Source organism: Microcella alkalica, assembly GCF_014595885.1.
In the GTDB taxonomy this organism is placed as follows: Bacteria; Actinomycetota; Actinomycetes; order Actinomycetales; family Microbacteriaceae; genus Microcella; species Microcella alkaliphila_B.
Window position 1 is genome coordinate 112,619 of record NZ_JABUKC010000003.1, and the last position, 433,588, is coordinate 546,206.

Consider the following 433,588-nt stretch of genomic DNA (forward strand, 5'->3'; position numbering starts at 1 on the left):
TCAGGAGACTTCATGGCGACGCCCGCTCAGCCCTCCGGCAAGATGCGCGACGCCCTCAGGGCGGCCCACCTGTACTACATGCAGGACCTCACGATGGAGGCCATCGCCCGCGAGCTCAACACCTCGCGATCCTCGGTTTCCCGGCTGATCAGCTACGCCCGAGACACCGGACTGGTCGACATCCGCATCCGGTCGCCCTTCGAGCTGTCGACCCGGTGGGAGCAGGACATCGCCCGGCTGTTCGGGGTCGCGGCACACGTCGTGCCGGTGCCGAGCGGCTCCTCCGACGTCGACCGACAGGACCGCGTGGCGCGCGGCGCTGCACGGATTCTCAACCATTACTTCGACTCGAACATGTCGATGGGGGTCGCGTGGGGCTCGACCATGAGCGCCATCAGCCGGCACCTCGTGCCGAAGGAGACCCACAACTCCGACATCGTGCAGCTCAACGGCGCGGGCAACACGCACACCACGGGCATCGACTACGCGAGCGAGATCCTGCGCCGCTTCGCCGAGTCGTACGCCGCGCGCCTGCAGCAGTTCCCGGTGCCCGCCTTCTTCGACTCGGCGGCGACGCGCGAGCACCTCTGGCAGGAGCGCAGCATGCGCCGCGTGCTCGACATGCAGGCGCGGCTCGACATCGCGCTGTTCGGCGTCGGATCGCCGTTCGCCGACATCCCGAGTCACGTCTACATCGGCGGCTACCTCGACCCGGAGGACTACCAGACGCTCAGCGAGCAGGGCGTCGTGGGCGACGTCGCGACGGTGTTCTTCCGCGCCGACGGCTCCACCGACGGGATCGAGCTGAATGCGCGCGCGACCGGACCGGACTTCGACGTGCTCCGCCGCATCCCCCGCCGCGTCTGCGTGGTGTCGGGCGCCTCGAAGATCGCCGGGCTGTCGGGCGCGCTCGCCGCGGGCCTCATCACCGACCTCATCATCGACGAGGCGGGTGCCCGCTCGCTCATCGACTCGGCCGGCGGCGCTCCGCGGACGGGGCCCGTGACGATCGTCGACATGACGCTGGATGACGCCGAACAGTTCTCAGGAGCCGTTCGGGAATAACCCAGGGGGCCCTGCGTTCAATACACTCGCACGCAAGAACGCACTTCGGGGTCGGTGAAAGTCCGAGCCGGCGGTTATAGTCCGCGACCCGGAGTCGGGCCCTCGGGCTCGGCGACGGTGGAGCTGGTGGAACTCCAGCACCGACGGTGAGAGTCCGGATGGGAGGAGTGCGGTGCTCGGCCCTGCCGCGCGCCCGCGACCCCGGACTGCCCCGATCACACCGAAGGGCCCGGGATGACCAGCACCGCCGCACCGCTCGACGCCGCGCGCGTCGAGGCCGCGATGCGCCGTGCGCTCTCGCTCGCCGAGCACGGCCCCGGCGTCGGCGAGAACCCGCAGGTCGGCTGCGTGCTGCTCGACGCCTCGGGCGAGATCGTCTCGGAGGGCTGGCACCGCGGGGCGGGCACCCCCCACGCCGAGGTGGATGCCCTCGGCAAGGTCGCGGACGCCCGGGGCCTCACCGCCGTCGTCACGCTCGAGCCCTGCAACCACACCGGCCGCACCGGCCCCTGCGCGGTCGCGCTCATTGAGGCCGGCATCGCCCGCGTGATCTACGCCGTCGCCGACCCGGGTGACGTCGCCGGCGGCGGTGCCGAGCGCCTGCGCGCCGCGGGCGTCGCGGTCGAGCACGGCGTGCTCGCCGGGGAGGCCGAGGAGCTGCTGCGCCCCTGGCTCACGAGCGCGCGTCTCGGTCGACCGTTCGTCACCGTCAAGTGGGCCTCGACGCTCGACGGCCGCGCTGCTGCCGCCGACGGCACGAGCCAGTGGATCACGGGCGCCGCCGCCCGCCAGCGCGTGCACGAGCAGCGCGCCCGTCATGACGCGATCGCCGTCGGCACCGGCACCGTGCTCGCCGACGACCCCAGCCTCACGGCACGCGGCGACGGCGGCGAGCTGCTGGCGCACCAGCCGATCCCCGTCGTCTTCGGGACCACACCCGTGCCCGCGGATGCGGCCCTCCGCCGTCACCCGGCCGGCCTCATCGAGGTGGGCCACCGCGATCTCGGCGCAGCGCTCGACGGGCTGGCGAGCCGCGGCATCCGCCGCCTCTACGTCGAGGGCGGACCGACGCTCGCGAGCGCGTTCCTGCGCGCCGGGCTCGCCGACGAGGTGCTGATCTACCTCGCGCCGATGCTGCTCGGCGGGCCGCGCACGGCCCTCGACGAGCTGGGCGTCACGACGATGTCCGAGGCGCTGCGGCTGAGCATCCACGGCATCGAACGCCTGGGCGACGACCTGCTCGTCACCTGCCGCCCGACGCCCCACCACCCCGCCCCTCACAGCTAGGACCACCATGTTCACCGGAATCATCGAAGAGCTCGGCGAGATCACCGCCTGGGAGACCCGCGGCGACGCCGGCCGGGTCACCGTGCGCGGGCCGCTCGCCGTGAGCGACGCGAAGCACGGCGACTCGATCAGCGTGAGCGGCGTGTGCCTCACCGTCGTCGAGCAGGGCCCCGACTGGTTCAGCGCCGACGTCATGGGGCAGACGCTGCGCATGTCGAATCCGCAGCAGTGGCAGGTCGGCCGCGCCGTCAACCTCGAGCGCGCGGCCGCCGTCGGCGACCGCCTCGGCGGGCACATCGTGCAGGGCCACATCGACGGCACCGCGCCCGTGCTCGAGGTGCGCGACGAGGGCACCTGGCGGGTCGTGCGCTTCGGGCTCGCCGCCGAGCACGCCCCGCTCGTGGTCGACAAGGGCTCCATCGCGGTCGACGGCATCTCGCTCACGGTGAGCGCCGCCGGCGACGACTGGTTCGAGGTCTCGCTCATCCCCGAGACGCTCGAGCGCACCACCCTGGGCCGCCGCGTTGTCGGCGACCTCGTCAACATCGAGACCGACATCCTCGCTCGACACGTGGCGCGACTGGCGCGCCTCGACGGAAGGATCCCCGCATGAGCATCGGAACCATCCCCCAGGCGCTCGCCGCGCTGCGGCAGGGCCGGCCCATCCTCGTCGCCGACGACGAGGGCCGCGAGAACGAGGGCGACATCATCCTCGCCGCCGAGCTCGCCACGCAGGAGTGGGTCGCCTGGACGGTCAAGCACTCCAGCGGCTACCTCTGCGCTCCGATGACGAACGAGCTCGCCGACGCGCTCGAGCTGCCGCTCATGGTCGCCGACAGCGAGGACCCTCGCCGCACTGCCTACACGGTGAGCGTCGACGCCGCCGACCGCATCTCGACCGGCATCAGCGCCCGCGACCGCGCGCACACGCTGCGCGTGCTCGCCGACCCCGCGACGACGGCGACCGACCTGATCCGCCCCGGCCACATCCTGCCGCTGCGCGCCGTCGACGGCGGCGTGCGCGAGCGCGCCGGCCACACCGAGGCGGCCGTCGAGCTCATGCGGCTCGCGGGCCTGCGCCCTGTCGCCGTGATCGGCGAGGTCGTTGCCGACGACGGCGAGATGATGCGCCTGCCCGAGCTCATCGAGTTCGGCAAGGCCGAGGGCGTCGTCGTCATCACGATCGTCGACCTCATCGCCTACCTCGAGTCGGGCGAGGAGTTCGCCGCCGGCTCGCCGAACCTCGCCCCCGAGCAGCTTTCGAGCGTCTCGTTCGAGGTCGCGACGACCGTGCCGACGACGCACGGCCCGTTCTCGATGCGGGCCTACCGCGACCGCAAGACCGGCGCCGACCACGTCGCGATCGTCAGCGGGATGCCCCACGACGACATGATCGTGCGCGTCCACTCCGAGTGCCTGACCGGCGAGGCCTTCGGCTCGCTGAAGTGCGAGTGCGGCCCGCAGCTCGACGCCGCGCTCGACGTGATCCAGCGCCAGGGCGGTGCCGTGCTCTACATGCGCGGCCACGAGGGGCGCGGCATCGGCCTCATCAACAAGCTCAAGGCCTACCGCCTGCAGGAGGACGGCTACGACACCCTCGACGCGAACCTCGCACTCGGCCTGCCGGCCGATGCGCGCGACTACCAGGCCGCGAGCGACATGCTGCGCGACCTCGGCGTCTCGCGCGTGCGCCTGCTGTCGAACAACCCCGAGAAGCAGCGCCAGCTGACGCAGTACGGCATCGAGGTGAGCTCGCTCGTGCCGCTGCTGGTCGGCGTCGGCGAGAACAACCAGGGCTACCTCAGTGCGAAGCGCGACCGCATGGGTCACCGCCTTCCGGATAGCATCACCTCCGCCCCCGTGTACGCCCAGATGGAAGGACGCACCGCATGAGCGGAGCCGGCAGCCCCCAGTTGAACGTCGATGGAACGGGCCTCACGGTCGCGATCGTGGCCGGCCAATGGCACGCCGAGATCAGCGCGGGGCTCCTCGCCGGCGCGCGGCGCGTGCTCGAGGCCTCGGGCGCGACGATCGTCGAGTACGCGGCCCCCGGCTCGTTCGAACTGCCGGTCGTCAGCAAGGCGGCGCTGGAGAACGGGGCGGACGCGGTGGTCGCCCTCGGAGTCATCATCCGTGGCGGCACGCCCCACTTCGAGTACGTCTCGGCGGCCGCGACCGACGGACTGACGCGCGTGGCGCTCGACACGGGCAAGCCCGTGGGCTTCGGCGTGCTGACGCTGGAGGACGAGCAGCAGGGCCTCGACCGCGCCGGGCTGCCCGGTTCGAAGGAGGACAAGGGTGCCGAGGCGGCGGAGGCCGCGATCGCGACGGCGCGCGCCCTGCAGGCCATCCGCGGCTGACCGGCACCGGGCATCCCCCCCGGATCTGGAAGCGATTGCAGTTCACCTCGAAGGGCCCCGTTCCACCTGGAACGGGGCCCTTCGAGGTGGAACGACCGGGTCTCGTTCTGCAACGGCGGCCATCCGATCTGGAATCTGTGGAACCGGTTGCAGGGCATCCGCGCCCGGGTGATACTCACCGTGCGGGGGGCAGGCTCGCGACGATGACGTCGCACTCCTCGCGGATGGAGAATCCATGCGACAGCGCTCACTTCGATCCGCGACCGGGGCCCTGGGCCTCGGGTTCGCGATCATCGCGACACTGCTCGTCGCGCCGACGGCCGGCACCTCGCCCGCCGTCGCCGCGACGGCGACCAACAACCCCGACTTCACCGCCAATGTGATGGCGCCGCTCGAGGTCAGCGACTGGAACCAGTTCAGCAACCAGCTGAGCACGGTCAAGTCGTACGGCGTCGACGCCGTCACCGTCGACGTCTGGTGGGGCAAGGTCGAGGCGGCCGGCGACAACCAGTTCACCTGGAGCTACTACGACCAGGTCTTCCAGACCATCACCAGCCGCGGGCTCGACATCGTGCCGATCTTCTCGTTCCACCAGTGCGGCGGCAACGTCGGCGACACCTGCAACATCCCGCTGCCGTCGTGGCTGTGGGGCAAGTACACCGGCGCCACGCTCAACGGCATCACGCTCGACGCCAATGGCCTCAAGCACCGCAGCGAGCAGGGCAACGTCTCGAACGAGACCGTGCAGGGCTGGGCGACGCCGCTCGTGCAGAACGAGTACCAGGCGTTCACGCAGGCCTTCGTCGCCCGCTACGGCACGACCTACGCGAACCGCATGCAGGAGATCAACGTCTCGCTCGGCCCGGCCGGCGAGCTGCGCTACCCCTCCTACAACAGCCACGACTCGGGCACCGGGTACCCGACGCGCGGCGCGCTGCAGGCCTACTCGCCGCTCGCGGTGAAGAGCTTCCAGCAGTGGGCGGTCGCCAAGTACGGCTCGATCGCGGCCATCAACACCGCGTGGGGCTCGACGCTCACCGCGCAAACGCAGATCCAGCCGCCGAGCAACGCCGGCTTCTTCTTCTCCTCCGGCGACTACCGCAACACGCAGTACGGCCGTGACTTCATCGACTGGTACAACAAGAGCCTCGTCGACCACGGCGAACGGATGCTCGACACCGTGCTCGCCGCCCTCGGCACCTCCTTCCCGGGCGCCGAGATCGGCTACAAGATCCCCGGCGTGCACTGGTCGATGACCGGCCCGACCCCGCGTGCGGCGGAGGTCGCCGCGGGGCTCGTGCAGACGAGCGTCGACATGAACGCCGCCGGCACCGGCCGCGGCTACGCCAACATCGTCGGCCTCGCCAACCGCGTGGCCGACTCGGGTCGCGGCGTGATCCTGCACTTCACGTGCCTGGAGTTCAACGACGAGAACTTCGCCCCGCAGTACTCGCAGGCCAAGACCCTCGTCGGCTGGATCGGCGCGGAGGCGGGTCGCCAGGGCGTGAAGGTCAAGGGCGAGAACGCCCTCGCCGGCGGCATCACGTCGAACAACGGCTGGGACAACGTCAACCAGGCGTTCGACAACTTCCCCTACCTCGGCATGACCGTGCTGCGGGTCGGCGAGGTCGCCTCGGGCACCGGCGCGACGCGCTACGCCCAGTTCATCCAGAAGTACCGGCCCGCCGGCACCGCCTGGACCTCGCTGTACGTGCGCGGCACGAACAACAACTGGGGCCTCACGCCGATGACGAAGTCGGGCGACGTCTGGACGGCGACCAACGTCTCGTTCGGCTCGGCGACGAACCAGCGGTTCAAGTTCGACGTCAAGGGCGACTGGAGCCTCAACTTCGGCGGCACCGGGCTGACCGGCACGGCCGTGCAGGGCGGCGGCGACATCGCCGTGAACTCGAACACGACCTACACGATCACCTTCAACGAGAGGACGAAGGCCTACGCCGCGACGCCGAGCACCCCGCCGCCCCCGCCGCCGCCCACCTCGGGCGTCACGGTGCACTTCGCCGAGTGGCAGTCGGCGACGAGCTACTCGATCCACACCTGGAACGGCCTCAGCGGCACCTTCCCCATGGCCTACGAGGGCTTCATCAACGGCCGCCACTGGTGGAAGGTCACGCTGTCGAACGCGCCGAGCTCGTTCGGCTTCACCTTCACCAACTCGAACGGCAACTGGGACACCGCCGATCGGGCCTACACGGGCCAGGCGAGCACGGTCTACGTGCTGCCGGGCAGCGCGACCGTCTACACCGCGAGACCGTAGCCGCGACCGCTGGAGGACGGCGCCCGCACCCCGCGAGGGGGGCGGGCGCCGTTCGCATCCGCTGCCCGATGCGCGACCGTGCGAGGCGGATGCGCGTCGCTGGGCGGTCGCTAGGCCAGGAAGAGCGCGCGCAGTCGCCGCGTGGTCAGCACCACGCCGACGACGATCATGACCAGGTAGTAGCCGATGTGCACGAGCACCATGCCCGAGATCGCGCCCGTCGTCATCGCCCGGATGAGCTCGACCCCGTGCCACAGCGGCAGCGCCTGGATGAGCCACTGGATCGGCTCGGGGTAGACCGTGATCGGGTAGAAGGTCGCCGAGAACAGGAACATCGGCAGCATGACGAAGCTGATCCAGTCCATCTGCTGGAACGTCTTCATGAAGCTCGTGATGCCGAGGCCGAGGCTCGCGAAGCCGAAGGCGATGAGCAGCACCGCCGGCAGGGCGAGCAGCGCCGTCCACGACAGGTTGAGGCCGAGCACCTGCATGACGACCATGAAGCCGACCGCGTACATCGCGCCGCGCAGCAGCGCGAGCAGGATCTCGCCGAGCGCGACGTCGAGTGGGCCGAGGCTCGTCGTGAGCATGCCCTGGTAGAGCTTGGAGTAGTTGAGCTTGAAGAAGGCGTTCCACGTCGAGTCGTAGATCGCGCCGTTCATCGCCGAGACGGCGAGCAGGGCCGGAGCGATGTAGGCCGCGTACGGCACCTCCTGCCCCGTGCTCGTCGCCACGGTGCCGACGAGCGCGCCGAAGCCGATGCCGAGCGAGAGCAGGTAGAACACCGGCTCGAAGAAGCCCGACACGACGACGAGCAGGTTCGAGCTGCGCGTGGCGAGCAGACCGCGCGCGACGACCGCGCGCGCGTTGCCGGCGTAGAGGGCGCGGGCGGGGCGGCGGATGCCCGTGCCGGGCGCCTGGGTCGCGGTCACTTGTTCAGCCTCCTCGTGAAGGCGGTCGCGACGAGGCGCAGGCCGACGACGATGAGCACGGCGAGGTACACCACGTGCACGGCGGTGAGCCACGCAGGCTCGTCGTAGCCGTACGAGACGACGCGCCCGAGCTCGCTGCCGTGCCACAGCGGCGAGATCCAGCCGATCCACTGCAGCCACGGCGGCAGGGTCTCGAGCGGGAAGAACGTGCCCGAGAACAGGAACATGGGGGTGACGCCGAAGCGCATGAGCATCGGCAGCTGCCCGCGGTCATCCTCGATGCGCGAGGCGTAGGCACCGATGAGGCCGCCGACCGCGAGCCCCGTCGCCACCGCGACCGGGATCGCGAGCACGCCCGTCGCGAGCGGCACCGCGCCGAACAGCAGCATGACGGCGAAGTAGATCGCGACCGTGGCCAGCAGCCGCACGGTGATCGCGATCATGATGCCCGCGCTGATCTGCGTGCCCGTCACGGGCGAGGCGTTCATGCCGAAGAAGACCGGGTTCCACTTGAAGCCCGCGAGCATCGGGTAGGTCGTCTCGTCGGCAGCGACCGTCACGGCCGCCGTCGCGAGCAGCGCCGGCGCGACGAAGACGAGGTAGCTGACCTCGCCGACGCCCTGCGGCACGAGGCTCGCGAGGCCGATGCCGAGGGCGAAGAGGTACACGAGCGGGTTGCCGATGCTCGTGACGATTGCCGACTGCAGGTAGCCGCGCATCGCCCGGATGCGGTGCTCGGCGACGTACCAGGCGCCGAACCGGCGCGGGGCCGCGCCGCCGGCGAGCGCGCGCCGGGCATCCTCGCTGAGCGCGCCGGCCGAGAGGTCGGAGGGCGCGCCGGACGAGGTCGGGTCGAGGGCGGTCATTCGATCAGGCTCCGGCCGGTGAGGCGCAGGAAGACGTCCTCCAGGCTCGAGCGGCGCACGAGCGAGGTGATCGGCTCCAGGCCCAGCTGCGTGATGCGCTCGAGCTCGGCCTCGCCGTTCTCGCTGTAGACGAGGATGCGGTCGGGCAGCACCTCCAGGCGATCGCCGATGCCCTGAAGCCGCTCGGCCGCCTCGGCATTCTTATCGCTGCCGAAGCGCACCTCGAGCACCTCGCGGCTGGAGTACTCGCGGATGAGCGCCGCCGGCGACCCCTCGGCCATGATGCGGCCCTTGTCGACCACGACGAGGCGGTCGCAGAGCTGCTCGGCCTCATCCATGTAGTGGGTCGTGAGCACGAGCGTCGTGCCCTGCTCCTTGAGGCGGAACAGGCGATCCCACAGGATGTGCCGCGCCTGCGGGTCGAGCCCCGTCGTCGGCTCGTCGAGCAGCAGGATGCGCGGCTCGTTGATGAGCGCACGGGCGATCGTCAGGCGGCGCTTCATGCCGCCGGAGAGGTCGTCGACCTTGGCCTTGGCGCGGTCGGCCAGCTGCGCGAACTCGAGGAGGGCATCCGCCCGCTCGGCGATCACGCCGCGGGGCAGGCCGAAGTAGCGACCGTAGACCAGGAGGTTGTCGCGCACGCGAAGCTCCTGGTCGAGGTTGTCCTGCTGCGGCACGACGCCGAGCTGCGAGCGGATGTCGGGGCCGTGCTTGTCGGGGTCGAGGCCGAGGATGCGCAGTTCGCCGCCGGTGCGCGTCGACACCGCGCCGACCATGCGCATCGTCGTCGACTTGCCCGCGCCGTTCGGGCCGAGCAGGCCGAACGACTCACCGGGTGCGACGTCGAAGTCAATGCCGTCGACGGCGGTGAAGTCGCCGTACTGCTTCGAGAGCTGACGGGCGGTGATGACGGGCTCTGGCACGAGAGTCGAGCATAGACCCGCGCTCCGACACCCCGACGGGGTCGCGCAAACGTGCACGGGCCGAGCACGGCGCGCACGAAGGCGGGCTCGGCCAGGATGGAGGCATGAGCACCAGCAGTGCATCCACCCGCCCGTCACGCCGGGGGCTCGGGCGCGGCCGCGGCGAGGAGGTCGGGCCGCGCGCGACCTTCCGACAGCTGCTGCCGTACCTGCTCGAGCACCGCACCGTGCTGTCGTGGGTCATCGTCATCAGCGTGCTCGGCGCGATCGCCTCGCTCGCGCAGCCGCTGCTCGTCAGCCAGGTCATCGCCCGCGTCGAGGCCGGCGAGACCCTCGGGCCGCTCGTCGTCGCGCTCGTCGCCCTCGTCATCGCCGCCGGCCTGCTCAGCGGCTTCGGGCACTACCTGCTGCAGCGCACGGGCGAGGGGGTCGTGCTGTCGAGCCGCCGCACCCTCGTGCGCCGCCTGCTCAACCTGCCCATCTCGCAGTTCGACGAGCGCCGCACCGGCGACCTCGTCAGCCGCGTCGGCAGCGACACGACGCTGCTGCGCGCCGTGCTCACGCAGGGCCTCGTCGAGGCCATCGGCGGCAGCCTCACCTTCGTCGGCGCGCTCATCGCGATGGCGGTCATCGACCCGGTGCTGCTCGGGCTCACGCTGCTCGTCGTGGTGATCGCGGTCGTCACGGTCGTGCTGCTCTCGCAGCGCATCCGCGTCGCCTCGCGCGCCGCGCAGGAGAAGGTCGGCGACCTCGCCGCCGCCGTCGAGCGGGCCATCTCGGCGGTGCGCACGGTGCGGGCCGCGAACGCGACCGAGCGCGAGATCGCGGCCGTCGAGGCGGATGCCCGTGGCGCCTGGGAGCAGGGCATCCGCGTCGCGCGCATCTCGGCGCTCGTCGTGCCCATCTCGTCGATCGCGCTGCAGGTGTCGTTTCTCGTCGTGCTCGGCGTCGGCGGCTTTCGCGTCGCGACGGGCGCGATCGAGATCGGCGACCTCGTCGCGTTCATCCTGTTCCTGTTCCTGCTCATCGGGCCGCTCGGGCAGGCGTTCGGCGCCATCACCTCGGTGAACTCGGCGCTCGGCGCGCTCGGGCGCATCCAGGAGATCGTCGCGCTGCCGAGCGAGACCGAGGCCGACGCCGACATCGTGCCGGCCGCCGACGAGCCCACCGACGCGGCGGTGTCGTTCCACGACGTCGAGTTCGCCTACCCCGAGCGGGCCCACCGCACCGAGGGGGAGAAGGCCGCGGCCGAGGCGGAGGCCGCGCTCGCCGCGACCCGACGGGCCGCGGGCGAGGAGGTCGCTCCCGTCGACGCGCGCGTGCTGCGCGGCGTGACGTTCGCGGTGCCGCGCGGCGCTCGTGTCGCCCTCGTCGGGCCGAGCGGTGCCGGCAAGTCGACCGTGCTCGCGCTCATCGAGCGGTTCTACGACCCCACCGCGGGCGTCATCCGCATGGGCGGCGTCGACATCCGCGCCCTCGACCGCGCCGAGCTGCGCGCGCGCCTGGGCTACGTCGAGCAGGACGCCCCCGTGCTCGCCGGCACGCTGCGCGACAACCTGCTGCTCGGCACGCCCGGCGCGAGCGACGAGCAGTGCGCGGCCGTGCTGCGCTCGGTCAACCTCGGCGAAGTGCTCGACCGCTCGCCGCAGGGGCTCGACGCGCCCGTCGGGGAGGACGGGGTCATGCTCTCCGGCGGCGAGCGGCAGCGGCTCGCGATCGCGCGGGCACTCCTCGCCGCTCCCCCGATCCTGCTGCTCGACGAGTCGACGTCGTCGCTCGACGGACGCAACGAGCAGCTCATGCGCGAGGCCATCGACGCCGTCGCCGAGGACCGCACCCTCATCGTCATCGCCCACCGGCTCTCGACCGTCGTCGACAGCGACCTCATCGTCGTGCTCGACCACGGGCGCGTCGTCGGCACCGGCACGCACAGCGAGCTCGTGCGCGACGTGCCGCTCTACCGCGACCTCGCGAAGCACCAGCTGCTGGTGTAGCCGGGCGGGGCTGGGTGCCGCGTCGGCGCCCAGCACGTGCGCTTGCGCCAGGAGCGTGCGCCCGTTCGCACGGTGCTGTCGTCAGGGCACGTCGTCGGGCGGGTGGGCATTCGGTTCGGGCGCGCGGCCCGACGGGATGCCCGGGACCGAGGCGCGCGCGGGTCAGGATGCCGCGGACTCGACGCGCGCGCCGGCGGCGGCGACCTCGGCGAGCGCCGCCCGGCTCGGCTCGGGCGCGACGCCCGCGACGAGGTCGGTCAGCACGCGCACGCGGCGCCCGCCGGCGAGGGCGTCGAGCGCGGAGGCCCGCACGCAGTGGTCGGTCGCGATGCCCACGACATCGAGCTCGTCGACGCCGGCCTCGTCGAGCACGGCGGCGAGCATCCGCCCATCGTCGACCGTGCCCTCGAAGGCCGAGTACGAGGGCCGACCCTGTCCTTTGCGCACGTGCACGTCGATGAGCGCGATGTCGAGCGCCGGGTGGTACTCGGCGCCCGGCGTGCCGGCCACGCAGTGCACCGGCCAGGTCGTCACGAAGTCGGGAGCAGCATCCGTCGCGAAATGCCCGCCGTTGTCGGAGTCGCCGTCATGCCAGTCGCGCGAGGCGATGACGAGGGCGTAGTCGTCGCGGTGCGCCCTGGCGTGCTCGGTGATGCGGGCGGCCACCGCGGCCCCGCCGTCGACTCCGAGCGCGCCTCCCTCGCAGAAATCGTTCTGCACGTCGACGATGAGCAGGGCGCGGGGCATGGTTCCTCCGTCGGGGTGGGCGGCGTCAGCCGTTGGCGAGGTTGTCGCCGCAGCGGTACACCGCGGCCGTGAGCTGGTCGAGGGCCGCGCGGGCCGAGCCGTCGACGTTGCCGATCGCCGAGAAGGCGAAGGTCAGGGTCGAGCCGTCGGCCGCGCGCACGATGCCCGAGAGCGAGTAGGCGGTGTCGATCCAGCCGGTCTTCGCCGCGACCGCGCCCCGCGCATCCGCCGCCGGCCCCGCGAAGCGGCTCGCGAGCGAACCGGAGCGGCCCGCCACCGGCAGGCCGGCCGAGAGCACCGGCAGGTTCTCGGCGCCCGCCGCGACCTTCGTCATGAGCTGGGCGTAGTACTGCGGCGAGACCGCGTTGAGGTGGCTGAGCCCCGAACCATCGCGGATGACCATGCCGGGGTCGAGGGGCACGCCGTACGGCTGCAGCGCCGCCGCGAAGGCCTGGGTGAGCGAGGCGGCCGAGCCGTCGAAGCCCGACTCTTTCGACACGACGCGCGCGAGCATCTCGGCGAGCGTGTTGTCGGAGTTCATGAGCATCTTCTCGATGAGCACACTCACCGGCTGCGAGCGCACGAGCGCGAGCTCGGCGCCGCCGCTCGCCGCACCCGGCGCGACCACCGGTCGCCCGCCCGGGTTGCCCGCGGCGTCGAGCGCGAGGGCGAAGGCCTCACCGGCGCGCGTGACCGGATCGGTCGAGCGCGGGCTCGTGTCGAGTGCCGGGTTCTGCCGATCGCCGTCGACCTGCAGGGCCGTCACCTCGGAGTGGTAGCCGATCGTCTGCTCGCTGCGCGCCCAGCTGGAATCCCACTTGTCGGCGGGGTTCCAGTAGCTCGCATCAACGAGCACCTGCGTGATCGCCGGGGCGTCGGGGTTCGCGGCGGCGTAGGCGGCCACCGTCTGCGCCGCCAGATCGGCGAGCTTCGGGGCGCCGCGGTAGACGCTCTCCTGGCCGGGGGCCAGCGCGCTCAGCGTGGCGTCGCCGCCGCCGACGAGCACCACCTGACCCGGCTCGGGGCCCGCGACCACGCGCGTCGACAGCTGATAGCCCGGGCCGAGCACCCGCAGCGCGGCCGCCGCCGTGAGCACCTTCAGCACGCTGCCGTGCCGCGCCGGCGTCGTCGCCGCTCGGTCGAACAGCAGCTCGCCCGTCGAGGCGTTGACGACCGCGCCGACGAAGTCGCCCAGGCGGCCGTCGGCGGCGAACGACGCGACCGAGCACGTGCGCAGGCGGCTCGGCTCGACCGCGAGCGTGGGCTGCGCACGCGACGGCTCGGGGCTCGGCGACGGCGAAGCGCTCGAGGCCGTCGGCGACGACTCGGCGGCCTGCGGCGCACGCGCGGCGCCGACCGCGGCGCCGGACGCGAGCGCGGCGCCTCCGAGGAGGACGGAGACCGTCGAGACCGCCGCGATCAGGAGCGCGCGCGGGTGACGGGCGGCCCGAGCGGGGCGACCCGCGCCGCTCGGCGGCGCCGCGTCGGGGAGCGCGTCGCGAGCATCCGGGCCTGTCACCCGGCCATGATACGCGCGGGGCGCTCAGGCCTCGTCGTCGGCCGGGTACCGCACGCCAACCTGGCGCCGCACCTCGTCGAGCACGCCCATGATCGCCACCGACTCCTCGATCGGCAGCGTCGTCGGCGCGGCACCCGCGACGCGCGCCTCGAGCTCGGCGGCCTGGAACTGCATGCCGCGCTGGCGCACCTCGGGCGCGATCCGCTCGCGCACCGAGCCGTCGGGGGCGCGCAGGGTCGCCGTGGTCGCGCCGTAGAAGGCGCCGTCGACGTCGATGAACCCCTCGGTGCCGATGACGGATGCCCGGGTCGGGCCCGCGGTGTCGAGCGCGCAGTGCAGCACCGCCTGGCGCCCGCCCTCGTGCTCGAGGATCATCGCCGTCTGCCGGTCGACGCCCGTCGGCGTGAGCGCCGCGTGGGCCTGGACGCCGATCGGCAGCCCGAGCACGTCGACCGCGAACGACACCGGGTAGATGCCGAGATCGAGGAGCGCGCCGCCGCCGAGCTCGGGGTTCTGCAGCCGGTGCTGCGGGTCGAGCGGCAGCGACTGCGTGTGGTCGGCGATGACCGTGCGCACCTCGCCGAGCGCGCCGCCGCGCACGAGCTCGCGGATGCGCGTCATGTGCGGCAGGAACCGCGACCACATCGCCTCCATGACGACGACCCCGCGCGCCGCCGCCGCGTCGGCGACCCGCTGCGCCTGCGCCTGGGTGAGAGTGAAGGCCTTCTCGACGAGCACGTGCTTGCCGGCCTCGATCGCGAGCAGGGCGTGCTCGGCGTGGTGGGAGTGCGGGCTCGCGACGTAGACGATGTCGACGCTCGGGTCGGCGACGAGCTGCTCGTACGAGCCGTGGGCGGCGGGGATGCCGTGCTCGGCCGCGAAGGCCCGCGCCGACTCCAGGCGCCGCGACCCGACCGCGGCCACCGTGAAGCCCTCGGCGATGATGTCGCGCGCGAAGGCGTGCGCGATGCCTCCGGGGGCGAGGATGCCCCAGCCGGGTCGTGCCATCGTCGAGCCCCTCTCCGCCGTGGGGATCCGGAACCCCAACGAGCGGGCTCAGCCTAGTGGCGAGCCCGCTCGTCAGCGCTGCGGTTCAGCGGTTGCGGCCCGAGGGCCGCACGGGGGGTCTGGTGCGCCTAGCAGTTCACCCAGCGCGCGGCGGCGCGGGTGAAGCTGTAGGGCTCGTTCGGCACGCCGCCGTGCGTCATCGCGAAGAGGATGCAGACGCCCGCGGTGCTGCCGGTGTAGGTCGGCTTGTAGAGCGAGGCGCGGTGGCCGGAGGAATCCCACCACTTCTGGGCGACCGTAGCGCCGGAGTTGTTCGAGCCGCCGGCGAGGTTGCCGTCGCAGCCGACGCTCGGCACGCCGTCGCTGCGCACGCTGCCCATGTGGCCCCAGGCGCTCATCGGGTCGGTGGAGGGGTCCTCCGCCATCCAGAACAGGCGGTCCTCCATGCAGGAGTCGTAGCGGATGTTCGAGAACGGCACCGGCGGCAGGCAGTTCGCCACGCGGATCTCGTTGAAGCGCTGCGCGAAGGAGGCGAGGTCGGCCGAGGTCGTGCCCGCAACGCCGCCAGCAGAGGTGCGGCTCGGGGCGCCCGGGGTGGAGCCGCCGGGCATGCCGGCGCAGGCAGGCTTGGTCGGCGTGGGCGTCGGCGTCGGGCTCGGAGCCGACGTCGTGGGCGCCGGCGCCGGAGCGGGGCCAGAGGGCTTCGGCTGGCTCGGAGCGGTCGTGCCGCCGGAGGCGGACGACGTGCCACCGGTGGAGCCGCCCGAGGTGCCGCCGGTCGAGCCGCCGGCGCTGCCGGAACCCGTGCCGTTCGAGCCGCCCGTGCTCGCGCCGCCCGAGCTCGAGCCGCCCGTGCTCGCGCCGCCCGTGCTCGCGCCGCCCGCCTCGGTCGAGCCGGAGCCGGCGTCGCCGCTCTCGCTCGGGGCCGGGCTGTCGCTCGCGCTCGAGTCGGTGTCGTCGTCGCTCGACGAGCCCGTCGAGCTCGACGACGTGGCGCGCTGGCGCATCTCGACGAACGCTGTCGAGTCGCTCGGCGACTCGTCGACGATCGTGATGGCCGAGACGCCGTCGGAGACGGTGCGCGCACTGAGCACGTCGTCGACGGCGACGCTGCCCCCGATCACGGGAGCGAGCAGGATGGCGCTCGTGGCGAGCGCAGAACCTACGAGAACAGACCGCAGCATGACAGGTTCCCCCCGAAACCATCGTCGAATCGGACGGCCCCCCGGCCGTCCGGCGCAGCCCCCCGGCTGCGTGTTCTCACCGTACGACTCGAGTGCCGAAACGCCAAGGGGCGATGGTCGGAAACCGAACGGATCACCCCAGGACTGGGGGCGGAGAAGAGCCCCGTACAGGATTCGAACCTGCGACCTGCTGTTTACAAGACAGCTGCTCTACCAGCTGAGCTAACGGGGCAGCGGCGGCACCTCAGACTACTGTGGCGCCCGACGGGGCCCTAGGGCGTCGCGGAAGGGGAGGGCGAGGGCGAGGGCGACTCGGCGAACTCGTCGCCCGCGGCGCCCAGCACGAACTGCGAGAACTCGGTCGAGTCGAAGGGGTAGGAGGGCGTGTAGAGCTCGCCGTTGACGAGCACGGTCGGCGTGCCGCGCACGCTCTCGACCTCGGTGCCCTCGACCGGCAGCGGGCCGTTGCCGGCGCGCGTGGTGGCCGCCTTGACCCAGTCGTAGAAGCGGCCGTCGTCGATGCAGCGCTCGAGCGAGGTCGAGGTGGCGCCGGCGTCGCGCGCCCGCTGCAGCAGCTCGTCGTCGGTCAGGCCCTCCGTCCCCTCCTCCGGCTGGTCGACGAAGAGCGCCTCGTTGAAGTCGAAGTAGGCGTCGGGGTTGTAGTTGGCGACGCAGGCGGCGGCGTTCGCGGCCCGCAGCGAGTACTGGGTGCCCGCCGACAGGCTCGTGAGGATCGCGATGGGGTGGTACTCGACCGTCGCGGCGCCCGACTCGACGAGCGTGCGGATGAGCTCGCCGTTCTCGGCCTCGAACTCGCCGCACACGGGGCAGAGGTAGTCGATCCAGATCGTGATGGCGACCACGCCGGGCTCGTTTGGCTCGCTCGGCACCGGCTCGGCGTCGGGAGCGAGGCCCGGCGTCTGCACCGCCGTGAGGCCCTCGGTGATCTTGATGCCGTCGCTGGCCATGTTGCGCGGGCCGCCGACGGGGTTCGGGGCGCCCGTCGTGATGACGAGGATGACCGTCGTGATGAGGGCGATGAGGCCCAGGCCGATGCCGCCCTGGAGCAGCCACCGGTTGCGGCGCTCCTTCTTCTTGTGCTCGGCGCGGAGCTGGCGAGCCTTCTCGCGGGCGTCGGCGCGACGCGCGTCCTTCGACTGCTTCGCGCGGGCGGTTCCGCTGTCGCTCATGGTTCCTCTTCGTCACGGGGCGCGCACGGCTCGCGCGCACTCGGGTCGGCGGGCGCAGGGCGCCCCGAAGGATAGTACGGCGGGCGACGGGGTGCGGCCAGTCGAAGAGGATGCCTCAGCACCGTCAACGGCGTCGCCGACGGCCGACGGGCATCCCCCGATGCGGCGATCGGCCGAAGCAGTGGCATACTGACGAGCGGTGACCAGCGTCGCTCACCGTGACTCACGGTCACTCATCCATTCACAACGGATCGTCCGGCACGTACCTGCCGGTGAAGGAGAAGCATCAGCATGGCATCCGTCACATTCGACAAGGCCACTCGTCTGTACCCGGGCTCGACCGTTCCCGCGGTCGACGCGATCGATCTGCAGATCGCGGACGGCGAGTTCCTCGTGCTCGTCGGCCCCTCCGGCTGCGGCAAGTCCACCACCCTGCGCATGCTCGCGGGCCTCGAGGAGGTCAACGACGGTCGCATCCTCATCGGCGACCGCGACGTCACCGACGTGCCGCCGAAGGATCGCGACATCGCGATGGTGTTCCAGAACTACGCGCTCTACCCGCACATGACCGTCGCCGAGAACATGGGCTTCGCGCTCAAGATCGCCGGCGTCGGCAAGGAGGAGCGCGCCACCCGCGTGCTCGAGGCCGCGAAGCTGCTCGACCTCGAGCCCTACCTCGACCGCAAGCCCAAGGCCCTCTCGGGCGGCCAGCGTCAGCGCGTCGCCATGGGTCGCGCGATCGTGCGCCAGCCGCAGGTGTTCCTCATGGACGAGCCGCTGTCGAACCTCGACGCGAAGCTCCGCGTGCAGACCCGCACCCAGATCGCCTCGCTGCAGCGGCGCCTCGGCGTCACGACGGTCTACGTCACGCACGACCAGACCGAGGCCCTCACCATGGGCGACCGCATCGCGGTGCTGAAGGACGGCATCCTGCAGCAGGTCGGCACGCCGCGCGAGCTGTACGAGACGCCGAACAACGTCTTCGTCGCCGGCTTCATCGGCTCGCCCGCGATGAACCTCTTCCCCGCCAACGTCGTCGACGGCGGCGTCTCGTTCGGCTCCGGCGTCGCCGCGGTCGACCGCGAGACCCTCGCCGGCGCGAGCGAGCAGGTCGTCACCGTCGGCGTGCGCCCGGAGGACCTCATCGTCGGCGCCGCCGGCACGCAGGGCCTCACCGTCGAGGTCGACGTCGTCGAGGAGCTCGGCGCCGACGGCTACCTCTACGGCCACACCGAGGTCAACGGCCAGCGCGTCGACGTCGTCGCCCGCGTCGACGGCCGCGTGCACCCCAACGCCGGCGAGACCGTCGTGGTCACGCCCGAGCCGAAGCACGTGCACGTCTTCGACACGGCGAGCGGCCAGCGCCTCAACCGCGCGCCGATCACGCACTGACCGCAGCAGCACTGCACGCCCGAGGGCGGGTCGCGTCGCCGGACGCACCCGCCCTCGCGGCGTTCTCGGGAAGGATCAGCCCATGAGCGCCTCGCTCAGCATCACCTCGGCCGTCGTCGACCCCGGCCTGCTCGACCTGCCGTGGCACCTGCCGCTCGACAGCTGGCCGGACGACACGATCGCCTCGCTGCCGAAGGGCATCTCGCGCCACCTGGTGCGCTTCGTGCACCTCAGCGGCGCCGTCGTCGCCATCAAGGAGACGACGGAGGAGATGGCGCGCCGCGAGTACGAGATGCTGCGTACGCTGCAGCGCCTGGAGATCCCCTGCGTCGAGCCGGTCGCCGTCATCACCGGCCGCGTCGACGACGACGGCACGCCGCTGCTGCCGGTGCTCGTCACCCGGCACCTTCGCTTCTCGCTGCCCTACCGGGCCCTCTACTCGCAGACGCTGCGGCCCGAGACCGCCACGCGCCTCGTCGACGCGCTCGCCGTGCTGCTCGTGCGCCTGCACATCGCGGGCTTCTTCTGGGGCGACGTCTCACTGTCGAACACGCTCTTCCGCCGCGACGCCGGCGCCTTCGCGGCGTACCTCGTCGATGCCGAGACGGGCCAGCTCTACGAGGGCGGCCTCTCGAACGGCCAGCGCGAGAACGACCTCGAGATCGGCCGCGTCAACATCGCCGGCGAGCTGCTCGACCTGGAGGCCGGCGGGCGCCTCGACGAGAACATCGACGCGATCGAGGTCAGCAACGGCATCATCGAGTCGTACCGCACCCTCTGGACCGAGCTCACCGGCTGGGAGTCGTTCGACCGCTCCGAGCGTTGGCGCATCACGCAGCGCGTCGAGCGGCTCAACGACCTCGGCTTCGACATCGAGGAGCTCGCGATCAGGACGGACGGCGACTCGACCGAGGTGCGCATCCAGCCCAAGGTCGTCGACGCCGGCCACCACACCCGCCGCCTGCTGCGCCTCACCGGCATCGACGCGGGCGAGAACCAGGCCAGGCGCCTGCTCAACGACCTCGACTCGTACGCCGCGGCGACCTACCCCGACCGCTCGGTCGACGAGGAGCAGGTCGCCCACGAGTGGCTCGTGCGCGTCTTCGAGCCGGTCGTGCGGGCGATCCCGCGCGAGCTCAAGGGCAAGCTCGAGGGGCCCGAGGTGTTCCACCAGCTGCTGGAGCACCGGTGGTTCCTGTCGCAGAACGAGGCTCGGGCGATCCCGCTCGCCGAGGCGCTGAGCTCGTACATCGACACCGTGCTGCGTCACCGTCGCGACGAGGCGACGATGATCGCCCCGCCGACCGAGTCGATCGCGCTGCCGCTCGACACCGACGCGATCGACGTCGTCGATGACGAGGATGCCCCGCGCGGGTCGTGGCGCGACAAGGTGTGAGCGGGGCCTCCCGCTAGGCGAGGATGCTCAGCGGGTGCTCGATGCGGGCGACGAACGCGGCGAGCCAGCGCGCGGCGAGCGCGCCATCCCACGCCCGGTGGTCGGCCGAGAGCGTCACGGTCATGACCTGCCCGACCTCGAGCGCGCCGTCGACGACGACGGGCCTGGCCGACGCGGCGCCGACGGCGAGGATGCCCGCGTGCGGCGGGTTGATGATCGCCGAGAAGCTCTGCGTGCCGAACATGCCGAGGTTCGAGACGGTGAAGCTGCCGCCCTCGAGCTCGTCGAGCTTGAGGCGACCCTCGCGCCCGCGGCCGGCGAGCTCAGCGATGCGGCCGCCGAGTGCCGAGACGCTGAGCCCCTCCACCCCGCGCACGACCGGCACGACGAGACCGTCGTCGAGCGAGACGGCGATGCCGATGTCGACGGAGTCGTGGATGACCATGCCCTCATCGCTCCACGTGCGGTTCGCCTCGGGCACGTCGACGAACGCGCCGGCGACTGCCTTCACGACGAGGTCGTTGACGCTGACCTTGACCTGACCGCCGGCGTTGAGCTGCGCGCGCATCTCGAGCAGCGCGTCGACGCGGCAGTCGGCGGTGAGGTAGAAGTGCGGCACCGAGCTCTTGCTCTCGGTGAGCCGGCGGGCGATCGTGGCGCGCATGCGGCTGTGCGGCACGACGGTGGCGCCCTCCGGGGCGGGCTGCGCGGGGCGCGCCGGGGCGGCCGCGGCGGGCGCGTCGGCAGCGGGCGCGGGCGTCGCGGCGACCGCCGGGGTCGCGGCGGGGGCCGAGCCGTCGAGCAGCGCCTGGATGTCGCGCCGCACGATGCGCCCGTCGGGGCCGGAGCCGGTGACGGTCGAGAGGTCGATGCCGTGCTCGCGCGCGAGGCGCCGCACGAGGGGGCTCACGAAGCGACGGCCCGAGCCCTCGCCGGGCGCGGATGCTCCGCCGGCGCCGGTCGTGGCCTCGACGGGCCCGGCCGAGGTCTGCGCGGCCGCGGCCGCATCCGCCACCGGTGCCGCCGCCTCGAGCACGGGCGCGCCGGATTCCGGGTCCGACGGGGCCGCCGCAGCGACCCCGCCGGAGCCCTCAGCGGCCGGAGCCGCTGCGGGGTCTGCGGGAAGTGCCACCTCCCCCGCCTCACCCACGATGGCGATGGGGGCGCCGACGTCGATCGAGTCGCCCTCCCCCACGAGCAGTTCGAGCACGGTGCCCGCCGTCTCGGCGGCGAACTCCACGACGGCCTTCTCGGTCTCGATCTCGGCGAACGGCTGACCGACGGCGACCTCGTCGCCGGGCGCGACGAGCCACTTCTGCACGGCCGCCTCGGTGACGTTCGCGAGCACCTCGGGCATGCGGATGGTGGTGGACATCAGCGCGCCCCTCCCGCGTTGCGCCGCACGGTCTCGATGCCGGCGACGACTTCCTCGGTGCGGGCGATCGCCGCCCGCTCGAGGATGCGCGAGATCGACGGCGACGACTCGGCGCCCGTCACCCGCTGCACGGGCTGATCGAGCCAGTCGAACAGGCGCCGCTGGATCTCGTCGGCGAGCCAGCCGCCGTAGCTGGTGCCCTGGGCTCCCTGCTCGACGATCAGCACCGCGTTGGTCTTCTTCACGCTCGCCTCGATGGTCGCCCAGTCGAGCGAGGCCCGGTCGAGCCAGCGCAGGTCGATGAGCTCAGCATCCGCCCCCGTCTGCTCGATCGCCTCGAGGCAGTGCTTGACCATCGAGAGGTAGCTGATGACGGTCATCTCGCTGCCCTCGCGGCGCACCGCGGCGGTGCCCGGCGGGATGATGTAGTCGAGGTCGCCGGCGATGACCTCGTCCTTCTCGGCGTAGAGGTCGACGTGCTCGATGACGAGCACCGGATCCTGCAGGGCGAGCGCGGCGTTCATGAGGCCGACGTAGTCGGCGGCCGTCGACGGGGCGACGATGCGCCAGCCGGGGCTCGTGGCGAAGACGCCGGCCGGGTCCATGAGGTGCTGCGAGCCGTAGCCCGAGCCCATCGCGACCTTCGTGCGCAGCACGAGCGGCACCGGATTGTCGCCGCCGAACATGTGCCGCGCCTTGCCCACCTGGTTGAACACCTGGTCGGCGGCGACCCACATGAAGTCGGGGTACATGAATTCGACGACGGGCCGGTAGCGGCCGTCGAGGGCGAGCCCGCCGCCGAGGCCCATGAAGGCGTTCTCGCTGATCGGGGTGCCGAGCACGCGGTCGGGGTGCGCGTCGGCGAGGCCCTTGGTCGCGCCGTTCGTGCCGCCCTTGAGCCGGTGGATGTCCTCGCCGAGCACCACGATGCGCTCGTCCTCGGCCATCCGGCGCCCCATCACCTCGGCGACGGCGTCGACGAACTTCATCGGCCGGCGCGCGGCGTCGGAGGCGCTGGGCTCGAGCACGCGCATCCCCTCGAGCTCGCTGCCGTCGCCGCGCACGCCGACGTTGACGAACTCGGGGTCGGGCCAGAGCTCGGGGCGGATGCGGCGGCGACCCTGCTTGTCGGGGTCGGCCTCGAGCAGCTCAGCAGTGGCCGCATCCATCGCCGCGACGGACTGGGCGCGCACGCTCGCGACGCCGGCCTCGTCGATGAGGCCGCGCTTGATCATCTCGCGCGCGACGCGGTCGAGCGGGTCGCGGCCCTTCCACTCCTCTTCCTCCTCCTTCGTGCGGTAGCCGAAGGCGCTGCCCGGGTACGGGCCGTTCTGGTGGAAGAAGCGGTAGACCTCGGCCTCGATGATGGTCGGGCCGCCGCCGCTGCGCATGACCGCCGCGGCCTCCTCCATCGCGAGGTGCACGGCGAGCGGATCCATGCCGTCGACGCGCCAGGAGGGGATGCCGAAGCCCTGGCCGCGCACCGACAGGCGCGTGTCGGCGACGGCCTCCTCGATGCGGGTCGAGACGGCGTAGAGGTTGTTCTCGATGAAGAAGCAGACGGGCAGCTTCCACGCCGCGGCGAGGTTCATCGACTCGAGCACCGAGCCGATCTGCGCGGCGCCGTCGCCGAAGTAGTTGATCGTGAGGTCGGTCGTGCCGGCCTGCTTCTGGGCCCAGGCGTTGCCGGTGGCCATGGGGGCGCCGCCGCCGACGATGGCGTTGGTGCCGAGCGCGCCGGCCTCGAACCACTGCAGGTGCATCGAGCCGCCGCGGCCGCGGCAGTAGCCCTGCGCGAGGCCGAGGATCTCCGCGAGCGTCTTCTGCAGCACCGTCTGGATGTCAGCGGTCACGAGCGCGTCGAGCTGCAGGCCGTTCTGCGCGACGTGCGCGAGCGCCTTCGCGAGGAACTGGTGGTGGCCGCGGTGCGAGCCGTTAACGGCGTCGCTCGAGCGCAGGCTCACGATCGAGCCGACGGCGCCGCCCTCCTGCCCGATCGACGAGTGAGCGGGGCCGTGCACGAGGCCCTCGGCTGCGAGGTCGAGCACGCGCTCCTCGAAGGCGCGGATGAGGTGCAGCTGGCCGAGCATCGTGGCGAGGAGGGCCGGATCGGCCTTCCTCCAGTCGGCAGCGGTCGTCGTGAGCTCGACCCACTCGGCGGTGGTGTCCAAACGTCGGCGTTGGGGCATGGCGCCACGGTACGCCCGATTGCATCCAATCGCAAGCGATTTTTCCCGATTCTCTTCACGGATGCCCTGCTTGCGGGTACGGTTGCATCCAGTTCCAGCGACGAAAGGGGTGAAGCGATGGCGCTTCCCGGACTGCGCGGCACCGAGCACATCGGCTTCACCGTGCCCGACCTCGACGAGGCGGAAGCGTTCTTCGTCGACGTCATCGGGTGCGAGCGCGTGTACTCGCTCGGCCCGTTCGAGCGCGACGACGACTGGATGGCCGAGCACCTGGGCGTGCACCCGCGCTCCATCATGCGCGAGCTGCGGTTCTTCCGCTGCGGGCACGGCCCCAACTTCGAGATCTTCCAGTGGGAGCCCGCCGACGGCCAGGCGCCCCAGCCGCGCAACAGCGACATCGGCGGCCACCACCTCGCCTTCTACGTCGACGACCTCGACGCCGCCGTCGCCTTCCTGCACGAGCGGGGGGTGCGCGTGCTCGGCGAGCCGACCGCGAGCCGCAACGCGAGCGAGGGCCAGCGCTGGGTGTACTTCCTCAGCCCCTGGGGCATGCAGCTCGAGCTCGTGAGCTTCCCGAACGGCAAGGCCTACGAGGCGAGCTCGAGCGTGCGGCTGTGGGACCCGCGGGATCCCGCAGCGTGAGCGCAGCATCCGCCGCCTCGTCGCCCGCGTCGCCGCCCGCCCCGGCGACGCGCGACGGCAACGCCAGCATGCGCGTCGCGGATGCCCTGCGCGAGGCGATCGTGCGCGGCGAGTACCCGCCCGGCAGCCGCATCCGGCAGGAGGAGATCGCCGAGCGGTTCGGCGCCAGCCGCGTGCCGGTGCGGGAGGCGCTCAAGATGCTCGAGGCCGACGGCATCATCACCCTGCGCGCCAACGCCGGCGCGTGGGTGTCGCGCCTCAGCCTCGCCGAGTGCGACGAGGTGTACCAGACGCGCGAGCGCGTCGAGCCGCTGCTGCTGCGCTACTCGGCGCCGCAGCTGACGCCCGCCGACCTCGACCGGCTCGAGGGGCTCGCCGAGCGCATGGCCGCGACGAGCGACGTGGAGGAGTTCCTGCGGCTCGACCGCGAGTTCCACTGGGGCACCTACGCGGGGGCCGAGACGCTCGTGCTCGGCGACCTCGTGCGACGGCTGTGGAGCACGACGCAGCCCTACCGCCGCGCCTACACGCTCATGATCGACGCCCACAGCCAGCGCATCGTGCACGACGAGCACCACATGCTCGTCACCGCCCTGCGCGACGGCGACATCGACACCGCCGAGCGGGTGATCGAGGGGCACATCCGACGCACGCGTCGCCTGCTCGCGCAGCACCCCGAGGTGTTCGCGGGCGACGACGAGCGCTAGGAGCGGGCGGGCTTCATCGCCTTCATGGCCTGCAGCACCTCGACCGCAGAGGCTGGCGGGCGGGCGTCATCGAGCTCGTCGTGCCCGAGATCGGCGAGCGACTGGTAGGCCATGTCGCGTCGACCGATGACGAACCAGATGCCGCGAGCGGGCACATCGCCCTCGTTGACGTACAGGTGCGGTCGACCGGAGTCGAAGCAGAACGAGTCGCCCGGCTCGAGACTGTACGTCTCGAAATCGACCTTGAGGGTGAGCCTGCCCTCGAGCACGACGCCGTACTCGAGCGCCGCGTGGCGCATCATCTTGCCCTCGACCGATGAGCTCGCACCAGGCGCGTAGGTCACGATGATCGGGTCGGCCACCGCCGAGTCGCCCACTGCCAGGCGCTCCCAAGTCACGCCGTTCTCCATCTCGATGACCGGGGCGTCCTCGCGGCGCTGCACGATCGCGTCGCTGCGCCGGTCGCCCGACGCGGCAGCGCCCGGCGCTGGCGGCGCGAGCGAGAGCGCCGGCTTGGCGACGCCCATGAGGCTGTCGAGCGAAATGCCCAGGTGCGTGACGAGGGCGTAGAGGGTGCTCACCGACGGCTGGGTCTTGCCGGTCTCGACCTGCGAGAGCAGGCTCGCCGACACGCCGACCGCGGAGGCGACGGCACGCAGGCTGAGCTTCTTGGCCTCGCGCACGCGGCGGAGCTCCGACCCGACATCGAACTGCATGGCTTCCCTCCGGACGAGCGGCGCTCGTGGTCGACAGTCCGGCTGAACAGGCAACCGGTGCCTCAGGATAGCCGACGAGCGGCCCCGCGCGCCCGGAGGCGACGCGTTCTCCGGGCGCTCTCGCGGCTGGTGGCGACCGGCTGTAAAGTCTTACTGCACAAGCCTCGGCCGTGCGACGGCCCCGACGAAGGAGTCCACCGTGACCAGCACCCCCGTTCGCGAGCGCAGCACGCTCGGTTTCGTCGGCCTCGGCGCCATGGGCGCGGCCATGGCCGGGCGCCTGCTCGACGAGGGCTTCGAGCTCGTCGTGTGGAACCGCAGCCCGCGGCCGGCCGAGCTGCTCGCCGAGCGCGACGGCGCGACCCGGGCCGAGTCGGTCGCCGAGGTGCTCGAGCGCGCCGCGGTCGTCCACTCCATGCTGAGCGACGACGCCGTGGTGCTCGCCACCTTCACCGACGCGGTGCTCGCCTCGGCGCCGAGCGGTCGGCTGCACGTCAACCACGCCACCATCAGCCCGGCCACCGCCGCCGAGCTCGCCGAGCGTCACGATCGGCACGGGGTCGGGTACGTCACCGCCCCGGTGCTCGGGCGATCGACGATCGCCGGCACGGGCGCGCTGCTCGTCGTGGCCTCCGGCGACGACGCCGCCATCACGAGCGCGCTGCCGGGAATGGAGTGCCTCGGCGCCCGGGTCTGGAACCTCGGCTCCGACCCCCGACTCGGCGCCGTCGTGAAGATCGCGGTCAACTACTCGATCCTCAACGCGCTGCAGTCGATCGCCGAGTCGGTCACCCTCGTCGAGGCGGGCGGCATCGACCCGTCGACCTTCATCGAGATCCTCACGCACACGGCGTTCAGCGGCTCCGCGCACAAGGGCTACGGGCCCATCATCGCCGAGCAGCGCTACCAGCCGGTCGGCTTCGCGATGGCGCTCGGCCTCAAGGATCTGGGGATCGCGGAGGAGACCGCGGCCGGCCTCGGCGTCGAGCTGCCCGTCGCGCCCGTGCTGCGCGAGCTCTTCACCGAGGCGCTCGCCGACCCGGAGCTCGCCCAGCTCGACTGGTCCGCGGTCGCCGAGGTCACCCGGCGCCGTCGCCGCGCCTGAGCGGAGCATCCACGAACCACGACGGCGCCGCCCCCTCGGGGAGCGGCGCCGTCGTCGTCGACGCGAGCCGTCCGGTCAGCGGCCGCCGCGACCGTCGAAGGTGTTCAGGTGCGACTGCGAGTCGCGCAGCGTGCTCAGCTCGCCGCCGACGGAGTAGTAGCGCTTGCCCGCGACGAGCAGCTCCTCGGCGGGGAACTTCGTGATGACCTCGCAGCCGGTCGCCGTCACGACGACCTCCTCCTCGATGCGAGCGGCACCCCAGCCGTCGGCGGCGGGCCAGTAGGTCTCGAGCGCGAAGACCATGCCCTCCTCGAGCACCTCAGGGTGGTCGAACGAGGTCAGGCGCGAGAAGATCGGCTTCTCCCAGATCGAGAGGCCCACGCCGTGGCCGTACTGCAGGGCGAAGGCGGCCTCCTCGTTCGGGAAGCCGAACTCCTCGGCCTTGGGCCAGACCGCGACGACGTCGGCCGTGGTCGCGCCGGGCTTCACAAGGGCGATCGCGCGGTCCATGTACTCCCGGGCGCGCGTGTACGCGTCCTTCTGCGCCTGGCTCGCCGAGCCGACGGCGAAGGTGCGGTAGTAGCAGGTGCGGTAGCCGTTGAAGCTGTGCAGGATGTCGAAGAACGCCGGGTCGCCGGGGCGGATCAAGCGGTCGCTGAAGACGTGCGGGTGCGGCGAGCAGCGCTCGCCCGAGATGGCGTTGACGCCCTCGACGTACTCGGAGCCGAGGTCGTACAGGGTCTTCGCGACGAGACCCACGGTCTCGTTCTCGCGCACGCCGGGCCGCAGGAAGTCGTAGAGGTTCTCGTAGGCCGCATCCACCATCGACGCCGCCTGGGTGAGCAGACGGATCTCGTCGTGGGTCTTGATGCGGCGGGCCTCGAGGAAGATCTGCTGACCGTCGACGACCTGGATGCCCTCCCGCTGCAGCGCGAACAGGATGGGCAGCTCGATCACGTCGACGCCGAGCGGCTCGTTCGCGAGGCCGAACTTCTCCAGCTCGCGCTTGACCTTGCGGGCGACCTCCTCGGCGATGCCCGCGTCGGGCGGGAAGGCGCCGCGCAGGGTCGAGATGCCGGCGCGCGAGCCGGACTCCAGCCGCGGGCGCGTGGCGCCGTGGTGCGGCGCGTGCGGGTCGGCGTCGGCCTCGGAGTGCGTGTGGTCGAGCCACGGGTTGTAGAGCGAGTGGTGCTTGGCGGCCGAGCCGAAGTCCCACACGATGGGGTCAGTCTTCCTGGTGAGCAGGGCGAAGCGGATGAGCTTGTCCATCGCCCACGTGCCGATGTGGGTCGCCGACATGTAGCGGATGTTCGAGAAGTCGAACGCGAGCACCGCGCCGACGTCGGACTGCTCGAGCTGCGCCTTGAGCCGCATCAGGCGCTCGGTGCGGAGGCGGTCGAAGTCGACGCGCGCCTCCCAGTCGACGGCGTTGGTACCCGTGGTGCCGGTGCTCTTCATGGTCGTCGCTTTCTGTGCGATGGAGTGGAGATGCTCGTCGTCAGACGAGGATCATCCCGCCCTCGATGGGGATGATCTGGCCGGTGATGTAGTCGGAGTCGCTGCCCGCGAGGAAGATTCCCGTGGGCACGATGTCGGTCGGGTCGGCCGGGCGGCCGAGCAGGATGCCCGACGACATGGAGGCGAAGTTGTTGTGCGCCTCGCCGATGGCCTCGAGGTCGCGATCGAGCTTGTCCCACAGCGGGGTCGCGACGACGCCGGGCGCGAAGCCGTTGACCGTGATGCCCTGCTCGGCGAAGGCGCGGGCGCCCGACTGCGTGAGCGAGATGACGGCGGCCTTCGCGGCGCTGTACGGGGCGAAGGAGGAGAACCCCTGCCGACCGGCGATCGAGGCGGTGTTGACGATCTTGCCGCCGCCGCCCTGGGCGATGTACTGCCGCGCGGCCTCCTGCGTGCCGACGAGCACCCCGAGCACGTTGACCCTCATGAGCAGCTCGAAGTTGCTTTCGGTGATGTCGAGGTACTTCATCGGTGCGTTCATGCCCGCGTTGTTGAAGTAGGCGTCGAGCCGGCCGAAGCGGTCGACGGCGGCGCGGATGCTCTGCGCGACCTGCTCGCGATCGGTGACGTCGACCCGCACGGCGAGCGCGCTGCCGCCGGCCGCGCTGATGCGCTCGGCCACGGCCTCGCCGCGCTCGAGGTCGAGATCGGCGATCACGGCGTTGGCGCCCTCGGCGGCGAAGCCCTCGCACAGCGCGGCGCCAATGCCGGAGGCTCCGCCGGTCACGATGATCGTGCGGCCCTGCAGCCTGTTCGCCATGAGGATGCTCCTTCGCGTCCCGGTCGAGCTGACGCCCGTGTGTTCACTATAGGTGAACTTAGTGCCGCTCGCCATCCAAATCAAGTGAACAAGAGGCGGCACTTGCCGGGTTCCGCGGGTGTGGTGTTGAGTCAGTCAGTACAAGACGTTCAGTGGCCGGGTCGGGCCGCTGCGCGCACCGACCCGGGAGGGAACATGGCCTTCAGCGTCACCGGCGTGCACCACGTCGGCATCACCGTGCGCGACATGCAGCGCTCGTTCGAGTGGTACAGCCGCATGTTCGGCGTCGAGCCCGGCCCCGTGCATCACGGCGAGGGGCCCGATCTCGAGCGCGGCGTGCAGGCGCCAGGGGCGAAGCTGTCGTTCTCGATGATTCGCATCGGCAACGTCAACATCGAGTTCCTGCAGTACCACGAACCGGAGGGCCGTGACTGGGATCGCACCAACGGCGATGTCGGCTCCGCGCACGTCTGCCTCGTCGTCGACGACATGGATCGCGCCTATGCCGAGCTCATCGAGCGCGGCGCGGTCTTCAACGGCCCGCCGGTGACGCTCACCGACGGCGACCTGGCTGGCTCTCGCTGGGCGTACCTGCGCGACCCGGACGGCATCCAGCTGGAGATCTGGCAATACCCCACGACCTGACCGCACGCTCTGAACGCGGAACGGCGGGCGACCCCCGCAGGGGCCGCCCGCCGTCAGCGGTGCCAGGGCTCGCGCCCTACTTGTCGTCCTCGTCGAGGTACATGTAGGGGTTGGCGATGGGCTCGTCCTCGGGCAGAGCGGGGTTCATCCACTCCTTCCAGGCGTCCTCACCGAGCTCGCCGCGCACGTACTCGACCGAGGCCGCGACGCGGTCGGCGACCGGCTTGAGGGGCAGGCCGATGCGCTCGCCCGCGTACTTCACGACCTTGCCGTTGACGATGACGGTGTGCACGTCGGCGGTGCCGGCCTGGTACACGACGTGCGCGTACGGGTTGAGGATCGGCGTCATGGCCGGCGACTCGTCGTTCTTCAGCAGCACGAGGTCGGCCTTCTTGCCCACGGTGATCGAGCCGAGCTTGTCGGCAATGCCGAGGGTGTGCGCGCCGCCCATGGTGGCCTGCCACACGGCGTCCTCCGCCTTCATGCGGTTGACGTTGACGGTGTCGCCCTTCGCGTGCGCCTCGAGGTGGTCGCGCGACCGGAACGACGACAGCGTGGCGCGCATGGCCGAGAAGAAGTCGGCGCTCCACCACACGCTCGTATCCATCGACAGCGACGCGGTGATGCCGTACTTCTTGGCGACCCACGCCGAGGGGTAGCCCTGGCCGGCGCTCTGCTCGCTCTCGGTGGCGATCGAGATGGTGCCGCCGGTGGCCGCGATCTTGTGGTAGCTGTCGGGCCCGAGCGACGAGGCGTGCACGTACGTGACTTTGTCGGTCATGAAGCCGTGGTCGTACATGTACTCGATGTTCGGATCGCCGTTGACGCCCCAGACGCCGGCGTGCGTGGTGACGCGGAGGTCGAGCTCGCGCGCCGCCTCGAACGCCGCCTTCTCGTGGAAGTCGGGACCCGAGTTGACGTCGAACGCCACCTGCAGGCCCATCATGTCGTCGGCCGTGAAGTTCTTCACCCAGTTCTGGAAGCCGGGCTCGTTCATCCATTCCCACGGGGCGCCGAGGTAGTTGCCGTACGCGAGCACGAATCGACCGGGGATGCTCCGCAGGGCCTCCACGGCGGCGTCGGCGTAGTCGGGCGTGCGCAGGGCGTGCGACCAGTCGACGGTCGTCGTGACGCCCTGGTCGACCGACTCGAGCGCGCTGAGCTGGTTGCCGGCCGCGATGTCCTCGGCGCGGAACACGTGGCCCCAGGTGAGGTAGTAGAAGACGAAGTACTGGCTGAGCGCCCAGTCGCCTCCGTAGCCGCGCAGCGCGGTCTGCCACATGTGGCGGTGCGTGTCGATCATGCCGGGCATGAGGATGCCGCCCTTGGCGTCGATCTCGAGCGTGCCGGCCGGCACCTCCAGGTGGTGCCCGACTCCGGCGATGGTGTCGTCGATGATGAGAACGTCGGCGTTCTCGAGCACGCCCGCCGAATCGACCGTGATCACCGTGGCGTTCCGGAAGACGACGGGGCGGCCGGGAGCGAAGTCCTCCGCGCGGGGCGCGACGGCATCGGTCATGAGTTCCTCCTCGTTGAGCAATTCACTGAAGATGTACGTCGATGTACAGCCTCGGTGAAATACTAGATCCATTCACCTGAATAATTCCAGTGGCCCACGGGGCGAATTCGCGCGATCGGCACGGGAGGAACACATGTCGGACTCCGAGTAGCGCTGGGGGCGCAGGGTCGCCACGATGGCGGTCATCGCCGGCGCGGGCGTCGCCGTGATCTACGTGCCCCAGCCGATCCAGACGCTCGTCGCCGACGAGTTCGGCGTCGACGGCGCCGGTGCCGCCTGGGCCACCATCGCGGTGCAGGCGGGCTACGCCCTCGGCATCGGGCTGCTCGTCGCCCTCGGCGACCGGGTGAGCACGCGCCGGCAGGCGACCGTGCAGATCGTCGCGACGGCGGCCGCCCTCGGCGTCGCGGCCGCCGCTCCGGGGTATGCCGTCTACACGGCGATGATGCTCGTCGCCGGTGCCACGGCCTCCGTCGCGCAGCTGCTCGTCGGCGCCGCCCTGCGACTGGCTCCCCCGACGGCGCGCGCTCGCACCGCGGCGGTGCTGCTGGGCTCGATCATCGTCGGCCTCTTCGCGGTGCGCACGGGTCTCGGCGCGCTCGCCGAGGCGCTCGGCTGGCGCGGGGCTCTCGCGGTGTGCGCCGTGCTCGTGCTCGCGCTGGTGCCGCTGAGTCTTCGCGCCGCGCCAGCCGACCGCCCGAGCGACCCGCCGGCCTACGGCCGCATCCTGGCGTCGATCCCGCGCGTCGCGGCCTCCTCGCCGACGCTGCGCATCATGACGAGCATCCACACCACGACCTTCATGGCGTTCATCGCGCTCTGGTCGATGACGACGGTGCACGCCGTCGACGAGCTCGGGCTGCGCATCGGCGAGGCGGCGCTCATCGGCATCGCGGGGCTCGTCGGCGGCGCGATCACGATCGGGGCCGCTTCCGTGCACGGGCGCATCGGTGCGCGCCGCTCGCTCGCGGCCTGCATGGCCCTCGCGGTCGGCGGCGTCGCGATCGCGACGGCGGGCTCCGGCTCGCCGCTCGTGATGGCGGTCGGTCTGCTCATGGTGTCGGCGGGCATGAGCAGCGAGCAGGTGTCGACGCAGGCGATCGGCCTCGCCTCCGTCGCGCCGGAGCAGAACGGCCGCGCGAACACGGTCTTCATGGGCTCGACGTTCCTGGGCGGCTCGATCGCGACCGCCGTCGCGTCGGTGCTGCTGCCGCTCGGCGGCTTCGTCGCGGTCGGGGCCTTCGCCTTCGCGCTCGCCGTGACGGCAGCATCCCTCGCCGTCATCGCGAACAGGCGAGGGATGCTGGGCGCCGCCGGGCGCTGATCCCGGCGGCGGGCGGTCATGGGCTAGGTGAGGCGCCAGCCGCGGTCCACGTAGAGGCTCGTGCCGGAGACGCCGCGGTTGTCGAGCAGGAACATCGTGGCGTGCACGATGTCGGCCATCGTCGCGAGGGCGCCACCGGGCGTGCGCGACTCGTAGCCCTCGAGCACCGCGGCGGGCTTGTCGGCCCAGAACGGGCTGTCGCCGATGATGCCGGGGTGCAGTCCGTTGACGCGCATGGGCGCGAGCTCGAGCGCCATCGAGTGGGTGAGGCCCTCGACGCCGCCGTTGATCGTCGCGACCGTCGTCGAGCCGGGGTACGGTGCGTCCTTGGCACGGCCACCGAAGAGCACGATGCCGGTGTCGTTCGAGGCGGGCAGGCGGTCGAGCAGCGCGTGCACGGTCTCGGTGTAGCCGACGAGCTTGAGGGTCACGAGCCGGCGGGCGCGCTCGATGCTGTACTCGCGCACCGAGTTCGCGTCGCGCTCGATCGCGGCGAGCACGAGGCCGTGCACCTCGCCGACGGGCTTGAGGCTCTCGGCGATCTGCTCGGGCTCGGAGATGTCGACGGCGAGGCCCTGCGCGTCGGGGCCGATCGACGCGGCGATCGCCTCCGCGCGCTCCTGGTCACGACCGGTGATGATCACCTTGTCGCCGCGCGCGACGACCTCCTTGGCGATCTCCAGGCCGATGCCGGAGGTTCCTCCGACGACGAGAATGGTGCGCTGGGTCACTGCTGCTCCTTGAGCGGGATGGTGGGTGGGGCTGCTACTCGCCGAGCTTGTCGGCGAGGTAGTTCCAGTCGCGCGCGAAGCGGTAGGCGTGGCGCGGGGGCATCTGGGGCGACTGCGTCTCGAGCCAGCGCACCGGCTCGCCGACGGCTTTGAAGGAGTGCACGCAGCCGACGCCGGCCCAGGCGATGTCGCCGGGCTTCATCCGGAACTCCTGCCCGTCGAAGGTCGCGTCGACCTCGCCGTCGAGGATGAGATAGGCCTCCTCGAGCGGGTGGTCGTGCGGCCCGGCGACGCCGTCGGGCTCGTACTGCACCATGAACATGGTGTGCAGCACCGAGCCGAGGTCGCTGTCGACCATCATCTTGAGCGAAATGCCGCTGTAGACCAGCAGGGCGGTGCGCATGCTCGCCGACTGCGCGAGCAGCTCCTGCGACTGCTTGCCGGGATTCATCTGCTCGGTCGTGATCGCGCCGAAGGAGCGCGTGCGCGGGTCGCGCGGGTCGACCTTCAAGGGCGCGCCCGGCTCGATGTCGGGCACGCGGAAGGTGTCGCTGTGGTACTTGATGCGCGGCGGCGGCGAGAAGATGTCGCTCCAGACGGCGACGGCGTCGCCGACGCTGCGCCAGGAGTGCGGCACACCGAGCGGGATGACGCCGTAGTCGCCGGCGGCGAGGTGCACCGTGGCCTCGGGGGTGACGAGCAGCGCCTCGCCCTCGATCATGTGGAACGACTCCTCGAAGGAGTGCACGTGGGTCGGGATGCGCCCGCCCGGCTCGAGTCGCGAGAGACCGAAGTCGGTGTGCACGGCGCCGTCGTCGTACCCGACCGCGCACCAACGGGTGTATCCGCTGGAGTCCGGTGCGAGTGCGCCGGGGTCGCGGTAGTCGGCCTCCTCAGCCGTGCGAACGACGAATCGGGTGCTCATGTGCGCTCCTCCGTCCAGCCATCACGCTGAACACCTGCGTTCAGCCTTGGTGAACACAAGTGAAGCCGCCGGAGGGCGGAAAGTCAAGCAGGCCTACGCCAGCGCGCGCCTTCGCGCCACCTCGTAGAGCGTCACGCTCGCGGCGATGCCCGCGTTGAGCGACTCGGTCGCCGCCGAGATCGGGATCGACACGATCGCATCGCACGTCTCGGTGACGAGCCGCGAGAGCCCCTTGCCCTCGCTGCCGACGACGATGACGAGCGGCTGGTCGGCGAGCTCGAGCTCGGGCAGCTGCACGTCGCCGCCGCCGTCGAGGCCGAGGATGAACAGCCCCTCGCTCTTGAGCTGCTTGAGCGTCTGCGTCAGGTTCGGCGCCATCGCGACGGGCGTGCGCGCCGCGGCGCCGGCCGAGGTCTTCCACGCCGCGGCCGTCACGCCGACCGAGCGGCGCTGCGGCACGATGACGCCGTGCCCGCCGAACGCGGCCGTCGAGCGGATGATCGCGCCGAGGTTGCGCGGGTCGGTCACGCCGTCGAGCGCGACGAGCAGCGGCGCCTGGCCGCGCTTGCCCGCGGCCTCGACGAGGTCGAGCGGGTGCGCGTACTGGTACGCCGGCACGGTGATCGCGATGCCCTGGTGCACGGCGTCGGGGCCCGTGAGGCGGTCGAGCTCGGGCCGCATGACCTCGAGCACGGGGATGCCGCGCTTCGTCGCGAGGCCGAGGGCCTCCTTGACGCGGTCGTCCATCTCGACGCGCGCGGCGAGGTAGAGGGTCGTGGCGGGGATGCGCGCCCGCAGCGCCTCGAGCACCGAGTTGCGCCCGCTCAGCACCTCCGCGTCGCCCGTCTTCTTGGCCGAGCGCGGGCCCCCGCTCGTCGAGGTCGCGGTCGAGGGCTTGCGGGTGGCGCTCGCCGCACCGGCGCCGCCGCGCCCGGAGCGCGACCGCGCGGCCTCGAGCCGCTCCTGCGCCGCCTTGCGCTTGCCGGCGGGGTGCCAGCTGCGGTCCTCCGCCTTCGGCGTGGGGCCGCGGCCCTCGAGCGCCTGCCGCCCCTGACCGCCCGAGCCGACGGTCGGGCCCTTCTTCTTCTTGCTCGCGCCGGGGCGCCCAGGCTTAGCCATCGATACTCCAGTCGGTTCCCGTGGGGGTGTCCTCCACCACGATCCCGGCCGCGGCGAGGTCGTCGCGAATGCGGTCGGCAGTGCTCCAGTCTCGCGCATCGCGCGCGGCCCGGCGTTCGACGATGAGCCGATCGACGAGGGATGCCAGGGCCCGGTGCGTCGCGTCGGCCCCGTCCCGGGCATCCGCCGCCTCGAGATCGAGCCCGAGCACGCCGACCATGGCGAGCACCGCGGCCCGCGCTGCGCCTGCCGCCGCCACGTCGTCGGCGTCGAGCGCGGCGTTGCCCGCCCGGACGGTCTCGTGCAGCGCGGCGAGGGCTGCGGGGGTCGAAAGGTCGTCGTCCATGGCCGCGGCGAAGGCCTCGGGCACCTCGGCCGGCAGCTCGGCGAACCAGGTGCCCTCCACACGCCGCCCGGCGCGCGCGACGAAGCCCTCGATGCGGTCGAGCGCCGCCTCGGCCTCGGCGAGCGAGCCCTCGGTGTAGTCGATCGTCGAGCGGTAGTGCGCCGAGCCGAGCCAGTAGCGCACGACGGCGGGCCGCGCCGAGCCGAGCAGGTCGGCCGCGAAGACGGAGTTGCCGAGCGACTTCGACATCTTCTGCCCGCCGATGGTGACGAGCCCGTTGTGCACCCAGTGCCGGGCGAAGCCGTCGCCCGCGGCCCGCGACTGCGCGAGCTCGTTCTCGTGGTGCGGGAACCGCAGGTCGAGCCCCCCGCCGTGGATGTCGAAGGCGTGGCCGAGGTAGCGCTGCGCCATCGCCGAGCACTCGATGTGCCAACCGGGGCGGCCGGCGCCCCACGGCGAGTCCCAGTGCGCGCTCGCCGGCTCGTCGGGCTTGGCGCCCTTCCACAGGGTGAAGTCGCGCGGATCGCGCTTGGCGCGCGCGGGCGCGTCGCCGGCGTCGTCCATGTCGTCGGGCGACTGTCGCGTGAGCTCGCCGTAGGCCGGCCAGCTGCGCACGTCGAAGTAGACGTCGCCGGAGCCGTCGTCGGCGGCGTAGGCGTGGCCCCGCTCGAGGAGCGCCGCGATGATGGCGTGCATGCGGTCGATCGACGCGGTCGCGCGCGGCTCGTAGGTTGGGGGCAGGATGCCCAGCGCTCGATACGCGGCGGAGAACTCGAGCTCGACGCGGTACGCGAGCGCGTGCCACGGCTCGGCGTCGCTCGCGCCCGCGAGGATCTTGTCGTCGATGTCGGTGACGTTGCGGATGAAGGTCACCGCGTAGCCCCGGTGCGCGAACCAGCGCCGCCACAGGTCGTACACGAGCGCGCTGCGCACGTGCCCGATGTGCGGAGCCGACTGCACGGTGGGGCCGCACACGTACATGCCGACGCGGCCGGGCTCGAGGGGCTCGAAGTCGACGACGGCCTGCTGCAGGCTGTCGTAGAGGCGCACGGTCACGCCGGCCAGCCTATCGGCGGGGCTCGGCGGCGCGCGGGTCGGCGCTCGCGGCGAGCAGCGCCGTGGCGATCGCAGCGACGCCCTCGCCCCGGCCCGTGAAGCCGAGGCCGTCGGTCGTCGTCGCGGCGACGCTCACGGGCGCGCCGACGATGCGCGTCAGCAGCGCCTCGACTTCGGCGCGGCGGGGCGCGAACCGGGGCCGGCGGGCGACGACCTGCACGGCGACGTTGACGATGTCGAAGCCGGCCTCGCGCACGAGCTCGCGCGTGGCGACGAGGAAGACCTCGCCGCGCGCGTCGGCGAACCGCGGGTCGTCGACGCCGAACCGCGAGCCGATGTCGCCGAGCCCGGCCGCGGAGAGCAGCGCGTCGCAGAGGGCGTGGCTGATCGCGTCGCCGTCGCTGTGCCCGGCGAGGCCGGGCTCGTCGGGCCAGTGCAGGCCACCCAGCCACAGCGGCGCGCTCTCGTCGTAGGCGTGCACGTCGATGCCGATGCCCGTGCGCAGGGCGGGGCGCTCGCCGCCGACGAGCTGCTCGGCCCGCCGAAGATCCCACGGTGTCGTGATCTTGAAGCCGCGGGCGTCGCCCTCGACGACGACGACGGGATGCCCGGCGGCGCGATGCACGCTCGTGTCGTCGGTGTGGTCTGCCGCGGCCTCGGCGATCGCCGCGCGGTACAGCGCGAACGGGAAGCCCTGCGGCGTCTGAATCGCGGCGAGGTCGCTGCGGTCGACGGGCTCGAGCACGCGGTGCTCGGCGTCGCGCCGCGCGATCGTGTCGACGACGGCGAGGGCCGGCACGACGCCGACGCCGTCGGCGCGCACGCGCGCGATGACGCGCTCGAACACCTCGGGAGTCTGCAGCGCGCGCGCCGCGTCGTGGATGAGCACGAGCTCGGTCTGCTCGGGCAGGGCGGCGAGCCCGGCCTGCACCGACTGCTGGCGCGTCGAGCCCCCCGCGACGACGCGCACGTGGTCGCGGGCCGCTCCGGCGGCGTGCGCGGCGATCGCCGTCGCCTCCTGCAGGTGCGAGGCGGGCGCGACGATGACGACGCTCGCGGGCTCGGCGAGCGCGAAGACGGCGTCGAGGCTGCGGTCGAGCAGCGTGCGGCCGCCGACGGGCACGAAGGCCTTGGGCTGCGGCTGCCCGAGCCGGGTGCCGCTGCCCGCCGCGACGACGACGACCCCGACCGCGGGAGCCGGGGGCTCCGCGCGCGCGGGGTCGTCAGCAGTCGTCATGGCTGCGCCGTCGGCGTCGCGACGGCGAGGCTCAGGAGGCGAGCACCTCGTCGAGGACGCTCGAGGCCTTCTCCTCGTCGGTCTTCTCGGCGAGGGCGAGCTCGGAGATCAGGATCTGGCGCGCCTTGGCGAGCATGCGCTTCTCGCCCGCGCTGAGGCCGCGGTCCTGATCGCGGCGCCACAGGTCGCGCACGACCTCCGACACCTTGATGACGTCGCCCGAGGCGAGCTTCTCGAGGTTCGCCTTGTAGCGGCGCGACCAGTTGGTGGGCTCCTCGGTGAACGGCGCGCGCAGCACCTCGAACACCTTGTCGAGACCCTCCTGGCCGATGACGTCGCGAACGCCGACGAGGTCGACGTTGTCAGCCGGAACCTCGATCGTGAGATCACCCTGCGTGACGTTGAGCTTGAGGTAGAGCTTCTCTTCGCCCTTGATGATTCGGTTCTTGACTTCGATGATCGTCGCCGCCCCGTGGTGGGGGTACACGACCGTCTCGCCGACCTGGAAAAGCATGGATGGTGGTCCTTCCGCAGAACCTCGATTCTACCACAGCGGTTTCTCAGCATCCCCGGCCGGCCCGGCACGCGCCCCGCGTTCGCGCGCGCTGAACAGAGCCTGAGACCTGGCTAGACTGGGGGAGGTCGCACGACTGCTCGCGCGATGGCTCGCGCCCGCGACCGCAGACTCGATGGGCTCTGGAGGCTATCCGTGAACAACCGCTGGGCGACGACGATCGCTCTCGCCGCCGTCGTGGCGCTCGGGACGACCGGCTGCACGTTCGACGCCGAGATCGCCACGAACATCCCGTACGAGCCCAGCGACGGCGCCGGCACCACGGTCGGCGACATCGCCGTGCGCAACGCCCTGCTCATCACCGACGACGGCGACCGCCTCAACCTCGTGGTCTCGCTCGTCAACACCGGCGACGAGAACCGCGCCGTGACCATCCAGTGGGAGTCGGGCAGCGGCCGCGAGAGCGAGCGCGTCGTCGTCGACGGCCAGAGCACGACCTCGCTCGGCGGCCCCGAGCAGGAGCAGATCATCATCGAGGGCGTCGACGTGACCCCCGGCGCGCTCTACCCGGTCTTCTTCCAGTACGGCGACGAGCCCGGCAGCGAGCTGCAGGTGCCCGTGCTCGACGGCGCGCTGCCCGAGTACGAGCTCTACGTGCCCGAGGCCGACCCCGAGTCGACCGACTAGGGCCCGCGCTCGGTCGGGCCGATCGACCGGACGGCGCCGGTTCGCCGACGCCGCTCGACCGGTGGGCGCGCGCCGAGCATCCGCCCCCTACGCCTCGAAGCGGTAGCCGAGGCCGCGCACCGTCAGCAGCAGCTGCGGGTTCGACGGGTCGGCCTCGATCTTCGAGCGGATGCGCTTGACGTGCACGTCGAGCGTCTTGGTGTCGCCGAAGTAGTCGGCGCCCCACACGCGGTCGATGAGCTGCCCCCGGGTCAGCACGCGGCCGGCGTTGCGCAGCAGCAGCTCGAGCAGCTCAAACTCCTTCAGCGGCATCGCGATCTCGCGACCGTTGACGCTCACCTGGTGGCGATCGACGTCGACGCGCACCCCGCCGGCCTCCAGCACGCCGTCGTCGATGACCTCGTCGTCGACGCGGCGCCGCAGCACCGCCCGGATCCGCGCCAGCAGCTCGCGTGTCGAGTACGGCTTCGTCACGTAGTCGTCGGCGCCGAGCTCGAGGCCCACGACGATATCGACCTCGCTGTCCTTCGCCGTGAGCATGATGATCGGCACGCTCGAGCGCTGCCGGATCTCGCGGCACACCTCCGTGCCGGGCAGCCCCGGCAGCATGAGGTCGAGCAGGATCAGGTCGGCCCCGGCGCGGTCGAACTCGGCGAGCGCCGCCGGCCCGTCCTCCGCGACCGCGGTCTCGTAGCCCTCCCGACCGAGCAGGTAGGCGAGCGGCTCGGAGAGCGAGGGCTCGTCGTCGACGATGAGAATGCGGGTCATGCGCGGGCCTTCGGGGTCAGGGCGGAGGTCAGGGCGGTCGTCAGCGGCGGCAGCACGGCGGGCGTGGAGTCGGTCGCGCGCGGCAGACGCAGCGTGAACGTCGAGCCTCGGCCCGGCTGCGACCACACGCGCACATCGCCGCCGTGGTTCTGCACGACGTGCTTGACGATGCTGAGGCCGAGGCCCGTGCCGCCCGTGGCGCGAGCGCGCGCCTGGTCGACGCGGAAGAAGCGCTCGAACACCCGGTCGAGGTCCTCTTCGGCGATGCCGATGCCCTGATCGGTCACCGCGATCTCGACCACGTCGTCGAGCGCGGTGACGCCGATGCCCACGCGCGAGGGGCTCGGCGAGTACTGCACGGCGTTCGCGATGAGGTTGTGCACGGCCGTGACGAGCATCCCCTCGTCGCCCCAGACGCGCTCGCCGCTGCGGGCGCCGGAGACGAGGGCGATGCGGTGCGACTCGGCCGTCACCCGGTTCTGGTCGATCGCCGCCTGGATGACCCGGTCGACGTCGACGACGTCGGGGTCGGTGAGCGCGTCGGCGGCCTGCAGGCGGCTGAGCTCGATGATCTCCTGCGTCATCGTCGCCAGGCGCGTCGACTCCTTGCTCATGCGCTTCGCGAAGCGCCGCACCTGCTCGGGGTCGTCGGCGGCCTGCTCGAGCGCCTCCGCCAGCAACCCGATCGCGCCGATCGGCGTCTTCAGCTCGTGGCTGATGTTGGCGACGAAGTCGCGGCGCACCGCCTCCAGGCGCACCGACTCGGTGCGGTCGTCGGCGAGCAGCAGCACGAAGCGCGTGCCGAGCGGGGCGACGCGCACCGTCAGGTGGATGCTCGCATCGCCGAGCGGTCCGCGCGCGATGTCGACGTCCTCCGTCACGGCCTCGCCCGAGCGTCGCACGCGGTCGACGAGGTCGACGAGCGGCGCGTGCACGAGCGTGCGGTGCCACACGAGTCCGAGCGTGTGCGCCCCGGGGCTCGCCTTGACGACGTTGTTGCTCGGGTCGACGACGGCGCCGGCGGTGTCGAGCACGTCGAGCACGTGTGCGATGCCGTCGGGCACCGCCGTCGACGTCACCTCGGCCGCGACACGACCCCGCCGGGCTGCGGCGACGACCGTGGCGACAGCGCCTCCCCCGATCACCGCGCCGAGGAGCAGCGCGAGGGGCACCAGCAGTGCCGAGTCCATGAGCACTAGATTAGACACCACTTCCCGCCCCGGAACGCCCGGAACGGGACGGCGAGCGCCCGGTGCCGAGAGTTCGCTCTCGCGTCACCTGCCGTTCACCCGCGACGAGCAGTGTGGGCCCCGACTGTGCGCCCCGAGACCAGCAAGGACGTGACCTGATGCGCGAAGTGTTCCAGCAGGAGCTGCGAGAGGTGCAGGAGCGCCTCGTCGAGATCTCGACCCTCGTCGCGACCTCCATGGACAACGCCACGCGGGCCTTCAACGAGTCCAACGTCTCCCTCGCCGAGCAGGTCATCGCCGAGGACTCCAAGATCGACGTAGCCGCAGCCGAGCTCGACGAGCTCGCCATCAACATCCTCGCCCGTCAGCAGCCCGTCGCGCGCGACCTGCGCATCGTCGTCAGCGCGCTGCGCATCAGCGCATCGCTCGAGCGCATGGGCGACATGGCCGAGCACATCGCGCAGCTCGCCCGCTACCGGTTCCCGGAGAAGGTCGTGCCCAAGAGCCTGCGCCCCACCTTCGCCGAGATGGGCCAGGTCGACGTGCAGATCGCCCGCATGCTCGTCGAGCTGCTCACGACGGAGGACGTCAAGATCGCCGAGGCCATCCGCAACGAGGACGACAAGGTCGACGCCCTGCACCTCAGCGTCTTCGACAAGGTGCTCGGCGAGACCTGGAAGGGCCAGGCCATCGACACCGTCGACGCCACCCTCGCCTCGCGCTACCACGAGCGCTTCGCCGACCACGCCGTGTCGATCGCCAAGAAGGTGCAGTACCTCGCGACCGGGGACTGGGTGCCGCAGGCGCACTAGGTCGGCGCGGCCCAGGCGGGCCGGGCGAGGGCCCCGCCGGCGCTGACGGTCAGTGCGGTGCGACGCCCTCCGGCGCGGGCGGCATGTCGAACTCGAACCCCATGACGCGATGGAACCGGGCGAGCCCGTTCCAGACCGAGATCGACATCGTGAGCTCGACGAGCTCGCGCTCGTCGAAGAGCGACTGCAGTCGGCTGCGCAGGGCGTCATCGATGATCGTCGGATGCTCGGCCGGAGCCAGACGCGCGGGCTCGAGCGTGAGTTCTCGCGTGAGCTCGAGGGCCGCGCGCAGGCGGTCGTCGAAGCCCCGCCACTCGCCCGCCACGACCAGTTCGAGCTCGCGCTCGTCGACGCCGTTGCGGCGCGCGGAGGCGGTGCGGTGGCTCACGGTGTAGGCGCAGCGGTTGAGCGACCCGACCAGGAGCGCGCTGAGATCCTTGGTTCGAGCATCCAGTCGGCCGGGGCCGGCGACGGCGCGCAGGAACGGCAGGTACGCCGCGAACAGGTCGGGGCTGTGCATGATCGCGCGCCAGGTCTCGAGCGCCTGACCGTACTGGGCGATGCCGGAGTCGGCGACGGCGCGAGCCTCGCCCTCGAGCGTCGCGGGGTCGACGAGACTGACGAGCCGCACGGTCAGCGCCCCCGCTCGAACATCGCCGAGAACTCGGCGAGCGACGTCTGCAGCGCCTCGTCGTAGCCGAGCTCGGCGAAGCGGTAGAGCGAGGGCCGGCCCGCGAGCACAGCGTCTCCGGCGCGCGCGGCGCGCTCGAGCCACGCCGTCGCGTCGGCCTCAAGACGCTCGGGCTCGAGCACGGCGTTGACGAGCCCGACCTCGCGGGCGCGCTCGGCGCTGAACGGCTCACCGGAGCCGATGTTCTCCATGGCCCAGCGCACGCCGATGCGGTGGACGATGGGCACCTGGGCGATCATCGGCCAGACGCCGACGCTCACCTCGTAGGTGCCCAGACGCGCGGTCGGGGTCGCGACCGCGTAATCGCAGACCGCGACGATCGAGGCGCCCGAGGCCACGGCATCCCCGTTGACGGCCGCGGCGATCGGGGTGCGCAGGGTCGGGAAGACACGCAGCAGGCTGACGAGCGAGGTGGCGAAGGCCACCGGATCGGCGCCCGCGCGGATCGCCGGGACGTCGAGTCCGCCGCAGAAGCTCTCACCCGCGCCGGTCAGCAGGATGCCGGTCACCTCCGGATCGCGATCGGCAGCCAGGATGGCCGACGTGACCGTGCTCATCACCTCGGGGTTGAGCAGGTTGGCCCCTGGGCCACGGATCTCGATGCGGGCGATGCTGGTCATGCTGCGACTCCTTCGCGCGTGGACTCTGTCGACGATGATGCCTCGAGCCGGCGCCTCCGCACGAGTGCGCGCCGCACGAGCCGACTCAGGCCGGAGAGCACTCCCATCGCGCCGTCGGGGGCGAAGCGCACGATGAGGATCACGATGATCGCCTCGATGAGCGATGCCCACCCGGCGAAGTCGGCCGTGAACTGGCGCAGCACGAAGACGGCGACCGCCCCGATGAGCGGCCCGTAGAGCGTGCCGAGCCCGCCGATGACGCAGATGATCACCGCGTCGAGCGTGTACTGGATGCTGAAGGCCGACTGCGGCGTTACCTGCCCGTTCTGCAGCGCGACGACTGCGCCCATCACGCCGACGAGGAAGGCGGAGATGGCCCACGTCGGCAGCAGCGTGCGAAGGCGGCGCACACCGAGCGCGAGCGCGCCGTCCTCGTTGTCGCGCAGCGCCAGCAGCCGCAGACCGAGCGGCAGGTCGACGATGAGCTGCGAGACGATGACCGCCACAAGGGCGAGCACGACAGCGATGCGCATCACGGTGAGCAGGTCGACGCTCTGATCGAGCGGTATCGAGTAGCCCTGCGATGCCCGCGTGAAGTCCCAGTTGAGCATCCACCCCTGCACTGCGAGGGCGAGGCCGAGCGTGCCGATGGCGAAGTACGGGCCGCGCAGACGCAGCATGGGGTAGGCGAGCACGACGCCGATGAGGGCGGCGATGACCCCCGACAGCACGAGCACGACGACGAGCGGCAGACCGAGCAGGTCGAGGATGACCGCGGTGGCGTAGCCGCCCACCCCCACGAAGATCGAGTGGCCGAGCGAGAACTGCCCGCCGAACCCGCTGACGAGGTTCCAGCTCATGGCGAGCACCGCGAGCAGCAGCAGCGAGGTCAGCTGGTTGACCGTCGCCAGCCGAAGACCCTCGGACGACGCGAGCAGCGCGACGGCGACGAGCAGGGGCGCGCCGTAGCGAGCCAGTCGGGCGAGCGCCCGCGGTGCGCGCGAGGCTCGAGGAGCGGTGAGGTCGGTCATGCGCGCTGCACCTTCGCGAACAGGCCCTGGGGGCGGAGGAGGAGGACGACCACGAGCGCGCCGAAGACGGCCACGTCGCGGTACTGGGCGCCGAAGACGGCGGCGGCGATCGTCTCGACGAGGCCGACGGTGATGCCACCGGCGAGCGTGCCGCGAGCACTGCCGAGGCCGCCGATGACGACGACGGTGAACGCGCGCAGCAGCCAGCCCGTGCCGGCGACCGGATCGACCGAGAACGAGAGGGCGATGAGCGCGCCGCCGATGGCCGAGACCGCCGCCGCGACGGCGAGCACCATGGCGTAGGTGTGCTTGAGGTCGATGCCCACGAGGCCCGCCGCGTCGGGGTCGAAAGCTGCCGCGCGCACCTGGCGCCCGAAGCGCGAGCGCCGCAGCGTGAGATCGAGCACGATCACGAGCGCGACGCCGATGACGGTCGCGATGAGCAGCGTCGTGCGCATGCCGACGCCCAGCACCTCGACTTGCGAGGCCGCGTAGGGGGCGTTGAGCGTGCGCGGGTCGGCGGTGAAGACGAGCAGCAGCACGGTCTGCACGACGACGGAGACGCCGAAGGTCGCCGTGATCGGCGCCTCCGTCGAGTGCCGCATGAGCGGCGTCAGCAGGTAGCGCTGCAGCGGATAGGCGAGGGCGCCCACGATGAGCGCGGCGGGGATCGCGAGCAGCAGCGGGTCGCCGCCGAGGCTCACGACGAGCAACGACGTCACATAGCCGCCGAGCACGAGGAACTCGCCGTGCGCGAGGTTCACCATCTTGATGACCCCGAACACGAGCGACAGCCCCAGTGCGACGGTCGCGTAGAGTCCGCCGAGCAGGATCCCCTGGACCACGAGCTCCATGAGCGCCCTCCCCTCGTCCCCTACTGCAGGCCGGGCACGGGCACGGCGATGGAGGACGCCGCGTCACCGCCCGCGTTCAGCACGAGCACCTGGTCGCCGCCGACCCACTGGGTCTGCACGGCGGGCAGGGCGGCCGTGTGGTCGTCGGCAAACGCGATGCTGCCGGCCGGGTACTCGCCGTCGGTGGCCGCGATGGCCGCCACGATCGCGTCGGCCTCGAGCGAGCCCGCCGATTCGATGGCCTCAATGAGGATGCGCGCGATCGAGTAGCCGTAGGCGATCGTGCCGAGGTCGCTGTTGACGCCGCCGGTCTGCTCGGCGAAGTCGGCGATGAAATCGGCCTCACGATCGAGGCCCATGCCCTCGGCGTACCAGTTGGCGGCGAGCACGCCGTCGGCGAGGCCGTCGCTCAGCTGCGGGTAGCCGCCGGTGTTGCCGGCCTTCTCGAGGAAGAGCACCTCGGGCTGGTAGCCCTGAGCCTTCATCTCGCGCAGCAGCGCGATGCCGTCCGGCGGGATCACCTGGGCGATGACGACCTCGGCGCCCGAGGCCTTCGCCTCGGAGACCTGGGCCGAGAAGTTGGTGTTGCCGACCGGAAACTCCTCGTGAGCGACGATCTCGTAGCCGAACGACTCGGCCTTGTCGGCCCAGAGCCCGCCCATGACGATGCCGTCCTCCTCGAGGTCGGTGAAGAGCGCGACCTTCTTGTTCGTCTCTACCAGATCGGCCGCCTGGAACTGCGTGTCGGTCATCTGCACCTCGTCGAAGAAGGCGTCGAAGGCGTACTTCCAGCCCTCGGGGTTCGCGCCCTTCCACGCCTGGATGGGCGTGATCGTCATGATCGCCGGCACCTTCAGCTGCTCGGCGGCGAGCGAGACGGGAATGCTCAGCGGCGGCGTCGCCGGACCGAGGAGCGCGACGGCGCCCGACTCGAGCACGAGGTCGCGGGCCTGCTCGCTCGCCGTCTCGGGCGTCGAGGCGTTGTCCTGGATCTCGAGCGCGAGCTCGCGCGCGACGCCGTCGACGGTGATGCCGCCGGCCTCGTTGATCTCGTCGACGGCGAGCTGGTATCCCACTTCGAGCGACGTGCCGAAGGCCTGAAGAGGTCCGGTCAGGGGAAGGCTCGCGCCGAGGACGACCGGGTCGTCGGCGGATCCGCCTGCGGCGGAGCAGCCGGCCGTGAGGCCGAGCGCGAGGACGATCGTCGAGGCGACGACCGTGCGGCGGAATGCGGTCATGCGAAGTGCTCCTTTGCGGTTCTGCATGGTCGGGATGGTGCGAAGGGGGTCAGGAGGAGGCGTCGTCCGAGATGCCCAGGTAGGCGCGGGCGAACTCCTCCTCGCTGAAGTCCCGGGGGTGGCCCCGGAAGATGACGTCGCCGCGGCGCAGCAGCAGCACGCTGTCGGCGAGCTCGAGCGCCTGGTGCACGTTCTGCTCGATGAGGATCACGGCGGTGCCCCACGAGGCGATGCGCTCGACGGCGTCGAGCATGCGGTCGACGATGAGGGGGGCGAGCCCGAGCGAGAGCTCATCGAAGATGAGCACGCGCGGCTCGCTCGCGAGCGCTCGGCCGATCGCGACCATCTGCTGCTCGCCGCCGGAGAGCGTGCCGGCGGCGCGATTCTGGAGCTCGCGCAGGCGGGGGAAGAGCTCGTGCACGCGATCGAGCGGCTCGCGATGGCGCGCCGAGCGCAGCCCGAGCTCCAGGTTCTCGCGCACCGTCATGTCACCGAAGAGCCGCCGACCCTCCGGCACGAGCGCGATACCGGCCCGCACGCGCTGGTGAGCGCTGCGGTGGTGCACGGGCTCGCCGTCGAGCAGGATCGCGCCGGTACGGGCCGTCGACGCGCCCTGCAGCGTGCGGGCGAGGGTCGACTTGCCTGCGCCGTTGGCGCCGAGCACGGCGAGCACCTCGCCGGCGGCGATCGTGAACGACACGTCGTTCACGACGGTGATCGGCCCGTAGCCCGCCGAGACGCCGTCGACCTGCAGGAGGGCGGGCGCGTCGCCCGGCAGCGGCGGGCGCTGCCGACGCGGCTCATCCGACTCTCGCGCCGAGCCCAGGTAGATCTCGATCACGCGGGGGTCAGTCGAGACCTCCTGCGGCGTGCCCTCCATGAGCGACTTGCCCCACTCGAGCACGAGCACGCGGTTCGCCAGACGGTGCAGCACCTCCTGCACGTGCTCGACGATGACGAGCGTGCGACCGCTGGCGTGCACCGCTGCCACGAGCGTGATGAGCTCGTCGAGGTCGGCGCCCGTGAGCCCGGCGGCGACCTCGTCGAGCAGCACGACCTGCGGGTCGAGCGCGAGCGCCCGCGCGAGCTCGAGACGCTTGAGCTCGAGCAGCCCGAGCTGCCCCGCGGGCCGGTCTGCGGCGGCCAGCATGCCCGTGAGCTCGAGCGCCTCGTGCACCACCGCGGCGCGGTGTCGCCTCGGCACGACCTGCGCGGCGACCTCGACGTTCTGGCGCACGGTTAGCTGCCGGAACGGCTTCGGGATCTGGTGAGCGAGACCCACGCCGTTGCGAGCGGCGTCGCCGCGCGCCGAGCGATTCATGTCCTGCCCGCACACCGTCAGCTCGCCGGTGCTCGGCCGGCGCACGCCGGCGAGCAGCGACAGCAGCGTGCTCTTGCCCGCGCCGTTGGGGCCCATGATGCCGAGCACGTCGCCGCGGCGCAGCTCGAAGCTCACGTCGCTCAGCGCCGTGACGCCGCCGAAGGTGCGCGAGACACCGGCTGCGCGGATCAGCACGTCCTGTGCGGGGTTCTCGTCCGTCATGATCATCGTCGATCTCCGGAAGCGCTCGCTGCCGACCGGATCAGGCGGCGACCGAGTCGCCGACCCGGATGCTGCGCGTGATCTCGTCGAAGTGCTCGGCCAGCTCCTCCGCCGTCGAGGCCGTGGCCGCGACGTAGAAGTCGGGGCGCACGAGCATGTGCGCGCGGTCGTGCTCGCGCAGCCAGCTCGAGTACGTGCCGTCGAGGTCGACGACGTCGGCGCCCGAACCGGGGGCGCCGACGGTCAACTGCCGACCGCCGAGGGCCGCGAAGCGCTCGGCGCGCTCGCCCGTGAGCGGAGCATCCGCGCCCACGGCGCTGATGACGAACCAGCCGCGACCCACGACGTCGTCGAAGCGACCCGTGCGGCCGCCCGCGGCGACGATGCTCTGCACCGAGGGCTTGCCCGCGAGCGGGTCGGACTCGATCCACGTGCCGGAGCCCAGTAGCGCCTCGTGCGCGGGCACCGGGCCCGACTGGCTCTGGATCGCGTGCTCGGCCATCATGCGCTCGTTGCGCGCAGCGGCCTCGGCGGGGTCGGCGACGCAGATGACGCGACCGAGGTCGGCCGAGAAGTTGATGTACCACTTCGCCTGCTCGCGGCGCTCGCTCGACCAGTCGTCGAGCAGCTCGAGGCTCGCCTCGTCGCGCAGCACGAGGTCGAGACGCCAGATGAGGTTGACGACGTCGCGCAGTCCCGCGCACATGCCCTCGCCGGCGAACGGCGGCATGAGGTGAGCGGCGTCGCCGACGAGCACCGCGCGGCCCGCGCGCCAGTGCTCGAGGTACTTCGCCTGGAAGCGCCAGACGACCGCGCGCTCGAGCTCGGCGTTGGCGGGGCTGAGATCGAAGGGCTCGAGCAGGCTCCACACCTTCTCGGGCGTCGCGAGCTCGGCGGTGTCTTCGCCCGGCAGTGCCATGAACTCCCAGCGGCGGCGACCGGGGCCGCCAGGCACGACCGTGGTCGGCCGAGCCGGGTCGCACACCTGATAGTGCGCGGTGACGTACTGCGGCATGACCTCGGGCTTGACGTCGACGACGAGCCAGTCGCTGAAGAAGTTCAGGTCGGTGTAGTCGTATCCGATGGAGCGGCGGATGAAGCTGTTCGCGCCGTCGGAGCCGATGGCGAAGCGCGCCTCGATGCGGCCCGTGCGGCCACCCTGCTTGGCGCTCGCGACGACGCCGGCGACCTCGGTCTCGACGTAGTCGACCGTGACGCCCTCGTCGGTCTGCGAGAACGCGACGACCTCGTTGCCGGGGTGCAGGTGCACCGAGGGCAGCGTCTGGATGAGCGTGCGCAGGCGCTCCTCGAGGTCGGGCTGGTTGAACCAGTAGCGGTTGCGCCAGCCGTCCTGTGCCTTCGAGATCCAGTCGACCTCGAGCAGGATCTCCTGCTCGGGCGTCATCCAGAAGTAGTGGTCGTCGTGGTACTCGATCGCAGGGTCGTTGTCAGAGTCGATGCCGAGCGTCGACAGGATGCGCGCGATCTCGTGGTCGAACGTCACCGCGCGCGGCCGACCGAACGGCGTGGGCCAGCGCTCGATGCCGTGCACCGTGTAGCCACGCTGCCCGAGCATGATGCAGGCGAGGAGGCCCACGGGGCCGAGGCCGACGACGACGACGTCGCCGCGGTGCGTCTCAGAGACTGAGGAGGTCTGCGTCATTGGAAACTCCGTACAAATATGAATGGACACTCATCCACGAGTGATTCACCACATTAGAGACTTCCGTCATAATGTCAAGTGAGCTCCTCCAGTGGGGTGCGCGGAGAGAACACGTGGAACAATCACGAGGGCCACGACGGCAGCTCGGCACGGACGGGAAGGAGCGGCGACCATGGCGAAGAGCCCGGGCACCACGGCCGCCGATGAGCGGCCCGTCATGGGCCGCCGCGAGCGCAACGCTCTGCGCACGCGCAACGCCCTCCTGCGCGCCGCGCGCGAGCAGATGGCGCAAGGCGGGCCGGAGTCAGTGACGATCCTCGCGATCACCGAGCGCGCCGACATCGGTCAGGGCACGTTCTACAACTACTTCAAGTCGCGCGACGACCTCATCGATGAGGCGATCCTCGACACCGTCGAACGGCTCGGCCAGCGCCTCGACGCCATGTCGCACGGCCTGGAGGACGCCGCCGAGGTCTATTCGTTCTCGCTGCGGCACCTCATGCGCACCGCGCTCTCGGACCCGGTATGGGGCTGGTTCATGGTGCGCGTCGGCATCGCTCAGCAGGGCCTGCTGCAGGCGCTCGGCCCCCGTGCGGCACGCGACCTGCAGTACGGCGTCGACACGGGCCGCTTCACCGTCCCCGACGTTCGCCTCGCCGCCGCCATGACCCTCGCCTCCGTGCTCGGCGCCATGCGCGAGTACCTCGAGCACCGCACCGTCGGCGACCCCACCGACCACTACGCCGAATACCTGCTGCGCATGGTCGGCATTCCGCCGATCGAGGCGCACGAGATCGTGCAACGACCCCTGCCGCCGCTGCCCGACGCCGTCGACGACGAGGACTGAGCGCTTGCTGGTTCCCGCTCCTCCAGGAGCGGGCAGCGTCTGCTGGTTCCCGCTCCTCCAGGAGCGGACAGTGCTTGCTGGTTCCCGCTCCTACAGGAGCGGGAACTGCTCAACGACCCTGACGCGCGAGCGGTCGCCGTCGGGGGCGAGGTCGAGCACCGCGACGGCGCGGAGCTCGAGGCGCTCGCCGCGGTCGATGCGGCTCGCGCGGTCATCCGGGTCGTCGGCGACGGCCACGAACGGCCGGTAGCGGCGCCCCACCAGGGTCGGGTCGTCGACGCGCACCCCGAGGTCGCGGAGGGCCACGACGAGCTCGAGGTGGGCATCCGCCAATCGGCCGTCGTCGACGACGATCGTCGCCTCACGCTCGTCGGCGCCCACGAGATCGTCATCGCCGCCGACCGCCTCGATGACGCCGCCCGGCGCGTACGCCGCTTCGACCGCCGAGACCACCTGGTCGAGGTCGGCGTCGGTCGAGGCGGCGCCGAGCAGCGTCAGGTGCAGGGGCAGCGCGTCGACGTCGAACTCGGCCTCGAGCGCGACCTCGTCGAGGAACGCGACGACCGCGAACCGCAGCACGCGGCCCTCGGCCCTACTTCTTGCCCTGGCTCGCGACCGCGGCGGCGCCAGCGGCGGCGGCCTCCGGGTCGAGGTACTCGGCGGGCTTGATCGGCATGAAGTCGTCGCCCAGCTCGTACACGAGCGGGATGCCCGTCGGGATGTTGAGGCCCGCGATGTCGTCGTCGCTGATGCCGTCGAGGTGCTTCACGAGCGCGCGCAGCGAGTTGCCGTGGGCGGTGACGAGCACCGTCTTGCCGGCCGCGAGATCCTGCGTGATGTCGCTCTGCCAGTACGGCAGCATGCGGTCGATGACGAGCTTGAGGCTCTCGGTGCGGGGCACCTCGCCGTCGATGTCGGCGTAGCGCGGGTCGTGCACCTGGCTGAACTCGGCGTCGTCGGCGAGCGGCGGCGGCGGGGTGTCGAAGCTGCGGCGCCACGTCATGAACAGCTCTTCGCCGTGCTGCTCGAGGGTCTCGGCCTTGTTGAGGCCCTGCAGCGCGCCGTAGTGGCGCTCGTTGAGGCGCCAGCTGCGCTTCACCGGCAGCCAGTCGAGCTCGGCGACCTCGAGGGCGAGGTTCGCCGTGTGGATCGCGCGCTTCAGCAGGCTCGTGTACAGCACGCGGGGCTGCAGGCCCGAGGCCTTGATGAGCTCACCGGCGCGGCGCGCCTCGGCGCGGCCCTGCTCGGTCAGTTCGACATCCACCCACCCGGTGAAGATGTTCTTCTCGTTCCAGACGGAGTGGCCGTGGCGGAGCAGGATCAGCGTGTGCGACATGGGGTCAAGCCTAGCCAGCGCCGGGCATCCGCCCACCCCGTCGGCGCACGGGGCGGTCGGGCGCCCGCGAGAATGGGGCCATGACTCCGCCGCGCGCTGAGGGCCGCATCACGCGCGGCACAACCGGCGTCAACCGGCTGCGGCGCATGGACCGCTGGATCGCCGCCCACCCCGCACTGCGGCACGCCGCCGACCCGCTCGTCGTCGACCTCGGCTACGGCGCCTCGCACCGCACGCCCGCCGAGCTGCTCGCACGGCTGCGGGCGGTGCGGCACGACGTGCGCGTCGTCGGGATCGAGATCGACCCGGCGCGCGTCGCCGCCGCCGCGCCGTACGCGGGCGACGGGCTCTCGTTCGCGGTCGGCGGCTTCGAGGTGCCGCTGGCAGGGGATGCCCGGCCGGCCGTCATTCGCGCGGCCAACGTGCTGCGGCAGTACGACGAGGCCGAGGTCGACGGGGCGTGGCGGCGCATGCTCGCGCGCCTCGCGCCCGGCGGGCTGCTGCTCGAGGGCACGTGCAACGAGGTCGGCCGCGTCGGCAGCTGGGTGGGGCTGCGGGCGGCTGGGGCGCCGGGTGCTGGCGCGTCCGCGGTCGCCGAGACCGGGCCCGAGACCTTCACGATCGCGCTGCACCTCGACTCGCTCGCCGACGCCGGTGGGCCCTCGGTCGTGGCGGAGCGGCTGCCGAAGGCGCTCATCCACCGCAACGTGCCCGGCGAGCGCGTGCACGAGCTGCTGCGCGCGCTCGACACGCAGTGGGCCAGGAACGCGCCACTCGCCACCTTCTCGGCGCGGCAGCGCTGGGTCGCCGCGGTGCGCGGGCTGCGCGACGAGGGATGGCCCGTGCGCGACGGGGTCGCGCGGTGGCGGCTCGGCGAGCTGACGCTGCCGTGGGCCGCGGTCGCGCCGCGCGACGGGGCGCTCGCGGGCGGCGAGTAGCGCGGCGGGGCCCGGCTTCGCGCGCGGCGGCGCGCCGCGGCGGCGCGCGCTACAGCGGCGGCAGCGCCTGTCGCGCCTGCGCCGCGTCGAGCCCCACCGCGACGAGCACGTCGAACACGAGCGAGCGCAGCAGCACGACGACGACCTGGTCGGGCACCGTGACGGCGCCCGGCACGCGGTCGGGCGCGAGCGACCCGGCGAGCGCGAGGCCGAGCACGCGCGCGCGGTCGGCCTCGGCCGGGTCGTCGACGCTCGCGCCGAGGGCCCGCACGATGACGGCCGTCTCGTCGAGCAGCCCCGCGAGCCCGGGGCGCGGCACCCGATCGCGCACGAGGATGTCGACGCGCCGCGCGATCGACCGCACGTGGCGCGTCACCAGGTCGGCGGCCGCGAGCTGCTGCGCCTCGGCGGCGAGCCGGGCGCGACCGCGGCGCAGCCAGGGCGAGTACGCGGCGACGGCGCGGGCCGAGTCGAGCGTCTGCGTCCACTCGTCGACGAGGGGCTGCGTGCGGCGGCTGCGCGCGAGGGCGAGGTCGGCGGCCGGCTCGTCGCCGCGCCGCAGCGCGTCGGCGAGCCCGGTGAGCGATTGGTCGAGCACCGAGAAGAGCGCGCGCGACTCACCGCGCGAGCGCAGCACGTCGAGCCGCGGGATGAGCGCCGTCACGAGCAGCGCCACGACGCCGCCGACGAGGCCGTCGACGACGCGCACGAACACGCCGCCCTCCGGCGCGGGCAGCACGGCGACGAGCATCGACTGCACCGCGGCCGCGATCGCGAACCCCGCCGAGGGCGACACGGCGCGCGCGACGATGAGCGTGATGGCGAGGATCACCGCGATCTGCCCCACCCCCTGCCCGAGCAGCTGCACGAGCACCGCGGCGACGGCGATGCCGACGGTGATGCCGACGACGGTCTCGAGCACGCGCCGCGGCCGGGCGTCACGCGCGAGGCCGAGCGCCGCGATCGTCACCGTCACGGCGACGACGGGCAGCGTGTGCCCGAGCACGAAGGTCGCGATGGCGTAGGCGGTGACGGCCGCCACGACGATCTGCGCGATGGCCGGCAGCGAACGGAGCACGCGCTGGGCGGCGAGGCGGGCATCCATGCGGCGGCGGATGCTGCGCTCGAGCCGCGCGACCGCGTGACCTCGCTCAGCCACGGCCGCCTCCGCGCCCCGCGCGCGCCGCCGAACCCGTCACGGCTCGACGCTAGCGCCGGATCGCCCCGAGCCGCGGGATGCGCGGCACGTTCGCCGTCGCCCCGGCCTCGGGCGGCACGACGACTTCCTGCGCGGCGGCGATCGCCGTCTCGTCGCCGGGCGCGCCATCGGGGCCGGGCAGCTGCGCGGTCACAGCGAGCGCCGCGTCGACCGGCAGGGTGCGCTTGACGACGGCGAGCGCGATCGGCCCGAGCTCGTGGTGCCGCGCGGCGGCGGTGACCCGGCCGACCTCGGCGCCGTCGTGCAGCACGACAGCGCCCGGCTCGGGCAGCACCGACAGCGAGCCGTCGAGGTGCAGCATGACGAGCCGGCGCGGCGGGTGGCCGAGGTTGTGCACCTTCGCCACGGTCTCCTGCCCGCGGTAGCAGCCCTTGCTGAGGTGCACGGCCGAGCGCAGCCAGTCGAGCTCGTGCGGGATCGTGCGGTCGTCGACGTCGGACTGCCGTGGCCGCCACGCGGCGATGCGCAGCGCCTCGAGCGCGAGCGAGCCCGCGACGTGGGCGAGGCCCGAGCGCAGACCGGTGACGAGGCCCGGCAGCGAGGCGCGCGGCACGAGCAGCTCGATGAGCGGGAACTCCGCGCCCGGGTGCGCCTCGACGCCCGCGTACTGCCAGCCTCCCGGCTGCACCTCACCCCAGGGGTCGCGCCACACGAGCGGCACCGCGTTGGGCTCGGCAGGCGAGACGAGCGGCGCGGCGTCGGCGGGCAGCAGCTGCCCGAGTGTCGCCCACTCCCCCGTCGCGTCGGCGACCTCAACGCGCATCATGAACCGCATGCGGTCGAGCCACGCGGCGAGCGCCGCCGCCTGCCCGCCGTCGACGAGCAGCCACGCGGTCGTGCCGTCATCGATGACGCGGATGCTGTGCTCGAGCCGCCCGTTGGGGTCGAGCAGCAGCGTCTCGGCGCTCGACCCCGGCGCGAGCTGCGCGAGCGCCTGCGAGGTGAGCGAGTCGAGGAAGCGCAGACGGTCGTCGCCCGTGACGGTCACGACGCCGCGGTCGGAGAGGTCGACGAGGGCGCGGCCCGCGGCGAGCATCCGCTGCTCGACGACCGGGTCGCCGTAATGACCGGCGGTGGCTCCGAGCGCGACGGCGCCCGGCAGGCTCAGGAAGGCGGACTCAGTCGACACGGGTCAGGGTTCCCGAGGCGTGCGTGCGCAGGTCGTTGCCGAGCGCGGCGATATCCCACGCCCAGAGCAGCCTGCCGTCGACGAGGCCGTAGAGGCGCGTCGCGGCGGCGTACTCCTTCGCGCTCGACGAGCGCATGACGGCGTCGGTCTGCAGGTCGATGCGGGGGCCGTTCACGGTGCCGAGGTAGAGCTCGCTGACCCCGCCGGGGTGGATGAGCGCGACCTCGATCTCGAAGTCGCCGCGGCTCGTGCGCAGCGTCTCGACGCTCTCGGCCGTCGGGTAGGGGCGCTCGCCGACGCCGGGCAGCATGCCGGGGCCGGGGTCGCCGGGCAGGGAGGGGCGGTGCAGGCGCCAGTAGCCGGCCTCGGCGTTGAGGGCCGTCTGCTGCTCGTCGAGCAGCCAGGTGGAGGAGGAGTAGTTCAGGTACGGCAGCCCGTCGTGGCTGAAGCTCACGCGCTGGCCGAACTCGTGCTCGCGGGTCGTGCCGTCGTCGTCGTAGTGCACGACGCCCGTGCCCTCCCAGACCCCGATGAGCCAGGAGAGGGGCGCGAGCTCGGCGGGCAGGCTCGTGTCGAGGTTGAACACGACGCCGGCGAGGTCAGCGCTGGCCGCGGTACAGGTTGCGCAGCACCACGATCGAGACGCCGCCGATGGCGAGCGAGGCGAGGCCGAGAAGGCCGAGGAAGAAGATCTCCAGCGCGAGCAGCATGGGCTCAGTCTACGCGCCGGATGCTGTGAGCAGCATCGCGAGCGACGCCACCGCGAGGATCACCACGACGCCCGTCACGCTCACCTGCATGCGGCGCACCAGGCCGTCCTTCGACTGCAGACTCACCTGCACGAGGAACGTCAGCAGCAGGGCCCCCGCACCGATGACGGGCACCGACGGCAGCCACACCTCGCGGGCTCCGAGCACGACGAGCACGATGAGCCCGGCGACGACGGCGAACCACACGGGCAGCGCGGTCGCGAGGGTGCGGCTCATGAGGCCCATGCTAGGGCTCGGCACCGCAGGAGCGCGCTTGTAGACTGCCCGGGACACCCTGGAGGACGCGTGGCGCAGCTGTTGATCCTGACCTCGCAGGTGAACAGCGACGTTCTCCCCGCGCTCGAGCTGCTGAGCCACCGGGTCCGCGTCATCCCCGCGGAGCCGGCGGCCCTCGTCGGCGCGCCCCCCGCCGACGCGATCATCGTCGATGGCCGCACCGACCTGGCCGCCGCGAAGGGGCTGTGCAAGATCCTCGCCGCGACCGGCGCCGGCTCGCCCCTGCTGCTCGTGCTCACCGAGGGCGGCCTCACCGCGGTGACCGCCGAGTGGGGCGTCGACGACGTCATCCTCGAGGGCGCCGGCCCCGCCGAGGTGGATGCCCGGCTGCGCATCGCGATCGGGCGCCAGTCGCGAGAGGGAGCATCCACCACCATCCGGGCCTCCGGCGTCGTCATCGACGAGGCGAGCTACTCGGCGAAGGTGCACGGGCGCACCCTCGACCTGACCTTCAAGGAGTTCGAGCTGCTGCGCTTCCTCGCCGCGCACCCCAGCCGGGTGTTCACGCGCGAGCAGCTGCTGAGCGAGGTGTGGGGCTACGACTACTTCGGCGGCACCCGCACGGTCGATGTGCACGTGCGGCGCCTGCGCGCGAAGCTCGGCGACATGGAGTCGCTCATCGGCACGGTGCGCAACGTCGGCTACCGCTTCACCCTCCACGAGGAGGAGTCGCAGCGCGTCGACTCGTGATGCGGGAGACTGCGGCGGGGCCGGTCTCGCCGGACCGTCTCAGGCGACGGAGCCGGTGCGGAGCTGGGCGAGGAGACCCTCGACCCTCGCCGTGATCGCGTCGCGAGCCGCACGCATCCCCTCGATGCCGCCCGGCACCGGGTCGGCGATCGCCCAGTCCTCGTACCGGCGGCCGGGCAGCACGGGGCACGCATCGCCGCAGCCCATCGTGATGACGTGGTCGGCGCCGCGCACGAGATCGTCCGTCAGCGGCTTCGGGTACTCCGCGAGCACCGGGATGCCGACCTCGTCGAGCACCTCGGCCACGCCGGAGGCGATGCCCGCACCCGGCTCAGATCCCGCCGTCATGACGGTCACGCGGTCGCCCGCGAGCGCGCGCAGAATCGCGCCAGCCAGCTGCGACCGGCCGGAGTTCTCGACGCAGACGAACAGCACGGAGGGCGTGGCGGCGGAGGCGACGCCCTCGGCGCGCGCGATCGCGGCGAGCCGATCGGCGGCGAACCGGGCCGTCAGTGATGGCAGGAACTGCGTGATCGTCGCGGTCGCGGCGAGCCGCCGGTAGCTGTCGTCGACGACGGCCTGCACGGTCTCGGGCCCGACCATGCCGGCGTAGCGCGCGGCGAGGCGGGCCGAGATGCGCCGCGCGACGTCGGGAACCGGCAGCGACTCGCTCATGCGCCCGGCAGCAGCTCGGCGACGAGGCCCTCGATGCGGCGGCGGATCTCGTCGCGGATCGGCCGCACGGCCTCGAGCCCCAAGCCGGCGGGGTCGTCGAGCTCCCAGTCCTCGTAGCGCTTGCCGGGGAACACGGGGCACACGTCGCCGCAGCCCATCGTGATGACGACGTCGCTCTCCTGCACGGCCTCGGTGGTGAGCACCTTGGGCACGTTGTGAGCGATGTCGATGCCCTCCTCGGCCATCGCCTCGATCGCGACGGGGTTGATCTGGTCCTTCGGCGCCGAGCCCGCCGAGAGCACCTGGACGCGGTCGCCTGCGAGGTGCTGCAGGTAGCCGGCGGCCATCTGGGAGCGGCCGGCGTTGTGCACGCAGACGAAGAGCACGGTGGGGATGCGCGAATCGGTCATGCTCGCAAGCATAGACAGACATCTATGCATTGGCAATCCCGTCCATCGCGCGCGGGGCCGCGCGGCGGGAGGCGCTCAGCCGAGCGTCGCGAGACCGGGCGCTCAGCCGAGACTCGCGAGCAGCTCGCGCACGCGGGCGTCGACGTCGTCGCGGATGCGCCGCACCTCCTCCATCGGCCGCCCCACCGGATCGTCCACCGGCCAGTCGAGATAGCGTCGGCCCGGGTAGACGGGGCATGCGTCGCCGCAGCCCATCGTCACGACGACGTCGGCCGCGCGCACCGCCTCATCGGTGAGCGGCTTCGGGAACTCGCCGCCGAGTGGCACCCCGATCTCGTCGAGCGCCGCGACCACCGAGGCCCGCACGGCGTCGGCGGGCGCCGAACCCGCCGTGCGCACGACCACCCGGTCGCCGGCGAGCTGCCGCAGGATCGCCGCGGCGAGCTGCGAGCGGCCCGCGTTCTGCACGCACACGAAGAGCACCTCGAGCGGACGATCGACGTCGTCGTGCCGCTCGGCGGCCGCGAGGGCCGCCAGCCGCTCGGCGGCGAAGCGCGCCGTGAGCGACGGCAGCCGCTGCGAGATGCCCGCGCGCTCGGCGAGCAGGTCGTAGCTCTCGAGCACGTAGCGCTCGATCGTGCCGCGCGAGAAGACGCCGTCGAACCGCTGCGCGAGGTCGCCGATGATGCGCTGCAGCACCTGGCCGGAGACGCGTGCCGGGGCCGGCACTTCGAGCAGCTCGACGACGCGCTCGCGCTCGAGGCCCGCCACCGCGTACCAGGTGCGGCGCCCGTCACGGGTCGCCTCGACGAGGCCGGCCTCGCGCAGCAGCCGCATGTGGTGCGACACCGTCGGCTGGCGCAGGTTGAGAGCCCGCGCGAGCTCCGTGACCGTGGCGCGCCCGTCAGGGGCGGCGAGCAGGAGCCTGAGCATGGATGCGCGGCTCGGGTCCGCGAGCGCGCGCAGCGCGGCATCCGCCCCCGCCTCGCCGCCCCGCGCACCGGCACTCATAGACGCCAGTCTATCGAGCGTCGTACGCTGAGCCCATGTCCGTCGCCGCCGAGCACGCGCCCGCCCTCGCCTCCGCCTCGACGCCCGCCCTGCCCTTCCGGGCGCTCGTCGAGGCCGCCGGCAGCGCCGTGCTCGCCGCGACCGTCGTCGGCTCCGGCATCATGGCGACGCGCCTCAGCGACGACGTCGGCGTGCAGTTGCTGCTCAACGCCCTGCCGACGGTGCTCGTGCTGTTCGTGCTCATCAGCGCCCTCGGCGGCCTGAGCGGCGCCCACCTCAACCCCGCCGTCACGCTCGTCATGCTCGGCCTGCGGCGCAGCACGGCCGGCGAGGCCGCCGCCTACGTGCCCGCGCAGATCGTCGGATGCCTCGCCGGCACCGCCCTCGCGAACGTCATGTTCGCGCTGCCCGCGATCGAGCTCAGCACGACCGACCGGGCCGAGCCCTCGACGATGCTCGCCGAGGTCGTCGCGACCGCGGGCCTGCTCGCCGTCATCCTGCTGTTCGCGCACCAGGGCAAGGAGGCCCTCATCGCGCCCGCGGTCGCCGGGTGGATCGGCGCCGCCTACGTCTTCACGAGCTCGACCAGCTTCGCCAACCCGGCGATCACGATCGGCCGCATCGCCACCGACACCTTCTCGGGCATCGCCCCCGAGAGCGCCGCGGGCTACATCGTGGCGCAGCTGCTCGCGGCCGCCCTCGTGCTCGGAGCCGCCCTGGTGGTCCGAGGCGGGCGCCGACCATGAGCGCGCCGACGTCGCGCCGCGTCGAGGGCACCTACTACGCGCTCACCCTCGGCAGCACGCTCGCGGCGTCGTTCATCTGGGGCATCAACACGCTCTTCCTGCTCGATGCGGGGCTGACCAACCTCGAGGCCTTCGCCGCGAACGCGTTCTTCACCGCCGGCATGGTGCTCTTCGAGATCCCCACCGGCGTCGTCGCCGACACCTGGGGGCGCCGCGCCTCGTACCTGCTCGGCACGCTCACGCTCGCGGTCACGACGGCGCTCTACTGGCTCATGTGGGTGTGGCAGGCGCCGTTCTGGGCCTGGGCGCTCGTGTCGGTGCTGCTCGGGCTCGGCTTCACCTTCTTCTCGGGCGCGGTCGACGCCTGGCTCGTCGACGCCCTGCGGGCCACCGGGCACCGGGGCGCCCTCGAGGGGGTCTTCGGGCGCGCGCAGGTGGTCTCCGGCGTGGCGATGCTGACCGGCTCGGTCGCGGGCGGCGTCATCGCCCAGGCCACGAACCTCGGGGTGCCGTTCCTCGTGCGGGCCGGCGTGCTCGTGGCGATGCTCGTCATCGCCGCCGTGCTCATGCGCGACCTCGGGTTCACGCCCGTGCGCGGCGCCACCCCCGGCGCGGCCGTGCGCGAGGTCATGCACGCCTCCGTGCGGCACGGCCTGGGCCGGCCGCCGATTCGCTGGGTGATGATCGCGACGCCGTTCACCGCGGGCGTCGGCATCTACGCCTTCTACGCACTGCAGCCCTACCTGCTCGAGCTCGGCGGCGACGACGGCGCCTACGCGCTCGCGGGCCTCGCGGCCGCGATCATCTCGGGCGCCTCGATCGCGGGTGGCGCGCTCGCCCCGCTCGTGCGCCGCCTCGTGCGGCGCCGCACGACGCTGCTGCTCGCCTCGGCGGCGACCTCGGCCGCCGTGCTCGTGGCCTTCTCATTCGTGCAGCAGCTCTGGGTGGCGATCGCGCTGCTCGCCGCCTGGGGCATCGCCTCCTCGATCGGGCAGCCGGCGCAGCGCGCCTACCTCAACGACATGATCCCCTCGCAGCAGCGCGCCACCGTGCTGTCGTTCTACTCGCTGCTCGGCAGCGCGGGCGGCGTCGTCATCCAGCCCGCGCTCGGGCGAGCCGCCGACGTCGGCGGCTACGGGCTCTCGCTGCTCTGGGGTGGCGCGATCTCGGCGCTCGCGCTGCCGTTCCTCGCCCTGAGTCGAGCGCAGCACGACCCCGCCGACACCGCGGTCGCCCCCGGCGAGGCCGCGGCCGGCCCCGACGACGACGCGAGCGACGCGCGCGAGCGCTGACGGGCATCCCCCGTCATCGGCGCGTCCGCGCCTCCTCCGGTCGCTGTCGCGACACGTCGCCCTGGCATGATGTGCGCATGCAGGACGACGACGCGCGCGGCGAGCGGTACCAGGTCGACGGCGGCGTCGGAGGCGACTTCCTCGACGACTGGGACGAGACCACGAGCGTCGACGACGGCACGCTGCCGATTGACCGCTACCTCGACCGCGAGCTGAGCTGGCTGCGCTTCAACCAGCGCGTGCTCGAACTCGCGGAGGATCCGGACGTGCCGCTGCTGGAGCGCGTGAACTTCCTCGCGATCTTCGCCTCCAACCTTGACGAGTTCTTCATGGTGCGCGTCGCGGGTCTCAAGCGGCGCATCGTCACGGGCCTCGCCGTGCCGACCAACACCGGGCGGGCGCCGGCCGACGTGCTCGCCGACATCAACCGCACCGCCCTCGAGCTGCAGCACCGGCACGCCCTCTGCTACCACTCGCTCGTCAAGCCGGCGCTCGACGAGGCGGGCATCCACATCGAGTCGTGGGCCGACCTGGACGAGGCCGACCGGGCGCAGGTCGATCAGACGTTCTCGCGGCAGATCTTCCCCGTGCTCATGCCGCTCGCGGTCGACCCCGCGCACCCCTTCCCCTACATCTCGGGGCTGTCGCTCAACCTCTCGGTGCGCGTGCGCAACCCGAAGACCGAGAAGGTGGAGTTCGCGCGCCTCAAGGTGCCGCAGGTGCTGCCCCGCTTCGTGCCGCTTCCCGACGACGGCAGCGGGCGGATGCGCTTCCTCACGCTCGAGGACCTCATCTCGAACCACCTCGGCGAGCTGTTCCCCGGCATGGAGATCCTCGAGCACCACGAGTTCCGCGTCACCCGCAACGAAGACGTCGAGATCGAGGAGGACGAGACCGAGAACCTCATCCAGGCCCTCGAGCGCGAGCTGCTGCGGCGGCGCTTCGGGCCGCCCATCCGCCTCGAGATCACCGACGACATGGACGAGGTGACGCTCGGGCTGCTCGTGCGCGAGCTCGGCATCACCGAGCAGGAGGTGTACCGCCTGCCCGCGCCGCTCGACCTCGGCGGCCTGTTCGAGATCTCGAAGCTCGACCGACCGCACCTGAGCTACCCCAAGCACGTGCCCGTGACGCCGCTGCAGCTGCAGCCGGCCGAGCCCAACGGCACCCCCGACCTGTTCCGCGCCATCTCGAGGGCCGACGTGCTCGTGCACCACCCCTACGAGTCGTTCGCGACGAGCGTGCAGGCCTTCCTCGAGCAGGCCGCGCGCGACCCGAACGTGCTCGCCATCAAGCAGACGCTCTACCGCACGAGCGGCGACAGCCCCATCGTCGAGGCGCTCATCGACGCCGCCGAGGCGGGCAAGGCCGTGCTTGCGCTCGTCGAGATCAAGGCGCGCTTCGACGAGCAGAACAACATCGAGTGGGCGCGCAAGCTCGAGAAGGCGGGCGTGCACGTCGTCTACGGGCTCGTCGGGCTCAAGACCCACTGCAAGCTCGCGCTCGTCGTGCGGCAGGAGAAGAACGGCGAACTGAAGTACTACTCGCACGTCGGCACCGGCAACTACAACCCGAAGACCAGCCGCATCTACGAAGACCTCGGGCTGTTCACCGCCGACCCGCAGGTCGGCAAGGACCTCACGCGGCTCTTCAACGAGCTCAGCGGCTACGCGATCGAGAAGAAGTACAAGCGGATGCTCGTGGCCCCGCGCTACCTGCGGCGCGGGCTGCTCCGCGCGATCAGGAACGAGATCGCCGCCGCGAAGGAGGGGCGCGAGTCGGGCATCCGCATCAAGGTGAACTCGCTCGTCGACGAGGCGATCATCGACGCGCTCTACCGGGCGAGCGCCGCCGGCGTGCCGGTCGACATCGTCGTGCGCGGCATCTGCGCGCTCGTGCCGGGGCGCGAGGGGCTCAGCGAGAACATCCGCGTGCGCAGCGTGCTCGGGCGATACCTGGAGCACTCGCGCATCTTCGCCTTCCGCAACGGCGGCGACCCGCAGGTCTGGATCGGCAGCGCCGACATGATGCACCGCAACCTCGACCGCCGCGTCGAGGCCCTCGTGCGCCTCACCGACCCGCTGCACCTCGCGCAGATCGACGCACTGTTCGACCTCGCCATGAGCGACGCGACGACCGCGTGGGCGCTCGGCCCCGACGGCGAATGGCGACGCCGGCACCTCGACGAGAAGGGGCGACCCCTGGCCGACATGCAGAACGTCGTCATGAGCACCGTCGCCTCCCGCCGCCGAGCGAGCGCGGCCCGATGAGCGGCACGACCGCCGGCCCCACCGGCACCGTGCACGCCGCCGGCGCCGTCGTCTGGAAGCTCGTCGACGGCAAGGTGCGCGTGCTGCTCGTGCACCGCACGCAGCACAAGGACGTCACCATCCCCAAGGGCAAGGTCGACCCCGGCGAGACGCTGCCCGAGACCGCCGCGCGCGAGATCGCGGAGGAGACCGGCTTCGCCGTCGACCTCGGCGCCCCGCTCGGCACCGTCGAGTACACGCTGCCGAACGGCCGCCCCAAGGTCGTGCACTACTGGTCGGCCGAGGTCGACCCGGGCGCCGCCGAGCGCCACAGCTACGAGGCCAACGGCGAGATCCTCGCCCTCGAGTGGGTGCCGCTCGCGAAGGCGGCGAAGCACCTCACCTACGAGCACGACGCCGACATCCTCGAGCGCTTCGCCGCGCAGGTCGAGGCCGGCCACGCCCGCACCTTCGCCCTCGTCGTGCTGCGCCACGGCAAGGCGATGCCGCCCGAGCAGTGGGACGGCCCCGACCACACGCGGCCGCTGCTGCACCGCGGCATCGAGCAGTCGGCCTCCGTCGCGCGGGGCATCGCCGCGTACGGCCCCGAGAAGCTCGTCACCTCGACGGCCGCGCGCTGCCTGTCGACGATCGCGCCGACGGCCGCCGTCACGGGCCTCGACATCAGGGTCACGGCATCCCTCAGCCAGGATGCCTACCGCGCGGACGGCGAGGCGGTGCGCCGCGTCGTCGCCAAGCGCCTGGCAAAGCGGCGCACGTCGGTGCTGTGCTCGCACGGCCCCGTGATCCCCCAGATCATCGAGGCGGCCGCCGAGCTCGGCGGCGTCTCGAGCGTCACCCGCGACCTGCGCCGCAGCGCGAGCCTCGGCACGGGCGACTATTCGGTGCTGCACTTCGCGCTCGAGAGCGACCGGCCCTGGCTCGTCGCCGTCGAGACGCACGAAGCGCCCGTCTGACGCCCGCTCGGGGCGCGGCCGACCATGGGGTGGATGCCCAAACCGTCGCCGGTCGTTTACCTTCCGTTCACCCGCTCGGGCGACGGTGGTCACCAGCGCTTCCTAGCGTGAGGCACGCGCGGCCCCCCTTGCGCCGCGGAAACCCGTCACCATCCCCGAAGGGAACACAGTGAACATCACGCGTGCAAGCGGCTTCACCGCTTTCATCGCCGCCAGCGCTCTCGTGCTGACCGGCTGCGCCGCCAACGAGGGCGCGGCCCCCGAGGAGACCGAGGGCGCCGTCGCGCTCGAGGGCACCCTGGTCGGCGCCGGCTCGTCGGCCGTCGGCGCGGCCCAGGAGGTCTGGATCGCCGAGTTCCAGACGATCAACGAGGGCGTGACCGTCAACTACGACCCCACCGGCTCGGGCGCTGGCCGCGAGACCTTCCTCGGCGGCGGCAGCGACTTCGCCGGCACCGACCGCGCGTTCAACGACGAGGAGGTCGCCGCCGGCGGCTTCGCCTCGTGCGCCCCCGACTCGGGCATCGTGCAGCTGCCGCTCTACATCTCGCCGATCGCCGTGATCTTCAACCTCGAGGGCATCGACGAGCTCAACATGAGCGCCGAGGTCATCGCCGGCATCTTCGCCGAGCAGATCACCAACTGGAACGACCCGGCCATCGCCGAGCTGAACGAGGGCGTCGAGCTGCCCGACCTCGCCATCACGCCCGTGCACCGCTCGGACGACTCGGGCACCACCGAGAACTTCACCGACTACCTCGCGCAGGCCGCTCCTGAGGTGTGGACCTACGAGGCCGACGGCGTGTGGCCGCTCGACTCGGGCGAGGCCGCCCAGGGCACCTCGGGCGTCGTCGACGCCGTCACCAACGGCACCGGCACCATCGGCTACGCCGACGCCTCGCGCGCCGGCGAGCTGGGCACCGTCGCCGTGCAGATCGGCGAGGAGTTCGTGCCGTTCTCGCCCGAGGCCGCGGCCGCCGTCGTCGACGCCTCGCCGTTCGTCGAGGGCCGCCCCGACTTCGACCTGAGCATCGAGCTCGACCGCACGCCCGACACCGCGGCGTACCCGATCGTGCTCGTCGCCTACCTCGTCGGCTGCGAGACCTACAACGACGCCGAGCAGGCCGAGCTCGTGAAGGCCTACTTCACCTACATGGCCTCGCCGGAGGGTCAGGCGACCGCCGCTGAGGGCGCCGGCTCGGCCCCGATCTCGGACGCACTGTTCGAGCGCGTGACCGCGGCGATCGAGGTCATCAGCTAGCAGCACCCGTGACGGAAGGCGGGTGCCGGAGCCCATGTTGCTCCGGCACCCGCTGGCCGTCAGACTAGGGCCGCGACCACGTGATCGCGGCCATCGTCGTGAGAAGCCCGCATGACTCCCCTGCCCCAGAAGGAGCTCGACCTATGACCGCCACGGCCACCCCCGCGGCACAGGCCCCGGTCGCGATCGTCGCCAAGCAGCGACTCGGCGACCGACTGTTCTCCGGATCGGCCCTGTACTCGGGCGTCGCGATCCTGCTGATCCTCGCGGCCGTCGCCTTCTTCCTCGTCGGGCAGAGCCTGCCGGCGTTCTTCGCCGACCCGGCCGACCTCAGCGGGTCGCCCGCGAGCATCGTCGACTACATCTGGCCGCTCGTCTTCGGCACGCTCTGGTCGGCCGCACTGGCCCTCGTCATGGCGCTGCCGCTCGCGATCGGCATCGCGCTGTTCATCTCGCACTACGCGCCCCGCCGCCTCGCGCAGGGCCTCGGCTACCTCGTCGACCTGCTCGCCGCGGTGCCGTCGGTCGTCTACGGCCTGTGGGGCATCCTCGTGCTCGCCCCCGCCGTGCAGCCCGGCTACTCGTGGCTCGTCGACACGCTCGGGTTCATCCCGCTCTTCGCCGGCCCCGTCTCCGGCACCGGCCGCACCATCCTCACCGCGGCGATCGTGCTCGGCGTCATGATCCTGCCCGTCATGACCGCCATCTGCCGCGAGATCTTCCTCCAGACGCCCGTGCTGCACGAGGAGGCCGCGCTCGCCCTCGGCGCGACGCGCTGGGAGATGATCCGCATGGCGGTGCTGCCCTTCGGCCGGCCCGGCATCATCTCCGGCGCCATGCTCGGCCTCGGCCGCGCCCTCGGCGAGACGATGGCCGTCGCCATGGTGCTCTCGCCGACCGGCGTCGTCACCTTCGCGCTGCTGCAGTCGACCAACCCCTCGACGATCGCCGCCAACATCGCGCTCAGCTTCCCCGAGGCCTACGGCATCAACGTCAACCTGCTCATCGCGACGGGCCTCGTGCTCTTCCTCATCACGCTCGCGGTCAACTCGATCGCCCGCTACATCGTCAACCGCCGCAAAGACTTCTCAGGAGCGAACTGACCGTGGCCATCGACTCCGCGCGACGCTCGCGCACCGCGAGCGCGCCCACCAACGAGCTCAGTCACGGCCGGCTCGGCCGCGGCGTGCCGTGGATCATCCTCGGCGCGAGCCTCGCGGTCTCCGCCGCGGTCTTCTGGCTCTTCGCCGTCGCGGGCATGACCGACGGCTTCAACGCCATCGGCGCCGGCCTCGTCGGCGTGCTCATCTACCTCGTCATGATCGTCGTCATCAGCCGACAGGTCGAGGGCGGCCGCCAGGCCACCGACCGCTTCGTGACCGCGCTCGTCACCGGCGCGTTCGTCGTCGCGATCATCCCCCTCGTCTCGCTCGTGGCCACCGTCATCGCGAACGGCCTCGCCCGCTTCGACGTCGAGTTCTTCTCCTCCTCGATGCGCAACGTCACCGATGACGGCGGCGGCGCCATCCACGCCGTCGTCGGCACGCTGCTCATGACCGGCACGGCGGCGCTCATCTCGATCCCGGTGGGCCTGCTCACCGCGATCTACCTCGTGGAGTACGGCCGCGGCCCGCTGGCCCGCGCGATCACGTTCTTCGTCGACGTCATGACGGGCATCCCCTCGATCGTCGCCGGCCTGTTCGCCTTCGCCCTCTTCGCGATCTTCTTCGGGCCGGGCGTGCGCATGGGCTTCGCCGGGGCCGTCGCGCTCTCGGTGCTCATGATCCCCGTCGTCGTGCGCTCGTGCGAGGAGATGCTGCGCGTCGTGCCCAACGAGCTGCGCGAGGCCGCCTACGCGCTCGGCGTGCCCAAGTGGCTCACCGTGCTCAAGGTCGTGCTGCCCACCTCGATCGCCGGCATCACCACCGGCATCATGCTCGCCATCGCCCGCGTCATCGGCGAGACCGCCCCGCTGCTCATCGTCGCCGGGTTCACGACGAGCATGAACTACGACCTGTTCAACGACCGCATGCAGTCGCTGCCCGTCTTCGTGTACACCTCGTACGCCAACCAGGGCGTCGACACCCAGGCCTTCCTCGACCGCGCCTGGGCCGGCGCGCTCACGCTCATCCTCATCGTCATGCTGCTCAACCTCGTGGCGCGCCTCGTCGCCCGCATCTTCGCCCCCAAGCTCGGCCGCTGACCCACCGGAATAGGAATCGCACACACGTGTCCAAGCGCATCGAAGTCAACGACCTCAACGTCTACTACGGCAAGTTCAAGGCCGTCGAGGGCGTCAGCATGGTCATCGAGCCCCGCAGCGTCACCGCCTTCATCGGCCCCTCGGGCTGCGGCAAGTCGACGTTCATCCGCACCCTCAACCGCATGCACGAGGTGATCCCCGGCGCCTACGTCGAGGGCGAGGTGCTCGTCGACGGCAACAACCTCTACGGCCCCGGCGTCGACCCCGTGCTCGTGCGCCGCCAGGTCGGCATGGTGTTCCAGCGGCCCAACCCCTTCCCGACGATGTCGATCCGCGACAACGTGCTCGCCGGCGTCACCCTCAACAACCGCCGCATCGCCAAGAGCGACGCCGACGACCTCGTCGAGAAGTCGCTGCGCGGCGCGAACCTCTGGAACGAGGTCAAGGACCGCCTCGACCGCCCCGGCTCCGGCCTCTCCGGCGGTCAGCAGCAGCGCCTGTGCATTGCCCGCGCGATCGCCGTCGAGCCCGAGGTCATCCTCATGGACGAGCCCTGCTCGGCCCTCGACCCCATCTCGACGCTCGCGATCGAGGACCTCATCGAGGAGCTCAAGAGCGAATACACGATCGTCATCGTCACGCACAACATGCAGCAGGCCTCGCGCGTGAGCGACCGCACCGCCTTCTTCAACATCGCCGGCACCGGCCAGCCCGGCAAGCTCATCGAGTACGACGACACGAGCGTCATCTTCTCGAACCCGAGCGTCAAGGCCACCGAGGACTACGTCTCCGGCAAGTTCGGATAGATCGCGCTGCACACGCGAAGGGGCCCCGTGAGCGACTCGCCCGCGGGGCCCCTTCGTCGTTCCTGGCGCTAGGCCTGCGTCGGGATCGCCACGATCGGCTCGGTCGTCGGCGCCGGGCTGCCGCTCGCCGGCTCGACCGTCACGCCGACGATCGTGCCGGCCTCGAAGGCGCCGTCGAGCACCTGCACGACCTCGCCCTCGCCGTCACCGCTCACCGTGAACAGACCGGCCGGGGTCGGCGTGCCGTCGGTGATGTACCAGAGCGCGTAGGCCTCGTCGGCGTCGAGCTCGGGCAGACCCTCGAAGACCATGGCCGAGAGCCCCAGCGACTCGCTACTGACGAGCGTCGCGCTGCCGCCATCGGCGACCGGCGCCGCGACCGTCTGCACGTCGGGCGCCGCCACGATCGCGGCGAGCTGCTGCGCGGCGTCGTCGGGGCCGGGCTGCAGGAGGTTCGCCGTGACCACTCCCCCGAAGAACAGGGCCACCGCGGCCGCCGCCGCCGTGAGCGTCACCACCGGGCGCTGGAACCAGCGCAGGCGGGCGCGCTCGGCCGCCGGCGAGGCGAGCGGAGCATCCGTCGCCGGGGTCGGCAGCGGGGCGAGCGGCGTCACCGGTGCGAGACCGGCGGTCGGCGCGGCCTCCTCGGCCGCGGGTGCGTCGGTGCCGGTCGCGTCGGCGCCGGTCTCGTCGGCGTCGGTCTCGGCCGGGAGCTGCGGCGTCAGCGCGACCTGGGCCATCAGCCGAGCCTTCAGCTCGGCCGACGGCTGCACGGGCGGCAGCGCGAGCGCCAGCTCGGTCGTCACGTCGGCGAACTCGTCGTACGGGAAGTCGTCTCGGGTGTCGTCAGCGCCGGGGCGCGACTCAGAGCGGCTCATGATGCCACCCCCATCTCCTCGCGCAGGCGGATCATGCCGTCGCGCAATCTCGTCTTGACCGTGCCGATCGGCACGCTCAGCATCTCGGCCACCTCGCTGTGCGAGTAGCCGCCGTAGTAGGCCAGCTCGACGGCCTGCCGCTGCAGGTCGGTCAATCGAGACAATGCCTTCTCCACTCGTTCGTGCTCCACGCGGATCTCGACGTTCTCGGCCACGGAGTCGAACTCCCGGTCGAGATCGCGGATGCCCACCCGGGTGTCGCGGTCGCGGCTCGACTGCGCGCTGCGCACGCGGTCGATGGCTCGGCGGTGGGCCATGGTGAGCATCCACGTCACCGCACGACCCTTATTCGGATCGAAGCGCGCCGCGGTTTGCCACACCTCCAGCAGCACCTCCTGTACGACCTCCTCCGACTGCGCGTGGTCCTTCAGCACGTGGCGCACGAGACCCAGCATGCGCGGGGCGATGAGGTCGTACAGGTCGCTGAACGCCCGCTGGTCGCCCGCGGCCACGCGCTGCAGTAGGGCGTTCGCGGCGTCGGGGGCGGTCAGCTCGTCGACCGCGGCCTCGGGATCGGTAGTCACGACGACCAGCATTCCAGGTGGATGCTGATCGCGCGCGGAGCGGACCGGTCGCGTGGCGAGCACCGTCACCCCCGATCACCCCGGGAGCGAGCCCCGCGAAGGGCGAGGAGGGCGAGCGCGGCGGCCGCCGCCACGAGCTGGGCGACGAGGGCCGTCAGCTTCTCCTGGTACCACGCGGGCTCGAAGAGCAGCGGCAGGCCCAGCCCGGTCAGATCGATCGGGACGAGCGACGACACCACGAGCAGGGCGGCGCCGGCGATCGCGAGGGCGGCGGCCAGGGCATCCGCCCAGCGACGCCGCGCCAGCACGACGAGCGCGACCGTCGTGAGGTTCGCCGCGGCCTGCACCCGGAAGAGGTCGCCCTGGCTCAGCAGCGAGCCCACGATCGCGTCGAAGGGCGCCGCGAGCCGCAGATGCACGACCGCGTTGACGATGAGGGCGACGGCGAGCGTCGCGGTGAGCAGCCAGCGACCGATGCGCATGAGCGGGCCTCTCGGGTCGGAGCGGGAACGGGAACGGCCGGCGGAGGAGCCTGGGGGCGCCCTCCGCCGGCCGTGATCACTGCCGGAGCCTCGCGATTACTGCAGCTCGAGGTTCTGCGCGATGCCGCCGGCGAGCGCCGTCGCCGTCATCGGCATGTGGCTCGCGGCCTCCTTGAGCAGGTCGAAGTAGGCCGGGTCGTTCGCGATGTTCGCGTCGATCGCCGCGAGCAGCGTCTGCGCGTGCATCTCGAGCTCGGCCTGCACGGCCTCGGCCGGCAGCTCGGGCACGACCGAGTTGATGAGCTCGCCGAACGACACCGCGTAGGCGCCGAGGTCAGCCACGGCCTGGTCGACACCGGCCTGGTCACCCGTCGCCTTCGCGACCGTGTAGTTCACGAAGAACGGGATGTGCGAGCGCCACGAGTCGAGGAACGGCTGCTCGGCGTCGGGGTAGGCCGAGCCGACGAGCGCCGCGACCTCGACCGAGTTCTCGTCGAGCGCGGCGACCGCGGCCGCCACCTGCTCGGTGGTGAGGTCGCCGCCGTCCTGCAGGGCCTGGTCGATCGCGGCACCGGCGAGGTAGACGTGGTCGGCGAGCAGCGCGGTCAGCTGCGCGCGGAGGTTCGCGCCGTCGCTGTTGACGGTGTCGATGACGGGGGCCTCGGCCTCCTCGCTCATCGTGGGCTCCTCGGCGGTCTCCTCCGAGGCGGCCGAGCAGCCGGTGAGGACGAGCGCGGCGGCGAGGCCGAGGCCGGCGAAAGCAGTGGTGGTGCGCATGGTGTGCTCCTTCGAGGTGTGAGGTGCTGGTGAGTGGTGCTCGGTGTGCGATTGCGGATGGTGCGGTCGCGGAGTCGGGCGCGCCTGACGACGCGGCCCGGGCATCCGTCGCTCAGCCCTCGACGATGACCATGGCGTTCATGGTCAGATGCGGCTCGCAGAAGTACGGGTACTCCCCCGGCTCGTCGAAGGTGAACGAGAAGCTGTCGCCCTCCTCGCCCATGGGGGCGAGCGCGTGGTCGAACAGCCCGTCGGCCGACTGAGAGCCCCGGAGGCCCGTGCTCTCGTTGACGTCGCCCCAGGCACCCGACGTGATCGTGTGCCCGATGGTCTCGCCGTTGCGCCACGTCACCGTGGTGCCGACGGGGACCGTGATCGTCTCGGGCATGAACCGCAGCCCGATCGTGATCACCTCGTTCTCGCCCGGGGTGAGCTGCTCGTCGGACGGCTGCTGCGTGCTCTGCTGCTCTGGAGCGCCCTCGGTCGGCGCCGTGGCGCATCCCGAGAGCACGAGCAGAGCCGCAGGGATCAGCAGCAGGCCGGCGAGCGGTGTGCCCGGGCGGAGGATCCGAGTGGGTGACATGCAAGGGGTTCGGTGGCCGGGCGCGGGCGGATTGCGTCTGCGGGCGGTGTGCGGCGGACTCTCAGGTACGCGGGGCGGGAAGGGCGCGGTGGGGGCTTCCGTTCGGCGGAGCGGGCGGGGTGCGACGCGGCGGGGCGAGGCACGGGGCGCGGCGCGGCGCGGCGGCGGATGCTCGGGCCGGGGGCTGCGGTTGGCGCGAGCGCAGCATCCAGGCGCAGAAGTGCCGGCCCGCAGAACGCCTCTCGGCGCGTGGCCGCTCGAAGCGGCTGAAGTTGGAGCCCGGGGTTACTGCGGACCGGCACTGACGAGTCTAACGGCGGGGTCGGGCGCGGCATTCCGGGGATTGCCAGGGTCCGGGATGCGCTCGATCGGCGCGTGCTCGTTTGCCCATTCGGTACAGCGCCGATGCGATCTGCAGGAGTCTCGACCAGTCATCGGGGCATCTCGTGGGCGGCGCGCTGCAAAGGATGAGGGAACTCCTGCAGATCGCAGGGGCCGGAGCGGGGTGAGCGGGTCGGAGCGCAGCGCGCGGCGTGAGGGGAGCGCGCCCGCGCTCGACGATCTGCGCTGCTTGATGCGCAACTCAGGAGCCGCTGCGGTCACGCAGCGTGAACGCGGGTGTGTGCGGGGCCAGGCCCGCCCGGGTTCCTGCATTGCGCATCGGGCGGCGCCGACGGGAGAGCTCGGGCGCTAGTCGAGGTCGCCGGCCCGCTCGAGGCGCGCGCACGCGGCGAAGTCGCGCGCCGACGAGGTCAGCCGCGCGGCGCGCGTCGTGAGGTCGGCCGCGCGCGCGTCGTCGACGGCGGTGTCGGCGTCGTCGGCGAGGTCGGCGGCGCCGGCCGCCGCGGTGCGGCAGAAGGCAGCGGCGCGCTCGAGCGCGATGGCGAAGTCGCCCACGTAGGCGCCGCGCAGCACCTGGTCGGCGAGGTCGCGGATCTGGTCGGGGCCGGTGGGAGCCTCGGCTCCGGCGACGACGACGTCGGCCGTCTGCAGCACCTCGCTGCCGCGCTGGAAGAGCAGCGCCGTGCCCGCGGGGTCGGCCCGGATGAGCGCGCGCAGCAGCGACAGCCGCCACAGGGCGCCGGGCAGCGAGCGAGCGCCCGCGCGCGACCACAGCTCGGCGAGCGTGTCGAGCCCGTGCTCGTCGGTGTAGGCGACCATGCGCTCGATGAGGTCGGGGTCGTCGCTCGCGCGCACGCGGTGCACGAGCGCGCGGGCGCTGTCGTGCGCGATGCGCAGCGTGACGGCCGGGTCGAGCCCGCCCTCGTAGGCCTCGAAGTGGGCGCTCGGCACGCGCACGGGGCGGTGGTGTCGCTCGGCCATGCGCTCCACGGTACCCGCGGCCGCTGAGCGCCCCTCGACGGGAGCGGCACGACGCGGGGGCTCGAATGACCCGCGGCGAGCATCCGGTCGCCGACGGCGCGCGCGGTAGATTGGAGGCCGCGGGCCTCTAGCTCAGTCGGTAGAGCAGCGGACTTTTAATCCGCGGGTCGTGGGTTCGAGCCCCACGGGGCCCACCCAGCACGACGAGGCGTCAGTCCTCGTCGTCCATCCCGGCACGCGGCCCGGGCATGTCCTCCGTGACGGTGAACTGGCCGATGACGGTCGTGCCGTCGCTCGCGTACACGTCGACGACGCGCTCGCCCGACTCGACGGAACCCGCCACGTTGCGGGCGAGCTCGAGCTCGCTCACGCGCACGTAGCCGAGCGTGCCGTCGTCGGTCGGGGCGGCCAGCAGGTCGGGCACGCTGCTGCCGATCGCGCTGCCGTAGGTCTCGCCGTTCTCGTTGACGGGGAACTCCACCGCGCCGGGGCCCGACCCCGTCGCCGAGGTCTGCGCCGTCGACGCGCCGAACAGGCTGTCGCCGAGGGCGGGGCCGGCGAGCACGACGCCCACGATGGCGCCGACGCCGAGCACGGACGCGATCGCGATTACCGCGGTCTTAGGCATGATTCCCCCTGAGTCGACCTGCGCGCCCCTCCCCCGATGGACGGCGCGCGGCCTCGCGTTCATCCCACCAGACAGCGGCACCTGCGGGTAGACCGCTCGTGCCCCCAGTTCGGGGATCCGCTGTGCTCGCCGCGCCCCGCGACGACCGGCGGCGGATGCCCTACGCGGGCCGGCAGATGCCCCAGCTGCCCGACCACGACTGCCCGGGCTCGAGCCAGCGCAGCCCGAGCCCCGAGTTGAGGGCGTCGGCGGGAGCCGTCATGGGCTCGACCGCGATCGCCGTCTCGGGGCCGTCGGGGCCGGGGAAGATGCGGGTGACGAAGACCTGCAGCCACTCCCACTCGCGCCCCTGCCACAGCTCGGTCTCGGTGCCGTCAGGCGCGGAGAGCACGGTGCGGATGACGCCGTCGCCGTCGGGCTCGACGCGCCAGGCGTCGTCGAGCTGAGCATCCTTGACCGCAACGCCACTCGAGAGGTCGAAGCGGGTGCCGGCGACGGGCTCGAGCCCCTCCGGGTTCAGGCGGTCATCGACGATGACGTGCTCGACGGTGCGGGCAGTGACGGTGAGGCTCTCGACGGGGTGGTCGCCGACGCGGAGGAAGGGGTGCGCGCCGACCGCGAACGGGGCGGCGTGCGTGCCGATGTTGGTCGCCGAGTGCGTGACGCGGATGCCGTTGCCGGTGAGCGCGTACTGCACGGTCGTCCACAGGTGGAAGGGCCAGCCGTGCTGCGGCACGATCGCGGCGCCCAGGGTCACCGAGTCGTCCCACTTCTCGACCACGCGGTAGCTGGTGTTGCGCAGCAGGCCGTGGATGGCGTTGCCGCGCTCGACCTCGGTGATGTCGAGCTGCTGAGGCTTGCCCTCGTGCATCCAGCGCCCGTCGCGCACGCGGTTCGGCCACGGGGCGAGCACGATGCCGTGCCCGAAGGCGGCCGGCTGCTCGCGCGCGAAGCCGTGCACGAGGCGGTGCCCGTCGACGGTGAGGGTGCGCAGCGTCGCGGCGACCTCGGTCACGACGGCTTCGACGGTGCCGTGGGCGCCGTCGTGCCGCAAGAGGAACTGCTCACCGGTGGGGGCTGCGATGCGGGTCACGCTCGCCAGACTAGCCGCGGGCGCGGTCGAGCGGGCGGCCGGGCGGCTCCGGCGCGCGGGTCAGCGGCGACGGGGTGAGACCGCTCTCACTCGCAGCCCCGCCTCGCGCAGCGCCGTGGCATCCCCCTCATCGGCATTCGTGTCGGTGATGAGCTCGTCGATCTCGTCGAGGCCGGCGACGCGGCCCAGGTGCGCCTGGCCGAGCTTCGACGAGTCGGCGACGAGCACGCGCCGCGCGGCGCTCGCGACCATGCGACGCTTCACCTCCGCCTCGGGCAGGTTGACGTTCGTGACCCCGTGCACCGGATGCACGCCCGTCGCGCCCAGAATCGCCAGGTCGGCCCGCACGTCGTCGAGCAGCGTCGTCGCGAGCGGGTTCACGAGCGAGTGCTGCAGCGAGCGCACCGTGCCGCCGGTCACGACGACCGTGAAGCGGGGGATGGCCGGCTCGAGTGCGAGCGCCACCGCGAGCCCGTTCGTCACGACGACGACCTCGCTCAGGTCGGTGCGAGCGACGAGCGCGTGCGCCACCGCGAGGGTGGTGGATCCCACGTCGAGCAGCACGCTCTCACCCGAGCGCACCTCGGCGGCGGCCGCCGCGGCGATCGCCTCCTTCGCGCGCGCGAGCCGCGTGCGCGACTGCTCGAGGCTCGACTCGCGCTCGGCGACGAGCCCCCGCGGCATCGCACCGCCGTGGATGCGCGAGATGCGGCCCTCGGCCTCGAGCGCCGCGAGGTCGGTGCGCACCGTCACCTCGCTCACGCCGAGCTCGCGCGCCAGGTCGGTCACGCGGGCGAACCCGCGCCGCGCGATGGAGGCGGCGGCGCGCTCGCGGCGCAGCGGGGCGGAGTCGGCCACGGGCATCCTCTCTCTCGGTCTCGTCGCCGGATGCGACCGCCGAAGCTTTCGGAAGTCGTCGATATCGAAAGCGTACGCCTTGCGAGTTCGCAAGGCGCGCTTCGTAGCATGGAGCGTGCCCATCACGCAGCGCTCCACGACCCTCGCCGACGGCCGCGAGCTGATCTACTTCGACGACGCCGACACGACGCTCGACCCGCACGCCGAGCGCAGCGTCGACCGCCGCACCCTCGACCCGCGCCCCGAGACGGCCCGGATGCGACAGGACGTGCTCACCGGCGAGTGGGTGTCGATCGCCGCGAACCGGCAGAACCGCGTGTTCCTGCCGCCGGCCGACCAGGATCCGCTCGCGCCGCAGACCGCCGCGAACCCGAGCGAGATCCCGGCGCTGTACGACGTCGCCGTGTTCGAGAACCGCTCGCCGAGCTTCGGGCCCGCCCTCGAGCACCCCGAGGCACCCGCCGGCCTCGACGACCTGCGCACGGTCGGCCTCGAGCGGCAGCGCGCGAGCGTCGGCCGCTGCGAGGTGGTCTGCTTCTCGCCCGAGCACGACGGATCCTTCGGCTCGCAGTCCGTCAGCCGCGCCCGCACCATCATCGAGGCGTGGGCGCAGCGCACCGACGCCCTGTCGCGGATGCCCGGCATCGAGCAGGTCTTCGTCTTCGAGAACCGTGGGCAGGAGATCGGGGTCACCCTCCCCCACCCGCACGGCCAGATCTACGCGTACCCCTTCATCACTCCGCGCACCTCGGCGCTGCTGCGGTCGGTCGACGCGGTCGGCCCCACGCTCTTCGAGCAGATCCTCGAAGCCGAGCAGGCGGGCCCGCGCGTGCTCGCGCAGACCGAGCACTTCACCGCCTTCGTGCCGTTCGCCGCGCGCTGGCCGCTCGAGATCCACCTGCTGCCGCACCGGCACGTGCCCGACCTCGCCGGCCTCACCGACGCCGAGAAGGACGACCTCGCGCCCCTCTACCGCCGCCTGCTGCGCGGCCTCGACGCCGTCTACGACTCGCCGACGCCGTACATCGCCGCGTGGCACCAAGCTCCGGTGCACGAGGGGCGGGATGCCGTGCGCCTGATGCTGCAGGTGACGAGTCCGCGCCGCGCAGCTGACAAGCTGAAGTACCTCGCCGGCTCGGAGGCCGCCATGGGCGCCTTCATCGGCGACGTCACCCCCGAGGCGCAGGCCGAGGTTCTGCGCGCGGCGATCGCGCGCGCCGACGCGGCCGAGCAGGCACCCGCCGGCGGGGCCGACTTGACGCCAGCCGGCGAGGCCGACCAGACACAGAAGGCAGACCGCTCATGAGCTCCGACATCCGCGACGACACCCGCGCCGGCTTCGCCGAGCTGTTCGGCCGCGAGCCCGACGGGCTGTGGTCGGCGCCCGGACGCGTGAACCTCATCGGCGAGCACACCGACTACAACGAGGGCTTCGTGCTGCCGTTCGCGATCGACCGGCGCACCGTCGTCGCGGTCGGGGCGCGGGATGACCGGGTCGTCCGCGTCGCGTCGACGATCGCCGACGAGGTGGTCGAGATCTCGCTCGCCGACCTCACGCCCGACGTGCTGCAGGGCTGGCCGGCCTACCCGCTCGGGGTCGTGTGGGCGCTCAGCGAATATGGCGCCGACCTCTCGGCCGTGCCGGGGCTCGACCTGTTCATCGACTCGGACGTGCCGCTCGGCGCGGGCCTGTCGTCGTCGGCGGCGATCGAGTCGGCCGTCGCGCTCGCCGTCAACGACGTGTGGCGACTGGACCTCGACCGGCCCACGCTTGCCCGCGTGGGGCAGCGCGCCGAGAACGTGGCCGTCGGCGCGCCGACCGGCATCATGGACCAGTCGGCGTCGCTGCTGGGCCGCGCCGACCACGCCGTCTTCCTCGACTGCCGCTCGCTCGACAGCGAGCTCGTGCCGCTCGGGCTCGCCGAGGCCGAGCTGGCGATCCTCGTCATCGACACCGGGGTGAAGCACTCGCACGCCACGGGCGGCTACGGCGAGCGCCGTGCGGCGTGCGAGCGCGGTGCTGCGGCTCTCGGAGCATCCTCGCTGCGCGACGTCACCGTCGCCGATCTGGAGCGGGCCCGCGAGCTGCTCGACGACGTCACCTTCCGACGCGTGCGCCACGTGGTGACCGAGAACCAGCGCGTGCTCGACACGGTCGAGGTGCTGCGGTCGGCGGGCGCGGCGGCGATCGGCGAGCTGCTGGATGCCTCGCACCGCAGCATGCGCGACGACTTCGAGATCTCGGTGCCCGAGCTCGACCTCGCCGTCGAGACCGCCGTGCAGGCCGGAGCCCTCGGCGCCCGCATGACCGGCGGCGGCTTCGGCGGCGCGGCGATCGCGCTCGTGCGGCTCAGCGACCTCTCGCGCGTGCAGGTCGCCGTCGACAACGCGTTCAGCGAGCACGGGTACGGGCAGCCCGACACCTTCGTCGTCGTCGCCTCCGACGGGGCGACGCGCAACTAGGGCGCGCGGTTCGCGCCCTGCGGGGCGGCGCGGGGTCGGCGGCGCGCTGCGCTCGCGCCGGCACGGCCCCCGCTGCGCCGCACCGGCGACGGCGGCACTACTCCTCCGCTGGCCGCCGCAGTGACCCGCCGCACTCACTACCGTTGACGGCACGCACTGCTGCCCGAAGCGCGGTGCATGCCGTGATCAGTAGTGCGTACGACGACACTGATGAGGGCCTGCGGCGTGAGGGTGCCCGCGGCGCGGGCGGTGGGCCTTTCGACAGCCCAGGGCGGGCATCCCGGCTCGACCGGCTCAGCGGTTCGCGAGCACCACGGCGACCACGACGCCGAGGAGCACCGCACCGACGGCTCCGCAGACCGCGAGCGTCGCGCGGTGGTCGTGGCGCGGGCGCTCCACGGCGACGACGGTCGCGATGACGCCGCACACGAGTGTGCCGGTCACCGGCAGCAGCAGCACCGTCCAGCCCGGGGCGCGAGTGGCGACGTCGTCGCCGCTCCACTGCGCGCTGATCTCGCCGGCCAGCAGCGGCCACGTCGCGACCGTGACCACGACGAGCGCGAGGAACGGCACCCAGCACAGCGCAGCGGAGACGAGCAGCATGCCCCGCGACGGCCCAGCCCCGACTTCCGCACTCCCGGTCGAACGAGCATTCCTCTGTTCCCGCGTCACCCTGCCACGCTACGCGAGCAGCGCACCGACCCGCGCTGCTACCCCCAGGTCACCCCGCGGTCGGTCGAGCGCACGAGCGCGTCGCCCGCCCACACCCACCAGGTGTCGCCGCCGACGCTCACCGCGACCTCGCCCGCGAGCGACTCGAGCGCGCCCGAGACGGGCACGCAGCCCGACTCCGCGGCGGTGGCGCCGTCACTGCTCACGATCGCGAGCCCGACTCCCGCGCACGCGGAGCCGCCGAGACGCGCCACGAGCCAGCCGCCCTCGACGGCATCGAGGCTCTGGGCGCCGGCGACGGCCAGCGGCGTCGACCAGGTGGCCCCGGCATCCGCCGTCGTCGCGATCGTGCCGTCAGCGCATAGCACCGCCGCAGCCTCGTCGGAGGCGGTCGCGATCGTCACCGCCGACGCGCAGGGCCCGTCGACGACGTCGGTCGGCGTGCCGATCGACGCGCGGTCGGCGGGGTCGATCCGCCAGGCGGTCGCGATCTCGCCCGGGTACTCCTCGTAGTTGTCGCCGCGCACGTAGGTGCGGATGATGGTCGGCGCGCAGCCATCGGGCGCGGCGCCGACCATCGTGGCGACGTCTGCTCCGGAGGCGATGATGCGAGTGAGCGCGGTGACGCCGGTCGGCCCGGTCGCGTCGGTCGGCAGCCACGTCGCTCCGCCGTCGGTGGTCAGCTCGGGCGCCGCGATCGCAGCGGGGCAGTCACCGGTCGTGGCGCGCCAGGCGGTGCTGCCGTCGACGGCGGTGAGGATGCGCGCCGGCGGCTGCGAGGCGACCGCCTCGACCTCGACGGGGGCGCCCTCCGAGCCCGGCGAGGGTTCGGCCGAGGGCGAGCCGCTCGGCGACCCGCTGGGCGAGCCGGTGGAGACCGGTGACGGGCCCGCGGGCGGAGCATCCGCCTCGACGGCGGTGGGTCGCGCGAGCAGCCAGACGATAAGGATCGCGTCGAGCACGACGAGCGCGCCGACGCCGACGATCACCAGCCATCGGCGACGCGTCGCGGGCGCGCCGTCGAGTGGCGCGCGGAAGTCCATCGCCCCAGAGTATCGGTCAGCAACGCCGAACGGCGGGCCAACCTAGCGCGCGATCGCGAGCCGCTCGGCCGTCTCGCTCAGCAGGCGGTCGGCGACCTTCGGATCGTCGCTCACGCGACCGCCGTACGAGGGCACCATCTTCGTGAGCATCGGTGTCCAGGCCGCGATGCGGTCGGGGAAGCAGCGCTCGATGAGGTCGATCATGATCGGCGCGGCGGTCGAGGCGCCCGGCGAGGCGCCGAGCAGGCCCGCGATCGAGCCGTCGGCCGAGGCGACGACCTCGGTGCCGAACTGCAGCACGCCGCCCTTCTCGGGGTCACGCTTGATGACCTGCACGCGCTGGCCGGCGACCATCTTGTACCAGTCGTCGCCGTCGGCGTTCGGGTAGAACTCGCGCAGTGAGGCCAGGCGGTCGGCGCGGCTCGCGGTGAGCTCGCTGATGAGGTACTTCACGAGGTCGAAGTTGCGCAGGCCGACCTGGATCATCGGCACGATGTTGTGCCAGCGGATCGAGGCGAACAGGTCGAGCCACGACCCCGTCTTGAGGAACTTGGGGCTGAAGCCGGCGTACGGGCCGAACAGCAGCGAGGTCTCGCCGTCGACGACGCGTGTGTCGAGGTGCGGCACCGACATCGGCGGGGCGCCGACGGAGGCCTTGCCGTAGACCTTCGCGAGGTGCTTGGCGACGACCTCGGGGTTGTCGCTGCGCAGCCACTCGCCGCTGATCGGGAAGCCGCCGAAGCCGCGGATCTCGGGGATGCCGCTCTTCTGCAGCAGCGGCAGCGCGTGGCCGCCGGCACCGACGAACACGAAGCGGGCCTCGACCTCGAGGGGCGTGCCGCCGACCTCGTGCCGCATGCCCAGGCGCCACGCGCCGTCGGGCAGCTTCTTGAGCTTGGTCACGCGGTGCTCGGTGAGCAGCTCGGCGCCGCCGGCGACGAGGCCGTCGATGAGCAGGCGGGTGAGGGCGCCGAAGTCGACGTCGGTGCCGGCGGCCATGTAGGTCGCGGCGATCGGCTGGCTCTTCGCCCGGCCCGGGATCAGCAGCGGCGCCCACTGACGGATCTGCCGCACGTCTTCGCTGTACTCCATGCCCGCGAACAGCGGGTGGTCCTTGAGCGCCTCGTAGCGCTTGCGCAGGTAGTCGACGTTGGCCTCGCCCCAGACGACGCTCATGTGCGGCGTCGCGTTGAGGAACGCCTTCGGCTCGGGCAGCAGCCCCTCGCCGACGAGGTACGACCAGAACTGCCGCGACACCTGGAACTGCTCGTTGACCTTCACCGCGTTGGTGATGTCGATCGAGCCGTCGGCCTTCTCGGGCGTGTAGTTGAGCTCGCACAGCGCCGCGTGGCCGGTGCCGGCGTTGTTCCACGGGTTCGAGCTCTCGAGCGCGACATCGCTGAGGCGCTCGTAGATGCGGATCGACCAGGTTGGCTCGAGCTGCTGCAGCAGCGTGCCGAGGGTCGCGCTCATGATGCCGCCGCCGATGAGGGCCACGTCGATGCGTTCAGTCACGATTCACGAGTCTACCGAGCGGTTGCCGGATGCTCGCCGCGGGTCGCCTAGGCTGGCTCGGTGATTCCGCCCCTTCTTCTCGTCGGCGCAGTCGGCGGACTTCTTTCGGGCCTGTTCGGCGTCGGCGGGGGCATCATCATGGTGCCGCTGCTCATGCTGCTGGCGCGGATGGACCAGCGCCGGGCATCCGCCACCTCGCTCGTCGCGATCGCCCCGAGCGCCCTCGTCGGCACGATCGGCTACGGACTGCAGGGCCAGATCGCGTGGGTCGCCGGCGCGCTCATCGCCGTGGGCGCCGTCGTCGGCGCACCGATCGGCGCGAAGCTGCTGCGCGTGCTGCCGATCGTGTGGCTGCGGTGGCTGTTCATCGCGTTCCTGCTGCTGGTGGCGGTGCGCATGATCCTCGTCGAGACGCCGCGCGACGGCTCATTCGAGCTCGGGGTGGGCCCCGTCATCGGCCTCATCGCGCTCGGTCTGTTCATGGGCGTCGCCTCGGGGCTGTTCGGCATCGGCGGCGGCGTCATCGCGGTGCCGGTGCTCATCGCCCTGTTCGGCTTCGGCGACCTGCTGGCGAAGGGCACGTCGCTGCTGGCGATGATCCCGACGGCGCTGTCGGGCTCGATCGCGAACGTGCGGGCGAAGATGGTGTCGGTGCGCGACGGGCTCATCGTCGGCATCGCGGCCTCGGTCGCGTCGTTCGGCGGGGTCGCGCTGGCGTTCATCATCCCGCCGCAGCTCGCCGGCATCCTCTTCGGCGCGCTGCTCATCGTCATCGTCGTGCTGCTGAGCGTACGGGCGATCCGCGCGCAGCGGGCGGCGCGCGACGGCGACGCGGCTTAGAGCTCGGTCGGCAGCTCGACCGGCTGCAGCGTCGGCCGCTTCGGCTGGCGACCGTCGCCCGAGGAGCGCCCGGTGAGGCGCCGGCCGATCCACGGCAGCACGTACTGCCGCCAGTACTCGGCGGTGCGCGGGCGCGCCACGTCGTCGCCGGGGGCGTGCGGCGCGTGCACGGCGGGCGGCACCTCGACGCCGAGGCCGGCGAGCACGTTCGCGGCGACGCGCGCGTGCCCGCGGGCGTTCAGGTGCAGCCGGTCGACCGACCAGTTGTCGAGGGTGGTGAGGCGGGCATCCGACCAGTTGTCGACGAAGGCGATGTCGGTGCGGGCCAGCCGCTCGCGCACGGCGACCGCGAGGGCGTCGCCGCGCGCCTTGATGAGGGGGCCGAGCGGCAGGTGACGGGTCGGGTCGGCTCCGCTGACGAGCGCGACGCGGATGCCCGCCGCCGTCGCCCGCTCGGCCGCCGCCACGAGGCGGTCGGCCGTCGATGCCACCGACACCTTCGGGCGCATGATGTCGTTGCCCCCGCCGTTGATGGTGAGCAGCTCGGGTCGCAGCGCGATGGCCGGGTCGAGCTGCTCGGCGACGATCGGGCCGAGCAGCCGGCCCCGGATGGCGAAGTTGGCGTACCCGAAGCCCGAGCCGCCCGCGGCGGCGTGCGCGGCCGCGAGCCCGAGCGCGACGAGGTCGGCCCAGCCGCGCGGCGTGCCGTCGGGCAGCTCGTCGCCCATGCCCTCGGTGAAGCTGTCGCCGATCGCGGCGTAGCTGCCGACGATCACAGGCCGAGCCGTTCGAGCTCGGAATCCATGCGCTCGGCGATCGCGGCGTAGCCCTCGTCGTTCGGATGCAGGCCGTCGGAAGCCATCCAGTCGGGGCGGCCCTCGATCCAGCGCGAGGCGCCGGCGATGAACGGCGCCCCGATGCGCTCGGCCTGCTCGCGCTGCCAGCCGATGATGACCTCGACCGATTCGGGTCGCTCGTCGGTGTACCAGAATGGCTCGACGACGATGAAGCGCGCCTCGGGCAGCCCCGCGACGAGCCGGTCGAGGTCGGCGGTCATCGCCTCGCGGATCTCCTCACCCGCCCGCGCGTACGCGAAGTTGTCGTTGAGCCCCATCGTGATGATGACGATGTCGGGCTGCTGCTCGATGATCAGCGACGGAACGTCGCCGTCGCCGACGAAGGGGCGATTGCGCACGTAGCCGAGCCCGTTGACGCTCGGGTTGAACTCGCGCCAGCCGCGGTCGGCGGCGATGATGCTCGACCACCGCTTCGAGGGGTCACTGGCCCCGGTGCCGAGCGTGTACGAGTCGCCGTAGAAGGCGACGAGCGGCCCGTCGCCGCCGGCCGGTGCCGAGGATGCGGGCGCCGCCCCGCCCGCGGGCGCGGCGCACCCGACGAGCGGGGCGACCGCGATCGCGGCGAGGGTCGTGAGCAGGTGGCGACGGCGGGTGCTGGGCATCCCTCGACGGTAGCGCGCTACGCGGTGCGCTCGATGCCGTCGCGTGGCCGCCGTCAGGTCGGGTGCCGGGAAAGCGCGAGGCCCCGCCGGTGTTCCGGCGGGGCCTCGCGAGGAAGGACGCTACTGGGCGGCGCTGCGACGACGCGTCGCGGCGACGACACCGGCGGCAGCCGCACCGAGCACGACGGCGCCGGCGCCGAACCACAGCACGGGAGTGAGGTCGGCAGCACCGGTCTCGGCGAGGCCGTCGCCGGCACCACCGTCGACGGGAGCCGCGGCGACGGTCAGCGAGAGGGTCTGCAGGTAGGTGTCGACGCCGTCATCGGCCGAGACCGAGAGCGTGCAGCTGCCGGTGGTGCCCGCGGGCACGGTGGCGGTGAAGGTGATGATGCCGTCGGCGCCGACGGTCACGCCGTCGATCGCGGTGACGGTCGAACCGCACGTGAGGCTCGCCGTGACGTCGGTGCCCTCGTCGAGACCGGTCTCGACCGACGTGAAAGTCACGGTTCCGCCTGCGGCGACGGTGTTGGTGTTGACGCTGCCGCCGGTGTATTCGGCGGCGAAGGCGGCAGCGGAGCCCGTGAGCACGAGGGCACCAGCGAGAGCGCCGGTGGCGAGAAGGCGAGCGATCATATGTGGTTCCCCGAATCTGGTGTGGCCGGTCTTCAGGGACGACGCCGAGCGCCCCCCCTGATGGTCTGCTTCGAGACTAGCTAAAAGTTCGTCTGAGCGATACTTCGATTCTCACGATTCCGTAACTCCGGAACGCGAGAGCTGACGCTCGGCCAGGCTATCGCCGCCCCCGGGCCGGATTCTGCGCCCTCTTCGGGGGCGGCGGTCAGTCGTCAGCGGCCACATCGCGGCAGCTGAGCGGCGCGTTCGGAGTGAGGAGGATGGAACTGGCGGCCGGAGTGTGGTCGATGTCGAGACGCGCCGACGAGGGTTCGGCACCGACGAACAGCACCTCGAGCTCGGCCAGCTCGCCCGGCTCGAGATCGATCGTCGCACCGGTCGCGGTCAGCCCGTCGTGCTCGGCGGAGACGAAGCCGACGCTCTGGCTGTCGAGTCGAACGTCGTACGCGACGGAGCCCGGGGGGCCGTAGACGAAAACGTTCGTGCGGATCGTGCCGGCGGGCACGCCGAAGGCCCCTGCGCCGGTGACGTAGTCGGGCAGCGTGGTCGCGGCGTTCGCAGGGGCGGTGTTCTCGAGGCGCACGGCGACGCGGTAGCTGGGCCGCTCATCGTCGCGGCACGTCACCGATCCGAGCCCGATGGCCGTGCGGAGGTAGTAGTCCATCTTCGCGCCGGTCGAGTCATTGAGGTACACGCCGAAGAGGGTGACGCGCTCGTCGCTCACCGGCAGCGCGCCGGCGAGGTCGATCGCGGTGAGCACCTCCTGCTCGTCGGGGTCGGCGCTCCAGACCGTCAATCGGTCGTTGCCGGCGGCGTTGACGAGCGCGTCGACCAGCGCGCCCGGTTCGACTCCCCCGTTGGTGACGGCGGCGAAGACCCGCTGCGCGGCGTCGGCGAAGTAGGCGTCCTGCGCGCTGGGCTCAGGCAGGCGAGCGTAGGTGTCGCTCAGCAACACCTGCACGGCGTTGTCGCTCGTGAGCTCGGTGCCGTCGGCGAGCGCGACGGGGCCGGTCGCTTCGAGGATGCGCGCGAGCGCCGGCACGTCGAGGCCGATGACCCCGTCGACGGTCTGCCCCTGCCGTTCGGCCCACATCGCCTGCGCGAGCTCGGCGGAGCGCACGAAGTCGGGGGTCGCGGTGACGTTCTGCATGAAGAGCCCGGTCGCCTCGCCGAAGAGCGTGCGCTCGACCTCCGTCAGCGGCTCGGGCGCGGTCGCGAACTCGCCGAGCGCCGACGCGCTCGACTGCGCCGTGATGGCGAGCGCACCGTCGTCGGCGGTGAGCACCGCGAGCGCTCCCGGAATACCGCCTCCGGCCCGCAGCTCGGCGTTGTTGAGGAAGAGCAGCAGGTAGTCGCGCTGGGCATCGCCCCCGAGCATCCCGGGCAGCAGTCGCGCTGCGGTGTCGAGGCCGCTCACGATCGACGCGGTCTCGTCGACGAGCCCGACGAGCTCACCCACGGCTTCGCTGATCTGCGGCAGCGTGCCCTCGGTCTCGATGGCGGATGCTCGGGCGTCGGCCTGCTCGAGGGCTGTGGCGGCGTCGGCGAGCACGGGCGCGGCGTCGAGGATGGGCTGCAGGTCGATGCGCCCGTCGCGCGGAGTGAGGCTGCCGAGCGTGATCGACGAGGCCAGCCGGCCGAGCGGCGGCAGCGCGTCGTCGGCGACGTCGTCGACGGTCGCCGCCGCTTCGCGGAACGCGCGCAGGTTCTGTCCCGCCCACGGCACCAGTTCGACGGCTCGCCAGACGGGGTCGCTCGTGAGCTCGCGCGCCGACTGCGTGCGGCCCTGCAGCTCGTCGAGCTCGGCGGCGATGTCACCGTCGCCGTCGGCCACCTGCTGCCTGACCGCCGCGGCGAGCGGCAGCGCGCCGAGGAGCTGGTCGCGAGCGGCGAGGCCGCGGAGCACGACCCAGGCGGCGACGCCGAGCAGCACGGCGAGCAGCGCGACGAGCGCGATGACGACGGGGCGGCGGCGGCCTCGGGCGGCGGCGCGTCGCCCTTCGGCGCGAGTCGTCGTCATGTCAGAAGGCCCCTTCCGAGCGCAGCACGGCGCGCAGCGTACGCCAGAGGATGATGAGATCGCCCGTCATCGACCAGTTCTCGACGTAGTAGAGGTCGAGTCGCACGCTCTCCTCCCACGAGAGGTTGGAGCGCCCGCTCACCTGCCACAGGCCAGTCACGCCAGGCTTGACGAAGAAGCGGCGATGCACGTGGCGCTCATAGACGGCCACCTCTCGCTCGAGCGGAGGGCGCGGGCCGACGAGCGACATGTGACCGGCGAGCACGTTGAGCAGCTGCGGCAGCTCGTCGAGGCTGTATCGGCGCAGCACCCGCCCTGCCGGCGTCACGCGCGGATCGTCCTTCATCTTGAAGAGCACATCGTTGCCCGCGTCGCGCTGCGCCGCCTGCAGCTCGGCGAGGCGCTGCTCGGCGTCGACGACCATGGTGCGGAACTTCAGCATGCCGAAGGGTCGCCCCTCGAACCCGACGCGCTGCTGGCGGAACAGCACGGGCCCCGGGCTCGAGGCCTTGACGACGATCGCGATGACGAGCAGCACCGGGGCGAGCGCGACCGTGAGCACGAGCGCAGCGACCAGATCGAAGGTGCGCTTGGAGAACCGCTTGAAGCCCTCGTAGCGCGGCGTCTCGATGTGCAGCAGCGGCAGGCCGGCGACAGGCCGCATGTGGATGCGCGGGCCACCGATGTCGGTGAGGCTCGGCGCGACGACGAGGTGGTGCCTGCCCGGTTCGAGCGACCAGCTGAGCTCGCGCATCCGCTCGGTCGGCAGCTCGTCGGAGCTCGTCACGATGACCGTGTCGGCGGCTGTCTCGTCGAGCAGGCGGGGCAGGGATGCGAGGCCCGCGCCCGTGGGAAGGGCTGCGTCCCACGGGGCGGGGCGGGCATCCGCCACCCCCACGAAGCAGGCGCCCACCACGCGGTAGCCGGCTGCGCTCGCGACCGCGAGGTCGGCCGCGAGCGCCCCGGCGGTGCCGGGCGTGCCGACGATGATCGCGCGCGAGGAGTAGCGGCCGTGGGCGCGCTCGGCGATGAGCCATTGGCGCCAGATCCAGCGTGTGGCGAGCAGGGCGAGCAGGCCGAGCGGGAAGCCCGTGAGGATGTACCCGCGCGCGAGGTCGAGCTGGAACAGGAACGCCACGATCGCGACGATGCCGAAGAGGCGGAATGCGGCGTCGGCGATGCGCTTGTACTCGGTGCTGCCCGCCCCCACGATGCGCGGGTCGCGGGTGGCGAACATTGCGAGCACGGCCATCCAGGCGGCGATGAGCACGATCGAGATCTCGGTGTAGTCGATCGTGAGGTCGCGCGCGGCGGCGCCGGTGGCGAGCTCGGCGCGGTCGAAGCCGAACCACAGCAGCTGCGTGCCGATCACGGCCCAGGCGACGGCGAGCAGGTCGGTCACGACGAGCCGCCGGCCGTAGCGGTGCGCCCACGCGCGATCGACGGCGTGCTCACGCGGCGGATGCGCGCCGGCGGCGGGCTCGCTCGCGGCCCCGAGTGCCGGGGTGGCAGCAGCGACGTCGCGCTCAGGAGACATCGGCACGAGACCTTCGCGATCGGAGACGGTGAGGGGTGGATTGCTCACCTTGAGCATAGACAGGTCTGCAGACGACGAGGCGCCGCGCGCGCGTCGCCGCGCGATCAGGCCCGTGCGGCGATCGCCCGCAGGGCCGCCTCACTGCGCTCGATCGCGTCGGCGATCTGGGCGCCGGATCGGTCGTAGACCTCCTGCTGCTGCCGGTACGGGTCGACGACGTCGTCGTCGGCGGGGTCGGCCGGCGGCGTGGCGAGGCCCCGCTCGGCGAGCATCATCGGCACGAGCGCGCGCAGCGCGTCGGGCACGGGCTGGGCGCGCAGCCGTGCGAGGTCGGTCTCGATGCCGGGCGCGGCGGCCAGGCTCTCGAGCAGGCGCGCCGCCTCCCGCAGGGTGACGGTGCGGCGGTTGGCGCGCGGCAGCAGGCGCACGATCTCGGCGCGGTGCTCGCGCGTGAGGGCGAGCACGAGGTCGGCGCGGTCGATGAGGTCGGCATCGAGCATCCGCGGGGCGTGCACCGGGCCGGGCTCGGCGCCGAGGGTGCGCGCGAGCTGCTGAGCCTGCTCGGGCATCTGCGCGCCGACGAGGGCGAAGGTGCCGGCGCTGGAGAAGCGGGCGAAGCGCTCGCCGAAGCGAGCGCGCAGCACCTGCTCGGCGACGGGCGAGCGGCAGACGTTGCCGGTGCAGACGACGAGCACCTCGAAGCGGTCGGCGCCGGCGTCGACCGTCATCGGCCGCGGCTCGCCTTGGGCCGGCGCGGCGTCGTCACCGCGTTCGCCTCGGCGGTGTAGCCGTAGCCGCCGTAGCCGTAGCGGCCGTAGCCGTAGGCGTCCGGACCCTTCGTGGGCAGCATCGTGATGATGATGCCCGAGACGCGGGCCCCGACGTTCTCGAGCGCGGCGAGCGCGCCCTCGAGCTCGCGGCGGTCGGTCTTGCCCGCGGCGGCGACGACGAGGGCACCCTTCGTCATCTTGCTGACGAGGGCGGCGTCGGTGACGGGCAGCAGCGGCGGCATGTCGATGATGACGACGTCGAATTCCTGCTCGAGGGCGTGCACGAGGCTCTGCATGGCGCGCGAGCCGAGCAGCTCGCTCGGGTTGGGCGGCACCGACCCGGCGGGCAGCACACTCAGGCCGCGGCGACCCCAGGGCTGCAGCACGTCACCGAGGCTCGCGCGCTGGATGAGCACGTCGGTGAGCCCGACGGCGCCCTCGAGACCCATGTACTCGGCGAGCTTGGGTCGGCGCAGGTCGCCATCGATGATGACGACGCGCGCGCCGGAGTCGGCGAGCGCGATGGCGAGGTTGGCCGACGTCGTCGACTTGCCCTCGGCGGGCACCGAACTGGTGATGACGAAGCTGCGGGCGCCCGGCTCGATGTCGAGGAACTGCAGGTTGGTGCGCAGCGTGCGGAAAGCCTCGGCGCGCGGGCTGTGCGGGTCGTCCTGCACGATGAGGGGGCGCTTGACGGCGTTCGGGTCGTAGGCGATGCCGCCGATGATCGGCGCCTGGGTGAGCGCTTCCACGTCGCGCTGGCCCCGAATGCGCGTGTCGAGCACCTCCATGAGCACGGCGAGGCCGATGCCGACCGCGAGGCCGATGAGCAGACCGAGCGCAAGGTTGAGGTTGGTGTTGGGCGAGATCGGCTCGCGCGGCACGGAGGCCTCGCGCAGCACGCTCACCGAGACCTGACCGGAGGTGATGTCGTCGATGACGGCCTCGAAGCTCGAGGTGGTGGCGTTGGCGATGTCGGCGGCCTCGGTGGGCGACTCGCGCACCACCGCGATCTCGATGTTGACGGTGTTGAGCGGCGCCTCGGCGGTGACCGACTCACCCAGCTCATCGGCGGTCTCGTCGAGGCCGAGGCTCGCGACGACGTCGTCAAGCACGCGCGGCGTGCTGACGGCCTCGGCGTACGAGCGCACCTGGTTCTGCGCGAAGCTGCCGCCCTGGGCGAGCTCGCCGACGGTGCCGGAGCTCGGCACGTAGACGAAGACCTGCGTCGTCGCGCGGTACTGCGGGGTCATGAGCAGCGTCGCGGTCGCCGAGGCGGCGATGCCGACGAGGGTCAGCACCAGGATGACGAGCCAGCGCTTGCGCAGGATGCGCAGGTAGTCGGCGAGTTCCACGTCGTTGAGCCTCCAGGCACGGGGTCGAGTCTGGAAGCCACGCAGCAGTGCCGGCCCCCGACAGGCGAGTCTATGTCAGCCCTGCGGCCCGCCGGGGTCGGCGACGCGGCGTCAGACGGCGGTGAACTTCTTCGCGGCGACGAGCTCGGCGAGCTGCACCGCGTTGAGGGCGGCGCCCTTGCGCAGGTTGTCGTTGCTGATGAACAGCGCGAGGCCGCGTCCGCCGGGCACGCCCTCATCGGTGCGGATGCGCCCCACGAGGCTCGGGTCGGCGCCGGCCGCGTCGAGCGGCGTCGGCACGTCCATCAGCTGCACGCCGGGCGCGTCGGCGAGCAGCTCGCGCGCGCGCTCGGGGCTGATCGGGCGCTCGAACTCGGCGTTGATGGCGAGCGAGTGGCCGGTGAAGACGGGCACGCGCACACACAGGCCGCTCACGAGCAGCTCGGGCAGCTCGAGGATCTTGCGGCTCTCGTTGCGCAGCTTCTTCTCCTCGTCCGTCTCGCCGAGGCCGTCGTCGACGAACGAGCCGGCCTGCGGGATGACGTTAAAGGCGATGTTCTTGGGGAACTTCCCGGGCTCTGGGAAGTCGACGGCTGAGCCGTCGTGCACGAGCTCCATCGCGTCCTGTGCGACGACGGCCTTCGCCTGCTCGAGCAGCTCCTCGCCGCCGGCGAGGCCGGCACCCGAGACTGCCTGGTAGGTGCTCACGATGAGGCGCTGCAGCCCGGCCTCGCGGTCGAGCACCTTCAACACGGGCATCGCGGCCATGGTCGTGCAGTTGGGGTTGGCGATGATGCCCTTGACCGCTTGGTCGATGGCGTGCGGGTTGACCTCGCTGACGACGAGCGGCACCTCAGGGTCCATGCGCCAGCCGGAGGAGTTGTCGATGACGGTGACGCCGGCGGCCGCGAAGCGCGGCGCCTGGGCCTTGCTCGTCGTGGCGCCCGCGCTGAAGATCGCGATGTCGAGGCCCGTGGGGTCGGCCGTCGCGGCATCCTCGACCACGACATCCTGATCGCCGAAGCGCAGGGTCGTGCCGGCACTGCGCGCGGAGGCGAAGAAGCGGATCTCGGCTATCGGGAACGCCCGGTCGATGAGCAGCTGACGCACGACGGCGCCGACCTGGCCGGTGGCGCCGACGACGCCGATGCGGATGCCCGTGGAAGAAGTGGTGGCGGTCACCTCTCGATCGTACTGTCGGCGCGGGGGCGGCCCGAACGTGCGGCAGAGTGGTGGCACCCGACGAAAGGTTCACTCATGCGGCTCTCCGTCATCGGTTGCGGCTACCTCGGCGCGGTGCACGCCGCCGCGATGGCCTCGCTCGGCCACGACGTGGTCGGCGTGGACACCGACGCCGCGAAGGTCGAGGCGCTCTCCGCCGGCCGCGCACCCTTCTTCGAACCGGGTCTGCCCGAGCTGCTGGAGGCCGGCGTGGCCTCCGGTCGTCTGCGCTTCACGACCGACATCGCCGAGGCCCGCGGTGCCGCCGTGCACTTCATCGCGGTCGGCACGCCGCAGCGCCGCGACTCCGATGCGGCGGATCTCACGTTCGTCGACGCCGCCGTCAACGCCCTCGCGCCGCACCTCGCATCCGGCGACGTCGTCGCGGGCAAGTCGACGGTACCGGTGGGCACAGCCGCGCGACTCGCGTCACGCCTGGCCGACACGGGCGCGACGCTCGTGTGGAACCCGGAGTTCCTGCGGGAGGGCTGGGCGGTGGAGGACACGCTGCGCCCCGACCGTCTGGTGGTGGGCGCCCCCGACGGCGAGGCCGGTGCCGCAGCAGTCGCGCTGCTCCAGCAGGCGTATGCCGAGCCGATCGCGACCGGCTCGCCCTTCCTCGTCACGGATCTTGCGACGGCCGAACTGGTCAAGGTGGCGGCGAACGCCTTCCTGGCGACGAAGATCTCGTTCATCAACGCGATGGCCGAGATCGCGGAGACGGTCGGGGCCGACGTGAGCCATCTGGCGGATGCCCTGGGCTACGACGACCGCATCGGCCGTCGTTTTCTCGGCGCGGGCATCGGGTTCGGCGGGGGCTGCCTGCCGAAAGACATCCGTGCGTTCGCGGCTCGAGCGGAGGAGCTCGGCCGCGGCGAGTCGATCGCGTTCCTGCGCGAGGTCGACGAGATCAACCTCCGGCGCCGCACGCGCGCGGTGCAGCTGGTCGTCGAGGCCCTCGGCGGCTCGGTGCACCGCAAGCGCATCACCGTGCTCGGCGCCGCGTTCAAGCCGCACAGCGACGACGTGCGCGATTCACCCGCTCTCGAGGTGGCCGTGAGATTGCACGGCCTGGGCGCGGAGGTTCGGGTGACCGACCCGCAGGCGATCGAGAACGCCCGGCGCGTGCATCCGCACCTGACGTACGTCGCCGACCGCGACGCGGCGATCACCGACGCCGACGCGATCGTGCTCGTGACGGAATGGGACGAGTACCGGCGCGAGCTGACGCCCGAGCACGCGTCGAGCCTCACGGCCGGCCGCGTCATCGTCGACGGCCGCAACTGCCTCGACCCGGCGGCGTGGCGCGCGGCGGGCTGGCAGTACGAGGGGCTCGGGCGCCGCTGAGTGAACGCGGCCCGGTCTAGCGACCGGTGCCCGCGTAGACGCTCGCCTCGGTGTCGCCATCCAGCCCGAAGGCGGAGTGCACGACCTGCACGGCGTGGTTGAGGATGTCGGCGCGCGTCACGACCGAGATGCGGATCTCGGAGGTGGAGATCATCTCGATGTTGATGCCCGCGTCCTTGAGTGCGGTGAACAGCTGTGCGCTGACGCCGGCGTTGGTGCGCATGCCGCCGCCGACGACGGAGAGCTTGCCGATCTGGTCGTCGTGCTGCAGCGACTCGAAGCCGACCGCGGGCTGCTCGGCGCGGAGCGCGGTGAGCACCTTCTCGGCGTCGCTCTTGGGCAGGGTGAACGAGATATCGGTGCGGCCGGTGGAGGCGGCGCTGACGTTCTGCACGATCATGTCGATGTTGGCGCCGGTCTTGGCGACGATCGTGAAGATGTCGGCGGCCTTGCCCGGGGTGTCGGGCACGCCGACGACCGTGATCTTCGCCTCGCTGAGGTCGCCCGCGACGCCGGTGATGATCGGTTCTTCCACTTCTTCTCCCTCAGTCGGGCTGATGACCCAGGTGCCCTCGTCGTGCGTGAACGAGGAGCGGACGTGCATGGTGACGCCGTGACGGCGCGCGAACTCGACGGCGCGGATGTGCAGCACCTTCGCGCCGCTCGCGGCGAGCTCGAGCATCTCTTCCGCGGTGACGCGGTCGATCTTGCGCGCCTTCTTCACGACGCGGGGGTCGGCGGTGAAGACGCCGTCGACGTCGGTGTAGATCTCGCAGACGTCGGCCTCGAGGGCGGCGGCGAGCGCGACCGCGGTGGTGTCGCTGCCGCCGCGGCCGAGCGTGGTGATGTCGCGACTGTCGCGGTTGAAGCCCTGGAAGCCGGCGACGATCGCGATGGCGCCCTGGTCGAGCGCCTCGCGCACGCGGACGGGGGTGACGTCGACGATGCGGGCGGCGCCGTGCTGGGCATCCGTGATCATGCCCGCCTGGCTGCCCGTGAACGACAGGGCCTCGACGCCCATGCTCTTGATCGCCATGGCGAGGAGCGCCATCGAGATGCGCTCACCGGTGGTGAGGAGCATGTCGAGCTCACGCGGGTCGGGGAGGGGGCTGACCTCGTGGGCGAGGTCGAGAAGCTCGTCGGTCGTGTCGCCCATGGCGCTCACGGCGACGACGACGTCGTTGCCGGCCTTGCGCGTGGCGACGATGCGCTTGGCGACGCGCTTGATGCTCTCGGCGTCGGAGACGGAGGATCCGCCGAACTTCTGCACGATGAGGCTCACGGCGGAACTCCTGTGGCTGTGGGGGCTGGGTGCGCGTCCGCTCGCCGCCCCCGGTGGGGTGCGGATGACAGGTGCTGCAGTGACTTCGCGGGGGTGACCGCCCTCGTCGGCCGGACGCACGGCACGACGGCGGCGGCGGGCCTTGGATCGATTGTAGCGGGGCCGCGTGCCACGCCCGGCATGAACGAGGGGCGGGCATTCGTGATCCTCAAGTCGGCTGATACGGTCGAGAAAATCTCGGAGGAACCATGTCGTCTCTGTCTCGCAGCGCAGCGAGAGCGCTCGGGGTCGCCGTAGCGCTCGTGGTCTCCCTCAGCACTGCCTCGCACGCTCATGCGAGTCATCTCGATGGCGTCGACAACCCCGGCGTGCTGTCGGGCATCGTCACCCTGATCGGCGCCGACGGTGTACCGACCCCCCTCGTGGGTGCTGACGTGAGCGTGTACACCGACGGCGATCGAACCGCCGGTGCGGGCACGGACGGTGAGGGCCGCTTCTCGATCCAGGTCGCCCCGGGCACCCACACGATCGGGGTGACGGGCCGCAACCCGGCGACGGGGCTGCTCGCGCTGCCGGAGTTCTCGGGCGGCTCCCGCTCGCTCGAGGGCGCAGACGCACTGACCGTCGCGCCCGGCCAGACGATCGTCGACGCCGACCTCGAGCTCGATGCCGGCGGTCACATCCAGGGCTGGCCCTATCTCGTCGTGCAGCCGGAGGGCACTGTCCGGGGTCCGGACCCCTTCTTCACGGTGTTCACGCTCATCCACGAGGACGCCCCCGGGGGCCCGCAGACGCTGCCGGCCCAGTGGGCGTCGCCGATCGGCGAGCAGCCGGTCTCGCAGCCCCTGGAACCGGGGCGGTACTCGCTGACCGTGCTCTCGAACTGGTGGACGAGCGGCGCACCGTTCGACCCTGAGTCGACGAACATCGAGCTGTACGGCGAGCGGCGGGATCTTCTGGTGACGAACGGGGCACGGACGCCCTACGAGCTTGAGCTGCAACGAACCGTTCCGGTGGTCTCACGCGCCGACGGGCCCGATCGCTTCGCGGCCTCTGCGGCGATCTCGGAGCGCTTCTACGAGCCCGGCGTTCCCGTCGTCTATCTCGCCACTGGCGAGAAGTTCCCGGATGCTCTGGCCGGCTCGGCCGCCGCGGGGAAGTCGCCTGCGGAAGGACCGCTACTTCTGACGGCGGGGTCGTACCTGCCGTCTTCCGTCGCGCAGGAGCTGGACCGGCTGCAACCCGCACGAGTCGTGGTGCTCGGCGGGCCCGCGTCGGTGAGCGACGCCGTCGTCGATGAAGTTCGTCAGTACAAGCCCTCCATCTCGCGCATCAGCGGGCCCGATCGCTACGCCGTGTCGGCGGCCATCTCCGCAGCGACCTTCGAACCGGGCGTGCAGGCGGTCATGATCGCCACGGGCGAGAAGTTCGCCGACGCTCTCGGTGGGGGCGCTGCGGCCGGCGCGACCGACGGCCCGCTCCTCCTGGTCGGCTCCAACTTCCTGCCCGCCTCGGTCGCCGCCGAGATCGTGCGCCTGCAACCTCAGGAGATCGTGGTGCTCGGCGGGCCCGCTTCGATCAGCGAGAGCGTCGTGCAGCAGCTTCGCGCGCTGAACAGTTCCGTCTCCCGAGTGGGCGGAGCAGACCGCTACGAAGCCTCAGCAGCTCTCGCCGCCGCCCGCTTCCCCGGTCGCCCCCAGGTCGCATACCTATCGACGGGGCTGAACTTTCCGGACGCTCTCTCTGGCGGCGCGCCGGCCGGCGCCCTCGATCACTTCGGGCCGATTCTTCTGACCGACCCGTCGGGCGTCTCCGACGCAGTGGTCAGGGAACTGGTTCGCATGCGGCCCCTGCGGATCGTGATCCTGGGCGGGCCGGCCTCGGTCAGTGACGCCGTGCGTGCTCAGGTCGAGGGTCTGTTCTCGACAGACTGGTTCTGAGCGCGCCCGTCTGTGAGGAGCTTGACGACCCGGCGCAGGTCGGGCAGGGGGCTGGCCTCGTGGGCGAGGTTGAGCAGCTCGTCGGTGGTGACGCCCATGGCGCTGACCGCGACGACGACGTCGTTGCCGGCCTTGCGCGTGGCGACGATGCGCTTGGCGACGCGCTTGATACTCTCGGCGTCGGAGACGGAGGATCCGCCGAACTTCTGCACGATGAGGCTCACGGCGAAACTCCTGTGGCTGTGGGGGCTGGATGCGCGTCCGCTCGCCGCATCCGGTGGGGTGCGGGTGGAAGGTGCTGCAGTGACTTCGCGGTGGTGACCGCCCTCGTCGGCCGGACGCACGGCACGACGGCGGCGGCGGGCCTTGGGTCGATAGGATCCGGGTCCGTTGGCACAAGTAGGATGCGCGCGGCAAGCAGAACGGAGATGTCTGAGGTCCGGTTCTAACTTGAATCGTGGACGACTGAACGCACCTCAGAGTCGCACAACCGTTCGCCAGCACCACGCCGCCACAAATTCTGCTGAGCGCGTCATGACATAAAATCTGAACGAGCGACAGGCACCGCTAGAGGCCGCGCCCGCAAGTTGAGTGGGTCGACGTACGATGAAATCCGATACGCGCGGAGTCTAGACAACTATCTTAAACGAGAGAGATCGGCCGCGAACTATTGACAAACAAAACGCATTTGGTAGTCGCCGAGAGCATTCGCGGACACCGGTTGTCGTACGTCCGTTATCTCATAAAATATTCAGATCGTCAGACCTATATCTATCTCGCGCTACCTGAAGGCTCCCACAAGGAAGACGAGTTCAAGCAACATCTCTCTTCCCAAGATGCCAACCGATTTCGCGTTATTCAAATCAGCGATTTTAGCCGCAACAACATTCAAGTACTTGCCGCGTCGCTCAAACCGAGTTCGATTATATTTATCGACGGCGACTCTTTCCTTCGCGACGTTATTCACCACGGCGCCGTAGCAAAGTGCCCGACAACTCTTTTGATCATGAGGGTCCTGGGTCAATCAAGGCACAAAACTTTGCGTCAATTACAATCCCTTGCGAAATCCATCCTTCGGCTAGTTGCTCGATCTAGACACTCCGTGCGCGTAATTTGTCTACGGAGCCCCACAACAACGACGCCCGGCGCCCATGACATCCTTGACCCCATAGAAGTTTCAACTGAGCTACAGCATGTTCCTGCCGAATTCTTGAACGCGAAGGCTGACAGCCCGGGCAGGTTCTGGTTCGGGATAGTTGGAGCGATAAGCTCTCGCAAGAATGTCGATATCGTGTCCGAAGGTTTGGCAGCACTTGGCGACTCATGCGGTTTCGTCCTTGCGGGAAACTCCGAACAGGACGAAACCACCGTCGCGAACTGGCTATCTCCTCTTAGGACGCTCGGCATACCAGTTCTCCGCTTACCTCGGGTTCTCGAGGACCAAGAGCTGGACTCGCTCATTGCAGCACTGGACTGTGTGGTACTTGCGCACTCAAACGAAGGACCAAGCGGCATTCTTGGGAAAGCTCTCAGCGTAGGAACACCGGTTCTCGCCGCCGGAGCGAAGAGCCTCCGGCACGACATCTCTCAGCTCGGCGGAGCCGGGGTGTGGGTTCCGCTTACGTCGGATGGAATCGCCTCCGGCGGCAAACGAGTGGCGGGGTTGCCGACCAGGCCCATGCGGCTAGACGCCTCCCCAGCGAGTTTTGCTCGAGGACTCCTTGAATGCCAGTAGTTGATCGAGATCAGTTTCCGGGAGAATCTTGAACTGGACGCGTAAACCCACAGGACAAACAATACTGTTTGCCCTAGCTTCGGCGACATCGCAGGTCGTGGTGGCCATTATGTATCTCGTCGCGGCCAGGCTTAGTGGCCCATCGGATTTTGGAATCGCGGCGACTATAATCGCTATCAGCTATACCGTTGTCGGAGTTGTCGATTTCGGAGCCTCATCTTACTGGATTCGTGAACTTTCGTCTGGTCGATTGCTTATGCGTGAGATGGTTGAACGCTCTCTAAGTAAGAATCTTTGGCTTGCCGCTATTCTGACTGTTCTCATTGTTGTGACGTCAACCCTGCTGCGAGATTTCTCGCTCTGGTGGGTTGGTGCGCTTGCAATCGGAATTTCCCTGTCATTATCGACCCAGGTCGCCCTTCGCTCCTCAGCGCGGAGCGACCTACTTGCTCGCTCCATACTGATAAGTAAACTCATCATGGCCCTTTGCATGGCATACCTACTGGTCATTGGCGTCGCCGCCAGTACAGCGCTAATCCTGACGATTGCGATCGGATCAGTCGGTGAAGCTGCGCTCAACATGCTAGCAACCGCCCGAGTATTCCGCGGGGGCAGGCCCACAAGGCTAGTATTGAATCCGTGGTCGGGTGCGACCAACTACGGTCTGAGTAGCACTGCTAATGCAATCCAGTCGGTCGACCTTCCGTTGCTCGCTGCGCTTGCCGGCACGGCCCCCGCGGGGATCTATGGCTCAGTCAATCGCTGGACTCAGCCTTTGGGACTATTGGCTAGTGCTTTCGCCTCCACATCGGTGCCATTTATGGCAGCCGCGCGATCCCTCAGAGGATCATGGTCCGCGGTACGAAATGCGGCATGGATGCTATACATCAGCCTCTTTGCGTCGGGCGCGATGATCCTCTTGGCACCCCAGCTGGTCCCCGTGCTGCTGGGGGGCGCCTACACCGACGCGGTTCCGGTTCTGCAAGTACTCGCTCTAGGAACTATTCCGGCTATTCTGAACCAACCGATGGCTGTAGCACTTCAGACTCACGGCATGGATCGGGCTGTGGCCGTCATCACAACAAGCTCCGCCTTCGCTCGACTCGCAATCGTTGCGTCCTTTGCGGTGGCGATGGGGGCCCTCGCGGCGTCTTGGGCCTTCGCCATCACCCAAATGTTCGCCTCATCCGTCTACGCCTTCCTGCTCCTTCGAGGGCTGCGAAAGGAAGATTCTTGATACCCCGCGTCCGCATTGTGCAAGTGTTGCTGTCTCCTCAAATTGGGGGTGCGGAGACACTTGCCGCTTCGCTCGATCGTGAGTGGAGTTCCACCGGGCATTGGACAAGGATCGTCTATTTGGATCCCACTCAGTCGAAATGGTCGAGAGCCAAGAAGCTGCGCGAACTAAGACGAACGTTTGACGAATTGACGCCAGACCTCATCATTGCGCATTCGGCGCTTCCAAGCCTCTATTCACGAATTGCACGGCGACGTTCAGCGAAATTGTTCTCAGTGTTGCACAGCGCTTCCGACGACTTTGCTGATTGGAAACTTAACCTCGCCGAACGACTCCTCTCGGTTCGCACGGACCTGGTCGTTGGGGTGGGCCACGGGCAAATTAGCGCCTACAAGGCGCACTTTGGCAATCGTGTGGATGTTCGCTACATACCTAACGGCGTGTCCCCCGAGTTCCGACCATCTGTGCGAACGACAGGCTCCAGCATCGAGGTCGTGACTATCGGTCGAATAGTTCCGCAAAAGAACCCGGATCTCTGGCGCGCCGCGGCGGAATCCGTCACCAAAACCCATGCCGGAGTCAGCTTCACCTGGTACGGGCCAGAGAATTCATCGTACGAGAAGCCCGCTATACCTTCTCACCTGTCCCCCCAGCTCAGGTTTGCAGGTCCGACAACCGTACCGTCCGAAGTTCTAAGGAGGGCAAGCCTTCTTTTCCATCCCGCCTCTCGCGAGGCCAATAGTATTGTACTTCTTGAAGCTGCCACCATCGGCGTGCCTATTGTCTGCAGCGAGAATGTCGCAAAGACCCTTCCAGAGAATGTCGTTCACGTCACATTTGCTGATGACCACCATGACGGCGCTTCAGAGTCACTCCGTTTCGCAATTGAGAATCTAGACTCGATGACTGCGGCGTCTCGGAAGGTGGCTCCGGCGCTCTATCGCTCCTTCTCTATTAGCAATACGGCCAACAGCTATATCGAGCTATACCTCGATATTGTGAAGACGAAATAGTGGTCTTCTGGGCCCCCAGAGACCAGAGTTGCGACACCTAGGCCCGAAGGTCCCACACTCGTGAACGCAGGGCAGACTGTTCGCGCCAGCTGTCGCTGGCTGGCGACGAAACGTGGGCTCGCTGCGATCCCCCGTAAATGGCCCCGGCTAGACAGGACCGCTATCTGATCAGCCCAGATCTCATGTCGCACTGATCTGAGGGAGATGCTCGGTGGGCGCCGCACTCGCACGCCTTCGGTGTGAAACGTCAAGCTCGGATCCGACCGCCATTAGGGCAAGCACGAGGGCAAACGCGAATCCACGATCCTCGAGCGGGGTACCTAATGGCAAGTAGATTACTGCGATGCCGATAAAGGTCCAGAATATGGTCGACGCAGGGTTGAATCCATACTCCCGCGACGCACGATGCACTCCAGTTGCGAGAGTGAACAAGAGACCAATGACTATGAGCGTGCCCAGCAGCCCGAGCCGAACGACTGTAAGTAGCGGAGTGTCCAGCGTGAAGGGAATTGAATACCCCAGGCCATAACCAAGAAGAGGGCTCAATTCAATCAATGCAAGAGCTTGTTCATACTGCTGAGATCGGAGAGCGAAGGACAAATCGGCAACAGGCTCGCCGATCAAGAGGTTCTGCAGGGCGCCAAACCTAAGGACGAGAAAATCTCTATCCGCAATGACGTTCGCGGATATGAAAGCCGCCATTGCAGCCGCCGGTATTGCCACAACGGCTAAGAGCACAAGGACGCGCAGCGGCGGTATTCTGGACTTTCCGACTTTCCCAATGCTAAATACCACAGCGAGGAGCAGCAGAATGCTGGACCTTGTCCCTGTAACCGCAAGCATGATTGGAATCGAGATCGCGGCCCCCACTGCGAGTAGCTTGTCTCTGAAGGCTTTTGCCGACAAGGCAAGCAGGACTGCAAGCGAAAATGCGAGTGCAGGCAGAAAGAACGAAGAGACCACAATGCGATCGATATTGAGCGCCGTGACGCCCCTCCTATTTAGCCAGTCGATCATGAAGCCCGCCGCAGCCAAAACTCCGATGACCAATATCACTCGATATACTGTGGCTGGCCTTAATTCCCGGCCGGCGTCTAAGCCTACGATTGGCGCGATGACAAGCAAGACGTAGTAGATGGCCTGTCGACCGAACGTGACAAAATCTACCCCCTCAGGTGAGGCCAATAGTCCCAGCGCCAGTATCGCCAGCAACGCCAAGCCCCAGCCAAGGGCGGGTCTGAAATGTTGGACATAAGCTGGCGGGTCCTTCAAAAGGCGATATAGAGAGACCGCCCCGCACGCTGCAACTATTGCTGAGTATAGGACTTTTGTGACGCCAACATCGGTGGACGACCCAAGTACGAAAAGCCCCCCAACTACAATTGTCAATACCCTGAAGGTTGCCGATCGCACCAAGAGGACGATTAGGAACGGCAACGCTGCCATACTCAAGCCGGCGGCCTGGTCTGACACGAGAAGAGTTGCGCTAAAGACGACCCAAACGGCCGCTCCGAGACCAGTCGCGACGGTTCCTAAGCGAGATTTTTGTGATTGTATTGATCGCAACGAGGAGACAAAGTATTGCTTCGCTTGCTCCGAGGTCATCTGGCGCCTGTCACGGCCGTCGCCGACCGTCGCCGGAGCGAGGGTCTCTCAAACAACCAGTAGCTGGAGAGTGTGACAACGGCCACGAAGAGCACCGCCCCTGCCGCGAGCAAAGGTGTCGGCAGGTCGATATTGTCCTTATCCAATACCTGCATTGGCAGCAGATGCCAAAGATAGAGGCTATAACTCACCTGTCCTATCTTGACGAAAGCTGGAGACCGTAGCGGCCGCAGAGTCCAGAGTCTGTCGTCGATCGCCCCGACGGTGATGATCGCTCCCGTTGCGAATGCGGCGAGGGGGAACCCCACCCAGCGATACGCTTCCATCTTTTCACCTGACCCAAGTACTGTCCACAGTACGAGCGCGCCCACTGATGCGATAACAATGGCGTTTCCCAGTTTGTCGTTCATCTGCGGACTGGTCTTAAGCATCTTTTCCAGGTATAGAGCGATCGCGCACCCTAGTAGTATTTGCGATGCGCGCGAAGTCGGTCCGTAATAGAACCAATCCGCGCTGGATGGTAAGGAAATTAGGTAAAATATCACCGCAAGCATTATGGCGATGCCGGCCAGTACTAGAGCGCTGAGACGTCGTGCTCGAGCCCATATTAGGAGCGCGGGCCACACCACATAGAATATCCACTCGTTCGCTAGCGACCAGGTGTGTGCGAATGGAGAATCCCCAAGACCTAGTCCCTTGTATATGGACATGCCCTGAGCTAGCGCGAGGGAAGCTCCCCCAATCGCCGCGCTGCCACTAACGGGACTCCCTACGATGGCAATAATCAACGTGGCGACGGTCAAGAAGAATATCAGGGCCGGCAGCAATCTTTTTGCTCGACGGAGCATAAACTGACGGTAGGTTCTAGCACCATTTTGGTTTTGACCGGCCGTCCAGAGAAGCTTCGTAATTATGTATCCGCTAAGCACGAAAAACACATCAACACCTACATAGCCACCCCGTGCAACCGGCAGATATGGCTGAACCCAATGAACGCCGATCACCAACAAGATGGCGATGGCGCGAAGGCCGTCCAGATAGAGAATTCGATCTGCTGGCCTCGAGTCGCGCCGTGTCGGTGAGATAGCCACGGTCTCGAGGATAACCGAGTGACTGTCATGGCACGCGCGCTCCTGGTCGTGCGGCCGATGAGCGACCGGAGTCAGAGTTGCAGCCGTCGGCGTCGAAGCACCTGTCTCCGCATCGGAGTGATGGGCTATCGCTGTGTGTCCACTCGACGTCGCCCTTCAAAAGCGCGTCCAAGCGTCACCTCGTCGGCGTACTCGAGGTCGCCGCCTACTGGCAGGCCGCTTGCGAGGCGCGAGACGGTGAGGTTCGGCTGCACGAGCAGGCGAGTGAGGTAGGTGGCCGTGGCCTCGCCCTCGAGGTTAGGGTCGGTCGCGATGATGACCTCGGTGACGGTTCCGTCGCTAAGCCGCCCGAGTAGTTGCGCAATGCGGAGGTCGTCGGGGCCGATGCCATCGATAGGACTGATCGCGCCGCCGAGCACGTGGTAGAGCCCGCGGAACTCGCGGGTGCGCTCGATCGCGACGACGTCCTTCGCCTCCTCCACGACGCAGATCGTGGTCGGGATGCGGCGCGGGTCGCGGCAGATGCCGCACGTCTCCTGCTCGGCGACGTTGCCGCAGATCTGGCAGAAGCGGACCTTCTCGCGCAGGTCGGTGAGGAGCTGCGCAAGGTGGCTGACGTCGAAGCTCTCGGTCTGGAGGATGTGGAAGGCGATGCGCTGCGCCGACTTCGGCCCGATGCCGGGCAGGCGACCGAACTCGTCGATGAGGTCCTGGATGATGCCGTCGTACACGGGCTAGTCGTCCTCTCGCGGAGCCGGCGTGAGGCTCACGGCGGGCTCGATGATCTCTTCACCGATGAAGCGCGCGCCTAGCACCTCGCGCACGACGGACTCGCCGTAGCGCTGACGACCCGCGGCCTCCGCGGGGTGGATAGGCGGCGGGGGCGGTGAGGGCAGGTCGTCCGCGGGCTCGTCGTCGGCCGTCGGGGCGTCGGCGTCGTCGAGCGCGGGGGGCTCGTCGTCCGTCGACGCGCTCGCCGCGGCGGTGGGCGCCGCGGACCCGGGGATCGCGACGACGTCCCAGCCCGTGACGGGCGCGGTGGCCGCGGGAGTGGCCGGCTCGGCCGGCCGCTGCGCTGCGCTCGCGGCAGTCGGGGCGGGGTCCAATCGCGGAGCCGGGTCGGGGTCGGCCGGCGGCGCCGTCTCGCTCGGCGCTTGCGCCGAAGCCGCGGACGGCGCGGGCCGCGGGGCGCCGCCGAGGCGCACTTTGAACTTCACGCGCACGCCGTGGTGGTGCTGGATCGCGTTGCGCACGTGCTCGCTCACGCTGTCGGCCGGGCTCGTGCGCTCCTTGAATCGGTTCGCGTCGCTCTCGGAGGTGAAAGCGAGCGTGAGGACGTCTCCGTCCTCCAGCTCGACGGGCTCGGCGAGATACACGACCGTCCAGGCGCTCATCTTCTCGGACTGGATCCGCTCGAGGATCGCGGGCCACGTCTCGCGAAGAGCATCGAGGGTGAGCGGACCGGCGGAGGCGGCGGACGCAGCGGGGGCGGCGGCGGGCGGCTCGACCGGAGCGCGCTCAGCCGAGGGCTCGGAGGTCGGTGCAGGGGCGGGCTCGGAGGCGGGCGCAGGAGCCTGGTCCTGGGCGGGCGCGGCAGGAGCAGCGGCGGGCGCGGGCGCCCGGAGGACCGGCGCCGCTCCGCTCAGCGAAGCGGTGACGAGCACGCGCGCCATCATGAGCTCGAGATGGAGGCGCGGGGACGTTGCTCCCGTCATCTCCGTGAGGGCGCGATTGACGACATCCGCCGCCTTCGACAGATCGGCGGGCGCGAAGAGCGCGGCGTGCTCGTGCATGCGGGCGAGGTCGTCGGCGGGGATGCCCCGCAGCACGTCGCCCGCGTCGCCCGCGGTGGCCTGCACGACGATGAGGTCGCGGAGACGCTCGAGTAGGTCGTCGACGAAGCGGCGCGGGTCCTGGCCGGTCTGGATGACGCTATCGATGGCGTGGAAGGCGGCGTTCGCATCGCGTGCGGCGATCGCGGAGACGACCTCGTCGAGGAGCGAGCCGTGCGTGTAGCCGAGGAGGGCGACGGCCCGCTCGTAGGTGACGGTGTCGTCGTCGCTGCCGGCGATGAGCTGGTCGAGGAGGGAGAGCGTGTCGCGGACCGAGCCGCCGCCCGCCCGGACGACGAGAGGGAGGACGCCCGGCGCGATCGTCACGCCCTCGCTCGCCGAGAGCTCGGCGACGTAGTCGAGGAGCTGGGCGGGCGGCACGAGCCGGAAGGGGTAATGGTGCGTGCGCGAGCGGATGGTGCCGATGACCTTCTCGGGCTCGGTTGTCGCGAAGATGAACTTGATGTGCTCCGGCGGCTCCTCGACGATCTTGAGCAGCGCGTTGAAGCCGCCCGAGGTGACCATGTGGGCCTCGTCGATGATGAAGATCTTGTAGCGGTCACGAGCCGGGGCGAACACGGCGCGCTCGCGCAGGTCGCGGGCGTCGTCGACGCCGCCGTGGCTCGCGGCGTCGATCTCGACGACATCGAGCGAGCCTCCGCCGGCGCGCGACAGCTCGACGCAGCTTGGGCAGACGCCGCACGGGGTGTCGGTCGGACCCTCGGCGCAGTTGAGGCAGCGAGCGAGGATGCGGGCCGACGTCGTCTTACCGCAGCCGCGCGGGCCGCTGAAGAGATAGGCGTGGTTCACCCGGTCGCTGCGCAGAGCGGCGCGCAGCGGATCGGTCACGTGCGACTGGCCGATCAGCTCGGCGAAGGTCTCGGGCCGATAGCGGCGGTAGAGGGCGGTGGCCACCCGATCAGCGTAGTCGGGCGCCCAGACATGAGAGTCCGGACGCCAAGTGGCCGGAACACAGACAACATCAGACCAGAGTTACGCTCGGTGCATGACCTCGCCCATCCACGTTTTGCTGATGGGAGTCAACTTCCCCCCGGAGACGACCGGCATCGCGCCGTATACGGGCCGCTCGGCTGCGGGCCTGGCCTCACGGGGGCACAAAGTGCAGGTACTGACCGCCCACCCTCACTATCCGGAGTGGAAGGTAGGGAACGGCTACGGCCAGTGGACGCGCGACGAGACCATTGGCGGAGTGAGCGTGCGGCGACAGCGTCACTACATCCCGCGAGTTCCGTCGCTCAGCCGCCGAGCAATCTCCGAATTGTCGCTGGGCGTCCGGCAAGCTTTCACAAGGTGGGGGCGACCGGACGTGATCGTGGCCGTTTCCCCGGCGCTCCTTACCAGCGCGCTGGTACGACTTCGAACACTCATCCTCCGCGACCGAACTCCTTTTGTCCTTTGGGTCCAAGATCTGTACGGGATCGGGTTAGCTGAAACGGGTGCTCGGCGTGGCGTAGCCGCGAGATTCGTAGGGCTCGTCGAGTTTTGGCTCTTGCGGAGCGCCGACCACGTGATCGTGATACACGAGAGGTTCGCCTCGAAGATCGCCGAAGACTTCGGGCTCGCAGACGACCGGCTTACGGTCATACGCAACTGGACCCACGTCGAGACGGCCCCGGGATCGGATGCTGCCGCGGTTCGTGCGCGTCTCGGATGGGCCCCAGATGAAACCGTCGTCCTGCACGCTGGCAACATGGGAGTCAAGCAAGGGCTCTCACTAGCCGTCGCCGCCGCCAGACGTGCCGAGGAGAAAAACCTCCGCATGCGTTTCGTGTTCTTGGGTGATGGCGCCCAGCGGGACGAGCTTGAGCGAGAGGCAGCGGGACTCGCCGCTGTTGAGTTTCTGGGGTCCGTGCCTGAGAGCGAATTTTCCGGAACGCTCGAGGCCGCCGATGTTCTCCTCGTTCACGAGCTACCCGGCGTGAGCGAGATGGCCGTTCCCAGCAAGCTGACTTCCTATTTCAACTCAGGTCGGCCGGTCGTCGCCGCGACGGACGTCGCCGGCATCACTGCCAGCGAGGTCCGGGCTGCCCAGGGCGGTCTGGTGGTTGCATCCGGCGACATCGAAGGGCTGCTTGAAGCAGTTTCCCTGCTTGCGTCGGACAAGGAGCTTGCCGACCGGCTAGGACAGAATGGAATCTCCTACAGGCGACAGGTTCTCGACGAGACCGTCGCGCTTGAGGCTTTGGAGCGCGTCCTAGTCGCCTCCATATCTGGATCTCCGCGAGGGGCGTAGCGTTTGCTCAGTTCTCGAGCATCGCGATGACCCCGGTGGTGAAATTCGCCACCATCTGCTCGAGGTCAGGAACGGCCCTGCGCTCCAGTCTGGGCACGGACCTGGCTGCAATCTGCATGCCGTGAGCGAACGCTTGAGGCGAGTCCGACAGAATCACAACATCACGGCCTTCCGCCAAATATTCATGCTCAGGCCCGTGGTACTCGTACGACGTCGTGAGGATAGGGAGGCCCATCTCCATCGCCTCCACTGCGATGAGGCCAATGCGACCGGGATTGATTAGCGCATTTGCCGTTTTCGCGACAAGGGCCTTTTCGCGAGGGCCGGCATACCCGAGGCTGATGACCTGTCCCCGGGCGCGATGGCCATTCAGCAAAGACTCCTGCTCACCTCTTCCTCCGACCAGTAGTTTTGCGGACGGGTCGAGTTGCCAGAGGGCGTCCAGCACTTCAGAAAGAAATGCAGTTCCCTTACTCGCGTCTAGCCCGCCGATATAGCCATATACAGGGCCGTTCAAGTGATGCTCGCGCCGGAAGTCTTCGACCTCTTCGGCGCTGAGCTCGCGGATGGCAGAACGGAGCGGTCCCAGGTCAACTGTGTTCCCCAGTGCGGTCACTGATCGGCGAGCGACACCTATCGACCGAGCGAACGCAGCGCCACCATCGGTGTAGGCGAAGATGTGGTCTGCGCGGCGCATCTGGAAGCGTTCCGCGGCCGCATCGAGGGGGTGCGAGTCCGAGACGTAGTCCTTCACATGTCCCCACAGACCAACTCGAAGAGGTCGCACCTTCTTGAGTACCAAAGCTCGGTAGATGTCGAAGTTGCTTCCCATGAGGGGGAGTATCACGCCTGAGCTGTCCCGCCACATGCGAGATGTGTCAGTCAGCATCAAGTTGCGTGAACCGATCGAAATCGCCTTCGCATCGATTCGGTCCGCCCACGGAAGCCAAACGGCGTCCCCTCTCTTCGCCTGCGCCTCCGGCGGAGCGCCAGCGATGAGTCGAAGTTGAATGCCGTTCTCTCGCAGGTCAGATCGAAGTGATTCGAAAAACGCCTCTCGATACGCCGGCACGTACGGCTGCACGACATGAACCGTTTTGAGAGTGCTCATTCGGTGATCCTGGCCAGTTCGCGGTAGATCGCCTGGAGTGAGGCTGCGATCGCATCGATGGAAAAGTGAGCCTCGATGAGTTTCCTCGCGTTTGCACCCGCCTGGACTCGAAGCTGTTCAGAGTCCAGGAAGGTCTGGATCGCCTCGGTGAGTTCTCCCTGTCCAGTACCGACAACCATCCCTGCCGCGGCTTTTTCGATCGCAGGAGCTAGTCCGCAAGAACGCGTGACAATGACCGGCTTGCCGTGAGACATCGCCTCCAGAACCGACATGGGAAACGGTTCATCGATTGAGGGCAGGACATAGAGATCGACCTCCGACAACCGGCCTGACACGTCCTCCGGAGGCAGAGCGCCCGAGATCTGGAGTGACGTAGGCGAGCCAGCGATCACGTGGAGACGACGCACCTCGTCGCCTGATCCTTCATCGGGGCCAGCGATCGAAAACGTCACCTCCGGGTAGCGAGGAATCAGATCGAGAGCGGACTTCGCAAACATCACAGCCCGCTTTCGGGGGTGCAGACGCGCTATGAAGGCAACCTCGAGCGGCCTCTTGTGATCGCGAGGGCCAGAGTCATGGGGGACGGGCACACCATTCACTAATTCGTCGGTGACCAGGCCTGGCCCGGCCACTGCGTGCAGGTCTTCTCTCTCAGCCTCGGTCAGGAAGAGAATCCGCTTCGCACGCCGCATCGTCCTTCGAGTGGCGACCAGGTCGAGCAGACGTGCTGTTGCTTTCGTCGACGAATCCACCATTCCATGTGTCTGGAGGACGGTCGGGACCCCCAGCCATTGCAGCAACATGGCGGCGGGCAGCACAGTCAGATCGCGAGCCAGGTGGATGTGCGCAACGTCAAAGTCTCGGCCATGTCGTCTGATCCAGCTGAGCATGGATGGGGCTGCGTAGCCAGCGAATCCCACTCCTGGGATAGCAACTCGAGACCGAAAGAGTCGGTGATCCACGTCACCCAAGAATGCCGGTGAGTCCCCGGCCCCGTAACCGCGGGCTCCACCGATCAGCACAACATCATTGCCTGCGGAGTCGAGCGCTCTTGCCTGATTCGTGGCGACTCGGACAGGGCCTCCGTACGCCCCGTCAGGGCTGATCAGGGTGACGACGTGGAGAACTCGCAAGTTCAATCGTCCTCGATGAAGCGCTGGCCCTCGATGCCTGCCTGGCCAACGATCGAATTGGCGGGAATCGCGCCGCTCACCACCGTTCCGGGCTTGATGAGTGCAGATGTTCCGATGGCCGAGCCGCCGAGAACGATGCAACGGCTCGTGATCCAGGCGCCCGGTTCGATGGTGATCGGCTTCGTGATGAGCGCCATGTCCGTGCGGTGTGCATGACTGCCGGTGGTCAAGAACGATTCCTGTGAGATGACCACGTCATGGCCCACCTGGATCCGATCCTGATTGTGGAACCAGACACCCTCGCCGATCCAGCTGCGGTCGCCTACAGACAGCTTCCAAGGGAATCGGACGCGCGTTCGCGGGCGGAAGATGACGGACTGGCCTATCGAAGCGCCGAAGAGCCGAAGCACGGCGACCCGCAGTGCGGAGCTCACCTGCCACGGATTGGTGACGAAGAGCAGTTCAAACACGCCCCACAGATATACGACCATCTTCGGCCTGTCCCAGGCCTGACCCTCGCCGGGTGCTCGCGACAGATCGATGACCGGCACGTCATGCATTCACACACCTCTTCTGTCGTCAATCCTGAGTCAATTTCCAACATTATCTCGTGCCGTCCACCGCGACCGCCCGGGCCCGACACGAGGACTCCTTAGAATGGTTACTTGACTTCTCCGGGCATACCTGCCCGCCCCATCAACCCGACTCAGGAAGACATTCGTGACGAAGCGCGCACTCATCACCGGCATCACGGGCCAGGACGGTTCCTACCTCGCAGAGCTTCTGCTCGCCAAGGGGTACGAAGTCCACGGGCTGATCCGGCGAGCATCCACCTTCAACACCGCGCGCATCGATCACCTCTACGTTGACCCGCATGATCCCGAGGCCAAGCTCTTCCTGCACTACGGCGACCTGAGTGACGGGGCGCGCCTCGTCACTCTGCTCGCGGAGATCAACCCCGACGAGGTCTACAACCTCGCCGCGCAGTCGCACGTTCGCGTCTCGTTCGACGAGCCCGAGCACACCGCCGACACGACGGGCACCGGCACGATCCGGATGCTCGAAGCCGTTCGACTCTCGGGCATCAAGACCCGTTTCTACCAGGCCTCGTCGTCTGAGCTGTACGGCGCGACTCCTCCGCCGCAGAACGAGGAGACGCCGTTCTACCCGCGGTCGCCCTACGCGGCAGCGAAGCTCTACAGCTACTGGATCACCAAGAACTACCGTGAGGCGTACGGAATGTTCGCAGTCAACGGCATCCTGTTCAACCACGAATCGCCCCGGCGCGGGGAGACGTTCGTCACCCGCAAGATCACGCGCGCCGTCGCCGCGATCAAGGCCGGTCAGCAGGAACACCTCTACATGGGCAACCTCGACGCGGTGCGCGACTGGGGTTACGCCGCCGAGTACGTCGAGGGCATGTGGCGCATGCTGCAGGTCGACGAGCCCGACGACTTCGTGCTTGCCACCGGGCTCGGCATCACCGTGCGCGAGTTCCTCGAGATCTCGTTCGCTCACGCCGGTCTCGACTGGCAGGAGCACGTTCGCTTTGACGAGCGGTACCTGCGGCCCACCGAGGTCGATGCACTCATCGGCGACCCCAGCAAGGCGGAAGCCAAGCTCGGCTGGAAGGCGACCGTCGACGGGCGCCAGCTCGCGACCCTCATGGTCGACGCCGACATCGAAGCTCTTGAGCACGCCGGCCGCCCGTGGATCGACCGCGTCTCGCTCCCCACCTGGAGCACACAGTGACCGCGAGCGACGGGGTCGAGTACACGCCAGCCGAACTCGATCGCGATGCGGTCGTCTACGTCGCCGGCCATCGCGGGCTCGTCGGCTCGGCCATCTGGCGCAAGCTGCAGCAGGAGGGCTTCACCCGTATCGTCGGGAAGACCTCGGCGGAGCTCGATCTGAAGAACCGCGACGACGTCTTCGCCTACCTCGGCGAGACCAAGCCGCGCTACCTCGTGCTCGCCGCGGCCAAGGTCGGCGGCATCCTGGCCAACAGCACCTACCCGGTCGACTTCCTCAGCGACAACATCCGCATTCAGACGAACGTGCTCGATGCGGCGCTGGCGAACGACGTCGAGCGGGTGATGTTCCTCGGCTCGTCGTGCATCTACCCGAAGTTCGCGCCGCAGCCCATCCGGGAAGACTCGCTGCTGACCGGCCACCTCGAACCCACCAACGACGCGTACGCGATCGCGAAGATCGCTGGCATCATGCACACGCAGGCCGTGCGGCGGCAGTACGGGCTGCCCTGGATCTCGGCCATGCCGACCAACCTCTACGGGCCCAACGACAACTTCTCGCCCACCGGCTCGCACGTACTGCCCGCGCTCATCCGCCGCTACGACGAGGCCGCCCGCGCGGGCAGCACCTCAGTGACGAACTGGGGCACCGGCACTCCGCGGCGGGAGTTCCTTCACGCCGACGACATGGCCGACGCAGTGCTGCACCTCATGGAGCACTACGACGGCCCCGAGCAGGTCAACGTCGGCACGGGCAAGGACACGACCATTCGCGAGATCGCCGAGACCATCGCCGAGGTCGTGGGGTTCGAGGGCGCCACCGAGTGGGACACGACGAAGCCTGACGGCACGCCCCAGAAGCTGCTCGATGTCAGCAAGCTCGCCGAGGCGGGCTGGACGGCGAAGATCGGGCTCCGCGAGGGTCTCGAGCGCACCGTCGCCTGGTACCGCGAGCACCGCGAGGCGCTGCGCGGCTGACCCTGGCTCGTCGCCGCCCGTGGAGGCGGCGCCCAGGGCGGCGTGGTCGGCTGGAGCGCATGCGCATCGCCATCGCCGGAGGACACGGCCAGATCGCCCGACAGCTCTCGAGACTGCTCGCCGTCGGTGGCCACGAGCCCGTCGCGCTCATCCGCAATCCCGACTACGAGGATGACGTCGTCGCGGCAGGGGCGACGCCCGTGGTCATCGACCTCGAGGCCTGCGACGGTGCGGCTCTCGCCGAGGCGATCACCGGATGCGACGCCGTCGTGTTCGCGGCCGGAGCGGGCCCGGGCAGCAGCGCGGCGCGCAAGCTGAGCCTCGACCGCGACGGCGCGATACTGCTCGCCGACGCCGCGGTGCAGGCGGGCATCCGTCGCTACGTGCTGCTGTCGTCGCGCGGGGCCGACAGCTTCGACGCCGACTCCGACGACGTGTTCCAGATCTACCTGCGCGCCAAGAGCGAGGCCGACGCGGCCGTGCGCGGCAACGAACAGCTCGACTGGAGCATCGTGCGGCCCGGCTCGCTCACCGACGCCTCCCCCACCGGGCGGGTGCGCACCGGCGACGACGTCGAGGGGAGCATCCCCCGTGGTGACGTCGCCGCCCTCATCGCGACGCTGCTCGCGACGGGCGCGGGCGTCGGGAAGCAGTTCGAGGTCGTCAGCGGCGAGACGCCGATCGGCGAGGCGGTCGCGGCGCTGTAGGGGCGGGGCGGCGCAGGCGCCCGCTCAGCCGGCGAGCGCCGCCGCCGCGCGCGCGATCGCGAGCTCTTCGTTCGTCGGCACGACGAGCACCTTCACCGCCGCGCCCTCGGGCGAGATCTCGCGGGGCTCGCGCCACGACATCGCGTTGCGGTCGTCGTCGATCGACAGGCCCAGGTGCTGCAGGCCGGCGACCGCGCGGGCGCGCATGACGGGCGAGTTCTCGCCGATGCCGGCCGTGAACACGAGCGCGTCGAGGCCGCCCAGCTGCGCGAGGTACGCGCCCACGTAGTGGCGGATGCGGTGCGCCCACACGTCGAGCGCGAGCCGGGCATCCGCATCGCCGTCGTCGGCGGCCTGTACGACATCGCGCATGTCGCCGCGACCGGTGAGCCCGAGCAGGCCGCTGCGCTTGTTGAGCAGACGATCGAGCTCGTCGACCGACAGGCCCGTGCGCAGCAGGTGCAGCAGCGCCCCCGGGTCGACGTCGCCCGACCGCGACCCCATGACGAGGCCCTCGAGCGGGGTGAGCCCCATCGAGGTGTCGATCGAGCGTCCGCCGTCGATCGCGGTGGCCGACGAGCCGTTGCCGAGGTGCAGCACGATGAGCTTCAGCTGCTCGAGCGGGCGGCCCAGCAGCGCGGCGGCGCGCCCCGCCACGAACTCGTGGCTCGTGCCGTGGAACCCGTACCGCCGCACCCCGTGCGCCTGCGCCACGTCGCGGTCGATCGCATACGTGTACGCCTCGGCCGGCATCGACTGGTGGAAGGCGGTGTCGAACACGGCGACGTGCGGCACGTCGGTCATGACCGCACGAGCGGCGCGGATGCCCGCCAGATTCGCGGGGTTATGCAGCGGCGCGAGGGCGGAGACCCGCTCGATCTGCGCCACCACCTCGTCGGTGACGAGCGTCGGCGCCGTGAAGAGCGAGCCGCCGTGCACGACGCGGTGGCCGACGGCGACGAACGACGCGTCGTCGCCCGCGGCGCCCAGCCGGTCGAGCACGAGGCGCATCCCCTCGGAGTGGTCGGCGGCGTCACCGCCGGGCTCGCCGATGCGCTCGACGAGGCCGCCGATGACCGCCTCGCCGCTCTCGACGTCGACGAGCTGGTACTTGATCGAGCTCGAGCCGGAGTTGACGACGAAGACCCGGCTCACTGGACTCCTCCGATCGTCGAGATCGGCTGCGTCGGCGGCGGCGGCGTGCGCTGCGCCTGGATGGCCGTGATCGCGACCGTGTTGACGATGTCGCTCACGAGGGCGCCGCGACTGAGGTCGTTGACCGGCTTGCGCAGCCCCTGCAGCACGGGCCCGATCGCGACGGCGCCGGCCGAGCGCTGCACCGCCTTGTAGGTGTTGTTGCCCGTGTTGAGGTCGGGGAAGACGAACACCGTCGCGCGCCCCGCCACGGGCGAGCCGGGCATCTTCGTCGCCGCGACGCTCGGCTCGGCGGCCGCGTCGTACTGGATCGGCCCCTCGACGAGCAGGTCGGGGCGGCGCTCGCGCACGATGTGGGTGGCGGCGCGCACCTTCTCGACGTCGTCGCCGGAGCCCGACTCGCCGGTCGAGTACGACAGCATCGCCACGCGCGGCTCAATCGCGAACTGCGCCGCCGTCGCCGCCGAGCTGATGGCGATGTCAGCGAGCTGCTCGCTCGTCGGGTCGGGGATGACCGCGCAGTCGCCGTAGACGAGCACCCGATCGGCGAGGCACATGAGGAAGACGCTCGACACGACGCCGACGCCCGGGTCGGTCTTGATGATCTCGAAGCTCGGGCGGATCGTGTGCGCCGTCGTGTGCGCCGCGCCCGACACCATGCCGTCGGCGAGCCCGAGGTGCACCATCATCGTGCCGAAGTAGCTGACGTCGGTGACGACGTCGCGAGCGATCTCGACCGTGACGCCCTTGTGCGCCCGCAGCCGCGCGTACTCCTCGGCGAAGCGCTGCCGCAGCTGCTCGTCGAGCGGGCTGATGATCTGCGCGGCCGACAGGTCGAGGCCGAGCTCGGCCGCCCGGGCGCGGATGCTCGGCTCATCGCCCAGGATCACCAGGTCGCACACCCCGCGGCGCAGCAGGGTGCCCGCGGCGCGCAGGATGCGGTCGTCGTCGCCCTCGGGCAGCACGATGCGCTTGCGGTCGGCGCGAGCCCGCTCGAGCAGGTCGTGCTCGAACATGAGCGGCGTCACCACCTGGCTGCGGCTGATCTCGAGGCGCTCGAGCAGTCCCTGCCCGTCGACGTGCTTCTCGAAGAGGGCGAGCGCCGTGTCGTACTTGCGCTGGCTGTCGGCCGCGAGGCGCCCGCGCGTCTCGGTGACGCGCAGCACTGTGTCGTAGGTTCCCGAGTCGGTGCGGATGATCGGCAGAGCCGGGTCGAGGCCGTCGACGAGGCTCTGCACGGCATCCGGCGTCTCGAACCCGCCGTAGAGGATGATCGCCGCGATCGACGGGAACGTCTCGGAGGCGTGCGCCATGAGCACGGCCAGCAGCACCTCGCTGCGATCGCCCGGGATGAGCACGACGGCGCCCTCCTGCAGGCGGGGCAGCACGTTCTCCATGCTCATGCCGGCGACGACGACGCTCATCACCTCGCGGCGCAGCAGCTGCGCGTCGCCGCGCACGAAGCGACCGCCGCAGGCCTCCATGACGGCCTCGACGGTCGGCGCGACGAGGTAGCGATCCTCCGGCACGGCCGCGACGAGCGTGTCGGGCACGACCTCCTGCACGGCGGCGACGATCTGCGGCAGCGCTTCGGGGTCGGCGCGGTTGGCGACGATCGCCAGCAGCTGCGCGTGCGCGTGCTCGAGCTCGGCGACGCTCACCTCGGCCGCGCGGCGCATGTCGTCGGCGGTGCGGGCATCGGTGTCGCTGAGTCCGCGCGCGCCCGCCTGCCCGGTCGCGCGACCGCCGAGCACGAGCAGCACCGGCGCGCCCAGGTTCGCCGCGATGCGGGCGTTGAAGCTCAGCTCGGTCGGGCTCGAGACGTCGGTGTAGTCGCTGCCGACGATGACGACCGCGTCGCACTGCCGCTCGACGGCGTGGAACCGGTCGACGATGCGCGCGAGCGCCGCCTCCGGGTCGGCGTGAACGTCGTCGTAGGTGACGCCGATGCACGCCTCGTAGTCGAGCTCGACGCCCGCGTGGGCGAGCAGCAGCTCGAGCACGTAGTCGCGCTCGCTCTCGTGCCGCCCGCGCGCCACCGGCCGGAACACGCCGACCCGTTCGACGCGGTGCGCGAGCGTGTCGAGCACCCCGAGCGCGATCGACGACTTGCCCGAGTTGCCCTCGGCTGACGTGAGATAGATGCTCCTGGCCATCGCAGGCCAGCCTAGGTGCGCGGCCTCGGCGGCTCCCAGGGACTTTCGGCACGGGCATCCGGCACCGGGGGCTAGACCGGACGGATGCTCACCGCAACCCGCTACCCCTGAGAGGTGGCCCTGCCTACCGTGGCGCGCATGACTTCGCTCTGGATCGACCGCGCCCCGCACATCGAGACCGACCCCTTCGAGCAGAACGCGCGCTACGACGTCGTCGTCGTCGGCGCCGGCCTCACCGGACTCACCACCGCCCTGCTGCTCGCCCGCGCCGGCCAGCGCGTGGCCGTCATCGAATCGCGGCGCATCGGTGCCGTCACCACCGGCAACACGACCGCCAAGCTCTCGCTGCTGCAGGGCACGCACCTGCAGCAGATCGCCGCGCGCGCCACCCGTTCGGCGCTCGAGGCCTACGTCGAGGCCAACCGCGAAGGGCAGTCGTGGATGCTGCGCTACGCCGCCGACCACGGCATCGACGTGCAGCGGCGCGACGCCTACAGCTACGCCGAGAGCGAGTCGGGCCACCGGAAGGTGGAGCAGGAGCACGAGGTCGCCCGCGCCGTCGGCCTGCCGACGCAGCTCACCGACGCGCTCGAGCTGCCGTACGCCACGCACGGCGCCGTCATGCTGCCCGACCAGGCCCAGTTCGACCCCATGCAGGTGCTCGCGACCCTCGCCGGCGACGTGCGCGCCCACGGCGGCGTCGTCATCGACGGGGTGAGCGTCACCGGCACGCGCACGCCCGCCGCCGACGACACCGCTGACCTCGTCGAGGTCACCACGTCGCGGGCGAGCGTGTGGGGGCGCCGCGTCGTGCTCGCGACGGGCATCCCCGTCATGGATCGCGGGCTGTACTGGGCGCGCATGACGCCGCAGCGCTCGTACGCGGCGGCGTTCCGCGTGCCCGGCAGCGTGCCGCTCGGCCAGTACCTCAGCGTCGACTCCCCCTCGCGCTCGGTGCGTACCACGCCCGACCACGCCGGCGACGGCGAGCTGCTCGTCATCGGCGGCGCGGGCCACCCCGTCGGCCGCCACGGCACCGACGGCCCCGGCGGGAAGAACCCCTCGCCCGCCGCGCGCATCGCCGAGCTCACCGCGTGGACCGAGCAGCACTGGCCGGGATCGCAGCGCACCCACGTCTGGAGCGCGCAGGATTACGAGCCGACCGACGGCATCCCCTTCGTCGGGTGGGTGCCGTTCACGAAGCGCCGCATCGCGATGGCGACCGGCTACGACAAGTGGGGCATGACGAACGCCGTGCAGGCGGCGCTGCAGCTCAGCGCGCGCCTGCTCGACGGCGAGCTGCCCGGCTGGGCGGAGGAGATGGGCCGACGGCCGGCGATGCCGCGCTCGATCGTCGAGGGCATCGTCGCCAACGCGAAGGTCGCCTGGTGGTACGGGCGCGGGCTCGCGCACGTGCTCACGACGCCGCTGCCCGCCGCGGCGCCCGCCGAGGGCTCCGGGATGACCGGCCGGTCGGGCCGCCGGCTCGAAGCGGTCTCGCGCGTCGACGGGCGCGTGTGCGCGGTCTCGCCGCTGTGCTCGCACCTCGGCGCGCCCCTGAACTGGAACGACCTCGAGCGCTCGTGGGACTGCCCCGCGCACGGCTCGCGGTTCGCCCCCGACGGGCGGCGGCTCGAAGGGCCGGCCAAGACCGACCTGGCGCCGCGGTAGCCGTGGGTCAGCTGGTCGCCGCCCGCAGACACGAGGACTCCCCGCGCACCCGCCAGAGCCCGGTTACCCTTGCTGCGTCTCCGCCCTGGGGGAGTTGGCCTGGATGGCGCCACGCGGGGAGCCGCCACCAGTTTAGGGGTAGGCTCGCTCTCGGTCGTCACGCGTTCGCGCACAGCGACCGCTGGAGGATTCGCCTAGTGGCCTATGGCGCACGCTTGGAAAGCGTGTTGGGTGCAAGCCCTCGGGGGTTCGAATCCCCCATCCTCCGCTCTCCGGCTGCCGGGTACTGCGCGACCTCTCCGGCGGTCGCCACCACGGCGCGCACCCCCACGGTGCTCGTCACGACGGAGACAAGGGGAGCATCGTGAGCCCTGCCCACGACGCGCCCCTCGTCGTGCGCCCGCGCCGACGCCTGCTGCGCGACGGCCTGCTCGCGATCGGCCTCGTCGTCGTCGCCCTCGGCGCTCCCCTGCTGCTGTTCGCCGTGCCGAACGGCACCGTCGCGGTCGTCATCGCCGCCGTCGGGGTCATCGTCGCGCTCTGCCTCGTCGGCGCCCTCGACTTCGCGCGCGCCGCCATCACGATCCATGACGGGATGCTCGAGAAGCGGTCGTTCCTGCGCCCGGCGATGCGCGTGCCGCTGGAGTCGGTGTCGATCGTGCACGTGCTGCCCGTCGTGCCGGCCGGCACCACGCGGGCCGTGCCCCAGTTGCTCGCGCTCGACGCTGCGGGGCGGCGGGTCTTCCGCATGCGGGGCCAGTACTGGAGCACCGCCGCGATCGACGACGTCGCCGAGGCCTCGCGCGCGCCCGTCGTGCGCGCGGACGAACCGCTCACCGTGCGCGAGTTCCACGACGCCTGGCCGCAAGCCGCCTACTGGTACGAGAACCGCCCCGGCCTCGCCGCGCTCGGCTTCGGGCTGGTCGTGCTGGTCGCCGCGGTCGTCGTGTACGGGATGCTCGCGCTCGCGGGCATTCGCATCGCCGCGGGGGCGTAGGCGCGGCCGACCTAGCGCCGCTTGAGCGTGCCGAAGATGCCGCGCAGCACCTCGCGCACGATCGTCTGCCCCGTGCGCGAGCCGAGCGCGTCGCCGATGACGTCGCCGATGCCGCCGCCCGCGCCGCCGCTCGAGCCGCCGCGCCGCGTCGTCGTGCGGGTGGTCGTGCGGGTGCCGCCCGAGCGCCGCAGCCGCTCGCGCTCGGCACGCGCCGCCTCCGCCGCGATGCGGTCGTGCTCCTTGCGCTCCTGCTCAGCGCGCTCGGCCTCCGCCTCCGCCGCCTCCCGCTGCGCCTCCGCCTCGGCGGCGGCGTTCATCTTCGCGGTCAGCAGCTCGTACGCCGACTCGCGATCGACTGCGGTGCCGTAGCGCGGCAGCAGGGGTGAGGCCGCGATCGTCGCCGCCAGGTGGTCGGCGGGCGCAGCATCCATCGAGCCCTGCGGAGCCCGCAGGCGCGTCCACGCCACCGGCGACGGCGCCCCCTTCTCGTTCATCACCGTCACGATCGCCTCGCCGATGCCGAGGGTCGTCAGTACCTCGGCGAGGTCGTAGCCGCTCGTCGGGTACGTCGACACGGTCGACTTCAGCGCCTTCGCGTCGTCGGGGGTGTGCGCGCGCAGCTGGTGCTGGATGCGCGAGCCGAGCTGGGCGAGCACGTCGGTCGGAACATCCTTCGGGGTCTGCGTGACGAAGAACACCCCGACGCCCTTCGAGCGGATCAGCCGCACCGTCTGCGTGATCGACGCCAGGAACTCCTTGCTCGCGTCGCGGAACAGCAGGTGCGCCTCGTCGAAGAAGAACACGAGCTTCGGCTTGTCGAGGTCGCCCACCTCGGGCAGGTCGTTGAACAGGTCGGCGAGCATCCACATCAGGAACGTCGAGAACAGCGCCGGCTGGTCGTGCACGCCGGGGATCTCGAGCAGGCTCACGACACCCCGGCCATCGGGCGTGGTGCGCAGCAGGTCGGCCGTGTCGAACTCGGGCTCGCCGAAGAACTGGTCGGCGCCCTGCGCGGCGAACGCCACGAGCTCGCGCAGGATCACGCCCGCCGTCGCCTTGCTCAGCCCGCCCAGCTGCTCGAGCGCCGGCTTGCCCTCCTCGCTCGTGAGGAACTGCACGACCGCGCGCAGATCCTCCAGGTCGACCAGCGGCAGCCCCTCCTGGTCGGCGAAGTGGAAGACCAGCGCGAGGCTCGACTCCTGCGTGTCGTTGAGGCCCAGCACCTTGCTCAGCAGCAGCGGGCCGAAGCTCGAGATCGTCGCCCGCACCGGGATGCCGCGGCGGCCGGGCTCGCTCGCGTCGCCGCCGAGCGCCAGGAACTCGGTGGGGAACGCCTGCCCCACCCACTGCTGCCCGATGCCGGCCGTGCGCGCCAGCAGCTTCTCGCTGCCCTCGCCCGCGATCGCGATGCCGCTCAGGTCGCCCTTGATGTCGGCCGCGAACACCGGCACGCCCGCCGCGCTCAACTGCTCGGCGAGCACCTGCAGCGTCTTCGTCTTGCCGGTTCCCGTCGCCCCGGCGACGAGCCCGTGCCGGTTCGTCATCGCGATCGGGATGCGCACGGGCACGTCGGCGAGCGCGTCGCCGTTGACGAGGGCGCCGATCTCGAGCACGGCACCCTCCACCTCGTAGCCAGAGCGGATCGCGGCCACCTGCTCGTCGGTGAGGGGGCCTGCGGGGGAATCGGGGGCGGCGTTGCTCGTCATGCGGCCGAGCCTAGGCGAGTGTGCGTCGTCGCGTCAGGCAGTCGCGGCCGGCGTGCGCTCCTCGAGGCCCCAGGCCTGGCCGTAGCCGCCCTCCGCCCCGGGGCGCGCCATGAGCTCGAGGAACGGCTGCGCGTCGAACGCCTCGGGGCCGAGAACGCCGGTGCCGCTCCACACGCCGGTGGCGAGCAGTTCGAGCGCGATCACCGGGTTGAGGGCGGTCTGCCACACCACGCACTGGCTGCCGTACTCGCGCATCGTCCACTCGTTGTCGGCCACGTGGTACAGGTACACCTCGCGGGGCGCGCCGTCGACGCCGGTGCCCGTGACCCAGAGGCCCGCGCAGGTCTTGCCGGTCATCCGCTCACCGATCGTGGCCGGGTCGGGCAGGGCCGCCGCGACGACGTCTCGGGGGCTGACCATGACGGGGCCGTTCGCCGAGCGCACCCGCAGCGGCTCGGTCTTGTCGAGGCCGAGCAGGTTGAGGGTCTTCAGCACGCCGATGAACTCGTCGCCGAGCCCGTACTTGAACGTGACGCGCTTCGCGTCGAGCCAGCGCGGCATGAGCAGCACCTCCTCGTGCTCGACGTTGACGCACTCGACGGGGCCGATGCCCTCCGGGAAGACGAAGGTCTCTGGCTCGCTGAACGGCGGGGTCGTGAACCAGCCGCGGCCCTTCTCCCAGATCACGGGAGGGTTCAGGCACTCCTCGATGGTCGTCCAGATGCTGAAGCTCGGGGCGAAGATCTCGTTGCCGGCGTCGTCGCGCACCGCGAGGTTCGCGCCGTCACGGGTGCCGAGCTCGTCGACCTCGCGGAAGAGGTGGTCGACGGCGTAGCGCGCGAAGACGTCGCTGAGTCCGGGCTCGACGCCCATGCCGACGAGGGCGAGGCGGCCGGCCTTCTGCCAGTCGTCGGCGGCGGCGAACTGCTCGTCGCCGAGCTTCACGCCGGTCTGCTCGTGGGGGCGCTCGGGATGCGGATGCGACAGGCTCATCGCCATGTCGAGGTAGTCGGCGCCCGCCGCGAGGGCGCCGGCGAAGATCGTCGGCACGAACTTCGGCTCGACGGCGTTCATGACGTGCGTCACGCGGTGCTCGCGGGCGACCCGCTCGACATCGGATGCCGCGCTCGCGTCGATCTGCGCCGCCACGAAGCGCGGGGTCGCGCCGGAGGGTGCCGGGTGCCGCTCGGTCACCCAGGCCACGGTGCGCTCGGCGCGGGCCAGGTCGTAGTCGCTCACGACGACCTGCTCGAAGAAGTCACGGCGCGCGGCGATCTTGGCGATGGCGTCTCCGACGCCGCCGGCGCCGACCAGGAGGATCCTCATGTCAACCATTGTTGTCCAGGTGGACAACTTGCGCAAGGGCGGGTGCGGGCGGGGCCGGCGTGAGGCGCCACGGGCCGGCCCGCCCTCCAGGGACGGAGGGCTGCAGCGCTTCCGGCCGCACTCACTACGGCTTCGGGCACACACCACGGTTGACGGCGTGTGGTGTGCCGCGAACTGTAGTGAGTGATCCCAGTCGGCTGGGGTCGAGCGGCCAGCCTCCGCCCGGTCCCCTGATCGGGTGTCGCGTGGGCCCGGGGGCCTCGCGGCCCTCCGCCTCCGAGTTCACCCCCGCACGCACTGCTGTTCAGGGCATGCACAGCGCCGTGAACAGTGTGGTCTGCCGCGTTCAGTAGTCTGTGCGCCCCCGAGTCGAGGCCGACGGCCGAGGACGGGCAGCCCCGCGGCTCACGTGCGCGGGCGGGCGGGCGCGCGGCGCGCGTTGCGCGCCGCCGCTCAGGCGAGCGGGCGGGCGCCCTCCGCCGGCGTGAGCGGCGTGCGGGCGGCGCCGGTCGGCTCGCCCTCCCCGTCGCGCGGCCGCGGCTCGCCGGCCAGTCGACCTGCCAGCGGCGCCCAGACGATGACGGCGACGGCCGCGCCGATGAGGGCGCCGCCGAGCGTGTCGGTGACCCAGTGCGCGCCGAGGTAGGTGCGGCTCAGCGCCATCATGACGACCCACGCGATGCCGAGCATCCACACCCAGCCCCGCCCCTTCACGAGACCGAACAGCACGATGAGGGTCGTCGCGACGGTCGCCGCGTTGGCGACGTGCCCCGACGGGAACGAGCCGAAGTCGGCGGTGACGAGGATGTCCTCCGGGCGGGCGCGCGCGAACAGGCTCTTGAGCAGCTGCACGACGCCGGCCGAGGCGGCCGCGGCGACGATCGAGTAGAGCGCGCCCCACGGCCGGCGCGCGAGCAGCAGCAGCGCGACGAGCCCGAGCGGCACGACGAAGACGCCGACGACGCCGCCGCCGAGCCGATCCATGAGCAGCGCCGGAACCTGCCAGTACGGGCTGCGGTGCTCGATGACCTCGGCCATCCAGTCGGCGTCGAGGTCGAGGGGCGACTCGCGCAGCACGACGAGCAGCCCGACGGCGGCGGCGACGGCGAGCGCGACGGTGCCGCTCACGAGCGGCCAGCGGCGGGCGATGTGACGGTGCTGTGCGGCCTTCATGCGGGCACCCTATCGAGCGGCGATGACGGATGCTCGGCGCCGCTCAGCCCCCGCGCAGGCCGCGCGGCTCGTCGCCGGCGGGTCGCTCAGCGGGACAGCGCGGGCACCGTGCTCGGTCGCACGACGACCCACAGCGAGAGCACCGCGACCGTGGCCGCGACGGCCATCGCGGCGCCCATGGGCGTCGCGCTGGCGATGCCGAACGCTCCCACCACGGGCGAGAGCAGCCCGGCGAGGCCGAAGTTCATGGCGCCGAGCAGGGAGGCCGCGGTGCCGGCCTCCTTGCCGTGGTTGGCGAGCGCGAGCACCTGCACCATGGGGAACCCGAACCCGCACGCCATGATGAACAGGAACAGCGGCACGATCGTGCCCCACATGCCGGCGCCGAGCTGGTCGAGCACGACGATCGCGATGGCGCTCGAGAGCAGCACAGCGGTCGAGCAGGCGAGGATCCACTGCGGTGGCACCCGCTTCGCGAGCCGCGAGCTGATCTGCACGCCCGCGACGACGCCGATCGAGTTGGTGGCGAACACGACGCCGTACCCCTGCGGGTCGAGCCCGTAGACCTCCTGGAAGAGGAAGGGCGACGCCGACAGGTAGGCGAACAGGCCGGTGAAGGTGAAGCCGCCGACGATCGCGATGCCGACGAACACCCGGTCGCGGAACAGCGCGCGGTACCGCTCGCCGATCGTCGCGTGGCCGCGGTCGACGCGGCGCGCGGGCGGCAGCGTCTCGACGATGAACAGCCACGAGGCGACGACGACGAGCACGCCGTATCCGGCCAGCACGACGAAGAGACCGCGCCACTCGGTGACGAGCAGCAGCTGCGAGCCGATGAGCGGCGCGAGGATGGGGGCGAGGCCGTTGACGAGCGACAGGCGGCTGAGCATCCGCACCAGGGGGTACCCGCCGAAGAGGTCGCGCACCATCGCCATGGCGACGACGCCGCCCGCTGCCGCGCCGGCGCCCTGCAGCACGCGCGCCGCGAGCAACCAGCTGATGTCGGGCGCCGCGGCGACCATGAGGCTCGCGCCGACGTGCACGCTCGAGGCGAGGATGAGCGGCAGCCGCCGGCCGACGCGGTCGCTCCAGGGGCCGACGATGAGCTGGCCGAAGCCGAACCCGACCATCGTCGCGGTGAGGGTGAGCTGCACGATCGCGGTGCGCACGCCCAGGTCGGCTTCGACCTGCGGGAACGCCGGCAGGTACAGGTCGACGGTGAACGGCCCGAGGGCGGTGAGGGCGCCGAGCACGATCACGTAGACGATGCGCTGGCGGCGGGTGAGGCTGTCTCCGGGGTGCACGACGTGGGTCATCGCCGTTCACTGTACGGAAGCGAACGTCCGTTGTCGAATCGATTCGATACTCTCGAGGGGGATGCTCCGCGCGGGTCGTTCGCGCGCGGCGCGCCGTCCGGCCACCGTGCTGCTGCCCGGCCCGCGTGTCGCCACGCGGCGGCCAGGGGTTACGCGACCTACCCCTTCGCGGCCTTCGCCTTCGCCGCCTTCTTCGCCTCGCGCACCTTCGCGAGCGACTCGGCGTCGACGATGTCGGCGACCGACCGGTACGAGCCCTCGACGCCGTAGTCGCCGGCCGCTTCGCGCCAGCCGGGCGCGTCGACCCCGTACTGCTTGCCGAGCAGCGCGAGGAAGATCTTCGCCTTCTGCTCGCCGAAGCCCGGCAGTTCGCGCAGCCGGCGCAGCACCTCGGCGCCGTCGGGCGCGAGCCCGTCGAGACCGGGCCGCGTCCAGATCGCGTCAGCGTGGCCGCCCCAGTCGTCGCGCACGGCGGCGGCGAGCGCCTGCACGCGCGCGGCCATCGAGCCCGGGAACCGGTGCACCGCGGGCGACTCCTTGAAGAGCGCCGCGAACGCCTCGGGGTCGGCGTTCGCGATGGTCTCCGGGTCGAACGAGCCCATCCGATCGCGAATCTTCGCGGGCCCCGCGAAGGCCGTCTCCATGGGCACCTGCTGGTCGAGCAGCATGCCGACCAGGAGCGCGAACGGGTCGTCGGTGAGCAGGGCGTCGGCGGGAGCATCCCCCGTGATGTTCAGAGCCATGCGCGCATCGAACCACGCCCGCCTGCGACGCCGCTCAGCGCCGGCGCCCGCGGGCGAGACGCGGTGCCGACGGCCCTGGGTGCGGGCTCCCGCTGGCCCGGGCGCCGGGGGCGGGCAGGGGCGGGCGGGGGCGCCGGGGGGCGGGCGCGGGCGGGCGCGGCGCCAACGCGCGGCGTTCGGACGGGGTGACGCGCGCCCCGCGCTCGCGGGCCGGGAAGTCGGACGCCCGGGAGCCGAGCCGCGGTAGTCGGACGCCCGGGAGCCGAGCCGCGGGGGACGGACGCCCGGCGAAAACGACTGCCTCCCGGTGCACTCTGCGAACTGCGGAATATCGCGAACGGCACTCGCGATATTCCGCAGTTCGCAGAGTCTGGCCGGAGGTCCACCCGGGGCGAGGCGTCGCGAGCTCGGCCGAGCTCGGTGGCCAGGCGACGCGAGCCCGGCCGACCTCGGTGACCGGGCAGGCGGACCGGGCGCGACCCGGGAGCGCGAGCCGTTCTGGTCGCGGCGATCGAGACGAGTCGTGAGTGGGGCAGCCGAGCCCCTCTCCCCTACTCGGGGATGCGCCGCGTGCGGATCAGCTCGCTGTACCAGTGCGCCGAATCCTTGGGCGTGCGCTCGAGGGTGTCGTAGTCGACGTGCACGATGCCGAACCGCTTCGTGTAGCCGTAGGCCCACTCGAAGTTGTCCATGAGGCTCCACACCTGGTAGCCGCGCAGGTCGACGCCGCGCTGCATCGCGCGGTGCGCCGCCGTGAAGTGCCGGCGCAGGTAGTCGATGCGCAGCGGGTCGTGCACGCGGCCGTCGATGACGACGTCGTCGAACGCGGCGCCGTTCTCGGTGATCATGAGTGGCAGCGTCGGGAACTGCTCGTGCAGGTCGACCAGCAGCGACTCGAAGCCGTCGGGGGCGATGTTCCACCCCATCGCCGTGTACGGGCCCGGCTGCTGCACGAACTCGACGTGCTCGCTGCCCGGCCACGGCGAGCCGGCCGCCTGCCCGTGGCCGTCGGCGTTGGTGCGGGGCGAGACGCCATCCCACATCTTCACCGTCACCGTGGAGTAGTAGTTGACGCCGAGCACGTCGATCGGCTGGTGGATGAGCTCGAGGTCGCCCGGCCGCACGAACTGCCAGTCGGTGACGGCAGCGGTGTCCTCCAGCAGGTCGGCGGGGTAGGCGCCGCGCAGCATCGGGCCGGTGAAGGCGCGGTTCGCGAGCGCGTCGATGCGCCGGATCGCCTCGGCCTGCGACTCCTCAGGCGCATCCTCGGCGCCGCGGATCGAGTGCAGGTTGAGGGTCGCCGAGTACTGCGCGTCGGGCTTGCGCACCGCGTCGCGCAGCGCTGTGAGGCCGAGGCCGTGCGCGAGGTTGAGGTGGTGCACGGCGGTGAGGGCGGCGCGGCCGCTCGTCACGCCCGGCGCGTGCACGCCCGAGCCGTAGCCGAGGTACGCGCTGCACCACGGCTCGTTGAGGGTCGTCCACATGGCGATGCGGTCGCCGAGCGCCTCGCCCATGAGGTGCGCGTAGTCGGCGAAGCGGTACGCGGTGTCGCGGTTCGTCCAGCCGCCCGCGTCTTCGAGGGTCTGCGGCAGATCCCAGTGGTAGAGCGTCGCGATGGGCGTGATGCCGCGCGCGAGCAGCCCGTCGACGAGGCGGCTGTAGAACCCGAGGCCGCGATCGTTCGCGGGGCCGCTGCCGGTCGCCTGGATGCGCGGCCACGCGATCGAGAAGCGGTACGACTGCAGGCCCAGCCGCTGCATGAGGTCGAGGTCGGCGTCGAGCCGGTGGTAGTGGTCGCAGGCGACGTCACCGGTGTGGCCGTGCAGCACCTTGCCGGGGGTGCGGCTGAAGGTGTCCCAGATGGAGGCGCCGCGGCCGTCCTCCTGGGCGGCGCCCTCGATCTGGTAACTCGCGGTGGCGGATCCGAACACGAACCCCTCGGGGAACTCGAGGCCTGCGTCGCGGTAGTCGGGGGTGCCCTGCGTCATGCTGTCGAGCCTACGCGCGAAAGGGTGGAACCGCTCCCACATCCGCGCGGCCCGCGCCGGGCATCCACCCCCGAAGTCGGCGGCGGATGCCCGCCCGCGCCCGCGCGACGACGCCCCGGCCGCCAGAGACGGCGACCGGGGCGTCGAGGCTGCGAGTGGCTCAGCCGCGGGCGCGGCGCTTGTTCCACACGTCGAAGGCGACCGCGAGCAGCAGCACGAGGCCCTTGATGAACTGCTGGTAGTCGGTCGAGACGCCCAGCAGCGACATGCCGTTGTTGAGCACACCCATGATGAGACCACCGGTGATCGCGCCGACCACCGTGCCGACGCCGCCCTGCACCGCCGCGCCGCCGATGAACGCCGCCGCGATCGCGTCGAGCTCGAACAGGTTGCCCGCGCCGGGGCCCGCCGAGTTCAGGCGACCGGTGAAGATGATGCCGGCGAGCGCCGCCAGCACGCCCATGTTGACGAACAGGTAGAAGTCGATCTTGCGCGACTGGATGCCCGACAGGTCGGCCGCGTGACGGTTGCCGCCGACCGCGTAGATGTGGCGGCCGAAGACGCTGCGGTTCATGACCGCCGTGTAGACCACGACGAGCACGCCGAGCACGATGAGCACGATCGGGGTGCCGCGCGAGCCGGGCGCCACGCCGAGCAGGTAGGTGAGGAAGAGGATGAGGCCCGCGCCGAAGGCGACCTTCACAATGAACCACCACGTCGGCTCGGTCTCGAGGTTCAGCTTGGCGCGCTTCATGCGGCCCTTCAGCTGCGAGGCGATGAACATGATGAGCGCGAGGGCGCCGAGGCCGACCGTGATCCACTCGGCGGGCGAGGTCGCCGCCGGGAACAGCTGCGGGAAGAGGTAGCCACCGCCGAGCTGGCGGTACTCGGTCGGGAACGGCGTGATCTGCGTGTTGCCGAGCACGATCTGCGTGAGCCCTCGGAACAGCAGCATGCCCGCGAGCGTCACGATGAACGCCGGGATGCCCACGTACGCGACCCAGAAGCCCTGCCAGACGCCGACCAGGGCGCCGATGAGGAGGCCGGCGAGGATCGCCACCCACCACGGCAGGCCCATGTCGCGCACCATGACACCGGTCATCGCGCCGACGAACGCTGCGACCGAGCCGACCGAGAGGTCGATGTGCCCGGCGATGATGATCATCACCATGCCGATCGCGAGAATCAGGATGTAGCTGTTCTGCACGATGATGTTCGACACGTTGCCCGCGGTGAGCAGGCGACCGTCGGTCAGCACCTGGAACAGCAGCACGATGACGATGAGCGCCAGGAAGATGCCGATCTGGCGCAGGCGCGAGGTGAGGAAGCCGAGCACCTCCGAACGGCCGGACGCGGGGGCGGTTGCGCTAGCCGATGACATGGTCGGCCTCCTTCTCCTTGGTCATGAGCACCATGAGTGCTTCGGGGGTGGCCTGCTCGATCGGCAGCTCACCGGTGATGTGGCCCTCCGAGAGGGCGTAGATGCGGTCGCAGATGCCGAGCAGCTCGGGCAGCTCGCTCGAGATGACGATGACCGCCTTGCCCTGCGCGGCAAGGCTGTTGATGATCGTGTAGATCTCGTACTTCGCGCCGACGTCGATTCCGCGCGTCGGCTCGTCGAGGATCAGCAGCTCGGGGTCGGAGTACAGCCACTTCGACAGCACGACCTTCTGCTGATTGCCGCCGGAGAGCTTGCCCGTGATCGCGTCGACCGAGGGCGCCTTGATGTTCATGCTCTTGCGGTAGCCCTCGGCGACGAGGTGCTCCTCGCCGGCGTCGACCCAGCCGCGCTTCGCGAGCTTGCGGATGCCCGCGGCCGAGATGTTCCGCTTGATGTCCTCGATCAGATTGAGGCCGTAGACCTTGCGGTCCTCCGTGGCGTAGGCGAGACCGCTCGCGATCGCCTCGGGCACCGTTCGGGCCTGGATCTCTTTGCCGTGCATGTACAGCCGGCCGGTGATCTTCGAGCCGTACGAGCGACCGAAGATGCTCATCGCGAGCTCGGTGCGCCCCGCGCCCATGAGCCCGGCGATGCCGACGACCTCGCCGGCGCGCACCGACAGCGAGGCGCCGTGGATGATCGTGCGGTTCGTGTCGGTCGGGTGGTGCACCGTCCAGTCCTCGACGCGGAACACCTCCTCGCCGACCTCGACCGAGCGGTCGGGGTAGCGGTGCTCGAGGTCGCGGCCGACCATGCCCTTGATGATGCGGTCCTCCGAGACCGCGTCGCCCTCGAGGTCGAGCGTCTCGATCGTGCGACCGTCGCGGATGATCGTGACCTCGTCGGCGATCGCTTTGATCTCGTTGAGCTTGTGGCTGATGATGATCGACGTGATGCCCTGCTCGCGCAGGTGGCGGATCAGGTCGAGCAGGTGCGCGGAGTCCTCGTCGTTGAGGGCGGCGGTCGGCTCGTCGAGGATCAGCAGCTTGACGTCCTTCGAGAGCGCCTTCGCGATCTCGACGAGCTGCTGCTTGCCGACGCCGATGTCGCGCACCACGGTGGTCGGGCTGTCGCCGAGACCCACGCGCGCGAGCAGCTTCTGCGCCTCGAGGTTGGTCGCATCCCAGTCGATGAAGCCGTTCTTCGAGCGCTCGTTGCCGAGGAAGATGTTCTCGGCGATCGACAGGTAGGGGCTCAGCGCGAGCTCCTGGTGGATGATGACGATGCCCGACTTCTCGCTGTCGCGAATGTCTTTGAACTCGACGGTCTCGCCCTCGAAGACGATGTCGCCGGTGTAGGTGCCGTGCGGGTATACGCCCGAGAGCACCTTCATGAGGGTCGACTTGCCGGCGCCGTTCTCGCCGCAGATGGCGTGCACGTGGCCGCGCTCGACCGTGAGCGAGACGTTCTGCAGCGCCTTGACGCCCGGGAACTCCTTGGTGATGGAACGCATCTCGAGGATGGTGCTCACGACACTCCTCATTCCTCTTCTGGGTGGTCGCTGATCAGAGGGCTGGTGCGGGCCCGGCCGGCGAACCGACCGGACCCGCACCGGGGTTGGTGCGAACCTACTGGAGGTCCTCAGCGGTGTAGTAGCCGCTGCCGATGAGCACCTCTTCGTAGTTGTCGACCGTGACGATCGTCGACTCGAGCAGGTACGACGGCACGATCTTCTCGCCGTTGTCGTAGGTCTCGGTGTCGTTGACCTCGGGCTCCTCGCCCTGGAGCAGAGCATCCACCATCGCGACGGCCTGCTCGGCGAGCAGACGGGTGTCCTTGAAGATGGTCGAGTACTGCTCGCCCGCGATGATCGACTTCACCGAGCCGACCTCGGCGTCCTGACCCGTGATGACGGGCAGGGCGTCGGTCGAGTAGCCGCCCGAGGTGAGGGCCGAGATGATGCCGATCGAAAGGCCGTCGTAGGGCGAGAGCACGCCGTCGATCTGCGTGTCACCGATGATGGTGAGGATGTTCTCCATGCGCTCCTGCGCCGTCTCGGGCAGCCAGCGGAGGATCGCCACCTGCTCGAAGTCGGTCTGGCCCGAGGGCACCACGAGCGTGCCGTCGTCGATGAGGGGCTGGATGACGCTCATCGCGCCGTTGAAGAAGAACGTGGCGTTGTTGTCGTCGGGGCTGCCCGCGAAGAGCTCGACGTTGAACGGGCCGGCCGCATCCGTGCGCTCGCCGTTCTCGTCGAAGACGCCCATGCCGATGAGCAGCGAGGTCGCCTGCTGCACGCCCACCTGGAAGTTGTCGAACGTCGTGTAGTAGTCGACGTTCGGGCTGCCGTTGATGAGGCGGTCGTAGGCGATGACCGGGATGCCCGCGTCGGCCGCCTGCTGCAGCACGTCGGTGAGCGTCGTGCCGTCGATCGAGGCGATGATGAGCGCCTCGGCGCCGCTCGAGATCATGTTCTCGATCTGCGCGACCTGCGTGGGGATGTCGTCGTTCGCGTACTGGAGGTCGACCTCGTAGCCGAGCTCCTCGAGCTGCGACTTGACGTTGTCGCCGTCCGCGATCCAGCGCTCCGACTGCTGCGTCGGCATGGCGACGCCGACGATGCCGCCGGCCTCGTCCCCGCCGCCGCCGCCGGTCGAGCCGCCCGTGCGGTCACCGGCGCAGCCCGTGAGGGCGAGCGAGATGACACCCGCGGCGGCGATGCCGAGGAGGAACTTGGAGTTCTTCACTGTGGGTCCTTTCGAGTGGGGAGTGTGGTGGTGCAATCGGCGCTGCCGCTCGGCTTCGAGCGTCAGCTCCTCGTCCCGGCGCGCCGGGAGGTCTGTGGGGTGGGCGTGCGCGTGGGCGTGCCGGTGGGCGTGCGGGCCATCAGCGGGATGCTCCGCTCGGCTGGCCGTACACGTTCTGGTAGCGGTCGAACAGCGCGTCGATCGCCCCGGGCTCGATCGGCAGCGGGTCGCCCAGTTGCCGCGCGATGTGGATGGTGCGCGCGACGTCTTCGAGCATCACGGCGGCCTTGACCGCATCGCGGGCGTCGCGCCCGATCGTGAAGGGGCCGTGGTTGCGCATGAGCACCGCCCGCGAGCGGTGCCCGCTGAGGGTCTCGACGATGCCGCGGCCGATCGAATCGTCGCCGATGATCGCGAACGGCCCGACGGGGATCTCGCCGCCGAACTCGTCAGCCATCGCCGTGATGACGCACGGGATGCTCTCGCCGCGCGCCGCCCACGCCGTCGCGTAGGTCGAGTGCGTGTGCACGACGCCGCCGACCTCGGGCATGTGCCGGTAGACGTACGCGTGCGCCGCCGTGTCGCTCGAGGGGCTGCGGTCGCTGCCAGGGGTGTCAGGCACGACCTCTCCGTCGAGCGTGCAGAGGATCATGTTCGCCGGGTCGAGGTCGTCGTAGCTCACGCCGCTCGGCTTGATGACGAACAGGTCGGCGCCCGGCACGCGGCCGCTGACGTTGCCGCCCGTCCAGACGACGAGGCCGTAGCGCACGAGCTCGGCGTGCAGCGCGGCGACCTCGTCGCGCACCCGCGCGACGGCCACTTGCAGCTCGGGAGTGAGCTCGACGGCCGGGCGCGCGCCTGCGGCGACGCTCTCGCTGGCCGGGCCGGTCGGGGTGGTGGCGCTCACATGACTCCGTCGTCGTTGCGGCGACGGATGCCCGGCGCCGGGTGTGGTGCTGATGTGACCGTTCACATCGCGTGCTTGCACTCTAACGGCGAAACGGTCACATCTGTCAACGCCTGCCCCCAGGCGAAACGGTCACAACTCGATAACGGCTGCTCGCGCCGTGCGCGCCGCTGCTCGAGCACTCAGCCCGCCTCCGCCTCCGCCGCACGCACGCACGCACGCACTACTGATCACGGCACACCACACGCCGTAATGCGCAGTGCGTGCCGTGATCAGTAGTGCGAGCGAAGCCTGCGCCGCCGCGGAACCCCAGCCCCCTCGAGCCGATGCGCGAAGAGCCGCCGATCGCGCAGGTCAGCCGTCACGAGCCGGAGCATCCCATCGCCCGTCGACCGGATCGCGTCCTCCCGCTCCTTCTCCTCGATCACGACCTGCTCGACGGTGCGGCCCGCGCGAGCATCTGCCACCCGGTACTTCACGTGGCCATCGAACTCGCAGGCGAGGGAGATCGAGCCCCACCGGAAGTCGGCGCGGAACCGGCGCCCGTCCGGCATGCGGTACTCGAGCTGAAGCTCGGGCGCCTCGAAGCCGAGCTCGTGCATGAGCACGCGCGCCCATGACTCCCCCGCAGACTCGGAGCGGCCGTCGGCGAAAGCGAGGGCTCGCTCGAGTCGAGCCCGTCCGCGCACGAAGCCGAGAGCATCCGCCACCTCACGGATCTCGTCGAGCGACGTGACCGGGCCCTTATCACCGCGCCGACGCATCCGAATGCCCCAGTCGATGGCAGCGACAGCCTCCGCGAAGGTCGCAGACGCGCCCCACTCGGCGAGCGTGCGGGGCAAGTCGGTGAGGCGGGCGCCCTCGACCTCGACGGTGTGGAGCTGATCGTCTCGGGTGGCCCAGTACCGCACGTCAGTCGTGCGACGGGCGGCGTTCTGCGTCCACGCCAGCGCGTGCACGTACGGCTCGCTCTGCGCGCGGAGCACGGGCACGCCCAGCAGTCGCGCGGCCGATCGCCGGCAGAGCGGCTGGCGGACGCGGCCGAGGGCTGAGGCGGCCCAGGCGCGCAGCAGCTCGACCTCCCAGTGCTCCAATGGCGCGAGCGCAGCAGCGGGAACCGAGATCCCCCGCAACAGTGCGACGAGCTCGCCGTTCGCCCGCCGCCGGTGCAGATCGCGGGTCACGGCATTCTGATGCGGATGCTCAGCGGCGACGATCGACGTCTCGAACGCATGCCGCACCGCCGGAGTGATGGGGTTGCTCATCAGGGGAGGATGCCCTCCGAGCCGCAGCCGCGTTGAGCCAGCGCCGCCGTTCCGGGAGGGAATGAGCCGCGCCCGCCCATGGGGAGGACCTCTGCCGGAAGTCACTACCGATCACGGCACTCACTACGGAGCGAAGCGCGGTGAGTGTCGCAATCCGTAGTGACTGCGGTCGCTGAGGGTGTCGAACGCGCGGCGCTGCCGCGCCGCGCGCGGCGCGGCAGCGCAGCGCGCGGCAGCGCAGCGCGCGGCAGCGCAGCGCGCCACGGCCAACGGCGCACTGGCCGAACACCTTCACGCCCCGCCCACTCACTACCGAACGCGGCACACACTGCGCCCCGGAGGGCAGTGTGTGCCGTCTTCGGTAGTGGCTACCGAAGAGGGCGGGTGGGGCGCGGCCGGGCGCGGCCGGGCGCGGAGCGGCGGGGGCGGGCGGGGCGCGGAGCGGCGGGGGCGCGCGGGGGCGCGCGGGGGCGCGCGGGGGCGCGGCCGCGGCGCGCGTTACGCGAGCCGCGCCGTCGACTGGCGCACGATCAACTCCGGCTGCACCGGCTCGTGGCTGAGGCCGGTCTCGCCGCGCAGCTCGCCGAGCAGCACCTCGATGGTGCGGCGCCCGATCTCGGCGAAGTTCTGCCGCACGGTGGTGAGGGGCGGCGCGAAGTGCGCGGCCTCCGGCACGTCGTCGAAGCCGACGACGGAGATGTCCTCCGGCACGCGCAGCCCCGACTCGCGGCAGGCGTGCATGAAGCCGAGCGCCATCTGGTCGTTGCCGCAGAACACGGCGGTGAAGTCGCGGTATCGCAGCAGCTCGAGGCCGGCGTAGTAGCCGAAGTGGGCGGTCCAGTCGCCGAGGATCGGCGCGCGCGTGCGCAGGTCGGCGTCGCCGAGCTCGCGCAGGAACCCCTGCATGCGCGCCTCCGCCTCGATCCAGTCCTGCGGGCCCGACAGGTGCATGATCTCGGTGTGCCCGAGGTCGATGAGGTGCCGCGTCGCGAGCCGCGCGCCCTGGATCTGATCGACCCACAGCGAGTGCGCCGTGTTGAGCCCGGTCGCCTCGAGCGTGACGAACGGCACCGACAGCTGCAGGTCTTTGAGCGCCTCGAACACGCGCACCTGCGGCGCGATGACGATGAGCGCTTCGATCGACTGCGCCATGAGGTGGTCGAGCCCGGCCTTGATGGAGGCGTACTCGCTCGAGCTGATGTTGGTGATCGAGAGGCGGTAGCCGGCTTCGCGCGCCGCCGTCTCGATGGCCTGGATGCTCGTGGCCGGCCCGTAGTGCACCGTCTGCGCCGCGAGCACGCCGATGGTGCGCGACCGGCTCGTGACGAGCGCCCGCGCGGCCTGGTTCGGCCGGTACCCGAGCTCGTCGATCGCGGCCTGCACGCGCGCGAGCGTCTCGGGCCTGATCGAGGGGCTGTCGTTGAGGGCGCGCGAGACGGTCTGATACGAGACCCCGGCGACCCGCGCGACGTCGCGAATGTTGGGCGCGCGCACGCGCTCCGGCTCGCTCGCCTGCTCAGGGTTCGACACGGGGGCCTTCCGACGGGCCGGTGATGTGTACGTTCACATCGTTGGGCCCATTATGCACGCGGATGCCCGGCCGAGGCGCCTCGGCCCGCCCTCGCCGCGCGGCCGACGCCCGCCCGCGTCCGCACGCCCGCGAGCACGCCGCGCGGCCGACGCCGCCGCTCAGCCGAGCCGCGCGAGCGACTGCCGCACGTCGGCGAGGAGGTCCTCCGCGTCCTCGAGCCCGACCGAGAGCCGGATGATGGCCGGCGACACCTCGAGCGCCGTGCCGCGCACCGAGGCGTGGGTCATCTCGCTGGGGTAGTTGACGAGCGACTCCACGCCGCCGAGCGATTCGGCGAGGGTGAAGAGCTCGAGCCCTTCGGCGAAGGCGCGCGCGGCGGCCTCGCCGCCGGCGAGCTCGAGCGAGAGCATCCCGCCGAAGCGTCGCATCTGCCGCGCGGCCAGCTCGTGGCCGGGGTGCGAGGGCAGGCCCGGGTAGTAGACGCGGGCGACGGCAGGGTGCCCGTCGATCGCCGCGGCGAGCGCCTGAGCCGTGTCCGAGTGGCGCTCCATGCGGACGGCGAGCGTCTTGATGCCGCGCGTGGTGAGCCACGCGTCGAGCGGTCCGGAGACGGCACCGGCGGCGAACTGCTGGAAGCCCACCTTCTCGGCGAGCGAGGCGTCCGAGGTGACGACCGCGCCGCCGATGACGTCGGAGTGCCCACCGAGGTACTTCGTCGTCGAGTGCACGACGACGTCGGCGCCGAGTGCGAGCGGCTGCTGAAGATACGGCGTGGCGAAGGTGTTGTCGACGACGACGAGCGCCCCCGCCGCGTGCGCGACCTCGGCGAGCGCCGCGATGTCGGTGACCTTCATGAGCGGGTTCGAGGGCGTCTCGAGCCACAGCACGCGAGCGCCGGTCACGGCGAGCGCCGAGCGCACCGCCTCGAGGTCGTCGAGCTCGAGCGTCGTGAGGCCGATCTGCCACTCGCCGAAGATGCGGCGCACGAGGCGGTGCGTGCCGCCGTAGACGTCGTTGCCCATGAGCACGTGGTCGCCGGGGCGCAGCACGGCGCGCAGCAGGGCATCCTCGGCGGCGAGGCCCGAGGCGAAGCTGAAGGCGTGGGTGGCGCCCTCGAGCGAGGCGAGCTGCTGCTGCAGGGCATCCCGCGTGGGGTTGCCGCCGCGACCGTACTCGTAGCCGCCGCGCAGCCCGCCGATGCCGTCTTGCGCGTACGTCGTCGAGAAGTGCACGGGCGGAATGACGGCGCCCGTCGTCGGGTCGAACGCCTGCCCGACGTGAATCGCGCGGGTCGAGAAGCCGTGGTCGTCGTGATGCGTCATGTCTGGTCCTTGTCGACGATCGAGCAGAAGAGGGGGGATGCCCGGCGCGGCCGGGCGCTCGCCTGCGGCCGGTCACGCCCCGCCGGCGAGCGCGCGCACGAGGTCGTTCCGCGTGAGCAGCCCCACCGGGTTGCCCCCGTCGAGCACGAGCAGCGTGTCGGGCTGCTGCCCGCCGGCGCCGCGCTCCTCGAAGCGGGCGCGCGCGTCGCCGAGCGACTCGTGCGCGCCGACGAGCGGCAGGCGCGGGCCCATCGCCTCGGTGACGGGGCTCGCGGGCGTGACGTCGCCGGCGGCGAGCGCGCGCAGCAGGGTGCGCGAGTCGACGGTGCCGACGACCTCGCCGAGCACGGCGGGCGGCGCCGACGAGAGCACGGGCAGCGCGTGGTCGTGGTGCTCGAGGGCGGCGATCGCGTCCGCGATCGACGCCGTGCGGAGCAGGTGGGGCAGCCCCGCGGGGTCGGGGCGCGCGGCGTCGGCGACGGTCGGCGAGCCCTGCGCGGCGGTGAAGCCGTGGCTGCGCATCCACCGCTCGTTGAAGATCTTGCCGAGGTAGCCGCGCCCGCCGTCCGGCAGCAGCACGACGACGACGTCGTCGGGGCCGAGCTCGCGCGCGACCTCGAGGGCGCCGACGGCGGCCATGCCGCACGAGCCGCCGACGAGCAGGCCCTCCTCGCGCGCGAGGCGCACGGTCATGTCGAACGACTGCTGGTCGCTCACGGCCACGATGCGGTCGACGACGCTCGGGTCGTAGGCGGCGGGCCAGAAGTCCTCACCGACGCCCTCGACGAGGTAGGGCTGACCGCTGCCGCCCGAGTACACACTGCCGACGGGGTCGACACCGACGATCTGCACGCGGCCGCTCGCGCGGTCGGCGCTGATCTCGCGCAGGTAGCGGCCGGTGCCGGTGATGGTGCCGCCCGTGCCGACGCCGGCGACGAAGTGCGTGACGAGGCCGTCGGTGTCGCGCCAGATCTCGGGGCCGGTCGACTCGTAGTGGCTGAGCGGGCCGTTCGGGTTCGCGTACTGGTTGGGCTTGAACGCGCCGGGGATCTCGCGCGCGAGGCGGTCGGAGACCGAGTAGTACGACTCCGGGTCCTCCGGGGCGACGGCGGTCGGGGTGACGACGATCTCGGCGCCGTAGGCGGTGAGCACGTTGCGCTTGTCCTCCCCCACCTTGTCGGGCAGCACGAACACGCAGCGGTAGCCGCGCTGCTGGGCGACGAGCGCGAGGCCGACGCCGGTGTTGCCGCTCGTCGGCTCGACGATCGTGCCGCCCGGCTTGAGCAGGCCCTCGCGCTCGGCGGCGTCGATGATGCGCGTCGCGATGCGGTCTTTCGACGAGCCGCCCGGGTTCAGGTACTCGACCTTCGCCAGCACGGTGGCCGAGATGCCCTCCGTGACGCGGGTGAGCTGCACGAGGGGCGTGTCGCCGATGAGGTCGACGACGGAGCGGGCGAACTTCATCCTGCGAGCCTACTCGCGCCGGGCATCCGCCTCTCGGGGCGTGACCTCGTGCGACCGCCGCCCCGCTCAGGAACTTGAAAGGTGATCTGCGAGACTGGAGGTAGCCCTGGGCCGCGTTCGCGCGCGCCCGCAGACCCCATCCCCGCGAACCGGAGCGAGCCCCCGTGTCGAACGAGAACCTCACCGTCAAGCAGCAGCGCGAGGCGCGCCGCGCCGAGAAGGTCGCCGCCCTCAAGGCCAAGCAGCAGAAGGAGAAGCGGCGCAACCTCATCGCGATCATCAGCGCGGGCGTCGGCGCCCTCGCCGTCATCGCGATCGTCGTGTCGATCGTCGTCACGAGCGCGCGCCCGCAGGTCGACCCGGAGGACATCGACATCGCGGGCCTGGAGACCTTCGAGCAGCTCGCCGGCCAGCACGTCGAGGGCACCGTCGACTACGACCAGACCCCGCCCGCGGGCGGCCCGCACAACGCTGTGTGGCTGAACTGCGGCATCTACGAGCAGGAGGTGCCGGCCGAGAACGCCGTGCACTCGCTCGAGCACAGCGCCGTGTGGGTCACCTACGATCCCGCGCAGGTCACCGACGGCGCCCTGGATGCTCTGCGGAACGCCATGCCGGATACCTACATCATCCTCTCGCCGTTCGAAGGCCTCGACGCGCCGGTCGTCGCGAGCGCCTGGGGCACACAGGTGAAGCTCGACGGCGTCGATGACCCGCGACTTGCCGACTTCATCACCAAGTACCGCCTGTCCTCCGAGGCGCCGGAGCCCGGCGCGCTGTGCACGCAGGGTGTCGACGGGCCGGGTAAGATCGCGTAGCCGTCGTGCCGAGCGCTGACCCGGCCCTCGCATCGCCCGCAATGGATTCTCGACCCGCGCGCATCCCCGCCCGCTTCCGGCTGATCGTCGCCGGGGCGCTGCTCGTGCTCGTGGCGCTCGTCGCCGGCGTGCTGCTCGGGCGCGTGACGGCGCCCGTGGGCGCCGTATCCGCCCCCGGAGCCGAGAGCGCCGAGGCCGGGTTCTCGCGCGACATGCAGACGCACCACAACCAGGCCGTCGAGATGTCGCTGCTGCTGCGCGACCGCACCGACGACGAGGAGTTGCGTCTGCTCGCCCTCGACATCGCGACCGCCCAGTCGCAGCAGGCCGGCCAGATGTTCGCGTGGCTCACCGTGTGGGGCGTGCCGCAGACGTCGACCGAGCCCGAGATGGCGTGGATGGCGCTGCCCACACTCGACGGCGGACACGACGAGCACAGCTCGGCGCACACCCCGGGCGAGCCGATGCCGGGGCTCGCGACGCCCGAGCAGATGCAGGCCCTGCGCGACGCCGAGGGCCTCGAGGCCGAGCGCCTGTGGCTCGAGCTCATGATCGAGCACCACCGGGGCGGGGTCGAGATGGCCGAGGCGGTGCTCGCGCGCACCGAGAACGAGCTCGTGACGCCGCTCGCCCGCGGCGTCGTCATGCTGCAGCAGAAGGAGATCGACTACATGACCGAGCTGCTCGAGGCCCGGTCGTAGCGGCTCACCCGGCGGGCCGGGGTTCGACGGGCACGCGCACGACGTCGGTCGACTGCTCGGCGACGAGCCGCGCGTAGACCCCGCCGAGCGCGAGCAGCTCGTCGTGCCGACCGCTCTCGACGATGCGCCCGCGGTCGATGACGTGGATCACGTCGGCGCCGGCGACGGTCGACAGCCGGTGCGCGATCGCGACGGTCGTGCGGCCGCGGGCCGCCGAATCGAGCGCCTGCTGCACGACGCGCTCCGAGACGGAGTCGAGCGCGCTCGTCGCCTCGTCGAGAATGAGCACCGGCGGATCCTTCAGCAGCACCCGCGCGATCGCGATGCGCTGCTTCTCGCCGCCCGACAGCCGATACCCGCGCTCGCCGACGACGGTGTCGTAGCCGTCGGGGAACCCCGCGATCGTGTCGTGGATGCTCGCCGCACGGCACGCAGCCTCGAGTTCGGCATCCGTCGCGCCGGGCTTGGCGTACCGGAGGTTCTCGGCGATCGTCGCATGGAAGAGGTAGGTCTCCTGGCTGACGATGCCGACGTGCTCGATGAGGCTGCCCTGCCGCAGCTCGCGCACGTCGTCGCCCGCGAACAGCACACGCCCGCCGCTCGCCTCGTGCAGCCGCGGGATCAGGTACGAGATCGTCGTCTTGCCCGCGCCCGACGGCCCGACGAAGGCGACGAACTGGCCGGGCTCGACGTCGAAGCTGACGTCGTCGAGGGTCGGGCGCTGGTCGTCGCCGGCATCGGGGTACCGGAAGGTCACGTGCTCGAAGCGGATGCGCCCCACCTGGCTCGCCTCGACGTCGCGCGCGTCGTCGCGCTCGGTGATCGCGGGCGTGAGGTCGAGGTACTCGAAGATGCGCGCGAACAGGGCTCCGGAGGTCTGCAGGTCGAGGGCGACCCGCATGAGGCCGAGCAGCGGGAAGGTGAGCCGGGCCTGCACCGTCGTGAACGCGACGAGCGTGCCGGCGGTGACCGCGACATCCGCCTGCAGCAGGAAGGCCGCGACGAGGTAGATGACCGCCGGGATCACGCTGAGGAAGACGTTGACCATCGCGAAGAACCATTGGCCGCTCATCTGCAGCTGCACCTGCAGGCCGCGCTGCGTGTCGTTCTCGGCGCGGTACCGCTCGACCTCGGCCTGCTGCCGGAAGAAGCTCTTCGCGAGCATGATGCCCGAGACGCTCAGGGCTTCCTGCGTGATCGCGGTCATGTCGCTCAGCGACTCCTGCGTCTTCGTCGCGATGCGCGCGCGCACCTGACCGACGCGCTGCTGCGCCGCGATGAGGGCCGGCAGCAGGATGACCGCCACGAGCGTCAGCTGCCAGCTCAGCAGCAGCATCGCCACGAGCGCGGCGAGCACGGTGACCGTGTTGCCGATCACGCTCGAGACGGTGTTGCTCAGCACGCTCGCGACGCCGCCGACGTCGTTCTGCAGCCGCGACTGGATCACGCCGGTCTTCGTGCGGGTGAAGAAGGCGAGCTCCATGCGCTGCAGGTGCTCGAACAGTCGCACGCGCAGGCGCGCCATGACCGCGTTGCCGACCGTCGCGGTGAGCCAGGTCTGCGCGATGCCGAGGCCCGCGCTGATCACCCACAGCAGCAGCATCAGGCCGACGAGCTGCAGCAGCACGGGCACGTTCGGCTCGCCGCCGGGCGGGAAGAGCCCCTCGTCGAAGGCGCGCTGCGTCAGCAGCGGCGGCAGCACGCTGAGGCCGGCGCTCACGAGCACGAGGGTGATGGTGACGGCGAGCGCGCCGCGGTGCGGCTGGAACAGCTCCGCGATGCGGGGCAGCAGATGGGGGATGCGCGGCGCCTCCGCGTTGGCGGCGCGCTGAGCGGCCACGTCGCTGCTCGACACCCGGCCACCGCGACCGCCGCGACCGCCGCCACCCATGCCCATGCTCACGTCGCGAGCCTAGATCGGCGCCGCCGACAGCGGGCCGGGAGCGCGGCCGCGCCCGCCACGCCCTCGGCGAACGGCGACGCCCCCGGGGTCGAAACCCCGGGGGCGCGCGGTGATGTGTTCGGCCGTCAGCCCTTCGTCGAGCCGGCCAGGAGGCCGCGCACGAAGTAGCGCTGGAGGCTGAAGAACACGATGAGCGGGATGATGAGCGAGATGAACGCCGCCGCAGGGAGGCGTTCCTGGTTGCGCCCGAAGTTGCCCACGAGCTCGGCCAGTCGTTGCGTCAGTGGCGCAACGTCGGCCGTGCCGCCGGAGAACACGAGCGCCACGAGCAGGTCGTTCCACACCCACAGGAACTGGAAGATACCGATCGAGGCGAGCGCCGGCAGCGACAGCGGGATGATGATGCGGAAGAAGATCTGCGTGTGGTTCGCACCGTCGACGCGCGCCGCCTCGATGACCTCGCCCGGGATCTCCGAGATGAAGTTGTGCATGAGGAAGATCGTCAACGGCAGACCGAAGATCGTGTGCGCGATCCAGACGGCCGGGAAGGTGCCGCTGATGCCGAGCACGCCCGAGAAGATCTGCAGCAGCGGGATCAGCGCCATCTGCAGCGGCACGATCTGCAACGCGAAGATCAGCACGAAGATCGCGCCCGAACCCTTGAACTTGATCCACGCGAACGCGTACGCGGCCATCGTGGCGAGGATGATCGGGAACAGCGCCGAGGGAATGGCGATCACGAGCGAGTTCACGAAGTACGAGCCGAGGTTCGCCGAGCTCGCGCCCTGCGTGGTGAGCACCTCGGCGTAGTTCTCGAGCGTGAAGCTCGGGCTGACGAAGATGTTCCACCAGCCGTTGGTGCGGATCTCCTCCGGCGTGCGCACGGAGCTGACGAGCAGACCGAAGGTCGGGATCGTCCACACGACCGCGATGATGATCGCCGCGATCGTCGCGCCGGGCGAGGTGAGCTTCTGCTTCGCCTTCGAGGCCTTGGACAGCTTCGCCGCGCGCGGATCGTTGCGCTGGCCGAGCGGACGGTCGAGCTTCGCCTCGGCCTTGTCGGTGACGTCGGTCATCGGATCTCCTTCTGCTTCCGCATCACGCGCACGTTGTAGACGACGATCGGCAGCACCATGAGGAACAGCACGAGCGCGAGCGCCGAGCCGTAGCCGAACTCGTTGCGGTTGAACGCCTGCGTGTACATCTCGTTGGCCACGACCGAGGTGTCGAAGTTGCCCCCGGTCATGGAGCGCACGATGTCGAACACCTTCAGCGTCGCGATCGAGATCGTCGTGACGACGACCACGAGGGTGCCGCGGATGCCCGGCAGGGTCACGTTGCGGAACTGCTGCCAGGCGTTGGCGCCGTCGAGGCGCGCGGCCTCGATGATCTCGACGGGAACGCCCTTGATCGCCGCCGAGAGCAGCACCATCGCGAAGCCGGTCTGAATCCAGACCATGACGACGATGAGGAAGAAGGTGTTCCAGGGCGAGTCGACCAGGAACTGCTGCGGCTCACCGCCGAACCAGACGATGATCTGGTTGAGCAGACCGATCTGCTCGGCGAAGCCCAGCTCGCGGAACTCGTACATGAAGCGCCAGATGATGCCCGCGCCGACGAACGAGATCGCCATCGGCATGAACACGAGCGACTTGAGCACCTTCTCGCCCTTGGACTTGTCGATGAAGACCGCGTAGGCGAGACCGATGATCGTCGAGAGGGTCGGCACGAGGGCCACCCAGATGAGCGTGTTGATGAGGGTGCGGAGGATGTCGGGCTGGGTGAACATCCACGCGAAGTTGTCGAGGCCGACGAACTCGTCGCCGGTGCGATCGAAGAAGGCGAGGATCGCCGTGCGGACCGCCGGGTAGATGAGGCCGACGGCGAGCAGCAGCAGCGCCGGGGCGATGAACGCCAGCAGCTGCCAGACGTCGCGGCCCTTCTTCGGGGCCTTGTCGGCGACGAACAGGATGATCCCGACGATCGCCGCGAACGCGACGAGGCCGAGGAGCATGAGCCCGAACTTCTCGAAGAGATCGGACCAGAAGGGCGCGAGACCTCTCATGCGATGAACCTCCATTGGTTTGACGTCACGCTACCTGACGAAGCGGCCCGCCGGACGAGGAATCGTCCGGCGGGCCGGTTCACTGCAGGTGCAGTCGGGTTACTGCGGGAAGGTGGCGTCGATCGCCGACGTCACGTCCTCGGTGGAGGCTCCACCGACCCAGTCGACCATGCCGGTCCAGAACGAGCTGGTGCCGACGGCGGCGGGCATGAGGTCGGAGGCGTCGAAGCGGAACACCGTGTCTTCGCCCTGGAGGATCTCGATCGACTGGCGAGCGAGGTCGGACTGCGCGTTGGCGGGGTCCAGACCCTTGTTCGCCGAGATCACGCCGCCGAGCGAGATGCGGTTGTTCGCCCACGTGTCGCTCGAGAGGTAGGCCTGCACAGCGCCGGTCGCCTCGTTGTCGTTGAACGCGGCGACGAACTCGCCACCACCGGTGACGGCCGCGCCGTCGCCCTCGTTGATCGGCGGGGTCAGGAACGCCCAGACGTCACCGTCCGGAGCGACCTCGACACCCTCGCCCCACTGCGCCTCGTAGAACGAAGCCTGGTGGTGCAGCGAGCAGTTGCCGTCGAGGATCGCGAGACCCGCGTCCTGGAAGGTGGTGGTGACGATCGAGTCGACACCGCCGAAGCCGCCGTTGACGAAGTCGGGGTTGAGCAGGATCTCGCCGACCTGGTCGAACGCCTCCTGGATCTCGGGGCTCGTGAAGGGCAGCTCGCCCGCGACCCACTGGTCGTAGGCCTCGGGGCCCGCGCCGCGGAGGACGAGGTCCTCCACCCAGTCGGTGCCCACCCAGCCGGTCGCGTCACCCGAGCCGAAGCCGACGCACCAGGGGCGGTACGGGCCCTCGTTGCGCTCGGTCATCTGCTCCGTGAGGGCGATGAGCTCGTCGTAGGTCGCCGGGATCTCGTAGCCGTTCTCCTCGAAGTCGGCGGGCGAGTACCAGACGTAGCCCTTGACGCTCGCCATGAGGGGCGCAGCGTAGAACTCGCCGTCGACGGTGCCGTAGCCCTTCCACGACTCGCTCCAGAACTCGTCCACGTTCGCCTCGACGGCGTCGGGCGCCGGCACGACGTAGCCGTCGGCGATGAGGCGCTGCAGCAGACCCGGCTGCGGGATGATCATGAGGTCGGGCGCGTCGCCGGCCTGAGCACGCACGTTGATCTGCGTCTCGGCCTCCTGCGTGCCGTTGTACTCGATCTCGATGCCGGTGCAGGCCTCGAAGTCAGCCCACGAGGTGACGAGGTTGTCCGCCTCGACGTCGACGATCGTCGCGTAGATCTCGACCGTCTCGCCCTCGAACTGGCCGTACTGCTCGTACGCCGCGCAGTCGGCGTTGCCGCCGTTGCCGCCGGCCTCGGGCTCGTCAGCCGCACAGCCCGCGAGCACGAGGCTGAGGGCACCGACTGCCGCTGCCGGTGCGATGAACCGGCGTCGGAGGGTGGAACTCATGTGTTTCCTCCTCATTGAGGGTGGAGCGACGCACCGGGGAGAGGGGCGCCGCACTGGGTGGTAGGTGATGCAGGTGCTGGAACGCGCCCCGCTGAGCGAGTTGATCCGCCACATCGGGAACCGGTTCCAGGAAGCACCGTATGTCACGATCCTCTCGCCCGCAACCTGCCTCCGGGCGGCTGTTACCGGAACGTTGCGGAACACTCGGGAAACGTCCGGGCGCGCGCGGCGGCGCCCGTGGCTCGCGAACCGATTCCACATGGCATCGGTTCCACAACGCCGATCCTGCCGCTATGCTGACGCTTCGACGGTGCCGAACACCGCGAGATCCGCGCGACGATGCGCGGCCCGGGCTCGGCTGCACCGGTCCGATGGAGGACGACGAGCATGAGCATCCTGGCCGATGTCGCGCGCATCGCTGGCGTGTCGAAGTCGACTGCCTCGCGTGCGCTCTCCGGCCGCGGCTACGTCTCGGAGGACACGCGTCGCAAGGTCGAGCAGGCCGCCGCCGAGCTCGGCTACGTGGTCTCGACGGCCGCGGCGAGTCTCGTCACCGGGCGCACGCGCAACGTCGGCGTGGTCATCCCCTACATCAACCGCTGGTACTTCGGCGAGGTGCTCGAGGGCATCGAGGCCTCGCTCATCCAGGCCGGCTACGACCTCACCCTCTACCGGCTCTCGAGCGACGCCGAGCTGCGGCGGCGGGTCTTCGACTACTTCCTCGTGCGCAAGCGCGTCGACGCCGTCATCTCGGTCGCGATCGCGCTCAGCCCCCACGAGGTGCACATGCTGCAGGCGCTCGGCAAGCCGCTCGTCGGCATCGGCGGGCTCATCCCCGGCATCCCCTCGCTGTCGATCGACGACGTCGAGACGGCGCGCCTCGCGACCGAGCACCTCATCAGCCTCGGCCACCGCCGCATCATGCACGTCGGCGGCGACCAGCACGAGCAGATGGACTTCCGCGTGCACTCGCAGCGCTACATCGGCTTCGAGCGCGCCCTCCGCGAAGCGGGCATCACGGTCGACGACGACTTCCGCGACGCCGAGTTCTCGATCCAGGGCGGGTACGCCGCTGGCCTCGCCGTGCTCGGCGATCCGCGCACTCGACCGACCGCCATCTTCGCCGGATGCGACGAGATCGCCATCGGCATCATGGTCGCGGCGCGCCAGCTCGGCATCTCGATCCCGAACGAGCTGTCGGTCATCGGCATCGACGGCCACCCGCTCGCCGAGACCTTCGGGCTCACGACGCTCGTGCAGCACCCCGGCGACCAGGGTGCGCGTGCCGTCGAGCTGCTGCTCGGGCAGATCGACGCGACCGCCGACGGCCCGCCGAAGGAGCACCTGGTGCTGCCGACGACGCTCACGGTGCGCTCGAGCACCGCGGTGCGCCGCGAGGCGCCCGTCGCGCAGGCCTGAGCGGCGCAGCACCCGTCGCCGCGCTTCGAAGCCGCACCCTGCACCCAGCACCGCCAACCGCGCGCCACTCACCGCGAACCGCGAATCGCGCGCCGCGCACCGCGCACCGCTGTCTCGCACCGTCGCCGCGAGCGTCGCCGCACCACCGTGAACGCGAACGAGGCGCCGCCCCCCGAAGGGAGCGACGCCTCGTGGACCCGGCGTGCCGGGCCGTGACTACTTGAGGGTGACGGTGGCGCCAGCCTCCTCGAGCTGCGCCTTCGCCTTCTCGGCGGTCTCCTTGTTGGCGCCCTCGATGACCGTCGCCGGAGCGCCGTCCACGAGCGCCTTGGCCTCGCCGAGGCCGAGGCTCGTGAGCGCGCGGACCTCCTTGATGACCTGGATCTTCTTGTCGCCGGCGGCCTCGAGAACGACGTCGAACGAGTCCTTCTCCTCGACCTCCTCGGCGGCGGCGCCACCGGCGGCGGGGGCAGCGGCGACCGCGACGGGCGCGGCGGCGGTGACCTCGAAGACCTCCTCGAACTTCTTCACGAACTCGCTGAGCTCGATGAGCGAGAGCTCCTTGAACGCCTCGATGAGCTCGTCAGTGGTGAGCTTGGCCATGATTTTCTCCTTAGGGGTTGTTTCTCGTCGTGGACCGGCGGGCTGCGATCAGCTGCCGGACTCCTGCTTCTGACGCAGCGCGTCGACCGCACGGGCGGCCTGGGCAAGCGGCGCGTTGAACATGTACGCAGCACCGAACAGCGAGGCCTTGACGGCACCGGCGAGCTTCGCCAGCACCACCTCTCGGCTCTCGAGCTCGGCGAGCTTGGTGACCTCGGAGGCGTCGAGCGGCTTTCCGTCGAAGTAGCCGCCCTTCACCACGAGGGCCGGGTTGGCCTTGGCGAAGTCGCGCAGAGCCTTCGCGACGGTGACGGGGTCACCGGTCACGAACGCGATCGCGGAAGGGCCGGCGAGCATGTCATCGAGCGAGTCGATGCCAGCCTCCTTGGCCGCGATCTTGGTCAGCGTGTTCTTCACCACGGCGTACGACGCGTCTGCAGCGATGGTCTTGCGCAGCGTCTTCAGCTGCGCCACCGTGAGACCGCGGTACTCGGTCAGCAGGACGGCGGTCGAGCTGCGGAACTGCTCCGCGAGCTCGGCGACCGTTGCTTCCTTGTTCGCCATGGTGCTCCTCTGGTTGTCGTGGGTGTTCTCCGCAGACCCACCGGCGTACCGGGCTCACAACGACGAAAGCTCCGGCGCAAGCGCACGGAGCCTCTTCGCCCTGCCCGATCAGACGAGCGGGGCGGTTCGTTTCTGTGTCACCTGCGCGGGCCGTCGTCACCCCCTCGCGGGAGCGGCGAGCCTTCGATCGGAGCTCCTGCTCGCAGTGACTGCGGGCGGGCGCGCCGATGACCGGCGGTCTTTGGCAGAGGCCAGGCTACGGCACGCGCGCCCGTGCCGCCAAATCGGGCGGGGCATCCGCCCCGATCGCGAGCGGATGCCCGGTCAGACCTCGTCGAGCCACGAGTGCCGCGGCGCGTAGCCGAGCTCGGCGCGGGCCTTCTCGATCGACAGCAGCGTCTCGCGCCCCGTGACCGGTCGCGCGAGCTCGACGCCCGGGAACTGCTCGGCGAGCAGCTCGGCGCTGTCGCGGCGCATGACGGTGTCGGCCGCGGCGATGATGTAGGTCTCGTACGTCGAGCGCTCGGTCAGCAGCGCCCGCTCGACCGCGTGCGCGCCGTCGCGCCGGTCGATGTAGCCCCAGAGGTTCCAGCGCCGCACGCTCGCGTCGTGCTGCCAGCTGTCGAATTCGGCGTAGTCGTCGACGGCCATGACGTTGCTGAACCGCAGGCCGGTGATCGTAAGGGCGGGGTCGAGTCGCATGATCTTGCGCGCCAGCTCCTCCTCGAGATGCTTGCCGACGGCGTACATGAAGTTGGGCCGGGTCTCGGCGGCCTCGTCGATGGGCGCGTACGGCGGCGCCTCGGTGAGCGGCAGCCCGAGCAGGGTCTCGCTCGAGGCGTGCACGACGCGCGGCACGCGCGCGCGGCGGGCTGCCTGCACGACGTTGATCGTCATCGCGAGGTTGTCCTGGATGAGCGCCGTGTCGGGCCGGATGCCCGGTGCCGGCGTCGCGCCCAGGTGCACCACCGCGTCGAGGCCGTCGAAGCGCTCCTCGACCCCCGACAGCGCGTCGGCGACCTGCCCGTAGTCGGTGAGGTCGATCTCCACGAAGTCGGTGCCGCGGCGCCCGACCGCGTCGAGGCCGACGACGTCGTGCCCGGCCTCGCGGAGATGGTCGACGACGGCCGAGCCGAGCTTGCCGGAGGAACCCGTGACGGCGATGCGCATGCCGCCAGCCTAGGTCGCGTCGCGGGGCGGCTCCTGGGGGCGCTCCGGCGCCAGGGGAGCGGCCGCGACGAGGGGCAGGCTGATCGTGAACACTGTCTCGCCCGGCCGCGACGACACCGTCACGCGCCCGCGGTGCGCGGCGACGACGCCCGCGACGATCGCGAGGCCGAGGCCCGTCGAGCCGGTGGCGCGCGAGCGCGAGGTGTCGGCGCGGGCGAAGCGCTCGAACAGCACCGGCTTGATGTCGTCGGGGATGCCCGGGCCGGTGTCGGTGATGGTGACGATCGCGCGCCCCTCGAGGGATCCGAGAGCCGCCGTGACCCGGGTGCCGTCGGGCGTGTGGATGCGCGCGTTCGCGAGCAGGTTCGCGACGACCTGGTGCAGTCGATGCTCGTCGCCCTCGACGACGACGGGTGTCTCGGGCACGCGCACGACCCACTCGTGGGCGGACGACGTGGCTCGAGCATCCGCGACCGCGTCGACGAGCACGCGACCGAGGTCGACCGGATCCTTCCGCAGCTCGCGGCCCTCGTCGAGTCGGGCGAGCAGCAGCAGGTCGTCGACGAGGGCCGACATGCGCACCGACTCCGACTCGATGCGGCTGAGCGCGTGCCGGATGTCGTCGGGCAACTCGTGGCCGCTGCGGCGCGTGAGCTCGCTGTAGCCGCGGATCGCGGCGAGCGGCGTGCGCAGCTCGTGGCTCGCGTCGGCGACGAACCGCCGCACCTTCTCCTCGCTCGCCTGGCGCGCGTCGAACGCGGCCTGCACGTGCTCGAGCATGCGCGTGAACGCCGAGCCGAGCTGGCCGACCTCGGTGCCGGGGTCGGTGTCGAGCTTCGGCAGCCGGTCGGCGAGGGCGACGGTGCCGCGGTCGAGCGGCAGCTGCGTGACCGTCGTCGCGCTCTCGCGGATGCGGGTGAGCGGGCGCAGCGCGACGCGCGCGACCTCGCGGCCGAGCACGCCGGCGACGATGAGGATGCCGATGAGCACCGCGGTGATGACGGCGCCGAGACGGGCGATGGTCGTCTGCACCTCGCGCGTCGAGAGCCCGACGACGAGCGCCGTGTCGTCGTCGACGCGCTCGGCGAGGACGCGGAACTCGCCCACGCCTCCCGAGATGCGCACCGTGCGCGGCGAGTCGAGGGGCAGCTGCGCGAGCACGCGACGCTGCGCGCTCGACAGCTCGCGGACATCCGCCTCGCTGTCGAGGTAGGCCGCGGCGACCGAGCCGTCGGCCTGCACGATGCCGACGAGCGAGTCGACCGGGATGCCGGGGCCGTCGAAGCCGAGCCCGGGCCCGCGGCCGCCGCCGGGGCCGAGCGAGTTCTCGACCCGCTGGGCCGTCATGCGCAGCTCCTCATCGAGCTGGTCGACCAGGTTCGCACGCAGGAAGACGACGCTCAGCACGCCGATCGCGAGGGTCGCCAGGGCCAGCAGGGCGAGGATGCCCGCCACGAGCCGCTTCTGCAGCGACCACGACTGCACCATCAGGTGGCCGGTTTGATCATGTAGCCCACGCCGCGCACGGTGTGGATCATCGCCGGGCCGAGCGTGTCGATCTTCTTGCGCAGGTACGAGATGTAGATCTCGACGATGCTCGAGCGGCCGCCGAAGTCGTAGCTCCAGACCCGGTCGAGGATCTGCGCCTTGCTGAGCACGCGGCGCGGGTTGCGCATGAGGTAGCGCAGCAGCTCGAACTCGGTCGCGGTGAGCTCGATCTCGGTGTCGCCGCGGCGCACCTCGTAGCTCTCCTCATTGAGCACGAGGTCGCCGACGCGCAGCTCAGGATCGGGGCGCTCGCTGACGACCATCGCGCTGCGACGGATGAGTCCGCGCAGGCGAGCGACGAGCTCCTCCAGGCTGAAGGGCTTCGTGACGTAGTCGTCGCCGCCGGCGGTGAGGCCGACGACGCGGTCGTCGACCGAGTCCTTCGCGGTGAGGAAGAGCACGGGCACGTCGCGGCCGTCGGCGCGGAGGCGGCGCAGCACCTCGAGGCCGTCGATGTCGGGGAGCATGATGTCGAGCACGACGACGTCGGGCGCGAACTCGCGGCCGTGCTTGACGGCGTCGGAGCCGGTGAGGGCCGTGCGCACCTCCCAGCCCTCGTAGCGGAGGGCCATCGACACGAGGTCGGCGAGCGAGGGCTCGTCGTCGACGACGAGGGCGCGGATCGCCGTGCCGTCGGGGTGCGTGAAGCGGGGTGCGGTGAGGGTCTCGTCAGCGGTCGACATGCTTCCAGTCTGCGGAGCTTCCTATGAGCATCCTTGGAGGCGTCACTGCGCCGTGATGACGGATGCCGTGCGCGCGTCGCGCAGGAGGCGCACGGCGCGCACCACCCCCACCACGACGAGCCAGCCGATGCCGACCGTCGTGGCGACGAGCTCGAGGCGGCTGCCGAATTCGGCGTTCCAGCGCAGCAACGACAGCAGCCCGCCCACGCCCGCGATGACGCCGACGGCGAGCGCCATCGTCAGCGACAAGCGCGAGATCGCCCGGTGGCCCGGCGCGAACGCCACCTGCAGCATCGCCCAGCACGCCGCCGCGAACGCGACGACGGCGGCGAGGGTGTGCGTGAAGTCCTGCATCGTGAACGTCTCGCCGACCGGCAGCGGGCAGCCCTGCGTGCAGGGCACGTGCGCCGCGACGAAGAAGCACGCGCACGCCATCGCGAGGCTCAGCGCCGGGGTGCCGTAGCGCAGGATCGGCGTGCGCGCGCGCAGATCGCGCACCGCCCAGGCGACGAGCACGCCGCCCGCGACGAGCAGCAGCAGCGCGGCGCGGAAGACCTCGGCCGTCGGCTCGCCCGTCGCGCCGAGCTCGCTCACGTACAGCTCGCGCGGCACCGTGAGCCGGGCGCCCCAGATGATCGCGAGCGCGGTGAGCACGAGCAGCGACCCCGCGACGGAGAGCGCGGCGTCGCGCCGACGAGCGGGAGTCATGCAGGCAACGCTACGGCGCTGACGGCGGGCAGGGCTAGGCCCTGCCGGAGCGGCGCCCCGAGAACACGGAAGGCCCCGCCGGAGCGGGGCCTTCCGTGTCGCAGCGAAGCTGACTAGAGCGCGTTGACGTCGAGCGGGATGCCCGGGCCGAAGGTCGTCGAGAGCGAGCCCTTCTGCACGTAGCGGCCCTTCGAGCTCGACGGCTTCAGACGGATGACCTCGTCGAGCGCGGCGCGCAGGTTCTCGCCCAGCTGTTCCTCGGTGAACGCGGTCTTACCGATGATGAAGTGCACGTTGGCGTGCTTGTCGACGCGGAACTCGATCTTGCCGCCCTTGATGTCGGTGACGGCCTTCGCGACATCCGGGGTGACGGTGCCGGTCTTGGGGTTCGGCATGAGGCCGCGGGGGCCGAGCACCTTGCCGAGACGACCGACCTGGCCCATGAGCTCGGGGGTCGAGACCGCCGAGTCGAAGGCGGTGTAGCCGCCGGCGACCTTCTCGATGAGCTCGGCGCCGCCGACCTCGTCAGCGCCCGCCGCGATCGCGGCCTCGGCCGCGGGGCCGGTCGCGAACACGATGACGCGAGCGGTCTTGCCGGTGCCGTGCGGCAGGTTGACGGTGCCGCGCACCATCTGGTCGGCCTTGCGGGGGTCGACGCCGAGCTTCAGGGCCACCTCGACGGTCGCGTTGAAGTTCTTCGAACCCGTCTCGCGGGCGACCGCGACGGCCTCCGCGGGGGTGTAGTACTTGCCGGCCTCGATCTTCTCGGCCGCGGCCCGGTAGGCCTTGGACTTCTGTGCCATGTTGATGCTCCTGTGCTGAGTTCGCGGTGAATCGTGAGCCTGGCTGGCTCTCCCGCTGAAGTGGGAAGGGGAAGGCGGACGACTACTCGACCGTGATGCCCATGGAACGGGCGGTGCCGGCGATGATCTTCTCGGCGGCGGCGATGTCGTTCGCGTTCAGGTCGGCCTGCTTCTGCTCGGCGATCTGACGCACCTGCTCCTTGGTGAGCTTGGCAACCTTCACGGTGTGCGGCGTGGCCGAGCCCTTCGGCACGCCCGCGGCCTTCTTGATGAGCTCAGCGGCAGGCGGGGTCTTGAGGATGAACGTGAACGAGCGGTCCTCGTAGACGGTGATCTCCACCGGGATGACGTTGCCGCGCTGCGACTCGGTCGCGGCGTTGTACGCCTTGCAGAACTCCATGATGTTCACGCCGTGCTGACCGAGCGCGGGACCGATCGGCGGGGCGGGGTTGGCCGCACCGGCGTTGATCTGCAGCTTGATCAGGCCCGTGACCTTCTTCTTCGGTGCCATGTCTTCTTCCTTCTCATCGTGCGGCGACCGGGTGGCCGTCGCGCTCCCGCCTACTCGGCGAATCCGAGCCGCGGTGGTGGGTGGGGGCCCGAGGGCCCGGGGCAGTCTAGAGCTTCGTCACCTGGTCGAAGCTCAGCTCGACCGGGGTCTCGCGCTCGAACAGCGACACGAGCACGATGAGCTTGCCGCTCTCGGGCTTGATCTCGCTGATCGTGCCGGGCAGGCCCGCGAACGAGCCCTCCTTGATGGTGATCGTCTCGCCGACCTCGAAGTCGATCTCGGCGGGGATGACGCGCGCGGCGGTCGCCCCGCCCTTCGCGGCGCCGGCCTTCGCGGGCGCCTCGGCGATCTGCACGGTCGACTTCAGCATGTTGAAGGCCTCGTCGAAGCGCAGCGGCGTCGGGTTGTGGGCGTTGCCCACGAAGCCCGTGACGCCGGGCGTGTGCCGCACGACCGACCAGCTGTCCTCGTTGAGATCCATGCGCACGAGCACGTAGCTGGGGATGCGGACGCGATTGACGAGCTTGCGCTGGCCGTTCTTGATTTCGACCACGTCCTCCATGGGGACCTGCACCTCGTGGATGCTCTCCTCCATGTTCATCGAGACGCGGCGGTTCTCGATGTTCGACTTCACGCGCTTCTCGAAGCCGGCGTACGAGTGCACGACGTACCACTTGCCGGGCTTCATGCGCAGCTCGCGCTTGAACTCGTCGTAGGGGTCGACCTCGGCGGGCTCGTCGGCGGCGGCCTCGGAGGCCTCCTCCTCGGCCTCGTCCTCCGTGGCCTCGGCGGCGGCCTCGGCCTCGTCGGCCGAGTCGATGTCGAGGGCGTCGTCGACGATCGCGTCGGCCTCCGGGTCGGCGGCCGTCTCGAGCGCGTCGAACAGGTCGGTCAGGTCGGGCTCATCCTCGTCGACGATGTGCATGGCCGAGTGCTCGGCGGCGTCGGCCGAGTGCTCGTCGGCCTCGAGGGTGTTGCCCTCCTGCGCCTCGTCCTCCTCGGAGGACTGCTCGGCGGCGGTCGCGAGGTCGATGTCGCGGCGGTGGTCGTCGGTCACTGGGTCTCTTTCCGTTGGCAGTTCTGGCCGTGCGCGGGTCTGGGGGGAGCGGCTCGGGCGTCAGCCGCCCGTGATGGCCGACCCGTCGCCGAAGACGAACGACACGACCCAGCCGAAGACCAGGTCGAGGCCCGAGACGAGCGCCATCATGATGATCACGAACACGAGCACGACGAGCGTGTAGGTGATGAGCTCGCGACGGGTCGGGGTGACGACCTTGCTGAGCTCGTTGAGCACCTGCCGGATGAACAGCGCGATGCGACCGAACGGACCGCGCTTCTCGGCGCGCTCCTTCCGAGCGTTCTCGACGACATCCTCGTTGGGCTCGTCGACCACGTTTCTTGCCACGTTCACACTGCCTTCCAGCTGTCGCCGGGCACATTCGGCCCGTATCACCGAACTCGGGGCGATCTGAGTGTTCAGACGCCCCGAGCCCGATCGATGTGCAGGGCGGACAGGACTCGAACCTGCAACCTGCGGTTTTGGAGACCGCTGCTCTACCACTTGAGCCACCGCCCTCGGCGGATAGCCGAACTCGGGCATGCCTCGCCACGGTCGGGTTCCGGGGGATTCGCCAGAATGACGGCGCGGCAAAGCTTGGCAGAGTTCAACTACCTCGACCAGTGTAGGTGACGGTCTGGGGGGAGTCCAGCCGAGCCCCCAGCGCGGCCTCCGCCGGGCATCCGCGCGCCAATAGACTGCGGACTGTGACCGCCGACTCCTCCCGCATCTCCGCCCGCATCGCCGCGATCAGCGAATCCGCGACCCTCAAGGTCGACGCGAAGGCCAAGGCCCTCAAGGCCGCCGGTCGCCCCGTCATCTCGTACGCCGCCGGTGAGCCCGACTTCGCGACGCCCGAGCACATCGTCGAGGCCGCCGTCGCCGCCGCCCGCGACCCGAAGAACCACCGCTACACGCCCGCCGCTGGTCTGCCCGAGCTGCGCGAGGCCGTCGCCGAGAAGACGCTGCGCGACTCGGGCCTGGAGGTCAGCCCCGGCCAGGTCATCGTCACCAACGGCGGCAAGCAGGCCGTCTTCCAGGCCTTCGCGACGCTCGTCGGTGACGGCGACGAGGTGCTGCTGCCCGCGCCGTACTGGACGACCTACCCCGAGGTCGTGCGCCTCGCCGGCGGCGTGCCCGTCGAGGTCTTCGCCGGCAGCGACCAGCACTACCTCGTCACCGTCGACCAGCTCGAGGCCGCGCGCACCCCGCGCACCAAGGTGCTGCTGTTCGTCAGCCCCTCGAACCCGACCGGCTCGGTGTACAGCCCCGAGCAGACCCGCGCCATCGGCGAGTGGGCGCTCGAGCACGGCATCTGGGTCATCACCGACGAGATCTACCAGGCCCTCACCTACGACGGCGAGCGCGCGGTGTCGATTGTCGAGGCCGTGCCGGGCCTCGCCGACACGACCATCCTCGTCAACGGCGTCGCCAAGACCTACGCGATGACCGGCTGGCGCGTGGGCTGGATGGTCGGCCCGAACGATGCCATCGCCGCCGCCGCGAACCTGCAGTCGCACCTGTCGTCGAACGTCGCGAACATCTCGCAGCGCGCCGCGATCGCCGCGCTCACCGGCCCGCAGGACGCCGTCGCGACCATGCGCGAGGCCTTCGACCGTCGTCGCCGCCTCGCCGTCGCCGAGCTCAACCGGATCCCCGGCATGGTGACGCCCACGCCGACCGGCGCCTTCTACGTCTATCCCGACGTGACCGGGCTGCTCGGCCGCGAGTGGGGCGGCATCACCCCGACGACCTCGCTCGAGCTCGCCGACCTCATTCTCGAGCAGGCCGAGGTCGCGGCGGTGCCCGGTGAGGCGTTCGGCCCCAGCGGCTACCTGCGCTTCAGCTACGCGCTCGGCGACGACGACCTGCTCGAGGGCGTCCAGCGCCTGCAGCGACTGTTCGGCACGCGCGACTAGGCGCCACGGCCGCGACACGAGGAAGGGCCCCGCACGCCGTGCGGGGCCCTTCCGTGCGATGGGGATGCTATTTCGCGGCGGCGTAGGCCTCGCGGATCTCCGCGGCGATGCGGCCGCGGTCGCCCACGGGGTAGCCGTTCGCCTGAGCCCACTCGCGGATCGCCTGCGTCTCGGCGCTGCTGCCGGCCGAGGCGCGCTTGCGGCCCCCGCTCGACGCGCGCGCCGCAGGAGCCGCCGCACGAGCGGAGCTCGCCGAGCGCGCCTTGGCGATGAACGGCGCGAGCGCCTCGCGCAGCTGGGCGGCGTTCGCGCTCGTGAGGTCGATCTCGTAGTGCTTGCCGTCGAGGCCGAACGAGACGGTGCCGCCGTCGCCCTGGCCGATGATGGTGCCGTCGAGGTCGTCGACGAGCTCGGTGGTGATTCTCTTCACAATTGCCCCTCTTATTCCGGTGAGCGGTGGTGCGCCGAACTGCGGCGCGGACCGAAAAGCGTGGATGCCCGAGAGCGATATCGAAACACGCTCCGGCGGCGAGCGTATTCGCTCGACGCGCTCCCACAGTAATGCTTTTCACAGGGCTAATCCGCGACATTTGCGTGAGCGCTCGTCAATTCCGGGAGAATGCGCAGGAAAGCGCCTCGGCAATTGTCGGCGCTGCGGTCAGAGCAGTTTGCGCTCGAGCGCCCAGGCCGTGAGCTCGTGCCGGCTCGAGAGCTGCAGCTTGCGCAGCACCGCCGAGACGTGGGATTCGACCGTCTTCACCGAGATGAAGAGCTCGGCGGCGACCTCTTTATAGGCATAACCGCGCGCGATGAGCCGCATGACCTCGCGCTCACGGGCGCTCAGGCGATCGAGCTCGTCGTCATCGGCCGCCTGCTCGCCCGCGACGGCGCCGAAGGCGTCGAGCACGAATCCCGCTAATCGCGGTGAGAACACCGCGTCGCCCCCGGCCACCGCCGAAATGGCGCGCGCCACCTCGGCACCCGACGAGCCCTTCGTGATGTAGCCGCGCGCGCCGGCCCGGATGACGCCGACGACATCCTCGGCCGAGTCGCTCACGCTCAGCGCGAGGAAGCGCACGCGATCGAGCAGCGCGGCGCTGCGCCGCAGCACCTCGGCTCCCCCGCCGCCCGCGCCGCCCGGCAGGTGCACGTCGAGCAGCACCACTTCGGGCTCGAGCGCGGCGATGCGCTCGACGGCCTCGTCGACGGTCGCCGCCTCGCCGACCACCTCGACCTCGGCCCCGAGGTCGGCGCGCAGCCCCGACCGGAAGATGGAGTGGTCGTCGACGATGAGCACTCTCACGGGGCCTCCTCGGGGGCGGGCGACGGGGCGGGACGATCGGCGAGCGGCAGCCGCAGGGCGACCTCGGTGCCGGAGGCGAGCCGAGTGACCGTGGCGGAGCCGCCGTGGCGCGCCATGCGGCGGACGATCGACTCGCGCACCCCCAGCCGGTCGGCCGGGATCGCGGCCGGATCGAAGCCGGGGCCGCGGTCGCGCACCCAGAGCTCGAGGGCATCCGCCCGCAGCTCGACGTAGACGCTCACCTCGCCGCCAGCGTGGCGCGCCGCGTTGAGCATCGCCTCGCGCGCAGCGGCGAGCACCGGTTCGAACTCGCGGCCCGTGAAGTCTCCCGTCGTGACGACGTCGAAGCGCACCGGATGCTGCAGCTCGATCTCGAGCGCGGCCTGGCGCAGCTGCGCCGCGAAGTCGGCGTCGGAGGGCCGCGTGCCGGCGAACAGCCAGTCGCGCAGCTCGCGCTCCTGCGCTCGGGCCAGGCGCGCCACCTCGCTGCCGGGCTCGGCGCGGTTCTGGATGAGCGCGAGCGTCTGCAGCACGCTGTCGTGCAGGTGGGCGGCGACCTCGGCGCGGCTCTCCTCGCGCGCCCGCGCCGAGCGCTCGGCGAGGATCGTCGACCACAGGCTCAGCAGCAGCGGCGCCACGAGCACGGCCGCACCGCCGATGATCATCATGACCGCGACGATCGCGGTGGTGGCGCTCGGGTTCGCGCTCAGCACGAGCACCGCCGTGACGATGAGGCCGCCCGCCGCGATCGAGCGGATGGCGACCCCCGCCCGCTCGCCGCGGCCCGGGTCGTGCCGGTCGAGCAGCAGGCTCCAGGCGACGGATGCCCCGGCGAGCACGAGCGTCGTGAACGCGGCCTCGACGGGGTCGGCCCGGTCGCCGGTCACCGCGGCGACGATCGTGACGAGCCCGGCGACCCCGGAGGCGATGAGCAGCAGCAGCGCGCCCGGCACCCGGCGGCGCACGGCGAGGGGCGCATCCGATCGCGCCGACACCGGGTCGTCGCCCGGCCTCTCGCCGCGCAGCGGCGTGAGCGCCCACAGCCAGACGTACAGCAGCGCGCCCCCGCCGCCGAGCACGGCGCCGACGACGAACAGGGTGCGCACGAGGCCGACGCGCCAGCCGAGATGCTCGGCGAGCGCGACCGAGACGCCGCCGACGACGACCTCGCGGGGGCGGGCGAGCGGCGGGCGGGCGAGCGGCGGGCGCGCAGCCGGCGCGGTGGCGCGCGGCGCGGTCGAGTCGGCGGCGCGCGGCGCGGTCGAGTCGGTCGCGGCGGTCACGCGTTCAGTGAACCACCCGAGCGCCGACCGGGGGATGCCCGGAGCGAGGAATCGGGGACGGATCAGGGTGAACCCCGATGGTGCGGGTGTCCCCCGGCGCGGGAGCATCGCAGCATGACCACCTCCCCTCCGCCCCCCGGCACCCCCGCCGGCGCCCCGCCGAGCGGCGGCGCCCGCTTCTTCGGCTGGCTGCGCTCGCTGCAGCTCACGCGCGAGCCCGGCTGGCTCGGCGGCGTCGCCGCCGGCATCGCCCTGCGGCTGCGCATCGACCCGCTCATCGTGCGCGGCATCCTCGTCGTGCTCGCCATCTTCGCCTTTCCCGTCGCCCTGCTCTACGCCGTCGCGTGGGCCTTCCTGCCCGACGTGACGGGCAAGATCCACGCCGAGGAGGTCTCGCGCGGTCGCGTCGAATCCGGCTTCGTCGGCGCGGCGATCCTGTTCGTGCTCGCCCTGCTCGGCCTCGGTGACGGCGGCCCCTGGTTCTGGGGCTGGGGCGCACCCGGCTGGGGCGACGGAGGCGACTGGGTCGGCTACGGCTGGGGCGGCGGCTGGGTCGCAGCCCTGCTCGGCCTCATCTGGACGGCCGCCATCCTCGGCAGCATCGTCTGGCTCATCGTGTGGCTCGTGCGACGGTCGAAGAGCTCGCAGGGCGCGCACGGTGGCGCCGCGGGCGCCCCGCAGGGCGCGACGACGGCGACGTTCGTGGCGCCGGCGAGCGCCGCATCCGCGGGCACGCCCTCGACGTCCGCGACGACCCCGCCGACCGCGACAGCCGCGGCGGATGCCCCGACCGACGACGTGCTCAGCGCCGACGCCACCGCGACCACCCCGCTCGACGGCGACCTCGCCGCCTGGCAGGCGCAGCAGGCGGCCGACCGCGCGCAGCGCGACGCCTACGCGGCCGAGCAGGAGGCTCGCCGGCAGGCGGAGGCCGAGCGCCTCGCCGCCGAGCGCGCCGCACGCGCCGCTGAGTACGAGCGGCACCGCTCGCTGCGCCGCCGCCAGCGCCCCAGCCCGCTGTACACGCTCGCCGCGGCAGGCCTCGCCCTGCTCGCCGGCGCGACGACGACGCTCGTGCTGGGCGGCGACGACATCCAGCGGCCTGACGTCACGATCGGGCTCGCCGTCGCCCTCGCGGTGCTCGGCGCGGCGATCGTCATCAACGGCGTGCGCGGCAAGCGCGCCGGCGGCTCGACGGGCTGGGCGGTCGTGACCCTCATCGCCCTCGTCATCGCGGGGGCCACCCCGGGCGCGGGCAGCGAGCTGCGGTTCGTCGGCTCGGGCGCCTACACGCCGCTGTTCACCGACGACGACGAGCAGGTCTTCGTGGTGGGGGCGGGCTCGACGCTCGTCGACCTCTCCGACTACTGGGAGGGCACCGATCGCGGCGAGAACCTCGACGGCACTGTCACCGTCGTCTCCGGCGCGGGCGACATCACGGTCGCGCTGCCCGACGAGGGCTCGGTCGAGTGGGAGATCGTCGCCGGGGCGGGCAGCACCGCGCTCGTGACCGACGACAGCCCGACCGGCGACGTCGAGCGTCGCATCCCCCGCGACGGCGGCTACTCCGAGAGCGGCGAGACCGAGCGGATGCTCACTCTCGAGGTCATCTCGGGCGCCGGCGACATCCTCTTCACCACCGAGACCCCGGAAGGACTGGACCGATGAGCGCGGACACCACGGACCTGCAGGCCCCCCTCGAGGAGCCGCTGCGGCCCCTCGTCGCGACGATCGTCTGGGGCGTCATCGTGCTCGGCATCGCGGCGCTCGCGCTCACCGGCGAGCTCGGGCTGCTCGACGAGCTGCCCAACGGCGCCGTGCCGATCATCATCATTGCCGGGCTCGGAGCCCTGCTGGTGATCGGCGCGATCGTCGGGGCGATCACCTCGAGCGGCCGGCGCGACGAGCGCGGAGCATCCGGCGCCTGATCGTCGATGACGGCCGCGACGGGCCGGCCTCCCTCCACCGATCGGTGGAGGCGGGGTCGGCCCGTTCGGCTGTTGTGGCACGCCGGGACGGCGGCCAGAGTAGAGCCATGATCACGACCGAGAACGTCGTCGCGGTGCGCAACCTGCGCAAGGAATACGGCGAGAACGCCGCGCTCGACGGCGTCAGCTTCGACATCCACCGCGGTGAGACCTTCGCCCTGCTCGGCCCGAACGGCGCCGGCAAGTCGACGGCCATCGAGATCCTCGAGGGGTACCGTCGGCGCAGCTCCGGCGAGGTGAGCGTGCTCGGTCGCGACCCGGAGAAGGGCGGCCTCGACTGGAAGGCGCGGCTCGGCATCGTGCTGCAGAGCTCCGGCGAGACCGGCGCCGTGACGGTGCGCGAGCAGCTGAGCCACTTCGCCGCCCTCTACCCGAACCCGCGCGACGTCGACGAGGTGATCGCCGCGGTCGGGCTCGAGGCGAAGGCGGGGTCGCTCATCCGCAAGCTGTCGGGCGGGCAGCGGCGGCGCGTCGACGTCGCCGTGGGCATCATCGGCCGGCCCGAGCTGCTCTTCCTCGACGAGCCCACGACGGGCTTCGACCCGGAGGCGCGGCGCGACTTCTGGGCGCTCATCCGGCGCCTGCAGGGCGAGGGCACGACGATCCTGCTCACCACCCACTACCTCGACGAGGCCGCCCAGCTCGGCGACCGCGCCGGCGTCATCGCGAAGGGCCGCATGGTCGCGCTCGCTCCCATCGACGAACTGGGGGGCGCGGATGCCCGGGTGCCGGTCGTGCGCTGGCTCGAGGGCGCCGCCCTCCGCGAGGAGCGCACGCAGCGCCCCGGCGAGCTCGTCGCGGCCCTCGTCGCCCGGCTCGGCGCGGAGCCCGACGGCCTCGAAGTGATCAGGCCGAGCCTGGAGGACGTCTACCTGTCGCTCGTCGGCCGCGAGCACGCCGACGACCTGAGCCCCGTGGAGGTGGCCTCGTGAGCGGCGTCACCCGCGCGCTGCGCCTCGGCGCGCTGCGCATCGGCTACGAGGTACGGGCGTATTTCCGGCAGGGCGACACGGTGTTCTTCACCTTCCTCTTCCCCGTCGTCATGCTCACGATCTTCTCCGTCTCGTTCAGCGAGGCGAGCTTCGGGCAGACCGCCGACGGCGACGACATCACGGCGGCCTGGTTCTTCCTGCCGGCGATGCTCGCCGCGGGCGTGCTGCTGAGCGGCCTGCAGAACCTCGCCATCGACATCGCGCTGGAGAAGAGCAACGGCACGCTCAAGCGCCTCGCCGGCTCACCGCTGCCGATCGTGAGCTACTTCATCGGCAAGATCGGGCAGTCGCTCGTCACCGGCACCGCCCAGGCGCTCGTGCTGCTGCTGCTCGGCTTCACCGTCTTCCAGGTGCCGCTGCCCGAGGAGCCGGAGCGCTGGCTCGACTTCGCGTGGATCTTCCTGCTCGGCGTCATCACCTCGGCGATCCTCGGCATCGCGCTGTCGGCGGTGCCGCGCTCGGGGGCCTCGGCGACGGCCGTCGTGATCCCGATCACACTCGTGCTGCAGTTCATCTCGGGCGTCTACCTGCGCTTCAGCGACCTGCCGGAGTGGCTGCAGAACGTCGCGGCGGTGTTCCCGCTGAAGTGGATGGCGCAGGGCATGCGCAGCGTCTTCCTGCCCGACGAGCTCGTCGCGCTCGAGCAGAACGAGAGCTGGGATCTGCCCGGCATCGCGATCGCGCTGCTGATCTGGCTGGTCGCCGGGCTTATCCTGACGCGGCTCACCTTCCGCTGGATCCGGCGCGACTCGTGACCGCGACGCGCCCGCACCCTCCCCGCCCCCGTGTGACGTGGTGGGATGCGGCCGTGCTCGGCGTCTCCGGGCTGCTCGCCGTGCTCCTGCTCGCGCAGACGAGCTCGGCGCCGCGCATCGCACTCGGCCTCACGGGCCTCGGCCTGCTCGTCGCCACGTGGCTCGTGCTCGGACGCCGCGGCCCGGCTTCGCCCACGGCCCCCGTCTTCGTCGTCGTCGCGGCGATCGCCGCGGGCGTCGCCGTCGCCGGGTACCCGACGCTGGCCATCGTGCAGGTCGTCGTCTACCCGATCGCGTGGGTCTACGCCGCGAACCTGCGGCGGGCCGTCGCGTTCAACGTCGTCGTCGCGACCTCGGTCGCCGTCGGGTTCCTCATCTCGCTCGGCACCGGCCCCGGCGCCCTCGCGCAGACCGGCCTCTCGACGGCGCTGTCGCTCGGCTTCAGCCTCGCCATGGGGCTGTGGATCACGCGCACGACCGAGCTCGGCGAGCGCAACGGCGCCCTGCTCGCCGAGCTGCAGGGCGCGCAGCAGCAGATCGCCGCCCTGCATCGAGAGGCCGGCGCCGCGGCCGAGCGCGAGCGCCTCGCGCGGGAGCTGCACGACACCATCGCGCAGGATCTCACGGGCCTCGTCATGCTCGCTCAGCGCGCCCGCCGCAGCGGCGGCGACCCCGACGTGCTGGCCCTCATCGAGGACGTCGCGCGCGAGACCCTCGGCGAGACCCGCGCACTCGTCGCCGCCGGCACCGCCGTCGCGGGCGCGACCGCCGCCGAGAGCCCCGCCGAGGCCGCTGAGCGGCTCGACCTGGACGGCGCGCTCGACCGCCTCGCCGCGCGCTTCGAACGGGAGACCGGCGTCATCGTCGCCATCGCCCGGCCGGAGCCCGGGGAGGCGACCGGCCCCGGTCTGCCGCGTGACGTCGAGGTGGTCGTGCTGCGGTGCGCGCAGGAGGCGCTCGCCAACGCGCGCAAGCACGCCCGGGCATCCCGCATCGAGATCGCGGTCGGGCGCACGCCCGACGCGGTCACCCTGCGCGTCGCCGACGACGGCGTCGGCTTCGACCCCGCCACCGCGCGCGACGGCTTCGGGCTCGCCGGCATGCGCGACCGGCTCGCGCTCGTCGACGGCTCGCTGCGCGTCGACAGCGCGCCAGGGCGCGGCACCGTGCTCGGCGTGCGGGTGCCCGTCGCGGGGGTCGCCGCGTGATCCGCGTGCTCGTGGCCGACGACCACGCCGTCGTGCGCGCCGGCATCGTCGCCCTGCTCGACGAGCACGACGACATCGACGTCGTCGGGCAGGCCGCCGACGGGCTGGCCGCCGTCGAGGAGGCGCGGCGACTGCGCCCCGATCTCGTCGTCATGGACGTGCGGATGCCCGGCGCGACGGGCGACGAGGCGACGGCGCGGATCCGAGCCGAGCTGCCGGGCACGCGCGTGCTCATCCTCACCACGTACGAGACCGACGCGACCATCCTCGCCGCCATCGAGGCGGGCGCGAGCGGCTACCTCCTGAAAGCCGCGCCCGCCGATGAGATCGTCGAGGGCGTGCGCTCCGTCGCGCGAGGCGAGACCGCCCTCTCGCCCGCGATCGCCGCGCAGCTCGTCGCCCGACTGCGCGCCCCCGCCCCCGTCGAGCTGACAGCCCGCGAACTCGACGTGCTGCGCCTCGTCGCCGCCGGATGCTCGAATCGCGTCATCGGCGAGCGCCTGTTCATCGGCGAGGCGACCGTGAAGAGCCACCTGCTGAAGGCCTTCGAGAAGCTCGGCGTGCACGACCGCACGCGCGCGGTGACCCTCGCCATGGAGCGCGGGCTGCTCTAGACCGCGGGCCTACAACTCCAGGTTCACGAACACCGGTTCGGGGTGCAGCACGACCCCGAACTCGCTCATCACCCGCGTCTGGATGTACCGCGCGAGCTGCGACACCTCCGCCGCCGTCGCCCCGCCGGTGTTGATGAGCGCGAGCGTGTGCTTCTTCGACACCGCCGCGCGCGAGCCCGGCAGGGCGAAGCCCCGCCCGATGCCCGAGCGCTCGATGAGCCAGGCGGCGCTGAGCTTCACCTCGCGCGGGGACTGCTGCGGCGGCATCGCGGGCTCGGCGCCGAGCGGCACGGCGAGCGCCGGGGGCTCGGGGGCGAGCGGCCAGCGCGGAGCATCCGACGGCAGCGACCGGGCGAAGCTCTCGCTCACGATCGGATTCGTGAAGAACGAGCCGGCGCTCACCGAGTTGGGGTCGGCGTCGTCGAGCACCATGCCCTTGCCCGCCCGCAGCGCGAGCACCGCGGCGCGTACGCCGACGAGCGGCGCGCGCTCGCCGATCGCGACGCCGAGCGCCTCGGCGAGCTGGGCGTACTGCACGGGCCGGCTGCGGGCATCCGCGTTTTGCTCGAGGGCGAGGTCGACGCTGAGCACGACGGCGCGGGTGCCGCCGTGCTTGAGCACGCTCGTGCGGTAGCCGAGCTTGAGCTCAGGCGCCGGGATCACCCGCCGCTCGCCGTCGTCGTCGAGCACCTCGACGGCGATGAGGCTCTCGGCGACCTCCTGCCCGTAGGCGCCGATGTTCTGGATCGGGGCCGCGCCCGTCGAGCCGGGGATGCCCGACATCGCCTCGAGCCCCGCCCATCCGTTCTCGACGGTGAGGGCCACGAGCGCGTCCCAGTCCTCGCCCGCCTGCACCCTGATCCGCACCGGCCGACTCGAGCCGGGCGCGTCGGGCAGTCGCTCGACGCCGCGCGTGAGGATGCGGATGACCGAGCCGTCGACGCCGGCGTCGCCGACGACGACGTTCGAGCCCCCGCCGAGCACCATCCAGTCGTCGCCGGAGGCCTCCGCCTCGCGCACCGCCGCGACGAGCTCGTCGGTCGTCGTCGCCTCGACGAAGCGCGCAGCGGGGCCGCCGACGCGCAGCGTCGTGTGAGCGGAGAGCGGCTCGTGCTCGCGGATCGTCGGCATGGCGGCTACAGCGCGGTGACGCGCACCTGCGCCTTGCCGAGCACGGTCTGCCCGTCGACGCTCACGGTGAGGTCGATGCGCCCGCCGGTCTCGTCGACCGCGCCGACCGTCGCGACGACGGTCACCGTGGCGCCGTCAACGGGATCGACGACGATGGGGCGCGTGAACCGCACCTGGTAGTCGCTGACCCAGCCGCGGGCATCCAGCCAGTCGACGACCGGCTGCACGGCGAAACCCATCGTGAGCATGCCGTGGGCGAGCACGCCCGGCAGACCGACCGACGCGGCGACGTCATCGCGATAGTGGATGGGGTTGAAGTCGCCGCTCGCACCGGCGTAGCGCACGAGGGTGTCGCGGCTGATCGCGTAGGTGCGCTCGGCGACGACCTGGCCGACCTCGAGCTCGAGTGCACCGCTCATGCGTCCTCCCCCCGCACGACGAGGGTCGAGACGCTCGTGACGACGTGCGCGCCGTCGGCGTCGACCATGCTCGTCTCGCTGGTAATCATGCTGTTGCCGCCGAGCGTCTTGATGCTCGTCACGCGCAGCGTCGCCGTGAGCTCGTCGCCCGCGACGATCGGGCGCGAGTAGCTGAAGCGCTGGTCGCCGTGCACGACGCGGCTGAAGTCGATGCCCGCATCGGGCTCGGCGAGCAGCTGCTGCAGCGTGGCCTCGGCGACGACGATCGGGAAGGTCGGCGGCGCCACGACGTCGGCGAAGCCGGCGGCGCGCGCGGCCTCCGGGTCGTGGTGCAGAGCGGCCGTGGCGAGCACGGCGCGCGCGAACTCGCGCACCTTCTCGCGCCCCACCAGATAGGGCGCGACGGGCGCGAACGCGCGCTCGGTAAGAGCGGGGTTCACGGGCACCGAGCCAGTCTAGGCGGGGCTCAGTACAGCGTCTCGCCGAGCAGTCGGTCGAGCATCTCGCGCCCCTGCGCGGCGAAGGCCGCGTCGTCGTGCTCGAGCGCCCAGGCGATCGTGGCGACCGCCTGCACGGCGTGGAAGCAGTGCAGGACCGCCTCGTCGCGCGCGTCGGGGCGGCGGCCGTAGCCGTCGAGGAACACCTCGCGCAGCAGCGGGGCGTCGAGCCACTCGCGCTGCTCGAGGCGGAACAGGTCGACCGCCCACGGCTCGAACTCGACGGCGGCGAAGTCGATGAGGCGCACGTGCTCGTCGGGGCCGAGCATCCAGTTGCGCGGGGAGTTGTCGCGATGGGCCGGCACCAGCGGCAGCGGCCCGAGGTCGAGCGAGCCAGCCGCGATGCGCTCGGCGATGTCGAGCTCGGCCTCGGTCACGGCGTCACCGACCCGGTCTGCCCAGTACGCGAACTTCGCCATCAGGGTGTCGCCGAAGTGGTCGTTGACGACGGCCGGCGTCGAATCGTGCAGGCGCCGCAGCACCTCGCCCGCGCGACGATGCACGGCCGGGTCGTGGGCCGCCTCCGTGCCGTCGACGACCTCACCGGGCACGCGCGAGACGATCAGCAGCTGCAGCCGATCGTCGCTCGCGACCAAGCGCGGGGCGTCGCCGCCGAGCGCGGGCACGTACCGCTGGTACGCCTCGAGCTCGCGGTGGTAGTTGCGGCCGCCGCGGTGCCACTTCACGATCGCGTGCTCGTCGCCGCGCGTGCGCACCTCGACCACGCGGGCCTCGCCGTGCGGCCACGACCGGTCGATAACGACCTCGACGGGCCCGAGCACGCGGGTGACGCGGTCGAGCGCCTCCGCGTCGGAGGCGAGCTCGGCGACGGCGCTGTCGGGGATGCGGTACACGGGGTCCCTCCGGTGGGGCGGCGCTGCGCTGCGGCGGGTCAGGGGAGTCGAGTCAGGGGAGTCGAGAACGGACGAAGCCCCGGTCGCCGTGTGGCGCCCCGGGGCTTCGTGAAGTCACTGACCGATGACTACTGGCAGCTCTCGCACTGCAGCAGGTCCATCGGGTCGACGGGCACCGCGTAGCCGCCGACGGTCTCGTTGTCGTTGTCCATGTGCGGACCTCCTGTCGAATCTGTGGCCGGCTTCCCGCCGGTGGAGCATCACTATATAACGGGAATGACAGGGATGTCATTCCCCCAGATCTAGTGTTTCGGCGTGTCGCGCCCTTTTCTCGCGGATGCTCGGCGCGCGCCGCGCACGGGCCCCACCGAGCCCGCCCCGCGTAGCCTGGGCTCATGCGCCTCTGGCCCCGCCGCGCCCGCCCCGAGCGGCCGCCCCGGCCCGCGCCCGCGCGCCCCTACGAGTCGCTCGACAACCTCGAGCACCTCGTCGACGAGGGATACCTCGTGGCCGCCGCCGCGATGCGCCTGTCGACGAAGAACGGCATCATCCTGACCACCCTGCGCGACGGCGGCTCGTGGAACGAGGCCGCCGCCATCGAGCTCACCCGCCAGGCGGCCGACACGCTCATCGCCGAGCTCACCGAGACGGCCGCGCGCCTCACGCGCGAGAGCGAGCGCGCCGCACCCCTCGACCTCGCCCTGCTCGACGCATCGGACGAGCCAGGGGGGCGCCGGCCGAGCCGCACCGAGCGCGCCCGCCTGCGCCGCGAGCGCCGCCGGCTGGAGCGCCAGCGCGAGGAGGCCGAACGGCTCGTCGCCCGCACCCGCACCGTGCTCGGCGTCATCGACCGCGTGAAGGCGGCCCGCGACGATGACGAGCAGCTGCGCCAGATCGCCCTGCGCGCCCGCGACGACACCCTCGCCGAGCTCGTGCAGGCCCGGCTCATCCCGCGCGCGACGAAGGTGCGCCAGACGGAGGAGCAGCAGCGCGAGGCCATCGCGGGCGTCAAGGCCGACCTCGCGCGGCTGCTCGAGGAGCGCACGGGCTACTGAGCCGCGCGCCGGCTGCTGAGCCGCGCGCCGCACCGACCCGCACGCGGCCCCGGCTAGCATCGCGCTCGTGACCGTCACCGAGGCCCTCTGGCAGTTCGCGCTCGTCGCCGCGCTGCTCACGATCACCCCCGGCATGGATTCCGCGCTCGTGCTGCACGCCGCCATCCGCCACGGGCGCGGCCCGGCGTTCGCCGCCGGCGCCGGCATCTGCGTCGGCGCCCTCATCTGGGGTGTCGCCGCAGCACTCGGGCTCTCGGCGCTCTTCGCCGTCTCGGCCGTCGCCTTCACGGTGCTCAAGGTCGTCGGCGCGCTGTACCTCATCTTCTTGGGGGCACGGATGCTCTGGGCGGCCTTCCGCGCCGGCCCCGCCCACGACGCGACCGTCGCGATCGCGGCACCGGGCATCCGCGCCGCCGCCGTGAAAGGGCTGCTCACGACGCTGCTGAACCCCAAGGTCGCGGTGTTCTACGTGGCGGTGCTGCCGGCGTTCCTGCCCGAGGGCGTGCCGACCGCGCTGTTCGGAGCGCTATTGGCGAGCATCCACGCCCTCGAGAGCATCGTGTGGTTCACGGTGCTCATCCTCGGCGCGCAGGCGCTGCGGCGCTGGATGGCGAAGGCGTCGACGCAGCGCGGCATCGACGTGGTGACGGGGCTCGCGTTCGTCGGCTTCGGCGCGGCGCTCGCGTTCACCGAGCAGTAGCGGCGCCGGGCACTGGTCGCGCCCGCGTCCCGCACCCGCGCGGGCAGTCGCACCCTCCGTACACCACACGGTTCACGGCACACACTGCGCTCGGGGGCGTGTGGTGTGCCCGAAACAGTGGTGAGTGTCGCGGCGCGCGTGCGACTCGCGCGGCGCGGTCGGCACGTGGGCGCCGACCGCTAGGCAGGCACCGCGGGCCAGGCAACGCAGTACGGAGCGCGCCGCGCGCAACAACGGCGAGCGCCGCCGAGCGACACGAGAGAAGAAGCTGTAGCGAGGGCGGGACTCGAACCCGCGACACCACGATTATGAGCCGTGTGCTCTAACCACCTGAGCTACCCCGCCGGGCAGGACGCCCGCGCGCGGCGGGAGTTCCAGAGCCCCGAGTCAGGATTGAACTGACGACCCCTTCCTTACCATGGAAGTGCTCTACCACTGAGCTATCGGGGCGCTGCCCCGGCCGTACGGGCCCGGGGCACCAGAGAAGATTAGCACCCGCGACGGCGGGGGTCGAAACGGCCGGGGAGGCCCTCGACTGCGCGCGTCAGCGGGGCGGCGGAACCTCCTCCGAGCCGAACGCGGGCACGGCGACGCCGGGCAGCGACCACGCGCTGAAGGCCATCCCGGTCGACCGGATGCGCGCATCCGCCAGCTCGCCCGTGCCGGTCAGGCGCGTGGCCGGGCCCTCGATCGCGGAGGCCGGCAGCACGATGTCGACGTCGTCTCGCGCGGCGCATACGAGCACGCTCTCCTCGGCGGTCTCGCGCACGAAGACGAGCGCGTCGTCGCTCGCGTGCAGCCACCGCAGGCCGCCGTGGCTGAGCGCTGGGTGCACGCGGCGCAGCGCGATGAGCGAGGCGTACAGGTCGATCGTCTCGGCGTGCTCGTCGTAGCGGTTCCACGGCATGGTGGTGCGCGAGTGCTCGCCGTTGGTGCCGGTGTGGCCGAACTCGTCGCCGGCGAAGACGACGGGGATGCCCGGCAGCGTCATCGACAGACCGACCGCGACCGGCACGGCGCCGGGCCGCGCGTAGGTGGCGAAGCGCGCGGTGTCGTGCGTGTCGAGCGCGTTCATCGTGCACACGCGCGTGCGCCACGGGAACGCGGCGGTGAAGCGCCGGTGCGACTCGTAGACCTGCTCGCCCGTCAGCTGCGGGATCTGCTCGTACGGCAGACCGAAGAACCACTCGCGCGAGCCCGGCTCGGTCAGCCACGACCACACCGGTCGGGTGAAGCTCGGGTAGGTCATGGCGCCGTGCCAGGCGTCGCCCTGGAAGTCGCTCGCCGCGTCGTTCGTGACCTCGCCGAACAGCACCGTGTCGGGGTTCGTCTCGATCATGGTGCGACGCAGCGTCTGCCGCACCTCGGCGTTGAGATCCTCGTCGCGGTAGCGCCCCGTCATGTTGGCGACGTCGATGCGCCAGCCGTCGAGGCTGAACGGCGGCTTGAGCCAGTGCGCGACGACCGAGTCGGGCCCCTCGATGAAGCGGCGACGCAGCTCGCGCGAGTTCCAGTTGAACTTCGGCAGGCTGGGCACGCCGAGCCACGACTCGTAGTCAAGCTGCGCGTCGTCGAGCCAGTAGTAGAACTCGCTCTCGGGCGCGCCGGGGTTGCCGCGGGCGGCCTCGAACCACTCGTGCGCATCGCCCGAGTGATTGCTGGTGAGGTCGCCGATGACGCGGATGCCGCGCGCGTGCGCGGCCTCGACCAGGCGCACGAGCGCCGCATCGCCGCCCAGCACCGGGTCGACGTGGTGGAACGAGTGCGCGTCGTAGCGGTGGTTCGACCGCCCCGGGAAGATCGGCGTCAGGTACAGCAGGGTCACCCCGAGCCGCTCGAGGTGGTCGAGGTGCTCGGTGACGCCGTCGAGGTCGCCGCCGTAGAACTGCACGGGCGTCGAGGGCCCGTGACCAATGGGCTCGTCGTCCCAATCGGCGGGCTCGGCCCACTCGGGCACGGGTCGAGCGTCGGCGGCGGCCGATCGCGCGAAGCGGTCGGGGAACACCTGGTACATGACCTGCTCGCTCGCCCAGGCCGGCGGCGACGCGTAGGTCACGAGCCGGAAGTCGTCGTCGTCGCGCGGCTCGAGGTCGCTGAGCCCGGCGCTCGTGAGCCACTGCGACCGCCCGTCGGCCCGCGCGACGAGCCAGCGGTAGCCGTGCACGGGGTTCTCGACGAGCACCTCGGCCTCCCACCACTCGGCCTGCGGCGTCGCGGCGACGCGCACGGCCTGCGACCAGCGCGGCTCGTGGTTGGGGTTCGAACGCACGGTGACGGCGGCGACGGCGCCGTATTCATGGGGGATGCGCATCCGCACCCGCACGGCCTCGCCGAGCTCGGGAGCCGGCGTGGAGACGTAGAGCGAGCTGCCGTCGTGGTGGGGTTCGCTCGCGAGGTCGAGGCTCACTTCACCGAGCCGGCCGTGAGGCCGCCGACGATGTACTTCTGCAGGTAGAGGAACAGCGCCATGACGGGGATCGCCGCGAGCACCGCACCGGCGGAGAAGATCGCCCAGTTGCGCGAGGTCTCCTGCGAGACGAACTGGTAGAGGCCCACCGCGAGCGTCTGCGTCTGCGGGTCGGTGAGCATGATCGAGGCGATCACGAACTCGCTGAACGTGCCGATGAACGACAGCAGCCCCACGACGGCGAGGATCGGCGCGACCAGCCGCAGCACGATCGTGAAGAAGATCTGCGCGTGGCTCGCGCCGTCGAGCTTCGCCGCCTCGTCGATCGAGATCGGGATCGTGTTGAAGAAGCCGTACATGAGGTACGTGTTCACGCCGAGCGCGCCGCCGAGGTAGACGAGGATGAGGCCCGCCTGCGTGCCGATGCCGATCTGCGGGAAGATCTCGCCGATGCCCGACATGAGCAGGAAGATCGCGACGACGCCGAGCAGCTGCGGGAACATCTGCACGAGCAGCAGCGTCAGCAGGCCGACGCGGCGGCCCGTGAAGCGCAGCCGCGAGAACGCGTAGGCGGCGAGGGCCCCGAGGAAGACGGTGCCGGCGGCGGTCACGAGCCCGATGACGAGGGTGTTGAGGAACCACGCCGCGTACGGCTGCTGCGGGCGCTGGAACAGCTCCACGTAGTTGCTGAAGTCGATCGTGCGGAACAGCTCGTTCGAGCCGACGAGCGTGCCCGTCGGGTTGAGCGAGGCCGAGAGCACGTACAGCAGCGGGAACGCCGCGAACACGAGCATGACAATGCCGATGAGGTGGCGCCAGCCGGTGTCGAGGAACCACCGCACGAATCCGCGCCGACGGCGCACCGGGATGGCGCGCGAGGCGGGCGGTGCCGCGTCGGTCGCCTGCGAGCCGGCGACGAGCGGGTTGAGACGGTCGGCGACCTGGCCGCCCTGCTGGGGGTTGAACGGGTTCGACATGTCAGTTCAGCTCCTCGAGGGCCTTCGTCTTGCGGAAGGAGACGATCGAGATCGTGGCGACGATCAGGAAGATGAGGATCGCGAAGGCGCTCGCGAGGCCGTAGTCGCGACCGGTGCCCTCGCCGAAGGCGACCTTGTACACGAGCGTGATGAGGATGTCGGTCGCGCCCGCGTCGACGCCCGCCGTGACGTCGCGTGGGCCGCCGCCGGTGAGCATGTAAATGAGGTTGAAGTTGTTGAAGTTGAACGCGAAGCTCGAGATCAGCAGCGGCGCGACCGACACCAGCAGCAGCGGGAACTTGATGAGGCGGAACACCGCCCAGGGCCGCGCGCCGTCGACGGTCGCCGCCTCGGCGAGCTCCTCAGGGATCGACTGCAGCGCGCCCGTGCAGATCAGGAACATGTACGGGAAGCCAAGCCACAGGTTGACGAAGAGGATGCTGAACTTCGCCAGCCACGGATCGGTCAGCCACGGGATGCTCGCCCCGCCCAGCAGCACCTGGTTGAAGAACCCGAACTGCTGGTTGAAGAGCCCGAGGAAGACGAGCGCGGAGAGGAAGCCGGGGAAGGCGTACGGCAGCACCATGATGACGCGGTAGATCTTCTTGCCGCGCATGTGGGGGGCGTTGAACACGATCGCGAGGAACAGACCGAGGGCGAAGGTCGACGCGACCGACAGGATCGCGAAGGCGAAGGTCCAGACCGTCACGCTCAGCAGCGGGCCTCGAATGTCCTCGTTCGTGAAGGCGCGCACGAAGTTGTCGAAGCCGACGTCGATCTTCCAGCCGGGTTGGAGCTCCTGGCCGGCGTCGCTGACGAAGGCGCCCTCGCCGCCGTCGCGGTACACCGTGCCGCCGGTGGTGTCGGTGAAGGTGTCGGAGGCCTCGTCGTAGACCAGGTCGGAGGTGTAGACGTAGGCGTTCGAGCCGTCGGGCGTGCGCAGCGCGCCGTCGTTCGGGTCGTCGCTGAGGGGCACGCTGAGGTCGGCGATGAGCGACTGGTTGGCGAGCAGGTCGCCGAACGCGAGGCTGTTCCAGCCGGCGACGCCGACGGCCTTGCCCGTGCTGTCCTCCTCCGCGTCGACCTCGTCGAGCGGCTGGTCGGGCGTGCCGAGCAGCGTCTCGCCGTCGGGGTCGGTGACGAGGAAGCCGTAGGTGCCCAGCTGCTCGACGACCGTCAGACGGTACGTCGGCGAGTCGGGAACGCGCGTGAGGGAGTTCGCGATGATCGACTCGATCGCGTCCTCCTTCGTGGAGTTGTGGCCGTCGCCGTAGTTGGTGAAGGCGATGTAGCCGCTGTAGCCGACGACGAAGATCTGGAAGAGCGCCAGGAAGAACACGCCGGGCGCGAGGTACTTGGCCGGCAGCCAGCCCGGGCGCAGGTAGATGAGATTGATGACGACCGTCACGACGGCCGCGATGCCGAAGACGAGCCACGACTCCTGCATGACGAGCACGAACATCGCGAAGAGCGCGATCGCGTCGACGATGCCGAGCAGCACGATCTTGATGAGCAGGCCGCGCAGGCTCTGCCCGCGCGAGCGCCGTGCGCTGCCGCCCGACGTCCGTGGGCGGGGCGCCGGCGGGTCGACGGGCGGGGCGGTCTCGGGCGCCGCGGCGCCGGGGGTCGTCGTGCTCATGGTTCTCCGAGTGGTCGTCGTTGGCCCTCACGGTCGTGCCGGGAGCCTAGCCCTCGCAGGAGCGAGGGGCGAGGGCTCCCGGCACGCCGTGTTCAGTGCGGGGTGATCAGCCCGTGATCTTGCCCTGGATGCTCGCGACCATCGCGCGCCACAGCTCGACCGGGTCGCCCTGGCCGTTGATGATCGCGACCTCGGTCGAGCCCCAGTCGCTCCACACGACGTCCATCGCGGGCACGTTGGGCATGGGCACGCCCTCGGCGCCGACCGCACCGAAGGCGGCGACGTCGGCGTCGGACTGCGCGGCCTCGAAGGCGCTCAGCAGCGCGGGAGCGCGGCCGCCGACCTCGTAGAGCGCGGTCTGCACTTCCTCGGTGCCGATGTAGTTCACGAGGAACTCGTTGGCGGCGAGCTGGTTCTCGCTCTCGCTCGAGATGTAGAAGCCCTGCACGCCCACGAACGGCGTGGCGGTCTCGCCACCGGCCGAGGGGATCGGGTCGATCGCGTAGTTGATGCCGGCCTCCTTGATGGCGGGCAGGTTCCACGGACCGGTCAGGAAGTAGCCCGACTTGCCGGCGACGAACTCCTCGCGGGCGATGTCGCCCGAGATGTTCGTGTTGAGGATGCCGGCCTGGCCCCACTCGCGCAGCTTGACCGCGAAGGCCTCGCCGCCCTCGTTGCCGAGCGCGAGCGTGGTCGGGTCGTAGGTGCCGTCAGCGGTGATCTCGAAGACCGGGGCGCCGAACGAGGCCTGCAGCGGGTACAGGTGGTAGGGGTCGGCGGCGGCCGGGTCGAGTCCCACGAGGAAGGGGTACTCGGCGGCGCCCTCGGCGACGGCGGCCTGGCCGGCGGCGATGAGGTCGTCGAAGGTCGCGGGGGCCTCGGGAGCAATGTCGGTGTTGCGCAGCAGCGCGATGTTCTCCACCGAGTAGGGCAGGCCGTAGGTCTGACCCTCGTAGCTCATGGCGGTCACGGCGACCTCCTGGAACTCGCTGGCCTTGTCGCCGAGCTCGAGCGGCGCGACGACGCCGTTCTGCACCAGCTTGCCGAGCCAGTCGTGGGCGCCGACGATGATGTCGGGGCCGTTGCCCGTGGGGGCCTGCGTGATGAAGTCGTCGCGGATCGCGCCGAAGTCCTTCGTGACGAGCTCGACCGAGACGCCGCGCTCCTCCTCGAAGTCCGCGGCGACGTCCTCGAGCACTCCCGCGCGGTCGGCGTCGACCCAGACGGTCAGCGAGCCCTCGAACTGGGGCTCCTCCGAGCCGCCACCGTTCTCGCCGGCGGGTGCGGCGCACCCTGCGAGGACGACGGCCGTCAGAGCCAGCGCCCCCGTGATCGTGAAGCTGCGTGAGGTCACCTTCATCGGTGTTCACCCTTTCCTGTGCGGACGGCCTCGTCGCCGGACGCGCTGCCGGTGCTCGCTGCGGAAGCGGTCACCTCGCCCAAGAGGCCATTCTCTTGATGTGCCTGCATCTGCAAGCGCTTCCATTAGAGCAGGCGTTCGCGTTCCCCACAACTCCCCCGTTCCGCGCGATCCGTTCGGAAATCGCACAGCTGGCGCCAGGCTTAAGTGCAAACGCTTCCATATCAGACGAACTGGCGTAGGGTGCTGTTCATGTCTACCGACACCACCCCTACCACCACACTCGCGAGCGCTCGCGAAGCATCCACACCGGGTTCGGAATGGTGGCGCTCCGCCGTCATCTACCAGATCTATCCCCGCTCGTTCGCCGACGCCTCGGGTGACGGCATCGGCGACCTCGCCGGCATCACCGAGCGACTGGGCTCGCTCGCCGCGCTCGGTGTCGACGCGGTCTGGCTCTCGCCGTTCTTCCGTTCGCCGCAGAAGGATGCCGGCTACGACGTGGCCGACTACTGCGACGTCGACCCGATCTTCGGCACCCTCGCCGACTTCGACGCCCTCCGCGATCGCGCGCACGAGCTGGGGCTCCGGGTCATCGTCGACCTCGTGCCGAACCACTCCTCGAGCGAGCACCCCTGGTTCCAGGAGGCCCTCGCGGCGGGCCCCGGCTCGCCCGAGCGCGACCGCTACATGTTCCGCGACGGCAAGGGCGAGCACGGCGAGCTGCCGCCCAACAACTGGCCCTCCGTGTTCGGCGGCGCCGCCTGGACGCGCGTGACCGAGGCGAACGGCGAGCCCGGTCAGTGGTACCTGCACATCTTCGACAGCTCGCAGCCCGACTTCAACTGGAAGAACCCGGTCGTCTGGGAGGAGTTCCGTCGCATCCTGCGCTTCTGGCTCGACCGCGGGGTCGACGGCTTCCGTGTCGACGTCGCGCACGGCCTCATGAAGAAAGAGGGGCTGCCCGACATCGCCGACGCCGCCGGCTCCGACAACATCGCCGACGCGCTCATGTCGCCGGAGGACGTGCCCTACTGGGCGCAGCCGGCCGTGCACGAGGTCTACCGCGACTGGCACCAGGTGCTCGCGCAGTACGAGGGCGACCGCGTGCTGTGCGCCGAAGCCTGGGTCGAGCCGCTGTCGAAGGCCGCACTCTGGGTGCGCTCGGATGAGATGCACCAGGCCTTCAACTTCAGCTACCTCAGCACTCCGTGGAACGCCGCCAAGCTGCGCGCGGTGATCGACGAGTCGATCGACGCCTTCACGGGCGTGGGCGCGCCGAGCACCTGGGTGCTCTCCAACCACGACGTCGTGCGCCACGCGAGCCGCTACGGCCTGCCCGAGCACACGGCGGGCCCGAACGCGGGCATCGGCCCGAACTCGCCCGACAAGCCCGACGCCGCGCTCGGCCTGCGCCGCGCGCGCGCCGCGACCGCGCTCATGCTGAGCCTGCCCGGCAGCGCCTACCTCTACCAGGGCGAGGAGCTCGGCCTGCCCGAGGTCATCGAGCTCGACGACCACGTTCGCGAAGACCCGACCTTCCACCGCACGGGCGGCGAGGCCTACGGCCGCGACGGATGCCGCGTGCCGATCCCGTGGGAGGCCGACGCCCCGGCGTTCGGCTTCAACGACTCCGGCGCGAGCTGGCTGCCGCAGCCCGAGACGTTCCGCGCCTACGCGCGCGATCGCCAGGAGGGCGTGGAGGGCTCGACGCTCGAGCTGTACCGCTCCGCGCTCCAGCTGCGGTCGCAGCACGAGCTCGGGCTCGGCTCGGTCGAGTGGCTCTCGGGCTACGGCGACGAGGTCGTCGCGTACCGCAACGGGCAGGTGACCGTCATCGCCAACCTCGGCCAGACGCCCGTCGAGCTGCCCGCGGGCGACGTCGTGCTGGCGAGCGCCGACATCTCGGGCCGCGCCCTGCCGACCGACACCACCGTGTGGATCGCCTGAGGGTCGTCCGCTGAGACGCAGAAGGGCCCCGGAGCGATCCGGGGCCCTTCTCGTTCGTCTCGTGCCGCGCGGGGCGCGGCCGCCGCTAGCTCGCGTTCTGCGTGAGCCAGGCGAAGGGGTCGACGGGCACGCCGTCGAGTCGCACCTCGAGGTGCAGGTGCGGGCCGGTCGAGGCGCCCGTGTTGCCGACGAGTCCGACGAAGTCGCCCGCCTTGACCTCCTGGCCCGGCACGAGCGGCGAGCTGCCGGTCTCCATGTGCGCGTAGAGGGTCGTGACCTTCTGGCCGTTGATGACGTGGTCGATGAACACGTGCGTGCCGTACGACCAGCCCTCCTGCAGATCCGACACGACGCCGTCGGCGACCGCCTGGATGGGCGTGCCGTAGCCCGGGGTGAAGTCGGTGCCGCGGTGGTAGCTCGAGCAGCCGCGGCAGGGGGCGACGCGGTCGCCGTAGCCGGAGCTGATGGTCGTCGCGAAGGGGAACGGCCAGCGCACCGCACCGGTGCCAGTGGTCGTGTAGGTGAAGTCGCGGTTGCCGTACTTGGCGCGCAGGATCTCGGCGTACGAGGTGACCGTCCAGTCGTCGCGCGTCGCGGCGGGAGCGGCGGCCGTCGTGGCGGCGGCGCTCATCTCGAGCACCTGCGCCGGCTCGGTCGTCTTCGCGGCGGAGGCGACCGTCGCGAGCGAGGTGAGGCCCGTGGCCTCGGCCACCTCGCCGGGGCGGAAGAGCGCGTTGGCCGGCACGGTCGTGCCGATGAGCAGACCGGCGACCGCGAGCATCACGGTCGGCGGCAGGGCGCGACGGGCGACGCGGCGCAGCATGGGGACCCGCGAGGGGTGCGAGCCGTGGCGCATCGTGGGGCGCGCTGCCCTCGCGGCGCGAGCGGGCTTGGCCGATCGAGCCGGCTTGGCCGACGCGCGCTGCGAGCGTCGCGTCGGTGCGGCGGCGGCCCGCTCGGCCTCGCGAAGCGCCCGTCGGCTGGTCGCGGCGACCTGCGCCGCGGGCAGCACGATCGCCTCAGTCGAGGGAGCCTCACGGTCGCTGAAGCCGAGGGACTCGAGACTTCCGGTGATGCTCGAGGGGGCCTCGGAGGGCCGCCCGGCCATCGGATGGAGCTCGTCAGTCACGCGTGGAGAAACCTTCGCTGTCGTCGAGCGGCCGCACGGAACCCCGGTCGAGGTGCGACCTCGAGCACAACGGGGATCCGAGCATCCGCTCTGGAACGGGTTCATCCGTGACGATCGGGAGCCGATTATCACGGATTGGTAAAGCCTAACCGCCGGACGGTGAATCCTCCAGTCCACTCCCGGAATCGGATTCACCCCCGAACGGGGGCCGCGACGACGATACCGGACGCGCGGTCAGGCGCCCGCCTCGATCACCAGCCGCTCCAGCTCGGGGGCGAGGCCGGGGTGCGCGGCGAGCAGGAAGTCGCGGTCGGGCTGCCGCTCGCCGGCGCCCTTCACGATCGCGCCTGCCTCCCGAGCGATGAGGGCTCCGGCCGCGTGATCCCACGCGCTCAGGGTGCGCTCGAAGTACCCGTTGGTGCGCCCCGAGGCGACCGCGCACAGATCGAGCGACGCGGTGCCCATGCGTCTGATGTCGCGGATGCGCGGCAGCAGGTGGGCCATCGCGGCGCCCTGCTCTGCTCGCGTCGCCGCCGAGTAGGCGAAGCCCGTGCCGATGAGCGCCTCCGGCAGCGGCACCGGCTCGGCCACCCGGATCGGCCGCCCGTCGAGGAGCGCGCCCCCGCCCCGACGGGCCGTGAACAGCTCGCCTGTCGCCGGGTTCAGCACGACGCCCGCGACCGCGCTCCAGGTCTGCGGGTCGGGCTCGCCCTCGACGACCGCGATGCTGACCGCGTAATGAGGGATGCCGTAGAGGAAGTTGACCGTGCCGTCGATCGGGTCGACGACCCAGGTGAGGCCGCTCTCGCTCGCGCCGCGCCCACCCTCCTCGCCCAGGAAGCCATCGAGCGGACGCGCCGCGAGCAGCCGCGCGCGGATCAGCGCCTCGCTGTCGCGGTCGACTTGCGTTACGACGTCGACGGGCGACGACTTGCGGTCGGCGACCTCCACCCCCGAGCGCCGCGCGGTCACGACGAGCTCGCCCGCCTCACGGGCGACGTCGATCGCGAGCTGGAGGAGGTCATCGGCGAGCGCGTCGGTGGTGGCCATGCGGCGATTCTCGCAGGGCAGGGTGGGCGCGGCGAGGCGCGCGCGACGGGCGGGAGCCGGGAGACGAGAACGGCCCCGCGTGAGCGGGGCCGCATCCGTCAATCTTTCGATCGTGGTGGCGAGTGAGGGATTCGAACCCCCGAAGGCTACGCCGGCTGATTTACAGTCAGATCCCTTTGGCCGCTTGGGTAACTCGCCGTCGCACGCGCGGCAGGGCCGCTCGCGCGGATCAAGGATACAAGCTCCGACGAGCGCGCGTGACCACGCCATGGCAAGCGGTTGCAACGACGGCGCCGCGCGTCCGCTATCGTCGCGACTACCGACGAGACGAGGCGACCATGGTGGGCATCGACGACGTCGCCCGGCTCGCGGGCGTGTCGACCGCGACGGTCTCGCGCGCGCTCAGCGGCCGCGGGCACGTCGCGGCTGCCACCCGCGCGAAGGTCGAGGCCGCCGCGAGCGAGCTCGGCTACGTGGTTTCGGCGAGCGCCTCGAGCCTCGCGACGGGGCGCATGCGCAACATCGGCGTCGTCGTGCCGTTCCTCAAGAGCTGGTTCTACACCTCCGTGCTCGAGGGCGCGCAGCGCCGCCTCATGCAGCACGGCTACGACCTCACCCTCTACAACCTCTCCGGCGACGCGAACGAGCGCGAGACCGTGTTCGACACCTTCCTGCTGCGCCAGCGGGTGGATGCAGTGATCGCCGTGAGCCTGGAGCTGTCGGCCGTCGAGGTCGACTCGCTGCACGCGCTGGGCAAGCCGCTCGTCGGCGTCGGCGGCCCCATCCCGGGCGTCACGACCCTGTCGATCGACGACGTCGGCGTCACGCGGCTCGCGACCGAGCACCTGCTCTCGCTCGGGCACACCGTCATCGGCCACATCGGCGGCGACGTCGATGCCGAGATGTCGTTCCACATGCCCTCGAACCGCCGCCAGGGCTGGGAGGCCGCGCTGCGCCACGCGGGCGTCGAGGTGCGGCCCGAGCTGTACTTCCCGGCCGTCTTCACCCTCGAGAGCGGGTACGCCGCCGCCAAGCAGATGCTCGGCGACCCTCGGCTGCGGCCCACCGCGATCGTCGTCGCGAGCGACGAGATGGCGATCGGCGCGATGCTCGCCGCGCGCGACATGGGCCTCGACGTGCCGCGCGATCTGTCGATCGTCGGCATCGACGACCACGAGCTGGCACCGTTCTTCGGACTCACGACCGTGGCGCAGCATCCGGAGCAGCAGGGAGAGCGGGCCGTCGAGCTGCTCATGCGCGAGCTCGAGGGGCCGAGCGGCGACGACGAGCCGCAGAACCTGCAGCTGCCGTTCGACCTCGTGGTGCGCAGCTCGACGGCGCGGCCGCGCGGCGAGCGCGACGCGAACGGCTGAGGCCGGGCATCCGCCCCGCCGGTACGATGGCGGGCATGGCTGATTCCTCGTTCGACATCGTCAGCAAGGTCGACAAGATGGAGGCGGACAACGCCGTCAACCAGGCCCAGAAGGAAGTGGCGCAGCGCTACGACTTCAAGGGCGTCGGCGCCTCGATCGAGTGGAGCGGCGAGAAGCTGCTGCTCAAGGCCAGCGCCGAGGAGCGCGTGAAGGCCGTGCTCGAGGTGCTCGAGTCGAAGATGATCAAGCGCGGCATCAGCCTGCGCAGCCTCGACACGGGCGAGCCGTACGCGAGCGGCAAGGAGTTCCGCATCGAGGTGAAGCTCAAGAACGGCATCTCCAGCGACGACGCGAAGAAGATCTCGAAGATCATCCGCGACGAGGGGCCCAAGAGCGTCAAGGCGCAGATCCAGGGCGACGAGCTGCGCGTGCAGTCGAAGAGCCGCGACGACCTGCAGGCGACGATGGCGCTGCTCAAGGGCAAGGATCTCGACGTCGCGCTGCAGTTCGTGAACTTCCGCTAGATCGCGGGGCGCTGGGGCGGCGTCACTAGACTCCGCCCATGACGACGATTCAGCTCGACACCGCCAGCGCGTGGGTCGTGTTCATCGTCGGCGTCGCCGCCGTGATCGCCCAGGTGGCGTTCTCGATCACCGCCCTGTTCGTCGTGCCGCGCAATCGTCGCCCGCAGACGGCGCTCGCCTGGCTGCTGCTCATCTACGTCGTGCCGATTCTGGGGTTCTTGCTGTTCCTGCTGCTCGGCTCGCGCTGGCTACCGAAGCGGCGACGCGAGAAGCAGACCGAGATCAACCAGTACATCCTCGAGACGACGACGGGCATGGACCGTGTGCGGAAGGATCCGCCGTGGCCGCCGTGGCTCGAGCCGATCGTCGAGCTCAACCGCACGCTCGGCGCGATGCCGCTCGTCGGCGGCAACACCGCCGAGCTCTACACCGACTACGCCGAGTCGATCGCGGCGATGACGCAGGCGGTGCGGTCGGCGACCCGCATCGTGCACGTCGAGTTCTACATCCTCTCCCTCGACGAGGCGACGGCGGACTTCTTCGACGCGCTCGAGGATGCCGTGCAGCGCGGCCTGACGGTGCGCGTGCTCTACGACCACGTCGCCTCGGTGCGCGTGCCCGGCTATCGGCGCACGAAGCGGCGCCTGCAGCAGATGGGCGTCGACTTCCGGGCCATGCTGCCGATCAGGCCGTGGCGCGGCCAGTGGCAGCGCCCCGATCTGCGCAACCACCGCAAGTTCGTCATCATCGACGGCACGACCGCGTTCACCGGCTCGCAGAACATGGTCGACCGCGGGTACCACCGCAAGCCCCGCCGCAACGGCGACCGTCTGGCCTGGAAGGAGCTCGTCGTGCGCTTCGACGGGCCCATCGCGGCGGGCATCGAGGCGCTGTTCGCGACCGACTGGTACGCCGAGACCGACGAGCTGCTGCTGCGCGAGAGCATCGTGCAGCCCGACGTCGACCCCGAGCAGGGGCTCGACGCGCAGGTCGTGCCGAGCGGCCCCGCCTTCGAGGGCGAGAACAACCTGCGCCTGTTCAACTCGCTGCTGTACGCCGCGCAGGAGCAGATCCAGATCTGCTCGCCCTACTTCGTGCCCGACGAGTCGATGCTCTACGCCATCACCACGGCGGCGCAGAGCGGGCTCGACGTGCAGCTCTTCGTCTCCGAGATCGGCGACCAGACGCTCGTCTTCCACGCGCAGCGCTCGTACTACGAGGAGCTGCTGCGCGCCGGCGTGCGCATCTGGTTGTACCGCTCGCCCACGGTGCTGCACGCCAAGCACTTCACGATCGACGACCAGGTCGCCGTCATCGGGTCGAGCAACATGGACATGCGCTCGTTCAGCCTCAATCTGGAGGTGTCGGTGATGGTGCGCGGAGCATCCATCATTCGGCGACTGCGGGAGGTCGAGCAGTCGTACCGCGACAACTCGACCGAGCTGACCCTCGAGGCCTGGATGAACCGGCCCGCCCACATGCGCACCTTCGACGATCTCGCGCGCGTCACCGCGACGGTGCAGTAGGGCATGGACGTGCGCATCGAGGTCGACGACCTCACGAGACCCGCGGTGCTCGCCCTGCTCGACGAGCACCTCGCCGAGATGCGCGCGACGTCGCCGCCGTGCAGCGTGCACGCGCTCGACCTCGACGGCCTGCGCGCGCCGGGCGTGACCGTGTGGACTCTCTGGGAGGGCGAGGAGGTGCTCGCCTGCGCCGCCCTGACGCCGCTGTCGGAGGGGGAGGGCGAGCTGAAGTCGATGCGGACCACGGCTGCCGCGCGCGGCCGCGGCTTCGGGGCGCGGATGCTCGAGCACGTGCTCGCGGAGGCGCGAGCCCGCGGCCTGCGCCGCGTCAGCCTCGAGACGGGAGCGGAGCCGCACTTCGCCCCCGCGCGGCGCCTGTACGAGCGGCACGGGTTCGAGGTGTGCGCGCCCTTCGGGTCGTACCGGCTCGACCCGCTCAGCGTGTACTACACGCGCGAGCTCTGAGGCGTCGCGCCGCTCGCCGCTCGGGCGTAGCGTGACCGCATGAGCCAGAAGACGATGCCGACCGACGTCCCGGTGGAGGCGTTCCTCGCCGGCCTCGACGCGCGCCGCAGCGCGGAGGGCGCGCGACTGGTGGAGCTGTTCACCGAGGCGACCGGCGCCCCCGCCGTCATGTGGGGGCCGTCGATGATCGGATTCGGGCAGTACGCCTACACCTACGCGAGCGGGCACTCGGGAGTGTGGCCGCGCGCGGCGTTCTCACCCCGGAAGGCGCGGCTGTCGCTCTACGGGCTGCAGTCGCACCCCGACGCCGCTCCCCTGCTCGAACGGCTGGGGCCGCACAGCGCCGCCGTCGACTGCGTGTACGTGACGCGCCTCGACGCGATCGACCTCGACGTGCTGCGCGAGCTCGTGCGCCTGTCGTGGGCGGTGACGGAGGACCGCGCCGTCTGAGCGCGCCGCGCCAGGCCGCCCTCGCCAGCTGAGCTGCGGGGCGCCGCACCTAGTCGCGCGAGATGCGCACCATCTCGTCGCGCGGCACGACCTTGATGCGGGCGCGGCCGCGCGCGGCTCCGAGCTCCTGCTCGTGCTGGTCGAGGCGGTGCCAGCCGTCGAGGTTCGTGTACAGCACGCCGCGGCTGTCGAGCAGGTCGACGACGGCCTGCTCATCGGGCTCGGCAGGGCTCCACCAGCCGGACTGGCCGTTGAGCACGTGCTGGATCGTCTCCATCGCGTCGCTCTTCGTGTGGCCGATGAGGCCGACCGGGCCGCGCTTGATCCAGCCGGTCGCGTAGACGCCGGGCACGACCGCGTTGTCGTCGCCGAGCACGCGGCCCTCGTGGTTCGGGATCACGCCGTGGCGCTCGTCGAACGGGATGCCGTCGAGCGGCGAGCCGAAGTAGCCCACCGCGCGGTACACGGCCTGCACCGGCACCTCGCGGAACTCGCCCGTGCCCACGACGCCGCCGGCGCCGTCGGAGCGCGTGCGCTCGTACCGGAAGCCGACCACGCGGCCGTCCTCCCCGAGCACCTCGACGGGCTTGGCGTAGAAGTGCAGGTGCAGCCGGCGCGACGCCTGGCCGACCTCGCGCTCGCGCCACTGCGAGAAGACCTTGTCGATGACGAACAGCTGCTTGTTCGACGAGATCGCGGCGCGCGCGGCGTCGTCGTAGTCGAAATCTTCGTCGTGCACGATCATGTCGACGTCGCGCAGCTCGCCGAGCTCGCGCAGCTCCAGCGGCGTGAACTTCACCTGCATCGGGCCGCGGCGGCCGAACACGTGCACGTCGGTCACGGGCGAGGCCTTCAGGCCCTCGTAGACGTTGTCGGGGATCTCCGTCGGCAGCAGATCCTCCGGGTGCTTCGCGAGCACCCGCGCGACGTCGAGCGCCACGTTGCCGTTGCCGATGACCGCGACCGACTGCGCCGTTAGCGGCCACTCGCGCGGCACATCGGGGTGGCCGTCGTACCAGCTGACGAAGTCGGCCGCGCCGTACGAGCCCTCCAGATCGATACCGGGGATGTTCAGCGCGGCATCGCGCACCGCCCCGGTCGCGAAGATCACGGCGTTGTAGTGCCGCTTCAGATCGTCGAGCGTGATGTCGGTGCCGTAGCGCACGTTGCCGAAGATGCGGATGTCGCCGGAGTCGAGCACCTCGCGCAGTGCGTTGATGATGCCCTTGATGCGCGGGTGGTCGGGCGCGACGCCGTACCGCACGAGCCCGTACGGCGCCGGCAGCTGGTCGAAGAGGTCGATCGACACCTCGAACGAGCGCTCGTGCTTCAGCAGGATGTCGGCGGCGTAGATGCCGGCCGGGCCGGCTCCGACGATGGCGAGCCTCAGCTTGGTCATGCGGGTGCTTCCGTTCGTGTCAGCGGGATGCGTGCGGGGAGGGGCGGGAGGGTGCGATCTACCGGCTACGGTCGACGACGGCCTCGGCGAACTTCGTCAGGGCCTTCTTCACCGGCCCGTCGGGCAGCGGCGCGAGCGCCGCGACGGCGTCATCGGCCCAGCGGCGGGCCTCGTCGAGGGTCTGGGCCGTCACCGGGTGGGCGCGCAGCTCGGCGATCGCGGCGGCGAGCTCGGCCTCGTCGGCGGCGCGCTGCTCGAGCGAGGAGCCCTCGCCGTCGGGACCCTCCAGGTCGTCGACGTTGCGCTCGATGCGGGCGAGCAGCTCGGCCGAAGCAGCATCCGTCAGCGCCGCCCGGCGCAGGAACAGCAGCGGCAGTGTCGCGACACCGCTGCGCAGGTCGGTGCCCTGGGTCTTGCCGGTCTCGGCGTCGGCCTCAGCGAGGTCGATGACGTCGTCGATGAGCTGGAAGGCGACGCCGATCTTCTCGCCGAAGGCGACGACGGGCGCCTCGAACTCCTCCGGGGCGTTCGAGAAGATGACGCCCATCTGCGCGGCTGCCGCGATGAGCGAGCCGGTCTTGTCGGCGAGCACCTGCAGGTAGTGCTCGATCGGGTCGTCGCCGGAGCGCGGGCCGATCGTCTCGTGCAGCTGGCCCAGGCACAGGCGCTCGAAGGTGTCGGCCTGCAGCTTGATGGCGCCCTCGCCGAGGCTCGCGACAAGCTTCGAGGCGCGAGCGAACAGCAGGTCGCCGGTGAGGATGGCGACCGAGTTGCCCCACACGTGCTGCGCCGTCGGCACGCCGCGCCGCAGCTCCGCTTCGTCCATCACGTCGTCGTGGTACAGCGAGGCCAGGTGGGTGATCTCGACCGCCTGCGCCGCGGTGATCACGGCGGGCGTCGCGCCCTCGCCGAGCTGCGCGGTCAGCAGCGTGAGCACCGGTCGGATGCGCTTGCCGCCCGCCTCGAGCAGGTAGCGGGACGTGACATCCGCCATGTCGTCGGCGAACGCCACCTCTTTCAGCAGGCCCGCCTCGACCGTCTCGAGTCCCGACTCGATCGCGTCGGCGAAGCGGCGCTCCTCGCTCGAGGCGAAGAGCTTCTCACCGAGCCCGAGCGAGGCGCTGAGCGTCTTGCTGCGGCGAGCGAGCGGGGTGCTCCAGGTCACGGTCAGCCGATCTGTCAGAGGGTCACTCGGCCGCGGCCGACGAGGAGGGGCGTCGACGCGCGACGCGCTTCTTGGCCACGGATGCCCGGATCGCCGCATCGAGCGGCTTGCGACCGCGGTGCAGGGCGACGATGCCCGCCGAAAGGTTGCGGTAGGCGACGCGCGTGAAGCCCGCGGCGCGCAGCCACTGGCTCAGCACCGCCTGCTCGGGCCAGTCGGCGATCGACTCGAACAGGTAGCGGTAGGCGTCGGGGTTGGTGCTCGCGGCGCCGGCGATGACCGGCATCACCTTCTGCAGGTAGGTGAAGTACGCCGCGCGCAGCACGCCGATCGGAGGGCGCGAGAACTCGCACACCACAAGGCGGCCGCCCGGCTTCAGCACCCGGTACATCTCGCTCAGAGCCAGTCGTGGATCCTCCACGTTGCGCAGGCCGAAGCTGATCGTGACGGCGTCGAACTCGTCGTCGCCGAAGGGCAGCTTCTGAGCGTCGCCCTGCACGAACTCGAGCTCGGGGTGGCGCTTGCGCCCCTCCTCGATCATGCCGGCCGAGAAATCGAAGGCGATGACGCGAGCGCCGGAGCGGGCGATCGCCGCCGAGGAGGTGCCCGTGCCGGCGGCGATGTCGAGGATGCGCTCGCCCGCCTGCGGGTCGATCGCCTTCACCGTCTGGATGCGCCACAGCGCCGCGTTGCCGACCGAGAGCACGGCGTTCGTGCGGTCGTAGCCGCGCGCGACCCCGTCGAACATGGCCGCGACGTCACGCGACTTCTTGTTCAGATCGGCCCTCGTCACACGGGCCAGTCTAGTGAGTGCTCACTGCACGTTGTCCGCGAGCGGGCTGGGCGGATCACCGCTCCGGCTCGCGCACGGTCACCCGGCGGTACGCTGACCACGTGCCCAGCCCCGCCTCGCCGGGAGTCGCCCTGCGAGCGGTCTCCGAGCCCGTCGACGACGCGGGCGCGCTGCTCGAGTACGCCGCCTCCGCGCAGCCCCTCGTCGCGCTGCGCCGCGGCGACGGCATCGTCGGGCTCGGGCAGGTCGCGCGGCTCGAGTTCACCGGCCGCGACCGGCTCGGTCGCGCCGCGGCGGCCTGGCGCGAGCTCGCCGCCGCCGCGCGCGTCGACGACGCCGTGCACGAGCCGGGCTCCGGCCTCGTGGCGTTCGGCGCGTTCGCCTTCGACGACGCCTCGGCGGAGGCGAGCGTGCTCGTCGTGCCCGAGCTCGTGGTCGGTCGACGCGGGCCGGTGAGCTGGGTGACGCGCATCGGGCCCGACGACGGGGCGAGCGACCTCGAGCTGACGCTGCCCGAGCGCTCCGCGGTCGGGGCGCGCCCGCGGGCGACCCTCGCGGCGAACTCGCTCACCCGCGAGGAGTACGTCGCGCTCGTGCGCGAGGCGGTCGCGCGCATCACCGCCGGCGAGGTCGAGAAGGTCGTCATGGCGCGCGATGCTCGGGCGAGCATCCCCGCCGATGCGGACCGGAGGGCGCTGCTGCGCGAGCTCGCCGAGGCGTACCCGGACACGCTGACCTTCGCTGTCGACGGCCTGCTCGGCGCGAGCCCGGAGACGCTCGTGAGCGTGCACGCCCGCGAGGCGCACGCGCGGGTGCTCGCCGGCTCGCGGGCTCGCGGAGCCTCGGCGGCCGACGACGCCGCCGCCGCTGCCGCCCTCGCCACGAGCACCAAGGATCTCGACGAGCACGCCTTCGCCGTGCAGAGCGTGCTGCGGGCGCTGCGGCCCCACGCGCGCGCGGTGCAGGCGAGCGACGCGCCCTTCACCCTCAAGCTCGCCAACCTCTGGCACCTGGCGACCGATGTCGAGGTCGAGCTCTCGGAGGACGCCTCCGGCCTCGACCTCGTGGCCGCCCTGCACCCGACGGCCGCCGTCGCGGGCTCGCCGACGGATGCCGCGCTCGCGCTCATCGCCGAGCTCGAGCCCTTCGACCGTGGCCGCTACGCGGGCCCCGTCGGCTGGATCGACCAGGACGGCGACGGCGAGTGGGTCATCGCGCTGCGCTGCGCGCGCGTCGACGCCGACGGCACCCTCGTCGCCTACGCCGGCGCCGGCATCGTCGCCGACAGCGACCCCGAATCGGAGCTCGCCGAGACGCGCATGAAGTTCCGCCCGATCGCGGATGCCCTGCGCTAGCTCGCCGCGAGCCTGACCTTCTCGGCCTCGACGTCGAAGTCGGCGGCGGGCCACTGCGGGTCGAGGGCGCGCAGCTCGTTCAGCAGCAGGTGCTGCACCGCGAGGCGCGCGAACCACTTGCGGTCGGCGGGCACGACGAACCACGGCGCGTGATCGGCGTCGGTCTCGGCGATGGCGCGCTCGTAGGCCTGCATGTACTGCGGCCAGAGCATCCGCTCATCGACGTCGCCGGGGTTGTACTTCCAGTGCTTGTCGGGGCGGTCGAGGCGCTCCTGGAGGCGCTGCTTCTGCTCGTCGGGCGAGATGTGCAGCATGACCTTGACGATGCGCGTGCCGGAGTCGACGACGCGGCGCTCGAAGTCGCGGATCTCGCCGTAGCGCCGCTCGATCTCGTCGGCGGGGGCGAGCTCGCGCACGCGGGCGATGAGCACGTCCTCGTAGTGCGAACGGTCGAAGACGCCGATCATGCCGGGGCCGGGCAGGCGCCGCTCGATGCGGGCGAGGAAGTGCTCGGCGCGCTCCTCCGGCGTCGGCTTCTTGAAGGCGGCGATCGCGACGCCCTGCGGGTCGACCGCGCCGACCACGTGGCGCAGGATGCCGCCCTTGCCGGCCGTGTCCATCGCCTGCAGCACGAGCAGGATGCGCCGCTCGTCGCCGGCGCGGCTCGCGGCGAAGAGGCGCTCCTGCAGCTGGCTCAGCTCGTCGGCGCCTGCGGCGAGCGCCTGCTCGCCCGCGACCTTGTCGCCGTCGAAGCCGGGAGTCGCACGCGTGTCGATGTCGGCGAGGGAGACGGGCGGGCGGGCGCGAAGGAGGTCGTCCATGCGCTGACGGTACCCGGCGGCGTGGGCGGTGTCGAGGGATGCTCCCCCGGCGGTCGGCGGACTCCCGACCGGTGACGACGGCGCCGAGCCGGCAGCGGCCCGATCGGGCGAGCAGCCGGGGTCTACGGCGCGAGCGGCACGTGCACGAGCAGCAGCCGCTCGCGCGCGGTCAGCGCGTCGTCGAGCTCGGCCCGCGTCGTCGCGCGCCGGTACGCCCACCCGCCGGCCGCGGCGAGCGCCGCGAAGTCGACGGCGACGGGCGTGCGCATGACGCGGGCGAAGTCGTCGGGGTCGGCGGTCGCCGCGACCTCGAGCGAGTCGAAGATCGTGCCGCCGCCGTCGTCGCCGACGAAGACGTGCAGCATGAGATCGTCGGGCAGCGGCGCGAGCAGCGCGCCCGCGTCGTGCACGGCGGCCAGGTCGCCGAGCAGCACCCGCACGACGCCGCGACGCTCGGCCCGACGCGCGGCGAGCGCGATGCCCGAGGCCGTCGAGATCGTGCCGTCGATGCCCGCGAGACCGCGGTTGGCGTGCACCGGGATGCGCTTGCCGGGAACCAGCCGGTCGGCCTCGCGGATGAGCCGAGAGGCCCCCAGCACGAGGCGGTCGTGCGGCCAGGTCGAGGCCCAGAGCGCGCGCACGAGCATCCGTCGATCGATCGGGGCCCGCATGATCGCCAGCTCGGCGCGGGCGAAGGCGCTGCGCACGCTCGGCTCGTCCGACTGCGAGGCCGCGACGTCGGGCGCGGGGTCGTCGGGCGCCTGCGACTCGAGCACCGCGCGCGACATCGCCACCCAGCCGCCCACCCAGCGCCGCACCACCGCGGGGTCGGGGGTGCCATGCACGCGCACCTCGTCGACCACGCGCGCGCGGCGACCCGGGTCGTAGACCTCGACCCCGGGGTCGCGCACGACGATCGCCTCGACGTCGGAGCGCTGCAGCAGCGCCGGCACCTCGCGGCTCAGCGTCGGGTGACCCACGACGATCGCCCGCGCGACGGCGTCGCCGTGCGGGCCGCGCAGCACGTCGCGGTATGCCGCGACCACGTGCCGGCCGAAGCGCGCCTCGCTCGCGACCTCGGCGATGAGCGGAGCGCCGAGTCGCTCGGCGAGCTCGGTCGCCCGCGGGCCGGCGCCCGTGCCCGCGATGACGACGGTCGCGTCGTCGGGCTCCAGGTCGAGCACGACGCGCTCGCGGCGGCCGCGCGGGTCGTCGTCGGCGGCCGGATGCTCCACCGGGGCGAGCGCCGCGGGCAGCTGCACGGCTCCGCTGAGCGGCTCGCGGTAGGCGAGGTTCACGTGCACCGGCCCCTCGGTTGCGGCGCGGACGGCGAGCTCGGCCAGCTCGCGCGCCTCGTCGACCTCGGCCGGGGCGCCGACGGGAGCCGCGACATCCCAGTCGGCGCGCACCAGGTCGCCGAAGATGCCCGGCTGCACGGTCGTCTGGTTGCTGCCGATGCCGCGCAGCTCGGCGGGGCGGTCAGCCGAGAGCACGATGATGCCGACGGCCGAGTGGTGGGCCTCGAGCACGGCCGGGTGCAGATTCGCGACCGCGGTGCCGGACGTGCAAATGACGGGCACCGGCAGGCCGGACTCGGCGGCGAGGCCGAGCGCGGTGAAGCCCGCGACGCGCTCGTCGACGCGCACGTGCAGCTCGACCGCGCCGGCGCGAGCCGCCGCAGCGGCGGCGAGCGCGAGGGCCTGCGAGCGGGAGCCGGGGCTCAGCACCACGTCGCGCACGCCGTGGGCGATGAGCCCCGCGATGAGGGCGGTCGCGGCGCGCTGGGCGGGCGACTCGACGTCGGTCACGACCGGCTCAGCGGGCGGTGTCGTCGCGGGTGTCATCGTCGAGGTCGGCGAGCTCCTGCTCGAGACGGCGCAGCCGCTCCTCCTGCTCGGCGCGACGGGCGACGTCGTCGCGGTTGAGCGTGCCGAGGAAGTCGGGGTCGTCGTCGGGGGCGATCACGCGGCTCGGCCGCGACGAGCGCCGAGCCTTGCCGATGAACAGCCAGAGCAGGCCGCCGATCACGGGCAGCACGACGACGAGCACGGCCCACAGCGGCTTCTGCAGCCCGCGGACGCGGGAGCGGTCGGTGAGCAGGACGTCGACGAGCGTGTAGATCGTGAACGCGACCGCGATCACGGTGAGCACGACGAGCAACCTGGCCATACGGCGAGTGTACGCCGGGCGTCTGGAGCCCGACCGGGAGCCGACGAAGAGGCTCCTGCTCGCGGGCCGGGCCGCCGACAGCCGCTCCTAGACTGGGGCCGTGAACCCCTGGATCAAGTACAGCCTCGTGCGCCTCGGCATCTTCCTCGCCGCCTTCGCGGTGCTGTACCTCGCGCTGCCGGCGCCGCTGGAATCGATCGGCATCGTCGGGTTCGCGACCGTCGTCATCGCCGCCGTCACGGCCGCAGTCATCGCCCTCACCGTGTCGTACATCTTCTTCGCGAAGCTGCGCGACGCCGTCGCCCTCGACCTCGCCGAGCGCCGCCGCAAGCCCGTGGCCGACCCGGACGCCGCGGCCGAGGACGCCGCCGCGGAGGATGCGGCGGCGGGGGACGCGGCGCGTTAGAACGCGATCGCCGCCGCGAGGCCCAGGCCGGTGAGCAGTGCCGCGAGCGACGTGAGCTTGAGCGCGAGCACGAGTTCGCCCGAGGTCTTCGCCAGCAGCACGATGAGCACGACGGGCGCGCTCACCAGCAGCGTGAAGAACACGTAGGGCGCGTTGACGTACAGCAGGGCGAACCACACCAGCACGCCGTAGGCGGCCACGAGCAGCACCGCGAAGAGGATGCGAGCGCCCCGATCGCCCAGCCGCACGGCCAGCGTGCGCTTGCCGGCCACGGCATCCTGCCCCCGATCGCGGATGTTGTTGACGAGCATGACGGCCGCCGCGAACAGGCCGGCGATGACGCCCGCGAGCACGGCGTCGAGCGGCGCCTGGTCGACCTGCACGAAGGTGGTGCCGACCGTCGCGACGAGCCCGAAGAAGACGAACGCCACGAGCTCACCGAGACCGGTGTAGCCGTAGGGTCGGCGGCCGCCCGTGTAGAACCAGGCCGCCGCGATCGCGACGGCACCCACGAGCAGCAGCCACCAGTGCCCGCTCAGCGCGACGATCGCGAGCCCGGCGAGCGCGCCGAGGCCGAAGAACACCAGCGCGACCGTGAGCACCGTGCGCGCCGGCGCCGCACCCGAGCCGGTGAGACGCCGAGGCCCGACCCGCAGCGCGTCGGTGCCCCGCACGCCGTCGGAGTAGTCGTTGGCGAAGTTCACGCCCACCTGCAGCAACACGGCGACCGCGAGGCACAGGATCGCCACCGGCACGTCGACGCCGCCGTTCACGTGCGCGACCGCCGTGCCGAGCGCCACCGGGGCGACCGCGAGGCTCAGGGTGCGCAGGCGCGCGCCCGCCAGCCAGTCGCGCCACGTCGCGCGCGACGCGGCGGCGGGGTTGCCGGAGCGTGCGGCGCTGGGGCGCGAGCCGCCCGGCCGCCCTCCGGGCCGGCCCGAGGAGCGCTTCGAGGAAGAGGTCTTGGTCGCAGGTCGCTTCGTCGCCACGACGCCGATCCTAGGGCCGGCGAAGCCTAGGGTCGGGCGAGGCGGGCGATCGCGAGGCGGTCGGGCTTGCCCGAGGGGAGCGTCGGCAGGGCATCCGTCGTGATCACACGGTCGGGGCGGGCCTCGGGCGAGAGCGCCGCGCCCACCGCGCGCCGCAGCGTCGCGAGGTCAGGACGCGCCGTCGTCACCACGACCGGCACCTCGCCCCACTCGGGGTGAGTGCCCGGCACGACGACGGCGTCGGCGAGGCCTGGCTGCTCGCGCACGACGCGCTCGACCTCGCCGAGGCTCACCTTGAGGCCGCCCGTCACGATGACGTCGTCGAGCCGGCCGGTGATGCGCAGCACGCCGTCGACGAGCTCACCCGCATCGTCGGTGCGGTACCAGCGGTGCTCGTCGTGCTCGACGAAGGCGCGGGCCGTGCGCTCCGGGTCGCCCAGGTAGTACTCGGCGATCGTCGGGCCGCCGAGCTCGACACGGCCGTCGACGATGCGCACCTGCGCCTGCCCGATCGGCACGCCGTCGTAGACGACGCCGCCGCAGGTCTCGCTCGAGCCGTAGGTGCGCGTCACGCGCCAGCCGTGCGCGCGGGCGCGGTCGACGAGCGCGGCCGGCGTCGACTGGCCGCCGACGAGGATGCGCGCGAAGCCGGCGAGCGCGTCGCGCAGCTCGTCGTTCGTGTCGGCCTCGTCGAGCAGACGCCCGAGCTGCGCCGGGACGAGCGCGGTGTAGCGAACCTTCTCGGTCATGCGGGCGATCGCGGCGAGAACCGTCGCGGCGTCCATGCGGCCGGGCGCGACGGGCACCGGGGGGATGCTCGCCGCGAGCGAGCGCGCGAGCACGTTGATGCCGGCGATGTAGTGCACGGGCAGCGCGAGCAGCCACTGGCCCGGCTCGCCGAGCGCGCCGTTGGAGGCCGCCGCGCTCGCGAGGACGGCGTCGGCGCTCAGGGCGACGCGCTTGGGGGTGCCGGTGGATCCGCTCGTCTCGACGACGAGGGCGATGCGCTTCTCGACCTCGAGCGGCGCCGTCGCGACCGGGTTCACGCCGCCGCCGCGGAACAGCACCGCGGGGCCCTCGCCGCTGAGCGCCTCGCGCAGCGCATCGAGGCAGGCGAGCGGGTCTTTCGTGTCGACGACGGCGAGCGGGCGGGTCACCCGATCACGGTAGCGCGGGCTGCTGTCAGTACTGCCAGGGGAACGGCGACCAGTCGGGCGCGCGCTTCTCGAGGAAGCTGTCGCGCCCCTCGACCGCCTCGTCGGTGCCGTAGGCGAGGCGCGTCGCCTCACCCGCGAACACCTGCTGGCCGACGAGCCCGTCGTCGGTGAGGTTCATCGCGAACTTCAGCATGCGGATCGCCGTCGGGCTCTTGGTGAGGATCGTCTCCGCCCAATCGAGCGCGGTCGCCTCGAGCTCGGCGTGCGGCACGACGGCGTTCACCGTGCCCATCTCGTAGGCGCGTTGGGCGTCGTACTCGCGGGCGAGGAAGAAGATCTCGCGCGCGATCTTCTGCCCGACCTGCTTGGCGAGGTAGGCGCTGCCGTAGCCGGCGTCGAAGCTGCCGACGTCGGCGTCGGTCTGCTTGAAGCGCGCGTGCTCGCGGCTCGCGATCGTCAGGTCGCACACGACGTGCAGCGAGTGCCCTCCCCCGGCGGCCCACCCGGGCACGACGGCGATGACGACCTTGGGCATGAAGCGGATGAGGCGCTGCACCTCCAGGATGTGCAGCCTGCTCGCCCGCGCAGGGTCGACCGTCTCGGCGGTGTCTCCCTCGGCGTACTGATACCCGGAGCGGCCCCGGATGCGCTGGTCGCCGCCCGAGCAGAACGCCCACCCCGCATCCTTGGGGCTCGGCCCGTTGCCCGTCAGCAGCACGACGCCGACGCGCGGGTTCTGCCGGGCGTCGTCGAGCGCGCGGTAGAGCTCGTCGACCGTGTGCGGGCGGAAGGCGTTGCGCACCTCCGGCCGGTCGAAGGCGATGCGCGCGATGCGCCCCGAGGTGTCGAGGTGGTACGTGATGTCGGTGAGGCTCTCGAAGCCCCCGACGGGGCGCCAGCGCTCGGCGTCGAACAGCTCGGAGACGTGGGCGGCGGGGTCGTGCGGGGCGGCGGGCTCGGCCATGCGGCCAGCCTACGCGTGCGACTCGGGGCAGACTGGGCGCATGACGACGGCGCCGGATGCCCTGCCCCCGCTCGACGAGGTGCTGCGCGGCGCCGCCGTGGTGTCGGTGCCGCTGACGACGCGGTTCCGCGGCGTCGACGAGCGCGAGGCCGTGCTGCTGCGCGGCCCGGCCGGGTGGAGCGAGTTCAGCCCCTTCGCCGAGTACGGAGACGCCGAGGCCGCGACGTGGCTCGCCGCGGCCCTCGACTTCGGCTGGCGCGACTCGCGGGCGGTCGAGCGGCGCGCGAGCATCCCCGTCAATGCGACCCTGCCGGCGGTGCCGGTCGAGCGCGTCGAGCGGGTGCTCGCCCGGTACGACGGCTGCCGCACCGTGAAGATCAAGGTCGGCGAGCGCGGGCAGACGCTCGCCGACGACGTCGCGCGGGTGCGCGAGACGCGGCGGCTCATCGGCCCGGAGGGGCGCATCAGGCTCGACGCCAACGGCGCCTGGAACCTCGACGAGGCCGAGCACGCGGTGCGCGCGCTCGAGCAGTTCGACCTCGAGTACGTCGAGCAGCCGTGCGCGACGGTGCCCGAGCTGGCGGAGCTGCGGCGGCGCATCCACCGCATCGACGTGCTGGTGGCGGCGGATGAGAGCGTGCGCCGCGCCTCCGACCCGCTCGAGGTGGCGCGAGCCGGGGCCGCCGACGTGCTCGTGGTGAAGGCGGCACCGCTCGGCGGCATCGACCGAGCGCTCGCGATCGTCGCCGAGGCGGGGCTTCCCGCGGTGGTGTCGAGCGCGCTCGACACGAGCGTCGGGCTCGCGATGGGTGCGGCGCTCGCGGCGCGGCTGCCGACGCTCGAGTTCGACTGCGGGCTCGGCACGGGCGCGCTGCTGGCCGACGACGTCGCGGTCGCGCCCGTCGCGCCCGTCGCGGGGGCCATCGGCACGGCTCGCGTCGAGGTCGACGAGGATGCCCTGCGCAGGCTCGCCGCCCCCGAGCCGCGCGCGCAGTGGTGGCGCGCCCGGCTCGAGCGCTGTCACGCGCTGCTCGCCGCCGACGCGCACTAGCGGAGACGCCGCCCGCCGGCCGCGCCCGGTGAGGCGCCGGGCGCGCCGGTCGCCTCGGTCGCCCGCACTTGCAGAAGTCCGGATTGGGTGAAACGGATTCGCGTGCACCGGAGTTCTGAACGGGCAGCCTACGCAGGACTCTGCCAAACGCTGGGGAACGGGCCGAACGCAGGGGCGGGGCCGAACGCTGGAGACGAGCCGAACGCAGATGGACGCGCGGGGAACCGGGACCTGCGGAACGGCCACGAGGGCGGGCACGCTCTCCGCGCGCCCGCCCCCACGGCCGGTGGTGGCCGGTCTGCCTACCTACGAGGCCCGTCGGTGGCGCAGGCGCGGTGCGAGCACGAGGGCACCCGCCGCGAGCAGCGACAGCCCGACGCCGAGCGCGACCCACGGCTCGGCCCCCGTGAGGGCGAGCAGCGAGACCGTCAGCGGCGAGGTCGCCTCGACCCCCGACTCGAGGCCGACGAGCCGGATCGTGTGCTGACCGAGCTCGGCATCGGCCGGGATCGTCACCCGCACGAGCACCTCGCCGGTCGAGGAGGCGTCGGTGGCGAGCAGCAGTCGCGGCGTCGACTCGAGCCACACCTGCACGCGCTCGCCGGGGGTGAAGCCCGAGCCCGAGACCGTCAGCACCTGGCCGGGCTCGATAGATCCGGCGCCGAGCGACGCCTTCGGGCCCTTGCCCGGCTTCGGGCCGTTGCCGTTGCCGGGGTTCTCGCCGCCCTGGCCGGGGCCCTCGCCACCCGGGTTGCCGGGCTGGCCCGAGCCGGGCTGGTCGTCGACGAGCACGGCGACGCTGCGGCCGGGGATGCTGACCGTGCCGGTCTTCTTGTCCCAGCTGGTCTGCTTCACCACCGGGTCCGCGCCCTTTGCCTGGGCGCGCACGAGCGAGAACGAGCGGCCGGCGAGGCCCTCGACCTGCTCGACGATCGCGTCGGGCGAGGCGTTGAAGACGACGAGCGCGCCCTCGAGCTCGGGGTCGACGTCGTCGCCGAGAAGGTCGTCGATGAGCATCACGACAAGGCCGGGGGTCGCGTCGGCGCCGCTGTTCGGGAAGCTGACCTTCTGGCCGATGAGCTCGGCCGAGCCCAGCTGCAGCAGGTCGACCGAGCTGCGCACGCGCAGCAGGTCGAGCGCCGCGGCCTCGGCCGCCGCGATGTCGGCTGCAGCAGGCTTGAGAGCCGGGTCGGCGAGCAGCGGGGCCATGATCGACCACTTGCCGCCATTGTCGGCCTCGCTCGGCAGACCCGAGCCGAAGGTCGACTCCTGGCCGGTCCAGTCGATGCGGTTGAACCAGTCGCCCGAGTTGTAGCTGTTGCGGTCGAGCGACTTCGAGCGCAGCAGCTCGGTGCCGGCGTGCCAGAACGAGGGCGCCTGCGAGAGCGTCACCGTCGCGAGCGACAGCGTGTTCATGCGGATGCGGTCGGCCATCGTCGTGTCGCGCGGCAGCTTCAGCACGCCGAGGTCGTACAGCGTCTCGTTGTCGTGCGCGTCGACGTAGTTGATGACCTCGTCGGGCTGGTCGGCGTAGCCGGCCGGCGAGCCGCGGTAATCGAGCTCGTCACCGGGCACGACCGCACCGCTCGCCGACTCCAGCGCGTAGTCGCGCAGGTTGCCCACGAGGCCGATCTTCACGAGGTCGGTCTGCTTGAGCAGCTCGGCGATCGACTGCTCGGTCGAGCCGTTGATCGGGTCGCCGTTCGGGTCGGTGCCGAGGCCCGTGCCGAAGCCCTGCACGAAGGTCGACGAGCCGTCGACCGGGCTGCCGCCGTGCACCGCGTCGCGCAGTCGGTCGTTGAACGTCGCGATGCCCGTGCCACCGAGCTGGCCCTGCGTGGCCTGCTCGAAGCGCGCGTTGTTGGCGACCTCGCCGAAGTTCCAGCCCTCGCCGTAGAGGAACACGCCCGAGCCGTCGACGCCGTCGCGCTCGAGAGTGAGGGCGTCGAGCGCGGCGCGCACGTTCAGCATGTTCTGCTTCGAGTGGTGCCCCATGAGGTCGAAGCGGAAGCCATCGACCTTGTACTCCTTGGCCCAGAGCACGACCGAGTCGACCATGAGCTTCTCGGCCGCGGCGTGCTCGGTGGCGACGTTCTGGCAGCAGGTCGAGGTCTCGACCGTGCCGGTCGCGCTGAGGCGGTGGTAGTACCCCGGCACGATGCGGTCGAGCACCGACTTCTCGCCCTGCCCCGACTGCGCGGTGTGGTTGAACACCTTGTCGAGCACGACCTCGAGCCCGGTCGCGTGCAGTGCGCCGACCATCTCGCGGAACTCGGCCACGCGAGCGCCGCCGTCGGCGTCGACCGCGTACGAGCCCTCGGGGGTCGAGAAGTGGTACGGGTCGTAACCCCAGTTGAAGCCGTCGAGGTCGCGGATCTCGGCGATGCACGCCTGCTGCTCCTCCGACGCCGGCCCGAACGACTCGAGGTCGCACTCGGGGGTCGCCTGGCTGCCGCGACGCTCCTCGATCGTGGCGATGTCGAAGGTCGGCAGCAGGTGCACCGTGGTGATGCCCGCCTCGGCGAGCTGGCGCAGCTGCTGCGTGCCGGCCGAGTCGCGCGTGAAGGCCCGATACGTGCCGCGCTCCTCCGCCGGCACCGACTCGTCACCGATCGAGAAGTCGCGCACGTGCAGCTCGTAGATGGCGCGGTCGACGCTGCGGTCGACGTCGGGCTGCGGGGTGTCAGCCCACAGCTGCGGCTGCAGCGCCGGGTCGTCGAGGTCGACGACGACGGAGCGCGCCGAGTTGACCGTGAGGCCGACCGAGTACGGGTCGGTGACCGAGTTGGTCTCGAACTCACCCGTCGAGGGCGCGAAGACGTCGACGCTCCAGCGGTACTCGTCGCCCACGGCGAGACCGGAGTCGACGCTCCAGATGCCGCTCGCGGCGTCGAAGGCGGCCTCGATGACTTCGGCGTCGCCCGTCGTGCCCGCATCCCAGCGCTCGAGCGCGACTGAGCGGGCGGTCGGCGCCCAGAGCGAGGCCGACACGTCCGCGCCGTCGACGATCGCACCGAGCGGTGCGCCGGCGAGGCCCTCGGCGTAGAGGTCGTCGAGCACACCGGGCAGCTGCACACCCGTGAGGGCGGTCAGCGCGCCGTCGACGCGCTGTGCGACGAGCAGCTCGTGGCGCACGAGCTCGGCGATCGCCGCGCGGTCGAGGCCCACGGGCGTGAGCGCGACGTAGCCCTCGAGGTGCGGGAAGGCCTGCAGCACACCGGCGGGCAGTCCCTCCGGGTCGACCGCGAGCTCGATCGGCTCGCCGCCACCGGTGACCTCGCCCCCGGCAACGTCGAGGGTCGCGTCGGCGGAGTGCTCGAGCGTGAACGTCGCGTTCGCGGCGGGCGTGCCGCCGAGCAGCGCGACCGGCCACGCGATCGTGTCGCCCGCGGCCCAGATGGCCTGCGAGGTGCCGGTGCCGGCGAGCGGCGGGTCGGTCACGATGATCTCGAGCACGTGCGTGGCGAGGGTGTACTCGAAGCGCACCTCCTTGCCCTCGCTCGCGGTGAACGAGTAGTTCGCACCGCCCGGCGCACCGCCGACACCGTAGTTCTCGTCCCACGACAGGCCGTGCGCGACCTTCACCTCGTACGAGCCGCTCGGCAGCGCCGAGGTCGCGAAGGTGTAGACGCCGTCCTTGTCGCCATCCTGGGCGAGGGTCACGAGGCAGTCAGGCTGCCAGTCGCCGGGGCAGCCGAGCTCCGACTGCAGGCTGCCGGGCAGCGTCACGATCGGACCCTCCGCGCTCGACGACACAATCTTGGTCACCGGGTTGAAGTAGAACGTGATCGGACCACCCTCGTGCGTGTACGCGATGTTGCCGCCGTCGCGCACACCGTTCGCGCCGTAGTTCTCGGCCCACGAGCTGTTGACGGCGACCTTGTACTCGTAGCTGCCGGCCGGCACGTCGAAGGTGCCCGTCCAGATGCCCGAGGCGGTGAGGGTCAGCTCGGCCGCGGCGCAGTCCGGCGTCCAGTCGCCGGCGCAGCCCATCTCGCTGTTGTGGTTGCCGGGCACGACGACCATGTCGTACGTCGGCTCGGGCTCGCCGCCGTCGTCGACGGCGCCGTTGATCGCGTTGCCGACCGAGGCGTAGGTCGAGGCGGCGGCGCGGTTGCCCGCGGCGTCGACGGTCACGGCCCGGTACTCGACGAGCGTGCCGGCGGCGAGGCCGCGCACGTCGTGGAACAGGCGAGGCTCGGTGTCCTCCGCGGTGCCGAGCGGGGTCCACTCGCTCGAGCCGGCCACGCGCCAGGCGAAGCTGGTCTCGACCCACGTGCTGTCGTCCACGTCGGCGGCGACGGGGGCGAGATCCGTCAGCGCGGCACCGGCGGCGGGCACCGCGACGCTGAGCGCCTGTGCGGCCTCCGGGGCCGTGACGGTCGCGTCGGCGACCCACACCACGGCGGCGAGCGGCGGCACCGTGACGGTCGCGAGCCCGGCCGCGTCGGAGGTCACGGCCGCGCCGTCACCGTGCAGCACCGAGAAGGATGCTCCCGCCGTGAGCGTCGGCACCTCGACGGTGCGCTCCGAGGTCGAGTTGTTGACCGCCACGAGGTGCTCGATCTTCTCGTCGCGGTGCACGCGGCTGAAGGCGTAGACGCCCGCGCCGTCGTCGACGAAGCGCTCGATCTGGGCGCCGGTGTCGAGCGCGGGGTGCGCGTCGCGCAGGGCGGCGAGCTCGCTGATCGCGGCGTAGAGCGGGGCATCCGTGCTGTACCGGTCGACGCTGCCGGCCTGCTCGCCCGTGACGAGCTCCTGGTTCGCGTACTCGGCGGTCTGCGTGGCGAAGAGGGTCTGACGGGCATCCTTGTCGCCGCCGGCGCCCGCGAAGCCCTGCTCGTCGCCGTAGTAGACGACCGGCTGGCCGCGCGTGAGGTACATGAGCTCGTGCGCGAGCACGGTGCGCTCGAGCGGCTGCGCGGTGTTCTGCAGGAAGAAGCCGACGCGGCCCATGTCGTGGTTGCCGAGGAAGGTCGGCAGCGCCGTCGACGACGAGTCGGGGGTCGTGTAGCGGTCGTCGCCCGCGAAGAGCTCCTGCAGGCCCTTCGCCGAGTTGCCGGCCGCGAACGAGACGGCCTTCTGCTGGAAGGTGAAGTCGAGCACCGAGTTCATGTCGGTGTCTCGGATGTACGGCGCGAGCTTGACCGGGTCGGCGTCGTAGACCTCGCCGAACATGAAGAAGTCGGGCTTGCCAGCGACGTTCTGCGCGTAGTCGAGCACCTCGGTGCTCCACTGCTCCCAGAACTCGAAGTTCACGTGCTTCGCGGTGTCGATGCGGAAGCCGTCGATGCCGAGGTCGATCCACTGCTGGTAGACGTCGACGAAGCCGTTCACGACGGTCGGATGCTCGGTCATGAGGTCGTCGAGCCCGACGAAGTCGCCGAAGGTGACCGACTCGCCCGTCCACGTCGAGTCGCCGCGGTTGTGGTACAGCGTCGGGTCGTTGAGCCAGGCCGGAACCTTCAGCTCCTCTTTGCCCGGCGCGATCACCGGCGTGTACGGGAAGCTCGTCGCCGCGTCGAGCGCGGGGAAGTCACCGGTGCCGGCGTAGTCGCCCGGGTCGAACGCGGTGCCGTTCGCGTCGCGGTACGGCTCGGTGGCCTGGTCGATGTACGAGTACTGGCCCTCCTCGTACGAGATGACGTCGGCGGTGTGGTTGGTGATGATGTCGAAGTAGATCTTGAAGCCGCGCGCGTGCGCCTCGTCGATGAGGGCCTCGAGCTCGGCGTTCGTGCCGAGGTGCGGGTCGATCTGGGTGAAGTCGGTGATCCAGTAGCCGTGGTAGCCGGCCGAGGCGTTGGCGCCCTCGCCCTGCACGGGCTGGTTCTTGAAGCTCGGCGTGAACCAGATCGCGGTCGTGCCGAGGCCCGCGATGTAGTCGAGGTTCTCGCGGATGCCCGCGATGTCGCCGCCGTGGTAGAAGCCCTTGTCGGTCGGGTCGAAGCCCGTGACCATGCGGTCGCCCTCGAGCCCGCCGGTGTCGTTCGAGGCGTCGCCGTTGGCGAAGCGGTCGGTCATGACGAAGTAGAAGCTCTCGTCGCTGCCAGCCTGGCGCACGGGCGGGGCGACGATGGCGTCGTCGGCGGGCGAGTAGGCGCCCGCCATGCTGAGCAGCTCGAGGCCGACGCGCTGCGTGGCCTCGTCGAAGGTGACGCGCACGGTCGCGTCGCCGGCCACGGTGAGCGGGATGTTGCTGCCACCGCCGTCGAGGCCCCACGAGGCATCCCACGTGTCGTTCGCCGCGACCTTGTACTCGTAGTTGCCGGCCGGGATCGTGAACTCGGCCGAGACGACGCCGGGCGTGCCGGTCGGGGCGAGCTCGGTCTCGGCGCACGCGGGATCCCAGTCGCCGGCGCAGCCGAGCTCGGACTGCAGCGAGCCGACGAGGGCGTACGTGTCGCCCTCGGCGGAAGCGGCGGGCAGCGGCACCGTCGCGAGGAGGGAGCCGGCGAGCGCTCCGGCGGTGAGGGTGGCGGTCAGCGTGCGGATGCTCGCGCGTGAGGTCATCGTCGACTCCGGTTGTTGCGGCGCAGCGACGCGCCAGGGGTGGTCGGGCCGACGCTAGCAAGCGGCGAGACGATCTGCAAGCGTTTGCACGATCATCCCCCGAATGCGGGCCGTCAGGGCCCGGAACCGGCGGTGCGAGTGCACCCTGAATCGGCTTCACTCCCTGTGGAACCGGCCTGGAACGCAGCGGGAACGGAGTGGAACCGCTTGCACTCCGGGCGCCTGGCACAGCACGACGCCCCGCGATCGCCCAGGATCGCGGGGCGTCGGAGCAGCCGCTGGGGCCTACAGGCCGCTGTACGAGTGCAGGCCCTTGAAGAAGAGGTTGACGACCGTGTAGTTGAAGATCACGGCGCTGAAGCCGATGATCGCGAGCCACGCCGAGCGGTCGCCGCGCCAGCCGCGAGTCGCGCGCGCGTGGATGTAGCCGGCGAAGAGCGTCCAGATGATGAAGGTCCAGACCTCCTTCGTGTCCCAGCCCCAGTAGCGGCCCCAGGCGCGCTCGGCCCAGATGGCGCCGGCGATGAGGGTGAAGGTCCAGAACACGAAGCCGACGACGTTGACCCGGTAGGCGAGCGACTCGAGGGCGGATGCTCCCGGCAGAGTGTGCACGAAACGCAGCCCCTCAGCCTTCGACGCGGCGGCCCGCGAGCGGATGAGCTGCATGATCGACAGCCCGGCGCCGATCGCGAAGAAGCCGGTCGCGAGCGTCGCCACGAGCACGTGGATGACGAGCCAGCTCGACTGCAGCGGCGGCGGGGTCGGCACGACGTCGACGTAGAAGTTCGTCGTCACGATGCCGAGCGACAGCAGCGTGAAGCCCGAGATGTAGGCGCCGAGGTAGCGCACGTCCTTCCAGAGCAGCGCGCCGAGGAAGGTGCCCATGCCCATGGCCGTCGCAGTGAGGCCGAACTCGAACATGTTGGCCCAGGGCACGCGCTCGGCCGCGATGCCGCGGGTCAGCACCGCGCCGAGGTGCAGCAGCCAGCCGAGGGCGGCGAGGGCGACCGCGGCCCGCTGGAAGCGGGTCGCACCGACGGGGGCGGCCCCGCCCGGGGTGTCGAGACCGGATGCCCGGCTCGACGTGGGGCGCACGGCCGTGGCCGTCGCGGCTCCGCCCGCGGCGGCGCGCACGGCACCGGCCGCGCTCGCGCTCGAGGCGTTCAGCACGGGTGCGGCCTCGGTGCGGGCGGCCTCGGCCGCATCCGCCGCCGACGGCGCAGCCGACCGCTTCGCGAGGTCGAGCGTGAACAGGATGAAGGCGATCGTGTACACGCCCATGGCGGAGTACACGGCGACGAGCGAGTAGGCGACGAGGTTCTCCATCAGGTCTCCAGGGTAGGCGCGAGTCGCTGGGAATGAGCATCGGCGAGGTCGGCGACGGCCTGCTCGAGGCCGGGGTCGTCGCCGCGGGCGAGGCCGGCGTACTCCAGGCGCACGCCGTCGGCGGTCGACGTCGCGACGACCCAGAGGCGGCGGCGCGGCACGAAGAGGCTCACGATGAGCCCGCCGAGCACGAGCAGCGAGAAGATCAGCACGCCCGTCTGCGTCGGGTCGTGGTGGATCTCGATCGAGACGAATCGGCGGAGGTCACGAAACTCGACCGTCCCCAGGCCGTCCGGCAGACTCACCGTCTGCCCGAGGCCGAGGACGAGCGGCTCCGCTGGCGCGTCCCGACCGGCGATCGGAGTGAGCCCGTCGGTATCCAGCGCGTAGGCATTTCGAGAAACGCCGTCGTCGAGCCCCAGGTCGCCGGTGAAGGCGTTGAACGTCAGCACCGGCTGGTCGGGCTCGGGGAAGACCGACGACAGGGCGCCCGAGTCGAGCTGGATCGCCGAGGGATACAGGAACCCGATCATGCCGAGCTGCTCGTCGAGACCCTGCGGCACCTTGATGATGCCGAGACTCGTGAGATTGGCATCCTGCGGCAAGTACGGCACGGGCTCGTCGAAGACCACCTGACCATCGCCGTTGCGGATGGTGATCACCGGGGCGAACCCGTTGCCGAGCAGGTACACGGTGGTGCCGGCGATACTGAGCGGCTCGTTGACTTTCAGCTGCCGCTCGCGCTCCACGCCACCCGTCACCTCCGTCAGCGTGGCCGTGAAGTCGAGCGGTTGAGCCTGGCCCGTCGTGCGATCGATGCCGTACTCCGGGTCGAACTCGTCAAGACGAAGACCGTACGGGTCGAGGCGGACATCGTCGAAGAAGCGACCGGGGTTGAAGGAGTCGTAGGTGCCGAGCTGGTTCACGAAGGTCTGCCCCTCGACGATGACCTTCTGACCGTTGTAGCCGAAGCCGCCGGCGAAGCCGATCGTGGCGAGCACCCCGACGAGGGCCATGTGGAACACGAGGTTGCCGGTCTCGCGCAGGTATCCGCGCTCGGCCGAGAGCGAGTCGCCGTAGCGCTCGACGCGGTACCGGCGGCGGCGCAGCTCGGCGCGCGCGGCCTCGAGCGCCGTCTCGACGTCGGCGGGGGCATCCGTCGCCCGGTAGCCGACCAGGCGGTTGAGGCGAGCCGGCGTCTTCGGCGGGGCCGCCCGCAGCGCGCGGGCGTGGTGCACCGTGCGCGGGATGATGCAGCCGATGAGCGAGACGAACAGCAGCAGGTAGATGGCCGAGAACCACACCGAGGTGTAGGTGTCGAAGACCTGCAGGGTGTTGAGGACGTCGTAGAGCTCGGGATTGTTGCGTCGGTACTGCACGACGCCGTTCGGGTCGGCCGAGCGCTGCGGCACGAGCGAGCCGGGGATCGCCGCGACCGCGAGCAGCAGCAGCAGCACGAGCGCCGTGCGCATACTGGTCAGCTGGCGCCAGGCGAAGCGCAGCCAGCCGACGACGCCGAGGGCCGGCTGGGCGATCGCGGATGCTGCGCTTGCCTCGCCCGACCGCTCGCGCTCGGCGCTCGACTCAGCGCGCTCCGCGGCGAGCGCCTCCGCGTCGATGTGGTCAGAGGGGCGTAACGGTTCCACTGATCACCGCCCCGAGGCTCGAGACGAACAGCTGCCAGAGGCCCGTGACCATGGCCAGGCCGATGACGATGAGCAGGGCGCCTCCGATGATGTTGATGACGCGGATGTTGCGCCGAAGCCACGCCGTCGCCCCCGCCGCCCAGCGGAAGCCGAGTGCGATGAGCAGGAACGGCACGCCGAGGCCCAGGCAGTACACGAGGGCGATGAGCGCCGCCCGCCCGAGGTCGCCCTCGTTGAGCACGAGCGCGTTGACGGCCACGAGGGTCGGGCCGATGCACGGCGCCCAGCCGAGCCCGAAGACGATGCCGAGCACGGGGGCGCCCGCGAGGCCCGTGCGCGCCGCGATGCGGGGCTTCAGCGTGCGCTGCAGGAACGACACCTGCCCGATGAAGACGAGCCCCATGATCACGACGACGACGCCCGCGACGCGCGTAATGAGGTCGAGGTACTGCTGCAGCAGGAACCCCGCGGTCGCGAACACGATCGAGAACGCGACGAACACGACCGAGAAGCCGAGCACGAACAGCAGCACGCCGAGCACCAGTCGGCCGCGCTCGGAGCGATTCTGCGCCGGCCGGGTGATGCCGCCGACGTAGGCGAGGTAGGCGGGCACGAGCGGCAGCACGCACGGCGAGGCGAAGGCCAGGAACCCGGCGGCGAGCGCGATCGGCAGCGCGAGCAGCAGGTTGCCGCTCAGCACGATCTCGCCGATCGGGTTGACCACGCCGATCAGCTCGACTCGGCGAGGGTGTCGGTGATCATGGCGCGCAGGGTCGAGGGCTCGGAGACGAGACCCGAGATGCGCGCCGCGACCCGGCCCTGAGCATCCACGACGAGGGTCGTCGGCACGGCCGTCGGCGAGACCTGGCCGGCGAAAGCGAGGCGCACCGCACCGCTGTCGACATCGAGGATCGAGGGGTAGGAGATGCCGAACTCCTCCGCGAAGGCGAGAGACTGGGCGGCCGAATCGCGGATGTTCACGCCGACGAAGGGCACGCCGGCGCCGCCCTGCTCGTCGGCGAACTCCTGGTACAGCGCCTCGAGGTCGGGTGCCTCGACTCGGCACGGCGGGCAGGAGGCGTACCAGAAGTTCACGACGTACACCTGGCCGGCGAGGTCGTCGCTGGAGAGGGTGCCCCCCTCATCGAGCGGGGCAGCCTCCCAGCTGATCGGCTCGCCGCGATCCTCCGGCGCGATGACCGTGTAGGCGCCGTCGCCCGAGATGTAGCCCTGCCCGGAGCCCGAGCGGTACTGCTCGGCGAGCGGGTTGGACGTGCAGCCGGAGAGCACGAGCGCGGCGGCCGCGGCGAGCGCGGCGACGACGCGCAGCGGGCGACGGCGGGAGGGAAGGGGGCTGGTCACACTGCTCCGAGGTCGATGGCGTTCTCAAGTAAGTCTGCCGCGGGATCCTGATAGCCGATCTCAGTGAAGGCCCCGTCGCGCCACGCGAAGCTCGTCACGCTCGACAGCGAGCAGCGGCGCTTGCGCGGGTCGTGGGCGAGACGCTTGCCGGCCACGGCGCGGTGGGCCATCCAGATCGGCAGCTGATGGCTCACCATGACGACCTCGCCCGAGTCGGTGCGCTCGTGGGCGTCGCGCATGGCGGCGAGCATCCGCGCCGCGATCTCGGCGAAGGGCTCGCCCCAGCTGGGCGTCGACGGGTCGCGCATGAGGTGCCAGTGCTTGGGGTGCATGAGGGTGCGACGATCCATGCGCTTGCCCTCGAACCGGTTCGTCGGCTCGATGATGCGCTCGTCGGTGTGGATCGGCAGGCCGAACGCCTCCGCCCACGGGGCCGCGCTCTCCTGGGCGCGCTGCAGCGGACTCGCGTACACGGCCGTCACCGGATGCCCGGCGAGCGCCTGCACGGCCGACGCGGCCATGCGGTGCCCGAGCTCGCTGAGCCCGAAGCCCTCCAGCCGCCCGTAGAGCACGCGCTTCGGGTTGTGCACCTCGCCGTGCCGCACGAGATGGACGAGGTCGGCGGGCATGCCCCCAGTCTAGAAGCGGGCGGATGCTCGGACGCACGCGTCAGTGAGCCGCGGGCCCGTAGTTCGTGCACAGCGCCACGGAGTCGCCGGTCGCGTCGAGAAGCCGTTCGGCCGTGCGGAGCAGATCGATGAGCTCCGGGTGAGCGATTGAGTACAGCGAGGAGCGGCCGACTGGGCGCACCACCACCAGATCGCATTCGCGGAGACAGGCGAGATGCTGGGAGACGGTGGACTGCGCCATGCCGAGCTGCGCGGTGATCTCGGCAACCTTCCTCTCGCCGCTCATCAGGAGCTGCAGGATACCCAGGCGAGTGGGATCCGCGAGCCCATGGAAGAGGGCAGCCGCCGGTTGGAGGGCGGCCCGAGGGGAAACGGACGTCATCATCGTCATGACCCGAATGCTAGGTGTCAGGTGAGGAGGTCGAGGAGCCGAGGAACCACACCCGACTCGATGAGGATGAAGAGGCCCAGGCCGATGAAGACCGCGGGAACGAGCCAGTGCTCGATCCTCTCGAGCATCTCCGTGATACTCCGATTCGTGCCGATCGCCCGCCCCAGCAGGCACCACACGGCTACAAGAACCAGGAATACCGCGATGGTGATCGCCGTGTCGGTCGGGGAGATGGTCCGGAACACGGGCGTGTAGAGGGAGATGTTGTCCGCGCCGTTCGCGATCGTTATCCCGGCGACACCGAGAAGCCCGACCGCTTTTAGCGCGGATTCCGCTTCGTCGTCGTCACGGCCTTTGCGGAGCGCACGGACGAGCCCGATCACTCCGATGACCAAGGGAATCATGCCGAGGAAGCCGACCCACTGGTCCGGAACGATGGTCAGGCCCAGCGCGGCGACCACGCTGATCGCGACCAGGGTGCTGAAACCGAGGTACTGACCCAGCACGATCTGCCACGGACGAGGGCCGCCCCGCGTGGAGGCGAGGAACAGCACCGTGAGCACCACGATGTCGTCGATATTGGTCGCGGCGAACATGCCGGCGGCGGCGGCGATCGTCGAAAACACCTGAACTCCCTGAGTGAGGCAAACATCAGACTTTGCCGATGATATCGCAAGCCAGCGATGATCTGCGCGCGGGAGGGCGCCCGGTCTCGCGCCCTGGCCGGGCCCGAGCCGCGCATCCGCCCGCCGGTAGGCTGTTCTCTCGTGACTCGCACCCTCATCAAGAACCTCGCCCCCCTGCCCGACGGAACCGTGACCGTGGCCGGGTGGGTGGATACGGTGCGCGACCAGAAGAAGGTGCAGTTCGTCATCCTGCGCGACGAGTCGGGCGCAGTGCAGCTCGTGAACCCCGCCGTTCGCGAGCTCGGCGACGACGCCGACGACGCCGCGCGGTCGGCGCTCGCGCTCACCGAGACGATCTCGGGCCTCGCGCACGGCTCGATGGTGCGCGTCACCGGCGAGCTCAAGCACGACGAGCGGGTGAAGCTCGGCGGTATCGAGGTGAAGATCGGCTCGCTCGAGGTCGTGAGCGAGGCGCTGCCCGAGACGCCCATCGCCGACGACTCGAGCCTCGACAAGCGGCTCGACTGGCGGTTCCTCGACCTGCGGCGCCCCGAGGCGAACCTCATCTTCCGCGTGCAGACGACGTTCGAGCACGCGCTGCGCACCTGGTGGGTCGAGCACGACTTCGTCGAGATCCACACCCCGAAGCTCATGGCGAGCGCCTCCGAGTCGCGCGCCGAGCTGTTCGAGCTCGAGTACTTCGAGGGCAAGGCGTACCTCTCGCAGAGCCCCCAGTTCTTCAAGCAGATGGCGCAGCCGGCCGGCTTCGGCCGCGTGTTCGAGATCGCCCCCGCCTTCCGCGCCGACCCCTCGTTCACCTCGCGCCACGCGACCGAGTTCACGTCGATCGACGCCGAGTTCAGCTGGATCGACTCGCACGAGGACGTCATGGCCATGCACGAGCAGGTGCTGGTGGCCGCCTTCACGGCCGTCGTCGAGCAGCACGGTGCCGAGATCGAAGCGGCGTTCGGGGTCCAGCTACAGGTGCCGACGACGCCGTTCCCGCGCATCCCCCTCGCGGAAGCGCTCGAGATCGTGAAGGCCCGCGGCTACGAGGTGCCCCGCACCGACGGCGACCTCGACCCGGAGGGCGAACGCCAGCTGTCGGCCCACGTGCGCGAGGCGTACGGCCACGACTTCGTGTTCGTCACCGACTACGCCAGCGGGATCCGGCCGTTCTACCACATGCGTCACGAGGGGGATGCGGGGCTCACGAACAGCTACGACCTCGTGTACAACGGCACCGAGATCTCCACCGGGGCCCAGCGCGAGCACCGGGTCGACGTGCTCATGGCGCAGGCGCAGGAGAAGGGCCTCGAGCCCGAGGAGCTCGAGTTCTACCTCGACTTCTTCCGCTACGGCGTGCCGCCCCACGGTGGCTTCGGCATGGGGCTCGCTCGCGTGCTCATGCTCATGCTCGGGCTCGGGTCGATCCGCGAGACCACGTACCTGTTCCGCGGGCCGACGCGCCTGCTGCCGTAGCGGGCGATCGCTCGGGGGCGGCTCAGGTCTCGTCGACCACCGTCGCCCCGCCGGCGCTCTTCATGACCGACTCGATCGCGCTCACGCACGAGGCCTTGGCGACGTAGGTCTCGCTGATCGCAAGGGTCTGCCCGTTGGAGGAGACGATCTTCCACATGAAGGGCTCCTTCTCGCTCTTCGTGCGGCTGATGACGAACTTCATGGCGGGCTCCCTCGAACCGGGCCGCTCCGTTGCGGCCGCTCTGACGCGAGCGTACGACCAGGAAGGCGGTGCCGCTAGAGGCGATCGATTCCGCGCCTCTACACCTCGAAATCGGGGCGGATGCTCCAGCCGGTGTACTGCTCGAGCGCGGCCATGAGGCGCAGCGCCTCGAGCACCGCGTGCTCGTGGCTGACCGTCGAGTAGACGTCGATGGCGAGCGGCGGCGGCTCGCCGAACTTGGGGATCTCGATCTCGGCGCGGGCCCCGCCCTCGAGCTCGATGTACGGCCGCATTGTGCGGGCCTCGCGCACCGGGCTGTCGACGGCGAGGGCGACGATCGCGAGCGCGTCGATCTTCGTGACGGGGCTGCGCACGACGATGGTCGCGCACCACTCCGGGGTGCCGTCACCGGCGCGGCCGGCGCGCGGCCGGAGGGCGGCCAGGAAGTCGCGGACGGGGTCGATCACGCCGCCACGATAGGCGGCGCGGCTGAGCGGCGGCTCGGCGCGCGGGCGAGCATCCGCGGAGAGGTCGAGTGCCGGGGAATAACGCTGGCATCTATGCGTTTGCATGGATATCATCGGCACGATACGTCAGGAGACCACCATGACCGCCGCCACCGAGGGCCTGCACCACGTCACCGCGATCGCGGGCGACCCGCAGAAGAACATCGACTTCTACATCACCGGGCTCGGGCTGCGGCTCGTGAAGAAGACCGTCAACTTCGACGACCCCGGCACCTACCACCTGTACTACGGCGACGAGTCGGGCCGCCCCGGCACGCTCATGACGTTCTTCCCGTGGCGGGGCATCCAGCCCGGGCGCATCGGCGCCGGCCAGTCGACCTCGACCGCGTTCAGCGTGCCCGCCGGGTCGCTCGGCTGGTGGGTCGACCACTTCGCCTCCGTCGGCGCCGAGGCGCGCATCACCTCGACCTCGTCGAGCGAGGAGCGCCTGCTCGTGCACGACCCCGACGGTCTCGCCATCGAGCTCGTCGCCACCCACGAGCACGACCCGCGCGACCCCTGGGATTCGGCGAGCGTGCCGGCCGAGCACGCCATCCGCGGCCAGCACTCGAGCGTGCTCACCGTGCGCGACGCCGACAGCACCATCGCGCTCATGGTCAACGACCTCGGGATGCGCGTCGTCGAGCAGGAGGGCAACCGCACCCGTCTGGCCGCCGGTGAGGGGATGCCCGGCGCCCTCGTCGACGTGCACGCCTCGTCGCTCGCGCCCACCGGCCTGACCGCCGGCGGCACCGTGCACCACATCGCCTTCCGCGTGCCCGACCAGGCGACGCAGCAGCGCTGGCGCGACGAGCTCGCGAGCAAGGGGCACCGGGTCACCGAGATCCTCGACCGGCAGTACTTCACCTCCATCTACTTCCGCGAGCCGGGCGGCGTGCTGTTCGAGATCGCGACCGACACCCCCGGCTTCGCGATCGACGAGCCGCTGCTCGAGCTCGGCCGCGCGCTCAAGCTGCCGCCGTGGCTCGAGCCCTCGCGCGAGGCGATCGAGGCGCGCGTCGTGCCCGTGACGCTGCCGGCGGAGAACAACCCGGAGGTCGCCGCGTGAGCGGGGCAGTCTCGCTCGACGCCTGGCCGCACCTGTTCGAGCCGGGGTCGCCCGACGCTCCCGTGCTGCTCACGCTGCACGGCACGGGCGGGAACGAAGCCGAGATCGCCGCGATCGCACCGCACCTGCTGCCGGGGGCGGGCATCCTCTCGCCGCGCGGTCGGGTGAGCGAGCACGGCATGAACCGGTGGTTCCGGCGCATCGCCGAGGGAGTGTTCGACGTCGACGACGTCATCGCGCGCGCCGGCGAGCTCGCCGCCTTCATCGCCCTCGCCCGGGCGCACTACGGCCTGGGCGATCGGCGGATGCTCGCCGTCGGCTTCTCGAACGGCGCCAACATCGCCCTCGCCACGGCCCTGCTGCACCCCGAGGCGCTCGACCGCGTCGTCGCGTTCAGCGGCATGTTCCCGTTCGGCGACCGCGACCCGATCGGCGACGTCTCGGGTGTGCGGCTGCTGCTCGCCAACGGCGTCGCCGACCCGATGGCGCCCGCGGCGAGCGTCGCGCACCTGGCCGCGGTGGCGGCCGCGCACGGTGCCGAGGTGACGCGGCACGAGCGCGCCGGCGGGCACGGCATCGACGGCAGCGACCTCGCGGCCGCGCGGGAGTTCGTCGCCGCCCAGGCGGCGTAGGCGGCCGCGCGGGCCTTCGTCGCCGCGCAGGCGGGGTAGGCGGCCGCGCGGGCGGAGGACGTGCCCTTGCGACGAGAGCGTGCGCTCACGCGCACGTGGTTGTCGGAAGGGCACGGGCGGGCCTCGGGCGCGGCGGGCGCCGCGCGCGGCGCTCGCTGCAGCGGCAGCTGCGCAGATACGCAACTGGCAGCGGGCGGCGCAGCGTCGCACGGGATGTACCGAGCGGGGCGACTAGCGCATGCGCAGGTCGGCCTCGATCGAGGCCGTCGCGCGCTGCAGGGCGGGCAGCACGCGGGCGAGCTCCGACTCGGGGTCGCCGCGGCGGGCCGTGGAGACGTTGACCGCCGCGACCACGGAGCCCGAGGCGTCGCGCACCGGGGCGGCGATCGACCGCAGGCCCTCCTCCAGCTCGCCGTCGACGAGGGCGAAGCCCCCGCGGCGCACGCGCTCGAGCTCGGCGAGCAGCACCGTGCGGTCGACGAGCGTGGTCGGCGTGAACGGGTGCGGGCGCGATGCGGCGAGCACGGCATCCGCCTCATCGACGGGAAGCGCCGCGAGGAGCACGCGACCCAGCGAGGTCGCCCAGGCGGGGAAGCGGGTGCCGAGCTGGATGCTCACGCTCATGATGCGCCGCGTGGGCACCCGCGCGACGTAGACGACGTCGAGCCCGTCGAGCACCGCGAGCGACGACGACTCGTCGACCGCGTGCGACAGCCGCTCGAGGTGCGGCTGCGCGACCGCCGGCAGCGACAGCGACGACAGGTAGCTGTAGCCCAGCTCGAGCACGCGCGGGGTGAGCGCGAAGCGACGCTCGCTCGCGCGCACGTAGCCGAGCGTGACTAGCGTCGCGAGGAAGCGGCGGGCGGCGGCGCGCGGCACCTCGGCGCGCGCCGCAACCTCGCTCAGCGTGAGCTCGGCGTGGTCGGCGTCGAAGGCGCGGATGACCGCGAGGCCGCGCGCGAACGACTGCACGAAGTCGGCGCTCGCCTCGCCCGCAGCACCGCCGGCCTCGGCGGCGTCGACGGGCTCAGCGGTCATGCGCTCATCTTTCCAGAACGACCGCGAGGCCCTGGCCGACGCCGATGCACAGCGCGACGACCGCGACGCCGCCGCCGCGCCGCCGCAGCTCGTGCGCGGCGTGGCCGAGGATGCGCCCGCCCGAGGCGCCGAGCGGGTGGCCGATCGCGATGGCGCCGCCGTGGATGTTCACGCGCTCGGGGTCGAGCTCGGGCCACAGGCGGATGCACGCGAGCGACTGCGACGAGAACGCCTCGTTGAGCTCGACGAGGTCGACATCGGCCCACGTGCGGCCGGCGCGGGCGAGCGCCCGGTTCGCGGCCTCGACGGGCGCGACGCCGAACACGTCGGGGTCGTTGCCGAAGGCGGCGCGACCCGCGATGCGGGCGAGCGGCTCGGCGTCGATCGCGCCCTCGGCGCCGAGCAGCACGGCCGAGGCGCCGTCGTTGATCGACGAGGAGTTGCCGGCCGTGACCGTGCCGTCGGCGGCGAAGAGCGCCTTGAGGCCGCCGAGGCGCTCGAGGGTCGTGTCGTCGCGGATGCCCTCGTCGCGCGCGAGCTCGTGCCCCTGCACCTGCACGATCTCGCCGTCGTAGACGCCGTCGGCCCAGGCGCGCGCGGCGAGCTCGTGGCTGCGCAGCGCGAAGGCGTCCTGGTCGCCGCGCGAGATCCCGTGGATGGTCGCGAGCTTCTCGGCCGACTCGCCGTTCGAGATCGTCCACTCCTTGGGCAGGGCGCGGTTGACCATGCGCCAGCCGATCGCGGTGTTCCACAGCGTCGGGTTGCCGATCGCGGGGTAGGGCTTCGGCGACTTCTCGAGCACGTACGGGGCGCGGCTCATCGACTCGACGCCGCCGGCGAGGATCACCTCGGCGTCGCCCGACTCGATGGCGCGCGAGCCCTGGATGACCGCGTCGAGCGACGAGCCGCACAGGCGATTGACGGTCGTGCCCGTGACGGTGGTCGGGAAGCCCGCGAGCAGGGCACCGAAGCGCGCGACGTTGCGGTTGTCCTCCCCCGCCTGGTTCGCGTCGCCGAAGACGACGTCGTCGATGCGGGCCGGGTCAAGGCCAGCCCGATCGACGGCGGCGCGCATGACCGTCGCCGCGAGGTCGTCGGGCCGCACGTCGGCGAGGGCCCCGCCCGCGCGGCCGAACGGGGTGCGCACGGCGTCGTAGACGAAGGTCGCGGTCATCAGGACTCCTCGGGGGTGGCGGCCTCGACGACCACGGTCAGGGCGAGCCCGGTGAGCTCGCGCAGCTCGTCGAGGGTCGTCGTGCCGAACAGCTCGCGCACGGCGAAGCCCTCGGGAGTCACGTCGAAGACGGCCCGGTCGGTGTAGACGCGCGTGACGCAGCCGACGCCCGTGAGCGGGTAGGTGCAGGCCGCGACGAGCTTCGACTCGCCTCCCTTGGTCATGAGGTCGGTCATGACGTAGACGTCCTTCGCGCCGATGGCGAGATCCATTGCGCCGCCGACGGCGGGAATCGCGTCGGGTGCGCCCGTCGACCAGTTGGCGAGGTCGCCGGTCTGCGACACCTGGAAAGCCCCGAGGATGCACAGATCGAGGTGCCCGCCACGCATCATGCCGAACGAGTCGGCGTGGTGGAAGTAGGCGGCGCCCGGCAGCTCGGTGACGGCGAGCTTGCCGGCGTTGATGAGGTCGGGGTCGACGTGACCCGGTGCCGGCGCGGGGCCCATGCCGAGCATCCCGTTCTCGGTGTGGAGGATGACCTCCGAGCCGGGCGGCAGATGATCGGCGACGAGCGTCGGTGCGCCGATGCCCAGGTTGACGTAGGCGCCGTCGGGGATGTCCGCGGCGACGCGGCGCGCGAGGGCGTCGCGATCGAGACGGTCGGTCATCGGTCTCCTCCAGCGGTCGAGGTGGCGGCCGGGTCGTCGAGTCGCTCGGCGAGCGGCTCGCCCTGCAGATCGACGCCGCCGACGAACTCGCCGTCGCGCAGCCAGCGGCGGTTGCCGACCGCGACGACGCGGTCGACGAAGATGCCGGGCGTCACGATGGCCTCGGGGTCGAGCGAGCCGAGCGGCACGATCTCGTCGACCTGCACGACCGTGGTCGTCGCGGCGGTCGCCATGATGGGGCCGAAGTTGCGGGCCGTGCGGCGGTAGACGACGTTGCCCCAGCGGTCGGCGCGCAGGCCGCTGATGAGCGCGACGTCGGCACGGATGGGGTGCTCGAGCAGGTAGGTGCGGCCGTCGATCTCGCGGTGCTCCTTGCCCTCGGCGAGCGGCGTGCCGACGGCGGTCGGCGAGTAGAAGGCGCCGATGCCGGCCCCGGCGGCGCGGATGCGCTCGGCGAGGTTGCCCTGCGGCACGAGCTCGAGCTCGAGGCGGCCCTCGCGGTAGGCGCGGTCGAAGTGCCACGAGTCGCTCTGGCGCGGGAACGAGCAGACGACCTTGCGCACGCGGCCCTCGGCGATGAGGCGGGCGAGCCCGACGTCGCCGCCGCCGGCGTTGTTGCTGACGATCGTGAGCTCGCTCGCTCCGGCGTCGATGAGGGCGTCGATGAGCTCGACGGGCTGGCCGGCGCGGCCGAAGCCGCCGACCATCACGGTCGCCCCGTCGCGGATGCCGGCGACCGCCTCGCGGAGGTCGGCGACGGTCTTGTCGATCATGCTGCGGTCCGCTTCTGCGACGGATGCCCGCCGCGAGTTGTTCGCTATGCGAACGAGTGTTCGCATAGTATCCATCGTAACGCCGACGCCCGCCGAGCGGAAGAGCTCGACGGGCGTCGGGGGTGCGGCGTTCGCTCAGCGCCGGCGGCGGTGCACCGACTGCGGCGTGAGGTAGGCCTCGAGACCCTCGACGCCGTACTCCACGCCCATGCCCGAGTCATGGCGACCGCCGAACGGCGCGGAGTGGTTCGAGGCGAAGAAGTTGATGCCGACCGATCCCGTGTCGACGCGGCGGGCCACCTCGAACGCGCGATCCTCATCGGCGCCGAAGACGATGCCGCCGAGGCCGAAGGGGGTGTCGTTCGCCACCTCGATCGCGTGCTCGACATCGCGCACCGGGATGATCGTGATGACGGGCCCGAAGATCTCCTCGCGCGCGATCGTCATCTCGGGGGTCACGTCGGCGAAGACGGTCGGCACGACGAAGGTGCCGATGCCGGCCGGGTTGGGCAGGTCGCCGCCGGCGACGACGCGCGCGCCCTCGTCGACGCCCGAGCGGATGTACCCGCGTACGGTCGCCTCCTGGGCGGCGGTCGCCGTCGGCCCGAAGACCGTGATCGGGTCGAGCGGGTCGCCGAGGGGCGAGTTCGCGATCGTCTCCGCGACGAGATCGACGACCGCGGCCTCGTTCTCGGGCGTGACCAGGATGCGCGTGGAGATGTAGCAGGTCTGGCCCGTGTTGCGCAGGCAGCTGCGCACGAGCACCGACCGCAGGTGCTCGAGGTCGGCGTCGGGCAGCACGATCGCCGACGACTTGCCGCCGAGCTCGAGCGTGACGGGGCGCAGCAGCTCGCCGCAGGCCGCGGCGATCCTGCGACCCACGGGCGTCGAGCCCGTGAAGGCGACCTTCGCGACGTCGGGGTGACGCACGAGCAGGTCGCCCGCGGCGCCGTTGCCGGTGAGGAAATTCACGACGCCCGGCGGGAACCCCGCGGCGGCGGCCGCGTCGACGAGGAAGCGCGTCGACAGCGGCGTCGGCGAGGCGGGCTTCATGACGACCGTGCAGCCCGCGAGCAGGGCGGGCGCGAGCTTGATGACGACGAGGTTGATGGGGAAGTTCCACGGCGCGATGAGTGCGCACACCCCGATCGGGTCGCGGTTCACGACCGTCTCGTTGACGCCGTCGGGGAAGGGCCGGATGTCGTCGCGCTCGAGGTGCGAGGCGAGCCCGGCGAAGTGGCGCAGGATCGACGCGGCGTTCGCCGCCGCCTTCGCCGTCTCGGCGACCGGCGAGCCGTTCTCGAGCGTGTTGGTGAGGCCGAGGGGCACGGCGCGCGCCTCCACCTCGTCGGCCATACGGCGCAGCAGCTCGGCACGGTGCGCGGGGGTGGTCGCCCGCCAGCCGGCGAGCGCGGAGCGCGCGGCGGCGACAGCGGCATCCACATCGCGCTCGTCGGCGACCGGCACCGAGCCCCACTGCTCGCCCGTCGCCGGGTCGATGACGGGCGAGGTCGCGGTGCTGTGCGAGGGGCGCCAGGCTCCGTCGATGAACTGGTCGGTCACGTGCCGGTACGGCAGGCTCTCGACGGCCTCGGCGTGCGCCCGGCGCAGCGCCCCGACGTCGATCGTCACGGTCGAGGCGCTCACGAGAGCAGCTCCGTCTTCAGCAGCGCCTCGGCGCGCGCGAGCTCGGCCTCGGCCATCTGCACGGCCGCGTCGGTCAGCAGCTCGGGGACGATCTCCGAGCGCAGGCGACGGACGTACTCCGCGGGGCTGAGCCCGAACCAGCCGGAGGCGAGCGCGATGCCCGTCGGCGTGAAGCGCCACAGGCGGTCGGCGTCGCGCACGAGGCTATCCTCCAGCGAATGCGAGACCTGGCGCGTGTCGTGCCCGTCGATGATCGCCGTCACGCGCTCGATGAACGCGTCGTCGTATCCGAGCCCGGGCAGCACCTCGCGGGCGATGTCGCAGCCGAAGCGCTCGTGCTGGAACCGGATGTCGGCCTTGCGCCAGTCGCCGCCGAAGCCCTCGGAGATGATCTTCGTCTCGTCGACGCGCGCCCAGCCGGTGTCGTGCAGCAGGGTCGTGACGCGCACGAGTAGGGCATCCGCCTCGGGGTACGCGTCGCACAGGCGCTCGGCGTACGCGACCGAGATCGGGAGGTGGATGTCGTTGCTGCGCGTGCGCGACTCGGTCACGATCGCGCGCCAGACCGGATCGAGATCGGTGATCGCGGGGTTGCCCTGGATGGGCGAGGTGTCGACGGCGAGGGCGGTGGGAAGAGGCATGGCGGGCTCCTGGATCAGACGAGCGTGGGCGCGGCCGGCTCGACCACGGACTTCTTGAGCGGGACGGAGGTGTCGGCGGCCGCCTCGGGCGGGATCGTCGCGCCGCGGCCCAGGGCCGAGCGCACCGCCATGAAGTCGAGCGGCTGGTTGACGCAGTCGGCGGCGAGCAGCTCGCCGTCGCGGTAGTAGAGCACCGAGAACTTCTCGGTGTCGGGGTCGCCGCGCAGCACCGTCGCGTCGTACCCGGTCGACAGGCCCGCGATCTGCAGCTTGATGTCGGCCTGGTCGCTCCAGAACCAGGGCGTCGTGCGGTACTCGTGCGGGTCGCCCATGAGGGTCGCCGCGGCGACCTTCGCCTGCTCGAGCGCGTTGTGCACGCTCTCGAGGCGCACGCGCGGCAGGCTCCCGCGCGCGTAGGGGTTCGGCATGAGGGCGCAGTCGCCCGCGGCCACGATCGACGGGTCGGAGGTGCGGCACGCGGCGTCGACGACGATGCCGCCGTCGACCTCGAGGCCCAGCTGCTCGGCGAGCTCGGTGCGCGGCACGACGCCGATGCCGACGAGCACGACGTCGGCGAGGATCACGGTGCCGTCCTCGAGGCGCACGCCGCTGACGGCGTCGGCTCCCTCGATCGCGGCGATGCGGGCATCCAGCACCACATCGATGCCGCGCCGGCGGTGCGCGTCGAGGTAGAACGCGCTCGTCTGCTCGGAGACGACGCGGCCGACCAGGCGCGGCGCCGCCTCGAGCACGGTCACGGCGAGCCCGCGCTTGCGGGCTGAGGCCGCGACCTCGAGCCCGATGAAGCCGCCGCCGATGACGACGAGCGAGCGGGCCGACTCGAGGCCCTCGGCGATCGCGGCGGCGTCGTCGGCGGTGCGCAGGTAGTGCACGCCCGGCAGGTCGATGCCGGGCAGGTCGAGGCGGCGGGGCGCGGCTCCCGTGGTAAGCGCGAGACGCGCGAAGGGGATGCGGCGGCCGGTCTCGGTGACCGCCTCGCCTCCGCCGTCGGCGTGCCGCTCGATCGCGGCGATCGTCTCGCCCGTGACGACCTCGACATCGTGCTGCGCGAACCAGTCGGCGGTGCGGAAGATGAGGTCGTCGCTCGTGATCTCGCCCTGCAGGTACGCCTTCGACAGCGGGGGGCGCTGGTACGGGGCGTGCGGCTCGTCGCCGACGAGCACGATGGGGCGCTCGTCGCCGAGCTCGCGGAGTGTCGCCGCGAGCTGCACGCCCGCCTGCGATGCTCCGACGATCAGGGTCGCGTCGTTCGCGGTGGCGGCCATCTCACACCTGCTCGCTGGGGGTCGTGACCCGGTAGGTCTCGCCCTCGATGAGCTTGATCTGGCACGACAGGCGCGAGCGCTCCTCGCGCTCGACCGCGGTGCCGTCGAGCATCTCGTCCTCGAGCTCGCTCATCTCGCCGGCGATCGCCGCGGTCTCGTCGGAGACGAAGACGTGGCAGGTGGCGCACGACATGCTGCCGCCGCACTCGCCCACGATGCCGGGCACGCCGTTGCGCAGGGCGGTCTCCATGATCGAGACGCCGGGCGTGCCCTCGACGATGGTCTCGGTGCCGTCGTGGGCGGTGTAGATGACGGTGGTCACGGTTCCTCCTGGTGGTGTGGGTGGGCGGCGGAGCGTCAGAGGTACTGGCGGCCGCCGTCGACGACGAGGGTCTGCCCGGTGACGGAGCGGCTCGCCTCGTCGGCGAGGTAGAGCACGGTGCCGACGATGTCGTCGGGCTGGATGGCGCGGCGCAGCGCGCTGCGCTCGACGCCGTAGGTCTCGGCGCCCTCGATGAGGCCGTGGCTCGCCTCGGTGAGGGTAAAGCCCGGCGCGACGGTGTTGGCGGTGATGCCGCGCGGCCCGAGCTCGGTCGCCATGACGCGGGTGAGCCCGATGACGGCGGCCTTGCTCGCGACGTAGTGGGCCCACTGGGCCGAGCCGCTCATGACGGTCGCCGACGAGATGTTGATGATGCGCGAGCCTGCGCCGAGGTGCGGCGAGCAGGCCCGGACGACCTGCCAGGGACCCTTGGCGTTGACCGCCATGACGCGATCCCACTCGCCCTCGGCGATCTGCTCGAGCGGTGAGCGCGTGAGGGTCGCGTAGATCGCGGCGTTGTTGATGACGACGTCGATGCGCCCCCCGCCGAGCTCGGCGGCGGCCGCCGCGAGCGCGTCGGTCGAGTCGGCGCGCGTGACGTCTACGCCGACCGCGATGGCCCCGGCGAGGCCCGCCGCGACGCGCGTCGCGGCGGGCTCGTCGATGTCGGCGACGACCACGCGGTCACCGAGCGCGGCGAAGGCTTCGGCGAAGGCGCGGCCGAGGCCGCCCCCCGCCCCCGTCACGATCACCGTGCGCGGATTCCGCGTGGTCGTCATCGTCGTCTCCTCGTGTGCTCTCTGGCGGTTCCGGTGCGATCGCTCAGTCGAGGATCGTGACGGTGCCGGTGTTGCCGTCGACGCGGATGCGCTGACCGGTGCGGATCTCGGTCGACCCGGTGCCCGTGCCGGTGACGGCGGGCATGCCGTACTCGCGGCAGACGATGGCGGCGTGGCTCATCATGCCGCCGATGTCGGTCACGGTCGCCCGAATCTTGCCGAAGACCGGCACCCAGCTCGGCGCCGTGACGGGGGCGACGAGGATGTCGCCCTCCTGCACCTCGCTGAGCTGGCTCGCGCTCGAGATGACGCGCGCCGGGCCCTCGACGATGCCGGGCGAGGCCGCCATGCCCTTGAGGGTGCCCTCGACCTGCTCGCCCTCGCCGAGCCAATTCTGGATCTGCTCGGTCGTGATGCCCCACAGCATGAGCGTGAAAGGCTCGGTGATGACCTCCGGCGGGGTGTTGAGCGCCGGCTGCGGCCGAGCGGTCTCGAGCGCGGCGATGATGCCGCGGCGACGCTCGACCTCGGCGGGCCAGTAGTCGGGCCCGATCGCCGGTGCCCCGACCATCCACCCGTTGACGTAGTCGAACAGCACCTCGCGCACCTCGTCGCGGCGCAGGTAGAACATGTCGTTCGCCTGCGGCCAGAAGCCCTCGGCGTGCAGCACGCCGGAGAGCTGGCGCATCTTGCGCCAGAAGACGCCCATCGTCCAGTGCTCGATGTAGAAGTTGTGGTTCTCGACGTACGGGTACACCGTGCGGGCGAGACCCAGCTTGCCGCGGAAGGTCTCGAGTGCCTCGCCGTCGAGCAGCTCGGCGTACTCCTCGGTGATGCGGTCGCGCTCGACCACGAGGTGATCGATGTCGCGGTCGATGTCGGCGCCCGAGTGGATGCGGTCGATGTAGCCCTTGATGAACGCCAGCGGCGTCGAGGGCACGTCGCGCCAGTACTCGTCGTGAGCGTAGAAGCCGTTGCCCGTGGTGAAGTTGAACCACGGCTCCTGCGACTCCTTCCACTGCGCGAGCCACTCGGCGCCGCCGCTGCGGCCCGCGATGGCGGCGAGCACCGCATCCGCGTCGGAGGTGTCGGCGAAGACGTCGCTGAGGCCGTTCTTGACCGCGAGCTTGGCGAGCTTCTTGAGCTCGTCGTCAGGGCGGAAGAGCTCCATGTCGACGCCCTGCACCATCGTCGCGATCGCCTGGTCGGAGATGCGCGGGAAGACCGACTTGCAGAACATGAACAGGTCGAGGTAGGCGACGTAGCCCAGGTTGAGGAACTCGAAGTGGTACTGCCACGCGCGGTACGCCAGCGCGATCATGCGGTCGTAGTCGCCGAGCAGCTCGGTGCCGGGCCCCGTGCCCTTGCCGCTGAGCACGTCGTCGAGCGCGATCTTCTCGGGCAGGGCCGAGAACTCGATCGACTCCATCTCGTCGATCGTGGCGCGCAGCTTCGTGTGCCAGTTCTGAAGCAGGGTCTCCCAGTTCTGGAAGTAGTGACCGGCGCGCTCCATGAACTGGGGCACGCGCGCCTCGATCTGCTCGGGCGCGACGGCGACGGGCGACATGTACAGGTACCCGTTGTGGATGCGGTACTCGATGCCGTTCGCCGTCGGGATGAGCAGCTGGCGCGAGTTGTACTGCCCGAGGCAGCCGACCGCGAACTCGAAGCCGATCGTCTCGAACGGCTTCGTCACGGTGGGCCAGTGCTGGCTGTCGCAGAACCAGAACTTCGCCTCCTCGACGGCGCGGCGGTTCTCCTGGAAGACCAGGTTGTAGGCGTAGAGGTCCTTCCAGCCCTCGGCGCCGGCCGGCGGGGCCTGGTCGTAGGGGCTCGGGAACGACCGGGGGGCGGTCGACTCCCCCTCGAGGGAGGGGGCTGCAGTCGTCGTTGACATGCGGATCCTTTCGGCAGGGCAGAGAGGTGGTGCGGAGAGGTGGTGCGGAGGGCGTCGGCCGCGGGTCGGGCCGATGCGGGTCCGATCGGTCAGCGACCGATCTGGGTCAGGAGCGAGCGCGTGATGCTCTCGATGCCGAACCCCGACGTCGCCGTCGAGGGCTCGGTGGTCTTCGTCGACCAGACGGTCTCGGGTCGCGACTGCAGCAGCAGGAGGTTCTCGCCCTCCGGCAGCCCGCGGTCGATCGCCCACTCGATGTCCTGCGGGCAGCCGAAGTGCTTCTCGGCGCGCTTGGCGATCGCGGCGATCGCGGCGACGTCGGCGTCGCTCAGGCAGCGCACCGTGCGCCGCTCGGGCTCGACCTCGCGCTCGACGACGCCGCGGGCGGCGACGTCGGGGACGAGCTCGATGTGCTTGTCGCCGATGATCTCCTCCGACACGGTGCGCATGACCTTGTCGACGCGGAGGTTGTCGGGCGTGACGGTGCCCGAGACGACGAGCTCGCCGAGGCCCCAGGAGGCGTCGATCACGATGGTGGAGCGGTCGCCGTTCACGGGGTCGATCGTCATCGCGACGCCGGCGGTGCGCGCGTCGACCATCTTCTGCACGGCGACCGCCATCGACAGGCCCTCGTTGGGGATGCCGTTCTTGAGCCGGTAGACGATCGCGCGCGACGTGTAGAGGGAGGCCCAGCACCGGCGCACGTGCGCGGCGACCTCGTCGCGGCCGACGAGCCACAGGTAGGTGTCCTGCTGGCCGGCGAAGCTCGCGTCGGGGAGATCCTCGGCCGTGGCCGAGGAGCGCACCGCGACCGGGGCGGGCGCGTCGAAGCGCGACTGCAGCGACTCGTAGGCGGCCGTGAACGCGTCGTGGATCTCGGCCGGCACCGGGAGGCCCGTGATCTCGGCGCGGATCTGCTCGGACACGGCGTCGATGCTCGCCGTGTCGTCCGGGTCGATCGTGCCGAGCATCCGGTGGATGTCGTCGGCGATGCCGGCGGCGTGGATGAAGGCATCGAAGGCGACCGTCGTGACGGCGAACCCGGGAGGGACCGGCAGGCCGGCCTCGGTGAGGGCGACGAGCGAGGCGCACTTGCCGCCGAGGAGGTCGTGGGCGGCGGGCTCGCCGCCGTCGAAGAACTGGATGTACGCGGGCGCAGTCATGTCAGGCCTTCCAGGTGACGGGGACGGAGGTCGGGGCGCGGAAGGAGAGGTTCTCGCCGAAGGAGATCTCGGCGCCCTCCACGAGGCGCAGCTGCGGTGCGCGGGCGATCGTCTCCTCGAGCACGATCTTCGCCTGCAGCTTCGCGAGCTGGTTGCCGAGGCAGTAGTGGATGCCGTAGCCGAACGAGAGGTGGCTGCGCGCGTCGGGGCGCGTGATGTCGAACTCGTCCGGGTTCTCGAAGACGGCCTCGTCGCGGTTCGCCGAGCCCATGACGAGCAGGATGTCGGCACCCTTCGGCACGGCGACGCCGCCGATCTCGGCATCCTTGAGCGCACGCCGGCGCCAGGCGAGGATCGAGCCGCTGTAGCGCAGCACCTCGTCGATCGCGCCGGGGATGAGCTTCTGGTCCTCCAGCAGGCGCTCCCATTGCTCGCGGTGGCTCAGCAGGACGCGCGCCGAGTTGGCGATGAGGGTCGTCGTGGTCTCATGGCCCGCGAAGAGGAGGCTGTAGCAGAGCGAGGCGATCTCGTGGTCGCTGATCTCGGCGCCGTCCTCCTGGGCGCGCACGAGGTCGCTGACAAGGCTGTCGCCGCCGTCGCGGTGCGCCCGGACGACGAGCTGGATGCACTCCTGCCAGTACTCGACGAGGTTGCGCGCGTGCGGCAGCTGCTCCTCGTCGGTCAGGTCGCCCCAGGTCATGGCGGCGCGCGAGTCGCTCCAGCGCTTGTAGGTCGGCACCATCGCCGGGTCGACGCCGAGCAGGGTCAGGATCGTGATGGTGGGGATGTCGTAGGCGATATCGGTGAGGAAGTCGCCGGTCGCGTCGGGCGAGGCGAGCATCGCGTCGAGCGCGGCGATCGTGTTCTCGCGGATGGTCGGCTCGAGGACCTTGAACCGTCGCGGGGTGAAGGCGCGCTGCGCAATGGCGCGGATGCGGGTGTGCTCCGGGGGCACGCGAGCCGAGAGGCCGGAGTAGGCCGTGAAGCCGCCCTCGTCCATGATCTTCTTCGCGCCCTCGCTGCGGGGGCGCACGGGTGCCTGCGCGTTCTCGCTCGAGAAGGTCTCCCAGTCGTCGAAGACGCCCTTGACGTCGTCGTAGCGCGTCACGACCCAGTAGCCGATGCGCTCGTCGAAGTAGACGGGGGCGTGGTGACGCAGGCGCTCGTAGGAGGGGAACGGGTCCGTCATGTCGAACGGCTCGTACCCGTAGTGGTCCTCGGCGCTGTCGCCGCTCGCGTCGTGGCTCGCGGCGCCGAACTGCCCGTGGTCGACGGGGCAGCGTCCCGTCGAGGCGGGGGCGGTGGTGATGTCGGTGGCCATGACGACTCCTTCGTGGTCCGGCAGCGCGTCGGTGCGCTGGGTTCATTAGAGGCCCGCGCCACGGGAAGGGGGAGCGGTTCTTCCGCTCAGTGGAAACGACTTAGGAGGGCGGGTTCGCTGGTCGAACACCGAGGCTGCGCAGCGGGAAGGCGCCGACGCTGAGCTCGATGCGACGGGCGATGCCGCGCATCGCCGGCAGATGGCGCTCGAGCGACTCGGCCTGACCCGTCTCGACGACGAGGCCGAGCGCCGCCCCGATGCCGCCGGAGCGCTGGAACACGGGCACCGCGATCGACGCCGAGCCCTCGCGCACCTCCTCGATCGCGATCGCGTATCCGCGCTTCACGACGAGGGCGAGCTCCTGCCGCAGCGCCTCCGGGTCGACGTGCGTGCGCGAGGTGCGGCTCTCCAACGGCTGCGCGAGGATCGCCTCGCGCACCCACGGCTCCTCGAAGGCCAGCAGCACCTTGCCGACGGCGGTCGCGTGCAGCGGCAGCCGCCCGCCGACGCGCGAGGCCTGCGGCACGCGCCGGGTGCCGTAGACGCGGTCGATGTAGAGCGCCTCGCCGTTCTCGCGGATCGCGATGTGCACGGTGCACTGGGTGAGGCTGTAGAGATCCTGCAGCAGCGGCCGCGCGATGTCGCGCACCTGCCGACCGGCGTGCTGCCCGAGCTCCCACAGGCGCAGGCCGATCTGGTAGCGGCCGTTCGGGTCGCGCTGGAGGGCCCCCCACTGCTCGAGCTCGCCCACGAGTCGATGCGTGGTGCTGAGGGCGAGGCCGGTCTCGGCGCTGATCTCGGTGAGGCTGCGCGGCGCGAGGCTCTGCTCGAACACCGACAGGATCGACAGCACGCGCCCGGTCACGCTCGACGGCGGGGTCGCGCGCGCGTCGCCCTCCGCCATCTCCGCCTCCTTGCGACCGGATGCTCGACGCTTCCGGTGAGCGGAAGCATAGTTGTGCCGGGCCCGCGCCGGTGCGACCGTCGGCTCATGAGCTCACCGACGAGCACGCGGTACCACCGCGACGTGCGCGGCCACATCCCGCCCGCCGAGGCCGTGCCCGGCTACCTCGCCCTGACCGAGCGGGACGCCGCCATCTGGGAGCGGGCCCGCGAGCACCTCGCCGTCCGCAACAACGACACCCACACCCTCTACGCCTACGGGCTCGCCCGCGCGCTCGTCGAGCGGGTGCCGGGCGCCGACGAGCGCGTCGTGCTGCCGGCGATCCTGCTGCACGACACCGGGTGGTCGACCGTGCCCGACGAGCTCATCCTGGAGGCGATCGCGCCCGGTGGGGGGCGGCCCGACCTCGTGCGGCAGCACGAGGTGGAGGGCGCTCGGATCGCGAGGGAGGTGCTCGGCGACCTCGGGCATCCGGCCGACGTCATCGAGCGCGTCGTCGCGATCATCGACGGGCACGACTCGCGGCTCGAGGCCCTCTCGGTCGACGACGCCTGCGTGAAGGACGCCGACAAGCTGTGGCGCGTCACTCCGCACGGCATCGGCATCGTGTGCGGCTGGTTCGGGCTCACGCGCGACGAGTCGCTGCGCATCACCTCGGCGCGCGTGCAGAACAGCCTGTTCACCGACGAGGCGCGGGCGATGGGGCTCGCGCTCGCCGCGACCGCCTCGATCGACCTCGTGCCGCAGCGGCAGGGGCTCGAGTAGCCGCGCGCGGGGCGGGTCGTCGGTCGGGCGGCCAGCCGCGCTCGCGGTCAGTCGGTTCGGCGGGCCTCGTCGAGGATGGGCTTGGCGAGCTTGAACGCGATGTTCGCCGCCGGCACGCCCGCGTAGATCGCGCTCTGCAGGATCACCTCGACGATCTCGTCGGGGGTGAGCCCGTTGCGCAGCGCGGCGTGCACGTGCATCTCGAACTCCTCCTCGTGGCCGAGAGCGATCATCGAGCTCAGCACCGCGATCGAGCGGTCGCGGCGCGCGAGGCCCGGCCGCGACCAGATCTCGCCCCACGCGTAGCGCGTGATGAGGTCCTGGAAGTCGGCCGTCGACGGCGTCGTGCCGGCGATCGCGCGGTCGACGTGCGCGTCGGAGAGCACCTCGCGGCGCACGACCATCCCGCGGTCGTAGCGGGCGCCGTCGGTGAGGCCCTCGCCCTCGGGGCGCGGCGTCGAGACGCTCATCGCGCACCTCCGTGGGCGGTGAGGAAGTCGAGCAGGGCGGCCGCGGTCGCGGCGGGGTCCTCGGCGGGGGGCAGGTGCGCGACGCCGGGCACCATGACCGCCCGGCCATCGGCGACGCCGCGGGCGATCTCGTCGGCCTTCGCCTCGGGCGCCACGGCGTCGTGCTCGCCCCAGAGCGCGAGCACGGGCATCCGGATCTCGCCGAGCCGGTCGCGCACGTCGTAGTCGGTCAGCGCCTCGCAGCAGCGGGCGTAGCTCTCGTCGTCGGCGCCCTGCAGCACGTGCAGCAGGCGGCCGCTGAGCTCGGGCTCGCGCTCCATCGAGCCGGGCGCGAACCAGCGCTGCGCGGAGGGGACGATGAGCACCGAGGTCGACTGCTCGCGCACCGTCGCGGCGCGCTCGCGCCAGGCCTCGGGCGTGCCGAGCTGCGCGCCCGAGGCGACGATCGCGGCGGCGGTCACGAGATCGGGATGCCGCAGGGCGAGCTCGAGGCCCGTCGCACCGCCGAGCGAGACCCCGGCGTAGAGGATGCTGCGCTCGCCCCGATCGCGGACGGCGGCGGCGACCGCGTCGGCCAGCTCGCCGACCGTGAACGGCTCGCTCGTCGGCGGCGCGTCGCCGTGCCCCGGGAGATCCCAGGCGGCGACGCGGAAGCGCTCGCGCAGCAGCGGCGCGGCGGTCTCCCACAGGATCGTCGACGTGCCGAGCGAGGGGCCCAGCACGAGCAGCGGGGCGCCCTCCGGGCCGACGGTCGGGGCGAGGTGCACGGCGGGCACGGTCATCGGTCGTCCTCCTCGAGGGCGCGGTCGACGAGGGCGCTCGTGGCGCCCGTGTAGGCGGCGGGGTCGAGCAGGGCGTCGAGGTCGAGCCCCGCGACGGCCGGCTCGGCGCGCAGCAGGCGCTCGAGCTCAGCGGCGTCCGCGGCCCGGCCGAGCAGGGCCGTCGCGCGGTCGGCGCCCAACAGCGGCGCGAGCACGATGCCGAGCCGCTCGGCCACGAGCAGCCCGCCGGTCAGCGAGAGCGTGCGGGCGGCGGCGGCCGGGTCGACGACGAGCCCGTCGGCGAGCGCGCGGGCCGTGCTCGCCGCACCGAGCGCGAGCCGCAGCAGCTCGCGCAGCGTCGACCACTCGGCGTGCCAGGCGCCGTCGGGCCGCTCGTCGACGGCGAGGGCGGACGCCGTGTGCAGGGTCGCGGCGAGCTGCGGCGCGCGCAGCGCGGCCGAGCGGACGAGCACCGCTCCCACCGGGTTGCGCTTCTGCGGCATCGCCGACGACCCGCCCGGCGCCGACTCGGCGACCTCGCCGACCTCGGTGCGCGCGAGCAGCGCGACATCGCCTGCGAGCACGCCGAGCGCATCGATGGCCTGCACGAGCGCGTCGCCGAGCTCGGTCACCGGCCAGCGCGTCGTGTGCCAGGGCAGCTCGGGCGCGGCGAGGGCGAGCTCGGCGGCGAAGGCGTCGACGAGCGCGAGCGCGGTGCGCGCGGGGTCGGCCGCGTCGCTCGCGCGCGCGTGCTCGACCAAGGCCGCGAGCGTGCCCGCGGCACCGCCGAGCTGCGCCGGCAGCTGCTCGAGCACGGCGGCGAGGCGGCGGCGCGCGCGACGCACGGCGACCAGCCAGGTCGCGGCGCGCATCCCCATCGTGGTCGGCACGGCGTGCTGGCCGAGGGTGCGGGCGGCGACGACGAGGTCGCGATGGTCGCGCGCGAGGGTCGCGAGCGCGGCCTCGACGCCCCCGAGCTCGACGACGGTGCGCTCGCCGGCGCGGCGGGCCAGCAGCATGAGGGCGGAGTCGACGATGTCCTGACTCGTCGCGCCGCGGTGCACCCAGGCCCGGTCGGCCTCGTCGACGCAGCCGCGCAGCCGGCTCACGAGCGGGATGACGGGGTTGCCGCCGCCGACGGCCGCCTCGGCGACGTCGTCGACGCCGACGCCGTGGCCGTGGGCCGGATGCCCGGCACCGCGCCAGCCGAGCGCGACGCTGATCCGCTCGGCGGCGTCGGCCGGCGCGACGCCCACCGTCGCCCACGCACGGGTGAGCGCGACCTCGGCGGCGACGAGCGCGTCGAGCAGCACCGCGTCGCCCACGGCGTCGGCGGCGCCGATCGAGACCGGGGAGGCCAGGCCCCGGTCGACGCTCGGATCAGTAGGCAAGGAACACGGTCTCCTTCTCGCCCTGCAGGCGGATGTCGAAGGTCAGCCCGCCGTCGGGGGTGCGCGTGGCGATGAGCGTAGCGCGCTCCTCGCCGCTCAGGCTCGCCAGCAACGGGTCGGCGGCGAGCGCCGCCGCATTCTCCGGCAGGTAGGCGCGAGTGTGCAGCTTGTTCGGCAGACCGCGGGCGTAGACGATGACCGCGAAGAACGGGGCCTTCCCCGGCTCGGCGCCGGGGTTCCTCGTCCAGAACTCGTACCGTCCCTCGTCGGAGGTGAAGGCGCGACCGAAGCCGGTGAAGGTGTGGCCGTCGCGGCGGCAGGCGCCGCGGGCGCGCGGGATCGAGCCGTCGGCGTCGGCCTGCCAGATCTCGACGAGGGCGTCGGGGATCGCCGCGCCCTCGCCGTCGGTGATCGTGCCGCCGAGCACGAGCGAGCCGGGCGAGTGCGGAAAGACGACCTGGTTCATCGCCGGGTAACCGAGGCCGAAGGCGAAGAACGGCCCCACGGTCTGCCCGGGGGTGGGCGCGTGCGTGCGCGGCGGGACGACGGTCATCAGTGCTCCTTCTCGGGCTCGAACCAGGTGGCGTCGGGACCGTCGACGACGATGTCGAAGCGGTACCCCATCGAGAACTCGGGGCTCGTGAGGTCGTGGTCGTAGACGCCGACGAGCCGGTCGCGATCCTTCTGGCTGCGGATCGACTGGTAGATGGGGTCGAGCGCGAACAGCGGGTCGCCGGGGAAGTACATCTGCGTGATGATGCGCTGCGTGAACGACGAGCCGAAGATCGAGAAGTGGATGTGGGCGGGGCGCCAGGCGTTCACGTGGTTGCGCCAGGGGTACGGCCCCGGCTTGATCGTCGTGAAGCGGTAGCGGCCCTCGTCATCGGTGACGGTGCGGCCCGCACCCGTGAAGTTCGGGTCGAGCGGCGCGGGGTGCTGGTCGCGCTGGTGGATGTAGCGGCCCGCGGCGTTGGCCTGCCAGATCTCGACGAGCTGGTTGCGCAGCGGGCGCCCCCACGAGTCGAGCAGTCGCCCCTCGACCGTCATGCGCTCGCCGAGCGGCTCGCCGGCGTGCTGCAGCGTGAGGTCGGATTCGATCGCGGCGACGTCGCGCTGGCCGAAGGCCGGTGAGAGCAGCTCGATCGTCTCGGGGTCGACCAGGCGCGGGTTCTTAGTGGGGTGGCGCAGGATGCTGGAGCGGTACGGCGGGAAGTCGTAGAGCGTCGTCGGCAGCGGCTCGCCGGCGGCGACGCGGCGCTCGGCGTCGGCGTGCGCCGCGGCGATCTCGGCGCTGATCTGCGCCTGCGATGCCTGGTCGGGGGCCGCGAGCAGCGACTCGGGCGCTGCGGCGGGGGGCGGTGTCGTCGTCATGGGGTCTCCTTGCGGTGCTGCGGAGGGCTGGTGCGATTGTCGTCGCGCGCACGCGGCGCGCGCCCCGCGCTTCCCACTCAATGGGAGTCGGTGTCATCCTCGGAGCATGGCGAACTCCCCCTCGGGCGACTCCGTGACCGATCGGCTCGTCCGCGTGCTCGAGACCTTCACTCCCGCCCGCACGGTGCAGACCGCCGCCGAGATCGGGCGGCGATCGGGCCTGCCGCGATCGACCGCCCACCGCATGGTCGGCGAGCTCGTCGACGCGGGGCTGCTCGAGCGCGACGACGATCGGCGCATCCGCATCGGCATGCGGCTCTGGGAGCTCGCGACGCGCTCCTCCCAGGCCCTGCGCCTGCGGCAGGCCGCGATGCCCGCGATGGAGCGGGTGCAGGCCCGCGTCCGCGAGCACACCCAGCTGGCGGTGCTCGAGCAGGACGAGGCGCTCTTCCTCGAGCGGCTCAGCGGCCCGACCTCGGGGTCGAACGTCACCCGTGTCGCCGGCCGGCTGCCGCTGCACGCCTCCTCCTCCGGCCTCGTGCTGCTGGCCTACGGCGGCCGCGAGCTGCAGGAGCGCATCCTCGCCGGTCGGCTACCCCGTCTCACGAGCGAGACGATCGGCGACCCGGCCGCGCTGCGCCGCAAGCTCGCCGAGGTGCGCACCCTTGGGCACGCGGTCGCGCCCGGCTCGATCGAACTCGTCTCGACGGGCGTCGCCGTGCCGGTGCGCGACGAGACCGGAGCCGTCGTCGCCGCCCTCTCGGTGGTGCTGCCTCGCGACGCGCAGACCGGGCCGGCGCTCGCCGAGCTGCACCGCGGTCGCATCGAAATCGAGCGCGCGCTCGGCGTGCGCTCGTAGCGCCCGTCCGTCGGCCACGGCGCCCAACCGCTCGTCGCACGCGGTCTCATTCATCGGGATGCTCGCCTTACGTCGCCCGATCGTCGACGCACACTGTGCTCGCCCGATCACGGGCAGACGTCGAAGGAGACCACCATGACCACGACCCTCCGCACCCGCGTCGCGATCGTCGGCGCCGGGCCCGCCGGCCTGCTGCTGTCGCACCTGCTCGACGAGGCGGGCATCGACTCGATCGTCGTCGACCTGCGCACGCGCGGCGAGATCGAGAGCACGATCCGCGCCGGGATCCTCGAGCAGGGAACCGTCGAGCTGCTCGACCGCCTCGGCAAGCACAGCCGCGCCCGCACCGTCGGGCACCGCCACGACGGCATCGAGCTGCGCTTCCAGGGCGAGGGGCACCGCATCGACTTCCCGTCGCTCACCGGCCGCAGCGCCTGGCTGTACCCGCAGCACGAGGTGCTCAAAGACCTCATCGCCGCGCGCGTGGCCGCCGAGCAGGATCTGCGCTTCGGCATCACCGTGACCGCGATCGACGACACCGACCCCCTGCGCCCCCTCGTCATCGCGACCGACGCCGACGGCGACGAGCTCGTCATCGAGGCCGACGTCGTGGTCGGCGCCGACGGCTCGCGCAGCGTTGTGCGCCCCACCGTGACCGGCTCGAGCCAGGGCGGCTACTTCCGCGAGTACCCCTTCGCCTGGTTCGGCATCCTCTGCGAGGCGCCGCCGAGCTCGGAGGAGCTCATCTACAGCAACTCCCCCGACGGCTTCGCGCTCATCAGCCAGCGCAGCGCGACCGTGCAGCGCATGTACTTCCAGTGCGACCCCGAGCTCGACCCCGACTCGCTCAGCGAGGAGCAGATCTGGGTCGAGATGCAGAAGCGCGTGCCCGGCACGACCCTGCTCGAGGGGCCCATCTTCCAGCGCGACGTGCTGCGGTTCCGCAGCTTCGTCGCCCACGCCATGCGCAAGGGCCGCGTCGCGATCATCGGCGACGCCGCCCACACGGTGCCGCCGACGGGCGCGAAGGGCATGAACCTCGCCGTCGCCGACGTCGCGCTGCTGCACGAGGCGCTGCGCGCGCTGCTACTCGAGGGCGACGAGCGCCTCATCGACTCGTTCGAGGAGCGCGCCCTGCAGCGCATCTGGAAGGCCCAGCACTTCTCGTGGTGGATGACGACGATGCTGCACGTCACCGACGACGCGAGCGACTTCGACCGCCGCCGCCAGCTCGGCGAGCTGCGCTCGGTGGTCGAGTCGACGGCTGGGCAGACCTACCTCGCCGAGGCGTACACGGGCTGGCCGCTGCCCTCGGCGGAGTGAGCGCCGCTCGCCCCTAGGCTGACGGGGTGACCCGCACGGCAGCCACCGCCGGCGCGACCGCGGCGGCCTGGCCGCCGGCCGTCGCGCTGTGGCTGCTCGCGCTCGCCGTAATGGCCGCGTTCCAGCTGTGGCGCGGCGCCGTCATCGACGGCATCGTGTTCGCGGCGCTCACCCTCGGCCTCGTCGTCGAACGGGCGGTGCGGATGCGCCGGGCCGGCGCCGCCGACGCGGCCCCCGCATCCGCCGCCCCGCCCCGCGCCCCGCAGCTCGCGCTCGTCGTCGTCGCCGCGGTCGGCGCGGGCCTCGCGCTCGTGCTCGCACCGCGCACGGGCCCGGCGAGCATCGCGCTCGTCGTCGCGCTCGGCCTCGCGGCACTCGCGCTCGCGTGGCGCGGCGCACCCGAGACCCCGCGCCGCTCGCCCCGCGCCCAGCACCGCTCGCGCGTCGTGTGGGCGAGCCTCGGCGTCGCACTGTGCCTGTGGGAGGCGGCGGCCTACGTGCTGTCGGTGACGGTGCCGCGGGGCTGGATCGGGTTCCCGACCGTGTCGCTGCTGCTGGAGCCGGTCGTCGAGCTCGACGCGGGCCGCGCCGTGCTCGTCGGCGCGTGGCTCACCGTCGGCGTGTGGCTCGTCGCCGGGGCGAGGAGGCGCCGGTGGTGATCGATGTCGAGCTCACCAGGGCGGTCACGATCGCCGGTTACGTCGCGGTCGTGCTCACGGCGCTCGTCGTCGACGTGCTCGCGAGGCGCGGAGCCAATGAGCTCGTGCCGCTCGGCGAGACGGTGGCCGCCGCGATGGGCGATCGCACGATCCGCGTCGCGGTGCTCGCGACGTGGTGGTGGCTCGGCTGGCACTTCCTCGCCGACCCGACCCGCACCTTCGGCCTCTAGCCCGCGCGCGACCGTCGTCGCGCTACGGCAGGTCTTTGCGCTTGACGCTGTTGCCCTTCGCCGTCACCTGGCGCTTCATCCGCGGGTCGTCACTGAGGTCGAGACCGTTGGGGCCGAGCGAGGCGACCGCCATCTCCTCGAGCCACTCGCGGTCGAGGGGGCCGTGGGCGGCCGAGTCGTACTTGAAGTAGATGGGCACCGAGGTGTCGATCCAGATCGCGCTGCGGCCGTCGCCCACCGACTGCGGGTCGCGCCAGTTGAGGAAGAAGTTCTCGCCGCGGCGGAGCTTGGCCGAGAAGAGCGCCTGCAGGTGCGCGAGCACGCGGTCGTCGAAGTCGAACTGCTGGCCGACCGTTCCGTAGATGAGAGTTCCCATACCGAGAGCGTCCTTCTGAGGGTGGTGCGCGATCGGGCCTGGCCCGAGGTTCGCATCGTAACCCGCGCGCCACAGAATCAATGCATCCGAATATTCGCTCAACCGCACAGCGCCCGAACGGCGTCAGACGGCGAGCGGCACGTCGTGGCGCTTGACGGCGTTGTGCAGCGGCATCGCCGTGCGGCTGAGCTTGCTGTCGTCGTCGAGATCGAGTCCGGTCGGGCTGAGTGCCGCGATCGACATCTCCTCGAGCAGCTGACGGTCGAGCTGGGGCCGCGCGACGGCGTCGAAGTGGAACCCGATCGGCACCGACGGGTGCAACCACAGGGCGCTGCGCCCTCCCCCGACCGCGCGAGGGTCGCGCCAGCTGAGGAAGAACGGTTCACCGCGTCGCAGCTTCGCCGTGATGAGCGCCTGCAGGTGCGCCAGCACGTCGTCGTCGAAGTAGAAGCTCATGCGCTCCGCGCCGTACGCGAGCACGCCCATGCCGAACCTCCCGGGGTCGCCACTGCCAGGTCTGGCTCAGTCTGGCCCGAGCCGGCGGCGGTGGCAAGAGTTCTCCACCGCCCGCTCAGGCGCGCTCGCGCACAGCCGCGACGCTCGCCTCGGGGCGCAGGTCGAGCCGGCGCAGCAGCTGCGCGTTGAGCGCGACGACGATCGTCGACAGCGACATGAGCACGGCGCCGACCGACATCGGCAGCACGAAGCCGACGGGGGCGAGGATGCCCGCCGCGAGCGGCACCGACAGCAGGTTGTAGCCGGCCGCCCACCACAGGTTCTGCCGCATCTTGCGGTAGCTCGCGCGCGACAGCTCGATGACCGAGAGCACGCTGCGCGGGTCGTCGCTCGCGAGGATCACCCCGGCCGAGCCGATCGCGACGTCGGTGCCGGCGCCGATCGCGATGCCGACGTCGGCCGCGGCGAGCGCCGGAGCGTCATTGACGCCGTCGCCGACCATCGCGACGCTGAGCCCCTCGGCCTGGAGCTCCGCGACCTTCGCGGCCTTGTCCTCCGGGCGCACGCCGGCGAACACGCGGTCGATGCCGAGGTCGGCGGCGACGGCGTGCGCCACAGCCTCCGCATCGCCGGTGATCATGACGACGGTGATGCCGAGCGCGTGCAGGGCATCCACCGCCTCGCGCGATTCGGCGCGCACCTCGTCGGCGAGCGCGAGCGCCCCGATGACCTCGCCGTCGGCGAGCACGTGCAGGATGATCGCCCCGCGCTCGCGCCAGCCCGCGACGACCGGCAGCTCGTCGGCGTCGTGCTGTTCGAGCATGCGCGGGCCGCCGACGCTCACCTCGCGGCCGTCGACGGTCGCGGTGACGCCGGTGGCGGGGCTCGAGGTGAACCCGCTCGCCGCCGACAGGGTCAGCGAGCGCTCGGCGGCGGCGCGCACGATCGCGCGGGCGAGGGGGTGCTCGCTGTCCTGCTCGGCGCTCGCGGCGAGCCGCAGCAGCTCGTCGGCGTCGTGACCCGCCGCGGGCTCGACGTCGGTGACGGTCGGGGCGCCCTTCGTGAGGGTGCCGGTCTTGTCGAACAGCACCGCGCCGATTGTGCGCATCTGCTCGAGGGCGAGGCGGTCCTTCACGAGCACGCCTCCGCGCGCCGCGCGCTCGGTGGCGATCGAGACGACGAGCGGGATCGCGAGCCCGAGCGCGTGCGGGCAGGCGATGACGAGCACGGTCACCGCGCGCACGACGGCGTCGTCGGGCGCGCCGACGAGGCTCCAGGCGACCGCCGTGATGACGGCCGCGCCGAGCGCGAACCAGAACAGCCAGGCGGCGGCGACGTCGGCGAGGCGCTGCGCGCGCGAGCTGGAGGCCTGCGCCTCGGACACCAGGCGGCGGATGCCCGCGAGCGCCGTGTCGTCGCCGACCGCCGTGATCGAGAGGCGCACCCCCGAATCGGTGGCCACGGTGCCGGCGACGACCGGGTCGCCGGGCTCGCGGCGCACCGTGCGCGATTCGCCCGTGATCATCGACTCGTCGAACTCGGCCGAGCCCTCGACGATGCGGCCGTCGGCGGGCACGCGCGCACCGGGCCGCACGATCACGACGTCGTCGATGCGCAGCTCGGCGGGGGCGACGGTCTCGACGCCGGCATCCGTGACGCGCTCGGCCTCGTCGGGCAGCAGCGCGGCGAGCGAGTCGAGGGCGCTCGTGGTCTGGGCGAGCGAGCGCATCTCGATCCAGTGCCCGAGCAGCATGATGACGATGAGCAGCGCGAGCTCCCACCAGAAGTCGAGCTCGTGCGGCAGCAGGCCCAGGCTCGCGCCGAGGCTCGCGACGGTCGCCGTCGTGATGGCGAGCGCGATGAGCAGCATCATGCCGGGGCGCCGCGCGCGCAGCTCGTCGACGGCGCCGGTGAGGAACGGGCGGCCGCCCCAGACGAACATGACGAGCCCGAGCACGGGCGAGATCCACGGCACGAGGCCGTCGCGCGGCAGCTCGTAGCCGACGATCATGGCGAACATCGCGCTGAACGCGACGACGGGCACGGCGAGCACGAGGTTGACCCAGAAGAGTCGGCGGAACTGCCCGACGTGGTCGCCGTGACCGGCGTGGCCGCCGCGGCCCGCGTGAGCGCTGTGACCGCCGTGATCGTCGGCGATGCCGTGACCGGCGTGCTGATCGTGGTGAGCGTCGTGCGCGGCAGGGTCGTGCGCCTCGTGCTCAGGCTGGTGAGTGTGCTCGGCGTTCGTGCTCATGTCGCCACTGTATACCCCCCTGGGGTATCAGTCCAATGGTTCCGACGGATCTCCCAGGACGCGCTTCACGAGCTCGATCGAATCCTCGATCAGCTCGCGCACGGTGCGGTCGAAGCCCGGTTCGTACCATTTCGCGGCCGTGTACGTCAGCACACCGCGGGCGAGCGCGATAACCATGTGCGCCTCGTCGTCGAGCTGGGCATCCGTCGCCTCGAGGCGCCCCGCCGCCCGGAAGCGCTCCGCGATGACCGCCCGGTAACGCGCCTCGAGCTCGCCGTCGATCGCGAGGCGCTTCGCCGAGAGCTCGGGCGTCGTGTAGATGACGCGCTGCCGCAGCTGATAGAGCTCGCGATCCACCGGCGTCTCGGTGAGCGAGTCGATGACCATGCTCAGGAAGTCGACGAGCACGTCGGGCCCGCGCTCGTGCACGAAGCGCTCGACCTGCTCGGGCGAGGCGAAGGGCGTGCGCGGCCCGAGGATGGCCGCCTCCTTCGACCCCAGGTAGTTGTAGAAGGTGCGCGGCGAGGTCATGCACGCCTCGCTGATCATCTCGACCGTCACGTGGTCGTAGCCGTGCTCGGCGGCCAGCTCGACGGCCGCGCGCTCGAGCGCCTCGAGCATCGCCACGCGCTTGCGCTCGCGCAGCGATGCCCGATGCGGGCTCACGAGGCGATCGGCGGAACGTCGTCGGCGCAGTGGCAGCGCGCGGAGGGCAGGTCGAGGTCCCACTCCGAGAAGTAGGCGACGGCGGCGGCGCGGCGCGGCGCGGGGTGAGGGGCGAAGTCGTAGTCGAGGTCGTCCTGCAGCGCGAGGGCGGTGGAGAGGTTCACGCGGCGAGCGAGCTCCGGTGAGTACTGGACGATCATCAGGGACTCCGTTCGGCGGCAGCGGCGTCGAGTGGTCGGGTCGCTGGTTCGTGCAGGGTGTGCAGAATTGTAGGCATTGCGCGATTCCACCTCACAAGAGGCCCGGGGCACCTCGGAACGGCCAGGAACGAAGCCCGACCGTGCCGTATTCGCAAAGCGAACGTCGCCCCGGTCGAACACGACGCCGAGGCTTTGCTACGCTCGACCCACCATGGCTCGCCTGCTCTGTCGCCGCTGCTGTTGTCGCTCGTCGCTCTGACCGACCAGCCCCTCTCGCGCACTCGCGCATCCCGCTGACGCTCGTCATCCGCACCCGCTCAGCTCCGACAGCAGCATCGACTTCCGCTCCGCGCTCGCCGGCATCCCTCGACGGATGCCCGCCCGCGGGCCCCTGCGAAAGGCCACACCATGACCGCGAACACCGCCGCCCTCTCCCTCCCCATCCTCGACCTGAGCCTGCTCGATGGCTCGGCGGACGACGCCGCCCGCTTCCGCGACGAGCTGCGCCGCGCCACCCACGAGGTGGGCTTCTTCTATCTCGTCGGCCACGGCGTGCCCGCCGAGCTCATCGCCCGCGCGTTCGACACCGCGCGGGCCTTCTTCGCCCTGCCCGAGGCCGACAAGCTCGCCATCGAGAACGTCACGAGCCCGCACTTCCGCGGCTACACGCGCATGGGCGGCGAGCAGACGCAGGGCAAGACCGACTGGCGCGAGCAGATCGACATCGGCGCCGAGCGCCCCGCCGTGCCGCTCACCGAGGGCGTCGAGCGCTACTGGGCGCTCGAGGGCCCGAACCTCTGGCCAGAGGCCCTGCCCGCCTTGCGCGAGGTCGCCGAGGAGTGGATCGCGCGCCTCGAGGTAGTCGGCAACCGCCTGCTACGGGCGTGGGCCGAAGCCCTGGGCGCACCGGCCGACACGTTCGATGCCGCCTTCGCCACCGCATCCCCCCACATGAAGATCGCCCGGTACCCGGGCGTCGACGCCCCCGAGCCGACCCAGGGCGTCGGATCGCACAAGGACCTCGGCGTGCTGACGCTGCTGTACGTGGAGGAGGGGCGCGGCGGCCTGCAGGTCGAGAAGGACGGCGCCTGGATCGACGCGCCGCCGGTCGACGGCGCGTTCGTCGTCAACATCGGCGAGCTGCTCGAGATCGCGACCGACGGCTACCTCAAGGCGACGAAGCACCGCGTGCTCTCGCCGAAGGCGGGCGTGGAGCGCATCTCGATCCCGTACTTCCACGGCCCCGCGCTCGACGCGACCATCCCGACGATCGCGCTGCCGCCGGAGCTCGCCGCCGAATCGCCCGGCGTCGACCGCGACCCGGACAACCCGCTGCACCCGGTGTTCGGTCAGAACTGGCTGAAGAGCCGGGTGCGCGCGCACCGCAACGTGGTCGAGGCGCAGTACCCGCAGTGGCTGGTGCAGCCCGCTTCCTGAGCGCGCGCTCGGCGCCCGCTGACCCCCCTCCCGGGTGCCCCCCGAACGAAGGCTCCCCCTAGTGGGGGATGAACGGTGCTTGCCCCAGCGATTACGGTCGTCTCAGCGACGGAGGGATCCGGGGGGATCCGACACCGTCGACTTCTGGGGGGCACGTACCGTGCACACTGCTTCCCCGGCTCGGGGGAGCCGGGGAGCAGGGTACCCCGCCCGCTCCGCCGGTCATGCTGCTGACCCGGCGTCGAGCGCCTGGCTAGGCTCGTTCCGCACCCTGCGGAGAGGACGAGCATGCGCGCGATCACGATGACCGAGACCGGCGGCCCCGAGGTGCTGCGGGCGGTGGATGCTCCGCCTCCCGCCCCCGGCCCTGGCGAGGTGCTCGTGCGCACGCACGCCGCTGGCGTGAACTTCATCGAGATCTACCAGCGCAGCGGCGGCTACCCCGTGCCGCTGCCCTTCACGCCGGGTTCGGAGGCCTCCGGCGTCGTGGAGCAGCTCGGCGAGGGCGTCACGTCCCTCCGCGTCGGCGACCGCGTGACGACGTGCGAGGCGACCGCCACCTACGCGGAGGCCTTCGTCGTGCCCGCCGACCGCGCGGTCGTCGTGCCCGACGCCGTCGACCTCGACACCGCGGCGGCGCTGCCGCTGCAGGGCCTCACCGCCCACTACCTCTCGCACTCGGTCGCCCACCCGCAGGGCGGCGAGACGGTGCTCGTGCACGCCGGTGCGGGCGGGGTCGGCCTGCTGCTGACGCAGCTGCTCGCCGCGCGCGACGTGCGCGTCATCACGACGACCTCCGACGACGAGAAGGCGGCGCTGAGTCGCGCGGCCGGAGCGTGGCGGACCATCGGCTACGACGGCTTCCGCGAGCGGGTTCGCGAGCTCACCGACGGCGACGGTGTGCCCGTCGTCTACGACGGCGTCGGCCGCGCGACCTTCGACGACTCGCTCGCCTCACTCGCCGTGCGCGGCACGATGGTGCTGTTCGGTGCCGCGAGCGGGCCCGTACCGCCGTTCGATCTGCAGCGGCTCAACGCGGGCGGCTCGCTCATGGTCACGCGACCGACGCTCGGGCACTTCCTGCGCACCGCCGACGAGCGCGCCTGGCGCTACCGCGACCTCTTCGCCGCGATGGCGGCGGGCGAGCTCGAGGTGCGGATCGGCGGGCGCTTCCCGCTCGCGGAGGCAGGAGCGGCGCAGGCGGCGCTCGCGAGCCGCGGCACGACGGGCAAGCTGCTGCTGACCGCCTAGGGGGTCGGTGTCGGAGCCGACTCCGGCCGGGGCACCTCGGGTCGGCCGGTCCGTCGGCCGAGCACGAGCAGCGCCGCCGCGACGAGCGGCGTCGCGAACGCGAGCGCCGGCAGGAGCATCGCGGCCAGCTGCACGCCGAGCGTGAGCGCCACGGCGAGGCCGACCACGATCGCGGCGGAGCGCGGGATCGGCAGCAGGAGGGACATCCCGCCCACCGCGACGCCGAGCAGCAGCGAGGCGAGGGGCAGGGCCCACGCGTGCTCCGCCCCGGCGGGTGCGCCCGTGTACCAGAGCGCCATGACGGCGAGCGCGAGGGCGAGCGCCGCGGCCGAGCCGCTCACGACGGCCGGCGCGATCGCGACGCGGTCGAGGGCGAGCACGGCGAGCGCGGCGACGAGCGGCAGGGCGGCGGCGAGCAGGATGCTGATGCCGACGCCCATCGCCTGCGTGCCGTCGATCGGCACGGGCCACCAGGCCGAGCCGGTGAGCGCGACGGCCACGCCGAGCGCGCCGGCGACGAGGGCGAACCGCGCGAGCGTCGGCACGAGGGCCCGCGCGCGGCGCGCGGGCGGCACGGCCCCTCGGAGGCGATCGTCTCGAGCATCGGGAGCCGGGCGGGGCGCGGTGGCGGCGCGCGCCCCCGCGCCGCCCGCGGGCGCGGTGAGCACGACGATGACGAGCGCACCGACGGCGATGCCCGCCCCGGTCGGCGGTGCGGCGAGACCGCCGACGAGCACCGGAGCACCCAGCGCGCCGCAGACGACCGAGAGCGCCCACGCGCTGGCCGAGCCGATGCCGGTGCGGCCGACGACGGCCTGCAGCAGGAGCGTGAACAGTACGGCGACGAGGAGGAGTGCGGCGACTCCGAGCGGCACCGTCGCGGCGGCGAACCCGGTGACGGGGCGGCCCGCGTCGGCGTCCGCGAAGCCGAGGCCCCACGACGCGGCAGTGAGGGCGACGAGCGGCAGTGCGAGGCTCGCGAGGGCGAGCAGGGCGGCGGTGCGCGAGGGCGACAGGGCGCCGCGCATCCGCAGCAGCACGATGATGCTCGCCGTGGCCAGCAGGGGCGCGACGCCCGAGCCGAGCGCGAGGGCGAGCCCCGCGAGCGCCGGGCGGTCGCCCGCGGCCCGCAGGAGCAGCATCCACAGCACGGTGCCGATCAGGGCGACGGCGACCGACGCGACGGCGAGGCCGACGGCGAGCGCGCGCCGCCGCGCGGGGGCGTGCAGCGTGAGAGGGGCGTCGACGTCGACCATGGCGCGAGCCTAACGATCGCTCACCTTCTCGTCGAGCGTCGGCGGCGGTCGATGTCTGCTGGCGGCTGTCTGGCGAGGTAGCGACGCTCGCCGTCGACCCGCCACGCGCTCGTGCGCTGCATCGGATGCCGCGGCTCGCCCTGCGCGGTCAGCTCGCCGAAGCAGAACACGCGCACGCCCCGCTCGGCGAGCGCCGGCACGAGCAGCGCCCGCGCGCGGCGGATCGTCGCGTTCGGCGGATTGCCCCACGCGCCGAGCACCTCGCGCACGTCGAAGCGCTGCAGCACCTCGTCGATCGCGGCGAGGTTCGCCCGCCACAGCCCCTCGTCGAAGGGCCGGAGGTCGCGCGGCGAGGTCGCGCGCTCGGGGTAGAGGTTGAGCAGGATCCAGCCGTCGTGGCCGAGCGCCTCGCTCGCGGCGACGAGGCGCAGCACCGTGCGGTCGGCCTCCGAGCGGCCGGCGTACGAGGGGTTCATCGCGACCGTCACGAGCGGGTTCGCCGCGGCGGCCGCACCGGTGACGCCCCCGCCGACCCGGCCGAGCACGAACCGATGGTCAGGATGCTCGGGGTCGGGCCGCCACAGATCCGGCTGCTGCCCGGGCGGGTAGCGCAGGGGCGAGCGGGCCGGCATGGTCACAGCCTGCCAGGCTCGCGGCGGGCGAGGCCGCCCGGGAAGGCGAAGGGCCCCGAGTCGCCTGACTCGGGGCCTTCACGATGCTGGGCTCCTTGCGAAATTCCAGGAGCCGCGCCAATGATTGGAGCCTGCCCCGGTTTCCCGGACACTTCTCTTGTGTTGATCATGCCGCGATTTCTGCGGCGGCGTGAAGGGCTTCGAACTCGGCGGGGCTGAGGTTTCCGAGGCTGCTGTGCCGACGGCGGGGGTTGTAGAACCCTTCGATCCGCTCGAACATGGCCGACGCTAGCTGTGTTCTCGAGTCCGAGCTGGTGCGGTCCAGCAGCTCGCGTTGCATCGTGGACCAGAACGACTCGATGAGCGCGTTGTCGACGCTTGAAGCGACGCGGCCCATCGAACCGAGCAGCCCTGCTTGTCGCAGCCGGTGCCCGAAGAGCCAAGAGGTGTGTTGCGCGCCCCTGTCCGCGTGAACGACTGTTCCAGGCTCGGGTCGCCGTCGCCACCGGGCCATCTCCAGCGCGTCGACGACGATCTCCGCGGTGATCCGATCGGAGATCGACCAGCCAACGATGCGGCGTGAGTAGGCGTCGATGACGGCAGCGCAATAGACCCAGCCGTCTTTCGCGCGGTGTTGCGTGATGTCGCAGAACCAGAGCCGGTTTGGCCCATCAGCGCGGAACTGCCGCTTCACGAGGTCCTCGTGCGTGGCCGTGTCCGGCCTCCAGCCTCGCCGCTTGCGACGATGGGAGACGCCGACCAACCCGTCTTGCCGCATCAGCCTGGCGACGCGTTTGCGGGCAACGTGAACGCCAAGCCCGAGCCGCAACTCGGCCAGCACCCGCGGCGCACCATAGGTTGCTCGCAAGTCGGCGTGGATCCGTCGGATCGTGGTCGTCAGCTCAGCGTCCGCGATCGCGCGCGCCGATGGCGGCCGGCTCGCCCAGTCGTAGTAGCCAGACGTTGAGACCTTCAAGAACCGGCAGGCCACCGCGACGCGGATCCCGTCGCGGCTGAGCTCCTGGACCAGCCGGAACCCTATTTTGGGAGCACGTTCTCCCGCGCAAGATAGGCCGACGCGCGCTTGAGGATCTCGTTCTCCATCTCCAGCACCCGCAACCGGCGCCGCAGCTCGACCAGCTCCCGATGCTCATGGGAGCTCACGCCAGGTTTGCGGCCGGAGTCAACCGCGTCGCGGTGCATCCAGTTGCGAAGACAGGACTCGCTGATCCCGAGATCGCGGGCGGTCTGAGGGACCGGGTTTCCCTGCGCGACCAGATCCAGGGCTCGACGCCGGAACTCCGGCGGGTGAGCAGCAAGCATCTCACGGACTCCTTCCGAGCCGATCATCGTCTCAACTCAGGTATCCGGGAAACCGGGTCAGGCTCCCAGCGTTCAGGCGCCAGACCCGAGGACGAGCCCACCACCGCCTTCAACCAACAGTCCCTCATCGGTCATCTCAGCAATCAGTGATTCCAAACGGGCGCGGATATCTGGTCCCGTCCGACGCCACCCGAACACGCCCGCCACTGCGGTGACCACCTCCGCGCGACCGACACCTACCGCGTCAGCCACGAACAACACGACAGCACGTCGCATCTCCTCGTCCGGGACTTGAGCGACAGTGCGAATGCAACCCTCTACCGGTCGCCGAACAAGCACAGGCTGCTCTCGACTGCTCCTAACCCACTCGCCATCGAAGTCCACGTCGGCGAGCTCGGCCGCACGAAGCAGGGTTTGGCGGATCCTCGCGCCAATGCGGTCATACTGGCTGTTCTCGCGAATCCTCTGCGCGATCAGATCGATATGAACCGGGGCTTCTACGCGGGCCACCGCCTCTACGAAAGCTCCGAGCCAACGAGCATTGCGTATGTCCCCAAGCTCTTTTCCTCTTGGAATCCGTTCTACTCTCGCGGTCTTGTAGTCGACCACCCAATCCGGGTCAATATCAAGCCGGTGTTCTTCGAACTCGTATTCCACCGGGGCCTTACCTGCGAACTCGAAAGTCGCCGCTCGCGTATGAGAGGAGACGCGTCCCGACACCGGCCTAGTCGCCAAGCGGTCCAATAGCTCGCTCAGCCTCGCCTTCTCTCGTTCCGGATGCCGGTACCAGGCGGTCCCCCAGATGTGATGGATCTGCCATCCGAGACCTTCGAGGATCTGATGACGAATCCGATCTCGATCGCGAGCAGCCTTACTCGAGTGGTAGGCAGCTCCGTCGCACTCGACACCCAACATGAACGCGCCCGGTTGGGTCGGATGCCTCACACCAAGGTCGATGCGGTACCCGGCTACTCCCACCTGAGGTTGAACGTCAAATCCCTTGCCACGGATGAATGCCATGACAGCGTCCTCGAAGGGGGACTCGGTGTCGAGGCCGTCCGGTCCGAGCTCTAGTGCCAGAGCAGCCGGCCCTCGCTCGGCGAAGTCGAGATACCGGCGCAGGTGCCTGCCACCCTCGCTTCCGACATCACCGATATCGGAAGCGCTCATGGAGGACACGACTTCAACAAGTTGCTTCGCCCGTGTCACTGCGACGTTGAGTCGCCGCTCACCACCGCTTCTGCTGACCGGACCGAACGTCCGATAGATCTTCCCGTTCTCGTCGGGACCGTATCCAATAGAGAAGATGATGACGTCGCGTTCATCTCCCTGCACCGATTCCAGACTCTTGACGAAGAATCCGCTGCCACGCTCGTCGGTGAAGTGATCGTCGAGGTCGGGTCGCTCCGCACGCGCCAGTTCGACGGCGGCGTCAATGGCATCTCGCTGCGCAGTGGAAAAAGCGACGACCCCAAGAGATTTCCCGGGACGCGTAGAGAAATGGTGAATGACGCGCTCCGCCACGTGCCGAGCCTCGATTGGGTTGTCGCGTGCTGCGGAACGTCGGTACACGCCCGGGACCTTGAGGAAGTGGACACCCGCATCCTCGCTTTCGTCGACGGCTCCAGGAAAGGTGATGAGCCGCGACTGATAGAACGAGGCGTTCGAGTAAGCGATCAAGTGTTCGTGCCGGCTCCGATAGTGCCAGCGAAGCGATTGCGCCGTGAAGGCTCCGCACGACTTCATGAGATCGAGGATCGACTCGTAGTCGTGCGCCAAGTCCTCTGCATCTTCGTCGTCCGACTCCTCAGCAGTTGCCTCGAAGAAGGATGTTGGCGGAAGCTGCTTCTGATCGCCGGCGGTGATCACGGCCGATGCACGGTAGATGCAGTTGATTGAATCGGCTGGCATCACCTGACTTGCCTCATCGAAGATCACGACGTCGAACAGTTGCTCGGGCGGCAGGTATTGGCTAACCGCAAGCGGGCTCATCATGAAGCATGGATGCAAGGCCATGATTACGTCCCGGGACTGTGCGATTAGGTCCCGCACCGCAATGTGCCGTCGCTTCTTCTCGGCCTCCCGGCGAATCACGGCTGCCTGACCCAGCTGCGACTTGGGCCTGCGTGAAACGCCTGACGCAATAACCCGCGCGACTGCAGCTTGCGCAAGTTCAGCGTCAAGTCGGCGGAACTTTTCGACGAGGCCGTCCCGGGTGGCGCTGTCAGCGCCGACGAGTCGAGCGTCATTGCGCAATTGGTGGTCTAGCCATGAGCGGTAGACGCTTGCACGAAGGTACTGCTGGATGTCGCTCGCGGGGAATCGTTGCTGTCGGGCGTGAGTCACAGCGGGGCCGAGACCCAGTCGTTCGCAGTCCGAAGATGCCCGCTGAAGTTCAAACCAGTCGTCAACGTCTTCGAGACGATCGAGCATCAGGTCCACAAGTTCCCGTGCTGAGTCAAAGTCGTCGAGGTCCTCCTGCAACTCCTCTGCCCTGTCATCGTCGAAGGCGAGAAGGAAGGCCTGTCGCGCGTCCGCGTAGCGCCGGACAACCTCCTCAATGCCGGTGGCAGGCTGGCTGGACCTGAGCGCTTGTAGATGGTTGGAGGTCAGGCTCACCGATCCCGAGAGCTTCGCTGCCTCGAAGACACCACTGGCCCAGCGAACGCGGTGCCTGACCGCTTCCGCGTGAGAGGGATCAACGCCGAAGAGATCCGGCGTCTTCTTCGCGGCCTCGGCGAGCTCGATACGAGCGGCTTGAGCGGAAGCGTCCGCTTCATCGAACAGCGCACGCGCGACCGCCACATCCAAGTGCGATCTGAGAGAAGCGTTTGGACCAACTGTGAAGGATTGCGCGGACACGAACGCGAGCACATCGCTGAGAGACGAAAGCGCGTCGATTAGCTCTCGATCTGATGCATCGAACGCCACATTGCGGGGCTCGTCCCCCTCCGCGTCCCCGCCGGCGAGCCCGCGCCACTCGGCCAAAACCCTCTGCAAGGCCACCAATGACTCGCGACAGGAGTTCACGGCGGACTCGTTAGCGATGAGAATCTGTGTCGCGTCGGGCAAGTAGAACCCAGTGGCACTGGCGGCCTCTGCTGCTCTCAATGCCATCGCTAGTTTGTCCCAGTCGGTACCTCCGCCGGGACTGAAACCGGAGCCGAGGTGAGGCTTAGCCTGTTCCGCCGACTCAGCTCGTTGCCGGTGCGCGTCCACCCATGCCCGCGCCTGCGGAAGGGCATCTCGACTGACCTTCCATTTCGCCGGGGAGATTGTGGACAACAGTGCCCGCATGCGGCGATGGTCTGCACTGAACCGCTTTCCAATACCTCGTGTCAGCTCAACCAGGCGTTCCAGCTCGTCGATGTCCGTTAGAAGGGTCGCATCGGTGAACACCACTCGCGCGCGAGTCTCAGCCGACTCGAGGAACTTCTCATCCGCTTGGCATTGCGTCGCGAGAGCTCCCGCTCGGCTGCGTGCCTCCTGGTTGTAGATCCACTCGGTTCGCATGACCGTGGCCGAGTTGAGCAGCTCCCGGACTGCGGTGATCAGCTCGCCTAGAGCGGAGGTATTCGAGGGGGCTTTCGCGCCAACTGATGTCGCTAGAGCCTGCGCGAGACGCGTGATCTCACGGAGAAGCGTGAGCGAGCGTTCGGCGTGCGCCGAAGCGCCTTTCACGTCCGCCTCAGTCATATCCAGATTGAGCCAGGAGGACGTACTGGCGGATTCCCTAAGGGCCGCGATGCGGTCGGTGGGAAGTGTCTTCAGCTCCTGCCATTGCGGGCCACCTAACGATTCGATCGTCCTTCGACGTTCCTCACGCTGGGTTACTGCGCTCTCATAGACCCCGACGCGGTCGAGCAAGGCTGCGAAGTTGGGAACGTCGAGCCATGAGTCGTCGTGGTAGCCGGGCTCCGCGTGCCAGTGCGCGAGGAGCGCCTCGACTGCCGGCAAATCAGATATCCGACTCATATCGAAGCTGGAGCGGACAGACTTGGCCTGGATGAGGTGCGGCGCCATCTCATCGAGAAGCGCGCGCAGTTGATTGAGCGGAAACGCAAGAGCTCCTCCTTCTCGGAGCCCAAACCACGTGGCCGCATTCCCCTGGAGACTGAGCTCCCAAGTGCGCTCGACTCGGGGGGCGACCGTCTCGACCTCCGCCAAAGCAGCCGCGGACAGCTGCCCGACGTCACCGGCGAAACCGGGACCTACATGTTCAGAGTTGGCTTGCTCTAGCCAACCGAGCACCTGATGGAAGCTGGCGCCGAGCGGCTCGCGGAGTTCGTTTGCAGCCATTGCGTAGTCACTCAACGACCGCCGCGCTTCTCGGAGTTGCCCCAGGGCGATCTCGGACATTCCCGGGGGCGGGAGCGGGCGTGCGCTCAGCGCTTGCCCGAGTTTCGAGGCCACCTCTTTTCGTGCCGCCTTGCTGCTATGCAACTCGAACAGGAACGGCTCCAGTCCCCGCTCCGAGAGTCGATCCCTCACCACATCGAGGGCAACGGCCTTCTCGGACACGAAAAGCACCGATTTACCGGCCGCGATGAGGGCCGCGATCATGTTGGCGATCGTCTGGCTCTTTCCGGTGCCCGGAGGTCCGTCGAGGGTGAAACTGCGCCCCTCGACTGCAGCTTGGATCGCGGCACGCTGACTCGCGTCAGCATCGAGAACCAGTGGCGCGGTCTCGGGCGGGGAGACCGTATCGATTTCGTCCTCGCCATACGGCTCGAAGAGGAAGTTGCCCGACTCCGAGTCACCTCCCCCGGCCAAGGCTTGGATTAGGCCAGATTCTTCGATCCTGGCTTCGTTGTCCAAGAGGTCTCGGTACATCGCTTCCTTGGCGAACATGAACGCGCCAAGCGCTGAAAGCTCCGCGACCTCCCATCCGTCGGGGTACTCCACTTGCCGGAACAGGTCAAGTGCAGCCGCGATCCCGTCGTTCTCGATCTTCGCGAGCACGTCCTCCAATAAAGGCAGGTCAATTCCGTACTCTTCCGAGAGCCGCAGCGCCAATGCGGGGTTGATCGCCACGTCATCATCAGAGAACTCCACGTACATGCGCTCCCTTGGACCGGGAGCGGTTAGCTCAACCGGCAGGAGCAGCAAGGGGCTCCTCCGCTTGTCCCCCGAGTCTTCCAGCCAACGAAGTTCCCCCAGCGCGAGGTACAGCACCCGGAGTCCCTTATCCAGGAACTCTCGCTTGGCTATTCCCGCCAGGTTCCGCAGGCACTTATCCACCTCCCGTTGCGTCTTGTCCGCGAACAGGTGGTCTGGATAACTATCGAAGTCGAACTCGTGGATCTGGGAGAGGACGGCCTCCTCGAGGTTCTCGAGCGCGACTTCAGCTTCGTCGTCTCCTACCACTTTGGTCTTCTCGGGCGGCCGAGTTCCCTTGGTGAAGGTGGGAGCCGGTGAGTTGATTGTGGAGAAGACGGTCTCTGGATCGTGGCGCGTGAACTCGATGGTGGACGAGCGGGTCGGCCGATAGTTGATAAGGCGATTCCGGCTGCTCAGGTTGACGAGAGAGTCACGCCACTGCCCGATCGCCGAACGAACTCTTTCCTCACTCAATCTCGCACCCCATCGAAACGCCCTTCAAACTGCCGGAATATCTCAATCTAAGTGACGAACGGAAATCCTCACCTGCATGTGGTCTGGCAAGCCGTGTTCGACGATAAACCGCAAAGCTGTCGTCCTTACTCTCGATAGCCATCGGGTGAATCGATTCGGTCATGCGGCTGCAAGCACCTCAGCCTCGGCCAGCACCAGCCCAGTCGCGCCGTCAGCCTGGTCCGGCGGGTATCCGTACTCGCGAAGTAGCCGCTTGATCGTCGCCCGAGGCTTCGCGCGCACCTGCGCCTTGACCGCCCAGTCGGTCCTCGCGTCCCTCCGCTCAATCTCCACCAGTTCGTGGGCGATCGCCTTCAGCACTCGTCGCGGTTCCCGCGCCGGCTTTGCCGTGCCTCCTCGGTGGGAATATAGAGATCGGTGGCAGTGTCGCGGGACAGCGGGTCGAGCTTCAGGCGCTGCTGCTCGAACACATCGGAAACGTAATCGAGGAAGATCATCCTGAGGACGACCAGCTTGTCGTGGGCGGCATCCGTGCTCGAGTGCAACCGGTTCGCACACTCCCCGAGGGCGTCTTCGAGGCTCGCCCCCGCTGCCTTTTGACTTCGTTGTCACGCAGTACTCCCTATGAGGGCCGGCGCACGACGAGGTCCTTGCTGCAGCCCGGCCGCTACTCCACTTTAGTGACAGAAGCACAGCCCTCCGACACGCGACTCGCGCCTCGGTTGCTCAAGGCCTCTACGTCCCGCTCGAGACGCGGAAAGCCCCGAGTCACACAGACTCGGGGCTTTCGAACGATGGCGGTGACGGTGGGATTTGAACCCACGGTGGGCTCAACACCCACACAACTTTTCGAGAGTTGCACCTTCGGCCGCTCGGACACGTCACCGGGGAAGACTGTAGTACAGCGGCGCGGCCTGGTCGAATCCGCCAGGGTCGGTCGGGCATCCGCCACCGCTACGATGCGGCCATGTCGTGGAGCCTGCGCACCCCGTGGCTGCGGGCCCGGCAGGCGGCCTGGCGGCGCCGCGCCGACGAGGGCGGCGAGCTGCTGTACGTCGCGATCGGCGACTCCGCGGCGCAGGGCATCGGGGCGAGGATGCCCGCCGGCTACGTCAGCCGCCTCGCCGAACGCCTCGACCGCCTCAGCGGGCGCTCGGTGCGCACCGTGAACCTCTCGCGCTACGGCGCCCGGCTCGACGACGCGATCGCCGAGCAGCTGCCGCGGCTCGCCGCCCTCGAGCGCGAGCCCGACATGCTGACGGTCGCGATCGGCGCCAACGACATGCGCCGCTTCGACGCCGACGCCTTCGCGGCCTCATTCGACATGCTGCTCGCGGGCCTGCCGCGGCACGCGATCGTCGCCGACGTGCCGTGCTTCCACGTCGGGCCCCGCGAGCTGGATGCCGTGGTCGCCTCGCGCGTGATCGAGGCACGGGTGCGGGCGGCCGGCCTCGTCTTTGCACCACTCCACCGCGTCACCGAGGTGCGGCGGGGGTGGGGCTCGTTCCCCGAGTTCGCGTGGGACCAGTTCCACCCCTCCGCGCTGGGGTACCGCGTGTGGGAGTCGGCGTTCGCGGGCGCCGTGAACCGGCGGGCGAAGCAGCTGCGCCACCGATGACGGTGGTGGCGCCTATCCTGGCCGCATGGCCCGCCCGACCACAACCTTCCGCTGCTCCGAGTGCGGGTGGCAGACCGCTAAGTGGGTCGGCCGCTGCGGCGAGTGCCAGCAGTGGGGCACGGTCGTCGAGGCCGGCCCGCAGCCGGTGACGCGGCGCACGACGTCGAGCCGCGTCGCCGGGTCGCGCGTCGCGCGGCCCATCACCGAGATCATCGCGCGCGGCGAGACGCACCGACCGACCGGCATCGCCGAGTTCGACCGCGTGCTCGGCGGTGGAATCGTGCAGGGCGCCGCGATCCTGCTCTCCGGCGAGCCCGGCGTCGGCAAGTCGACGCTGCTGCTCGAGGTCGCCGCGCGCGCGGCCCGCCGCGGGCAGCGGGTGCTCTACGTCTCCGCCGAGGAGTCGACGGCCCAGGTGCGGCTGCGCGCCGGCCGCACGGGCGCGCTCGTCGACGAGCTCTACCTGGCCTCCGAGACCGACCTCTCGGTGATCCTCGGCCAGATCGACGAGGTGCGGCCCGAACTCGTCATCGTCGACTCGGTGCAGACCGTGGCATCCCCCCTCATCGACGGCCTCGCCGGCGGCGTCTCGCAGGTGCGCGAGGTGGCGGCCACGCTCATCCGCGTCGCGAAAGAGCGCGACCTGCCCGTGCTCATCGTCGGCCACGTCACGAAAGACGGCACGATCGCCGGCCCCCGCCTGCTGGAGCACCTGGTGGATGTCGTGTGCCAGTTCGAGGGCGACCGCCAGACCGCGCTGCGCTTCGTGCGAGCCCACAAGAACCGCTTCGGGCCGACCGACGAGGTGGGGTGCTTCGAAATGACCGGCGACGGCATCGCCGAGGTCGCCGACCCGAGCGCGCTGTTCCGGTCGCACGCACCCGTGCCGGTGAGCGGCACGTGCGTCGCGATCGCCATGGAGGGTCGCCGCGCGATCCCCGTCGAGGTGCAGGCGCTCGTCGTCGCGTCGAGCGCCCCGCAGCCGCGTCGCGTCGTCAACGGCGTCGACGCCTCGCGCGTCGCCATGCTGCTCGCGGTGCTCGAGCGGCGCTGCGGGCTGCCGCTGTCGAGCTTCGACGTCTACGTCTCCACCGTCGGCGGCATCAGGCTTACCGAGCCGGGCGCCGACCTCGCGATCGCGCTCGCCATCGCGAGCGCCCGCCGCGAGAAGGCCCTCGACGGGCACCTCGCGGCGATCGGCGAGATCAGCCTCGCCGGCGAGATCCGCGCCGTCGCCTCCGCGAAGCAGCGCTCGGCCGAAGCGCAGCGGCTCGGGTACCGCACGCTCGTCGACGCTTCGGCGCTGCACGTGCGCGAAGCCGTGCGGCTCGCGTTCGGGAGCGCGAGCGACGAGAAGGTCGACGTCCCCGAGTTCTAGGGCCGCGCGGCCGCGGTGGCCGCCCGCGGGCTACTCGGCGGGCGCCTCGAGCTCGAGCGCGTCGAGCACCGTCTGCGGCTCGGCCTGCATCGCGTGCGGCCCGGCGACGTCGAACCACACCGCCTCAAGCACGCCGATGTTCTGCCGCAGGAAGTCGACGAGCGTCGCCCCGTCGTACGCGAGCACGCGGTGGTCGGTCTCGTTCGGCAACATCGCCACGTACGTCTCGGGGCTCGAGAACAGCAGCAGCATGTACTTCTCCGACTCGCCGCGGCGGAACACCCTCACCTGCGGCGGCCCCTCCACCGGCAGCAGCGGCACGATCACGTGATCGTTGCGCAGCGCGAAGGCGACGGCCGCGGCGTCCTGCCGTTCGAGGGCCGCGGCGAGACGCTGCTCCACGGGGAGGGTCGACTGCGGCAGCGGGCTCGCGGCCGCGGCGCGGCGCGCGGCCCCGCCCGGGCGGCTGGGGCGCTTCTTCTTCGGCATCGCCCTCCAGCCTACGCGCGGCGGGGGGCGGATGCCCGGCGCGGGCCGACCGGACGGGCTCGAGGGCGGGCGGCGCGAGCGCAGCATCCGCCGCCGGGCTCACTCGAGGATGAAGGGCTTCGCCTCCGAGGTGAACCCGCCGATCGTGACCGTCAGCCGGTAGGTCGCGCCGCCGCCGATCGCGGCCGTGCGCTCGCCCTCGCAGGCCCCGCCCGGCTCGGAGCGCACGCGCTGCCAGGCGAACGGCGTCGTCGACAGCGGCGTGCCGGGCTCAAGCGTGACCTCGGCGGGGGCGGGGTTCGTCTGGCAGTCCTTCGACGACCAGATGCGGTCGCTGCCGGAGGTAATGACGTACTCCTGTACGTCGGTGCCGACCGTCGCGATGCACGGCGTCGAGCCCGTGTTGGTGAGCGTCAGCGACAGCAGCGGCTGCTGCTCGGGCGGGTACGAGTCGGCGTCGGTGACGGCCGCGACCTGCACCTGCTCGGGCGTGCACGCGGTCGGGTCGGTCGGCGCGGCGGGCTCGTCGGCGGCGTCGCTCTCGGCGGTCGCCGACGGCGAGGGGTCCGGGTTCGTCGAGCTGGTCGGCTCGCCCCCGCCGGGGCGCACGATGATGAGCACGACGATGACGATGATCGCCAGCAGGCCGAGGCCGACGACGGCGCGGCGGCGCCAGTAGACCTGGGGCGGCAGAGGCCCCCGCGGCTCGCGCAGGCTCGACATGGGGCCAGGGTACGGCGGGGCGGGGGCGAATCCGGGGCGCGGGTGCGGCGTGTGGGCGGATCGCCGCCCCGACGGCACGACCGCGCTAGGCGAGCTGCTTGAGCATGCGGGTGTTGCCGAGAGTGTTCGGCTTCACGCGCGACAGGTCGAGGAACTCGGCGATGCCCTCGTCGGGCGAGCGCAGCAGCTCGCTGTAGACCTCCGGGTCGACGAGCAGCTGCTCGCCGATGGGCTCGAAGCCCGCCGCGGTGAAGAAGTCGACCTCGAAGGTGAGGCAGAACAGCCGACGCAGGCCGAGCGCGCGCGCAGCATCCTCGAGGGTCGCCAGGATGCTGCGGCCGACCCCCCTGCCCAGCCACGCGTCGGCGACGGCGAGCGTGCGCACCTCGCCGAGGTCCTCCCACAGCACGTGCAGGGCGCCGCAGCCGACGACGCGGTCGTCGTCGTCGACGGCGACGACGAACTCCTGCACCGACTCGAAGAGCACCACGAGCTCTTTGCCGAGCAGGATGCGCCGGTGCACGAGCGGCTCGACGAGCTGCTTGATCGCGCGCACGTCGGAGGTGCGGGCGGGCCGCACGCGGAAGCCGGGGGTGGTCACGCGATCAGCCTAGAGCCGGGCATCCGCGCCCGATGACGCGACCCGGCGGGCACGCGACCGCGCCGTGCGTCGACCGCACGGCACGGAGCCCCGGCCACCCGAAGGGCCGGGGCTCCGCTGCGGCGCGGTCCGTGTGCCGCGCCGGTGGCGACGATCAGGAACCGGGGACGAGCACGCGGTCGATCGTGTGGATCACGCCGTTCGAGGCCTTGATGTTCGAAGCCTGCGGCACGATCTTCGGGTCGGCGAGGGGGGCGCCGTCGCGCAGGTTGATGCCCTGCACGCCGAAGCTCGAGCCCTGCAGCGTGGCGACGCTGCCCGCCTTCGCGAGCTGCTGGCGCGACTGCTCGCCCGCCGACACGTGGTAGAGCAGCACGTCGACGACGTTGGGCAGGCCGGCAGCGGCCGCCAGCGCATCCTGCTCGGTCGCGGGGCGCGAGCCCGTGAGGTCGGTCACGAGGCGCATGAAGGCCTCGTCGTTGGGGGCGAACACCGTGAGGTCGGCGTTCGGGTCGGCCGTCGCGGCGGCGAGGCCGGTGGCGACGAGCGCGCCGACGAGGATGTCGTAGTCGCCGCCGTTGGTGTCGTAGGCGCCGACGCCGCCCGAGACGTTGACGGCGATGTCGGTGATGGTCGGGCCGGCGTGGTCGTCGGCGACGGCCGGGGAGGCGACGCTCGCGGCGAGGGCGATCGAGGCCAGCGAGGCGAGGGCGAGACGCTTCTTCATTGAGGTACCTCCAGAGTGGGCCGCGGGGGCGGCGAGGGGATCGGAGCGGGGCGCCGGCCGACGATGGCGTGGCCCCCGAACGAGGGTCGCGCGGGGCGGTCGCGGCAGACAAGGCGTCGCAGGGTTCGCGCGGCCGAGTCGCGGCTCGCATACGGCGCGCCTGCAGGTGCGACTCGGCGAGGTCGCGGCGGATCCGCGGCGCAGGGTGCATCCGGCGGCGGGGTTCCGCCGGTACGCGCGCGCGAGGATCCGGTAGACACGACGACGCCCCGCACCCGGCGAACCGGGGCGGGGCGTCGATCGTGCGGGTGACTGCCCGGGCGACTACTCGACCGGGGGCAGCTCGCCGGCGACGGCGGGGCCGGCCTCGACGGCCGCGAGCTCCTTGCGCGAGGTCGTGAAGGTGAACTCGCCGTCGACGAAGTCGACGTCGACGTGGTCGCCGCCGTTGAGGCGACCGTGCAGGATCTCCTCCGACAGGCGGTCTTCGATCTCGTGCTGCACCGCGCGGCGCAGCGGTCGAGCGCCGAGCGAGGGATCCCAGCCGAGCTTGATGAGCTGGGCCTTGGCCGCCTCACTGACGTCGATGGTGAGGTCGCGGTCGAGCATCCGGTCACGCAGCCGCTTGATGAAGAGGTCGACGATCTGCAGCAGCTCGTCCTGGCTGAGCTGCGGGAAGACGATCGTCTCGTCGACGCGGTTCAAGAACTCCGGCTTGAAGTGCTTCTTGAGCTCCTCCACGACCTTCGCGCGCATGGCGCTGTAGGTCGCCGCGGTGTTGCCCTCGATCGTGAAGCCGACCGGGCCGCCCGTGATGTCCTTCGTGCCGAGGTTGGTCGTCATGATGATGACCGTGTTCTTGAAGTCGACGACGCGGCCCTGACCGTCGGTCAGGCGGCCCTCCTCGAGCACCTGCAGCAGCGAGTTGAAGATGTCGGGGTGCGCCTTCTCGATCTCGTCGAAGAGCACGACGCTGAACGGCTTGCGCCGCACCTTCTCGGTCAGCTGGCCGCCCTCCTCGAAGCCGACAAAGCCGGGAGGGGCACCGAACAGTCGCGAGACGGTGTGCTTCTCGCCGTACTCCGACATGTCGAGCGCGATGAGCGCGCCCTCGTCGTCGAAGAGGAACTCGGCGAGCGCCTTCGCCAGCTCGGTCTTTCCGACACCCGTGGGGCCGGCGAAGATGAACGAGCCCGACGGGCGCTTCGGGTCCTTGAGGCCGGCACGCGTGCGGCGGATCGTCTTGGCGAGCACCGAGATCGCCTCCTCCTGGCCGATGACCCGCTCGTGCAGGGCCTTCTCCATGAAGATGAGGCGGCTCGACTCCTCCTCCGTGAGCTTGAACACGGGGATGCCCGTGGCCTGGGCCAGCACCTCGGCGATGACGCCCTCGTCGACGGTGCCGCCGACGCCGGCCTCGCCCGAGCGCCACTGCTTCTCGAGGCGCAGCCGCTCGCCGAGCAGCTTCTTCTCTTCATCGCGCAGGCTCGCGGCCTTCTCGAAGTCCTGATCCTCGATCGCGGCCTCCTTCTGCGCGCGGACGCCGGCGATCTTCTCGTCGAACTCGCGCAGCTCCGGCGGCGCCGACAGGATCGACAGGCGCAGGCGAGCGCCGGCCTCGTCGATCAGGTCGATGGCCTTGTCGGGCAGGAAGCGATCCTGCACGTAGCGGTCGGCGAGGTTCACGGCCGAGACGATCGCACCATCGGTGATCGAGACCTTGTGGAACGCCTCGTACTTGTCGCGAAGCCCCTTGAGGATGTTGATGGCGTGCGGCAGCGACGGCTCCTGCACCTGCACCGGCTGGAAGCGGCGCTCGAGCGCAGCATCCTTCTCGAAGTGCTTGCGGTACTCGTCGAGGGTGGTCGCACCGATCGTCTGCAGCTCGCCGCGGGCCAGCAGCGGCTTGAGGATGCTCGCCGCATCGATCGCGCCCTCGGCGGCACCCGCGCCCACGAGGGTGTGGATCTCGTCGATGAAGACGATGATGTCGCCGCGCGTGCGGATTTCCTTCGTGACCTTCTTCAGGCGCTCCTCGAAGTCACCGCGGTAGCGGCTGCCGGCGATGAGCGAGCCGAGGTCGAGCGAGTAGAGCTGCTTGTCCTTCAGCGTCTCGGGCACCTCGCCCTTGACGATCGCCTGCGCGAGGCCCTCGACGACGGCGGTCTTGCCGACGCCGGGCTCACCGATCAGCACGGGGTTGTTCTTGGAGCGGCGCGAAAGGATCTGCATGACCCGCTCGGCCTCCTTCTCGCGGCCGATGACGGGGTCGAGCTTGCCGTCGCGCGCGGCCTGCGTGAGATTGCGGCCGAACTGGTCGAGCACCTGCGAGCCCTTGTCGGCGCTGGGGGTGTCGCCGCCGACGGCGACGGCCTCCTTGCCCTGGTAGCCCGAGAGCAACTGGATGACCTGCTGGCGCACGCGATTGAGGTCGGCGCCGAGCTTCACGAGCACCTGGGCGGCGACGCCCTCGCCCTCGCGGATGAGGCCGAGGAGGATGTGCTCGGTGCCGATGTAGTTGTGACCGAGCTGCAGCGCCTCGCGCAGGCTGAGCTCGAGCACTTTCTTCGCGCGCGGCGTGAACGGGATGTGCCCGGTCGGCTGCTGCTGGCCCTGGCCGATGATGTCTTGCACCTGCTCGCGCACGGCGTCGAGCGAGATGCTGAGCGACTCGAGCGCCTTCGCGGCGACGCCCTCGCCCTCGTGGATGAGGCCGAGGAGGATGTGCTCGGTGCCGATGTAGTTGTGGTTGAGCATCTTGGCCTCTTCCTGGGCCAGGACGACCACCCGACGGGCACGGTCGGTGAAGCGTTCGAACATCGGATACCTCCTCAGGCGCCGGGAGCGCAGGCGGCCCCGGTTGGTATCGAGGGTAACCAGGGGATGCGGTCGAAACTGCCCCTGTTCGCCCTAGGCGTGCGGGATTCGGGGGCGAGCGTTCGCTCCGGCGAAATCGATGCTTGCTCGGGTCGGGGGCGAGCGCTATCTTATCGATATTCGTTATTCATGATTGTCGATAAGGAGCGCGCTCATGGGACTCGTGTGGTGGTCGATCATCGTCGTGGGCCTGGCCGCCCTCGTCGTGGGCGTGCTCGTCTGGGCGATGCGGCGCCCGGGGCGCCCAGGGGAAGCCGCGGAGGGCACCCTGCCCGCGAGGCTCGTGCTCGGGCTCGCCGTCATCGGAGCGGCCCTCAGCGCGATCGGCGCGATCGTCTCGGTGCTGCAGACCGCGCTCGCCGAAGAGGTCGCCGTGACGGTGCCGGTGCAGGGATTCCTGCCCCCCGTCGACGCGGAGGTCTTCGATGTCGTGGGGCCGACGGCGGATGCGCTGCCGTCGAGCCCCGGCTTCACCGAGGCCGCGCTCACCGTCGCCGGCCTCGACGGCTGGACCCGCGCGTGGCTCGCGCTCGGCCACGCCGTCAATGGCGCCGTGATCGTCGTGCTGCTGCTGCTCGTGGCCGGGCTCGCGCGCCGCGCCCTGCGCACCGAGCCCTTCGTGCAGCCGCTTGGCGGGCGGTTGGCGCTCGGCGGCGCGGCCCTCGCCATCGGGTCGTTCATCTGGCAGGCGGCGTACGGCGTCGCCGGATCGCTCGCGTCGACCCAGGTGTTCGCCGCCACCTCGTGGGCGAGCACGGCCGACGTCAGCATGCGCTACGAGGGCACGGGGCTGCAGGGCACCGGTCAGCCGACGCCGGCCTTCGCCTTCGAGATCGAGTTCTGGCCCATCGGAGTCGGCTTCGCGCTCATCGTCCTGGCCGGGCTGCTGCGGACCGCGGAGCGGCTGCAGCGCGACACCGCGGGGCTGGTGTGATGGCGCCAGCACCCGCGATCTCCGACGACGATGAGACGGGCATCCACTGCCGGCTCGACGAGCTGCTCGACGAACGCGGCATGACGCTCACCCGGCTGAGCGAGCTCGTCGGCGTGAGCCTCGTCAACCTGTCGGTGCTGAAGAACGACCGCGCTCGGGCGATCAGGTTCTCGACGCTGCGGGCGATCTGCGAGGCGCTCGAGTGCGAGGTCGGCGAGCTGCTCGTCGTCGAGCGCTGATCGCACCCCGCCCGCGACGTAGGGTGGCGGCATGAGCAACCTCGAGGCCGAGCCCGCCGAACTCGTGTGCGACGAGCGGCCGGCGGCGAGCATCCAGGTGCTCGAACCGCGCGAGGTGCCGCTCGGCGGGCCCCGCGCGATGACGGTGCGCCGCACGCTGCCGCAGCGCGAGCGCAGCCTCATCGGAGCCTGGTGCTTCGTCGACCACTACGGCCCCGACGACGTGGCTGAGACGGGCGGCATGACGGTGCCGCCGCATCCGCACACGGGGCTGCAGACGGTGACGTGGCTGTTCGAGGGCGAGGTCGAGCACCGCGACTCGACGGGAGCCCACCAGCTCGTGCGCCCCGGCGAGCTCAACCTCATGACGGCGGGCACGGGCATCCAGCACAGCGAGGTGTCGACGCCCACGACCACGCGCCTGCACGGCGCCCAGCTGTGGCTCGCGCTGCCCGACGCCGACCGCCGCGTCGCCCCGTTCTTCGAGCACACCGAGCCGACCCCGGTCACCGTCGGCGAGGCGACCGTGCGGGTCTTCATCGGCGCGCTGCCGGGCGTCGGCGCGGCGGATGCTCGCGTCTTCAGCCCCCTCGTCGGCGCCCAGCTCGACCTGCCGGCCGGCGCGAGCGTCGAGCTGCCCGTCGACCCGCGCTTCGAGCACGGCCTGCTGGTGGATGCCGGCATCGCGACGATCGACGACGTCGCGATCGCGCCCGCGCACCTCGCCTACACGCCCACGGGCCGCGCCACGCTGCGGGTCACGGCGGGGGATGCTCCGCTGCGCGCGCTCCTCATCGGCGGCGAGCCGTTCGGCGAGTCGATCGTCATGTGGTGGAACTTCATCGGCCGCGACCACGACGAGATCGTCGGCTTCCGCTCCGCGTGGCAGGCCGAGGTGATCGAGGGCACGGCGCCGGCCGCGACCTTCGGCCGGGTCGAGGGGTGGCCGGGCTCGGCGCTTCCGGCACCGGTGCTGCCGGGCATCCGCCTCAAGCCTCGCTCGTAGCGGGGCACCGACAAGGCGGCGGATGCTGCGCCGACGCTACTCGTGCGGGTCGGCGGTGAGCTTCTCGAAGCGAGCGCGCTCCTGGGCCTCGATGTCGCTGTAGGCCTCGCGCTCGGCGCGGTCGGCGCGGATGATCGCGCGCATCGCGAACCAGAAGATGAGGCCGACGACGATCGTCGGCGTCACGGAGAACACCGCGTTCGTCCAGAAGTCGTCCACGGGGGCAAGGATACGCCGGTCGGCTGGGGCGCAGATGATGAAGGCCGGGCCCTCGCTCCGCTTGGGGGGTTCGGAGGTGGGGCCCGGCCTGTGGAGCATCCCGCCCTCGGGGGGGTCGGCGGGCTGCTCCGGGTGGAGAGGTCTAGGTGGCCATGAGCTTGCGGCTCGAGACGATGCCGAAGACGGCGACGCCGACGGCGATGACGCCGGCCGCCGCGAACGCGACGGTCGCGATCGCCGGGCCGGACTGGGTGGGCACCGCGGCCTCGATCGCGGAGGCCCCGTCGGTCGGAGCGGGCTCGGCCAGGGTCGGGAGGTCGATGAAGCCGCGCAGGATCGCGTTGTCGATCGTGATGTCGCCCTGGACATCCGACATGCGACCGCGGTCGGCGACCGCGACGAGGCAGTAGGTTCCGTCGGCGACGGCCATGGTGTCGACCAGCGCGGTGAAGCCGGCCTCGGCGCTCACGGTCGTCGTCGTCTCCGCGACGGGGGCGCCGCACTCGCCGAGCTTCTGCGGCGAGAGCTGCAGCGTGAGCTCGTGGTCGCCGTCACCGGCGATCGTGCCGGCGACGTAGAGCTCGCCGGAGACGACCGAGCCGGCCAGCGGCGTCGTGATGCGGAGCGCGTCGGCCGCGAGGCCGGGCGAGGAGGTGACGAGGAGCAGCCCCGTCGAGAGGGCCGCTGTCGCCAGCGTGAGCGTGAGTGCGTGGGTGCGCAGCATGGGGGGTTCGCCTTCGGGTGTGGCGAGGTCGGCGGCTCGTGGGGCGGGCTGCCGGCGTCGTATCGGGTGGGCGCTCGGCGGGCGGCGGGGGTGTCCGGTGGGTAGCCGGCCGCTGCTCGTCGTGCAGGTTCAGCGTAGGAGGACAGACAGACTCGTCGCCTTCCCCAGATAGGGGGGCATTTCGTCACTGCCACCACTACATGTTGTGGCCAGAGTGGCAGGAGTGAGTGTCTGCACCTCGCGGGGCAGGTGTGACTCGTGTGATCAGTGTGACTCGCGTGACGGGTGGCGTCGGCGAGGCGCGCCGGTCAGCCCTTGCCGACGATGCCGACGAGCCCCGAGATCAGCAGGTACGCGCCGAACCCGCCGATGATGAGCCACAGGGCCAGGCGCGTGAGCGTGATCTCGCGCTTCTTCTTCTCGGCGTCGCCGGGCAGGGGGAGCTCGTTCTTGTCGGCCATGGGTGCCTCCGGCTACTTGACCAGCGGGAAAAGGATCGTCTCGCGGATGCCGAGCCCGGTCAGCGCCATGAGCAGGCGATCGATGCCCATGCCCATGCCGCCGCTGGGGGGCATCCCGTGCTCGAGGGCGGTGAGGAAGGCCTCGTCGAGCCGCATCGCCTCGGGGTCGCCGCCCGCCGCCAGTCGCGCCTGCGCCACGAAGCGCTCGCGCTGGATGACCGGGTCGACGAGCTCGGAGTACGCCGTCGCGAGCTCGAAGCCGCGCACGTAGAGGTCCCACTTCTCGACGCGGCCGGGCAGGCTGCGGTGCTCGCGCACGAGCGGGCTCGTGTCGACGGGAAAGTCCATGACGAAGGTGGGGCGCTCGAGGCCGCCCTTGACGAAGTGCTCCCACAGCTCTTCGACGTACTTGCCGGGCAGCGGGTGGTCGATCTCGATGTCGACGCTGTCGGCGAGGCGCTTGAGCTCGGCCATCGGCGTCTCGGGCGTGATCTCGACGCCCGCGGCGGCGCTCAGCGAGTCGTACATGCTGAGGCGATCCCAGTCGCCGCCGAGGTCGTACTCGGTGCCGTCGGCCCACGTCACGACGTGCGAGCCGGCGACGGCGAGCGCCGCGTTCTGGATCATCTCCTGCGTCAGGTCAGCCATCTGGTGGTAGTCGCCGTACGCCTGGTACGCCTCGAGCATCGCGAACTCGGGGCTGTGCGTCGAGTCGGCGCCCTCGTTGCGGAAGTTGCGGTTGATCTCGAACACGCGCTCGATGCCGCCGACGACCGCGCGCTTCAGGAACAGCTCGGGCGCGATGCGCAGGAACAGCTCGGTGTCGAAGGCGTTCGAGTGGGTGACGAAGGGGCGGGCGGATGCTCCGCCGTGCATCGTCTGCAGCATCGGCGTCTCGACCTCGAGGTAGCCGTGACTCGCGAACGTGCTGCGCAGGCTGGCGACGGCGAGCGCCCTGGCGCGGACCGTCTGGCGCGCCTGCTCGCGCACGATCAGGTCGAGGTAGCGCTGCCGCACGCGAGTCTCCTCATTGAGCTCGTTGTGCAGATTCGGCAGCGGCAGGATCGCCTTCGCCGCGATCGCCCAGCTGCTCACCATGATGCTGAGCTCGCCGCGGCGGCTCGTGATGACCTCGCCCTCGACGAAGACGTGGTCGCCGAGGTCGACGAACTCCTTCCAGCGGGCGAGCTCATCCTCCCCCACCTCGGCGAGCGACACCATCGCCTGCAGGCGGCTGCCGTCGCCGGCCTGGAGCGTCGCGAAGCAGAGCTTGCCCGTGATGCGCGAGAACACGACGCGGCCAGCGAGGGCGACGCGCTCACCCGTGGCCGTGTCCGGCTCGAGGTCGGTGTGCCGGGCGCGCACGGCCGGGATCGTGTCGGTGATCGGCAGGCCGACCGGGTAGGCGTCGAGCCCCAAAGCGAGCATCCGCTCGCGCTTATCGAGCCGCACCTGCTTCTGCTCGGCGATGTCGGCGACCGTGGGCTCTGCCGCCTCCGCGGCGGTCGGCTCGGCGGGCTCGGGCGCGGGCGTGGTGTCGGTCATGAGGCTCCTCGGTTCAGCAGTTCAGCCTACCGGCGGGCGGGCGGGGGCTCAGGCGGGTGCGGGCTCGGGCGGGTGGCTGCTTCGGGGGCGCGCGCGAACAGCGCGAGCGCCACAGCTCGGGCAGGGAACGGGGCGCCCGTGCGATGTGCAGGAGCCGCGGGGCTCGCGACGCTGGCCGGCGCCGCTCTGGCGGGCCTCGGCGATCCCGTCTCCTGCAGACCGCACACACCCGGGCGGTGGGTGATCGCCGCGTGGAGCCGCGTACCGAATGACGTCGTCCGGGGTCCGCGACGCCGGACTTCCGCGCGTCGGAGGGGGCAACAGGGCTCAACGACTTCACTTGGCACACGGCGGCTCGGCCTAAGGGCCGGGGGCGACGCGCGGAGGGCGTGCGCAACTCAGGAACAGTGGCTGCTTCCGCGGCGCCGACCCCTGCTGCGGCGGTCGCTGGGGGTTCTCCGTCCGAAATGCAGGAGTGGGCGCGGCGCCCGAAGAGCGAGTCGGCCCAGTTGATGGGCTGCGCGCGCTGGAGGGCCGCTCGACTCCTGCATTTCGGACGGACCCCGCGGGGGAGCGGTGCGGCGACGCGGGACGACCGCGGAGTGGACGGAGAGCGAAGTGGCGGCGAGCGGCGGAGGCCGATCCCGAAATGGGACGACGGGCATCGGCGCGGCAGCGGCGCCGCGCGGCAGCAGCGCGGCGCGGCGGCGAGCGTCAGCGCAGCTGCAGCAGCGCCGTGTCGATGAGCCGGGTCGTGCCGACTCGCGCCGCGACGAGGGCCCGCGCGGGGCCGACGTGGTCGGGCTCCGCGGGCTGGAAGCTGGCGGGGTCGACGACGGCGATGTAGTCGAGCTCGAGCTGCGGCTCGGCGTCGAGCACGGCGAGCGCTGCCTCGAGCGCCGCGGGCAGCCCGTCGCCCGCGTCAGCGGCCGCGCGCGCCGCCTCGAGCGAGCGCGGCAGGGCGAGCGCCGCCGCGCGTTCCGACCCTGAGAGGTAGGCGTTGCGGCTCGACAGCGCGAGCCCGTCGGCCGCGCGCACGGTCGGCACGACCTCGATGCGGGTCGGCACGTCGAGGTCGGCGACCATGCGCTGCACGAGGAAGACCTGCTGGGCATCCTTCTCGCCGAAGACCGCGACGTGCGGCGCGGCGATCAAGAGCAGCTTCGCGACGACCGTGAGCATGCCGTCGAAGTGGCCGGGACGGGAGGCTCCGTCGAGCATCGTTCCGACCTCGCCGGCCGAGACGCGCGTTTCGATCGGACCACGCGGGTACATCTCGGCGACGGTGGGCGCGAAGACTGCGGCGGCACCGTGGCCGGTGAGCGCCGCGAGGTCGGCGGTGAGGTCGCGCGGGTAGCGGTCGAAGTCCTCCGTCGGCCCGAACTGCAGCGGGTTGACGAAGATCGACACGACGACGACGTCGGCGAGCGCGGCGGCACGGTCGACGAGGGCGAGGTGCCCCTCGTGCAGCGACCCCATGGTCGGCACGAGCGCGACGGTGCGGCCCGCGGAGCGCTCGGCGTCCAGCCGGGCGCGCAGGCCGTCGATCGTGGTGTCGACGGGCGGCGGCGTGGGGCTCATGCGGCTCCGGGGTCGGGGCGGTCGAGAGGGTCGGGGCGGTCGTCGCGCGGATCAGGCTCGGCGTGAGCATCCGCCCCCCGATCGGCGAGCGCCGCGAGGTCGATGCTATCGACGGTCGCCGAGCGCAGCGCGTTCTCCACCGCGGAGCGCACGACGGCGCCCAGCACGCGGCCCGGCTCGTCGACGCCGATGTCGCGCAGCGCGCCCATCGCCTGCGACACGATCGCGGTCGAGAAGTCGCTGGCCGACTGGATGGCGTCGGCGTAGGCGGCGCGATGCTCCTCCGAGACGACGATGGGCTCGGCACCCATCTCGACGACGAGGGCCTGCGCGATCGGCAGCACCGGGCTCGGCGCCGTCACCGCGCACCAGGCCTCGCGCAGGCGGGCCAGGTCGATCGAGGTGCCGGTGAACGAGAGGGCCGGATGCACCGCCAGCGGGATGATGCCCGCGGGCCGCGCGGGGTCGAGCACCCGCACGCCGTGCGCGGCCGAGGTGTGCAGCACGAGCTGGCCGGGCTGCCACACGCCGAGCGAGGCGAGCCCGGAGACGAGCCCGGGCAGCTGGTCGTCGGGCACGGCGAGGATGACGAGCTCGCTGCGCTCGACGATCGCGGGCACCTCGAGGTGGGGTGCTCCGGGCAGGATGCTTGCCGCGCGCTCGCGCTCGTCGTCGGTGCTCGCCGAGATGCCGGTGATGGCGTGGCCTGCGCCGGCGAGGGCGGCGCCGAGCACGGGGCCGACGCGGCCGGCGCCGATGATGCCGACGCCGAGGCGGCCGTCGCGGGTCATGCGGGGGCTCCGTCGGCGGGGGCCGCACTCGCCCGCCACCGGTGCGAGGTGTCGGCGACGCCGCTGCGGATCGCCTCCGCCGTCACGAGCCCGAAGAAGCGGATGCCCTCCTCGCGGTCGATCGCTCCGAGCCGCGGGGTGATCGGCCCCGAGACGGTGTGCACGTGCACCGCGGCGAGCCGCAGCGGCCGCAGCACGGGGCCCTGCCGCACGCTGGCGCTCTGCACGCGCGCGAAGGGCACGACGGTGAGCGCCCGCCAGATCGCGCCGGTGCGCAGCAGCACGCCGGTGTCGGTGAGGGCGAAGCCGTTGCGCGGCTGCGAGAACCAGCGCAGCGCGCGGGCGCGGCGCGGCGAGTTGGTGTAGCCGTCGTCGCCGCCGGGCGAGAGCAGGCCGCGCTCGAGCAACGGCAGCGCCTCGTCGGTGGCGACCTCGGGCAGCAGCAGGCGCAGCACGGCGCGCACGTCGTCGAGGTTGCCGACGGGCAGGATCGTCGTCTGCTGCTGGCCGGCCGCGCCCTGCTGCGACGAGCGCGAGGCGCGGTTGACGGCGATCTGCCACCAGCCGAACGGCCGCCACAGCAGCGGCTGCGTGACCCGCACCGAGTGGATGCGCCCGGGCGGCAACGTCTCGTTCGTGGTCGACAGCAGGCCGAAGCCGACGCGCACGCCGTCGGGCGTGGAGGCGATCGTGTACCGCAGCGAGCGGGTGATGCGCGCGATGAGGAAGCCGCCGATGCCGAGCAGCGCCGGCAGCACGCCGAAGACGAGCAGCACCTCGCCGGTGACGACGATCGCGGTGACGAGCGCGGCCGTGCCGAGCACGAGCGCGATGGCAGCGTCGCTCAGCACGGTCGAGCCGATGAGCCGACCGACGTTCATGCGCACGACCGACTCGGGCTCGACGACGAGGGTGGGGTCGAGCTCGGGGGCGAGGAACTCGCGCGCCCGGTCCTCCAGCAGCGCGCCGACGCCGGCCCGGTCGGCGGTCGCCCCGGGGGCGGCATCCGGATGCTCGACCGCGGCCGCGGTGCCGGGCGGCTGCTCGACCGCCGAGCCGTCGGCCGCGCTCGCGTGCCGCCGCGCGCCGGAGGCGAGCAGCAGGATCTCGCGGCGCAGGGCATCCGCGTCGGCCGACCGCAGGTACGACAGCTGCACGTTGGCGTCGTTGCCGGCGACCGAGATCTCGAGCTTCGCCGCGCCGAACAGGCGCGGAATGAACGGGCGGGCGATGTTGATGCCCTGGATGCGGTCGAGCCGACCCTTGCGGTTGGTGCGGAACAGGATGCCCGACCGCACCTCGACGACCTCGTCGGTGATGCGGAAGGTGTGCAGGCGCCACGACAGCCAGAAGCCGGCGGTGATCAGTGCGAGCAGCAGCACGAGGCCGGCGAGCGCGAGCAGCAGCAGGTTCTCGCGGATGAGGAACTCGAACGCCTCGGCCTCGTAGTCGGGGTCGCCGGGGCTCGAGCCGTCGAACGGCGAGTCGCCGAAGACGAGGTCGATGAACCGGTCGCGCAGGTTGCCGAAGAGGATGCCGATGATGATGAGCAGCGCGAGCCCCCCGCGGAACAGCGGCGTCGCCCTGTGCAGGCGGTGCCACTGACCGTCGGTGAAGTCGGTCACAGCCCCGCCCGGCGGCTCTCGGCGACGGCGACGAGGTGGTCGCGCAGGCGCTCGGCCTCGGCGAGCGGCAGGCCGGGGATCAGCACGCCCGTCGAGGCGGCGGCGGTCACGAACTTGAGCTCGGCGAGGCCGACGGCGCGCGCGATCGGCCCGCGCGAGATGTCGACGAGCTGCATGCGCCCGTACGGCACGGCGACGACGCGCTGGAACAGGATGCCGCGCCGGAACAGCAGGTCGTCGTCGCGCAGCGCGTAGCCGATGGCGCGCACGCGGCGCGGCGTGAGCGCGATCGTGACGAGGAACAGCACGGCGAGCGCGACGCCGAGCAGCGCCGACGGCGCCCAGCCGCTCACCCAGTAGGGGATGAACCCGGCGACGGTCATGATGGCGCCGAAGATCACGTAGCCGACGATGTCGACGACGATGTACTTCGGCGACACGCGCTGCCAATCGGTGCCCGCGAGCTCGATCGAGCGGGGCGCGCCCTCGGTCGCGGTCGGCGGCGCGGCCTCGGTCTGGTCGGTCACGCTCACCCCTCCGTCGTCGGCGACCGGGCCTCAGGGCGCGGCCGCGGCGGCCTCCTGCTGCTCGTCGTCGTCGGGCGGCAGAGCGCAGAAGTGCTCCGCCACGAGCGCGGCGATCAGCAGGATCACCGCCGCGACGAGCGTGCCCGCCGCGGTCAGCGTCGAGCCTATCGGCACGACCGCGCGCGACAGCAGATAGGTGAGGATGCCCCCGGCACCTCCCAGCAGCAGCGCGCCGGCGAGCGCGCTGGCCTTCGCGAGCACGACCACGCGCGTGGCGTAGAAGGGGTCGATGCGCCGCTCGCCCTTCGCCGCGGCGCGCACCGGCCAGGCGAGCGCGACGAGCAGCGCCGCGATGAGCACGAGCCCGACGGCGAGCGACAGCGGCGGCACGAGCACGGGCTCGCCGCGCATCGCGAGGGCGAGGTCGGTGGCGAAGGCGAGCGCGAAGCCGACGAGGGCGAGCAGCACGAGCGGCAGGGGGCGCGAGCGGGTCACGGGGTCGCACCCTCCTCCGGCTCGGTGCGCGATCGCAGGCCGGCCAGCAGGTCGGCGATGCGTCCGCGGCCGACGAGCTCGGCATCCGGGTCGAGCTCGAACCAGGGCGCGAGCACGAAGTCGCGCTCGTGCGCGCGCGGGTGCGGCACCTGCAGCTGCTCGGAGTCGATCTCGAGCGCCCCGAACGCGATGAGGTCGAGGTCGAGGGTGCGGTCTCCCCAGCGCTCGACGCGCTCGCGGCCGTGCAGGTTCTCGATGGCGCGCAGCCCGTCGAGCAGCTGGAACGGGTCGAGCCGCGTGTCGAGCAGCGCGACGCCGTTGAGGTACTCCGGCTTGTCGGGGTCGGGCCCGTCGAGCGTGAGGGCGACGGTGCCGTGCCACGACGACACGGCGCGGATGCTCGACTCGGGCAGCGCGTCGAGCGCGGCCACGGCGTGCTCGAGCGTCGCCTGCCGGTCGCCGAGGTTCGAGCCGAGCGCGATGACGGCGAGGGCGGTCACGAGTTCGCTCCCCCGGTGGGCGGCGAGGCGGATGCCCGGCTGCGGTCGATCGAGACGGCGACGTCGGCGAACGGCACCGGGATCGGCGCCTCGGGCTTGTGCACGGTCACCTCGACGCGCTCGACGGCCCGGTGGGCGAGCACGACGGCGGCGACGCGCTCGGCGACGGTCTCGATGAGGTCGACGGGGTCGCGCTCGACGACCTCGACGACCTCGACGGCGAGCTCGCCGTAGTGCACGGTGTCGGCGACGTCGTCGCTGCCGGCGGCGCGCGCGAGGTCGAGGTGGGCGGTGACGTCGATGATGAACGGCTGCCCGTCGCGGCGCTCGTGCTCGTACACGCCGTGGTGTGCCTGTGCGCGCAGGCCGGTGAGGATGATGCGGTCGCTCACGCGGCCCCCACTCCCGCGGAGCCGGGCAGGCCGCGCCACGCGGCCCAGACGTCGAGCGCGCGGCTCGTCGCGGCGGCGTCGTGCACGCGCACGGCCCGCACGCCCGCTCCGGCGTCGGCGCACAGCGCGCTCACGACGGCCGTCGGCAGATCGCGCTGCTCGACGGACGCGCCGGAGGGCAGCAGCGCCCCGAGGAACCGCTTGCGCGACGCCCCCACGAGCAGCGGGAAGCCCAGCTCGGCGAGCGCCGGCAGCCCGCGCAGCACCGCCCAGTTCGCGTCGGGGCGCTTGGCGAACCCGAGGCCCGGGTCGAGCCAGAGCCGCTCGGGCGCGATGCCTGCCGCGAGCGCGGCGTCGGCGCGCGATCGCAGCTCGTCGCGCACCTCGGTGACGACGTCGGCGTAGTCGCTCACGGCATCCCACCGATCACTGCGGCCGCGCCAGTGCATCGCGACGTAGTCGACCTCGAGCTCGGCGACCGTCGACAGCATCGCCGCATCCTCGAGCCCGCCGCTCACGTCGTTGACGATGACGGCGCCGGCGTCGACGGCGGCCCGCGCGGTCGACGCATTAAGGGTGTCGATCGAGACGCGGATGCCCTCCGCGGCGAGCGCGCGCACGACCGGCACCACGCGCCCCGCCTCCTCGATCGCGGTCACCGGCTCGGCGCCGGGCCGGGTCGACTCGCCCCCGACGTCGATGACGTCGGCGCCGTCGTCGACGAGCCGGCGGGCCTGCGCGACCGCGGCCTCGGGCTCGAGCCAGCGCCCGCCGTCGCTGAACGAGTCGGGCGTGATGTTGAGCACGCCCCACACCTCGGGCCGCACGGGCCCGGGGGCGGTGGTCATGCGCCGCTCCGGCCGATCATCGCCATGACCTCGGCGCGCTGCACGGGGTCGGCGAGAGCCCCGCGCGAGGCGACGGTGACGGTCGTCGATTCGGCGTAGCGCACGCCGCGCGCGGCGACGCAGCCGTGGCGCGCCTCGATGACGACGAGCACGCCGGCGGGGGCTATGGCACGCTCGAGGGCGTCGGCGACGTCCTCGCCGAGACGCTCCTGCAGCTGCGGGCGGGCCGACACGATCTCGACGAGGCGGGGGATGCGCCCGAGTCCGATGATGCGCTCGCCGGGCACGTAGGCGACGTGCGCGACGCCCGTGAACGGCAGCAGGTGGTGCTCGCACATCGAGCGCAGCGCGATGTCGCGCAGCAGCACGAGCTCGCCGCGCTCGCCGGGAGTCGTCGCCATCTCGGCGCCATCCTGCAGCTCGGGCACGGGGTCGACGCCGACGCCGGCGAAGAAGTCGGCGTAGGCGGCGGCGATGCGCTGCGGCGTCGTGGCGAGGCCGGGCCGCTCGACGTCTTCGCCGATGGCGGCGAGGATCTCGGCGACCGCCGCCTCGATGCGGGGGATGTCGATGCTGGCCATGCGCGTCAGCTCGCCGGCGTGGTTCCCGGGTCGGCCTCGCTGCGCGCGACGCTCGCGGGTGCGGCGTGGTCGCTCGCGACCCCGCCGTCGGTGACCGAGCTGTCGATCGGCGCCTTGGCCGGCATGGGCACGGGCGGCAGATCGGGCAGCGGGCGCTCGTCGCTCGAGAGCCACTGCGGGCGCTCGGGCAGCTTCTGCACGTCGGCGAAGATCTCGGCCAGCTGCAGGTGGTCGAGGGTCTCCTTCTCGAGCAGCTCGGTGGCGAGCCGGTCGAGCACGGCGCGGTTGGCGTTGAGCACCTGCCAGGCCTCGTTGTGGGCCTGCTCGATGAGGGCGCGCACCTCGGCGTCGACGCGCTCGGCGACGCGCTCGGAGTAGTCGCGCTGGTGCCCCATGTCGCGGCCGAGGAAGACCTCGCCGCTCGACTGGCCGAGCTTGACCGAGCCCACCTCGGCGCTCATGCCGTACTCGGTGACCATCTTGCGGGCGATGCTCGTGGCCTTCTCGATGTCGTTGCTCGCGCCCGTGGTGGGGTCGTGGAAGACGATCTCCTCCGCCACCCGACCGCCCATCGCGTAGGTGAGCTGGTCGAGCAGCTCGTTGCGCGTGACCGAGTACTTGTCGTCGAGCGGCAGCACCATCGTGTAGCCGAGGGCGCGGCCGCGGGGCAGGATCGTCACCTTCGTCACGGGGTCGGTGTGCCGCATCGCGGCGGCGGCGAGCGCGTGCCCGCCCTCGTGGTAGGCGGTGATGAGCTTCTCGTGGTCGCGCATGACGCGGCTGCGTCGCTGCGGCCCGGCCATGACGCGGTCGACGGCCTCGTCGAGGTTGCGGTTGGTGATGATCTCGCCGTTGCTGCGGGCGGTCAGCAGGGCGGCCTCGTTGAGCACGTTCGCCAGGTCTGCGCCGGTGAAGCCGGGCGTCTTGCGCGCGAGCACCTCGAGGTCGACGTCCTCGGCCATGGGCTTGCCCTTGGCGTGCACCTCGAGGATCTTCATGCGGCCCTTGTGGTCAGGCGCGTCGACCTGGATCTGCCGGTCGAAGCGGCCCGGGCGCAGCAGCGCCGGGTCGAGGATGTCGGGGCGGTTGGTCGCCGCGATCATGATGACGTTGGTCTTCGGGTCGAAGCCGTCCATCTCGACGAGCATCTGGTTGAGCGTCTGCTCGCGCTCGTCGTGGCCGCCGCCCATGCCGGCGCCGCGGTGACGGCCAACGGCGTCGATCTCGTCGACGAAGATGATCGCCGGCGCGTTCTCCTTCGCCTCCTTGAACAGGTCGCGCACGCGGCTCGCGCCGACGCCGACGAACATCTCGACGAAGTCGGAGCCCGAGATCGAGTAGAAGGGCACGCCCGCCTCGCCGGCGACGGCGCGCGCGAGCAGCGTCTTGCCGGTGCCGGGAGGGCCGTACAGCAGCACGCCCTTGGGGATGCGCGCGCCGACCGCCTGGAACTTCGTCGGATCCTTCAGGAAGTCCTTGATCTCGTGCAGCTCCTCGATGGCCTCCTCGGCGCCCGCGACATCCTCGAACGTCACCTGCGGGCTCTCCTTGCTCACGAGCTTCGCGCGCGACTTGCCGAACTGCATGATGCGGCTGCCGCCGCCCTGCAGGTTCGACAGCAGGAACCAGAAGATGACGCCGATGATGAGGAAGGGGATGAGCAGGCCGAGCAGGCTCACGAACCAGTTCGTCTGCGGCACCTGGTCGTCGAACTCGTCGACGTTCGCGGCGTCGATCGCCTCGACGATCGCCTCGCCGCGCGGCGCCACGTACTGGAACTGCACCCGCGTGCCGTTGTCGCCGTCGGCCTCGCTGAGCTCGAGGTCGACCCGCTGCTCGCCGTCGATGATGGTCGCCTTCTCGACGGTGCCGCCCTCGAGCAGCTCCAGGCCCTCCTGCGTCGTGATGGTGCGGAACCCGCCGGGGTTCAGCAGCGCGAAGCCCACCCAGAGCGCGATCGCGCCGATCACGATGTAGAGGAACGGGCCTTTGACGATGCGCTTGGCATCGAACTTCTGACGGGCCATGGGGCGAGCCGCACCTTTCTGCGAGCATGCGTTGCGCTCGGGGTCTGAGGCGAACCTCATAACGGTATCGGTCGCCTCTTGGGGGGCGCTGGCTGTTCGCGGTCGGCGCAGACCCCTGGTGCCTCGCAGGATGCTCGTGTTCGGGTGGAGCGCATGACGCAGACCGCACCTGCCCCCGTGACCGTGCCCGCCCCCGACCGCTTCGGCGGCCTCCGCGCCGTCGTCGTCAACACGACGCTCAAGCGCAGCCCCGAGCTCAGCAACACCCAGGGCCTGCTCGACCGCTCAATCGCGCTGCTGCGCGCCAACGGCGTCGAGGTCGACACCTTCCGCCTCGTCGACCACGACGTCGCGCCGGGCGTCATGCCCGACATGCGTGAGGAGGGATGGCCGGCCGATGCGTGGCCGACGCTCTGGCCGCGCATCGCCGAGGCGGACATCCTCATCATCGGCAGCCCCATCTGGCTCGGTGAGCAGTCGAGTGTGACCCGCCGCCTCATCGAGCGGCTGTACGCGCACTCGAGCGAGACGGTCGAGAGCGGGCTCAGCCCCTTCCACGGCAAGGTCGCGGGCGTGCTCGTCACCGGCAATGAGGACGGCGTGAAGCACGTCGCCTCGTCGCTCGTGTTCTCGCTGCAGCACCTCGGCTGCACGATCCCGCCGACGGCCGACGCCGGGTGGATCGGCCCCGTCGGCCCCGGCCCGAGCTACCTCGACGACGAGTCCGACGGGCCCGAGACCGACTTCACGAACCAGGGCACGACGTTCATGACGTACAACCTGCTGCACCTGGCGCGCCTGCTCAAGGATGCGGGCGGGTTCCCGGTGGGCGGCAACCAGCCCGAGGCGTGGAGCGAGGGCGAGCGCTTCGGATTCGACGCGCATCCGCAGCCGACGCAGCCGCAGGGCGAGCCGACGCAGACGGCGAACCCGGAGCACGACTGAGGGCGCGGGCTCGCGCCACGCGACGCGCGTGGCCGCCCTACTGGTAGACGTGCGGCGCGAGCACGCCGATGGCGCGCAGGTTGCGGTAGCGCTCGGCGTAGTCGAGGCCGTAGCCGACGACGAACGCGGGCGGGATGTCGAAGCCGATGTAGTCGACGGGCACGTCGACCTTGATCGACTCGGGCTTGCGCAGCAGGGCGAGGATCCGCACGCTGTTCGCGCCGCGCGACTCGAGGTTCGCCCGCAGCCACGACAGCGTGAGGCCCGAGTCGATGATGTCCTCCACGATGAGCACGTCGCGGCCGGCGATGTCGGTGTCGAGGTCCTTGAGGATTCGCACGACGCCGCTGGACTCGGTGCTCGCGCCGTAGCTCGAGACGGCCATCCAGTCCATGTCGATGTGCACGCGCAGCTCGCGGGCGAAGTCGGCCATGACCATCACGGCGCCCTTGAGCACGCCGACGAGCAGCGGCGTGGTGCCCTCGAAGTCAGCCTCAACCTGGCGGGCGAGCTCGGCGAGCTTCGCGTGGATCTCGTCCTCGGTGATGAGCACCTCGGTCAGGTCGGCGCGGATGTCGTCGACGTCCATCAGTCTCCTCGTGGGGTGTGCGGCGCCGCGGTGAAGACGATGCGGCCAGCGGTGCGTTCCACCCTAATGCCGGGCGAGCAGACGTCGACCGGGGCGAGGTCCGCATCGTGCGGCGCCTCGCCCCGGTCGGTGAAGAGTCGGCGATCACTCCTCGGTGTCGGTCACGTTCTCGATGCTGTCGGCCCGGATGAACCGGTCGTCCTCCCAGTCGGCATAGGCGTCGTCATCGAGTTCGACGCCGAGGTCGTCTTCGACGGTCATCACGTCGAAGCCCTCCTCGACCTCGCCCGTGACCTGCACCGCGAGACCCTCCTCGATGTCGGCCATCGTGCCGTCGTGCACAACCAGCAGCGCCTCGACGGTGGTGTCGTCGGTTCCGGCGATGGTGAACGCGTTCGCCGACACGATCTCGTCGACATCGGCGGACAGCGTGACCGTCTCGCCGAGGTACCCGTCGTAGTCGCCGACGAACTCGGCGTCGTACCGCCCGTCGTACGGCTCCGTGCTCGCCTCGGAGTCGCGTGCGTCCTCCTCGACGGCCTGGTCCTCGGTGACGTCTTCGACGTCGACGCCCTCCTCCGGGCCGGACGTCGCGCACCCGGCCAGGGTCAGTGCGCCGAGGGCGAGCGAGCCCGTCGCCGCCACCTTGATGATCGTGTTGCTGCTCCTGCGGATGAACATGCGTTCTTCCTCTCTTCGGTGTGATGGTGCCGACCCGGGGCGCTCCTGGCCGCTGTGGTGGCCGCGCTCCCGTCGACTCATCCAGGCCATCACGGGCCCCGCCCGGCTCCCCAGGGCGTTGATCGCCGAACGGGTCGCGCGTACCGTGGGCGCCCTCACCCCCGATGCGCCGAAAGAGGGTGCTGTCGAGCCGATCGAGCCGCGATATGCGGACCAGATGGCCGCGTTGGCGGCTGTGACGACCGGCATTCAGGTTCTACCGTGTCGATCGTTACGACCTTGTGAAGGACCTCATCGAGACCCCCCGATCAGGCTCCCGCCGAGAAGATGATGCGCTCGCCCACCCGCGTCGCGCGAACACCACCGGGGAGATCGATGGGGCCCTGTCCCCGCCATTCGGTCACGAGGCGCGCGACCTCGAGCGTCTGCACTCGAGTGAGCGCGACGCCGAACTCGCTCGCGACCACGTGGCGCAGTATGCGCTGGCGCAGCGCCGCCGGATTCGCGGAGAGCGCCCCGACGAGCACGGCGATGCCGGCCTCGGCGTGCTCGACGATCTCTTCGATGAACTCGTCGATCTGCTCGACGAACGCCCGCTCGTCCTCCCGCAGCTGCTCGGCCGTGCGAGCGAGCGCTTCGGCGATGCCCGGACCGAGCTCGGCCTCGAGCACCGGCAGGACGCGCTCGCGCACGCGAACCCGCGCGAAACTCGCCTCGGAGTTGTGGGGGTCGTGCCACGGCTCGAGCCCCGCGTCGGCGCAGGCCTGCGCGAGCACGGCTCGGCGCAGCCCGAGCAGCGGCCGGCGATACAACCCGGCGACCTCGGCCATGCCGGCGAGGCTGAGCGTGCCGCTGCCGCGCGCGAGGCCGAGCAGCACGGTCTCGGCCTGGTCGTCCATCGTGTGGCCGAGCAGCACGGCGGCGGCGTCGAGCTCGCGCGCAGCATCCTCGAACGCCGCGTACCGGGCCGCGCGCGCCGCAGCCTCGGGGCCGCCCTGCGTGCCGACCGCGACGCGCACAACGCGCACGGGGTCGAGGCCGAGCTCGCGCACCTGCGTGGCCGCGCGCTCGGCGACGTCGGCGGATCCTTCCTGCAGGTCGTGGTCGACGACGATCGCGCCCGCCCGGCGACCGCGGCGCGGGGCCTCGAACGCGGCGGCCGCGGCGAGCGCGAGCGAGTCGGGGCCGCCGCTCAGCGCGACGAGCGCGAGCGCGCCCTCCGGCAGGGCGGCGAGGTGCTCGCGCACCGCGCGGCGCGCGACCGCGATCGGGGGCGTGAGGCGCGGGCGGCGGCGGCCGTCCGAGGGGCGCTCGGGGGGCATCCACTAAGGTTAGAGCCGCCTCCGGCCGGGCCGAGGCCGACGATCTTCCCCCCACGCAAGGAGCGTTCATGGGCGCCTACACCGCCGTCATCGAGATCCCCAAGGGCAGCCGCAACAAGTACGAGGTCGACCACGAGACGGGTCGCGTGTACCTCGACCGTGTGCTGTACACGACGTTCGTCTACCCCACCGACTACGGATTCTTCGAGAACACGCTCGGCCTCGACGGCGACCCGGTCGACGTGCTCGTGCTGCTCGACTACCCGCTGTTCCCGGGCGTGGGCGTGAGCGTGCGCCCCGTCGGCGTGTTCAACATGACCGACGACGGCGGCAGCGACGCGAAGGTCATCGCGGTGCCCGCGAAGGATCCGCGGTGGGCGCACATCCAGGACGTCGACGACATCCCCGAGTTCACCCGCAAGGAGATCGAGCACTTCTTCGAGCACTACAAGGATCTCGAGCCCGGCAAGTGGGTCAAGACCGAGGGCTGGGGCGACGCGGCCGAGGCCGAGGCGATCATCGAGGCCGGCCTGAAGGCCTTCGTGCCCGGGGGTCACTGACCGGCTGACTCCCACCAGTCGAGCGAGCGGGTGCCGAGGTAGGTGAGCCACGGCGACCGCTCGCCGACGGGCACGTCGAGCTCGAGCCAGACGCGGCCCGGGTAGCGGCGCTCCTGGATCCAGGTGCCGTCGGGCTGACGCTCGGCGCGGATGCTCTGCACGGCGTCGGCCAGGCGCTCGTCCGGCGGTACGCCGTCGTGCACCGACGCGGCCCGGAAGTAGTCGACCGCGCGGAAGGCCGTGTACCGCCACCGGTACGGCCACGCGATGCGCGTCACCCACGGCCCGAGCAGCTCGCCCGTCGACTCGCGGTAGAGCAGGCGCCGCCGCAGCAGGTACTCCTCGGCGCGGTGACGGGCGTCGCGCAGTCGTGTGTCGCCCGTGCGCTGCTCCCAGTCGAGGATGCTCACGAGCGCGTTGAGCGTCGAGTGCACCGAGGCGCGGCTCGAGCCCTCGACCCACTCGCAGTTCCAGCCGCCCTCGGCCATCTCGTGCTCGGCGAACCAGTCGGCGAGCTGCCCCATGTCGCGGCCGAGCCAGGCGCCGTTGGCCAAGGTCCAGCCGTTGATGCACGCGTCGACCTCGCCGCCCCAGTAGGGCAGGTCGTCGTACTCCCACCGCGCGTTCGCCTCGAGCTTCTCGGCGGTGCCGGCGAGCACGGCAGCGTCGAGCCCGCCCTCGCGCAGGGTTGACAGGGTCCACGTCGTCGCGGTGTACGGCTGCCCGGCGTCGTGCGCGCCCTCCGGCCCGTCAGGGTCGAAGTCGGCCGGGAAGTACGCGCCGCCCGCCCACTGCCCATCGGCCTCCTGGTGCGCGAGCAGCTGCGCGCCGATGCCCTCGGTGGCGACGCGGGCGCGGGTCGCCTGCCACACGGTCTCGGGCTCACCGGCGAGGTCGCGCTCGACCCGCCAGCGCAGCATCGGGTCGGAGTCGAGCATCCACTGCATCACGTCGTCGCTGACCGGCATGCCGCGAGCGTAGACCCCACCGCCGACGACGGGGCGGATGCTCGGCGCGCGCTACGCGGTCGGGCGCGCGACGAACGGCACGAGGTCGTAGGTGTACACCGGCCACTCGCGCACGGTGCGGCCCGGCGAGGGCGCCTCGATCATGCGGTTGCCGCCGACGTAGATGGCGACGTGGTACTTCGAGCCGCTCGTCGAGCCGCCCGCCGCGTAGAAGATGAGGTCGCCGGGCTGGCGCTGCGCGTACGGCACGAGCTGCCCGCGCGACTGCGCGGCGCGGTACTGCATCGTCGCGCCGTGCCCGCCGATCGAGTACCCGGCGGCGGCGTAGGCCTGCATCGTGAGGCCGGAGCAGTCCCAGGCGTCGGGGCCGCGGCCGGCGAAGGCGTAGGGCTCGCCGAGCTGCTGACGCGCGAACGCGATCGCCGTCGCGACGGCCGCCGCGTTCGGCGGGCCGACGCTCGACGGCGGCGGCGTCGTCGGGGTCGGGGTGGGCGTCGGTGCCGGGCTCGGCTGCTGCGTCGCCGTCGGCGTCGGGCTCGGCGCGGGGGTCTGCGTCGCCGTCGGCCGCGGCGCGGGGGTCTGCGTCGCCGTCGGCCGCGGCGTCGGCGTGCTCGTCGCGGTCGGCGCGGGGCTCGGCGACGAGGGGCGCGGGATGCTCGGGCTCGGCGACGGCGCCCCCGTCGCGGTCGGCGACGGGGTCGGCCTCGCCGGCGTGCTCGGGCTCGGCGACGGAGCGGGCTGCTCGCCCGGCTGCTCGGCCGGGGGCGCTGCTGCAATGGACTCCAGGTACGCGCGCTCGAGCTCGACCGAGCGGCCCGTGAGTGCGGCGAGGCGCAGCGAGAGCTCGTCCATGGCGGCGGTCTGCTCCGCCACGGCCTGCTCGGCGGCCGCGACCGACTCGGCGGCGCGATCGAAGGCCTGCTCGGCCTCGACGGAGCGATCCTCCAGGGCGGTGCGCGCAGCATCCGCCTGATCGGCGAGGGCGCGCGCCGTGTTCTGGTCGTACGTCGCGAGGGCCATGAGGGCGGCGGAGTGCTCGCCGAGCTTCGTCATCGAGCCCAGCCGCCACAGCAGCCCGTCGGCGTCGCCACCGATGAGCAGGCTCGTGGTGATGTCGCCGTGGCCGGCGCGCATGAGCTGCGTCGCGAGCTGACCGGCACGCTGCGCCGACGCGGCGGCGCGCTCACCGGCGGCGGCCTCGCGCCGCTCGAGCGAGGCGAGCGTCGCGGCGGCCTCGTCGACGGCGACGAGCGCGAGGGCGTACTCCTCGGCCGCCATCTGGGCGTCGCGGGCAGCGGCGGCGTAGGTGGCCTCGAGCTCGCGCACGGCGTCGGCGATGCGCTCGATCGCGGCCTCCGTCGCGGCGACGTCGCCCTTCGCCTGCTGCACCTCGTCCCAGGTGGGGGCGTCGTCGGGTGCGGCGATCGCGGGGGTCACCCCGAGCCCAAGGATCAGAGCCGTCGCGAGTGCGACGGCTCCGATGACCTGGCGCTCGGGGCGCCGCATCAGCGCCGCCTACCCAAGACCGACCCCGCGTTGCGCCATGAAGGGCTGGGGGTCGATCGCGGTGCCACCGGTGCGCACCTCGAAGTGCAGGTGGCAGCCGTTGGAGGCGCCCGTGCTGCCGACCACGGCGATCGTCTGGCCGACCGCGACGGTGTCGCCGTACCCGACGCGGATGCCGCCGTCGAGGATGTGCGCGTAGCCGGTCGTCAGGCCGTTGCCGTGGTTGATCATGACGAAGTTGCCGTAGGTGCCGTTCCAGCCGGCGTAGATGACGGTGCCGCTCGCGGCGGCCGCGATCGGCTGGCCGCAGCTCGCCGCGATGTCGGTGCCGGTGTGCAGGCGGTACGTGCCGTAGATGGGGTGGATGCGGTAGCCGTAGGGCGACGAGACCCAGCCGTAGGCCGGGCGGGTCCAGCCGCTCGCCGTGACCCCGCCTCCGCCGCCGTTCCCGGCGTTGGCGGCCGCCTCTGCGGCACGACGGCGCTCCTCCTCGAGGCGGCGCTGCTCCTCGCGGCGCTTGCGCTCCTCCTCCTCCTTGCGGATGCGCTCACCCTCGGCCCACTGCGCCTCGGTGATCTGCAGGTCCTCCTCGAGCACCTGGATCTGCACCTCGAGCCGCGCCCTGTTCTCCTCCTGCTCGGCGACGGCGGCTGCCGCGGCGGCCGCGGCCTCCTGCGCCTGCTGGAAGGCGGCCTCGGCGGCGACGCGTAGCTCCTCGCGCTTCTCCTTCGCGACGAGCGCCTGGTCGGCGAACGACTGCGCCGCCTGCTGGTCGCGCAGCGCGGCGGCGTAGATGCCCTCGGCCTGCTCGGAGATCTTGCTCGCGTAGCCCAGGCGCGACAGCAGCGCCTCAGCCTGGTCGGGGTTGCCGAAGAGCGAGGCCGACAGGTCGGCGCCGCCCGCGCGCGACAGCTCGGCGACGAACTGGCCGGCGCGCTGGCGCGACTCCTCGGCCTTCGCGGCGGCCTCGTCGGACTTGCGCTGCAGCTCGTCGGCCTGGAACGCCGCCTCATCGAAGGCGAGCTGGGCCTCCTCGTAGAGCGCGCCGAGGCGCTCTGCCTCGGCCTGGGCCGCTTGCGCAGCCTGCTCGAGCTGCGCGATCAGCGCGCGCAGCTCGTCGGCCTTCTGCTTGGCGCCGTTGACGTTGTTGCGCGCCTCGAGCACGTCATCCCACGACGGGTAGGTCGCGGCGAAGGCGGGGCGCTCGCTCGACGCGATGCCGACCGGCAACAGCAGCAGGGCGGCGGCGACGCCCGCGACGAGGGCCGTCAGTCGGCCTCGGCGGAGTGCGGTGACACGACCTGCGGGGAGGGCTCGACGAGGCGTCGTCGCGCTCGTCGCGGTGCCTCGGCCCATTCCGCTCCCCCAGCGTGCGTGCTCGTGCATGTCGTCTTTCCCCACCGGTGCTCGCGTTATGTCGCAACAGTCACACGCGCACCATCGTTAACACTAACAACGGATCCTCACCGTGGCGAGGCACCCGAACAGGGGAGTGTGCGATTCGCGCACTCCCGACCGTCGCGGGCACCGTAACCCGCGGCTCCCCCGTCACTCGGGAGGCGTCGCGGTCGGTCGCCGAACCGGGCTGCAGGCGGCGGATGCCCGCCGAGGGCCCCGGTTTGGCGTTTCGTCGAGCCGCCGGGTATGCTCGTGCCTCGGTTGCTGTACGGCTCGCGCCGCTTCGGCCCCATCGTTTAGTGGCCTAGGACACCGCCCTTTCACGGCGGCAGCACGGGTTCGAATCCCGTTGGGGTCACCAGACCGCAGCAGTACAATTCAATACGCATGGCCCTGTAGCGCAGTTGGTTAGCGTGCCGCCCTGTCACGGCGGAGGTCGCGGGTTCAAGTCCCGTCAGGGTCGCCATGGCGACGAGCCCTCTCCTCGGAGGGGGCTCGTTCCGTCAGGGGCGATGTCTCGCCCAGAGGCTCTGTAGCTCAGTTGGTAGAGCGCACGACTGAAAATCGTGAGGTCACGGGATCGACGCCCGTCGGAGCCACCACCACTTCACCGCCGAACGACCCCCGCCTAGCGCGGGGGTCTTCTGCATTGCGCGAGGGCTGTTCGCCTGACGACGACGCCGCGTCGAGCATCCGCCGTCGCCCACTGAACTCGCAGTGCCAGATTGCTAGCCTGGCCACGCATCCCCCGCCCTGGAGCGCCGCACGGCGCTGTTCCGCCCTGCCCTCCTCGGCGCCCGATCAGTGACCAGAAAGAGGAATTCGTGACGGAACTCCCCGGCACCTGCCCCGTCGTCCACGGCTCGCACACCTCGCAGGGCATCGCCCAGCAGTGGTGGCCGAAGTCGCTCAACCTCGACATCCTCGCGCAGCACGACACGAAGACGAACCCGCTCGGGGCCGACTTCGACTACCGGGAGGAGCTGAAGAAGCTCGACGTCGACGCGCTCATCGCCGACGTGAAGCAGCTGCTCGTCACGAGCCAGAGCTGGTGGCCGGCCGACTGGGGGCACTACGGCGGCCTCATGATCCGCATGGCGTGGCACTCGGCGGGCACCTACCGCATCGCCGACGGCCGTGGCGGCGCCGGCACGGGCACGCTGCGCTTCGAGCCGCTCAACTCGTGGCCCGACAACGCCAACCTCGACAAGGCGCGCCGTCTGCTGTGGCCCATCAAGAAGAAGTACGGCAACCGCATCAGCTGGGCCGACCTCATGGTGCTCGCCGGCACCCTCGCCTACGAGTCGATGGGGCTGAAGACCTACGGCTACTCGTTCGGCCGCGAAGACCTGTGGGGCCCCGAGAAGGACACCTACTGGGGCAGCGAGGATCAGTGGCTCGCCCCGAGCGACGAGCGCTACGAGAACGTCGACGACCCCGGCACGATGGAGAACCCGCTCGCCGCCGTGCAGATGGGCCTTATCTACGTGAACCCCGAGGGCGTCAACGGCAAGCCCGACCCGCTGAAGACCGCCGCCCACGTGCGCGAGACCTTCGCCCGCATGGCGATGAACGACGAGGAGACCGTCGCCCTCACCGCCGGCGGCCACACCGTCGGCCGCACCCACGGCAACGGCCGCGCCGAGAACCTCGGCCCCGTGCCGGCCGGTGCCGACATCAGCGAGCAGGGCCTCGGCTGGAACAACCACGTCAGCCGCGGCGTCGGCAAAGACACGGTCACTAGCGGCATCGAGGGGGCCTGGACAACCCACCCCACCCAGTGGGACAACGGCTACTTCGACCTGTTGTTCACGTACGAGTGGGAGCTGCGCCGTAGCCCCGCCGGCGCGCAGCAGTGGGAGCCGATCGGCATCGCCGAGGAGGACAAGCCCTTCGACGTCGAGGGCACCGCCCGCCAGAACCCGATCATGACCGACGCCGACATGGCGATGATCAAAGACCCGATCTACCGGAAGATCTCGGAGCGCTTCCACGCCGACCCCGCCTACTTCAGCGAGGTCTTCGCGCGCGCCTGGTTCAAGCTCACCCACCGCGACATGGGCCCCCGCACCCGCTACGTCGGGCCGCTCGTGCCGACGGAGGACCTCATCTGGCAGGACCCGGTGCCGGCGGGCCGCGCTGACTACGACGTCGACGAGGTCGCGCAGCGCATCCTCGCCAGCGGTCTGTCGTTCACCGACATGGTGACCACCGCGTGGGACTCGGCGCGCACCTACCGCGACTCCGACAAGCGCGGCGGGGCGAACGGCGCGCGGATCCGCCTCGCGCCGCAGCGCACCTGGCACGGCAACGAGCCGGAGCGCCTCGAGCGCGTGCTCACCGTCTACGAGGCGCTGTCGGCCGAGACCGGCGTGAGCGTCGCCGACCTCATCGTGCTCGGCGGCAACCTCGGCATCGAGGATGCTGCGCGCAAGGCGGGCGTCGAGGTCACGGTGCCCTTCCACCCCGGGCGCGGCGACGCGACGCAGGAGTGGACCGACGCCGACTCGTTCGCCCCGCTCGAGCCGACCCACGACGCCTTCCGCAACTACCTGCAGAAGGACTACACGGTCGGTGCCGAAGAGCTCATGCTCGACCGTGCGAGCCTCATGAACCTCACCGCGGTCGAGCTGACGTGCCTCATCGGCGGCATGCGCGTGCTCGGCACCAACTTCGGTGGCACCGCGCACGGCGTCTTCACCGACCGGGTCGGCGCGCTCACGAACGACTTCTTCGTGACGCTCACCGACATGGCCTACGTGTGGGAGCCGGCCGGCTTCAACGCCTACAACCTGCGCGACCGCTCGACCGGCCAGGTGCGCTACACGGCCACCCGCGCCGACCTCGTGTTCGGCTCGAACTCGATCCTGCGCGCCTACGCCGAGGTGTACGCGCAGGACGACAGCCGCGAGAAGCTCGTGCACGACTTCGTCGCCGCCTGGACGAAGGTCATAAACGCCGACCGCTTCGACCTCGTGGCGGGCTAGTCGGCGCCGCTGTCACCGGCCGGCGGATGCTCGGGCCGGGGTCTCTGCGGAGGCCCCGGCCCTTCCCGTCTGGCGGGCGTCAACGTGGGCGTTAGGCTGCGGGAACCGAGGTGAGGGGGCTTCATGCTGAGTAGCGAGGAGCAGGCACGTCTGCGACTTGAGGTCTTCGCCGACCTCGAGCACTTCGTCGACTCCCGAGGAGGATTCGCCAGTAAGGAGGAACTGACCGGCTTCGTCATGCGAAGCGGTCTCCGCATGCCCCTCATCGACACCGGCAGAGGTATCCGCAACCCTCAGGAGTTCGACGCGAGCCTCTCGATCGTCTCGGCCGGAGACGGTGGGCGCAACAACCCCTACGACGATGCCATCGACCGCGAGACCGGCCTCCTCCGTTACTCCTGGGCGAAGGGGCCTGTTGACGGTGGGGACAATCGGAAGCTCCTCGCCGCGCTTCACGCCGGGACGCCCCTCATCCTGTTCGAGAAGCCGCTTCCCAACCTGTATGTCCCGGTCTTCCCGGTCTATGTGATCGACATCGACTTGGAGAACCGCCACTTCATCATCGATCTCGACGACAGCAGGTTGCGCAACGGCCGCGACGTGCCGCTCGACAAGAAATACGTCGATCGGCTGGTGAAGCAGCGGGTTCACCAGCCGATGTTTCGCGCTCGGGTGCTGAGCGCGTACAACAAGCGATGCGCAGTCTGCACCCTCAAGTACCCCGAGCTGCTGGATGCGGCACACATCATCGGTGACGGCGACGAGCGCGGTCTGCCGGTCGTCACCAACGGAATGGCGATGTGCAAGATCCACCACGCGGCCTATGACCAGGACTTCCTCGGCGTGAGTCCGGACTACGTCGTGCACATCAATGAACGCCTCCTGGCCGATCGCGACGGCCCGATGCTGCAGTTCGGTCTCCAGGCGATGGACGGGAAGTCCCTCGAGCTCCCCAGCCGCCGGGATGACCGCCCCGACCGTGACCACCTAGCCGAGCGCTTCGCGCGCTTCGCCTCATAGGCGCTCTCGCCCGCAGGAGCGCCCAGGGCTAGCCTTTCGGCATGGCTGAGGGCAGAGCATCCACCGGCAACGACGGGTTCACGGCCGACGAGCGCGCCGCGATGAAGGAGCGGGCGGCCGAGCTGCGTGCCGAGGCGAAGCGGGCCAAGGGCGCCGCGAAGGCCGAGGCCGAACTCAACGACCTGCTCGAGGCGATCGCCAAGCTGCCCGACGAGGGCGACCGGGCGCTCGCCACACGGCTGCACGAGCTGATCATGGCGGCGGCTCCGCAGCTGGCTCCGCGCACCTGGTACGGCATGCCCGCCTACGCGCTCGATGGCAAGGTGCTGTGCTTCGTGCAGCCGGCCAGCAAGTTCGACACCCGCTACACGACGCTCGGGTTCAACGACACCGCGCAGCTCGACGACGGCGCCATGTGGCCGGCGTCGTTCGCCGTCCAAAGCATCGGGGCAGCCGAAGAGCAACGCATCACGGAGCTGGTGCGGCGCGCCGTCGGCTAGGCGCCAAACGCCGGTCGCCCTGACCCGCCACGCGCATCGTTCGCAGCCGAATAGCCTGAGAGCGTGATCGGCCTCGGCACCCTGCTCAACATCGTCACGATCGTGGTCGGCGCCGCGATCGGCGTGCTCATCGGCAACCGCCTGCCCGAGCGCACGAACCGCGTCGTCACCGACGCGCTCGGCCTCATCACGCTCGTGCTCGGCGGGCTCAACCTCGTCGCGCTGAGCGACGCCGAGTTCGTCGGCGCCGTCGGAGCCGGCGGCACCTTCCTGGTCGTGATCGGCGCGCTGCTGATCGGCAGCATCGTCGGCTCGCTCGCCGGCATCGAGGCGCGGCTCGAGCGGTTCGGCGGCTGGCTGCAGCGCCGCTTCACGCGGCCGGCGAAGAAGGATGCTGTGCCCACGCATCCCGACGAGGCCCCGCTCGCCCTCACCGGCCGCGACCGCTTCATCACCGGGTTCGTCGACGCCTCGCTCGTGTTCGCGATCGGCCCGCTCGCGATCCTCGGCGCATTCCAGGACGGCACCGGCCAGGGCTTCGACCAGCTCGCGCTCAAGTCGACGCTCGACGGCTTCGCGTCGATCGCGTTCGCCGCCTCGCTCGGCTGGGGCGTCGCGTTCTCCGCCATCCCCGTCGGCATCTGGCAGGGGCTGCTGACGGTGCTCGCGTTCTTCCTCGGCACAGTCATGTCGGGCGCCGCGATCGCCGCACTGACCGCGACGGGCGGCGTGCTGCTGCTCGGCGTCGGCCTGCGCCTGCTCAACGTGCGCGCGGTGTCGGTCGCCGACATGCTGCCGGCCCTCGTCGTCGCCCCGCTGCTGACGGTCGGCGTGCAGGCGCTGGGTCTCGCGGGCTAGTCGCCGCCGCTGCTCAGCAGGCGCAGCTGACCGTGTGCTCGACCGGCGCTGTCAGCGGGTCGACCGCCCGGTGGATCGGTCCGCCCGCGCCCTCGACCGGGTAGCCCTCGCGCGCCCAGTACTCGAACCCGCCGAGCATCTCCTTCACGGGCACGCCGAGCGAGGCCAGCTCGAGCGCCGCCTTGGCGCCGCCGTTGCAGCCGGGCCCCCAGCAGTACACGACGACGGGGATGCCCGCCTCGAGCTCTCCGATCCGCGACGCCAGCTCCTGCCGGGGGATGTGCCGCGCGCCCACCACGTGCCCCTGATCCCAGGCCGCCTGCCCGCGCACGTCGACGAGCGCGAACCGCGCACCGGCCTCGAGCGCCGCCGCGACATCCGATGCATCGGTCTCGAAGCGGATGCGCGCCGCGTAGTGCGCCGCGATCGCCGCGGGCTCACCGAACTCTCCGAGGGCGTTCGTCATGCGGCCATCCTACGAACCGGCGAGGGAACACTCGCAGGCCGACCGTTGTTGGCTCGAAGCATGACTGACACCTCCTTCGCCCCCGTCGACGGCTCGATCACGATGTACGGCGCCGACTGGTGCCGCGACTGCCGCCGCACCGAGGCCCTGCTCAACGACCTCGGCGTCGAGTGGACCAAGATCGACGTCGAGCACAGCGCCGAGGCCGCCGCGCAGGCGCAGGCGATCAGCGGCCGCATGAACATCCCCGTCGTCGTCTTCCCCGACGGCTCGCACCTGGTCGAGCCGAGCGACGACGCGGTGCGGGCCAAGCTGGCCGTCTAGGCCTCTCGCCCTACGCCAGCTGCCGCTGGAAGAAGCGGTGGATGCGCGACCACGCGTCCGCCGCCTCCTCCGGTGCCGGCCCGAGCCCCATCGCGGGGCCCATGAGCACGCGCATGAGCCGCGGCCCGGCCGGCCGCTCGTTGAGGAACGCGTGCCCCGCGCCGGGGCACTCGGCCACGTCGTGCTCGATGCCGCGCGCGGCGAGCGCCGCCTCCAGTCGCGCCGCCGCGCCGGGCAGCGTGCGGTCGCGCCCGCCGAAGCTGCCGACGATGGGGCACGCACCGTCGAGCGCGTCGTCGAGGTCGGCCGGCAGCATCCCGTAGTTGACGGATGCTGCGCCGAAGTCACCGGAACCTGCCAGCAGCAGCGCGAACCCGCCGCCCATGCAGAAGCCGATCACGCCCACGGTGCCGCGCGCCTCGGGCCGCGCCAGCAGCAGGGAGCGCGCGGCGGCGATGTCGTCGAAGGCCGGCCCGCGACCCTCACGCAGCGCGCGGAAGGTCGCGACCAGGCACCGCCGCCGACCGCCGCGGCTGAACAGGTCGGGCATGAGCACGAGGTAGCCGAGGCCGCGCAAGCGCTCGAGGTGGTCGCGCATCGCGTCGTCGACGCCGAAGACCTCGTGCACGACGACGAGCGCCGGGAAAGGCCCCGGCCCGTCGGGCACGCCCAGCAGGCCGCGCAGCTCACCACCGCGCGGGTCGCCGGGCTGCGGGATGACGATGTCGGTGAGGGCCACGCTCCGGATGCTATCCGGGCCACGCCCCGTGCCCCCGTGAGCATCGTCTATGAGAGGCCCGAAGTCTCTGGCGCTGACGTCGGGCGGTCACTACCGTGCCAAGCACCCAACCCGGGCTCGGCCCGACGCCGGGCCCCGTCGTTCAAGGAGGAACCATGGGAAAGCTGGACGGACGCGTCGCCCTCATCACCGGCGGCGCGCGCGGCATGGGAGCAGCGCACGCGCGGCTCATGGCGGCGGAGGGCGCGACGGTCGTCGTCGCCGACGTGCTCGACGAGGAGGGCGCGGCCCTCGCCGCCGAGGTGGGCGGCGTCTACCACCGGCTCGACGTGACCGACGAGCACGCCTGGAGCTCGGTCGTCGCGAGCGTGCACGCCGAGCAGGGCGCGATCAGCATCCTCATCAACAACGCCGGTGTGGTCGGGTTCTCGCCGATCGCGACGGCGACGACCGAGGAGTGGAACCGCGTCATCGGCATCAACCTCACCGGCACCTTCTTCGGCATGCGCGCCGTCGTCGAGTCGATGACGAGCGCGGGCGGCGGCGTCATCATCAACATCTCGTCGACCGCCGGCCTGCAGGGCTACTCGAACCTCAGCGCCTATGTCGCGAGCAAGTGGGGCGTGCGCGGGTTGACCAAGTCGGCCGCGCTCGACCTCGGGCAGCACGGCATCCGGGTGGTGTCAATCCACCCGGGGCCGATCCGCACGCCGATGACCGACGGGTTCGGCGACGAGATGACGCAGATGCAGGCGATCCCGCGCTTCGGCGAGCCGGAGGAGGTCGCGAAGCTCGCGCTCTTCCTCGCCGCCGACGCGACCTACTCGACCGGCACCGAGTTCGTCATCGACGGCGGTGCGACGGTCGGCGCCGCGCTGCAGCCGCCGCAGTAGGGAGTGGTGCGACGCGCCGCCGTCCACCACAGCGGCGGCGCGTCGCGAGCTCGGGTTCGCCGAGCGGTCGGATGCGCGGGGTGCGGCTAGCGGCGTGCCGCCTTCGCCGCCACGAGGTCTTTCTCGTCGATCGGGCGCAGGCCGCGCGCGGCCTGGTCGGCGTAGTAGGCGCGCGCCTCCTCCTGACGCTCGCGCTCGACGCCGGTCGCGATCTCGGCGCGGATGTGCTCGTCGCGCAGGCCGAACGCCTCGGTCAGGGCGAGGGCGTGCGGGCGCAGGCGCGGCAGCAGTCGACCGTCGATGTACTCGGTGATGGCCTGGGCGCGCTGGCTCGAGAGCCGGCCGTGGATGAGGTACCAGGCGAGGTTCTTCTCGATGAGCGTGAAGCCGAACAGGTCGCGCAGCCACGTCAGCACCTGCTTCGTGCCAGCGTCGGCGACGTCGTCGAGGGCGTCGGTGAAGGCCTCCCACTGCAGCAGCTCGCCGTGGGCGCGGGCGGCCTCGATGAGCTCGTTCTGGTGCCGGTTGAACAGGGCCGCCGCGTCAGCCTTGGGCAGCTTCGAGGCGGGGCGCAGGCGGGCGGCGAGCTCGGCGACCATCGTCTCGACGCGGTCCGTGAGCAGCTGGCGCTGCGCCTCGGTGCCGCGCACGTAGCCGACCGAGCGGGCGGTCGAGCCGAAGTCGGCCACGGCCTGGGCGAGCCGACGCAGGCCCGAGCGGTTCACGGCGGCCTCGCCGACCTGGTCGACCATGTAGGCGGCAAGCGCCCCCGCGTCGGCCTTCGCGAAGCGGCGCGAGTAGTCGGTCAGCAGGCGCTTGGCGACGAGCTGCAGCAGCACGTTGTTGTCGCCCTCGAAGGTGGCGTAGACGTCGAGGTCGGCGCGCAGCTGCACGAGGCGGTTCTCGGCGAGGAAGCCCTGGCCGCCGCACGCCTCGCGCGCCTCCTGGATGATGTCGAGCGCGTTCCAGGTGCTCAGCGGCTTGAGGGCCGCGGCGAGGGTCTCCAGATCCTCCCGGTCGGCGTCGGTGTCGGCGGCGCCGGAGAACACGGCATCGAACTTCTCCAGGAACACCTCGTGCGCGAACGACATCGCGTAGGTCTGCGCCAGGCGCGGCAGCAGGCGGCGCTGGTGGCGCTGGTAGTCCAGGAGCACGACCTCGTCGTCGGTCGCGGCCGTGAACTGGCGGCGCTCGCTGCCGTAGCGGATCGCGATCGTTAGGGCGAGCTTGCTCGCGACGGTGCAGGCGCCGTCGAGCGAGACGCGGCCCTGCACGAGGGTGCCGAGCATGGTGAAGAAGCGGCGGCCGGGGCTCGCGATGGGCGAGGTGTAGACGCCCTCGGCGTCGACGTGGCCGTAGCGGTCGAGCAGGTTCTCGCGCGGTACACGCACGTTCGTGAAGTGCAGGCGGCCGTTGTCGATGCCGTTGAGCCCGCCCTTCAGACCGTCGTCGTTGCCGCCCACGCCCGGCAGGAAGGCCCCCTGCTCGTCGCGGATCGGCACGTAGATCGCGTGCACGCCGTGGTTGACGCCGCGGGTGATGAGCTGGGCGAACACGACGGCCGCCTTCGCGTGCAGGGCGGCGTTGCCCAGGTAGTCCTTCCACGCGGCGCGGAACGGGGTGTGGATGACCCACTCGTCGGTCGCGGGGTCGAAGGTCGCCGTCGTGCCGACCGCCGAGACGTCGGAGCCGTGCCCGGTCTCGGTCATCGCGAAGGCGCCCGGCACCTCGAGGCTGAGCGCCGGCGGCAGCAGCTGCTGGTGGTGGCGCTCGGTGCCGAGGTGCTGGATCGCTGCGGCGAAGAGCCCCCACTGCACGCCCGACTTGATCTGCATGCTCGGGTCGCCGAGCACGAGCTCTTCGAAGCTGGCGATGTTGCCGCCGTTGTCCTCGTCGCCGCCGACCGACTTCGGGAAGGCGCGGTGCACCGAGCCGGCCTCGACGAGCAGCTTCAGCTGGCCGAGCACGCGCTCGCGGTGGGCATCCTTGCCGAGCTCGGGGTCGCGCTGGAACTCGGGGCGCGCCATGAGCTCACGAGCGTGCAGGCGGGCCTCCGCCCAACGCCCGAGCAGCTGGCGGCCGAGGCTCTCGACGTCGACCTGCACGGCCTCGGGCTCGGGAGCGGCGGGCGAGGCGGGCAGCGCGGTCGCAGCGGCGGCACCCGGGCTGGCGGGTGCCGCGGCGGCGGCTGCAGCGGTCACGTCGGTGGTGGTGTCGGCGTTCGTGGCGTCGGCGAGCTTCGTCATGAGTGTCCCCTCGTTGGAGCCGGAGCGGGGCATCCGCCTCAGCGCACGACGGCGCGAGCGAGCCCGAGGTCACGCTAGGCCTCGGTGCGCGCGGGCGTCGGGTTCGTCGTGCCCTCGCACGAACCGGGGGCGGATGCTCGGCGCGGCTTTTGGAGGAATCACTGCGTTGCTGAGCGCCTGCATGGTGGAGACCCTCGCAGTCAAGGTGTTCGCTGTGCGCGGATACCCCTGGGGGTATCTGCGCTCGTGTGCGACCATGGAGGCATGGCAACCATCGACCTCACCGCAGCCGACTTCGAGCAGACCGTCACCGCGCCCGGCATCACCCTCGTCGACTTCTGGGCCGAGTGGTGCGGCCCCTGCCGGCAGTTCGCGCCCGTCTACGACCGCGCGAGCGAGCAGCACCCCGACGTCACCTTCGGCAAGGTCGACACCGAGGCCGAGCAGCAGCTCGCCGCCGCGGCGAACATCCGCAGCATCCCGACGCTCATGGCGTTCCGCGACGGCATCCTCGTCTTCGCGCAGCCCGGCGCCCTGCCCGGCCCCGCACTCGAGCAGGTCATCACCGCGGTGAAGGGGCTCGACATGGACGAGGTGCGCGCGAAGGTCGAGGCCGCGCAGGCCGAGGCCGGGCGCGGGCAGTAGCCGGGCTCAGAGTTCGGGCTCGCCCAGCTCTGCGCGCGAGCGGAACACCCGCCTGACCTTCTCGACGACGCCGTGCGCGGGCGGCTCGTTGTAGACGCCGGCGTATTCCTGGCCGGACATGCGCTGGATCTCGGCCATGATCGCGTCGGTCGCCTGTCGTCGCGCTCGACCCGACGTGGCCGGCCCGAAGCCGCTGAGGTCGATCGGGTCGCCGAACTCCACCCGGAAGCGCACGATGCGCAGGCGCTTCGACCCGACCGGCTGGAGGTGCTGCGTGCCGGTGAGCGCGACCGGCACGACGGGCACGCCCGCGGTGAGCGCCAGCCAGGCGACGCCCGTCTTGCCGCGGTAGAGGCGACCGTCGCGCGAGCGCGTTCCCTCCGGGTAGATCGAGAACGGCTGGCCCGCCTGCAGGCGGGCCAGACCGGCGTCGAGCGCATCCTGAGCAGCCTGGCCGGCGCCTCGCTCGACCGGGATGGCGCCGACGCCGGTGAAGAAGGCGCGCGAGATCGCACCCTTCAGGCCCGTGCCGGTGAAGTAGTCGGACTTCGCCAGGAAGCTCACCGGTCGCCTGGCGAGGAGGCTGATGACGACGCTGTCGATGAACGACAGGTGGTTGCTCGCGACGACAACACCGCCGGTCTTGGGCATCCTGCGACGCCCGATGACGACGGGCCGGAAGACGAGTCGCACGATCGGGGTCAGCACGATGCGGGCGAGCAGGTTCAGCACCGGGTCATCCTGCCAGTCGAGTCATGCCGATGGCGGCATGCCGCGCTCGCGCGTCGTAGGCGGCGGAGCTGACGGCCGCCAGCGGTAGAGCACGTGTGGGCGCAGCGCGCTGCCCTCCGGCACGTTCGGATGCTCGAAGTCGCTGTCAGCGTCGCGCACCATGCCGATGCGGCGCATGACGGCCGCCGAGCGCGCGTTGCTCGTCGCCGTGAACGACAGCACCTCGTCGACTCCGAAGCGCGGAGCCGCGTCAAGCACCCGGCGTGCCGCTGTCGTCGCAGCGCCGCGCCCCCAGGCCCAGCGGGCGAGCCGCCAGCCGATCTCGACGGCGGGCGTGAACGGCGCGTCGAAGGTCGCCGTCGAGAGGCCGACGAACCCCGCGAACCGCCCGTCGACCTCGAGCGCCCAGAGCCCGAAGCCGTGGCGATGGTGGTGGGCGACGATGCGATCGATCATGGCGTCGCTCTGCGCGGGCGAGAGCGGTGCCGGGAAGTGCCGCATCACCTCGGCGTCGGCGTTGAGCGCCGCGAAGGGCGCGCGGTCGGCGTCGCGCCACGCGCGGAGCCGCACGAGGTCACCGGCCGCGCCGGCGATCGCCGCGGCGGGCTCGGCGTGAAGCGCGGCCTCAGTACCGGTCATCGGGTGGGGGCGGGAAGTACTCGTCGTCGGGCGGCACGTCGTCGACGGGGATGTCGTCGACGGGGAAGCCGGCGGCGGGGCTCTCGTGGAACGTCGGCGCAGCGGAGACGGCGGCGCGCGCGGGGGCGCTGCCCGCTCCGGTCGGCGCCTCCTCCCCCCGCACGATCGCGAGCACGGCCTCGCCGAACTGGTCGAGCTTCTTCGCGCCCACGCCGCTGATCTGGCCGAGCTCGTCGAGCGTGCGCGGCTCGGTCAGGGCGATGCCGCGCAGGGTGGCGTCGCCGAAGACGATGTAGGCGGGTGCGCCGAGCTCGCGCGCGGTCGCGGCGCGCCACGAGCGCAGCCGCTCGAACAGGGGCGAGGCGGTCGCGGGCAGATCGCTCGGCGCGCTGCGCTTCGAGGCCCGGGTGGGCCGTGCGACCTCGCGCCGCAGCCGCACCTCGCGTCGGCCGGAGAGCACCTCGGCGCTGCCCGCCGTGATGACGAGCGTGCCGTACCCGTCGCCGTGCACCGCGAGCAGGCCCTGGGCCAGCAGCTGGCGCACGACGCCCCGCCACTCCTGCTCGCTGAGCTCGGTGCCGATGCCGAAGGTCGCGAGGTCGGCGTGGCCGAGCTGCTCGACGCGCGGCGTTCGCTTGCCGAGCAGGATGTCGATGAGCTGCCCGGCGCCGTAGCGCTGGCGCCGTTCGCGCTCGAGGCGCACGATCGTGGAGAGCAGCTTCTGCGCCGGCACGGTGCCATCGAAGCTCTCCGGCGGGGCGAGGCACGTGTCGCAGTTGCCGCACGGCTGCGACTGCTGCCCGAAGTACGCCAGCAGCTGCACGCGGCGGCACTCGACGGTCTCGCACAGCGCGAGCATCGCATCCAGCAGCTGCCCCATGCGGCGCTTGTAGGCGGCGTTGCCCTCGGAGCGGTCGATCATCTGCCGCTGCTGCACGACATCCTGCAGGCCGTAGGCCAGCCACGCCGTCGACGGCAGCCCATCGCGGCCGGCGCGCCCCGTCTCCTGGTAGTAGCCCTCGACGCTCTTGGGCAGGTCGAGGTGGGCGACGAAGCGCACGTCGGGCTTGTCGATGCCCATGCCGAACGCGATCGTCGCGACCATGACGACGCCCTCCTCCCGGAGGAAACGCGACTGGTGGTCGGCGCGCGTGCGCGCGTGGAGACCCGCGTGGTACGGCAGGGCGGGGATGCCGTGCTCGACGAGTGCCGCCGCGGTCTTCTCGACGGATGCCCGCGACAGGCAGTAGACGATGCCCGCGTCACCCGGGTGCTCGGTGCGGATCAGCTGCAGCAGCTGCTGCACCGGCTGGTTCTTCGGCTCGATGCGGTATTGGATGTTCGGCCGGTCGAAGCTCGAGACGAAGGTGCGCGCCTGCTCGAGCTGCAGGCGCTGGGTGATCTCGGCCGCCGTCGCCGCCGTCGCCGTGGCGGTGAGGGCGATGCGCGGCACGCTCGGCCAGCGCTCGTGCAGCATCGACAGCGCGAGGTAGTCGGGCCGGAAGTCGTGGCCCCACTGCGAGACGCAGTGCGCCTCGTCGATCGCGAAGAGCGACACACGCAGCCGGTCGAGGAGCTCACCCGTCGACGGCACGGTGACGCGCTCGGGCGCCATGTAGAGCAGGTCGACCTCGCCCGCGGCGAGGGCGCGCTCGACCTCGCGGCGCTCGTCGGGCCCCTGGGTAGAGTTGAGGAACGCGGCGCGCACGCCGACCGCCTCGAGGGCATCCACCTGGTCTTTCATGAGGGCGATGAGCGGCGAGATGACGACGCCGACGCCCCCGCGCACGAGCGCAGGGATCTGGTAGCAGAGCGACTTGCCACCGCCGGTCGGCATGAGCACGAGCGCGTCGCCGCCCGCGACCACGTGGTCGATGATCGCCTGCTGATCGCCGCGGAACGACGGATACCCGAAGACCTCTTCGAGCACGGCCTGCGGAGTGGCGGAGCCGCGGGGGCCAGGTCGGGTCGCGGTCGTCGTCACCGCTCAAGGCTAACGGCCGCCCCCGACGCCGGCGGCGCGGGCCGCCTCGCCGTGGAGAGCGCCCGCGCGCGGCTCAGATGTGGATGGCGGGGTCGATCCAGAAGCCGTCGGCGCCCGGCGCGGTGCTCGCGCCGCGATCGAGGGGGCGGGAGACCGCGGGGATGCCCGTCGCGACCGAGTCGGGCGGGACATCCTTCACCACCAGGGCGAGCGCGCCGATCTGCGAGCGCGCCCCGATCGTGACGGGGCCGAGCACCGTCGCGCCGGCGCCGATGAGCACGCCATCGCCGACCGTCGGGTGGCGCTTGCCCTTCTCGAGCGAGCGGCCGCCGAGCGTGACGCCGTGGTACAGCATGACGTCGTCGCCGATCTCGGCCGTCTCGCCGATGACGACGCCCGTGCCGTGATCGATGAAGAAGCGACGGCCGATGCGCGCCCCCGGGTGGATCTCGATGCCGGTGAGGAACTTCGACCACTGCGAGACCAGCCGGCCAAGGAGCTTGAAGCCAGCGTTCCAGAGCCGGTGCGCCAGGCGGTGCCACCAGATCGCGTGCAGGCCCGAGGAGGTCAGGAACACCTCGAGGCCCGACCGCGCGGCGGGGTCGCGCAGTCGGGCCGTGGCGATGTCCTCGCGGATCGGCATCTAGGAGCGGAGGTCTTCGTACAGCACGCTCGAGAGGTAGCGCTCGCCGTAGCTGGCGACGATCACGACGATCGTCTTGCCGGCGTTCTCGGGGCGCTTCGCGAGCTCGACGGCGGCGTGCAGCGTCGCGCCCGACGAGATGCCGGCGAGGATGCCCTCCTCCTGTGCGGCGCGGCGGGCCATCGCCACGGCCTGGCCGATGTTGACGTCGACGATCTCGTCGTAGATCTCGCGGTCGAGCACGCCGGGCACGAAGTTGGCGCCGATGCCGGCGATCTTGTGCGGGCCGGGGGCGCCGCCGTTGAGGATAGGGCTCTCCTCCGGCTCGACGCCGAAGATCTGCACGCCCGGCTTCTGCTGCTTCAGGTACTGGCCGGTGCCGGTCAGCGTGCCGCCCGTGCCGATGCCGGAGACGAAGATGTCGACGGCGCCGTCGGTGTCGTTCCAGACTTCGGGGCCGGTGGTGGCGCGGTGGATGGCGGCGTTCGCCTCGTTCTCGAACTGGCGGGCGAGGATGGCGCCGGGGCGCTCGGAGACGATCTGCTCGGCGCGCGCGACGGCGCCCTTCATGCCCTCGCTGCCGGGCGTGAGCACGAGCTCGGCGCCGTAGGCCTTGAGCAGCATCTTGCGCTCCTCGCTCATGGTCTCGGGCATCGTCAGCACGACGTCGTAGCCGCGCGCCGCGCCGATCATCGCCAGCGCGATGCCCGTGTTGCCGCTCGTCGCCTCGACGAGGGTGCCGCCGGGCTGCAGCTCGCCGCTGGCCTCCGCGGCGTCGACGATCGCGACGCCCAGTCGGTCTTTCACGCTCGAGGAGGGGTTGAAGAACTCGAGCTTCGCGAGCACCGTGGCGCCGGCGCCGTCGGTGATCGAGTTGAGCTGCACGAGGGGCGTGTTGCCGAACACCTTCGAGATGTCGGAGTAGATGCGGGCCATGGCGGTCTCCTCAGGGGGAAGTCGTGGTGGGCGACCCGTGCGCGGGCCGGTTCTCAGCGTAGAGCGCGCGGTCAGGATGCTCACTGCGAGCCCTCCGCGCACGCGCGCACCCGAGGAAGCAACCCGCGATCGCGGCGCCCGTATTCCCGGGCTCCGACCCTGCTCGCCCCTGCTTGCGGCTCAGAGCTCGTCGCCGGGCACCGCGAAGGTGTCGCACGAGGTCACGCCGCCCTCGAAGCCGATCGTGAACCAGCGCTGGCGCTGCTCGCTCGACCCGTGGGTCCAGCTCTCGGGCGAGACCTGGCCGCTCGTCTGCTGCTGGATGCGGTCGTCGCCGATGGCTTCGGCCGCGTCGAGGGCCTGCGCGACCTGCTCACGAGTGATCGGCTCCAGCAGGGCATCCGGCCCCTCGGAGGCGGCGCCCGCCCAGGCGCCCCCGAAGCAGTCGGCCTGCAGCTCCAGGCGCACCGCGTCAGAGGTCGGGCCGGTGTCGCCGCGCTGCGCGGCCTCAAGGGCTCCGGTGAGCTTCTGCATGTGGTGACCCCACTCGTGCGCCACGACGTACATCTCGGCGAGCGGGCCGCCCTCGGCGCCGAAGCGCGTGCGCAGATCGTCGTAGAAGCCGGTGTCGAGGTAGACCGTCTCGTCGTTCGGGCAGTAGAAGGGGCCGACGGCGCTCGTCGCCTGCCCGCAGCCGGTGCTGACCGACTCGTCGAAGATGATCGCGCCCGGCCCGCGGTACTGCACGCCGATGTCGGGGGCGGCCTCGATCCAGAACTGCTCGAGCGAGACGGCGGCGCCGGCGACGCGGCAGTCGACGCTCTCGTTCGCGTCGGCGCCCGTGTCGCACTCGGCGAGCGAGCTGGCCTGCGGTTGCGGGCCGGCGCCGAGCCCGCCGCCCCCGAGGAGCCCCGTGAGGTCGACGCCGGTGAGCTGGGAGATGACGACGACGGCGATGAGGCCGAGCAGGCCCCCGCCGCCCCCGATCGCGAGACCGCGGCCCCGCCCGGAGCGTCGGACGCTGCTGCCCGAGATGTCGGCTTCGTCGCGGAAGGTCATGCGCTGAATCTATGCCGGGCATCCGGTCTCGGGAAAGGGGTTGAACACAGTCGCGGAGACGACGAACGGGGCGGAGGGCCTGGATGCCCTCCGCCCCGCTCGATCAGGGTCGCGTCAGCTCAGTCGAGCGTCAGCGGAACAGCCAGCCGATCAGACCGGCCAGCCAGCCGACGATGCCGTCGATCAGGTCGCGGATCGGCTTGCCCGGGCGCTCGTTCTTGACGTCGCGCTCGTCGCTGACGAGCACGGCCGGGTCGAAGCCCTCGGCGCTCACCGTCACCTGCACCGACAGCGCGGTGCCGGCGTCGGCGCTCGAGACGCGGTAGGACTCGCCCGTCGCGCCCTCGATCGGCTCGCCGTCACGCAGCCACTGGTAGGTGGCCGTCGCACCGGCAGGCACCTCGACGCCGCGCACCGTGACCTGCTTGCCGACCTTCGCCGCGCCGGTCACCTTCGGCTCGCCCTCGACCACGAGGGCGGGCAGGTCGATCTCGGTGATCTCGAACGGGACCTCGGCGCGCGTGCCGTTGTCAGGCACGGTGATGACGAGCTGCTGCGCGCCCACCACGCCCTCGGGCACCGTGAAGGTGACCGTGGCCCGGCCGGTCTCGTCGGTGCGGCCGACGATCGTGGCGTCGATCGGCGCGGTGCCGACCGTGATGCCGTCGAGCGTCACGACCACCTCGGCCTCGCGGTCGCCCGTGTTCGTGAACAGCAGCGAGCTGAGCGAGAGCGTGACCTCGTCGCCGGCGCTGTAGCCGTCGGCGTCAGGGGCGCTGATCGACGCACCGACCGAGCGCTGGGCGAAGTCGGGGCTGATCGGCGTGAACTCGCGCACGTAGTCGACGAAGGCCTGCAGGTCGATGCGGCCCGAGTCGGCTCGCTGCGTGCCCTGCGCGAGGGTGGCGAAGTTGTCGCCGCCCGCCGCGAGGAACGAGTTCGCCACGACGCGGATCTGCTGGTCGGCCGTGATCGGCTCTCCGTTGAGGAGCATCGTGCCGATGCGCTCGCCGGCCGGCTTCGTCGGGTCGTAGTCGTACGACAGCGTCGACGACACGCCCAGCTTCAGGAACGGACGGCTCGCACCGGCGGGCTGCCACTGCTCTTCGAGCACCGAGCGCAGCTGGTCGCCCGTGAGCGTCATCGTGAACAGGGTGTTCGCGAAGGGCTGCACGTTCGCCGCCTCACGGAAGGTGAGGTTGCCGACCGGGTCGTTCGCGCCGCTCGAGGCGTACACCAGGTTGGCCCGCAGACCACCCGGGTTCATGAGCGCCACCTCGGTGCCGAGGTCGCGAGTCGCCCACAGCTGAGCGTCGGCGACCTCGTTGCCGAGGGTCGACTCTGCGCCGCGGTTCTCGGCCTGCGCGCCGTTCTGGCCCGAGAAGTCGATGCCGCGCAGGAAGTCGGCCGTGATGTCACCGAGTCGCTCGTTGCCGGCGACGTTCGCGAAGGCGACGGCCTCGGCGACGATCGCCGCGATCTCCGGGTCGGGCTGGGCGGCGCCCACGAGCGGCTTGACGCCGGCAGTGATGCTCAGCAGCTCCTTTGAGGCGGGGTCGACCGAGAGCTCGAGGTGACCGTACGCCTCGCCGTACTGGCCGCCCTGGATGAGCGGCATGACCTCGTCGGTGCCGGGAACGGGCACCTCGAGGTCGTACTGCAGGTGGGTGTGGCCCGAGACCACGGCGTCGACCTTGCCGAGCACGCCGTTGATGAGGTCGCCGAACTCGCTGTCGCCGGTGGCGGCCTCGAGCGTCGTCGTCGGGGCACCCTCGTGCGCGACGAGGATCACGACGTCGGCCTCGCCGTTGCCGGCCTCGCCGTCACGCAGCTGGTCGGCCACGCGCACGGCCGCCTCGGTCATGTCGCCGAAGTCGAGCGTCGCGATGCCGTTCGGGCTCACCAGGCTCGGCATGCTCTCGGTGAGCACGCCCACGAAGCCCACGCGGACGCCGTCGACCTCGATGACCTCGTACTCCTGGTACGCGGGGGTCGTGGTGCCCTTCTCGTAGATGTTCGCGCCGAGGTAGGGGAAGTCGGAATTCGGGATGACCCGGTCGTCGACGTCAGCACGGCCCTGGTCGAACTCGTGGTTGCCGAGCGCGCTGAGGTCGAGCTCCATCGCGTTGAGCGCGTCGAGCGTCGGCTCGTCGTTCTGGATGAACGACGTGAACGTCGAGGCGCCGATGCTGTCGCCGGCCGAGATGAACAGCGTGTTCGGGTTGGCGGCGCGCATCGACTCGACGAGCCCGCCGAGCACGGCGGCACCCGCGGCGGGCGGCGCCGCCTCGAGACGACCGTGCAGGTCGTTGATCGTCACGACGTCGATGTCGACCGGCGGCGGCGTCGTGCTGACGCCGACGACGACGGGGTCGTGGTCGCTCGAGCGGTAGACGGTGCCGGCCTCGGTCGCCGCGAAGGCGTACTGGCGGTCGCTCCACTCAGCCGAGTTGATGCCCCAGACGCCGACGCCGGTGACCTGGGCGGTCATCGCCGGGCTCGCGATCACGTGGTCGAGCGAGCCGAGCTCGCCGTCGAAGGTGTAGGTGTACTGCCCGTCGGTGGTGTCGGCGACCAGGTCGCTCCAGCCCGCGTCGGTGAAGACCTGCACCGGGTCCTCCTCGCTGTAGGCGTTGAAGTCACCCAGCAGCAGGACGTTCTCGCCGGCCTCGCCGGGGATCGACTCGACGAGCGCCTTCAGGGCGTTCGCCTGCTCGACGCGCTCGAGGTTGAACTGGCCCTGGCCATCGGCCGGCTCAGCGCCGTCGCCGCCCTTCGACTTGAAGTGGTTGGCGACGACCGTGAACTCGATGCCGCCGGCGGCGAAGGTCTGACCGATCGGCTCGCGCGCGATGTCCCACACCGTCTCGTCGACCTGCGTGAAGCTGTCGCCGACCGGGGTGACCGAGGCGGGCTTGAAGATGATCGCGTTGCTGATGAAATCGACGATCGCGGCGTCGGTGAGCGCAGCGGGCGTGCGGACGTAGTCCCACGTTCCGGGGCCCGCCTGCGCGTTGAGCGCCGCGACGAGCGCCTGGAGGGCCTCGTCGGTCGGCTCGCCGAGCTTGACCGAGTTCTCGATCTCCTGCAGGGCGACGACGTCGGCGTCGAGGCCGTTGATGGCGGCGACGATCTTCGACTCCTGGATCGCCAGCTGCTCGGCCGTGCGGGCGCCGCGGGCGCTGGAGTTCTGCGACGTGAGCGTCGTGAAGTAGTTGAGCACGTTGTACGCGGCGACGCGGATGTCGCCGCCCGTCTCGGGGGCGGCGGCCGGGCGCGGGTTGCGCGTCTCGAAGCTCACGCCGCTCTGCGCCGCCGTCGTCGTCGACGTCGGGCGCTGCGGCTGCAGGCGCCACTGGTCGAACCCGTAGGCCAGCACCATGCCGGCGGCGGGGAAGACCACGCGGTCGCCGTTGCGCACGACGACGCCCTTCGAGAAGTAGGGCTGGTCGCCGGGGTGGGCGCTCGCGGTGACGCGGGCGTTGAAGCCGTCGTCGAGCAGGATGCGCGACGCGCGGTTCTGCGCGGCGATCGCGTCGGCCTCGGGGCCCGCGTCGACGAGCTCGGTGCTCTTGACGGCGAGCTCCTCCGGGCTGAGCCACAGGGTGCCCAACGAGAACAGCTCGTGGCTCGACGAGACGAGGTAGTCGCCCTCGGGTGCGACGAGCATCCCCTCGAAGGCCTCGCGCGCGTCGCCGACGACCGAGGTCGGCAGCGGCGTCGGGGCGGGGAGGCCTGCCTGGGCCTGCACGAGGGTCACGGCCGACGCGGCGGTGGCGCCGATCTGGGTCTGGCCGAAGTACTCGTCGACGACGCCCGTGACCTCGACGAGGTCGCCGAGCGCGACGGCGTGCGCGGTCGAGCCCGTGAAGATGAACAGGCCGTCGCTCGCGCCCGGGGTCGTGTCGGGGCCGGGCGTCTGGATGAAGAAGCCGCCGTAGCCGCCGGTGCCGCGGTGGTCGGCGACGACCACGCCCTGCACGGTGGCGGTCTGGCCGTCGAGCGGCGAGGCGGCGCCGGTGCCCTGCACGTCGGCGATCGGGATGTGCGTGCTGGCCAGGGCGGGCGTCGCGGTGAGACCCGCGAGCCCGAGGCCGACGCAGACGGCGGTTGTGAACGCCGTCGCGCGGGCGCCCGCGCGAGCGCGGCCGCCGGAGGGGAGGGATGACATGGTGCGCTGAACTCCTTGGGGTGGGAGGGCGAAGGTGAATCGGCTCCCCCTTTTCGGGGGCCAACTCGAACCATAAGCACAGAACGGTCGATGCACCTAGTGCTCACTTGAGTAGTCACGAGATGTTCACGTGCTCACCCGCGCAAGGGCGCGCGGCGGCGCGGCCCCCCAGGCGCTCGCTCGCGACCGTACGGCGGCCGCGTGAACGGCCGGCATCGTGCGGGTGACGAGCGATGGCAGGATTGTGGCACACGGAGCGACGCCGACCGCGTGCTCATCCCCGCACCCCCGCCGCCGCGCCGGACGCCAGGAGGCCTCTTGCTCACCGTCGTGCTCGGACTCGCCGGTGCCCTCGTCTACGGCGCCGCCGACTTCGTGGGCGGGCTCGCCGCGCGCCGCATCTCGGCGCTGCGCGTCACTGCCCTCGGCGCCGTGTCGGGCGTCGTGCTGCTGCTCGTCGGCGCCCTTGTCGTCCCCGGCCGCTGGTCGGCGGAGGCGCTGCTGTGGGGCGGCGTCTCGGGCGTGACGGGGGCTGCGGCCATCGCGCTGCTGTACGCGTGCCTCGCGATCGGGCCGATGAGCATCCTCTCGCCCCTCACCGCCGTCACGTCGGCGATCGTGCCGCTGACCTGGGGGCTCGCGACGGGTTCGCAGCTGGGGCCGCTCGCCTACCCCGCCCTCGGTCTGGCGCTCGTCGCCGTCGTGCTCGTCGGCTTCGTGCCGGGCGAGGGCGCGGTGCGCCCGTCGGCGCGCGGCCTCGTCATGGCCACGATCTCGGGCACGCTCATCGGCGCCTTCTACATCCTCATGGAGCAGACGCCGGACGACAGCGGCCTCGTGCCCCTCATCGCCAACCGCACCGTCAACGCGACCGTCATGATCGCGGCGATCGTCGTCGTCGCGGTCGTCGCGGCCCATCGTGGCGTGCGGGCGGATGCGCGGCTCGCCGTGCTCGACGGCGCCCACGGGGCGCCGCACGCGCTCGGCACCCTGCGCTCGAGCGCCGCGGGCCTGCGCGCCGGGTGGCGGGGAGGCATCGCGCTCGCGCTCGTGTGCGGGGTGCTCGACGCGGCGGCGAACGTCATCGCGCTGCTGGGCCTGCGGCTCGGCAACCTCGAGGTCGTGTCGGTGCTGACCGCGCTGTATCCGGCGGGGACGATCCTGCTCGCGGCGGTCGTGCTGCGCGAGCGCGTCGCGCGGCCGCAGTGGGTGGGGCTCACGTTAGCGCTCGCGGCGAGCGCGATGCTCGCGCTCGCCTGAGGGGGGCCGCCTGGCGGGCGGTCGAGGGGTGCGCGGGCCTGCCGCGCGTAAGGCGGCCGGTCGGACGGTGCTGGGCGCCGGTGGGATCGGGGCGCCGGTCGGGGGGCGCAGGGGCGGGAGCCTGCCGCACTTCGCTCGGCCGCGGACGAGGAGCGCGGGACGTCGGCGCTGTCTGGGGCCATGACTCTGGCCCTGACTCTGGCCCTGACTCTGACTCTGGCTCTGGCTCTGGCTCTGGCTCTGGCCCTGGAATTACCGCTTGCACACTCTGCGAATTGCGGAAGATCGCGAGCCCGGTTCGCGATATTCCGAAGTTCGCAGAGTCGGCGGCAGCCGATCAGGCTGGGCTGCGACGCCGAGGGAGCCGCGGGCACGACGAGGGGGCGCGGGGAGGCGGGGACAGCGATAGGGACGGAACGGAGACGTAAACGGGGACGGAAACGGGGACGGGGACTCGAACGGGACGGCGCGGTGGGCGCGTGAAGCGCGGTAGGCGCGGGGACGGGAGCGGCCCGGCCCCCATGAGGGGAGCTGGGCCGCTGCGGGGCGACGCGGGGCGTGCGGCTAGAGGGCTGCGAGCTCGTCGAGCAGGGCATCCCCCGCCTTGACCTGGTCGAGGCGCGCGGTGATCTCGGCGCGCTCCAGCAGCTCCTCGAAGCGGCGGCGACGCGGGCGCGTGATGAGCGTGACGACCGTGCCCTCCTTGCCGGCGCGGCCCGTGCGGCCCGAGCGGTGCAGGTACGTCTTGTACTCGTCGGGGGCGTCGGCCTGCACCACGAGCGAGATGTCGTCGACGTGGATGCCCCGCGCGGCGACGTCGGTCGCGACGAGCACGTTCACCCGACCACTCGTGAGCTTGTCGAGGTTGCGCTGGCGGCGGCGCTGGTCGAGGTCGCCGTGCAGGCTCGTGGCGGGGATGCCGGCATCCTCGAGTTGCTCGGCGAGCTCCTCGGCGAACGCACGGGTGCGGGCGAAGACGAGGGTCTTGCCGGCGCCCGACGCGAGCTGCTCGATGACGGCGCGCTTGTCGCGCTGCTCGACGAGCAGCACGCGGTGGTCGATCGTCGACGAGCGCTGATCCTCGCCGGCGACCTCGTAGACCGACGGCTCGTGCAGGAACTCGTCGACCAGGCTCGCGACACCGGAATCGAGCGTCGCCGAGAACAGCAGCTTCTGCCCGCCGACAGCGGTGCGCCGCAGGATGCGCTGCACCGGCTCGAGGAAGCCCAGCTCGCACATGTGGTCGGCCTCATCGAGCACCGTCACGACGACCTCGCTCAGGTCGAGGCGGCCCTGCTCGATGAGATCCTCGATGCGGCCGGGCGTGCCGATGATGATGTCGACGCCGCGCTGCAGCGCGCCGACCTGGCGGCCCTGGGGCACGCCGCCGTAGATCTGCGTCGTGAACAGCCCCACGCTGCGCGCGATCGGCTGCACCGTCGCGTCGATCTGCAGGGCCAGCTCGCGCGTCGGGGCGAGGATGAGCGCCCGCGGGTTGCGACCTGGCTGACGACGGCGACCGCCGCCGTTCTCCATGAGGCGCTCAACCAGCGGGGCGCCGAACGCGATCGTCTTGCCCGAGCCGGTGCGGCCGCGGCCCAGCACATCGCGACCCGCCAGCACGTCGGGGATCGTCGCCGCCTGGATCGGGAACGGCGACACGGCGCCGAGCTCGGCGAGGGTGCGGCAGATGTTGTCGCCGAGACCCAGGTCGCGGAAGGTCGTGCCGTCGACGTCGGTCGCGAGCACCGCCTCGGCGGTGAGCCGCTCGAGCACGACGTCGTCGTGCCGCGCGGGCTTCGCGGCGCGGTCGGGGTAGAAGGAGGAGTCGCGGCGGTCGGCGCGCGGGGTGCGGGGCGCGTCGTCGAACTGTCGTGCGCCGGGACGCTCGCGGTCGAACGCGCGGGCGGGACGCTCGGCGCCGCGGGCGACGCGGTCGGCATCGCGGGCCGGGCGGGCGGGCCGCTCGGTTCCGCGAGCGGCGCCGCGGGTCGGGCGCACCTCGGGCTCGGCGCCGCGCGGGCGCCACTCCGGGCGGTGAGCGGTGCGGCCGGTGCCCGTGCGGTCGACGTGCACGTCGCGGCTCGGGCGGCCCACGCGGGCTCCGGCGCCACGGCCGGCGGCGGCGCCGCGCGGCGAAGCCCAGCGGTCGTCGCGGGCGGGACGGTCGTAGCGGGCCGGGCGGTCGTCGCGGCTCGCGCGGCCGTCCCGGTCGGGGCGCGCGGCGCGGTCGGGGCGCGCAATCCGGTCCGGGCGCGCAGCGCGGTCGGGGCGCTCGGCGCCGCGCGAGCGGTCAGCCGCGTGGCCCCGCTCGACGCGCTCGTCTCGCGACCAGCGCGCCTTCTTGGGCGCAGCATCCGCCTCGTCGGGGCGGTAGCCGCGGTGCTTGGGGCTGCGCGAACCGGGCGCGGCGGCGCGCTCGGGCGAGCGGCCGGCGACGCGAGGGTTCGAGCGGGTGGAGGCGTGGGCGCGCGAGGGGCGGCCCTGGTTGTGCTGAGGCATGGGACTTTCCGGGGTAGAGCAAGGTGCAGCAGCGGCGCCGCAGCGCCGTTCTCCCGGGCAGTCGTCGACCGGGCCGATACATCTCGATGAGGTGCCTCCGCGCCGAGCGGCGAGAGGATTTCGGCCCGAGAGACCACACAGTGACACGCGAGCGAGCTCGCGCCGTCTCTCAACCGACCCTTCAGAGTACCCGAGCGCGCGCGGAAAGCCCAGACTGCCCGCCGACGGCCCGTGGTCGAGGCCGCCCCGACCAGCGCTTACCCTGGACGGACCGTGACAGCCCGAGCCCTCTCCGCCCCCGTCGTGCGCGCCGCCCTCGCGGTCGCCGCCGTCGGCGCGCTCGCGGCCGGGCTGCTCGCCGGCTGCGCCGCCACCGAGGAGGAGCTTGCGCGCGAGCAGGCCATCGCGGCCTCCGCGCCGGAGAGCGCCGTCTTCCCCCTCTCGACCCCGCCCGAGTCGCTGCTCGAGGAGGACGTGCCGATCGACGGCTTCGGCGCCGGCCAGGGCGTCACCGTCGACGTCTGCCGCCCCGCCCCCGCCGGTGACGATGTCGACCTCGCCCGCCCCGCCGTGCTCGCCGTGCACGGCGGCAGCTGGGCCCGCGGCGACAAGGCGCACCCGACCTGGCGCACCATCTGCCACTGGCTCGCGAGCGAGGGCTTCGTGGGGGTGTCGGTCAACTACCGCCTCGCGCCCGAGCACCCCTACCCGGCGGCGCTCGACGATGTGCTCGCCGCGATCGCGTGGGCGCAGCATCCGGAATCGGCCGCGGAGCACGGGATCGACCCGACCGCCGTCGCCCTGCTCGGCGGCAGCGCCGGTGGCAACCTGGTCTCGCTCGCGGGGCTGCGCAGCGTCGACTCCGATCGCGTCGACGAGGTGGATGCCGTGGTCACCCTCTCCGCGCCGCTCGACCTGACGGTCGGCTCGGCCGTGAATCCCGTCTTCGAGCAGTCGATGCTCGACTACCTCGCCTGCGCCGACCGTGCCGAGTGCGCGGCGGCCACCGAGGCGTCGCCTCAGCACGCGATCGTGCGCGGCGCCCCCGACTTCCTCGTGGTGCACGGCACGCAGGAGGAGCTGATCCCGGTCGGGCAGGCGACGCCGTTCGCGATGGCCCTGCGCGAGGCCGGCGTGGGGGTCGAGCTCGAGCTGCTCGAGTCGCCCGCCCACTCGGTGGGGCTGCTCGACGACGCGCTCGCCGACCGCATCGCCGCCTTCCTGCACGACCGGCTGGTGCCGGCGTCGGTGCTCGCGATCGAGGGGTCGGCGCCGTAGCCGCGCACCGGGCGAGGCGCGTGCAACGCGCCGCGTAGCACCATCTCGCTGACGGCGAAACCCGTTCCCGAGCACTCGTCACCGGGCGTACCGTGGCCCGCGCGTTCGATACAGGGAAGTTCGGGCGTCCGCGTCGGCCCGCCGCCGCGGTGCCCCGGTCGACTGCTGATGCTCACGGGATCCTCATGCTCATCACCACTCTTCACGTCAACCTGACCTCCTACGTGCTCGATCAGAGCGTGCCGCTCGACGATCTCGCGCACTCCATCGAGGAGGCCGCCCGCACGGGCGGCAGCTTCGTCCCCGTGCGCACGAGCGACGGCGTCGAGCGCTCGGTGCTCATCACCCCTGCGGTGGTCGTTGAGCTCGAACCGCTCGAGGTCGCCGACGACGCCTTCGAGGGCGAGACGCCCGAGAGGACGATCGCGTCGCAGTCGGACTCGTTCGGCGACTACCGGCGCGAGCGCGCGTCCTCGGGCGTGACCTTCAGCGGGCTGGAGGCGTACGAGCCCTCGCGCCCCGACCAGTTCTCGTGGTGAGCAGCTGACGCGACGCGGGCGAGACTAGGCCCCGCGCATCCGTGCGATCTCGTCGCGGATGCGCGCGATGTGGTCGGGGGATGCCCGACCGACGCGCTCCACCTCGTCGAGCTGCGCGGCGAGCGCGTCGAGCTCGGCCCGCGCGTCGGCGACGTCGCCTTCGCCGGCGCGCGGCAGCCGGATCGTGCCGGTCGTCGTCGGCAGCCCCTGCTGCGCGCGATCGGCCGTGACCTCCTCGCGCGCCTGATCCATCGCGGTGATCACGATGCCGATGAGCACGTTGAGCACCGTGAAGACGATGAAGAACATGTAGCTGAGGAAGTACAGCAGCGCCCACGGCGTGATCTCGAGCCCGCCGAGGAACGAGTCGGGGAAGTTCTCGAGCGTCAGCATCACGGTGAGGGTGATCATCGCGGTGCCGAGGTCGCCCCAGCGCTCGGGCGACTGCTCGCCGAAGAGGTACACGCCGGCCATCGCGTAGATGAACATCAGGAACCCGATGAGCACGGCGAGGTTCGCCAGCGGCGCGACCGACTTGAACATCGACAGCATGAGGATGCGCGCCTCGGGCAGGAAGCGGAAGATGCGCAGGATGCGCAGCAGCCGCACGAGCCGGAAGATGACCGTGCCGTCGTTGAGGAACGGGATGGCCACAACGATGACGAAGTCGAACACGTTCCACGGGTTGCGGAAGAACATCCACGGCTTCGAGCCGTAGGAGATGATGCGCAGCACCACTTCGACCGTGTAGAAGACGATGGCCGCGCGGTCGACGACGACGGCGGCCGCGATCGCGGTGGGATGCGCGTCGTCGTAGGTGAGGATCGCGAGCGCGGCGGCGTTGAGGATGATGACGCCCATGACGACGAACTCGAACGCGTCGCCGTACATGATCCGCGCGAGCCACTGCACCCGATAGGGGGCGAGCTGCACGGTCGCGTGGGTGAAGAGTCCCGGTGAGACGGTCGCGGCGTCGTCGGGCTGGCCGGTGCGGTCAGGGGCGGAGGCGGCCATGGTGACTCGCTTTCGGGTCGGGCTGCGCTCACGCTAGCAAGGCGCGAGCGAGCCCGACAGACCGCGCCGACCTAGGCGGCGGGCGCGGTCTCCGGCTCCGCCTCCGCGGCCTTGCGCGCACGCTTCTCCTCGCGGCGCTCCTTCGCCCCCTCGACGAGGTAGTACAGCGCCGGCAGCACGACGAGCGTCAGCAGCGTCGACGACACGAGGCCGCCGATGACGATGATCGCGAGCGGCTGCGAGATGAACCCGCCCGAGCCGGTGAGGCCGAGGCCCAGCGGCAGCAGCGCGAAGATCGTCGCCGCGGCCGTCATGAGGATCGGCCGCAGTCGGCGCGACGAGCCCTCGATGATCGCCTCACGGGCGCGCATGCCGCGCTCGCGGTACTGGTTGACGAGGTCGACGAGCACGATCGCGTTCGTCACGACGATGCCGATGAGCATGAGCACGCCGATGAGCGAGGGCACCCCGAGCGGGATGTCAGCGATGAGTTGCAGCGCGATCGCGCCGGTCGCCGCGAACGGGATCGAGATGAGCAGCAGCAGCGGCTGCCGCAGCGACTTAAACGTCGCGACCATCACCACATAGACGATGAGGATCGCCGCGAGCAGGGCGAGACCCAGCTGCCCGAAGGCGTCGGACTGCTGCGAGGTCACACCGCCGAGCGAAGCGCTCGCCGAGTCGGGCAGCTCGAGCCCGTCGATCGCGGCCTGCACCACGCGCGAGGCGGTGCCGACGTCGTCGGTGCCGGGCGTGATCGTGATGGTCGCGCTGCGGGTGCCGCGGATGGTCGTGATCGTCGCCGGGCCCTCGGCCTGCTCGACGCTCGCGAGCTCGCTGAGCGGCAGCGGCCCCGCCGCGGTCGGGATGGGGAAGTCGCGCAGCTGCTGCACAGTGGTCGGGGCATCCGCGTTCGGCAGATAGATCGACAGGTTGCGCTCGTCGATGACGACGGAGCCCACCGAGGCGGGGAACATCGCCTGCGTCACGATGCCGCCGACGGCGACCTCGCTCAGGCCGAGCTCGGCCGCCCGCGCGCGGTCGACCTGGATCGCGAGGTACGGCTGCGTGTCGGAGAGGTTCGAGCGGGCCTCGGCGGTGACGTCGAGCTCGCGCACCTCGTCGAGCACGGTCTGCGCGGCCTTCTCGAGGTCGGCCTGGTTCGCCGCGGTGATGTCGACCTCGATGTCGGAGGAGGCGAAGCCGCCGCCTGCCGCCTGCACGCTGATCTCACCGACCCCGTCGAGGCTCTCGACGGCGTCGCGCACGTCGGCCTGCAGCTGCGTCTGGTCGGCGTCGGGGTCGGTCGTGATCGAGTAGGTGATGTCGCTGCCGCCGCCGAACACGGCCTGGATGCTCGCGCCATCGGATCCGATCGAGGCCTGCACCGTCTCGATGCCGTCGACATCGCGCAGGGCGGCCTCGACGGTGGATGCGGCCTCGTCGAGCGACTCCAGGCTCGCGCCGTTCTCGAGCGACTGCGTCACCGTGAGGGTGTTCTGACCGGAGTCGCCGATGAAGTTCGTCTTGAGGTTCGTGGCGAGCGCGCCCGTGCCGACGAGCACGAGCACGGCGAGCAGCAGGGTGGCGACGGGGCGGCGGAGGGTCCAGCGGATGATCGGCAGGTAGCCGCGCTGCAGGCGGGTCGGGCGGGCCGACTCCTCCTCGATCGACACTGGCCGGGCATCCGTCGCCTTGCCGCCGGCGGCGTGCGCGCCGTGCGCCTTCGGAGCGCGCAGGAACCAGTACGACAGCACCGGCACGATCGTCAGCGAGACGAACAGCGAGGCGGCGAGCGCGATCGCGGTCGTGAGCGCGAAGGGCCGGAACAGCTCGCCCGTGATGTCGCCGACGAGGGCGAGCGGCAGGAAGACGGCGATCGTGGTCACCGTCGAGGCCGTGATCGCCGTCGCGACCTCCTTCACGCCGGTGAGGATGGCCGTCTTCTTGTCCTCGCCGAGGCCCAGGTGCCGCTTGATGTTCTCGACGACCACGATCGAGTCGTCGACGACGCGACCGATCGAGATCGTGAGCGCGCCGAGCGTGAGGATGTTGAGGGTGTAGCCGGAGGCCTGCATGCCGATGAAGGTCAGCAGCACCGAGGTCGGAATCGAGATCGCCGTCACGATCGTCGAGCGGATCGACAGCAGGAAGACCAGGATCACGACGACCGCGAAGACGAGGCCGAGCACGCCCTCGGTCGCGAGCGACTCGATCGACTTCTCGATGAACGGCGCCTGGTCGAACACGACCGTGAACTCGGTGCCCTCGCCGATCGCGTCGGCGATCGCGGGCAGCGCGGCCTGCACGGCGCGCGAGACGTCGACGGTGTTGCCGGCGGGCGTTTTCGTGACGCCGAGGGTCAGGGCGTCCTCACCGTTGACGCGGCTGTAGCTCGTCACGGGGTCGGAGACGATCGCGACGTCGGCGACGTCATCAATCGTCGTGATCGAGCCGTCGGCGCTGGCCTCGGTGCCCAGCAGCGGCAGCGCCGCGAGCTCGTCGACGCTCTCGATGCGCACGCCCGAGAGCACCGCGAGGGTCTGACCGTCCTCGGTGATGGTGCCGGCGGGCAGCAGCACGCCGTTCGCGTCGAGCGCGTCGGTGATCGCCGCGGTGCTGAGGCCGCGTGCGGCGAGGGCCGCGGCATCCGGCGTGATCGTCACGCGGTCGCCGACGGCGCCCTGCACGCTCACCTCGCGCACGCCCTCGAGGTCGGTGAGGTCGGGCACGGCCTGCTCGTCGAGCGCCTCGGCGAGCGCGCCCGGCTCGAGATCGCTCGTGACGGCGATCTGGATGACCGGGAAGTCGTCAATCGAGCCAGTCAGCACCTGGGGCTCGACGTCGGCCGGCAGGTCGAGCCGGTTCACGGCGAGCTGCACGCGCTGCTCGGCGCGCGAGATGTCGGTGCCGAACGCGAACTGCGCTGAGACGACCGAGAAGCCGGTGCTCGAGGTCGCGCTCGAGGCCTCGAGGCCCGCGACGCCCTGGATGGCGGTCTCGATGGGCGTCGAGACGTCCTGCTCGACGATCTCGGGCGCGGCGCCCTGGTACTGCGTGAGCACGATCACCTGCGGGAAGCTGACGCTCGGAATGAGCTCCTGCTTCAGGCTCGTGAGCGCGATGCCGCCGAACAGCCCGACGACGATCGTGACGAGGGCGATGAGGGCTCGGTTGCGAAGGCTGAACACCGACAGCAGATGCACGACGTTTCTCCGGTCAGAGAGGGCTCGCCGGAGGCCGGCGCAGGGCGGGAACGCTGGTCAGCATCCCAGTGAACGCTGAGCGAATGCAAAGCGAGGGGTGCGCGCCGGCCCCGAATGTGACCGATCGGTCAGGATGCCCGCGGCCGGTCGTGCGCCCTCCTCGAGTTTGCGCCGCCGCCCCGATCGGAGTTGGCTGAGCCCATGTCGCCGGCCCGCATCATGACCCGCCGCTGGGGCCAGCTGCTGCTCGGCCTCTTCCTCTACGGCGTCTCGGTCGCGCTCATGATCCGCGCCGAGATCGGGCTCGACCCGTGGACGGTCTTCGCGCAGGGCCTCGAGGTGCAGACGGGCTGGTCGATCGGGCTCATCGTCGTGCTCATCGGGCTCGGGGTGCTGCTGCTGTGGATCCCGCTCAAGCAGCGGCCCGGCATCGGCACCGTGCTGAACGTGCTGCTCATCGGCCCGGCCATGGATCTCGCGCTGCTCATGCTGCGCACGCCCGACGAGCTGTGGGCGCGCATCCTCATGTTCGCCGCGGGGCTCGCCCTGCTGTCGATCGCGACCGGCCTCTACATCGGCGCCCGCTTCGGGCCGGGGCCGCGCGACGGGCTCATGACCGGCGCCCACGCCCGCTTCGGCTGGAAGATCTGGAAGGTGCGCACGGGCGTCGAGGTCACCGTGCTCGCGATCGGGTGGCTGCTCGGCGGCACCGTCGGCCTCGGCACCGTGGCGTTCGCGCTGCTCATCGGGCCCCTGGTCGGGCAGACGCTGCCGCGACTGCGCGTGCCGGAGCCGACGCGTCCGTCGACCCCGGGCACCGCTCAGCCCAGCTCGCTCGCCGCGTAGGCGCGCATCGCGTCGCGCACGAAGGCCGCGCCCTCCGCGCCGCCGTAGTGCTGCGCGAAGCGCGGGTCGGCGACGTACATCTCGCCGAGCCCGACGAACGCCTCGGCGCTGGGCGCCGTCCCGCCCCAGCCGGCCCGCACCCAGGCGTAGTGCCGCGCCATGAGCGCCTGCACCTCCGGGGCATCGGGGCTCGCGCCCGCGGCGTGGGCGGCCGCAAGCGCCGTGGTGATCGCCCCGGCCTCCTCGCGGAACGCCGCCTGCCCCTCGCTGCCGAGCCCGCGCCACCAGCGGTCGCTGCGGGCGTAGGCGTCAGCGCCCCAGCGCTGCTCGACCTCCTCGCGGTACTGCGTGTGGTCGAAGCCGTCGAAGACCTCTTCTGCCATGAGCTCCTGCCCTCCTTCCAATCGTTCGATGGTCGTGGTCACGGTCGCGATGAGACGCTCAACCCGGTCGCGCTCCTGCTCCAGCAGGGCGCGGTGGGTCGTGAGCGCCGCGACGTCGTCGGTCTGCCCGTCGAGCAGCTCGGCGATCGCCGGCAGGCCCAGCCCGAGCTGGCGCAGCAGCAGGATGCGCTGCAGGCGCACGAGCGCCGCCTCGTCGTAGTACCGGTACCCGTTGGCGCCGACGCGCGTCGGGGGCAGCAGACCCTGCTCGTCGTAGTGCCGCAGGGTGCGGCTCGTCGTGCCCGACAGGCGGGCGATCTGCTGGATGGACCACTCCATGCCCTCGACGGTAGAGGTTGACGCAGCGTCAAGGTCAACTCCGGGGCTTGTGCGCGATCGAGACGCGATATATCGTGATCGCCACGGACGCGATATATCGCGATAGGAGCATCCGCGGAGGGTCGCGGGGGAGAGGAGCGCACCATGGCGCAGGAGACCTGGATCGTGAGCGAGCCGACCGTCATCGACCTGGAGGGCGTGCGCCGCCTCAAGGTGAGCCTCATCGCCGGGCAGGTCGACATCGTCGCGCACGACGAGCCGACCGCGCGCGTGGAGGTCAACCACGTGAGCGGTCGCGACCTGAAGGTCGCGCTCGAGGGCGGCACGCTCGTCGTCGACCACCCGCAGCTGCGGTGGGAGAACTGGCTCGACACGTTCCGCGCGTTCAAGGGTCGGGCGCGCGCCGAGGTGTCGATCCTCGTGCCGCGCACGACCGCCCTGACCTTCGGGGTCGTCAGCGCGGGAGCCCTCATCAGCGGGCTGCACGATGACGCGAGCATCAGCACCGTCAGCGGCGACGTCGTCGTCGACGGGCTCGTCGGCGACCTGTCGCTGCAGAACGTCAGCGGTGAGATCTCGGTGCGCGCGCACCACGGCGACGTGACGGCGCACACCGTGAGCGGTGACGTGACGGTCGCGGGTGAGGTGTTCCGGTTCGCGTGCGACGGGGTCTCGGGCGACGTCTTCCTCGACCTCTACGGGGCGCCCGACCGCATCCGCAGCAAGAGCGTCAGCGGCGACCTCACCGTGCGGCTCGATGCGGGCGTGCCTGCGCAGTACACGGTCAACACGGTCGCCGGCTCGCTGCAGCTCGACGACACGCGCGTCACCGGCATCAAGGGGCAGTACTCCAGCCGCTACGGCGAGCTCGCGGGCGCCTTCACGGAGGTCGTCGCGAGCAGCGTGTCGGGTGACGTCTCGGTCGTGCACACCGAGCGGGAGTCGGTGGCGTGACGCCTGCGGTCTTCGGGCACGGGCACCTGCGGCTGTACCTGCTGCACGTGCTCGCCGAGCGGCCCATGCACGGGTACGAGATCATCCAGGCGCTGTCGGATCGCTTCGGCGGCACCTACGTGCCCTCCGCCGGCACGGTGTACCCGCGACTCGGCAAGCTCGAGGCCGAGGGGCTCGTATCACGGCTCGCCGACGGGCGGCGCACCGTCTACTCGCTCACCCCGGAGGGGCGCGCCGAGCTCGCCGCCCGGTCGGAGGAGCTCGCCGCGATCGAAGCGGGGGTCGGCGATTCGGTGCGGCGACTCGCGGATGAGGTGCGGGCATCCGTGGGCGAGGCGATGTCGTCGCTGCGGGCGGAGCTCGCCGCGGCGGCGCGCGAAGCGCGCGACGAGGCTCGCGCCGCCGGTCGCCGCGAGCCGGCGGCGCCGACCGTGACGCGGGTCGAGGCGCGCGAGCGGCTGCACCGCGCCGAGTCGGCCCTGACGGGCTTTCGACTGGATGCTCGCGCCGAGCTGCGCGCCGCCGCACAAGCCGACCGGCTCGACGAGGAGGTCGTGACGCTCGTCGAGCGCCGCCTCGCCGACCTGCGCGAGGAGCTGCGGGCCCTGCTGCGGGCTCGTTGAGCGAGCGGACCGGCCGACGGGACGAGCCGCAGCGCGGCGCAGCCGCCGCGGACGGGGCGTCGAGGGCTGCCGGGCTCGACGGGGTCACGCGTGGGCCAGCGGGACCGCGCGCGACCTGATGTGGCCGGGCCCGTGATGCCCTCGCGCACTCTGCGAATGGCGGAACGTCGCGAGCGGCATTCGCGACGTTCCGAAACTCGCAGAGCCGCAGGCCGGAGGAGCCATGAGGAGCTGAGCACATGGTGCGCGGGCGTGCACGCGTCGGGCGCACGTGCAGAACGCGACGCGCGAGGCGGCCGGGCCGGGGGCTGGGGGCCGCGGGCCGAGGGCCGGGGGCTGGGGGCCGCGCTAGGTTGAGCGCGTGAGCGAGCGTCCGGGCGCAGGGTCGGCTCCCGGGCGTCCGACGCGCGCCGGGCATCCGCTCGCGGCCGCGACGCTCGCGGCCGTCGCCGGCGGAGGCGCCCTCGGGACGCTGCTGCGGGCGGGGGCGGATGCGGCCCTGCCGCACGCTTCGACCGGGTTCGCCGCGCCCACCCTGCTCGTCAACGTGCTCGGCGCCGCGCTGCTCGGGGTGCTCGTCGGCTGGGCGTCGCCGCGCGTGCCCGGATGGGCCCGCGCGGGGCTCGGCACCGGCATGCTCGGCGCGTTCACGACCTACTCCGCCTTCGCCGTCTCCGTCGTGCAGCTCGCGGAGGGGCGCTCGACGGCGGCCGCCGCCGCGACCGTCGGGCTCACGCTCGCGCTCGGCATCGGCGCCGCCGCGGCCGGGCTGGCGATCGGCGGCCGGCTCGGCGCGACGGCCCCGGAGACGGGCGGCGCGCCGACACCGCCGACGGGCGGCGCGCCGTGACCGCCCTGACCCTCCTCGCCCTCGCGGGCGCCGGCGCGCTCGGCAGCCTGCTGCGCCACCTCGCCGGCGTCGCCCTGCCCGCGCGCGGCGCGCTGCCGTGGGGCGTGCTGCTGGTCAACGTCGCCGGCTCGTTCCTCGCCGGGCTCGCCGTCGCCGGCGTCGACGACGCCGCCCTGCGGCTTGCGATCGTCACCGGGTTCTGCGGCGGGCTCACCACGTTCTCCACCCACGCGGTCGACACCGTGCGGCTCGCGCGCGGCGAGCTCGGCGGGGCGCGGCGCGGCCCCGGCCGGGACAGCGAGGCGGATGCCCGGCGCGCGCCGAGCATCCGCCTCATGATCGCCGTCGCGAACGTCGTCGTGACGCTCGCGCTCACGCTGCTCGCGGTCGAAGCGGGCGCCGCCCTCGCCGGCGGCTCTCTGCTCGGCTGAGACGGCGCCCGCGGCCCGTCACCCCTTCTCGGCGCCCGCCGTGGTGTTCATGATGCGGCGCTGGAAGATGAAGAACAGCACCGCCACCGGGATGGTCATGAGCACGGCCGCCGCCAGCTGCAGCGGGAACTGGTTGCCCGACCCCAGCTGCCCCGACACGAGCGAGGCGACACCGGTGGTAAGGGTGTTCAGCTCGGGGCTCTGCCGCGACACGATGAAGTGGCCCAGCTCGTTCCACGACCCCTGGAAGCTCAGGATGAACAGCGTCACGAGCGCCGGCCGCGCCATCGGCAGCACGATCGTCCAGAAAACGCGGAAGGTGCCGGCGCCGTCGATGCGCGCCGCCTCCTCGATGCTGCCCGGGATCGAGTCGAAGAACTGCTTCATGATGAACACGCCCGCCGCCGTCGACAGCAGCGGGATGATCATGCCCGCGTAGCTGTCGTACAGCCCCAGCTGCTGCAGGATCAGGAAGCGCGGGATCAGCAGCACCACGCCCGGCACCGACAGCACCGCGATGAACGCGACGAACACGACCGTGCGACCCCGGAACTGCAGCCGCGACAGCGCGTACCCGGCGAGCGAGTCGAAGAACACGCGGCCGATCGTCACGATCACGGTCACGAAGACGGTATTGCCGGCCCAGCGCGCGAACGGCACATCGCCGAACAGTCGCTCGTAGGCGGCGAACGTGATCGTCTCCGGAATGAGCCCCAGCGGGCTCTGCGTCGCCTCCGCATCCGTCTTGAACGAGGCCGAGATCGACACGATGAACGGGTAGATGTAGATGAGCGCGAGCCCGATGAGGATCAGGTACCCGACGATGAGGCCCGAGCGGGCGCGGGCCCCGATGCGCGGGCGGCGCTTCGCGGGCCGCCCCTGGGGATCGGTGCGGATGCCCGGCTCGCTCGTCTCGGCGATGGCCGTCATCGGGTCACCCCCACTTCCTGCGCGGTGGCGGCCGCGCGACGCTTCGACTTCGGCGACCGCTCCTTGAGCACCCATCGCTGCACGAGCGTCAGGACGATGATGAACACGAAGAGGATGAACGCGATCGCCGCGCCCTGACCCCACTGCAGGTCGACGAACGACGTGCGGTAGGCGAGGAAGGCCGGCGTTGAGATCGTGCCGCCCGCGCTTGTGCCGCCGAGCACGTAGATCTGGTCGAAGACCTGCCACGAGCCGATGAGGCCGAGCGTGAGCACCGTGAAGAGCGTCGGGCGCAGCATCGGCACGGTGATGGAGAAGAACTTCCGCACCGGGCCGGCGCCGTCGACGAGGGCCGCCTCGTCGATCTCGGATCCGATCGCCTGCAGTGCCGCAAGGAACAGCAGCATGAACGTGCCGGAGGTCGTGAAGATCGCCAGGATGATGAGCGAAGTCATCGCGACGGAGGGGCCGGCGAGCCACTCCCAGCCCGAGATGCCGAGGAACCCGGGCTCCGCGAGCGCCGGCGGCGGGCCGGTGATGCCGAACGCCGAGAGCGCGCCGTGGATCAGGCCGGTCGAGTCGTTGAACCAGTCGGGTCCGTCGATGCCGAGCGCGCCGATGACGGCGTTGACCGCGCCGGAGGCGGTGAACAGGAACTGGAAGACGATGACGATCGCGACGGTGCTCGTCACCGACGGGAAGTAGAACGCCGTGCGGAAGAACCCGCGACCGCGCAGGGCCGCACGGTTGACCTGCACGGCGAGCAGCAGGGCGATGATCGTCTGCAGCGGCACGACGAGCAGCACGTAGTAGAGGTTGTTGCGCACGGCGGTGCCGAAGTTGCGCTGATCGAGCCCCTCCTCGGTCGTGATCGCGGCGTAGTTCTCGAGCCCGACGAAATTCACGCGGGGGTTCAGCGGCGACTGGAAGCCGTTCCAGTCGCTCACGCTCACCCACAGCGCGAGCAGGATGGGGATCGCGAGGAAGACGGCGGTGATGATGACCGCGGGGGCGACGAAGAGCCACCCCGCGCGGCCCTCGCCGCGGCGGAGACCGCCGCGGCGAGGGCGCTGAGCGGCGAGGGCCACGGAGGTTATCCGTTCGCCTCGTCGTAGGCGGCCTGCAGGTTCGACTGCAGCGAGCCCAGGAGCGTCGACGGCTCGGCCGAGCCGATCTGCTCCAGCTGGGTGTTGAAGTCGGCGATCGCGGCCGCCGCGCCCTGGAAGGCGACGGGGCTGTCGGCGTACTCGACGCCGGCGACGAAGGCCTCGTTCTCGGGGAACTGCTCGGCGTACGCCGCGCTGCCCGACTCGGTCGACGGGATCACGCCGAACGCCTCCGAGAAGGCGAGCTGCTGCTCGTCGCTCGTGAGGAACTCGATGAGGTCGATCGTCGCGTCACGCGTCTCGCTGCCGACCGGCATGCCCCAGCAGTTGCTGAACGCGAAGGTCGACGGGCCCTCCGGGCCCTCCGGCAGCTCGACGGAGATGAACTGGCGCTCGGGGAAGTCGTTGGCCATGGCGCCGTTGATCCACGGGCCCTCGATGACCATCGCGGCCTTGCCAAGGCCGAAGGCCTCACCGCCCCAGCCCGCCTCGAGCTCCTGCGGGAACTTCAGCGAGCCCGCGGCGATGAGCTCCTGCAGGTACGCCAGGCCCTCCGCGTTGGCCTCGCTGTCGGCGACGACCTCGCCGTCCTCCACAAGCGAGCCGCCGGCCTGGTTCATGAAGACGCCGACGCGGGCGTACTCACGGCCCATCGAGAGGCCGACCTGCTCACCCGTGGTGAGGGTCTGCGCGACGGTCGCGAGCTCGTCCCACGTGGTCGGGATGTCGGCGTCGGTGAGGCCCGCGGCCTCCCAGGCCTCCGTGTTGATCTGCAGGCCGAGGGTCGAGAAGTCCTTCGGCGCGCAGTAGAACTGCCCGTCGTAGCTGAACTGCTCGACGAGGGCGGGCAGGAAGTCGCCGGCGTTCTCCAAGTCCTCCGCGTAGGGCTCGATGAAGCCCTGCGCCGCGTAGGTCTGGAACTGGTCCCACGGCATGTAGAAGATGTCGGGCGGGTTGTTGCCCGAGAAGCCCTGACCGAGCTGCTGCACGAGGTCGTTCGCGGCGATCACCTCGACGGTGTTGCCGGTCTCCTCAGCCCACGCGTCGGCGGCGGCCTGCACGGCCTGCGTCTCGGCGTCGCCCGACGAGCCGATGAGCATGGTGAGCTCCTGGCCCGAGGTCTCGCCGCCGTCGCCGCCGGAGCCTCCCGATCCGCCCGCGCACGCGGCTAGAGTGACGACGAGTCCGGTCGCGAGAGCGACCGAGCTCCATTGTGATGTCCTCACGATGATTCCTTTCGATTGTGATCGCCGGAGCCCAGGGCGCCGGGGTTGCCGTCGAGCGGCAGGTGGGTAGACCTGCGCTCGACGAGTCGAGGCACGAGGAGCCGATGCGTCGGCTCCTCGTTGCTGTTCGGATTCGGCCGCACGGCGCCGCCGCGCTCGCCGAAGAGCAGCTCGAGCGTCGCGGCGACGACCTCGTCGAGCGGCTGATCCACGCTCGAGAGGCCTACCGCCGCGGCGACGGGCGTGTTATCGAAGCCGACGATCGGCAGCTCGCCGTGCCCGGCGGCCTGCGCCGCCATGAGCGCGCCGAGCGCGAGCGAGTCGCTCGCGCAGACGATCGCGTCGGGCGCCTCGGGCAGCGCGAGCAGCGCGGTGGCGACCGCGCGCCCCTCGGGCACGCCGTCCTCGGTGGCGCGCGACAGGGCATCCGCCGCCGCCGGGGGCAGGCCGCAGGCCTCGCGCCAGCCGGCCGCGCGCTCGTCGCCGGTGCCCGAGGGCGAGGGCCAGCCGATCCAGGCGACGCGCTGGGCGCCGCGCTCGCGCAGGCGCGTGACGGCGTCGCGCACGCCGGCGCGACCGTCGACGTCGACCCAGCGGTGCCGCGGGTCGGGCGAGGGCGCCCCCCAGGGCCGGCCGAACGAGACGAACGGCACGCCCTGGTCGATGAGCCACTGGCTGCGCTCGTCGCCGTGGTCGGTGCCGATCAGCACGAAGGCGTCGACGTCGCTGCCGTCGCGCAGGCGGCGGATGTGCGCGAGCTCGTCGTCGTGGCCGCTCGCGCTGAAGATCATGACGCGCAAGTCGCGGGCATCGGCCTGCTCGGCGAGCTTGTGCACGAAGCGGTCGAGCACAGCGCCGGAGATGCCGTCGCGCAGCGGGTCGAGCCGCAGGCCGATCGTCGCCGAGCGCTGCGTGCGCAGGCGGCGGGCGGAGGCGTTGGGGCGATAGCCGAGGTCGTCGATGGCGCGCTGCACGCGCAGCCGGGTGTCCTCCCGCACGATCGCGGGCGAGTTGAGCACGTTCGAGACGGTCTGGCGCGAGACGTTCGCGGCGCGGGCGACGTCGTCGACGGTCGGCATCCGTTCCACGTTCGCCCCCTTTGGCTCGCTCGTCCCGGGGTGCGATGGCGCCGCCATCGCGATGCCCGGGGGTGCATCGTCGCTGTGCTCTGACCGTTTTGATCGATCAAATTCTTCTGTAGTGTGGGCGACCACGAGCCGCCGTGTCAACCCCGCACGGCACCACGAACCCTCGCGTGCAGGAGAACCACCGACCATGACCGCAGCGCTGCAGCCCCTCCTCCACGACGCGCTCGCCGTGCTCCGCGCGCCGACCCAGGTGTGGTCGGCCGTCGACGGCACCCTCGGCACCGCGCCCATCCACGGCGTCTACTACTCCGACGTGCGCCTCGTGCGCGGCCTGCGGCTGCGCATCGGCGGGCAGGATGCGGAGCACCTGACCACCGCGACGCCCGCCGCCGACCGTGCGGGCCTGCACTCCCTGCTCCGGCACCTCGACGACCCCACCCCCGACCCCGGCGTGCGGCTCGAGATCGAGCGCACCGCCACCACGCGCGGGTGGAGCGAGCGCCTCACGATCGTCAACCGGCGCGACGTCGCCCTCACCACGGTGATCGAGCTCGAGCTCGACCTCGACGCGGTGAGCCTCGACGTCATCAAACAGGGGCTCGCCGAGCCGGTGGCGCTCGACGAGCTCGAGCTCAGCATCCGCGACGGGGTCGTCGCGTGGCGCGGCGAAGGGGTCAGCGCGCGGCTCGAGCTCGAGGGCCTGACGGCGCAGCGCACCCCGACCGGCGTGCGGCTCACCGCCGAGGTCGAGGTGCCCGCGCGCGGCTCGCTCACGCGCGGCCTCACGCTCGAGGCCGACGACGCGATCGGCGTTGTGCGCGGCGCCGAGCAGCCCGTGCCCTGGAGCGCGCCGCGGGTCGACAGCCCCGACCAGCGCCTGCCGCGCTGGCTCGAGCGGTCGCTCGCCGACCTCGACTGCCTGCGCATGACGACGGCGCAGCATCCGGATCGGCAGTTCCTCGCCGCCGGCGCGCCCTGGTTCTTCACGCTCTTCGGGCGCGACTCGCTGTGGGCGGCGCGGTTCCTGCTGCCGCTCGGCACCGACCTCGCGCGCGACACGCTGCACGTGCTCGCCGGCCTGCAGGGCGACGCGATCGTCGACGGCACCGCCGAGGAGCCGGGCAAGATCATGCACGAGCTGCGCCGGCAGACGCTCGTGATCGACGACGGCACCGCGCTGCCGCCGCTCTACTACGGCACCGTCGACGCGACCGCGCTGTGGGTGTGCCTGCTGCACGACGCCTGGCGGTGGGGCCTCGCCGACGACGACGTGCGCGCCCTGCTGCCCGCGCTCGAGGGGGCCCTCGCGTGGATGCGCGACCACGGCGACGCGGACGGCGACGGCCTGCTGGAGTACGTCGACCGCTCGGGGCACGGGCTCGCCAACCAGGGCTGGAAGGACTCCGGCGACAGCGTGCAGTGGCGCGACGGCACGCTCGCCGAAGGGCCGATCGCGCTGTGCGAGGTGCAGGCCTACGCCTTCGAGGCGGCGATGCACGGGGCCGAGCTGCTGCGCACGTTCGGCGACGAGCGGCAGCGCGCATCCGCCCCCTCATGGGAGGCGTGGGCCGGCGAGCTGCGGGCGCGGTTCCACGAGAGCTTCTGGATCGACGACCCCGATGGCGCCTACCCGGCCATCGCGCTCGACGCCGCGAAGCGCCGGGTCGACACCGTCACCTCCAACCTCGGGCACCTGCTCGGCACCGGCCTGCTCGACGCCGAGCAGTCGGCGCTCGTCGCCCGCCGCCTCGGTTCGCCGCAGCTGAGCTCGGGCTTCGGCCTGCGCACCATGTCGAGCGACTCGGGCGGGTACTGGCCGCTCAGCTATCACGGCGGCTCGGTCTGGACCCACGACACCGCCATCGCCGTGCTCGGCCTCGCGCGTGAGGGGCACGACGAGGTCGCCGCGCAGCTCATCGAGGGCCTGCTCGCCGCGGCCGAGGGCTTCGAGTACCGCGTGCCCGAGCTGCACTCGGGCGACGCGCGCAGCGACGTCGGGCGGCCCGTGCCCTACCCGGCGGCGTGCCGTCCGCAGGCGTGGTCAGCCGCGTCGGCCGTCGCGGTGCTGACGGCGGCGCTGCGCCTGCGGCCGGATGCCCGTGCGGGCTCGGTCGCGTCGGCGCCGCTGCCCGGGTTCGCCGGGCTGCGGGCCGCGGGGCTGCGTGTCGCGGGGCGCGAGGTCTCTGCGGGCTGAGGCGGCGCTCGCGCGTCGGCGTCGCCCGCGCCCGCCCGGCGTGTCCCCCTTAAGGCCGACTGTGGGAGCGCTCTCACGGAACGTACGCTGTCGATGCCGACCAACGAGGGTCGGCAGCGAACGAGCGGAGAGCATCCCCCATGTCCCCCACCTCGAGACCGCCGTCGAGGCGCGCCATCGCCGCGCTCGCCGCCGCCGCGGTCGTTGCCCCCCTCGCCGTGAGCTCCACGCCCGCGGCCGCCGCCGAGACCGTCTCGGTGCTCGCCGACTTCGAGTCGGGCACCCCGGCCGGCTTCTTCTCCTACGGCGCGGCCGGCTTCGGCCTCGTCGAGGTCGCCCCCGGTACCCCCGACGCGAAGCCCGGGCAGACCGAGCCCGACACCGTCGTCTCGTACGGCTGGAACGTCGCCGCCGACCCGTTCTTCGGCGGCCTCGGCGAGAACTTCGCCGGCGCCCGCGACCTGAGCGCCTTCGACGGCATCCGGTTCCTGCTCAACGGCTCGGGCAACGGCACCGCGCTGCAGTTCGAGCTCTTCGACGGCGGCGCGAACTCCGACAGCTCCGAGCGCTTCGACGCGACGATCGTCGACGACGTCGCCGGCTGGCGCGTCATCGACCTGCCCTGGTCGGCGTTCTCGCGCGCGACCGACTTCCAGCCGGGCGGCGCCCCCAACGACGGCCTGAACCTCACGACCGTCTGGGGCTACGCGCTGCCCGCCGTGTCGGGCGAGAACGTCGTGCGCGTCGACGACATCGTCGCCTACGCCGACGAAGCGCTCGCCCCCGTTGCGAGCATCGCGCCCGCGACCTCGAGCGTCATCGAGGGCCGCACCGCGACCCTCACCGTGAACCTCACCGTCGCGCCGACCGAGACCGTCACGGTCGACGTCGCCACCGCAGCCGGCTCGGCGAGCGCCGACGACTTCACCGCCGTCGCGCAGACCCTCGAGTTCGCGCCGGGCGTGACCTCGCGCACCGTCGAGGTCGTCACCGCCGACGACGCGGTCGAGGAGGGCGACGAGACCCTCACCGTGCAGCTGTCGAACCCCGCGGGCGTGCAGCTCGGCAGCGCGACGACCGCGAGCCTGAGCATCCTCGATGATGACGGCGCGGTCGTCGGCCCGCCCACCGGCCGCACCCTGCTCATCGACGACCACGAGGCCCCGCTGACGTCCGGCGCCGACGGCGACGTGCCGCTCGGCTGGTTCGCCGCGCAGGATCCGTCGAGCTCGGTGAGCTTCGCCGCAACCGACGCTCCCCCGGCGCCCGTGCCCGGCGCGCCCGACGGCAACACGGTGCTGCGCGCCGACGCGACCGTCACGTCGTTCGGCGTCGTCGTGCGCAACTTCGCCAACGAGACCGCCGACGCGTGGACCACGCAGGACTGGTCGAGCTACGAGGGCATCGGGTTCTGGATGCTCGGCACCGGCTCGGGCACCGACCTGTTCTTCGACATCCTCGACAACCGCAACCCGGGCTCGACCCGCGACGACGCCGAGCGCTACGTCGCGAGCTTCGAGGACGACTTCGTGGGCTGGAGGTTCCTGACCTTCGACTTCGCCGACTTCACCCGCAAGGAGATCGGCAACGGCGCCCCCGCCGACGGCCTCACGCTCACCGACATGCACGGCTACGCCTTCGGGGTGCTGCGCACGGCGGGCACGCAGACCTTCCACTACGACGACGTCACCCTCTACGGCGAGGCGGCCCCCGTGCCGCTGCAGGTCTCGTTCGACCGCGCCGGCTACGAGGTCACCGAGGGCGACGCGGCCGAGCTCGTCGTGCGGCTCAACCGCGTCGCCGAGGCCGACGTGACCGTCGAGTGGGAGGCGGTCTCGACGAGCGCCCGCACCCGCACCGAGGATCTGCCCGCGACCGAGGGCGAGGACTTCACGGCCGCCTCGGGCACCGTGACGATCCCCGCCGGCTCGCGCGAGGCATCCTTCACGGTCGAGACGCTGCAGAACGAGAAGTTCGAGGTCGACGAGACCTTCGTCGCCACCCTCACCGACCCGGTGGGCGCCGAGTTCGGCGTCGTGCGCACGGCCGCGGTGAGCATCCAGGACGACGACGAGAAGATCGCCGGGCTCGTGGACGACTTCGAGGCGTTCCCGTGGCTCATCGACACCGCTCGTGGCACCCGTATCGAGACGCGCGACGCCGGCGGCTACGCCGGGGCCGACGCGGACGAGACCATCCTCGACATCGCGTTCCGCGGCAACGGCGGAATCACGCGGCCGATCGAGGGCGGGCAGGACTGGTCGACCGCCGACGGGCTGTCGTTCTGGGTGAACAGCAGCAAGCCGAACCAGCGCATCACCGTCGGCATCGCCGACAACGGTGCGCCCGACGGCGGGCCCGACACCTGGGTTCCGGTGTGGAGCGACGAGTTCGAGGGCGAGGCCGGCCAGCCGGCGAACCCCGACAACTGGACGTACGAGACCGGCGGGTGGGGCTGGGGCAACGACGAGCTGCAGTACTACACCGACTCGACCGAGAACGCCGCGCTCGACGGCGAGGGGAACCTCGTCATCACCGCTCGCGAGATCGACCCCGCGACCACCGACCTCGAGTGCTGGTACGGCCCGTGCGAGTACACCTCGGCGCGCCTCATCAGCGAGAACAAGCAGGAGTTCGAGTACGGGCGCATCGAGTCGCGCGTCAAGGTGCCGCAGGGCAGCGGCATCTGGCCCGCCGTCTGGACGCTCGGCAACGACTTCCGCGAGGTCGGCTGGCCGCAGACCGGCGAGATCGACGTCATGGAGTTCGTCGGGCGCCTGCCGAACGAGATCTTCGGCACCATCCACGGCCCCGGCTACTCGGGCGGCCAGTCGTTCGGCGGCATCTACGACTTCGGCACCCCCGTGTACGACGACTGGCACACCTTCTCGGTGGAGTGGACGCCGGAGCGCATCGACTGGTTTGTCGACGGCATCCAGTACCACTCGGCCACGCCGGAGGACATCGCGCCGAACGAGTGGGTGTTCGACCACCCGTTCACGCTGCTGACGAACATCGCCGTCGGCGGCAACTTCGGCGGGGCGCTCGGCGACGACCTGGAGTTCCCGCAGTCGCTCACGGTCGACTACATCCGGGTGTTCCAGGCTCCCGACACGGCTGAGCGGTTCACCGCCGACGTCACCGTGCGCGGCACCGGCTGGCAGAAGGTGACCGTGCCGTTCGACGCGTTCACGCGGGCGAAGCAGCAGCCGGCCGGAGCCCCGAACGACGGACTGACCCTCACCGACGTGCAGGGCTACAGCCTGGGCCTGCGCGGCAACGGCACGCTCTCGATCGACCGTGTGATGGTCGAGTAGCCGCTCCCGTCAGGTCCCGATCGGAGCGGGGCGGCCTTCGGGTCGCCCCGCTTCGGCGTTGGCGGGTCGGCAGCGGCAGCGGCAGCGGCGGCAGTGGCAGTGGCAGCGGCGGGATGCGATCTGCAGGAGCGCGGAACGCGCTTCCGAGGAATCACCGGCTGGCGCGAGCCGGACACGCCCTCGACTCCTGCAGACCGCATGCCGGCGCGGCGCGGGCGTCAGCCTGCCGCCGCCCGCACTCGCCTCAGTCGCCGCCGCTCCCGCCTGAGTCGGCGTCGCCGCCGCTCCCGCCCGAGGCGCCGTCGGCGCCGCCGGGCGCGTCCGCATCGAGGTGAGTCTCGGTGGGATGCCCGCCGTCGTCGTCGACGCCGGTCCAGCTGTCGCGTCCGCCCTCCAGGCCGCCGGCCTCCTGCTGCGCGCGCTGCCGAGCGAGGGCGTCGCGCGTGGGCTGGCGCAGGGCCCGGAAGAACAGCACCCCGATCACGAGGATGATGACCGCCATCACGAGCGGCGTCACGATGAGCACGAGCCAGAGCAGGTCGATCTCCACGGCTCAAGACTGGCAGGTCGAGCGCCGATCGGCCCGCGCGTGCCGGGCGGGCGACCGAGCCCGCGCCCTACAGCCCGAGCGCGAGCAGGAACCCCGCGTACGCGGCGAGCGCCGCCCACGCCGTCACGTCGACCGCCCGACGGGGCGCCCGCGCCGTCCAGAGCGCGGCCGTCGCCGCGAGGAGCAGCCAGCACAGCGAGTGGCCGAAGCGCAGCATCCACGAGACGATCCCGGTCGTCGAGCTCGCCTTCTCGGGGACGACGACGAGCCAGAGCGCCGCGAGCCCGAGCGCGATCGCGATCGCTGCGAGGCCGGCCGGCCGCCGGTTGCGCTCGAGCCAGCGGGTGACGCGCGAGGGGCGAGTGCGAGAGGAGTCGGTCACGCCCTCAGCCCAGCAGAGCGCGGCGCGGGGCGCATCCACCGATCGATCGAGGCCCCGGCCCGCCTACCGGCCGAGGCGGCTGAGGGTCGCGACGACCTGGCGCGCGATGTTGCGGCCGGCCCGCGCGGCGCCGATCGTCGAGGCGGAGGGCCCGTAGCCGGCGAAGAAGATGCGCCCGTCGCGCTCGGAGTGGTGGCTCGCGACGGTCACGCCGCCCTCGCGCTCGCGCAGCTTCAACGGGGCAAGATGCCGCAGCTCGGGCCGGAACCCGGTCGCCCAGATGATCGCGGTCGCGGGGCTGAACGAGCCGTCCTCCCAGCGCACGCCGTCGGGCTCGATGCGCTGGATGACACCGCGCGAGACGAGCACCCCGCGGTCGAGCGCGGCCTGGATGCGGCGAGTGCGCGGCACGCCCGTTCCCGAGACGATGGAGGGGAGCGCACGGCCCGCCCTCGCGGCTTCGTCCTGCATGGCGACGGCGGCCACCGCATCCTCGAGATTGAGGCTCGGGCCGTCGATGAACTGCGGGTCGCGCCGGGTCGACCAGGCGATCGAGCGGGCCACCGACTCGAGCTCGATGATGAAGCCGATCGCGCTCGTGCCGCCGCCGACGACGACGACGTCCTGGTCGGCGAAGTCGCTCGCCGCCGAATACTCAGCGGTGTGCACGTGGCGGCCGGCGAAGTCGCGCAGGCCCGGGTACCAGGGCACGAACGGCGAGCCCCACGTGCCGGTCGCGTTGACGATCGTCGAGCCGAGCAGCTCGAGGTCTCCGCCCTCGGTGCGGATGTCGACGAGCAGCGGCCCGCCCGCGTCGGTGACGCGCGTCACCGTCGCGGGGCGCACGACCTTGAAGTCGTAGTGCTCCTCGTACTGGCGGTAGTAGTCCATGACGACCTCGCGCGCGGGGGTGTCGCGGTCGGCGGTGCCGAAGCTGATGCCGAGCTCGTCCATGCCGGGCAGGTCGTTGACGCGGTGCGCCGAGCCGAGCCGCAGCGAGGCCCAGCGGTGCTGCCACGCCCCGCCCGTCGAGGGGCCGCGGTCGAGCAGCACGAACTCCTCACCGGCCTCCAGTCCGAGCCGCTGCAGGTAGTAGGCGACCGAGAGCCCTGCCTGACCGGCGCCGATGACCACGCACTGGGTGGCGAGGGCGGATTCGGTCACCCGTAGAGGCTAGTCGTTCGCTCTGAGCGCGCGAGGGGGCCCACCGGTCGCGAGGGGGCCCGCGTGGTAGACTGACCGGCAGTTTTGGTACCGTCCCGATTCGGCGTTCCCGGGATCCCAGGGCCCGTTCCCACGGCCCCGATCCGACAGTCCTGAGTCGACACACTTGTGAGGGGGTCACGCATGGGTCGCGGTCGTCAGAAGGCGAAGCACACCAAGGTGGCGCGAGAGCTGAAGTACTTCACTCCCGACACCAACCTCAGCGCGCTCGAGCGCGAGCTCGCGGCGAAGAACGAGGGCGACGACCTCTACGTCGACAAGTGGGCCGACGACGAGGAAGACGACGACGCCGACGAGGCCGACGCGTTCGGCTACTCGGCCGAGGCGCCTCGCACGGCGTAGGTCACAACGCTTCCGGAGCCCGTCCCCGCTAGGGGGCGGGCTCCGTGCTGTGCGGGGCGAGCGGGGCGCGGCGTGCGCCGCGATCGAGGCGAGGGATGCTCGGTGCGCGCGGTCGCGCACGCCCCTTCCGGGCATCCGGCACCGGGGTTAGCGTGGGCGGCATGCCTCTCGATCTCGAGCACCTCTACCGCGACCTGCATTCCCACCCCGAGCTGTCGTTCGCCGAGACCCGCACCGCGGGCATCGCCGCCGCGCGTCTGCGCGAGATGGGGCTCGACGTGACGGAGGGGGTGGGCCGCACGGGCGTCGTGGGCGTGCTCGCCAACGGCGAGGGCCCGGTGGTGCATCTGCGCGCCGACATGGACGCGCTGCCCGTGACCGAGGCCACGGGCCTCGACTACGCGAGCACGCAGCGGGCCGTCGGGCCCGACGGGGTCGAGGTGGGGGTCATGCACGCGTGCGGGCACGACATGCACGTCACGTGGCTGCTCGGCGCGGTCGAGCGGCTCGTCGCCGAGCGCGCCAGCTGGTCGGGCACGGTCGTGGCGGTGTTCCAGCCGGCGGAGGAGACGATCGGCGGGGCGCGCGAGATGGTGGCCGACGGACTCGTCGACCGGTTCCCGCGCGCCGACGTCGTGCTCGGCCAGCACCTCGCGCCGCTGCCCGCGGGTGTCGCGAGCGTCACGAGCGGGCCCGCGATGGCCGGCGCCGACACCCTCACGATCACGATGCACGGCCGAGGCGGGCACGGCTCGCGGCCGCAGTCGACGATCGACCCCGTGCTCGCCGCGGCGTCGGCCGTGGTGCGGCTGCAGTCGATCGTCTCGCGCGAGGTCGCGCCCGGCGCCCTCGCGGTCGTGACCGTCGGGTCGCTGCACGCGGGCACGAAGAGCAACATCATCCCGGCGGAGGCGACGATGGGCGTGAGCGTGCGCTCGGTCGACGCGGAGGTGCGGGCGACGCTGCTCGACGGCATCCGCCGCATCGTCGAGGCGGAGGCGACGGCGAGCGGCATGACGGAGCCGCCGACGATCGTCGTCGACGAGACGGTCGCCGCGACGGTCAACGACGCCGAGGCCACGGCGCGCATCCGGGCGGCATTCGAGGGCCGGTTCGGCGCCGAGCGCGTCATCGACATCGGCACGCTCACGGGCAGTGAGGACGTGCACGAGCTTGCGACCGCGGCCGGGGCGCCGCTCGTCTATTGGTTCGTCGGCGGCGTCGACCCCGAGGCCTTCGCCCGGGCGGCCGCGGCGGGCCGCGTCGAGCAGGAGATCCCGACGAACCACTCGCCGTACTTCGCGCCCGTGCTGCACCCGACGATCGAGCACGGCGTCGACACGCTCGTCACGGCGACGCTGGAGTGGGTGGGGCGGGGCTGATGCCCCCGCGGCGGGCCTAGCCCGCGTACGCGCCGACGAGGCGCACGGCGCCGCCGTCGACGCCCTTGGCGCCCTGCTCGAAGCCGGCGAGGTCGCGCGCGTGGGTCGACACCGCACCCGCCACCCACGCGGGGATGCCCCGCGATTCGAGGGCGCGGATGACCGACGACGCGGCGTCCTGCGCGACGACCGCGAGCATCCCGATGCCCAGATTCCAGGTTCCCTCGGTCGATTCGAGGCTGTCGCCGGCGAGGTCGGCGAGCACGCGGAAGACCGCAGGCGGGGCCCACGAGCCGCGGTCGACCTCGACCCAGCTGCCGACGGGCAGCACGCGGGCGAGGTTCGCGGCGATGCCGCCGCCGGTGACGTGGCTGAGGGCGTGCACGGCGCCGGGCAGCTCGGCGAGCACGTCGAGCAGGGGCGCGGTGTAGAGGCGCGTCGGCTCGAGCAGCGCGCGACCGACCGACCCGCCGAGCTCGGCGAGGTCGTCGTGGTAGCCAATGCCCCGCTGGGCGAGGATGTGCCGCACGAGCGAGAAGCCGTTGGAGTGCAGGCCCGAGCTCGCCATCGCGATGACGAGGTCGCCGTGCTGCACGCGCTCGGGGCCGAGCACGTCGTCGGCCTCGACGACGCCGACCGCGGCGCCCGCGACGTCGTAGTCGTCGACGCCCAGCAGGCCCGGGTGCTCGGCGGTCTCGCCGCCGACGAGCGCGGTGCCGGTCGCGGTGCACGCCTCGGCGATGCCGCGCACGATGTCGGCGATGCGCTGCGGATGCACCTTGCCGCACGCGATGTAGTCGGTCATGAACAGCGGCTTCGCCCCGACGACGACGATGTCGTCGACGACCATCGCCACCAGGTCTTGCCCGATGGTGTCGTGGATGTCGAGGGCCTGCGCGATCGCGACCTTCGTGCCGACGCCGTCGGTGCTCGTGGCCAGCAGCGGGCGACGGTAGGCGGTGAAGGCCGAGGCGTCCCAGAGGCCGGCGAAGCCGCCGACTCCGCCGAGCACCTGCGGGCCGTGCGTCGCGCCGACGGCGGCCTTCATGAGCTCGACGGCGAGGTCGCCCGCGGCGGTGTCGACGCCGGCGGCCGCGTAGCTGGAAGCGTTCTCGTTCACGAACCCCAGGCTATCGGCCGCGGCGCGCGCGAATGAGCGCGTGTGCCAGACTGGAGCCGGCTCGATCGAGCCGTTCCACCACCCCTCTGGGAGCTCGCTCGCGCATGTGCGGCATCGTCGGACTCGTCTCGTCCAGCCCCGTCAACCAGCAGGTCTACGACGCGCTGTCGCTGCTGCAGCACCGCGGCCAGGATTCCACCGGCATCGCCACGGCCGAGGGCCGCGTCATGCACATGCACAAGGCGAAGGGGCAGGTGCGCGAGGCGTACCGCACGCGCGACATGCGCTCGCTGCTCGGCACGATGGGCCTCGGCCACGTGCGCTACGCGACGCGCGGCTCGGCCTCGAGCGAGGAGGAGGCGCAGCCGTTCTACGTGAACGCGCCCTACGGCATCATCCTCGTGCACAACGGCAACCTGACGAACACGCGCGAGCTCACGCGCGAGCTGCACGAGATCGACCGCCGCCACCTCAACACGAACTCCGACACCGAGCTGCTCGTGAACGTGCTCGCGCACGAGCTGCAGCAGCAGGTCACGGGCGACGACCTCGACCCCGACCAGGTGTTCGCGGCGATCGGCCGTCTGCACGAGCGCGTCGAGGGCTCGTACGCGGCGATCGCCCTCATCGCGGGGCACGGCCTGCTGGCCTTCCGCGACCCGTTCGGCATCCGCCCGCTCGTGCTCGGTCGGCGGTCGACGGGGCTCGTCGGCGACGAGTGGGTCGTGGCGAGCGAGTCGCTCGTGCTCGAGCACGGCGGCTACGAGATCGTGCGCGACGTCGCGCCCGGCGAGGCCGTCTTCATCTCGATGAACGGCGAGATGGTGTCGCGGCAGTGCGCCGCGAACCCGCGCCTGATCCCCTGCTCGTTCGAGTACGTCTACCTCGCCCGCCCCGACTCGGTCATGAACGGCATCTCGGTGTACGAGGCGCGCCTGCGGCTCGGCGACCGGCTCGCCTCGACGATCCAGCAGCACCTGCCGGGAGGCGACGTCGACGTCGTCATGCCGATCCCCGACTCCTCGCGACCCGCGGCGATGCAGGTGGCGCAGAAGCTCGGCATCGAGTACCGCGAGGGGTTCTACAAGAACCGCTATGTCGGCCGCACCTTCATCATGCCCGGCCAGGCGGAGCGCAAGAAGAGCGTGAAGCAGAAGCTCAACGCGATGTCCTCCGAGTTCAAGGGCAAGAGCATCCTCATCGTCGACGACTCGATCGTGCGCGGCACGACCTCGAAGGAGATCGTCGAGATGGCGCGGGCCGCCGGCGCCCGCAAGGTCACGTTCACGTCGGCGGCGCCGCCGGTGCGCTACCCGCACGTGTACGGAATCAACATGCCGACCTCGCGCGAGCTCATCGCGCACGGCCGCAAGATCCCGGAGATCGCGCAGGAGCTCGGCGCCGACGCCCTCATCTACCAGGAGGTCGCCGATATGGAGGCCGCCATCATCGAGGGCACCGACATCCAGGGCCTCGAGATGAGCTGCTTCACGGGCGACTACGTCACCGGCACGGTGACGCCCGAGTACCTCGACTGGGTCGAGCGCAACCAGAACAGCTGAGCGGCCGCAGTCTCGGCTGTCGCCGGCGACGGATGCTCGGCGCGAGCCGCGCGGCGGCTACTGCTCGAGCTCGCCCTCGATCGGAGCCGGGTCGACCGTTTCGCGCTCGGCCTGCAGGGTGCGGGCGCGCTTGCTCGAGCGCCGGTCGAGCACGATGCCGACGATCGCGCCGACGAGCACGCCGAAGGTGATGCCGTAGAGCGAGAAGTAGGCCACGAGCGTCGCGAAGCCGACCTCTTCGTCGGCGGGGAACAGGCTCGTCGCGATGAGCGTGCCGAGGAACCCGAGGAGGCCGCCGACGACGAGGAACGCCGGGATCTTTGGCGCGCGGCGCACCGTGACCTGCTCGGGCTGCGCCGGCTGCACTTGCTGCGGCGGCTGCGCTGCGGCCGGCTGGGGCTGCGCCGAGGGGGCCGCGCTCGGGCGGGCCTGCTCGTTGGGCGTGGGGTCGCTCACGCCCCCATTCTCGCGCACCCCGGTTGGGTGCCCGCTCACCACGGGATGGGCAGCAGGTGCGAGAGGTCGGCCCTCGAACCCGAGGCGTGGATGCGCCCCGCCGCCACCGCGCTCGCCCAGTCGTCGAGGCCCGCCGCCGCGATCGCGATGAAGGTCTCGGCGTCGAGCTCGACCACATTCGGCGGGGTGCCGCGCGTGTGGCGCGGGCCCTCGACGATCTGCACGGCGCCGAACGGCGGCACACGCACCTCGACGCTCTTCCCGGGGGCCGCATCGCTGAGGCACTGCAGCAGGTAGCGCACGGCGGTGGCGAGCTCGTCACGCGTCGGGGGCGGGGCGCTCGCGTCGTCGCGCCGCGCGGCGAAGGCCGCGATCGCGGCGCGCACGGCCGCCCGGCCGGCGGTCTGGTCGATGCGGGCGCGGGGCATCCTTCGAGGGTACGCGCGAGGGGCGACGGGGGCCGGTCTGCTCATACGCGCACGCTGGGTAGGCTGACCGGGTGAGAATCCTCGTCCTCGGATCGGGCGCGCGCGAGCACGCCATCATCACGGCGCTCCTTCGCGAGAACGCGGGCCACCAGATCACCGCCGCCCCCGGCAACGCGGGCATCGCGCAGGTCGTCGAGACCGTCGCGCTCGACCCGACGAAGGCCGCCGTCGTGGCCGACTACGCCGTCGACAACGACATCGAGCTCGTCGTGATCGGGCCCGAGGCTCCGCTCGTCGCGGGCGTCGCCGACGCGCTGCGCTCGCGCGGCATCGCGACCTTCGGGCCCGGCAAGGCGGCCGCGCAGCTCGAGGGCTCGAAGACCTTCGCCAAGCGCATCATGGACGCCGCGGCGGTTCCGACCGGTCGCGCCGTGCGCGCCGGCACCCTCGCCGAAGCGGATGCGGCGCTCGACGAGATGGGCGCCCCCTACGTCGTGAAGGCTGACGGCCTCGCCGCCGGCAAGGGCGTCATCGTCACCGACGACCGCGACGCCGCCCGCGCCCATGCCGAGCACTACCTGCAGCAGGGCGGCGTGCTCGTCGAGGAGTTCCTTGCCGGCCAGGAGGTCAGCCTCTTCCTGCTCAGCGACGGCCACACCGTCGTGCCCCTCAGCCCCGCGCAGGACTACAAGCGCATCGGCGACGGCGACACCGGCCCCAACACCGGCGGCATGGGCGCCTACTCGCCGCTGCCGTGGGCCGCGCCCGGCTTCGTCGACGAGGTCATCGCCACCATCGCGCAGCCCACCGTGCGTCAGCTCGCCGAAGAGGGCACCCCCTTCATCGGCCTGCTCTACTGCGGCCTCATCGTCACCGAGCGGGGCACGCGCGTCATCGAGTTCAACGCGCGCTTCGGCGACCCCGAGACGCAGGTCGTGCTGCCGCGCCTCGTCACCCCGCTGAGCGGCCTGCTGTTCGCCGCCGCGACCGGGCAGCTCGCCGGGGTTCCCCGCCCCGAGTTCAGCAGCGAGGTCGCTGTGACCGTCGTGCTCGCGAGCGAGGGCTACCCCGATACCCCGCACACCGGGCGCGCCCTCACGGGCCTCGCCGAGGCCGAGCAGGTCGAGGGCGTGCACCTCGCCCACGCCGCGACCGCCCGCACCGACGACGGCTTCGTCGCCACCGGCGGCCGCGTGCTCAGCGTGGTAGCCACCGGCGCCGACTTCGGCCAGGCCCGCGAGCGCGCCTACGAGGCGATCGGCCGCATCGGGCTCGAGGGCGGCCAGTACCGCACCGACATCGCGCTGCGCGTCGTCGAGGGCTGAGCGGCATGAGCGAGCAGGGCGCCGGGCTCGACGTCGACGCGCAGCAGCTGCCGGGCTGGAAGCGGGTCTACTCGGGCAAGGTGCGCGACCTGTACGTGCCCGACGGAGCATCCGATCTCGCGAGCGCGCAGCGCGTGCTCATGGTCGCGAGCGACCGGGTGAGCGCGTTCGATCACGTCCTCGAGCCGGGCATCCCCGGCAAGGGCGCGCTGCTGACGCAGCTGACGCGGTGGTGGTTCGACCGCCTCGGGTTCCCGACCCACCTCGACCCGGTGCAGGACGTGCCGGCCGCCGTCGCCGACCGCGCCGTCGTCGCCCGCCGCCTCGACATGCACCCGGTCGAGTGCGTGGTGCGCGGATACCTCTCGGGCTCGGGCTGGGTCGAGTACCAGCGGTCGCAGAGCGTGTGCGGCATCCCGCTGCCCGCCGGTCTCAGCGACGGCGACCGCCTGCCCGAGCCGATCTACACGCCCGCCTACAAGGCGCCGCTCGGCGAGCACGACGAGAACATCACTTTCGAGCGCAGCGTCGAGCTCGTGGGCCTCGAGACCGCGACGGCGCTGCGGGATGCTGCGCTCGACCTGTTCCGCCGCGCGAGCGCGATCGCCGAGGAGCGCGGGGTGATCCTCGCCGACACGAAGTTCGAGTTCGGCAACGACCCCGCCACGGGCCGGCTGACGCTCGCCGACGAGGTGCTCACCTCCGACAGCTCGCGCTACTGGGACGCGGAGCTCTACGCCGCGGGCGGCCCCGACCGCCTGGCGAGCTTCGACAAGCAGATCGTGCGCGACTGGCTCGCCGCGCACTGGGACAGGCAGGGCACGCCGCCGCGCCTGCCCGACGAGATCGTCGAGCGCACGGCGGCCCGCTACCGCGAGCTCATCGAGCGGCTGACCCACGCCTGAGGCGAACGCGCGGCCTGCCGGGAACGATTCCGCCTGCTCGGCGGTTGAGAGGGGCATGACCGCCGCCCCGCGCCTCGCCCCCGACACCTCGATGGGGGCCGTGACGCTCGACGTCGCCGACCTCGACGCGCTCACCGCCTACTACCGCGACGGCGTCGGGCTCGAGGTGCTCACGAGCGAGCCCGCGCGCGACGGCGAGCCCGCGATCGTGACGCTCGGGCGCACGCGACGCGACGCGTCGGGCGCGACGGCGGCGAGCATCCCCCTCGTGGTGCTGCGGCACAGCCCGGCCCTGCGGCACGCAGGGCCGCGGGATGCCGGGCTCTTCCACACGGCGATCCTGTTCGAGACCCAGGCCGCGCTCGCCGCCGCCGTGGCGACCGTCGCGCAGCGGCACCCGGGCACGTTCACCGGCTCGAGCGACCACCTCGTCAGCCAGGCCTTCTACTTCGACGACCCCGAGGGCAACGGCGTCGAGCTGTACTGGGATCGCGACCGCACGCAGTGGAGCTGGACGCACGGCCAGGTCGAGATGTCGACCCTCTACCTCGACCCGAACGCCTTCCTGCGGCAGCACCTCACCGAGGAGGCGCTCGCCGCGCACGCGACCGCTCCGGCCGTCGTCGGGCACGTGCACCTCTCGGTCGGCGATGTCGTTACGGCGAAGCGCTTCTACGTCGACGAGCTCGGCTTCGACCTCACCACCACCTACGGCGGGCAGGCGATCTTCGTCAGCGCCGGCGGCTACCACCACCACATGGCGATGAACGTCTGGCGCAGCCAGGGCGCCGGGCGTCGCCAGCCCACGCTCGGGCTCGGGCGCGTCGACATCGTGCTGCCGCATGCCGACGAGATCGGCGCCCTCGGCGAGCGCCTCAGCCACTTCGGCCACGAGGTGCGCGACGACGGGCGGGCCGTGCACGTCGACGACCCGTGGGGCAACCTGCTGCGGGTCACGGTCGCGCCGAGCGCGTAGCCGCGCGTCGTAGGCTCGGCGGGTGACTGAGCCACGCCGACCCCGCGCGCTGCGGCTGAGCAGGGCGATCGCGGTCGCACAGGCGCCGGTCATCCTGCGTCAGGGGCGTCGGCTGCGCCGCGAGACGCCGCGCCTGCCCGACGCGCCGCTGCCGTGGGAGGGCACGATTCCGGCGCCCGGCGCGAGCCCGCAGCGCGACGCCGACGCCGCCGCCGTCGACGCGGCGACCAGCCCCGGCTCGCGCCCCCTGCACCTGCTCGTGCTCGGCGACTCGACCGCCGCGGGCGTCGGCGTCGACCACGCCGACCTGGGCCTCGCCGGCCGGCTCGCGGAGGCACTCGCCGCGCGCACCGGACGCCCCGTGCACTGGCGGGCTCGCGGCCGCAACGGCGCGACGGCCCGCGACGTCGTGCGCGACCACCTCGACGAGGCGCTCGACGCTCCCGTCGATCTGCTGTTCCTGTCGGTCGGCGCGAACGACGCGCTCGCCCTGCGGTCGGCTCGAGCGTTCGCCCGGGATGTCCGGCGCATCCTCGACCGCGCCATCGAGCTGCACCCGCACGCGGTCGTGCTCATGTCGAGCCTGCCGGCGTTCTTCCGGTTCCGGCTGCTGCCCGAGCCGCTGCGCGGCACCCTGTACCGGCATTCGCAGGCGCTCGAGTCGGCGGCGCGGGCGCTCGTGATCGCCCGCGAGCGCGCGCACATGTCGCCGCCACCCCCGCCGTACACGGAGGGCTTCTTCGCGAGCGACGACTTCCACCCCAGTGCGCTCGGCTACCGCGACTGGGCCGAGTTCGCCGTTGACGACGCCGAGCTCGCGGGCATTATGGGGTGGCTATGACCTCCGCGCCCTCCGCTCCCACTCCCGGCGACGCCGTGCCCGCCGGCCGCCTGCACGTCGACGAGTCGGGCCCGCGCGACGCCGAGACGGTCGTCTTCCTGCACGGCGGCAACGTCTCGGGCTGGATGTGGGGTCCGCAGCGCGATGAGCTCACCGACTTCCACCACCTCGTGCCCGACATGCCCGGCTTCGGGCTGTCGAACCAGGTGCCCTGGCGCTCGATGGCCGAGACCGCCGACCGCATCGCCGCAGTCATCCGCGAGCGGGCGCACGACGGCCGCGCCCACGTGGTCGGCCTCTCGCTCGGCGGCCTCATCGGCGCGCTGCTCGTCGCCCGGCACCCGAGCGCGGTGCGCAGCGCGGTGCTGAGCGGCGCGCCCCTGCGCGGCCTCGGCCCGTTCATGTCGTGGCTGGCGCGCGTGCAGCTGAAGCTGTGGCAGAGCGCCGCCTACTGGAGCACGATGGGCCGCGGCTACCACCTCGACCCGGAGACGCTGAAGGCGTTCGTCGAGGGCGGCGTCGGCATCAACCCGCGCAGCGCCCGCCGCATGGTCGAGCAGACGAACGCCGGCATGGTGAGCGAGCTGGGCGGCTTCGACGGCAACCCTGTGCCGATCCTCGGGGTGGCCGGCGGCCGCGAGTCGCGCGTCGTCACGGGCGCCCTGCGCTTCTTCCTGCGCGCCCCGCACGCCGAGGTGCGCCTGGCCCCGGGCATGCACCACGTGTGGAACGTCGAGAACCCGGCGCTCTTCACCGCGATGGTGCGGGCGTGGGTCGCCGAGGGTCGCGTGCACCCTGAGCTCGAGGCGGTGCCGCCGCACCTGCTCGCCGCGCCGCGCCGCGAGCGCCGGCAGGGGCCGCGCGGCTGATGTCGGCCCGCACGCTGGCCGGCATCGAGGCCCTCGCCGCGGTCATCGCGCGGATGCCCGGGCCGGCGACCGCCGCATCCGGTCGCGTGCTCGTCGGCATCGCCGGCGCTCCCGGCGCGGGCAAGTCGACGGTCGCCACCGCGCTCGCCGCCCGGCTGCCCGGTGCGGTGGTGCTGCCGATGGACGGCTTCCACCTGCCGCAGGCGCGGCTCGTCGAGCTGGGGCGACGCGACCGCATGGGCGCCCCCGACACGTTCGACGCGGCGGCGTTCGTCGCGCTGCTGCGCCGCCTGCGCGACGCGGCGAGCGCCGGGTCGACGGTGCTCGCGCCCGGCTTCGACCGCACCGTCGAGGAGCCGGTGCCCGACGAGGTGGCGCTGCCGCCGCAGCGCCCGATCGTCATCGTCGAGGGCAACTACCTGCTGCTGGAGCGCGACGGGTGGGGCCCCGTCGCCGACCTGCTCGACCTCGCGGTGGGCCTCGTCGTCGACGACGCGGTGCGCCGTGAGCGCCTCATCGCCCGCCACATCGCGTTCGGCAAGTCGCCGGATGCGGCGGCCGCCTGGGCGCTCGGCCCCGACGAGCGCAACGCGGTCGCGATCGCGGCGACGCTGCAGCGCGCCGACGTGCTGCTCGCCCCCTGACGGCGCGCGTCGACGGCGGGGGCCGCGACGCGAAGGTCGGCCGGCCGCCCGCCCGCCGGCGGCCGCCGCGCGCGGATGAGCACGCGTAGACTGGGCGCATCCACCCCTGAACGAACGGGAGTCGCCGTGCCCACCATCGTCGTCGAGGTCATGCCGAAGGCCGAGCTGCTCGACCCGGCCGGCAAGGCCGTCGCGGGAGCCCTGCACCGCCTGGGCCACGACCGCATCAGCGACGTGCGCATCGGCAAGCGCTTCGAGCTGCACGTCGACGGCGAGGTCGACGCCGAGCTGCTCGCCGCCGTCGAGAAGGTGGCGACCGACATGCTCGCCAACACCGTCATCGAGGATGTCGTGGCGGTCGAGGTGCGCGGCGAGACCGCCGGGGCGTCGGCCTGATGCGCGTCGGCGTCGTCACCTTCCCCGGCTCGCTCGACGACCGGGATGCGATGCGGGCCGTGCGCCTGGCCGGCGGCGAGCCCGTCGCGCTCTGGCACGGCGAGCACGACCTGCACGGCGTCGACGCGATCGTGCTGCCCGGCGGCTTCAGCTACGGCGACTACCTGCGCTGCGGGGCGATCGCGGCCCGCTCGCCGATCATGGCCGAGGTCATCGACGCCGCGAACGCGGGCACCCCGGTGCTCGGCATCTGCAACGGCTTCCAGATCCTCGTCGAGGCGCACCTGCTGCCGGGCGGGCTGATCCGCAACGATCACGGCGACTTCATCCGCCGCGACCAGCGCCTGCGCGTCGAGTCGACCGACTCCGCGTGGACGAACGGCTTCGAGGTCGGGCAGGAGATCACCATCCCGCTGAAGAACGGCGAGGGCGGCTACATCGCCGACGAGGCGACGCTCGACCGGCTCGAGGGCGAGGGTCTCGTCGCCTTCCGCTACCTCGACGTGAACCCGAACGGCTCGCTGCGCGACATCGCTGGCCTGCGCAACGAGCGCGGCAACGTAGTGGGCCTCATGCCGCACCCCGAGCACGCGGTCGAGCCGGGCTTCGGCCCCGACACCCGCGAGGCCATGCGCTCGGGCGTCGATGGTCTGACCTTCTTCACGAGCGTGCTCACCGCCTCTGTTCTCTCCTGAGGGATCGGGGCGTCACCACCCGAGTCGCCGCGCCACGGCATCGGCCGCGGCAGAGGGGAAGTCGTCCCACCCGGGCTCGAGCACTCGCCGAGTCACTTCGAAGAGCCGCACTGCGGCCGCCTCGGCGGGCCGGGCGATCGCGGCCTCGATGTCCGCTGCGATGACGGGGAAGTCGGTCTCGAACCTGCGAGTCGGCTCGATCGGCGCGGGCTCGCGCCCCTCTGCGAGCGCTGATCTCGCTCGAACGGCCGAGATCAGGTGCTTCACCGCCCACTGCCTGATGAACTGTCCTCCGTTGATGATCTCGCCCCGTCGCACCCGTCCGGTGCCGATCAGCAGCTTTACGAGCACGAGACGAGCGTCGTTGAGAGGGTCGGGCGCGGGCATCCCGATCACACGGCTCTGGGCGTCGGCGATGAGCCGCTGCGTCGCATGGTGGTCGTCATCGACCGCGACGGTCGCCTCCTCGGCAAGGGGGCCCTGCAGCTCCGCGGCATCCCCGACGGCGAACTCGAGCACGTGGCCGTCGGCGTAGAGCGCGACGAAGCCGATCCCTCCTTCTCGAGCGGTGAGAACGAGGTTCTCCTGTCGCGGCAGCCAGTCGAGGGAGCGGCGGGCCTCGGACGCGGCCCCCGGATTCGCGATCGCGAAGAAGTCGTGGTCGGACCACTCATCGCGCCGAGCCGCGGCCTCCTGCGAGCTCGACCCGAGGAACACGAGTCCGCTCAACGCAGGGTGATCGCGCACCGCCGCCGTGAGCGACGCCGTCAGCTGCTCGAAATCGTCCGCGTCGTGGATGGGTCGAGATGTCATGGGTCACCTTCGTGCTCGGGGTGCGAACGCACCAGCGGGATTGTTGATCGCTGAGACGCGGTTGCACGGTAGCCATGACAGAGCCGTTGAGTTGTGGTGGGCGATGCTCCCACGCGACCGGACACCCGCGCAAGGTGGTGGAATGGACTCATGCCCGAGCACCGCCCCACGGACCCCGCTCGCAGCGCTGGTCTCACCCCGAAGCGCCTCTATCGCGTCGTCGCGATCGCCGAGGCGATCACCTGGACCCTCCTCATCGGCGGGCTCGTGACGCGGGCCGTCGTCGGCGGGGAGACCGGCGACCTCGCCGTGCGGGTCGGCGGCAGCATCCACGGCTTCGTCTTCCTCGCCTACGGCGCCACGGCCGTGCTCACGGCGATCAATCAGCGGTGGGGCGTCGGCCTCGGCCTCCTGGCAGTCGTCACCGCGGTCATCCCTTACGCGACGGTGCCGTTCGACATCTGGGCGCACCGCTCGGGCCGGCTCGAGGGCGACTGGCGGCGCGAGGCGACGGACGACCCGCGTGACGCGGTCTGGTTCGACCGACTGGTCCGGTGGATGCTCCGGCACCCGTACCTGCTGGGCGCGCTGATCCTCGCCGCCGTGGTGGTGCTGTTCGTCGTGCTGCTGCAGCTGGGCCCGCCCGTGCCGAAGGGCTGACGCCGGGCATCCACCCCCGAACGGGGGTCAACAGACAGGTCGTCCTTCGACACCGGGTGTGCTTATTCTGGGCGAACCTGTGGCGACGACCCGAGTCGCGCTGCACATGCCGTTCACTGCCGACGACCGGGCACTGAACGGCTCGGGGGTCGGGGAGAGCGGCCCCGACCCCCGAACCCCGCCCCGCGTCGGCGTGCTCATTCGCGCGGGTAGGCTGAGAGGGCATCCGGCACGCCCTCGACACAGGAGCCCTCGCCACCGTGACCACCCCCACCACGCACGTTCCTGACACGGTCGAGAACGCCATCGCGACGCCCGACAAGCACCAGCCGTTCGAGGCGCTCGGCCTCAAGGCCGACGAGTATGAGGCCATCAAGCAGCTGCTCGGCCGCCGCCCGACGAGCGGCGAGCTCGCCATGTACTCCGTCATGTGGAGCGAGCACTGCTCGTACAAGTCGAGCAAGGTGCACCTGCGCCAGTTCGGCCAGAAGGTCAGCGACGAGATGAAGCGCCACCTCATGGTGGGCATGGGCGAGAACGCCGGCGTCGTCGACATCGGCGAGGGCTGGGCGGTCACGTTCAAGATCGAGAGCCACAACCACCCGAGCTACATCGAGCCGTTCCAGGGCGCCGCGACGGGCGTCGGAGGCATCGTGCGCGACATCATCTCGATGGGCGCGCGGCCGGTGGCGGTCATGGATGCTCTGCGCTTCGGCGCCATCGACCACCCCGACACGGCGCGCGTCGTGCCCGGCGTCGTCAGCGGCATCAGCCACTACGGCAACTGCCTCGGGCTGCCCAACATCGGCGGCGAGACCGTCTTCGACTCGGTGTACCAGGCGAACCCGCTCGTCAACGCACTCGCGGTCGGCGTGCTGCGGCACGAAGACCTGCACCTCGCGAACGCGCGCGGCGTCGGCAACAAGGTCGTGCTGTTCGGCGCCCGCACGGGCGGCGACGGCATCGGCGGCGCGTCGATCCTCGCCTCTGACACGTTCAGCGAGGGCGGACCGACGAAGCGCCCGGCCGTGCAGGTGGGCGACCCGTTCGCCGAGAAGGTGCTCATCGAGTGCTGCCTCGAGCTGTATCGCGGCAACCTCGTGGAGGGCATCCAGGATCTCGGCGCAGCCGGCATCTCGTGCGCGACCTCCGAGCTCGCGAGCAACGGCGACGGCGGCATGGTGATCGACCTCGACCAGGTGCTGCTGCGCGACCCCTCGCTCACGGCGGAGGAGATCCTCATGTCGGAGAGCCAGGAGCGCATGATGGCGATCGTCGCGCCCGAGAAGCTCGAGGCGTTCCTCGCCGTGACCGCCAAGTGGGATGTCGAGACGAGCGTGCTCGGCGAGGTCACCGACACGGGTCGCCTGGTCATCCACTGGCGCGGCGAGACGATCGTCGACGTCGACCCGACCACCGTCGCGGTCGACGGCCCCGTCTACCACCGGCCCTACCACCGCCCCGAGTGGCTGGATGCTCTGCAGGCCGACAGCGCCGCTCGACTCGCCCGGCCGGCCGACGACGCCGAGCTGCGCGCGCAGGCGCTGCAGGTGCTCGGCGGCCCGAACCTCGCCGACACGGCGTGGATCACCAACCAGTACGACTACTACGTCATGGGCAACACGGCCCTCGCGACGCCCGACGACGCCGGCATGATCCGCGTCGACGAGGAGAGCGGCCTCGGCGTCGCCCTCGCGACCGACGCGAACGGCCGCTACTGCCAGCTCGACCCGTACGTGGGCGCGCAGCTCGCGCTCGCCGAGGCGTACCGCAACGTCGCGACCTCGGGGGCGACGCCGCTCGCCGTCTCCGACTGCCTCAACTTCGGCAGCCCCGAGAACCCCGAGGTGATGTGGCAGTTCGAGCGGGCCGTCACGGGCCTGGCCGACGCATGCCTTGAGCTGGGCATCCCCGTCACGGGCGGCAACGTGTCGTTCTACAACCAGACCGGCGACGTGCCCATCCACCCGACGCCCGTCGTCGCCGTCATGGGCGTCATCGACCACGTCGACCGCCGCCTGCCCTCGGGCTGGCAGGACGAGGGCGAGAACCTCTACCTGCTCGGCACCACGCGCGACGAGCTCGACGGCTCGGTGTGGGCCGACGTCGTGCACGGCCACCTCGGCGGCCTGCCGCCGCAGCTCGACCTCGCGGCCGAGAAGAACCTCGCCGGCCTCATGGCCGCCGCGGCCGAAGAGGGGCTCGTCACCTCGGCGCACGACCTCTCGGAGGGCGGCCTGCTCGCGACGCTGGCTGAAGGTGTCTTGCGCTTCGGCGTCGGCGCGCGCGTCTGGCTCACCGAGCTCATGGAGCGCGATGGGGTGGATGCTCTCGCCGCACTGCTCGCGGAGTCGCAGGCCCGCGTGCTCGTGTCGGTGGCCCGCGAAGACGATGTGAAGTTCCGCGGCCTGTGCGAGGGGCGCGACGTGCCCGTGCTGCGCATCGGCGTCACCGATGCCGAGGTCGACGGCCTCGAGATCCAGGACCGCTTCACGCTCACGCACGCCGAGCTGCGCCACGCGCACCGCTCGACCCTGCCTGAGCGGTTCGGCGCGGTCGTCGGGGGGTAGGCCCACCGGCCCACAGCGGGCGACGGGCCGTTCCGCACGCACTACTGCTCACGGCACTCACTGCGCCGCGAGCCGTCGTGCATGCCGCATTCAGTAGTGCGTGCGGCGGCTTGGCGGAGCGCGATGACAACGACCCCGCGGGCTAGGCTCGCGCTCGTGACGAGCATCACGGGGCTCAGCCGCGCCGACGTGCGCGCGCGACGCGACCGCGGTGAGATCAACACGCTGCCCAACGACACCGGACGCTCGCTGTGGCGCATCCTGCAGGCGAACCTGTTCACGCTCTTCAACGCGATCGTCGGCGGCAGCTTCCTCGTGCTGCTCGCCCTCGGCTACTGGCAGGATGCCCTGTTCGGCTTCTTCGTCATCGCCAACGTCGCCATCGGGGTCGCGCAGGAGTTCCGGGCCAAGGTGACCCTCAGCCGGCTGGCGGTGCTCAACGCTCCGCGGGCGAGAGTCCTGCGCCGGGCATCCGACGACCATGACGGCGAGGTCGAGGAGGTCGCCATCGCCGACGTCGTGCTCGACGACGTGCTCGTGCTCGCCGCCGGGGACCAGGTCGTCGCCGACGCCGTCGTGCTGCAGTCGTCGGGACTCGACGTCGACGAGTCGCTGCTGACCGGCGAGGCCGACCCGGTGCCATCGCCCGCGGGCCGGGAGCTGCTGTCGGGGTCGATGGTCGTCGGCGGCAGCGGGCTCGCGCGGGTGATCCGCGTCGGCGCCGACTCGTATGCGAGCCGCATCACTGCCGAGGCGAAGCAGTTCTCGCTCGTCGGCAGCGAGCTGCGCGACTCGATCGCGCGCATCATCCGCTGGATCAGCATCGGCCTGCTGCCGGTCGGCGCGATCGTCGTCAACGGGCAGATGCAGGCGGTCGGCGGGTGGGAGGCCGCGCTGGAGTCGGGCGCCTGGCGCGAGGCCGTCGTCGCGGCGACCGCGAGCATCATCGCGATGGTGCCGCAGGGCCTCGTGTTCATGACCTCGGTCGCGCTCGCCGTCGGCGCCGTGAAGCTGTCGCGCCGCGAGGTGCTCGTGCAGGAGCTCGCCGCCGTCGAGGGCCTCGCCCGCGTCGACATGCTCTGCCTCGACAAGACGGGCACGCTCACCGAGGGCGGGCTGGCGCTCGACTCGGTAGTGCCTCTGGCTGACACGGCGGGGTGGGATGCTGCGCTCGCCGTCTTCGCGGATGATCGCGACGCCAACGCCACGGCCCGCGCTCTCGGCGAGCGCTTCGGCTCGGGGGCGGGCTCGGCGGCCGCTGCCGCGGTGACTCCCGCCGTGGTCGCACGAGTGCCGTTCTCGTCGCAGCGCAAGTGGAGCGCCGCGCAGCTCGCCGACCCCGCCGGCAGCTGGCTGCTCGGCGCCCCCGACATCGTGCTCGGGTCGTCGACGGGCGAGGCGGTCGACGCCACGCTCGCGCAGTGCCACGAGCTCGCCGCGAGCGGCCTGCGCACGCTCGTGCTCGCGCGCTCGACCGCCGCCCTCACGACGGTCGCCGGCACCGGGGCCGACGAGCACGGGGTGATCGAGGCGCGCGAGGCCGTCCTCCCTGCCGGGCTCGAGCCGGTCGCCGTCGTCACATTCCGCGAGCGGGTGCGGGCGGATGCGCACGAGACGCTGCAGTTCTTCCGCGAGCAGGGGGTGAGCATCCGCATCATCTCGGGCGACGACCCGAGAACGGTCGCCGCCGTCGCGCGCGAGGCGGGCGTCGACCACGCCGGCGACGGCTTCGACGCGCGGCAGCTGCCCGAGGGCGTCGCCGAGCTCGACGAGGTCATGGCGCGCGAGCACGTCTTCGGGCGCGTCACCCCGGAGCAGAAGAAGGCGATGGTGAAGTCGCTGCAGCGGCTGGGCTACACCGTCGCGATGACGGGCGACGGAGTCAACGACGCGCTCGCGCTCAAGCACGCTGACATGGGCATCGCCATGGGGTCGGGGGCGCCGGCGACCCGGGCCGTCGCGCGCCTGGTGCTGCTCGACGGGCAGTTCAGCCGGCTGCCGCGCATCGTCGCCGAGGGGCGGCAGGTGATCGCGAACGTCGAGCGGCTGGCGAAGCTGTTCCTGTCGAAGACGGTCTACGCGATCCTGTTCGCCGTCGTGTTCGGGGCGTTGCTGTGGCCGTTCCCGTTCCTGCCCCGGCAGCTGTCGGTCGTCGACGGGCTCACGATCGGGCTGCCCGCGATCGTGCTCGCGCTGCTGCCGAACGCGCGCGTGTACCGGCCCGGATTCCTGCGCCGGGCGGCGCGGTTCTGCATCCCCTCGGGCGTGCTCGTCGCGGCGACCGTCATCGGGGTGGTGACGTACGCGTATGCGGTAGTGGATGCTCCCGCCGACGAGGTGCAGACGACCGCGGTCATCACGCTCACGCTGTCGGCGCTGTGGGTGCTCGTGATCCTCGCTCGGCCGCTCTCGCGCGTCACGCTGCCGATCGTGCTGGCCGCGTACGCGGGACTCGTGGTCGTGCTGTCGATCCCGCTCGCGACCGATTTCCTGCAACTCGCGGCGCCCCCGCCGACCGAGCTGCTCGTCGTCGCGGTCGGCGCCTCGCTCGCCTGCTCGCTCGCGCTCGAGGTGCTGCACCGCGCGATCGGCCGCGCGACCCGCTGAGCCGCGGCCGCGCCCCGCGCCCCGCGCCCCGACAGCGCAGCACGACGGAGGGCCCTCACCACCACCCGGTGAGGGCCCTCCGTGTCGTTGCGGGGCGGGCGGACCAGGCTTCCGCCCGCCCCGAACCCTGTGTCGCTAGTGCGCGACCGACTTCTCGGCGCCGACGCCCGTGAGCGAGCGCACCTCCATCTCGGTCTGCTTCGCTGGGTCCTCCGTGCTGCGGTCGAGCACCGACCCGAGCCAGCCGAGGAAGAACGCCAGCGGGATCGACACGATGCCGGGGTTCGACAGCGGGAAGATCGCGAAGTCGACGCCCTGGATCATCGACCGCTCGCCGCCCGAGACGACGGGCGAGAGCGAGATGAGGATGATCGCCGAGGCGAGACCGCCGTACATGCTCCACAGCGCGCCCTGGGTGGTGAACTTCTTCCAGAACAGCGAGTAGACGATCGTCGGCAGGTTCGCCGAGGCGGCGACGGCGAAGGCGAGCGCGACGAGGAACGCCACGTTCTGCCCGTTCGCGCCGATGCCGCCGAGGATGGCGACGATGCCGATCACGACGACGGTGCGGCGCGCGACCTTGACCTCAGCCCCGGGTGCGGGGTTGCCCTTCTTCACGACGCTCGCGTAGATGTCGTGCGAGAACGACGCCGCCGCGGTGATGGTGAGGCCGGCGACCACGGCGAGGATCGTCGCGAACGCGATCGCCGAGATGATGCCGAGCAGCACCGAGCCGCCGAGCTCGAAGGCGAGCAGCGGGGCGGCCGAGTTCGGTCCGCCCGGTGCGGCGGCGATGCGCTCCGCGCCGATGAGGGCGGATGCTCCGTACCCGAGCACGAGCGTGAACAGGTAGAAGATGCCGATGAGCCAGATGGCCCACACGACGCTCTTGCGGGCCTCCTTCGCCGTCGGCACCGTGTAGAAGCGCATGAGCACGTGCGGCAGGGCCGCGGTGCCGAGCACGAGCGCGAGGCCGAGCGACAGGAAGTCCAGGCGCGTGATGTCGCTGAGCCCGTACTGCAGGCCCGGCGCGAGCACGGCCGGGTTGCCCGAGGTCTCGACGGCGTTGTCGAGCAGCGTCGACAGGTTGAAGCCGTTGAGCGCGAGCACCCAGATCGTCATGATGCCGGCACCGGCGATGAGCAGCACCGCCTTGATGATCTGCACCCACGTGGTGCCCTTCATGCCGCCGACGAGCACGTAGAGGATCATGAGCGCGCCGACGACGGCGATGACGACCGACTGGCCGATGCGGTCGTTGATGCCGAGCAGCAGGGCGACGAGGCCGCCCGCGCCCGCCATCTGGGCCAGCAGGTAGAAGAAGCAGACGACGAGGGTCGAGATCGCTGCGGCGATGCGCACGGGGCGCTGCTTGAGGCGGAACGCGAGCACGTCGGCCATCGTGAACTTGCCGGTGTTGCGCAGCAGCTCGGCGACGAGCAGCAGCGCGACGACCCACGCCACGAGGAAGCCGATGGAGTAGAGGAATCCGTCGTAGCCGTTGAGCGCGATCGCGCCGACGATGCCGAGGAACGACGCCGCCGAGAGGTAGTCGCCCGCGATCGCCGAGCCGTTCTGGCCGCCCGTGAACGAGCGGCCGGCGGCGTAGTAGTCGGCGGCGGTCTTGTTGTTCCGCGAGGCGCGGAACACGATGACCATCGTGATCGCGACGAAGACGCCGAAGATCGCGATGTTGAGGATGGGGTCGCCGGGCGCGGCCGGCGGAGCGACGGTGAGCTGCAGCATCAGCGCACGCCCTCCTTCGTCTCGAGACGGTCGCGGATGGCCGCGGCGTCAGGGTCGAGGTGCTTGTTGGCGTACGAGACGTAGACCATCGTGATGATGAACGTCGTCGCGACCTGGGCCAGGCCCAGCAGGATGCCGATGTTGACGCTGCCGAACACCGGCGTCGCCATGAAGTCTGGGGCGTAGCCGGCGAGCAGCACGTAGGTGAGGTACCAGAGCAGGCACGCCGCGGTCACCGGCAGCACGAAGCTGCGGTGCTTGCGCTTCAGGCGCCGAAACTGCTCCGATTCCTGGGTCTCTCGGAACACCTCGGCCGAGTGGCCGGACGAGTGCTCCACGTTCAGGGCGTCGTTGCCCATGGGATCTCCTCGAGAGGTCGCGGCAGCGACGACGGCGACGCTGCCGATTCTGGTGGCGGAACGCCCGTCAGCATCCCCCGATGACGGGCCACGGGCATCCGGATGCGCGCTCGTCGTCGGCGGGCGGCGTCGTGCGTGCGACGAACGGCGCGCAGGCCGCCGCCCAGCGCCCCCGCCCCGCGCCCCGATCGCCTACCGTGGAGCCCGATGACCGAGTCAGTGCTGCTCGCCCTCGCCGTCGGCGTGCTCGTCGGCGTCGCCGCGGCGGTGCTGCTCGTCGTCGCGTGGCGCGTGATCCGGCTCTCGCGCGAGATGGGCACGGCCGCCGAGCGGGCCACCTACCAGACGCTGCACCTGGCGAGCCAGGCGGCGACGCACGTGCGCGGCGGCCTCGACTCGGGCGACCCGCAGCGCGCCGTGCGACCGCTGCGGCAGCTGCTCGACTGCCGCGTGCTCGCGCTCGCCGACGACCACGGCGTGCTCGCGATCGACGCCGGCCCGGCCGACCAGCGCCTCGCCGACCACCTGCGCGCGACCGCCGAGCGGCTCGCCGCCGAGGTGCGGGCGGGCGACCGGCCGCAGGTGTTCCGCGGCATCGACCCGACCGGCCGCGGGGTGCAGGCGACGGATGCCGTGGCCGCCCCGATCATCGCCGGCGATCGCACCGCAGGCGCGATCGTCGCGTTTTCGCCCGCGGTGAAGCCGGGGCTCGTGCGCGCGACGGGCGAGGTGGCCGAGTGGCTCGCGGCGCAGCTCGAGCTCGGCGAGCTCGACGCGAGCCGCGCCGCGCTCGCCGAGGCCGAGGTGAAGGCGCTGCGCAGCCAGATCAGCCCGCACTTCATCTACAACGCGCTCACGGCGATCGCCTCCACGATCACGACGAACCCGCCGCGCGCCCGCGACCTCGTGCTCGAGTTCGCCGACTTCACGCGGTACTCGTTCCGGCGGCAAGGCGACTTCACGACCCTCGCCGACGAGCTGCGCAGCGTCGACAGCTACCTGCAGCTCGAGCGAGCGCGCTTCGGCGACCGCCTGACCCTCACGCTGCAGGTCGCGCCCGAGGTGCTCAGCACGGTCATCCCGTTCCTCAGCGTGCAGCCGCTCGTCGAGAACGCGGTGCGGCACGGCCTCGAGCCGAAGCCCGACGGCGGCCGCATCACGATCCGCGCGAGCGACGCCGGCGCGTTCGCCCTCGTCGAGGTCGAGGACGACGGGGTCGGCATCGATCCCGAGCGCCTGCGGGGCATCCTCGCCGGGCGGCCGTCGGCCGACCACGTGGGGGTGCGCAATGTGGATGCTCGCCTCCGGCAGCTCTACGGCGACGAGCACGGCCTCGTGGTCGAGACGAACCTCGACGCGGGCACGCTCGTGCGCATGCGCGTGCCGAAGTCGCAGCCGCAGAACACGACCGCGCCCCGGTCTGCCGGCTGAGGCGAGCCGGGTGCGAGGATGTCAGCCGTGACCGACCCGATGACCGTGCTCGTCGCCGACGACGAGCAGCCCGCGCTCGACGAGCTGGTGTACCTGCTCGGGCACGACGCGCGCATCGGGCGCATCCTGCGCGCCTCGAACGGGGCCGACGCGCTGCGCACGCTCACGCAGGAGGCGGTCGACGCCGTCTTCCTCGACATCCACATGCCCGGTCTCAGCGGCATCGACCTCGCGCAGGCGCTCGGCCGCTTCGACCGGCGGCCGCCGTTCGTGTTCGTCACCGCCGACGAGGAGCGGGCGCTCGAGGCCTTCGACCTCTCGGCGGTCGACTACGTGCTGAAGCCGGTGCGCGCCGAGCGGCTCGATCGCGCCGTGACGCGCCTGCTGGATGCTCGGACCGCCGCCGCCCGGGCATCCGCCCTCGACGGCCCCGGGTCGACGACGGTGCCGGCGAGCGCCGCAGCCGCCGCCGCGCCCACGGCGACCACCCCCGCGCTCGTCGCGGTGAGCCTCGGCGGCACGACGCGCATGATCCGGCAGGACGCCATCCAGTACGTGCAGGCGCAGGGCGACTACGCGCGCCTGCACACCGACGACGGCAGCTACCTCGTGCGCGTGCCCATGAGCGACCTCGAGCGGCAGTGGGCGGCGGCCGGGTTCGTGCGCATCCACCGCTCGTACCTCGTGTCGCTCGCGCACGTGTCGCGACTGCGGCTCGGCGCGAGCAGCCCGACCGTGCTCGTCGGCGGCACCGAGCTGCCCGTGAGCCGACGCCTGCTGCCGGCGCTGCGCGATCGCGTCGCCGCCAACCGCATCCGGCCGCGAGCGTGAGCGGGCCCGACGAGCGGCCGGAGCCCGCGCCGAGCCCCGGCCCCGCGCCGCTGCCGCGTGTGCGGGTCACGGCGCCGCGACCCGGCGAGCCGATCGCGGCCCCGGCGGAGCATCCGTCGATCGAGCGCAGCGACACGGCGACCGTCTACGTGCGGTCGCTCATCCGGTCGCAGCTGCGCCTCGCCATCGTCTGCGCGACCGGCTTCGTGGTGAGCCTCGGGATGCTCTGGCTCGTGCTCGCCGCCGCCCCCGCGCTCGACGGGGTGCTGCTGCTCGGGGCGCCGGTGTCGTGGCTGCTGCTCGGGTTCGGGGCGTATCCGGCGATCCTCGCCTTCGCGCTCATCTTCCTCGTCGCGTCGACGCGCAACGAGGCCGGGTTCCGCTCGCTCGTCAGCGCGGGGTCCGACGGCGGCCCCGAGACGGCCGGGGCGGCGCCGTGAACCCGGTGATCGGCTACGTCGCGATCGCCGCGGTGACGGTCGCGACCGCGCTCATCGGCTTCTTCGGTCTGCGCATCTCGCGCACGACGCAAGACTTCTACGTCGCCTCGCGCACCGTGCGGCCGTGGTGGAACGCCTCGGCGATCGGTGGCGAGTACCTGTCGGCGGCGAGCGTGCTCGGCATCGCGGGGCTCATCCTGCTGCAGGGATCGGGCGGGCTGTGGTTCCCGATCGGGTACACCGCCGGGTACCTCATGCTGCTGCTGTTCGTGGCGGCGCCGCTGCGGCGGTCGGGGGCGTACACGATCCCCGACTTCACGGGCGCGCGGCTCGAATCGCTCGCGGTGCGACGCATCACGACGGTGCTCGTGATCCTCATCGGGTGGTTCTACATCGTGCCGCAGCTGCAGGGGGCCGCGCTGACGATCCGCATCACGACGGGACTGCCGTCCTGGACGGGCGCCCTCGCCGTGGCCGTGATCGTCGGCCTCATCGTCGCGGCGGGCGGCATGCGCTCGATCACTTTCGTGCAGGCGTTCCAGTTCTGGCTCAAGCTCACGGCGATCGCGGTGCCGGTGGTCTTCCTGCTCATCACGGTGGGGGGCGAGGGCGGGCCGGCCGTCGATCCGGCGCGGGCGTTCCCGGCGGCGCTGGGCCCCGCATCCCTCGACCTGTACGCGACGGCGTCGCTCGTCGTCGCGCTGCTGCTCGGCACCATGGGGCTGCCGCACGTGCTCGTGCGGTTCTACACGAACCCCGACGGGCCGGCCGCTCGCCGCACGACCCTCATCGTGCTGGGGCTGCTGTCGGTGTTCTACGTGTTCCCGACGATCGTGGGGCTGCTGGGGCGGGCGCTCGCCCCCGAGCTGGCGACGCCGGGCGAGGCCGACGCGCTCGTGCTCGTGCTGCCGGGCATGGTCGTCGGAGGCTGGCTGGGCGACCTGCTCACCGCGCTCGTCATCGCGGGAGCCTTCGGCGCCTTCCTCTCCACCTCGTCGGGCCTCGTCGTCTCGCTCGCGGGCGTCATCTCGCAGGAGCTCGCCGGCGGCTCGGTGCGCGGGTTCCGCGTCGCCGCGATCCTCTCGTCGCTCGTGCCGCTCGCCGTCGCGCTGCTGCTCGAGCCGGGCGGGCTCGCCGGCAGCGTCGGGCTCGTGTTCGCCTTCACGGCGTCGACCCTGTGCCCGGTGCTCGTGCTCGGCATCTGGTGGCGGGGGCTGACGGCGCGCGGCGCCATCGCGGGGATGCTCGGCGGCGGCCTCGCGTGCGGCACCGCCATCCTGCTCGGGCCGCTCCTGGCGGCTGCCGGCGGTGCGCCCGCGTTGATGCTCGCCGCGCTCGCCCAACCCGCGGCGTGGACGGTGCCGCTCGCCTTCGCCCTCACCGTCGCGGTGTCGCGCCTCGACCGGCGCCGCACGCCCCGCGGCGCGGAGCGCTTCCTCGCCAGGCTGCACGTGCCCGAGGGCGCCGCATAGCGCGGCGGCGCGCTCCGCGCGCGTGCCGCGCCCGCGCCGCGCCCGTCGCCCCAGCCGCGCGCCCCCGCCCGAGCCGCACACACCACTGTTCACGGCACTCACTGCGCCGCAACCCGTGGTGTGTGCCGTTTTCCGCAGTGAGTGCTGCCGCGCATCCCGCGTCCGGCGCCCCGGCGTCCAGCGCTCCGGCGTCCGGCGCACCGGCGCCCCTCAGCCCGCGCGCCGCGCCCCCAACCCGACTCGCCCCCACCGCAGCCGTCGCTGCGCGAGCAGCACTCCGACGATGACGAGCGCGGCGCCGACGGGCTCGTTCCAGACGAGCACCTCGCCGAGCACGACGATCCCGAGCACGACGCCGACGACGGGCGTGATGTAGGTGACGGTTGACGCCCGAGTGGCGCCCCAGGCGCGCACAACGTTCTGGTTCCAGACGTAGGCGAATCCGGTGCCGAGGGCGCCGAGCAGCACGATGGCGACGATGACGCCGAGGTCGAGCCGCAGCGGCACCGGGCTCACGACCGGCGTGACGACGAGCAGCACGACGGCCGCGACGCCGATGTAGACGAACGTGAACGCGACGGCCGAGACTCCGGTGTCGGTGAGGTACCGCCGCATGTACGACAGGCTGAAGCCGTAACAGGCGGTCGCGCCGAGCATGGCGAGCTGCGGCAGCAGGTCGCCGCCGAGCTCGATGCCGCGCCACGGCCCGATGATGACGATGACCCCCACGATGCCGATCGCGATGCCGAGCACCTGCGCCCGCGTGAGCCGCTCGACCCGCAGCACGAGCGCCGCGATGATCGCCGTCATGATGGGCGTCGTCGCGTTGTAGACGCTCGCGAGCCCGGAGGCGACCGACTGCTGCGCCCACGCGAACAGCAGGTACGGCAGCACGCAGAATGTGACGCCGATGACGGCGAGGTGCCCGTAGATGCGCCCCCACGCGGGCAGCCGGTCGCGCGTGACGAGCACGATGAGCCCGAGCGTGACGGCGCCGAGCAGCGCGCGCCCGGCGGCGACCTGCACGAACGTCATGCCGGTGAGCGCGATCGCGATGAACAGGAAGCTCGCGCCCCAGACCAGCCCCGACAGCGCGAACTGCGCCGCGACCCAGCCGTCGCGGGCGCGGGCCGACAATGCGGGGGCGGATGCTCCGCTGATGCTCTCGGGGGTGCTCACGTGCCGACGCTAGCGGCTCGCACCGACGGCACGACGCTCGCGCGAGCGCGACGGCGGGAACCCGCGCGCGCCGCCGGTGACTCCTACGGCTCGTGCGTCGCGACGGCGCCCGTCGAGGCGATCTGCTCGTGGTGGTGGATCACCTCGGCGACGATGAACGCGAGGAACTTCTCGGCGAAGGCCGGGTCGAGCTCGGCGTCGGCGGCGAGGTCACGCAGCCGCGCGACCTGCACGCGCTCGCGCTCGGCATCCGACGGCGGCAGGCCGACCGTGGCCTTGAGCCGGCCGACGGCCTGGGTGCACTTGAACCGCTCGGCGAGCAAGTGCACGAGCGCGGCATCGATGTTGTCGATGCTCTTGCGCAGCGAGGTGAGTTCGGCGTGGGCCGCGTCGTCCATGCTCCGATCGTACGGGCGAGTCCGTCGACACGACGAAGCGGTCGGCGCACCACGTCGACGCGACGACCGGCTCAGTCCTCCGCGAGCTCCGTCTCGGCGCGCTGCGCCCACACGTCGAGCTCGTCGGCCTCGATGGCTCTGATCGCCTCGTCGACCTCGGCCGGCGTCACGAGGCCATCGGCGACGGCCTGCTCCACGTCACCGTCGGCGAGCAGCACCGCCGCGAGCAGCACGCCGCGCGCCGTCAGGTCGCTCGGCAGCTCGCTCGCGAGGATCGGGTGCGGGCTCGGTGCAGCATCCGTCACCCCCGCGCACGCGGTCAGGGCGAGCGCGACGATCGCGACGATCGAGACGGCGAGGGATGCCCTCGCCCGCATCACTTCCCGCCCGGCTTGCCGGCGTGGTCGGGCTTGCCGCCCCCGCCGCCGTTGCCCGGGTTCTCGGGCTTCTCGGGCTTCCCCGACTTCTCGGGCTTGCCCGGCTTCGACTCGTCGGCGGTCTCGCCGCTCTCGGTCTCGGCGTCACCGGTTTCCGCCTCGACCTCGTCGAGGGCGCGCTCGAGGCGCGCTGCGTCGCGGGCGTCGACGCGCTCCTGCGTGCGCTCGAGCTTGGTGAGGGCCTTCTCGAGGCGGCGGTCGAGCTCGGCCTGGGCCGCGGCGCGCTCCTCCTCGGGCAGCGCGGCGATGGCCTCGTTCTGCGACTGCAGGAACTCCACGAGCGTCTCGGCGAAGGCCACCTGCAGGCGGCCGGAGAACGCGACGGCGCAGTCGCCCTTGCCACCCTCGGCCTCGGCGCGGCAGGCGTCGAACTCGGTCTTCACCTCGGCGAAGGCCGTGCGCCACAGCTCGGCGCGCTCGTTCCAGGCGAGGAACGACTCCTCGAGCTCCTCCTCGCCCTCCTCGGTGCCGTCGCTGGTCTCGTCGCCCTCGGACTCGTCAGCCTCGGTATCGCCCTCGTCGCCGCCCTCGTCGAGCGCGTCGTCGAGCATCTCCTCGCCGGCGAGGTCGTCGACGAGCTCGTCGCTCGCCTCGACACCGAGCGACGCGAGCGCCGACTCGACGGTCGAGCGCACGTCAGCGGCGTACGCGGCGGTGCCGATGCCGCCCACGAGCAGCACGGCCGCGGCGGTGCCCGCGGCGAGACTCAGCAGTCGTCGCTCCCCCATGGAGCGCACTTTACTCCCCGCCCCGCCCGGAGGCGCGCCCGCGAACGGGGGGCACCGTAACGGCCGCGACGACGGTCGGCAACGGGGTGGGGGCTCTCGGATGCCCGGGGCTACCGTGCGCGCATGACCGACCACACCGCATCCCCCGATTCCGCTTCCGGCCAGACGCTCATCGAGCGCATCTCGTTCAGCCATCCCCGTTCCGGCGATGAGGGCCGCCTCTACGCCGAGGCGCTGCAGGCCCTCGCCGACTGCGCGACGGCGTGCACGGTGTGCGCCGACGCGTGCCTGAGCGAGCCGAATGCCGCCGAGATGATCGAGTGCGTGCGCGTCGACCTGCTGTGCGCTGCGGTCTGCGCCGCGACGACGCAGGCCGTGGCGGGAGCTCCCGAGGAGCACTCCTCGATCATGCGAGCGCAGCTGGAGGCCTGCATCGAGGCGTGCCGCTCGTGCGCCGCCGAGTGCGAGCAGCACGCCGGCCACCACGAGCACTGCCGACTGTGCGTTGAGGCCTGCCGCCGCTGCGAGCGGGCCTGCGCGGCGCTGCTCGAGGTCATCGGCCGCTGACCGCCGCTGGCTCGAGCCGGCCCGCGCTCAGCCGGCCGGCTCGAGCTGCGAGACCTCGGCCTCGCGCACGGCGAGGGCCGCGGCGCTCAGCACGCGATCCTCGTCGATGAGGTCGCAGGGGCGCAGGGCGCTCTCGGCGTGCATCCACGCGTCGAGGGCGTGCGCCGCGGCGGCGTGCTCCGCGAGGCGGCGGGCGTCGCGCACGAGCTTGCGGGCCTCGGTGCGGGCCGCGGGCTGCGGAGCCGCCACGGCGGGCACCCCGAGCCGCAGCTCGGCGGCGGCGATGCAGAGGGCGAGCGGCACGGCGGGCTCCGTCGCGGAACCCTCCCCACGCGGGCGACGCCGCGCGGGCGCGGTCGCGGCGTACATCGTCGCCGTCGTGCGGGCGGTGAGCACGCGCACGTCGACCGCGTCGACGTAGTGGCCGGTGCCGCAGTCGAGGCCCGCGCGCTGCAGCGCCGTCACGAGCTCGGGCGCCATGACGCCCTGCGCGGTGACGGCGGCGATGGCGAGGAACTCGTCGAGCTCGGCCTCGGTCGCCTCCTCGGCGAGGAAGGCCTCGAGCTTCTCGACGCCGTCGAGGTCGCGGGCGCCGCGGCGCTCGAGCTGGTCACGCAGCGCCTCGTCGAGCGCGGATTCGAGCGTCGAGCGCACGTCACGGAGGATGCCGTCGTCGGCCCAGCGGGCATCCACGTGCTCGATGCCTGTGTCGGCGAGGGCGTGCAGCACGAACAGGGCGAGCTGCAGGTCGTCGTCGACGAGGATGTCGCGGCTGTTGATGACGGCGCGCTCGACCTGCGCGTCGAACGACGACACGATCGGCGGCTGCCCGACGGGGCCGGTGATGACGGCGACGAGCGCCGCGCTCACGGGGCCGCGGGGGGTCGGGATGGCCATCGGCTCGCGCGCAGCGAGCCGCGGTGCGGGGGCAGCGGAGAGGGTGGTCATGCCAGCGACCGTAGGCAGACGGTGAAAACCCTGACAGGGGCTTGACACCGTCGCGAGCGGTCGATGGGGTCGAGGGGCGCCGCGGGCAGCGAGCCCGCGCACGACAAAGGGGAGCCCGATGACCGACCAGGCCGAGCGGACCGCGCAGCCGAGCACGGCATCCGTCGACCTCGCGATCTCGGTGGTCGTGCCGGTGCGCGACGACGCCGCCTACCTCGAGCGCTGTCTGCGGATGCTCGCCGCGCAGTCGCACGCCCCGCTCGAGGTGATCGTGGTCGACAACGGCAGCTCCGACGGCTCGGGTGACGTCGCGCGCAGGCTCGGCGCGCGCGTCGTCGAGCAGCCGCAGGTGGGCATCCCCATCGCGAGCGCGACCGGCTACGACGCCGCTCGGGGCGCCGTCATCGCGCGGCTCGACGCCGACAGCCAGCCGGGGCCGGAATGGGTCGCCACGGTCGCGCGACTGTTCGCCGAGCATCCGGAGGCGGAGGCGGTCACCGGCAGCGGCCTGCTCGTCACCGACGACGGCGAGGTGCAGCCCGTGCGCTCGCGGCTCTACCTGGGGCCGTACTTCGCGCTCGTGCGCTCGGCGCTCGGCAACCGGCCCGTCTTCGGCTCGGCGATGGCGCTGCGCGCCTCGACGTGGTCACGGATCAGCGGCGAGGTGTGCCGGCACGACGCCGCCGTGCACGACGACATGGATCTCAGCGTGCACCTCGGCCCGGCCGCCGTCGTGCGCTTCGACGACGCGCTCACGGTGCCGATCTCGGCGCGACCGCTCGACGGCGTGCGGCCGATGCTGCACCGCTGGCGGCGCGGGTTCCACACGCTCGCGCGGCACTGGCCCCGCGAGCACCCAGTGGGGCGGCACGTGCGGCGGATGCGCGCTCGCGCTGCCTCGCGGCGGGCGCGGGTCGCGGGGCGCTAGTCGAGCAGGGCGTGGCGCACGACGATCTCGTCGCGGCCAGGCCCGACGCCGATCGCCGAGATGCGCGCGCCGCTCATCGCCTCGATGGCGAGCACGTACTCCTGCGCGGTCTTCGGCAGATCGTCGAACGTACGGGCCCCCGAGATGTCCTCCGACCAGCCGGGCAGCTCTTCGTAGATGGGCGTCGCGTGGTGGAAGTCGCTCTGCGAGACAGGCAGCTCGTCGAACCGCACGCCGTCGACGTCGTAGGCGACGCAGACGGGGATGCGCTCGAGCCCGGTGAGCACGTCGAGCTTCGTCATGACGTAGTCGGTGACGCCGTTGATGCGCGCCGAGTAGCGCGCGATGGGGGCGTCGTACCAGCCGCAGCGGCGCGGGCGGCCCGTCGTCGTGCCGTACTCGTGGCCGTTGGCGCGCAGGAACTCGCCCGACTCGTCGAACAGCTCGGTCGGGAAGGGGCCGGAGCCGACGCGCGTCGTGTACGCCTTCACGATGCCGATGACGCGGTCGATGCGATTCGGCGCGATGCCCGAGCCGGTCGCGGCGCCGCCCGAGGTCGCGTTCGAGCTCGTCACGAACGGGTAGGTGCCGTGGTCGACGTCGAGCATCGTCGCCTGGCCGCCCTCGAAGAGCACAGTCTCACCGCGCTCGAGCGCCTCGTGCAGCTCGAGCGCCGTGTCGACGACCATCGGGCGCAGCCGCTCGGCGTACGACAGCAACTCGTCGACGATCTCGTCGACGGTGATCGCGCGCCGGTTGTAGACCTTCACGAGCAGGTGGTTCTTCTGGTCGAGGGCGCCCTCGACCTTCTGGCGCAGGATGTTCTCGTCGAACAGATCCTGCATGCGGATGCCCACGCGGTTGATCTTGTCGGCGTACGTCGGGCCGATGCCGCGACCGGTCGTGCCGATCTGCCGCTTGCCGAGGAAGCGCTCGGTCACCTTGTCGAGCGTGCGGTGGTAGTGCGTGATGACGTGCGCGTTGGCGCTGATGCGCAGCTTCGACACGTCGACGCCGCGGGCCGCGAGCGCGTCGAGCTCCTGGAAGAGCACCTCGATGTCGATGACCACGCCGTTGGCGATGACCGGCGTCACACCCGGCGTCAGGATGCCGCTCGGCAGCAGGTGCAGCGCGTACTTCTCGTCGCCGACGACGACCGTGTGGCCGGCGTTGTTGCCGCCGTTGAACTTCACGACGTAGTCGATGCGGCCGGCGAGGAGGTCGGTCGCCTTGCCCTTGCCCTCGTCGCCCCACTGGGCGCCGATGATGACGGCGGCTGGCATGGTGGTCCCTTCAGGTGGATGGGGATTGCACCCCAGCCTATCGGGCGGGGCGGATGCTCGGCCGAGATAGCCCCGTCGTGCGGCTCAGCCGAGCCACTGGCCGCGCGCCGGCGCGCGGCCCGCCGCCGCGAGGCTGCCGGGCGCGATCGCGAGGCGGGCCTCGACGGCGCCGAAGACGATGTCGTCGGCCTCGCGGGCATCCACGATGCTCATCGCGTGGGCCTGCACGGCCAAGCCGTCGGCGAGCGCCGTGAGCATGCGCGAGTCGGCGTCGACGTCAGCGGTGGATGCGGCTCCCGCGGCGACGGCGCGCCGGATCACGTCGGCGAGGATCCGCTCGCAATCGCGGTGGTGGCGTTCGAGCGCGGCGGCGAGCGCGGGGTTGCGCGGGGCTTCGCTCCACGCGTCGATCCAGACCAGGTAGTGGTCCTCCGGGGTGGTCGAGAACCACGCGGCGAGCGCCGCGATCGGGTCGAGCCCGGCGAGCAGCTGCTCGTCGCTCGCGAGCTCGGCCGTGACGGCGTGGTCGAAGGCGGCGGCGACGAGCTCGTCGCGGCCGGCGAAGTAGTGGCGGATCAGCCCGTGCGCGATGCCGACCTCGGTCGCGACGTCGCGCAGGGTGACGCTCGCGAAGCCCTTGCGCGCGACGATGCGGAGGGTCGCGCCGATGATCTGCTCGCGGCGCTCCTCCGAGCTCTTGCGTTCTGCCACGCCTCGAGCCTACGCGCCCGTTGTCCGCGCGGATAAGAAGTGCTACCGTTATTGTCCAGTTGGACAATATTGGAGCGGGAGAATGACGACCATGCAGGGGCCCACGACCGTGGCGACCGAGGCGTACGACGCCGGCGGGGCGCGCGCGTCGCGGCTGCTCGTGCCGAGCGTCGTCGCCGCGATGGTGCTGCTGTCGTCGGCGTCGTTCGTCGTGTTCCCGCTCATCCCCTCGCTGCAGGGCTCGCTCGGCGTCAGCACGGCCGAGGTCGGCTACCTCGCCGCGGCGGGCTTCGCCGCCGCGCTCATCGCCGAGCTGCTCGTCGCGCCCGCCGCCGACCGCGGCCACGCCCGACTCATGGCCGTCATCGGCGTCATCATGGTGGCCGGTTCGCTCGCGCTCAGCGCCGCCGCGACCGAGGGATGGCACCTCATCGTCGGGCGCGCGATCGGAGGCTTCGGCTTCGGCATCTTCGTCATCGCCGCGAGCGCGCTCATCGTGCGGTTCGACCCCGCGCGCAGTGGCGAGCTACTGGGGCGCCTCGGCGCCGCGGAGCTCGCCGGCATCGCGGTCGGGCCGCTCGCCTCGGGGCTCGCGCTGGCCGTGGCCGCGCCGGCGGCGATCCTCGCCGCGTCGGCGGTCGTCGTGCTCGTCGCCCTCGTGCCGGTCGTGGCGGGGTTCCGCGAGGCGACCGCGCAGGGGGCGAGCGAGCGCGCGGTCGGCGACGACCCGCATCCCCCCACCGGCGGCATCGCCGCGGGCGTCATCGGGCTCGACGGCACCGACGCCGACCGAGGCCTGCGGTTCGGGTCGAGCGTCCCGCGCACGAGCCTCGACCTGCTGCGCAACCCGCGCATCGTCGGCATCGTGCTGCTCTACGCCGCCGTCATGGTGCCGACCGGAGCCTACGACGGCGTCTGGCCGCGCTTCATGGCCGACATCGGCGCCGACCCCGTGCTCACCGCCCTCAGCTACGCGCTCTTCGCTGTGCCGTACGTGCTCGTCGCCGGGTGGGCGGGGCGACTCGCCGACCGCCGCGGCGGCGTCTCGGCGTACGCGCGCGGGCTGCTGATCCTGCTGCCGATCGTGCTGCTGTACGGCGTCGTGGCGAACCCGTTCGTCGCGACCGGCATGGGCTTCGTCGAGTCGACCGGCCAGGCGCTCGCCTTCATCGGCGCCGCCGCGGCCATGGCGCACGCCGTCGACCCGGCCCGCGCCGGCTCGGCCCAGGGGCTGCTGCGCGGCATCGGACTCGCCGCCGCGACCGTCGCCGCCGCCGTGTCGGGCCTCGCGTACGAGAGCGGCGGGGCGCTGCTGCTCTTCGGCGGCACCGCCGCGGCCGTCGCGCTCATCGCCGCGGCGGGGCTGCTGCTCGCGCGCACGCGCCGCGGCCGCGCCCGCTCGCGCTGATCGGAGCTGCCGCGCCGACCGCGGGCCCCGCCGGTCGTCGATGATGCGGTCTGCAGGAGTGCGCGCACCCCGCTCGCTCGAGAGGTCCGCATCGTCGCGGTCAACGACCCGGTGAGATAGCGCCCACTCCTGCAGATCGCATTCGGCCGATCATCGGGTGCCGGCGGGACGTGGGCCAGGGCGACGGCGGATGCTCGGAGCGCGCTCGGCCGAGCGCCGCAGAATGGCGGGCATGGGCCGACAGCGCGAGCCGCGCGACTCCGGGGGCGAGCGCGCCGACAAGGTGTGTCGCTCGTGCGGGCGCCGCATCGAGTGGCGCGCGGCGTGGGCGCGCAACTGGGACGAGGTCGCCTACTGCAGTGACGCCTGCCGGGCCCGCAAGGTGCGGCCGGTCGATCGGGAGCTCGAGCAGAGCATCCGCCAGCTTCTGGGTGAGCGCGCCGCGACCGCCACGATCTGCCCGAGTGAGGCGGCGCGGGCCGTCGCCGCGCGGCAGGGCGGCGCGAGCGACGACGCCTGGCGCGCGCTGATGGAGCCCGCGCGGCGCGCCGCCCGGCGACTCGTCGCGGCGGGCGAGGTCGAGATCACGCAGGGCGGCAGGGTCGTCGACCCGTCGACGGCGAAGGGTCCGATCCGCATCCGTCGCGCGCGCTGAGCGGCGAGCCTGGGGCGCCGCGCGTGCGCGACCCCCGCGACCCGGCGCACGCGGCGCGGCGAGCCGCGGGCGCCCACCCGCCCCCTACCGGATGCGCGTCTGCTGGTGCACCGCCACCCGCCAGCGCCCCTCGACGTAGACGTACGTCGTCGCGAGGCGCCGCTCGAACACCTGCGCGCCGCGGTGGGCGACGACGCGGTAGACGAGCACGGCCGCCCGCTCGCCGAGCCGCACGATGCGGTGCTCGCTCATCGCGTACGAATCCCAGGTCTGGCCTTCGAGGGCGGCGATGACGGCGTCGCGCTCGATGATGCCGTCCTCGACGATCATCACCCCGTCGGGCGTCATCGCGTGGTGGTAGAAGGTGCCGCCGTCGCCTCGGCAGACCGCGTCCCACCCCTCGTGCTCCTGGTGGATCAGCTGGGCCGGAAGATCGTCGGTGATCGCGGTCATGCCGACAGGCTAGACCCGGCCGGCCGGTCGGGGGCGCGGCGACCCGTCAGGCGCGCGCCGACGCATCGGGCGACGGATGCTCGCCCGCGGCCGCGTGCACCCGCACCCACTCGTGCATGACGATCGCCGCGGCGGCGCTCGCGTTGATCGACCGCGTCGACCCGAACTGCCGGATCTCGACGACCCGGTCGGCGGCGGCGAGCGCCTCGGGCGACAGCCCGGGCCCCTCCTGGCCGAACAGCAGGATGCACTCGCGCGGCAGGGGCGCGGCATCCACCGCCACCGACCCGGGCACGTTGTCGACCGCCACGATCGGCAGGTCGGCGTCGCGCGCGAACGCGATGAGGTCGTCGATGGTGGGGTGGTGGCGCACGTGCTGGTAGCGGTCGGTGACCATGGCGCCGCGCTTGTTCCAGCGGCGGCGGCCGACGATGTGCACTTCGGCGGCGAGGAAGGCGTTGGCGCTGCGCACGATCGAGCCGATGTTGAGGTCGTGCTGCCAGTTCTCGATCGCGACGTGGAAAGGGTGCCGGCGGGCGTCGAGGTCGGCGACGATCGCCTGCATGCTCCAGTAGCGGTAGCGGTCGATGACGTTGCGGGTATCGCCGTCGCGCAGCAGTTCGGCGTCGAACTGCGGGCCGGTCGGCCACGGCTCCGCGTGCGGGCCGACCCCGTGCGCGGTGCGCTCGGGGTGCGGCTGGGCGGGCTCGGTCACCACCCCAGGCTAGGGCGGGCGGCCGTCGCCGCACCGCGCGGCTGTTAACCTCGCCCCATGACGCCGGAGCCCGCCCCGCTCTGGACCCCTGCCCACCCCGAGCCCGAGCTACTCATCCACGGCGACAACCTCGCCGCGATGCGACGGATGCCCGACGCGAGCGTGCGCATGGTCTACCTCGACCCGCCGTTCAACACGGGCCGCGCGCAGCTGCGCCGCACGACGAGCCACAGCCGAGCATCCGCCCCCGAAGACGCCCCCGCCGACCCGAGCGCCCCCGCGCCCGCCCCGGCCGCCTGGCAGGGCTTCGGCGGCGAGAGCTACGTGCGCACGGTCGAGGCGCTCACGAGCTACGACGACCGCTTCGCCGACTACTGGGCCTTCCTCGCCCCGCGCCTGCAGGAGGCGCACCGCCTGCTCGACGACCGCGGCACGCTCTACCTGCACCTGGACTACCGCGAGGCGCACTACGCGAAGGTCGCGCTCGACGCACTGTTCGGCCGCGACCACTTCCTCAACGAACTCATCTGGGCGTACGACTACGGCGCGAAGAGCCGCCGACGCTGGCCGACGAAGCACGACACGATCCTCGTCTACGTGAAAGACCCCGACCGGTACCACTTCGACTCGACCGCGGTCGACCGCGAGCCGTACATGGCGCCGGGCCTCGTGACCCCCGAGAAGGCGGAGCGCGGCAAGCTGCCCACCGACGTGTGGTGGCACACGATCGTCGGCACGACGAGCCGCGAGAAGACCGGCTACCCGACGCAGAAGCCGCTCGGCATCCTGCGCCGCATGATCCAGGCGTCGACGCAGCCGGGCGACTGGGTGCTCGACCCCTTCGCCGGCAGCGGCACGGCGGCGGCGGCCGCGCGCGCGCTGGGGCGGCGCAGCGTCAGCATCGATGCGAGCGCGGATGCGGTGGCCGTGATCGAGCGCCGCCTCGCGCTGACCGCGCATCGCCTCTGAATCTCGCCCCGGGCATCCCGACCCCCCTGGGTAGGGTTTATGGCATGCGAGACCGACGCGAGATCGAGTGCTGGCTCACCGACATGGACGGCGTGCTCGTCCACGAGAACACCGCGCTGCCGGGGGCCGCCGACCTCATCAGGCAGTGGCGCGACACCGGCACCCCCTTCCTGGTGCTCACGAACAACTCGATCTTCACGCCGCGCGACCTCGCCGCGCGCCTGCGCGCGAGCGGCATCGACGTGCCGGAGGAGGCCATCTGGACCTCCGCCCTCGCGACGGCCGACTTCTGCGCCAGCCAGATGCCCGGCGGCAGCGCCTTCGTCATCGGCGAGGCCGGCCTCACGACCGCCCTGCACGAGGCGGGCTTCATCATGACCGAGACGAACCCCGACTACGTCGTCGTCGGCGAGACCCGCAACTACTCGTTCGAGGCCATCACGAAGGCGATCCGCCTCATCAACAACGGGGCGCGCTTCATCGCGACGAACCCCGATGCGACCGGCCCGAGCGCCGACGGCGTGCTGCCGGCGACCGGCGCGATCTCGGCGCTCATCACGAAGGCGACCGGCAAGCACCCCTACGTCGTGGGCAAGCCGAACCCGATGATGTTCCGCTCGGCGATGAACCGCATCGGCGCGCACAGCGAGAACACGGCGATGATCGGCGACCGCATGGACACCGACGTCGTGGCGGGCATCGAGGCGGGCCTCTACACGATCCTCGTCATGACGGGCATCGCCGATGAGCGCGAGATCGCGCGGTACCCGTTCCGGCCGACCGAGATCCTCGCCGGCGTGCACGAGCTCGTGAGCGCCGAGCCGATCGAGGCCGAGCTCTAGCGCGACGGCAGACGGTCCCGGCGCGCCCGGGCTCAGCGCGCCGGCGCGACCGAGCCGGTGAGCGGCTCGAGGCTGGAGCGCGTCACGAAGCAGAACCAGTCGCGCTCGCCCGCGGCCCACGCCTCGGCCGAGACGGGGTAGGCGGCGAGCACGACGATGTCGGCGTAGGCGCCGGCGGCCGCGAGGTCGATCGCGCTCGAACCCCCGCACACGATGGGCACCTGCGCGGCGAGCGCCTCCTCGCCCGGGTACGCCGTCGCGGGGTCGTCGCTGATGGGCCCGCGCCAGGTCAGCTGCGCGGGGTGCGGCTGCGCGCAGTCGACGACCGTGTACTCGAGCTGCCAGGGGTCGACCCACGGGTCGAGGCATTCGCCGCCGGCGAGCGCCGTCCACTCCACGACGCCGGGGGCGGCGGGCGCGGTCGGCCGGGGCGGCGCGGTAGACGGCTCGGGGCTCGGCGTCGCGCTCGGGGTCGGCTCGACGCTCGGGCTCGGCTCGGGGGCGGGCGCCGCCGTCCACTCCGGGATGCGCGTGCCGAGCAGGAACAGCCCCGCCAGCACGGCAACCGCCCCGAGGGTGATCGCGACGATGACGAGGATGCCCGGGCGGCGCCGCGCCGTCTCGCGCGCCCGCGCGCGGCGGCTGACGATCGCGGCCGCGGGCTCGCCAGCGGCGACCTGCGGCGACCCGGCCGCTTCCGGGCCCGCGGCCTGCGGCTGATCGGCGAGCGCGAGCGCCTCTGTCGGCACGTCCGCGCTCCCGCCCGGCGGCACCGCCGGCATCGCCTCCGTCGGCACGTCGACCGCGTCGAGCGCCTCGGTCTCCGGGCTCTCGTCGCGGCGATCCATGGGCGGTGCGGCCCTACGCGAGCCCGAGGTCGGCGAGCCCGATCGCGGCGCGGTACTCGTAGCCCGCCTCCTCGATCACCTGCTGGGCGCCGGTCGCGCGGTCGACGACGACCGCGACGGCGACGACGGTCGCGCCGGCGGCCTCGAGGGCCCGCGCGGCGGTGAGCGGCGAGCCGCCCGTCGTCGAGGTGTCCTCCAGCACGATGACGCGCTTGCCAGCGACGTCGGGGCCTTCGACCTGCTTGCCGCGGCCGTGATCCTTCGGCTGCTTGCGCACGACGAACGCGTCGTACGTCTTGCCGAGGGCAGCGCCCTGGTGCAGCACGGCGGAGGCGATCGGGTCGGCGCCCATGGTGAGCCCGCCGACGGCGGCGATGTCGGGGATGTCGTCGATGAGGTCGACCATGACCCGCCCGATGAGCGGCGCGACGCGGTGGTCGAGGCTGACCTTGCGCAGGTCGATGTAGTACGAGGCCTTCTTGCCGCTCGTGAGCGTGAAGTCGCCGTGGAAGACGGCCTCGTCGCGGATGTACTGGATGAGCTGCTCGCGGGCGTCGGTCACGACGGCCAGCCTACCGAGGGGCTCCGGGCGACCCGTGCCGAGCATCCGCCGCCCCCATACCGTGACCGCGCCGTCAGCCGCCCCGAATACGCTTGCCCGCATGCGCATCGCCACCTGGAACGTCAACTCGATCCGCACCCGGCACGCCCGCGTCGTCGACTGGCTCGTGAACGCCGACGTCGACGTGCTCGCGATGCAGGAGATCAAGTGCAAGGACGAGCAGTTCCCGCGCGAGGGCTTCGAGGCGGCCGGCTACGAGGTCATCACGTGGGGCCTCAACCAGTGGAACGGCGTCGCGATTGCCAGCCGCCTGCCGATGACCGACATCGAGGTCGGCTTCCGCGGCCAGCCCGGCTTCGCGAAGGGGCATGAGGGGCCGGATGCCCCGCTCGAGGCTCGCGCGCTCGGCGCCTCGATCGACGGGGTGCGCGTGTGGAGCCTGTACGTTCCCAACGGTCGCGCCCTCGACGACCCGCACTACGACTACAAACTGCGCTGGCTGCGCGCCCTCGCCGACCACACCGCGGCGTGGATGCGCGAGCACCCGGGCGCCCCGCTCGCCCTCACCGGCGACTTCAACGTCGCGCCGACCGACGCCGACATGGGCGACCCGAGCTTCGTGCCCGGCGTCTCGACCCACATCTCGCAGCGCGAGCGCGAGGCCTTCGCGCACTTCGAGACGATCGGGCTCACCGACGTGGTGCGGCCGATCGTGCCCGAGGGCTACACCTTCTGGGACTACAAGCAGCTGCGGTTCCCGCGCAACGAGGGCATGCGCATCGACTTCATCCTCGGCACGCCCAGCTTCGCTGATCGGGTGGTGGATGCCCGCATCGAGCGCGAGCAGCGCAAGGGCGACGCCCCGAGCGACCACGTTCCCGTGCTCGTCGAGCTCGCGGGCGACGACGATGACGACGACCGCCCGATGATCTTCTGAGTGACCGCCGGGCCGCACCGGAGGCCCGGTCGAGGGGTCGCGGCTAGGCTCGTCACCCGTGGGTATCGACGAGTGGGCCATCGCCATCATGGAGTCGCTCGGCGTCGTCGGCGCCGGGCTGCTCGTCGCGATCGAGAGCCTGTTCCCGCCGATCCCGAGCGAGATCATCCTGCCGCTCGCCGGGTTCACGGCCAGCCAGGGCTCGTTCCCGCTCGTCGGCGCGATCGTGGCCACCACGATCGGGTCGCTCGTGGGCGCCCTCGGGCTGTACCTGCTCGGGCGCTACGTGGGCGTCGCGCGTCTGCGCCGCTGGGCCGACAGGGTGCCGCTCATGAGCTCGGGCGACGTCGACAAGGCGATGGTGTGGTTCGGCAAGCACGACAAGGTCGCCGTGCTCACGGGCCGGTTCGTGCCGATCGTGCGCAGCCTCGTGTCGATCCCCGCCGGTGTCGAGCGCATGAACCTGGGCCTCTTCCTGCTGCTGACGCTCATCGGCTCGGGGCTGTGGAACACGCTGTTCATCACGCTCGGGTTCCTGCTCGGCGAGAACTGGACGGTCGTCGAGGGCTTCATGGGGCAGTACTCGCGCGTCATCCTCGTCATCGCGGTGCTCGCGCTCGCGGTGATCATCGTGCTGCGCATCCGTCGCCACCGTCGCGAGAACCGCGCGGGCGATCCCAGCGCCGACATCTAGCCGCCGCCGACCCCCGTCAGCGCGGCGCGAGCAGCGCCGCCACGACGACGAGCGCGGGCACGGCGAGCGCCGTCGTGATGAGCACGGCGTCGCGCGCGACGACCGTGGCGCGGTCGAAGCGCTGCGCGTACTGGAACACGTTCTGCGCAGCCGGCAGCGCTGCGAGCGTGACGACCGTGAACAGCTGCTGCCCCTCGAGCCCGGCCGCGACGCCGACGCCCCACGCCGCGAGCGGCATGCCGACGAGCTTGAGCGTCGAGGCAAGCAGCACGTCGCGGCGCCCCGATCCGGGGGCGAGGATGCGCTGGCCGGTGAGCGAGAGCCCGAGCACGAACAGCACGACCGGCACCGCCGCGGCCCCCAGCAGCCGGAACGGCTCCATGACCGGGTCGGGCACCTCGAGGCCGGTGACGGCGATGACGAGCCCGAGGGCCGAGCCGATGATGAGCGGGTTGCGCACCGGCTGCGCGAGCACCCGACCAAGCGAGACCCGCCCGCTCGTCGACACGTCGAGGATCGTCAGCGCGATGGGCGCCAGCACGATGAGCTGCCAGAGGATGACCGGCGCGACGAGCGCGGGGTCGCCGAGCACGTACGCCGCGAGCGGCAGGCCGATGTTGTTCGCGTTCGTGTAGCCCGACGCGAGCGCCCCGATCGTGGACTCGGCCGCCCCGCGCCGCCACACCAGCCGCGCCACCACGACGTACGCGACGATGACGAGCGCCGAGGCCGCCGCCGACACGGGCAGCAGGGCGGAGAAGATCTGCCGCACGTCGGCGTCGGCGAGCACCGTGAACAGCAGCGCGGGCGAGAAGACGAAGAACGCCGAGCGGCCGAGCACCTGCGCGGCGTGGGGCCCGAGCACGCCCGTGCGGCCGGTGAGCCAGCCGACGGCGACGATCGCGCCGATGATCGCGAACCCCGTCAGCACTCCGGCCATGCGACCAGTCTTCCGGATGCCCGCGCGCGCTTCGTGCGCGCGCCGATCCGAGCGTGCAGCGGCCCGCAAACGCAACGAAGCTGCATCGGTCGCGGCAGCCGCGCGGCTCTCGTGCGCTGAGCGCAACCAAAATCGGCGGATTCCCGCATACGCTCGAAGGGCATCCGTCTCAGCGTGCCGTCGGCGCGCGCGGGTGCGCGTTCCCGAGCGACCGAAGGAGGACTCATGACCGACACCGCACGCATCGCCGCGCCCGTCATCGGAGAGCCCGAGGTCGTCGAGGACGCCAGCCCGCTCGAGGGCCCCACCGCCGTCGCGATCGTCGCCGACCCGCAGTGGGCGGCACTCAAGACGGCGGCCGAGGCGATTCGCCCGCACCAGATCAAGGACGGCTCGATCCCCGACGAGTCGGTGCACACCGAGGCGGCCCACCACGTCGGCGTCATCGTCGAGGCCCTGCGGCACTTCGCGCCGCGCATCCCCTACGACACCGACTACCTGCTCGCCGCCGCCCGCGACTTCGAGGCCTGGCGCGACGGCGGCTTCGGCGTGCCCGACTTCTACGACGCGCTCGACGCGTTCCGGCCCGCCGCGCAGCGTCGCGACGGCGTCGCGCACCTCGTCGTCTTCCCGATGTACACGCAGAACGGCTCGACCGACCGCCTCATCGAGGCCGTCGTGTTCGAGGTCATCTGGCCCGACTTCATCGCCGAGCTCGAGGCGACCGAGTACGGCAACGCCCTCTACCTGGGTCTGCGCTTCGCCGACTTCACGCCGGGCTACGACACCAACTCGGCCGTGCTCTTCCCCGAGTCGGTCGCCGTCACCCCGCGCGTGCCGGCCGGCGCCCCCGAGGGCTCGCCCGCGCAGCTGCCCGTCTTCACGTGGGGCGCGATCTTCGCCGACCGCGAGGCCGCCCGCTACCGCCGGGTCGTGCGCGCCGCCGCCGAAATCACCAAGCTCGAGCTGCCCGAGGGCGCCGCGCGCATGCTCGACGACCAGCAGCTCACCGAGCGCACGTTCGTGATGTGGGACATGATCCACGACCGCGCCCACATGCGCGGCGACCTGCCGTTCGACCCGTTCATGATCAAGCAGCGCATGCCGTTCTTCCTCTACACGCTGGAGGAGCTGCGCTGCGACCTCACCGCCTTCCGTGAGGCCGTGCGCCTGCAGCGCGACCCCGCCACGGATGCCGTCACGCGCGAGCACGCCCAGCTGGTGCAGTACGCGGTCATCTTCGATCGCATCTTCCGCTTCTCGATCACCGGCAGCCGCACCCGCAACTACGACGGCGTCGGCGGCCAGCTGCTCTTCGCATGGATGCACCAGAAGGGCGTGCTGCACTGGACCGACACGCAGCTCGCCATCGACTGGGAGGCCGTGCCCGACGTCGTCGTCGCGCTCAGCGACGCGATCAACGACCTCTACTGGGCCTCGATCGACCGCCCGAAGGGCGCGCACTGGCTCGCCGCGTACGAGCTCGTCTCGTCGACGCTGACCCCGCACCCCGCCTCGCGCTGGGCGAAGGGGCTGCCGCAGGAGGTGCTCGAGGGTCCGCTCAAGGGCTGGACCGACCTCGTGATGGACGACGAGTTCCCGCTGTCGATGTTCTTCGAGGCGCTGCAGAAGAAGATGGCGGTCGTCATCGAGTCGACCGCCGGCATCACGGGGTCTATGGACACCGCCGCGACCGACGCCGCATGAGTGCGGAGGCTAGCCTCGACGGCATGACCGACCCCAGCGCCGCCCTCTCCTCTGCGCACGACCGCACGGTCGTCGTCGCCGGAGCGGGCGGCGCCGCGGGCCGCGAGGTGTGCGCCGCTCTGACCGCGGCCGGCGCCCACGTCGTCGCCGTCAGCTCGCGCCCCGACACGATCGAGGAGATCGCGGCGGCCGAGACCCACGCCCTCGACCTCGCCGACACGGATGCCGTAGCCGCGTGGGCGCGCGCGCTCCGCTCCCGCCGCCCCTCCATCGACGGCCTCATCCACCTCGTCGGAGGCTGGCGACCCGGGGCCTCCGACGACGACTGGGAGTGGCTCGAGCGCCGAGTGCTCACGACCCTGCGGGTGACCTCGCGCGAGCTGCGCGACGACCTCAGCGCCTCGAGCGCGGGGCGCTTGGCGATCGTGAGCAGCGCATCCGTCGCCTCGCCCCGCTGGGGCATGGTCAACTACGTGACCCTCAAGGCGGCCGCCGAGACCTGGGTGGCCGCGATCGCCAACGGCTGGCGCGTGAAGGGCACCCCGACCGCGGCCGTCACGTTCGTCGTCGAGTCGCTCGACGGCGAGGGCGTCGGCGACGCGCTCGCGCAGTCGATGGCCTCGCTCTGGGAGCTGCCGCACGAGCAGCTCAACGGCGTCGTCGCGACGCTCGGCGACGACGCGGGCGCCGCGTAGCGACACCCGACCGCGGCGGCCGAGCGTCGTCGTCTCCGTCGCACGACGGATGCCGAGCCGCGCTCAGCGCCGCTACGGTGCTGGGGTGACCGCCTTCGAGACCGACGCCGACGGGCACTGGATGCGCCCCTCGCCCGGCCGCGGGGGCATGCGCGCCGACGGGCTGCTCGCCCTCGCGATCGCGCTCGGCGCGATCTTCGCGATCGTGCTCTACGCCTCGGCCGGCTTCTTCGACGAGCCACCGGAGCCGTGGCACGCGGCCCTCATGGTGCTCGGCGTCTCGGGCCCGCTCGTGTGGCGGCGCACGCATCCGATCACCGTCACGGTCGTCATCTCGGTCGTCTACTTCTTCGGCATCACCAACGAGGTGCCGGAGGTGCTGTTCAGCAACATCGCCCTGTTCTCGGCGATGTACTCGATCGGCGCGTGGAGCCGCAGCCGCCGCGCGGCGCGGATCAGCCGCATCATCATCGTCGCCGCGATGTTCGGCTGGCTGTTCTGGAGCGCGACGCAGGCCGCCTTCGACACGAGCCTCGTCGCCGACGACGTCGAGATCGGGTTCATCGCCCCCGGCGTGGCGTTCGGCCTCATCACGCTCATCACGAACGTGCTCTACTTCGCCGGCGCCTGGGCGTTCGGCGACCGCGCCTGGCTCGCCGCCCGCGAGCGCGCGACGCTCGAGGCCCGCACCGACGAGCTCGCCCGCGAGCGCGAGCGCACCGCCGCGCAGGCCGTCGCGCTCGACCGCGTGCGCATCGCCCGCGAGCTGCACGACGTCGTCGCCCACCACGTCTCGGTCATGGGCATCCAGGCGGGCGCGGCGCGACGCGCGCTGGCCGGCGGCGACGACGGCGGCCGCGCGGCCGCGAGCACGGCGCTCGAGGCGATCGAGCAGTCGGCGCGCGACGCCGTCGACGAGCTGCACCGCCTCGTGTCGACCCTCCGCGGCGCCGACACCGCCCCCGGCGACCCCGGCGACGGGCCCAGCACGCGCGGCGTCGCCCAGCTCGGCGCGCTCGTCGACGACGTCGAGCTCGCCGGGCGTCGCGCCCGACTGCAGGTCGTCGGCGACCCCGTGCCGCTCTCGCCCGTCATCGACACGACCCTCTACCGCATCGCGCAGGAGGCCGTGACGAACAGCCTCAAGCACGCGGGGGCGAGCGCGAGCATCGACGTGCGGCTGCGGTTCGCGGCCGACGCCGTCGAGCTCGAGGTGGCCGACACGGGGCTCGGCGAGCGCCGGGCATCCACCGCCTCAACGCCCGGCAGCGGGCTCGGCCAGCTCGGCATGCGCGAGCGGCTCGCGGCCATCGGCGGCACCCTCGAGGCGGGATCCCGTAGCCGCGGCGGCTACCTCGTGCGGGCGCGCGTGCCGCTCGTCGTAGAGGAGCGCGCGTGACGGGGCCGATCCGCGTGCTGCTCGTCGACGACCAGGAGCTCGTGCGCGCCGGCTTCCGCGTCATCCTGCAGTCGGAGCCCGGCATCGAGGTCGTCGGCGAGGCGCGCGACGGCGCGGAGGCGGTCGAGGCCGCCGCGCAGCTGCGCCCCGATGTCATCTGCATGGACGTGCAGATGCCCGGCCTCGACGGCCTCGAGGCGACCCGACGCATCCGCGACGCCGCACCGGATGCCCGGAGCGCGTCGAGCGCGCAGCCGGCGGTGCTCGTGCTGACGACCTTCGATCGCGACGACTACCTGTTCGCGGCGCTCGAGGCGGGCGCAAGCGGGTTCTTGCTGAAGACCGCGAGTCCGGAGAAGCTCATCGAGGCGGTGCAGGTGGTCGCCGCGGGCGACGCGCTGCTCGCGCCCGACGTGACGCGGCGCGTCATCGAGCGCGCCGCGGGCGGCGGCGAGGGCGACGGCGGCGCGCCGGCCCCGCGCACGCCCGACCCGCGGCTCGACGAGCTCACCGAGCGCGAGCGGGAGGTGCTCGAGCTGCTCGCGCGCGGCCGCAGCAACGCCGAGATCGCTCGCGAGCTGTGGCTCGGCGAGGCGACCGTGAAGACGCACGTGTCGAAGATCCTGCTCAAGCTCGGGCTCCGCGACCGCGTGCACGCCGTCGTGTTCGCCTACGAGCACGGCGTCGCCGTGCCGGGCGAGGGCGACGCCGGCTGAGCTTCCGCCTCGGGGCCGCGTCGGGTCTCCTCCGCGCGGCGGAGGGGCGACGGGCAGCACCCGCCGTGCGACGGATGCCGCGGAACGCTCGACTTCGTAGCGTGGGGTGACGACGGAAGGAGCATCCATGCTCGAGATCAGAGGCGCGACCAAGCGCTTCGGCGACCGCACCGTGCTCGACGACGTGACCTTCACGGTCGGCCGCGGCCGACTCACCGGGTTCGTCGGCGGCAACGGGGCGGGCAAGACCACGACCATGCGCATCCTGCTCGGGGTGCTGCAGCCCGACGCGGGCGAGGTGCTGCTCGACGGCAGGGCCATCGGGGCGGATGACCGGCGCGGGTTCGGCTACATGCCCGAGGAGCGCGGCCTGTACCCGAAGATGCGCGTGCACGAGCAGCTCATCTACCTGGCCCGGCTGCGCGGCATGCGCGCGGCCGACGCGAGCGCCGCCGCCGACGAGCTCATCGACCGGCTCGAGCTCACCGAGCGGCGCGACGAGCCCATCGAGAAGCTCTCGCTCGGCAACCAGCAGCGCGCGCAGATCGCCGCCGCGCTCGTGCACGACCCGAGCGTGCTCGTGCTCGACGAGCCGTTCTCGGGCCTCGACCCGATGGCGGTCGAGACCGTGCTCGGGGTGCTCGCCGAGCGGGCCGCCCGCGGCGTGCCGGTGCTGTTCTCCAGCCATCAGCTCGACCTCGTCGAGCGGCTGTGCGACGACATCGTCGTCATCGCCGAGGGCCGCATCCGCGCCGCCGGCACCCGCGACGAGCTGCGCGCCGCGAACGCCGGCCGCCAGTGGGAGCTCGAGGTCGGTGACGACGCCGGCTGGGTGCGCGCCCTGCCGCACATCGCGGTCGTCGAGTTCGACGGCGACTACGTGCTCTTCGAGGCCGAACCGGAGGCCGCGCAGTCGGTGCTGCGCGAGGCCTCCGAGCGCGGCGCGGTCACCCGCTTCGCCCCGCGCCGCCCCACCCTGACCGAGATCTTCCGAGAGGTCGTGCAGTGATGACCACCAGCTCCTCCTCCCCCGCCGCGCTGCCGCGCCCGAGCCTGCGCGCCTCCGTCGCGCTCGTCGCCGGGCGCGAGATCACCTCGCGCGTGCGCTCGAAGTCGTTCCTGATCTCCACCGTGATCCTCGTGCTGTTCGTCATCGGCGGCATCGTCGGCTCGCACCTGTTCTCGTCGAGCCAGGGCGACACCCGCGTCGCCGCCGTCGGCGAGGTCGCGGCCGCGCTCGACGACGCCGACGGCGTCGAGGTCGAGGAGGTCGCCACGACCGCCGAGGCGGAGGCCCTCGTGCGCGACGGCGAGGTCGAGGCGGCCGTCGTGCCGCTCGCCGACGCCGAGCCCGGCGCCCCCGCCGTGGAGGTCGTCGCCCTCACCGATGCGCCCAGCGCGCTCGTGCAGGCGCTCTCGATCGCGCCCGAGGTGCGGCTGCTCGACCCGTCGCCGGTCGACCAGGGTCTCGGGTTCCTCATCTCGTTCGCCTTCGGCATCGTGTTCTTCACCGCCGCGATCACGTTCGGCGGCACCGTCGCGCAGAGCGTCGTGGAGGAGAAGCAGACGCGCATCGTCGAGATCCTGCTCACGGCGGTGCCGGCGAAGGCGCTGCTCGCTGGCAAGGTCATCGGCAGCTCGGCGCTCGCGCTCGGGCAGATCGTGCTCATCGCCGTCGCGGCCGCGCTGTCGCTCATGCTCACCGGGCAGGACGTGCTGCTGACCGATCTCGGCCCGGCAGCCGTCTGGTTCCTTGTCTTCTTCGCGGTCGGCTTCGTGCTGCTCGCGGCGATGTTCGCCGCGTCGGCGGCGCTCGTCTCGCGCATGGAGGACGTCGGCACGGTCATCCAGCCGGTCACGTGGCTCGTGATGCTGCCGTACTTCCTCATCATCTTCTTCAACGACAACGAGACGGTGCTCACCGTCATGTCGTACGTGCCGTTCTCGGCCCCGGTCGGGATGCCCGTGCGCATCTTCCTCGAGCAGTACCAGTGGTGGGAGCCCCTCGTCGCGCTCGGCATCCTCGCCGCCACGACGGTCGTCATCGTGCAGCTCGGGGCGCGGATGTACCGCAACTCGCTGCTCCGCACGGGGGCGCGCGTGCCCCTCGCCGAGGCGCTGCGCGGCTAGCGTCGCGCCGGGCTCCAGCCGGGGTCGCGCGGGCGCTCGTCCGCGCGGCCCCGGTGGAGCATCCGGCTGGAAGAATGATGCGGTGACCCGACTCCACGACATCACCTACCGCGGCTTCGCGAGCGACAACTACGCCGGCGTGCACCCCGAGGTGCTGCAGGCCATCGCCGAAGCCAACGAGGGCCACCAGGTGGCCTACGGCGACGACCAGTACACGGCCCGCCTGGCCGAGGTGATCCAGCAGGAGTTCGGCGAGCAGGCGCAGGTGTTCCCCGTCTTCAACGGCACCGGGGCGAACGTGCTCGCCCTCACCTCCCTCATGCCGCGCTGGGGCGCCGTCATCGCGAGCGGAACTGCGCACATCCACACCGACGAGGGCGGGGCGCCCGAGCGCGTCAGCGGCCTCAAGCTCTTCACGGTGCCCACGCCCGACGGCAAGCTCACCCCCGAGCTCATCGCCACCGAGGCCTTCGGCTGGGGCGACGAGCACCGCGCGCAGCCGCTCGCGGTGAGCATCACCAACTCGAGCGAGGTCGGCACGATCTACACGCCCGACGAGGTGCGGGCGATCGCCGACTACGCGCACGAGCACGGCATGGCCCTGCACCTCGACGGCGCCCGGGTCTGGAACGCCGCCGCCGCCCTCGGCACCTCGCTGCGCGCGTTTACCGCCGACGCCGGCGTGGACGTGCTCTCGCTCGGCGGCACGAAGAACGGCCTGCTCGGCGCCGAGGCGATCGTCGTGCTCGACCCCTCGCGCGTCGAGGGGCTCGTCTACCTGCGCAAGATGAACATGCAGCTGGCGAGCAAGATGCGCTTCATGTCGGCGCAGCTGCTGACGCTGTTCGACGGTGGGCTGGGCATCCGCTCGGCGGCGCACGCGAACGCGATGGCGGCGCGCCTGCGGGCGGGCCTCGATCGCCTCGTGGCGACGGGCGCCGTGCCGGAGGGCTCGCTCGGCTTCAGCCAGGCGACCGAGGCGAACGCCGTCTTCGCGCTGCTCGACAACGCGGCGGCCGACCGCATCCGCGAGCGCGTGCGCTTCTACGACTGGGATCGCGCCCGCGGCGAGGTGCGCTGGATGTGCGCCTTCGACACCACCGAGGATGACGTCGACGCGTTCATCGCGATCGTGCGCGAGGAGCTGAACCGGTAGGTTCGCTCGGCACTTGCCGCATCTATCGACTTTCGATAGCCTATCGACTCTCGATAGATCGGAGTCGTCATGCCCCGCTGGTCCAGCACCGCCCTGCTCGTCCTCCTCGGCCTCCTCGCCGCGGGGCTGCTCTTCGGGCAGCTGCGGTGGATCCCCGCGCTCGCCGACACCGAGCTGCGCGAGAACCCGTCGGCGGGCCCGGCCGTCGCGCTGGTGAGCATTGCGGGCATCGCGCTCGGCGTGTGCGGAGAGCTCGCGCTGCTCGCGATCGCGCGGCTCGTGCTGATGGTGCGGCGCGGCCGCATCTTCGACGCGCGCGCCTTCCGCTGGGTGAACGTCATCATCGGCGCCGCCGCGGCGGCGAGCGCGATCGTGCTCGCGGTGCTCGTCGTCGCCGAGGCGACCGACGGCGACGGGCCGGGCGAGCTGCCTCCCGGCATCGGAGCGCTCATGGTCGGCGTGGTGCTCGCGCTCGCCGCGCTCGCCCTGCTCATGGTCGTCATGAAGGCGCTGCTGCGGCAGGCTGTCGCCCTCGACGCCGAGCTGCGTGAGGTGGTCTGATGGCCATCGTCATCTCGATCGATCGCCTGCTGACCGAGCGGGGGATGTCCGTGGGCGCCTTCGCCGACGCGATCGGCATCACGCCGGCGAACGTCGCGGTGCTGAAGAACGGCCGCGCGAAGGCGGTGCGCTTCACGACCCTCGACGCGATCTGCCGGGTGCTCGACTGCCAGCCGGGCGACCTGCTGCAGTGGGTGCCCGACGACGGGGGCTCGCCGAGCGCCTGAGCCTTCGGCCGCCCAGAGCGCTCCAAGGGCGGCCGCCGAGACTGGAGGCATGAGCGCCGAGACCCCCGAGCCGCGCATCCTGCGCCCCGGCGACCCCGGGTACGACGCGGCCGCGCACGCCCGCCCCACGACGCCCGCCCGCTCGGCGGCTCGCGCGGCCCGCGAGGCGATCCGCCGCAACCCGCGCCTCGATTCGGCCTACCGCACGGGCGTGAAGGTCGTCGGCGGCACGACGGTCGGCCTCGGCATCGTGCTCATGCCGCTGCCCGGCCCCGGGGCGCTCATCGCCCTCGGCGGCCTCGCGATCCTCGGCACCGAGAACGAGCGCGCACGTCGCCTCAATCAGCGCGGCGTCGCCCTGGCGAAGCGGGCGGCGGATGCGGCGCGCGCCCGCCGCGAGGCGCGTCGCCAGCCCGGCCCGTCCGTCTGACCCCACGGACGACGCCGCGACGGCGCTGAGTCGCACGGCCCGCCCGGCCGCCCGCGGCGTAGCGTGGGCGTCATGCGATTCGGACTCTTCATTCCCCAGGGCTGGCGCCACGACCTCGTCGACATCGAGCCGAACGACCAGTGGGCGGTGATGAAGCGCCTGGCGCAGCACGCCGACGCCGGGCCGTGGGAATCCATTTGGGTCTACGACCACTTCCACACCGTGCCGGTACCGAGCGACGAGGCGACGCACGAGGCGTGGACGCTCATGTCGGCCTTCGGCGCCGTGACCGAACGCGTGCGCCTCGGCCAGATGTGCACGTGCATGGGCTACCGCAACCCCGCGTATCTCGCCAAAGTCGCCGCGACGGTCGACCACGTCTCGGGCGGGCGCGTCGAGATGGGCATCGGCGGCGGCTGGTACGAGCACGAGTGGAACGCGTACGGCTACGGCTTCCCCGAGATCGGCGACCGCCTGCGCATGCTCGACGAGGGCGTGCAGATCATGCGGCAGGCCTGGTCGGAGGGGCGCGCGACGCTCGACGGCCGCTACTACCAGGTCGATGGCGCGATCGTGCGTCCGCTGCCGGTGCAGGAGGGAGGCATCCCCCTGTGGATCGCCGGCGGAGGCGAGAAGGTGACGCTGCGCATCGCGGCGCAGTACGGCCAGTACACGAACTTCGCCGGCGACCCGGAGGAGTTCACGCGCAAGAGCGAGATCCTGCGCGGGCACTGCGAGCGGCTCGGCACGAGCTTCGAGGCGATCACGCGCTCGTCGAACTTCAACACGGTCGTGGGCCGCGACGAGGCTGAGGTCGCCGACCGCATCGCCGCGATCGAGGCGCGCCTGACGCGCTACATCGGCGAGGAGCGCGCGACGAAGGCCGTCGCCGACCTGCGCAGCGGCGCGGGGCTCGCGGGCACGCCCGAGCAGATCGTCGAGAAGCTGCGGGGGCTCGAGAAGCTGGGCATGACGTACGCGATCACGTACTTCGCCGAGGCGGCGTACGACACGAGCGGCATCGAGCTGTTCGAGCGCGAGGTCATGCCGGCCCTCGTCGACTGAGCGGCGGATGCTCGGCGCGCGCCGCGACCGCGCGCCGAGCCGCACCGCCCGAGGCCGCGCCCGGCCCCACCGCGCGAGGCCACACCGCGCGAGGCCGCGCCGAGCCGAGCCACGACCGGGCCGCGACGCGCCAAGTCGCCACGCGGCGCGCTCACACCGCGCCGCGCCGCCCCTGACATCACCGCGCCGAGCCCAGCCGCAATCGCCGACATGCTCGCTCTCGCCAGACTCTGCGAACTTCGGAAGATCGTGAACACGGTTCGCGAAGTTCCGCGTTTCGCAGAGTCTGCGGGACGGTGAACGGCTCAGCTGGGTGGGACCGCAGTGCAGATCAGACGGGGACAGCCAGGACGTTGCATCGCAGCGGGCTTGGTGCGACCGTCGGGGCGCTACTGGCAAGGTGCGGCACGGCTCGCGCGACCGCGCCGGTCGGTTGGCGGGCTGGCGGGCTGGCGGGCTGGCGGGCTGGCGGGCTGGCGGGCTGGCGGGCTGGCGGGCTGGCGCAGGCTTGCAGAACTCCGGCGCGGGTGAACGCTGCTCGCCTGATCCGGAGTTCTGCAAGCCTGCGCCAGACGCCCGATCCCCGATCCCCGATGCCCCTGGGCCGAAGCGGGGTGCGGCGAGCGCCGATGAGCATCGCCAACCGGCTCGGCCTCGTCGTCGCTCGGCGATAGGGTTGCCCTCCCCCTGAGCAGCGAGGAGCACCCGTGACCCCGACGACCCTCGGCGAGGCCGCCCTCGCCGGCATCCTCGCCGGCTACGCGATCGCGATCCCGGTCGGCGCGATCGCCGCGCTGCTCATCACCCTCGGCGCCCAGCACGGGGCGCGCACCGCCGCGGGCGGCGCGCTCGGCGCCGCGACCGTCGACGGCGTCTACGCCACCGTCGCCGTCGTCGCCGGCGCCGCCGTCGCGCCGCTCATCGCGCTCATCGAGGAGCCGCTGCGCTGGATCTCCGTCGCCGTGCTCGTCGTGCTCGCCATCATGATCGCGCTGCCCGGCCTGCGGCGCGCCCGCACGCCGGCGACCCCGCCGCCCGGCGACGCGGATGCGCGGCTCGCCGCCCCCGCGCCCGCCCCCGGCACCACGACCCGCACGCGCCGCACCCCCGCCCTGCGGCTCTTCCTCACCGTCGGCGGCCTCACGCTCGTGAACCCCGTGACCGTCGTCTACTTCGCCGCGCTCGTGGGCAGCTCGACCCTCGCCGCGGACGCCGGCTGGGGCGCACGCGCCGTCTTCGTCCTCGCCGCCTTCGCCGCATCCCTCAGCTGGCAGCTGCTGCTCACGACCGCCGGCGCGCTCGTCGGCCGCGCGCTCACCGGCCCCGTCGGCGCGCGCGTCACCGCGCTCCTCGGCGGAGCGCTCATCCTCGTGCTCGCCGTGCGCGCCGCCCTCGGAGCCTGAGAGCGGCCGCCTAGCCCTTCATGCCCGTCGTCGCGATGCCGTCGACGAAGTGGCGCTGTCCGACGAAGAACAGGATGATCATCGGCAGCGTCGTGATGACCGAGGCCGTGATGATGATCTCCCAGTTCCAGTTGCCGCCGAAGCCGAACTGGTCGACGAGCGCCTTCAGCCCGCGCGGGATCGTGAACGTCTCACTGTCGCGCAGGTAGATGAGCGGCGTCATCAGATCCGTCCACGCCGCCTGCGCCTCGAACAGCAGCGCGATGATGAACGCTGGCTTCGCCAGCGGCAGCGCGATGGACCAGAACAGCCTGACGTTGCCGGCGCCGTCGATCCGCGCCGCCTCGAACACGTCGCGCGGCAGGCCGAGGAAGAACTGCCGCAGCAGGAACACGTAGAACGCGCTGCCGAACAGGTTGCCCGCCCACAGCGGCACGAGCGTCCCGGTCATGCCGAGCGCGTTCCAGATGAGAAAGGTCGGGATCATCGTCACCGCACCGGGCAGCATCATCGTCGCGAGCACGAACCCGAACAGCACGCCGCGACCCTTGAACCGGAAGTACGCGAACCCCCACGCGACCATCGCGCTCGACATCGCCACCGTCACCGCGGCGAGCACCGTCACGATCACCGTGTTCATGAGCCACACCGCGAGCGGCGCCTCGAGCCACACGTCGATGTAGTTCTGGGGGGTGAACGTCTGCGGGATCAGCCGGTTGTCGAACACCTCGCCGCGCGGCTTGAACGACGCCGCCACGAGCCACGCGAACGGGTACATGAACAGCAGGCTGAGGGCGATGAGGGCGGCCCGATTGAGGATGCGCCCCACCTGCCGCCGCCGCCGGTGGTTGCGCGGGCGCGGAGCGCGCGCGACCTCGGCGCGGGCATCCGCCGCCTGATCACGGATGCCCGTGGCCGTCGTCAGACCGAGCGCGCCGGCCGCCTGCGTGGTCACTTCTGGCCACCCTCGTAGTAGACCAGGCGCTTCGAGACGACGAACTGGATCGCCGTGACGACCATGATCACGAGGAACAGCACCCACGCGAGCGCGGAGGCGTACCCCATGTTGAAGAACTCGAAGGCCTGCCGGAACAGGTAGATGACGTAGAACAGCGCCGCATCCGACTGGAACGAATCGCCGCCGGCGCCGAAGAACGCCGTGTACGCCTCGGTGAAGGTCTGGAACCCGGCGATCGTGTTGACGACGGCGAGGAAGAACAGCGCGGGGCTGATCATCGGCAGCGTGATGCGCGTGGTCTGCTGCCACAGGTTCGCGCCGTCGATCGTCGCCGACTCGGTCAGCTCGCGCGGCACGTTCTGCAGCGCCGCGAGCAGGATGATCACGGCCGAGCCGATCGACCACAGGCTCATGAGCACGAGGCCCGGCTTCACCCACGCCGGGTCGGTCGTCCAGTACGGGCCCTGGATGCCGATCGAGCCGAGCGCCTCGTTGATGAGGCCGTCCTGCCCGTTGAACAGCAGCAGGAACAGCACGCCCACCGCGACCGCGGGCGTCATCTTCGGCAGGAAGAACAGCGTGCGGAAGAAGCCCGCCGACCGCCCCGCCCGCTGCAGCAGCATCGCCAGCACGAGCGCGACGCCGATGTGCGACGGCACGTACAGCGCCGTGTAGATGAGCGTGTTGAGCAGCGACTGCCCCACGCGCGGGTCGTCGACGAGGCGCTCGTAGTTCTCGAAGCCGGTCAGCTGCGCGGGGCTGATGCCGTCGTAGTCGGTGAACGACAGGTAGAGGCTGTAGCCGATCGGCCACGCGGTGAAGATCGCGAAGCCGATGAGCCACGGCGAGATAAAGCCGAGCGCCGCGAGCGTGTTGCGGCGGGACGCCCGGCGCCGGGCCGCGGAGGGCGGCGGCATCGTGCGGCCGCCCTCCCCGCGCGCGACCTCGCGGTCGAGCGCGGCTGGCACCGCGGCGGGCTCCGCACCCGGGGGGATGCGCTGGGTGGTGGTCATCGCTGGGCCTCGGGCTACTCGGCGTCGGCCTCGGCCCAGGCCTCGTCGAGCGCGGCCTGCGCCTCCTCCTGGGCGGTGGCGAGAGCATCCGCCGGCTCGGCGTCGCCGGCGAGCACGCCGTTGATCGCGTCCGTCCAGATGCGCGTGAACTCGGCGTCGGCCGGGTTGGCCGGCATCGACACGGCGGCCTCGTTCGCCTCGTACATCGCGTCGATGCCCGCCTGCCACGGCTCGTCGGCGTCGGAGAGCAGACCGCGGATCTCCTCGTCGGCCCGCGTGTTGCCGGTCAGCACCCCCGTGAAGACGCCGCCCTCGCTCTCGCGGGCCTCCTTGCGCGCCTCGGCCGCCTCGACCCACGTGTCGACCTGCGTCATCGTGGTGGCGTAGCGGCAGGCGGCCGTGCCGTTGTCGGTGCCCGCGGGCACCGCCCAGGCCTGACCCCCGGCGAACGCGATCGGCTCGCCCTCGGGCGTGCGCACGGCGTCGAACGCGAGCGGGGCATCCGGGCTCACGTCGTTGAGCACGTTGAGGTACCACTGCTCCATCGGCATCGCACCGAGCTCGCCTGCGGCGAACTGGTTGCCCTCGCCGAAGAAGTCGGCCGAGTCGCGGAACGCCTTCACGGCCGAGAAGCCGCCCTGCGACTCGTAGATGCCGACCGCCCATTCGAGCGCCTCGACCGCGGCCGGGTCGTCGAGGTTGGCGGTGCGGCCGTCCTCCGACAGCAGGTCGACGCCGCGGGCCTTCGCCCACAGCGGGAAGAACTCGGGCAGCTTGCTGTCGACGCCGATGACCTGCAGGTCGTCGCCCGAGCGCTGCACGAGCGCCTCCGCCGCGGCGCTCATCGCCTCCGGGTCGGAGCCGTTGACGTCGTCGATCGAGACGCCGGCCGCGTCGAGCAGCTCGCTGTTGGCCATCGTCAGCTGCACCTGGTTGAACTCGGGGATGCCGTAGATCTCGTCGTCGAAGGTGACCTGCGCGAGCGCCTCCTCGCGGTACTGCTCGGTGTCGACGCTCTCGCCGTCGACGCAGTCGGTGAGCGGCACGATCGCGCCGCGCGCGGCGAGCGAGCCGATCTGGGCGCGGCTGGCGTAGATGAGGTCGGGGGCGTCGCCCGCGGCGACCGCCGACAGGAACTGCTGGATGTCGAGCCCGCCCTCGACGAGCGTGACGTCGACCTCCGGGCCGAGGGCCTCGAGCGCGCGCTCGTGCCGCACCTCGGCGATCTCGTCGCCCAGGCCGAAGCCGACGATCTCGAGCTCGCCCGTCAGATTTGACTCGCCGCCGTACCAGGCCTGGCCATCGCCGGGGCCGTTCTGGGCGCCGCCGTTGGCGCAGGCGCCGAGCGTCAGGGCGGTGGCGGCGGCGAGCGCCGTCATGGGTAGCAGTCGTCGTGCGGTCATCGGAGTCTCCTCGTGGCATGCGTCGTGACCCCCGAACGGGGGACGAGCGCAGGCGACGCTACGACTGCTTCTCTCGGTGTACCAATGGCTTGACAGAAGCGCTTCTCGGCGCTTCACTGCCGCCTCGGTCGGGCTGCAGGGCGGCGATGGAGGATGCCCGCCCCGCGCCCGCGACCGCGTCAGGGGCGCAGCAGCACCTTGATCGCGCGCCGCTCGTCCATGGCCGCGTAGGCCTCGGCGACCTGGTCCAGCGGCAGCTCGAGGTCGAAGACGCGGCCCGGCTCGATCGTGCCGTCGAGCACGAGCGCGAGCAGCTGCTCGACATAGTTGCGCACGGGTGCGACGCCGCCCGCGACCCCGACGTTCGTGCCGAAGAGGGTGCGGATCGGCAGCTCCGCTCCGCCGCTCGGCACGCCAACGTAGCCGACGCGGCCGCCGGGGCGGGCCGACCGGATCGCCTGGTCCATCGACTCGGCGGTGCCGACGCACTCGAGCACGGCATCCGCGCCCAGCCCGTCGGTGAGCGCCCGCACGCGCTCGATTCCCTCATCGCCACGCTCGGTCACGATCTCGTCGGCGCCGAAGACGCGCGCGAGCTCCTGCCGCTCGGGTGTGCGCGACATCGCGATGATGCGGGCGGCGCCGAGCTGCTTCGCGGCGATGATGGCGCAGAGCCCGACGGCGCCGTCGCCGACGACCGCGACGGTCGAGCCCGGGCCGACGCCGGCGGAAACCGCGGCGTGCCAGCCGGTGCCCATGACGTCGCTGAGCGCGAGCAGGTGCGGCACGAGCGCGTCGTCGACGGGGCCCGGTACGGCGACGAGCGATCCGTCGGCGCTCGGCACGCGCACGAGCTCGCCCTGCGCGCCGTCGGCGAAGTGGCCGTCGCGATCGTCGCGGCCCCACCAGTTGCCGTTGAGGCACGAGGGGCTCACGCCGTTGCGGCAGTTCGCGCACGTCATGTCGCAGTCGTAGAACGGGGCGATGACGAAGTCGCCCGGCTTGACCGCGGTGACGTCTTCGCCGACCTGCTCGACGACGCCGACGAACTCGTGGCCGATGCGGCGCGGCTCCTTCGTGTCGGTGATGCCGCGGTAGGGCCACAGGTCGCTGCCGCACACGCACGCGGCGACGATCCGCACGATCGCATCGCGGCCGGTGCCGCTCAGCTGCGGGTCGGGCACCTGCTCGAGCCGGATGTCGCGGGGGCCGTGGATCACCGTTGCACGCATGGGGTCGACCGTACCGAGCGGCAGTGAGCGGTCGCTGGGCGCTGCGCGAGACCCGACGAGAACGGCGGATGCCCGTGGGGCGCACCCCGGGCATCCGCCGTTCGCGATCGGTCGGCCTACAGCGTCGGCACGTCCTCCATGCGGTCGACCGTGAGGCCGTCGCCCTCGACGTCGACGCGCACGACGTCGCCGTCGGCGATCTCGCCGGCGATGAGGGCGCGGGCGAGGCGGTCGTCGATCTCGTGCTGCATGAGCCGGCGCAGCGGGCGCGCGCCGTAGATCGGGTCGTACCCGCGCTCGGCGAGCCAGGTGCGCGCGCTCGGCGTGACGGCCAGCTGCAGGCGGCGGTCGGCGAGCCGACGCTCGAGGCGGTCGATCTGCAGCGAGACGATCTGCCCGAGGTCGTCGGTCGACAGCGGCGAGAACACGACGATGTCGTCGAGCCGGTTCACGAACTCGGGCTTGAAGGCCTGCCGCACGATGTCGTTGACGCCGCGCACCTTGGCGTCCCAGTCGAGGCTCGGGTCGATGAGCAGCTGCGAGCCGAGGTTCGAGGTGAGGATCAGGATCGTGTTGCGGAAGTCGACCGTGCGCCCCTGCCCGTCGGTCAGGCGCCCGTCGTCGAGCACCTGCAGCAGCAGGTCGAAGACCTCGGGGTGCGCCTTCTCGACCTCGTCGAGCAGGATCACCGAGTAGGGGCGCCGCCGCACCGCCTCGGTCAGCTGGCCGCCCTGCTCGTAGCCGACGTAGCCGGGAGGGGCGCCGATGAGCCGCGAGACGCTGAACTTCTCGCCGTACTCGCTCATGTCGATGCGCACCATCGACTTCTCGTCGTCGAACAGGTAGTCGGCGAGCGCCTTCGCGAGCTCGGTCTTGCCGACGCCGGTCGGGCCGAGGAACAGGAAGCTGCCCGTCGGCCGGTCGGGATCGCTGATGCCGGCGCGCGTGCGCCGCACCGCCTCGCTCACGGCGACCACAGCATCCTTCTGCCCGATGATGCGCTTGCCGAGCTCGGCCTCCAGGGTCAGCAGCTTCTCCGTCTCGCCCTGCGTGAGCTTGTCGACGGGGATGCCCGTCCAGGCGGCTACGACGGCGGCGATGTCCTCGTCCGTCACCTGGTCGTTGACCATGCGCGGGCCGGCCTCGACGGTCTCGGCCTCGGCGAGCGCCGTCTCGATGCTCGGAATCACCTCGTAGTTGAGCTTCGACGCCTCCTCATAGCGGCCCTCGCGCATGGCGCGGTCGAGCGAGATGCGGGCGTCGTTGAGGCGCGTCTTGAGGTCGCCGACCGCGGTCAGGCTCGACTTCTCGGCCGCCCAGCGGCGCTCGAGGGCATCCCGCTGCTCGGTCTTCTCCTTGAGCTCGTCGCGCAGCTTCGCCAGGCGCGCCTTGCTCGCGTCGTCCTTCTCCTTCTTGAGCGCGAGCTCTTCGATCTCGAGGCGCGTCACGGCGCGCTTGAGCTCGTCGAGCTCGACCGGGCTCGACTCGATCTCCATCTTGAGGCGGCTGGCGGCCTCGTCGACGAGGTCGATCGCCTTGTCGGGCAGCTGACGGCTGGTGATGTAGCGATTGCTGAGGGATGCCGCGGCGACGAGGGCGCTGTCGGCGATCGCGACCTTGTGGTGGGCCTCGTAGCGCTCCTTGAGGCCGCGGAGGATGGCGACCGTGTCCTCCACGCTCGGCTCGCCGACGAACACCTGCTGGAAGCGGCGCTCGAGCGCGGCATCCTTCTCGATGTACTCGCGGTACTCGTTGAGGGTCGTCGCGCCGATGAGGCGCAGCTCACCGCGGGCGAGCATGGGCTTGAGCATGTTCGCGGCCGCGACGCTGCCCTCGCCGCCGCCCGCGCCCATGAGGGTGTGCAGCTCGTCGATGAAGGTGATGACCTGCCCGTTCGACTCGTCGATCTCCTTGAGCACAGCCTTAAGGCGCTCCTCGAACTCGCCGCGGTACTTCGCACCGGCGACGAGGGCCGCGAGGTCGAGGCCGACGAGCTGCTTGTCCTTGAGCGAGTCGGGCACGTCGCCGGCGACGATGCGCTGGGCGAGCCCCTCGACGACGGCCGTCTTGCCGACGCCGGGCTCGCCGATGAGCACGGGGTTGTTCTTCGTGCGGCGGCTCAGCACCTGGCTGACGCGGCGGATCTCGGCGTCGCGACCGATGACGGGGTCGAGCTTGCCGGAGCGCGCGATCTCGGTGAGGTTGACGCCGTACTGCTCGAGCGCGGTCTTCTGCTGCTCCTGGCTCGAGGGGGCGCCCTGCATGTTCGCCATGTGCGTGTCGGTCCTCTTGACGGGGTGGACGGAGCGCGGGCTCACAAGTTGAGTCTGCGTGACTCAAGTTTACGGCCGCGAGAGCGCATCGCGCCAGGGGGCCTGCACGCTCACGGCGAACGCGCGGAATGCAGTGCCTCTCGGTCGCCGCCCTCGCGACGAGGGGCCGTTGCCGGACCCCGCCAGCGCCCGGCGAGCACGCGGGGCCCGTGCTCCCGGCCGCCCGGCTCGCCTGCTCGCGACCTGGACAAGAGAGGGCACCTGGCCGACTCTCCGAACTGCGGAACATCGTGAAGTCCATTCGCGATATTCCGCCGTTTGCAGAGTCTCCGCGACAGGAACGCTGTGCAGCCGACGGCGGGAGCACGCGACCGGCGCGGGCGGGTGCGCGCAGCACCAGGACGGCGAGCAGCAGACGGAGCGTCGCCAGGTGCCCGCGGCCTGAGCAGTCCCTCCATCGCGGAATGCGCGCGCCCGACAGCGCCTTGACCCTCGCATGACCACCATCGGCATCATCGGATCAGGCAACATCGGCTCTCAGCTCGCCCGCGCGTTCACGCGCATCGGCCACGACGTCGTCGTCGCGAACTCGCGCGGCCCCGAGACCCTCGGCGATCTCGTCGCCGAGGTGACCGAGCAGGCGCGCGCAGCGGGCGGTGCGGGCACCGCGACCGCGGGCACCGTGGCGCAGGCGGCGCAGGCCGGCGACCTCGTCGTCGTGACGATCCCGCTCAAGGCCGTCACGAGCATCCCCGCGCACCTGCTGGAGGGGCGCATCGTGATCGACACCAACAACTACTACCCGCAGCGCGACGGGCAGATCGCCGAGCTCGACGAGGCGCGCACCACCACCTCGGAGCTCGTCGCGCACCACTTCGCCGGCGCGCGCGTCGTCAAGGCGTTCAACCACATCCCGGCCGGCGAGATCAGTGAGCACGCGCAGGCGCCCGGCACCGAGGGTCGCCGCGCGCTCGCGGTCTACGGCGACGACCTCGCCGCCGTCGAGCGCGTGAGCGACCTCATCGACGCGACCGGCTTCGACGTCGTGCACGGCGGCGGGCTGGCCGAGAGCTGGCGGATCGAGCGCGACACCCCGGGGTACATCCCCCACTTCACCGCCGAGCAACTGCGGCAGAAGCTCGCCGAGGCGACGCGCCAGCCGGCGGCGTAGGTCCGCGCCGACGCGTCCCCGGTCGACGCCCCCCGCTCAGCGGCGACGCGACGCCGTCACGGTGAACTTGGGCCCGCGCGCCACCTGGCGCGTGGGCCCGATTGCTCGCTCGAGGGCTGGCGCGTAGCGCAGGTGCGAGTTCCACACCGTCCACAGCTCACCGCCGGGCCGCAGCACGCGCCCCGCCTCGGCGAACAGCCGGTGCGCGATGCCCGTGTGCACGGCCGCCCCCACGTGGAACGGCGGGTTGAGCGCGATGAGGTCGGCGCTCGCATCCGGCTGGGCGCCGAGCCCGTCATCCTGCAGCACGTCGATGCGCACGCCGTTCGCCGCCGCGGTGAGCCGCGCGCTCGCCACCGCCGCAGCGGAAACGTCGCTCGCGATGACGCGCGCGGCCGGGTTGAGGCGCGCGAGCGCCGTCGCGATGAGCCCGGTGCCGCAGGCGAGGTCGATGGCCGTTCCGCCCTCGCCGACTCGCGGTGCACGGTCGAGCACCGCCAGCAGCGCTCGCGCGCCGATATCGACGGATGCCCCCGCGAACGCCCCCGGCACCGCCACCACCTCGAGCCCCAGGTCGGCGTCGCGCGCTCGCGCCGGCTCGAGCGCCCCGAGCTCGCCGGCGGGCCGCGGATGCCGCGCCACCAGCACGCGCGCCTTCCGCCGCGCGAGGCTCACGTCGAGCCGTCCGAAGACGCCGCGCAGCACGTCGTTGGCGCCGAGGCTCATGTGCTTCACCATGCCGCCCGCGAGCAGCGCGAGCTCGGGGCCGGTGCCGCGGGCGACCTCGCGCGCGATCGCATCGAGGGCGTCGAGGGCGCGAGGCAGGCGCACGAGGGCGAGGCGGGCATCCGCCGACGCCACCTCGGTGAGCGGGTGGTGCGAGAACGCGGTGAGTCCGAGCGCTACGGCGTTCGCGTCGAGGGCGCGCTCGGCGACGAGCGAATCCTGGTGCACGCGCACGTGGCGCGCCCCGAGCGTGAGCGCCCCGAGCGTGAGGGCGCCGTGCGTGTCGCCGACCACGACGACTTCGCGGTCGACGAGCGCGTCGGCGTGCTCCGCGGCGGCCAGCTCGAGCAGCAGACGGTCGGCCGCGTCGTGCGCGTGCAGCTCGAGCGCCTCGACGTCGGGGCGGCGGCGCAGCGCGGCGAGCGTCGTCTCGAGCGCGCGCTCGGCCGAACCCTCCGTGACCACCCGGTCACGCTACCCGGCGGCGGCGCTCAGCGCGCGTCGAGCAGCGCCGCGAGCCGCTGCTGCAGATCGGCCCCGCGGAACGGCTTGATGACGTAGTCGTCGACGCCGGCGCCGAACGCGCTCGCGAGGTCGTCCTCGTGCGCCTTCGCCGTGAGCATGACGATCTTGGTGCGCCCCACCACGTCGTCGGCTCGGATCGCGCGGCACACCTCGATGCCGCTGCGACGCGGCATCATCCAGTCGAGCACGACGAGGTCGGGGTGCTCGGCGAGCGTCAGCGCGAGGGCGGAGTCGCCATCGGCGGCCTCCACGATGTCGTGGCCGAGCTGACTGACGCGGCGCGCGACGAGGGCCCGGATGTCCGGGTCGTCCTCCGCGATGAGCACGCGTGCCATGAACCCCGGCCCCTTCCTCGTCGCAGGGCGCTGCCGGGTCTAGTCTCAGCCCATGAAGCCCATTCAGCAAACTGGGGCTGCTGCGGAGGGCGCCGGTCCGGCCCTCGTCGCCCCGACGCTCATCGGTCGCTCCCGCACGTGGAGCGTGCCCGTCCAGGTCGCCGTCATCGGCGGACTCTCGCTCCTCAGCTTCCTGGTCGGCTTCGCCTCGCTCTCCCTCACGCCGCCCGGAGCCGGTGTAGCGCTGTGGTGGCCGGCCGCGGGCATCGGCGCCCTCATCTACCTGCTCTACCGCGGCCCGCGCTGGCAGGTGTTCCTGCTCGTCAGCGCCGTGGGACTGCTCTCGAACCTCGCCGTCGGGCGGCCGCTCAGCTTCGCGCTCACCGGGGCCGTCATCCTCGTGGTGGAGCTCGTCGTCTTCGTGCGCGTGCTCGGCCCGCAGACCGAGGGCACCCTCCTGGCCACGATGCGCGGGTTCGGGCGATTCCTGCTCGCCGTGCTCGCCGCCGTCGTGACGATCGGCATCGAGGGCGCCGTCACGCTGTGGTGGCTCGCCGGGCTCGACCCCGTGCGCTCGTTCGTCTCCCTCGTGCCCTCGCACGCCTCGGCGCTGCTGCTCATCGTGCCGATCGCCCTCGTGCCGCTCGCGCTGACGCGGGGCGAGCGGCGCCTCCGGGCGGCGCGCGTGATCGAAGGCGTGCTGCAGCTCACCCTCACGATCGCGCTCGCCTTCGTCATCTTCTCGCCGCTGCTGCCGGTGCCGCTGCTGTTCACGCTGTTTCCGCTCTTCGCGTGGGCGGCGTCACGGTTCACCCCGGCGTTCGTGGTGAGCGAGCTCATCGTCGTCGCCGCGATCGTGCCGACCGTCGCCGTGCTCAGCGGCGGCCCGTCAGCCGTCGCGCAAGGCGTGCCGGCACCCGGCATCATCGTGCAGCTGTTCATGCTGTCGGCGGCGATCACGACGCTCTTCCTCGCCGTCGTGCGCAGCGAGCGCGAACTCCTCGCGGAGGACCGCGAGCGACGCGCCGCCCTCATGCGCGGAGGGTTCCTGGGCGCCCAGGTCGGCTTCCTCATCGTTCGAACCGCCGCGGGCCGACCGCTGCAGGTGCTCGAGACGAATCCGACGGCCGCCGAACTCGTGGAGCGCGGCTGGCTGCCCGAGATCGTCGGCGACTGGCTCGACGAGCCCGGCGGCGACCTCAGCCGCGAGCTGACCCTGCCCGACGGCCGCACCTGGCAGGTCTTCGGCAGCCTCGTGCCCTCGCCCCGCGGGGAGCGCGTGGCGGGCATCCAGCTCGTCGATGTCAGCGACCACGCGGCCGCGCGCGAGGCGATGGCGCACGCGATCGACCGCGAACGGGCCGTCGCCGACGAGCTGCGCGCGCTCGGACGGCACAAGGACGACTTCGTCTCCGCTGTCAGCCACGAGCTGCGCACGCCGATCACGAGCATCCTCGGCTTCGCGGAGGATCTCGACGAGCTCGTCGACGACCGCGGCCGCGAGCACACGGAGGTCATCGTGCGCAACGCCAACCGCCTGGCCGGCATGGTCGAGCAGCTGCTCGAGCTGGGGCGCATGACCGCCCCCAACCCGGTGCGCTCGAGCGGCGCCGTCGACCTCAACCGCGTCGTCGCCGAGGCGGCGCAGGATCAGTGCCGCACCGCCGGCACCGTGCAGGTCAGCATCGACCCGCGGCTGGCGGAGGCCGACCCGCTCGTCATCGGCGACGAGAACTCGGTCGCCCGCGTCATCATGAACCTGCTGTCCAACGCCATCAAATTCACGCCCGCCGGCGGCTCGATCGTGCTCACGACGAGCATCGACGGGGCCGAGGCGGTGCTCACCGTCGACGACTCCGGCATCGGCATCAGCCTCGCCGACCGCGAGCACGTCTTCGAGCGCTTCTACCGCTCGAGCGACGAGCAGAAGCTCACGGCGCCGGGCACCGGGCTCGGGCTCGCGATCGTGCGCTCGCTCGTCGAGCTCATGGGCGGCACGATCGACGTCGGCGACTCACCGCTCGGTGGCACGCGCTTCACCGTGCGGCTGCCGCTCGCCGAGGCGGGCGTCGCGGCACCGACAAGCGACGCCATCGGCGCTCCGGCGAGCGCCGCGACCGCCTAGCTGCGGCGCAGCGGCCGCCAGACGACGAGCTGGTTCGCCTTCTGCGTGCGGGTGCCCGCGCGCAGGGTGACGACCTCACCCTCGGCGCCGGCCGCGAAGACGCGACGGCCGGGCTTGGCGAGCAGCTCGTCGGCGAGGGCCGACTCGAGCTCGCGCACGCGATCGCGCAGGGCGCGGTTCTCATTCTCGAGCTCGAGGATGCGCCGGATGCCCTCGAGGTTGAGCCCCTCGGCGCCGAGCCGCGCGATCTCGCGCAGCTGCACCACGTCGCGCATCGAGTAGCGCCGGCTCTGGCCTGCCGTGCGGGTGGGCGACACCAGGCCGAGGCGGTCGTACTGGCGCAGGGTCTGGGGGTGCATCCCCGCCAGCTCGGCGGCGACCGCGATCGCGAACAGCGGCGTGGTCTCGTCCATCAGCGCGCCCCCTCCCGTCGGCCCGGTTCCATGATGCGGCTAGCCCCTGGCCCTGGCGAGCAGGTCGTCGCGCGGATTCTCGTCGCCGAGCGCCTTCGCGAAGGCCTCGAGCTTCTTCTTGGCGTCGGCGCTGAGGTTGGCGGGCACCGCGACCTGCACCGTGGCCAGCAGGTCGCCCGTGCCCTTCGCCGTCGTGACGCCGCGGCCCTTCACGCGCAGCACGCGCCCGCTCGGCGTGCCGGGGGCGACGCGCAGCTTGACGGTCTCGCCGCCGAACGTGGGCACCTCGATGGTCGCCCCGAGCGCTGCCTCGTGGAAGGTCACCGGCACGTCGAGCCGCAGGTCGAGCCCGTCGCGCGTGAAGACCGGGTGCTTGCGCACCGAGACCGTGAGCACGAGGTCGCCCGGCTCGCCGCCGGTCATGCTCGGCTCGCCCTTGCCCCGCAGGCGGATCTTCTGCCCGTCGGCGACCCCCGCTGGGATCTTCACCGACAGCGGCCGCCCGCCGGCGCGCTCGAGCTGCACGGTGTCGCCGTGAATGGCGGTGTCGAAGTCGAGAGTCACCTGCGCGGTCTGGTCTCGGCCCTTCTGCGGGCCCCGCGAGAAGCCGGATGCTCCGCCCGCGCCGAACTGCTGGCCGAACATGCTCCCGAAGATGTCTTCGAAGCCACCCGCCTGCGCGCGTCGACCGCCCCCGCCGCCGAACATGCCGCCGAAGACGTCCTCGAAGCCGCCAGGGGCGCCACCCGCCGTGAAACGGGCGCCCGAGCCCATGGCGCGCAGCTGGTCGTACTCGGCGCGCTCCTTCGGATCGGAGAGCACCGCGTACGCCTCGCTGACCTCCTTGAAGCGCGCCTCGGCGGCGGCGTCGCCGGCGTTCGAGTCGGGGTGGTACTGACGAGCGAGCTTGCGGTACACCTTCTTGAGCTCGGCGTCGCTGACGTCCTTCGAGACGCCGAGCACCTTGTAGAAGTCCTTGTCGAACCAGTCGTTGCTGGCCATGCGACCCCTACCCCTCTGGCGTGAAGACGGCGACCTTGGCGGCGCGGATCAGCCGCTCGCCGAGCACGTAGCCGACCTCGACCACATCGCCGACGACGTTGCTCGTGACGTCGGGCTTCGGCAGCTGCACGAGCGCTTCGTGCCGGGTCGGGTCGAACGGCTCGCCGACCTCCCCGACCTTCGCCAGGCCGTAGCGCTCGAAGCCGGCGCGCAGCTTCTGCGCGACGAGCTCGAGCGGGCTGCCGGCGAGGTCGCCGTGCGCTTCGGCGCGGTCGAGGTCGTCGATCGCGGGCAGCAGCGTGCGGATCACCTCGGCGATGACCGCCTCGCGGTTGGCCTGCCGGTCGCGCTCGACGCGCGTGCGGAAGTTCGCGAGCTCCGCCTCCGCGCGGGCGGCGCGATCGCGGTACTCGGCGATCTCCTTCTGGCCGGCCTCGGAGAGGATGCGGTCGATGTCGGCGTCGAGGCTGGCGCCCGACTCCGAGACCTCGACGTCGGCATCCTCGACCGGGAACAGGTCCTCGATCGTCTCAGCGTCGGTCGGGGCGCCGTCCTCAGCGAGGGGGGCCGACGCGTCGGCCTCCCCCGCCGTGGGCTCCGAACCGTCGACGGGCAGGTCGGTGACCTTGCCGGTCTCGTCGTCGACACGGCGCCGACGCTTGATGACGGGCTTCTGCTCGTCGCCGCTGTCGTCGCGCTTGCGGGCCGCCATGACTACTTCTTGTCCTTGTCGTCCTCGTCGTCGACGATCTCGGCGTCGACGACGTCCTCATCGCTCGAGCTCGAGCCCTGCTCGGCGCCGGCCGTGGCATCCGTCTGCTCGTTCTGCGAGGCCGCGTAGATGGCCTCGCCAAGCTTCGTCTGCGAGGCGTTGAGCGTGTCGTAGGCGGTCTTGACCGCCTCGTCATCGGTGCCGGCGAGCGCCGTCTTGAGCGCGTCGACGTCGGCCTGCACCTCGCTCTTGACGTCGTCGGGCAGCTTGTCGGCGTTCTCGCTGATGAGCTTGTCGATCGAGTACGCGAGCTGCTCGGCGCTGTTGCGCACCTCAGCGGCCTCGCGGCGCGCCTTGTCCTCGGCCGCGTGCTCCTCGGCCTCGCGGATCATGCGCTCGATGTCCTCCTTCGCGAGCGACGAGCCGCCCGTGATGGTCATCGACTGCTCCTTGCCGGTGCCCTTGTCCTTCGCCGACACGTGCACGATGCCGTTGGCGTCGATGTCGAAGGTGACCTCGATCTGGGGGATGCCTCGCGGAGCCGGCGCGATGCCGGTCAGCTCGAACGTGCCGAGGTTCTTGTTGTCGCGCGTGAACTCGCGCTCGCCCTGGAACACCTGGATCGCGACCGACGGCTGGTTGTCGTCGGCGGTCGTGAAGGTCTCGCTGCGCTTCGTGGGGATGGCCGTGTTGCGCTCGATGAGCTTGGTCATGATGCCGCCCTTGGTCTCGATGCCGAGGCTCAGGGGGGTCACGTCGATGAGCAGCACGTCCTTGCGCTCACCCTTCAGCACGCCGGCCTGCAGGGCGGCGCCGACGGCGACGACCTCATCCGGGTTCACGCCCTTGTTGGGCTCCTTGCCGCCGGTGAGCTTCTTCACGAGGTCGGTGACGGCGGGCATGCGGGTCGAGCCGCCGACGAGCACGACGTGCGCGATGTCGCTGACCTTCACCCCGGCCTCGCGGATGACGTCCTCGAAGGGCTTGCGGGTGCGCTCGAGGAGGTCCTTCGTGAGCTCCTCGAATTTGGCGCGCGTGAGCGACTCGTCGAGGTTCGCGGGGCCGTTCTCGGTGAGCGAGAGGTAGGGCAGCTGGATGTTGGTGCTCATGGAGCTCGAGAGCTCCTTCTTCGCCTGCTCCGCGGCCTCCTTAAGGCGCTGCTTGGCGATCTTGTCGTTGCTGACGTCGACGCCCGTCGTCTCCTTGAAGCGCTGGATCAGGTAGCTGACGATGCGGCCGTCCCAGTCGTCGCCGCCGAGGCGGTTGTCACCGGCGGTCGCGCGCACCTGGATGGTCGAGAAGTCGTCGTCCTTGCCCACCTCGAGCAGGCTGACGTCGAAGGTGCCGCCACCGAGGTCGAAGACGAGGATGAGCTCGTCCTCCTTGCCCTTGTCGAGGCCGTACGCGAGGGCGGCCGCAGTGGGCTCGTTGATGATGCGCAGCACGTTGAGGCCCGCGATCTCGCCGGCCTCCTTCGTGGCCTGGCGCTCGGCGTCGTTGAAGTAGGCCGGCACGGTGATGACGGCGTCGGTGACGCTCTCGCCGAGGTACTGCTCGGCGTCGCGCTTGAGCTTCGCGAGCGTGCGGGCCGAGATTTCCTGCGCGGTGTACTTCTTGTCGTCGATCTCCTTCTTCCAGTCGGTGCCCATGTGGCGCTTGACGGAGGCGATCGTGCGGTCGACGTTGGTCACGGCCTGGCGCTTGGCGGTCTCGCCGACGAGCACCTCGCCATCCTTCGTGAAGGCCACGACCGACGGGGTCGTGCGGAAGCCTTCGGCGTTGGCGATGACGGTGGGCTCGCCACCCTCGAGCACGGAGACGACGGAGTTGGTGGTTCCGAGGTCGATTCCGACGGCACGGGCCATGGGGATTGCTCCTTCTGAGATCGGGTGAGCGACAGAACTTGAGTCGCGCACTGTCAAGTTTGAGATGACGGATGCCCCGTGTCAAGTCGAGCGCCGGAAACTTGCGCCGCTCTGGCTCAACACTCAGGCGCGGCGGCCCGCGCACGACCACGGCCGGCGCACACCCTGCGCACGCCGCTGCGCCGCAGGGGCAGCGCGCTCCCTGGCGCCCCTTCGGCGCGACGACGACAGCCGCACACCCTGCGGTTCACGGCAAGCACCACGCCCCGCAGCGCAGTGCATGCCGTGAACCGTGGTGCGTGCAGCTGGCGCTCATGGCCGAACGTGCGCGCCAGACACGGTTCCGGGCACGCGGCACGCCCCCGGCGCAGCGCGTGCCCGGAACCGTGCCGCGCGGCAGGCGGGGGCGACACGGCCCGCGCGCCCCCGCTGACGCTCGCCGAACACGCGCACGCGCGCGTCACCCGCTGTTCGCCCGCCGGGGCTACCGTGAGCGCATGAGCGACGACCTCGCCGGCGACGACGCCGGCCTCGTGCAGCCTCCGCCCACGATCGCCCGCACGGGCGCGGTCGCCGCGGCAGGGCTCGACCTCGACCCCGACCGCGTGGTGCCGAAGCGGCAGATCCGGGCGTGGGCGCTGTGGGACTGGGCGACGCAGCCCTTCAACACGGTCATCCTGACCTTCATCTTCACGGCGCTGTACCTGACGACGGAGGCGTTCCTGCCGGCCGACATCGTCGCGCTCGGCGAGGACGACCCCGCCTACGTGGCTGCGCTCGACGACCTCGCCGCGGGCCTGGGCCTGGGCATCACGATCGCCGGCCTGCTCATCGCCGTCGTCGCGCCCGTACTCGGTCAGCGGTCGGATGCCGCGGGCCGCCGCAAGGTCTGGCTCGGCGTCTCGACGGCCCTGCTCGTCGTCTGCATGGCGCTGCTCGTCGTCGTCGAGGCCGACCCGGCGTTCTTCTGGCTCGGCGTCTCGCTCATCGCCGCCGGCTCGGTGTTCAGCGAGATCGCGGGCGTCAACTACAACGCGATGCTCGTGCAGGTGTCGACGCCGACGACCGTCGGGCGCGTGAGCGGTCTCGGCTGGGGCTTCGGCTACCTCGGCGGCATCATCGCGCTCGTGCTCGTGGTCGTCGCGTACGCGTTCGACTGGTTCGGCCTGCCGGAGGACGGCGGCCTGCCGTTCCGCCTGGTCGCGCTGGGCTGCGCGATCTGGACGATCGTCTTCTCGATCCCGATCTTCCGGCACGTGCCCGAGGCGCCCGCCCCTCCCGGTCGGGAGCGCGTCGGCTTCTTCCGCTCCTACGTGCTGCTGGGCCGCGAGATCGCCCGCATCTTCCGCGAGAGCCGTCAGACGTTCTGGTTCCTGCTCGCCTCGGCCGTCTACCGCGACGGGCTCGCCGGCGTCTTCACGTTCGGCGCGGTGCTGGCGAGCATCTCGTTCGGCTTCGGGTTCCTCGAGGTGGTCGCGTTCGGCATCGGCGCGAACCTCATCGCGGGCGTCTCGACGATCATCGCCGGGCGCTTCGATGACCGGTTCGGCGCCCGCGCGGTCATCCTCTTCGCCCTCGGCGGGCTCGTCGTGTCGGGGCTCGTGGTGTTCGCGCTCTCCGGCCAGGGCAAGCTCGTGTTCTGGATCTTCGGCCTCGCCCTGACGGCCTTCGTCGGCCCGGTGCAGGCGGCGAGCCGATCGCTGCTCGCGCGCGTGACCCCGGCGGGGCGCGAGGGCGAGATCTTCGGCCTCTACGCGACGACGGGTCGCGCGGCGAGCTTCCTCGCCCCCGCCCTCTGGACGGCCTTCATCACGTGGTTCGGCGCGACGATCTTCGGCGTGCTCGGCATCGTCGTGATCCTCGCCGCGGGCCTCGTGCTCATGCTGTTCGTGAAGCCGGGCGCCCACGCGCAGCTCGGCGACCGCGCGGGCTAGGCGCCGCACCGCGCGGAGTCGCCGCGGTGCTGGCAGAGTGAGCGCATGACCGACGCCTCGACCTCCTCTCGCCCCTCGACCGCCGAGAAGGCGGCGCTGCTCGCGTCGCTGCACGTGCCCGGCGACCCGCTCATCGTCGTCAACGTGTGGGACGCCATCACGGCCCGTATCGTCGCCCGCACGCCGGGTGTGCGCGCGCTCGCGTCGGCGAGCCACGCGGTCGCCTTCGCCCACGGCGTGCCCGACGGCGAGGGCATGACCGTCGAGATGGCGCTCTCCGCGGCCGGCCGCATCACGGCATCCACCGATCTGCCCGTCAGCATCGACTTCGAGCGCGGCTACGCGCCCGACGCGGCCGGCGTGCGCGCGAACGTCGCGCGCCTCATCGAGACGGGCGCGGCGGGCCTCAACATCGAGGACTCGCTCGCCGGCGCGCGCAGCGAGCGCCGACCGCTCGCCGAGGCGGCCGCGCGCGTCGCCGCTGCCCGTGCGGCCGCCGACGAGGCGGGCGTGCCGCTCGCGATCAACGCCCGCACCGACACCCTCGCCGGCTCCCCCGACGCCTGGCAGGAGGCGATCGACCGCGCCAACGCCTACGTCGACGCCGGCGCGACGAGCGTGTTCGTGCTCGGTCTGCGCGACGAGACGATGGTGGCGGATGCGGTGGCCGCCGTCCGCGCGCCGGTCGCCGTCTTCGCGCACCCCGGCTACATCTCGCTCGCCCGTCTGGCGGAGCTCGGCGTCGGGCGCATCTCGTTCGGCCCGCAGATCCTCGGCCTCACCCTCGCGCGCCTGGCGGCGACGGCCGAGCAGCTCACGGCGCGGGGCGAGTACCCGGCCGAGCTGGCGACGCCGTACGAGCTGTAGCGGCCGTCGGCCCGAGCCGATGACCAGCCGGGGCGCGCGAGAATCGGGGGCGTGAGCATCCCGTACCCCGACGACGACGAGGACGACCTCGACGGCGCGCGCCCCGGCTGGCAGCCCGACCCGGAGCGCCCGGGCTTCGAGCGCTGGTTCGACGGCGAGCGCCTCATCGGCCCGAGCGCGCGCGAGCCGCAGCCGTTCTCGGCTCTGAGCCCGGCGGCCGCCCGCTCGATGCGGCCGGGGCCCAACCGTGACGCGCACGTCGCCCGCGTCGGCATCGCGCTGACGCTGCTCGGCTTCGCGGGGCAGTCGGTCGCGGCGAGCGGGCTCGTGCGGCTGCCGGGGCTCGACCAGTCGACCGTGCTGCTCGCCGGTCTGGCGCTCGCGGCCGCGCTCGCCGTCGTCACGGTCGTCTTCGCCGCGCGCGGGCTGCGGCGCGCGCCGCGCCTGGGCGGTCGGGCGATCTGCACCCTGGCCCTCGGAGTCGGCATCGTGCTCGGTCTCGCACCGGTGCTGCTGCTCGTCGCGATCGGCGTCGGCGGCGGGCTGTAGCGGGTGGCGGGCGGCGTCAGCCCTCGCGCGGCGCGCGCACGCGCACGACCGCCGCCGAGCGCGCCGGCAGCGTCAGCACGCCGTCGGCGAGCCGGGCATCCGCCGTCGTCGACAGCTCGAGGTGCGCCGCCTCGCCGACGTCGAACGACGCCTCCTGCCGCAAGGCGACGCACACGCTCACGATGCCGCCGTGGGGCGACTGGATGCCCGCCCCGCGATCGAGGCGGAACACCGCGAGCCCGTCATCGCCCTCGCCCGCGGCGAGGGTGTGCTCGAAGCGCGGGTCGGTGAGCTCGGGCAGCCGGCGCCGCAGCGCGATGAGCGCCCGGTGCAGCGCGAGCAGGCGCGCGTGGGCGGGCTCGTCGAGCTCGCTCCAGTCGAGCTTCGAGCGCTCGAACGTCGCCGGATCCTGCGGGTCGGGCACGACCGACTCATCCCACCCCATCTTCACGAACTCGGCCAGCCGCCCCTCGGCGGTGGCGCGGCCGAGCTCAGGCTCGGGGTGCGAGGTGAAGAACTGCCATGGCGTGCGCGCTCCCCACTCCTCGCCCATGAACAGCATCGGCGTGAACGGCGAGGTGAGGTTGAGCACGGCGGCGACGGCGAGGTCCTCCTCGCCGAGGGACTGCGAGAGCCGGTCACCGGCCGCGCGGTTGCCGATCTGGTCGTGATCCTGCGCGAACGTCACCAGGCGCCACATCGGCACCTCGGCCGGGATGGGGTAGCCGTGCGCACGCTCGCGGAACGACGAGTACGACCCGTCGTGGAAGAAGCCCTGCGTCGACGTCTTCGGCAGAGCATCCGCCGTCGCGAAGTCGGCGTAGTAGCCGCTCGCCTCGCCGGTGACGGCGGCGTGGATGGCGTGGTGGTGGTCGTCGCTCCACTGCGCGGTGAGGCCGTAGCCGCCGGCCTCGCGCGGAAGGATCAGCCGCGGGTCGTTCATGTCGCTCTCGGCGATGAGCGTGAGCGGGCGGCGCAGGTGGGCCGAGCGTGCGTCGGTCTCCTCCGCCATCGCCTGCAGGATGTGCTGCGGTGAGTCATCGACGAGCGCGTGCACGGCGTCGAGCCGCAGCCCGTCGACGTGGAAGTCGTCGAACCACATCGCCAGATTGTCGAGCACGTAGCGCCGCACCTCCGGGTGGGCGACGTTCACCGAGTCGCCCCACGTGTTCGCCGCTCCCACGCGCAGGTACGGCCCGAACCGCGGCAGGTAGTTGCCGCTCGGGCCGAGGTGGTTGTAGACGACGTCCTGGACGACCCCGATGCCGCGCGTGTGGCACGCGTCGACGAAGCGGCGGTAGCCGGCCGGGCCGCCGTAGCCCTCGTGCACGGAGTACCAGAGCACGCCGTCGTAGCCCCAGTTGTGCGTGCCGTTGAAGCCGTTGACCGGCAGCAGCTCGACGAGGTCGACGCCGAGGTCGACGAGGTGGTCGAGCCGCGCGATCGCGCCGTCGAAGGTGCCCTCGGGGCTGAAGGTGCCGACGTGCAGCTCGTAGATGATCGAGCCGGCGAGCTGGCGGCCGCGCCAGTTCTCGTCGAGCCAGTCGTAGGCGGCCGGGTCGTCGAGCGCGCTGAGGCCGTGCACGCCGTCGGGTTGCCGGCGCGAGCGCGGGTCGGGCAGCGGATGCTCGTCGCCGTCGAGCAGGAACCCGTACCGGTCTCCGTCGGCGAGGGCTCCGATCGCGACCCACCAGTCGCCGTCGACGCGAGTCATGGCGACCCGCTCCGCGCTGCCGGCGCGCACGCGGTGCAGCGCGACCTCCTCGGCTCGGGGTGCCCAGACTCGTGCGTCAGTCAACTCGCTCATGCCGCGTCATCCTGCTCGACCTCCACGAGCAGGGCAACGGGGTAGCGCTCGAGCACGTCGGCCAGTCGCAGCTCGCCGCCGGCGTAGCGGCGACCGGTGAAGGCGTCGACGACGGGGCGCTGCGGCAGCACGACCACGGTCTCGCCCCAGCCCCCGCGCCGCTCGAGCCCGACGGGCAGTCGTGTGGCGATCGCGACGGCGCCGCCGCGGTCGAAGACGAGGGCGTGGTCGGCGGCCTCGCCGATCGCGGGCAGCGGCGCGTAGCGGGTGAAGAGCTCGGGCCGGTCGCGGCGCACGCGGAGGGCGCGAGAGGTGACGAGCAGTTTGGCGGCTCCGTCGGCGTCGACCTCGGGCATCCACCCCGGGGTCTCGCTCGGGTGCTCGCCGTCGATGCGCGCGAGCAACTCGCGCCGCAGAGGGTAGTCGACGGGGCGGCGGTTGTCGGGGTCGACGAGGCTCGTCTCCCACAGCTCGCTGCCCTGGTAGACGTCGGGCACACCGGGCGCGGTGAGCTGCAGCAGCTTCGCCGTCAGCGAGTTCGACCAGCCGTACGGCGCGACCGTCTGCACGAATTCGTCGACGAGGTCGCGCAGCTCGCCCTCGCCGATGACGGCGTCGATCGCGTCGTGCATGCGCCGCTCGAAGGCCTCGTCGGGCTCCGTCCAGGTCGTCGAGGTGCCGGCCTCGCGCGAGGCCTTCTCGGCGTAGGCGTGGGCGCGGTCGGCGCTGATCGGCCAGGCGCCGACGAGCGACTCCCACAGGATGTTCTCGAAGGGCCCGTCGCCGATGGGGGCGCGCGAGCGCAGTTCGGCGAGCAGGCGCTCCCACGCCTCGGGCACCTCCGACAGCACGTGGATGCGCGCGCGGGTGTCCTCTCCGCGCTTGGTGTCGTGCGTCGAGAGGGCCGTGAGCGACGCCGGGAAGGAGCCCTGCCGCAGCGCCTGGCGGCGGTGGAACTCGTCGACGTCGACGGCGAACTCGGCCGGGTCGGCGCCGACCTCGGTGAGCGAGGCGAGGCGCGAGTAGCGGTAGAAGGCCGTGTCCTCCACGCCCTTGGCCATGACCATGCCGCTCGTCTGCTGGAACCGGCGCGCGACCGGTTCAGCCGGGTCGGCGAGCAGCGGCGCGAGCGCGTCGAAGGTGGCCGACAGCTCGGGGCGGGATGCTCGGGCCGCGGCGAGCGCCGCCTCGAGGTGCTCGGCCCCGACCGGCAGGTACGAGCGGTAGACGGGGAAGCACGCGAGCAGCTCGGCGAGCGCGTCGGCCGCCTCGGGGATGGCGTGCGGCAGCTCGCGCTCGAGGCGCAGCACCTCGCTGCGCAGGATCGTGTCGGCGATGCGCCGCTTCGTGCGGCGGATGAGCGCGTGCCAGTCGAGCGGCTGCGGCTCGTCCGCGCCGCCCGCCGTCGCCTCCTGCAGTCGACCCGCGGTCGAGGTCTCGGCGCGCAGGCGGGCGTCGAGCGCGTCGAGCGCCCCGCGCCCCGCCGGGTCGACGAGCACGCGGTCGATCGTCGCGAGCGCGTCGTAGCCGGTCGTGCCGGCGGCCTGCCAGAAGCTCGGCAGCGGCTCGTCGCCCTCCAGGATCTTCTCGACCCACACCGGCGCGTGGCCGGTGGCGGCGGCGAGATCGTCGAGGTAGCCGCCCGGGTCGAGCAGGCCGTCGGGGTGATCGACGCGGATGCCCTGCACGAGCCCCTCGCGCACCCAGCGCACGATCTCGGCGTGCGAGCGCTCGAACACCCAGGGCACCTCGACGCGCACGGCCGCGAGCGTCGACACCGCGAAGAATCGGCGATAGTTCAGCTCGGCATCCGCCCGGCGCCAGTGCACGAGCTCGTAGTGCTGGCGGTCGAGCACGGTGCGCAGCTGCTCGGGCGTCGCGGACGCTCGGTCGGCGACGTCGTCGGCCGAGCCCGCCGCGAGCGGGTACTCGGCCTCGTAGACGGTGACAGCGTCGTCGCCGAGCGTCACCTGTCCGGCCGCGATGACCGCGTCGAGCTCGTCGCCGAGCACGGGGATGCGCAGCCGGTCGCCGCCGAACGCCCAGTCGACGTCGAAGGCCTCGGCCATGGGCCCCTCGCGGCCCTCGCGCAGCAGCTGCCACCACCAGCCGTTCTGCCGCGGATCGGCCACGCCCATGTGGTTGGGCACGATGTCGACGAGCACGCCCATGTCGTGCTCTCGTGCGGCGGCGGCGGCGCGCGCGAGACCCGCTTCGCCGCCGCGTTCCGCGTCGACCGACCCGTGGTCGACGACGTCGTAGCCGTGCATCGAGCCGCGGGTCGCCTGCAGCAGCGGCGAGAGGTAGAGCCAGTCGGCGCCGAGCAGCCGCACGTAGTCAGCGAGCGCCGCGACGTCGTCGAGCCCGAACTCGGGGCTCACCTGCAGGCGGTAGGTCGACCGGGGCAGGGGGGCGGGGGTCATGCGGGGGTTCCCGTCGGGGTCGTGGCGGCGTCGATCGACACGGGCGCGAGCGAGAGCGCCACGGCGTCGTCGACGACGGGCTCGACGACGACGTGCTCGCGCAGCACGACGAGACTCATCGCCTCGAGCTGCATCGTGGCGCCGGCCTCGAGCACCGCGGCCGTGTCACCGAGGCCGCTCGTGTCGACGAGCCGCTCCCAGCGCGCGCCGTACTCGGCGGGCGGCAGCGTCAGTTCGATCGGCTCGGTGTGGGCGGAGAAGTAGACGAGGAAGTGCTTGTCGGTGATGCGCTCGCCCCGGGCATCCCGCCCCCGGATGCCCTGGCCGTTGAGGTAGATGCCGACGGTGCGGCCGAAGCCCGACTCCCAGTCGGCCTCGTCCATCGCCGAGCCGTCGGGCCGCAGCCACTCGATGTCGCGCACCGGCTCGCCCTCGCCGCGGCGCACCGGGCGGCCATCGAAGTAGCGGGTGCGGCGGAACGTCGGATGCTCGCGCCGCAGCCGCGCGAGCGACCCCACGAACTCGATGAGCGACTGGTCGGCCCGCGCCCAGTCGACCCACGACAGCTCGCTGTCCTGCGCGTAGACGTTGTTGTTGCCCTGCTGGGTGCGGCCCAGCTCGTCGCCGTGCGCGATCATCGGCACGCCCTGGCTCAGCAGCAGCGTGGCGAGGAAGTTGCGCACCTGGCGGGCGCGCAGGGCGAGGATGATCGGGTCGTCGGTCGGGCCCTCGACGCCGAGGTTGTACGAGCGGTTGTGGCTCTCGCCGTCGTTGTTGCCCTCACCGTTGGCCTCGTTGTGCTTCTCGTTGTACGACACCAGGTCGCGCATCGTGAAGCCGTCGTGCGCGGTGACGAAGTTGATGCTCGCGACGGGGCGCCGACCGTCGGCCTCGTACAGGTCGGCCGAGCCGGTGATGCGCGCGGCGAACTCGCCGAGCGTGCCCTCCTCGCCGCGCCAGAAGTCGCGCACGGTGTCGCGGAATTTACCGTTCCACTCCGTCCACTGCGGGGGGAAGTTGCCGACCTGGTAGCCGCCGGGGCCGATGTCCCAGGGCTCGGCGATGAGCTTCACCTGCGAGACCACCGGATCCTGCTGCACGAGGTCGAAGAAGGCGCTCAGCCGGTCGACGTCGTAGAACTCGCGGGCGAGGGTCGCGGCCAAGTCGAAGCGGAACCCGTCGACGTGCATCTCGGTGACCCAGTAGCGCAGCGAGTCCATGATGAGCTGCAGCGCGTGCGGGTGGCGCACGTTGAGGCTGTTGCCGGTGCCGGTGTAGTCGCGGTAGTACTGCGGCTCGTCATCCATGAGCCGGTAGTAGGCCGCGTTGTCGATGCCCTTGAGGCTCAGCATCGGGCCGAGGTGGTTGCCCTCGGCGGTGTGGTTGTAGACCACGTCGAGAATCACCTCGATGCCGGCGACATGCAGGGCGCGCACCATCGACTTGAACTCCTGCACCTGCTGGCCGCGGTCGCCGCTGGCGCTGTAGCCGTTGTGCGGGGCGAGGAACCCGATGGTGTTGTAGCCCCAGTAGTTGGTGAGGCCCTGGTCGACGAGGTGCTTGTCCTGCACGAACTGGTGCACGGGCATGAGCTCGATCGCCGTCACCCCGATGCGCCGCAGGTGCTCGATGATCGCCGGGTGCCCGATCGCGGCGTACGTGCCGCGGATCTCCTCCGGGATGTCGGGGTGCGTCTGGGTGAGGCCCTTGACGTGCGCCTCGTAGATGACCGACTGCGCGTAGGGGATGCGCGGGCTGCGGTCGCCCGCCCAGTCGAAGAACGGGTTGATGACGACGCCGAGCATCGCGTGCGGCAGCGAGTCGAGGTCGTTGGGTTCGTCAGGCGCCTCGAAGCGGTACGGGAAGAGCGACTCGTCCCAGTCGATCTGGCCGTGCACCGCCTTCGCGTACGGGTCGAGCAGCAGCTTGTGCGGGTTCGCGCGTCGCCCGGTCTCCGGGTCGTTCACGCCGTGCACGCGGTAGCCGTACAGCTGCCCGGGCTGCACGCTCGGCAAGTAGGCGTGCCAGACGAAGGCGTCGACCTCGATGAGCTCGACGCGCTCCTCGGTGCGGGTGCCGTCGTCCGCCTCCTCGATGAGGCACAGCTCGACGCGCTCGGCCGCCTCGCTGAAGATCGCGAAATTGGTGCCGTTGCCGTCGAACGTGGCGCCCAGCGGGTAGGCAGTGCCTGGCCAGGTGTGCATTGTCAAGCCCCCTCCGTTTTCGAGGGTTTCCCTCGATTCCTTGCGACTGGCCACCTAAGGTGTCGACCACTATGGGGGCCATCGGATACGTCGTTCACTACTTCGGGAACAGGTACATCGCCGAAACGGAGATGGCCCTGATCTTCCACCGTCGTGTGCGCGCCCTCATCGAGGCGGGCGACGGCGAGCTGGTCCCGCTGCGGCATACCGAGGGTATCGACCTGCTCTGGATCGCCGCAGAAGTTCCGTGCAGGCTGGAGGAGATCGACGTGCCGCCCGGCACCGACCTCGATGCGGCCCGTGCGCGATGGGGCCTGCGCTGTCACAAGTCGACGGCGACGCCCGCCGCCGCGAGGTTCAGCGACCCCGTGCCCGTCAGCGACCCAGTGGCCAGGCGATCAGCATCATCGTGACGACCGCCCCGGCGAGGAAGTTGAGCCACAGGAACCGCTTCCACCCGCGGTTGGCGTCCTCCGCCCGGTCGTCGGTGACGTTCCACCACTGCGCGGTGCTCACGGCGTAGGGCAGCGCGGCGAGCGCCGCGAGCGGGCCCGGCCACTCGGTGCCGAGCAGCAGCAGGCCCGCGAGCACGTACGACACGACCGCGAAGCGCACGGTCGCCCTCGCGCCGATGACCGTCGCGATTGAGGCGATGCCGCCCTCGCGGTCGGCGATGACGTCCTGCACCGCGCCGAAGGCGTGACTTGCGACACCCCAGAGGAAGAAGGCGGCGAGGATCAGCCACAGCTGCGGCGTGAACGTCGCCCCGCCGAGCACGAGCCCGTACACCGCGGGGCTCACGAAGTGGGTGCTCGAGGTGATCGAGTCGAGGAAGGGCTTCTCCTTGAAGCGCAGCCCCTTCGCCGAGTAGGCGACGACGGCGAACATGCTGATCGCGAGCACGAGCCACGACAGCGGGTCGCCGAGCACGACGAGCACGACGAGGAACGGCACGCACGACACGACCGCGGCGATGAGGGTCGTGCGGTGCACGCGCGGGTCGAGCAGCGCCCCCTCGACGCCGCCCTTGCGCGGATTGCGCAGGTCGCTCTCGTAGTCGAAGACGTCGTTGATGCCGTACATCGCGAGGTTGTAGGGCACGAGGAAGAAGATCGTGCCCACCCAGAACGCCACATCGAGCCGGCCCGTCGTCAGCAGGTACGCGGCGCCGAACGGAAACGCCGTGTTGATCCAGCTGAGCGGGCGCGAGCTCAGCAGCAGCTGGCCGAGGGTGCTCACGAGTGCTCATCCTGCCGCGGCGAGCGCCGAGGCAGCAGCTCCCACACCGCGGGCAGCAGCACGAGCGCCGCGACGGTGTACGCGAAGTCCTCGATCGGCGCGAGCCCGATGCGGATGCCGCTGATGAGCGCATCGTCGTAGGCGACGAGGCCCGTGCCGATGATGACGTTGTCGAAGATCGCGGTGAGCGCGAGCAGCAGCACGGCGGCGAGACCCGCCGCGCGCCAGCGCGGCGCCCGGCGCACGACGATCGCCGCGATCGCGACGAGGGCGACGACGCCCAGGAAGACGACGTTGAGGAGGGTGTAGGTCATCCGCCCGCCCCCTCACCGGTCGAGGCGACGGATGCCCGGCGCGACCACCGGCCGCCGAGCAGGTCGACCGCCGCCGTGTACGCGTTCATCGTGTTGTAGCTCAGCAGGGTGAGGAAGAAGACCTCCTCGATCGGCAGCTCCGGCCCGATGAGCAGCCCCGTCATGAACTCGGTCTGCCCGCGGAAGAAGATGCCGAGGGCGATGCCGAAGACGTCCCAGACGAGGAAGAACGCCACCCCGAGCGGCAGCACGACGGATGCCCGGCGCCAGTCGCGCCAGAAGAACAGCCCGAACCGGCGATCGAGCAGCACCATGCCCGTGATCGAGATCGCGAGCGCGATGAGGTAGCTGAAGCCGATCACGCTGCCGGCGCCGCGGCGGGTCGGCTCGCCTCGAGGGGCTCGGGCAGCGGCCCCGTCGACGTGTCGCCGCGGAGCCGCTTGACGAGCACCTCGGCGCTGATGAGGCACATCGGCAGGCCGATGCCCGGGATCGTCGACGCGCCCGCGTAGTAGAGGCCGCGCACCTTCTTCGAGACGTTGCCGGTGCGGAAGAACGCGCTCTGCTTGAGCGTGTGCGCCGGGCCCAGCATGCTGCCGCGCCAGGCGTTGAGGTCGGCGTGGAAGTCGCCGGGCCCGTAGGTGCGCCGCAGCACGATGCGCTCGGCGAGGTCGGGCGTGCGGGTCCACTCGGCGATCTGGGCGATGATGCGGTCGGCGTAGGCCTCGAGGCGCGTGTCGCCGTCGCCGTCGACGTCGCCGCGGCCGAGCGAGAGGTCGGCGGGTGCCGGCACGAGCACGAACAGGTTCTCGTGGCCCTCGGGCGCGACCGAGGGGTCGACGCCGCTGGGCTTGCAGATGTAGAGCGAGGCCGGCTCGGGCAGGCGCGTGCCCGGCCCGAAGATGGCCTCGAAGTTCTCGCGCCAGTCGGCGGCGAACAGCAGCGTGTGGTGCTCGAGGTTCGGCAGCTCGCCCTTCACGCCCAGGTACATCAGCAGGGCGCTCGGGCCGGGGTTGCGCGGCTCCCAGTACTCCTCCGGGTACGACTGGAACTGCGGCGGCAGCAGCTGCGTCTCGGTGTGGTGCAGGTCGGCGGCCGAGACGACGATGTCGGCCTCGATGATCTCGCCGCTGACGAGCTCGACGCCGCGCGCGGCGCTCGTGGCCTCATCGACGAGGATGCGCGCGACGGGCGCGCTCGTGCGGATGCTCGCCCCCTGCTGCTCGGCGACCGCGTGGATGCGCTCGATCAGCGTCGTGAAGCCGCCCATCGGGTAGAGCACCCCGTCGGCGAGGTCGAGGTGGCTCATGAGGTGGTACATCGCCGGAGTGTCGAACGGCGACGAGCCGAGGAACACCGCCGGGTAGCCCAACACCTGCCGCAGGCGCAGGTCGTCGAAGCGCCGCGCGACGTACGCGTCGAGGTTCTGCAGCAGCAGCTGCACGAGCTTCGGCGTGCGCTTGAGCACGTCGGTCGTCAGCAGCGGCCCGAACGACTGGAAGCTCGTGTAGAGGAACCGCTTCTTCGCCATCTCGTACGTGTCGAGGGCGGAGTCGAGGTAGCGCTCGAGCTTCGCACCCGCACCCGTCTCGATCGACTCGAAGAGGGCGACGTTCTCCTCCCGCGTCGCGGCGATGTCGGTCCACTCGTCGTGGCCCTGCGTGATGACGCGGTAGCCGGGGTCGAGCTGCACGAGCTCGAGCTGCTCGGCCGCGCTCGTGCCCAGCAGCTTGAAGAAGTGGTCGAAGACCTCGGGCATGAGGTACCAGCTGGGGCCCATGTCGAAGCGGAAGCCGTCCGACTCCCACGAGTAGGCGCGACCGCCGGTCGCCTCGCGCTGCTCGACGAGCGTCACCTCGTGGCCCTCGCGCGCGAGCAGGCCCGCGCTCGCGAGGCCCGCGATGCCGCCGCCGATCACGACGACGCGGCTCACGACGCCACCGCCTGACGCGCCGGCGTCGGCTGGGGCAGCCGGCCGGCGAGCACGCTCGCCGCGATGCGCAGCTTCACCGGGTCGGGCACGCGCACGCGGGCGCGCACGAGCTCGCTCGCGGGCGTGCGGCGCAGGCGTGCGGCCAGTTCGGCGAAGAGGCCCTGGGCGAGGGCGACGGCGCGACGGCTGGAAGCCGGGAGGTCGGGGAGGACGGCGGCGGACATCCGCAGATCGTCGTCGATGTCGTCGAGCAAGCGGTGCTTCTCCTCCTCCGTGAACGACTCCACGCGCACGCCCGGGAAGTAGCTGCGCCCGAGGGTCTCGAAATCGGCGGAGAGATCGCGAAGGAAGTTGACCTTCTGGAACGCCGCGCCGAGGGCCCGCGCGCCGCGGACCATGCGCTCATTCTGCTCGGGGGTCGGGGGCGCTTCCTGCAGGAACGCTCGGAGGCACATGAGCCCGACGACCTCGGCCGAGCCATAGACGTACTCGTCGAAGCTCGCCTGGTCGTGCTCGGTGTCGGTGAGGTCCATGCGCATGGAGTGGAAGAAGGGCTCGGTGAGCTCGCGCCCGAAGCCGACTTCGCGCGCCGTGCGGGCGAAGGCGTGCACGACGAGGTTCGCGCTGTAGCCCTGCTCCATCGCCTGGTTCGTGTCGGCCTCGAGCTCGTCGAGGTAGCGACCCGCCGCCGCCTGATCGAGGCCTGCCTCGGCGACGCCGCCGTCGACGATCTCGTCGGCGACGCGCACGAGTGCGTAGATGTTCTCGACGTGCTGGCGGATGCCCGGCCCGAGCAGGCGCGAGGCGAGGCCGAACGACGTCGAGTAGCGGCGAATCACGACCCCGGCCACCTCGTCGGCGGCGGAGTCGTACAGGCTCAAGCGCTTCATCGCACCCTGTTCAGGACGGTCTCGGCGACGGGGTGGAGCTCGTCGCGGAGGGCGGCGGGGATGTGCGGCTCGGCCAGGCGGGCGAGCGCGCGCTGGGCGTAGCCGCGCGCGAGGTCCTCCGCGAAGGCCTTGGCGCCGCACTGCACGAGCAGCAGGCGCGCCTCGATGGCCTGCTCGTGCGTGAGGTCGGGGTCGCCGATGAGCTGCTGCAGCCGAGCCCACTCGGGGGTCGAGCAGGCGAAGGCGATCATGACGGTGCGCTTGCCCTCGCGCAGGTCGCCGATCGTGGTCTTGCCGGTCGACTCCTCCTCGCCGAAGACGCCGAGCACGTCGTCGACGATCTGGTAGGCGATGCCGATCTCGCGCCCGAACTCGCCGAGCGTGGCGACCGCGGCTTCGCTCGCGCCGGCGAGCACCGCGCCGGCCTGCAGCGGGGTCTCGAACGAGTACACGGCGGTCTTCAGGCGTTCCATGGTCAGGATCTCGTCGACGAGCGGCGCCGCGGTCGCCATCGACAGGTCGACGTCGAGCAGCTCGCCCGCGGCGGAGGCGAACATCGCCTCGTCGAGGATGTCGAGCAGACGGTCGCGCATGGCGCCCGTGACGCCGCTGCGGTCGATGAGCCGGTAGGCGTTGAACAGGGCGAGGTCGCCGGCGATGACGGCGGCGGACACGCCCCGGTGCTCGGCGATCTCGACGCTCGCGCCGCGCCCGACGGCGTGGTCGCGGTAGGTGCCGGAGATGTTGGGGATGCCCCGCCGCACGAAGTCGCGGTCGATCACGTCGTCGTGCACGATGAGGGCGGTGTGCAGCAGCTCGAAGCTCGCGCCGACGTAGGCCGCGGCATCCATGTCGTCGCCGCCGAGCCCGGCGTATGCGGCCATGACCATGCGCGGCCGGAACCGCTTGCCGCCCTGCGTGTTGCGCTCGAGCAGACCCCAGAGGTGCTCGTACGACGAGCCGAGGGGGCTCGCACGCTTCTTGGCTAGGCTGAAGAAGCGCTCCAGCACAGCGTCGACCAGGGCTCCGCGTTGCGCGGCAACCGCCACCTGGTCGTGTCGATCCACCCGAGCAGACTAGCGGCACCCATGACCGGAAAGCCCGAGAACGTCGTTCTCCTCGCCGACGACGGCACGCCCGTCGGTCTCGCCCCCAAGGCGACGGTGCACACCACCGACACCCCCCTGCACCTGGCCTTCTCGTGCCACGTCTTCGACGAGCGCGGGCGGGTGCTCGTCACCCGGCGGGCGCTCGGCAAGGCCACCTGGCCGGGCGTGTGGTCGAACAGCTTCTGCGGCCACCCGGCGCCGGACGAGCCCTTCGAGCAGGCGATCGCCCGCCGCGCCGAGCGTGAGCTCGGGCTGCGCGTGCGCGACGTGCGCCCGGCGCTGCCCGACTTCCGCTACCGGGCGGTCGACGCCTCGGGCATCGTCGAGAACGAGATCTGCCCCGTCTTCACGGCGATCGCCGAGGGCGACCCGGAGCCGGCCGACGACGAGGTCGCCGAGTGGGCGTGGGTCGAGCCGGAGGCGCTGCGCTCGGCCGTCGGCGCGACGCCCTTCGCCTACAGCCCGTGGCTCGGCTGGCAGCTGGAGGCCTGGCAGGGCGAGTACCGCCCGGCCTGAGGCGGCTCAGGCGTGACCGGTGAGCGGCAGCGCCTCGTCGTCGGCCAGGCCCTCGGCGGGTGACGCCGATCGGGCGGATGCTCCGCCGAGGCCGACCGGATCCGCGAGCGCTCGCCGCTCGAGCTCGGCGTCGCGATCCCAGGGCAGCGCGACGCGCGCCGTGGTGCCCGTCGACCCGTCGGAGAGCAGCTCGACCGAGCCCGCGAGCCGCTGCTCGACGAGCGCCCGCACGATAGGCAGGCCGAGCCCCGTGCCCGGCACGTCGCGGTGCTGGGCATCCGAGACGCGGTAGAAGCGCTCCCAGACCTGGTCGAGCACGGCCGGCGGGATGCCCGGGCCGCGATCGGCGATCGTGATGACGGGGCCAGCGATCGTCGACTCGACGCGCACCGCGACGTGCTCGCCGTCGGGCGTGAACTTCACCGCGTTCGACAGGAGGTTCGCGAGCACGCGCGTGAGGTCCTGCGGCACCGAGCGCACCGGCACCGAGCCGTCCGCGGCGTCGACCTCGATGCGCACCGAGCGACCCGCCGCGAGCCCCTCGGCGTCCTGCGCGCAGTGCCGGGTGAGCGCGACGAGGTCGAAGGAGTGCGACGGGCGCGCCACGGCGTTCGCCGAGCTCAGCTTGCCGAGCTCGAGCACGTCCTCGATGACGTCGGCGAGGCGCCGGGCGTTGCGGGCGATGACCTCGCTCGCGACGCGCTCGCGCTCGCCGAGCGGCGCATCCTCCAGGTCCTCCACGAAGCCCAGGATGCTCGTGACCGGCGTGCGCAGCTCGTGGCTGACGGAGGAGATGAAGTCGTCCTTCTGCCGGTTGAGGTCGCGCAGACGCTCGGCGGCGTCGAGCGCGCGGCGCTCGCGCTCGTCGCGGGCGGTCACGTCGGTGAACACGAGCGTCATGACGGTCGTGGCCGCGACTCCCTCGTGGAGCCCGAGGTCGACGTCATACCGCCGGTCGCCCTGGTCGACCTCGACGCGGCCCGGCTTTCGGTCGTGGATGAGGGCGTCAAGCTCCGCGACCCCGAAGAGCGGCTGCCCCGGTGTCATGCGGAGCCCCACCACACCCCACGTGGGCGGCATCGACTCCCGACCGAGCGCGCCGAGCGCGGTCGCGTTGACGCCGACAACGCGAAGTCGGTCGCCGTCGGTCACCTCAGCGATGAGGATGCCCGTGTCGCTGTTAACAATGCCGCCCCGGAGGAGCGCTTCCCTGGCCCCGAGCTGCGTGACGACGTTCGCCCAGTCGTTGCGCGCCGCCGCGACGAACAGCGCGGAGCAGGCATGCACGATGAGGAACAGCTGCAGGATGAGCTGCGCCATGCGCGGATCCGTCTGGGCGACGTCGCCGATTGCACCGCCGCCCATGCCGACGAGGGTCGTCGAGAGCACGGCCACCACGATCAGTTCGATCGCGACGACGATGATCGGCAAGCGGAAGGCCGCCCACAGCAGCACCACGAAAGGGAGGAACGCCACGGGCAGGGCGTTGTCCGGCCAGAACACCCACGCGACGATGACGAACACGACGACGAGCTGGAGCACGATCTCAAGGCGCCGATGCCCGCGCACCGTTCGCCGACTGACGAGCGCTAGCGGGGCGATGACGAGCATCGCCGAGCCATGGGAAGCGACCAGGCTGAGGAAACTGGTCAGGAACGAGCCGCCGGCCACCATCGCGGCGGTGAGGCCGCCCAGCACGCCCATGACGACCGCACCGAGAACCACGGCGGCGACGAAGCGGGCGACGTCGCGCACGCCGTCCATGCGGGCCTCCGGCCCGCCGCGCGAGGCGAACTGCGCGACGACGAGCGCTTCGACCGCGTTGGCCACGCCGTAGCCGAGGGTGAGCCCGAGCTCACGGCCGAGCACAGCGTTCGCGACCACCGCGGCGAGGAACACCCCACCCGCGGCGACGGTGCGCGTGCCGCGCGACGCGAGCACGGCGATCACCGCGATGCCGGCAGCCGGCCACCACGGCGCGATCGGGGCGCCCGGTTCCCGTAAGGCGACGCTCAGCGCACCGACCACGCCGCCGGCCGCCAGGAGCAGCACGATCACGCTCCGTCGCACCAGCGGGGTCGCGAACCAGAGCTGCGTCACGATGCCGCCCTGACCCATCGCTGCTCCTTCCGCGACGCGGTCGCCGGAAAGGTCGAACACGTGTCACTCGTGAGACTAGAGTCTGACCAGCGGAAGGGGAATCGTGACGCGGATTCTGATCGTGGAGGATGAGCCCGACGTCCTCCTGCTGCTCGAGAACCGAGTGCGCGGCGCCGGGCACGAGGTCATGAGCGCGAGCGACGGCGAGCGCGGACTCGAGCTGGCGCTCGAGGAGCGCCCCGACCTCGTCATCCTCGACTGGATGATGCCCAAGCTCGACGGCATCGAGGTGCTCGAGCGACTGCGCGCCGACGGCCCCGGCCGCGACATCAAGGTGCTCATGCTCACCGCGCGCTCGCAGCAGAAGGACGTCGAGCGGGCCTTCGCCGCCGGCGCCGACGACTACATCGTCAAGCCGTTCAGCTCGCGCGAGCTCATCGAGCGCATCGCGGCGCTGCTCACCGCCGCCGCCTGACCTCGCGCGCGGTCGCGGCTCGCGCCGAGCATCCGCCGCTGGGAACGGCCCCCCGTCAGTCGGCCGAGCGCTCGCGCGGGATCTCGGTGCGGTGGAAGTTCTGGAACGAGCGCGACGCCGTCGGCCCGCGCTGACCCTGGTAGCGGTTCAGGTAGCTGCCCGTGCCGTACGGGTTCTCGGCCGGCGAGCTCAGCCGGAAGAAGCACAGCTGCCCGATCTTCATGCCCGGCCACAGCTTGATCGGCAGCGTCGCCACGTTGCTCAGCTCGAGCGTGACGTGCCCGCTGAAGCCGGGGTCGATGAAGCCCGCCGTCGAGTGCGTCAGCAGGCCCAGGCGGCCCAGCGAGCTCTTGCCCTCGAGGCGCGCCGCGACGTCGTCGGGCAGTGTCACCCGCTCGTACGTCGCGCCGAGCACGAACTCGCCCGGGTGCAGGATGAACGGCTCGCCCTCCTTCGCCTCGACCAGGCGCGTCAGCTCGGGCTGATCCTCCGCCGGGTCGATGACGGGGTACTTGTGGTTGTCGAAGAGGCGGAAGAAGCTGTCGATCCGCACATCCACGCTCGACGGCTGCACCATCGCGAGGTCGAGCGGGTCGAGGCCGATGCGGCCCGACTCAAGTTCGGCACGGATGTCGCGGTCGCTCAGCAGCATGACGCTCAGCCTAGCGACGGGGTGAGGTTCGCTACACTGGGCCCGCAGCCCTCGGGTCTGCGACTGGGGATGTAGTTCAATGGCAGAACTTCAGCTTCCCAAGCTGATAGCGCGGGTTCGATTCCCGTCATCCCCTCGGTGTTGATGGCTCCGCCGCCGCTGCTGCGGCGCAGCGGTGCGAAGCTCGATCCGTGTCGCTCGCCGTTGCCCTGATCGGAGGCACATGCAGCTGACGGATGCTGGGCTCTCGTTCGTGACCGAGCGGCACCTGGGCACGCTCTCGACGGTGGGCCGCGACGGGCGCACGCACGCGGTGCCGGTCGGCTTCACGTGGCGCGACGGCGTCGTGCGGGTCATCGGCAGTCGTGGGTCGCAGAAGTTCGTCAACGCGCAGCGGTCGGGCCGGGCATCCGTCAGCAGCGTCGACGGCGCGCGCTGGATCTCGTTCGAGGGGCCCGCCCGCCTGCTGACCGATGCGGAGTCGGTCGCGCTCGGAGTCGCGCTGTACACCGAGCGCTACCGCGAGCCGCGGCCCAACCCCGAGCGCGGGGTGCTCGAGATCGTGGTCGAGCGCGTGCTCGCCTCCCGCGGGCTGCGCGCCGAAAACTGAGCCGCGGGTCGGCTCGTCGCGGTCAGCGCTCCTCGACGAGCGCCAGCTGCGAGCCGTCGAGGTCGACCAGGTACGCCGCGCGCTGACCCCACGACTGCGTCGCAACGGGCGTGAGGCGGGGGATGCCCGTGGTCGACTGCGCGACGCCGGCCTGCGCGAACGCCGCGTGCAGAGCATCCACGTCGGCCACACGGAGCACGCACTGGTGGTCGCTCGTCGACGGGTCGAGGGTCGGATGCGGGAAGAACTCGAGCTCGATCGACCCGCGGCGCATACGCAACCAGGTGTCGTCGTGGTGGACGACGTCGAAACCGAGCCGGCCGTAGAAGGCGGCGGTGGCGGCGAGGTCGCGAGCGGGCAGCGCGGGGTGGGCGCGGTCGTGCGAGCCGTCGTTCGTGAGCCGAGCATCCGTCGTCATGGGACGACCGTACGCCTCACCGCGCTCCGCGGGTAGCGTGGGGGCGTGCGCCTGACCGACCTGCCGTGGAACCGCGTGTGGGCGGTCGCGTTCGGCGTGGGGCTCCTGCTGCTGGGGGCCGCCGGGTTCGTCGTCTCGCTGGGCCGGCCGCCGCTCGACCCGGTCGGGGTGCCGCTGCTGATCGTGTTCACGGCGAACCCGCTGCAGTCGGTGGTGACGATGGCGACCGGCGCGGTGCTGCTCGTGCCCGGGCTGCGGTCGCTGCACGCCGCCCGCTCGGTCAACCGCGTCATGGGCACCCTGCTGCTCGCGTTCGGCATCGCCGGGCTCTACCTCATCGGCACGCCCGCGAACGTGCTGGCGCTGAACTCCAGCGACGTGCTCGTGCAGTTCGCGGCGTCGGCGTTCCTGCTCGGGGCGGGCTTCGGGGCCGACCGCAGGGCGTCGACGCCTCCCGCTGCGAACCCCGCCGCGCCCCCGGCAGGCTGACCGTTCGCTGAGCGCGGGCAACCGCGCCGCTCGGCGCGACGAACAGGGTGCATGACCGCAGTGCACCGCTCCCTCGTCGCCCTGACCCTGCTCGGCGCGAGCATTGTGCATCTCGCCGTCGCCGCCTCGGGCGTCGCACCGCTCGCCGCGGCGCTGCTCGGCGTCGTGGGCGTCGCCGAAGCCGTGGGAGCCACCCTTGTGCTGCGCGGTGCGCTCGCCGCCGACCCCGCGCTGCTCGTGGCGCTCGTCGTCGCGCCGGTCATCCTGCTCTCGGGGGCGCTCACGCTCGCCGACGCGCTCGAGCGCCCCGACCTGGTGGCGGCGTTCGCGATGCCTGCCCTGCTGGGCTCGGCCGTGCTCGCCTTCGCGGGCGCCGCGGTCGCTGGCCTCGCGGCGCGCAGGCTGCGATCGGCGGATGCTCCGCGCGCCGTGCCCGCCCGTCCCAGCCGCCCGGCCCGCCAGGCGGTGCTGCTCGTCTCGGCGCTCATCGCCACGGGCGCCGTGGCGGCCCCCGCCGTGGCGTCGGTGCGGCCCGAGCTCGTGCCCGGCAGCGCCGTGACGACCCTCGTCGACGAGCGCGGCGCCGACGAGCAGCAGGCGCCGCAGGAGGCGCAGGAGCAGCCGGAGCCCCGCTTCGCGGTGCCCGGCCACGAGGGCCACCACGGCATGACGCCGTAGCGCGCGCCGCGGCTCGGTCGCGCGAGACCGCCGCGACTCAGCTCGCGCGCTCGACCGCCCGCCCGATGATGGGCTCGACGTCGGCCATGAAGCGCCGCACGTCGGCGTCGACGATGACGTCGCTCGGCCGCAGCCCGCGCGTGAGGTAGAGCCCCTCGAGCGAGCGGATGCGCGACAGTGCGACGTACGCCTGCCCCGGCGCGAACGCGCGAGGCCCGAGGTCGACGATCGCCTGGTTGTAGGTCGAGCCCTGCGACTTGTGGATCGTGACCGCCCACGCCAGCCGCAGCGGGAACTGCGTGAACTCGGCCACGACCTCTTTCGTGACGCGCTTCGTCGCGGCCGAGTAGGTGTACTTGTACTTCTCCCACACCGCGGGCAGCACCTCGTGGCTCTCGCCCTCGACCTCGACGTGCACGGTCTTGCCGATGCGCTCGACGGTGCCGAGTGAGCCGTTTACCCAGCGCATGACGCCGTCGCCGGCGGTGTCGTTGCGCAGGAACATCACCTGCGCCCCGACCTTGAGCTCGAGGGTCTCGTCGGCGGGGTAGCCGCCGCGGCCGCCGAACTCGCCCGCGATGTCGGCGCGCGCGGTCTTGGCGGCGCCGGGCAGCCGACGCAGGGCATCCGTGTTGATGCGCGTCACGGTCGCGTTCGTCGTCGCGAGCGTCAGGATGCCGTCGCTCGGCGGGGTGCGCTCGCCCGCGGCGTTGAGGGCGCGCCCGATCTCGGGCGTGACCTCGCCATGCCGCACCGCCGAGAGCATGTGGCGGAAGGCTTCATCCTGCTGGCGGTGGATCGTCTGCAGCTCGACGATGCGCAGCGGCGCCTCGGCACACACCTTCGCGTCGAAGAACCACATCGAGCGGTAGTGGTCGGCGTAGTAGGCGCGCTCGCCCTCATCGCGGCCCGGCACGGGCGCGAGCTGGTACGGGTCGCCGAAGAGCACCACCTGCGCGCCGCCGAACGGCTCGTGCGGGCGGGCGCGGCTCTGCCGCAGGCGGCGATCGATCGCATCCATGAGGTCGGCGCTCACCATCGAGACCTCGTCGATGACGATCGTGTCGACCCCGCCGAGCAGCTTCGCCAGCTGCGGCGGGTTCTCGAGCTCGTGGTCGGCGATGAGCCCGATGGGCAGCCGGAACAGCGAGTGGATCGTCTGCCCGCCCACGTTGAGGGCCGCGACCCCAGTCGGCGCGCACACGATGACGGTGCGGTCGGTCGTGGCCAGGAACTCCTGCAGCAGCGTCGACTTGCCCGTGCCTGCGCGCCCCGTCACGAAGACGTGCTCGCGCGTCGACTCGATGAGCTCGAGCACCGCCCGCTGCTCGGCCGCGAGGCCGGCGTCGGGTCGCAAGGGCATGCCAGCCAGGGTACCCGCGTGCGTCGCTCGGTCGTCGCGCGCACCTAGGCTGTCGCGCATGACGCGGCGACGGATGCTCTGGGGAGGAGCCGTGCTCGCCTGCCTCGCCGCCGCGATCGTCGCGATCGCCGCCGCCGTCGCCCACGCGACGAGCCCGGAGCGCCTCGTGCGCCACTACCTCACCGCCCTCGCCGACGACGACCTCACGACCGCGGCCGCGCTCGCCGGGCTCGACAAGGCCGACCTCGAGCGCTGGGGCGGCGCGCCCCTCGGCGACGCGAGCACGCCCGACGTCGTCGAGATCGTCGCCGTCGTCGACGCCGACGCGGGCGGTCGCACCGTCATCGCGCGCTACGGCGAGCGCGGCGACGACGTCGCCGAGGTCGCGTTCGCGCTCGAGCGGACGCCGCTCGGGCCGTTCACGCAGTGGCGCTTCGCCGAGCCGCCCGTGCAGCGCATCCTCGTCGGCGCCGACCGCCACGACCGGGTGCGCGCCAACGGCCGCACCGTGACGACCGAGCTCGCCGGCGACGTGGAGGGCGTCGCGGCCTTCGTGCCCGCGCGGGTGGAGGTCGCGATCGCGAGCCCGTACCTCGACGGCGAGGCGGTGCGCACCCGGGCGGGCACGGCATCCGCCGCCCGCCCCCTCGTCGTGGCGACCACGCCGTCGCCGCGCCTCAAGCGCCTCGTCGACCGCGAGGTCGCCGCGTTCCTCGACGACTGCGTCGCGCAGCGCGTGCTGCAGCCCGCCGGCTGCCCCTTCGGGCTCGCCGTGCCCGACCGGCTCGTCGAGGCGCCACAGTGGCGCGTCGCCGTGCCGGCCGTCACGAGCGTCGTGCCCGGGGCGCGCACGGGCCAGTGGCGGCTCGAGGGCGGGGCGACCGTGCGGGTGCAGCTGACCGTGCAGCGCCTCATCGACGGCGTCGTGGAGGAGCGCGACGAGGCGGTCGTGGCGGTCATCCGCGGCTCGGTCGTGCTCGGCGACGACGGTGTCGCCGTGACGATCGACCCGCCGGAGCAGGAGGGCTAGGCGCTCGTGCCGCCGGTCGGCCCGCCCGCGCTCGTGCGCTCGACCCGCTGCGCGCGCTCGGCGCGGCCCGCGAGCATCCGGTTGTAGGCCTCGAGCTCGGCGTCGCCGTCGCGGTCGGCCTGACGGTCGCGCCGCTTCGTCTCGCGCGAGTCGTCGCGGCTCCACATGACGGCGACCAGGATCGCCAGGGCAAGGGTCGGGATCTCGCCGACGCTCCAGGCGATCTCGCCGCCGCGCACCTGATCGGCGAGCGGGGTGTCGCCCCACTCGCGGCCCATCGCGCCGAACCACTCCGGCAGCAGCAGGCCCGAGCTCGTGATGATCGACAGGCCGAAGAACGCGTGGAACGCCATCGTCGCCAGCAGGATCATGAGGCGCACCGGGTACGGCGGCCGATACGGCGCCGGGTCGATGCCGATGAGCGCGTTGACGAAGAAGTAGCCGCTGAGCAGGAAGTGCAGCACCATCCACTGGTGGCCGAGGTGGTCGCTCACCGCCCACGAGAACAGCGGCGAGTAGTAGAACACCAGCAGCGAGATCGCGAAGATCACCGAGGCGACGATCGGGTGACCGACGAGGCCGGCCCAGCGCGAGTGCACGATCGCGAGGATCCACTCGCGCGGGCCCCGCGAGCCGTCCTTCCGCACCCGGATCGCGCGCGCCGCGAGCGTGACCGGGGCCGCGAGCACCAGCATGACCGGGATGCCCATGCTCAGCATCATGTGCCCGAGCATGTGCACGCTGAACAGGTAGCGCTCGTAGACCGCGATGCCGCTGCTGGTGACGAACACGAGCGCGAGCATCCCCGTCGTCCACAGGATCGTGCGGTGCACCGGCCAGCGGTCGCCGCGCCGATGCAGGCGCACCACGCCGGCGAGGTAGAAGAACAGGCCGAAGCCGGCCAGCAGCGCCCACAGCAGGTTGAGATCCCACTCGGTGAGCACGCGCCACGGCTCGAACGGCGGCGGCAGCGGCGCCCCGGTGAGGATCTCGGCCGGCGTCGGGTCGGCCAGCTGGTCGACCGGCACCTCCGGCACGGGCGAGGGTGTGCGCGCGAGCGCCGTCGCGAGGCCGCTCGCGACGCCCATGACCACGAGCTCGGCGACCACGATCGCCCAGAAGGATGCCCGGGGCGCGACCTCGCGCTGCACCCGTGCGATCAGGCGGGCCCGGTACCACGCGCCGAAGCCACCGAGGGCCACGAGCGCGACGACCTTGCCGATGAGGATCGCGCCGTAGCCGGTGGCGAGCCCCTCGAGGCCGCCGACGCGCAGCTGCGCGCTCACCAGGCCCGAGACCGACACCACGACGAAGGCGATGAGCGCGAGCGTCGAGTAGCGGGCCAGCACGACCGGGAGGCGATCGGCGAGCACGCGGCGCAGCAGCACGATCGTGGCGAGCCCGCCGACCCAGATCGCGGCGAACACCGCGTGCAGGTACACGGCGGTGACCGCGGCGTCGTGGTCGGCCGTGCCGCCCGCGTGACCCTGCTGCGCGACCGGCCACAGGGTCGCCGCCGCGAGCAGCCCGACGAGGGCGAGCACCCACGGGGTGCGCACGGCGAAGCACAGCACCGTGACGGTCGCGGCCATGACGACCGTCCAGAGCCAGGCGCGGCCCGGCTCGGTCTCACCGAAGAACGTCGCGAGCAGGCTGCCGAAGCGCGCGTCGAGCGAGACCGGCTCGAGGAAGACGCTGAGGAAGGTCAGAAAGCCGGTGACGACCGCAGCGAGCGTCCACACGCCGGCGGCGGCCGCGGCGACGTCGAGGGCGCGATGGTGCTCGAGGCGCTCCGGCGCGAGCGCGATGAGCGCGAGCAGCAGGGCGCCGATCGCGACCGCGGAGGCGAGCGTCATGATGAGCTTCGCGATCGGCAGGCCGTACCGGACGACCGGGCCCGGGTCGGCGACGAGCGGGGCCTCGGCCCCGCCGCCGAGCACGAGGGCGACGAGCAGGGCCAGCACGGCGGCGACGAGCAGGGCCGCGAGGGCGAGGGCGCCGAGACCGATGCCGCGGGCCGTGGCGATCCCGCTCGCGGGGCGCTGCCCGCGCGGCGCGGCGGTGCCGGACTGCGCGCGCGAGGCCGGGCGGGTCGAGGTCACGCCTCCAGGGTAGGCGAGCAACCTGGGGCGGCGGCTCGGGGAGCGAGCTCGGCGCGGGCGGCGCGCGTCGAGCATCCGCCCCCGAACGCGACGACGGGGACGACCCGTGGTGGGTCGTCCCCGTCGTGGAGACCGGCGCGGCGAGCCGCAGCCGGTCGGGCTGGCGCCTGACTTACTTGGCGGCGGCCTTCAGCTTGCTGCCGGCGCTGATCTTCACGCCGTTCGACGCGGCGATGTCGATCTCGGCACCGGTCTGCGGGTTGCGGCCCTTGCGCGCGGCGCGCGAGGTGCGCTCGACCGAGATCCAGCCAGGGATCGAGACCTTGGTGCCCTTGCCCACGGCGTCGGACAGGACCGAGAACAGGCCGTCGACGACACGGTTGACGTCAGCCTGGCTCAGGCCCGACTCAGCGGCCACAGCGGCGACGAGCTCGGAACGGTTCATGGTGTCCTCCTCGGACCTCAAGTTCGGTGAAGCGGCTCGTGACCAGGGGATGGCCGCGAACCGCCTCGAAACTAGCACCAGGCTCGAGCGTTTCCGGGCTGATTCGGGCCGGAATGCGGCGATTCGGGCCCGTTTTCCGCCGATTCCGCCCGGATTCGAGCTCCATGACCCGCGCGAACGACGAAGGGCGCCCCCTCACAGGGACGCCCTTCGGAAGGCTTCTCAGCCGATCGAGCCGACTACCAGCTCGACTTGGTGATGCCGGGCAGCTCGCCGCGGTGGGCCATCTCGCGGAACCGCACGCGCGAGATGCCGTACTGCTTGAGGTGGCCACGGGGGCGACCGTCGACGGCGTCGCGGTTGCGCACGCGCACCGGCGAGGCGTCGCGGGGCAGCTTCTGCAGGCCGACACGGGCCGCCTCGCGGCTCTCGTCGGTGCCGTTCGGGTCGACGAGGGCCCTCTTCAGCTCGAGTCGCTTCGCGGCGTAGCGCTCCACGACGACCTTGCGCTGCTCGTTGCGCGCGATCTTGCTCTTCTTCGCCATGGTTAGCGCTCCTCGCGGAATTCGACGTGCTTGCGGATGACCGGGTCGTACTTCTTCAGCACGAGGCGGTCGGGGTCGTTGCGACGGTTCTTGCGGGTCACGTAGGTGTACCCGGTGCCGGCGGTCGACTTGAGCTTGATGATCGGACGGACGTCCTGCTGCTTCGCCACTAGATCTTCTCCCCACGGGCCAGGAGGTCCTTGACCACGGACTCGATGCCACGGGCGTCGATGACCTTGATGCCCTTCGCCGACAGGGTCAGCGTGACGTTACGACGAAGCGACGGCACGTAGTACGTCTTCTTCTGGATGTTCGGGTCGAACCGGCGCTTGGTGCGACGGTGCGAGTGAGAGATGTTGTGCCCGAAGCCGGGAACGGCTCCGGTCACCTGGCAGACGGCTGCCATGGGTCCTCCAATATTCGGCTACCGTGCGGCGAGCGCCGCACCCAAGGTCACTTGTCGGCACGCAGACACCGCCTGATCCGTTCGAGTAGCGGGATGAACGGGGCGGAGTGCGCACAGGAAGGGCGAAGGCTCGCCCGACACAATCCCCCAGCTTACGGCCTGGAAGCCCGATCGGCCAACTCGGTGCAGCGGGCGCAGAGGCCGAAGATGTCGACGACGTGCTCGGCGCGCGTGAAGCCGTGCTCGGCGGCGGTGCGGCGAGCCCATTCCTCGACCGGCTGCGCCTCGATCTCGACGGTCGTGCCGCAGCGGCGGCAGATGAGGTGATGGTGGTGGCTGCCGGGCGTGCACGCGCGATACAGCAGCTCGCCCTCCTGCTGCAGGCTGTCGGCCTCGCCCTCGTCGGCGAGCCCCGTGAGGGTGCGGTAGACGGTCGCGAGCGCGATCGTCGAGCCGCCCTCGCGCAGGCTCGCGTGCAGGGCCTGCGCGCTCACGAAGCCGCCGGCGTCGGCGAGAGCGGCCCGCACGGCCTCGCGCTGCCACGTGTTGCGCTTCATCGGGCGGCCTCCGCGAGGGCATCCGTCTTCGGGGTCGCGTGCGCGATCATCGGGCGACCTCCGCAAGCGCCGGCGTGCGCGGGCGACGGCTCGCGCCCGACTTCACGCGCCGCTCGAGCAGCCGGCAGACCACGTAGATCGCGAACGAGATCGTCGTGATGTACGGGCTGATCGGCAGCGAGCCGCCGATCGCGAGCAGGATGCCCCCCACGGCCGACACGAGCCCGAACAGCATGCTCAGCACCGGTACGAGCACGGGTGAGGCCGACACCCGCAGGGCGGCCGCGGCGGGCGTGACGAGCAGCGCGAGCACGAGCAGGGCACCGATGACCTGCACCGAGACCGCGACCGTCAGGCCGAGCAGCGTCATGAACACGATGCTGAGCGCACGACCGGGCACGCCACGGGCACTCGCGACCTCCGGGTCGAGGCTGTCGAAGGTCAGCGGGCGCCAGATCACGAGCAGCGAGACGAGCACGAGGGCGCTGATGCCGAGCAGCAGGCCGAGCTGGGGCAGGTCGACGCTAATGATCTGACCCGTGAGCAGGCCGAACTTGTTGCCGCTGCGCCCTGGGTACAGGGCCAGGAAGAGGATGCCCAGGCCCAGGCCGAACGGCATGAGCACGCCGATGATCGAGTTGCGATCGCGCGCGCGGGCGCCGAGCACCCCGATGATCGCGGCGGCCACGAGCGAGCCGACGATGGAGCCGGCGACTACGTTCACGCCGAGCAGCAGCGCCGCCGCCGCGCCCGCGAACGACAGCTCGCTGATGCCGTGCACGGCGAAGGCCATGTCGCGCTGCATGACGAACACGCCGATGAGCCCGCCGACGACTCCGAGCACCGCCGCGGCGATGATCGAGTTCTGCACGAGGCCGAGCAGCTGCACGTAGGTGGGCCAGTCGACGCCGATCATGCGACGACCCCGCTCATGCCACGACCCCGTGGTGGTGGTCGCCGTCGGGGGCGCCGACGACGACGATGCGCCCGTGCGAGTGGAAGACGTCGACCGGCGTGCCGTACAGCTGGCTCAGCACCTCGCTGCGCAGCACCTCGTCGGGGGCGCCGATCGTGAAGCGCCCGTGCGCGAGGTACAGCACGCGATCGACCATGCCGAGCACCGGGTTCACGTCGTGGGTGACGAAGACGACGGCGGTCGCGTGATCCCGACGGCGCGCGTCGATGAGCTCGCTCACCCCCCGCTGGTGGTGCAGGTCGAGGCTCATGAGCGGCTCGTCGCACAGCAGCAGCGCGGGGTCGTCGGCGAGCGACTGCGCCACGCGCAGGCGCTGCTGCTCGCCGCCGGAGAGGCTGCCGAGCGGCTGGTCGGCGTAGTCGGTGGCGCCGACGGCGGCGAGCAGGGCATCCACCTTCTCGCGATCGGCCCGCGACGTGATGGGCGGGCCGTAGCGGCGACCGTTGACGCCGAGCATCACCAGGTCGCGCCCGCGCAGGGGGGTGCCCGGCGCGACGATCTTCTGCTGCGGGATGTACCCGATGCCGCGGTGACCCCGATGCGCCGGATGCCCGTCGACGAGCACCTCTCCCGCGCTCAGCCGCTGCTCGCCGAGCATGGCCTTCAGCAGGCTCGTCTTGCCCGTGCCGTTCGCGCCGAGCACCGCGATGAACTCGCCGGGGTGCACGTCGAGGTCGAGGCCGCTCCACAGGGTGCGCGGGCCGAAGCGCAGCGCCCCGCCGCGGATGCTGAGCACCGGGGCGGGGTGTGCGGCAGGGCCGGGTGATCGGCTGCGGGCCGGCGCGGGCGTCGGCGCGGTCGTCGGCTCGGGCGTCACGCCGGCGTCAGCGCCTGCGTGACCGCCTCGATGTTCGCGCGCATCCACGAGACGTAGTCTTCACCCTCTGGCAGGGTCTCGACGAACGAGACCACCGGGATGCCCGCCGCCTCGGCCGCCTCGCGCACCCGCTCGGTCTCGGGGCTCGCCGTCTGCTCGTTGTAGGCGAGCAGGGTCACCTCGCCCGCGTCGATGAGGTCGAGGGTCTGCTGCAGGGCGAGCGGCGGCACGTCCGCGCCCTCCTCGATGGCCTCGGTGAACTGCTCGGGGGTCTCGTCGCTGAAGCCGAGCTCGGCGAGCAGGTACGCCGGCACCGGCTCGGTCGCGGCGACCGTGCCGCCGCCGAGCGCCTCGGCCGCGGCGACGAGCTCGGCGTCGAGCGCCTCGAACTCGGCCTCGAGGTCGGCGAGGTTCTGCTCGTAGGTCGCGGCGTTGTCGGCGTCGAGCTCGACGAGCTCGGCGGCAATCGCGGCGGCGACCTCCTCCATGACGTGGATGTCGTACCAGACGTGCTCGTTCTCACCGGCGACGTGGCTGTGGGCGTCGCCCTCCTCGCCCTCGTCGCTGTGCGCCTCGCCCTCCTCCTCGGAGTGGGCCTCGCCCTCCTCCTCGGAGTGCGCCTCCTCCTCGCCGTGGGCGTGGTCGTCGTCGATGCCCGCGATCGCGGCGGCCGTGACGACGGGCGCCTTGGCTCCGGAGCCCTCGATGAGCACGTCGATGAACGGGTCGTAGCCGCCGCCGTTCTTGATGACGAGGTCGGCGCCCGCGACGGCGAGCTGGTCCTGCGCGCTCGCCTCGTAGCTGTGCGGGTCGATCGCGGGGGAGTCGATGATGCTCGTCACCGTCGCCAGCTCGCCGGCGATGCTCGCGGCGAGATCGCCGTAGACGTTGGTCGAGGCCACGATCGAGAGGCCCTCCGTGCCGGCGGGCTCGGCGGCCGCGGCGCAGCCCACGAGAGCGAGGCCGGTGGTCGAGGCGAGCAGCAGGGCGGGCAGGGCACGGGCGCGCGAGCGGGTGGGCATGCGCCGATCGTACGGCTTATCGAGAACGGTTGTCAAAACCGTTCTCAATAAGGGATGCGCGGCGCGAGCGTCCGCCGCCTGCCCAGCGCCCCCGCGCCACCGGCCCGCGGCTCATTCCCGGCACGCGCGACTAGCCTGCTCGGCATGTCGAACCGCCTCGCCATGCTCGCGATGACCGGCCTGCACCGCGCGGTGCTGACCCTCACCGGCGGCCGCGTCGGCTCGCGGCTCGGGCGCATGCGCGTCATCGAGCTCATCACGCGCGGCCGACGCAGCGGAGTCGAGCGCCGCGCGATCCTCACCGTGCCCGTCGTCGAGTCGACCGAGGCCGGTGAGACGCTCGTCGTCGTCGCCTCGCGCGGCGGCGACGACCTCATGCCCGCGTGGTACCTGAACCTCGTCGCCGACCCGCGCGTCGGCGTGGCGGCGGCGCGCGGCGGCGAGCCCGCCCCGTACCTCGCGCGCACGGCGACCGACGCCGAGCGGGCGCGGCTGTGGCCGCTCGCCGTGCGCGCCTACCGCGGCTACGCCGCCTACCAGCGCAAGACGCGGCGGGTGATCCCGCTCGTGCTCCTCGAGCCCGACTCGCGCCGCGCGACCGAGGCGCGGCCCGCCACGTCGACCTAGTCGAGCAGCAGCGCCGGCTCCTCGATGACCGAGGCGACGTCGGCCAGGAACCGGCTCGCGACATCCCCGTCGACCACGCGGTGATCGAACGAGGCGCCGAGCGTCGTCACGAACCGCGGCCGCACCTCGCCGTCGACCACCCACGGCTTCTGCTTGATGGTGCCGAGCGCGACGATCGCGACCTCGCCGGGGTTGAGGATGGGCGTGCCGGTGTCCATGCCGAAGACGCCGATGTTGGTGACCGTGATCGTGCCGTCGGCCATGTCGGCGGGCTGCAGCTTGCCGTCGCGCGCCGTGATCGTCAGCTGCTCGATGGCCTGGGCGAGCTCGCGCAGGCTCATCGCCTGGGCGTTCTTGACGTTCGGCACCACCAGGCCCCGCGGCGTCGCGGCGGCGAAGCCGAAGTTGACGAAGTGGTGCACGACGATCTCCTCATCGGTCCACGTCGAGTTGACCATCGGGTTGCGGCGCACCGCCCAGATCATCGCCTTCGCCATGATGAGCAGCGGCGAGACCTTGATGCCGGCGAAGTCGGGGCTGGCCTTGAGGCGCTTGACGAACTCCATCGTGCGGGTGGCGTCGACGTCGACGAAGATGCTCACGTGCGGCGCGGTGAAGGCGCTGCGCACCATGCCCTGCGCGATCGCCTTGCGCACGCCCTTGACCGGGATGCGCTCTTCGCGCGCCTCCGGCCAGTCGGGCGTCTGGATGTTGCGGAACACGCTCGCCTGCGAGGCGTGCCGGATGACGTCGTCGCGCGTGATTTCGCCGGCGAGCCCCGTCGGCTGCACCTCCTGCAGATCGACGCCGAGATCCTTCGCGAGCTTGCGGATCGGCGGCTTCGCGATGACCGGCACCGCCGCGGCGGCCGGCACGAAGGCCGGCGGGGCGGGGCGGGATGCTCCCGCGCTCGTTGCGGCGTCGCCCGCGTGGCGCCCGCCCGCGTCACCGCCCACACCCGCGCGCCGACGCCGCGAGGCCACGTGACCCTTCGCGCCGTAGCCGACGAGCACCGCACCGGGCTTCTCGTCGTGGTCAATCGACTGGGCCGTGTCGGCGGCAGCGATCGCGGCCTGCGCCGGCTCGGCGGGCGACTCGGTCGCGGCGTCGGCAGCGGCATCCGCCCCCTCGCGCACCCGCACGATCGGCGTGCCGACCTCGACGGTCTCGCCTTCGGCGACCAGCAGCGCGTCGACGGTGCCGGCGAAGGGGCTCGGCAGCTCGACGAGCGACTTCGCCGTCTCGATCTCGCACAGCACCTCGTTCACGGCGATGCGCTGCCCCGGCTGCACGCGCCACGACACGATCTCGGCCTCGGTCAGGCCCTCGCCGACGTCGGGGAGCGGGAACTCGTTGATGCTCATGGGGCTCCTTCGGGGGCGGTGGATGCTCGGCTGACCGGCCCGGTCGTGCTCAGTACGACAGCGCCCGGTCGACGCCGTCGAGGATGCGGTCGACGTCGGGCAGGTAGGCGCCCTCGAGCTTGGCGGGCGGGAAGGGGGTGTCGAAGCCGGAGACGCGGATGACGGGCGCCTCGAGCGAGAAAAAGGCCTTCTCCGACACGGTCGCGGCGATCTCGCTGCCGATGCTGACGCTGCCGGGCGCCTCCTGCGCGACGACGAGTCGGCCGGTGCGGCGCACCGAGTCGAGGATCGGGCCGTAGTCGATGGGGCTCAGCGAGCGCAGGTCGAGGACCTCGATGCTCGTCCCTTCCTCCTCGGCGAGCGCCGCGGCGTCGAGCAGCATGCTCACCATGGCGCCGTGGCCGACGACGGTCACGTCGGTGCCGGTGCGCACGACGCGGCTCGCGTGCAGCGGCGCGCCCGAGGCATCGAGGTTCACCTCGCCCTTGGGCCAGTAGCGACTCTTGGGCTCGAAGAACATGACGGGGTCGTCGCTTGCGATGGCCTCCTGGATCATCCAGTAGGCGTCGTGCGGCGTCGCCGGGCTCACCAGGCGCAGGCCGGCAGTGTGGGCGAAGTACGCCTCGGGGCTCTCCTGGTGGTGCTCGACGGCGCCGATGTGCCCGCCGTACGGCACGCGGATCACGACCGGCAGCGACAGCGAGCCCTCGTGCCGCGCGGTGAGCTTGGCCAGCTGGGTCGTGATCTGGTCGAAGGCCGGGAAGATGAAGCCGTCGAACTGGATCTCGACGACGGGCCGGTAGCCGCGCATGGCGAGCCCGATCGCGGCGCCAACGATGCCCGACTCGGCGAGCGGGGTGTCGAGCACGCGGCGCGGGCCGAAGTCGCGCTGCAGGTTCTCGGTGACGCGGAACACGCCGCCGAGCGGCCCGATGTCCTCACCCAGCAGCACGACCTTCTCGTCGGCGGCCATCGCGGCGGCGAGGCCGGCGTTGAGCGCCTTCGCCATCGGCAGGGTGCGCACGCCGCCGCCGGTGATGACGGATGCCGGGGTCGCCGCCGCGGGCGTCGCGCCCTCGACGCCGGTCGCGTCGACCGCGCGCCCCACGGCCGCGGAGGTGCCGAGCGTGTCGGTCATGCGCCCTCTCCCTCGAACGAGGCCTCGTAGCTGCGCAACCACTCGGCCTGGGCCTGCATGACGGGGTGCGGCTCGCTGTAGACGTGCGCGAACATCGACTCGGCGGGCGGCGGCGTGAGCTCGAGGGTGCGTCGGCGCGCGTCGGCGGCGAAGTCCGCGGCCTCGGCGGCGACGTCGGCGAAGAACTGCTCGCTCGCGCCGCGGCCGCGCAGGTACGTCTCGAACCGGGCGATCGGGTCGCGCTGACGCCAGTGCTCGACCTCGTCGGCGGTGCGGTACTTGGTCGGGTCGTCGCTCGTCGTGTGCGCGCCCATGCGGTAGGTGAGCGCCTCGATGAACTGCGGGCCCTCACCGGCGCGAGCGGCGTCGAGGCGCTCGCGCGTGACGGCGTAGCTGGCGAGCACGTCGTTGCCGTCGAGCTGGATGCTCGGGATGCCGAAGCCCTCCGGCCGGCGGTACAGGGGCGTGCGCGACTGCACGCTCACGGGCACTGAGATCGCCCAGTGGTTGTTCTGCAGGAAAAACACCTGCGGGGTCTGGTAGCTCTGCGCGAAGACGAAGGCCTCGTTGACGTCGCCCTGGCTCGTGGCGCCGTCGCCGAAGTAGACGAGCACGGCGGTGTCGCGCTCGGCGTCGCCCGTGCCGACGAGGCCGTCGAACTGCACGCCCATCGCGTAGCCGGTGGCGTGCAGCGTCTGCGAGCCGATGACGAGGGTGTAAAGGTGGAAGTTGCCGACCTCCTCCGGCACCCAGCCGCCGTGGCTGAGGCCGCGCAGCATCGCGATGATCTGCACGACGTCGAGGCCGCGGATGTGCCCGACGGCGTGCTCGCGGTACGCGGGGAAGATGTGGTCCTGCGCGCGGGCGGCGTAGCCGGAGCCGACCTGCGCCGCCTCCTGCCCGAGGCTCGGGATCCACAGCGCGAGCTGCCCCTGCCGCTGCAGGTTGCCGGCCTCGATGTCGAAGGCGCGGATGACGCTCATGGTGCGGTGGAAGCGCTGCAGCAGCGACTCGTCGAGGCTCTCCACGACCGGCCGGTAGCGCTCGGTGCGCTCGTCCTCGACGAGGCGGCCGTCGGGCGCGAGCAGCTGCAGGGTCTCGGCCGGGTGCGACATGCGTTCCACTCTAGGCGGGGCCCCCGCCGCCGTCTCAGAGGTCACGGACAACCTGGCCCGCGATCTGCAGGAGCTTCGGCACAGACTCCTCCTCGCCGATCGAGACGCGGATGCCCTCCGGCGGGAAGGCGCGCCCGACGATCCCGGCCTCGGTGAACCGCTCTGCGATCGCGGCGGTGGCCTGCCCGGTCGCGAGCCACACGAAGTTGCCCTCGCTCTGCGGGATGCGCCAGCCCTGCTCGCGGAGCCCGGCGACGACGCGCTCGCGCCGCTCGACGATCGCCTCGACGGTCTGCAGCAGCTCGGCCTCGTGGTCGAGCGCGGCGAGCACCGCGGTCTGCGCGGCGCCCGTGACGGAGAGCGGGATCTGCGTGGCGCGCGCGGCGTCGATGACGGCCGGGTGCGCGATCGCGTAGCCGATGCGCAGGCCCGCGAGCCCGTACGCCTTCGAGAAGGTGCGCAGGATCACGAGGTTGGGCCAGCGGCGCACGAGCGCGTCGCCGTCGACGGCGTGCTCGTCGCGCACGAACTCGGCGTAGGCCTCGTCGAGCAGCACGAGCAGGTCTCCGGGGATGCTCGCCATGAGCGCCTCGAACTCGTCGCGCCCGACGGCGGTGCCCGTGGGGTTGTTCGGCGTGCAGACGATGACGAGCCGGGTGCGGTCGGTCACGGCGGCGGCCATCGCGGGCAGGTCGTGCCGGGCATCCGCCGTGAGCGGCACGGGCACGCCGGTGGCCCCGGCGACGGTGATGAGGCCGGGGTAGGCCTCGAAGCTGCGCCAGGCGTGCACGACCTCGTCGCCGGCGCCGGAGGTCGCCGCGATGAGCTGGGCGAGGATGCTCACCGAGCCGGCGCCGACGATGACCTCGTCGGGGCTCACGCCGTGCCGCTCGGCGAGGCGCTCGCGCACGATGAGCGCGGTCGCGTCAGGGTAGCGGTTGGTGTTCGCGGCGGCCTCGGCGAGCGCCGCGAGCACGGCCGGGTGCGGCGGGGAGGGGTTCTCGTTGCTGGAGAGCTTGAAGGCGTCGGCCGCCGCGGGCCGGCCCTGGCGGTAGGGCTGCATCGCGACGATCTCGGGGCGCAGGCGCACGGGGGGCGCGAGGTCGGTCACGGTGTCAGGATACGGCGGGGCATATGCCGCGATCGGTGGCGGGGTGCGCCCCCGCGGGGCATAGTGGGCTCATGAAGCGTTTCGTGCTGCGCGTGCTCATCAACTCGGTCGCCCTCTGGCTGACGACGCTCATCGTCGCCGGCGTCACGGTCGAGTCGTACGCGCCCGACGACACGCTCGCCTCGGTGCTGACGTACCTCCTGGTGGGGCTGATCTTCGGCGTCGTGAACGGCGTCATCGGCAACGCGATCCGCATCGTCGCCTTCCCCCTGTACGTGCTCACGCTCGGGCTCATCGCGCTGCTCGTCAACGGCCTGCTGCTGCTGCTCGTCGACTGGATCTCGGACCTCATCGGCTTCGGCCTCGAGGTCGATGGCTTCTGGTGGGGCGTGCTGGGCGCGATCGTGCTCGGCCTGCTGAGCTGGCTCATCGGCGTGCTGCTGCGCCCGATCGTGGGTCGCACCCGCTGACCTCCGACCCGGTCGACGTCGCGGCGCCGACCTCCTCCGGGCTGAGGCGTCGCGTGGTGTAGGCGGTCGCCTCGCCCTGCACGTCGCGAGCGCCGTTCGGCAGCGCGTCCAGGGCGCCTCTCAGCAACGGCGCCTCCGCGGCATCGACGCGCTCCGCGGTCCGTCGGTACTGCTCCAGCGCGTGCCCGGCGACGAGGGGATCGCCGTCGCTCCAGCCATCGCCGCGCGGCGCCGTGACGACGATCGCCTCGGTACGCTGCTGCGGCCCGCCGAGCGCGGTCACGGGGTCGTCGTCGTGGGCGATGACGACCGCCGGGTAGTCGCCGGTGACGGGCATGCCGCCCGTGGGCCCCCCGACGGTGACGAGCCCCGCGGTGCGGAACTCCCCCGACTCCGCCAGCAGCGTCGCGACCGCGGCGCCCTGCGAGTAGCCGGTGAACACGACCTCGCTGTGCGCACCGGCGCCTGCCTCGGCGAGCGCCTGCCGCGCGGCCTGCAGCGAGGAGGCGTCGTGCTCGGCGAGGAGGGCGATGTTGCTGGAGAAGTCGAAGGGCTGCTCCCCGCCCTCGACGAGCGGCCCGCCGTCGGCGGCCTCGCCCGCCGTGCCGGCGATGTACACCTCGAAGCGCTCCTGGCCGACGCGGTCGACGAAGCGCTCGACCCGCACCGGCTGCGCGGGGTCGGGGATGCGCGCGACGCGGTCGGCGACGCCGAGCGGCGCCGTCGCGGCGACCGGCCGCGCGGCCGGTGCGACGACGACCGGCGCGCGACCGCGATCGCCGGCGATCACGCCGACGGCGAGCACCGTGCCCGCGGTCGCGGCGACGGAGTCGAGCCCGAGGGCGCGGTACTGCGTCAGCAGCGCGCTCGGCACCCCGAGGGCGCCGAGCGCGGCGTCGTCGGTCGCGGTCATGAGCAGCCGCAGCGCCCGCGTCGTCATCTGGTCGTCGAGCAGGCGGCCCGTCGCGCGCTCGAGCCCGGCCTCGGCCGAGCGGCTGAACGATTCGCGCGAGGCCTTCGGCAGCAGCATCCAGGCGACGGCGGCGACGCCGAGGGCCGGCAGCACGGTCGGCAGCAGGCCGAGGCCGAGGCGGGCCCCGAGGAAGGCGAGCGTCGAGGCGACGGGCTCGAGGGCGCGCTGCACCCACGACTGCACGCGCGACTCGACCTCGCCGTAGGCGTCGAGCGCGAGGCGCACCGACGTGCCGAGCAGCTCGAGCGACTCCGCCTGCGCCCGCACGCGTGCGGCGGCCTGCTCGAGCTCGGAGCCGGTGCCGTTCCACGGGTCGCCGGGCAGCGGCGCCGCGATCGGGCGCAGGCGCTCGCCGGCGGTCTCGCACGTGCGCGCGCTGCGTGCGATGCGGTCGAGGGCCTCCAGCAGGTGCTCGCCGACGACGACCGTCGAGCCGCCCCCTCCGATGAGCAGCGGCGCGCTCGGCTCAACCACCGGTCACCGCCGGCACGCTCGCGGCGCGCGCCCGCGCCTCGGCGAGCTGCTGCTCGGCGCCCCACCGGCGGCCGACGAGGGCGAGACCCGCGACGTCGAGCGATCGCCGGGCCTCCAGCAGGCCGTGCAGGTTGCGCTCGACCGCGGCGCCGAACGCGCGCGCCGCGGGCCCGCGCCAGCGGGGGTCGTGCGCCGTCGAGGCGACGAGCTGCATCGCGCGCTCGAGCTGCTCGGCGACGGCCGCGACGACGAGCTCGCGCCGGTGCAGGTCGTCGACGAGCGCCGAGGCGGCCGTCACTGACAGCGGAGCGGTGACGGGAGCGGGCGGGGGAGCGGACGAGGGGTGGGCGAGCACGAGCGGCCTCCTTCGGCGTGAGCGGGGAGCCCAGGATGCGGGAGGGCGCGGCGGCGGGTCAGGCGGCGAGCGCGAGTCGGGCATCCGCCATCGCGATCGACGGCTGTGGAGGAGGTGCCGAAGTGCGGGATGATGGGGGCATGAGCTTCGACCGGGACCCCGGGCACCCCGGCGTGTTCCGCATCTGCTTCGTCTGCACCGGCAACATCTGCCGCTCGCCCATGGCGGAGGCGGTCTTCAACGAGCTCATCCGCCGCCGCGGCTGGGAGCACCTCGTCGTCGTGCAGTCGGCCGGCACCGGCGAGTGGCACGTCGGCGAGCCGAGCGACCCGCGCACGCTCGCCGCGCTCCGCGCCCGCGGCTACGAGGGCGACGTGCATCGCGCGCGCCAGTTCGACAGCGACTGGTTCGACGACGTCGACCTCATCATCGCGTTCGACCGCACCCACGAGCGCATGCTCAAGAGCTGGGCGCCCGACGACGACGCGCGCGGCAAGGTGCACCTGCTCATGTCGTTCGACCCCGGCCACGGCGAGGCGAGTCTCGACGTGCCCGACCCGTACTACTCCGACGCCGCGATGTTCGACACGGTGCTCGGCATGATCGAGCGCGCCTGCACCGCGCTCTTCCGCCAGCTCGAACCAGGAATCCGACAGGGAGCCTCATGACCCTCGCCCCGCAGCCCCTCAGCCCGCTCGACGGCCGCTACCGCGCCCAGGTCGCCGAGCTCGGCGAGCACCTCTCCGAGGCGGGCCTGAACCGTGCGCGCATCCACGTCGAGGTCGAGTGGCTCATCCGCCTCACCGACGAGGGGCTGTTCGGCGCCTCCCGGCTCACCGACGAGCAGAAGGCCGCACTGCGCGAGCTCGTCACCGGCTTCGGGCAGGACGACATCGACTCGCTCGCCCGCCGCGAGGCCGTCACGCGACACGACGTCAAGGCCGTCGAGTACCACGTGCGCGAGCGCCTGGCCGAGCTCGGCCTCGGGCACATCGCCGAGCTCACCCACTTCGCCTGCACGAGC

409 protein-coding genes, 12 tRNA genes, 1 other RNA gene, 2 pseudogenes and 1 riboswitch are annotated in these 433,588 nt (G+C 71.8%); of the genes and pseudogenes, 155 read left to right on the plus strand and 269 right to left on the minus strand.

Annotated features, from left to right (window positions below; all coding sequences use genetic code 11):
* Positions 1-12 precede the first annotated feature (12 nt).
* The 6 genes from ID804_RS08260 to ID804_RS08285 all read left to right on the plus strand — a co-directional run bounded on the left by ID804_RS08260 (position 13) and on the right by ID804_RS08285 (position 6,990).
* Positions 13-1,065 carry a sugar-binding transcriptional regulator gene (locus ID804_RS08260; RefSeq protein ID WP_169079563.1) on the plus strand — a complete coding sequence of 351 codons (1,053 nt, stop codon included), beginning with the start codon at positions 13-15 and terminating at the stop codon, positions 1,063-1,065.
* Between the two features lie 37 nt (positions 1,066-1,102).
* Positions 1,103-1,239: riboswitch (FMN riboswitch) on the plus strand.
* Positions 1,240-1,299: 60 nt separating this feature from the next.
* Entirely contained in the window at positions 1,300-2,352 is a 1,053-nt protein-coding gene (gene ribD, locus ID804_RS08265; RefSeq protein ID WP_169079561.1) for a bifunctional diaminohydroxyphosphoribosylaminopyrimidine deaminase/5-amino-6-(5-phosphoribosylamino)uracil reductase RibD, read from the plus strand.
* Between the two features lie 7 nt (positions 2,353-2,359).
* Positions 2,360-2,965 carry a riboflavin synthase gene (locus tag ID804_RS08270; RefSeq protein ID WP_169079559.1) on the plus strand — a complete coding sequence of 202 codons (606 nt, stop codon included), beginning with the start codon at positions 2,360-2,362 and terminating at the stop codon, positions 2,963-2,965.
* Positions 2,962-4,245 carry a 3,4-dihydroxy-2-butanone-4-phosphate synthase gene (ribB, locus tag ID804_RS08275; RefSeq protein WP_169079557.1) on the plus strand — a complete coding sequence of 428 codons (1,284 nt, stop codon included), beginning with the start codon at positions 2,962-2,964 and terminating at the stop codon, positions 4,243-4,245. Before ID804_RS08270 ends, ribB begins: the two co-directional genes overlap by 4 nt.
* Complete coding sequence (gene ribH / locus ID804_RS08280; protein WP_169079555.1) at positions 4,242-4,712, plus strand: 6,7-dimethyl-8-ribityllumazine synthase; 471 nt, start codon at positions 4,242-4,244, stop codon at positions 4,710-4,712. Before ribB ends, ribH begins: the two co-directional genes overlap by 4 nt.
* A gap of 235 nt (positions 4,713-4,947) precedes the next feature.
* Positions 4,948-6,990, plus strand: a complete 2,043-nt coding sequence (locus ID804_RS08285) for a family 14 glycosylhydrolase (RefSeq protein WP_169079553.1) — start codon at positions 4,948-4,950, stop codon at positions 6,988-6,990.
* Positions 6,991-7,100: 110 nt separating this feature from the next.
* Here ID804_RS08285 and ID804_RS08290 read toward each other — a convergent pair whose 3' ends face one another.
* The 3 genes from ID804_RS08290 to ID804_RS08300 are packed head-to-tail and all read right to left on the minus strand — an operon-like array spanning position 7,101 to position 9,711.
* Positions 7,101-7,922: an ABC transporter permease gene (locus ID804_RS08290; protein WP_169079551.1), complete on the minus strand. Its 822-nt coding sequence runs from the start codon at positions 7,920-7,922 to the stop codon at positions 7,101-7,103.
* A complete protein-coding gene (locus ID804_RS08295; RefSeq protein ID WP_169079549.1) occupies positions 7,919-8,788 on the minus strand; it encodes an ABC transporter permease in 870 nt (289 codons plus the stop codon). The genes ID804_RS08290 and ID804_RS08295 overlap by 4 nt, the downstream gene beginning before the upstream one ends.
* Complete coding sequence (locus tag ID804_RS08300) at positions 8,785-9,711, minus strand: ABC transporter ATP-binding protein (protein WP_169079547.1); 927 nt, start codon at positions 9,709-9,711, stop codon at positions 8,785-8,787. Before ID804_RS08300 ends, ID804_RS08295 begins: the two co-directional genes overlap by 4 nt.
* Before the next feature lie 104 nt (positions 9,712-9,815).
* Here ID804_RS08300 and ID804_RS08305 point away from each other — a divergent pair, with 104 nt between their 5' ends.
* The gene (locus ID804_RS08305; protein WP_169079545.1) at positions 9,816-11,705 is read left to right on the plus strand and encodes an ABC transporter ATP-binding protein; all 1,890 of its coding nucleotides are present in this window, start codon (positions 9,816-9,818) and stop codon (positions 11,703-11,705) included.
* Positions 11,706-11,867: 162 nt separating this feature from the next.
* Here ID804_RS08305 and ID804_RS08310 read toward each other — a convergent pair whose 3' ends face one another.
* The 6 genes from ID804_RS08310 to ID804_RS08335 all read right to left on the minus strand — a co-directional run bounded on the left by ID804_RS08310 (position 11,868) and on the right by ID804_RS08335 (position 17,353).
* Positions 11,868-12,452, minus strand: coding sequence for an isochorismatase family protein (locus tag ID804_RS08310; RefSeq protein ID WP_169079543.1), 585 nt, complete (start codon positions 12,450-12,452; stop codon positions 11,868-11,870).
* Positions 12,453-12,477: 25 nt separating this feature from the next.
* Positions 12,478-13,971: a D-alanyl-D-alanine carboxypeptidase/D-alanyl-D-alanine endopeptidase gene (gene dacB, locus ID804_RS08315; protein WP_317451230.1), complete on the minus strand. Its 1,494-nt coding sequence runs from the start codon at positions 13,969-13,971 to the stop codon at positions 12,478-12,480.
* A 24-nt stretch (positions 13,972-13,995) separates the two neighbouring features.
* Complete coding sequence (locus tag ID804_RS08320; RefSeq protein ID WP_169079541.1) at positions 13,996-14,979, minus strand: Gfo/Idh/MocA family protein; 984 nt, start codon at positions 14,977-14,979, stop codon at positions 13,996-13,998.
* Between the two features lie 128 nt (positions 14,980-15,107).
* A complete protein-coding gene (locus ID804_RS12325; protein ID WP_211161156.1) occupies positions 15,108-16,163 on the minus strand; it encodes a CAP domain-containing protein in 1,056 nt (351 codons plus the stop codon).
* A gap of 159 nt (positions 16,164-16,322) precedes the next feature.
* Positions 16,323-16,395: transfer RNA gene (locus ID804_RS08330), tRNA-Thr, on the minus strand.
* A 40-nt stretch (positions 16,396-16,435) separates the two neighbouring features.
* Entirely contained in the window at positions 16,436-17,353 is a 918-nt protein-coding gene (locus ID804_RS08335; RefSeq protein WP_169079539.1) for a DsbA family protein, read from the minus strand.
* 291 nt (positions 17,354-17,644) lie between these two features.
* Between ID804_RS08335 and ID804_RS08340 the strand changes: the two genes are divergently transcribed.
* Together ID804_RS08340 and ID804_RS08345 are read left to right on the plus strand one after the other, a co-directional pair.
* Positions 17,645-18,745, plus strand: a complete 1,101-nt coding sequence (locus tag ID804_RS08340) for an ABC transporter ATP-binding protein (RefSeq protein WP_169079537.1) — start codon at positions 17,645-17,647, stop codon at positions 18,743-18,745.
* 82 nt (positions 18,746-18,827) lie between these two features.
* Positions 18,828-20,141 (plus strand): DUF4032 domain-containing protein, encoded by a 1,314-nt coding sequence (locus ID804_RS08345; protein WP_169079535.1) that lies wholly within the window; start codon positions 18,828-18,830, stop codon positions 20,139-20,141.
* Positions 20,142-20,154: 13 nt separating this feature from the next.
* On the opposite strand, the gene ID804_RS08350 is transcribed toward ID804_RS08345, so the two are convergent.
* On the minus strand, positions 20,155-21,516 hold the full coding sequence (locus ID804_RS08350) for a dihydrolipoamide acetyltransferase family protein (RefSeq protein WP_169079533.1): 1,362 nt from the start codon (positions 21,514-21,516) through the stop codon (positions 20,155-20,157).
* Positions 21,516-23,705, minus strand: a complete 2,190-nt coding sequence (locus ID804_RS08355; RefSeq protein WP_169079531.1) for an alpha-ketoacid dehydrogenase subunit alpha/beta — start codon at positions 23,703-23,705, stop codon at positions 21,516-21,518. The genes ID804_RS08350 and ID804_RS08355 overlap by 1 nt, the downstream gene beginning before the upstream one ends.
* Before the next feature lie 117 nt (positions 23,706-23,822).
* On the opposite strand from ID804_RS08355, the gene ID804_RS08360 reads away from it, so the two are divergent.
* Both ID804_RS08360 and ID804_RS08365 read left to right on the plus strand, forming a co-directional pair.
* Positions 23,823-24,347, plus strand: a complete 525-nt coding sequence (locus ID804_RS08360; RefSeq protein ID WP_169079529.1) for a VOC family protein — start codon at positions 23,823-23,825, stop codon at positions 24,345-24,347.
* Positions 24,344-25,054 (plus strand): GntR family transcriptional regulator, encoded by a 711-nt coding sequence (locus tag ID804_RS08365; RefSeq protein ID WP_317451231.1) that lies wholly within the window; start codon positions 24,344-24,346, stop codon positions 25,052-25,054. Before ID804_RS08360 ends, ID804_RS08365 begins: the two co-directional genes overlap by 4 nt.
* On the opposite strand, the gene ID804_RS08370 is transcribed toward ID804_RS08365, so the two are convergent.
* Positions 25,051-25,770 carry a cupin domain-containing protein gene (locus ID804_RS08370; protein WP_169079527.1) on the minus strand — a complete coding sequence of 240 codons (720 nt, stop codon included), beginning with the start codon at positions 25,768-25,770 and terminating at the stop codon, positions 25,051-25,053. The genes ID804_RS08365 and ID804_RS08370 overlap by 4 nt on opposite strands.
* A 199-nt stretch (positions 25,771-25,969) precedes the next feature.
* Here ID804_RS08370 and ID804_RS12410 point away from each other — a divergent pair, with 199 nt between their 5' ends.
* The gene (locus ID804_RS12410; RefSeq protein ID WP_169079525.1) at positions 25,970-26,875 is read left to right on the plus strand and encodes an NAD(P)-dependent oxidoreductase; all 906 of its coding nucleotides are present in this window, start codon (positions 25,970-25,972) and stop codon (positions 26,873-26,875) included.
* Positions 26,876-26,950: 75 nt separating this feature from the next.
* Here the strand turns inward: ID804_RS12410 and ID804_RS08380 are convergent, their stop codons facing one another.
* Positions 26,951-28,333: a M24 family metallopeptidase gene (locus ID804_RS08380; protein ID WP_169079523.1), complete on the minus strand. Its 1,383-nt coding sequence runs from the start codon at positions 28,331-28,333 to the stop codon at positions 26,951-26,953.
* A gap of 40 nt (positions 28,334-28,373) precedes the next feature.
* Positions 28,374-29,153 (minus strand): SDR family NAD(P)-dependent oxidoreductase, encoded by a 780-nt coding sequence (locus tag ID804_RS08385; protein WP_169079521.1) that lies wholly within the window; start codon positions 29,151-29,153, stop codon positions 28,374-28,376.
* Positions 29,154-29,348: 195 nt separating this feature from the next.
* Here ID804_RS08385 and ID804_RS08390 point away from each other — a divergent pair, with 195 nt between their 5' ends.
* Positions 29,349-29,798, plus strand: a complete 450-nt coding sequence (locus ID804_RS08390) for a VOC family protein (protein ID WP_169079519.1) — start codon at positions 29,349-29,351, stop codon at positions 29,796-29,798.
* A 76-nt stretch (positions 29,799-29,874) separates the two neighbouring features.
* On the opposite strand, the gene ID804_RS08395 is transcribed toward ID804_RS08390, so the two are convergent.
* The gene (locus ID804_RS08395) at positions 29,875-31,317 is read right to left on the minus strand and encodes an amidohydrolase family protein (RefSeq protein ID WP_169079517.1); all 1,443 of its coding nucleotides are present in this window, start codon (positions 31,315-31,317) and stop codon (positions 29,875-29,877) included.
* A gap of 175 nt (positions 31,318-31,492) precedes the next feature.
* Between ID804_RS08395 and ID804_RS08400 the strand changes: the two genes are divergently transcribed.
* Positions 31,493-32,641 (plus strand): MFS transporter, encoded by a 1,149-nt coding sequence (locus ID804_RS08400; RefSeq protein WP_169079515.1) that lies wholly within the window; start codon positions 31,493-31,495, stop codon positions 32,639-32,641.
* 23 nt (positions 32,642-32,664) lie between these two features.
* Here ID804_RS08400 and ID804_RS08405 read toward each other — a convergent pair whose 3' ends face one another.
* The 6 genes from ID804_RS08405 to ID804_RS08430 form a co-directional block, all read right to left on the minus strand.
* Positions 32,665-33,372, minus strand: a complete 708-nt coding sequence (locus ID804_RS08405) for an SDR family NAD(P)-dependent oxidoreductase (protein ID WP_169079513.1) — start codon at positions 33,370-33,372, stop codon at positions 32,665-32,667.
* A gap of 34 nt (positions 33,373-33,406) precedes the next feature.
* Positions 33,407-34,297 (minus strand): cupin domain-containing protein, encoded by an 891-nt coding sequence (locus ID804_RS08410; protein WP_169079511.1) that lies wholly within the window; start codon positions 34,295-34,297, stop codon positions 33,407-33,409.
* A 93-nt stretch (positions 34,298-34,390) separates the two neighbouring features.
* Positions 34,391-35,416, minus strand: coding sequence for a 23S rRNA (guanosine(2251)-2'-O)-methyltransferase RlmB (gene rlmB / locus ID804_RS08415; RefSeq protein ID WP_169079509.1), 1,026 nt, complete (start codon positions 35,414-35,416; stop codon positions 34,391-34,393).
* Entirely contained in the window at positions 35,409-36,818 is a 1,410-nt protein-coding gene (gene cysS / locus ID804_RS08420) for a cysteine--tRNA ligase (RefSeq protein ID WP_169079507.1), read from the minus strand. Before cysS ends, rlmB begins: the two co-directional genes overlap by 8 nt.
* Positions 36,819-36,828: 10 nt before the next feature.
* Complete coding sequence (gene ispD / locus ID804_RS08425) at positions 36,829-38,055, minus strand: 2-C-methyl-D-erythritol 4-phosphate cytidylyltransferase (RefSeq protein WP_169079505.1); 1,227 nt, start codon at positions 38,053-38,055, stop codon at positions 36,829-36,831.
* 31 nt (positions 38,056-38,086) lie between these two features.
* Entirely contained in the window at positions 38,087-38,569 is a 483-nt protein-coding gene (locus ID804_RS08430; protein WP_169079503.1) for a CarD family transcriptional regulator, read from the minus strand.
* A 195-nt stretch (positions 38,570-38,764) separates the two neighbouring features.
* Here ID804_RS08430 and ID804_RS08435 point away from each other — a divergent pair, with 195 nt between their 5' ends.
* Entirely contained in the window at positions 38,765-39,256 is a 492-nt protein-coding gene (locus ID804_RS08435) for a hypothetical protein (protein WP_169079501.1), read from the plus strand.
* A gap of 87 nt (positions 39,257-39,343) precedes the next feature.
* Here ID804_RS08435 and ID804_RS08440 read toward each other — a convergent pair whose 3' ends face one another.
* Together ID804_RS08440 and ID804_RS08445 are read right to left on the minus strand one after the other, a co-directional pair.
* A complete protein-coding gene (locus ID804_RS08440) occupies positions 39,344-40,024 on the minus strand; it encodes a response regulator transcription factor (RefSeq protein ID WP_169079499.1) in 681 nt (226 codons plus the stop codon).
* Positions 40,021-41,214, minus strand: a complete 1,194-nt coding sequence (locus ID804_RS08445; RefSeq protein ID WP_169079497.1) for a sensor histidine kinase — start codon at positions 41,212-41,214, stop codon at positions 40,021-40,023. The genes ID804_RS08440 and ID804_RS08445 overlap by 4 nt, the downstream gene beginning before the upstream one ends.
* A 158-nt stretch (positions 41,215-41,372) precedes the next feature.
* Here ID804_RS08445 and phoU point away from each other — a divergent pair, with 158 nt between their 5' ends.
* Complete coding sequence (phoU, locus tag ID804_RS08450) at positions 41,373-42,026, plus strand: phosphate signaling complex protein PhoU (protein WP_169079495.1); 654 nt, start codon at positions 41,373-41,375, stop codon at positions 42,024-42,026.
* A gap of 49 nt (positions 42,027-42,075) precedes the next feature.
* Here phoU and ID804_RS08455 read toward each other — a convergent pair whose 3' ends face one another.
* Genes ID804_RS08455 through mhpA form a run of 7 tightly spaced genes read right to left on the minus strand, consistent with a single transcriptional unit; the run spans position 42,076 to position 49,666 of the window.
* Entirely contained in the window at positions 42,076-42,657 is a 582-nt protein-coding gene (locus ID804_RS08455; protein WP_169079493.1) for a carboxymuconolactone decarboxylase family protein, read from the minus strand.
* Positions 42,658-42,659: 2 nt separating this feature from the next.
* Entirely contained in the window at positions 42,660-43,337 is a 678-nt protein-coding gene (locus tag ID804_RS08460) for an enoyl-CoA hydratase/isomerase family protein (RefSeq protein WP_169079491.1), read from the minus strand.
* A complete protein-coding gene (locus tag ID804_RS08465; RefSeq protein ID WP_169079489.1) occupies positions 43,334-44,368 on the minus strand; it encodes a branched-chain amino acid ABC transporter permease in 1,035 nt (344 codons plus the stop codon). The genes ID804_RS08460 and ID804_RS08465 overlap by 4 nt, the downstream gene beginning before the upstream one ends.
* Positions 44,365-45,222 carry a branched-chain amino acid ABC transporter permease gene (locus ID804_RS08470; protein WP_169079487.1) on the minus strand — a complete coding sequence of 286 codons (858 nt, stop codon included), beginning with the start codon at positions 45,220-45,222 and terminating at the stop codon, positions 44,365-44,367. Before ID804_RS08470 ends, ID804_RS08465 begins: the two co-directional genes overlap by 4 nt.
* A 20-nt stretch (positions 45,223-45,242) precedes the next feature.
* Positions 45,243-46,460: an ABC transporter substrate-binding protein gene (locus ID804_RS08475; RefSeq protein ID WP_169079485.1), complete on the minus strand. Its 1,218-nt coding sequence runs from the start codon at positions 46,458-46,460 to the stop codon at positions 45,243-45,245.
* Positions 46,461-46,509: 49 nt separating this feature from the next.
* Entirely contained in the window at positions 46,510-48,003 is a 1,494-nt protein-coding gene (locus ID804_RS08480; RefSeq protein ID WP_169079483.1) for an ATP-binding cassette domain-containing protein, read from the minus strand.
* Positions 48,004-48,043: 40 nt separating this feature from the next.
* The gene (gene mhpA, locus ID804_RS08485) at positions 48,044-49,666 is read right to left on the minus strand and encodes a bifunctional 3-(3-hydroxy-phenyl)propionate/3-hydroxycinnamic acid hydroxylase MhpA (RefSeq protein WP_169079481.1); all 1,623 of its coding nucleotides are present in this window, start codon (positions 49,664-49,666) and stop codon (positions 48,044-48,046) included.
* A gap of 172 nt (positions 49,667-49,838) precedes the next feature.
* Between mhpA and ID804_RS08490 the strand changes: the two genes are divergently transcribed.
* Entirely contained in the window at positions 49,839-50,513 is a 675-nt protein-coding gene (locus ID804_RS08490) for a TetR/AcrR family transcriptional regulator (protein ID WP_169079479.1), read from the plus strand.
* 90 nt (positions 50,514-50,603) lie between these two features.
* On the opposite strand, the gene ID804_RS08495 is transcribed toward ID804_RS08490, so the two are convergent.
* Together ID804_RS08495 and ID804_RS08500 are read right to left on the minus strand one after the other, a co-directional pair.
* On the minus strand, positions 50,604-51,092 hold the full coding sequence (locus tag ID804_RS08495) for a hypothetical protein (protein WP_169079477.1): 489 nt from the start codon (positions 51,090-51,092) through the stop codon (positions 50,604-50,606).
* A gap of 13 nt (positions 51,093-51,105) precedes the next feature.
* Positions 51,106-51,849, minus strand: coding sequence for a phosphoglyceromutase (locus ID804_RS08500; RefSeq protein ID WP_169079475.1), 744 nt, complete (start codon positions 51,847-51,849; stop codon positions 51,106-51,108).
* 80 nt (positions 51,850-51,929) lie between these two features.
* On the opposite strand from ID804_RS08500, the gene ID804_RS08505 reads away from it, so the two are divergent.
* Positions 51,930-52,787 carry a class I SAM-dependent methyltransferase gene (locus ID804_RS08505; protein ID WP_169079473.1) on the plus strand — a complete coding sequence of 286 codons (858 nt, stop codon included), beginning with the start codon at positions 51,930-51,932 and terminating at the stop codon, positions 52,785-52,787.
* A gap of 49 nt (positions 52,788-52,836) precedes the next feature.
* Here the strand turns inward: ID804_RS08505 and ID804_RS08510 are convergent, their stop codons facing one another.
* The 4 genes from ID804_RS08510 to ID804_RS08525 all read right to left on the minus strand — a co-directional run bounded on the left by ID804_RS08510 (position 52,837) and on the right by ID804_RS08525 (position 56,121).
* Positions 52,837-53,946, minus strand: coding sequence for an FUSC family protein (locus ID804_RS08510; protein WP_169079471.1), 1,110 nt, complete (start codon positions 53,944-53,946; stop codon positions 52,837-52,839).
* Between the two features lie 49 nt (positions 53,947-53,995).
* Positions 53,996-55,135, minus strand: coding sequence for a CAF17-like 4Fe-4S cluster assembly/insertion protein YgfZ (gene ygfZ / locus ID804_RS08515; RefSeq protein WP_169079469.1), 1,140 nt, complete (start codon positions 55,133-55,135; stop codon positions 53,996-53,998).
* Complete coding sequence (locus tag ID804_RS08520; protein WP_169079467.1) at positions 55,125-55,721, minus strand: heme-binding beta-barrel domain-containing protein; 597 nt, start codon at positions 55,719-55,721, stop codon at positions 55,125-55,127. The genes ygfZ and ID804_RS08520 overlap by 11 nt, the downstream gene beginning before the upstream one ends.
* Positions 55,722-55,854: 133 nt before the next feature.
* Positions 55,855-56,121: a hypothetical protein gene (locus ID804_RS08525; RefSeq protein WP_169079465.1), complete on the minus strand. Its 267-nt coding sequence runs from the start codon at positions 56,119-56,121 to the stop codon at positions 55,855-55,857.
* A gap of 69 nt (positions 56,122-56,190) precedes the next feature.
* Here ID804_RS08525 and ID804_RS08530 point away from each other — a divergent pair, with 69 nt between their 5' ends.
* Positions 56,191-56,871: a winged helix-turn-helix transcriptional regulator gene (locus ID804_RS08530; protein WP_169079463.1), complete on the plus strand. Its 681-nt coding sequence runs from the start codon at positions 56,191-56,193 to the stop codon at positions 56,869-56,871.
* Positions 56,872-56,910: 39 nt separating this feature from the next.
* On the opposite strand, the gene ID804_RS08535 is transcribed toward ID804_RS08530, so the two are convergent.
* From ID804_RS08535 to ID804_RS08545, 3 genes are all read right to left on the minus strand, one after another.
* Positions 56,911-57,546 carry an arsenate-mycothiol transferase ArsC gene (locus ID804_RS08535; protein ID WP_169079461.1) on the minus strand — a complete coding sequence of 212 codons (636 nt, stop codon included), beginning with the start codon at positions 57,544-57,546 and terminating at the stop codon, positions 56,911-56,913.
* Entirely contained in the window at positions 57,543-57,956 is a 414-nt protein-coding gene (locus ID804_RS08540) for an arsenate reductase ArsC (RefSeq protein ID WP_169079459.1), read from the minus strand. The genes ID804_RS08535 and ID804_RS08540 overlap by 4 nt, the downstream gene beginning before the upstream one ends.
* A 102-nt stretch (positions 57,957-58,058) precedes the next feature.
* Positions 58,059-58,967, minus strand: a complete 909-nt coding sequence (locus ID804_RS08545) for a metalloregulator ArsR/SmtB family transcription factor (protein ID WP_169079457.1) — start codon at positions 58,965-58,967, stop codon at positions 58,059-58,061.
* Between the two features lie 35 nt (positions 58,968-59,002).
* On the opposite strand from ID804_RS08545, the gene ID804_RS08550 reads away from it, so the two are divergent.
* From ID804_RS08550 to pstB, 8 genes are all read left to right on the plus strand, one after another.
* Positions 59,003-59,713: an aquaporin gene (locus ID804_RS08550; RefSeq protein WP_169079455.1), complete on the plus strand. Its 711-nt coding sequence runs from the start codon at positions 59,003-59,005 to the stop codon at positions 59,711-59,713.
* Positions 59,710-61,005: an MFS transporter gene (locus tag ID804_RS08555; protein ID WP_169079453.1), complete on the plus strand. Its 1,296-nt coding sequence runs from the start codon at positions 59,710-59,712 to the stop codon at positions 61,003-61,005. Before ID804_RS08550 ends, ID804_RS08555 begins: the two co-directional genes overlap by 4 nt.
* A 77-nt stretch (positions 61,006-61,082) precedes the next feature.
* Complete coding sequence (locus ID804_RS08560; protein WP_169079451.1) at positions 61,083-63,275, plus strand: RNA degradosome polyphosphate kinase; 2,193 nt, start codon at positions 61,083-61,085, stop codon at positions 63,273-63,275.
* Positions 63,272-64,231: an NUDIX hydrolase gene (locus tag ID804_RS08565; RefSeq protein ID WP_169079449.1), complete on the plus strand. Its 960-nt coding sequence runs from the start codon at positions 63,272-63,274 to the stop codon at positions 64,229-64,231. Before ID804_RS08560 ends, ID804_RS08565 begins: the two co-directional genes overlap by 4 nt.
* Positions 64,232-64,400: 169 nt before the next feature.
* Positions 64,401-65,492: a phosphate ABC transporter substrate-binding protein PstS gene (locus tag ID804_RS08570; RefSeq protein ID WP_317451232.1), complete on the plus strand. Its 1,092-nt coding sequence runs from the start codon at positions 64,401-64,403 to the stop codon at positions 65,490-65,492.
* A gap of 143 nt (positions 65,493-65,635) precedes the next feature.
* Positions 65,636-66,595: a phosphate ABC transporter permease subunit PstC gene (gene pstC / locus ID804_RS08575; protein ID WP_169079447.1), complete on the plus strand. Its 960-nt coding sequence runs from the start codon at positions 65,636-65,638 to the stop codon at positions 66,593-66,595.
* A gap of 2 nt (positions 66,596-66,597) precedes the next feature.
* On the plus strand, positions 66,598-67,695 hold the full coding sequence (gene pstA / locus ID804_RS08580) for a phosphate ABC transporter permease PstA (RefSeq protein ID WP_188219184.1): 1,098 nt from the start codon (positions 66,598-66,600) through the stop codon (positions 67,693-67,695).
* 26 nt (positions 67,696-67,721) lie between these two features.
* Positions 67,722-68,501 carry a phosphate ABC transporter ATP-binding protein PstB gene (gene pstB / locus ID804_RS08585; RefSeq protein ID WP_169079445.1) on the plus strand — a complete coding sequence of 260 codons (780 nt, stop codon included), beginning with the start codon at positions 67,722-67,724 and terminating at the stop codon, positions 68,499-68,501.
* Positions 68,502-68,569: 68 nt separating this feature from the next.
* Here the strand turns inward: pstB and ID804_RS08590 are convergent, their stop codons facing one another.
* From ID804_RS08590 to ID804_RS08615, 6 genes are all read right to left on the minus strand, one after another.
* Positions 68,570-69,379 carry an anti-sigma factor gene (locus ID804_RS08590; RefSeq protein ID WP_169079443.1) on the minus strand — a complete coding sequence of 270 codons (810 nt, stop codon included), beginning with the start codon at positions 69,377-69,379 and terminating at the stop codon, positions 68,570-68,572.
* Positions 69,376-69,975 (minus strand): ECF RNA polymerase sigma factor SigK, encoded by a 600-nt coding sequence (sigK, locus tag ID804_RS08595; protein ID WP_169079441.1) that lies wholly within the window; start codon positions 69,973-69,975, stop codon positions 69,376-69,378. Before sigK ends, ID804_RS08590 begins: the two co-directional genes overlap by 4 nt.
* A 53-nt stretch (positions 69,976-70,028) precedes the next feature.
* Positions 70,029-70,445 carry a hypothetical protein gene (locus ID804_RS08600; protein WP_169079439.1) on the minus strand — a complete coding sequence of 139 codons (417 nt, stop codon included), beginning with the start codon at positions 70,443-70,445 and terminating at the stop codon, positions 70,029-70,031.
* 96 nt (positions 70,446-70,541) lie between these two features.
* Positions 70,542-71,222: a hypothetical protein gene (locus ID804_RS08605; RefSeq protein WP_169079437.1), complete on the minus strand. Its 681-nt coding sequence runs from the start codon at positions 71,220-71,222 to the stop codon at positions 70,542-70,544.
* A gap of 112 nt (positions 71,223-71,334) precedes the next feature.
* A complete protein-coding gene (locus tag ID804_RS08610; RefSeq protein WP_169079435.1) occupies positions 71,335-71,805 on the minus strand; it encodes a cupredoxin domain-containing protein in 471 nt (156 codons plus the stop codon).
* A 690-nt stretch (positions 71,806-72,495) separates the two neighbouring features.
* Complete coding sequence (locus ID804_RS08615) at positions 72,496-73,128, minus strand: DNA-directed RNA polymerase subunit beta (protein WP_169079433.1); 633 nt, start codon at positions 73,126-73,128, stop codon at positions 72,496-72,498.
* A 121-nt stretch (positions 73,129-73,249) separates the two neighbouring features.
* On the opposite strand from ID804_RS08615, the gene ID804_RS08620 reads away from it, so the two are divergent.
* A tRNA-Lys gene (locus tag ID804_RS08620) sits at positions 73,250-73,322 on the plus strand.
* 17 nt (positions 73,323-73,339) lie between these two features.
* On the opposite strand, the gene ID804_RS08625 is transcribed toward ID804_RS08620, so the two are convergent.
* The 3 genes from ID804_RS08625 to ID804_RS08635 form a co-directional block, all read right to left on the minus strand.
* Entirely contained in the window at positions 73,340-73,756 is a 417-nt protein-coding gene (locus ID804_RS08625; RefSeq protein ID WP_211161155.1) for a hypothetical protein, read from the minus strand.
* A gap of 160 nt (positions 73,757-73,916) precedes the next feature.
* On the minus strand, positions 73,917-74,849 hold the full coding sequence (locus ID804_RS08630) for an aldose 1-epimerase family protein (protein ID WP_211161154.1): 933 nt from the start codon (positions 74,847-74,849) through the stop codon (positions 73,917-73,919).
* 60 nt (positions 74,850-74,909) lie between these two features.
* Entirely contained in the window at positions 74,910-75,713 is an 804-nt protein-coding gene (locus ID804_RS08635; RefSeq protein WP_169079431.1) for a DeoR/GlpR family DNA-binding transcription regulator, read from the minus strand.
* Positions 75,714-75,828: 115 nt separating this feature from the next.
* Here ID804_RS08635 and galT point away from each other — a divergent pair, with 115 nt between their 5' ends.
* Together galT and galK are read left to right on the plus strand one after the other, a co-directional pair.
* The gene (gene galT, locus ID804_RS08640) at positions 75,829-77,013 is read left to right on the plus strand and encodes a galactose-1-phosphate uridylyltransferase (protein ID WP_317451264.1); all 1,185 of its coding nucleotides are present in this window, start codon (positions 75,829-75,831) and stop codon (positions 77,011-77,013) included.
* The gene (gene galK, locus ID804_RS08645) at positions 77,010-78,170 is read left to right on the plus strand and encodes a galactokinase (RefSeq protein ID WP_169079428.1); all 1,161 of its coding nucleotides are present in this window, start codon (positions 77,010-77,012) and stop codon (positions 78,168-78,170) included. Before galT ends, galK begins: the two co-directional genes overlap by 4 nt.
* Before the next feature lie 294 nt (positions 78,171-78,464).
* On the opposite strand, the gene ID804_RS08650 is transcribed toward galK, so the two are convergent.
* The 3 genes from ID804_RS08650 to ID804_RS08660 all read right to left on the minus strand — a co-directional run bounded on the left by ID804_RS08650 (position 78,465) and on the right by ID804_RS08660 (position 81,400).
* Entirely contained in the window at positions 78,465-78,773 is a 309-nt protein-coding gene (locus tag ID804_RS08650; RefSeq protein ID WP_169079426.1) for a hypothetical protein, read from the minus strand.
* A 107-nt stretch (positions 78,774-78,880) separates the two neighbouring features.
* Positions 78,881-79,885, minus strand: a complete 1,005-nt coding sequence (locus ID804_RS08655) for a hypothetical protein (protein WP_169079424.1) — start codon at positions 79,883-79,885, stop codon at positions 78,881-78,883.
* 42 nt (positions 79,886-79,927) lie between these two features.
* Positions 79,928-81,400 (minus strand): malate:quinone oxidoreductase, encoded by a 1,473-nt coding sequence (locus ID804_RS08660; protein WP_169079422.1) that lies wholly within the window; start codon positions 81,398-81,400, stop codon positions 79,928-79,930.
* Positions 81,401-81,460: 60 nt separating this feature from the next.
* Here ID804_RS08660 and ID804_RS12415 point away from each other — a divergent pair, with 60 nt between their 5' ends.
* A complete protein-coding gene (locus ID804_RS12415) occupies positions 81,461-82,240 on the plus strand; it encodes a sulfite exporter TauE/SafE family protein (RefSeq protein ID WP_317451234.1) in 780 nt (259 codons plus the stop codon).
* Here the strand turns inward: ID804_RS12415 and ID804_RS08670 are convergent.
* From ID804_RS08670 to ID804_RS08705, 8 genes are all read right to left on the minus strand, one after another.
* Positions 82,237-83,016, minus strand: a complete 780-nt coding sequence (locus tag ID804_RS08670; RefSeq protein ID WP_317451235.1) for an SGNH/GDSL hydrolase family protein — start codon at positions 83,014-83,016, stop codon at positions 82,237-82,239. The two genes, ID804_RS12415 and ID804_RS08670, sit on opposite strands and share 4 nt — an antisense overlap.
* Positions 83,013-83,699 (minus strand): SGNH/GDSL hydrolase family protein, encoded by a 687-nt coding sequence (locus ID804_RS08675; protein WP_169079420.1) that lies wholly within the window; start codon positions 83,697-83,699, stop codon positions 83,013-83,015. Before ID804_RS08675 ends, ID804_RS08670 begins: the two co-directional genes overlap by 4 nt.
* Positions 83,700-83,819: 120 nt before the next feature.
* Positions 83,820-84,332, minus strand: coding sequence for a hypothetical protein (locus ID804_RS08680; RefSeq protein ID WP_169079418.1), 513 nt, complete (start codon positions 84,330-84,332; stop codon positions 83,820-83,822).
* A 205-nt stretch (positions 84,333-84,537) separates the two neighbouring features.
* Positions 84,538-86,352 carry a DUF4012 domain-containing protein gene (locus tag ID804_RS08685; protein WP_169079416.1) on the minus strand — a complete coding sequence of 605 codons (1,815 nt, stop codon included), beginning with the start codon at positions 86,350-86,352 and terminating at the stop codon, positions 84,538-84,540.
* Between the two features lies 1 nt (position 86,353).
* Positions 86,354-87,946 carry a sugar transferase gene (locus ID804_RS08690; protein WP_396790331.1) on the minus strand — a complete coding sequence of 531 codons (1,593 nt, stop codon included), beginning with the start codon at positions 87,944-87,946 and terminating at the stop codon, positions 86,354-86,356.
* Positions 87,947-87,993: 47 nt separating this feature from the next.
* Positions 87,994-88,617 (minus strand): arsenate reductase/protein-tyrosine-phosphatase family protein, encoded by a 624-nt coding sequence (locus ID804_RS08695; RefSeq protein WP_169079414.1) that lies wholly within the window; start codon positions 88,615-88,617, stop codon positions 87,994-87,996.
* Positions 88,614-90,014, minus strand: a complete 1,401-nt coding sequence (locus ID804_RS08700; RefSeq protein WP_169079412.1) for a tyrosine-protein kinase domain-containing protein — start codon at positions 90,012-90,014, stop codon at positions 88,614-88,616. The genes ID804_RS08695 and ID804_RS08700 overlap by 4 nt, the downstream gene beginning before the upstream one ends.
* A 111-nt stretch (positions 90,015-90,125) precedes the next feature.
* Positions 90,126-91,196: an aspartate-semialdehyde dehydrogenase gene (locus tag ID804_RS08705; RefSeq protein ID WP_169079410.1), complete on the minus strand. Its 1,071-nt coding sequence runs from the start codon at positions 91,194-91,196 to the stop codon at positions 90,126-90,128.
* 75 nt (positions 91,197-91,271) lie between these two features.
* Between ID804_RS08705 and ID804_RS08710 the strand changes: the two genes are divergently transcribed.
* Positions 91,272-92,582 (plus strand): UDP-glucose dehydrogenase family protein, encoded by a 1,311-nt coding sequence (locus ID804_RS08710; RefSeq protein WP_169079408.1) that lies wholly within the window; start codon positions 91,272-91,274, stop codon positions 92,580-92,582.
* Between the two features lie 16 nt (positions 92,583-92,598).
* Here the strand turns inward: ID804_RS08710 and ID804_RS08715 are convergent, their stop codons facing one another.
* Entirely contained in the window at positions 92,599-93,864 is a 1,266-nt protein-coding gene (locus tag ID804_RS08715; RefSeq protein WP_169079406.1) for an aspartate kinase, read from the minus strand.
* Positions 93,865-94,298: 434 nt separating this feature from the next.
* Here ID804_RS08715 and ID804_RS08720 point away from each other — a divergent pair, with 434 nt between their 5' ends.
* Positions 94,299-95,804 (plus strand): cell wall-binding repeat-containing protein, encoded by a 1,506-nt coding sequence (locus tag ID804_RS08720; protein ID WP_169079404.1) that lies wholly within the window; start codon positions 94,299-94,301, stop codon positions 95,802-95,804.
* 5 nt (positions 95,805-95,809) lie between these two features.
* Here the strand turns inward: ID804_RS08720 and ID804_RS08725 are convergent.
* A pseudogene (locus ID804_RS08725) lies at positions 95,810-96,028 on the minus strand (amino acid kinase family protein); the annotation flags it as partial.
* Positions 96,029-97,567: 1,539 nt separating this feature from the next.
* Here ID804_RS08725 and ID804_RS08730 point away from each other — a divergent pair.
* Positions 97,568-98,776, plus strand: a complete 1,209-nt coding sequence (locus tag ID804_RS08730; RefSeq protein ID WP_169078845.1) for a lipopolysaccharide biosynthesis protein — start codon at positions 97,568-97,570, stop codon at positions 98,774-98,776.
* A 23-nt stretch (positions 98,777-98,799) separates the two neighbouring features.
* A complete protein-coding gene (locus tag ID804_RS08735; protein WP_396790514.1) occupies positions 98,800-99,789 on the plus strand; it encodes a glycosyltransferase family 4 protein in 990 nt (329 codons plus the stop codon).
* Positions 99,790-99,969: 180 nt separating this feature from the next.
* On the opposite strand, the gene ID804_RS12420 is transcribed toward ID804_RS08735, so the two are convergent.
* The 4 genes from ID804_RS12420 to ID804_RS08755 form a co-directional block, all read right to left on the minus strand.
* On the minus strand, positions 99,970-101,262 hold the full coding sequence (locus ID804_RS12420; RefSeq protein ID WP_169079400.1) for an O-antigen ligase family protein: 1,293 nt from the start codon (positions 101,260-101,262) through the stop codon (positions 99,970-99,972).
* A 128-nt stretch (positions 101,263-101,390) separates the two neighbouring features.
* Positions 101,391-102,485, minus strand: coding sequence for an acyltransferase family protein (locus ID804_RS08745; protein WP_169079398.1), 1,095 nt, complete (start codon positions 102,483-102,485; stop codon positions 101,391-101,393).
* 125 nt (positions 102,486-102,610) lie between these two features.
* The gene (gene recR, locus ID804_RS08750; protein WP_169079396.1) at positions 102,611-103,216 is read right to left on the minus strand and encodes a recombination mediator RecR; all 606 of its coding nucleotides are present in this window, start codon (positions 103,214-103,216) and stop codon (positions 102,611-102,613) included.
* A gap of 3 nt (positions 103,217-103,219) precedes the next feature.
* The gene (locus ID804_RS08755) at positions 103,220-105,232 is read right to left on the minus strand and encodes a DNA polymerase III subunit gamma and tau (protein ID WP_169079394.1); all 2,013 of its coding nucleotides are present in this window, start codon (positions 105,230-105,232) and stop codon (positions 103,220-103,222) included.
* A 91-nt stretch (positions 105,233-105,323) separates the two neighbouring features.
* Between ID804_RS08755 and ID804_RS08760 the strand changes: the two genes are divergently transcribed.
* Positions 105,324-106,571, plus strand: a complete 1,248-nt coding sequence (locus ID804_RS08760) for a glycosyltransferase (protein WP_169079392.1) — start codon at positions 105,324-105,326, stop codon at positions 106,569-106,571.
* A 7-nt stretch (positions 106,572-106,578) separates the two neighbouring features.
* Here the strand turns inward: ID804_RS08760 and ID804_RS08765 are convergent, their stop codons facing one another.
* Genes ID804_RS08765 through ID804_RS08775 form a run of 3 tightly spaced genes read right to left on the minus strand, consistent with a single transcriptional unit; the run spans position 106,579 to position 109,375 of the window.
* Positions 106,579-107,682: a glycosyltransferase gene (locus tag ID804_RS08765; RefSeq protein WP_169079390.1), complete on the minus strand. Its 1,104-nt coding sequence runs from the start codon at positions 107,680-107,682 to the stop codon at positions 106,579-106,581.
* Positions 107,679-108,821: a glycosyltransferase gene (locus ID804_RS08770; protein ID WP_317451237.1), complete on the minus strand. Its 1,143-nt coding sequence runs from the start codon at positions 108,819-108,821 to the stop codon at positions 107,679-107,681. The genes ID804_RS08765 and ID804_RS08770 overlap by 4 nt, the downstream gene beginning before the upstream one ends.
* Positions 108,818-109,375 (minus strand): LbetaH domain-containing protein, encoded by a 558-nt coding sequence (locus ID804_RS08775; RefSeq protein WP_169079386.1) that lies wholly within the window; start codon positions 109,373-109,375, stop codon positions 108,818-108,820. Before ID804_RS08775 ends, ID804_RS08770 begins: the two co-directional genes overlap by 4 nt.
* A 160-nt stretch (positions 109,376-109,535) precedes the next feature.
* On the opposite strand from ID804_RS08775, the gene gmd reads away from it, so the two are divergent.
* From gmd to ID804_RS08790, 3 genes are read left to right on the plus strand one after another with little or no spacing between them, the layout of a single operon-like run.
* Positions 109,536-110,567 carry a GDP-mannose 4,6-dehydratase gene (gene gmd / locus ID804_RS08780; RefSeq protein ID WP_169079384.1) on the plus strand — a complete coding sequence of 344 codons (1,032 nt, stop codon included), beginning with the start codon at positions 109,536-109,538 and terminating at the stop codon, positions 110,565-110,567.
* On the plus strand, positions 110,564-111,544 hold the full coding sequence (locus tag ID804_RS08785) for a GDP-L-fucose synthase family protein (RefSeq protein WP_169079382.1): 981 nt from the start codon (positions 110,564-110,566) through the stop codon (positions 111,542-111,544). The genes gmd and ID804_RS08785 overlap by 4 nt, the downstream gene beginning before the upstream one ends.
* A 59-nt stretch (positions 111,545-111,603) precedes the next feature.
* Positions 111,604-112,251, plus strand: a complete 648-nt coding sequence (locus ID804_RS08790; protein WP_169079380.1) for an SDR family oxidoreductase — start codon at positions 111,604-111,606, stop codon at positions 112,249-112,251.
* 24 nt (positions 112,252-112,275) lie between these two features.
* Here the strand turns inward: ID804_RS08790 and ID804_RS08795 are convergent, their stop codons facing one another.
* Positions 112,276-113,406: an acetate/propionate family kinase gene (locus ID804_RS08795; protein WP_169079378.1), complete on the minus strand. Its 1,131-nt coding sequence runs from the start codon at positions 113,404-113,406 to the stop codon at positions 112,276-112,278.
* Entirely contained in the window at positions 113,403-115,562 is a 2,160-nt protein-coding gene (pta, locus tag ID804_RS08800) for a phosphate acetyltransferase (RefSeq protein WP_169079376.1), read from the minus strand. The genes ID804_RS08795 and pta overlap by 4 nt, the downstream gene beginning before the upstream one ends.
* Before the next feature lie 138 nt (positions 115,563-115,700).
* Between pta and ID804_RS08805 the strand changes: the two genes are divergently transcribed.
* Positions 115,701-117,233, plus strand: coding sequence for an FAD-dependent oxidoreductase (locus tag ID804_RS08805; RefSeq protein ID WP_169079374.1), 1,533 nt, complete (start codon positions 115,701-115,703; stop codon positions 117,231-117,233).
* Between the two features lie 29 nt (positions 117,234-117,262).
* On the opposite strand, the gene ffs is transcribed toward ID804_RS08805, so the two are convergent.
* Positions 117,263-117,359, minus strand: an RNA gene (gene ffs / locus ID804_RS08810) — signal recognition particle sRNA small type.
* A gap of 57 nt (positions 117,360-117,416) precedes the next feature.
* On the opposite strand from ffs, the gene ID804_RS08815 reads away from it, so the two are divergent.
* Together ID804_RS08815 and ID804_RS08820 are read left to right on the plus strand one after the other, a co-directional pair.
* Positions 117,417-117,501, plus strand: a tRNA-Ser gene (locus tag ID804_RS08815).
* A 96-nt stretch (positions 117,502-117,597) separates the two neighbouring features.
* Complete coding sequence (locus ID804_RS08820) at positions 117,598-118,230, plus strand: hypothetical protein (protein WP_169079372.1); 633 nt, start codon at positions 117,598-117,600, stop codon at positions 118,228-118,230.
* Positions 118,231-118,241: 11 nt separating this feature from the next.
* Here ID804_RS08820 and ID804_RS08825 read toward each other — a convergent pair whose 3' ends face one another.
* From ID804_RS08825 to ID804_RS08890, 14 genes are all read right to left on the minus strand, one after another.
* A complete protein-coding gene (locus ID804_RS08825; RefSeq protein ID WP_169079370.1) occupies positions 118,242-119,936 on the minus strand; it encodes a helicase HerA-like domain-containing protein in 1,695 nt (564 codons plus the stop codon).
* A gap of 33 nt (positions 119,937-119,969) precedes the next feature.
* On the minus strand, positions 119,970-121,262 hold the full coding sequence (locus ID804_RS08830) for a saccharopine dehydrogenase family protein (protein WP_169079368.1): 1,293 nt from the start codon (positions 121,260-121,262) through the stop codon (positions 119,970-119,972).
* A 453-nt stretch (positions 121,263-121,715) separates the two neighbouring features.
* Positions 121,716-122,435 carry a phosphatase PAP2 family protein gene (locus ID804_RS08835; RefSeq protein ID WP_169079366.1) on the minus strand — a complete coding sequence of 240 codons (720 nt, stop codon included), beginning with the start codon at positions 122,433-122,435 and terminating at the stop codon, positions 121,716-121,718.
* Between the two features lie 86 nt (positions 122,436-122,521).
* On the minus strand, positions 122,522-123,751 hold the full coding sequence (locus tag ID804_RS08840; protein WP_169079364.1) for a multidrug effflux MFS transporter: 1,230 nt from the start codon (positions 123,749-123,751) through the stop codon (positions 122,522-122,524).
* Positions 123,752-123,909: 158 nt separating this feature from the next.
* On the minus strand, positions 123,910-124,494 hold the full coding sequence (locus ID804_RS08845; RefSeq protein ID WP_169079362.1) for an HhH-GPD-type base excision DNA repair protein: 585 nt from the start codon (positions 124,492-124,494) through the stop codon (positions 123,910-123,912).
* A gap of 551 nt (positions 124,495-125,045) precedes the next feature.
* The gene (locus ID804_RS08850) at positions 125,046-126,482 is read right to left on the minus strand and encodes a GH1 family beta-glucosidase (protein WP_169079360.1); all 1,437 of its coding nucleotides are present in this window, start codon (positions 126,480-126,482) and stop codon (positions 125,046-125,048) included.
* A gap of 160 nt (positions 126,483-126,642) precedes the next feature.
* Positions 126,643-127,863 carry a multiple monosaccharide ABC transporter permease gene (gene mmsB / locus ID804_RS08855; protein WP_169079358.1) on the minus strand — a complete coding sequence of 407 codons (1,221 nt, stop codon included), beginning with the start codon at positions 127,861-127,863 and terminating at the stop codon, positions 126,643-126,645.
* The gene (gene mmsA, locus ID804_RS08860; RefSeq protein ID WP_169079356.1) at positions 127,850-129,406 is read right to left on the minus strand and encodes a multiple monosaccharide ABC transporter ATP-binding protein; all 1,557 of its coding nucleotides are present in this window, start codon (positions 129,404-129,406) and stop codon (positions 127,850-127,852) included. The genes mmsB and mmsA overlap by 14 nt, the downstream gene beginning before the upstream one ends.
* Before the next feature lie 85 nt (positions 129,407-129,491).
* Positions 129,492-130,610: a multiple monosaccharide ABC transporter substrate-binding protein gene (gene chvE, locus ID804_RS08865; protein WP_169079354.1), complete on the minus strand. Its 1,119-nt coding sequence runs from the start codon at positions 130,608-130,610 to the stop codon at positions 129,492-129,494.
* Positions 130,611-130,749: 139 nt separating this feature from the next.
* Positions 130,750-131,436 carry an L-ribulose-5-phosphate 4-epimerase gene (locus ID804_RS08870; protein ID WP_169079813.1) on the minus strand — a complete coding sequence of 229 codons (687 nt, stop codon included), beginning with the start codon at positions 131,434-131,436 and terminating at the stop codon, positions 130,750-130,752.
* A 353-nt stretch (positions 131,437-131,789) separates the two neighbouring features.
* The gene (locus tag ID804_RS08875; RefSeq protein WP_169079352.1) at positions 131,790-132,782 is read right to left on the minus strand and encodes a hypothetical protein; all 993 of its coding nucleotides are present in this window, start codon (positions 132,780-132,782) and stop codon (positions 131,790-131,792) included.
* Positions 132,783-133,280: 498 nt separating this feature from the next.
* Positions 133,281-134,312, minus strand: a complete 1,032-nt coding sequence (locus ID804_RS08880; protein ID WP_169079350.1) for a LacI family DNA-binding transcriptional regulator — start codon at positions 134,310-134,312, stop codon at positions 133,281-133,283.
* Positions 134,313-134,471: 159 nt separating this feature from the next.
* Positions 134,472-135,635, minus strand: a complete 1,164-nt coding sequence (locus ID804_RS08885) for a cystathionine gamma-synthase (RefSeq protein ID WP_169079348.1) — start codon at positions 135,633-135,635, stop codon at positions 134,472-134,474.
* A 72-nt stretch (positions 135,636-135,707) separates the two neighbouring features.
* Positions 135,708-137,099, minus strand: a complete 1,392-nt coding sequence (locus ID804_RS08890; protein WP_169079346.1) for a cystathionine beta-synthase — start codon at positions 137,097-137,099, stop codon at positions 135,708-135,710.
* 164 nt (positions 137,100-137,263) lie between these two features.
* Here ID804_RS08890 and ID804_RS08895 point away from each other — a divergent pair, with 164 nt between their 5' ends.
* Both ID804_RS08895 and ID804_RS08900 read left to right on the plus strand, forming a co-directional pair.
* Positions 137,264-137,917 (plus strand): DUF3105 domain-containing protein, encoded by a 654-nt coding sequence (locus tag ID804_RS08895; RefSeq protein WP_169079344.1) that lies wholly within the window; start codon positions 137,264-137,266, stop codon positions 137,915-137,917.
* Between the two features lie 41 nt (positions 137,918-137,958).
* Positions 137,959-138,618 carry a DUF305 domain-containing protein gene (locus ID804_RS08900; RefSeq protein WP_169079342.1) on the plus strand — a complete coding sequence of 220 codons (660 nt, stop codon included), beginning with the start codon at positions 137,959-137,961 and terminating at the stop codon, positions 138,616-138,618.
* Positions 138,619-138,622: 4 nt separating this feature from the next.
* Here the strand turns inward: ID804_RS08900 and ID804_RS08905 are convergent, their stop codons facing one another.
* The 4 genes from ID804_RS08905 to ID804_RS08920 form a co-directional block, all read right to left on the minus strand.
* Positions 138,623-140,515, minus strand: a complete 1,893-nt coding sequence (locus ID804_RS08905; protein WP_223159099.1) for an ABC transporter ATP-binding protein — start codon at positions 140,513-140,515, stop codon at positions 138,623-138,625.
* A 131-nt stretch (positions 140,516-140,646) separates the two neighbouring features.
* Complete coding sequence (locus tag ID804_RS08910; RefSeq protein WP_169079340.1) at positions 140,647-141,597, minus strand: carbohydrate ABC transporter permease; 951 nt, start codon at positions 141,595-141,597, stop codon at positions 140,647-140,649.
* Positions 141,594-142,586, minus strand: coding sequence for a carbohydrate ABC transporter permease (locus tag ID804_RS08915; protein ID WP_169079338.1), 993 nt, complete (start codon positions 142,584-142,586; stop codon positions 141,594-141,596). Before ID804_RS08915 ends, ID804_RS08910 begins: the two co-directional genes overlap by 4 nt.
* A 99-nt stretch (positions 142,587-142,685) precedes the next feature.
* Complete coding sequence (locus tag ID804_RS08920; RefSeq protein WP_169079336.1) at positions 142,686-144,041, minus strand: ABC transporter substrate-binding protein; 1,356 nt, start codon at positions 144,039-144,041, stop codon at positions 142,686-142,688.
* Between the two features lie 387 nt (positions 144,042-144,428).
* Between ID804_RS08920 and ID804_RS08925 the strand changes: the two genes are divergently transcribed.
* Positions 144,429-145,460, plus strand: a complete 1,032-nt coding sequence (locus ID804_RS08925) for a LacI family DNA-binding transcriptional regulator (protein ID WP_169079334.1) — start codon at positions 144,429-144,431, stop codon at positions 145,458-145,460.
* A gap of 216 nt (positions 145,461-145,676) precedes the next feature.
* Here the strand turns inward: ID804_RS08925 and rplL are convergent, their stop codons facing one another.
* The 11 genes from rplL to ID804_RS08980 form a co-directional block, all read right to left on the minus strand.
* Positions 145,677-146,063 carry a 50S ribosomal protein L7/L12 gene (gene rplL, locus ID804_RS08930; RefSeq protein ID WP_169079332.1) on the minus strand — a complete coding sequence of 129 codons (387 nt, stop codon included), beginning with the start codon at positions 146,061-146,063 and terminating at the stop codon, positions 145,677-145,679.
* Positions 146,064-146,111: 48 nt separating this feature from the next.
* Complete coding sequence (gene rplJ, locus ID804_RS08935; RefSeq protein WP_169079330.1) at positions 146,112-146,627, minus strand: 50S ribosomal protein L10; 516 nt, start codon at positions 146,625-146,627, stop codon at positions 146,112-146,114.
* 324 nt (positions 146,628-146,951) lie between these two features.
* Positions 146,952-147,797 carry an NAD-dependent epimerase/dehydratase family protein gene (locus tag ID804_RS08940; RefSeq protein ID WP_169079328.1) on the minus strand — a complete coding sequence of 282 codons (846 nt, stop codon included), beginning with the start codon at positions 147,795-147,797 and terminating at the stop codon, positions 146,952-146,954.
* 9 nt (positions 147,798-147,806) lie between these two features.
* Positions 147,807-149,285: a sensor histidine kinase gene (locus ID804_RS08945; RefSeq protein ID WP_169079326.1), complete on the minus strand. Its 1,479-nt coding sequence runs from the start codon at positions 149,283-149,285 to the stop codon at positions 147,807-147,809.
* Positions 149,285-150,028, minus strand: coding sequence for a response regulator transcription factor (locus ID804_RS08950; protein ID WP_169079324.1), 744 nt, complete (start codon positions 150,026-150,028; stop codon positions 149,285-149,287). The genes ID804_RS08945 and ID804_RS08950 overlap by 1 nt, the downstream gene beginning before the upstream one ends.
* Before the next feature lie 42 nt (positions 150,029-150,070).
* A complete protein-coding gene (locus ID804_RS08955; protein WP_169079322.1) occupies positions 150,071-150,736 on the minus strand; it encodes a DUF998 domain-containing protein in 666 nt (221 codons plus the stop codon).
* A gap of 113 nt (positions 150,737-150,849) precedes the next feature.
* Positions 150,850-151,539, minus strand: coding sequence for a 50S ribosomal protein L1 (gene rplA / locus ID804_RS08960; RefSeq protein WP_169079320.1), 690 nt, complete (start codon positions 151,537-151,539; stop codon positions 150,850-150,852).
* 82 nt (positions 151,540-151,621) lie between these two features.
* Positions 151,622-152,050, minus strand: coding sequence for a 50S ribosomal protein L11 (gene rplK / locus ID804_RS08965; protein ID WP_169079318.1), 429 nt, complete (start codon positions 152,048-152,050; stop codon positions 151,622-151,624).
* 106 nt (positions 152,051-152,156) lie between these two features.
* The gene (gene nusG, locus ID804_RS08970) at positions 152,157-153,107 is read right to left on the minus strand and encodes a transcription termination/antitermination protein NusG (protein WP_169079316.1); all 951 of its coding nucleotides are present in this window, start codon (positions 153,105-153,107) and stop codon (positions 152,157-152,159) included.
* A gap of 60 nt (positions 153,108-153,167) precedes the next feature.
* Complete coding sequence (gene secE / locus ID804_RS12355; RefSeq protein ID WP_169079314.1) at positions 153,168-153,455, minus strand: preprotein translocase subunit SecE; 288 nt, start codon at positions 153,453-153,455, stop codon at positions 153,168-153,170.
* Between the two features lie 98 nt (positions 153,456-153,553).
* Positions 153,554-153,626 (minus strand) — tRNA-Trp (locus ID804_RS08980).
* A 188-nt stretch (positions 153,627-153,814) separates the two neighbouring features.
* Here ID804_RS08980 and ID804_RS08985 point away from each other — a divergent pair.
* A complete protein-coding gene (locus ID804_RS08985; RefSeq protein WP_169079311.1) occupies positions 153,815-155,026 on the plus strand; it encodes a pyridoxal phosphate-dependent aminotransferase in 1,212 nt (403 codons plus the stop codon).
* Positions 155,027-155,093: 67 nt separating this feature from the next.
* Here ID804_RS08985 and ID804_RS08990 read toward each other — a convergent pair whose 3' ends face one another.
* The 3 genes from ID804_RS08990 to ID804_RS09000 all read right to left on the minus strand — a co-directional run bounded on the left by ID804_RS08990 (position 155,094) and on the right by ID804_RS09000 (position 157,612).
* Positions 155,094-155,456 carry a histone-like nucleoid-structuring protein Lsr2 gene (locus ID804_RS08990; protein WP_317451238.1) on the minus strand — a complete coding sequence of 121 codons (363 nt, stop codon included), beginning with the start codon at positions 155,454-155,456 and terminating at the stop codon, positions 155,094-155,096.
* A gap of 228 nt (positions 155,457-155,684) precedes the next feature.
* Positions 155,685-156,329: a LuxR C-terminal-related transcriptional regulator gene (locus ID804_RS08995; RefSeq protein ID WP_169079309.1), complete on the minus strand. Its 645-nt coding sequence runs from the start codon at positions 156,327-156,329 to the stop codon at positions 155,685-155,687.
* A complete protein-coding gene (locus tag ID804_RS09000; protein WP_317451239.1) occupies positions 156,326-157,612 on the minus strand; it encodes a PspC domain-containing protein in 1,287 nt (428 codons plus the stop codon). The genes ID804_RS08995 and ID804_RS09000 overlap by 4 nt, the downstream gene beginning before the upstream one ends.
* A 114-nt stretch (positions 157,613-157,726) precedes the next feature.
* Here ID804_RS09000 and ID804_RS09005 point away from each other — a divergent pair, with 114 nt between their 5' ends.
* The 6 genes from ID804_RS09005 (at position 157,727) to ID804_RS09030 (ending at position 163,169) form a co-directional block, all read left to right on the plus strand.
* Positions 157,727-159,280, plus strand: coding sequence for a PspC domain-containing protein (locus tag ID804_RS09005; protein ID WP_169079305.1), 1,554 nt, complete (start codon positions 157,727-157,729; stop codon positions 159,278-159,280).
* Positions 159,277-159,540: a hypothetical protein gene (locus ID804_RS09010; protein ID WP_169079303.1), complete on the plus strand. Its 264-nt coding sequence runs from the start codon at positions 159,277-159,279 to the stop codon at positions 159,538-159,540. The genes ID804_RS09005 and ID804_RS09010 overlap by 4 nt, the downstream gene beginning before the upstream one ends.
* A 110-nt stretch (positions 159,541-159,650) precedes the next feature.
* Positions 159,651-160,532, plus strand: a complete 882-nt coding sequence (locus tag ID804_RS09015) for an ABC transporter ATP-binding protein (RefSeq protein ID WP_169079806.1) — start codon at positions 159,651-159,653, stop codon at positions 160,530-160,532.
* On the plus strand, positions 160,529-161,347 hold the full coding sequence (locus ID804_RS09020; protein WP_169079301.1) for an ABC transporter permease: 819 nt from the start codon (positions 160,529-160,531) through the stop codon (positions 161,345-161,347). Before ID804_RS09015 ends, ID804_RS09020 begins: the two co-directional genes overlap by 4 nt.
* The gene (locus ID804_RS12425; RefSeq protein ID WP_169079299.1) at positions 161,344-162,555 is read left to right on the plus strand and encodes a sensor histidine kinase; all 1,212 of its coding nucleotides are present in this window, start codon (positions 161,344-161,346) and stop codon (positions 162,553-162,555) included. The genes ID804_RS09020 and ID804_RS12425 overlap by 4 nt, the downstream gene beginning before the upstream one ends.
* Positions 162,552-163,169 carry a response regulator transcription factor gene (locus ID804_RS09030; RefSeq protein WP_169079296.1) on the plus strand — a complete coding sequence of 206 codons (618 nt, stop codon included), beginning with the start codon at positions 162,552-162,554 and terminating at the stop codon, positions 163,167-163,169. Before ID804_RS12425 ends, ID804_RS09030 begins: the two co-directional genes overlap by 4 nt.
* A 9-nt stretch (positions 163,170-163,178) precedes the next feature.
* On the opposite strand, the gene ID804_RS09035 is transcribed toward ID804_RS09030, so the two are convergent.
* Genes ID804_RS09035 through ID804_RS09050 form a run of 4 tightly spaced genes read right to left on the minus strand, consistent with a single transcriptional unit; the run spans position 163,179 to position 166,070 of the window.
* Complete coding sequence (locus tag ID804_RS09035; protein WP_188219187.1) at positions 163,179-164,300, minus strand: UDP-N-acetylmuramate dehydrogenase; 1,122 nt, start codon at positions 164,298-164,300, stop codon at positions 163,179-163,181.
* A gap of 5 nt (positions 164,301-164,305) precedes the next feature.
* Positions 164,306-164,719, minus strand: a complete 414-nt coding sequence (locus tag ID804_RS09040; RefSeq protein ID WP_169079294.1) for a MaoC/PaaZ C-terminal domain-containing protein — start codon at positions 164,717-164,719, stop codon at positions 164,306-164,308.
* Positions 164,716-165,165 carry an FAS1-like dehydratase domain-containing protein gene (locus tag ID804_RS09045; RefSeq protein WP_317451240.1) on the minus strand — a complete coding sequence of 150 codons (450 nt, stop codon included), beginning with the start codon at positions 165,163-165,165 and terminating at the stop codon, positions 164,716-164,718. The genes ID804_RS09040 and ID804_RS09045 overlap by 4 nt, the downstream gene beginning before the upstream one ends.
* Before the next feature lie 20 nt (positions 165,166-165,185).
* A complete protein-coding gene (locus tag ID804_RS09050; protein ID WP_169079292.1) occupies positions 165,186-166,070 on the minus strand; it encodes an aminoglycoside phosphotransferase/kinase family protein in 885 nt (294 codons plus the stop codon).
* Positions 166,071-166,465: 395 nt separating this feature from the next.
* Here ID804_RS09050 and ID804_RS09055 point away from each other — a divergent pair, with 395 nt between their 5' ends.
* A complete protein-coding gene (locus ID804_RS09055) occupies positions 166,466-167,125 on the plus strand; it encodes a hypothetical protein (protein WP_169079290.1) in 660 nt (219 codons plus the stop codon).
* Positions 167,126-167,192: 67 nt separating this feature from the next.
* Positions 167,193-167,825 carry a LysE family translocator gene (locus tag ID804_RS09060; protein ID WP_169079288.1) on the plus strand — a complete coding sequence of 211 codons (633 nt, stop codon included), beginning with the start codon at positions 167,193-167,195 and terminating at the stop codon, positions 167,823-167,825.
* Positions 167,826-168,096: 271 nt separating this feature from the next.
* Here the strand turns inward: ID804_RS09060 and ID804_RS09065 are convergent.
* The 6 genes from ID804_RS09065 to ID804_RS09090 all read right to left on the minus strand — a co-directional run bounded on the left by ID804_RS09065 (position 168,097) and on the right by ID804_RS09090 (position 174,208).
* Positions 168,097-168,170: transfer RNA gene (locus ID804_RS09065), tRNA-Met, on the minus strand.
* Positions 168,171-168,203: 33 nt separating this feature from the next.
* Positions 168,204-168,275, minus strand: a tRNA-Thr gene (locus tag ID804_RS09070).
* A 94-nt stretch (positions 168,276-168,369) separates the two neighbouring features.
* The gene (locus ID804_RS09075) at positions 168,370-170,232 is read right to left on the minus strand and encodes a glycoside hydrolase family 13 protein (protein ID WP_317451241.1); all 1,863 of its coding nucleotides are present in this window, start codon (positions 170,230-170,232) and stop codon (positions 168,370-168,372) included.
* Positions 170,229-171,209: a sugar ABC transporter permease gene (locus tag ID804_RS09080; protein WP_169079286.1), complete on the minus strand. Its 981-nt coding sequence runs from the start codon at positions 171,207-171,209 to the stop codon at positions 170,229-170,231. Before ID804_RS09080 ends, ID804_RS09075 begins: the two co-directional genes overlap by 4 nt.
* A 1-nt stretch (position 171,210) precedes the next feature.
* Positions 171,211-172,848, minus strand: coding sequence for an ABC transporter permease subunit (locus ID804_RS09085; protein WP_169079284.1), 1,638 nt, complete (start codon positions 172,846-172,848; stop codon positions 171,211-171,213).
* Between the two features lie 106 nt (positions 172,849-172,954).
* Positions 172,955-174,208, minus strand: coding sequence for a sugar ABC transporter substrate-binding protein (locus ID804_RS09090; protein WP_169079282.1), 1,254 nt, complete (start codon positions 174,206-174,208; stop codon positions 172,955-172,957).
* A 252-nt stretch (positions 174,209-174,460) separates the two neighbouring features.
* Between ID804_RS09090 and ID804_RS09095 the strand changes: the two genes are divergently transcribed.
* Positions 174,461-176,158 (plus strand): glycoside hydrolase family 13 protein, encoded by a 1,698-nt coding sequence (locus ID804_RS09095; RefSeq protein WP_169079280.1) that lies wholly within the window; start codon positions 174,461-174,463, stop codon positions 176,156-176,158.
* 85 nt (positions 176,159-176,243) lie between these two features.
* Here the strand turns inward: ID804_RS09095 and ID804_RS12430 are convergent, their stop codons facing one another.
* The 3 genes from ID804_RS12430 to ID804_RS09110 all read right to left on the minus strand — a co-directional run bounded on the left by ID804_RS12430 (position 176,244) and on the right by ID804_RS09110 (position 178,535).
* Positions 176,244-177,287 (minus strand): M23 family metallopeptidase, encoded by a 1,044-nt coding sequence (locus ID804_RS12430; protein ID WP_169079278.1) that lies wholly within the window; start codon positions 177,285-177,287, stop codon positions 176,244-176,246.
* Positions 177,288-177,521: 234 nt separating this feature from the next.
* Positions 177,522-178,337, minus strand: a complete 816-nt coding sequence (locus ID804_RS09105) for an inositol monophosphatase family protein (RefSeq protein ID WP_169079276.1) — start codon at positions 178,335-178,337, stop codon at positions 177,522-177,524.
* Positions 178,338-178,450: 113 nt separating this feature from the next.
* A tRNA-Tyr gene (locus ID804_RS09110) sits at positions 178,451-178,535 on the minus strand.
* 140 nt (positions 178,536-178,675) lie between these two features.
* Here ID804_RS09110 and ID804_RS09115 point away from each other — a divergent pair.
* From ID804_RS09115 to ID804_RS09135, 5 genes are read left to right on the plus strand one after another with little or no spacing between them, the layout of a single operon-like run.
* Complete coding sequence (locus tag ID804_RS09115; RefSeq protein WP_169079274.1) at positions 178,676-179,710, plus strand: LacI family DNA-binding transcriptional regulator; 1,035 nt, start codon at positions 178,676-178,678, stop codon at positions 179,708-179,710.
* Positions 179,711-179,745: 35 nt separating this feature from the next.
* Positions 179,746-180,234 (plus strand): YajQ family cyclic di-GMP-binding protein, encoded by a 489-nt coding sequence (locus ID804_RS09120; protein ID WP_169079272.1) that lies wholly within the window; start codon positions 179,746-179,748, stop codon positions 180,232-180,234.
* A 38-nt stretch (positions 180,235-180,272) separates the two neighbouring features.
* A complete protein-coding gene (cls, locus tag ID804_RS09125) occupies positions 180,273-181,760 on the plus strand; it encodes a cardiolipin synthase (RefSeq protein WP_169079270.1) in 1,488 nt (495 codons plus the stop codon).
* A gap of 3 nt (positions 181,761-181,763) precedes the next feature.
* Complete coding sequence (locus ID804_RS09130; protein WP_169079268.1) at positions 181,764-182,225, plus strand: GNAT family N-acetyltransferase; 462 nt, start codon at positions 181,764-181,766, stop codon at positions 182,223-182,225.
* A gap of 39 nt (positions 182,226-182,264) precedes the next feature.
* Positions 182,265-182,675: a DUF1801 domain-containing protein gene (locus tag ID804_RS09135; protein WP_169079266.1), complete on the plus strand. Its 411-nt coding sequence runs from the start codon at positions 182,265-182,267 to the stop codon at positions 182,673-182,675.
* A gap of 49 nt (positions 182,676-182,724) precedes the next feature.
* Here the strand turns inward: ID804_RS09135 and ID804_RS09140 are convergent, their stop codons facing one another.
* The 3 genes from ID804_RS09140 to ID804_RS09150 are packed head-to-tail and all read right to left on the minus strand — an operon-like array spanning position 182,725 to position 185,987.
* Positions 182,725-184,074, minus strand: a complete 1,350-nt coding sequence (locus ID804_RS09140) for an FAD-dependent oxidoreductase (RefSeq protein WP_169079264.1) — start codon at positions 184,072-184,074, stop codon at positions 182,725-182,727.
* Between the two features lie 58 nt (positions 184,075-184,132).
* Entirely contained in the window at positions 184,133-185,239 is a 1,107-nt protein-coding gene (locus tag ID804_RS09145) for a polyprenyl synthetase family protein (protein WP_317451242.1), read from the minus strand.
* A 22-nt stretch (positions 185,240-185,261) separates the two neighbouring features.
* A complete protein-coding gene (locus tag ID804_RS09150) occupies positions 185,262-185,987 on the minus strand; it encodes a class I SAM-dependent methyltransferase (RefSeq protein ID WP_211161189.1) in 726 nt (241 codons plus the stop codon).
* Between the two features lie 146 nt (positions 185,988-186,133).
* Here ID804_RS09150 and ID804_RS09155 point away from each other — a divergent pair, with 146 nt between their 5' ends.
* On the plus strand, positions 186,134-187,387 hold the full coding sequence (locus ID804_RS09155) for an isochorismate synthase (protein ID WP_317451243.1): 1,254 nt from the start codon (positions 186,134-186,136) through the stop codon (positions 187,385-187,387).
* On the opposite strand, the gene ID804_RS09160 is transcribed toward ID804_RS09155, so the two are convergent.
* From ID804_RS09160 to ID804_RS09170, 3 genes are all read right to left on the minus strand, one after another.
* Complete coding sequence (locus tag ID804_RS09160; protein ID WP_169079258.1) at positions 187,384-188,208, minus strand: PPK2 family polyphosphate kinase; 825 nt, start codon at positions 188,206-188,208, stop codon at positions 187,384-187,386. The genes ID804_RS09155 and ID804_RS09160 overlap by 4 nt on opposite strands.
* Positions 188,209-188,330: 122 nt before the next feature.
* Positions 188,331-190,016 (minus strand): 2-succinyl-5-enolpyruvyl-6-hydroxy-3-cyclohexene-1-carboxylic-acid synthase, encoded by a 1,686-nt coding sequence (menD, locus tag ID804_RS09165; protein ID WP_317451244.1) that lies wholly within the window; start codon positions 190,014-190,016, stop codon positions 188,331-188,333.
* A 7-nt stretch (positions 190,017-190,023) separates the two neighbouring features.
* Positions 190,024-190,377, minus strand: coding sequence for a PLD nuclease N-terminal domain-containing protein (locus ID804_RS09170; RefSeq protein WP_169079254.1), 354 nt, complete (start codon positions 190,375-190,377; stop codon positions 190,024-190,026).
* Positions 190,378-190,477: 100 nt separating this feature from the next.
* Here ID804_RS09170 and ID804_RS09175 point away from each other — a divergent pair, with 100 nt between their 5' ends.
* Complete coding sequence (locus ID804_RS09175) at positions 190,478-190,783, plus strand: DUF4229 domain-containing protein (RefSeq protein ID WP_169079252.1); 306 nt, start codon at positions 190,478-190,480, stop codon at positions 190,781-190,783.
* Here ID804_RS09175 and ID804_RS09180 read toward each other — a convergent pair.
* Genes ID804_RS09180 through ID804_RS09190 form a run of 3 tightly spaced genes read right to left on the minus strand, consistent with a single transcriptional unit; the run spans position 190,780 to position 193,893 of the window.
* Positions 190,780-191,772, minus strand: a complete 993-nt coding sequence (locus tag ID804_RS09180) for a 1,4-dihydroxy-2-naphthoate polyprenyltransferase (RefSeq protein WP_169079250.1) — start codon at positions 191,770-191,772, stop codon at positions 190,780-190,782. The genes ID804_RS09175 and ID804_RS09180 overlap by 4 nt on opposite strands.
* A gap of 26 nt (positions 191,773-191,798) precedes the next feature.
* On the minus strand, positions 191,799-192,929 hold the full coding sequence (locus ID804_RS09185; protein WP_169079248.1) for an AMP-binding protein: 1,131 nt from the start codon (positions 192,927-192,929) through the stop codon (positions 191,799-191,801).
* A 25-nt stretch (positions 192,930-192,954) separates the two neighbouring features.
* Complete coding sequence (locus tag ID804_RS09190; RefSeq protein WP_169079246.1) at positions 192,955-193,893, minus strand: 1,4-dihydroxy-2-naphthoyl-CoA synthase; 939 nt, start codon at positions 193,891-193,893, stop codon at positions 192,955-192,957.
* Between the two features lie 40 nt (positions 193,894-193,933).
* Between ID804_RS09190 and ID804_RS09195 the strand changes: the two genes are divergently transcribed.
* Positions 193,934-194,944, plus strand: a complete 1,011-nt coding sequence (locus tag ID804_RS09195) for an o-succinylbenzoate synthase (protein ID WP_169079244.1) — start codon at positions 193,934-193,936, stop codon at positions 194,942-194,944.
* A 306-nt stretch (positions 194,945-195,250) separates the two neighbouring features.
* Here the strand turns inward: ID804_RS09195 and pulA are convergent, their stop codons facing one another.
* From pulA to ID804_RS09235, 8 genes are all read right to left on the minus strand, one after another.
* Positions 195,251-201,454 (minus strand): pullulanase-type alpha-1,6-glucosidase, encoded by a 6,204-nt coding sequence (pulA, locus tag ID804_RS09200; RefSeq protein ID WP_169079242.1) that lies wholly within the window; start codon positions 201,452-201,454, stop codon positions 195,251-195,253.
* Positions 201,455-201,739: 285 nt separating this feature from the next.
* Positions 201,740-202,780, minus strand: coding sequence for a c-type cytochrome biogenesis protein CcsB (gene ccsB, locus ID804_RS09205; protein WP_223159070.1), 1,041 nt, complete (start codon positions 202,778-202,780; stop codon positions 201,740-201,742).
* A complete protein-coding gene (gene resB, locus ID804_RS09210) occupies positions 202,780-204,426 on the minus strand; it encodes a cytochrome c biogenesis protein ResB (protein ID WP_317451245.1) in 1,647 nt (548 codons plus the stop codon). The genes ccsB and resB overlap by 1 nt, the downstream gene beginning before the upstream one ends.
* The gene (locus ID804_RS09215) at positions 204,404-205,150 is read right to left on the minus strand and encodes a cytochrome c biogenesis CcdA family protein (protein ID WP_317451246.1); all 747 of its coding nucleotides are present in this window, start codon (positions 205,148-205,150) and stop codon (positions 204,404-204,406) included. Before ID804_RS09215 ends, resB begins: the two co-directional genes overlap by 23 nt.
* A gap of 5 nt (positions 205,151-205,155) precedes the next feature.
* A complete protein-coding gene (locus ID804_RS09220) occupies positions 205,156-205,788 on the minus strand; it encodes a TlpA family protein disulfide reductase (RefSeq protein WP_169079240.1) in 633 nt (210 codons plus the stop codon).
* The gene (locus ID804_RS09225; RefSeq protein WP_169079238.1) at positions 205,785-206,417 is read right to left on the minus strand and encodes a histidine phosphatase family protein; all 633 of its coding nucleotides are present in this window, start codon (positions 206,415-206,417) and stop codon (positions 205,785-205,787) included. Before ID804_RS09225 ends, ID804_RS09220 begins: the two co-directional genes overlap by 4 nt.
* Positions 206,418-206,457: 40 nt before the next feature.
* A complete protein-coding gene (locus ID804_RS09230) occupies positions 206,458-206,808 on the minus strand; it encodes an ArsR/SmtB family transcription factor (protein WP_211161153.1) in 351 nt (116 codons plus the stop codon).
* A gap of 17 nt (positions 206,809-206,825) precedes the next feature.
* A complete protein-coding gene (locus ID804_RS09235) occupies positions 206,826-207,434 on the minus strand; it encodes a cadmium resistance transporter (protein WP_169079236.1) in 609 nt (202 codons plus the stop codon).
* Positions 207,435-207,575: 141 nt separating this feature from the next.
* Between ID804_RS09235 and aspS the strand changes: the two genes are divergently transcribed.
* Positions 207,576-208,916: an aspartate--tRNA(Asn) ligase gene (gene aspS, locus ID804_RS09240; protein WP_317451247.1), complete on the plus strand. Its 1,341-nt coding sequence runs from the start codon at positions 207,576-207,578 to the stop codon at positions 208,914-208,916.
* A 22-nt stretch (positions 208,917-208,938) separates the two neighbouring features.
* On the opposite strand, the gene ID804_RS09245 is transcribed toward aspS, so the two are convergent.
* Both ID804_RS09245 and ID804_RS09250 read right to left on the minus strand, forming a co-directional pair.
* Entirely contained in the window at positions 208,939-209,118 is a 180-nt protein-coding gene (locus tag ID804_RS09245; protein ID WP_169079232.1) for a YegP family protein, read from the minus strand.
* 98 nt (positions 209,119-209,216) lie between these two features.
* Positions 209,217-209,585, minus strand: a complete 369-nt coding sequence (locus ID804_RS09250) for a hypothetical protein (protein ID WP_317451248.1) — start codon at positions 209,583-209,585, stop codon at positions 209,217-209,219.
* A 139-nt stretch (positions 209,586-209,724) separates the two neighbouring features.
* Here ID804_RS09250 and ID804_RS09255 point away from each other — a divergent pair, with 139 nt between their 5' ends.
* Entirely contained in the window at positions 209,725-210,693 is a 969-nt protein-coding gene (locus ID804_RS09255; RefSeq protein WP_169079230.1) for a ring-cleaving dioxygenase, read from the plus strand.
* A complete protein-coding gene (locus ID804_RS09260) occupies positions 210,690-211,325 on the plus strand; it encodes an alpha/beta hydrolase (RefSeq protein ID WP_188219188.1) in 636 nt (211 codons plus the stop codon). The genes ID804_RS09255 and ID804_RS09260 overlap by 4 nt, the downstream gene beginning before the upstream one ends.
* 231 nt (positions 211,326-211,556) lie before the next feature.
* Here ID804_RS09260 and ID804_RS09265 read toward each other — a convergent pair whose 3' ends face one another.
* From ID804_RS09265 to ID804_RS09325, 13 genes are all read right to left on the minus strand, one after another.
* Complete coding sequence (locus ID804_RS09265) at positions 211,557-212,363, minus strand: IclR family transcriptional regulator domain-containing protein (RefSeq protein WP_169079228.1); 807 nt, start codon at positions 212,361-212,363, stop codon at positions 211,557-211,559.
* 4 nt (positions 212,364-212,367) lie between these two features.
* Positions 212,368-213,537: a thiolase family protein gene (locus ID804_RS09270; RefSeq protein WP_169079226.1), complete on the minus strand. Its 1,170-nt coding sequence runs from the start codon at positions 213,535-213,537 to the stop codon at positions 212,368-212,370.
* Positions 213,537-214,205 carry a 3-oxoacid CoA-transferase subunit B gene (locus tag ID804_RS09275; RefSeq protein WP_169079224.1) on the minus strand — a complete coding sequence of 223 codons (669 nt, stop codon included), beginning with the start codon at positions 214,203-214,205 and terminating at the stop codon, positions 213,537-213,539. The genes ID804_RS09270 and ID804_RS09275 overlap by 1 nt, the downstream gene beginning before the upstream one ends.
* Positions 214,202-214,978 (minus strand): 3-oxoacid CoA-transferase subunit A, encoded by a 777-nt coding sequence (locus ID804_RS09280; protein WP_169079222.1) that lies wholly within the window; start codon positions 214,976-214,978, stop codon positions 214,202-214,204. The genes ID804_RS09275 and ID804_RS09280 overlap by 4 nt, the downstream gene beginning before the upstream one ends.
* Positions 214,979-215,113: 135 nt before the next feature.
* The gene (locus ID804_RS09285; RefSeq protein WP_317451249.1) at positions 215,114-216,625 is read right to left on the minus strand and encodes an aldehyde dehydrogenase family protein; all 1,512 of its coding nucleotides are present in this window, start codon (positions 216,623-216,625) and stop codon (positions 215,114-215,116) included.
* Complete coding sequence (locus tag ID804_RS09290; RefSeq protein ID WP_169079220.1) at positions 216,622-217,266, minus strand: HD domain-containing protein; 645 nt, start codon at positions 217,264-217,266, stop codon at positions 216,622-216,624. Before ID804_RS09290 ends, ID804_RS09285 begins: the two co-directional genes overlap by 4 nt.
* Before the next feature lie 14 nt (positions 217,267-217,280).
* Positions 217,281-218,552 carry an NAD(P)/FAD-dependent oxidoreductase gene (locus ID804_RS09295; protein ID WP_169079218.1) on the minus strand — a complete coding sequence of 424 codons (1,272 nt, stop codon included), beginning with the start codon at positions 218,550-218,552 and terminating at the stop codon, positions 217,281-217,283.
* A 1-nt stretch (position 218,553) separates the two neighbouring features.
* A complete protein-coding gene (locus ID804_RS09300) occupies positions 218,554-218,874 on the minus strand; it encodes a 2Fe-2S iron-sulfur cluster-binding protein (RefSeq protein WP_169079216.1) in 321 nt (106 codons plus the stop codon).
* Positions 218,875-218,909: 35 nt separating this feature from the next.
* Positions 218,910-219,653 carry an SDR family NAD(P)-dependent oxidoreductase gene (locus tag ID804_RS09305; RefSeq protein WP_169079214.1) on the minus strand — a complete coding sequence of 248 codons (744 nt, stop codon included), beginning with the start codon at positions 219,651-219,653 and terminating at the stop codon, positions 218,910-218,912.
* Positions 219,654-219,696: 43 nt separating this feature from the next.
* Positions 219,697-221,550: a PEP-utilizing enzyme gene (locus ID804_RS09310; protein ID WP_169079213.1), complete on the minus strand. Its 1,854-nt coding sequence runs from the start codon at positions 221,548-221,550 to the stop codon at positions 219,697-219,699.
* Positions 221,551-221,639: 89 nt separating this feature from the next.
* The gene (locus ID804_RS09315; RefSeq protein WP_169079211.1) at positions 221,640-222,713 is read right to left on the minus strand and encodes a PEP/pyruvate-binding domain-containing protein; all 1,074 of its coding nucleotides are present in this window, start codon (positions 222,711-222,713) and stop codon (positions 221,640-221,642) included.
* A gap of 1 nt (position 222,714) precedes the next feature.
* Positions 222,715-224,034 carry a cytochrome P450 gene (locus ID804_RS09320; protein WP_169079209.1) on the minus strand — a complete coding sequence of 440 codons (1,320 nt, stop codon included), beginning with the start codon at positions 224,032-224,034 and terminating at the stop codon, positions 222,715-222,717.
* 100 nt (positions 224,035-224,134) lie between these two features.
* Positions 224,135-224,938 (minus strand): IclR family transcriptional regulator, encoded by an 804-nt coding sequence (locus tag ID804_RS09325; protein WP_169079207.1) that lies wholly within the window; start codon positions 224,936-224,938, stop codon positions 224,135-224,137.
* An 87-nt stretch (positions 224,939-225,025) separates the two neighbouring features.
* Between ID804_RS09325 and ID804_RS09330 the strand changes: the two genes are divergently transcribed.
* Positions 225,026-225,703 carry an HD domain-containing protein gene (locus tag ID804_RS09330; protein WP_169079205.1) on the plus strand — a complete coding sequence of 226 codons (678 nt, stop codon included), beginning with the start codon at positions 225,026-225,028 and terminating at the stop codon, positions 225,701-225,703.
* A gap of 47 nt (positions 225,704-225,750) precedes the next feature.
* Here ID804_RS09330 and pcaC read toward each other — a convergent pair whose 3' ends face one another.
* Genes pcaC through pcaH form a run of 5 tightly spaced genes read right to left on the minus strand, consistent with a single transcriptional unit; the run spans position 225,751 to position 229,696 of the window.
* The gene (gene pcaC / locus ID804_RS09335; protein WP_169079203.1) at positions 225,751-226,173 is read right to left on the minus strand and encodes a 4-carboxymuconolactone decarboxylase; all 423 of its coding nucleotides are present in this window, start codon (positions 226,171-226,173) and stop codon (positions 225,751-225,753) included.
* Positions 226,170-226,955 carry an alpha/beta fold hydrolase gene (locus ID804_RS09340; RefSeq protein ID WP_169079201.1) on the minus strand — a complete coding sequence of 262 codons (786 nt, stop codon included), beginning with the start codon at positions 226,953-226,955 and terminating at the stop codon, positions 226,170-226,172. Before ID804_RS09340 ends, pcaC begins: the two co-directional genes overlap by 4 nt.
* Positions 226,952-228,325 (minus strand): lyase family protein, encoded by a 1,374-nt coding sequence (locus tag ID804_RS09345; protein WP_169079199.1) that lies wholly within the window; start codon positions 228,323-228,325, stop codon positions 226,952-226,954. Before ID804_RS09345 ends, ID804_RS09340 begins: the two co-directional genes overlap by 4 nt.
* Positions 228,315-228,878: a protocatechuate 3,4-dioxygenase subunit alpha gene (gene pcaG / locus ID804_RS09350; RefSeq protein WP_169079197.1), complete on the minus strand. Its 564-nt coding sequence runs from the start codon at positions 228,876-228,878 to the stop codon at positions 228,315-228,317. Before pcaG ends, ID804_RS09345 begins: the two co-directional genes overlap by 11 nt.
* Complete coding sequence (gene pcaH / locus ID804_RS09355; RefSeq protein ID WP_169079195.1) at positions 228,878-229,696, minus strand: protocatechuate 3,4-dioxygenase subunit beta; 819 nt, start codon at positions 229,694-229,696, stop codon at positions 228,878-228,880. Before pcaH ends, pcaG begins: the two co-directional genes overlap by 1 nt.
* Before the next feature lie 106 nt (positions 229,697-229,802).
* On the opposite strand from pcaH, the gene ID804_RS09360 reads away from it, so the two are divergent.
* The 4 genes from ID804_RS09360 (at position 229,803) to ID804_RS12440 (ending at position 232,767) form a co-directional block, all read left to right on the plus strand.
* On the plus strand, positions 229,803-230,555 hold the full coding sequence (locus ID804_RS09360; RefSeq protein WP_169079193.1) for an IclR family transcriptional regulator: 753 nt from the start codon (positions 229,803-229,805) through the stop codon (positions 230,553-230,555).
* 135 nt (positions 230,556-230,690) lie between these two features.
* The gene (locus tag ID804_RS09365) at positions 230,691-231,878 is read left to right on the plus strand and encodes a 4-hydroxybenzoate 3-monooxygenase (protein ID WP_169079191.1); all 1,188 of its coding nucleotides are present in this window, start codon (positions 230,691-230,693) and stop codon (positions 231,876-231,878) included.
* A gap of 26 nt (positions 231,879-231,904) precedes the next feature.
* Positions 231,905-232,537: a hypothetical protein gene (locus tag ID804_RS12435; protein WP_169079189.1), complete on the plus strand. Its 633-nt coding sequence runs from the start codon at positions 231,905-231,907 to the stop codon at positions 232,535-232,537.
* Entirely contained in the window at positions 232,531-232,767 is a 237-nt protein-coding gene (locus tag ID804_RS12440; RefSeq protein ID WP_211161152.1) for a DUF6186 family protein, read from the plus strand. The genes ID804_RS12435 and ID804_RS12440 overlap by 7 nt, the downstream gene beginning before the upstream one ends.
* 22 nt (positions 232,768-232,789) lie before the next feature.
* Here the strand turns inward: ID804_RS12440 and ID804_RS09380 are convergent, their stop codons facing one another.
* The 5 genes from ID804_RS09380 to ID804_RS09400 all read right to left on the minus strand — a co-directional run bounded on the left by ID804_RS09380 (position 232,790) and on the right by ID804_RS09400 (position 236,719).
* Positions 232,790-233,143 (minus strand): DUF7882 family protein, encoded by a 354-nt coding sequence (locus tag ID804_RS09380; protein WP_169079187.1) that lies wholly within the window; start codon positions 233,141-233,143, stop codon positions 232,790-232,792.
* Between the two features lie 123 nt (positions 233,144-233,266).
* Entirely contained in the window at positions 233,267-233,629 is a 363-nt protein-coding gene (locus ID804_RS09385) for a DUF7882 family protein (RefSeq protein WP_169079185.1), read from the minus strand.
* A gap of 85 nt (positions 233,630-233,714) precedes the next feature.
* Positions 233,715-235,853: a heavy metal translocating P-type ATPase gene (locus tag ID804_RS09390; RefSeq protein ID WP_169079183.1), complete on the minus strand. Its 2,139-nt coding sequence runs from the start codon at positions 235,851-235,853 to the stop codon at positions 233,715-233,717.
* A 27-nt stretch (positions 235,854-235,880) separates the two neighbouring features.
* Complete coding sequence (locus ID804_RS09395; protein ID WP_169079181.1) at positions 235,881-236,519, minus strand: TetR/AcrR family transcriptional regulator; 639 nt, start codon at positions 236,517-236,519, stop codon at positions 235,881-235,883.
* Entirely contained in the window at positions 236,516-236,719 is a 204-nt protein-coding gene (locus ID804_RS09400) for a hypothetical protein (protein WP_169079179.1), read from the minus strand. Before ID804_RS09400 ends, ID804_RS09395 begins: the two co-directional genes overlap by 4 nt.
* Positions 236,720-237,127: 408 nt before the next feature.
* Here ID804_RS09400 and ID804_RS09405 point away from each other — a divergent pair, with 408 nt between their 5' ends.
* Together ID804_RS09405 and ID804_RS09410 are read left to right on the plus strand one after the other, a co-directional pair.
* Positions 237,128-238,156 carry an isopenicillin N synthase family dioxygenase gene (locus ID804_RS09405; RefSeq protein ID WP_169079177.1) on the plus strand — a complete coding sequence of 343 codons (1,029 nt, stop codon included), beginning with the start codon at positions 237,128-237,130 and terminating at the stop codon, positions 238,154-238,156.
* Positions 238,157-238,444: 288 nt separating this feature from the next.
* The gene (locus ID804_RS09410) at positions 238,445-239,407 is read left to right on the plus strand and encodes a quinone oxidoreductase family protein (RefSeq protein WP_169079175.1); all 963 of its coding nucleotides are present in this window, start codon (positions 238,445-238,447) and stop codon (positions 239,405-239,407) included.
* On the opposite strand, the gene ID804_RS09415 is transcribed toward ID804_RS09410, so the two are convergent.
* From ID804_RS09415 to ID804_RS09450, 8 genes are all read right to left on the minus strand, one after another.
* Positions 239,404-240,663 carry a hypothetical protein gene (locus ID804_RS09415; RefSeq protein WP_169079173.1) on the minus strand — a complete coding sequence of 420 codons (1,260 nt, stop codon included), beginning with the start codon at positions 240,661-240,663 and terminating at the stop codon, positions 239,404-239,406. The two genes, ID804_RS09410 and ID804_RS09415, sit on opposite strands and share 4 nt — an antisense overlap.
* Positions 240,664-240,683: 20 nt before the next feature.
* Complete coding sequence (locus tag ID804_RS09420; RefSeq protein WP_223159114.1) at positions 240,684-241,295, minus strand: DUF1643 domain-containing protein; 612 nt, start codon at positions 241,293-241,295, stop codon at positions 240,684-240,686.
* 166 nt (positions 241,296-241,461) lie between these two features.
* Positions 241,462-242,286, minus strand: a complete 825-nt coding sequence (locus ID804_RS09425; protein WP_317451250.1) for an IS3 family transposase — start codon at positions 242,284-242,286, stop codon at positions 241,462-241,464.
* 47 nt (positions 242,287-242,333) lie between these two features.
* The gene (locus tag ID804_RS09430) at positions 242,334-242,618 is read right to left on the minus strand and encodes a helix-turn-helix domain-containing protein (RefSeq protein WP_169079169.1); all 285 of its coding nucleotides are present in this window, start codon (positions 242,616-242,618) and stop codon (positions 242,334-242,336) included.
* 72 nt (positions 242,619-242,690) lie between these two features.
* Positions 242,691-248,192: a DUF3320 domain-containing protein gene (locus tag ID804_RS09435; RefSeq protein WP_169079167.1), complete on the minus strand. Its 5,502-nt coding sequence runs from the start codon at positions 248,190-248,192 to the stop codon at positions 242,691-242,693.
* A gap of 159 nt (positions 248,193-248,351) precedes the next feature.
* The gene (locus tag ID804_RS09440) at positions 248,352-248,552 is read right to left on the minus strand and encodes a type I restriction enzyme endonuclease domain-containing protein (RefSeq protein WP_169079165.1); all 201 of its coding nucleotides are present in this window, start codon (positions 248,550-248,552) and stop codon (positions 248,352-248,354) included.
* Positions 248,546-248,689, minus strand: a complete 144-nt coding sequence (locus ID804_RS09445; protein WP_169079163.1) for a hypothetical protein — start codon at positions 248,687-248,689, stop codon at positions 248,546-248,548. The genes ID804_RS09440 and ID804_RS09445 overlap by 7 nt, the downstream gene beginning before the upstream one ends.
* Before the next feature lie 298 nt (positions 248,690-248,987).
* Positions 248,988-249,078, minus strand: a tRNA-Ser gene (locus ID804_RS09450).
* 81 nt (positions 249,079-249,159) lie between these two features.
* Between ID804_RS09450 and ID804_RS09455 the strand changes: the two genes are divergently transcribed.
* Together ID804_RS09455 and radA are read left to right on the plus strand one after the other, a co-directional pair.
* Positions 249,160-249,810, plus strand: a complete 651-nt coding sequence (locus ID804_RS09455; RefSeq protein WP_169079161.1) for an SGNH/GDSL hydrolase family protein — start codon at positions 249,160-249,162, stop codon at positions 249,808-249,810.
* A 25-nt stretch (positions 249,811-249,835) separates the two neighbouring features.
* Entirely contained in the window at positions 249,836-251,188 is a 1,353-nt protein-coding gene (gene radA / locus ID804_RS09460; RefSeq protein WP_169079159.1) for a DNA repair protein RadA, read from the plus strand.
* Positions 251,189-251,218: 30 nt separating this feature from the next.
* On the opposite strand, the gene ID804_RS09465 is transcribed toward radA, so the two are convergent.
* The 5 genes from ID804_RS09465 to ID804_RS09485 form a co-directional block, all read right to left on the minus strand.
* Positions 251,219-251,677: an SseB family protein gene (locus ID804_RS09465; protein ID WP_223159071.1), complete on the minus strand. Its 459-nt coding sequence runs from the start codon at positions 251,675-251,677 to the stop codon at positions 251,219-251,221.
* A 99-nt stretch (positions 251,678-251,776) separates the two neighbouring features.
* Positions 251,777-252,400 carry a hypothetical protein gene (locus tag ID804_RS09470; protein WP_169079157.1) on the minus strand — a complete coding sequence of 208 codons (624 nt, stop codon included), beginning with the start codon at positions 252,398-252,400 and terminating at the stop codon, positions 251,777-251,779.
* A gap of 85 nt (positions 252,401-252,485) precedes the next feature.
* Positions 252,486-253,001 carry an amino-acid N-acetyltransferase gene (locus ID804_RS09475; protein WP_169079155.1) on the minus strand — a complete coding sequence of 172 codons (516 nt, stop codon included), beginning with the start codon at positions 252,999-253,001 and terminating at the stop codon, positions 252,486-252,488.
* Positions 253,002-253,155: 154 nt separating this feature from the next.
* On the minus strand, positions 253,156-253,728 hold the full coding sequence (locus ID804_RS09480) for a fasciclin domain-containing protein (RefSeq protein ID WP_169079153.1): 573 nt from the start codon (positions 253,726-253,728) through the stop codon (positions 253,156-253,158).
* A 324-nt stretch (positions 253,729-254,052) separates the two neighbouring features.
* Positions 254,053-256,548 carry an ATP-dependent Clp protease ATP-binding subunit gene (locus ID804_RS09485; protein WP_169079151.1) on the minus strand — a complete coding sequence of 832 codons (2,496 nt, stop codon included), beginning with the start codon at positions 256,546-256,548 and terminating at the stop codon, positions 254,053-254,055.
* Between the two features lie 211 nt (positions 256,549-256,759).
* Between ID804_RS09485 and ID804_RS09490 the strand changes: the two genes are divergently transcribed.
* From ID804_RS09490 to ID804_RS09500, 3 genes are read left to right on the plus strand one after another with little or no spacing between them, the layout of a single operon-like run.
* Positions 256,760-257,539 (plus strand): hypothetical protein, encoded by a 780-nt coding sequence (locus tag ID804_RS09490; RefSeq protein ID WP_169079149.1) that lies wholly within the window; start codon positions 256,760-256,762, stop codon positions 257,537-257,539.
* Positions 257,539-257,778, plus strand: a complete 240-nt coding sequence (locus ID804_RS09495) for a helix-turn-helix domain-containing protein (protein ID WP_169079147.1) — start codon at positions 257,539-257,541, stop codon at positions 257,776-257,778. Before ID804_RS09490 ends, ID804_RS09495 begins: the two co-directional genes overlap by 1 nt.
* 31 nt (positions 257,779-257,809) lie before the next feature.
* On the plus strand, positions 257,810-258,784 hold the full coding sequence (locus ID804_RS09500; protein ID WP_169079145.1) for a pirin family protein: 975 nt from the start codon (positions 257,810-257,812) through the stop codon (positions 258,782-258,784).
* Between the two features lie 36 nt (positions 258,785-258,820).
* Here ID804_RS09500 and ID804_RS09505 read toward each other — a convergent pair whose 3' ends face one another.
* From ID804_RS09505 to ftsH, 14 genes are all read right to left on the minus strand, one after another.
* A complete protein-coding gene (locus tag ID804_RS09505) occupies positions 258,821-259,003 on the minus strand; it encodes a hypothetical protein (protein ID WP_169079143.1) in 183 nt (60 codons plus the stop codon).
* A gap of 142 nt (positions 259,004-259,145) precedes the next feature.
* Positions 259,146-259,727, minus strand: coding sequence for a hypothetical protein (locus ID804_RS09510; RefSeq protein WP_169079141.1), 582 nt, complete (start codon positions 259,725-259,727; stop codon positions 259,146-259,148).
* A gap of 308 nt (positions 259,728-260,035) precedes the next feature.
* Positions 260,036-260,188: a hypothetical protein gene (locus ID804_RS09515; RefSeq protein WP_169079139.1), complete on the minus strand. Its 153-nt coding sequence runs from the start codon at positions 260,186-260,188 to the stop codon at positions 260,036-260,038.
* Between the two features lie 12 nt (positions 260,189-260,200).
* The gene (gene lysS, locus ID804_RS09520) at positions 260,201-261,733 is read right to left on the minus strand and encodes a lysine--tRNA ligase (RefSeq protein WP_169079137.1); all 1,533 of its coding nucleotides are present in this window, start codon (positions 261,731-261,733) and stop codon (positions 260,201-260,203) included.
* A gap of 714 nt (positions 261,734-262,447) precedes the next feature.
* Positions 262,448-263,314, minus strand: coding sequence for a pantoate--beta-alanine ligase (gene panC, locus ID804_RS09525; protein ID WP_169079135.1), 867 nt, complete (start codon positions 263,312-263,314; stop codon positions 262,448-262,450).
* The gene (locus tag ID804_RS09530; protein ID WP_169079133.1) at positions 263,311-264,105 is read right to left on the minus strand and encodes a Rossmann-like and DUF2520 domain-containing protein; all 795 of its coding nucleotides are present in this window, start codon (positions 264,103-264,105) and stop codon (positions 263,311-263,313) included. Before ID804_RS09530 ends, panC begins: the two co-directional genes overlap by 4 nt.
* A complete protein-coding gene (locus ID804_RS09535; RefSeq protein ID WP_169079131.1) occupies positions 264,102-265,730 on the minus strand; it encodes a PH domain-containing protein in 1,629 nt (542 codons plus the stop codon). Before ID804_RS09535 ends, ID804_RS09530 begins: the two co-directional genes overlap by 4 nt.
* Positions 265,727-266,257, minus strand: coding sequence for a PH domain-containing protein (locus tag ID804_RS09540; protein ID WP_317451251.1), 531 nt, complete (start codon positions 266,255-266,257; stop codon positions 265,727-265,729). Before ID804_RS09540 ends, ID804_RS09535 begins: the two co-directional genes overlap by 4 nt.
* Positions 266,258-266,287: 30 nt before the next feature.
* Positions 266,288-266,752, minus strand: a complete 465-nt coding sequence (locus ID804_RS09545) for a DUF3180 family protein (RefSeq protein ID WP_169079129.1) — start codon at positions 266,750-266,752, stop codon at positions 266,288-266,290.
* Complete coding sequence (gene folK / locus ID804_RS09550; RefSeq protein WP_169079127.1) at positions 266,749-267,252, minus strand: 2-amino-4-hydroxy-6-hydroxymethyldihydropteridine diphosphokinase; 504 nt, start codon at positions 267,250-267,252, stop codon at positions 266,749-266,751. The genes ID804_RS09545 and folK overlap by 4 nt, the downstream gene beginning before the upstream one ends.
* A complete protein-coding gene (gene folB / locus ID804_RS09555; RefSeq protein ID WP_169079125.1) occupies positions 267,249-267,644 on the minus strand; it encodes a dihydroneopterin aldolase in 396 nt (131 codons plus the stop codon). The genes folK and folB overlap by 4 nt, the downstream gene beginning before the upstream one ends.
* Entirely contained in the window at positions 267,641-268,492 is an 852-nt protein-coding gene (gene folP / locus ID804_RS09560) for a dihydropteroate synthase (RefSeq protein ID WP_169079123.1), read from the minus strand. The genes folB and folP overlap by 4 nt, the downstream gene beginning before the upstream one ends.
* On the minus strand, positions 268,489-269,073 hold the full coding sequence (gene folE / locus ID804_RS09565; protein ID WP_169079121.1) for a GTP cyclohydrolase I: 585 nt from the start codon (positions 269,071-269,073) through the stop codon (positions 268,489-268,491). Before folE ends, folP begins: the two co-directional genes overlap by 4 nt.
* Before the next feature lie 5 nt (positions 269,074-269,078).
* Positions 269,079-271,100: an ATP-dependent zinc metalloprotease FtsH gene (gene ftsH / locus ID804_RS09570; RefSeq protein WP_169079119.1), complete on the minus strand. Its 2,022-nt coding sequence runs from the start codon at positions 271,098-271,100 to the stop codon at positions 269,079-269,081.
* A 153-nt stretch (positions 271,101-271,253) separates the two neighbouring features.
* Here ftsH and ID804_RS09575 point away from each other — a divergent pair, with 153 nt between their 5' ends.
* Entirely contained in the window at positions 271,254-272,045 is a 792-nt protein-coding gene (locus tag ID804_RS09575) for a flavodoxin family protein (RefSeq protein ID WP_169079117.1), read from the plus strand.
* A 37-nt stretch (positions 272,046-272,082) separates the two neighbouring features.
* On the opposite strand, the gene hpt is transcribed toward ID804_RS09575, so the two are convergent.
* The 3 genes from hpt to tilS all read right to left on the minus strand — a co-directional run bounded on the left by hpt (position 272,083) and on the right by tilS (position 274,637).
* Positions 272,083-272,634: a hypoxanthine phosphoribosyltransferase gene (gene hpt, locus ID804_RS09580; RefSeq protein WP_169079115.1), complete on the minus strand. Its 552-nt coding sequence runs from the start codon at positions 272,632-272,634 to the stop codon at positions 272,083-272,085.
* Between the two features lie 144 nt (positions 272,635-272,778).
* Positions 272,779-273,564, minus strand: a complete 786-nt coding sequence (locus tag ID804_RS09585; RefSeq protein WP_223159072.1) for a hypothetical protein — start codon at positions 273,562-273,564, stop codon at positions 272,779-272,781.
* 59 nt (positions 273,565-273,623) lie between these two features.
* Complete coding sequence (tilS, locus tag ID804_RS09590) at positions 273,624-274,637, minus strand: tRNA lysidine(34) synthetase TilS (RefSeq protein WP_169079111.1); 1,014 nt, start codon at positions 274,635-274,637, stop codon at positions 273,624-273,626.
* A gap of 68 nt (positions 274,638-274,705) precedes the next feature.
* Between tilS and ppa the strand changes: the two genes are divergently transcribed.
* Positions 274,706-275,197 (plus strand): inorganic diphosphatase, encoded by a 492-nt coding sequence (gene ppa / locus ID804_RS09595; RefSeq protein WP_169079109.1) that lies wholly within the window; start codon positions 274,706-274,708, stop codon positions 275,195-275,197.
* On the opposite strand, the gene ID804_RS09600 is transcribed toward ppa, so the two are convergent.
* From ID804_RS09600 to ID804_RS09610, 3 genes are read right to left on the minus strand one after another with little or no spacing between them, the layout of a single operon-like run.
* Positions 275,191-276,165 carry a squalene cyclase gene (locus tag ID804_RS09600; RefSeq protein WP_169079107.1) on the minus strand — a complete coding sequence of 325 codons (975 nt, stop codon included), beginning with the start codon at positions 276,163-276,165 and terminating at the stop codon, positions 275,191-275,193. The genes ppa and ID804_RS09600 overlap by 7 nt on opposite strands.
* 51 nt (positions 276,166-276,216) lie before the next feature.
* Positions 276,217-277,671 (minus strand): C40 family peptidase, encoded by a 1,455-nt coding sequence (locus ID804_RS09605; protein WP_169079105.1) that lies wholly within the window; start codon positions 277,669-277,671, stop codon positions 276,217-276,219.
* A gap of 9 nt (positions 277,672-277,680) precedes the next feature.
* Positions 277,681-279,027 carry a M23 family metallopeptidase gene (locus tag ID804_RS09610; RefSeq protein WP_169079103.1) on the minus strand — a complete coding sequence of 449 codons (1,347 nt, stop codon included), beginning with the start codon at positions 279,025-279,027 and terminating at the stop codon, positions 277,681-277,683.
* A gap of 327 nt (positions 279,028-279,354) precedes the next feature.
* On the opposite strand from ID804_RS09610, the gene ID804_RS09615 reads away from it, so the two are divergent.
* From ID804_RS09615 to ID804_RS09645, 7 genes are all read left to right on the plus strand, one after another.
* Positions 279,355-279,430, plus strand: a tRNA-Glu gene (locus ID804_RS09615).
* Positions 279,431-279,458: 28 nt separating this feature from the next.
* Positions 279,459-279,535 (plus strand) — tRNA-Asp (locus tag ID804_RS09620).
* 60 nt (positions 279,536-279,595) lie between these two features.
* Positions 279,596-279,671 (plus strand) — tRNA-Phe (locus ID804_RS09625).
* Positions 279,672-279,893: 222 nt separating this feature from the next.
* Positions 279,894-282,056, plus strand: coding sequence for a catalase/peroxidase HPI (katG, locus tag ID804_RS09630; protein WP_169079101.1), 2,163 nt, complete (start codon positions 279,894-279,896; stop codon positions 282,054-282,056).
* A gap of 123 nt (positions 282,057-282,179) precedes the next feature.
* Positions 282,180-283,076 (plus strand): HNH endonuclease, encoded by an 897-nt coding sequence (locus ID804_RS09635; protein WP_223159073.1) that lies wholly within the window; start codon positions 282,180-282,182, stop codon positions 283,074-283,076.
* Between the two features lie 41 nt (positions 283,077-283,117).
* A complete protein-coding gene (locus tag ID804_RS09640) occupies positions 283,118-283,576 on the plus strand; it encodes an iron chaperone (protein ID WP_169079099.1) in 459 nt (152 codons plus the stop codon).
* Positions 283,577-283,639: 63 nt separating this feature from the next.
* Positions 283,640-284,434, plus strand: a complete 795-nt coding sequence (locus ID804_RS09645) for a DUF554 domain-containing protein (RefSeq protein ID WP_169079097.1) — start codon at positions 283,640-283,642, stop codon at positions 284,432-284,434.
* Positions 284,435-284,447: 13 nt separating this feature from the next.
* On the opposite strand, the gene ID804_RS09650 is transcribed toward ID804_RS09645, so the two are convergent.
* Positions 284,448-284,900, minus strand: a complete 453-nt coding sequence (locus ID804_RS09650) for a rhodanese-like domain-containing protein (protein ID WP_169079095.1) — start codon at positions 284,898-284,900, stop codon at positions 284,448-284,450.
* 60 nt (positions 284,901-284,960) lie between these two features.
* Here ID804_RS09650 and ID804_RS09655 point away from each other — a divergent pair, with 60 nt between their 5' ends.
* Positions 284,961-285,224 carry a glutaredoxin family protein gene (locus ID804_RS09655; RefSeq protein WP_169079093.1) on the plus strand — a complete coding sequence of 88 codons (264 nt, stop codon included), beginning with the start codon at positions 284,961-284,963 and terminating at the stop codon, positions 285,222-285,224.
* A gap of 10 nt (positions 285,225-285,234) precedes the next feature.
* On the opposite strand, the gene ID804_RS09660 is transcribed toward ID804_RS09655, so the two are convergent.
* Positions 285,235-285,963 carry a dienelactone hydrolase family protein gene (locus ID804_RS09660; protein ID WP_169079091.1) on the minus strand — a complete coding sequence of 243 codons (729 nt, stop codon included), beginning with the start codon at positions 285,961-285,963 and terminating at the stop codon, positions 285,235-285,237.
* 155 nt (positions 285,964-286,118) lie between these two features.
* Between ID804_RS09660 and ID804_RS09665 the strand changes: the two genes are divergently transcribed.
* Positions 286,119-286,856, plus strand: coding sequence for an SDR family oxidoreductase (locus ID804_RS09665; protein ID WP_169079089.1), 738 nt, complete (start codon positions 286,119-286,121; stop codon positions 286,854-286,856).
* An 86-nt stretch (positions 286,857-286,942) separates the two neighbouring features.
* Here the strand turns inward: ID804_RS09665 and ID804_RS09670 are convergent, their stop codons facing one another.
* The gene (locus tag ID804_RS09670; protein ID WP_169079087.1) at positions 286,943-289,102 is read right to left on the minus strand and encodes an acyl-CoA dehydrogenase family protein; all 2,160 of its coding nucleotides are present in this window, start codon (positions 289,100-289,102) and stop codon (positions 286,943-286,945) included.
* Between the two features lie 264 nt (positions 289,103-289,366).
* Between ID804_RS09670 and ID804_RS09675 the strand changes: the two genes are divergently transcribed.
* Complete coding sequence (locus tag ID804_RS09675) at positions 289,367-289,747, plus strand: thioredoxin family protein (protein WP_169079085.1); 381 nt, start codon at positions 289,367-289,369, stop codon at positions 289,745-289,747.
* 6 nt (positions 289,748-289,753) lie between these two features.
* On the opposite strand, the gene ID804_RS09680 is transcribed toward ID804_RS09675, so the two are convergent.
* From ID804_RS09680 to ID804_RS09710, 7 genes are all read right to left on the minus strand, one after another.
* On the minus strand, positions 289,754-290,479 hold the full coding sequence (locus ID804_RS09680) for a lysophospholipid acyltransferase family protein (protein WP_317451252.1): 726 nt from the start codon (positions 290,477-290,479) through the stop codon (positions 289,754-289,756).
* Positions 290,480-290,500: 21 nt separating this feature from the next.
* Positions 290,501-291,118: a GNAT family N-acetyltransferase gene (locus ID804_RS09685; RefSeq protein WP_169079083.1), complete on the minus strand. Its 618-nt coding sequence runs from the start codon at positions 291,116-291,118 to the stop codon at positions 290,501-290,503.
* Positions 291,105-293,102, minus strand: coding sequence for a DNA helicase RecQ (gene recQ, locus ID804_RS09690; protein ID WP_169079081.1), 1,998 nt, complete (start codon positions 293,100-293,102; stop codon positions 291,105-291,107). Before recQ ends, ID804_RS09685 begins: the two co-directional genes overlap by 14 nt.
* Before the next feature lie 73 nt (positions 293,103-293,175).
* The gene (gene epsC / locus ID804_RS09695; protein ID WP_169079079.1) at positions 293,176-293,745 is read right to left on the minus strand and encodes a serine O-acetyltransferase EpsC; all 570 of its coding nucleotides are present in this window, start codon (positions 293,743-293,745) and stop codon (positions 293,176-293,178) included.
* The gene (cysK, locus tag ID804_RS09700) at positions 293,746-294,681 is read right to left on the minus strand and encodes a cysteine synthase A (RefSeq protein ID WP_169079077.1); all 936 of its coding nucleotides are present in this window, start codon (positions 294,679-294,681) and stop codon (positions 293,746-293,748) included.
* A 180-nt stretch (positions 294,682-294,861) separates the two neighbouring features.
* Positions 294,862-295,740 carry a KPN_02809 family neutral zinc metallopeptidase gene (gene ypfJ / locus ID804_RS09705; protein ID WP_169079075.1) on the minus strand — a complete coding sequence of 293 codons (879 nt, stop codon included), beginning with the start codon at positions 295,738-295,740 and terminating at the stop codon, positions 294,862-294,864.
* 130 nt (positions 295,741-295,870) lie between these two features.
* Positions 295,871-299,911 (minus strand): ExeM/NucH family extracellular endonuclease, encoded by a 4,041-nt coding sequence (locus tag ID804_RS09710; protein ID WP_169079073.1) that lies wholly within the window; start codon positions 299,909-299,911, stop codon positions 295,871-295,873.
* A gap of 318 nt (positions 299,912-300,229) precedes the next feature.
* On the opposite strand from ID804_RS09710, the gene ID804_RS09715 reads away from it, so the two are divergent.
* On the plus strand, positions 300,230-301,171 hold the full coding sequence (locus ID804_RS09715) for an EamA family transporter (RefSeq protein ID WP_169079071.1): 942 nt from the start codon (positions 300,230-300,232) through the stop codon (positions 301,169-301,171).
* Between the two features lie 564 nt (positions 301,172-301,735).
* Here ID804_RS09715 and ID804_RS09720 read toward each other — a convergent pair.
* A complete protein-coding gene (locus ID804_RS09720) occupies positions 301,736-303,673 on the minus strand; it encodes a DEAD/DEAH box helicase (protein WP_169079069.1) in 1,938 nt (645 codons plus the stop codon).
* 273 nt (positions 303,674-303,946) lie between these two features.
* Here ID804_RS09720 and ID804_RS09725 point away from each other — a divergent pair, with 273 nt between their 5' ends.
* Entirely contained in the window at positions 303,947-304,951 is a 1,005-nt protein-coding gene (locus tag ID804_RS09725; RefSeq protein ID WP_169079067.1) for an alpha/beta hydrolase, read from the plus strand.
* A 185-nt stretch (positions 304,952-305,136) separates the two neighbouring features.
* Complete coding sequence (locus ID804_RS09730) at positions 305,137-305,490, plus strand: hypothetical protein (RefSeq protein WP_169079065.1); 354 nt, start codon at positions 305,137-305,139, stop codon at positions 305,488-305,490.
* 24 nt (positions 305,491-305,514) lie between these two features.
* Here the strand turns inward: ID804_RS09730 and ID804_RS09735 are convergent, their stop codons facing one another.
* Together ID804_RS09735 and ID804_RS09740 are read right to left on the minus strand one after the other, a co-directional pair.
* Complete coding sequence (locus ID804_RS09735; RefSeq protein ID WP_169079063.1) at positions 305,515-306,504, minus strand: ion transporter; 990 nt, start codon at positions 306,502-306,504, stop codon at positions 305,515-305,517.
* Between the two features lie 71 nt (positions 306,505-306,575).
* The gene (locus ID804_RS09740; protein WP_169079061.1) at positions 306,576-309,710 is read right to left on the minus strand and encodes an efflux RND transporter permease subunit; all 3,135 of its coding nucleotides are present in this window, start codon (positions 309,708-309,710) and stop codon (positions 306,576-306,578) included.
* Between the two features lie 201 nt (positions 309,711-309,911).
* On the opposite strand from ID804_RS09740, the gene yczE reads away from it, so the two are divergent.
* Positions 309,912-310,556, plus strand: coding sequence for a membrane protein YczE (gene yczE, locus ID804_RS09745; RefSeq protein WP_223159074.1), 645 nt, complete (start codon positions 309,912-309,914; stop codon positions 310,554-310,556).
* On the opposite strand, the gene ID804_RS09750 is transcribed toward yczE, so the two are convergent.
* Positions 310,532-311,278: a MerR family transcriptional regulator gene (locus ID804_RS09750; RefSeq protein ID WP_169079059.1), complete on the minus strand. Its 747-nt coding sequence runs from the start codon at positions 311,276-311,278 to the stop codon at positions 310,532-310,534. The two genes, yczE and ID804_RS09750, sit on opposite strands and share 25 nt — an antisense overlap.
* Before the next feature lie 144 nt (positions 311,279-311,422).
* Between ID804_RS09750 and ID804_RS09755 the strand changes: the two genes are divergently transcribed.
* From ID804_RS09755 to ID804_RS09770, 4 genes are all read left to right on the plus strand, one after another.
* Positions 311,423-312,232, plus strand: coding sequence for a DUF4097 family beta strand repeat-containing protein (locus ID804_RS09755; protein WP_169079057.1), 810 nt, complete (start codon positions 311,423-311,425; stop codon positions 312,230-312,232).
* On the plus strand, positions 312,229-312,855 hold the full coding sequence (locus ID804_RS09760) for a PadR family transcriptional regulator (protein ID WP_169079055.1): 627 nt from the start codon (positions 312,229-312,231) through the stop codon (positions 312,853-312,855). Before ID804_RS09755 ends, ID804_RS09760 begins: the two co-directional genes overlap by 4 nt.
* A 361-nt stretch (positions 312,856-313,216) precedes the next feature.
* Positions 313,217-313,705: a fluoride efflux transporter FluC gene (locus ID804_RS09765; RefSeq protein ID WP_169079053.1), complete on the plus strand. Its 489-nt coding sequence runs from the start codon at positions 313,217-313,219 to the stop codon at positions 313,703-313,705.
* Positions 313,702-314,136, plus strand: a complete 435-nt coding sequence (locus tag ID804_RS09770; protein ID WP_211161150.1) for a fluoride efflux transporter FluC — start codon at positions 313,702-313,704, stop codon at positions 314,134-314,136. The genes ID804_RS09765 and ID804_RS09770 overlap by 4 nt, the downstream gene beginning before the upstream one ends.
* Before the next feature lie 18 nt (positions 314,137-314,154).
* Here ID804_RS09770 and ID804_RS09775 read toward each other — a convergent pair whose 3' ends face one another.
* From ID804_RS09775 to ID804_RS09790, 4 genes are read right to left on the minus strand one after another with little or no spacing between them, the layout of a single operon-like run.
* Positions 314,155-315,066: a carbohydrate ABC transporter permease gene (locus ID804_RS09775; RefSeq protein WP_169079051.1), complete on the minus strand. Its 912-nt coding sequence runs from the start codon at positions 315,064-315,066 to the stop codon at positions 314,155-314,157.
* Positions 315,063-316,154 (minus strand): carbohydrate ABC transporter permease, encoded by a 1,092-nt coding sequence (locus tag ID804_RS09780; RefSeq protein WP_169079049.1) that lies wholly within the window; start codon positions 316,152-316,154, stop codon positions 315,063-315,065. The genes ID804_RS09775 and ID804_RS09780 overlap by 4 nt, the downstream gene beginning before the upstream one ends.
* Before the next feature lie 5 nt (positions 316,155-316,159).
* A complete protein-coding gene (locus ID804_RS09785; RefSeq protein WP_317451253.1) occupies positions 316,160-317,398 on the minus strand; it encodes a sugar ABC transporter substrate-binding protein in 1,239 nt (412 codons plus the stop codon).
* Complete coding sequence (locus ID804_RS09790; protein WP_188219197.1) at positions 317,395-318,477, minus strand: LacI family DNA-binding transcriptional regulator; 1,083 nt, start codon at positions 318,475-318,477, stop codon at positions 317,395-317,397. The genes ID804_RS09785 and ID804_RS09790 overlap by 4 nt, the downstream gene beginning before the upstream one ends.
* A 196-nt stretch (positions 318,478-318,673) precedes the next feature.
* Between ID804_RS09790 and ID804_RS09795 the strand changes: the two genes are divergently transcribed.
* Together ID804_RS09795 and ID804_RS09800 are read left to right on the plus strand one after the other, a co-directional pair.
* Positions 318,674-320,680: a glycogen debranching N-terminal domain-containing protein gene (locus ID804_RS09795; protein ID WP_211161149.1), complete on the plus strand. Its 2,007-nt coding sequence runs from the start codon at positions 318,674-318,676 to the stop codon at positions 320,678-320,680.
* Positions 320,681-320,820: 140 nt separating this feature from the next.
* Positions 320,821-323,997 (plus strand): carbohydrate binding domain-containing protein, encoded by a 3,177-nt coding sequence (locus ID804_RS09800; protein WP_169079043.1) that lies wholly within the window; start codon positions 320,821-320,823, stop codon positions 323,995-323,997.
* Positions 323,998-324,241: 244 nt separating this feature from the next.
* On the opposite strand, the gene ID804_RS09805 is transcribed toward ID804_RS09800, so the two are convergent.
* The 3 genes from ID804_RS09805 to ID804_RS09815 all read right to left on the minus strand — a co-directional run bounded on the left by ID804_RS09805 (position 324,242) and on the right by ID804_RS09815 (position 326,093).
* Entirely contained in the window at positions 324,242-324,547 is a 306-nt protein-coding gene (locus ID804_RS09805) for a hypothetical protein (RefSeq protein WP_169079041.1), read from the minus strand.
* A gap of 67 nt (positions 324,548-324,614) precedes the next feature.
* Positions 324,615-324,929, minus strand: coding sequence for a hypothetical protein (locus ID804_RS09810; RefSeq protein WP_169079039.1), 315 nt, complete (start codon positions 324,927-324,929; stop codon positions 324,615-324,617).
* Positions 324,930-324,992: 63 nt separating this feature from the next.
* Positions 324,993-326,093: an NAD(P)-binding domain-containing protein gene (locus ID804_RS09815; RefSeq protein ID WP_169079037.1), complete on the minus strand. Its 1,101-nt coding sequence runs from the start codon at positions 326,091-326,093 to the stop codon at positions 324,993-324,995.
* A gap of 183 nt (positions 326,094-326,276) precedes the next feature.
* Here ID804_RS09815 and ID804_RS09820 point away from each other — a divergent pair, with 183 nt between their 5' ends.
* Positions 326,277-326,495 (plus strand): DUF3073 domain-containing protein, encoded by a 219-nt coding sequence (locus ID804_RS09820; RefSeq protein WP_169079035.1) that lies wholly within the window; start codon positions 326,277-326,279, stop codon positions 326,493-326,495.
* Between the two features lie 161 nt (positions 326,496-326,656).
* Positions 326,657-327,877, plus strand: a complete 1,221-nt coding sequence (locus ID804_RS09825) for an amidohydrolase (protein ID WP_169079033.1) — start codon at positions 326,657-326,659, stop codon at positions 327,875-327,877.
* A 16-nt stretch (positions 327,878-327,893) separates the two neighbouring features.
* On the opposite strand, the gene purM is transcribed toward ID804_RS09825, so the two are convergent.
* Entirely contained in the window at positions 327,894-328,997 is a 1,104-nt protein-coding gene (purM, locus tag ID804_RS09830) for a phosphoribosylformylglycinamidine cyclo-ligase (RefSeq protein WP_169079031.1), read from the minus strand.
* A 104-nt stretch (positions 328,998-329,101) separates the two neighbouring features.
* Here purM and purF point away from each other — a divergent pair, with 104 nt between their 5' ends.
* Entirely contained in the window at positions 329,102-330,559 is a 1,458-nt protein-coding gene (gene purF, locus ID804_RS09835; protein ID WP_169079029.1) for an amidophosphoribosyltransferase, read from the plus strand.
* A 57-nt stretch (positions 330,560-330,616) separates the two neighbouring features.
* On the opposite strand, the gene ID804_RS09840 is transcribed toward purF, so the two are convergent.
* Positions 330,617-331,015, minus strand: a complete 399-nt coding sequence (locus tag ID804_RS09840) for a hypothetical protein (RefSeq protein WP_169079027.1) — start codon at positions 331,013-331,015, stop codon at positions 330,617-330,619.
* 35 nt (positions 331,016-331,050) lie between these two features.
* Positions 331,051-331,443, minus strand: coding sequence for a sterol carrier family protein (locus tag ID804_RS09845; RefSeq protein WP_169079025.1), 393 nt, complete (start codon positions 331,441-331,443; stop codon positions 331,051-331,053).
* 71 nt (positions 331,444-331,514) lie between these two features.
* On the opposite strand from ID804_RS09845, the gene purD reads away from it, so the two are divergent.
* The 8 genes from purD (at position 331,515) to purQ (ending at position 338,094) form a co-directional block, all read left to right on the plus strand.
* Entirely contained in the window at positions 331,515-332,768 is a 1,254-nt protein-coding gene (gene purD, locus ID804_RS09850) for a phosphoribosylamine--glycine ligase (protein ID WP_169079023.1), read from the plus strand.
* A gap of 5 nt (positions 332,769-332,773) precedes the next feature.
* The gene (locus ID804_RS09855) at positions 332,774-333,673 is read left to right on the plus strand and encodes a phosphoribosylaminoimidazolesuccinocarboxamide synthase (protein ID WP_169079021.1); all 900 of its coding nucleotides are present in this window, start codon (positions 332,774-332,776) and stop codon (positions 333,671-333,673) included.
* A gap of 55 nt (positions 333,674-333,728) precedes the next feature.
* Positions 333,729-334,649: a VOC family protein gene (locus ID804_RS09860; protein WP_223159075.1), complete on the plus strand. Its 921-nt coding sequence runs from the start codon at positions 333,729-333,731 to the stop codon at positions 334,647-334,649.
* A gap of 22 nt (positions 334,650-334,671) precedes the next feature.
* The gene (locus tag ID804_RS09865) at positions 334,672-335,490 is read left to right on the plus strand and encodes an SGNH/GDSL hydrolase family protein (RefSeq protein WP_169079019.1); all 819 of its coding nucleotides are present in this window, start codon (positions 334,672-334,674) and stop codon (positions 335,488-335,490) included.
* Positions 335,487-336,359, plus strand: a complete 873-nt coding sequence (locus ID804_RS09870; protein WP_169079017.1) for an alpha/beta fold hydrolase — start codon at positions 335,487-335,489, stop codon at positions 336,357-336,359. The genes ID804_RS09865 and ID804_RS09870 overlap by 4 nt, the downstream gene beginning before the upstream one ends.
* The gene (locus ID804_RS09875; protein ID WP_211161148.1) at positions 336,359-337,003 is read left to right on the plus strand and encodes a nucleoside/nucleotide kinase family protein; all 645 of its coding nucleotides are present in this window, start codon (positions 336,359-336,361) and stop codon (positions 337,001-337,003) included. Before ID804_RS09870 ends, ID804_RS09875 begins: the two co-directional genes overlap by 1 nt.
* A gap of 126 nt (positions 337,004-337,129) precedes the next feature.
* On the plus strand, positions 337,130-337,399 hold the full coding sequence (gene purS, locus ID804_RS09880) for a phosphoribosylformylglycinamidine synthase subunit PurS (protein WP_169079015.1): 270 nt from the start codon (positions 337,130-337,132) through the stop codon (positions 337,397-337,399).
* Positions 337,399-338,094: a phosphoribosylformylglycinamidine synthase subunit PurQ gene (gene purQ, locus ID804_RS09885; protein ID WP_169079013.1), complete on the plus strand. Its 696-nt coding sequence runs from the start codon at positions 337,399-337,401 to the stop codon at positions 338,092-338,094. Before purS ends, purQ begins: the two co-directional genes overlap by 1 nt.
* A 12-nt stretch (positions 338,095-338,106) precedes the next feature.
* Here the strand turns inward: purQ and ID804_RS09890 are convergent, their stop codons facing one another.
* Positions 338,107-338,907, minus strand: coding sequence for a hypothetical protein (locus ID804_RS09890; protein ID WP_169079011.1), 801 nt, complete (start codon positions 338,905-338,907; stop codon positions 338,107-338,109).
* A gap of 150 nt (positions 338,908-339,057) precedes the next feature.
* Between ID804_RS09890 and ID804_RS09895 the strand changes: the two genes are divergently transcribed.
* From ID804_RS09895 to ID804_RS09905, 3 genes are all read left to right on the plus strand, one after another.
* Positions 339,058-339,567, plus strand: coding sequence for a DUF3817 domain-containing protein (locus tag ID804_RS09895; protein ID WP_169079009.1), 510 nt, complete (start codon positions 339,058-339,060; stop codon positions 339,565-339,567).
* Between the two features lie 260 nt (positions 339,568-339,827).
* On the plus strand, positions 339,828-342,137 hold the full coding sequence (gene purL, locus ID804_RS09900) for a phosphoribosylformylglycinamidine synthase subunit PurL (RefSeq protein WP_169079007.1): 2,310 nt from the start codon (positions 339,828-339,830) through the stop codon (positions 342,135-342,137).
* A 156-nt stretch (positions 342,138-342,293) separates the two neighbouring features.
* The gene (locus ID804_RS09905; protein WP_317451254.1) at positions 342,294-344,744 is read left to right on the plus strand and encodes an HAD-IC family P-type ATPase; all 2,451 of its coding nucleotides are present in this window, start codon (positions 342,294-342,296) and stop codon (positions 344,742-344,744) included.
* Positions 344,745-344,879: 135 nt separating this feature from the next.
* On the opposite strand, the gene ID804_RS09910 is transcribed toward ID804_RS09905, so the two are convergent.
* Both ID804_RS09910 and ID804_RS09915 read right to left on the minus strand, forming a co-directional pair.
* Positions 344,880-346,490, minus strand: a complete 1,611-nt coding sequence (locus ID804_RS09910) for a solute symporter family protein (protein WP_169079003.1) — start codon at positions 346,488-346,490, stop codon at positions 344,880-344,882.
* The gene (locus ID804_RS09915) at positions 346,490-346,849 is read right to left on the minus strand and encodes a DUF485 domain-containing protein (RefSeq protein ID WP_169079001.1); all 360 of its coding nucleotides are present in this window, start codon (positions 346,847-346,849) and stop codon (positions 346,490-346,492) included. Before ID804_RS09915 ends, ID804_RS09910 begins: the two co-directional genes overlap by 1 nt.
* Before the next feature lie 207 nt (positions 346,850-347,056).
* Between ID804_RS09915 and ID804_RS09920 the strand changes: the two genes are divergently transcribed.
* The 4 genes from ID804_RS09920 to ID804_RS09935 are packed head-to-tail and all read left to right on the plus strand — an operon-like array spanning position 347,057 to position 351,023.
* Positions 347,057-348,280, plus strand: a complete 1,224-nt coding sequence (locus ID804_RS09920; RefSeq protein WP_169078999.1) for a sensor histidine kinase — start codon at positions 347,057-347,059, stop codon at positions 348,278-348,280.
* Positions 348,281-348,319: 39 nt separating this feature from the next.
* Positions 348,320-349,111 carry a LytR/AlgR family response regulator transcription factor gene (locus ID804_RS09925; RefSeq protein ID WP_169079758.1) on the plus strand — a complete coding sequence of 264 codons (792 nt, stop codon included), beginning with the start codon at positions 348,320-348,322 and terminating at the stop codon, positions 349,109-349,111.
* Positions 349,108-349,551 carry a heavy metal transporter gene (locus tag ID804_RS09930; RefSeq protein WP_169078997.1) on the plus strand — a complete coding sequence of 148 codons (444 nt, stop codon included), beginning with the start codon at positions 349,108-349,110 and terminating at the stop codon, positions 349,549-349,551. Before ID804_RS09925 ends, ID804_RS09930 begins: the two co-directional genes overlap by 4 nt.
* Positions 349,548-351,023, plus strand: coding sequence for a sodium/solute symporter (locus ID804_RS09935; protein ID WP_169078994.1), 1,476 nt, complete (start codon positions 349,548-349,550; stop codon positions 351,021-351,023). Before ID804_RS09930 ends, ID804_RS09935 begins: the two co-directional genes overlap by 4 nt.
* A 210-nt stretch (positions 351,024-351,233) precedes the next feature.
* Here the strand turns inward: ID804_RS09935 and ID804_RS09940 are convergent, their stop codons facing one another.
* The 4 genes from ID804_RS09940 to ID804_RS09955 all read right to left on the minus strand — a co-directional run bounded on the left by ID804_RS09940 (position 351,234) and on the right by ID804_RS09955 (position 353,765).
* On the minus strand, positions 351,234-352,202 hold the full coding sequence (locus ID804_RS09940) for a DMT family transporter (protein ID WP_317451255.1): 969 nt from the start codon (positions 352,200-352,202) through the stop codon (positions 351,234-351,236).
* 83 nt (positions 352,203-352,285) lie between these two features.
* On the minus strand, positions 352,286-352,600 hold the full coding sequence (locus ID804_RS09945; protein WP_169078992.1) for a chorismate mutase: 315 nt from the start codon (positions 352,598-352,600) through the stop codon (positions 352,286-352,288).
* A gap of 71 nt (positions 352,601-352,671) precedes the next feature.
* Entirely contained in the window at positions 352,672-352,980 is a 309-nt protein-coding gene (locus ID804_RS09950; RefSeq protein ID WP_169078990.1) for a chalcone isomerase family protein, read from the minus strand.
* On the minus strand, positions 352,977-353,765 hold the full coding sequence (locus ID804_RS09955) for a hypothetical protein (protein WP_169078988.1): 789 nt from the start codon (positions 353,763-353,765) through the stop codon (positions 352,977-352,979). The genes ID804_RS09950 and ID804_RS09955 overlap by 4 nt, the downstream gene beginning before the upstream one ends.
* A gap of 123 nt (positions 353,766-353,888) precedes the next feature.
* On the opposite strand from ID804_RS09955, the gene ID804_RS09960 reads away from it, so the two are divergent.
* A complete protein-coding gene (locus tag ID804_RS09960) occupies positions 353,889-354,332 on the plus strand; it encodes a four-helix bundle copper-binding protein (protein WP_169078986.1) in 444 nt (147 codons plus the stop codon).
* Positions 354,333-354,359: 27 nt separating this feature from the next.
* Here the strand turns inward: ID804_RS09960 and ID804_RS09965 are convergent, their stop codons facing one another.
* Positions 354,360-355,280 (minus strand): hypothetical protein, encoded by a 921-nt coding sequence (locus ID804_RS09965; RefSeq protein ID WP_169078984.1) that lies wholly within the window; start codon positions 355,278-355,280, stop codon positions 354,360-354,362.
* 118 nt (positions 355,281-355,398) lie between these two features.
* Here ID804_RS09965 and ID804_RS09970 point away from each other — a divergent pair, with 118 nt between their 5' ends.
* Positions 355,399-356,208, plus strand: coding sequence for a glycosyltransferase family 2 protein (locus ID804_RS09970; protein ID WP_169078982.1), 810 nt, complete (start codon positions 355,399-355,401; stop codon positions 356,206-356,208).
* Here ID804_RS09970 and ID804_RS09975 read toward each other — a convergent pair.
* Both ID804_RS09975 and ID804_RS12445 read right to left on the minus strand, forming a co-directional pair.
* The gene (locus ID804_RS09975; RefSeq protein WP_169078980.1) at positions 356,205-357,491 is read right to left on the minus strand and encodes an adenylosuccinate synthase; all 1,287 of its coding nucleotides are present in this window, start codon (positions 357,489-357,491) and stop codon (positions 356,205-356,207) included. The two genes, ID804_RS09970 and ID804_RS09975, sit on opposite strands and share 4 nt — an antisense overlap.
* 84 nt (positions 357,492-357,575) lie before the next feature.
* Positions 357,576-358,202, minus strand: a complete 627-nt coding sequence (locus ID804_RS12445) for a TetR/AcrR family transcriptional regulator (RefSeq protein WP_169078978.1) — start codon at positions 358,200-358,202, stop codon at positions 357,576-357,578.
* Between the two features lie 91 nt (positions 358,203-358,293).
* On the opposite strand from ID804_RS12445, the gene ID804_RS09985 reads away from it, so the two are divergent.
* Both ID804_RS09985 and ID804_RS09990 read left to right on the plus strand, forming a co-directional pair.
* Positions 358,294-359,610 carry an MFS transporter gene (locus ID804_RS09985; protein WP_169078976.1) on the plus strand — a complete coding sequence of 439 codons (1,317 nt, stop codon included), beginning with the start codon at positions 358,294-358,296 and terminating at the stop codon, positions 359,608-359,610.
* Between the two features lie 232 nt (positions 359,611-359,842).
* A complete protein-coding gene (locus tag ID804_RS09990) occupies positions 359,843-360,265 on the plus strand; it encodes a DUF3253 domain-containing protein (RefSeq protein WP_169078974.1) in 423 nt (140 codons plus the stop codon).
* An 84-nt stretch (positions 360,266-360,349) separates the two neighbouring features.
* On the opposite strand, the gene ID804_RS09995 is transcribed toward ID804_RS09990, so the two are convergent.
* Positions 360,350-360,718: a nuclear transport factor 2 family protein gene (locus ID804_RS09995; RefSeq protein ID WP_169078972.1), complete on the minus strand. Its 369-nt coding sequence runs from the start codon at positions 360,716-360,718 to the stop codon at positions 360,350-360,352.
* A 46-nt stretch (positions 360,719-360,764) separates the two neighbouring features.
* Positions 360,765-361,433 carry a TrmH family RNA methyltransferase gene (locus ID804_RS10000; RefSeq protein ID WP_169078970.1) on the minus strand — a complete coding sequence of 223 codons (669 nt, stop codon included), beginning with the start codon at positions 361,431-361,433 and terminating at the stop codon, positions 360,765-360,767.
* 57 nt (positions 361,434-361,490) lie between these two features.
* On the opposite strand from ID804_RS10000, the gene ID804_RS10005 reads away from it, so the two are divergent.
* A complete protein-coding gene (locus ID804_RS10005; RefSeq protein WP_169078968.1) occupies positions 361,491-362,402 on the plus strand; it encodes a DNA-methyltransferase in 912 nt (303 codons plus the stop codon).
* 44 nt (positions 362,403-362,446) lie between these two features.
* Positions 362,447-363,244 (plus strand): HAD-IIA family hydrolase, encoded by a 798-nt coding sequence (locus ID804_RS10010; RefSeq protein WP_169078966.1) that lies wholly within the window; start codon positions 362,447-362,449, stop codon positions 363,242-363,244.
* 32 nt (positions 363,245-363,276) lie between these two features.
* Here the strand turns inward: ID804_RS10010 and ID804_RS10015 are convergent, their stop codons facing one another.
* Complete coding sequence (locus ID804_RS10015; protein ID WP_169078964.1) at positions 363,277-364,092, minus strand: hypothetical protein; 816 nt, start codon at positions 364,090-364,092, stop codon at positions 363,277-363,279.
* A gap of 13 nt (positions 364,093-364,105) precedes the next feature.
* Positions 364,106-364,654 (minus strand): orotate phosphoribosyltransferase, encoded by a 549-nt coding sequence (gene pyrE / locus ID804_RS10020; protein ID WP_188219189.1) that lies wholly within the window; start codon positions 364,652-364,654, stop codon positions 364,106-364,108.
* Positions 364,655-364,754: 100 nt separating this feature from the next.
* On the opposite strand from pyrE, the gene ID804_RS10025 reads away from it, so the two are divergent.
* Together ID804_RS10025 and ID804_RS10030 are read left to right on the plus strand one after the other, a co-directional pair.
* Complete coding sequence (locus ID804_RS10025; RefSeq protein ID WP_169078963.1) at positions 364,755-365,591, plus strand: exodeoxyribonuclease III; 837 nt, start codon at positions 364,755-364,757, stop codon at positions 365,589-365,591.
* A gap of 58 nt (positions 365,592-365,649) precedes the next feature.
* Positions 365,650-366,285, plus strand: a complete 636-nt coding sequence (locus ID804_RS10030) for a DedA family protein (protein WP_317451256.1) — start codon at positions 365,650-365,652, stop codon at positions 366,283-366,285.
* Between the two features lie 16 nt (positions 366,286-366,301).
* Here ID804_RS10030 and ID804_RS10035 read toward each other — a convergent pair whose 3' ends face one another.
* Entirely contained in the window at positions 366,302-367,225 is a 924-nt protein-coding gene (locus ID804_RS10035) for an AEC family transporter (protein WP_169078961.1), read from the minus strand.
* Positions 367,226-367,450: 225 nt separating this feature from the next.
* Between ID804_RS10035 and ID804_RS10040 the strand changes: the two genes are divergently transcribed.
* From ID804_RS10040 to ID804_RS10095, 12 genes are all read left to right on the plus strand, one after another.
* Positions 367,451-368,932 (plus strand): DUF6421 family protein, encoded by a 1,482-nt coding sequence (locus tag ID804_RS10040; protein ID WP_169078959.1) that lies wholly within the window; start codon positions 367,451-367,453, stop codon positions 368,930-368,932.
* Between the two features lie 23 nt (positions 368,933-368,955).
* On the plus strand, positions 368,956-369,627 hold the full coding sequence (locus ID804_RS10045; RefSeq protein ID WP_169078957.1) for an SDR family NAD(P)-dependent oxidoreductase: 672 nt from the start codon (positions 368,956-368,958) through the stop codon (positions 369,625-369,627).
* Positions 369,628-369,712: 85 nt separating this feature from the next.
* Positions 369,713-371,026 carry a sensor histidine kinase gene (locus ID804_RS10050; RefSeq protein ID WP_317451257.1) on the plus strand — a complete coding sequence of 438 codons (1,314 nt, stop codon included), beginning with the start codon at positions 369,713-369,715 and terminating at the stop codon, positions 371,024-371,026.
* Positions 371,023-371,742, plus strand: a complete 720-nt coding sequence (locus ID804_RS10055; protein WP_169078955.1) for a response regulator — start codon at positions 371,023-371,025, stop codon at positions 371,740-371,742. The genes ID804_RS10050 and ID804_RS10055 overlap by 4 nt, the downstream gene beginning before the upstream one ends.
* Before the next feature lie 127 nt (positions 371,743-371,869).
* Entirely contained in the window at positions 371,870-372,751 is an 882-nt protein-coding gene (locus tag ID804_RS10060) for an ABC transporter ATP-binding protein (RefSeq protein ID WP_169078953.1), read from the plus strand.
* Positions 372,751-373,872: an ABC transporter permease gene (locus ID804_RS10065; protein ID WP_169078951.1), complete on the plus strand. Its 1,122-nt coding sequence runs from the start codon at positions 372,751-372,753 to the stop codon at positions 373,870-373,872. The genes ID804_RS10060 and ID804_RS10065 overlap by 1 nt, the downstream gene beginning before the upstream one ends.
* An 82-nt stretch (positions 373,873-373,954) precedes the next feature.
* Positions 373,955-375,028 carry a threonine aldolase family protein gene (locus ID804_RS10070; RefSeq protein WP_169078949.1) on the plus strand — a complete coding sequence of 358 codons (1,074 nt, stop codon included), beginning with the start codon at positions 373,955-373,957 and terminating at the stop codon, positions 375,026-375,028.
* A 69-nt stretch (positions 375,029-375,097) separates the two neighbouring features.
* Entirely contained in the window at positions 375,098-375,589 is a 492-nt protein-coding gene (locus ID804_RS10075; protein ID WP_169078947.1) for a DUF2975 domain-containing protein, read from the plus strand.
* Positions 375,589-375,816, plus strand: coding sequence for a helix-turn-helix domain-containing protein (locus tag ID804_RS10080; RefSeq protein WP_169078945.1), 228 nt, complete (start codon positions 375,589-375,591; stop codon positions 375,814-375,816). The genes ID804_RS10075 and ID804_RS10080 overlap by 1 nt, the downstream gene beginning before the upstream one ends.
* A 49-nt stretch (positions 375,817-375,865) precedes the next feature.
* The gene (locus tag ID804_RS10085) at positions 375,866-376,246 is read left to right on the plus strand and encodes a PGPGW domain-containing protein (RefSeq protein WP_169078943.1); all 381 of its coding nucleotides are present in this window, start codon (positions 375,866-375,868) and stop codon (positions 376,244-376,246) included.
* Between the two features lie 72 nt (positions 376,247-376,318).
* Positions 376,319-377,311, plus strand: coding sequence for an LLM class F420-dependent oxidoreductase (locus ID804_RS10090; RefSeq protein ID WP_169078941.1), 993 nt, complete (start codon positions 376,319-376,321; stop codon positions 377,309-377,311).
* A 707-nt stretch (positions 377,312-378,018) separates the two neighbouring features.
* Positions 378,019-378,714, plus strand: a complete 696-nt coding sequence (locus ID804_RS10095) for a LysE family transporter (RefSeq protein WP_169078939.1) — start codon at positions 378,019-378,021, stop codon at positions 378,712-378,714.
* Positions 378,715-378,724: 10 nt separating this feature from the next.
* Here ID804_RS10095 and ID804_RS10100 read toward each other — a convergent pair whose 3' ends face one another.
* The 5 genes from ID804_RS10100 to ID804_RS10120 all read right to left on the minus strand — a co-directional run bounded on the left by ID804_RS10100 (position 378,725) and on the right by ID804_RS10120 (position 385,593).
* Positions 378,725-379,669, minus strand: a complete 945-nt coding sequence (locus tag ID804_RS10100; protein ID WP_317451258.1) for a carbohydrate ABC transporter permease — start codon at positions 379,667-379,669, stop codon at positions 378,725-378,727.
* On the minus strand, positions 379,666-380,589 hold the full coding sequence (locus ID804_RS10105) for a carbohydrate ABC transporter permease (RefSeq protein ID WP_169079748.1): 924 nt from the start codon (positions 380,587-380,589) through the stop codon (positions 379,666-379,668). The genes ID804_RS10100 and ID804_RS10105 overlap by 4 nt, the downstream gene beginning before the upstream one ends.
* A gap of 110 nt (positions 380,590-380,699) precedes the next feature.
* Positions 380,700-382,088 carry an ABC transporter substrate-binding protein gene (locus ID804_RS10110; protein WP_169078937.1) on the minus strand — a complete coding sequence of 463 codons (1,389 nt, stop codon included), beginning with the start codon at positions 382,086-382,088 and terminating at the stop codon, positions 380,700-380,702.
* Positions 382,089-382,267: 179 nt separating this feature from the next.
* Positions 382,268-383,320: a zinc-dependent alcohol dehydrogenase family protein gene (locus ID804_RS10115; RefSeq protein WP_169078935.1), complete on the minus strand. Its 1,053-nt coding sequence runs from the start codon at positions 383,318-383,320 to the stop codon at positions 382,268-382,270.
* Positions 383,321-383,436: 116 nt separating this feature from the next.
* Positions 383,437-385,593 carry an ATP-dependent Clp protease ATP-binding subunit gene (locus tag ID804_RS10120; RefSeq protein WP_169078933.1) on the minus strand — a complete coding sequence of 719 codons (2,157 nt, stop codon included), beginning with the start codon at positions 385,591-385,593 and terminating at the stop codon, positions 383,437-383,439.
* A 496-nt stretch (positions 385,594-386,089) separates the two neighbouring features.
* Between ID804_RS10120 and ID804_RS10125 the strand changes: the two genes are divergently transcribed.
* The gene (locus tag ID804_RS10125) at positions 386,090-386,764 is read left to right on the plus strand and encodes an NADPH-dependent F420 reductase (protein WP_169078931.1); all 675 of its coding nucleotides are present in this window, start codon (positions 386,090-386,092) and stop codon (positions 386,762-386,764) included.
* 36 nt (positions 386,765-386,800) lie between these two features.
* Here ID804_RS10125 and ID804_RS10130 read toward each other — a convergent pair whose 3' ends face one another.
* Both ID804_RS10130 and ID804_RS10135 read right to left on the minus strand, forming a co-directional pair.
* On the minus strand, positions 386,801-387,955 hold the full coding sequence (locus ID804_RS10130) for a class I SAM-dependent methyltransferase (protein WP_188219190.1): 1,155 nt from the start codon (positions 387,953-387,955) through the stop codon (positions 386,801-386,803).
* Between the two features lie 26 nt (positions 387,956-387,981).
* Positions 387,982-388,350 (minus strand): response regulator transcription factor, encoded by a 369-nt coding sequence (locus ID804_RS10135; RefSeq protein ID WP_169078929.1) that lies wholly within the window; start codon positions 388,348-388,350, stop codon positions 387,982-387,984.
* 52 nt (positions 388,351-388,402) lie between these two features.
* Here ID804_RS10135 and ID804_RS10140 point away from each other — a divergent pair, with 52 nt between their 5' ends.
* A complete protein-coding gene (locus ID804_RS10140; protein ID WP_169078927.1) occupies positions 388,403-390,475 on the plus strand; it encodes a sensor histidine kinase in 2,073 nt (690 codons plus the stop codon).
* Here the strand turns inward: ID804_RS10140 and ID804_RS10145 are convergent.
* The 4 genes from ID804_RS10145 to dnaK are packed head-to-tail and all read right to left on the minus strand — an operon-like array spanning position 390,472 to position 394,467.
* A complete protein-coding gene (locus ID804_RS10145; protein ID WP_169078925.1) occupies positions 390,472-390,888 on the minus strand; it encodes a heat shock protein transcriptional repressor HspR in 417 nt (138 codons plus the stop codon). The two genes, ID804_RS10140 and ID804_RS10145, sit on opposite strands and share 4 nt — an antisense overlap.
* A gap of 39 nt (positions 390,889-390,927) precedes the next feature.
* Positions 390,928-391,890, minus strand: coding sequence for a DnaJ C-terminal domain-containing protein (locus tag ID804_RS10150; protein ID WP_169078923.1), 963 nt, complete (start codon positions 391,888-391,890; stop codon positions 390,928-390,930).
* A gap of 7 nt (positions 391,891-391,897) precedes the next feature.
* Positions 391,898-392,602, minus strand: a complete 705-nt coding sequence (locus ID804_RS12245; protein ID WP_211161146.1) for a nucleotide exchange factor GrpE — start codon at positions 392,600-392,602, stop codon at positions 391,898-391,900.
* A gap of 2 nt (positions 392,603-392,604) precedes the next feature.
* Positions 392,605-394,467, minus strand: a complete 1,863-nt coding sequence (gene dnaK, locus ID804_RS10160) for a molecular chaperone DnaK (protein ID WP_169078921.1) — start codon at positions 394,465-394,467, stop codon at positions 392,605-392,607.
* Between the two features lie 497 nt (positions 394,468-394,964).
* On the opposite strand from dnaK, the gene ID804_RS10165 reads away from it, so the two are divergent.
* Genes ID804_RS10165 through ID804_RS10175 form a run of 3 tightly spaced genes read left to right on the plus strand, consistent with a single transcriptional unit; the run spans position 394,965 to position 397,817 of the window.
* Positions 394,965-396,401, plus strand: a complete 1,437-nt coding sequence (locus ID804_RS10165; protein ID WP_169078919.1) for an MFS transporter — start codon at positions 394,965-394,967, stop codon at positions 396,399-396,401.
* A 45-nt stretch (positions 396,402-396,446) separates the two neighbouring features.
* Complete coding sequence (locus ID804_RS10170) at positions 396,447-397,268, plus strand: isocitrate lyase/PEP mutase family protein (RefSeq protein ID WP_169078917.1); 822 nt, start codon at positions 396,447-396,449, stop codon at positions 397,266-397,268.
* A 51-nt stretch (positions 397,269-397,319) separates the two neighbouring features.
* Positions 397,320-397,817 (plus strand): DUF2510 domain-containing protein, encoded by a 498-nt coding sequence (locus ID804_RS10175; RefSeq protein WP_169078915.1) that lies wholly within the window; start codon positions 397,320-397,322, stop codon positions 397,815-397,817.
* Between the two features lie 16 nt (positions 397,818-397,833).
* On the opposite strand, the gene treZ is transcribed toward ID804_RS10175, so the two are convergent.
* The 3 genes from treZ to glgX are packed head-to-tail and all read right to left on the minus strand — an operon-like array spanning position 397,834 to position 404,251.
* Positions 397,834-399,624, minus strand: coding sequence for a malto-oligosyltrehalose trehalohydrolase (treZ, locus tag ID804_RS10180; RefSeq protein ID WP_169078913.1), 1,791 nt, complete (start codon positions 399,622-399,624; stop codon positions 397,834-397,836).
* Complete coding sequence (gene treY, locus ID804_RS10185; protein WP_169078911.1) at positions 399,621-402,047, minus strand: malto-oligosyltrehalose synthase; 2,427 nt, start codon at positions 402,045-402,047, stop codon at positions 399,621-399,623. Before treY ends, treZ begins: the two co-directional genes overlap by 4 nt.
* A complete protein-coding gene (gene glgX / locus ID804_RS10190) occupies positions 402,044-404,251 on the minus strand; it encodes a glycogen debranching protein GlgX (protein ID WP_169078909.1) in 2,208 nt (735 codons plus the stop codon). The genes treY and glgX overlap by 4 nt, the downstream gene beginning before the upstream one ends.
* A gap of 131 nt (positions 404,252-404,382) precedes the next feature.
* On the opposite strand from glgX, the gene ID804_RS10195 reads away from it, so the two are divergent.
* The gene (locus tag ID804_RS10195; RefSeq protein WP_188219191.1) at positions 404,383-404,664 is read left to right on the plus strand and encodes a hypothetical protein; all 282 of its coding nucleotides are present in this window, start codon (positions 404,383-404,385) and stop codon (positions 404,662-404,664) included.
* On the opposite strand, the gene ID804_RS10200 is transcribed toward ID804_RS10195, so the two are convergent.
* The 6 genes from ID804_RS10200 to ID804_RS10225 are packed head-to-tail and all read right to left on the minus strand — an operon-like array spanning position 404,627 to position 409,694.
* Positions 404,627-405,490 carry a prenyltransferase gene (locus ID804_RS10200; RefSeq protein ID WP_169078905.1) on the minus strand — a complete coding sequence of 288 codons (864 nt, stop codon included), beginning with the start codon at positions 405,488-405,490 and terminating at the stop codon, positions 404,627-404,629. The two genes, ID804_RS10195 and ID804_RS10200, sit on opposite strands and share 38 nt — an antisense overlap.
* Positions 405,487-405,804, minus strand: coding sequence for a lycopene cyclase domain-containing protein (locus ID804_RS10205; protein ID WP_169078903.1), 318 nt, complete (start codon positions 405,802-405,804; stop codon positions 405,487-405,489). Before ID804_RS10205 ends, ID804_RS10200 begins: the two co-directional genes overlap by 4 nt.
* Entirely contained in the window at positions 405,801-406,166 is a 366-nt protein-coding gene (locus ID804_RS10210; RefSeq protein WP_317451259.1) for a lycopene cyclase domain-containing protein, read from the minus strand. The genes ID804_RS10205 and ID804_RS10210 overlap by 4 nt, the downstream gene beginning before the upstream one ends.
* Positions 406,163-407,737, minus strand: a complete 1,575-nt coding sequence (gene crtI, locus ID804_RS10215; protein ID WP_169078901.1) for a phytoene desaturase family protein — start codon at positions 407,735-407,737, stop codon at positions 406,163-406,165. Before crtI ends, ID804_RS10210 begins: the two co-directional genes overlap by 4 nt.
* Complete coding sequence (locus tag ID804_RS10220; protein ID WP_169078898.1) at positions 407,734-408,627, minus strand: phytoene/squalene synthase family protein; 894 nt, start codon at positions 408,625-408,627, stop codon at positions 407,734-407,736. The genes crtI and ID804_RS10220 overlap by 4 nt, the downstream gene beginning before the upstream one ends.
* Positions 408,624-409,694 carry a polyprenyl synthetase family protein gene (locus ID804_RS10225; RefSeq protein ID WP_317451260.1) on the minus strand — a complete coding sequence of 357 codons (1,071 nt, stop codon included), beginning with the start codon at positions 409,692-409,694 and terminating at the stop codon, positions 408,624-408,626. The genes ID804_RS10220 and ID804_RS10225 overlap by 4 nt, the downstream gene beginning before the upstream one ends.
* 21 nt (positions 409,695-409,715) lie before the next feature.
* On the opposite strand from ID804_RS10225, the gene idi reads away from it, so the two are divergent.
* Positions 409,716-410,252: an isopentenyl-diphosphate Delta-isomerase gene (gene idi, locus ID804_RS10230; protein ID WP_169078896.1), complete on the plus strand. Its 537-nt coding sequence runs from the start codon at positions 409,716-409,718 to the stop codon at positions 410,250-410,252.
* Positions 410,253-410,258: 6 nt separating this feature from the next.
* Here idi and ID804_RS10235 read toward each other — a convergent pair whose 3' ends face one another.
* Entirely contained in the window at positions 410,259-412,412 is a 2,154-nt protein-coding gene (locus tag ID804_RS10235) for an ATP-binding protein (RefSeq protein ID WP_169078894.1), read from the minus strand.
* 43 nt (positions 412,413-412,455) lie between these two features.
* Between ID804_RS10235 and ID804_RS10240 the strand changes: the two genes are divergently transcribed.
* The gene (locus ID804_RS10240; RefSeq protein ID WP_169078892.1) at positions 412,456-412,827 is read left to right on the plus strand and encodes a response regulator transcription factor; all 372 of its coding nucleotides are present in this window, start codon (positions 412,456-412,458) and stop codon (positions 412,825-412,827) included.
* Positions 412,828-412,882: 55 nt separating this feature from the next.
* Here the strand turns inward: ID804_RS10240 and dcd are convergent, their stop codons facing one another.
* The gene (gene dcd, locus ID804_RS10245; RefSeq protein ID WP_169078890.1) at positions 412,883-413,479 is read right to left on the minus strand and encodes a dCTP deaminase; all 597 of its coding nucleotides are present in this window, start codon (positions 413,477-413,479) and stop codon (positions 412,883-412,885) included.
* A gap of 65 nt (positions 413,480-413,544) precedes the next feature.
* Here dcd and ID804_RS10250 point away from each other — a divergent pair.
* Together ID804_RS10250 and ID804_RS10255 are read left to right on the plus strand one after the other, a co-directional pair.
* Positions 413,545-413,615, plus strand: a tRNA-Gly gene (locus ID804_RS10250).
* Positions 413,616-413,702: 87 nt separating this feature from the next.
* Entirely contained in the window at positions 413,703-414,089 is a 387-nt protein-coding gene (locus tag ID804_RS10255) for a pyridoxamine 5'-phosphate oxidase family protein (RefSeq protein ID WP_169078888.1), read from the plus strand.
* Positions 414,090-414,111: 22 nt separating this feature from the next.
* Here ID804_RS10255 and ID804_RS10260 read toward each other — a convergent pair whose 3' ends face one another.
* Positions 414,112-414,507, minus strand: coding sequence for a bleomycin resistance protein (locus ID804_RS10260; RefSeq protein ID WP_169078886.1), 396 nt, complete (start codon positions 414,505-414,507; stop codon positions 414,112-414,114).
* Positions 414,508-414,552: 45 nt separating this feature from the next.
* On the opposite strand from ID804_RS10260, the gene ID804_RS10265 reads away from it, so the two are divergent.
* Together ID804_RS10265 and ID804_RS10270 are read left to right on the plus strand one after the other, a co-directional pair.
* Complete coding sequence (locus ID804_RS10265) at positions 414,553-414,996, plus strand: DUF4383 domain-containing protein (RefSeq protein ID WP_169078884.1); 444 nt, start codon at positions 414,553-414,555, stop codon at positions 414,994-414,996.
* A gap of 51 nt (positions 414,997-415,047) precedes the next feature.
* On the plus strand, positions 415,048-415,674 hold the full coding sequence (locus ID804_RS10270) for a hypothetical protein (protein ID WP_169078882.1): 627 nt from the start codon (positions 415,048-415,050) through the stop codon (positions 415,672-415,674).
* Positions 415,675-415,711: 37 nt separating this feature from the next.
* Here ID804_RS10270 and ID804_RS10275 read toward each other — a convergent pair whose 3' ends face one another.
* Positions 415,712-417,037, minus strand: coding sequence for an ATP-dependent DNA helicase (locus tag ID804_RS10275; RefSeq protein ID WP_169078880.1), 1,326 nt, complete (start codon positions 417,035-417,037; stop codon positions 415,712-415,714).
* A 58-nt stretch (positions 417,038-417,095) separates the two neighbouring features.
* On the opposite strand from ID804_RS10275, the gene ID804_RS10280 reads away from it, so the two are divergent.
* On the plus strand, positions 417,096-418,067 hold the full coding sequence (locus ID804_RS10280) for a hypothetical protein (RefSeq protein WP_169078878.1): 972 nt from the start codon (positions 417,096-417,098) through the stop codon (positions 418,065-418,067).
* On the opposite strand, the gene ID804_RS10285 is transcribed toward ID804_RS10280, so the two are convergent.
* From ID804_RS10285 to ID804_RS10325, 9 genes are all read right to left on the minus strand, one after another.
* The gene (locus ID804_RS10285; protein WP_317451261.1) at positions 418,064-420,169 is read right to left on the minus strand and encodes a bifunctional copper resistance protein CopD/cytochrome c oxidase assembly protein; all 2,106 of its coding nucleotides are present in this window, start codon (positions 420,167-420,169) and stop codon (positions 418,064-418,066) included. The two genes, ID804_RS10280 and ID804_RS10285, sit on opposite strands and share 4 nt — an antisense overlap.
* Before the next feature lie 172 nt (positions 420,170-420,341).
* Positions 420,342-420,614, minus strand: a complete 273-nt coding sequence (locus ID804_RS10290; RefSeq protein WP_169078874.1) for an HU family DNA-binding protein — start codon at positions 420,612-420,614, stop codon at positions 420,342-420,344.
* Positions 420,615-420,853: 239 nt separating this feature from the next.
* Positions 420,854-421,159 carry a 30S ribosomal protein S14 gene (rpsN, locus tag ID804_RS10295; protein ID WP_169078872.1) on the minus strand — a complete coding sequence of 102 codons (306 nt, stop codon included), beginning with the start codon at positions 421,157-421,159 and terminating at the stop codon, positions 420,854-420,856.
* Positions 421,160-421,161: 2 nt separating this feature from the next.
* Positions 421,162-421,329: a 50S ribosomal protein L33 gene (gene rpmG / locus ID804_RS10300; RefSeq protein WP_137737339.1), complete on the minus strand. Its 168-nt coding sequence runs from the start codon at positions 421,327-421,329 to the stop codon at positions 421,162-421,164.
* Positions 421,329-421,565, minus strand: a complete 237-nt coding sequence (rpmB, locus tag ID804_RS10305; RefSeq protein WP_018188988.1) for a 50S ribosomal protein L28 — start codon at positions 421,563-421,565, stop codon at positions 421,329-421,331. Before rpmB ends, rpmG begins: the two co-directional genes overlap by 1 nt.
* Positions 421,566-421,717: 152 nt before the next feature.
* Entirely contained in the window at positions 421,718-422,122 is a 405-nt protein-coding gene (locus tag ID804_RS10310) for a Fur family transcriptional regulator (RefSeq protein ID WP_169078870.1), read from the minus strand.
* A gap of 46 nt (positions 422,123-422,168) precedes the next feature.
* On the minus strand, positions 422,169-423,038 hold the full coding sequence (locus ID804_RS10315) for a metal ABC transporter permease (protein ID WP_169078868.1): 870 nt from the start codon (positions 423,036-423,038) through the stop codon (positions 422,169-422,171).
* Positions 423,039-423,051: 13 nt separating this feature from the next.
* Positions 423,052-423,834: a metal ABC transporter ATP-binding protein gene (locus tag ID804_RS10320; RefSeq protein ID WP_317451262.1), complete on the minus strand. Its 783-nt coding sequence runs from the start codon at positions 423,832-423,834 to the stop codon at positions 423,052-423,054.
* Positions 423,835-423,911: 77 nt separating this feature from the next.
* Complete coding sequence (locus ID804_RS10325) at positions 423,912-424,937, minus strand: metal ABC transporter solute-binding protein, Zn/Mn family (RefSeq protein ID WP_169078864.1); 1,026 nt, start codon at positions 424,935-424,937, stop codon at positions 423,912-423,914.
* 144 nt (positions 424,938-425,081) lie between these two features.
* Between ID804_RS10325 and ID804_RS10330 the strand changes: the two genes are divergently transcribed.
* Positions 425,082-425,564, plus strand: a complete 483-nt coding sequence (locus ID804_RS10330; protein WP_169078862.1) for a nitroreductase/quinone reductase family protein — start codon at positions 425,082-425,084, stop codon at positions 425,562-425,564.
* On the opposite strand, the gene ID804_RS10335 is transcribed toward ID804_RS10330, so the two are convergent.
* The 4 genes from ID804_RS10335 to ID804_RS10350 all read right to left on the minus strand — a co-directional run bounded on the left by ID804_RS10335 (position 425,561) and on the right by ID804_RS10350 (position 430,244).
* The gene (locus ID804_RS10335) at positions 425,561-426,928 is read right to left on the minus strand and encodes a dihydrolipoamide acetyltransferase family protein (protein ID WP_169078860.1); all 1,368 of its coding nucleotides are present in this window, start codon (positions 426,926-426,928) and stop codon (positions 425,561-425,563) included. The genes ID804_RS10330 and ID804_RS10335 overlap by 4 nt on opposite strands.
* 49 nt (positions 426,929-426,977) lie before the next feature.
* A complete protein-coding gene (locus ID804_RS10340) occupies positions 426,978-427,937 on the minus strand; it encodes an alpha-ketoacid dehydrogenase subunit beta (RefSeq protein WP_169079738.1) in 960 nt (319 codons plus the stop codon).
* A 125-nt stretch (positions 427,938-428,062) separates the two neighbouring features.
* Positions 428,063-429,181, minus strand: a complete 1,119-nt coding sequence (locus tag ID804_RS10345) for a thiamine pyrophosphate-dependent dehydrogenase E1 component subunit alpha (protein ID WP_169078857.1) — start codon at positions 429,179-429,181, stop codon at positions 428,063-428,065.
* 34 nt (positions 429,182-429,215) lie between these two features.
* On the minus strand, positions 429,216-430,244 hold the full coding sequence (locus ID804_RS10350) for a histidinol-phosphate transaminase (RefSeq protein WP_211161162.1): 1,029 nt from the start codon (positions 430,242-430,244) through the stop codon (positions 429,216-429,218).
* A 119-nt stretch (positions 430,245-430,363) separates the two neighbouring features.
* Between ID804_RS10350 and ID804_RS10355 the strand changes: the two genes are divergently transcribed.
* The gene (locus ID804_RS10355) at positions 430,364-430,762 is read left to right on the plus strand and encodes a phage holin family protein (protein ID WP_169078853.1); all 399 of its coding nucleotides are present in this window, start codon (positions 430,364-430,366) and stop codon (positions 430,760-430,762) included.
* Here the strand turns inward: ID804_RS10355 and ID804_RS10360 are convergent.
* Complete coding sequence (locus ID804_RS10360) at positions 430,719-432,209, minus strand: alpha/beta hydrolase family protein (RefSeq protein WP_169078851.1); 1,491 nt, start codon at positions 432,207-432,209, stop codon at positions 430,719-430,721. The genes ID804_RS10355 and ID804_RS10360 overlap by 44 nt on opposite strands.
* Positions 432,202-432,564: a hypothetical protein gene (locus ID804_RS10365; RefSeq protein WP_169078849.1), complete on the minus strand. Its 363-nt coding sequence runs from the start codon at positions 432,562-432,564 to the stop codon at positions 432,202-432,204. The genes ID804_RS10360 and ID804_RS10365 overlap by 8 nt, the downstream gene beginning before the upstream one ends.
* Before the next feature lie 140 nt (positions 432,565-432,704).
* Here ID804_RS10365 and ID804_RS10370 point away from each other — a divergent pair, with 140 nt between their 5' ends.
* Positions 432,705-433,232, plus strand: coding sequence for a low molecular weight protein-tyrosine-phosphatase (locus tag ID804_RS10370; protein WP_169078847.1), 528 nt, complete (start codon positions 432,705-432,707; stop codon positions 433,230-433,232).
* A pseudogene (locus tag ID804_RS10375) lies at positions 433,229-433,588 on the plus strand (adenylosuccinate lyase); the annotation flags it as partial. The gene ID804_RS10370 and the pseudogene ID804_RS10375, both read left to right, overlap by 4 nt.

What these genes read in the sequence shown, in the direction of transcription:
- ID804_RS09825 (WP_169079033.1), top strand. Translation starts at nt 326,657, where the DNA reads ATGCCTCTCGATCTCGAGCACCTCTACCGCGACCTGCATTCCCACCCC.
- panC (WP_169079135.1), bottom strand. Translation starts at nt 263,314, where the DNA reads ATGAGCCCCACGCCGCCGCCCGTCGACACCACGATCGACGGCCTGCGC.
- ID804_RS09255 (WP_169079230.1), top strand. Translation starts at nt 209,725, where the DNA reads ATGACCGCCGCCACCGAGGGCCTGCACCACGTCACCGCGATCGCGGGC.
- ID804_RS09115 (WP_169079274.1), top strand. Translation starts at nt 178,676, where the DNA reads ATGGTGGGCATCGACGACGTCGCCCGGCTCGCGGGCGTGTCGACCGCG.
- ID804_RS08635 (WP_169079431.1), bottom strand. Translation starts at nt 75,713, where the DNA reads ATGCCCGTGGCCGACTCCGCCCCGCTGCGCCGCGAGCGCGCCGCCGCC.
- ID804_RS09190 (WP_169079246.1), bottom strand. Translation starts at nt 193,893, where the DNA reads ATGGCCGAGCCCGCCGCCCCGCACGACCCCGCCGCCCACGTCTCCGAG.
- yczE (WP_223159074.1), top strand. Translation starts at nt 309,912, where the DNA reads ATGTCGCCGGCCCGCATCATGACCCGCCGCTGGGGCCAGCTGCTGCTC.
- ID804_RS08565 (WP_169079449.1), top strand. Translation starts at nt 63,272, where the DNA reads ATGAGCGGCACGACCGCCGGCCCCACCGGCACCGTGCACGCCGCCGGC.
- ID804_RS08605 (WP_169079437.1), bottom strand. Translation starts at nt 71,222, where the DNA reads ATGCGCACCACCACTGCTTTCGCCGGCCTCGGCCTCGCCGCCGCGCTC.
- ID804_RS09130 (WP_169079268.1), top strand. Translation starts at nt 181,764, where the DNA reads ATGGACGTGCGCATCGAGGTCGACGACCTCACGAGACCCGCGGTGCTC.
- ID804_RS09895 (WP_169079009.1), top strand. Translation starts at nt 339,058, where the DNA reads ATGCCCGAGCACCGCCCCACGGACCCCGCTCGCAGCGCTGGTCTCACC.
- ID804_RS08910 (WP_169079340.1), bottom strand. Translation starts at nt 141,597, where the DNA reads ATGACCGACGTCACCGACAAGGCCGAGGCGAAGCTCGACCGTCCGCTC.
- pcaH (WP_169079195.1), bottom strand. Translation starts at nt 229,696, where the DNA reads ATGACGACGACACCGCCCCCCGCCGCAGCGCCCGAGTCGCTGCTCGCG.
- ID804_RS08370 (WP_169079527.1), bottom strand. Translation starts at nt 25,770, where the DNA reads ATGCAGTTCGATGTCGGGTCGGAGCTCCGCCGCGTGCGCGAGGCCAAG.
- ID804_RS10060 (WP_169078953.1), top strand. Translation starts at nt 371,870, where the DNA reads ATGCTCGAGATCAGAGGCGCGACCAAGCGCTTCGGCGACCGCACCGTG.
- ID804_RS10090 (WP_169078941.1), top strand. Translation starts at nt 376,319, where the DNA reads ATGCGATTCGGACTCTTCATTCCCCAGGGCTGGCGCCACGACCTCGTC.
- ID804_RS09330 (WP_169079205.1), top strand. Translation starts at nt 225,026, where the DNA reads ATGAGCTCACCGACGAGCACGCGGTACCACCGCGACGTGCGCGGCCAC.
- ID804_RS09640 (WP_169079099.1), top strand. Translation starts at nt 283,118, where the DNA reads ATGGCTGAGGGCAGAGCATCCACCGGCAACGACGGGTTCACGGCCGAC.
- rplA (WP_169079320.1), bottom strand. Translation starts at nt 151,539, where the DNA reads ATGGCACAGAAGTCCAAGGCCTACCGGGCCGCGGCCGAGAAGATCGAG.
- ID804_RS08615 (WP_169079433.1), bottom strand. Translation starts at nt 73,128, where the DNA reads ATGGCCGAGCGACACCACCGCCCCGTGCGCGTGCCGAGCGCCCACTTC.
- ID804_RS09270 (WP_169079226.1), bottom strand. Translation starts at nt 213,537, where the DNA reads ATGACCGCGACCTTCGTCTACGACGCCGTGCGCACCCCGTTCGGCCGC.
- ID804_RS08680 (WP_169079418.1), bottom strand. Translation starts at nt 84,332, where the DNA reads ATGATCGCTCGCCTTCTCGCCACCGGCGCTCTCGCTGGTGCCCTCGTG.
- ID804_RS09390 (WP_169079183.1), bottom strand. Translation starts at nt 235,853, where the DNA reads ATGAGCACGAACGCCGAGCACACTCACCAGCCTGAGCACGAGGCGCAC.
- ccsB (WP_223159070.1), bottom strand. Translation starts at nt 202,780, where the DNA reads ATGGAGAACCTCGTCGCCTACTCGCTCGTCGCCGTGTACTCCGCCATG.
- mmsB (WP_169079358.1), bottom strand. Translation starts at nt 127,863, where the DNA reads ATGTCATCGGCTAGCGCAACCGCCCCCGCGTCCGGCCGTTCGGAGGTG.
- glgX (WP_169078909.1), bottom strand. Translation starts at nt 404,251, where the DNA reads ATGCACACCTGGCCAGGCACTGCCTACCCGCTGGGCGCCACGTTCGAC.
- ribH (WP_169079555.1), top strand. Translation starts at nt 4,242, where the DNA reads ATGAGCGGAGCCGGCAGCCCCCAGTTGAACGTCGATGGAACGGGCCTC.
- ID804_RS08380 (WP_169079523.1), bottom strand. Translation starts at nt 28,333, where the DNA reads ATGAAGAGCACCGGCACCACGGGTACCAACGCCGTCGACTGGGAGGCG.
- ID804_RS09665 (WP_169079089.1), top strand. Translation starts at nt 286,119, where the DNA reads ATGGGAAAGCTGGACGGACGCGTCGCCCTCATCACCGGCGGCGCGCGC.
- ID804_RS08560 (WP_169079451.1), top strand. Translation starts at nt 61,083, where the DNA reads ATGCAGGACGACGACGCGCGCGGCGAGCGGTACCAGGTCGACGGCGGC.
- ID804_RS09320 (WP_169079209.1), bottom strand. Translation starts at nt 224,034, where the DNA reads ATGGCCACCGACATCACCACCGCCCCCGCCTCGACGGGACGCTGCCCC.
- ID804_RS08460 (WP_169079491.1), bottom strand. Translation starts at nt 43,337, where the DNA reads ATGACCAGCATCGCCCGCATCGAGATCCGTGGCCCAGGGGCCAACCTG.
- ID804_RS08360 (WP_169079529.1), top strand. Translation starts at nt 23,823, where the DNA reads ATGGCGCTTCCCGGACTGCGCGGCACCGAGCACATCGGCTTCACCGTG.
- ID804_RS08845 (WP_169079362.1), bottom strand. Translation starts at nt 124,494, where the DNA reads ATGGCTCTGAACATCACGGGGGATGCTCCCGCCGACGCCCTGCTCACC.
- ID804_RS08840 (WP_169079364.1), bottom strand. Translation starts at nt 123,751, where the DNA reads ATGACCCACGTCGTGCACCCCGGAGACAGCCTCACCCGCCGCCAGCGC.
- ID804_RS08430 (WP_169079503.1), bottom strand. Translation starts at nt 38,569, where the DNA reads ATGCTTTTCCAGGTCGGCGAGACGGTCGTGTACCCCCACCACGGGGCG.
- ID804_RS09280 (WP_169079222.1), bottom strand. Translation starts at nt 214,978, where the DNA reads ATGATCGACAAGACCGTCGCCGACCTCCGCGAGGCGGTCGCCGGCATC.
- ID804_RS08830 (WP_169079368.1), bottom strand. Translation starts at nt 121,262, where the DNA reads ATGAGGATCCTCCTGGTCGGCGCCGGCGGCGTCGGAGACGCCATCGCC.
- ID804_RS08655 (WP_169079424.1), bottom strand. Translation starts at nt 79,885, where the DNA reads ATGGACTTCCGCGCGCCACTCGACGGCGCGCCCGCGACGCGTCGCCGA.
- ID804_RS09735 (WP_169079063.1), bottom strand. Translation starts at nt 306,504, where the DNA reads ATGGCCGCCTCCGCCCCTGACCGCACCGGCCAGCCCGACGACGCCGCG.
- ID804_RS09655 (WP_169079093.1), top strand. Translation starts at nt 284,961, where the DNA reads ATGACTGACACCTCCTTCGCCCCCGTCGACGGCTCGATCACGATGTAC.
- ID804_RS10270 (WP_169078882.1), top strand. Translation starts at nt 415,048, where the DNA reads ATGACCGCAGTGCACCGCTCCCTCGTCGCCCTGACCCTGCTCGGCGCG.
- ID804_RS09970 (WP_169078982.1), top strand. Translation starts at nt 355,399, where the DNA reads ATGACCGACCAGGCCGAGCGGACCGCGCAGCCGAGCACGGCATCCGTC.
- cls (WP_169079270.1), top strand. Translation starts at nt 180,273, where the DNA reads ATGACGACGATTCAGCTCGACACCGCCAGCGCGTGGGTCGTGTTCATC.
- ID804_RS08710 (WP_169079408.1), top strand. Translation starts at nt 91,272, where the DNA reads ATGCGGCTCTCCGTCATCGGTTGCGGCTACCTCGGCGCGGTGCACGCC.
- ID804_RS08310 (WP_169079543.1), bottom strand. Translation starts at nt 12,452, where the DNA reads ATGCCCCGCGCCCTGCTCATCGTCGACGTGCAGAACGATTTCTGCGAG.
- purF (WP_169079029.1), top strand. Translation starts at nt 329,102, where the DNA reads ATGTGCGGCATCGTCGGACTCGTCTCGTCCAGCCCCGTCAACCAGCAG.
- ID804_RS09910 (WP_169079003.1), bottom strand. Translation starts at nt 346,490, where the DNA reads ATGCTGCAGCTCACCGTCGCTCCGCCGGCCGCGCCCGGCGACCCCATC.
- ID804_RS08675 (WP_169079420.1), bottom strand. Translation starts at nt 83,699, where the DNA reads ATGCCCAGCACCCGCCGTCGCCACCTGCTCACGACCCTCGCCGCGATC.
- ID804_RS10275 (WP_169078880.1), bottom strand. Translation starts at nt 417,037, where the DNA reads ATGCCCTTGCGACCCGACGCCGGCCTCGCGGCCGAGCAGCGGGCGGTG.
- ID804_RS09095 (WP_169079280.1), top strand. Translation starts at nt 174,461, where the DNA reads ATGTCTACCGACACCACCCCTACCACCACACTCGCGAGCGCTCGCGAA.
- ID804_RS09140 (WP_169079264.1), bottom strand. Translation starts at nt 184,074, where the DNA reads ATGACCAAGCTGAGGCTCGCCATCGTCGGAGCCGGCCCGGCCGGCATC.
- ID804_RS09480 (WP_169079153.1), bottom strand. Translation starts at nt 253,728, where the DNA reads ATGAAGAAGCGTCTCGCCCTCGCCTCGCTGGCCTCGATCGCCCTCGCC.
- ID804_RS10040 (WP_169078959.1), top strand. Translation starts at nt 367,451, where the DNA reads ATGACCGACACCGCACGCATCGCCGCGCCCGTCATCGGAGAGCCCGAG.
- ID804_RS09795 (WP_211161149.1), top strand. Translation starts at nt 318,674, where the DNA reads ATGACCGCAGCGCTGCAGCCCCTCCTCCACGACGCGCTCGCCGTGCTC.
- ID804_RS09750 (WP_169079059.1), bottom strand. Translation starts at nt 311,278, where the DNA reads ATGGAGTGGTCCATCCAGCAGATCGCCCGCCTGTCGGGCACGACGAGC.
- ID804_RS09610 (WP_169079103.1), bottom strand. Translation starts at nt 279,027, where the DNA reads ATGGGCCGAGGCACCGCGACGAGCGCGACGACGCCTCGTCGAGCCCTC.
- rpsN (WP_169078872.1), bottom strand. Translation starts at nt 421,159, where the DNA reads ATGGCGAAGAAGAGCAAGATCGCGCGCAACGAGCAGCGCAAGGTCGTC.
- ID804_RS09490 (WP_169079149.1), top strand. Translation starts at nt 256,760, where the DNA reads ATGGGACTCGTGTGGTGGTCGATCATCGTCGTGGGCCTGGCCGCCCTC.
- lysS (WP_169079137.1), bottom strand. Translation starts at nt 261,733, where the DNA reads ATGACCGACACCACGCCCGCGCCCGAGCCCGCCGAGCCGACCGCCGCG.
- ID804_RS08555 (WP_169079453.1), top strand. Translation starts at nt 59,710, where the DNA reads ATGAGCGCGCCGACGTCGCGCCGCGTCGAGGGCACCTACTACGCGCTC.
- ID804_RS08535 (WP_169079461.1), bottom strand. Translation starts at nt 57,546, where the DNA reads ATGAGCGAGTCGCTGCCGGTTCCCGACGTCGCGCGGCGCATCTCGGCC.
- radA (WP_169079159.1), top strand. Translation starts at nt 249,836, where the DNA reads ATGGCCCGCCCGACCACAACCTTCCGCTGCTCCGAGTGCGGGTGGCAG.
- ID804_RS09965 (WP_169078984.1), bottom strand. Translation starts at nt 355,280, where the DNA reads ATGACCACCCTCTCCGCTGCCCCCGCACCGCGGCTCGCTGCGCGCGAG.
- galK (WP_169079428.1), top strand. Translation starts at nt 77,010, where the DNA reads ATGAGCTCCGACATCCGCGACGACACCCGCGCCGGCTTCGCCGAGCTG.
- ID804_RS09310 (WP_169079213.1), bottom strand. Translation starts at nt 221,550, where the DNA reads ATGTCAACGACGACTGCAGCCCCCTCCCTCGAGGGGGAGTCGACCGCC.
- ID804_RS10025 (WP_169078963.1), top strand. Translation starts at nt 364,755, where the DNA reads ATGCGCATCGCCACCTGGAACGTCAACTCGATCCGCACCCGGCACGCC.
- ID804_RS08875 (WP_169079352.1), bottom strand. Translation starts at nt 132,782, where the DNA reads ATGAGCAACCCCATCACTCCGGCGGTGCGGCATGCGTTCGAGACGTCG.
- ID804_RS09500 (WP_169079145.1), top strand. Translation starts at nt 257,810, where the DNA reads ATGAGCAACCTCGAGGCCGAGCCCGCCGAACTCGTGTGCGACGAGCGG.
- ID804_RS12245 (WP_211161146.1), bottom strand. Translation starts at nt 392,602, where the DNA reads ATGGCGGCCCGCAAGCGCGACGACAGCGGCGACGAGCAGAAGCCCGTC.
- ID804_RS08850 (WP_169079360.1), bottom strand. Translation starts at nt 126,482, where the DNA reads ATGACGCAGGGCACCCCCGACTACCGCGACGCAGGCCTCGAGTTCCCC.
- treZ (WP_169078913.1), bottom strand. Translation starts at nt 399,624, where the DNA reads ATGAGCGAGTTGACTGACGCACGAGTCTGGGCACCCCGAGCCGAGGAG.
- ID804_RS09105 (WP_169079276.1), bottom strand. Translation starts at nt 178,337, where the DNA reads ATGGCCACCACCGACGCGCTCGCCGATGACCTCCTCCAGCTCGCGATC.
- ID804_RS08915 (WP_169079338.1), bottom strand. Translation starts at nt 142,586, where the DNA reads ATGAGAGGTCTCGCGCCCTTCTGGTCCGATCTCTTCGAGAAGTTCGGG.
- ID804_RS08835 (WP_169079366.1), bottom strand. Translation starts at nt 122,435, where the DNA reads ATGAAGGCCGCACAGCACCGTCACATCGCCCGCCGCTGGCCGCTCGTG.
- ID804_RS08600 (WP_169079439.1), bottom strand. Translation starts at nt 70,445, where the DNA reads ATGCGCATCGGTCGCTGGCTGCTCACCGCGACGCTCGCCGTCGCCCTC.
- ID804_RS08525 (WP_169079465.1), bottom strand. Translation starts at nt 56,121, where the DNA reads ATGAGCCGCACCCTCGCGACCGCGCTGCCCGTGTGGTTCGCCGTCGTC.
- ID804_RS08270 (WP_169079559.1), top strand. Translation starts at nt 2,360, where the DNA reads ATGTTCACCGGAATCATCGAAGAGCTCGGCGAGATCACCGCCTGGGAG.
- ID804_RS10165 (WP_169078919.1), top strand. Translation starts at nt 394,965, where the DNA reads ATGAGCGACGACCTCGCCGGCGACGACGCCGGCCTCGTGCAGCCTCCG.
- ID804_RS09515 (WP_169079139.1), bottom strand. Translation starts at nt 260,188, where the DNA reads ATGGCCGACAAGAACGAGCTCCCCCTGCCCGGCGACGCCGAGAAGAAG.
- ID804_RS09400 (WP_169079179.1), bottom strand. Translation starts at nt 236,719, where the DNA reads ATGATCGTCCAGTACTCACCGGAGCTCGCTCGCCGCGTGAACCTCTCC.
- ID804_RS10145 (WP_169078925.1), bottom strand. Translation starts at nt 390,888, where the DNA reads ATGGACGAGACCACGCCGCTGTTCGCGATCGCGGTCGCCGCCGAGCTG.
- ID804_RS08320 (WP_169079541.1), bottom strand. Translation starts at nt 14,979, where the DNA reads ATGGCACGACCCGGCTGGGGCATCCTCGCCCCCGGAGGCATCGCGCAC.
- folP (WP_169079123.1), bottom strand. Translation starts at nt 268,492, where the DNA reads ATGACCACCGCCCCCGGGCCCGTGCGGCCCGAGGTGTGGGGCGTGCTC.
- ID804_RS09945 (WP_169078992.1), bottom strand. Translation starts at nt 352,600, where the DNA reads ATGGACGACGCGGCCCACGCCGAACTCACCTCGCTGCGCAAGAGCATC.
- ID804_RS09730 (WP_169079065.1), top strand. Translation starts at nt 305,137, where the DNA reads ATGCTCATCACCACTCTTCACGTCAACCTGACCTCCTACGTGCTCGAT.
- ID804_RS09005 (WP_169079305.1), top strand. Translation starts at nt 157,727, where the DNA reads ATGACCACCTCCCCTCCGCCCCCCGGCACCCCCGCCGGCGCCCCGCCG.
- ID804_RS10035 (WP_169078961.1), bottom strand. Translation starts at nt 367,225, where the DNA reads ATGGCCGGAGTGCTGACGGGGTTCGCGATCATCGGCGCGATCGTCGCC.
- ID804_RS09920 (WP_169078999.1), top strand. Translation starts at nt 347,057, where the DNA reads ATGACCGAGTCAGTGCTGCTCGCCCTCGCCGTCGGCGTGCTCGTCGGC.
- ID804_RS08305 (WP_169079545.1), top strand. Translation starts at nt 9,816, where the DNA reads ATGAGCACCAGCAGTGCATCCACCCGCCCGTCACGCCGGGGGCTCGGG.
- ID804_RS10140 (WP_169078927.1), top strand. Translation starts at nt 388,403, where the DNA reads ATGAAGCCCATTCAGCAAACTGGGGCTGCTGCGGAGGGCGCCGGTCCG.
- ID804_RS10330 (WP_169078862.1), top strand. Translation starts at nt 425,082, where the DNA reads ATGTCGAACCGCCTCGCCATGCTCGCGATGACCGGCCTGCACCGCGCG.
- ID804_RS08760 (WP_169079392.1), top strand. Translation starts at nt 105,324, where the DNA reads ATGACCTCGCCCATCCACGTTTTGCTGATGGGAGTCAACTTCCCCCCG.
- ID804_RS08385 (WP_169079521.1), bottom strand. Translation starts at nt 29,153, where the DNA reads ATGGCGAACAGGCTGCAGGGCCGCACGATCATCGTGACCGGCGGAGCC.
- ID804_RS08685 (WP_169079416.1), bottom strand. Translation starts at nt 86,352, where the DNA reads ATGACGACGACTCGCGCCGAAGGGCGACGCGCCGCCGCCCGAGGCCGC.
- ID804_RS09470 (WP_169079157.1), bottom strand. Translation starts at nt 252,400, where the DNA reads ATGTCGAGCCTGCGCGAGCCGCGGGGGCCTCTGCCGCCCCAGGTCTAC.
- rplL (WP_169079332.1), bottom strand. Translation starts at nt 146,063, where the DNA reads ATGGCCAAGCTCACCACTGACGAGCTCATCGAGGCGTTCAAGGAGCTC.
- ID804_RS09055 (WP_169079290.1), top strand. Translation starts at nt 166,466, where the DNA reads ATGCGCCTCTGGCCCCGCCGCGCCCGCCCCGAGCGGCCGCCCCGGCCC.
- rplJ (WP_169079330.1), bottom strand. Translation starts at nt 146,627, where the DNA reads ATGGCGAACAAGGAAGCAACGGTCGCCGAGCTCGCGGAGCAGTTCCGC.
- ID804_RS09845 (WP_169079025.1), bottom strand. Translation starts at nt 331,443, where the DNA reads ATGCCCCGCGCCCGCATCGACCAGACCGCCGGCCGGGCGGCCGTGCGC.
- ID804_RS08335 (WP_169079539.1), bottom strand. Translation starts at nt 17,353, where the DNA reads ATGAGCGACAGCGGAACCGCCCGCGCGAAGCAGTCGAAGGACGCGCGT.
- ID804_RS08390 (WP_169079519.1), top strand. Translation starts at nt 29,349, where the DNA reads ATGGCCTTCAGCGTCACCGGCGTGCACCACGTCGGCATCACCGTGCGC.
- ID804_RS10370 (WP_169078847.1), top strand. Translation starts at nt 432,705, where the DNA reads ATGAGCTTCGACCGGGACCCCGGGCACCCCGGCGTGTTCCGCATCTGC.
- ID804_RS09290 (WP_169079220.1), bottom strand. Translation starts at nt 217,266, where the DNA reads ATGCCTCTTCCCACCGCCCTCGCCGTCGACACCTCGCCCATCCAGGGC.
- ID804_RS10075 (WP_169078947.1), top strand. Translation starts at nt 375,098, where the DNA reads ATGCCCCGCTGGTCCAGCACCGCCCTGCTCGTCCTCCTCGGCCTCCTC.
- purQ (WP_169079013.1), top strand. Translation starts at nt 337,399, where the DNA reads ATGCGCGTCGGCGTCGTCACCTTCCCCGGCTCGCTCGACGACCGGGAT.
- rplK (WP_169079318.1), bottom strand. Translation starts at nt 152,050, where the DNA reads ATGGCACCGAAGAAGAAGGTCACGGGCCTGATCAAGCTGCAGATCAAC.
- ID804_RS12325 (WP_211161156.1), bottom strand. Translation starts at nt 16,163, where the DNA reads ATGCTGCGGTCTGTTCTCGTAGGTTCTGCGCTCGCCACGAGCGCCATC.
- ID804_RS09870 (WP_169079017.1), top strand. Translation starts at nt 335,487, where the DNA reads ATGACCTCCGCGCCCTCCGCTCCCACTCCCGGCGACGCCGTGCCCGCC.
- ID804_RS08945 (WP_169079326.1), bottom strand. Translation starts at nt 149,285, where the DNA reads ATGGTGCAGTCGTGGTCGCTGCAGAAGCGGCTCGTGGCGGGCATCCTC.
- ID804_RS09975 (WP_169078980.1), bottom strand. Translation starts at nt 357,491, where the DNA reads ATGCCAGCCGCCGTCATCATCGGCGCCCAGTGGGGCGACGAGGGCAAG.
- ID804_RS09585 (WP_223159072.1), bottom strand. Translation starts at nt 273,564, where the DNA reads ATGCCGGTCGTCACAGCCGCCAACGCGGCCATCTGGTCCGCATATCGC.
- ypfJ (WP_169079075.1), bottom strand. Translation starts at nt 295,740, where the DNA reads ATGACCTTCCGCGACGAAGCCGACATCTCGGGCAGCAGCGTCCGACGC.
- ID804_RS10195 (WP_188219191.1), top strand. Translation starts at nt 404,383, where the DNA reads ATGGCCCTGATCTTCCACCGTCGTGTGCGCGCCCTCATCGAGGCGGGC.
- ID804_RS09510 (WP_169079141.1), bottom strand. Translation starts at nt 259,727, where the DNA reads ATGCTGCGCACCCACGCACTCACGCTCACGCTGGCGACAGCGGCCCTC.
- ID804_RS08885 (WP_169079348.1), bottom strand. Translation starts at nt 135,635, where the DNA reads ATGACGCATCACGACGACCACGGCTTCTCGACCCGCGCGATTCACGTC.
- ID804_RS10115 (WP_169078935.1), bottom strand. Translation starts at nt 383,320, where the DNA reads ATGCGTGCAACGGTGATCCACGGCCCCCGCGACATCCGGCTCGAGCAG.
- ID804_RS10170 (WP_169078917.1), top strand. Translation starts at nt 396,447, where the DNA reads ATGACCGACGCCTCGACCTCCTCTCGCCCCTCGACCGCCGAGAAGGCG.
- ID804_RS08625 (WP_211161155.1), bottom strand. Translation starts at nt 73,756, where the DNA reads ATGCCTAAGACCGCGGTAATCGCGATCGCGTCCGTGCTCGGCGTCGGC.
- dcd (WP_169078890.1), bottom strand. Translation starts at nt 413,479, where the DNA reads ATGCTGCTGAGCGACCGCGACATCCGTGCCGAACTTGAGTCGGGCCGC.
- pcaC (WP_169079203.1), bottom strand. Translation starts at nt 226,173, where the DNA reads ATGAGCGTCTCGACGCCGCGCCCCGAGGGCGAGGGCCTCACCGACGGC.
- ID804_RS09890 (WP_169079011.1), bottom strand. Translation starts at nt 338,907, where the DNA reads ATGACATCTCGACCCATCCACGACGCGGACGATTTCGAGCAGCTGACG.
- ID804_RS09960 (WP_169078986.1), top strand. Translation starts at nt 353,889, where the DNA reads ATGACCGACCACACCGCATCCCCCGATTCCGCTTCCGGCCAGACGCTC.
- tilS (WP_169079111.1), bottom strand. Translation starts at nt 274,637, where the DNA reads ATGCCCCCCGAGCGCCCCTCGGACGGCCGCCGCCGCCCGCGCCTCACG.
- ID804_RS08955 (WP_169079322.1), bottom strand. Translation starts at nt 150,736, where the DNA reads ATGACTCCCGCTCGTCGGCGCGACGCCGCGCTCTCCGTCGCGGGGTCG.
- ID804_RS08890 (WP_169079346.1), bottom strand. Translation starts at nt 137,099, where the DNA reads ATGAAGTTCGCCCGCTCCGTCGTCGACCTCATCGGCGACACGCCCCTC.
- ID804_RS09120 (WP_169079272.1), top strand. Translation starts at nt 179,746, where the DNA reads ATGGCTGATTCCTCGTTCGACATCGTCAGCAAGGTCGACAAGATGGAG.
- ID804_RS10205 (WP_169078903.1), bottom strand. Translation starts at nt 405,804, where the DNA reads ATGACCTACACCCTCCTCAACGTCGTCTTCCTGGGCGTCGTCGCCCTC.
- ID804_RS10290 (WP_169078874.1), bottom strand. Translation starts at nt 420,614, where the DNA reads ATGAACCGTTCCGAGCTCGTCGCCGCTGTGGCCGCTGAGTCGGGCCTG.
- ID804_RS10340 (WP_169079738.1), bottom strand. Translation starts at nt 427,937, where the DNA reads ATGGCGAAGGCGCTCAACGCCGGCCTCGCCGCCGCGATGGCCGCCGAC.
- ID804_RS10005 (WP_169078968.1), top strand. Translation starts at nt 361,491, where the DNA reads ATGACGCCGGAGCCCGCCCCGCTCTGGACCCCTGCCCACCCCGAGCCC.
- ID804_RS08490 (WP_169079479.1), top strand. Translation starts at nt 49,839, where the DNA reads ATGGCGAAGAGCCCGGGCACCACGGCCGCCGATGAGCGGCCCGTCATG.
- ID804_RS08505 (WP_169079473.1), top strand. Translation starts at nt 51,930, where the DNA reads ATGACTCCGCCGCGCGCTGAGGGCCGCATCACGCGCGGCACAACCGGC.
- rlmB (WP_169079509.1), bottom strand. Translation starts at nt 35,416, where the DNA reads ATGGCTAAGCCTGGGCGCCCCGGCGCGAGCAAGAAGAAGAAGGGCCCG.
- ID804_RS09265 (WP_169079228.1), bottom strand. Translation starts at nt 212,363, where the DNA reads ATGACCGCTGAGCCCGTCGACGCCGCCGAGGCCGGCGGTGCTGCGGGC.
- ribB (WP_169079557.1), top strand. Translation starts at nt 2,962, where the DNA reads ATGAGCATCGGAACCATCCCCCAGGCGCTCGCCGCGCTGCGGCAGGGC.
- ID804_RS08440 (WP_169079499.1), bottom strand. Translation starts at nt 40,024, where the DNA reads ATGACCCGCATTCTCATCGTCGACGACGAGCCCTCGCTCTCCGAGCCG.
- ID804_RS08765 (WP_169079390.1), bottom strand. Translation starts at nt 107,682, where the DNA reads ATGAGCACTCTCAAAACGGTTCATGTCGTGCAGCCGTACGTGCCGGCG.
- ID804_RS09915 (WP_169079001.1), bottom strand. Translation starts at nt 346,849, where the DNA reads ATGGGCAACGACGCCCTGAACGTGGAGCACTCGTCCGGCCACTCGGCC.
- ID804_RS09245 (WP_169079232.1), bottom strand. Translation starts at nt 209,118, where the DNA reads ATGAAGTTCGTCATCAGCCGCACGAAGAGCGAGAAGGAGCCCTTCATG.
- ID804_RS08350 (WP_169079533.1), bottom strand. Translation starts at nt 21,516, where the DNA reads ATGTCCACCACCATCCGCATGCCCGAGGTGCTCGCGAACGTCACCGAG.
- phoU (WP_169079495.1), top strand. Translation starts at nt 41,373, where the DNA reads ATGCGCGAAGTGTTCCAGCAGGAGCTGCGAGAGGTGCAGGAGCGCCTC.
- ID804_RS09225 (WP_169079238.1), bottom strand. Translation starts at nt 206,417, where the DNA reads ATGCCCGCCGACCTCGTCCATCTCGTGCGGCACGGCGAGGTGCACAAC.
- pulA (WP_169079242.1), bottom strand. Translation starts at nt 201,454, where the DNA reads ATGACCTCACGCGCGAGCATCCGCACGCTGACCGCCACCCTCACCGCC.
- ID804_RS10085 (WP_169078943.1), top strand. Translation starts at nt 375,866, where the DNA reads ATGAGCGCCGAGACCCCCGAGCCGCGCATCCTGCGCCCCGGCGACCCC.
- ID804_RS10335 (WP_169078860.1), bottom strand. Translation starts at nt 426,928, where the DNA reads ATGAGCATCAACGAGTTCCCGCTCCCCGACGTCGGCGAGGGCCTGACC.
- dnaK (WP_169078921.1), bottom strand. Translation starts at nt 394,467, where the DNA reads ATGGCCCGTGCCGTCGGAATCGACCTCGGAACCACCAACTCCGTCGTC.
- ID804_RS10125 (WP_169078931.1), top strand. Translation starts at nt 386,090, where the DNA reads ATGACCACCATCGGCATCATCGGATCAGGCAACATCGGCTCTCAGCTC.
- ID804_RS09990 (WP_169078974.1), top strand. Translation starts at nt 359,843, where the DNA reads ATGGGCCGACAGCGCGAGCCGCGCGACTCCGGGGGCGAGCGCGCCGAC.
- ID804_RS10015 (WP_169078964.1), bottom strand. Translation starts at nt 364,092, where the DNA reads ATGGATCGCCGCGACGAGAGCCCGGAGACCGAGGCGCTCGACGCGGTC.
- ID804_RS08950 (WP_169079324.1), bottom strand. Translation starts at nt 150,028, where the DNA reads ATGTCGACCGCTGACGAGACCCTCACCGCACCCCGCTTCACGCACCCC.
- ID804_RS09275 (WP_169079224.1), bottom strand. Translation starts at nt 214,205, where the DNA reads ATGACCGACCGTCTCGATCGCGACGCCCTCGCGCGCCGCGTCGCCGCG.
- cysK (WP_169079077.1), bottom strand. Translation starts at nt 294,681, where the DNA reads ATGGCCCGCATCTACTCCGACATCTCGAAGGTGTTCGGCAACACGCCC.
- ID804_RS09575 (WP_169079117.1), top strand. Translation starts at nt 271,254, where the DNA reads ATGACGCAGACCGCACCTGCCCCCGTGACCGTGCCCGCCCCCGACCGC.
- ID804_RS09455 (WP_169079161.1), top strand. Translation starts at nt 249,160, where the DNA reads ATGTCGTGGAGCCTGCGCACCCCGTGGCTGCGGGCCCGGCAGGCGGCC.
- ID804_RS09380 (WP_169079187.1), bottom strand. Translation starts at nt 233,143, where the DNA reads ATGGGAACTCTCATCTACGGAACGGTCGGCCAGCAGTTCGACTTCGAC.
- ID804_RS09755 (WP_169079057.1), top strand. Translation starts at nt 311,423, where the DNA reads ATGGCGCAGGAGACCTGGATCGTGAGCGAGCCGACCGTCATCGACCTG.
- ID804_RS09465 (WP_223159071.1), bottom strand. Translation starts at nt 251,677, where the DNA reads ATGCCGAAGAAGAAGCGCCCCAGCCGCCCGGGCGGGGCCGCGCGCCGC.
- ID804_RS09710 (WP_169079073.1), bottom strand. Translation starts at nt 299,911, where the DNA reads ATGTCATCCCTCCCCTCCGGCGGCCGCGCTCGCGCGGGCGCCCGCGCG.
- ID804_RS09135 (WP_169079266.1), top strand. Translation starts at nt 182,265, where the DNA reads ATGAGCCAGAAGACGATGCCGACCGACGTCCCGGTGGAGGCGTTCCTC.
- ID804_RS10260 (WP_169078886.1), bottom strand. Translation starts at nt 414,507, where the DNA reads ATGACGACGGATGCTCGGCTCACGAACGACGGCTCGCACGACCGCGCC.
- ID804_RS08690 (WP_396790331.1), bottom strand. Translation starts at nt 87,946, where the DNA reads ATGCTCAAGGTGAGCAATCCACCCCTCACCGTCTCCGATCGCGAAGGT.
- ID804_RS09530 (WP_169079133.1), bottom strand. Translation starts at nt 264,105, where the DNA reads ATGACCCGCGACGGCCGCCTCGGCGTCGGCATCATCGGCGCCGGCCGC.
- ID804_RS09670 (WP_169079087.1), bottom strand. Translation starts at nt 289,102, where the DNA reads ATGACGAAGCTCGCCGACGCCACGAACGCCGACACCACCACCGACGTG.
- ID804_RS09775 (WP_169079051.1), bottom strand. Translation starts at nt 315,066, where the DNA reads ATGACGGCCATCGCCGAGACGAGCGAGCCGGGCATCCGCACCGATCCC.
- ID804_RS09085 (WP_169079284.1), bottom strand. Translation starts at nt 172,848, where the DNA reads ATGAGCACGACGACCCCCGGCGCCGCGGCGCCCGAGACCGCCCCGCCC.
- ID804_RS10355 (WP_169078853.1), top strand. Translation starts at nt 430,364, where the DNA reads ATGAAGCGTTTCGTGCTGCGCGTGCTCATCAACTCGGTCGCCCTCTGG.
- ID804_RS10110 (WP_169078937.1), bottom strand. Translation starts at nt 382,088, where the DNA reads ATGACCGCACGACGACTGCTACCCATGACGGCGCTCGCCGCCGCCACC.
- ID804_RS09420 (WP_223159114.1), bottom strand. Translation starts at nt 241,295, where the DNA reads ATGCCGGCCCGCTCGCCCCTGCGCTACCCGCCCGGGCAGCAGCCGGAT.
- ID804_RS08610 (WP_169079435.1), bottom strand. Translation starts at nt 71,805, where the DNA reads ATGTCACCCACTCGGATCCTCCGCCCGGGCACACCGCTCGCCGGCCTG.
- ID804_RS08355 (WP_169079531.1), bottom strand. Translation starts at nt 23,705, where the DNA reads ATGCCCCAACGCCGACGTTTGGACACCACCGCCGAGTGGGTCGAGCTC.
- ID804_RS10280 (WP_169078878.1), top strand. Translation starts at nt 417,096, where the DNA reads ATGACGCGGCGACGGATGCTCTGGGGAGGAGCCGTGCTCGCCTGCCTC.
- ID804_RS08940 (WP_169079328.1), bottom strand. Translation starts at nt 147,797, where the DNA reads ATGCGCATCGCCGTCACGGGTTCCTCCGGCAAGCTCGGCTCGGCCGTC.
- ID804_RS09855 (WP_169079021.1), top strand. Translation starts at nt 332,774, where the DNA reads ATGAGCGAGCAGGGCGCCGGGCTCGACGTCGACGCGCAGCAGCTGCCG.
- ID804_RS10135 (WP_169078929.1), bottom strand. Translation starts at nt 388,350, where the DNA reads ATGGCACGCGTGCTCATCGCGGAGGACGACCCGGACATCCGGGCCCTC.
- ID804_RS08340 (WP_169079537.1), top strand. Translation starts at nt 17,645, where the DNA reads ATGGCATCCGTCACATTCGACAAGGCCACTCGTCTGTACCCGGGCTCG.
- ID804_RS08260 (WP_169079563.1), top strand. Translation starts at nt 13, where the DNA reads ATGGCGACGCCCGCTCAGCCCTCCGGCAAGATGCGCGACGCCCTCAGG.
- ID804_RS08925 (WP_169079334.1), top strand. Translation starts at nt 144,429, where the DNA reads ATGAGCATCCTGGCCGATGTCGCGCGCATCGCTGGCGTGTCGAAGTCG.
- ID804_RS09995 (WP_169078972.1), bottom strand. Translation starts at nt 360,718, where the DNA reads ATGACCGCGATCACCGACGATCTTCCGGCCCAGCTGATCCACCAGGAG.
- ID804_RS08545 (WP_169079457.1), bottom strand. Translation starts at nt 58,967, where the DNA reads ATGAGTGCCGGTGCGCGGGGCGGCGAGGCGGGGGCGGATGCCGCGCTG.
- ID804_RS08470 (WP_169079487.1), bottom strand. Translation starts at nt 45,222, where the DNA reads ATGGAGCTCGTGGTCCAGGGGATCCTGCTCGGCGGACTCTACGCGACC.
- ID804_RS09485 (WP_169079151.1), bottom strand. Translation starts at nt 256,548, where the DNA reads ATGTTCGAACGCTTCACCGACCGTGCCCGTCGGGTGGTCGTCCTGGCC.
- ID804_RS08775 (WP_169079386.1), bottom strand. Translation starts at nt 109,375, where the DNA reads ATGCATGACGTGCCGGTCATCGATCTGTCGCGAGCACCCGGCGAGGGT.
- ID804_RS08395 (WP_169079517.1), bottom strand. Translation starts at nt 31,317, where the DNA reads ATGACCGATGCCGTCGCGCCCCGCGCGGAGGACTTCGCTCCCGGCCGC.
- ID804_RS09800 (WP_169079043.1), top strand. Translation starts at nt 320,821, where the DNA reads ATGTCCCCCACCTCGAGACCGCCGTCGAGGCGCGCCATCGCCGCGCTC.
- ID804_RS10080 (WP_169078945.1), top strand. Translation starts at nt 375,589, where the DNA reads ATGGCCATCGTCATCTCGATCGATCGCCTGCTGACCGAGCGGGGGATG.
- ID804_RS08900 (WP_169079342.1), top strand. Translation starts at nt 137,959, where the DNA reads ATGGATTCTCGACCCGCGCGCATCCCCGCCCGCTTCCGGCTGATCGTC.
- pcaG (WP_169079197.1), bottom strand. Translation starts at nt 228,878, where the DNA reads ATGACCGTCGTCCCGCCGCGCACGCACGCGCCCACCCCCGGGCAGACC.
- ID804_RS08500 (WP_169079475.1), bottom strand. Translation starts at nt 51,849, where the DNA reads ATGTCGCACACGCTGATCCTGCTCCGCCACGGCCACTCCGTCTGGAAC.
- ID804_RS10045 (WP_169078957.1), top strand. Translation starts at nt 368,956, where the DNA reads ATGACCGACCCCAGCGCCGCCCTCTCCTCTGCGCACGACCGCACGGTC.
- ID804_RS09160 (WP_169079258.1), bottom strand. Translation starts at nt 188,208, where the DNA reads ATGGACGACCTCCTTCGCGCCCGCCCGCCCGTCTCCCTCGCCGACATC.
- ID804_RS09820 (WP_169079035.1), top strand. Translation starts at nt 326,277, where the DNA reads ATGGGTCGCGGTCGTCAGAAGGCGAAGCACACCAAGGTGGCGCGAGAG.
- ID804_RS10220 (WP_169078898.1), bottom strand. Translation starts at nt 408,627, where the DNA reads ATGAAGCGCTTGAGCCTGTACGACTCCGCCGCCGACGAGGTGGCCGGG.
- ID804_RS09040 (WP_169079294.1), bottom strand. Translation starts at nt 164,719, where the DNA reads ATGAGCGGTGCACTCGAGCTCGAGGTCGGCCAGGTCGTCGCCGAGCGC.
- ID804_RS09365 (WP_169079191.1), top strand. Translation starts at nt 230,691, where the DNA reads ATGACCACGACCCTCCGCACCCGCGTCGCGATCGTCGGCGCCGGGCCC.
- ID804_RS08825 (WP_169079370.1), bottom strand. Translation starts at nt 119,936, where the DNA reads ATGACGAGCAACGCCGCCCCCGATTCCCCCGCAGGCCCCCTCACCGAC.
- ID804_RS09195 (WP_169079244.1), top strand. Translation starts at nt 193,934, where the DNA reads ATGACGACGGCGCCGGATGCCCTGCCCCCGCTCGACGAGGTGCTGCGC.
- ppa (WP_169079109.1), top strand. Translation starts at nt 274,706, where the DNA reads ATGGGCGCCTACACCGCCGTCATCGAGATCCCCAAGGGCAGCCGCAAC.
- ID804_RS08345 (WP_169079535.1), top strand. Translation starts at nt 18,828, where the DNA reads ATGAGCGCCTCGCTCAGCATCACCTCGGCCGTCGTCGACCCCGGCCTG.
- ispD (WP_169079505.1), bottom strand. Translation starts at nt 38,055, where the DNA reads ATGACGACTGCTGACGACCCCGCGCGCGCGGAGCCCCCGGCTCCCGCG.
- ID804_RS09415 (WP_169079173.1), bottom strand. Translation starts at nt 240,663, where the DNA reads ATGGTCGACGTCGACGCCCCTCTCACGCTGCACGCCCCCGCGCGGCGG.
- ID804_RS10350 (WP_211161162.1), bottom strand. Translation starts at nt 430,244, where the DNA reads ATGCAGCCCTACCGCCAGGGCCGGCCCGCGGCGGCCGACGCCTTCAAG.
- ID804_RS10105 (WP_169079748.1), bottom strand. Translation starts at nt 380,589, where the DNA reads ATGCCGCCGCCCTCCGCGGCCCGGCGCCGGGCGTCCCGCCGCAACACG.
- ID804_RS09315 (WP_169079211.1), bottom strand. Translation starts at nt 222,713, where the DNA reads ATGACTGCGCCCGCGTACATCCAGTTCTTCGACGGCGGCGAGCCCGCC.
- ID804_RS08465 (WP_169079489.1), bottom strand. Translation starts at nt 44,368, where the DNA reads ATGACCGACCTCACCGCTCCTCGAGCCTCGCGCGCACCGCGGGCGCTC.
- ID804_RS09720 (WP_169079069.1), bottom strand. Translation starts at nt 303,673, where the DNA reads ATGCCTCAGCACAACCAGGGCCGCCCCTCGCGCGCCCACGCCTCCACC.
- ID804_RS09650 (WP_169079095.1), bottom strand. Translation starts at nt 284,900, where the DNA reads ATGACGAACGCCCTCGGAGAGTTCGGTGAGCCCGCGGCGATCGCGGCG.
- ID804_RS09090 (WP_169079282.1), bottom strand. Translation starts at nt 174,208, where the DNA reads ATGAAGGTGACCTCACGCAGCTTCACGATCACGGGGGCGCTGGCTCTG.
- ID804_RS09325 (WP_169079207.1), bottom strand. Translation starts at nt 224,938, where the DNA reads ATGGCGGAGGGCGACGCGCGCGCGACCCCGCCGTCGAGCGTGACCGGG.
- idi (WP_169078896.1), top strand. Translation starts at nt 409,716, where the DNA reads ATGACCGGAAAGCCCGAGAACGTCGTTCTCCTCGCCGACGACGGCACG.
- ID804_RS08400 (WP_169079515.1), top strand. Translation starts at nt 31,493, where the DNA reads ATGGCGGTCATCGCCGGCGCGGGCGTCGCCGTGATCTACGTGCCCCAG.
- ID804_RS09170 (WP_169079254.1), bottom strand. Translation starts at nt 190,377, where the DNA reads ATGGCCAGGTTGCTCGTCGTGCTCACCGTGATCGCGGTCGCGTTCACG.
- ID804_RS08905 (WP_223159099.1), bottom strand. Translation starts at nt 140,515, where the DNA reads ATGGGCATGGGTGGCGGCGGTCGCGGCGGTCGCGGTGGCCGGGTGTCG.
- ID804_RS09685 (WP_169079083.1), bottom strand. Translation starts at nt 291,118, where the DNA reads ATGACCGGTACTGAGGCCGCGCTTCACGCCGAGCCCGCCGCGGCGATC.
- ID804_RS10315 (WP_169078868.1), bottom strand. Translation starts at nt 423,038, where the DNA reads ATGATCGGCGTCGACTGGCCCACCTACGTGCAGCTGCTCGGCCTCGTG.
- hpt (WP_169079115.1), bottom strand. Translation starts at nt 272,634, where the DNA reads ATGGACGTCGACGACATCCGCGCCGACCTGACCGAGGTGCTCATCACC.
- ID804_RS10255 (WP_169078888.1), top strand. Translation starts at nt 413,703, where the DNA reads ATGCAGCTGACGGATGCTGGGCTCTCGTTCGTGACCGAGCGGCACCTG.
- ID804_RS09635 (WP_223159073.1), top strand. Translation starts at nt 282,180, where the DNA reads ATGCTGAGTAGCGAGGAGCAGGCACGTCTGCGACTTGAGGTCTTCGCC.
- folE (WP_169079121.1), bottom strand. Translation starts at nt 269,073, where the DNA reads ATGGCCAGCATCGACATCCCCCGCATCGAGGCGGCGGTCGCCGAGATC.
- ID804_RS08790 (WP_169079380.1), top strand. Translation starts at nt 111,604, where the DNA reads ATGCGCATCGCCATCGCCGGAGGACACGGCCAGATCGCCCGACAGCTC.
- ID804_RS10345 (WP_169078857.1), bottom strand. Translation starts at nt 429,181, where the DNA reads ATGTCGCACCCGGCCGAGACCCTGCAGCTGCTCGCGCCCGACGGCCGC.
- ID804_RS08805 (WP_169079374.1), top strand. Translation starts at nt 115,701, where the DNA reads ATGACTTCGCTCTGGATCGACCGCGCCCCGCACATCGAGACCGACCCC.
- ID804_RS10120 (WP_169078933.1), bottom strand. Translation starts at nt 385,593, where the DNA reads ATGGCGAACATGCAGGGCGCCCCCTCGAGCCAGGAGCAGCAGAAGACC.
- ID804_RS08540 (WP_169079459.1), bottom strand. Translation starts at nt 57,956, where the DNA reads ATGACCGATTCGCGCATCCCCACCGTGCTCTTCGTCTGCGTGCACAAC.
- ID804_RS09605 (WP_169079105.1), bottom strand. Translation starts at nt 277,671, where the DNA reads ATGCGGCGCCCCGAGCGCCAGGTCATCGGAGCCGTCGCACTCGCGACG.
- ID804_RS09360 (WP_169079193.1), top strand. Translation starts at nt 229,803, where the DNA reads ATGGCGAACTCCCCCTCGGGCGACTCCGTGACCGATCGGCTCGTCCGC.
- ID804_RS09405 (WP_169079177.1), top strand. Translation starts at nt 237,128, where the DNA reads ATGACCGCGAACACCGCCGCCCTCTCCCTCCCCATCCTCGACCTGAGC.
- ID804_RS09010 (WP_169079303.1), top strand. Translation starts at nt 159,277, where the DNA reads ATGAGCGCGGACACCACGGACCTGCAGGCCCCCCTCGAGGAGCCGCTG.
- ID804_RS09495 (WP_169079147.1), top strand. Translation starts at nt 257,539, where the DNA reads ATGGCGCCAGCACCCGCGATCTCCGACGACGATGAGACGGGCATCCAC.
- ID804_RS08590 (WP_169079443.1), bottom strand. Translation starts at nt 69,379, where the DNA reads ATGAGCCGCTCTGAGTCGCGCCCCGGCGCTGACGACACCCGAGACGAC.
- ID804_RS09790 (WP_188219197.1), bottom strand. Translation starts at nt 318,477, where the DNA reads ATGCCGACCGTCGACGACGTCGCCCGCGCCGCGAACGTCTCGCGCCAG.
- ID804_RS09295 (WP_169079218.1), bottom strand. Translation starts at nt 218,552, where the DNA reads ATGGCCGCCACCGCGAACGACGCGACCCTGATCGTCGGAGCATCGCAG.
- ID804_RS09080 (WP_169079286.1), bottom strand. Translation starts at nt 171,209, where the DNA reads ATGTCGAACCCGTTCAACCCCCAGCAGGGCGGCCAGGTCGCCGACCGT.
- ID804_RS09600 (WP_169079107.1), bottom strand. Translation starts at nt 276,165, where the DNA reads ATGCCGGTCAGCGACGACGTGATGCAGTGGATGCTCGACTCCGACCCG.
- ID804_RS08550 (WP_169079455.1), top strand. Translation starts at nt 59,003, where the DNA reads ATGTCCGTCGCCGCCGAGCACGCGCCCGCCCTCGCCTCCGCCTCGACG.
- mmsA (WP_169079356.1), bottom strand. Translation starts at nt 129,406, where the DNA reads ATGAGGAGTGTCGTGAGCACCATCCTCGAGATGCGTTCCATCACCAAG.
- ID804_RS09305 (WP_169079214.1), bottom strand. Translation starts at nt 219,653, where the DNA reads ATGACGACCACGCGGAATCCGCGCACGGTGATCGTGACGGGGGCGGGG.
- ID804_RS08410 (WP_169079511.1), bottom strand. Translation starts at nt 34,297, where the DNA reads ATGAGCACCCGATTCGTCGTTCGCACGGCTGAGGAGGCCGACTACCGC.
- treY (WP_169078911.1), bottom strand. Translation starts at nt 402,047, where the DNA reads ATGACCCCCGCCCCCCTGCCCCGGTCGACCTACCGCCTGCAGGTGAGC.
- ID804_RS09675 (WP_169079085.1), top strand. Translation starts at nt 289,367, where the DNA reads ATGGCAACCATCGACCTCACCGCAGCCGACTTCGAGCAGACCGTCACC.
- epsC (WP_169079079.1), bottom strand. Translation starts at nt 293,745, where the DNA reads ATGCCGATCCGCGAGGACATCGCCACGGCCCGACTGCGCGACCCCGCC.
- ID804_RS09035 (WP_188219187.1), bottom strand. Translation starts at nt 164,300, where the DNA reads ATGCCGACGATCCGCGAGCACGAGCCGCTCTCCGCTCACACGACGCTG.
- mhpA (WP_169079481.1), bottom strand. Translation starts at nt 49,666, where the DNA reads ATGACGCAGACCTCCTCAGTCTCTGAGACGCACCGCGGCGACGTCGTC.
- ID804_RS08650 (WP_169079426.1), bottom strand. Translation starts at nt 78,773, where the DNA reads ATGCTGCTCGTCTCCGCTGCGCTGTGCTGGGTGCCGTTCCTCGCGCTC.
- ID804_RS08475 (WP_169079485.1), bottom strand. Translation starts at nt 46,460, where the DNA reads ATGACCGCATTCCGCCGCACGGTCGTCGCCTCGACGATCGTCCTCGCG.
- ID804_RS09925 (WP_169079758.1), top strand. Translation starts at nt 348,320, where the DNA reads ATGACCGTGCTCGTCGCCGACGACGAGCAGCCCGCGCTCGACGAGCTG.
- ID804_RS09340 (WP_169079201.1), bottom strand. Translation starts at nt 226,955, where the DNA reads ATGACCGTGCCCGCCGTGCACCTCGCCCCGACCGTCGGCCCGGAGGGC.
- ID804_RS10310 (WP_169078870.1), bottom strand. Translation starts at nt 422,122, where the DNA reads ATGAAGCGCAACACGTGGCAGCGCGAGGCCGTGCGGGCCGCTCTCGCC.
- rpmB (WP_018188988.1), bottom strand. Translation starts at nt 421,565, where the DNA reads ATGGCAGCCGTCTGCCAGGTGACCGGAGCCGTTCCCGGCTTCGGGCAC.
- ID804_RS10150 (WP_169078923.1), bottom strand. Translation starts at nt 391,890, where the DNA reads ATGGCCAGCAACGACTGGTTCGACAAGGACTTCTACAAGGTGCTCGGC.
- ID804_RS09150 (WP_211161189.1), bottom strand. Translation starts at nt 185,987, where the DNA reads ATGTTCGACGGGGTCGCGCGCGGCTACGACCGCACGAACGCCGTGCTC.
- ID804_RS09410 (WP_169079175.1), top strand. Translation starts at nt 238,445, where the DNA reads ATGCGCGCGATCACGATGACCGAGACCGGCGGCCCCGAGGTGCTGCGG.
- ID804_RS09860 (WP_223159075.1), top strand. Translation starts at nt 333,729, where the DNA reads ATGACCGCCGCCCCGCGCCTCGCCCCCGACACCTCGATGGGGGCCGTG.
- pstC (WP_169079447.1), top strand. Translation starts at nt 65,636, where the DNA reads ATGACCGCCACGGCCACCCCCGCGGCACAGGCCCCGGTCGCGATCGTC.
- ID804_RS09230 (WP_211161153.1), bottom strand. Translation starts at nt 206,808, where the DNA reads ATGACGATGATGACGTCCGTTTCCCCTCGGGCCGCCCTCCAACCGGCG.
- ID804_RS10325 (WP_169078864.1), bottom strand. Translation starts at nt 424,937, where the DNA reads ATGCCCACCCGCTCGCGCGCCCGTGCCCTGCCCGCCCTGCTGCTCGCC.
- ID804_RS08295 (WP_169079549.1), bottom strand. Translation starts at nt 8,788, where the DNA reads ATGACCGCCCTCGACCCGACCTCGTCCGGCGCGCCCTCCGACCTCTCG.
- ID804_RS08445 (WP_169079497.1), bottom strand. Translation starts at nt 41,214, where the DNA reads ATGGACTCGGCACTGCTGGTGCCCCTCGCGCTGCTCCTCGGCGCGGTG.
- ID804_RS10010 (WP_169078966.1), top strand. Translation starts at nt 362,447, where the DNA reads ATGCGAGACCGACGCGAGATCGAGTGCTGGCTCACCGACATGGACGGC.
- ribD (WP_169079561.1), top strand. Translation starts at nt 1,300, where the DNA reads ATGACCAGCACCGCCGCACCGCTCGACGCCGCGCGCGTCGAGGCCGCG.
- ID804_RS09445 (WP_169079163.1), bottom strand. Translation starts at nt 248,689, where the DNA reads ATGATCTTCCTCGATTACGTTTCCGATGTGTTCGAGCAGCAGCGCCTG.
- ID804_RS09385 (WP_169079185.1), bottom strand. Translation starts at nt 233,629, where the DNA reads ATGGGCGTGCTCGCGTACGGCGCGGAGCGCATGAGCTTCTACTTCGAC.
- ID804_RS09430 (WP_169079169.1), bottom strand. Translation starts at nt 242,618, where the DNA reads ATGCTTGCTGCTCACCCGCCGGAGTTCCGGCGTCGAGCCCTGGATCTG.
- pta (WP_169079376.1), bottom strand. Translation starts at nt 115,562, where the DNA reads ATGGCCAGGAGCATCTATCTCACGTCAGCCGAGGGCAACTCGGGCAAG.
- ftsH (WP_169079119.1), bottom strand. Translation starts at nt 271,100, where the DNA reads ATGGCCCGTCAGAAGTTCGATGCCAAGCGCATCGTCAAAGGCCCGTTC.
- ID804_RS08920 (WP_169079336.1), bottom strand. Translation starts at nt 144,041, where the DNA reads ATGAGTTCCACCCTCCGACGCCGGTTCATCGCACCGGCAGCGGCAGTC.
- ID804_RS09955 (WP_169078988.1), bottom strand. Translation starts at nt 353,765, where the DNA reads ATGGGGGAGCGACGACTGCTGAGTCTCGCCGCGGGCACCGCCGCGGCC.
- ID804_RS08480 (WP_169079483.1), bottom strand. Translation starts at nt 48,003, where the DNA reads ATGACGGACGAGAACCCCGCACAGGACGTGCTGATCCGCGCAGCCGGT.
- ID804_RS10065 (WP_169078951.1), top strand. Translation starts at nt 372,751, where the DNA reads ATGACCACCAGCTCCTCCTCCCCCGCCGCGCTGCCGCGCCCGAGCCTG.
- ID804_RS09875 (WP_211161148.1), top strand. Translation starts at nt 336,359, where the DNA reads ATGTCGGCCCGCACGCTGGCCGGCATCGAGGCCCTCGCCGCGGTCATC.
- sigK (WP_169079441.1), bottom strand. Translation starts at nt 69,975, where the DNA reads ATGCTGGTCGTCGTGACTACCGATCCCGAGGCCGCGGTCGACGAGCTG.
- ID804_RS08285 (WP_169079553.1), top strand. Translation starts at nt 4,948, where the DNA reads ATGCGACAGCGCTCACTTCGATCCGCGACCGGGGCCCTGGGCCTCGGG.
- ID804_RS09985 (WP_169078976.1), top strand. Translation starts at nt 358,294, where the DNA reads ATGCAGGGGCCCACGACCGTGGCGACCGAGGCGTACGACGCCGGCGGG.
- ID804_RS08695 (WP_169079414.1), bottom strand. Translation starts at nt 88,617, where the DNA reads ATGACGGTCGACGCCGGCGCCGACCGCTTCGAGGTGCTCGTCGTCTGC.